Annotated in this window: 474 protein-coding genes, 3 tRNA genes, 10 pseudogenes, 1 riboswitch and 1 other annotated feature (1 of these 489 only partly in view); of the genes and pseudogenes, 340 read left to right on the forward strand and 147 right to left on the reverse strand. The window is 44.9% G+C overall.

Translation table 11 applies throughout. From position 1 onward, the window contains the following. On the forward strand, positions 1-1,397 hold the 3' portion of the coding sequence (locus tag BLV33_RS01065; protein ID WP_090787204.1) for a hypothetical protein. It extends 331 nt beyond the left edge of the window; 1,397 of the gene's 1,728 nt are visible here — the last part of the coding sequence; its start codon lies off the left edge, out of view; the stop codon is at positions 1,395-1,397. Between the two features lie 182 nt (positions 1,398-1,579). On the opposite strand, the gene BLV33_RS01070 is transcribed toward BLV33_RS01065, so the two are convergent. Continuing rightward, on the reverse strand, positions 1,580-2,308 hold the full coding sequence (locus BLV33_RS01070) for a polysaccharide deacetylase family protein (RefSeq protein WP_090798577.1): 729 nt from the start codon (positions 2,306-2,308) through the stop codon (positions 1,580-1,582). Positions 2,309-2,500: 192 nt separating this feature from the next. Between BLV33_RS01070 and BLV33_RS28630 the strand changes: the two genes are divergently transcribed. Then, on the forward strand, positions 2,501-3,016 hold the full coding sequence (locus BLV33_RS28630; RefSeq protein WP_139305662.1) for a hypothetical protein: 516 nt from the start codon (positions 2,501-2,503) through the stop codon (positions 3,014-3,016). A 70-nt stretch (positions 3,017-3,086) separates the two neighbouring features. Here the strand turns inward: BLV33_RS28630 and BLV33_RS01075 are convergent, their stop codons facing one another. Next, positions 3,087-3,602, reverse strand: coding sequence for a 2'-5' RNA ligase family protein (locus BLV33_RS01075; protein ID WP_090787207.1), 516 nt, complete (start codon positions 3,600-3,602; stop codon positions 3,087-3,089). A 140-nt stretch (positions 3,603-3,742) separates the two neighbouring features. Between BLV33_RS01075 and BLV33_RS29110 the strand changes: the two genes are divergently transcribed. The 4 genes from BLV33_RS29110 to BLV33_RS01090 all read left to right on the forward strand — a co-directional run bounded on the left by BLV33_RS29110 (position 3,743) and on the right by BLV33_RS01090 (position 4,969). After that, entirely contained in the window at positions 3,743-3,907 is a 165-nt protein-coding gene (locus BLV33_RS29110) for a hypothetical protein (protein WP_171908967.1), read from the forward strand. Positions 3,908-3,995: 88 nt separating this feature from the next. After that, a tRNA-Met gene (locus tag BLV33_RS01080) sits at positions 3,996-4,072 on the forward strand. 16 nt (positions 4,073-4,088) lie between these two features. After that, a tRNA-Ile gene (locus BLV33_RS01085) sits at positions 4,089-4,162 on the forward strand. Positions 4,163-4,486: 324 nt separating this feature from the next. Continuing rightward, positions 4,487-4,969 carry a phage holin family protein gene (locus BLV33_RS01090; RefSeq protein ID WP_090787210.1) on the forward strand — a complete coding sequence of 161 codons (483 nt, stop codon included), beginning with the start codon at positions 4,487-4,489 and terminating at the stop codon, positions 4,967-4,969. A gap of 55 nt (positions 4,970-5,024) precedes the next feature. Here BLV33_RS01090 and BLV33_RS01095 read toward each other — a convergent pair whose 3' ends face one another. Then, a complete protein-coding gene (locus BLV33_RS01095) occupies positions 5,025-5,573 on the reverse strand; it encodes an Hcp family type VI secretion system effector (RefSeq protein ID WP_171908968.1) in 549 nt (182 codons plus the stop codon). A gap of 217 nt (positions 5,574-5,790) precedes the next feature. On the opposite strand from BLV33_RS01095, the gene BLV33_RS01100 reads away from it, so the two are divergent. Continuing rightward, positions 5,791-6,087 (forward strand): hypothetical protein, encoded by a 297-nt coding sequence (locus tag BLV33_RS01100; protein ID WP_090787216.1) that lies wholly within the window; start codon positions 5,791-5,793, stop codon positions 6,085-6,087. A gap of 67 nt (positions 6,088-6,154) precedes the next feature. On the opposite strand, the gene BLV33_RS01105 is transcribed toward BLV33_RS01100, so the two are convergent. Beyond that, a complete protein-coding gene (locus tag BLV33_RS01105) occupies positions 6,155-6,895 on the reverse strand; it encodes a metallophosphoesterase family protein (protein ID WP_090787219.1) in 741 nt (246 codons plus the stop codon). Between the two features lie 202 nt (positions 6,896-7,097). Between BLV33_RS01105 and BLV33_RS01110 the strand changes: the two genes are divergently transcribed. From BLV33_RS01110 to BLV33_RS01125, 4 genes are all read left to right on the forward strand, one after another. Further along, entirely contained in the window at positions 7,098-7,664 is a 567-nt protein-coding gene (locus tag BLV33_RS01110) for a sigma-70 family RNA polymerase sigma factor (RefSeq protein WP_090787222.1), read from the forward strand. Positions 7,665-7,669: 5 nt separating this feature from the next. Further along, positions 7,670-8,434 (forward strand): anti-sigma factor, encoded by a 765-nt coding sequence (locus BLV33_RS01115; RefSeq protein WP_171908969.1) that lies wholly within the window; start codon positions 7,670-7,672, stop codon positions 8,432-8,434. Between the two features lie 200 nt (positions 8,435-8,634). Next, on the forward strand, positions 8,635-10,119 hold the full coding sequence (locus BLV33_RS01120) for an IS5 family transposase (protein WP_090787228.1): 1,485 nt from the start codon (positions 8,635-8,637) through the stop codon (positions 10,117-10,119). Between the two features lie 93 nt (positions 10,120-10,212). Beyond that, positions 10,213-11,772, forward strand: a complete 1,560-nt coding sequence (locus tag BLV33_RS01125; RefSeq protein ID WP_090787231.1) for an IS1182 family transposase — start codon at positions 10,213-10,215, stop codon at positions 11,770-11,772. Positions 11,773-11,873: 101 nt separating this feature from the next. Here BLV33_RS01125 and BLV33_RS01130 read toward each other — a convergent pair whose 3' ends face one another. Further along, complete coding sequence (locus BLV33_RS01130; protein WP_090787234.1) at positions 11,874-12,797, reverse strand: S-layer homology domain-containing protein; 924 nt, start codon at positions 12,795-12,797, stop codon at positions 11,874-11,876. 118 nt (positions 12,798-12,915) lie between these two features. Between BLV33_RS01130 and BLV33_RS01135 the strand changes: the two genes are divergently transcribed. Next, positions 12,916-13,899 carry a Gfo/Idh/MocA family protein gene (locus tag BLV33_RS01135; RefSeq protein ID WP_090798579.1) on the forward strand — a complete coding sequence of 328 codons (984 nt, stop codon included), beginning with the start codon at positions 12,916-12,918 and terminating at the stop codon, positions 13,897-13,899. Positions 13,900-13,995: 96 nt separating this feature from the next. On the opposite strand, the gene BLV33_RS01140 is transcribed toward BLV33_RS01135, so the two are convergent. Both BLV33_RS01140 and BLV33_RS01145 read right to left on the reverse strand, forming a co-directional pair. After that, a complete protein-coding gene (locus tag BLV33_RS01140) occupies positions 13,996-14,295 on the reverse strand; it encodes a hypothetical protein (protein WP_090787237.1) in 300 nt (99 codons plus the stop codon). A gap of 40 nt (positions 14,296-14,335) precedes the next feature. Continuing rightward, entirely contained in the window at positions 14,336-14,812 is a 477-nt protein-coding gene (locus tag BLV33_RS01145; protein WP_139305663.1) for a hypothetical protein, read from the reverse strand. A gap of 272 nt (positions 14,813-15,084) precedes the next feature. Here BLV33_RS01145 and BLV33_RS01150 point away from each other — a divergent pair, with 272 nt between their 5' ends. Beyond that, complete coding sequence (locus BLV33_RS01150; RefSeq protein ID WP_090787243.1) at positions 15,085-15,342, forward strand: hypothetical protein; 258 nt, start codon at positions 15,085-15,087, stop codon at positions 15,340-15,342. Between the two features lie 46 nt (positions 15,343-15,388). Here the strand turns inward: BLV33_RS01150 and BLV33_RS01155 are convergent, their stop codons facing one another. Continuing rightward, positions 15,389-15,829 carry an Hsp20/alpha crystallin family protein gene (locus tag BLV33_RS01155; protein ID WP_090787245.1) on the reverse strand — a complete coding sequence of 147 codons (441 nt, stop codon included), beginning with the start codon at positions 15,827-15,829 and terminating at the stop codon, positions 15,389-15,391. Positions 15,830-16,049: 220 nt separating this feature from the next. Here BLV33_RS01155 and BLV33_RS01160 point away from each other — a divergent pair, with 220 nt between their 5' ends. From BLV33_RS01160 to BLV33_RS01190, 7 genes are all read left to right on the forward strand, one after another. After that, the gene (locus BLV33_RS01160) at positions 16,050-17,330 is read left to right on the forward strand and encodes an ATP-binding protein (protein WP_253186930.1); all 1,281 of its coding nucleotides are present in this window, start codon (positions 16,050-16,052) and stop codon (positions 17,328-17,330) included. Positions 17,331-17,596: 266 nt separating this feature from the next. Next, a complete protein-coding gene (locus tag BLV33_RS01165; protein WP_090787248.1) occupies positions 17,597-18,673 on the forward strand; it encodes a carbohydrate ABC transporter permease in 1,077 nt (358 codons plus the stop codon). Positions 18,674-18,687: 14 nt separating this feature from the next. Further along, entirely contained in the window at positions 18,688-19,575 is an 888-nt protein-coding gene (locus BLV33_RS01170) for a carbohydrate ABC transporter permease (RefSeq protein ID WP_171908970.1), read from the forward strand. A 12-nt stretch (positions 19,576-19,587) separates the two neighbouring features. Continuing rightward, a complete protein-coding gene (locus tag BLV33_RS01175) occupies positions 19,588-20,430 on the forward strand; it encodes an HAD family hydrolase (RefSeq protein WP_090787253.1) in 843 nt (280 codons plus the stop codon). 19 nt (positions 20,431-20,449) lie between these two features. Then, positions 20,450-21,871: an MBL fold metallo-hydrolase gene (locus BLV33_RS01180; RefSeq protein WP_090787256.1), complete on the forward strand. Its 1,422-nt coding sequence runs from the start codon at positions 20,450-20,452 to the stop codon at positions 21,869-21,871. Positions 21,872-21,903: 32 nt separating this feature from the next. Then, positions 21,904-23,268 (forward strand): ABC transporter substrate-binding protein, encoded by a 1,365-nt coding sequence (locus BLV33_RS01185; RefSeq protein WP_090787259.1) that lies wholly within the window; start codon positions 21,904-21,906, stop codon positions 23,266-23,268. An 83-nt stretch (positions 23,269-23,351) separates the two neighbouring features. Next, complete coding sequence (locus BLV33_RS01190) at positions 23,352-24,128, forward strand: DeoR/GlpR family DNA-binding transcription regulator (protein WP_171908971.1); 777 nt, start codon at positions 23,352-23,354, stop codon at positions 24,126-24,128. A 16-nt stretch (positions 24,129-24,144) separates the two neighbouring features. Here the strand turns inward: BLV33_RS01190 and BLV33_RS01195 are convergent, their stop codons facing one another. The 4 genes from BLV33_RS01195 to BLV33_RS01210 form a co-directional block, all read right to left on the reverse strand. Then, positions 24,145-24,588: an Hsp20/alpha crystallin family protein gene (locus tag BLV33_RS01195; protein WP_253187192.1), complete on the reverse strand. Its 444-nt coding sequence runs from the start codon at positions 24,586-24,588 to the stop codon at positions 24,145-24,147. A 30-nt stretch (positions 24,589-24,618) separates the two neighbouring features. Beyond that, entirely contained in the window at positions 24,619-24,861 is a 243-nt protein-coding gene (locus BLV33_RS01200; RefSeq protein ID WP_090787266.1) for a spore germination protein, read from the reverse strand. 2 nt (positions 24,862-24,863) lie between these two features. Then, positions 24,864-25,106: a spore germination protein gene (locus BLV33_RS01205; RefSeq protein ID WP_090787269.1), complete on the reverse strand. Its 243-nt coding sequence runs from the start codon at positions 25,104-25,106 to the stop codon at positions 24,864-24,866. 87 nt (positions 25,107-25,193) lie between these two features. Next, positions 25,194-25,586, reverse strand: a complete 393-nt coding sequence (locus BLV33_RS01210; RefSeq protein ID WP_090787272.1) for a hypothetical protein — start codon at positions 25,584-25,586, stop codon at positions 25,194-25,196. A gap of 189 nt (positions 25,587-25,775) precedes the next feature. Here BLV33_RS01210 and BLV33_RS01215 point away from each other — a divergent pair. The 6 genes from BLV33_RS01215 (at position 25,776) to BLV33_RS29120 (ending at position 31,551) form a co-directional block, all read left to right on the forward strand. Further along, a tRNA-Val gene (locus BLV33_RS01215) sits at positions 25,776-25,848 on the forward strand. A 558-nt stretch (positions 25,849-26,406) separates the two neighbouring features. After that, positions 26,407-27,417 carry an extracellular catalytic domain type 1 short-chain-length polyhydroxyalkanoate depolymerase gene (locus BLV33_RS01220; RefSeq protein ID WP_090787275.1) on the forward strand — a complete coding sequence of 337 codons (1,011 nt, stop codon included), beginning with the start codon at positions 26,407-26,409 and terminating at the stop codon, positions 27,415-27,417. A gap of 828 nt (positions 27,418-28,245) precedes the next feature. Then, complete coding sequence (locus BLV33_RS01225; RefSeq protein ID WP_090787278.1) at positions 28,246-28,428, forward strand: hypothetical protein; 183 nt, start codon at positions 28,246-28,248, stop codon at positions 28,426-28,428. A gap of 186 nt (positions 28,429-28,614) precedes the next feature. Then, positions 28,615-29,388, forward strand: a complete 774-nt coding sequence (locus tag BLV33_RS01230) for an ATP-dependent DNA ligase (protein ID WP_090787281.1) — start codon at positions 28,615-28,617, stop codon at positions 29,386-29,388. A gap of 603 nt (positions 29,389-29,991) precedes the next feature. Then, entirely contained in the window at positions 29,992-31,110 is a 1,119-nt protein-coding gene (locus BLV33_RS01235) for a sensor histidine kinase (protein ID WP_090787284.1), read from the forward strand. 273 nt (positions 31,111-31,383) lie between these two features. Further along, entirely contained in the window at positions 31,384-31,551 is a 168-nt protein-coding gene (locus BLV33_RS29120; protein ID WP_171908973.1) for a hypothetical protein, read from the forward strand. A gap of 33 nt (positions 31,552-31,584) precedes the next feature. On the opposite strand, the gene BLV33_RS01240 is transcribed toward BLV33_RS29120, so the two are convergent. The 4 genes from BLV33_RS01240 to BLV33_RS01255 are packed head-to-tail and all read right to left on the reverse strand — an operon-like array spanning position 31,585 to position 35,187. Then, entirely contained in the window at positions 31,585-31,773 is a 189-nt protein-coding gene (locus BLV33_RS01240; protein ID WP_090787287.1) for a hypothetical protein, read from the reverse strand. Positions 31,774-31,827: 54 nt separating this feature from the next. Then, positions 31,828-32,907, reverse strand: coding sequence for a mannose-1-phosphate guanylyltransferase (locus tag BLV33_RS01245; protein WP_090787290.1), 1,080 nt, complete (start codon positions 32,905-32,907; stop codon positions 31,828-31,830). After that, positions 32,900-34,009 carry a glycosyltransferase gene (locus BLV33_RS01250; protein WP_090787293.1) on the reverse strand — a complete coding sequence of 370 codons (1,110 nt, stop codon included), beginning with the start codon at positions 34,007-34,009 and terminating at the stop codon, positions 32,900-32,902. Before BLV33_RS01250 ends, BLV33_RS01245 begins: the two co-directional genes overlap by 8 nt. Next, the gene (locus tag BLV33_RS01255; RefSeq protein ID WP_090787295.1) at positions 34,009-35,187 is read right to left on the reverse strand and encodes a glycosyltransferase family 4 protein; all 1,179 of its coding nucleotides are present in this window, start codon (positions 35,185-35,187) and stop codon (positions 34,009-34,011) included. The genes BLV33_RS01250 and BLV33_RS01255 overlap by 1 nt, the downstream gene beginning before the upstream one ends. 222 nt (positions 35,188-35,409) lie before the next feature. On the opposite strand from BLV33_RS01255, the gene BLV33_RS01260 reads away from it, so the two are divergent. The 3 genes from BLV33_RS01260 to BLV33_RS01270 all read left to right on the forward strand — a co-directional run bounded on the left by BLV33_RS01260 (position 35,410) and on the right by BLV33_RS01270 (position 37,298). Next, a complete protein-coding gene (locus BLV33_RS01260) occupies positions 35,410-35,688 on the forward strand; it encodes a helix-turn-helix domain-containing protein (RefSeq protein ID WP_090787297.1) in 279 nt (92 codons plus the stop codon). Beyond that, positions 35,675-36,616 carry a DUF1861 family protein gene (locus BLV33_RS01265; RefSeq protein WP_090787300.1) on the forward strand — a complete coding sequence of 314 codons (942 nt, stop codon included), beginning with the start codon at positions 35,675-35,677 and terminating at the stop codon, positions 36,614-36,616. Before BLV33_RS01260 ends, BLV33_RS01265 begins: the two co-directional genes overlap by 14 nt. A gap of 100 nt (positions 36,617-36,716) precedes the next feature. Beyond that, positions 36,717-37,298, forward strand: a complete 582-nt coding sequence (locus tag BLV33_RS01270; protein WP_171908974.1) for a 50S ribosomal protein L25 — start codon at positions 36,717-36,719, stop codon at positions 37,296-37,298. Positions 37,299-37,331: 33 nt separating this feature from the next. On the opposite strand, the gene BLV33_RS01275 is transcribed toward BLV33_RS01270, so the two are convergent. After that, positions 37,332-38,282 (reverse strand): hypothetical protein, encoded by a 951-nt coding sequence (locus tag BLV33_RS01275; protein ID WP_139305664.1) that lies wholly within the window; start codon positions 38,280-38,282, stop codon positions 37,332-37,334. A gap of 650 nt (positions 38,283-38,932) precedes the next feature. Between BLV33_RS01275 and BLV33_RS01280 the strand changes: the two genes are divergently transcribed. Continuing rightward, positions 38,933-39,331: a hypothetical protein gene (locus tag BLV33_RS01280; protein WP_090787309.1), complete on the forward strand. Its 399-nt coding sequence runs from the start codon at positions 38,933-38,935 to the stop codon at positions 39,329-39,331. Positions 39,332-39,477: 146 nt separating this feature from the next. On the opposite strand, the gene BLV33_RS01285 is transcribed toward BLV33_RS01280, so the two are convergent. The 5 genes from BLV33_RS01285 to BLV33_RS01310 form a co-directional block, all read right to left on the reverse strand. Next, entirely contained in the window at positions 39,478-39,903 is a 426-nt protein-coding gene (locus tag BLV33_RS01285; protein ID WP_090787312.1) for a hypothetical protein, read from the reverse strand. Positions 39,904-40,093: 190 nt separating this feature from the next. After that, a complete protein-coding gene (locus BLV33_RS01290; protein WP_090787316.1) occupies positions 40,094-40,753 on the reverse strand; it encodes a hypothetical protein in 660 nt (219 codons plus the stop codon). Between the two features lie 30 nt (positions 40,754-40,783). Continuing rightward, positions 40,784-42,163 carry an arsenic transporter gene (locus BLV33_RS01295; protein WP_171908975.1) on the reverse strand — a complete coding sequence of 460 codons (1,380 nt, stop codon included), beginning with the start codon at positions 42,161-42,163 and terminating at the stop codon, positions 40,784-40,786. Positions 42,164-42,551: 388 nt separating this feature from the next. After that, positions 42,552-43,031, reverse strand: a complete 480-nt coding sequence (locus BLV33_RS01305) for a hypothetical protein (protein WP_090787323.1) — start codon at positions 43,029-43,031, stop codon at positions 42,552-42,554. 129 nt (positions 43,032-43,160) lie between these two features. After that, positions 43,161-43,634: a DinB family protein gene (locus tag BLV33_RS01310; RefSeq protein WP_090787327.1), complete on the reverse strand. Its 474-nt coding sequence runs from the start codon at positions 43,632-43,634 to the stop codon at positions 43,161-43,163. Positions 43,635-43,768: 134 nt separating this feature from the next. Here BLV33_RS01310 and BLV33_RS01315 point away from each other — a divergent pair, with 134 nt between their 5' ends. Together BLV33_RS01315 and BLV33_RS01320 are read left to right on the forward strand one after the other, a co-directional pair. Beyond that, the gene (locus BLV33_RS01315) at positions 43,769-44,077 is read left to right on the forward strand and encodes an MGMT family protein (protein ID WP_090787330.1); all 309 of its coding nucleotides are present in this window, start codon (positions 43,769-43,771) and stop codon (positions 44,075-44,077) included. 102 nt (positions 44,078-44,179) lie between these two features. Then, entirely contained in the window at positions 44,180-44,629 is a 450-nt protein-coding gene (locus BLV33_RS01320) for a universal stress protein (RefSeq protein WP_253186932.1), read from the forward strand. Positions 44,630-44,701: 72 nt separating this feature from the next. Here the strand turns inward: BLV33_RS01320 and BLV33_RS01325 are convergent, their stop codons facing one another. Then, positions 44,702-45,823 (reverse strand): glycoside hydrolase family 88 protein, encoded by a 1,122-nt coding sequence (locus BLV33_RS01325; protein WP_090787336.1) that lies wholly within the window; start codon positions 45,821-45,823, stop codon positions 44,702-44,704. A 14-nt stretch (positions 45,824-45,837) separates the two neighbouring features. Next, positions 45,838-46,896 (reverse strand): LacI family DNA-binding transcriptional regulator, encoded by a 1,059-nt coding sequence (locus BLV33_RS01330; protein ID WP_253186933.1) that lies wholly within the window; start codon positions 46,894-46,896, stop codon positions 45,838-45,840. A 114-nt stretch (positions 46,897-47,010) separates the two neighbouring features. Here BLV33_RS01330 and BLV33_RS01335 point away from each other — a divergent pair. Together BLV33_RS01335 and BLV33_RS01340 are read left to right on the forward strand one after the other, a co-directional pair. Next, positions 47,011-48,146 (forward strand): annotated as a pseudogene (locus BLV33_RS01335) (DUF2264 domain-containing protein). Positions 48,147-48,250: 104 nt separating this feature from the next. Beyond that, positions 48,251-49,291, forward strand: a complete 1,041-nt coding sequence (locus BLV33_RS01340; RefSeq protein ID WP_090787341.1) for an FUSC family protein — start codon at positions 48,251-48,253, stop codon at positions 49,289-49,291. 15 nt (positions 49,292-49,306) lie between these two features. Here BLV33_RS01340 and BLV33_RS01345 read toward each other — a convergent pair whose 3' ends face one another. Further along, positions 49,307-49,738 (reverse strand): universal stress protein, encoded by a 432-nt coding sequence (locus BLV33_RS01345; RefSeq protein WP_090787344.1) that lies wholly within the window; start codon positions 49,736-49,738, stop codon positions 49,307-49,309. A 149-nt stretch (positions 49,739-49,887) separates the two neighbouring features. Here BLV33_RS01345 and BLV33_RS01350 point away from each other — a divergent pair, with 149 nt between their 5' ends. The 3 genes from BLV33_RS01350 (at position 49,888) to BLV33_RS01360 (ending at position 51,278) form a co-directional block, all read left to right on the forward strand. After that, positions 49,888-50,442, forward strand: coding sequence for a superoxide dismutase family protein (locus tag BLV33_RS01350; RefSeq protein ID WP_090787347.1), 555 nt, complete (start codon positions 49,888-49,890; stop codon positions 50,440-50,442). Positions 50,443-50,466: 24 nt separating this feature from the next. Then, positions 50,467-50,895, forward strand: a complete 429-nt coding sequence (locus tag BLV33_RS01355; protein WP_090787350.1) for a hypothetical protein — start codon at positions 50,467-50,469, stop codon at positions 50,893-50,895. A gap of 158 nt (positions 50,896-51,053) precedes the next feature. Beyond that, positions 51,054-51,278 carry a hypothetical protein gene (locus tag BLV33_RS01360; protein WP_090787353.1) on the forward strand — a complete coding sequence of 75 codons (225 nt, stop codon included), beginning with the start codon at positions 51,054-51,056 and terminating at the stop codon, positions 51,276-51,278. A gap of 64 nt (positions 51,279-51,342) precedes the next feature. Here the strand turns inward: BLV33_RS01360 and BLV33_RS01365 are convergent, their stop codons facing one another. Next, positions 51,343-51,759, reverse strand: a complete 417-nt coding sequence (locus tag BLV33_RS01365; RefSeq protein WP_090787356.1) for a CBS domain-containing protein — start codon at positions 51,757-51,759, stop codon at positions 51,343-51,345. Positions 51,760-51,904: 145 nt separating this feature from the next. Here BLV33_RS01365 and BLV33_RS01370 point away from each other — a divergent pair, with 145 nt between their 5' ends. Next, the gene (locus BLV33_RS01370; protein ID WP_090787358.1) at positions 51,905-52,348 is read left to right on the forward strand and encodes a GNAT family N-acetyltransferase; all 444 of its coding nucleotides are present in this window, start codon (positions 51,905-51,907) and stop codon (positions 52,346-52,348) included. Here the strand turns inward: BLV33_RS01370 and BLV33_RS01375 are convergent. Continuing rightward, on the reverse strand, positions 52,339-53,961 hold the full coding sequence (locus BLV33_RS01375; protein ID WP_253186934.1) for an ATP-binding protein: 1,623 nt from the start codon (positions 53,959-53,961) through the stop codon (positions 52,339-52,341). The genes BLV33_RS01370 and BLV33_RS01375 overlap by 10 nt on opposite strands. Positions 53,962-54,134: 173 nt before the next feature. Next, positions 54,135-54,884 (reverse strand): MBL fold metallo-hydrolase, encoded by a 750-nt coding sequence (locus BLV33_RS01380; protein WP_090787360.1) that lies wholly within the window; start codon positions 54,882-54,884, stop codon positions 54,135-54,137. Between the two features lie 153 nt (positions 54,885-55,037). Here BLV33_RS01380 and BLV33_RS01385 point away from each other — a divergent pair, with 153 nt between their 5' ends. From BLV33_RS01385 to BLV33_RS01395, 3 genes are all read left to right on the forward strand, one after another. Then, complete coding sequence (locus BLV33_RS01385; RefSeq protein WP_090787363.1) at positions 55,038-55,931, forward strand: alpha/beta hydrolase; 894 nt, start codon at positions 55,038-55,040, stop codon at positions 55,929-55,931. Between the two features lie 69 nt (positions 55,932-56,000). Next, complete coding sequence (locus tag BLV33_RS01390) at positions 56,001-56,621, forward strand: stalk domain-containing protein (protein ID WP_090787365.1); 621 nt, start codon at positions 56,001-56,003, stop codon at positions 56,619-56,621. A 94-nt stretch (positions 56,622-56,715) separates the two neighbouring features. Then, positions 56,716-57,033: a DUF1292 domain-containing protein gene (locus BLV33_RS01395; RefSeq protein WP_090787367.1), complete on the forward strand. Its 318-nt coding sequence runs from the start codon at positions 56,716-56,718 to the stop codon at positions 57,031-57,033. A 55-nt stretch (positions 57,034-57,088) separates the two neighbouring features. Here BLV33_RS01395 and BLV33_RS01400 read toward each other — a convergent pair whose 3' ends face one another. Together BLV33_RS01400 and BLV33_RS01405 are read right to left on the reverse strand one after the other, a co-directional pair. Beyond that, positions 57,089-57,508 (reverse strand): DUF1885 family protein, encoded by a 420-nt coding sequence (locus tag BLV33_RS01400; protein ID WP_090787370.1) that lies wholly within the window; start codon positions 57,506-57,508, stop codon positions 57,089-57,091. Between the two features lie 88 nt (positions 57,509-57,596). Further along, the gene (locus tag BLV33_RS01405) at positions 57,597-59,066 is read right to left on the reverse strand and encodes an aminotransferase class I/II-fold pyridoxal phosphate-dependent enzyme (RefSeq protein ID WP_090787372.1); all 1,470 of its coding nucleotides are present in this window, start codon (positions 59,064-59,066) and stop codon (positions 57,597-57,599) included. 172 nt (positions 59,067-59,238) lie between these two features. Here BLV33_RS01405 and BLV33_RS01410 point away from each other — a divergent pair, with 172 nt between their 5' ends. The 3 genes from BLV33_RS01410 to BLV33_RS01420 all read left to right on the forward strand — a co-directional run bounded on the left by BLV33_RS01410 (position 59,239) and on the right by BLV33_RS01420 (position 62,140). Continuing rightward, positions 59,239-60,528: an MFS transporter gene (locus BLV33_RS01410; RefSeq protein WP_090787376.1), complete on the forward strand. Its 1,290-nt coding sequence runs from the start codon at positions 59,239-59,241 to the stop codon at positions 60,526-60,528. A gap of 30 nt (positions 60,529-60,558) precedes the next feature. Further along, entirely contained in the window at positions 60,559-61,737 is a 1,179-nt protein-coding gene (locus BLV33_RS01415) for an MFS transporter (RefSeq protein ID WP_090787379.1), read from the forward strand. A 151-nt stretch (positions 61,738-61,888) separates the two neighbouring features. Further along, complete coding sequence (locus tag BLV33_RS01420) at positions 61,889-62,140, forward strand: glycine zipper 2TM domain-containing protein (RefSeq protein ID WP_090787382.1); 252 nt, start codon at positions 61,889-61,891, stop codon at positions 62,138-62,140. A gap of 215 nt (positions 62,141-62,355) precedes the next feature. Here BLV33_RS01420 and BLV33_RS01425 read toward each other — a convergent pair whose 3' ends face one another. The 7 genes from BLV33_RS01425 to BLV33_RS01455 form a co-directional block, all read right to left on the reverse strand. After that, on the reverse strand, positions 62,356-63,012 hold the full coding sequence (locus BLV33_RS01425; protein ID WP_090787385.1) for a TetR/AcrR family transcriptional regulator: 657 nt from the start codon (positions 63,010-63,012) through the stop codon (positions 62,356-62,358). A 23-nt stretch (positions 63,013-63,035) separates the two neighbouring features. Continuing rightward, positions 63,036-64,064, reverse strand: a complete 1,029-nt coding sequence (locus BLV33_RS01430; protein WP_090787388.1) for an ABC transporter permease — start codon at positions 64,062-64,064, stop codon at positions 63,036-63,038. Next, entirely contained in the window at positions 64,061-64,789 is a 729-nt protein-coding gene (locus BLV33_RS01435) for an ABC transporter ATP-binding protein (RefSeq protein WP_090787390.1), read from the reverse strand. The genes BLV33_RS01430 and BLV33_RS01435 overlap by 4 nt, the downstream gene beginning before the upstream one ends. A gap of 167 nt (positions 64,790-64,956) precedes the next feature. Continuing rightward, positions 64,957-65,679, reverse strand: a complete 723-nt coding sequence (locus BLV33_RS01440) for a hypothetical protein (protein WP_090787393.1) — start codon at positions 65,677-65,679, stop codon at positions 64,957-64,959. 63 nt (positions 65,680-65,742) lie between these two features. Next, positions 65,743-66,378: a YktB family protein gene (locus tag BLV33_RS01445; protein WP_090787396.1), complete on the reverse strand. Its 636-nt coding sequence runs from the start codon at positions 66,376-66,378 to the stop codon at positions 65,743-65,745. A 92-nt stretch (positions 66,379-66,470) separates the two neighbouring features. Further along, entirely contained in the window at positions 66,471-67,124 is a 654-nt protein-coding gene (locus tag BLV33_RS01450; protein WP_090787399.1) for a response regulator transcription factor, read from the reverse strand. Between the two features lie 24 nt (positions 67,125-67,148). Continuing rightward, complete coding sequence (locus tag BLV33_RS01455; RefSeq protein ID WP_090787402.1) at positions 67,149-68,285, reverse strand: sensor histidine kinase; 1,137 nt, start codon at positions 68,283-68,285, stop codon at positions 67,149-67,151. Between the two features lie 206 nt (positions 68,286-68,491). On the opposite strand from BLV33_RS01455, the gene BLV33_RS01460 reads away from it, so the two are divergent. The 3 genes from BLV33_RS01460 to BLV33_RS01470 are packed head-to-tail and all read left to right on the forward strand — an operon-like array spanning position 68,492 to position 71,768. Further along, positions 68,492-69,427 carry an ABC transporter ATP-binding protein gene (locus BLV33_RS01460; protein ID WP_090787405.1) on the forward strand — a complete coding sequence of 312 codons (936 nt, stop codon included), beginning with the start codon at positions 68,492-68,494 and terminating at the stop codon, positions 69,425-69,427. A 12-nt stretch (positions 69,428-69,439) separates the two neighbouring features. After that, positions 69,440-70,621 carry an ABC transporter permease gene (locus BLV33_RS01465; RefSeq protein WP_090787408.1) on the forward strand — a complete coding sequence of 394 codons (1,182 nt, stop codon included), beginning with the start codon at positions 69,440-69,442 and terminating at the stop codon, positions 70,619-70,621. Then, positions 70,614-71,768, forward strand: coding sequence for an ABC transporter permease (locus tag BLV33_RS01470; protein ID WP_090787410.1), 1,155 nt, complete (start codon positions 70,614-70,616; stop codon positions 71,766-71,768). The genes BLV33_RS01465 and BLV33_RS01470 overlap by 8 nt, the downstream gene beginning before the upstream one ends. A 98-nt stretch (positions 71,769-71,866) precedes the next feature. Here BLV33_RS01470 and BLV33_RS01475 read toward each other — a convergent pair whose 3' ends face one another. Then, a complete protein-coding gene (locus tag BLV33_RS01475; protein ID WP_090787413.1) occupies positions 71,867-72,070 on the reverse strand; it encodes a hypothetical protein in 204 nt (67 codons plus the stop codon). A gap of 539 nt (positions 72,071-72,609) precedes the next feature. Between BLV33_RS01475 and BLV33_RS01480 the strand changes: the two genes are divergently transcribed. The 6 genes from BLV33_RS01480 (at position 72,610) to gndA (ending at position 79,438) form a co-directional block, all read left to right on the forward strand. Next, a complete protein-coding gene (locus BLV33_RS01480; protein WP_090787416.1) occupies positions 72,610-73,206 on the forward strand; it encodes a hypothetical protein in 597 nt (198 codons plus the stop codon). 136 nt (positions 73,207-73,342) lie between these two features. Continuing rightward, positions 73,343-74,344, forward strand: coding sequence for a LacI family DNA-binding transcriptional regulator (locus tag BLV33_RS01485; protein ID WP_090787419.1), 1,002 nt, complete (start codon positions 73,343-73,345; stop codon positions 74,342-74,344). A 12-nt stretch (positions 74,345-74,356) separates the two neighbouring features. Further along, entirely contained in the window at positions 74,357-75,628 is a 1,272-nt protein-coding gene (locus tag BLV33_RS01490) for a nickel pincer cofactor-dependent isomerase, group 22 (protein ID WP_090787422.1), read from the forward strand. Further along, positions 75,625-77,211 carry a gluconokinase gene (locus tag BLV33_RS01495; protein ID WP_090787425.1) on the forward strand — a complete coding sequence of 529 codons (1,587 nt, stop codon included), beginning with the start codon at positions 75,625-75,627 and terminating at the stop codon, positions 77,209-77,211. Before BLV33_RS01490 ends, BLV33_RS01495 begins: the two co-directional genes overlap by 4 nt. Continuing rightward, positions 77,211-77,978, forward strand: coding sequence for an SDR family oxidoreductase (locus tag BLV33_RS01500; RefSeq protein WP_090798587.1), 768 nt, complete (start codon positions 77,211-77,213; stop codon positions 77,976-77,978). Before BLV33_RS01495 ends, BLV33_RS01500 begins: the two co-directional genes overlap by 1 nt. Positions 77,979-78,019: 41 nt before the next feature. Further along, on the forward strand, positions 78,020-79,438 hold the full coding sequence (gene gndA, locus BLV33_RS01505) for an NADP-dependent phosphogluconate dehydrogenase (RefSeq protein ID WP_090787428.1): 1,419 nt from the start codon (positions 78,020-78,022) through the stop codon (positions 79,436-79,438). 6 nt (positions 79,439-79,444) lie between these two features. On the opposite strand, the gene BLV33_RS01510 is transcribed toward gndA, so the two are convergent. Then, on the reverse strand, positions 79,445-79,738 hold the full coding sequence (locus tag BLV33_RS01510) for a hypothetical protein (RefSeq protein WP_090787431.1): 294 nt from the start codon (positions 79,736-79,738) through the stop codon (positions 79,445-79,447). Between the two features lie 173 nt (positions 79,739-79,911). Here BLV33_RS01510 and BLV33_RS01515 point away from each other — a divergent pair, with 173 nt between their 5' ends. Beyond that, the gene (locus BLV33_RS01515; RefSeq protein ID WP_090787434.1) at positions 79,912-80,424 is read left to right on the forward strand and encodes a shikimate kinase; all 513 of its coding nucleotides are present in this window, start codon (positions 79,912-79,914) and stop codon (positions 80,422-80,424) included. Between the two features lie 12 nt (positions 80,425-80,436). Here BLV33_RS01515 and BLV33_RS01520 read toward each other — a convergent pair whose 3' ends face one another. Continuing rightward, on the reverse strand, positions 80,437-80,727 hold the full coding sequence (locus BLV33_RS01520) for a rhodanese-like domain-containing protein (protein ID WP_090787437.1): 291 nt from the start codon (positions 80,725-80,727) through the stop codon (positions 80,437-80,439). A 131-nt stretch (positions 80,728-80,858) separates the two neighbouring features. On the opposite strand from BLV33_RS01520, the gene crcB reads away from it, so the two are divergent. From crcB to BLV33_RS01585, 13 genes are all read left to right on the forward strand, one after another. Continuing rightward, entirely contained in the window at positions 80,859-81,245 is a 387-nt protein-coding gene (crcB, locus tag BLV33_RS01525; protein ID WP_090787440.1) for a fluoride efflux transporter CrcB, read from the forward strand. Beyond that, positions 81,242-81,601, forward strand: a complete 360-nt coding sequence (locus BLV33_RS01530; protein WP_090787443.1) for a fluoride efflux transporter FluC — start codon at positions 81,242-81,244, stop codon at positions 81,599-81,601. The genes crcB and BLV33_RS01530 overlap by 4 nt, the downstream gene beginning before the upstream one ends. 14 nt (positions 81,602-81,615) lie before the next feature. Next, on the forward strand, positions 81,616-82,911 hold the full coding sequence (aroA, locus tag BLV33_RS01535; RefSeq protein WP_090787446.1) for a 3-phosphoshikimate 1-carboxyvinyltransferase: 1,296 nt from the start codon (positions 81,616-81,618) through the stop codon (positions 82,909-82,911). Positions 82,912-82,934: 23 nt separating this feature from the next. Next, entirely contained in the window at positions 82,935-83,744 is an 810-nt protein-coding gene (locus tag BLV33_RS01540) for a C39 family peptidase (RefSeq protein WP_090787449.1), read from the forward strand. A gap of 15 nt (positions 83,745-83,759) precedes the next feature. Then, a complete protein-coding gene (locus BLV33_RS01545) occupies positions 83,760-84,185 on the forward strand; it encodes a CoA-binding protein (protein ID WP_090787452.1) in 426 nt (141 codons plus the stop codon). A gap of 127 nt (positions 84,186-84,312) precedes the next feature. Next, positions 84,313-85,230: a hypothetical protein gene (locus tag BLV33_RS01550; protein ID WP_216234692.1), complete on the forward strand. Its 918-nt coding sequence runs from the start codon at positions 84,313-84,315 to the stop codon at positions 85,228-85,230. Positions 85,231-85,345: 115 nt separating this feature from the next. Then, on the forward strand, positions 85,346-87,235 hold the full coding sequence (locus tag BLV33_RS01555) for a glucose PTS transporter subunit IIA (protein WP_090787455.1): 1,890 nt from the start codon (positions 85,346-85,348) through the stop codon (positions 87,233-87,235). Then, positions 87,232-88,953: a phosphoenolpyruvate--protein phosphotransferase gene (gene ptsP, locus BLV33_RS01560; RefSeq protein WP_090787460.1), complete on the forward strand. Its 1,722-nt coding sequence runs from the start codon at positions 87,232-87,234 to the stop codon at positions 88,951-88,953. The genes BLV33_RS01555 and ptsP overlap by 4 nt, the downstream gene beginning before the upstream one ends. 18 nt (positions 88,954-88,971) lie before the next feature. Then, positions 88,972-89,505, forward strand: coding sequence for a type 1 glutamine amidotransferase domain-containing protein (locus tag BLV33_RS01565; protein WP_090787463.1), 534 nt, complete (start codon positions 88,972-88,974; stop codon positions 89,503-89,505). Between the two features lie 140 nt (positions 89,506-89,645). Then, positions 89,646-90,053 carry a hypothetical protein gene (locus BLV33_RS01570; protein WP_090787466.1) on the forward strand — a complete coding sequence of 136 codons (408 nt, stop codon included), beginning with the start codon at positions 89,646-89,648 and terminating at the stop codon, positions 90,051-90,053. Between the two features lie 162 nt (positions 90,054-90,215). After that, on the forward strand, positions 90,216-91,223 hold the full coding sequence (gene ccpA, locus BLV33_RS01575; RefSeq protein WP_090787469.1) for a catabolite control protein A: 1,008 nt from the start codon (positions 90,216-90,218) through the stop codon (positions 91,221-91,223). 59 nt (positions 91,224-91,282) lie between these two features. Beyond that, positions 91,283-91,984 (forward strand): 5'-methylthioadenosine/adenosylhomocysteine nucleosidase, encoded by a 702-nt coding sequence (locus tag BLV33_RS01580; RefSeq protein WP_090787473.1) that lies wholly within the window; start codon positions 91,283-91,285, stop codon positions 91,982-91,984. A gap of 236 nt (positions 91,985-92,220) precedes the next feature. Then, positions 92,221-92,634, forward strand: a complete 414-nt coding sequence (locus tag BLV33_RS01585; protein WP_090787475.1) for a hypothetical protein — start codon at positions 92,221-92,223, stop codon at positions 92,632-92,634. A gap of 76 nt (positions 92,635-92,710) precedes the next feature. Here the strand turns inward: BLV33_RS01585 and BLV33_RS01590 are convergent, their stop codons facing one another. Both BLV33_RS01590 and BLV33_RS01595 read right to left on the reverse strand, forming a co-directional pair. Next, on the reverse strand, positions 92,711-93,898 hold the full coding sequence (locus BLV33_RS01590) for an acetoin utilization protein AcuC (RefSeq protein ID WP_090787480.1): 1,188 nt from the start codon (positions 93,896-93,898) through the stop codon (positions 92,711-92,713). 36 nt (positions 93,899-93,934) lie between these two features. Beyond that, positions 93,935-94,573: a GNAT family N-acetyltransferase gene (locus BLV33_RS01595; RefSeq protein ID WP_090787483.1), complete on the reverse strand. Its 639-nt coding sequence runs from the start codon at positions 94,571-94,573 to the stop codon at positions 93,935-93,937. 291 nt (positions 94,574-94,864) lie between these two features. Here BLV33_RS01595 and acsA point away from each other — a divergent pair, with 291 nt between their 5' ends. Further along, positions 94,865-96,589, forward strand: coding sequence for an acetate--CoA ligase (gene acsA / locus BLV33_RS01600; RefSeq protein ID WP_090787486.1), 1,725 nt, complete (start codon positions 94,865-94,867; stop codon positions 96,587-96,589). A 55-nt stretch (positions 96,590-96,644) separates the two neighbouring features. Here the strand turns inward: acsA and BLV33_RS01605 are convergent, their stop codons facing one another. Then, positions 96,645-99,770, reverse strand: coding sequence for a transglycosylase domain-containing protein (locus tag BLV33_RS01605; protein WP_090787489.1), 3,126 nt, complete (start codon positions 99,768-99,770; stop codon positions 96,645-96,647). Between the two features lie 132 nt (positions 99,771-99,902). Beyond that, positions 99,903-100,185: a binding site (T-box leader), on the forward strand. A 45-nt stretch (positions 100,186-100,230) separates the two neighbouring features. Here BLV33_RS01605 and tyrS point away from each other — a divergent pair. Then, positions 100,231-101,493, forward strand: a complete 1,263-nt coding sequence (gene tyrS / locus BLV33_RS01610) for a tyrosine--tRNA ligase (protein ID WP_090787492.1) — start codon at positions 100,231-100,233, stop codon at positions 101,491-101,493. Positions 101,494-101,644: 151 nt separating this feature from the next. On the opposite strand, the gene rpsD is transcribed toward tyrS, so the two are convergent. Continuing rightward, a complete protein-coding gene (gene rpsD, locus BLV33_RS01615; protein WP_090787495.1) occupies positions 101,645-102,244 on the reverse strand; it encodes a 30S ribosomal protein S4 in 600 nt (199 codons plus the stop codon). Between the two features lie 381 nt (positions 102,245-102,625). Between rpsD and BLV33_RS01620 the strand changes: the two genes are divergently transcribed. From BLV33_RS01620 to BLV33_RS01630, 3 genes are all read left to right on the forward strand, one after another. After that, positions 102,626-103,327 carry a TVP38/TMEM64 family protein gene (locus BLV33_RS01620; protein WP_090787498.1) on the forward strand — a complete coding sequence of 234 codons (702 nt, stop codon included), beginning with the start codon at positions 102,626-102,628 and terminating at the stop codon, positions 103,325-103,327. 104 nt (positions 103,328-103,431) lie between these two features. Beyond that, a complete protein-coding gene (locus tag BLV33_RS01625) occupies positions 103,432-103,680 on the forward strand; it encodes an HPr family phosphocarrier protein (RefSeq protein ID WP_090787503.1) in 249 nt (82 codons plus the stop codon). Positions 103,681-103,798: 118 nt separating this feature from the next. Continuing rightward, the gene (locus BLV33_RS01630) at positions 103,799-104,086 is read left to right on the forward strand and encodes an Fpa/YlaN family protein (protein WP_090787506.1); all 288 of its coding nucleotides are present in this window, start codon (positions 103,799-103,801) and stop codon (positions 104,084-104,086) included. 132 nt (positions 104,087-104,218) lie between these two features. On the opposite strand, the gene cax is transcribed toward BLV33_RS01630, so the two are convergent. Together cax and BLV33_RS01640 are read right to left on the reverse strand one after the other, a co-directional pair. Next, on the reverse strand, positions 104,219-105,262 hold the full coding sequence (gene cax / locus BLV33_RS01635; protein WP_090787509.1) for a calcium/proton exchanger: 1,044 nt from the start codon (positions 105,260-105,262) through the stop codon (positions 104,219-104,221). Between the two features lie 107 nt (positions 105,263-105,369). After that, positions 105,370-106,290 carry a polysaccharide deacetylase family protein gene (locus BLV33_RS01640; RefSeq protein WP_171908977.1) on the reverse strand — a complete coding sequence of 307 codons (921 nt, stop codon included), beginning with the start codon at positions 106,288-106,290 and terminating at the stop codon, positions 105,370-105,372. A gap of 153 nt (positions 106,291-106,443) precedes the next feature. Here BLV33_RS01640 and BLV33_RS01645 point away from each other — a divergent pair, with 153 nt between their 5' ends. Next, the gene (locus BLV33_RS01645; protein ID WP_090787515.1) at positions 106,444-106,821 is read left to right on the forward strand and encodes an Asp23/Gls24 family envelope stress response protein; all 378 of its coding nucleotides are present in this window, start codon (positions 106,444-106,446) and stop codon (positions 106,819-106,821) included. A gap of 36 nt (positions 106,822-106,857) precedes the next feature. Here BLV33_RS01645 and ftsW read toward each other — a convergent pair whose 3' ends face one another. Continuing rightward, positions 106,858-108,021 (reverse strand): putative lipid II flippase FtsW, encoded by a 1,164-nt coding sequence (ftsW, locus tag BLV33_RS01650; protein ID WP_090787518.1) that lies wholly within the window; start codon positions 108,019-108,021, stop codon positions 106,858-106,860. Positions 108,022-108,031: 10 nt separating this feature from the next. Further along, positions 108,032-108,379 carry a YugN family protein gene (locus BLV33_RS01655; protein ID WP_090787522.1) on the reverse strand — a complete coding sequence of 116 codons (348 nt, stop codon included), beginning with the start codon at positions 108,377-108,379 and terminating at the stop codon, positions 108,032-108,034. Positions 108,380-108,569: 190 nt separating this feature from the next. Between BLV33_RS01655 and BLV33_RS01660 the strand changes: the two genes are divergently transcribed. The 8 genes from BLV33_RS01660 (at position 108,570) to BLV33_RS01695 (ending at position 117,467) form a co-directional block, all read left to right on the forward strand. After that, entirely contained in the window at positions 108,570-109,739 is a 1,170-nt protein-coding gene (locus BLV33_RS01660) for a M20 family metallopeptidase (protein WP_090787525.1), read from the forward strand. A gap of 94 nt (positions 109,740-109,833) precedes the next feature. Next, positions 109,834-110,274 (forward strand): CBS domain-containing protein, encoded by a 441-nt coding sequence (locus BLV33_RS01665; RefSeq protein ID WP_090787528.1) that lies wholly within the window; start codon positions 109,834-109,836, stop codon positions 110,272-110,274. Between the two features lie 155 nt (positions 110,275-110,429). Then, positions 110,430-111,593 carry a Gfo/Idh/MocA family protein gene (locus tag BLV33_RS01670; protein ID WP_090787531.1) on the forward strand — a complete coding sequence of 388 codons (1,164 nt, stop codon included), beginning with the start codon at positions 110,430-110,432 and terminating at the stop codon, positions 111,591-111,593. Between the two features lie 29 nt (positions 111,594-111,622). After that, entirely contained in the window at positions 111,623-112,696 is a 1,074-nt protein-coding gene (locus tag BLV33_RS01675) for a Gfo/Idh/MocA family protein (protein WP_090787534.1), read from the forward strand. Between the two features lie 261 nt (positions 112,697-112,957). Next, the gene (locus tag BLV33_RS01680; protein WP_090787537.1) at positions 112,958-114,658 is read left to right on the forward strand and encodes a DNA repair helicase XPB; all 1,701 of its coding nucleotides are present in this window, start codon (positions 112,958-112,960) and stop codon (positions 114,656-114,658) included. Then, positions 114,615-116,582, forward strand: coding sequence for a helicase-associated domain-containing protein (locus tag BLV33_RS01685; protein WP_139305665.1), 1,968 nt, complete (start codon positions 114,615-114,617; stop codon positions 116,580-116,582). The genes BLV33_RS01680 and BLV33_RS01685 overlap by 44 nt, the downstream gene beginning before the upstream one ends. 86 nt (positions 116,583-116,668) lie before the next feature. Then, positions 116,669-117,112: a YlbF/YmcA family competence regulator gene (locus tag BLV33_RS01690; protein WP_090787546.1), complete on the forward strand. Its 444-nt coding sequence runs from the start codon at positions 116,669-116,671 to the stop codon at positions 117,110-117,112. A gap of 91 nt (positions 117,113-117,203) precedes the next feature. Next, positions 117,204-117,467, forward strand: coding sequence for a YlbG family protein (locus BLV33_RS01695; RefSeq protein ID WP_090787549.1), 264 nt, complete (start codon positions 117,204-117,206; stop codon positions 117,465-117,467). Positions 117,468-117,526: 59 nt separating this feature from the next. Here the strand turns inward: BLV33_RS01695 and BLV33_RS01700 are convergent, their stop codons facing one another. Both BLV33_RS01700 and BLV33_RS01705 read right to left on the reverse strand, forming a co-directional pair. Continuing rightward, positions 117,527-118,117, reverse strand: a complete 591-nt coding sequence (locus BLV33_RS01700) for a hypothetical protein (RefSeq protein WP_090787552.1) — start codon at positions 118,115-118,117, stop codon at positions 117,527-117,529. A 1-nt stretch (position 118,118) separates the two neighbouring features. After that, positions 118,119-119,165, reverse strand: a complete 1,047-nt coding sequence (locus BLV33_RS01705; protein WP_253186935.1) for an ogr/Delta-like zinc finger family protein — start codon at positions 119,163-119,165, stop codon at positions 118,119-118,121. Positions 119,166-119,422: 257 nt separating this feature from the next. On the opposite strand from BLV33_RS01705, the gene BLV33_RS01710 reads away from it, so the two are divergent. The 4 genes from BLV33_RS01710 (at position 119,423) to galU (ending at position 122,659) form a co-directional block, all read left to right on the forward strand. After that, complete coding sequence (locus tag BLV33_RS01710) at positions 119,423-119,860, forward strand: hypothetical protein (protein WP_090787559.1); 438 nt, start codon at positions 119,423-119,425, stop codon at positions 119,858-119,860. A gap of 133 nt (positions 119,861-119,993) precedes the next feature. Beyond that, positions 119,994-120,905, forward strand: a complete 912-nt coding sequence (locus BLV33_RS01715; RefSeq protein ID WP_090787562.1) for a selenium metabolism-associated LysR family transcriptional regulator — start codon at positions 119,994-119,996, stop codon at positions 120,903-120,905. A gap of 27 nt (positions 120,906-120,932) precedes the next feature. Next, positions 120,933-121,781: a PHP domain-containing protein gene (locus BLV33_RS01720; RefSeq protein ID WP_090798589.1), complete on the forward strand. Its 849-nt coding sequence runs from the start codon at positions 120,933-120,935 to the stop codon at positions 121,779-121,781. Next, the gene (gene galU / locus BLV33_RS01725; RefSeq protein ID WP_090787565.1) at positions 121,778-122,659 is read left to right on the forward strand and encodes a UTP--glucose-1-phosphate uridylyltransferase GalU; all 882 of its coding nucleotides are present in this window, start codon (positions 121,778-121,780) and stop codon (positions 122,657-122,659) included. Before BLV33_RS01720 ends, galU begins: the two co-directional genes overlap by 4 nt. Positions 122,660-122,691: 32 nt before the next feature. Here galU and BLV33_RS01730 read toward each other — a convergent pair whose 3' ends face one another. Further along, a complete protein-coding gene (locus tag BLV33_RS01730; RefSeq protein ID WP_090787568.1) occupies positions 122,692-124,500 on the reverse strand; it encodes an Rqc2 family fibronectin-binding protein in 1,809 nt (602 codons plus the stop codon). Between the two features lie 249 nt (positions 124,501-124,749). Between BLV33_RS01730 and BLV33_RS01735 the strand changes: the two genes are divergently transcribed. The 18 genes from BLV33_RS01735 (at position 124,750) to spoVM (ending at position 145,435) form a co-directional block, all read left to right on the forward strand. After that, positions 124,750-127,527 (forward strand): calcium-translocating P-type ATPase, SERCA-type, encoded by a 2,778-nt coding sequence (locus tag BLV33_RS01735; protein WP_090787571.1) that lies wholly within the window; start codon positions 124,750-124,752, stop codon positions 127,525-127,527. Positions 127,528-127,935: 408 nt separating this feature from the next. Beyond that, positions 127,936-128,766 (forward strand): diaminopimelate epimerase, encoded by an 831-nt coding sequence (gene dapF, locus BLV33_RS01740; RefSeq protein ID WP_090787574.1) that lies wholly within the window; start codon positions 127,936-127,938, stop codon positions 128,764-128,766. Between the two features lie 24 nt (positions 128,767-128,790). Then, entirely contained in the window at positions 128,791-130,680 is a 1,890-nt protein-coding gene (locus tag BLV33_RS01745; protein WP_090787578.1) for a bifunctional homocysteine S-methyltransferase/methylenetetrahydrofolate reductase, read from the forward strand. Between the two features lie 29 nt (positions 130,681-130,709). Then, positions 130,710-131,594, forward strand: coding sequence for a YicC/YloC family endoribonuclease (locus BLV33_RS01750; protein ID WP_090787581.1), 885 nt, complete (start codon positions 130,710-130,712; stop codon positions 131,592-131,594). Positions 131,595-131,628: 34 nt separating this feature from the next. After that, a complete protein-coding gene (gene remA, locus BLV33_RS01755; protein ID WP_009672664.1) occupies positions 131,629-131,889 on the forward strand; it encodes an extracellular matrix/biofilm regulator RemA in 261 nt (86 codons plus the stop codon). Continuing rightward, entirely contained in the window at positions 131,879-132,517 is a 639-nt protein-coding gene (gmk, locus tag BLV33_RS01760) for a guanylate kinase (RefSeq protein ID WP_090798591.1), read from the forward strand. The genes remA and gmk overlap by 11 nt, the downstream gene beginning before the upstream one ends. 3 nt (positions 132,518-132,520) lie before the next feature. Continuing rightward, on the forward strand, positions 132,521-132,739 hold the full coding sequence (rpoZ, locus tag BLV33_RS01765) for a DNA-directed RNA polymerase subunit omega (RefSeq protein WP_090787585.1): 219 nt from the start codon (positions 132,521-132,523) through the stop codon (positions 132,737-132,739). A gap of 59 nt (positions 132,740-132,798) precedes the next feature. Beyond that, the gene (coaBC, locus tag BLV33_RS01770) at positions 132,799-134,016 is read left to right on the forward strand and encodes a bifunctional phosphopantothenoylcysteine decarboxylase/phosphopantothenate--cysteine ligase CoaBC (RefSeq protein WP_090787588.1); all 1,218 of its coding nucleotides are present in this window, start codon (positions 132,799-132,801) and stop codon (positions 134,014-134,016) included. Beyond that, positions 134,016-136,508 carry a primosomal protein N' gene (priA, locus tag BLV33_RS01775; RefSeq protein WP_090787591.1) on the forward strand — a complete coding sequence of 831 codons (2,493 nt, stop codon included), beginning with the start codon at positions 134,016-134,018 and terminating at the stop codon, positions 136,506-136,508. Before coaBC ends, priA begins: the two co-directional genes overlap by 1 nt. Positions 136,509-136,545: 37 nt before the next feature. After that, positions 136,546-137,022, forward strand: a complete 477-nt coding sequence (gene def, locus BLV33_RS01780; protein WP_090787593.1) for a peptide deformylase — start codon at positions 136,546-136,548, stop codon at positions 137,020-137,022. Beyond that, positions 137,019-137,978: a methionyl-tRNA formyltransferase gene (fmt, locus tag BLV33_RS01785; RefSeq protein WP_090787596.1), complete on the forward strand. Its 960-nt coding sequence runs from the start codon at positions 137,019-137,021 to the stop codon at positions 137,976-137,978. Before def ends, fmt begins: the two co-directional genes overlap by 4 nt. After that, entirely contained in the window at positions 137,944-139,515 is a 1,572-nt protein-coding gene (gene rsmB / locus BLV33_RS01790) for a 16S rRNA (cytosine(967)-C(5))-methyltransferase RsmB (protein WP_090787599.1), read from the forward strand. The genes fmt and rsmB overlap by 35 nt, the downstream gene beginning before the upstream one ends. Before the next feature lie 92 nt (positions 139,516-139,607). Then, positions 139,608-140,651 carry a dual-specificity RNA methyltransferase RlmN gene (gene rlmN, locus BLV33_RS01795; RefSeq protein ID WP_090787603.1) on the forward strand — a complete coding sequence of 348 codons (1,044 nt, stop codon included), beginning with the start codon at positions 139,608-139,610 and terminating at the stop codon, positions 140,649-140,651. Positions 140,652-140,666: 15 nt separating this feature from the next. Next, positions 140,667-141,434 carry a Stp1/IreP family PP2C-type Ser/Thr phosphatase gene (locus BLV33_RS01800; RefSeq protein ID WP_090787606.1) on the forward strand — a complete coding sequence of 256 codons (768 nt, stop codon included), beginning with the start codon at positions 140,667-140,669 and terminating at the stop codon, positions 141,432-141,434. Between the two features lie 6 nt (positions 141,435-141,440). Beyond that, positions 141,441-143,567, forward strand: a complete 2,127-nt coding sequence (pknB, locus tag BLV33_RS01805) for a Stk1 family PASTA domain-containing Ser/Thr kinase (protein WP_090787610.1) — start codon at positions 141,441-141,443, stop codon at positions 143,565-143,567. Beyond that, positions 143,567-144,490: a ribosome small subunit-dependent GTPase A gene (gene rsgA / locus BLV33_RS01810; RefSeq protein ID WP_090787613.1), complete on the forward strand. Its 924-nt coding sequence runs from the start codon at positions 143,567-143,569 to the stop codon at positions 144,488-144,490. Before pknB ends, rsgA begins: the two co-directional genes overlap by 1 nt. Positions 144,491-144,492: 2 nt before the next feature. Next, on the forward strand, positions 144,493-145,143 hold the full coding sequence (gene rpe, locus BLV33_RS01815; protein WP_090787616.1) for a ribulose-phosphate 3-epimerase: 651 nt from the start codon (positions 144,493-144,495) through the stop codon (positions 145,141-145,143). Between the two features lie 211 nt (positions 145,144-145,354). After that, the gene (spoVM, locus tag BLV33_RS01820) at positions 145,355-145,435 is read left to right on the forward strand and encodes a stage V sporulation protein SpoVM (protein ID WP_090787618.1); all 81 of its coding nucleotides are present in this window, start codon (positions 145,355-145,357) and stop codon (positions 145,433-145,435) included. A 75-nt stretch (positions 145,436-145,510) separates the two neighbouring features. Here the strand turns inward: spoVM and rpmB are convergent, their stop codons facing one another. Next, positions 145,511-145,699 carry a 50S ribosomal protein L28 gene (rpmB, locus tag BLV33_RS01825; RefSeq protein ID WP_090787621.1) on the reverse strand — a complete coding sequence of 63 codons (189 nt, stop codon included), beginning with the start codon at positions 145,697-145,699 and terminating at the stop codon, positions 145,511-145,513. Between the two features lie 251 nt (positions 145,700-145,950). Here rpmB and BLV33_RS01830 point away from each other — a divergent pair, with 251 nt between their 5' ends. The 6 genes from BLV33_RS01830 (at position 145,951) to BLV33_RS01855 (ending at position 152,995) form a co-directional block, all read left to right on the forward strand. After that, positions 145,951-146,310 carry an Asp23/Gls24 family envelope stress response protein gene (locus BLV33_RS01830; protein WP_090787624.1) on the forward strand — a complete coding sequence of 120 codons (360 nt, stop codon included), beginning with the start codon at positions 145,951-145,953 and terminating at the stop codon, positions 146,308-146,310. 20 nt (positions 146,311-146,330) lie between these two features. Further along, a complete protein-coding gene (locus BLV33_RS01835; protein ID WP_090787627.1) occupies positions 146,331-148,058 on the forward strand; it encodes a DAK2 domain-containing protein in 1,728 nt (575 codons plus the stop codon). Positions 148,059-148,087: 29 nt separating this feature from the next. Then, positions 148,088-148,942, forward strand: a complete 855-nt coding sequence (locus BLV33_RS01840) for a DegV family protein (RefSeq protein WP_090787632.1) — start codon at positions 148,088-148,090, stop codon at positions 148,940-148,942. Between the two features lie 2 nt (positions 148,943-148,944). Further along, entirely contained in the window at positions 148,945-150,996 is a 2,052-nt protein-coding gene (recG, locus tag BLV33_RS01845; RefSeq protein ID WP_090787635.1) for an ATP-dependent DNA helicase RecG, read from the forward strand. A gap of 413 nt (positions 150,997-151,409) precedes the next feature. Beyond that, positions 151,410-152,600, forward strand: coding sequence for an acyl-CoA dehydrogenase family protein (locus tag BLV33_RS01850; RefSeq protein ID WP_090787638.1), 1,191 nt, complete (start codon positions 151,410-151,412; stop codon positions 152,598-152,600). Between the two features lie 104 nt (positions 152,601-152,704). After that, the gene (locus tag BLV33_RS01855) at positions 152,705-152,995 is read left to right on the forward strand and encodes a stage VI sporulation protein F (RefSeq protein ID WP_090787641.1); all 291 of its coding nucleotides are present in this window, start codon (positions 152,705-152,707) and stop codon (positions 152,993-152,995) included. 102 nt (positions 152,996-153,097) lie between these two features. On the opposite strand, the gene greA is transcribed toward BLV33_RS01855, so the two are convergent. Both greA and BLV33_RS01865 read right to left on the reverse strand, forming a co-directional pair. Then, the gene (greA, locus tag BLV33_RS01860; protein WP_090787643.1) at positions 153,098-153,577 is read right to left on the reverse strand and encodes a transcription elongation factor GreA; all 480 of its coding nucleotides are present in this window, start codon (positions 153,575-153,577) and stop codon (positions 153,098-153,100) included. Positions 153,578-153,616: 39 nt separating this feature from the next. Next, a complete protein-coding gene (locus BLV33_RS01865; protein WP_090787646.1) occupies positions 153,617-154,600 on the reverse strand; it encodes an aldo/keto reductase in 984 nt (327 codons plus the stop codon). Positions 154,601-154,792: 192 nt separating this feature from the next. Here BLV33_RS01865 and BLV33_RS01870 point away from each other — a divergent pair, with 192 nt between their 5' ends. The 6 genes from BLV33_RS01870 to BLV33_RS01895 all read left to right on the forward strand — a co-directional run bounded on the left by BLV33_RS01870 (position 154,793) and on the right by BLV33_RS01895 (position 159,254). Continuing rightward, positions 154,793-155,164: a YhjD family protein gene (locus BLV33_RS01870; protein WP_090787649.1), complete on the forward strand. Its 372-nt coding sequence runs from the start codon at positions 154,793-154,795 to the stop codon at positions 155,162-155,164. Further along, positions 155,161-156,429, forward strand: a complete 1,269-nt coding sequence (locus tag BLV33_RS01875) for a DNA polymerase IV (RefSeq protein WP_090787652.1) — start codon at positions 155,161-155,163, stop codon at positions 156,427-156,429. Before BLV33_RS01870 ends, BLV33_RS01875 begins: the two co-directional genes overlap by 4 nt. After that, positions 156,426-156,917 (forward strand): YhjD family protein, encoded by a 492-nt coding sequence (locus BLV33_RS01880; RefSeq protein ID WP_090787655.1) that lies wholly within the window; start codon positions 156,426-156,428, stop codon positions 156,915-156,917. Before BLV33_RS01875 ends, BLV33_RS01880 begins: the two co-directional genes overlap by 4 nt. A 93-nt stretch (positions 156,918-157,010) precedes the next feature. Next, positions 157,011-157,592 (forward strand): pyridoxamine 5'-phosphate oxidase family protein, encoded by a 582-nt coding sequence (locus BLV33_RS01885; protein WP_090787658.1) that lies wholly within the window; start codon positions 157,011-157,013, stop codon positions 157,590-157,592. Next, positions 157,589-158,548, forward strand: a complete 960-nt coding sequence (locus tag BLV33_RS01890) for a D-2-hydroxyacid dehydrogenase family protein (protein WP_090787661.1) — start codon at positions 157,589-157,591, stop codon at positions 158,546-158,548. The genes BLV33_RS01885 and BLV33_RS01890 overlap by 4 nt, the downstream gene beginning before the upstream one ends. A gap of 25 nt (positions 158,549-158,573) precedes the next feature. After that, positions 158,574-159,254, forward strand: coding sequence for an SOS response-associated peptidase (locus BLV33_RS01895; RefSeq protein WP_090787664.1), 681 nt, complete (start codon positions 158,574-158,576; stop codon positions 159,252-159,254). 42 nt (positions 159,255-159,296) lie between these two features. Here the strand turns inward: BLV33_RS01895 and BLV33_RS01900 are convergent, their stop codons facing one another. The 3 genes from BLV33_RS01900 to BLV33_RS01910 form a co-directional block, all read right to left on the reverse strand. After that, the gene (locus tag BLV33_RS01900) at positions 159,297-160,328 is read right to left on the reverse strand and encodes a TIGR03943 family putative permease subunit (RefSeq protein WP_090787667.1); all 1,032 of its coding nucleotides are present in this window, start codon (positions 160,326-160,328) and stop codon (positions 159,297-159,299) included. Between the two features lie 50 nt (positions 160,329-160,378). Further along, positions 160,379-161,413, reverse strand: a complete 1,035-nt coding sequence (locus tag BLV33_RS01905) for a permease (RefSeq protein WP_090787671.1) — start codon at positions 161,411-161,413, stop codon at positions 160,379-160,381. A gap of 77 nt (positions 161,414-161,490) precedes the next feature. Further along, positions 161,491-162,324, reverse strand: coding sequence for a metallophosphoesterase family protein (locus BLV33_RS01910; protein WP_090787674.1), 834 nt, complete (start codon positions 162,322-162,324; stop codon positions 161,491-161,493). A 120-nt stretch (positions 162,325-162,444) separates the two neighbouring features. Between BLV33_RS01910 and BLV33_RS01915 the strand changes: the two genes are divergently transcribed. Together BLV33_RS01915 and BLV33_RS01920 are read left to right on the forward strand one after the other, a co-directional pair. Continuing rightward, a complete protein-coding gene (locus BLV33_RS01915) occupies positions 162,445-162,813 on the forward strand; it encodes a hypothetical protein (protein WP_090787677.1) in 369 nt (122 codons plus the stop codon). 268 nt (positions 162,814-163,081) lie between these two features. After that, on the forward strand, positions 163,082-163,495 hold the full coding sequence (locus tag BLV33_RS01920) for a hypothetical protein (protein WP_090787680.1): 414 nt from the start codon (positions 163,082-163,084) through the stop codon (positions 163,493-163,495). Positions 163,496-163,511: 16 nt separating this feature from the next. Here BLV33_RS01920 and BLV33_RS01925 read toward each other — a convergent pair whose 3' ends face one another. The 4 genes from BLV33_RS01925 to BLV33_RS01940 form a co-directional block, all read right to left on the reverse strand. Next, positions 163,512-164,117, reverse strand: coding sequence for a pentapeptide repeat-containing protein (locus BLV33_RS01925; RefSeq protein ID WP_090787683.1), 606 nt, complete (start codon positions 164,115-164,117; stop codon positions 163,512-163,514). Between the two features lie 2 nt (positions 164,118-164,119). After that, entirely contained in the window at positions 164,120-164,323 is a 204-nt protein-coding gene (locus BLV33_RS01930; protein ID WP_090787686.1) for a hypothetical protein, read from the reverse strand. 177 nt (positions 164,324-164,500) lie between these two features. Then, a complete protein-coding gene (locus tag BLV33_RS01935; protein WP_253186936.1) occupies positions 164,501-165,163 on the reverse strand; it encodes a CAP domain-containing protein in 663 nt (220 codons plus the stop codon). A gap of 7 nt (positions 165,164-165,170) precedes the next feature. Beyond that, positions 165,171-165,308: riboswitch (cyclic di-AMP (ydaO/yuaA leader) on the reverse strand. Between the two features lie 176 nt (positions 165,309-165,484). Beyond that, positions 165,485-165,715: a hypothetical protein gene (locus tag BLV33_RS01940; RefSeq protein WP_090787689.1), complete on the reverse strand. Its 231-nt coding sequence runs from the start codon at positions 165,713-165,715 to the stop codon at positions 165,485-165,487. A gap of 157 nt (positions 165,716-165,872) precedes the next feature. Between BLV33_RS01940 and BLV33_RS01945 the strand changes: the two genes are divergently transcribed. The 6 genes from BLV33_RS01945 (at position 165,873) to BLV33_RS01965 (ending at position 169,228) form a co-directional block, all read left to right on the forward strand. Further along, positions 165,873-166,589 (forward strand): class I SAM-dependent methyltransferase, encoded by a 717-nt coding sequence (locus BLV33_RS01945; protein ID WP_090787692.1) that lies wholly within the window; start codon positions 165,873-165,875, stop codon positions 166,587-166,589. Positions 166,590-166,615: 26 nt separating this feature from the next. Continuing rightward, positions 166,616-166,738 (forward strand): nucleotidyltransferase domain-containing protein, encoded by a 123-nt coding sequence (locus tag BLV33_RS30560; RefSeq protein ID WP_139305666.1) that lies wholly within the window; start codon positions 166,616-166,618, stop codon positions 166,736-166,738. A 198-nt stretch (positions 166,739-166,936) separates the two neighbouring features. After that, entirely contained in the window at positions 166,937-167,500 is a 564-nt protein-coding gene (locus tag BLV33_RS29775; RefSeq protein WP_253186937.1) for an MmcQ/YjbR family DNA-binding protein, read from the forward strand. A 26-nt stretch (positions 167,501-167,526) separates the two neighbouring features. Further along, positions 167,527-168,054 carry a GNAT family N-acetyltransferase gene (locus tag BLV33_RS01955; protein WP_090787695.1) on the forward strand — a complete coding sequence of 176 codons (528 nt, stop codon included), beginning with the start codon at positions 167,527-167,529 and terminating at the stop codon, positions 168,052-168,054. 38 nt (positions 168,055-168,092) lie between these two features. Then, entirely contained in the window at positions 168,093-168,902 is an 810-nt protein-coding gene (locus BLV33_RS01960; RefSeq protein ID WP_253186938.1) for a VanW family protein, read from the forward strand. A 5-nt stretch (positions 168,903-168,907) separates the two neighbouring features. After that, positions 168,908-169,228: a hypothetical protein gene (locus BLV33_RS01965; protein WP_090787701.1), complete on the forward strand. Its 321-nt coding sequence runs from the start codon at positions 168,908-168,910 to the stop codon at positions 169,226-169,228. Between the two features lie 40 nt (positions 169,229-169,268). Here BLV33_RS01965 and BLV33_RS01970 read toward each other — a convergent pair whose 3' ends face one another. Continuing rightward, positions 169,269-169,448 (reverse strand): small acid-soluble spore protein H, encoded by a 180-nt coding sequence (locus tag BLV33_RS01970; RefSeq protein WP_090787704.1) that lies wholly within the window; start codon positions 169,446-169,448, stop codon positions 169,269-169,271. Between the two features lie 528 nt (positions 169,449-169,976). On the opposite strand from BLV33_RS01970, the gene BLV33_RS29780 reads away from it, so the two are divergent. After that, positions 169,977-170,162 carry a hypothetical protein gene (locus tag BLV33_RS29780; RefSeq protein WP_253186939.1) on the forward strand — a complete coding sequence of 62 codons (186 nt, stop codon included), beginning with the start codon at positions 169,977-169,979 and terminating at the stop codon, positions 170,160-170,162. Between the two features lie 165 nt (positions 170,163-170,327). Here the strand turns inward: BLV33_RS29780 and BLV33_RS01980 are convergent, their stop codons facing one another. Further along, the gene (locus BLV33_RS01980) at positions 170,328-171,779 is read right to left on the reverse strand and encodes an IS1182 family transposase (RefSeq protein WP_090787707.1); all 1,452 of its coding nucleotides are present in this window, start codon (positions 171,777-171,779) and stop codon (positions 170,328-170,330) included. 390 nt (positions 171,780-172,169) lie between these two features. Here BLV33_RS01980 and rsmD point away from each other — a divergent pair, with 390 nt between their 5' ends. Continuing rightward, on the forward strand, positions 172,170-172,724 hold the full coding sequence (rsmD, locus tag BLV33_RS01985; RefSeq protein ID WP_090787710.1) for a 16S rRNA (guanine(966)-N(2))-methyltransferase RsmD: 555 nt from the start codon (positions 172,170-172,172) through the stop codon (positions 172,722-172,724). 31 nt (positions 172,725-172,755) lie between these two features. After that, positions 172,756-173,265, forward strand: a complete 510-nt coding sequence (coaD, locus tag BLV33_RS01990) for a pantetheine-phosphate adenylyltransferase (RefSeq protein WP_090787713.1) — start codon at positions 172,756-172,758, stop codon at positions 173,263-173,265. A gap of 14 nt (positions 173,266-173,279) precedes the next feature. Here the strand turns inward: coaD and BLV33_RS01995 are convergent, their stop codons facing one another. After that, positions 173,280-174,542: a nucleoside recognition domain-containing protein gene (locus tag BLV33_RS01995; RefSeq protein WP_090787716.1), complete on the reverse strand. Its 1,263-nt coding sequence runs from the start codon at positions 174,540-174,542 to the stop codon at positions 173,280-173,282. Between the two features lie 92 nt (positions 174,543-174,634). On the opposite strand from BLV33_RS01995, the gene BLV33_RS02000 reads away from it, so the two are divergent. From BLV33_RS02000 to BLV33_RS02125, 26 genes are all read left to right on the forward strand, one after another. Continuing rightward, on the forward strand, positions 174,635-175,765 hold the full coding sequence (locus tag BLV33_RS02000; protein WP_090787718.1) for a SepM family pheromone-processing serine protease: 1,131 nt from the start codon (positions 174,635-174,637) through the stop codon (positions 175,763-175,765). Positions 175,766-175,880: 115 nt separating this feature from the next. Further along, complete coding sequence (locus tag BLV33_RS02005; protein ID WP_253186940.1) at positions 175,881-176,387, forward strand: YceD family protein; 507 nt, start codon at positions 175,881-175,883, stop codon at positions 176,385-176,387. A 28-nt stretch (positions 176,388-176,415) separates the two neighbouring features. Further along, a complete protein-coding gene (gene rpmF, locus BLV33_RS02010; protein WP_090787724.1) occupies positions 176,416-176,589 on the forward strand; it encodes a 50S ribosomal protein L32 in 174 nt (57 codons plus the stop codon). A 99-nt stretch (positions 176,590-176,688) separates the two neighbouring features. Then, on the forward strand, positions 176,689-177,324 hold the full coding sequence (gene fapR, locus BLV33_RS02015) for a transcription factor FapR (RefSeq protein WP_253187193.1): 636 nt from the start codon (positions 176,689-176,691) through the stop codon (positions 177,322-177,324). Beyond that, positions 177,308-178,297, forward strand: coding sequence for a phosphate acyltransferase PlsX (plsX, locus tag BLV33_RS02020; RefSeq protein ID WP_090787727.1), 990 nt, complete (start codon positions 177,308-177,310; stop codon positions 178,295-178,297). The genes fapR and plsX overlap by 17 nt, the downstream gene beginning before the upstream one ends. Positions 178,298-178,306: 9 nt before the next feature. Continuing rightward, positions 178,307-179,293 carry a beta-ketoacyl-ACP synthase III gene (locus BLV33_RS02025; RefSeq protein WP_090787730.1) on the forward strand — a complete coding sequence of 329 codons (987 nt, stop codon included), beginning with the start codon at positions 178,307-178,309 and terminating at the stop codon, positions 179,291-179,293. A gap of 33 nt (positions 179,294-179,326) precedes the next feature. After that, positions 179,327-180,265 (forward strand): ACP S-malonyltransferase, encoded by a 939-nt coding sequence (gene fabD / locus BLV33_RS02030; protein WP_090787733.1) that lies wholly within the window; start codon positions 179,327-179,329, stop codon positions 180,263-180,265. Then, entirely contained in the window at positions 180,258-180,998 is a 741-nt protein-coding gene (gene fabG, locus BLV33_RS02035; protein ID WP_090787735.1) for a 3-oxoacyl-[acyl-carrier-protein] reductase, read from the forward strand. The genes fabD and fabG (BLV33_RS02035) overlap by 8 nt, the downstream gene beginning before the upstream one ends. A 79-nt stretch (positions 180,999-181,077) precedes the next feature. Continuing rightward, positions 181,078-181,311, forward strand: a complete 234-nt coding sequence (locus tag BLV33_RS02040; RefSeq protein WP_090787738.1) for an acyl carrier protein — start codon at positions 181,078-181,080, stop codon at positions 181,309-181,311. A 94-nt stretch (positions 181,312-181,405) separates the two neighbouring features. Continuing rightward, positions 181,406-182,641: a beta-ketoacyl-ACP synthase II gene (gene fabF, locus BLV33_RS02045; protein ID WP_090787741.1), complete on the forward strand. Its 1,236-nt coding sequence runs from the start codon at positions 181,406-181,408 to the stop codon at positions 182,639-182,641. A 60-nt stretch (positions 182,642-182,701) separates the two neighbouring features. Continuing rightward, positions 182,702-183,403 (forward strand): ribonuclease III, encoded by a 702-nt coding sequence (rnc, locus tag BLV33_RS02050; protein ID WP_090798599.1) that lies wholly within the window; start codon positions 182,702-182,704, stop codon positions 183,401-183,403. 102 nt (positions 183,404-183,505) lie between these two features. Further along, positions 183,506-187,078 carry a chromosome segregation protein SMC gene (gene smc, locus BLV33_RS02055; protein ID WP_090787744.1) on the forward strand — a complete coding sequence of 1,191 codons (3,573 nt, stop codon included), beginning with the start codon at positions 183,506-183,508 and terminating at the stop codon, positions 187,076-187,078. A gap of 35 nt (positions 187,079-187,113) precedes the next feature. Further along, positions 187,114-188,109: a signal recognition particle-docking protein FtsY gene (gene ftsY, locus BLV33_RS02060; protein WP_090787748.1), complete on the forward strand. Its 996-nt coding sequence runs from the start codon at positions 187,114-187,116 to the stop codon at positions 188,107-188,109. A 97-nt stretch (positions 188,110-188,206) separates the two neighbouring features. Next, a complete protein-coding gene (gene ylxM / locus BLV33_RS02065; protein ID WP_090787751.1) occupies positions 188,207-188,557 on the forward strand; it encodes a YlxM family DNA-binding protein in 351 nt (116 codons plus the stop codon). Positions 188,558-188,594: 37 nt separating this feature from the next. Further along, the gene (gene ffh, locus BLV33_RS02070) at positions 188,595-189,956 is read left to right on the forward strand and encodes a signal recognition particle protein (RefSeq protein WP_090787754.1); all 1,362 of its coding nucleotides are present in this window, start codon (positions 188,595-188,597) and stop codon (positions 189,954-189,956) included. 55 nt (positions 189,957-190,011) lie between these two features. Then, entirely contained in the window at positions 190,012-190,284 is a 273-nt protein-coding gene (rpsP, locus tag BLV33_RS02075; RefSeq protein ID WP_090787756.1) for a 30S ribosomal protein S16, read from the forward strand. A gap of 24 nt (positions 190,285-190,308) precedes the next feature. Next, a complete protein-coding gene (locus BLV33_RS02080; protein ID WP_090787759.1) occupies positions 190,309-190,539 on the forward strand; it encodes a KH domain-containing protein in 231 nt (76 codons plus the stop codon). Positions 190,540-190,608: 69 nt separating this feature from the next. Continuing rightward, complete coding sequence (gene rimM / locus BLV33_RS02085; RefSeq protein WP_090787762.1) at positions 190,609-191,127, forward strand: ribosome maturation factor RimM; 519 nt, start codon at positions 190,609-190,611, stop codon at positions 191,125-191,127. Continuing rightward, positions 191,124-191,882, forward strand: a complete 759-nt coding sequence (gene trmD / locus BLV33_RS02090; protein WP_090787765.1) for a tRNA (guanosine(37)-N1)-methyltransferase TrmD — start codon at positions 191,124-191,126, stop codon at positions 191,880-191,882. The genes rimM and trmD overlap by 4 nt, the downstream gene beginning before the upstream one ends. Positions 191,883-192,107: 225 nt before the next feature. Further along, complete coding sequence (gene rplS / locus BLV33_RS02095) at positions 192,108-192,449, forward strand: 50S ribosomal protein L19 (protein ID WP_090787768.1); 342 nt, start codon at positions 192,108-192,110, stop codon at positions 192,447-192,449. Between the two features lie 91 nt (positions 192,450-192,540). Then, positions 192,541-193,164 carry a signal peptidase I gene (lepB, locus tag BLV33_RS02100; protein ID WP_090787771.1) on the forward strand — a complete coding sequence of 208 codons (624 nt, stop codon included), beginning with the start codon at positions 192,541-192,543 and terminating at the stop codon, positions 193,162-193,164. Continuing rightward, positions 193,161-194,030 carry a ribosome biogenesis GTPase YlqF gene (gene ylqF / locus BLV33_RS02105; RefSeq protein ID WP_090787774.1) on the forward strand — a complete coding sequence of 290 codons (870 nt, stop codon included), beginning with the start codon at positions 193,161-193,163 and terminating at the stop codon, positions 194,028-194,030. Before lepB ends, ylqF begins: the two co-directional genes overlap by 4 nt. A gap of 158 nt (positions 194,031-194,188) precedes the next feature. After that, on the forward strand, positions 194,189-194,824 hold the full coding sequence (locus tag BLV33_RS02110; protein ID WP_090787776.1) for a ribonuclease HII: 636 nt from the start codon (positions 194,189-194,191) through the stop codon (positions 194,822-194,824). Positions 194,825-194,950: 126 nt separating this feature from the next. Next, complete coding sequence (locus BLV33_RS02115; protein ID WP_090787779.1) at positions 194,951-196,744, forward strand: hypothetical protein; 1,794 nt, start codon at positions 194,951-194,953, stop codon at positions 196,742-196,744. Then, complete coding sequence (locus tag BLV33_RS02120) at positions 196,741-197,034, forward strand: EscU/YscU/HrcU family type III secretion system export apparatus switch protein (RefSeq protein ID WP_090787782.1); 294 nt, start codon at positions 196,741-196,743, stop codon at positions 197,032-197,034. Before BLV33_RS02115 ends, BLV33_RS02120 begins: the two co-directional genes overlap by 4 nt. A gap of 24 nt (positions 197,035-197,058) precedes the next feature. Next, positions 197,059-197,436 (forward strand): YraN family protein, encoded by a 378-nt coding sequence (locus BLV33_RS02125; protein WP_090787785.1) that lies wholly within the window; start codon positions 197,059-197,061, stop codon positions 197,434-197,436. 151 nt (positions 197,437-197,587) lie between these two features. Here BLV33_RS02125 and BLV33_RS02130 read toward each other — a convergent pair whose 3' ends face one another. Both BLV33_RS02130 and BLV33_RS02135 read right to left on the reverse strand, forming a co-directional pair. Then, on the reverse strand, positions 197,588-198,403 hold the full coding sequence (locus BLV33_RS02130) for an ATP-binding protein (protein WP_090787787.1): 816 nt from the start codon (positions 198,401-198,403) through the stop codon (positions 197,588-197,590). Between the two features lie 93 nt (positions 198,404-198,496). Continuing rightward, the gene (locus tag BLV33_RS02135; protein WP_090787791.1) at positions 198,497-198,688 is read right to left on the reverse strand and encodes a small acid-soluble spore protein H; all 192 of its coding nucleotides are present in this window, start codon (positions 198,686-198,688) and stop codon (positions 198,497-198,499) included. 546 nt (positions 198,689-199,234) lie between these two features. On the opposite strand from BLV33_RS02135, the gene BLV33_RS02140 reads away from it, so the two are divergent. The 4 genes from BLV33_RS02140 (at position 199,235) to BLV33_RS02155 (ending at position 205,835) form a co-directional block, all read left to right on the forward strand. After that, positions 199,235-204,160, forward strand: a complete 4,926-nt coding sequence (locus tag BLV33_RS02140; protein WP_139305667.1) for a DUF4011 domain-containing protein — start codon at positions 199,235-199,237, stop codon at positions 204,158-204,160. Between the two features lie 77 nt (positions 204,161-204,237). Then, a complete protein-coding gene (locus BLV33_RS30565) occupies positions 204,238-204,618 on the forward strand; it encodes a CFI-box-CTERM domain-containing protein (RefSeq protein WP_090787797.1) in 381 nt (126 codons plus the stop codon). A gap of 216 nt (positions 204,619-204,834) precedes the next feature. After that, a complete protein-coding gene (locus BLV33_RS02150) occupies positions 204,835-205,107 on the forward strand; it encodes a hypothetical protein (protein ID WP_090787800.1) in 273 nt (90 codons plus the stop codon). 80 nt (positions 205,108-205,187) lie between these two features. Next, entirely contained in the window at positions 205,188-205,835 is a 648-nt protein-coding gene (locus BLV33_RS02155) for a hypothetical protein (protein ID WP_090787803.1), read from the forward strand. Positions 205,836-206,302: 467 nt separating this feature from the next. Here BLV33_RS02155 and BLV33_RS02160 read toward each other — a convergent pair whose 3' ends face one another. Continuing rightward, positions 206,303-206,734 carry a hypothetical protein gene (locus BLV33_RS02160; RefSeq protein ID WP_090787806.1) on the reverse strand — a complete coding sequence of 144 codons (432 nt, stop codon included), beginning with the start codon at positions 206,732-206,734 and terminating at the stop codon, positions 206,303-206,305. Positions 206,735-206,738: 4 nt separating this feature from the next. Beyond that, the gene (locus tag BLV33_RS02165; protein ID WP_090787809.1) at positions 206,739-207,548 is read right to left on the reverse strand and encodes a DUF3888 domain-containing protein; all 810 of its coding nucleotides are present in this window, start codon (positions 207,546-207,548) and stop codon (positions 206,739-206,741) included. Between the two features lie 777 nt (positions 207,549-208,325). Here BLV33_RS02165 and BLV33_RS02175 point away from each other — a divergent pair. The 14 genes from BLV33_RS02175 (at position 208,326) to BLV33_RS02245 (ending at position 219,627) form a co-directional block, all read left to right on the forward strand. Further along, entirely contained in the window at positions 208,326-210,209 is a 1,884-nt protein-coding gene (locus tag BLV33_RS02175) for a hypothetical protein (protein WP_090787816.1), read from the forward strand. Positions 210,210-210,448: 239 nt separating this feature from the next. Continuing rightward, complete coding sequence (locus tag BLV33_RS02180) at positions 210,449-211,000, forward strand: manganese efflux pump MntP (protein WP_090787819.1); 552 nt, start codon at positions 210,449-210,451, stop codon at positions 210,998-211,000. An 81-nt stretch (positions 211,001-211,081) separates the two neighbouring features. Then, positions 211,082-211,609: a hypothetical protein gene (locus tag BLV33_RS02185; RefSeq protein ID WP_090787822.1), complete on the forward strand. Its 528-nt coding sequence runs from the start codon at positions 211,082-211,084 to the stop codon at positions 211,607-211,609. Positions 211,610-212,183: 574 nt separating this feature from the next. Then, complete coding sequence (locus BLV33_RS02190; protein ID WP_090787825.1) at positions 212,184-212,654, forward strand: hypothetical protein; 471 nt, start codon at positions 212,184-212,186, stop codon at positions 212,652-212,654. Further along, positions 212,651-213,370 carry a hypothetical protein gene (locus tag BLV33_RS02195; protein WP_090787828.1) on the forward strand — a complete coding sequence of 240 codons (720 nt, stop codon included), beginning with the start codon at positions 212,651-212,653 and terminating at the stop codon, positions 213,368-213,370. The genes BLV33_RS02190 and BLV33_RS02195 overlap by 4 nt, the downstream gene beginning before the upstream one ends. Positions 213,371-213,600: 230 nt before the next feature. After that, positions 213,601-213,837, forward strand: a complete 237-nt coding sequence (locus BLV33_RS02200) for a DUF6199 family natural product biosynthesis protein (RefSeq protein ID WP_090787833.1) — start codon at positions 213,601-213,603, stop codon at positions 213,835-213,837. A gap of 397 nt (positions 213,838-214,234) precedes the next feature. Next, the gene (locus BLV33_RS02210; protein ID WP_090787839.1) at positions 214,235-214,723 is read left to right on the forward strand and encodes a hypothetical protein; all 489 of its coding nucleotides are present in this window, start codon (positions 214,235-214,237) and stop codon (positions 214,721-214,723) included. 32 nt (positions 214,724-214,755) lie between these two features. After that, positions 214,756-215,427: a hypothetical protein gene (locus BLV33_RS02215; RefSeq protein ID WP_090787842.1), complete on the forward strand. Its 672-nt coding sequence runs from the start codon at positions 214,756-214,758 to the stop codon at positions 215,425-215,427. A gap of 42 nt (positions 215,428-215,469) precedes the next feature. After that, the gene (locus tag BLV33_RS02220; protein WP_090787845.1) at positions 215,470-215,943 is read left to right on the forward strand and encodes a hypothetical protein; all 474 of its coding nucleotides are present in this window, start codon (positions 215,470-215,472) and stop codon (positions 215,941-215,943) included. Between the two features lie 159 nt (positions 215,944-216,102). Continuing rightward, positions 216,103-216,903: an alpha/beta fold hydrolase gene (locus tag BLV33_RS02225; protein ID WP_171908978.1), complete on the forward strand. Its 801-nt coding sequence runs from the start codon at positions 216,103-216,105 to the stop codon at positions 216,901-216,903. Between the two features lie 117 nt (positions 216,904-217,020). Next, positions 217,021-217,893, forward strand: coding sequence for a DUF5677 domain-containing protein (locus BLV33_RS02230; protein WP_090787851.1), 873 nt, complete (start codon positions 217,021-217,023; stop codon positions 217,891-217,893). A 215-nt stretch (positions 217,894-218,108) separates the two neighbouring features. Beyond that, complete coding sequence (locus BLV33_RS02235; RefSeq protein WP_090787853.1) at positions 218,109-218,588, forward strand: GIY-YIG nuclease family protein; 480 nt, start codon at positions 218,109-218,111, stop codon at positions 218,586-218,588. Next, positions 218,585-219,202, forward strand: coding sequence for a hypothetical protein (locus BLV33_RS02240; RefSeq protein WP_090787856.1), 618 nt, complete (start codon positions 218,585-218,587; stop codon positions 219,200-219,202). The genes BLV33_RS02235 and BLV33_RS02240 overlap by 4 nt, the downstream gene beginning before the upstream one ends. An 11-nt stretch (positions 219,203-219,213) precedes the next feature. Further along, positions 219,214-219,627, forward strand: a complete 414-nt coding sequence (locus tag BLV33_RS02245; protein WP_090787859.1) for a DUF6884 domain-containing protein — start codon at positions 219,214-219,216, stop codon at positions 219,625-219,627. A gap of 88 nt (positions 219,628-219,715) precedes the next feature. On the opposite strand, the gene BLV33_RS29125 is transcribed toward BLV33_RS02245, so the two are convergent. Beyond that, positions 219,716-219,892: a hypothetical protein gene (locus tag BLV33_RS29125; protein ID WP_171908947.1), complete on the reverse strand. Its 177-nt coding sequence runs from the start codon at positions 219,890-219,892 to the stop codon at positions 219,716-219,718. Positions 219,893-220,047: 155 nt separating this feature from the next. Here BLV33_RS29125 and BLV33_RS02250 point away from each other — a divergent pair, with 155 nt between their 5' ends. Next, a complete protein-coding gene (locus tag BLV33_RS02250) occupies positions 220,048-220,737 on the forward strand; it encodes a hypothetical protein (protein ID WP_139305668.1) in 690 nt (229 codons plus the stop codon). A 556-nt stretch (positions 220,738-221,293) separates the two neighbouring features. After that, positions 221,294-221,599: a hypothetical protein gene (locus BLV33_RS02255; protein WP_090787864.1), complete on the forward strand. Its 306-nt coding sequence runs from the start codon at positions 221,294-221,296 to the stop codon at positions 221,597-221,599. Between the two features lie 191 nt (positions 221,600-221,790). Here BLV33_RS02255 and BLV33_RS30570 read toward each other — a convergent pair whose 3' ends face one another. Next, a complete protein-coding gene (locus tag BLV33_RS30570) occupies positions 221,791-221,973 on the reverse strand; it encodes a DUF3973 domain-containing protein (RefSeq protein WP_090787867.1) in 183 nt (60 codons plus the stop codon). A gap of 419 nt (positions 221,974-222,392) precedes the next feature. On the opposite strand from BLV33_RS30570, the gene BLV33_RS02265 reads away from it, so the two are divergent. The 3 genes from BLV33_RS02265 to BLV33_RS02270 all read left to right on the forward strand — a co-directional run bounded on the left by BLV33_RS02265 (position 222,393) and on the right by BLV33_RS02270 (position 225,562). Continuing rightward, positions 222,393-224,105 (forward strand): S-layer homology domain-containing protein, encoded by a 1,713-nt coding sequence (locus tag BLV33_RS02265; protein ID WP_090787870.1) that lies wholly within the window; start codon positions 222,393-222,395, stop codon positions 224,103-224,105. Positions 224,106-224,548: 443 nt separating this feature from the next. Beyond that, positions 224,549-224,695, forward strand: coding sequence for a hypothetical protein (locus tag BLV33_RS29130; RefSeq protein WP_171908979.1), 147 nt, complete (start codon positions 224,549-224,551; stop codon positions 224,693-224,695). Between the two features lie 192 nt (positions 224,696-224,887). Then, positions 224,888-225,562 (forward strand): GGDEF domain-containing protein, encoded by a 675-nt coding sequence (locus BLV33_RS02270; protein WP_090787873.1) that lies wholly within the window; start codon positions 224,888-224,890, stop codon positions 225,560-225,562. A 573-nt stretch (positions 225,563-226,135) separates the two neighbouring features. On the opposite strand, the gene BLV33_RS02275 is transcribed toward BLV33_RS02270, so the two are convergent. Next, complete coding sequence (locus BLV33_RS02275) at positions 226,136-227,338, reverse strand: HD-GYP domain-containing protein (protein WP_090787876.1); 1,203 nt, start codon at positions 227,336-227,338, stop codon at positions 226,136-226,138. A gap of 143 nt (positions 227,339-227,481) precedes the next feature. Here BLV33_RS02275 and BLV33_RS02280 point away from each other — a divergent pair, with 143 nt between their 5' ends. Next, a complete protein-coding gene (locus BLV33_RS02280; RefSeq protein WP_090787879.1) occupies positions 227,482-228,081 on the forward strand; it encodes an N-acyl amino acid synthase FeeM domain-containing protein in 600 nt (199 codons plus the stop codon). After that, positions 228,078-228,839: a ThiF family adenylyltransferase gene (locus BLV33_RS02285; protein WP_090787882.1), complete on the forward strand. Its 762-nt coding sequence runs from the start codon at positions 228,078-228,080 to the stop codon at positions 228,837-228,839. Before BLV33_RS02280 ends, BLV33_RS02285 begins: the two co-directional genes overlap by 4 nt. 456 nt (positions 228,840-229,295) lie before the next feature. On the opposite strand, the gene BLV33_RS29135 is transcribed toward BLV33_RS02285, so the two are convergent. After that, complete coding sequence (locus BLV33_RS29135) at positions 229,296-229,460, reverse strand: hypothetical protein (protein WP_171908980.1); 165 nt, start codon at positions 229,458-229,460, stop codon at positions 229,296-229,298. A gap of 392 nt (positions 229,461-229,852) precedes the next feature. On the opposite strand from BLV33_RS29135, the gene BLV33_RS02290 reads away from it, so the two are divergent. Continuing rightward, entirely contained in the window at positions 229,853-230,467 is a 615-nt protein-coding gene (locus BLV33_RS02290) for an NAD(P)-dependent oxidoreductase (protein ID WP_090787886.1), read from the forward strand. A gap of 265 nt (positions 230,468-230,732) precedes the next feature. Beyond that, a complete protein-coding gene (locus BLV33_RS02295) occupies positions 230,733-230,939 on the forward strand; it encodes a hypothetical protein (RefSeq protein WP_090787889.1) in 207 nt (68 codons plus the stop codon). A gap of 197 nt (positions 230,940-231,136) precedes the next feature. Here BLV33_RS02295 and BLV33_RS02300 read toward each other — a convergent pair whose 3' ends face one another. After that, positions 231,137-231,544 carry a hypothetical protein gene (locus tag BLV33_RS02300; protein WP_090787892.1) on the reverse strand — a complete coding sequence of 136 codons (408 nt, stop codon included), beginning with the start codon at positions 231,542-231,544 and terminating at the stop codon, positions 231,137-231,139. Positions 231,545-231,741: 197 nt separating this feature from the next. Between BLV33_RS02300 and BLV33_RS02305 the strand changes: the two genes are divergently transcribed. Both BLV33_RS02305 and BLV33_RS02310 read left to right on the forward strand, forming a co-directional pair. Continuing rightward, a complete protein-coding gene (locus BLV33_RS02305) occupies positions 231,742-232,203 on the forward strand; it encodes a hypothetical protein (protein WP_139305669.1) in 462 nt (153 codons plus the stop codon). Between the two features lie 452 nt (positions 232,204-232,655). Then, a pseudogene (locus BLV33_RS02310) lies at positions 232,656-233,284 on the forward strand (class I SAM-dependent methyltransferase). Between the two features lie 141 nt (positions 233,285-233,425). Here BLV33_RS02310 and BLV33_RS28645 read toward each other — a convergent pair. Then, positions 233,426-233,611, reverse strand: a complete 186-nt coding sequence (locus BLV33_RS28645; protein WP_139305670.1) for a hypothetical protein — start codon at positions 233,609-233,611, stop codon at positions 233,426-233,428. 215 nt (positions 233,612-233,826) lie between these two features. Between BLV33_RS28645 and BLV33_RS02315 the strand changes: the two genes are divergently transcribed. The 9 genes from BLV33_RS02315 (at position 233,827) to BLV33_RS02355 (ending at position 242,222) form a co-directional block, all read left to right on the forward strand. Beyond that, positions 233,827-234,558, forward strand: a complete 732-nt coding sequence (locus tag BLV33_RS02315) for a class I SAM-dependent methyltransferase (protein WP_090787899.1) — start codon at positions 233,827-233,829, stop codon at positions 234,556-234,558. 786 nt (positions 234,559-235,344) lie between these two features. Continuing rightward, positions 235,345-236,637: a bifunctional DedA family/phosphatase PAP2 family protein gene (locus BLV33_RS02320; RefSeq protein ID WP_090787903.1), complete on the forward strand. Its 1,293-nt coding sequence runs from the start codon at positions 235,345-235,347 to the stop codon at positions 236,635-236,637. Between the two features lie 40 nt (positions 236,638-236,677). Next, a complete protein-coding gene (locus BLV33_RS02325) occupies positions 236,678-237,205 on the forward strand; it encodes an RNA polymerase sigma factor (protein ID WP_090787906.1) in 528 nt (175 codons plus the stop codon). Further along, positions 237,205-237,690, forward strand: a complete 486-nt coding sequence (locus BLV33_RS02330; RefSeq protein ID WP_090787909.1) for an anti-sigma factor family protein — start codon at positions 237,205-237,207, stop codon at positions 237,688-237,690. The genes BLV33_RS02325 and BLV33_RS02330 overlap by 1 nt, the downstream gene beginning before the upstream one ends. Before the next feature lie 14 nt (positions 237,691-237,704). Next, on the forward strand, positions 237,705-238,532 hold the full coding sequence (locus tag BLV33_RS02335; protein ID WP_090787912.1) for a hypothetical protein: 828 nt from the start codon (positions 237,705-237,707) through the stop codon (positions 238,530-238,532). Between the two features lie 245 nt (positions 238,533-238,777). Further along, the gene (locus tag BLV33_RS02340) at positions 238,778-239,365 is read left to right on the forward strand and encodes an undecaprenyl-diphosphatase (protein ID WP_090787915.1); all 588 of its coding nucleotides are present in this window, start codon (positions 238,778-238,780) and stop codon (positions 239,363-239,365) included. 228 nt (positions 239,366-239,593) lie between these two features. Further along, positions 239,594-240,148: a manganese efflux pump MntP gene (locus BLV33_RS02345; protein WP_090787919.1), complete on the forward strand. Its 555-nt coding sequence runs from the start codon at positions 239,594-239,596 to the stop codon at positions 240,146-240,148. A gap of 89 nt (positions 240,149-240,237) precedes the next feature. Beyond that, entirely contained in the window at positions 240,238-240,765 is a 528-nt protein-coding gene (locus BLV33_RS02350) for a hypothetical protein (RefSeq protein ID WP_090787922.1), read from the forward strand. A 188-nt stretch (positions 240,766-240,953) separates the two neighbouring features. After that, complete coding sequence (locus BLV33_RS02355) at positions 240,954-242,222, forward strand: IS110 family RNA-guided transposase (protein ID WP_090787925.1); 1,269 nt, start codon at positions 240,954-240,956, stop codon at positions 242,220-242,222. A gap of 560 nt (positions 242,223-242,782) precedes the next feature. Here the strand turns inward: BLV33_RS02355 and BLV33_RS02360 are convergent. Further along, positions 242,783-243,142: a hypothetical protein gene (locus BLV33_RS02360; protein ID WP_090787927.1), complete on the reverse strand. Its 360-nt coding sequence runs from the start codon at positions 243,140-243,142 to the stop codon at positions 242,783-242,785. An 825-nt stretch (positions 243,143-243,967) separates the two neighbouring features. Here BLV33_RS02360 and BLV33_RS30575 point away from each other — a divergent pair. Further along, the gene (locus BLV33_RS30575; protein WP_366414701.1) at positions 243,968-244,138 is read left to right on the forward strand and encodes a VOC family protein; all 171 of its coding nucleotides are present in this window, start codon (positions 243,968-243,970) and stop codon (positions 244,136-244,138) included. Between the two features lie 23 nt (positions 244,139-244,161). On the opposite strand, the pseudogene BLV33_RS02370 reads toward BLV33_RS30575, so the two are convergent. The 4 genes and pseudogenes from BLV33_RS02370 to BLV33_RS02385 form a co-directional block, all read right to left on the reverse strand. After that, positions 244,162-244,415 (reverse strand): annotated as a pseudogene (locus BLV33_RS02370) (MFS transporter); the annotation flags it as partial. 109 nt (positions 244,416-244,524) lie between these two features. Continuing rightward, entirely contained in the window at positions 244,525-244,941 is a 417-nt protein-coding gene (locus tag BLV33_RS29785; protein ID WP_090787933.1) for a hypothetical protein, read from the reverse strand. Positions 244,942-245,264: 323 nt separating this feature from the next. Next, complete coding sequence (locus BLV33_RS02380) at positions 245,265-245,912, reverse strand: HAD family hydrolase (protein ID WP_090787936.1); 648 nt, start codon at positions 245,910-245,912, stop codon at positions 245,265-245,267. Positions 245,913-246,018: 106 nt separating this feature from the next. Next, a pseudogene (locus BLV33_RS02385) lies at positions 246,019-246,997 on the reverse strand (IS1595 family transposase). A 652-nt stretch (positions 246,998-247,649) separates the two neighbouring features. Between BLV33_RS02385 and BLV33_RS02390 the strand changes: the two are divergent. The 5 genes from BLV33_RS02390 to BLV33_RS29140 all read left to right on the forward strand — a co-directional run bounded on the left by BLV33_RS02390 (position 247,650) and on the right by BLV33_RS29140 (position 250,590). After that, positions 247,650-247,853 (forward strand): hypothetical protein, encoded by a 204-nt coding sequence (locus tag BLV33_RS02390; RefSeq protein ID WP_090787939.1) that lies wholly within the window; start codon positions 247,650-247,652, stop codon positions 247,851-247,853. A gap of 114 nt (positions 247,854-247,967) precedes the next feature. Continuing rightward, positions 247,968-248,096 (forward strand): hypothetical protein, encoded by a 129-nt coding sequence (locus BLV33_RS30380; protein WP_290439036.1) that lies wholly within the window; start codon positions 247,968-247,970, stop codon positions 248,094-248,096. Between the two features lie 67 nt (positions 248,097-248,163). Further along, the gene (locus BLV33_RS02395) at positions 248,164-249,213 is read left to right on the forward strand and encodes an NAD(P)-dependent alcohol dehydrogenase (protein ID WP_090787942.1); all 1,050 of its coding nucleotides are present in this window, start codon (positions 248,164-248,166) and stop codon (positions 249,211-249,213) included. A gap of 478 nt (positions 249,214-249,691) precedes the next feature. Beyond that, positions 249,692-250,423 (forward strand): S-layer homology domain-containing protein, encoded by a 732-nt coding sequence (locus tag BLV33_RS02400; RefSeq protein ID WP_090787944.1) that lies wholly within the window; start codon positions 249,692-249,694, stop codon positions 250,421-250,423. An 8-nt stretch (positions 250,424-250,431) separates the two neighbouring features. Next, a complete protein-coding gene (locus tag BLV33_RS29140; RefSeq protein ID WP_171908981.1) occupies positions 250,432-250,590 on the forward strand; it encodes a hypothetical protein in 159 nt (52 codons plus the stop codon). Between the two features lie 1,015 nt (positions 250,591-251,605). Here the strand turns inward: BLV33_RS29140 and BLV33_RS02415 are convergent. Continuing rightward, positions 251,606-253,069: an IS1182 family transposase gene (locus BLV33_RS02415; protein ID WP_090798601.1), complete on the reverse strand. Its 1,464-nt coding sequence runs from the start codon at positions 253,067-253,069 to the stop codon at positions 251,606-251,608. A gap of 19 nt (positions 253,070-253,088) precedes the next feature. Here BLV33_RS02415 and BLV33_RS02420 point away from each other — a divergent pair, with 19 nt between their 5' ends. The 8 genes and pseudogenes from BLV33_RS02420 (at position 253,089) to BLV33_RS02440 (ending at position 258,284) form a co-directional block, all read left to right on the forward strand. Beyond that, positions 253,089-253,547 carry a hypothetical protein gene (locus tag BLV33_RS02420; RefSeq protein ID WP_090787951.1) on the forward strand — a complete coding sequence of 153 codons (459 nt, stop codon included), beginning with the start codon at positions 253,089-253,091 and terminating at the stop codon, positions 253,545-253,547. A gap of 320 nt (positions 253,548-253,867) precedes the next feature. Next, the gene (locus tag BLV33_RS29145) at positions 253,868-254,014 is read left to right on the forward strand and encodes a hypothetical protein (protein WP_171908982.1); all 147 of its coding nucleotides are present in this window, start codon (positions 253,868-253,870) and stop codon (positions 254,012-254,014) included. 25 nt (positions 254,015-254,039) lie between these two features. Then, positions 254,040-254,342: a CRISPR-associated endonuclease Cas2 gene (locus tag BLV33_RS02425; protein ID WP_090787954.1), complete on the forward strand. Its 303-nt coding sequence runs from the start codon at positions 254,040-254,042 to the stop codon at positions 254,340-254,342. A gap of 354 nt (positions 254,343-254,696) precedes the next feature. Then, a pseudogene (locus BLV33_RS02430) lies at positions 254,697-255,742 on the forward strand (IS1595 family transposase). A 183-nt stretch (positions 255,743-255,925) separates the two neighbouring features. Then, positions 255,926-256,393: a GNAT family N-acetyltransferase gene (locus BLV33_RS02435; protein WP_090787957.1), complete on the forward strand. Its 468-nt coding sequence runs from the start codon at positions 255,926-255,928 to the stop codon at positions 256,391-256,393. A gap of 332 nt (positions 256,394-256,725) precedes the next feature. Continuing rightward, positions 256,726-256,998 carry a DUF2243 domain-containing protein gene (locus BLV33_RS30580; protein ID WP_366414841.1) on the forward strand — a complete coding sequence of 91 codons (273 nt, stop codon included), beginning with the start codon at positions 256,726-256,728 and terminating at the stop codon, positions 256,996-256,998. A 347-nt stretch (positions 256,999-257,345) separates the two neighbouring features. Beyond that, positions 257,346-257,513: a hypothetical protein gene (locus BLV33_RS29150; RefSeq protein ID WP_171908983.1), complete on the forward strand. Its 168-nt coding sequence runs from the start codon at positions 257,346-257,348 to the stop codon at positions 257,511-257,513. A 381-nt stretch (positions 257,514-257,894) separates the two neighbouring features. After that, complete coding sequence (locus BLV33_RS02440) at positions 257,895-258,284, forward strand: SprT-like domain-containing protein (protein WP_090787960.1); 390 nt, start codon at positions 257,895-257,897, stop codon at positions 258,282-258,284. Positions 258,285-258,572: 288 nt separating this feature from the next. Here the strand turns inward: BLV33_RS02440 and BLV33_RS02445 are convergent, their stop codons facing one another. After that, positions 258,573-259,268, reverse strand: a complete 696-nt coding sequence (locus BLV33_RS02445) for a magnesium chelatase domain-containing protein (RefSeq protein ID WP_090787962.1) — start codon at positions 259,266-259,268, stop codon at positions 258,573-258,575. Between the two features lie 198 nt (positions 259,269-259,466). Here BLV33_RS02445 and BLV33_RS02450 point away from each other — a divergent pair, with 198 nt between their 5' ends. The 70 genes from BLV33_RS02450 (at position 259,467) to dut (ending at position 328,884) form a co-directional block, all read left to right on the forward strand. After that, on the forward strand, positions 259,467-259,727 hold the full coding sequence (locus BLV33_RS02450; protein ID WP_090787964.1) for a hypothetical protein: 261 nt from the start codon (positions 259,467-259,469) through the stop codon (positions 259,725-259,727). Between the two features lie 253 nt (positions 259,728-259,980). Next, entirely contained in the window at positions 259,981-261,141 is a 1,161-nt protein-coding gene (sucC, locus tag BLV33_RS02455; RefSeq protein WP_090787966.1) for an ADP-forming succinate--CoA ligase subunit beta, read from the forward strand. Between the two features lie 26 nt (positions 261,142-261,167). Then, on the forward strand, positions 261,168-262,100 hold the full coding sequence (gene sucD, locus BLV33_RS02460) for a succinate--CoA ligase subunit alpha (protein ID WP_090787967.1): 933 nt from the start codon (positions 261,168-261,170) through the stop codon (positions 262,098-262,100). A gap of 117 nt (positions 262,101-262,217) precedes the next feature. Then, entirely contained in the window at positions 262,218-263,312 is a 1,095-nt protein-coding gene (gene dprA / locus BLV33_RS02465; protein WP_090787969.1) for a DNA-processing protein DprA, read from the forward strand. Positions 263,313-263,349: 37 nt separating this feature from the next. Continuing rightward, complete coding sequence (gene topA / locus BLV33_RS02470) at positions 263,350-265,443, forward strand: type I DNA topoisomerase (RefSeq protein WP_090787971.1); 2,094 nt, start codon at positions 263,350-263,352, stop codon at positions 265,441-265,443. 21 nt (positions 265,444-265,464) lie between these two features. Then, positions 265,465-266,784, forward strand: a complete 1,320-nt coding sequence (trmFO, locus tag BLV33_RS02475; protein ID WP_090787973.1) for an FADH(2)-oxidizing methylenetetrahydrofolate--tRNA-(uracil(54)-C(5))-methyltransferase TrmFO — start codon at positions 265,465-265,467, stop codon at positions 266,782-266,784. Positions 266,785-266,982: 198 nt separating this feature from the next. Continuing rightward, positions 266,983-267,528, forward strand: a complete 546-nt coding sequence (hslV, locus tag BLV33_RS02480) for an ATP-dependent protease subunit HslV (protein ID WP_090787975.1) — start codon at positions 266,983-266,985, stop codon at positions 267,526-267,528. An 86-nt stretch (positions 267,529-267,614) separates the two neighbouring features. Beyond that, positions 267,615-269,009 carry an ATP-dependent protease ATPase subunit HslU gene (gene hslU / locus BLV33_RS02485; RefSeq protein ID WP_090787977.1) on the forward strand — a complete coding sequence of 465 codons (1,395 nt, stop codon included), beginning with the start codon at positions 267,615-267,617 and terminating at the stop codon, positions 269,007-269,009. A 28-nt stretch (positions 269,010-269,037) separates the two neighbouring features. Further along, positions 269,038-269,823 (forward strand): GTP-sensing pleiotropic transcriptional regulator CodY, encoded by a 786-nt coding sequence (codY, locus tag BLV33_RS02490; RefSeq protein WP_090787979.1) that lies wholly within the window; start codon positions 269,038-269,040, stop codon positions 269,821-269,823. A 256-nt stretch (positions 269,824-270,079) separates the two neighbouring features. Continuing rightward, positions 270,080-270,493: a flagellar basal body rod protein FlgB gene (gene flgB / locus BLV33_RS02495; protein WP_090787981.1), complete on the forward strand. Its 414-nt coding sequence runs from the start codon at positions 270,080-270,082 to the stop codon at positions 270,491-270,493. A gap of 3 nt (positions 270,494-270,496) precedes the next feature. Next, positions 270,497-270,946, forward strand: coding sequence for a flagellar basal body rod protein FlgC (gene flgC, locus BLV33_RS02500; protein WP_090787983.1), 450 nt, complete (start codon positions 270,497-270,499; stop codon positions 270,944-270,946). A 17-nt stretch (positions 270,947-270,963) separates the two neighbouring features. Continuing rightward, on the forward strand, positions 270,964-271,272 hold the full coding sequence (fliE, locus tag BLV33_RS02505) for a flagellar hook-basal body complex protein FliE (RefSeq protein WP_090787985.1): 309 nt from the start codon (positions 270,964-270,966) through the stop codon (positions 271,270-271,272). Between the two features lie 36 nt (positions 271,273-271,308). Continuing rightward, on the forward strand, positions 271,309-272,886 hold the full coding sequence (gene fliF / locus BLV33_RS02510) for a flagellar basal-body MS-ring/collar protein FliF (RefSeq protein ID WP_090787987.1): 1,578 nt from the start codon (positions 271,309-271,311) through the stop codon (positions 272,884-272,886). A gap of 12 nt (positions 272,887-272,898) precedes the next feature. Beyond that, positions 272,899-273,915: a flagellar motor switch protein FliG gene (gene fliG / locus BLV33_RS02515; protein WP_090787989.1), complete on the forward strand. Its 1,017-nt coding sequence runs from the start codon at positions 272,899-272,901 to the stop codon at positions 273,913-273,915. Then, positions 273,908-274,747, forward strand: a complete 840-nt coding sequence (locus BLV33_RS02520; protein ID WP_090787991.1) for a FliH/SctL family protein — start codon at positions 273,908-273,910, stop codon at positions 274,745-274,747. Before fliG ends, BLV33_RS02520 begins: the two co-directional genes overlap by 8 nt. Further along, positions 274,744-276,069 carry a flagellar protein export ATPase FliI gene (fliI, locus tag BLV33_RS02525; protein ID WP_090787993.1) on the forward strand — a complete coding sequence of 442 codons (1,326 nt, stop codon included), beginning with the start codon at positions 274,744-274,746 and terminating at the stop codon, positions 276,067-276,069. The genes BLV33_RS02520 and fliI overlap by 4 nt, the downstream gene beginning before the upstream one ends. 11 nt (positions 276,070-276,080) lie before the next feature. After that, positions 276,081-276,521, forward strand: coding sequence for a flagellar export protein FliJ (fliJ, locus tag BLV33_RS02530; RefSeq protein WP_090787995.1), 441 nt, complete (start codon positions 276,081-276,083; stop codon positions 276,519-276,521). Positions 276,522-276,561: 40 nt separating this feature from the next. Beyond that, on the forward strand, positions 276,562-277,485 hold the full coding sequence (locus tag BLV33_RS02535) for a MotE family protein (RefSeq protein ID WP_090787997.1): 924 nt from the start codon (positions 276,562-276,564) through the stop codon (positions 277,483-277,485). A gap of 31 nt (positions 277,486-277,516) precedes the next feature. Continuing rightward, positions 277,517-278,995, forward strand: a complete 1,479-nt coding sequence (locus BLV33_RS02540) for a flagellar hook-length control protein FliK (RefSeq protein WP_171908984.1) — start codon at positions 277,517-277,519, stop codon at positions 278,993-278,995. A 40-nt stretch (positions 278,996-279,035) separates the two neighbouring features. After that, positions 279,036-279,470: a flagellar hook capping FlgD N-terminal domain-containing protein gene (locus BLV33_RS02545; protein ID WP_090787999.1), complete on the forward strand. Its 435-nt coding sequence runs from the start codon at positions 279,036-279,038 to the stop codon at positions 279,468-279,470. Continuing rightward, complete coding sequence (locus BLV33_RS02550; protein ID WP_090788001.1) at positions 279,471-279,854, forward strand: TIGR02530 family flagellar biosynthesis protein; 384 nt, start codon at positions 279,471-279,473, stop codon at positions 279,852-279,854. 85 nt (positions 279,855-279,939) lie between these two features. Then, positions 279,940-280,758 (forward strand): flagellar basal body rod protein FlgG, encoded by an 819-nt coding sequence (gene flgG, locus BLV33_RS02555; protein ID WP_090788003.1) that lies wholly within the window; start codon positions 279,940-279,942, stop codon positions 280,756-280,758. A gap of 434 nt (positions 280,759-281,192) precedes the next feature. Next, a complete protein-coding gene (locus BLV33_RS02560) occupies positions 281,193-281,414 on the forward strand; it encodes a flagellar FlbD family protein (protein WP_090788005.1) in 222 nt (73 codons plus the stop codon). Beyond that, positions 281,415-281,900, forward strand: a complete 486-nt coding sequence (locus BLV33_RS02565; protein ID WP_090788007.1) for a flagellar basal body-associated FliL family protein — start codon at positions 281,415-281,417, stop codon at positions 281,898-281,900. A 33-nt stretch (positions 281,901-281,933) separates the two neighbouring features. Continuing rightward, a complete protein-coding gene (gene fliM / locus BLV33_RS02570; RefSeq protein WP_090788009.1) occupies positions 281,934-282,932 on the forward strand; it encodes a flagellar motor switch protein FliM in 999 nt (332 codons plus the stop codon). Continuing rightward, positions 282,922-284,184, forward strand: a complete 1,263-nt coding sequence (gene fliY / locus BLV33_RS02575) for a flagellar motor switch phosphatase FliY (protein ID WP_090788011.1) — start codon at positions 282,922-282,924, stop codon at positions 284,182-284,184. Before fliM ends, fliY begins: the two co-directional genes overlap by 11 nt. A gap of 29 nt (positions 284,185-284,213) precedes the next feature. Further along, complete coding sequence (locus BLV33_RS02580; protein WP_090788013.1) at positions 284,214-284,576, forward strand: response regulator; 363 nt, start codon at positions 284,214-284,216, stop codon at positions 284,574-284,576. 4 nt (positions 284,577-284,580) lie between these two features. Beyond that, positions 284,581-285,180: a flagellar biosynthetic protein FliO gene (locus BLV33_RS02585; RefSeq protein ID WP_139305674.1), complete on the forward strand. Its 600-nt coding sequence runs from the start codon at positions 284,581-284,583 to the stop codon at positions 285,178-285,180. Continuing rightward, positions 285,177-285,947, forward strand: coding sequence for a flagellar type III secretion system pore protein FliP (gene fliP / locus BLV33_RS02590; protein ID WP_090788017.1), 771 nt, complete (start codon positions 285,177-285,179; stop codon positions 285,945-285,947). Before BLV33_RS02585 ends, fliP begins: the two co-directional genes overlap by 4 nt. A gap of 34 nt (positions 285,948-285,981) precedes the next feature. After that, positions 285,982-286,251 (forward strand): flagellar biosynthesis protein FliQ, encoded by a 270-nt coding sequence (fliQ, locus tag BLV33_RS02595; RefSeq protein WP_090788019.1) that lies wholly within the window; start codon positions 285,982-285,984, stop codon positions 286,249-286,251. Positions 286,252-286,264: 13 nt separating this feature from the next. Next, positions 286,265-287,050: a flagellar biosynthetic protein FliR gene (gene fliR, locus BLV33_RS02600; RefSeq protein WP_171908985.1), complete on the forward strand. Its 786-nt coding sequence runs from the start codon at positions 286,265-286,267 to the stop codon at positions 287,048-287,050. 2 nt (positions 287,051-287,052) lie between these two features. After that, entirely contained in the window at positions 287,053-288,144 is a 1,092-nt protein-coding gene (flhB, locus tag BLV33_RS02605; protein ID WP_090788021.1) for a flagellar biosynthesis protein FlhB, read from the forward strand. A 22-nt stretch (positions 288,145-288,166) separates the two neighbouring features. Continuing rightward, positions 288,167-290,200: a flagellar biosynthesis protein FlhA gene (gene flhA / locus BLV33_RS02610; RefSeq protein ID WP_090788023.1), complete on the forward strand. Its 2,034-nt coding sequence runs from the start codon at positions 288,167-288,169 to the stop codon at positions 290,198-290,200. Further along, positions 290,197-291,501, forward strand: a complete 1,305-nt coding sequence (gene flhF, locus BLV33_RS02615) for a flagellar biosynthesis GTPase FlhF (RefSeq protein WP_090788025.1) — start codon at positions 290,197-290,199, stop codon at positions 291,499-291,501. The genes flhA and flhF overlap by 4 nt, the downstream gene beginning before the upstream one ends. After that, complete coding sequence (locus BLV33_RS02620) at positions 291,494-292,363, forward strand: MinD/ParA family protein (protein ID WP_090788027.1); 870 nt, start codon at positions 291,494-291,496, stop codon at positions 292,361-292,363. The genes flhF and BLV33_RS02620 overlap by 8 nt, the downstream gene beginning before the upstream one ends. 37 nt (positions 292,364-292,400) lie before the next feature. Further along, entirely contained in the window at positions 292,401-293,492 is a 1,092-nt protein-coding gene (locus BLV33_RS02625) for a protein-glutamate methylesterase/protein-glutamine glutaminase (protein WP_090788029.1), read from the forward strand. Between the two features lie 48 nt (positions 293,493-293,540). Further along, positions 293,541-295,625 (forward strand): chemotaxis protein CheA, encoded by a 2,085-nt coding sequence (locus BLV33_RS02630; protein WP_090788031.1) that lies wholly within the window; start codon positions 293,541-293,543, stop codon positions 295,623-295,625. A 24-nt stretch (positions 295,626-295,649) separates the two neighbouring features. Continuing rightward, the gene (locus tag BLV33_RS02635) at positions 295,650-296,111 is read left to right on the forward strand and encodes a chemotaxis protein CheW (protein ID WP_090788033.1); all 462 of its coding nucleotides are present in this window, start codon (positions 295,650-295,652) and stop codon (positions 296,109-296,111) included. 5 nt (positions 296,112-296,116) lie between these two features. Further along, the gene (locus BLV33_RS02640; RefSeq protein WP_090788035.1) at positions 296,117-296,737 is read left to right on the forward strand and encodes a chemotaxis protein CheC; all 621 of its coding nucleotides are present in this window, start codon (positions 296,117-296,119) and stop codon (positions 296,735-296,737) included. Then, positions 296,734-297,228, forward strand: coding sequence for a chemotaxis protein CheD (locus tag BLV33_RS02645; protein ID WP_090788036.1), 495 nt, complete (start codon positions 296,734-296,736; stop codon positions 297,226-297,228). Before BLV33_RS02640 ends, BLV33_RS02645 begins: the two co-directional genes overlap by 4 nt. A 2-nt stretch (positions 297,229-297,230) precedes the next feature. Beyond that, complete coding sequence (locus BLV33_RS02650; RefSeq protein ID WP_090788038.1) at positions 297,231-297,668, forward strand: hypothetical protein; 438 nt, start codon at positions 297,231-297,233, stop codon at positions 297,666-297,668. Between the two features lie 17 nt (positions 297,669-297,685). After that, positions 297,686-298,474, forward strand: coding sequence for a FliA/WhiG family RNA polymerase sigma factor (locus BLV33_RS02655; protein ID WP_090798607.1), 789 nt, complete (start codon positions 297,686-297,688; stop codon positions 298,472-298,474). A gap of 29 nt (positions 298,475-298,503) precedes the next feature. Continuing rightward, the gene (locus BLV33_RS02660) at positions 298,504-299,913 is read left to right on the forward strand and encodes a DUF342 domain-containing protein (RefSeq protein WP_090788040.1); all 1,410 of its coding nucleotides are present in this window, start codon (positions 298,504-298,506) and stop codon (positions 299,911-299,913) included. Between the two features lie 42 nt (positions 299,914-299,955). Further along, on the forward strand, positions 299,956-300,276 hold the full coding sequence (locus BLV33_RS02665; protein WP_090788042.1) for a hypothetical protein: 321 nt from the start codon (positions 299,956-299,958) through the stop codon (positions 300,274-300,276). Between the two features lie 56 nt (positions 300,277-300,332). Further along, positions 300,333-300,944 (forward strand): DUF6115 domain-containing protein, encoded by a 612-nt coding sequence (locus BLV33_RS02670; protein WP_090788044.1) that lies wholly within the window; start codon positions 300,333-300,335, stop codon positions 300,942-300,944. Continuing rightward, the gene (locus BLV33_RS02675) at positions 300,937-301,470 is read left to right on the forward strand and encodes a hypothetical protein (protein ID WP_090788046.1); all 534 of its coding nucleotides are present in this window, start codon (positions 300,937-300,939) and stop codon (positions 301,468-301,470) included. The genes BLV33_RS02670 and BLV33_RS02675 overlap by 8 nt, the downstream gene beginning before the upstream one ends. A 160-nt stretch (positions 301,471-301,630) precedes the next feature. Continuing rightward, positions 301,631-302,329 (forward strand): 30S ribosomal protein S2, encoded by a 699-nt coding sequence (gene rpsB / locus BLV33_RS02680; protein WP_090788048.1) that lies wholly within the window; start codon positions 301,631-301,633, stop codon positions 302,327-302,329. Positions 302,330-302,445: 116 nt separating this feature from the next. Beyond that, complete coding sequence (gene tsf, locus BLV33_RS02685) at positions 302,446-303,096, forward strand: translation elongation factor Ts (protein ID WP_090788050.1); 651 nt, start codon at positions 302,446-302,448, stop codon at positions 303,094-303,096. Positions 303,097-303,180: 84 nt separating this feature from the next. Next, positions 303,181-303,906 (forward strand): UMP kinase, encoded by a 726-nt coding sequence (gene pyrH / locus BLV33_RS02690; protein WP_090788052.1) that lies wholly within the window; start codon positions 303,181-303,183, stop codon positions 303,904-303,906. Positions 303,907-303,909: 3 nt separating this feature from the next. Next, complete coding sequence (frr, locus tag BLV33_RS02695) at positions 303,910-304,464, forward strand: ribosome recycling factor (RefSeq protein ID WP_090788054.1); 555 nt, start codon at positions 303,910-303,912, stop codon at positions 304,462-304,464. 64 nt (positions 304,465-304,528) lie between these two features. Beyond that, a complete protein-coding gene (locus BLV33_RS02700) occupies positions 304,529-305,302 on the forward strand; it encodes an isoprenyl transferase (RefSeq protein ID WP_090788056.1) in 774 nt (257 codons plus the stop codon). Positions 305,303-305,322: 20 nt separating this feature from the next. Further along, complete coding sequence (locus tag BLV33_RS02705; protein WP_090788058.1) at positions 305,323-306,117, forward strand: phosphatidate cytidylyltransferase; 795 nt, start codon at positions 305,323-305,325, stop codon at positions 306,115-306,117. Positions 306,118-306,133: 16 nt separating this feature from the next. Beyond that, positions 306,134-307,282 carry a 1-deoxy-D-xylulose-5-phosphate reductoisomerase gene (locus BLV33_RS02710; RefSeq protein WP_090788060.1) on the forward strand — a complete coding sequence of 383 codons (1,149 nt, stop codon included), beginning with the start codon at positions 306,134-306,136 and terminating at the stop codon, positions 307,280-307,282. 138 nt (positions 307,283-307,420) lie between these two features. Beyond that, positions 307,421-308,683 (forward strand): RIP metalloprotease RseP, encoded by a 1,263-nt coding sequence (gene rseP / locus BLV33_RS02715; RefSeq protein ID WP_090788062.1) that lies wholly within the window; start codon positions 307,421-307,423, stop codon positions 308,681-308,683. Between the two features lie 14 nt (positions 308,684-308,697). After that, a complete protein-coding gene (gene proS / locus BLV33_RS02720) occupies positions 308,698-310,146 on the forward strand; it encodes a proline--tRNA ligase (RefSeq protein ID WP_090788064.1) in 1,449 nt (482 codons plus the stop codon). An 80-nt stretch (positions 310,147-310,226) separates the two neighbouring features. After that, on the forward strand, positions 310,227-314,531 hold the full coding sequence (locus BLV33_RS02725) for a PolC-type DNA polymerase III (RefSeq protein WP_090788066.1): 4,305 nt from the start codon (positions 310,227-310,229) through the stop codon (positions 314,529-314,531). Between the two features lie 328 nt (positions 314,532-314,859). Beyond that, a complete protein-coding gene (gene rimP, locus BLV33_RS02730; protein ID WP_090798609.1) occupies positions 314,860-315,321 on the forward strand; it encodes a ribosome maturation factor RimP in 462 nt (153 codons plus the stop codon). 34 nt (positions 315,322-315,355) lie between these two features. Next, positions 315,356-316,453: a transcription termination factor NusA gene (gene nusA / locus BLV33_RS02735; RefSeq protein WP_090788068.1), complete on the forward strand. Its 1,098-nt coding sequence runs from the start codon at positions 315,356-315,358 to the stop codon at positions 316,451-316,453. A gap of 54 nt (positions 316,454-316,507) precedes the next feature. Then, a complete protein-coding gene (locus BLV33_RS02740) occupies positions 316,508-316,819 on the forward strand; it encodes an RNase P modulator RnpM (RefSeq protein WP_090788070.1) in 312 nt (103 codons plus the stop codon). Then, on the forward strand, positions 316,809-317,135 hold the full coding sequence (locus tag BLV33_RS02745) for a L7Ae/L30e/S12e/Gadd45 family ribosomal protein (RefSeq protein WP_090788072.1): 327 nt from the start codon (positions 316,809-316,811) through the stop codon (positions 317,133-317,135). The genes BLV33_RS02740 and BLV33_RS02745 overlap by 11 nt, the downstream gene beginning before the upstream one ends. Then, positions 317,128-319,965, forward strand: a complete 2,838-nt coding sequence (infB, locus tag BLV33_RS02750; RefSeq protein ID WP_090788074.1) for a translation initiation factor IF-2 — start codon at positions 317,128-317,130, stop codon at positions 319,963-319,965. The genes BLV33_RS02745 and infB overlap by 8 nt, the downstream gene beginning before the upstream one ends. Positions 319,966-319,971: 6 nt before the next feature. Beyond that, on the forward strand, positions 319,972-320,331 hold the full coding sequence (gene rbfA, locus BLV33_RS02755; RefSeq protein WP_090788076.1) for a 30S ribosome-binding factor RbfA: 360 nt from the start codon (positions 319,972-319,974) through the stop codon (positions 320,329-320,331). After that, on the forward strand, positions 320,328-321,332 hold the full coding sequence (locus BLV33_RS02760; RefSeq protein ID WP_090788078.1) for a DHH family phosphoesterase: 1,005 nt from the start codon (positions 320,328-320,330) through the stop codon (positions 321,330-321,332). Before rbfA ends, BLV33_RS02760 begins: the two co-directional genes overlap by 4 nt. After that, on the forward strand, positions 321,329-322,237 hold the full coding sequence (gene truB / locus BLV33_RS02765; RefSeq protein WP_090788080.1) for a tRNA pseudouridine(55) synthase TruB: 909 nt from the start codon (positions 321,329-321,331) through the stop codon (positions 322,235-322,237). The genes BLV33_RS02760 and truB overlap by 4 nt, the downstream gene beginning before the upstream one ends. A 42-nt stretch (positions 322,238-322,279) precedes the next feature. Then, positions 322,280-323,224, forward strand: a complete 945-nt coding sequence (locus tag BLV33_RS02770; protein ID WP_090788082.1) for a bifunctional riboflavin kinase/FAD synthetase — start codon at positions 322,280-322,282, stop codon at positions 323,222-323,224. Between the two features lie 156 nt (positions 323,225-323,380). After that, positions 323,381-323,650 carry a 30S ribosomal protein S15 gene (rpsO, locus tag BLV33_RS02775; RefSeq protein WP_090788084.1) on the forward strand — a complete coding sequence of 90 codons (270 nt, stop codon included), beginning with the start codon at positions 323,381-323,383 and terminating at the stop codon, positions 323,648-323,650. A 202-nt stretch (positions 323,651-323,852) separates the two neighbouring features. Continuing rightward, positions 323,853-325,955 carry a polyribonucleotide nucleotidyltransferase gene (gene pnp, locus BLV33_RS02780; protein WP_090788086.1) on the forward strand — a complete coding sequence of 701 codons (2,103 nt, stop codon included), beginning with the start codon at positions 323,853-323,855 and terminating at the stop codon, positions 325,953-325,955. A gap of 153 nt (positions 325,956-326,108) precedes the next feature. Then, positions 326,109-327,092 (forward strand): polysaccharide deacetylase family protein, encoded by a 984-nt coding sequence (locus tag BLV33_RS02785; RefSeq protein WP_090788088.1) that lies wholly within the window; start codon positions 326,109-326,111, stop codon positions 327,090-327,092. 93 nt (positions 327,093-327,185) lie between these two features. Next, positions 327,186-328,442 (forward strand): M16 family metallopeptidase, encoded by a 1,257-nt coding sequence (locus tag BLV33_RS02790; RefSeq protein WP_090788090.1) that lies wholly within the window; start codon positions 327,186-327,188, stop codon positions 328,440-328,442. Continuing rightward, the gene (gene dut / locus BLV33_RS02795; protein ID WP_090788092.1) at positions 328,429-328,884 is read left to right on the forward strand and encodes a dUTP diphosphatase; all 456 of its coding nucleotides are present in this window, start codon (positions 328,429-328,431) and stop codon (positions 328,882-328,884) included. The genes BLV33_RS02790 and dut overlap by 14 nt, the downstream gene beginning before the upstream one ends. A gap of 588 nt (positions 328,885-329,472) precedes the next feature. Here dut and BLV33_RS02800 read toward each other — a convergent pair. Beyond that, positions 329,473-330,144 (reverse strand): transmembrane-type terpene cyclase, encoded by a 672-nt coding sequence (locus BLV33_RS02800; RefSeq protein WP_090788093.1) that lies wholly within the window; start codon positions 330,142-330,144, stop codon positions 329,473-329,475. 124 nt (positions 330,145-330,268) lie between these two features. On the opposite strand from BLV33_RS02800, the gene BLV33_RS02805 reads away from it, so the two are divergent. The 43 genes from BLV33_RS02805 to BLV33_RS03015 all read left to right on the forward strand — a co-directional run bounded on the left by BLV33_RS02805 (position 330,269) and on the right by BLV33_RS03015 (position 376,005). Further along, positions 330,269-330,820: a TetR/AcrR family transcriptional regulator gene (locus BLV33_RS02805; protein WP_171908986.1), complete on the forward strand. Its 552-nt coding sequence runs from the start codon at positions 330,269-330,271 to the stop codon at positions 330,818-330,820. A 235-nt stretch (positions 330,821-331,055) separates the two neighbouring features. Next, positions 331,056-331,955 carry a dipicolinate synthase subunit DpsA gene (dpsA, locus tag BLV33_RS02810; protein WP_090788097.1) on the forward strand — a complete coding sequence of 300 codons (900 nt, stop codon included), beginning with the start codon at positions 331,056-331,058 and terminating at the stop codon, positions 331,953-331,955. Further along, entirely contained in the window at positions 331,952-332,545 is a 594-nt protein-coding gene (locus BLV33_RS02815; RefSeq protein ID WP_090788099.1) for a dipicolinate synthase subunit B, read from the forward strand. Before dpsA ends, BLV33_RS02815 begins: the two co-directional genes overlap by 4 nt. A gap of 91 nt (positions 332,546-332,636) precedes the next feature. Beyond that, complete coding sequence (locus BLV33_RS02820) at positions 332,637-333,674, forward strand: aspartate-semialdehyde dehydrogenase (protein WP_090788101.1); 1,038 nt, start codon at positions 332,637-332,639, stop codon at positions 333,672-333,674. 33 nt (positions 333,675-333,707) lie between these two features. Beyond that, positions 333,708-334,925: an aspartate kinase gene (gene dapG / locus BLV33_RS02825; RefSeq protein WP_090788103.1), complete on the forward strand. Its 1,218-nt coding sequence runs from the start codon at positions 333,708-333,710 to the stop codon at positions 334,923-334,925. Between the two features lie 22 nt (positions 334,926-334,947). Beyond that, on the forward strand, positions 334,948-335,808 hold the full coding sequence (dapA, locus tag BLV33_RS02830) for a 4-hydroxy-tetrahydrodipicolinate synthase (RefSeq protein WP_090788105.1): 861 nt from the start codon (positions 334,948-334,950) through the stop codon (positions 335,806-335,808). A gap of 172 nt (positions 335,809-335,980) precedes the next feature. Next, positions 335,981-337,657: a ribonuclease J gene (locus tag BLV33_RS02835; protein WP_090788107.1), complete on the forward strand. Its 1,677-nt coding sequence runs from the start codon at positions 335,981-335,983 to the stop codon at positions 337,655-337,657. 179 nt (positions 337,658-337,836) lie between these two features. Next, on the forward strand, positions 337,837-338,571 hold the full coding sequence (locus BLV33_RS02840) for a ClpP family protease (protein WP_139305675.1): 735 nt from the start codon (positions 337,837-337,839) through the stop codon (positions 338,569-338,571). After that, positions 338,568-338,792, forward strand: coding sequence for a YlzJ-like family protein (locus BLV33_RS02845; protein WP_090788111.1), 225 nt, complete (start codon positions 338,568-338,570; stop codon positions 338,790-338,792). Before BLV33_RS02840 ends, BLV33_RS02845 begins: the two co-directional genes overlap by 4 nt. Positions 338,793-338,869: 77 nt before the next feature. Further along, positions 338,870-341,374, forward strand: coding sequence for a DNA translocase FtsK (locus BLV33_RS02850; protein WP_090788113.1), 2,505 nt, complete (start codon positions 338,870-338,872; stop codon positions 341,372-341,374). Between the two features lie 159 nt (positions 341,375-341,533). Then, positions 341,534-342,295 carry a spore cortex-lytic enzyme gene (gene sleB, locus BLV33_RS02855; protein WP_090788115.1) on the forward strand — a complete coding sequence of 254 codons (762 nt, stop codon included), beginning with the start codon at positions 341,534-341,536 and terminating at the stop codon, positions 342,293-342,295. Between the two features lie 87 nt (positions 342,296-342,382). Then, positions 342,383-343,672: an EF-P 5-aminopentanol modification-associated protein YfmF gene (locus BLV33_RS02860; protein ID WP_090798611.1), complete on the forward strand. Its 1,290-nt coding sequence runs from the start codon at positions 342,383-342,385 to the stop codon at positions 343,670-343,672. A gap of 3 nt (positions 343,673-343,675) precedes the next feature. Continuing rightward, positions 343,676-344,965, forward strand: coding sequence for an EF-P 5-aminopentanol modification-associated protein YfmH (locus BLV33_RS02865; RefSeq protein ID WP_090788117.1), 1,290 nt, complete (start codon positions 343,676-343,678; stop codon positions 344,963-344,965). Positions 344,966-344,973: 8 nt separating this feature from the next. Then, complete coding sequence (gene fabG / locus BLV33_RS02870) at positions 344,974-345,720, forward strand: elongation factor P 5-aminopentanone reductase (RefSeq protein WP_253186942.1); 747 nt, start codon at positions 344,974-344,976, stop codon at positions 345,718-345,720. 93 nt (positions 345,721-345,813) lie between these two features. Continuing rightward, a complete protein-coding gene (locus tag BLV33_RS02875) occupies positions 345,814-346,065 on the forward strand; it encodes a DUF3243 domain-containing protein (protein WP_090788121.1) in 252 nt (83 codons plus the stop codon). Between the two features lie 61 nt (positions 346,066-346,126). Further along, on the forward strand, positions 346,127-346,999 hold the full coding sequence (locus tag BLV33_RS02880) for a hypothetical protein (RefSeq protein WP_139305676.1): 873 nt from the start codon (positions 346,127-346,129) through the stop codon (positions 346,997-346,999). A gap of 87 nt (positions 347,000-347,086) precedes the next feature. Beyond that, the gene (locus tag BLV33_RS02885; protein ID WP_090788125.1) at positions 347,087-347,851 is read left to right on the forward strand and encodes a DUF3388 domain-containing protein; all 765 of its coding nucleotides are present in this window, start codon (positions 347,087-347,089) and stop codon (positions 347,849-347,851) included. Between the two features lie 44 nt (positions 347,852-347,895). Continuing rightward, the gene (locus BLV33_RS02890) at positions 347,896-348,771 is read left to right on the forward strand and encodes a helix-turn-helix domain-containing protein (RefSeq protein ID WP_090788127.1); all 876 of its coding nucleotides are present in this window, start codon (positions 347,896-347,898) and stop codon (positions 348,769-348,771) included. A gap of 60 nt (positions 348,772-348,831) precedes the next feature. After that, complete coding sequence (locus BLV33_RS02895; RefSeq protein ID WP_090788129.1) at positions 348,832-349,323, forward strand: YajQ family cyclic di-GMP-binding protein; 492 nt, start codon at positions 348,832-348,834, stop codon at positions 349,321-349,323. Positions 349,324-349,443: 120 nt separating this feature from the next. Beyond that, a complete protein-coding gene (gene rimO, locus BLV33_RS02900; protein ID WP_090788131.1) occupies positions 349,444-350,772 on the forward strand; it encodes a 30S ribosomal protein S12 methylthiotransferase RimO in 1,329 nt (442 codons plus the stop codon). Beyond that, a complete protein-coding gene (gene pgsA / locus BLV33_RS02905; RefSeq protein ID WP_090788133.1) occupies positions 350,769-351,356 on the forward strand; it encodes a CDP-diacylglycerol--glycerol-3-phosphate 3-phosphatidyltransferase in 588 nt (195 codons plus the stop codon). Before rimO ends, pgsA begins: the two co-directional genes overlap by 4 nt. A gap of 119 nt (positions 351,357-351,475) precedes the next feature. Then, positions 351,476-352,717, forward strand: a complete 1,242-nt coding sequence (locus BLV33_RS02910; RefSeq protein WP_090788135.1) for a competence/damage-inducible protein A — start codon at positions 351,476-351,478, stop codon at positions 352,715-352,717. Between the two features lie 174 nt (positions 352,718-352,891). Then, entirely contained in the window at positions 352,892-353,926 is a 1,035-nt protein-coding gene (gene recA / locus BLV33_RS02915; protein WP_090788137.1) for a recombinase RecA, read from the forward strand. A gap of 67 nt (positions 353,927-353,993) precedes the next feature. Then, complete coding sequence (locus tag BLV33_RS02920; protein WP_090788140.1) at positions 353,994-354,698, forward strand: RecX family transcriptional regulator; 705 nt, start codon at positions 353,994-353,996, stop codon at positions 354,696-354,698. 372 nt (positions 354,699-355,070) lie between these two features. Continuing rightward, entirely contained in the window at positions 355,071-356,612 is a 1,542-nt protein-coding gene (gene rny / locus BLV33_RS02925) for a ribonuclease Y (protein WP_090798613.1), read from the forward strand. Between the two features lie 74 nt (positions 356,613-356,686). After that, on the forward strand, positions 356,687-357,481 hold the full coding sequence (locus BLV33_RS02930; RefSeq protein WP_090798615.1) for a TIGR00282 family metallophosphoesterase: 795 nt from the start codon (positions 356,687-356,689) through the stop codon (positions 357,479-357,481). Positions 357,482-357,562: 81 nt separating this feature from the next. Continuing rightward, the gene (locus tag BLV33_RS02935) at positions 357,563-357,823 is read left to right on the forward strand and encodes a stage V sporulation protein S (protein ID WP_090788142.1); all 261 of its coding nucleotides are present in this window, start codon (positions 357,563-357,565) and stop codon (positions 357,821-357,823) included. Between the two features lie 160 nt (positions 357,824-357,983). Next, positions 357,984-358,934, forward strand: a complete 951-nt coding sequence (locus tag BLV33_RS02940; protein ID WP_090788144.1) for a dipeptidase — start codon at positions 357,984-357,986, stop codon at positions 358,932-358,934. A gap of 189 nt (positions 358,935-359,123) precedes the next feature. Beyond that, positions 359,124-360,872: a 2-oxoacid:acceptor oxidoreductase subunit alpha gene (locus BLV33_RS02945; protein ID WP_090788146.1), complete on the forward strand. Its 1,749-nt coding sequence runs from the start codon at positions 359,124-359,126 to the stop codon at positions 360,870-360,872. Beyond that, positions 360,860-361,726 carry a 2-oxoacid:ferredoxin oxidoreductase subunit beta gene (locus tag BLV33_RS02950; RefSeq protein ID WP_090788148.1) on the forward strand — a complete coding sequence of 289 codons (867 nt, stop codon included), beginning with the start codon at positions 360,860-360,862 and terminating at the stop codon, positions 361,724-361,726. Before BLV33_RS02945 ends, BLV33_RS02950 begins: the two co-directional genes overlap by 13 nt. 104 nt (positions 361,727-361,830) lie before the next feature. Then, a complete protein-coding gene (locus BLV33_RS02955) occupies positions 361,831-362,400 on the forward strand; it encodes a phosphate propanoyltransferase (protein ID WP_090788151.1) in 570 nt (189 codons plus the stop codon). 199 nt (positions 362,401-362,599) lie between these two features. Further along, positions 362,600-365,560, forward strand: a complete 2,961-nt coding sequence (gene fdhF / locus BLV33_RS02960) for a formate dehydrogenase subunit alpha (protein ID WP_090788153.1) — start codon at positions 362,600-362,602, stop codon at positions 365,558-365,560. Next, complete coding sequence (locus BLV33_RS02965; RefSeq protein WP_090788155.1) at positions 365,553-366,029, forward strand: helical membrane plugin domain-containing protein; 477 nt, start codon at positions 365,553-365,555, stop codon at positions 366,027-366,029. The genes fdhF and BLV33_RS02965 overlap by 8 nt, the downstream gene beginning before the upstream one ends. Before the next feature lie 121 nt (positions 366,030-366,150). Continuing rightward, a complete protein-coding gene (locus BLV33_RS02970; RefSeq protein WP_253186944.1) occupies positions 366,151-368,514 on the forward strand; it encodes a xanthine dehydrogenase family protein molybdopterin-binding subunit in 2,364 nt (787 codons plus the stop codon). After that, positions 368,511-369,350: an FAD binding domain-containing protein gene (locus BLV33_RS02975; protein WP_090788157.1), complete on the forward strand. Its 840-nt coding sequence runs from the start codon at positions 368,511-368,513 to the stop codon at positions 369,348-369,350. Before BLV33_RS02970 ends, BLV33_RS02975 begins: the two co-directional genes overlap by 4 nt. After that, positions 369,350-369,817 (forward strand): (2Fe-2S)-binding protein, encoded by a 468-nt coding sequence (locus BLV33_RS02980; protein WP_090788159.1) that lies wholly within the window; start codon positions 369,350-369,352, stop codon positions 369,815-369,817. The genes BLV33_RS02975 and BLV33_RS02980 overlap by 1 nt, the downstream gene beginning before the upstream one ends. Before the next feature lie 196 nt (positions 369,818-370,013). Further along, entirely contained in the window at positions 370,014-370,826 is an 813-nt protein-coding gene (locus BLV33_RS02985; RefSeq protein WP_171908987.1) for a DUF3891 family protein, read from the forward strand. A 48-nt stretch (positions 370,827-370,874) separates the two neighbouring features. Continuing rightward, a complete protein-coding gene (locus BLV33_RS02990) occupies positions 370,875-371,495 on the forward strand; it encodes a nucleotidyltransferase family protein (RefSeq protein ID WP_090788163.1) in 621 nt (206 codons plus the stop codon). 15 nt (positions 371,496-371,510) lie between these two features. Beyond that, positions 371,511-372,578: a tartrate dehydrogenase gene (locus tag BLV33_RS02995; RefSeq protein ID WP_090788165.1), complete on the forward strand. Its 1,068-nt coding sequence runs from the start codon at positions 371,511-371,513 to the stop codon at positions 372,576-372,578. Between the two features lie 198 nt (positions 372,579-372,776). Next, positions 372,777-374,246, forward strand: coding sequence for a tRNA (N6-isopentenyl adenosine(37)-C2)-methylthiotransferase MiaB (gene miaB / locus BLV33_RS03000; RefSeq protein WP_090788167.1), 1,470 nt, complete (start codon positions 372,777-372,779; stop codon positions 374,244-374,246). A 115-nt stretch (positions 374,247-374,361) separates the two neighbouring features. Then, positions 374,362-374,757, forward strand: a complete 396-nt coding sequence (locus BLV33_RS03005) for a YlbF/YmcA family competence regulator (RefSeq protein WP_171909329.1) — start codon at positions 374,362-374,364, stop codon at positions 374,755-374,757. 25 nt (positions 374,758-374,782) lie between these two features. Further along, entirely contained in the window at positions 374,783-375,523 is a 741-nt protein-coding gene (locus BLV33_RS03010) for a phosphonate ABC transporter ATP-binding protein (RefSeq protein WP_090788169.1), read from the forward strand. Then, entirely contained in the window at positions 375,520-376,005 is a 486-nt protein-coding gene (locus BLV33_RS03015) for a low molecular weight protein-tyrosine-phosphatase (protein ID WP_090788171.1), read from the forward strand. The genes BLV33_RS03010 and BLV33_RS03015 overlap by 4 nt, the downstream gene beginning before the upstream one ends. Positions 376,006-376,024: 19 nt before the next feature. Here the strand turns inward: BLV33_RS03015 and BLV33_RS03020 are convergent, their stop codons facing one another. Continuing rightward, a complete protein-coding gene (locus tag BLV33_RS03020; RefSeq protein ID WP_090788173.1) occupies positions 376,025-376,429 on the reverse strand; it encodes a hypothetical protein in 405 nt (134 codons plus the stop codon). 82 nt (positions 376,430-376,511) lie between these two features. On the opposite strand from BLV33_RS03020, the gene BLV33_RS29155 reads away from it, so the two are divergent. The 10 genes from BLV33_RS29155 to mgrA all read left to right on the forward strand — a co-directional run bounded on the left by BLV33_RS29155 (position 376,512) and on the right by mgrA (position 385,351). Continuing rightward, on the forward strand, positions 376,512-376,682 hold the full coding sequence (locus BLV33_RS29155; RefSeq protein WP_171908988.1) for a hypothetical protein: 171 nt from the start codon (positions 376,512-376,514) through the stop codon (positions 376,680-376,682). Further along, positions 376,661-376,834: a hypothetical protein gene (locus BLV33_RS29160; RefSeq protein ID WP_171908989.1), complete on the forward strand. Its 174-nt coding sequence runs from the start codon at positions 376,661-376,663 to the stop codon at positions 376,832-376,834. Before BLV33_RS29155 ends, BLV33_RS29160 begins: the two co-directional genes overlap by 22 nt. 108 nt (positions 376,835-376,942) lie before the next feature. Continuing rightward, the gene (locus BLV33_RS03025; RefSeq protein WP_090788175.1) at positions 376,943-377,953 is read left to right on the forward strand and encodes a 2-oxoacid:acceptor oxidoreductase family protein; all 1,011 of its coding nucleotides are present in this window, start codon (positions 376,943-376,945) and stop codon (positions 377,951-377,953) included. 39 nt (positions 377,954-377,992) lie between these two features. Beyond that, the gene (locus tag BLV33_RS03030) at positions 377,993-380,296 is read left to right on the forward strand and encodes a thiamine pyrophosphate-dependent enzyme (protein ID WP_090788177.1); all 2,304 of its coding nucleotides are present in this window, start codon (positions 377,993-377,995) and stop codon (positions 380,294-380,296) included. Positions 380,297-380,388: 92 nt separating this feature from the next. Further along, entirely contained in the window at positions 380,389-380,676 is a 288-nt protein-coding gene (locus tag BLV33_RS03035) for a hypothetical protein (RefSeq protein ID WP_090788179.1), read from the forward strand. Between the two features lie 108 nt (positions 380,677-380,784). Continuing rightward, positions 380,785-381,387 (forward strand): ribonuclease H-like YkuK family protein, encoded by a 603-nt coding sequence (locus tag BLV33_RS03040; protein ID WP_090788181.1) that lies wholly within the window; start codon positions 380,785-380,787, stop codon positions 381,385-381,387. A gap of 95 nt (positions 381,388-381,482) precedes the next feature. Beyond that, complete coding sequence (locus BLV33_RS03045; RefSeq protein WP_090788183.1) at positions 381,483-381,989, forward strand: ADP-heptose synthase; 507 nt, start codon at positions 381,483-381,485, stop codon at positions 381,987-381,989. A 284-nt stretch (positions 381,990-382,273) separates the two neighbouring features. Further along, positions 382,274-383,569: a homocysteine synthase gene (locus BLV33_RS03050; protein ID WP_090788185.1), complete on the forward strand. Its 1,296-nt coding sequence runs from the start codon at positions 382,274-382,276 to the stop codon at positions 383,567-383,569. Between the two features lie 37 nt (positions 383,570-383,606). Beyond that, positions 383,607-384,188 (forward strand): NADPH-dependent FMN reductase, encoded by a 582-nt coding sequence (gene ssuE, locus BLV33_RS03055; protein WP_090788187.1) that lies wholly within the window; start codon positions 383,607-383,609, stop codon positions 384,186-384,188. Between the two features lie 173 nt (positions 384,189-384,361). Then, complete coding sequence (gene mgrA / locus BLV33_RS03060; protein WP_090788189.1) at positions 384,362-385,351, forward strand: L-glyceraldehyde 3-phosphate reductase; 990 nt, start codon at positions 384,362-384,364, stop codon at positions 385,349-385,351. A gap of 62 nt (positions 385,352-385,413) precedes the next feature. Here mgrA and xerS read toward each other — a convergent pair whose 3' ends face one another. Then, positions 385,414-386,499, reverse strand: coding sequence for a tyrosine recombinase XerS (gene xerS, locus BLV33_RS03065; RefSeq protein ID WP_090788191.1), 1,086 nt, complete (start codon positions 386,497-386,499; stop codon positions 385,414-385,416). Between the two features lie 194 nt (positions 386,500-386,693). Here xerS and BLV33_RS03070 point away from each other — a divergent pair, with 194 nt between their 5' ends. The 3 genes from BLV33_RS03070 to BLV33_RS29795 all read left to right on the forward strand — a co-directional run bounded on the left by BLV33_RS03070 (position 386,694) and on the right by BLV33_RS29795 (position 388,939). After that, positions 386,694-387,431, forward strand: coding sequence for a TrkA C-terminal domain-containing protein (locus BLV33_RS03070; RefSeq protein ID WP_253186945.1), 738 nt, complete (start codon positions 386,694-386,696; stop codon positions 387,429-387,431). A gap of 84 nt (positions 387,432-387,515) precedes the next feature. Further along, positions 387,516-388,415 carry a hypothetical protein gene (locus BLV33_RS29790; protein ID WP_253186946.1) on the forward strand — a complete coding sequence of 300 codons (900 nt, stop codon included), beginning with the start codon at positions 387,516-387,518 and terminating at the stop codon, positions 388,413-388,415. Beyond that, the gene (locus BLV33_RS29795; RefSeq protein WP_253186947.1) at positions 388,409-388,939 is read left to right on the forward strand and encodes a magnesium transporter CorA family protein; all 531 of its coding nucleotides are present in this window, start codon (positions 388,409-388,411) and stop codon (positions 388,937-388,939) included. The genes BLV33_RS29790 and BLV33_RS29795 overlap by 7 nt, the downstream gene beginning before the upstream one ends. A gap of 77 nt (positions 388,940-389,016) precedes the next feature. Here the strand turns inward: BLV33_RS29795 and BLV33_RS03080 are convergent, their stop codons facing one another. Beyond that, on the reverse strand, positions 389,017-390,483 hold the full coding sequence (locus tag BLV33_RS03080; RefSeq protein ID WP_090788193.1) for a DHA2 family efflux MFS transporter permease subunit: 1,467 nt from the start codon (positions 390,481-390,483) through the stop codon (positions 389,017-389,019). Between the two features lie 113 nt (positions 390,484-390,596). Here BLV33_RS03080 and BLV33_RS03085 point away from each other — a divergent pair, with 113 nt between their 5' ends. Next, the gene (locus tag BLV33_RS03085) at positions 390,597-391,139 is read left to right on the forward strand and encodes a PadR family transcriptional regulator (protein ID WP_090788195.1); all 543 of its coding nucleotides are present in this window, start codon (positions 390,597-390,599) and stop codon (positions 391,137-391,139) included. A 340-nt stretch (positions 391,140-391,479) separates the two neighbouring features. Further along, complete coding sequence (locus BLV33_RS30585; protein ID WP_366414842.1) at positions 391,480-391,962, forward strand: YcxB family protein; 483 nt, start codon at positions 391,480-391,482, stop codon at positions 391,960-391,962. A 614-nt stretch (positions 391,963-392,576) separates the two neighbouring features. On the opposite strand, the gene BLV33_RS03095 is transcribed toward BLV33_RS30585, so the two are convergent. The 16 genes and pseudogenes from BLV33_RS03095 to BLV33_RS03165 all read right to left on the reverse strand — a co-directional run bounded on the left by BLV33_RS03095 (position 392,577) and on the right by BLV33_RS03165 (position 412,031). Further along, on the reverse strand, positions 392,577-393,722 hold the full coding sequence (locus BLV33_RS03095; protein WP_253186948.1) for an alpha/beta hydrolase: 1,146 nt from the start codon (positions 393,720-393,722) through the stop codon (positions 392,577-392,579). Then, positions 393,712-393,894 (reverse strand): hypothetical protein, encoded by a 183-nt coding sequence (locus BLV33_RS03100; RefSeq protein ID WP_090788198.1) that lies wholly within the window; start codon positions 393,892-393,894, stop codon positions 393,712-393,714. Before BLV33_RS03100 ends, BLV33_RS03095 begins: the two co-directional genes overlap by 11 nt. A 79-nt stretch (positions 393,895-393,973) precedes the next feature. Beyond that, positions 393,974-395,155, reverse strand: coding sequence for an alanine racemase (gene alr / locus BLV33_RS03105; RefSeq protein WP_090788200.1), 1,182 nt, complete (start codon positions 395,153-395,155; stop codon positions 393,974-393,976). 11 nt (positions 395,156-395,166) lie between these two features. Further along, positions 395,167-396,294, reverse strand: a complete 1,128-nt coding sequence (gene ald / locus BLV33_RS03110) for an alanine dehydrogenase (protein WP_090788202.1) — start codon at positions 396,292-396,294, stop codon at positions 395,167-395,169. Between the two features lie 103 nt (positions 396,295-396,397). Beyond that, positions 396,398-397,621, reverse strand: a complete 1,224-nt coding sequence (locus BLV33_RS03115; RefSeq protein ID WP_090788204.1) for a PucR family transcriptional regulator — start codon at positions 397,619-397,621, stop codon at positions 396,398-396,400. Between the two features lie 546 nt (positions 397,622-398,167). Further along, positions 398,168-398,875: pseudogene (locus BLV33_RS03120) on the reverse strand (IS6 family transposase). Positions 398,876-399,119: 244 nt separating this feature from the next. Continuing rightward, positions 399,120-400,061 carry a nucleoside hydrolase gene (locus BLV33_RS03125; protein WP_090788206.1) on the reverse strand — a complete coding sequence of 314 codons (942 nt, stop codon included), beginning with the start codon at positions 400,059-400,061 and terminating at the stop codon, positions 399,120-399,122. Positions 400,062-400,106: 45 nt separating this feature from the next. After that, on the reverse strand, positions 400,107-400,739 hold the full coding sequence (locus BLV33_RS03130; protein ID WP_090788208.1) for an SGNH/GDSL hydrolase family protein: 633 nt from the start codon (positions 400,737-400,739) through the stop codon (positions 400,107-400,109). Between the two features lie 42 nt (positions 400,740-400,781). Further along, on the reverse strand, positions 400,782-403,904 hold the full coding sequence (locus tag BLV33_RS03135; protein ID WP_090788210.1) for a beta-galactosidase, LacZ type: 3,123 nt from the start codon (positions 403,902-403,904) through the stop codon (positions 400,782-400,784). A gap of 148 nt (positions 403,905-404,052) precedes the next feature. After that, positions 404,053-404,796, reverse strand: coding sequence for an FAD-dependent oxidoreductase (locus tag BLV33_RS03140; RefSeq protein WP_366414702.1), 744 nt, complete (start codon positions 404,794-404,796; stop codon positions 404,053-404,055). Continuing rightward, positions 404,756-404,872: a hypothetical protein gene (locus tag BLV33_RS30590; protein ID WP_366414843.1), complete on the reverse strand. Its 117-nt coding sequence runs from the start codon at positions 404,870-404,872 to the stop codon at positions 404,756-404,758. Before BLV33_RS30590 ends, BLV33_RS03140 begins: the two co-directional genes overlap by 41 nt. A gap of 441 nt (positions 404,873-405,313) precedes the next feature. Continuing rightward, entirely contained in the window at positions 405,314-406,861 is a 1,548-nt protein-coding gene (locus BLV33_RS03145; RefSeq protein WP_090788213.1) for an ABC transporter substrate-binding protein, read from the reverse strand. Positions 406,862-406,912: 51 nt separating this feature from the next. Next, positions 406,913-407,803 carry a carbohydrate ABC transporter permease gene (locus BLV33_RS03150; protein ID WP_090788215.1) on the reverse strand — a complete coding sequence of 297 codons (891 nt, stop codon included), beginning with the start codon at positions 407,801-407,803 and terminating at the stop codon, positions 406,913-406,915. Between the two features lie 18 nt (positions 407,804-407,821). Further along, on the reverse strand, positions 407,822-408,715 hold the full coding sequence (locus BLV33_RS03155; protein WP_253187195.1) for an ABC transporter permease: 894 nt from the start codon (positions 408,713-408,715) through the stop codon (positions 407,822-407,824). A 273-nt stretch (positions 408,716-408,988) separates the two neighbouring features. Beyond that, positions 408,989-410,284, reverse strand: a complete 1,296-nt coding sequence (locus BLV33_RS03160; RefSeq protein ID WP_171908990.1) for a response regulator transcription factor — start codon at positions 410,282-410,284, stop codon at positions 408,989-408,991. Beyond that, on the reverse strand, positions 410,277-412,031 hold the full coding sequence (locus tag BLV33_RS03165) for a sensor histidine kinase (protein ID WP_090788219.1): 1,755 nt from the start codon (positions 412,029-412,031) through the stop codon (positions 410,277-410,279). The genes BLV33_RS03160 and BLV33_RS03165 overlap by 8 nt, the downstream gene beginning before the upstream one ends. 352 nt (positions 412,032-412,383) lie before the next feature. On the opposite strand from BLV33_RS03165, the gene BLV33_RS03170 reads away from it, so the two are divergent. After that, entirely contained in the window at positions 412,384-413,655 is a 1,272-nt protein-coding gene (locus tag BLV33_RS03170; protein WP_090788221.1) for an IS110 family RNA-guided transposase, read from the forward strand. 455 nt (positions 413,656-414,110) lie between these two features. On the opposite strand, the pseudogene BLV33_RS29800 reads toward BLV33_RS03170, so the two are convergent. The 3 genes and pseudogenes from BLV33_RS29800 to BLV33_RS03190 form a co-directional block, all read right to left on the reverse strand. Next, positions 414,111-414,349 (reverse strand): annotated as a pseudogene (locus BLV33_RS29800) (GNAT family N-acetyltransferase); the annotation flags it as partial. A 174-nt stretch (positions 414,350-414,523) separates the two neighbouring features. Then, positions 414,524-414,742 (reverse strand): annotated as a pseudogene (locus BLV33_RS28660) (DDE-type integrase/transposase/recombinase); the annotation flags it as partial. Between the two features lie 235 nt (positions 414,743-414,977). After that, positions 414,978-415,802, reverse strand: a complete 825-nt coding sequence (locus tag BLV33_RS03190; protein ID WP_090788226.1) for a phytanoyl-CoA dioxygenase family protein — start codon at positions 415,800-415,802, stop codon at positions 414,978-414,980. A 208-nt stretch (positions 415,803-416,010) separates the two neighbouring features. On the opposite strand from BLV33_RS03190, the gene BLV33_RS03195 reads away from it, so the two are divergent. After that, entirely contained in the window at positions 416,011-416,841 is an 831-nt protein-coding gene (locus BLV33_RS03195) for an AraC family transcriptional regulator (protein ID WP_253187196.1), read from the forward strand. A gap of 331 nt (positions 416,842-417,172) precedes the next feature. Here BLV33_RS03195 and BLV33_RS03200 read toward each other — a convergent pair. The 9 genes and pseudogenes from BLV33_RS03200 to BLV33_RS03240 form a co-directional block, all read right to left on the reverse strand. Next, a pseudogene (locus BLV33_RS03200) lies at positions 417,173-417,295 on the reverse strand (DDE-type integrase/transposase/recombinase); the annotation flags it as partial. A gap of 10 nt (positions 417,296-417,305) precedes the next feature. Continuing rightward, positions 417,306-418,316 carry a S66 family peptidase gene (locus tag BLV33_RS03205; RefSeq protein WP_090788230.1) on the reverse strand — a complete coding sequence of 337 codons (1,011 nt, stop codon included), beginning with the start codon at positions 418,314-418,316 and terminating at the stop codon, positions 417,306-417,308. A 952-nt stretch (positions 418,317-419,268) separates the two neighbouring features. Beyond that, on the reverse strand, positions 419,269-419,811 hold the full coding sequence (locus BLV33_RS03215; RefSeq protein WP_090788232.1) for a GNAT family N-acetyltransferase: 543 nt from the start codon (positions 419,809-419,811) through the stop codon (positions 419,269-419,271). 121 nt (positions 419,812-419,932) lie between these two features. After that, complete coding sequence (locus tag BLV33_RS03220) at positions 419,933-421,045, reverse strand: right-handed parallel beta-helix repeat-containing protein (protein WP_253186950.1); 1,113 nt, start codon at positions 421,043-421,045, stop codon at positions 419,933-419,935. Next, positions 421,014-421,316, reverse strand: a complete 303-nt coding sequence (locus tag BLV33_RS29805; protein WP_253186951.1) for a hypothetical protein — start codon at positions 421,314-421,316, stop codon at positions 421,014-421,016. Before BLV33_RS29805 ends, BLV33_RS03220 begins: the two co-directional genes overlap by 32 nt. Positions 421,317-421,696: 380 nt before the next feature. Further along, positions 421,697-422,383, reverse strand: a complete 687-nt coding sequence (locus BLV33_RS03225; protein WP_090788234.1) for a class I SAM-dependent methyltransferase — start codon at positions 422,381-422,383, stop codon at positions 421,697-421,699. Between the two features lie 83 nt (positions 422,384-422,466). Then, a complete protein-coding gene (locus BLV33_RS03230; protein WP_090788235.1) occupies positions 422,467-423,513 on the reverse strand; it encodes a MerR family transcriptional regulator in 1,047 nt (348 codons plus the stop codon). A gap of 196 nt (positions 423,514-423,709) precedes the next feature. Further along, a complete protein-coding gene (locus BLV33_RS03235; RefSeq protein ID WP_090788237.1) occupies positions 423,710-424,216 on the reverse strand; it encodes a DUF402 domain-containing protein in 507 nt (168 codons plus the stop codon). Between the two features lie 505 nt (positions 424,217-424,721). Further along, positions 424,722-425,399, reverse strand: coding sequence for a TetR/AcrR family transcriptional regulator (locus BLV33_RS03240; protein WP_090788239.1), 678 nt, complete (start codon positions 425,397-425,399; stop codon positions 424,722-424,724). Positions 425,400-425,514: 115 nt separating this feature from the next. On the opposite strand from BLV33_RS03240, the gene BLV33_RS03245 reads away from it, so the two are divergent. Continuing rightward, entirely contained in the window at positions 425,515-426,345 is an 831-nt protein-coding gene (locus tag BLV33_RS03245) for an SDR family NAD(P)-dependent oxidoreductase (protein ID WP_090788241.1), read from the forward strand. A gap of 119 nt (positions 426,346-426,464) precedes the next feature. Continuing rightward, positions 426,465-427,259, forward strand: coding sequence for an SDR family oxidoreductase (locus BLV33_RS03250; RefSeq protein ID WP_253186953.1), 795 nt, complete (start codon positions 426,465-426,467; stop codon positions 427,257-427,259). A 163-nt stretch (positions 427,260-427,422) separates the two neighbouring features. Here the strand turns inward: BLV33_RS03250 and BLV33_RS29165 are convergent, their stop codons facing one another. From BLV33_RS29165 to BLV33_RS03280, 6 genes are all read right to left on the reverse strand, one after another. Continuing rightward, positions 427,423-427,596 carry a hypothetical protein gene (locus BLV33_RS29165; RefSeq protein WP_171908992.1) on the reverse strand — a complete coding sequence of 58 codons (174 nt, stop codon included), beginning with the start codon at positions 427,594-427,596 and terminating at the stop codon, positions 427,423-427,425. A 25-nt stretch (positions 427,597-427,621) separates the two neighbouring features. Then, positions 427,622-427,771 (reverse strand): hypothetical protein, encoded by a 150-nt coding sequence (locus BLV33_RS29170; RefSeq protein ID WP_171908993.1) that lies wholly within the window; start codon positions 427,769-427,771, stop codon positions 427,622-427,624. A gap of 99 nt (positions 427,772-427,870) precedes the next feature. Next, a complete protein-coding gene (locus BLV33_RS03260; RefSeq protein WP_090788245.1) occupies positions 427,871-428,476 on the reverse strand; it encodes a class I SAM-dependent methyltransferase in 606 nt (201 codons plus the stop codon). Positions 428,477-428,494: 18 nt separating this feature from the next. Further along, entirely contained in the window at positions 428,495-429,118 is a 624-nt protein-coding gene (locus BLV33_RS03265; protein WP_090788246.1) for a TetR/AcrR family transcriptional regulator, read from the reverse strand. Positions 429,119-430,001: 883 nt separating this feature from the next. Continuing rightward, positions 430,002-430,445 carry an aminoglycoside 6'-N-acetyltransferase gene (gene aac(6'), locus BLV33_RS03275; RefSeq protein WP_090788250.1) on the reverse strand — a complete coding sequence of 148 codons (444 nt, stop codon included), beginning with the start codon at positions 430,443-430,445 and terminating at the stop codon, positions 430,002-430,004. Between the two features lie 477 nt (positions 430,446-430,922). Next, a complete protein-coding gene (locus tag BLV33_RS03280) occupies positions 430,923-431,384 on the reverse strand; it encodes an NUDIX hydrolase (RefSeq protein ID WP_366414703.1) in 462 nt (153 codons plus the stop codon). Between the two features lie 167 nt (positions 431,385-431,551). On the opposite strand from BLV33_RS03280, the gene BLV33_RS03285 reads away from it, so the two are divergent. After that, positions 431,552-432,823 carry an IS110 family RNA-guided transposase gene (locus BLV33_RS03285; protein WP_090788252.1) on the forward strand — a complete coding sequence of 424 codons (1,272 nt, stop codon included), beginning with the start codon at positions 431,552-431,554 and terminating at the stop codon, positions 432,821-432,823. 447 nt (positions 432,824-433,270) lie between these two features. On the opposite strand, the gene BLV33_RS03290 is transcribed toward BLV33_RS03285, so the two are convergent. The 8 genes from BLV33_RS03290 to BLV33_RS03325 form a co-directional block, all read right to left on the reverse strand. Then, positions 433,271-433,495: a hypothetical protein gene (locus BLV33_RS03290; RefSeq protein ID WP_090788254.1), complete on the reverse strand. Its 225-nt coding sequence runs from the start codon at positions 433,493-433,495 to the stop codon at positions 433,271-433,273. Between the two features lie 41 nt (positions 433,496-433,536). Further along, complete coding sequence (locus tag BLV33_RS03295; RefSeq protein WP_253186954.1) at positions 433,537-434,223, reverse strand: class I SAM-dependent methyltransferase; 687 nt, start codon at positions 434,221-434,223, stop codon at positions 433,537-433,539. 581 nt (positions 434,224-434,804) lie between these two features. After that, entirely contained in the window at positions 434,805-436,091 is a 1,287-nt protein-coding gene (locus BLV33_RS03300) for an IS110 family RNA-guided transposase (protein ID WP_090798631.1), read from the reverse strand. 206 nt (positions 436,092-436,297) lie between these two features. Continuing rightward, a complete protein-coding gene (locus BLV33_RS03305; RefSeq protein ID WP_090788256.1) occupies positions 436,298-438,481 on the reverse strand; it encodes a S9 family peptidase in 2,184 nt (727 codons plus the stop codon). 235 nt (positions 438,482-438,716) lie between these two features. Beyond that, entirely contained in the window at positions 438,717-439,676 is a 960-nt protein-coding gene (locus BLV33_RS03310) for an RNA polymerase sigma factor (protein ID WP_090788258.1), read from the reverse strand. A 210-nt stretch (positions 439,677-439,886) separates the two neighbouring features. Next, entirely contained in the window at positions 439,887-440,279 is a 393-nt protein-coding gene (locus tag BLV33_RS03315) for a VOC family protein (protein ID WP_090798633.1), read from the reverse strand. 148 nt (positions 440,280-440,427) lie between these two features. After that, positions 440,428-441,939 (reverse strand): transposase, encoded by a 1,512-nt coding sequence (locus BLV33_RS29810; RefSeq protein WP_253186955.1) that lies wholly within the window; start codon positions 441,937-441,939, stop codon positions 440,428-440,430. 452 nt (positions 441,940-442,391) lie between these two features. After that, entirely contained in the window at positions 442,392-442,700 is a 309-nt protein-coding gene (locus tag BLV33_RS03325) for a hypothetical protein (RefSeq protein WP_090788260.1), read from the reverse strand. Between the two features lie 465 nt (positions 442,701-443,165). Here BLV33_RS03325 and BLV33_RS29645 point away from each other — a divergent pair, with 465 nt between their 5' ends. The 3 genes from BLV33_RS29645 (at position 443,166) to BLV33_RS03335 (ending at position 445,199) form a co-directional block, all read left to right on the forward strand. After that, positions 443,166-443,267 carry a sporulation protein YjcZ gene (locus BLV33_RS29645; protein WP_216234696.1) on the forward strand — a complete coding sequence of 34 codons (102 nt, stop codon included), beginning with the start codon at positions 443,166-443,168 and terminating at the stop codon, positions 443,265-443,267. A gap of 773 nt (positions 443,268-444,040) precedes the next feature. Then, the gene (locus BLV33_RS03330; protein ID WP_090788261.1) at positions 444,041-444,550 is read left to right on the forward strand and encodes a hypothetical protein; all 510 of its coding nucleotides are present in this window, start codon (positions 444,041-444,043) and stop codon (positions 444,548-444,550) included. A 205-nt stretch (positions 444,551-444,755) separates the two neighbouring features. Next, on the forward strand, positions 444,756-445,199 hold the full coding sequence (locus BLV33_RS03335; RefSeq protein ID WP_090788262.1) for a putative iron-sulfur cluster-binding metallochaperone: 444 nt from the start codon (positions 444,756-444,758) through the stop codon (positions 445,197-445,199). A gap of 253 nt (positions 445,200-445,452) precedes the next feature. Here the strand turns inward: BLV33_RS03335 and BLV33_RS03340 are convergent, their stop codons facing one another. The 20 genes and pseudogenes from BLV33_RS03340 to BLV33_RS03440 all read right to left on the reverse strand — a co-directional run bounded on the left by BLV33_RS03340 (position 445,453) and on the right by BLV33_RS03440 (position 461,369). After that, on the reverse strand, positions 445,453-445,764 hold the full coding sequence (locus tag BLV33_RS03340) for a hypothetical protein (RefSeq protein WP_090788264.1): 312 nt from the start codon (positions 445,762-445,764) through the stop codon (positions 445,453-445,455). A 678-nt stretch (positions 445,765-446,442) separates the two neighbouring features. Beyond that, positions 446,443-446,564, reverse strand: a pseudogene (locus BLV33_RS29815) (GNAT family N-acetyltransferase); the annotation flags it as partial. Positions 446,565-446,572: 8 nt separating this feature from the next. Beyond that, complete coding sequence (locus tag BLV33_RS03350) at positions 446,573-447,109, reverse strand: GyrI-like domain-containing protein (RefSeq protein ID WP_090788266.1); 537 nt, start codon at positions 447,107-447,109, stop codon at positions 446,573-446,575. 14 nt (positions 447,110-447,123) lie between these two features. Beyond that, complete coding sequence (locus BLV33_RS03355) at positions 447,124-447,618, reverse strand: GyrI-like domain-containing protein (protein WP_090788268.1); 495 nt, start codon at positions 447,616-447,618, stop codon at positions 447,124-447,126. Positions 447,619-447,637: 19 nt separating this feature from the next. Beyond that, positions 447,638-448,147, reverse strand: coding sequence for a GyrI-like domain-containing protein (locus BLV33_RS03360; protein ID WP_090788270.1), 510 nt, complete (start codon positions 448,145-448,147; stop codon positions 447,638-447,640). Between the two features lie 129 nt (positions 448,148-448,276). Beyond that, a complete protein-coding gene (locus BLV33_RS03365; RefSeq protein WP_290439037.1) occupies positions 448,277-448,606 on the reverse strand; it encodes a GyrI-like domain-containing protein in 330 nt (109 codons plus the stop codon). 114 nt (positions 448,607-448,720) lie between these two features. Further along, a complete protein-coding gene (locus BLV33_RS03370; protein WP_171908994.1) occupies positions 448,721-449,287 on the reverse strand; it encodes an RBBP9/YdeN family alpha/beta hydrolase in 567 nt (188 codons plus the stop codon). 456 nt (positions 449,288-449,743) lie between these two features. Continuing rightward, on the reverse strand, positions 449,744-450,493 hold the full coding sequence (locus BLV33_RS03375) for an amidohydrolase family protein (RefSeq protein ID WP_090788275.1): 750 nt from the start codon (positions 450,491-450,493) through the stop codon (positions 449,744-449,746). A gap of 13 nt (positions 450,494-450,506) precedes the next feature. Beyond that, complete coding sequence (locus BLV33_RS03380; protein WP_171908995.1) at positions 450,507-451,259, reverse strand: amidohydrolase family protein; 753 nt, start codon at positions 451,257-451,259, stop codon at positions 450,507-450,509. 269 nt (positions 451,260-451,528) lie between these two features. Further along, positions 451,529-452,119, reverse strand: a complete 591-nt coding sequence (locus tag BLV33_RS03385; protein ID WP_090788281.1) for a hypothetical protein — start codon at positions 452,117-452,119, stop codon at positions 451,529-451,531. A 1-nt stretch (position 452,120) separates the two neighbouring features. Beyond that, positions 452,121-453,167: an ogr/Delta-like zinc finger family protein gene (locus BLV33_RS03390; RefSeq protein WP_253186956.1), complete on the reverse strand. Its 1,047-nt coding sequence runs from the start codon at positions 453,165-453,167 to the stop codon at positions 452,121-452,123. Positions 453,168-453,378: 211 nt separating this feature from the next. Next, complete coding sequence (locus BLV33_RS03395) at positions 453,379-454,404, reverse strand: glucosaminidase domain-containing protein (protein WP_090788285.1); 1,026 nt, start codon at positions 454,402-454,404, stop codon at positions 453,379-453,381. 464 nt (positions 454,405-454,868) lie between these two features. Next, the gene (locus BLV33_RS03405) at positions 454,869-455,399 is read right to left on the reverse strand and encodes a hypothetical protein (RefSeq protein ID WP_090788289.1); all 531 of its coding nucleotides are present in this window, start codon (positions 455,397-455,399) and stop codon (positions 454,869-454,871) included. Positions 455,400-456,053: 654 nt separating this feature from the next. After that, complete coding sequence (locus tag BLV33_RS03410) at positions 456,054-456,296, reverse strand: hypothetical protein (protein ID WP_090788291.1); 243 nt, start codon at positions 456,294-456,296, stop codon at positions 456,054-456,056. Beyond that, entirely contained in the window at positions 456,283-457,047 is a 765-nt protein-coding gene (locus tag BLV33_RS03415) for a ParA family protein (protein WP_090788293.1), read from the reverse strand. The genes BLV33_RS03410 and BLV33_RS03415 overlap by 14 nt, the downstream gene beginning before the upstream one ends. A 300-nt stretch (positions 457,048-457,347) precedes the next feature. Next, positions 457,348-457,923 (reverse strand): NADPH-dependent FMN reductase, encoded by a 576-nt coding sequence (locus tag BLV33_RS03420; protein ID WP_366414704.1) that lies wholly within the window; start codon positions 457,921-457,923, stop codon positions 457,348-457,350. Between the two features lie 274 nt (positions 457,924-458,197). Beyond that, positions 458,198-458,968, reverse strand: coding sequence for an SDR family NAD(P)-dependent oxidoreductase (locus BLV33_RS03425; protein ID WP_171908996.1), 771 nt, complete (start codon positions 458,966-458,968; stop codon positions 458,198-458,200). Positions 458,969-458,970: 2 nt separating this feature from the next. Then, positions 458,971-459,615 (reverse strand): ThuA domain-containing protein, encoded by a 645-nt coding sequence (locus BLV33_RS03430; RefSeq protein ID WP_090788297.1) that lies wholly within the window; start codon positions 459,613-459,615, stop codon positions 458,971-458,973. 26 nt (positions 459,616-459,641) lie between these two features. Continuing rightward, positions 459,642-460,370 carry an SDR family oxidoreductase gene (locus BLV33_RS03435; RefSeq protein WP_090788299.1) on the reverse strand — a complete coding sequence of 243 codons (729 nt, stop codon included), beginning with the start codon at positions 460,368-460,370 and terminating at the stop codon, positions 459,642-459,644. Between the two features lie 27 nt (positions 460,371-460,397). Further along, positions 460,398-461,369: a sugar phosphate isomerase/epimerase family protein gene (locus tag BLV33_RS03440; RefSeq protein ID WP_090788301.1), complete on the reverse strand. Its 972-nt coding sequence runs from the start codon at positions 461,367-461,369 to the stop codon at positions 460,398-460,400. Positions 461,370-461,373: the final 4 nt, after the last annotated feature.

Below are 461,373 nucleotides of genomic sequence, written 5' to 3' on the forward strand. Positions count from 1 at the left end.
AATCGCTGCAGCCTAAGGCTCAGCAGGAGCTAAGCTATTTAGCGATCATTGATCAAACGGATCAGATTGAATTGTCTCAAATCAGCTGGGTAGATGTCGATATGTATGTATATCCGAAACAGGAAACAACCCTGCTTACCTTGCCCGTAGATACAAGCAACTCCTGGAAGGGCAGCAATTCACTGATAACGAATCCAACCGCTCTTCTCAAATGGGGTGATACTTTTACCCTGCCGGCACTGAACTCGCCTATCGTTTACAAGACAAAGGATATCCATTTGGAATTTGCGGATAAAAAACCGGTTTCTATCGTACAAATTGAGGCATCGAATCCAACCAAAGAGCGCCAAACGGTTCCCGCTTTTACGATGGACGGCAAGACGGAGAGCCAAGTGTTCGCAGGCAAGAGGGCGGAAGGAGCAATTACCCTGGAGCCAGGAGAGAAGCAATACTTGCATATGCTCATTCCCACCGAGCTTGGCAGCAGCTTAAGCAGCTTGAATGTACTGACTCCGGAAAAGTTTTTTGCTGGCGGAGAAGATAAAAGCTACAGCGTAGGCCGGCTGAACATCCTTCTGCCAGGCAAGGCGACTTCAGCAATTCCGGCAGCAGCTTATGAGCTCGGCAAGCCGATGCAGCTGGATCCTCTTAACAAAAAGATTCACAAGAGTATGGATGTTTCTTTAGTTGAACTGCACGTGAAGGAAAATGATACGGATGGTTTCCAAACGGCTGTGGCCAAGTTTAAGCTGACCAACCGCAGTGAACGCCCGCTTCCGGTCCCAGTTTTCCAAACGGAGCTAGCCAGCAAAGATGGCTATACTTATTCCGGCAGCAGACAAAGTGCTACAGCACTGAATATTGTGCCTAATGCATCCTATGTGGTTAGCTACTCATTTGCATTGCCTGCCTCTGAAACTGGAGAGGGCCTGAGACTCAGCCTTTACGATAAGCAAACGACAGGTGATAATAGCTATAATTCCATATTGGCTTCTTATCATGTTGCGGCACTCAGTGATTATGACGATAAATTGTTGAAGGTTTATCCGTTCGATGTGAAGGTGGATAATTGGTCATTAGGCGCGCAATACTCCCCAATGACTGGTTACAATTATAAATTAAAGCTTATCCTAGGTTTAACCCAGGATAAGCAGGTTTTGACGGATGCCAATTCGAACAAACTAGAATTTGATGTTTTTGATTCCGTAGACAACATGATCGGCAGTACAATTAAAGGCTTTACTGGAGCTAATCATCTGCAAAGCGGAGAGAACAACATTAATCTGAATGCAACTTCCGAACAGCTTGCTTTCCCGGTGCATATCAAGGTTTACGAAGTATTGACCAACGAAAATGGAGAAACCGCAAAACGCTTCTTAACCACTTTTAAACAATGAAACAACAGCAAAAAGCCGCTGGGATCTGAGGATCTGCGGCTTTTTTGCTGTTATAGGAGTTTATAAGATGGTGTCTCGAACCGGTTGATAAGATGGACCACAACGACCCGGTGCATCGCAGTGCTCCCTCGACTAATAAGGCGCAAACATCCTTTGCCGGAGGCGCGATAACCGTCGATCGCTCATTGCGGCTGATTTGCGGGTATGTTAACGAGCTGCGGTACCGTACGGAATTTATATCCTCGCCTTTGCAGTTCATGGACGACGACCGGGATCGCATCAACGGTGCCCTGCAGATTCTCACCGGTGCCGCCGGCTGCGTGCTGCAGAATGATCGAGCCAGGGCGGACGTGTGACAAAATGTTAGTCGCTACCTGTTTGGCGTTGAGCTGCATCCAATCGAGAGAATCGACATTCCAGAAAATGATTTTCTTCTTCAAACGAATGACCTCTTGCACGACCATGTCGTTGAGCGCGCCGTAAGGCGGACGGAACAACGCGGGTGTATTGCCGGTAAATCTGCGAATGACGGCGTCCGTGCGCTCGAGCTGCGAACGGACTTCCTCGGCTTTGAGCTTCGTCAAATTCGGATGGGTAAACGTATGATTTCCGATGATGTGGCCTTCGTGCACAATGCGGCGCAGAACGTTCGGGAATTGTTCGGCGCGGCGGCCGAAGATGAAGAACGTCGCTTTGACGTTTACTTTGGCCAGCTGGTCGAGCACTTTCGGCGTCCATTCGTCATCCGGTCCGTCGTCGAACGTCAGCGCAACCTCCTTGCGGTTTGGCCCACTCAGCACGATTGCCTGCGGATAACGCTCGGACCAGTCAACATGCTCAACGTGAGGCGGGCGCGCCTCGGGCCGCTCCTTTCCTCCCTCATGAGGCTCGGCCGGCTGCCTCGTCTGCATTAGCGGGAACGCTGCCCCTCGTGCACCGGGAGCGTAAAATGCGCCAGCAGGCGAGTTGGCGCCAAGCCCGTAAGGGGAGTAAGGGTATTGCTGCGGTTGGTACAAATTCAGATAGGTGTACGAGCCACCTGACATGTAAGGTGAATAATGGCTGTTGGGCGAATGTTGGTTAGGTTGCTGCAAGGGTGAAGCGTGACTGACGCTGGGGGCGTATTCGGCGCCAGGGGCGTAACCGAGGCCAGGAGCGTAACCGGTCCCGGGAGTGTAACCGCCGCCAGGAGCAACCCCGTAACCACCTCCGTAGCCAGGGTAGACACCGTTCAAACTGCCGGAAGTGGAGCGATTAACGTCGTATGCAGGCCTGACGCCGAGGGGGGAGTTAACGGAATTTGCGTCGGAGTCATTGCCGGGGGCTGGGTTGGACATTCAAATCACTCCTTTGAGTTCCATTCCTTTCAGCCTATGCGCTGTCTCGCCGCTAGGTGCCAACCCATTTCCTGGTGGGGAAATGTTTTAGCGAATAGCCGAGCTGCCGGACGGAACCGTCGTTCCACTCTTCCGCCAAGGCGATTGGGCCGAGTAACTGAAACGGCAAAAAGCCGCATCCCACCAGAGGTTGCGGTTTTTTCGAGTCCGTATAGTTACAGCCTTACGCCTCACCCTACCCGAGGATGGCGTTGTTATTGTACATTGAGACAAGCATTTTAATGATCGTTCAGGGCAGATAGTATAAGTTTTCTAAACTTATCTTGCTGCACAACCGTTTATCCTTGTTCACTCAAACTCCTCTGAACAAGAAGGTTTGATGAACCGTCCATGCTTGATTGTCTGTTTGGTAAAGCAAGTGAACGCGGTCGATGCGGCTGGTCAGGTCGAGCTCTATTTTCTTTAGGCTGGCCAAAACATCATGAAGCTCATCATCTCCGAGCTCTTGACCGATAGTCAGGTGGGGATTGAAATGATATGGCCTGCTGTTTTCAGCCAGCTCCCCGCTGCAAATCACTTTATAGGCTTTCAATAATGGATCAGGGCTGGAAAGCGCCAAATAAATGACATTGCCTGCCGGATAAAAGGATGAGAAGCGGTTAAAATGAATGTCGAAAGGAGTGATTGTGCTTGTTACTTGCTCCAGATGGTCAGCTGCACTGGATAACTGGTTCCAGCTCCAAGCCTCTGGCTCACGAAGGGTCAAATGGGGCGCGATACGATTATAATTCGGATCAAACCTTTTACGGTAACTATTGGCAAAGTCCTGAATCTCTTTCGATGGAAAAATCGCGATTCCACAATTCATGGTCATCCCTCCCTCATCCTTTTATTATACCGCTTTCCCGCCGATTCAACCAATTTAAAACAATTTGAAGTCGTCCCCAATAAGAAGACATTCTTTTGGAGAAGATAGGATAAATACATACAGACACGGAGTGAATATCGATGAACTGGGTATATTGGGCAAAGCTGTATGATTCCAAATTCCAGGCAGGCTGTTTAGCGAAACGAATGGAAGAGGATTGGTGGATTTATGGATACGAAAGCCCGCATGAGGTCGAAGTTTTCAAGTCCAAAAGAGGCCGTTTTGGAGTAAGGTACAGCCTTTAACATATGGAAAAACCTTTGAAGATTCGCCCTTGACTTACATCTTGTATTTGGTGTATATTTATTTTTGCCGCTGTGAAGGCGTCACTATCGCGGGGTGGAGCAGCCCGGTAGCTCGTCGGGCTCATAACCCGAAGGCCGCAGGTTCAAATCCTGCCCCCGCAACCAATTTTCTTATGCATATGGGCCCTTAGCTCAGTTGGTTAGAGCGGTCGGCTCATAACCGATTGGTCGGGGGTTCGAGTCCCTCAGGGCCCATACCCGAAAGCCCTTACCGCTAAGGGTTTTTATTTGTTGATCAGAAATTATAAGCTTTTTTCACAGACAAGCTCGTTAGTAAATACCTTTAATCAGGTATTTACTAACGAGCTTGTATTCTTTTGCAATAAGCCATTTTTAGCCTCGCTGCAAAACCAAGCAGCTAGACACATTGGTTGTTCTTTTACTTAAACAATTTAATGCTTTAAATAGTTATATTCGATGTGCTAACCTCATCTATTGTCCGTTTCGGGTCAGTCTGACTATGAATAGAATAGAGTAAGAGATTTATTTTATTTATGGCATATGAGGGGGTATTAGTGCATGAAAATTACTGTTATTGCATTACAATTATATACTTCAATAGCAGGAGCAAACGGAAAAGAAACCAGCACAGCTGGAGTCATTGCCGCTTTAGGTACATTTTGCACAGCTCTTCTTGGAGGTTGGGACATTGCGCTTCGCCTGCTTGTGTATTTAATGATTGCTGACTATGTAACCGGCTTGCTGGCAGCAATGAGGAATAAAAATATGAATAGCGAGATCATGTTTTGGGGAGGTATTCGCAAAGCTATTATTCTGCTTGTAGTATTGTTGGCTGTCCAGTTAGACCAGCTTGTCGGTGGACAAAATCCGGTATTTCGAACCATTACTTTGTATTTCTATGTGGGCAGGGAGGGACTTTCGATCGTGGAGAACCTTGGGATCATTGGTGTTCCGCTTCCTTCGGCGATAACCAAATTCCTGGAGCAACTCAAGCAAAAAGGTGAGGATGACAAGCCTGATCCCTCTAAAAAGAGCGACTGAAAAAGCATAAGCCCTCTCTCCTTTACAGGTTGGAGGGCTTATGATGTTTTCATTATTATAGTTTCTTATTCAATTTGAAGTCCCAACCGCCAATGATTGTATTTTTTTTGGCGCCGGTTTTCGGATCATATACTGTGTAGCTCAGCTTTATACTGTCAAATTTTAAAGAAACGGTTTCGCTTAGATCATTAAAGATATAATCGGAAATGATGACATCGGTTAAATCGATGGTCAGTAAGATTTCCTGTCCCTTGCCTTGCTTAACAAATACAATTTGTCCTTTAAGAGTACGTTCTCCCGAGACTGTTTTCGTAAATAGTGAAGGGGAAGAAGAATCGATAACTTTTTTTAATTTAAATTGGTTGATAAAAGCCTTCCCTGGAGCGCCGCTAGAAGCAATAGGAGTGGATACCTCGAAATCAATACTGGTAGGAATAATCCAATTTTCATAACCTCTAGTTGTAGATTCTCCAGTAACACCATCCAATTTAAAATATACATCATAATTAATAGTCGGTGCTGCGGAAGCGGGAACCACACTGAAAGCCATTGCCAACAAACAAACCGTAATTAGTGCCAAAAGCTGTTTTTTAAACATTTTCATTAAATCGCTCCTTAATTTTTTATATTGATACATATTGTATCACAAAAATAATATAAACTAAATCCGATACTTTGTATATATATGCCGGGGAACATTGAAATACACAATAAATGAAACCAATATAAATGGATTTTTCACAGGATTGTCTTGCATATCCCATCTCAAACCGATACAATTTATCGAATAGAGCTTATTAAATGGGGTGGATCGGTTGGAAATGTTTGGAAATTTTTTCTTCCTGGCGGTACTGCTGCTTGCGACGGTTTATATGTATTCCAAGCCGGGGATGATGATAAAAAGAGCAACGAGAACACTTGCATCCCGAGAAGTCACAGAGGAGAGGGCAGCCGATTATTTGAAAACGCTGAAAGAAGCTAAGAGAGTTCCCAACTATAAGGAATATTGGAATTCTTGCAAGGTTGGCTATGAGCTTATCAACTCCAGCCAGGTTAGTCCGGAGCTTAAGGAACAAGTGAAACAAACCATGCTGGGTATGGGTGTAAGTGGGATCTAACATAAAAAACAGCCCCTTTAACTGCCTTCTGACGCGATCGTTCAGGAGGGAGCTAAAGAGGCTGTTTTTAAGATAATCCGCGGTACTTCGCAGTGCGAAGCTCTTGTTGGTAAGGCGCCAACTCCGGCATATGGGCTTCTTCCGCTTGACGAATGGCAAGCTCGATATCGTAGGGCACTCGCACTAATTGTACCGAGAAGGCGCCAGGATTCTCGCTGCCCCAAACTCCCTCGATAATCGCGTATGAGGCTTGCGGCATATCCAGCGGATTCCCTACACTGCCTGGGTTAAATAGCAGCATTCCCCTTAGGTGCTGGACAAATGCATTGTGAACATCCCCGTAACCGACAACGTCAGGCTTTCGCACTTCTTGTGAACCTTCATTTTCCCGTAAGCCCACAGGCTCAAACATCGCCAAGCGTTCTTCGCTGGGGCTCCAAGGCTGTACCCGATGGTAGACGCTTTTGGCGGAGGCATGGAACAACCGGATCAGCCGTCCGCTCATAATACAATCATAAGAAAAAGGCAGCTCGCTCAAATAGTGGATTCGTTCAGCTCCCAGCCGTTCATGGTGCCAGATTAAGACGGGATCTTCTTTTTTTCCGATAAAATCATCCCAATTCCCTTGCACCACAACTTCGCACAAATCGCGAATCCGGTCTACAACCATATCGGAGTGGGGTCCTTTGCCAACCATATCCCCCAGGCACATGATACGCTTGATGCCGCGCTGCCGGATGTCATCTTCAACGGCATCCAGTGCCGGCATATTCCCATGTATATCGCTGATTACGGCAATCCGCTCCATCTGGCTTCACCTTCCTATAAACGCTCTTTTCTTACAATAACGCATATGGAAAAAACAATGCAAACCCAATCCGCCATTTTTACGTTAATTGATGCGAGAAGATTCTCGAGGATGACTTGCAAAAACTCTCAATATATAAGAACATAAGGATGATTAAGCAACTTATCCTTCATCTATTCTTATTGCGGGGGAGTGCCATTTCGTGCAGAACTTAACGGACGTTCAATTGATGGGGATGATTCAAAGCAAGCATCGTCCTGCCTTAGAGGAGCTTTATGATCGATATGGCAAGCTGGTTTATTCGTTTGCCATGAAATCGACTCGTGATCCGCAATCCTCCCTGGATATTACGCAGGCTGTTTTTACGCGTTTATGGACGACTGAGCGCAGCTATGATCCGAATAAAGGAAAATATTTGAACTGGCTTCTGACCATGACCCGCAATTTGACTATTGATCATATTCGTAAAGAACGCAAGCATGCAAGGACAATTCCTCTTGAACCGAAGCATGAGAATCGAATGGATGCTGAAAATCGCAGCAATCCGGAGCAAGCTGCTGCTCAATCATGGGTCGGAGAGCAGATCCGAGATGCATATCAGTTTCTTACAGAGAGCCAAGTGCAGCTGCTTGAGCTGTTATATTGGCAGGGCTATACTCTGAGCGAAATTGCCGACCTGAAGGCTGAACCGATTGGTACAATCAAGAGCAGACTACATCAAGCACTCAAAATCCTTCGCAAACAGCTTTATGTCATAAGGGAGGAATGATTCCGATGGAAAAAGACATCAACCAATGCGAGCAGCTGACTTCTTATTTCTTGAAGGAGCTCACTCCCCTGCAGCGTGAGCAATTTGAGCAGCATTTGGCACAATGCAGCTCTTGTCAAGATGAACTAAAAGAGCTGGAGGGGTTATGGGATGTGATCCCTTTTACAGTGGAACTCATCGAGCCTCCTTCCGGCATGAAAGATAAAATTATGGATGCCGTCTTTGAGACTCACTTTTCCGCAGAGTCGGAGTCCGTGAAGGAGGCCATGGCAGATATTCGAGCCCATACCTCGGCTTCGGTTTATCCCGGATTCCGTAATTGGGGTTTATTATCCGCAGCTATAGTTATCCTTTTGCTAGGCGCGTATTTATTGGGCAACCTTCATGGCAAAAGCGATGTCGCCAATGCTCCACGAATATCTCCGCAATCGCCATGGAACATGCAAAAAACAGTTGCTTTGAAGCCTGTAGATCCCGCCTTGTCGAACAGCACGGGAAATGTTTGGTTTATGCAGCAGGGAGACAGTGTTCAAGTCATCCTGCATGCAAAAGGGCTTCCTGCTACGCAGGGTAGCGAATCCTATCAGATGTGGATGACCAGCGGCGATAAAAAATGGAGCTGTGGCACCTTTCAAGTGGGCAAGGATGGCTCAGGCATCTTGCTTTATACCCTCAAAAATGGTGCCGTGCAATATGATTCTTTAGGTGTAACCCTTGAGCCGGATGCAGCCGGGAAACAACCTCGAGGTCGCAAGGTGTTGGGCATATAAATTTACACAAAAAAAGGGGCTGTCTCAAAAGGTCAAAGCTGACCTGAGAGATAGTCCTGTTTTTTTGCGCATTAAATAGGGCTTGCTGAACGAAACAAAAAGTCAGTAATAACAAGGGTTTAGCGCCTCTTTTGTCGAAGTTAAGTGTATGGAAAACGGGCGATACCCCGTCAAAAACCGTGCACATGGAGGCGAACAGAATGTATCAGCGAACAGAAGGCCAAATGATCCTGCCGGGGGATTTCTTCCTACCGTTCGGTGGGGAACTGTCGGAAGATAACCGTTGGGTACTTCTAGCCCAGATAATCCCGTGGTGGAAGATTGAAGAGAAATACGCTCGGAACTTCAAACGAAGCCTAAAGGGACAAAAAGCCGTCTCGATCCGCGTCGCACTTGGGGCTCTCATCATTCAAGAACGACTTGGCACCGACGATCGGGAGACACTGCGGCAGATTCTGGAGAATCCGTATCTGCAGTACTTCTTGGGTCTTCCGGAATACCAATATCGCCGTCCCTTTCATGATTCGCTTATGACGCATTTCCGCAAACGGTTGGGCGGTGACATCATCCACGAAGTGAATGAGTGGATCGCGCTCGAAGAATCGCGTAAAAGCAGCGAGTCTCAAGACCCGTCAGACGATGACGATCACAAAGGCGGAGGTTCCCCTGCGGTCAGCGACCCAGCAGAGAAGCCGCCAGAGCAGATGGAGCTTACCAACGAAGGCGAGTTGCTCCTCGATGCGACCTGTGCGCCGGCAGATATTGCGTACCCGACGGACTTGTCGCTGTTAAACCAGGCAAGAGAAAAGCTGGAGAACATCATCGACACCCTCCATGAGCCGGAGCGAAGAAAGTCACCAAAGCCGCGAACCTACCGCGAGCGCGCCCGAAAAGCGTATTTGACCATTGCCAAGCAGCGGCGCGTGAAGCCACGAACAATGAGGAAAGCGGTAGGCAGACAATTGCGGTTTGTCGCACGCGATCTACGGATTGTGACTAAGCTTGCTGCAAACGGCGACTTGGCCCTGCTCTCGCGCAGGCAGTACAAGGAACTGATGGTCATTCAGGAACTGTATCGTCAGCAGCAAGAAATGTACAGTTCCCATACGCACAGCACACCGGATCGGATCGTCAGTATCTCGCAGCCGCATGTCCGTCCCATCGTACGCGGCAAAGCCAAAGCAAACGTTGAATTCGGCGCGAAGCTTGCGATCAGCGTGGTGAAAGGTTATGCGTTCCGTGAGCAGCTTTCTTGGGACAACTACAATGAAGGCATCACGTTGCAAGCTTCCGTGGAAGCTTACCGCGTCCGCTTTGGATTCTATCCCAAGGCAGTGCTGGCCGATCAGATTTACCGCACCCGTGAGAATCTGCGCTACTGTAAGGAGAAAGGGATTCGTCTTAGCGGACCGCAGCTCGGACGCCCTTCAGTTGACCAACAGGAGCAAAAACGGATCGCCAAAGCGGATGCCTCTGCACGCAATGCGGTTGAAGGCAAGTTCGGAGAAGGCAAGCGCAGTTACGGGCTTGGCCGTATTCGAGCGCACCTTCAGACGACCAGTGAGACAGTAATCGGGCTGCAACTGCTGGTCATGAATCTGGAAAAGAGACTACGGGTTCTCTTTTTGCCTATTTTGCAATGGCTGTTATCCAGACTTGCCGACCACTTCGCTTTATCGCTGTAATTGCGACCCGTTCAGCAAGCCCTAAATACAAAAAGAAACCGCATTTTGGTAAAATGGAGGTACCACCCAACCATCCCAAAAGGAGCGATTTCTTTGTACATTCAATATACCATGGACCAACTTACCCTGCCAATGGATCTTGAGGAAGACATCCCCGAAAACCACCTAGTTCGAGTCGTTAACGCCGCAGTGAACCGGCTCAGCGACAAGATCTTTGCCTCCGCTTACCCGGGCGGCGGCCGAGACAGCTACCATCCCAAAATGCTCACTAAAGTTATCGTCTATGCCTACACTCAGCGGATCTACTCATCCCGTCAGATCGCTAAAGCGGTTCGTGAGAACGTCATGTTCATGTGGATTGCTGGCAGACAACGTCCGGATTTCCGTACCATCAACCGGTTTCGCTCCGAGCGAATGAAAGAGGTACTGGAGACGGTGTTTACCGCTGTTCTGCAATTTTTGGCCGAGGAGAACTACGTGCAACTCGAGCATTACTTTGTCGACGGCACGAAAATTGAAGCAAACGCCAACAAATACACGTTTGTCTGGGGGAAAGCCGTCGTTAAGAAAAAGGCGAAGCTGCAGGAGAAAGTCCAGACGCTGTTCGACACCATAGAAGAAGCAGAGAAACAAGAAGATCGGGAGCATGGCGGCCAAGATCTTAGCGAACTGGGTGAAGCCGCGAAAATGACAAGTGAGAAACTGGAAATCGCAGTCAAGCAACTGGAAGAAAGGCTTCAAGAGAAACCGAAGGACAAGCCGCTTAAGAAAGCGGTGCGTATGCTCCGTAAAGACTTACTCCCTCGCCTCCGAAAGTACGAAGACCATCAAGAAATTCTAGGGGATCGGAATAGCTTTAGTAAGACCGACAAAGACGCGACGTTCATGCGTATGAAAGAAGACCACATGCTTAACGGCCAGCTAAAGCCCGGGTACAATGTACAGATCGGCACCGAAAATCAGTTTATTGTCGGATACAGTCTTCACCAACGCCCTACGGATACCCGCTGCCTAAAGCCACACTTAGAGAAGGTCAAAGCGGCTCTTGGCAAGCTGCCGGGAACCATTATAGCGGACGCCGGATATGGTGGGGAAGAAAACTATGCTTACCTGGAAAGCGAACAGCTCGAGGCGCTGGTGAAGTACAGCACTTATCATAAGGAAAAATCAAAGAAATGGCAGAAAGACATCAGCAAAATTGACAATTGGCACTACGACGAATCCGAAGATATCTGGACGTGCCCGGCAGGACGAAAGCTCGTATTCCGTTATGAGAGCAGGGAAGAGACCGAAAGTGGATTTGAAATCCGGCATCGCCATTACCGTAGTACGAGTTGCGAAGACTGTCCACTCAAGCCCTCCTGCACGAAAGCACAAGGGAATCGGGAGATAAAGGTAAGCCAGCGGTACATGCGCTACAAACAGCAGGTGAGGGATAAGCTCCGAAGCGAAGAAGGTTATGCTTTATCGGTTCGGCGGATGATTGAACCGGAAAGTGTGTTTGGACAAATGAAAAGTAACCGGGGATTCCGGCGATTTCTGCTGCGAGGCTTGCCGAAGGTAAGCTTAGAGGTAGGATGGCTTTCTCTTGCCCATAATTTACTCAAGAAAGCGGTAATCGACCAAAACAGAAACGGGACGATGCAGAAATAGTCCCCTGCTCCGTCCCGTTTTCATCATTACTATGCTTTTTTCTTTAAGTGAGCTGCCTCACAAGCGAGCTTACTTACTTTTGAGACAGCCTCTGCGATTTATTACTGCTGCTTGGCTGTCACCTTATAAGCTGAACTGACATAGGTTTCTGCTTTGGGCTCTGTGAGGACTTGCGCATACAGATGGTCAGGCTCAGGATTTTGCAGGGAATAGCGGATTGTGGCTTGACCCTCTGTAGTAAAATCTACACCTACAATTTTAATGCCGTAGCCTGCATTCGGTTTTGTCCCTCGCGATAGAACAATTTTGTTGACTTCGGCGTTCACCGCAACTGAAGTTACATTCACTTCTTCACTTGCTCCTGGCGCAGGAGCTATAGGCTGCTCCCCTAGGTTAGGGTGATCCTTGATAAATTGGATCGTGTTGTAAAGCATATCTGCAGCTTCAGAACGTGTGATTTCCGCTTTGGGGCGGAAGCTGCCATTTTCCAGTGAAGCGATTTTGCTCTTGACCAGTTCTTGGACAGCTATCGTTTTATCTTTCGAAATCTCGTCTTGATCCTTCATTTCTACCCAAATCATGGTGGAGACATAATTCACTTTAGTCGTTAGGGCGCCAAATAAGTAAGCAGCAAAAGCTTCTCGCGTTAATGTGTTTTGCGGCTGGACTTCCCGAGCGAGTGGTATGCCATTATGAATGGCTGCAATCATGAACGGAGCAAACCATGCATCATCAGGCACATAGTCGAAGGAATCACTGGCTTTCGGCTCTTTGATGAATCGAATTCGGTCAAGATTGAGATCCAGTCCTTTTACCAGCATTTGAACACCTGACGCGATCGTCACTTTACCTTTTGGATCAAACGTTTTGTCATCCATCCCACTGATAATACCAGCTTTTTGCAAAGCGATAATTTTTGCTTCAGCCGGATCCCCCTGAATATCCGAGAAAGCGAAAACACTCTGGCTGTACACCAGCATCACTCCCAAAACCAGGATCATGATCAAACTCCATTTTCTTATCATTATTGATTCACCTCAATACATATGGACGGAATTTTTTAGCAAAGGTTGCACCTGACCCCTCGTTAGGATTGTGATAAAAGGAGATTATACTATGGATGGGGAGAGGGAGAAAGCAGGCATGAACAAATTGCGCTGGGGGATTCTGGGATGTGCCGATATAGCTGTAAAAGCCGTTATTCCTGCGATTCAGCAGTCCGAATTGGGCGTTGTGGCGGCAATTGCCAGCCGCGATATCGTGAAAGCCGAGAAAATGGCGAAGGAGCTGCAGATTCCTGCGTTTTATGGAAGCTATCAGGAGCTGCTCGCTGACAGCGATATTGATGCGGTATATATCCCGCTGCCGAACCATTTACATAGAGAATGGACGATTAAGGCAGCAAGGGCGGGCAAGCATGTTCTTTGTGAAAAGCCGGCCAGCATAAGTGAACGGCATAGCGTTCAAATGATTGAGGCCTGTGAGATGCTTAAGGTCCAATTCGCAGAAGCGTTTATGTACCGCTATCACCCGCGTTATGAACGCATTCGCGAAATCATTCGTTCCGGAGAAATCGGCGATGTGCGAGCGCTGCATGGAGTGTTTACCTTTAATAACGCTGATGCTGACGGTAATGTTCGGTTTAACAAAGCAATGGGCGGCGGCGGAATTCTGGATGTGGGTTGTTATCCGATCAGCGCCGCTCGCTATTTAATGAATCAAGAGCCTGAAGCGGTGACGGTGCACGCCTTTATGTCGCCGGAGCATGATGAAGTGGATATGATGGCCTCGGGCTTGGTTGAGTTCGCCGGTGGAGTAGGACTGACTTTTCAATGCGGAATGTGGGCGGACTTCCGCAATACGATGGACATTCACGGCACCAAGGGCCGCATTCATATTCCAGCGGCTTTCCTTACACCAACGCCTGGCTCGGCATCTTTCACGGTTCATACTGGCGGGGACATGAGAGTGGAGGAACCGGTTCATGTCAACGCATACGTACTGCAAGCCGATGCTTTTGCAAGAGCCATCCTTCACGGGGAGCCGCTGGCCTTCAGTCCTTGGGACTCGGTTTATAATGTGCGCGTATTGGAAGCGTGCTTACTCTCAGCTACGGAACGGACCTGAATTGTTCTGGAAACTTATGAGCATGCAACAGCCTGATAGGGCTGATTCATTAAAAAAAGAGCAGGCTGCCGTTGGCCACGGCAACCTGTCCTGTTATCAGTATTGACCGGCTAAGGTTTTTGTTTTTAGAGCGGCATTGAAAGCAGATCGATTATCCCATATAAACGAGACGAGTTGATCACGGTCATCAAAAAACGTTTCGTCCTCATCTGAATAGTTTTCTCCACGGCTGTGTATGCTGAAACGATTGTCAGGGTAGTTCATCAAGGTCCATTGTCCGTTACGTTTGTGATCAGTAAAAACGATGTAATGTTTCTCACCGGAAGCATCCCAATCAGCATTAGAGGAGAAGTTCTCCAATAGGTCCTCAATGTCGACTTTCTTTTTAATTTGCATGGTTCCATCACCCCTTTTCTCTATTTTCAATCAGATCCATTTAAGCGAGTTTACTTAAATGCCTTGATTCTTCTTTATTGTTCCATTTCGCGACTTGCTGAGATACCGTTAAAAATATGTGCCGAAGCCCCTCGGAAACAACCAAAACCGGCTTCTTGCCAACGAGGCTTGGAGGAATCTTATATGAGAATTGATCGAAATCGTTTATATAATAGTCGGTCTGCTTCAATTCCGAAATGGATAATCGGATACGGCCAAACACCCTATACTGATTGCTGCATTCTGCATTCTCTACATCAAACCAATCCATTTGCTCCACTTGGACAACCGTAAAATGCTTGGATTGTCCGATTTCGTTTTCCAGAGTAATGGGGTCAATATGGATGCTGGCCTTGTTCCATTCATTTGCAGCCTTTTCCAAGGCATGCTTTTTTGTTTTCGCACCAATCAGACATGAGACGTTTGCTTGAAAGGTAGCTTGCGAGAGAGTTTCGTTTTTTTTCATAGCTAGCATCATAATGTTCTCCTTTGAAAATTGTTTTGAAAGCATGATTTGAAGTATAAATAACAAGAAAATAGTAAATGAGATTGAATAAAAAGGTTGTCAAACTGTGGGGAGAGATTTTAGGAATGTTTGTCGAAAAATTTTAAACTAGATTTTATAATGTCAATGAAAAAATTTACCCTATATTTTCGGATTTGAATCGTATTGGGGATTTTGTCGGGTCATACTTCCTTTCAACGAGGGTATACTAACGTTCGAGCTTATTTAAGGAGGGATTGGGAGCGATGGCAAATAGCAAAGACATGAACCCGATGACCGGGGAAGAAGTTGAAACCACGGGTATATATGAGAACGAGGCCGGCCGTCAGGAAACATTAAAGCGCGGCGACTTATTCCCAGCCGATCTGACTCTAGGCAATACCGAGTGGGAGCTTGTCAGCCTGCCGCTGATGAGCCAGGAGGCAGAGATTGACAAGAAACCGAATAAGGAAAAACGCCAGCACATCAACCAAGGCCACGCGGAACCCAACCGGTCTAAGTAATAGTAAAAGAGCGTCCTGAGACGCTCTTTTTCACTGTGGAGGAGCTTTATTGAAATTCAACATCAATACGAGTTCTGGGTTCTTCCTTTTGCTTTGGAATGTGTATTTCCAATACACCATTTTTATATTTTGCATGGACACCTTCAGGACTGACAGAGGCTGGGAGGGAAACACTCCGTTGGAAGCGGCCGTAGTAACGCTCTTGTCGATGGAGTTGATCTTCTTTGATTTCATTTGATCTTTGAACAATACCGCTTACGGTTAGCGTATTGTTACTCACATCAATTCGAATATCTTCTTTGTTCTCGATACCCGGCAAGCTGCAGACAGCGACGATTTCATGTTCCGTCTCATGCAGATCCAACGGGAATCCAATCCCTGATTCGGATTTATTAAACAAGGAACTCACCCCGTCAGGAAAAAAACGATCTATTTCCCGGCGCATGGCTTCAAAATGACGCAGCGGATTGTAAGGTCCCAAGCCCATAATAACAGCTCCTTTTTTTTCATATAGTCCAGCTTATCATTCTCCAAAATTTTGAATAATAATCAAGAAAAGTTCTTGTACCTTTATACTATGTATATGTCATAATCAGTGATACTTGACCCTTTTCAGTTGGGCTAAAATTTGGAACATAGATCAATGAAGGAATGTTATAATTAAATAGGTTGTATCGTCATTTTACATAGTGAAGGGAATAACCATAATGATCATAAAAGGAGTCTTACTGCAAATATTCATCTCCTTACTCCCCTTTATCATGTTTAATGTTTACTACAAGGATAAAACAAAAAATTACAGTAAAAAATTCATTACAGGAGCTAGTTCCTTGTCACTGATTCTTTCAATGACATTCTCATTAAGCATTATGCCCGGGGTTATTTATGATGCCCGCTATGTAATTTTGTTTTTTGCTCTTGTTTTTGGAGGTTTGCAGACGGGTTTTATTCTACTTCTGGAATTTGTGTTGTATCGGTTTTGTTTGGGGGGTGCTGGAAAATGGGTGGGAATGATCAGTATTGCGATTACTTTTCCTGTGTCGATCATATTCTATAAAATTTATGAAAAAGCAAGATATTATTTTCGGATTTCGCTAATATTTGTATTTGGTCTTATATGCTCCATTATTCCTCGAATAGTCATGTATCTATATAACCCAGATTTTATTACGAATAATCTCGGATTTAATTTATTCATTGTTCCAGCCTTACACTGCTTTGAAATTTGGTTGCTTATTTTTTTATTCGACAAAGCCGTTTCGGATAAGAATTTCTTCATCAAACATATAGAAGATGAGAAGGTTAGGACAATTGGACATGTCGCAGCTTCGTTGGTACATGAGGTACGTAACCCGCTTACCACCATGAAGGGTTTTTTAACTTTAATCAACCAAAATACTTTAGATCGAAATAAGGTGGAGAGGTATATCCAAATTTGTATGGATGAAATCAATCGTACGGAAACCATCCTATCGGAGTATCTAACGATTTCCAAACCTCTTACTGAACGTGAAAAAGAACAAACTGATCTTTCTAGAATTTTGGAAATCACCTTGGATATCATGACACCCTATGCAAATATGAATAATGTTCTTATAGAAGTGGATAAACCGATTCAATCCATGGAGATATTTGCAAATCCTGAAGAGATTAAACAAATACTCGTAAATTTTATAAAAAATTCTATTGAAGCCTGTTTTAATATACAAGATGGGAAGGTATCTCTTCGACTTAAAGAGGAGAACACTAAAATTATATTAGAAATTGAAGACAATGGAATTGGAATGAATGAAGATCAAGTCAGACGTTTAGGTACGATTTATTACTCAACTAAAGCCCGTGGAACAGGCTTGGGGTTAACATTTTCATACCAGGTGATTCGGGCATTGGGTGGCTCTATTTCTGTCCAAAGCGAACCGGGAGTGGGGACTGCATTTAAAATTACTTTTCTTAAGGATAAAGAAATCCAACGGTATGATGCCATATGACAAGAATGAAATTTGAAGAGTCATTTATTATTGATCAAAAGATCGGTTCCTGTAGTATTGGAACCGGTCTTTTTGCATTGGACATGACCGATTGATCGCAATATATTTACCGTTTCGCTTGATTAAATTACAAAATCGATCAAAAACACTACATAATCTCAACAAAACGTCAATATAGAATTGATACTTCTGTTACATTGAATGGTTACCATTATATTGATTAGTAGTCAGAGCCAAAAGAATCATAGAAAGGTGTGCTGCAGGGCATGTCATTTCAAAAAGCGGATGTTGCTGTCGAACTGAATTCTTCAAAAGTGAAAGCCACAACAATCAAGAAAATGTCCAGGTCCAAACGGAAAGAAATCATTGTCGGTTTAAGTTATGCGCTGCCTGCACTGTTACTGCTTCTAGGTTTCCGCTTTTGGCCGCTCGGCTTCGGTTTGTGGATGAGTTTATGGAAATGGGGGTTTGTTCCAGAGCGTTTTATCGGGATAGAGAATTACATACGCATTTTTACCGAAGAAATCGTTGTGAATGACCCGCAGATGGGCTTCCAGCTTGGTTCCATTGGGCATAGTCTTCTCGTGACAGTTTACTATGCGCTCGGCACGATTCCTGTGTCGTTGTGCCTTTCTTTCTTCATCGCATATTTCCTGTTTCAGAATGTGAAGGGCAAAGCGATCCTGCGAACGATTTTTTTCTTGCCTTTCATTACTTCGCAAGTAGCGGCGGCTATTGTGTTCAAATGGATTTTTCACCCAAATGTCGGCATTGCCAATGCTGCGCTAGGGTCGGTAGGTTTACCTAAGCAAAGCTGGCTGATTGACCCTGATCCGATTCTTGAAAAACTGGTTGTACAATTCGGCGGTACATGGCCGGCATGGCTGCCTTCGCAGTTCGGTGGCCCTACTCTGGCGCTGCTGGTGATTATGTTGTTTACGGTTTGGGCAGATGTAGGCTTTAAAATCATTATCTTTATGGCCGGACTAAGCAACATTCCGAAAGATTTGTACGAAGCGGCACGTATCGACGGAGCGCGAACGCTGGGAGTTATCCGATATGTGACCCTGCCGCTGATTACTCCAATGCTGTTTCTGTTAATGATTGTTTCTGTCATCAGTTCCTTTGAATCCTTTAACGCATTTTACGTGTTTTCAGGTGGGGAAGGCGGTCCATTAGGTTCGACGATGTCTCTCCCCCTCTATATTTTTCGAAAATTCTATGTGGATGGGCAAGTAGGGTACGCCGCAGCGGTTTCCATGTTTCTATTTTGTATTCTGCTGGTATTTACCTGGCTTCAATATCGGTTCGGCGAGAAGCGCGTGCACTACCAACATGAATAAGGGGAGGGATGAAGATGCTCGCTAATGCCCGAATGGGCTCAAAAGCACTGTGGCTGTTGGTAACCATCGTCATTCTTGTTTTGGCTGCTGTGTCCTTGTTTCCTTTTCTATGGATGATCTTGACTTCCTTTAAAACGGCGGGAGAGATCAATATGATGCCGCCAAACATCCTGCCAGCGCATTGGTTATGGGGAAATTATGTGCATGCCTGGAACAAGCCGGAATCGACGTTTGGGGCTTATTTCTATAACACCGTCATCATCGCCGGATTGGGGACGCTGCTTCAGATGGTGATTTGCATACCAATCTCTTATTCAATTACCCATTTCCGTTTCAAAGGCCGGCAATTGATCTTCATGCTGGTATTATCGACGATGCTGATCCCTTACGATATCACGTTAATCCCCAACTTTGTTACGATGCGGCACATGCCTTTTGCAGGTGGAAACAATTGGTTAGGAGATGGGGGTCAAGGGTTCTACGACAGCTATATGGGTGTGATGCTGCCCTTTTTCGCTGATGCGTTTACCATCTTTCTGCTTAGGCAAGCATTTCTGTCCGTCCCTCGAAATTATTGGGAGGCTGCGCAGGTAGACGGTATGAATCATTTCGCTTACTTATGGAGGGTTCTGATTCCTTTGGCTGCTCCGAGCATGATTACTGCATCCTTGTTCGGTTTTATCGGCAAGTGGAACGGCGTTCTATGGCCGCTGCTGATTACGTCAAGTGAGGCAATTCGTCCACTGCAGGTGGGTCTCTTGTATTTTGTCAGCGAGGAAGGACCTAATTATCACGAGTTGATGGCTGCAGCTACTTTTACAATATTGCCCATAGTGCTTCTTTACTTCGTGGCGCAGCGGTGGTTCCATGCAGGTGTGGTGACAACAGGAATTAAAGGTTAGGGAGGCACAGTCATGGAATGGCTGCAGGACATTAAAGTTATTATTTTCGATTTGGACGGCACGTTGTATCAAGATGAATCTTTTCTAGAACGTTACTTGTATTTCCTTATGGAAGGATCGGAATGGGAAGGTGAAATTACTCGCATTCAAAGGGAAGCAGCCGCGATTTTAAACAATGAACATCCTTTGCGAATCGGACTATTCTACAACCCCCTTCAGGAGCACATTCTGCAGCATGACGGAGAATACGCCACGGGGGCAATATATTGGGATGGTCAGGAAATCGACGCACAGACTTTTGCAAGCTTATACGGACAAAAGCACGGTTTCATTAAAGAGTACATGTACGTTGGAGATGCTTGGAGTGTTGTCAGCGTCATCGCTCATCACTTTAGGATTCCCGAACCAAAGCGGAAAGAGGCGTTTCTTCGGGTTCGCAAGGAAATGTTGGAGAGTACCAAAGCGATCATTGCGCAAGAAGCGGTAAGAAAGGCGATTAGCGAGCTTCGCTGCCGTAAGGTATTAATGACGAACTCGCCTCCAGAAACAGGTCGTGACTTTGTAAAGTACTTAGGTGTAGACGAGTTATTTGATGATATCAGGTACGGGGGCAACAAGCCATGGGGCTTGCCGGATTATGTGAATGAACTGGCGAAACAAGAAGAGATCGGGCCTGCTCAAATGCTGTCCATCGGAGATCATGCCTGGAACGATCTATATCCGGTTCGCCGGTTAGGCGGACATACGGTGTGGATTTCACCTTATAAGAGCCAGGACCCGTCACTATGGGATATTCACTTGAAATCGCTCGATCAATTGGCGGAGCTGCTTGCAACTCTTAACCAACCAGCATAAACAAGGAGGAGACGGAGAAATGAATCAATCTAATGAAACGATGACGTTTTACGGCGGGTTAAATACGATAGGAGGCGTACATATTGTTGTTGGAAGCGGCGATACGGGGCTGGTATTTGATCTCGGACTTGCGCTAAGGGGCTTTTTTCAGGGTGAAGTGCGCGCTCGCGGTGCGGAAGGGATTCGCAGCTATCTGCTGACTCGGTCAGCGCCGCCCATTCTGCAGCTTTACGATCCGTCCGTTACCGCGGATATTGGGGAACAGGATTTGGAGCGATTGTGGAACAAGCCGTTCTTGCCCAGTTTCCCGAATATGCATGTGTTTATGAGCCATATTCATCAGGACCACATGGCGCTTCTGCCTTATCTCAGACGCGATATCCCGGTATACATGCATCAGGACGCGCATGCTGTTTATAAAGCTGTTGACGCCTCTGGGGAATATGGAGATACACCGGGAGCCATTCAACCGCTGCAGGACTTGCAGGAAATCACGATCGGGGATTTCAAATTGCAGATTATTGAAGTCGATCATGACAGCCCGGGGGTATCAGGCTTTATTCTCCGCACGAATGAGCATACGATCGCTTTTACGGCAGACTGGAGAAGGCACGGTCGCCATTCGTACCGAATGGATCGGTTCATCAAGCTGTGCCGCGAAGCGGAAGTGGACGTACTTATTACGGAAGGAACCCGTTTGCGTCCGGACACGCTCTTCCGGAAACCAACAGACCGTCAAGAGCTGGACGTAGCTGCAACCTACCTCAAGGTGCTGGAGCAAGCCGAGGGTCTCGTTTATGTGAACATTCTCGCGCGCAATGTTGAGCGTGTAGCCGATATCATCATGGCAACGAAAGCTGCTGGACGCACGTTAGTTATGGATGAAAGCACGGCAGTGTTATGGCATGTTGCTACACAGGAGGGAATCGTTGCTTTGGAAGATCACCTTGCCCTGCGAGAAATGGAAACCATTCGAGTACTTCCGAATTCCGGACCTGGGGCTATGAGCGGAGCACAGCACAAGCTTCCTTATGCCTCCATCACGTTAGGGGAAATGATAGCGGATAAGAGCCGCTATGCCATGTATCTGACCTATCAGCAGCTGCTGTTGATGGCCGAATTGGAGCGTCTTGGCGAGACTGCCGCACCATCTCAATACGTGCACGCAGACGGCAATCCGCTTAACCATTCCGATGAAACCCTGCTGCGCTGGCTGTCGGAATTCGGCGTGACGTATCATTACTGCGCAACAGGCGGACATGCGGCTCCTCAGGAAATATCGGACCTGGTGGAAGGGATTCAGCCCAAAGTGGTAATCCCGCTTCACAGTATACATCCTACTTTGTTCGATAGCCGTGGTGTACCGCGTTTCTATCCGACATTCGGGGAAACGGTAGTGCTAAATCAACTTATTGGAGCTTACGCTCCAGTAGTAAAATAAAAAATTGAGGTAAAAGAGAGGAGAAATTATCTATGAAACACAAATGGAAAACTATACTGGCGTTCACACTGACAGCCGCTAGGGTCATCGTCTCTGGATGTGGTGCTGCGACGCCAGCAAGCAATAGCGGAGGCAGCTCGTCAAATGCAAAAGCGACCACCACTCCAGTTAAGAAGGAAGAGCCGTGGGCTAAGGGGCCGGTCACGATCGATTTCTGGCACATCCAAGCTTCTATTTACGGAGATTCCATCAAGGAAATGGTTGCTCAGTTTAACAAGGAGTACGAAGGTAAAATTATCGTCAAAGAGGTATTCCAAGGCAGTTACGATGAGCTGAATAAAAAGATCCGCGCCGCATTGCAGGGTGGAGGCTTGCCGACTTTGGCCATGGCCTACGAGAGCGATACACTGCAATACATGAAAGCCGATAAAATCGAACCGCTTGATCCCTTTATCAAGGATCCTACATACGGTTTAAGCCAAAAAGAAATGGACGATATCATGCCTGGTGTATTAGCCCGTCAAAAAATTTCCCAATATGAGGGAAAAACGATGAGCTGGCCGCATGGCAACAGCTCGATGGGCATTTACTATAACACCGACTTGTTGAAGAAGGCCGGATATGACAAGCCTGCTGCAAGCTGGAAGGAATTCGAGAAGCAGGCATTGGACATTACAGCCAAGACTGGTGTTCCAGCATTAGCAATGAGCAACGGAAAGAACGGTGCCATGTTCCGGACTTGGCTGCGTACCTATGGCATTGATCCGATTTCGCAGGATGCGACCTCCGTTAATTTTGACAATCCGCAAGCAGTAGAGCTGGCTACGATTTTGAAGAACCTCCTGGATAAGAAAGCGATCGTGCTTGCGCAGGACACCGAGCAAGAGTTTACTATCGGCCGCTCAGCTATGGAAATCGGAACAACCGCAAGAACAAGCTCCAAGCTGGACTTGATTAAAGACAAGTTCAAGTGGGGGATCACCCTCATCCCTCAAGGGGACAGCACAAAGAAAGTAACGGAGCTGTACGGCGGCAATCAAGTATTGTTCAAGACAACTCCCGAGAAGGAAATGGCTGGCTGGATTTTCTTGAAATATTTTGCCGGAGCTAATGCGCAAGCCATTTATGCAGCGAAGACAGGTTATTTCCCAGCGGTTAAATCGGCTCAGGATACGGATCTGTTGAAGAAAAATTATGCGGACAACCCGCAAAAGAAGCAAGCCTTCAACGAGGTGTTCCCATATGCAACAATCGATGTGGCTACAGCTGCACGAAGCGCCATCGAGGACCAGGTGAGCACGGCTTTGGAGCTCAGCATGACAGGTAAATTGCCGGCTGCAGACGCCATGAAAAAGGCGCAAGCCGACGCGACAAAAGCGCTGAAGGAATTCAAATAATTCAATCATTCATAATGACTTCGATCAAGAGAGGGCCACTTGCCCTCTCTTGTAGTCATGTAAAGGGGCAGGAGCAATCAAATATGTCGAATTCCATTCGCAGAAGAAATGAGATTATTCAGAGGGTAAAGAACGAAGGCAACGTGAATGTAGAGGAGCTTGTGCAAAAATACAACGTATCCGTGGAGACCATTCGCCGCGATCTTCGCATTTTGGATGAAAAAGGACTAGTCAAGCGCACGTACGGAGGGGCAGCAAAGAGGGAGCAAACGACTTGGGAAATGCCTTATAACGAGCGGATCAGTTTGAACCATGAAAAAAAAGAAGCTATTTCCCTGGAAGCGATAAAGCTTCTGGAGGATGGGGATAGTTTGTTTCTTGACGGCAATACCACCTGCCTGACGTTATCCCGGCATATTCCATCGGACTTGGAATTATTGATTGTCACGAATTCCCCTTCCATAGCGCTGTATTTAATGCAGAAAAGAGTGAAGTCGAAAATTTTTCTGGTCGTCGGGGAGCTGAGTTCGGACGGCTTGACCAGCGGACATAAGCTGCATCAAGAGTTGAAGCAATATCGTTTCGACAAAGCCATGTTCTCCTGTGCCGGGTTAACCTCGCAAGGCTGCTTCTATTCGAAAATGGAGCCTATGCGAATTGCCCAGACGATTGCGGAACAAAGCAATCAGCTTATCTTGCTGGCGGATTCATCCAAGATGAATCGCACCGCCTTTCTTTTTGGCTTCGAAGCGAGGCGCTTGGATGTTCTAGTCACTGACGATGGAGTACCTACTGTGCTGCTGAACAAGCTGAAGGAACAAATCAAGCAGGTGATTGTCGCGGATAGCGAGTCGGTATAAAGTGATTTCAAGAGCCTTATAATACTGAAATTTTAGCTTCTTTCACGAGCGGGGCTGGGAAGCGAATGATAAGTATACCATCGATTAATCGTGCAAGCACGGTTTCGACCGAAACTAAATGCGGAATCGGGATGATCCGTTCAAAAGGCCCGTAGTAAGATTCGTTCGTAATGTAAGACATCCCGAGCATTCGATTCGGTTTTATGCCCTTAATGATGAATTGTGTGGATGAAACAATCAGCTCGAAATCTTCTTTTCTAATACCAGGAAGCTCTATGAGTACAAATGTCTCATTCATCGTACGGATGACATCCACGGAGGGAACCCACGGAACTTCTTCTGAAATTTCGGGGGTCTCTGAATGATTGGAGCTGCCCTTGCCTTCTGCCATTGCGTCCTTCCAAAAATCACCCTCGGAGTAGCGGTTTGCGAGATCCATCCATTCTTTCATTCGGTTCATGTTCAAGACGTTCACCTCTTCAGAATGGGATTAAACTTGGTTCGTTATAGGAGCGGAAGGGTTAGCAATCTGACCTTGGTCGTCTATATCAGGATCAAAGTACGCTGAGTTCATATTAGAGAAGGACGGGCTTAGATCTCCTACGGAGAAATTCACTCCGACAAGCTTATTGTTTGAGGTGTGGCTATTGTGTACAACAGCTCCAATATCGATATTACCGTTCTGGGACACCCCATTTGTTTTCATGTTGACGATATTTATAAAAAATGGCATACTCAAGCCTCCTTAAGCTGTCTATGGTCGCTGCTTTTTATTTGAGTTTGATCATACTCATCGGGGTCAACATATAGGTTCTTCATCGTAGCGATTGATGGCGCTTCATCACCATAAGACATGTTCGCCCCTGTTGATTTCGTGTTGGAGGTATGACTGGTATGGAGCGATTCACCTATATTCACTGAGGCATTGCCGGATATGCTGTTAATTTTCAAGGTATAAATATTAATGACTGGCTGCATTTTTCCACACTCCGCCCTCGAATATCCCTATACTCTATGCAGACATCCGCCTAGGGGTTAAGAGAGAAATATCGTTGAAAAAGAGATCTACAGGTTGTCTTTTGGATGGATCGTGCATTTGGGTGAAGGCGGTTGGTGTTTTTGAAATGGCTCAGCTTGTTTACCATTTTCACGTAATTTCGAAAACGACGAATCTAAAACTTCCTTGGGGAGCGGTCCGGAATAATTCATCCCGATATTTAATCGTCCGGCTAAATCCTGGATTTCCAAAGTTCCGAAATGATTGCTATGCTCCAATTTTTCTATGATCACTTTTTCGACATGTTGAATGATGACGGTCGGACGCTCGTGGTCAATCGAATGAACCTTTTCCTCCAGCAGCAGCTGAAACTGATCCTCTAATTTCGCCATTTTCAACATTATTTCCCGGTGCTCTGTACTCGTGTAGGGGCGTTTCCATAGCCAGTTGAATGCTTTCATACGGAGCCTCCTCCCTTAACCATTTATATGCAGTGTGAGTCAAGATTGGCAGTTGAAAGGAAAATAATCCTAGTGACATTATCTCAGAACAGTTATAGGGTGACATGATCACAGAACAACGACAACAGGGCTTTAGTGTGTTGACAATCACTTCGATCCCTGTTAATATATTTTTTGTCCCTTAAAAACGACTTGTTAGCTCAGCTGGGAGAGCACTATCTTGACAGGGTAGGGGTCACTGGTTCGAGCCCAGTACAGGTCATTCTTATCGCAACAAAAAAAGCCTTGTATATCAATATCAAGGCTTTTTTTGTTGTTCAATATAAATTATTAATGTCTATATTCTTCTAAAATTTTATTTTGGGATGAATTTGGGATGAATTGTATTAGAATAGAACGAATCACGTTTTCGATTCGCTTAATTTTTTGTATTCGCAGGAAACAGTTGGCTGCGTCCATTCATAATTGTACCTTTCAATATAGTGACTTCTCGTGAGGGACTATACATTTTCCTTCAATTGGTAGTCCCTCTCTATTTAATGAAAACGTTCAGTTGGGAATGAGATAAAGTTCTTGTCATAATCGGAAATGGGATAATATTCTTTTCAAAATATTTTAAATACGATGTAACCCAATTGTAACTCGAGTACGTTAATGTGTGGGTAATAGGAGGGTCTCCTTCTAAAAAAGGTACCCCCTATTGAAGATGGAAGAAAGGAGCTGATCCAATAGAAATCAGATGAAGTCCTAAGATTCTGCAAGATGGCTCAACAATAAAAATGAAAGCGGATTCATTAGATCGTCTAGGAGGAGAAATGTCATGAAAAAGGTGATATGTATATGTTTGTCCTACGTTCTGTTGATTTCCATGATCCTGTCGATGATGCCGACAGTGCACGCTGCTGGCAGCTATATTACCCAAACTTATAACAGTAGAAACTATAAAATTTACATCCCAAGCGGATATCAGCAAGGAACAGCCGTTCCCTTGATTGTTATGCTGCACGGATGTACTCAGGATCCGGATCAGTTCGCTGACGGTACGCAGATGAATACTCTGGCAGAGTCCAAGAAGTTTATTGTCATTTACCCTGAACAGCCGTCTTCCGCCAATTTAAATAAATGCTGGAACTGGTTCGAACCCGCCAACCAATCCCGCGGTAGTGGTGAGCCCGCTCTCATATCGGGGATGGTTAGTCAAGTAAAGAGTATGTATTCGATTGACAGCAGACGAGTGTATGTAGCGGGGTTATCCGCCGGTGCTGCGATGTCCGTTATTATGGGCACTACTTATCCCGATATATTCGCCGCAATCAATGTAAGCTCAGGTTTGGAGTATAAGGCTGCAACGAACTTGATAGCGGCCACCTCCGCGATGATTAGCGGCGGCCCTGATCCAGTCGCACAGGGCAATGCGGCATATTCCGCAATGGGCAGCTACAAAAGAGTTGTGCCGGTCATTGTTTTCCATGGAACTTCTGATAATACCGTCAATCCGGTTAATGGAGATCAAGTGATTTCACAATGGGCGCAGACTAACGACTTAGCATCAGATGGTTTGGATAACAACAATATCGACGACTTGGCCGATGTCACCCAACATAGCACAGTTCCGGGAGGACGCAGCTATACGGTATACAGCTATAATGACAGCAAAACAGGACGCGTCGTCATGCAGAAGTATACAGTCACCGGAATGGGTCATGCTTGGTCTGGAGGGAGCAGCTCGGGGTCATATACGGATCCTCAAGGGCCGAATGCATCTCAAATCTGTTATGACTTCTTCATGGCTCATCCAATGAAGGGTGGAGGAGTTGGTGGGAGCAGGTGAGGATACTCCGAAACTATTATCAAGCAAGTTAACAAAGTCTCTAACGTCCCATAATTCAATGTTATGGGACGTTTTTTTTCTATTAATAATACCGATAATTCAGTTACAGGATTTTGGGGTCCAAAATGCCATCGGCGTGTAGGGAAGGTTCATTTAAACGGTAAACACTTCCTCTGCCGCCATTGCTATGACCTCACATATCAATGCCAACGGGAGAATGCTGCGTGCCGCCAGCTAAACAGGTTAAAATCCATTGGCAAGCGGTTAGGTGGGTCCATCAATATATTAGAACCAATGCCGGTAAAGCCGAAGGGAATGCACAGGAGTACCTATATGAGGCTGCTGGGTCAATCGCACATTATGCTCTTGAGTGTGAGTCAAGAATACGAGGATATTAGTGATAGATTAATGGTCAGAAATTTTGACGGCCCTATGCGAAGCTGTCTGTATACGTTAATTATTCATTTTGTCCGTAAGGAAGCGATCAGTGGCGGATCAGAGTCGGTAAATTACTGAAAAAGGCAGAGCAAACGCATTCACATAATGCTGCATTTCCTTGCACACACCGACATTAATCTTATGATTATTAACGAAGTAGAATCCTGTGCGAAAAACAATTGTGCTGGCATAAACTGTACCGTGTAGCTGATTACATTTTACGCAATTACTATAAATTTCAATAAATTGGTAGCGTTTACACATCTTACGGAATTTAGTTGCTAATAAGTCTACTGAATGATTAAATGTAATTAATGCATACGTTATATATATATATAGCGTGTTAATGCGATTACGTATCATTGATGTAGTAGGAGTGTTAGTAGGACTATGGAACAATTGCAACTAACTATTGCCGATTTGAACGAAGACGAGAAAATGGAATTACAGCAATTTATCGCATACGTAGAACGTGAGTTAAAGCAGCAGGGTATGGTAATGGATAACCATATAGTCAGCGTAATGGAACTATGTTTCATGGACAACCTAAGTCGTGTTCGTTTTAGAAAATAGATGGCCACCGTCTCATTCTCTCCCGAATGAACGCTAACAATATATATATATATTAATTTTACCATCAATTTCATATTTCCCAAACGAATGTCCCATGGTACGGTTTAATAGAGGTGGTTACATGCTTTTTTCTCCGATTAAACCAATGCTTCTCCATAAAACAGACTCTGTTGTGCAGGTGACTTTATACATCAACTAAAACTAGATGGATTTCGCTGTACATTGCATAGTGAAGGTCCACGCGTAAAATTGTTTACACGTCACCAAAACGACTGCACAAGCCATTTTCCCGAGTTTACCGCGGTACATATTAATGCTACTTCCGCGATCTTAGATGGGGAAATGATCGCATTTGGTGCTGATGGTAAGCCCGATTTCGAGCTTGTCATGTCTCAATTTCAATCTTCTCGCCTGAAGAACTTACAGAGCGTCCATTTTGCCGCTTTTGATGTACTTATGATAAATGGGAAGAGTGTAATGCATTTGCCGCTGGAGCGTCGTTTGGAGCTCCTACATGGGCTTGTGAGTGGTTCTGACCAACTATCGGTTGTGCAACCGCATGATGATGGCGAGGCTCTGTACGAATCAGTCAAAGCTGCTGGTCTTGAAGGGATTGTCTCCAAACGAAGAAATAGTCGGTATGTGCAGGATCATCGATCGAGGGACTGGATTAAATTGAAGAATTATCAGTTTGAGGAAGTTGCGATCTCCGGAATCAGAAAGAATGAATTTGGTTGGGCATTGCAATTTGATGACGGCAGATACGCAGTCATATGTGAATTCGCTCCGCCAGAAGCGCGTGCTGTCTTCCGTCAGATCTCTAAGCTGCTTGTTCAATCGGAAAATCAGAACTGGTTATTCCTGGATCCACTGATTCGCTGTCGGGTCAAATATCAATGCTTGACCCACTCCGGTCTCTTACGATCACCAAGTTTCGTTGAGTTTATATTGGCTTCCTAAGGGATTTGTAATAAATATGTAATCTGTTTTGACCTTGCGAAAATAAAGCAAGCCTATAATAAAAGTAAACCCCCTTTTTCACATAACATTAAGACCCACAGCAAACGGGCTGTGGGTCTCTTTCTGCTTTATTAGAATCTTTCAAACTTATCCTTACCTTCTTTTAAACATGAAGGGCAGGAAGACGAAAGGAAGGAATAGGAACAAAGGAAACCCAAACATTATGCTGACCAGCAGCGACGGCCCGCCGAAAACTACAGTAAGAAGCAAACTGCACAAGCAACCTTTACCGGACATGTTACTAAAAAAGAACACGGTACCCCTCGTCCTTTTTTACTTATATTCTGCACTTCTTTTTCTCTCTAATCGCTGAGAATAATCGAAACACTTATTTGTAATAAAGAAGCAACATGCTGACCAGCAGTGACAGGCAACCGAAAGTGAACAATACTTCAACACCGAAGGGCTAACGCGTAGCAGTCCTTCGCTAAACTAACTGGCAGTTATGTGTAATAAAGCGGTTATACCAAATATAAATTATTTTTTTAAAGGTATACGACTATATTTGTTGAATTAGACACAATAAGGCGGGTGGTTATAACAATGGAAAATGAAAATATTTCAATCATGTTAAGCCACAAAGAGTTCTTATCGAAAAGATGGCAGCAGGAGGTTCGTGAAATTTATCCCGATCTGCCTTTAGACTCAGATGTAAATATTGATAATTATTTAAATTATATATTGAATTTAGATATCCCTACGGATGACCATCCCATTTTTAATTCTATACCCAAATGGTCCAAAATTTCACTGGATCGGTATAACTATATTGAATACATTCTAATTACTACAAATATTTGGAGAAAAATTATTCTAGAAACTGTCGAAAAGGTTGCCATAGAGAATGAGATGTCCGTCTATCAACTTATAAAAAAGTACATATTCAGGATGGATTTATTTGAGAAGCATGCTCGTGACAATTATTGGAACTTGACTCGAATTGTTATATTGGAAAAAGATAAGCTAATTAACGAGTTACATAGTGAACGCTTAACACTTATTGGCAAAATGGCAGCCAGTATGGCTCATGAGATCAGAAATCCTCTTACCTCCATCCAGGGATTTTTAAAACTCATTAAAAAAAACATTTCATCTCAAGAGAATCAAAAGATCGCTAATTATTTAAAAATTATTGATGATGAATTTGAGAGTATTAATATGCAAATTACGGGTTTTCTCAGTTTTTCCAGGAATCGAGAACATGATGAATCGTATGATAACATCTCTTTAATCCAAATTATTAATTCTGTCCTATCCATGTTAAACCCGCGATTAATACAAGAAGATGTTATGTTTGTTAAAAAATTTAAAAAGGATAAAATGATCAGAGTTCAAAAGAAGGGCATACAACAAGTAATCTCCAATTTATTAAACAACGCAGTTGATGCGTTACTTGAAGTCTCCCATAAAAAAGAAATCACGCTGTCCTTGAAAGAGGATGATGATAATGTGTATCTATATATTTCTAACAATGGTCCGAAGATACCTGACGAGCTAAAAGATTTATTATTCACACCATTTGTAACTAATAAATCATCAGGGACTGGGCTAGGATTAACGATATGCAAACAAATTATGCAAAAAAATGATGGTGATATACTTTTTGATACCAATGAAAAAGAAACCACTTTTATTTTGTCTTTTAAGAAAGTCCTCCATTGAATCCATTTATTATTAGGTGGGCTATTTCATGTTTAACGTAGTGAGATGAAAAATAGGATTCCAAATGAGCGGTTCATCATTACTGTAAATTTGGAAAAGGATATGGAGCGATTGCAGTAAGCAATCAGGGTGAATAAAACAAAAAAAGAAAAATGGAAAAAGGATCAAATCGATATTTTTGTGCAAAGGGAGCTTTTTGACGGGGGCACATAACAAGAGCAAACGCTTGCAATCAAGCAGTAGATTGAGCTTCTGGATGATGAGGTTGCCAGGATGGAATTACAGAGGGAATCCCTGGCAGTACAAACTTCCGACTCCCCCTCTCTGGAATCGTATATGGCAGAGTTTAAGAAACTAGAGCTTCATGTGTTGGCGGAAAAGGGTGCTGCTTCAAGAGGTGATCCAGAAAATCACGCTGCTCGATCTGCATTTGGAGATTGAGTTATGATTTCAAGAAATGAAAGAATAATTGGATTACAAGGGCAACCATTTGCTGTAATCGAATGCTTCAAAATGCTTATCTTCGATATTATATCTAATCTTAACAATGACCCCGTTTTTCAAGCCTTCAAAGAAAACGAAGTTGTTGGTGTTTCTCGCAAAGACAACCTGGTCAAATGCATGGATAGTTTTCAACAATTCCGAAAGGTAACTTTCATACATATTTTTTTGTCCTCCATTCGTAAGGAAAATCCCGATAACCTTAGCGGTCCCCGTTTACATATATTTAGTCATTCCTCTTTCCTTCAACATATCAACCATCTCTTTGACAGACTGGGCTTTATTTTTGGGGCAGATCAATAACGCATCCTCCGTATCAGCAATGATTAAGCCGTCTATGCCTATTGTCGTAATCAGTCTGCCGTTCCCATATATAATCGAATTTCGTGTATCAATGCCCATGTAATTCGCCTTTACAATATTGCCTGACTCATCTGGAGGGAAAATCGCTCCAAGTGCATCCCAACTGCCAATATCATTCCAGCCAAAATTACCAGACAGCACAATGACTTCATCGCAGCGTTCAAGTATTCCATAATCAATCGAAATATTTTGCAGCGTCGGATAAATCTTATTGATCATTTCCTCTTCTTGTTCCGTTCCCAGGTAATCTCGGAGTGGAAGCATTGATTTATATAGTCTGGGCAGATAACGGTTGAAGTTTTCGATAATAACTGATGTTTTCCAAATAAAAATGCCGCTGTTCCACATATAATGCCCGGAGGATAAATAAGCCTGCGCTTTTTGGAAATTAGGTTTTTCTACAAACTCAGCTACTTCATACATGGCGCATGGACTTGTGGTGTAAGGCACATTCTGATAGGAAATATAACCATAGCCTGTAGAAGGAAACGTCGGTTTGATACCGATGGTCACGATTTTGTCGGATTCCAAGGCTGCCGTACACGCTTCGTTTAACGTTTTTCGGAATTGGTCTTCATCGGTAATGTGATGATCGGAAGGCAATACAACCATCAAGGAATCACCGTGGAATTTTTCTATAAATAAAGCAGCAAAAAGAATGCTTGCAGCCGTGTTGCGAGCAACAGGTTCGATGAGAATGTTCCCCTTCAACACACTGCTGTGCATGATGCTCTCAAGCAATACCGCTTGGGAGCGATTCGTGACGATAACCGTATTTTCCTGGGGAATAATACCTTTAAATCGTTCGATGGTATCGTTTAACATGATATCGTTACCGCTAATATTAAGCAGCTGCTTCGGTGTTTCCTGTCTGGATAAAGGCCAGAATCGGGTACCACCCCCGCCAGCAAGTATGACTGCGAATTTATTCATGATGCATGACCAAATGGGCAATAGAGTAGGAAATAATACTCTCTGAACCTTGATTGAGGTTCAAACCTGTAGAATGAATACCATCGTAGCAGCCTCCGGTTTGCGGGTCAATCAGAGAGACATTCAGCGAGTTATGGCCTGAATACCATTCGTAACACAACGCTGCCTGTTTCTGATAAATAGGTTCACCAAGTACTGTATAAGCCTCTTTGCAGGCAAGGAGCATTTCGCATGCTTCTATGGGCTGTTCATCATAAAGGGCTGCATCACCGTCGCGCTGCTGCCAACCGTGGCTGCCGATTGGCTTGAAATAACCTTCCGGTGAGAATGTTTGGGATGCCAGGAAATCAAGGCTTTCCTTAGCGACTTCCTTCAGATCATTTCTGCCTGAAATACTGGCAGCTTTGAATAACGCTAAAGGAAGCATGGCATTGCCGTAGGTTAGACTGTCCTCTAACCAATTCCAGCCGTTGCCTTTATTCTGTAAATATTGATGCTGCAAACGTGCAGCCATATTCTCAATCAGACTGTAGATGGTGACCCTTGGCAGAAATTCCGCCGCTTCCTTGCTGCTTTCAATAGGTGGATGCGGAAACGAATAGGATAAAGCATGAGGGGTCTGAAGCAGGAAGCTTAATCCTACCATTGCATAGGCTTGTGCTCGAGGAGATCCCATCGCATGGATATGTGGCAGCGCTTGACTAATCATATAGCGGCAGGTGTTCTGTAAATTGTTTGGCACAGAAGAGTGAGAGAGTGTAAAGCCGAGTGCCCATAAGGTGCGTCCTTGACAGTCCTCAGAGCCGCTATCTTCTATGAATTGACGGTTGTAATCCATGAAGTTTCTAAAGTTGCCATCCGAATTCTGTGAGTGATAGATGAACGAAATATAAATGTGTATAAGGTCCAATGCTCGTGAATCTCGACCATTCCCTTTACTGTACAATAACACAGCAGCAATTAATGCCCGTGCATTATCATCTGTTGTATAGCCTTTAGTGCGGTCGGGAGCACCGAATTTGGTATGCTGAAAGATCCCTGTATCGTCCGTCAACCTGAATAGATAATCGGAATTCAAGTGTGCTAAAGTTTGTACGCTCATTAAATTACACTCCTTTTGGAACAGTTAGAGGTTCCCATGCTTTCTTGAAAGACGGCTGCATAACGTTTGGCAATTTCTCCCCACATCATGGTCTGCCCAAGTGCGAGTGTGTGGGCTTCCATTTCTTTAACCAGTGAAGGATTCCCAAGCAGCTTGAGTATGCATGCTTCCAAAGAAGAAGAATCACGGAACTCTGCAAGCAAGCCTCTTCCGCCCGCAAGCATTTCCTCGGCATACCGGTAAGGAGTCGAAACAATAACTCTTCCATAACCGACACCATAGGCTAATGTACCGCTAACGGCTTGATCCTTGCCCAAATAGGGGGTCATGTAAATGTCGGACATAATCAGGGATTGAATAACTTCTTCTTGCGTTAACAGTTTATCTACAAATAGAACGTTATCAACCAAATCAAGCTCTCCAATAAGCTCCGTCAATTTCTGTCTATAAACTTCGCCAGTTTCATGCTTAACTACTGGGTGTGTCTTTCCCCATATGATATATAATGACTCCGGGTGATGATCTACAACTCCACGCATCGCTTCTATGCCGTATTCAATACCCTTGCCAGGACTTAAAAAACCGAAGGTCGAAAGGATCTTCCGGTCAGCAAATCCGTATTGCTCTTTAAGCTCTGTTCTTGATTTCGTTTCCACATAAGGTACGCCATGATGAATGAACACAACTTTATTAAGATCTATCCCATAAATCGAATTCAAATCCATTACGGTAGACTGGGCCATCGTTACAACTTTCAAGCTTAACTCCGCAATTCGATTCATAATGTGGCGCTGTTTAGGGCTGGGTGTTGTTAATACGGTGTGAAAGACGACAACATAAGGAATGTTCAATCTCTCAACGAAGGGAATCAAATATTCGCCGCTCTCTCCTCCGTAGATCCCGAATTCATGCTGAATGACGAGGAGATCAACATTGGAAAGGTTAAGGTTATCGGCTGCTTCCAAATAATCCGATAAATTATTCTGATCGATTTGCATCATAACTTGCTCCTCATAGTTGTACGTCTCCTTGTTGTTAACCGCAATAATGCGAGGCATGTTAAAGCCCGGTATCTGAATGAATTGTTCCAGTAAATCTTGCGTGAATGTGGCAATTCCACATTCTCGTGGGAGACTAGTTCCTAAAAAAACAATATTTCGACTACTGATGGTATTCATAAGAAAAGCCTCCCATTCAATTTCGTGGATAAAAAAAGAAAATAAAGAGTACTTTATTTTCTATCAGAGATCAGCGGCTATTCAATTATCTGTAATTTAATCAATATCTGAAACTTAACCCATTTTGTGTTTCCCTGTTTATAGCGTACCATGACCATTTTTTCTTGTCAAATCATTGACTCTTCACATGGATCGATATATATTGTTGTAGGAGGTGCTGGAATGTCAGCCATACGCAGTAACTTAAAAGAAGTCATGGAAAACCATGATCCTAAATTATCTATTCGCAAGCTTGCTAAAGATGTTAACTATCACTTTGATTCCATTCGTAGAATGTACAAGGATGAGATGGTTCAGTATCCTCGAGACCTGCTTTTAAAGCTATGTACTTATTTTAATGTACAACCTGGGCAGCTAATTGTCATGGATGAGATTGAACGAAGTGAAATTATGATATATGAATCGGATGAACAACAGGAGGATCAGAATGACAACTATTAATACAAAAGCAAAGACCTGTGAACAATTACTTGTTAAATTTCATGCTGCTCCTCGAAACACTAAGGTAGAGAAATTAACGTTCTCGGGAGTTGGTAATCGAGATGTTTATAACATAACGGCACCTTTCATCTGTGATGGGGAGGAAGTAATCGTGGGAAGAGTTGAGGAACGCGACAGTGAGTTCTCTCAAGTCTTTTTTTTTACGCGAATAAATCAGGTTTGGAGCCCAAGAGTGCATACTCATACCTATAATTTGCAGGATCCTTGCGTGACCAGCATTAAAGGAGAACTGATATTTGGTGGTGTTGAAATCATAACCGCAGCCGAAGATCCCAATGTAATTGTTTCTTGGGTTACCCAATTTTATCGGGGACTCCATATCGATGCTTTATGTCATTTCTCTTCGGGTCCCGGTACGATGAAGGATATTCGATTAATTGAGCTGTCTGATGGCAGGATTGGCATTTTTACCCGACCGCAAGGAGTTAGAGGCGGGAGAGGGCAAATTGGGTTCACTATCATCCAATCGTTGGAAGAACTTGATGAACAAACCTTCAGCAATGCGGATATTCTTCAAGACCAATTTGTTGTTGAAGAATGGGGAGGCGCCAATGAAGCGCATTTATTGAAAAATGGTCATGTTGGTGTTCTAGGACATATTGCTTGTTTCGATGATCAACTGAACAAACACTATTATTCCATGGTCTTTTCGATAAATCCTGAAACATGCGAGAAAACCCCCATTAAAATCATAGCGGCTAGAAGCGATTTTCCTGACGGACCCGGCAAGCGGCCTGATCTTACAGATGTTATTTTTAGTGGCGGGCTTGTACGGTTAGACAATGGCAGGGCCGTACTTTCAGTAGGAGTTAGTGACGCTGAAGCTTATAGAATTGAGATTCCAGACCCGTTCATAGAGTATGAATAAAGGAAGGCTATCGGGCACTTCGAGTTGACAAGAAATTATGGTCGTGATAAAATAAAAGTGACAAGAATTTATGGTCAAAAGGAAGCGGGAACCTATTATTATGAGTAAATCCATTCAATTAAGCGAACGTGCCGGCACATCGAAATCCATAAGGAACCAAGGTAGAAAGATGGGGCGTATTCCGGCTGTGTTATATGGGATAGGAAAAACCACAGTTTCAGTCGAAGTGAATGAAAAAGAAATGCTTGAAGTGCTGAGAAAAAATCCGCGGGCTATTTTGCAGGCATCTACACCCGCTGCGGGAATTTTACCGGTAGTCATCCAAAACGTCCAACGAGCGACATTATCGGGTAAGCTGATTCATATCGATTTTCACCATGTGAACATGAGCAAAATCATGGATAGCAAGGTTACGATTCATTTCTTCGGTGAGTCGATCGGTGTGAAAGAAGGCGGGATCCTTCAAGTGGAAATGTATGAAGTCGAAGTCCGCTGTATGCCGGATCATCTGCCGCCTTCCATGGAAGTGAATATAAGCGGGCTTGCAATCGGCGATCAAATTCTCGTTTCCGATCTGGTCTTCCAGGATGGAATCGAAGTACTGACTGACCCGGCCGCGGTCATGATCCAGATCAAGAACGTTCACGAAGAGGAAGTGCTGGAAGCAGCGACTCCTGCCTGACTCAGGAAAGAGGGGCAGCATAAACAATTTGAGCTATGACCATCGCAGCTTCATGAACTGGTCAAAGTTATGTAGACAGTTTAATAAAAACCGGACGAGAGTGAATTTCACATCTCCATTTGTGTTAAATCCACAAACATATCCAACATATGCATTGTCGTATGTAATATAGTACGTATTATCATATTCTGTCCAACCGACCCCTTTTAAATGAACATTGATCTCTGTCCCTGCTTTTCCGGAAGTCGGAGAAATTTGAACAATAGAAGGAAGTATACGCAAATAAGCTTGCCCTAACACTTGATCCTGAATCTTTAAATCAATGCGATGAGGAACTCCGCCAAGGTCATCAGGGATTGGAAATGTATAGTTTAAATTTCCATCTTGATCGGGTGTAGCTTGTCCTAAAATATCCTGTTGTTCGCCAAAACCTTTTCCAGAAACTCTGCTTCCCACCATTGTATTCCATACTAGACTAATTTTTTGATTGGATGGAAGCCCTATTGCTTGCAAAGTAACATTCTCACCTACAATTCCTTCTGCTTTATCTAATTGGACGTCTACTCCTTGTGCATGTTTTAATTCAGGCATCTGTACACCACCATTCGCCGCCGATTGTGGAACGGCCTCGACTTGAGAAGCAACCGGTCTATCATCGGTCACTTCAAAAGAAAAAGTAGGAACAGGCAGATAGGAGGTAGGAGCTTGCTGATGATTAATATAAGGCATCCCCATATATCCGTGCCAAATTGTAATTGTGTGTGCACCCACCGGTCCGGCTGCACGGAGTTTGGCGACAGCCTTTCCTTCTGTAGAGACCGCTGAAATCAATCCTGTCAGTTTATTATCGTAGGTAAGTTGCCAATTGCTTTCCATTTCTTTTGAACCTAGTCCTTCAGCGATTACGGTTATTTCCGTGCCTACTGGTCCTGATGTTGGTGTTACGGTAAATGAAGAGTTAACAAAGAAATTAGCCTGTGTCATAGTTTTTTGATTTTGTGTAACAAAAAGAGTACGGTTACCCCCAAATCCCTCAGGAATAAGGATATCTCCTTCCCACCTCCCATCAGGATCACTTTTGCCCGTTAATAGAGGTTTTATCTTATCTTTATATGAAGTTTTAATAAATTCATAAATCCCCTTTAATTCATAGTATCCTTTTACCGTCTTCCAATTTAGTTGAACTTCCAGATTAGGTTGAAGGCCTTCAGCTTGAAAATGAATACTCGAACCGATTTGACCTTTAACAGAGGATAGTTGTAAAGATGCGGGAAATGGGTTCGCTACCTGTGCTGCTTGTTGTGATGACGTTCAGGAAGCTGGATTCTCCTCTGCATTTATCTGACCGATGCCCGCGAATAAAATCGCTGTAGATACTATTGCAACAAATAATTTCCTACTCAGCGAAGATTGTAGAGACCAATTTCTCATTTAAATGCCTCCTGTCGATCTTAATAGACAAACGAAAAGTGAGGAGCTATGAGCTCCTCAGTTTATAAAATCTTTCATTGGCGATTATCGCAGACTGCTATCAACAATGGTAAATTCATTATTGCTTGGAACCCATTTACTTACGTGCTGGGATGGGTTATCACCCTTGGGATTTTTGAATATTAATTTCAGCGATCGTTTTATTGGTAATAGGCCAGCTTATTTGGTTAAACGCCCAAAAATCGTTCCTCGGAACCGCGGCTAAGATTAGCTTAGGTATCGTTCCAATAGCCATTTTGCTAATGGCGATTGGTCGCTTCAAGCAATCGTTTGGCGGGGATCCTCAACCGACTGTGGCAATCGGGTGGATTTTAACGGCGCTCAGTATGCTGGCAGTCAGCTTTGCACTGGGCAACCGATTTGTATTATGGATCCGGGCTTTCATCCTGATATCGGCGATTTGCTTCGGTTTGCTAAGTGAGCAGGATTGGCGATCTTGGCTTGCATTGCCTTACGGCATTTGTTGGTCTGTTATGTTTCTTGTACATACCCGAAAACGGGGCGATGCTCGGGTGACATCAAAATCGTGGCTACACCCGTAGAAGCTTATGTGTCGTTATTTTCAGACGGGGATCAAATCCGCTCGCCGTCAATTGTTGCTGAAACACCGCATATCTACAGGGCTACTCCCTGAATTTTGGGGGTGCTTTTCTGTTTATTTGGGACAAGCAGGGGCGTATTGAACTGATTATTCCAGCGTTAAGCTAAAGAGTCCTTCAATAGGCCTGGCTAAATTCACAGCGACTTCCCCGACACGCTCGATAGCTTCCATCGCTTTCTCTGTTTTGGAGTTAAACTTTAAGTACTCTAAGCCATCATTGCTGATCATAAATGATCCATTTCCCTGAATCTTAAAGGATATTTGATTATAATTAGGAAAACTACGCTCATCTTTTGCGACCGGAGCACTAGCGAATAAATACTCCTTGTTTAACAAATTGACGATAGCATTATATGCAGGATTTGGCTTGCTTGGATAGAGAAAATAAACCTTTGGTATTGCCACTCCATGAGCTGCACAATGTAAGAACAAATACATGAACTCTTCTACGCTTAAATTGGAAATGTTCTCGTTAAACAGGTTCATTGGGCTTAAACTATCTGTAAGTTTCATTATCTACGCTCCTTACCATCAAAACGAATTACATTAACGAACGAATGAGCAAACCAATACTCGATGAATGCCATTTGGCTTCATTATTCCCCTATATTTAGTAAATTATGTCGTACTGTTCCTTATCGCGCTGCAAACACAAGCTGTCCAAGCCCTGGAATCGGGATTTGGACAGCTTGTGAAGGGTGCCTTACAGGCAAACATTTTTGATATGCTGCTCGAGATAGTAATGTTTGCTCTCATCTGCAGCTACGAGCTCGAGGATATGGTTTTCAATCTTATTCAGGTATCCTACTTTGTTTGAGCGCAATCCGTCATTGATCGAAATGATGCTGCCTTCCTGAAGCTTTAGCTGCTCTTCGAAGGTCTTCGCTAAAGTCGGCTTGGACTTTTGCGGATCAATGGGTTTGCGCTTCTGAGAGTAGGGGTTTGCACTGCTTTCAAAAGGGCTGATCCATTTTAAATGAATACTTGGAATCATCACCATTTTATCCAGAGGAGACATAACTACAAAATAGTCCGATTGGATGTCCACAACATACCCATGCATGATTAGATGATCAGCCAAATAAATCTCGCAAAAAGCCGTTCTTGCATGCTCCAAAATAAGGGGGAATGAAATTTCTGCACTCTCGCTGATGGAGGAGACCTTTATGACCGACAGATTGGAGTCAAGGATTGGTTGGAGAGTTACATGGCTTACATGATAAAGCGGGATATAAACATATTTGGATTCCTCAGTTAGCACGAGAATATCCGGTCCAAGATCGACCAATTTTCCAGTATGCATTTTATCCCCAAGAACATCCACATCGATCAAATGACCGAGATATTGCTTAAGCAGATCCATACCTTTGATTCACCTTCCCCTTAGTTACAATTAGTAAATCCATTTGACCCAATAAGCCAGCAACAGCAATGTAAGCAGGACGGTAGGCGGTATGCAAATCATGGTAACCTTGACATATTCCTTCCAACTGATTTTCACATTATGCTGTCTAAGGATATGAAGCCAAATGAGCGAAGCCAGAGTTCCGATCGGTAAAAGCAGTGCACCAATATCACTTCCAATAACGCTTGCCAAGTAAGCAACTTTAAGAGTAAGAGGGTCTAACGACATATTCGTTAGAGTAAGGGTTCCCAGCATTAAAGCAGGATGATTGTTGAAGAAAATGGACATAACGGACAGGAGGGAGCCCATCCATAAACTGGTGTTAACTAAACTGCTGGTAACATGAGGTTCAATGAGACTAATCAACCAATTCGTGAATCCAATGTTATTTAGACCGTAGATAATGACATACATGCTAAAAGCAAATACAAGAATATGCCAAGGCGTTTTCTTCACCATATCGACTGGAGAGATTTTCAGCACGATCCATCTCCAAACCAATAAGATGGATGACCCCAATACAGCTACGATCTCTATCGGAATGCCTAAGTAGGAAGCAATAAAAAGACTGATACGAACGGAAAAAACAAAAAGCAGGACATTCCGCATAAACTTGTTGCGTTCGGCAGTGGATTTTTCCTGAACGATTTGTGAACTGAGTGGAGGCATTCTCAGAGGATGTTTACCTAAAGGATGTCTACCTGCATTTATATGAGGTGCTTTTCTTTCAGAAATATCACGCGGTAATGTTTTATAAAAGATTAAGAATAATAGGAGCAAGAGGAATATCAAGCCTAGTGTAGCTGGAACGAACATCATGAGCGTATGCATATAAAGATCCATGCCCACAATTTTTAGAGCTATCAAATTGACAATATTGCTGACGCCGATCGGAGCACTGGACGCTGTTGCAATTAACGCACCTGAGAGCAGGTAGGGGATTTTTTCGTGATTTTTAAGACCAAGATGTTCGAGTAAAATGAGCAAAATCGGTGTAGTGATTAGAATGCTGCCATCGTTGTTAAAGAACAGTGTCATGAGAAAGCAAATGAGGTTAACATACCAGAAAAGCCGGATACCATTACCTTTTGCCCGGGCAGCGAGTCCATCCGCTGCCCATTGAAAGAAGCCAAAGCTTTCTAATATAATGGCCATGACGATGGTTGCCATAATCGTTATGGAAGCACTGCTTATCGTTGCGCCTATCTTTCCCAAATCGGACAAGGATACGCTTCCGCTGATAAGTACCAAGATGGCGCCAGCTGTTGCAGGAATGGCCTCATTTAAACCATTGGGACGCCAAAGGATCATGACCATAGTAAACAGAAAGGCAATTATGGTAAGTGGTACCGTTGCGGTCTCAAGCATTATAGAGTCACTCCTCTTCTGCCTGGAGACTTGAATGTGCCTGATTCTTTGAGTTTTCGGGTAAGTCGAGACTGCTGAGCTTTAATTCTTGCCTTAATTCCATGACGGCTGGCATTTCATTAATTTCCACTGGAGGTTTGAGCAGGACATATAATAGAAACCCGGCGATCAGAATAATAAATACAATAAACAACATTACCCCCCCATTCTAGTCGGAGACCTGATACAAAAAATGTCTACTCCATATTATGTAACTTTCATGTACGTGTTCTGGTTGCTTGCCCTTATCCAAAAACAAGGCTTGAGGGGGATGTTGATTCCTGTTTTTTTTCACAAAAAAATCCCCGAAACGGGGAAAGGTAAATTTCTAAATGCTATTGGAAAATAGTTATCGATCTCTTCTCCGGAATCTTTGGAACAATTTATACCCGAGGAATATAATAAGCGCCCAAAACAGAAGGCCGATGAAGGAGAACCCTCCTCCATTTCCATAACCGAAACCACCGAACGGATTCAATAAATGGCCTATCAATGCCCCAGTTGCGATACCTCCAAGGAATCCTCCCCAGCGGCCAAATGGACTACTCGGTTGTCCCGCATTCGGCTGTCGACGAGAAAGGTCCGACGAAGGAGCCCGTGGACCTGTTCGGTAACCAGGACTTATTCCTCCTCGATTTCCGCCTGAAAACGACCCGCCAGGTGACCTGTAGCTCCCTCTGCCTGCTGCATTGATTGGATTGTCTTCCCGATACTGAATGGCTGGATCCGAAGTGGGTGAATTCTGCACAGAAGAACCAGCGGCTAATACAGTTCCGGCATGAAAGCAGAGTGTCATACAAAATACAAATAAGAGCAAGTACTTTCTCATGATAACCTCCGCTCGAATGGTTTAATTTAATTCTTTAGTTAGTTTGTTTTAATGATTGGACGATTATTCTTATTGATCTTATTTGGACAAATAAAAAAGCCCCGAAGAGGGGCTTGATCTCGGCTAATTCTATTGGACGCTTACGAGTTTATTATAGTTAGCAATAGTAGTGGAATGAACGGTTTCATGAACGAATGCATATCCGATTAACTCAGCAACGGTTGAGAAGGTGTGAACACGAATTTGAACTGGTTCAGGCAAGGGTTCATCTAATTTATCAGTGCATTTCTCAGTCAAATCGGAGAATTGTTGTTTAAGTAATCCAAGCAATTCATCCTTGGAGTGTGGAATGTTTGCCCAGTCGGAAGGTTTGGTTCCGTTCTTGTAATAATCAGAGAATCCGGCTGGAAGCATGCTAGTTTGGAAGACCCGATTAAAAACAATTCTATCTAGGGTAGCAATGATATGGCCAATGTTCCATCTTATGGTGTTGTTGAACGGTGACGGTTGTACATCAAACAAATCTTCACTGATCTCTTCAACTCTGCTAATCAGCGTTAAACGAACGAGTTGGGCAGTATGTAAGACAACTTGAGAACTCATGTATAATACCCCTTTCGAAATTGTTATTATGTTGTAAAATAATTGTATCCTACGTGAAATACAATAGCAAACTGTATTTAGTGTGATTACAATAAATACCAATCAATAATAGCTCAAAAGAGAGGAATTCACAAATGACTTTGTTCACCGAAAAAGTAATTTCAATAATACGCTCCATACCAGAAAGTAAAGTAATGACCTATGGGCAAATTGCCAAACATGCCGGGAGCCCAAGAGGAGCAAGGCAGGTCGTACGAATTTTGCATGCGATGAGCAAAAAGTATAAGCTTCCCTGGCATCGGGTGGTTAATATAAGGGGAGAAATAAGCATCGCAGATGATGAATCGTATGAGTTGCAACTATTTTTGCTGCGGGCTGAGGGTGTGGATATCAAGCAGGATCGCTTTATTAATCTTGGACAATATCAGCACCATCCTGAATAGCTAATTTTTTAGGCGGTTTTTTGTGTAAAATAGGCTTTAATTATCTAACTATTCTGACAACTATATGTTACAATGAAAGTATCACTTAATAATCGTTGAGAGGTGGTTACCTTGATATTTTCTAAAGTGCTAGTCGCTTATGATGGGTCAAATCTCTCTAAAAAGGCTTTGGACAAAGCAATCGCTATTGTGAAGGAAAAATATGACTATCTTGTCGCTCCGCAATTAATCGTTATGCACGTCATTCAAGCACCTTCTTATTCGTATGCCGCTTCAGCTGCACCGTACTATTTTAGCAATGTCAGTCATATGGAAACCGACACCAAGGTTCTTGATGAAGTAAAATTCAAGATTCCATCTACTTTAAACGTAATTTATGTAACAAGCCGGGGGCAACCCGCCCATTCAATATTGGAATATGCTCATGAAAATAATTGTGATCTCATAGTTATGGGCAGCCGCGGTTTGGGTGCTATACGAGAGTTTTTCCTTGGCAGTGTGAGCCACAATGTTGTCCAAAATTCAAAAGTTCCCGTTCTAGTCGTCAAATAAATAATCTAACACCGCACGGAGGGAGTGCGGTGTTTTTTTTGGTCTTTCATTGGATTATTGATTGGATAAGACTTAATCGTACCAGTAACCTTTAAATCCTTTTTCCAAGCGAAGGAGGGCTTCCAGATAGTAGTAATCTCCCCAAATCATGAAATCATCTGGTGCCGCACCACCTCTTACACTATAAGAACCATGCTTTAGCAATCCTTGGGCATCAGGATCTCCAATGGTGGAGTAGTTTACTACCAACGACTTCATTGAACGAAGCATGCTTTCTTCAAGTGTCGCGTAAGCAGGATCCGCATGATCCAAATGCTCCAACAGTTCAAGGATTCCTGCGTTTGCAATTGCCGATGCAGAGCTGTCTCTTTTGGTGCTCTCGGTTACAGGTACATCAAAATCCCAATAAGCTACGTCATCCGCAGGAAGATGATTGATAAAATACTTTGCCAGACGTATGGAAGTTTCCATATACAAGGGATTCTTAGTATAGCGGTAGGAAAGGGCGAAGCCATATATGCCCCATGCTTGGCCGCGAGTCCAAGTGGAACCATCTTTATATCCCTGGTGAGTACCTCCACGCAGAGCATCTCCATTAGCCGGATCAAAATAAAATGTATGATAAGATGAATCATCGCCGCGAACGAGAAATTTTTTGCTTTTATCCGCATGAATTATAGCTGCATCTTTATAGTGAGGATTTCTGGTTTGCTCGGCTGCCCAGTATAGCAGGGGCAGGTTCATCAAGCAGTCGATAATGATGCGGCCTCCGTTTTGAGTATCACCCTTCGGCCCCCAGGCTTGCAGGTATTGACCCTCTGCTCTCCAGCGGTTCATCAGTACATCAGCGGCTTGCAGGGTCAGTTTCCGGGCCGCCTCATCTTTCTCCAGAATCCACTGGGCCTTCGAGGATAAGGAATAGAGAAACCCAATATCATGGTGGTCTAACTTGATATTTTGATCCAGTTTATGCTGAAAACTGGCAACCGTTGACCGAGCGGCCTCACGAAAGATGTCATCACCGGAGTATTGATAGCTCAGCCATAAAAGCCCGGACCAGAAGCCGGCTGTCCATTCCGTATTAGGATTCATTTGATAAACCCCTTCACCGCTGACATGAGGAAATAAATCTCCGAAACGTTCAATATTAGCCCTCGTTTTCAGTACGGCGTCTTCAATCGCTTTTGTCCACATGAATTACACGCTCCTCATATCGTTTTAGTTGATTCTCGTGTTACCAAGGTTAAAGGAATAGGGATTTCTTGAACATCCAAAGGGATAAGGTGTTCACTCTCGGGATCAAGCGATTCTCCCAATTGGCGTAATAATAGACCAATTGCAGTACGCGCTTGCAGCTTATATGGGATATCCCAAGTTGTTAAGCTGGGAAAGCTGTCCTTGGCAATTCCGTCATTATTGATGCCTATCAATTGGATTTGCTCCGGAACCTTAATACCAATCCGCTGTGCTGAAGTAAGCAGTTGGAAAGCCAGGTTATCATCAAATGCAACGATGCCTGCCGGTTTATCCGTTCCACGACAGCGCTCGAGCACAGCGGCCAGAAGCTCGGTTGGATGGTGGTCAGCCACATCAAGCAGATCCCAGGGCAGCTCAACCGAGGCTCGGTTCACACCTGCCGCGAAACCGATTCGGCGCTGCTCATCAATTGCTCGAGCTCTTTTTCGACCCGCATAAAATACGCTGCCGCATCCACAAGCGAGCAAGTGCTGCACGGACTTTTCAGCAGCCCCGGCAAAATCAAGATTGACGGCGCCAATCGAGATGTCTTCCGGCCAGCCCCAAGCATTAAACAGCACCAGCGGCGTACCTTCCCCGACAAGCTGTTTGGTCGATTCATGGCTCATCGCAAGTCCATGGCAAAAAAGGCCGTCAACCCTGCGCTGCAGCAGCATTTCCAAATGCTGCTTCTCAATGGCCGGATCAGACCCGGATGCTGAGAAAACGGACAAATGATAGCCGTTATTATAGGCTTCAGCCTGCATATACTCAGCGAATCGGCCGTAGTAGCCGCCGAAAGAGGGGACAAGCAGACCCAATTCATTGGTTTTGCGAAGGCTTAAGCTGGCTGCAACAAAATTGCGGCGGTAGCCAAGACTTTTCGCTGCTTCCTCAACCTTGCGCACCGTTTCTGCGGAGAGCGGAACACTGCGCTGCCTCAGCACATTGGAGACGGTTGCTTTGGAGACGCCTGCTTCTGCGGCAATATCCATAATGGTGGCTTGTTTTTGCTTGTTCATTTCATTCATACAGACCTCCGAACAAATAGCTGTTGCACGATTGAACCGGTTAAATATACAATAATAGTATGGTTTAACCGGTTCAATTGTCAATCATATTTTGGCTGTGTGCTTACGGAGAGGATGTTTGAGATGAAACAAACAGACAGAGACTATTGGCTTAATACGATGCAGCGCATAGCAGGACCCGTTTTGAAAGCGGCAGCGCAAGGAAAGCTGCGGGAGGAGATGCCGGTAGAAGCGATAGCGGAGGACAGAGTCCTCTATTCCCATCTCGAAGCTGTTGGAAGGACACTCGCGGGGATTGCTCCTTGGCTGGAAAGTGGAGGCAGCCATCGAGCGGAAGGAGCCCTGAGGGAGCAATACTCCATTCTTGCCTTGAAGGCCCTTGATTCCGGAACCAATCCAGACTCGATCGATTTCCTGAACTTCTCCGAAGGGTATCAACCGATTGTAGATGCAGCCTTCTTGGCGCATTCCATCCTTAGAGCGCCTACTGCACTTAAAGATAAACTGTCGCCACGTGTACGCACGCAGCTGGTGAACGCACTGAAGTCGACGCGCAGCCGCAAACCCGTCTTCAACAATTGGCTGCTGTTTTCAGCCATGATTGAAACGGCTCTTGCGAGCCTTGGCGAGGACTGGGACTTGATGCGCGTTGACTACGCGATCAAGCAGCACGAGCAGTGGTACAAGGGCGACGGCCGATACGGTGATGGCCCAAGCTACCACACCGATTACTACAATAGCTTCGTGATTCAGCCGATGCTGCTTGATATCGTCGAAGTGTTGGGAGATCGACAGCCCGAGATTCGATCCGGCGCCGAGCCGTTCGCTACGCCGGAGTGCAGGAGCGCCAGATCTCGCCGGAGGGCACATTTCCTCCGGTCGGGCGCTCGCTGGCTTACCGCTTCGGCGCGTTCCAGCACCTTGCGCAGATGGCTCTGCGCCGCGAGCTGCCTGACAACGTCGAGCCCGCTCAGGTACGCTGTGCGCTTACGGCGGTCATACGCCGCTTGATCGAGCAGCCGGGCACATTCGATCAGGCCGGCTGGCTGACGATAGGCCTATGCGGCAAACAGCCGAAGATGGGAGAGACGTATATCTCTACCGGCAGCTTGTATTTGTGCTGCACAGTGTTCTTGCCGCTGGGACTGCCTGCGGATGAACCGTTCTGGACAGGATATGCGGATTGGACGGCCAAAAAAGTGTGGGACGGTCAGGATGTAGGCCTTGATAAAGCATTATACAAAGGCTAGGGGCACGCGATGAACCAGCGGTTCAAATGGCTGCTTTTGCCAACAACACCTTTACCTGTGTACAATGGGCTTATCCATTGAAGTCCAGCTAAGGGGGCAAAACCATGACATTTGGAGCCAGAATGCTAAAAACAGGGATCGCCGTGACGGTATCACTCTACATTAGTGAACTGCTGGGGTTCACGCCATCGGTCATTGCAGCGGTAGCGGCGATTTTCGCGATTCAGCCCTCCATCTATCGTTCATGGCGGTACTTTCTTGAGCAGCTTCAGACGAATACATTGGGGGCCGTAATTGCATTAATTGCAGGCAAGGCCTTCTCCAACGAGCCGATTATCATTGGACTTGTTTGTATATTGGTCATAATGATTTGTTTGAAAATCAACATGGAGGAAACTGTGGGGTTGACACTGGTTACAGTGATTGCCGTTATGGAGGCGTCCGGACAGTGGCATTTTGCGCTGAATCGATTTCTGCAAATGCTGATTGGAATATCCGCAGCATTCTTGATCAATATTTTATTTATTCCGCCAAAGCCGAAGGTGCAGTTCTTGACATTAATTCAATCTGTCTTTGCGAAAATGTCTTTGCTGCTGCGGACAGCTATCTCCGATGAAATGAAGGAAGCGGTTAGTCGTGAGGAAAAGCAGGGGTTGGAAAGCGCGTTGCAGTCGCTTACGGACAAATACAAGCTTTACGAGGAAGAGTTTAAGAAGTTGAAGCGTGCTGCATTCAGCGACAGCCGAAGCTTAATTGTTTATAAGCAAATGCTCCAAACGCTGCACAAGGGCCGTGAGGTTCTGGATACGATTGATCGGCATTATTTCCAATCCCATCGCACACCTGAGTGGGATGCTTTTTTTGACAGCCAGCTCGAAATATTAATGAAATATCATGAACATATTTTACTTAAATTCGAACAGAAGCTGAAATCGGAAAGCTCCGAAATGGACTTGATGGAAGAGCAAAACGATCAATTTTTGCAAACCTTCATGAGTCAATATACAGAAACAGGCGAAAGCATGTTTCGCTTGTCCATCGTGGCTGCGGCCATGTACGATTATGGATTTCAGGCGATCCGGCTTAATAAGCTTGTTGAGCATTTCCATAGAGGTGAAGAGAGTCGAGAGAATGGGCAGGGTTAGATCCTGTCCATTCTCTTACTTCACGATCAATACAGGAATCCTCGATTCCTGAACTACATGATGGCTGACACTGCCCAGCAGGAACTCCTTGATCCCTCCAAGTCCACGGCTGCCCATGACGATAAGGTCACAGATTTGCTCCTGCGCATATTCCAGCAGCTCAAAAGCAGGCTGACCTTGCCTAAGCGCATAGGTTGTATTCGGATAGTCTGAAAGCAAGCTTCTGGCGCCTTCCATAATTTTCTTTGCTTGCTCGCTATATTCTTCATCTACGCTTGTAGGTGTAGGAATTATAGCCTCGCCCAGGACTACAGTTGGAAATTGGTAAACATAAACCAAATGTAGATTTCCTGCAGGATTGTCTTTTACCAGGTTATAAGCATAATGAAGAGCTTTCTTGGACAAATCTGAACTGTCATAAGCAACAAGCAAATTGGAAAAATGCATGATCGACACCTCGCTCAGTCAGTTTTAGGTTCATGTGTTATATTACCACAGGAACAGGGAAACAAATCGAATCCATTTATGTTTATTGATGGATTCAATTGTACATCCTAAGCATAAAGGAAAATTTTTATGTCCAAAGGAGCAAATACATGACCACAACAAGAAAGCTTTTCTTATGCTTATGTTTAGGATGGACCTGTATGGGAGGCTTCGACTTTTGCGTTTCAGCGCAGGCTTTGGGTAATTCAAATCAAAAGCTTGCCTTGGAAATCCCGCTGCAAAATACGACTGGCAGCATAATCGGGCGTGCGCATTTATCGCAAACAGCGGAAGGCGTGAAGATTCGGGTTCAAGCTGCCGGATTGTCGCCAGGGCTCCATGGCATTCATTTTCATGAAAAGGGAAGCTGTGTGGGACCTGATTTCACTTCCGCCGGGGCACATTTCAACCCCTTCGGTAAACAGCATGGCTTAGCCAATCCACTGGGTTATCATTCAGGTGATCTGCCGAACCTTGTGGTTAACAGCGAGGGTCAAGCCAATATGGAAATGGTTTCCAAAGCCATAACTTTGCAGCGGGATCAGCCGGGTTCATTAATCAGGCCCGAGGGGCTCAGTTTGATTATCCACGAGCAAGAGGATGATTTGCGAACAGATCCTACAGGGAACTCGGGTAATCGTGTCGCCTGCGGTGTTGTGAAATAGAAGGAAATTCGGAGGAAACTGAGCATGATTAAAACCCAGGAACTGAAGACGCAGATTGATGAATTAACCAAACAAAATGAACAAGTGTTGATGGAATTGGCACAGGTTAAAGATATGCTGATCCAAAGCGAGAATGGGCAGGACCATGATCATTCGGCGAGCCAATCATCCTCAGGCGGGCACGAATCAGATGGAAAAAGTGAACAAAACGGCCAGAAAGATAATAAGCAAAAGAGTAACAATATCCCTCAATTGGCTAAAGATCTTCAAGCTATTAAGGATCTTGTCGAAAAGTTGGAAAAAAAGACTTCACAATACATTACCTCCCAGACAAGCGGTAGTCTTACGGAAAAAGATGTAGTGAATTTAATCCTCACTATGATGAACGGCATGGTCGATTGGACCCAAGAATTTGTATCCGGAACAAACTCGCAGGCCAAGCAGCAGCAATAATGTAATGTGTTTAACCGCCATCCAACTGCCCTTGGCGGTTTTTTGTATTTCAATTGTCGGTTAGGAGCCAGGCATTGATTTATTTTTAAGGTGATTCGACAATATACACTTATTTACAGATTGATAATAAGTGATAGAGTTAAGAGGAAGAGAAATCATTGAATGAATCGGGTGAGGTGCAGTTAATGAAAGAGATTGAAATTGGCACAATTATGAACCAATTGGGCTTTTCACCGTCTCAGGTAGAAAGGTGGCAGCAAATTCAAATGAAATTGATGAGCCAATCACCCGAATTTACAGGTGGCCAAATTGTAAATTTACCCACCCAACCCATGATACATAATGCATCACGTATCGCAGCGAGCGAATCCATCGTGATTTAATGACAAAATAAACAAAAGAGGAGCTCCTTTACAAAGAGCTCCTCTTTTGTGCGGATTTGATAGATTATAAGGAAGAAGGTTTGAACATTTGCTTGGAACAATATTCGATGATATCGCTTCTGCGAACAATACCAATGAATTTATCTGAATCGTCTACAACCGGAACAAAATTTTGCACTTTGGCCAAATCAATCAGGTCATCCATTTCAGCATGAATATGCACGGGTTTATTCACTATGCGCAAGGGAACTTCATTCAGCAAATGCCTGTGGGCATTCTCAAATCCGATATGCTCATTGTTTTTCAAAAACCAGAGAAGATCACCCTCGGTAACCGTCCCTACATACTGGCCTTGTTCCGTAAGGATGGGTACAGCCGTATAACGATGGAATTCCATGCGTTCCAAAATTTGACGCAAGGTCGCTTGCAGGGTAGTCGTGATAACATCCTTCTTGGGCAATAAAAAAAAGGCTATGTTCATGTCAAAACTCCTTTTGCAAATACTTCATTGTTCATTGTACCAAAAAAACGCTTCAAATCGAAATGTGCTTGGTTGGACAAGTTTCCTCTTTGTGGGATATGATCAAAAAGACATTCAAGATACATAGAGAAGGGACATCCGACTAATGGAAATCATACGCGTAACTGGTCAACATGAATTGGAGCAATGCTTTATCATCCGTAAAAAGGTTTTTGTTGAAGAGCAAAAAGTACCGCATGATCTAGAAATGGATGAAAAGGACGAATCTCCGGAAGCTTGCCATCATCTGCTTTTGCTGGATAACGGGATGCCAGTTGCAACGGGCCGCTGGTATAAGTATAATCCGCATACAGCGAAGCTTCAAAGAGTAGCTGTGCTTCAAGCTCACCGCGGACAAAGTTTGGGCAAGCAAATGATACTGGCTATGGAGCAGCATGCCAGGGAGCATGGATGTAAGGCAAGTATCCTCGATGGACAGTGTCATGCAGAGGAATTTTATTTGAAGCTCGGCTACATCATAACATCAGCTGAACCGTTTTATGATGCGGGTATTTTGCATCACAGAATGGAAAAGGCGCTTCAAATATAAGCTGCTTGAATAAATTCCGCATCATTGTCATCGTACACAACAGGTAAAGTAATTGTGAAGGTGGTCCCTTGATGGAGCACACTTTCAACTCCCATTGTGCCTTGATGATCCTGAACAATTTTATGGCAAATGGCTAATCCCAGTCCTGTTCCACTTTCTTTCGTCGTATAAAAGGGATGGAAAATCTTTTCCAGTTGGTCCGAGGGTATGCCTTGTCCATTATCCTGGACGATCAAGATCGCATGATGGTTTTTCCGGAAAAGACACAGGTTAACGATACCTTTTTCCTGTATCGCTTCATAGGCGTTTTTGACTAGATTAAGCAGCAGCTGCACCATTTTGTCCTGATCCATAATGACATGGATCGGCTCTTTGGGGTGCTCATAATGAAGCTGATGGCCCAGCTTGGCTGCTTCGGACTCTGTCAAGGAGATTACGCGCAGGATGCAGTCATGTAAGGATTGAACGCGAAATTGCGTGGCATGCGGTTTGGAAAACTGCAAAAATTCCGCAGTTAAATCACTCATCCGATTAATTTCATCCATGATCAAGGCATACCAATTTTCAATGTTGTAACCGTTAGCCTTGGAGATTTGCAAAAAGCCTTTGACCGTCGTCAGGGGATTGCGAATCTCATGAGCCATTCCGGAAGCCAATTCACCCACAACACGCAATTTTTCCGATCGCAGCATATGCTCCTCGCGTTTTAGCCACATCTCCCTTTTCATCATAAATAAATGGTGCTCGGCTACAAGGATTAATTCATCTTTGGTTTGGCCATTCATAGGGAAAGCGGCGATCCCGTATGTAATTTGGATACCCGTCAGCTTGGGCAGTTCATTTTCGAGCAGATGCCTGGCAGTCGTCAATGATTTGTCTTCATCGGTCACGGGAAGCACCATGGCAAATTCGTCACCGCCATAGCGGGATATAATCAGGGTATCTTTAAATAAGATTTTGAGCAGTTCTGCAACTTGTTTAAGAATCATGTTCCCTGCTTGAAAGCCTCTGGAGTTATTGAGCGATTTCAAATCCGTACAATCAATGAGAACCAATAAGAAAGGCAAGTCTTTTGCGGCAAAGTCCTCCAGCTTGCGATGAAATTCACTGTAATTGTAAAGCCCAGTCAGAGTGTCCTGCGTTGAGAGGAATTTTTTTTCTTTTTTTAGCAATTCCGTTTGCTTGACAGCAGAGAAAATCGATCGGGTAAGAAAAGCGGTTGCCAAGAAGTTCACCAAATTCATAATCTGGAAAAACATGATCATGGTGGAAATTTCTTTTTTCAGAACGAAAAAAGAAGTAAACATATAGAACAATGCATAAGTAAGTGACAGAACCATGGTTTTCCGGCGATTCTCTTCTGCATATGTGTCTTTCACCATGGCTAGCAGATATAAGGGCTGACACCAATTCGACTGTGAAACTACATGAAAACAACAAATTAGAAGTAAGCGAACCCACGGTGCCCATGCCGGAAGAATAGAAAGCCTTATGCTCAGAATAAACAAAAGTAAACAAAATATCAAAAAGAACGGCATGGAAGTTTCCTGCATGAAGATCGAGGACACGGTGAACAGACATGCATATACATATAAAATGAAATTTAGAAACACTGTATCATCTCCTGAGTGTTTTAAACCTTGATATCGAGCATTCAGCCATTTACACCCACGTCATAATTTCTCTATACACTCATGAAATCCCTGCATTTTCCTTTTTGCTTAAAAATGTGAGAAGCCAGAAAAAAAAGAACCCTTAGGAGGAAAACCAATGGGTTCAAAATATGCTAAGTACCGAAAGAGTAAACTTCATGCTGCTTCAAAAAGGTCATTTGGCCGGCACGGTCTATGTAATTTTCCATCTCATCTTCATAATGCATTAAGTAAATTTTGGAATGAACCTCAGTCGGCAAGGTTAAGAGCTGTTCCAATGTGGCATGGACGATAGCCGGACCTTTCAGCTGGCAATCATGAAGAATGTAGGAGCATTTGCGTTTGCCCAGCACCTCATCCAGCAATAAGCCAGGAATAAATTGAATGTCTGCACTGTAAAAGACAGAATCATTGATAAACAGGGAGTAGCTTGTTTTGGTGGGAATATGTGTGGTTTCGATTATTTCTATGGAAAGTCCATCATGAAGCATGCTCTTGACGCCTTCTTCCAATAAAATTAAATCAAAGAAATCAGACAAGCTCGTCAAATTTTCGCCTGCGTTTTCCAGCCCGCCGCGGAGTGTATTTTCCCATAGCTTATGTGCAAGAAGAGCAGGAACGAACAGCTTGATTTTTTTACGGTATTTGTAATAGAGCCGAAAGGCTGCTTCCTCAAGGCCGCCAACATGGTCGGCGTGGATGTGAGTAATTAAAATACCGTCAATTTGATCGAATCCAAGGCCTAACTCATAAAGCGACTTTGAAGCTGTGAAACCGCAATCTATTAACAATTTAAACTCATTGCTTATTAGGAGCGCATTTGTATTATAATATTTTTTGGCAAATGCGCTGCCGGTTCCAATCATTTGAATTTGAAAACTCATTCAGTTGCCCCCAGTTTCGACAAAAGTCGTGCTTTTTCTAATGTAGCATGGGATAGCTCTGAATATCAATACTTATATGAAAACACTTTCGAACAGCTGAATGCAGGGTTATACTAAATGAAGCAGGTATCCAAGAGGGGTGCAAGAATAAAGATGATCTGGATTGTTCTCATAGTTTTATTGCTGTTGATGGCCGGATGCTTGGGGATTTCCGGGTTTGTGGGCTGGAAGCTGACACATCCATTGCGGCTGCCTCTTGATGATTCCCCTGAAAATTATGGTTTGACGTATCAGGAAATTGAATTTACGAGCAGAACGCTGGATGTTAAACTGGCTGGCTGGCTGCTTACTTCAGCCAATCAAGATTCTGATTCGCCTATGACCCTTATTTTATCCCATGGCTATGCCGGTACACGATTGGAAAAAGGATTGCCTGCATTGTCGCTAGCCAAGAGGCTTGTCGAAGCCGGCTATACCGTACTGATGTTTGATTTTCGCAATTCCGGGCTCTCCAGCGGTCAAATGACTACAGTCGGCTTCTCGGAAAAGCAGGATCTGCTTGGAGCCATTGATTGGGTGCGCGAACATCAACCTGGCAAGATCGGCCTTATTGGATATTCCATGGGTGCTACTACATCATTGCTTGCAGCCGCAGAAGCGCCGGATATCGCGGGCGTAGTCGCAGACAGTCCTTTTAGCCAATTAAAATCTTATTTGAGTCAAAATTTATCTGTTTGGTCGAAGCTGCCTAACTTCCCATTTACATGGCTAATCTTAACCATTCTTCCACGCCTGACGGGTATTGATCCGCACCAGGTTGATGCCTTAATTGCAGTCCAGCAAATCTATCCGAGACCCGTGCTTTTCATTCATAGTCAGGACGATATGGCCATCCCTTTTACGCAAAGTGAGAAGATGTGGAGGATGCATCAGGATCGGTTTGAGTTCTGGAAAACTGAGAAAGCCGGCCATGTGGGAACCTATCAATTGTATACTCAGGAATATACTTCCAGATTGCTCGCTTTTTTTGAACATTTGCGAAATTAATCGCAACTCTTCGATTCTCGAGGCGTATAAAGATGCACAAAGAATCTTGAAAGGGTTGGAGGTAAAGGTATGAAGGTTCAACGATTGTTTACCTTGATGCTGGTAATATTTGTACTTAGTACGGCTACCGTCGTGGCATCATCGTTATGGGGAGATTTTGAAGGTTACAGCAAAGCCAGGTTAAATGTCAATGGGGAGACACAGTATTTTTCCAGTTCGGATGTTCCGGCTTTCGTTGTGAAAGGCAGTACGGTCCTGCCGCTGCGTTCTCTGGCAAGCTCACTTCAAGCATTGGTTCAATGGGATAGCGGCAATCAAACGATTTCCTTGTTTAAACCGAATGTGCACATGATTCTGGTTCGCGATATCGGCAAGGACAACAGCATGGAACAGCCTTTCGGCGTTGTCAAGCAGGGGAAACGAATTGATTTTGTCGTATTTACTCAGGTTGACAATTTAAAGGCGAATCTCTCTTCCGTGCGGGTTTCTATAACCACTCCGAGCGGTCAGTCTGCGGTTACTTCGGTAGAAAAGTCGATTAGTGAGCAGAAACAAACGTTCTGGTGGCCTTTGGCTTTCAAAAACGTTTCGTTTGATGAGAGCGGCATCTATACAGTTAAATTTTCAATGATGCTGGAAGGCGACAGCTCCTATACGGTAGTTGCAGAAAAGCAAATTTCGTCCGAATAATAGCTGTTTGGCCAGATGCAGGACGTTTGACCTCTTTCCATGAAAATGTTACGATACCTAGGAAAACAATTTCAGACGAAATGAGGTTCTGCCAGTGAGCGATCATGAGCACAATCATTCACACGGTCCTGACTCTGACCACGACTCCGAGCAAGGCGAGGATGTTTTTGTTGTAACCGACGAAAACGGAAAAGAACATGAGATGGTCATGGTATATACGTTTGAATCGCAGGATCATGCGTATGCTGTCCTTTTGGATCGCAACGATCCCGACGCCGATGGTGTTATCTTCCGCATTGAGGAAGAGAATGAGGAAGCTTTCCTGGTGAACATTGAAGATGAAGCCGAGTGGGAGCGTGTCGTAACGATTTACAATGAAATCATTGCTCAGGAAACGGATGAAAACAATTAACTACATAAAAAAAAGCCCATGCGGAAGTTTGTTCCCGCGGGGCTTTTTTGTTGGTTCACTTTCTTGGATTGAAATACATGACCCGACCATTGAATAAATGCAGCTCCGCTTTGAGATCTTTCCCCAAATGCTTGCAAAGCTCATTGCCCTTGCTTTTGTCGCCATGGGTGGCATCATCGGGAAGAACCACCTGGATAAAATGCCGTTCCTCGTCATTCTCCTGCTTACTGCCCACACCGAAAACAATGTATTTGTACAGCGAATTAATACCCTTCAGATAAAACCATTCATTCTTTCCTTCGGGCTTTGATTCAAAGGTGTAAGGAAATCCGGCTTCGTCGTAATCCCAGCCCAGCTGTTTGGCAGTTTGGGCAAGCTGTTCCCGGTAATGCATAAGCTTGTCCTTTACCTCATCCAGGGTAAGAGAGGGGACCGATGATCCTGATACTAATTTGATATACGCGCTTTGACCCATTCTCTGATAAGCACCTCCAACCATCACAATGTCACAAATATCATAGCATCGGGAGCATGGTTTTACAATAATTACTATCTTGTCACCGTTAGAAGATAGCTTGGGTTTCCACGATGACCTTCACATTTTGAACACTGCGGTCCTCGGGACCCTTCACTGGGAGGCCTACATCCACATGATCAACGATGTAGTTGATCAGATCTTGGGTGATCACTTCTCCCGGCAGCAATATGGGAATTCCAGGAGGGTAGACATATATGAACTCGGCTATGATGCGGTCAGCGGACTCCTTGAAAGGGATGGTTTCGGTTTCACCATAAAAAGCGTCACGAGGTGATAAGGTCAGCTGGGGGATATCCGGCACTTCGATGACCACCTCATTGATTTTGGCCGGATTGAAATTAAGCTCGGCAAATTCCTTCAGGGCCTTAATCAGGGTGACCACATTGTCCATGATATCTCCGGGGGTGACGAAGCAAAGGATGTTATACATATCACTGAGCTCGACTTCAATATTGTAAGTATCTCTTAACCAATTCTCTGCGTCGTATCCGGTAATGCCCAGCTTTCTAACATGGATGCACAGCTTGGTAGCGTCATAATCGAAAGTCGCTTCAGTTCCGAGTATTTCTTCGCCGAAGCAATAGAGGCCTGGAATTTCATTAATATGTTTCCTCGCATAATCAGCAAGCGCTAGCGTTTGTTCAGCGAGTGCTCTTCCGTTCAGCGCCAAATGTCTGCGTGCTGTATCCAGAGAACCCAATAATATATAAGACGTTGATGTTGTTGTAAGCATACTGATAATCGTCTGAATCCTTTTGGGATTGACACGGTTTCCTTTGACATTGAGTACAGAGCTTTGTGTCAAGGAACCACCCAGCTTGTGAATGCTTGTTGCAGCCATATCCGCTCCCGCTTCCATGGCAGATAGCGGCATTTTCTCATGAAAATGAATCAATGAGCCGTGAGCTTCATCCACCAGCACTGGCATATGGTAGCTGTGAACAAGCTCGACAATCTCTTTCAGATCGGCGCAGACACCGAAATAAGTCGGATTGATGACGAGGACAGCTTTGGCATCCGGATGCTTTTCCAGCGCTCTGCGCACGGACCGAGTGGTGATTCCGTGATCAATCCCCAGATTTTTATCCCGGGCAGGAGAAATAAATACCGGTTTGGCGCCGATAAATATAATAGCAGCCATAACAGATTTGTGGACATTGCGAGGAACGATAATTTTATCGCCCTGTGAGCATACCGTCATAATCATGGTCATGATCGCACCACTGGTGCCTTGGACGGAGAAGAAAGTGTAGTCGGCGCCATAAGCATCGGCTGCAAGCTGCTGCGCTTCTTCAATGATACCGGTTGGTTGATGAAGGTCATCCAGCGGTGCTATATTAATAAGGTCGATGGACAAGGCATTATCTCCAATAAAGGAACGAAATTCCGGATCCATGCCGACACCTTTCTTATGTCCTGGAATATGAAATTGAATCGGATTTTTCTCAGCATGACGGAGCAGAGCGGAGAACAGGGGTGTCTGATGATGATCCACCTGGGCATCTCTTCCTTTCTAATATGGATTTGTCGAATGTTGCAACAAACAAACTGAGTATAACAAAATAGAGTTGGGATGCAAGTGAATTTTTGAAAATAGTTTGCGCAGCAGGGGGCTACACTAACAAAAATGCTCTATATAGGAAGCTGCTTGTCGGGAGGATAGACGAATGAAGCTGCTGCAATCTTTGAAGGACAGCCGCATTATATCGCCTTTTGTATTGAAATTATTGTTCATTATGCTTGTGGTCGAATTCGTCAAAGGCGCACTGCTGCTAACGATACTCCCAGTATATATGAAAACGGCGCTGAACGCGTCTGCCTTTGTGATCGGATGGACGCTTGCGGCACAATACATTGGCGATAACATCCTGCGCACACCAGTAGGCTGGATTATAGACAAGATCGGCTATCGAACAACGATGCTCAGCGGCGTGATTATAACCCTGCTTTCCGTTGTCATTATAGCTACGACATCCGAGTACATTTGGACCATAATCGCTTGCACCTTGCTGGGGCTTGGTACGGCGCCGTTATGGCCATGTGTGGTAACTGGGTCCACCGAGGTTGCAGGAGATGAAGCCAAGGGTACGATCATGAGTGTTGTTTATATGGCTTGGTTATCCGGCGTGGGTCTCGGACCCGTCGTGATTAATTTTTTCATACTTGACTCGGACTATCATTTGGCTTTTCGCCTCATCGTCGGCTGCACTCTTGCAGTTGTGCTAGTTGCTTTTTTGCTGCCGAGAAAAGCTCCTGGGCAGACCGAAAAAGCATCATCTGCAGGCCCGGGATTGCTGCCCAAACAGCCGCAAAAAAAAGTGCAGTCGTCAACTAAAAAAGCGGTGTCAAGCAGAAAGGAAAGAATAATCAATTACTATCGTGAAGTCAAACGATCCATGTCGGTTAGCCCGCTTTTATTTCCCGCCATGTTCGCCCAATCCTTTGCGCTCGGAATTTTAACTCCAATCCTGACATTATATGCCAAGGAAATTTTGAAGCTCAGCTCGAGTCAATACAGCCTGTTTCTCATTGTCGGCGGGATCGTCACTGTGATCTTTCTGATTCCTGTAGGTAAGCTTGTGGACCGCTTTGGGATTCGATGGTTTTTGACGGTTGGCCTTGCCATCAGTTCGGCAACTCTGCTGATTTTTACAAGTATTCATTCATTAACCTTATTATATGTGTTTGTTGCTCTGTTAGGGCTTGGATATGCTTTCATGATTCCTTCCTGGAACGCTTTGATTGCTTCTGCGATACCTCCGGATAAACGCGGGGCCGTATGGGGTTTTTTTCTGACCATTGAAGGAAGCGGCATGATTGTCGGACCGATTGTTTCCGGCAAGCTTTGGGATGTATATGGACCCCAGGCGCCTTTTTGGGTAAGCGGAATCGTCTTGATTGCATTACTTGTTCTTCAATTGTTCATTTCCACTCCCAAAAAAGTTGTGTTACGATAATAAGAAACAAGCGCATGGGGGACAAGCACAGTGAATAAACAGATCATGGTCATCATGCTGCTGCTAATGACTATATTTATTGGTTTTGGGATTATTATTCCTATATTGCCTGAAGTGGTTAAAAATGCCGGTGCTACATTTCATAATGCACTGCTGCTCTCCGTTTATTCGGCGGCCTCATTCTTGATGTCTCCCATTTGGGGATCCGTTTCGGACAGGATCGGGAGACGGCCGATCATTATGATTGGACTGCTTGGCTTTTGCGTAAGCTTCTTGATATTCGGCTTTGCTGACGGCCATTTGTGGATCATGTATGTTTCAAGAATTCTAGGCGGCTTATTCTCTGGAGCGGCTACGGCCTGTGCGGTTGCATATGTGGCAGATATCACCACCGAGGAAAACCGCACCAAAGGGATGGGACTCGTCGGTATGTCCATCGGACTTGGATTTATTTTTGGACCTGCGATTGGCGGCATATTAAGCAAATGGGGAACGGCGCTTCCCTTCTTCGCTGCAGCAGGCTTATCCTTCGCGACTTTTTTGTTTGCGCTGTCCGTCTTGAAGGAATCCCTTCCTCCAGAAAAGCGGACAACCAAACAAGCCGATAAACAAGCGAAAAAGCCTTCAAGGTGGACAGCATTTGCCGGTTCGCTGAAATATTTATACATGCTCTCATTTTTAGTTACCTTCACGCTTGCCGGATTGGAAGCGACTCTGCAGTATTTTGAAATGGCCAAAGTTGGGGCCACACCGTTTGATATCGGCATGATGTTTCTGGCGAGCGGAATCGTAGGGGCTTTAATTCAGGGCGGAGTGGTCAGAAGGCTTGTTAAAAAAGGAGCCGAACAACGTGTTATCGCGATTGGCTTAATCATTTCCGCGGCAGGCTTCTTCCTGCTGCTGCTATCCTCGAGCGTGCTGACCGCCGCCATCTATCTCTCGGTATTTGGCGCTGGCAACGCACTCATACGGCCCTGTGTGATCTCCTTGATCACACAAAGGACGAATGTAGGCCAAGGAGTAACGACGGGCTTGAACTCGTCCATGGACAGCCTGGGCCGTATTGCAGGACCGCTCTTGGGCGGCGCTGTCTTTACCTTGAATCAGTCGCTGCCGTTTCTTATCGGCGGGGTTCTGTGTATGGCGGCCACGCTTCTGCTGTTCCGTTTCCTTGCACTTGACCGCGGCCCTGCTGCACACGCGTCTTGACATTTTCCCAAAGAAAAAATGCATGTTTTCGCCAATTCATTCTTTCCCTAAAATTTAAGAATCCTTCAAGTCTGGTCGGGCACAATATGTTCTGGGACTGTGCTGGTGAATCAGCCGCGCTTCCCAATCATAAAACGAAGGAGTGAGAAGGATGGCTGAAAACAACAATCGCAATCGGAACGGTGCTGCTGGTCGAAATAAGAATAACACGAACGGTGTTGACACTGGTGAAGCTGTAGGAACAGTAGGCGGTGGTGTTGCGGGTGCTGCCGCGGGCTCCCTATTGGGGCCGGTGGGTACTATTGTAGGAGGCGTCGCTGGCGCAGTGATGGGCAACAAGATGGGTGAAGGAGCAGAAGGTACCGAAGGAGCCAACAAAGACGCGAAAAACGAGCGTAGTTAATGGTGGTAACGGCGGAGCTGAGAAACGAAATCAGGGCCAGCATCATTTAGTTATGAGGAAAAGCAGGGTGCCGGGGCAACTCTGCACCCTCGCTTACTTGCTGGGGGAGAAATTTTACCGGACCACGCCAAGTGGTCTATTTTTTTGTTGATGCTTCGCATCAACCTTGACAAACGCGCTCGTCAATTAGGATGGCTTATCTGTTTATCCTTGTGTCATCTTGGCGCCAATCCGTGCATGATGTAATCGATCGTATATTCGATTTCCCGGTCTTCATCCCAGTCTGCTTCAGGCAGAAAAAGAAATCGCGATAGGATGAGCCCAATGATGGTGGTGGCTATTAAACGAATGGCCGTTGATGAGGGAAGCTCAATCATCTTGCCCTGGGACTGGAAATGCTTTACCGCTTTTTCCGCTCTTTGCACCACCTGCTTGGCTGCCAATTCTTTAAATTGGGCCTGCAGCTCCGCATGAAACGGAATTTCATGTAAAAATATTTTTATAACAGGTGTGTTTTTGCGTGCAAACTCCATCCGATTGCGGATAACAGCTCTTAAGAAATCTTCGGCTTCCGGATAATCGGCTTCAAGAATCCTGGTGAAATCCTTAAGCGCAAACGGGGCGATCAATTTCGTCATAGTCGGCGCCACTATGGATAGCAGCAGGTCTTTTTTGGTTTTATAATGTCGGAATATCGTTCCTTCGGCAACTCCGGCCTTTTGCGCTATTTCACTGGTGGAGGAGCCGGAGTAGCCTTTTTCGGAAAATATCTCAACCGCGGCTTGCACGATTTTGATTTGCTTCTCGGTCATTTTGTCATCTTCATCGTTTAGCTTGATCAGCTCTGCGAGCCATTGCTCCATTTCGGACATTTTCTCACCTCATTCCATGTCCATTATATCCTGCGATGCTTTCTTAATGCCAGAATGTTGAGCAGCATGAACAGCAAGGAAAAGCCGGCCAGCACAAGAACGTCCAGGAAAATGCGATCCCAGCCGCCGCCGCGAATCATAATGCTCCTCAAGGCATCAGCTCCATACCTCAGCGGCATGACGACTCCAATCCAGCGCAGCCACACAGACATTGTGTCGAGACTGAACAAGCCGGAGAAAAACACCTGTGGAACAATGATCAGCGGAATGAATTGAATCATTTGAAATTCGTTATTGGCAAAAGCGGAAATCAGTGTTCCCAGCGTTAGTGCGGTGAGTGACAGCAGCACGGTTATCAGCAGAACATACCAGAAAGAGCCGACCATCATCAGGCCAAGAACGCTTGTCGCAAACCAGGCAATCAAAGCTGCCTGCAAGGTTGTAAAGATACCAAAGCCGAGAATGTAGCCGACGACGATCTCCCATCGCTTGAGAGGGGAAGCCAGCAATCGTTCCAGGGTTCCGCCTGTTCTTTCCCGCAGGAAGGATACACCGGAAAGCAGGAAGACAAAGAAGAAGACGAAGAATCCGATAAGTACGGGTCCGAAATTGTCAAAAGCCGCCATGCTTTCCGAGCCATGCAGATAGCTGATTGAGGGCTGCGGCAGCGAAGCTGGATTCGGTGCTGAGCTTTGCAGAGCCTTTTGCAGCAAGAAAAGCACGGCTTTGCTCTTCGCAGGGTCGCTGCCTTCCAGCTTGATTTGCGGTGCACCGGATTCTAACCGGATGACGGCATCCAGGTGAACGTCCGCAAGCTCCTTATCGGCTTGTTCAACATCATAGGCAGTCACTTCTGCTCCTTGCGCCTGCAGCTTCTGGATGATGGCATCCGACAGGTTGACGACTCCAAGCTTGGGATGATACGTTTCGCCATTAAACACAAGCGACATCATATATAAAATCAGCATCGGCGCGACAATCATCATGGCCAGTGTTCTTTTATCATGCAAAAATTGCTTCAGGATTCGAATAATAACGGCTCTGACTCTCATGAACGCACACCTCCATAATAAAGAAAGGCTTCTTCGATCGTTGGAGAAGAGGTGGCTAGCTTTAGCTCGTGCGGGGAGCCAACAGCAATTAAGGCTCCGTCCCGAATCATTCCCAGGCGATGGCATTTATCCGCTTCATCCATGACATGTGTCGTAAGGAGTATGGTGGTTCCCTGAGAGCTAAGCTTCTCCAGCTCCATCCAGATTGATTTGCGCAAAACAGGATCGATCCCGACGGTAGGTTCATCAAGAATCAGTATACCAGGCTCATGAATCAGCGAGATCGCCAGTGACAGTCTGCGTTTCATGCCCCCTGAATAGCTAGATACCTGCTTCTTCAAATGATCAGTCAGGCCAACGAGTTCCATCACTTCATGGATGCGTCTCTTTCTTTTGGCTCCGCTTAGTCCGTATAAGGAAGCGAAGAATTCCATGTTTTCTTGTGCAGTAAGCTCCGCATACAATGCATCGGATTGCGCCATATAGCCGATGCGCGACATCATCCCCAGCTGGGGCATGCGCTGGTCGAGGACATAAACCTCGCCAGATGTGGGATCATCAATGCCGGCGATCAAGCGGACAAGGGTCGTTTTACCGGAGCCGGAAGGACCAAGTAAACCGAAGATCTCCGCCTTTTGCACCTGTAAATTGATATCCTGCAGTACGGTTTTTTCGCCAAATTGTTTGTTGATCTGCAGGACGCGAATAGAGGTTTGTAAGGTCATGATTATGACTCCTCTCAGTGTTACTCCTCTATAAAGTGAGTAATCACTCATTAATAATTTAACTATACTATTGTCTGCTGAATTTGTAAAGTGAGTACTTGCTCATTTTTACAAAAAAAGAACTGTCCTCGAAAGGACAGCCCTTAAAACGAAAAAGTCTCAATCTCTTAATGCTTCAATGAGTATTTGCGATCCACCATTTGCTCAATGGAAGGAGTTAATTGTGCTTTGATCGTATCCACCAGCTTGACCTTGGACATGCCTTTTGCGGCAGCAATTTCAACCAGTGATTTGCCGCTTTTCAGCTCCATGGATAAATTATCCTTGGTCATGCCGAGTGCTTCGGCAATTTTTTCGAAATCCGGATGCAGGCGGGAGGAAGAGTCCTTGAAATGATGGTCTTTCCTCATATGCAGGCCTTTCTCATTAATCATGAATTTCAGATGTTCATCCAATCGCTGTTTCATCATATCGGCTCTGGCGGCATCCAGCTTGCCGTTTTTCACGGCTTCCTGGATCTTGGCTTCACGCAGTACCCGCAGCTTCGAGGTCAGATCAGCTTCGCTGATACCTTTTTCCTTGGCCACATCCACGATACTTTTACCGCTCTGAAGTGACTTCTCAAGTGACTGTTGATCGGTCCCCAGAATGGATGCAGCTTCCTCTAACAACGGAAACTCCTTGCCTTCATGTTTAGCCTGCTTGTTTGCTTGATGATCCTTGTGCTGAACTTTACTTGCATCACTGCTCTGGTTGCTCTTGCTCGTTTGGGCCTCTGTACCTGACTCAGCCAGATTAACACGTTTGGCCGCATAGATAGTGCCTCCGCTTAAGGTTAATGAGAGAACGATCGTGCTAATTACTAACTTCCTGGTGTATGCAGCTTTCATGATTTTGCTCCTTTACTGTAAGGGTCTGGAAATACAAGCATAGTGTATACAGTAATGAAGCTTTTAACCCGCAAATTTTTGTGCAAGCTTGTACAGAGGGAGCAATTTTTCAAACGTTTCCTTGATTAATTGCTCGAGTTTATCGCCATCGCTTACAATGGCATCATTTGCGCTTAGATTTAAGCCTATGAGCAGCTCCGCTTTTTTAACATCCCTGAAACGCTGGAGCGAAGCGATCCAAGCCTTTTTGTCCATATCTTTTACAGCGACCGTGTCTTTTTTCATATGATCAAAGGATAGAAGAAAGGACTCCGGCAGCTCTTTGCGGATCGTCTTCAGGTTTTTGGCATATGCATCGGCGATAGCCTGCTTGCTCGGAAGCTCATAAATCAGTGCAAGCCAGATGAACAGGCGATCATCAAAAAGCCCGACTTGAAAATGAGGAACCTGCTTGTAGCCGCGTTTCGTATGGCAAATCGCCAGCCAGGTATCTACCGGGGGATGAATCTTTCTTCTCAAATGCTTGGCGATATGAAGATGCATATCATGGCCGGAGAGCACGGACAGATCAGCGGCAAGGGAATCCCCCAGCTCTTTAAACTTGGGCTGAATCCGTTCGCGAATCGCCTCCATTCGCGAATCCAGACCTTCAATATGGAAAGTGTCGAAATCCTTTTGTGCAAATCCTGTAAAGCTCATAGATTCTTATCTCCTCTATCTCGATATGGGTGTACTCACATTCTAGAACAAATCAGCAGCTCCTGCAATTTAGGCTTTGGCTAACTAAATCGTTACATGCTCTGATTCTTCAAGAAAAAGATGGCGATTTGAGTCCGGTCCCGCAGGTTCAATTTGCTGAGGATTTCTGTTATATAATTTTTGACCGTGCCTTCGCTCAGGAACAATTCCTGGGCGATTTCCTTGTTTGAGAGCCCGTCTGCGATCTTTTGAATAACCGTTTGTTCGGTAGACGTTAATTTGAAGTTTGCAAGCGATTGGGCAGCAGTCTTCGGTGCGCGAGAAGGAGCTCCTATAAAGCCGGGGAGCTTCTTGGCGATATCGGGATGGATCAGCAAGCTGCCTTGGTGAACAGTCTTGATACCATGAATAATCTGCTCAGGCGGAATGTTTTTCAGCAAGTAACCGCTGGCTCCATAGCGAAGGGCTTCAATAATAAACTCGTCGTCATCAAAGGTGGTGAGGATAAGCACCTGAATTTCCGGATGCGCCTGCTTGATTTTCATCGTTCCCTGCACCCCGTCGCAAACAGGCATGCGAATATCCATCACCACGATATCCACCTGATTTCCCCGGTTTATCGCTTGCAGGGCTTCTTCACCATTCACGCATGTACCTGTAACGCTGATCTCAGGATCGAGGTCAAGAATAAGCTTTAAGCTCTCTCTGATAAAAGGATCATCATCTGTGATGAGAACATGAATCATGAAAAGCGCTCCTTCCAAAACGTTTTAGACGTTTCTATATGTAGTTGGCAGCCTGGTGGTTACCGTAAATGGCGATTCATAGGAAACAAGAAGCTGCCCCCCCACCAATTGGGTACGTTCCTCCATCCCGCTGATCCCAAGGCCCTTGTCGGAATCAGCGCTCAAAACGGCTCCATTATTGATTACATGCATAGTTATGAGTTTAGGTTCAAAGTGCAAGTCAATTTGAACCTCGGTAGCCGCGCCATGTCGAATCGCATTCGTAATTGCCTCCTGCGCGTTGCGGTACAAAATAAACTCAAGGCTGGGGTATAGCGCATAAGGCAAACCACTGGATTCATACTGTACCCGGACACCTTTATCTTTTGCCCAATCTTTAATTAATTTGTCCAGTGTGTAGGTTTGGATCGTTTCTTCATTGGGCTTTAATTGGCGTACGGTAGCTCTCAGCAGATCCATGCTTTCCGTAAGCTGATCGCGGACGGTATGAATCATTTCCATTCCTTTATCCGGTTGGTGCGGCAGGATCTGGATGGAAGCTTCCATCATCATCTTCAGACGGATGAGCAAATGGCCCAGGTCATCATGAAGATCGCGGGAAATACGGTTTCTTACCTCGACTTGTGCAATGTCTTCAACCTTCTTGGCGTAATCCATCAATCGATCCTTTGCCGCATCCAGCTCATAATGCTTGCGCCTGAGCACATCATACAGCTGTTCTGTTTCCACCTTATTTTTCGCGGTAATCCTGATCTGAAGGAGCAAGAGGGCAAAACCGATAAACAACAAGTCAGCCGTCACATAGATAAGTGGTGCTCTGCCAGTCAGAGAAAGTTGAAGCAGCACAAGCTGCAGGAGTGCGAACAAATTTAATAAACGTTTGCTTTCAATTTGCCAATAAGTCAGCATTGTAGAATAGAACAAAATGAATAAAACTCCCTGATACGCACTGCTCAGCCATGCTCCAAAGCCAATCTCCAGAACAATTAGAATTGAATGAAAGCGTTCTGGAAGCACAATGCGGCGAAGCTCAGCCAACCATAGAAACAGTAAGATGTAAAATGTAAATAATTCATAAGAATCATAGCTTTCAAGATACATCGAGCTCATTGCTGGGAGAAGCACAAGCAAAAAGCGGACCGTATGTAACAATTTGGTCAAGAAGTTCTCCGTCCTTTAGTAAAGTTATCCATTTACTCCAGCATTTCAGACAAATTATAGCACAAAAAGTTCGTACTGATGTTGATAAATCCCTACTGGTGACTTTGGTCACCTCATTCTCATGACTATATCTACCTGTGGGAAAAGGCAATTGGATTTAAGATACAAGTATAATCATTGACAATTGAAAAAAGGAGTGAACGAAAATGAGTTTTATTCAAATTAAAGATGCGGTTAAAAAATATGATTCCAAAGTGTCAGTTGATCATTTGAATCTCACGATTGAGCAGGGAGAAGTATTTGGTTTGCTGGGTCCAAATGGAGCTGGCAAAAGCACGACGATTAAAATGCTGAGCGGCTTGCTGAAAATCGATCAAGGGGAGATGACGCTGGACGGGATATCGGTAAAAACCGATCCTTTGGAGATTAAACGAAGAATTGGTCTTGTTCCGCAAGATTTGGCGATCTATGAAAACTTGAGCGCCAGAGAGAATGTGACCTTCTTTGCCAAGCTATATGGACTTCGCGGAAGCTTACTGAAGGAGCGAGTGGATGAAGCGCTCGAATTCGTGGCTTTGGCTGACCGCCAAAGGGAAAAGCCGAGCTCCTTCTCTGGCGGAATGAAACGAAGGCTGAATATTGCCTGCGCCATCATGCATCATCCGAAGCTGATCATCATGGATGAGCCTACAGTAGGTATCGATCCGCAGTCGCGCAATCACATTCTGGAGTCGGTGAGAAAGTTGAATCAAATGGGCTCGACGATCATTTATACGAGCCATTACATGGAAGAGGTAGCCGCGATTTCCACCCGAGTCGGAATCATTGACCATGGACATTTGATTGCCTGCGGAACAGAGAAAGAACTGAGGAGCAAAGCGGCTCAAGAGGAGAAAATTATGATCCAAGTAGATAAGCTGAACCAAGCAGCGATTCAAGAATTGAATGATCATCCAAGGATCAACCAAGTGACAGCCCAGAATCAAACAATCGAGATTACCTTGTCATCCTCGCAGGCTTACTTGCAGGATATTCTGTTTATTTTATCCAAGCATCTTGTCAGAATTCAAACACTATCCCAGATTGAGCCCGATCTGGAAGTATTGTTCCTGTCCTTGACAGGTAGAAAACTGCGGGATTAGGAGGCGGAGCAAATGAATATTTGGACCATTGCAAAATATGAAGTTCAGCGCATGATGACGTCCCGCACGGTTTTGCTCATCCAGTTTGCTCTGCCTTTAATATTGATCTTTATTCTGGGTTCAGCATTATCGAACCAATTTCAAATCAAGGATAAAGCTATTCCCTCGGTGAGTGTGGCGCTTGTTCAACAGGATTCGGGTTCCATGAACGAAGAGCTTGCCGCATTTCTTAAAAGCGGAAGAATCACGGACTTAATTCACATTACAACTTATACGACCTCTGATGAGGCTAAGAATCAGATAAAGCTTGGCAAAGAACAGTTCGGTCTCGTTGTTCCCGCAGATTTCAGCGATAAAGTCATGCGAGGTGGATCGGCAGAATGGGAAATGATATTGGGGAATGATTACGACCAAAATTTAACGGCACAGATGGTGTTCGGTTCGTTTTTGGATCAAATTAATTTTTATCAGTCTTTGAGTATAGCTGCAGGTCCTAATGTTCAAAAAGCAGCCCAGCCAAGCGGAGAAGCAGCAAAGTATGGAGCTGCTGACAATTCTTTTGTGCAAATGGGAAAGCTGTCCGCTTCGGATGCCAATTATTCAGCGAGCCAATATTATGCGGCGGCCATGCTGGTGATGTTCTTGCTTTACTCCGGTATGAGCGCTGCCATAAGCATGATGAATGAAAAGGAAAAGCATACCTTGATGCGGCTGAATTCCATGCCAATTCCGGAAGTCCATTTAATGTTCGGTAAAATTACGGGGAATGCCTTCATTACAATGCTTCAATCCTTTGTTATCATTGCGGCAACAACCCTCTTTTATGGCGTAAACTGGGGTCATTCCTATGGGATGCTGGCTGTCGTATGTCTATGTTTAACAGCCGTGTCGATGAGTCTTGCCGTCATGATCTCGATGCTGGCTGGATCCATCAAAGCGGTTATAACAATCTTTCAATTCCTGATTATGGCTATGACATTTTTAAGCGGAGGCTTCTCGCCGCTTCCGGATGGATTCCTCCATACGATTGGAGAGTTCACAGTGAATCATTGGGCGCTGCAAAGCATGCTGCGCATGATGTTGGAGAGCGATGTTACTGTCATTTTGCAGTATGTTACCATCCTTGGAATGATTGCTGTCGGACTTTTGATAATCTCTCTAGGCGCATATCGAATGGTGGGTTACCATGAATAGCTTATATATTGCTCTTAATATGTTAAAGCGGACACTGGGACAGAGAAAGGGATTGTTCATTTATATAGTCATTCCTACATTCGTAATCTCTCTGATTATTGCCTTAGCCGGTCAAGCGCCCACGAGAGTAGTCACTATCGCCTATATGAATCAAGACCAGGGAAACCTGGGCAAGCACTTGGTGCAAGAGCTGTCATTAAGAAAAGATTATATCCTTAAAGAAATGTCCCATGCTGATATGCTCAAGGAACATGTAATCAAACAGCAGGCAGACGCTGCATTTATCATACCTGCTAATTTCAGCGACTCCTTGTATAAAGGCAATGTACCGCAAGTTCAGATGTATCAGCTAAGCGTCAGTGAAGCCTCATTCACCTTGAAGCTCCACGTGGATTCCATAGTCGGTGAGTTGAATCAAACTGTATCTTCACTGCAAGCAGCCTCGCTGCAAGGAGCAGTTCTGCAATCAGCCGTAGAAAAAACATTGGCTCAAATGGAAAAGCATCAGGTGAAAGCAGCCGTGACCGACTTGAATCTATATGTAAACCCCGGTCTTTCCACCATCATTGGATTCATGCTCATGTTTATGATGAGCCTCATCAATAGCACCGTTTCCATTATTATGGAAGATCGCAAGCAAATGACGATGGCTCGAATATATACGGCTCCGGTTCGATCGTTTGAAATCGTGATGGGTAATTTCATGGGCAGCTTCTTGGTCGGCAACTTACAAATCCTGTTGATCCTTTCCATAACACGGTATATCCTGCAATTTGATTACCATTTGCCCTTTGTCTCGCAGCTAGTTATTATGGAATTCTTTTTACTCGCAAGTATGGGAATTGCAAGTGCAGTAGCGGGCATGGTCAAGAATTCATCGAACATAACCTCGCTCAACACCCTCATCATTACACCGACATGCATGCTCGGCGGGTGCTTCTGGCCTGTTTCGATCATGCCGGATTGGATGCAAAAGCTCTCCAATTTCGTACCGCAAAAATGGGCGATCGACGCGATACAACGCATGTCTATGGGACAGGGATTGATGAACGTGCTGCTAAACTTAGGCGTGCTTGCTTTGTTTGCCATCATCCTGCTCGGCATCGGCTCCGTGATTCTTCGTCCTGAAAAAGCGGAGGCTAGTTGATTGAGTGCTGACAAGTGGATTGGCACAATAAACATGCCGAGGATTTTTTCCTCGGCATGTTTTTAATTAATAGGGCATCCGATCATTATGGCTTGTCATTAATGAACCAGAGCTTCAACTGGCAGCATGTTCTTATATGACAATAGCTGAATGGCGACTCCAACCTGAAAGTCACTTAGATTGCATATCTTGGCGATTTTGTCTGTATCATCCGGTTTGACTGAACCACAGGGCAAAACATCGTAAACCAGCTTCTCGGCTTCCCAGTAAAATTGGGCTCTTTTTTCCGTTATAGTCTCCATGATTTCAGCTCCTGTTAGTTCATAAATTATGGATAATTACCACATTGGAAATATATTGAAACAACTCTGATTCTGTCTTGCCAGAAAAGGGTAATAAGATGTGGGAAGTGGTAATTATTAAATCATAAACGGAGCAAACGTAATCCTTATAAGCAATGGGGGATTAAGTAAATCCGAAAGGTTGGTTTAAGCCATGTTCTCTCGATTGAGAAGAAGACGATTGAAATTTCTTCGCCGAGTTTTACGCGGCTACAAGATGACCAAGCAAATTTCTTAAAAAATCATTTTTGCAGCTTAACTAATTGCTGCTTCCCGTAAGAAGACCCTCCGCTTAATGTGCAGGGTCTTTGTTTTTGGTGAAAAATAACAGCGATTCAAGCGTTGGAATCCACGAATAGAAATTTTCTCGCATCATCCATAAAAAATGTCAATAAACCAAGTTGCTAAAACATACAATTCATAATAAGATAAAAGTAAGCAAACAAGTTGTCTGAATATTTAAACTAAACATAACTTGTAAGCAAAAGGAGGGGATTGCCGTGAGTAAAAGTCATGAAGTGGAGTACTGCAACCTAGAGCTGCGATTTGACCGTCGGCAAATCCGTAATTTTATCAAATCATTGATTCAGGAAGGTTATTCCCTCTATTGGAGCGAAAGCGAACAACAGTTTATCATTTCGATTCGGACGGGGCGCAAACTGATTAAACTAAAATTTGAGCGCATCGGCGAAAAATATAAGATTGTCGGGAATTACTCATTTAAGGATGAGAAGCTGGCCGAAATGATGGAGAAGCTGATTGGCGACACACGCGGCCATGCTATTGTGAAAAGGTTTAAAGACCGGCAAATTCTCATCGAAAATATTATGTTTGGGGAAATTATACGCATGGTAGAGATATCCGGAATCGAGCATAAAGTGCTTTTTCAAAAGGAACCGGTGATTACGGTCGAAGAGGTTATGCAGGCGCTGCGCTCCCAGCGTTCGAATGAACGAATCCAGGTCCTGAGAATGGAGCTTGACTATGAGCTGGCTGTTCTGTCTGATGCATTGAATGCTTCCGACGAAGCAGCGATCCGCAGCAGTAAAGAAAAACTGGAGACGTATCGTCATGAAATGCTGTTACTGGAAATGTGAGATCAGCCTAATAAAGATTCCTAATAAGAGCCGAGTATGCTATTCGATACCGGTTCTTTTTTTGATTAAAATAGTGTGGCCGCACTGATTGTTAACGTGTGCATTGATATGGTATGATGACGTTAGAGGTGAGTGCATGAGCCTTACAATTAAGGATTTAGCTCGACTTGCCGGCGTTTCGCATACGACGGTTTCAAGAGCGCTCAATGACAGCCCCTACATCAAAGAAGAGACCAAGAACCGAATCCGCGCATTGGCTGATCAAATGAAGTATTCGCCTAATTTTAACGCTAAAAGTCTGGTTATGGATCGTTCGTACCATCTGGGGTTATTCTTTACAACCCTCAATCAAGGTACCTCGGCCGGTTTTTTCTATGAAGCCATTCGCGGGGTCAACATTGTCATTAAAGACCGCTATCAGCTTATTGTCAAAGGGATCGATGATTATTCGAGCTATCACTCCATCAACCGAAAGAATTTTGACGGCATCATTGCTGTGAGCCAAAGCAGCGGAGATGGACCCTTCATCGAGCATGTCGTATCCGTCGGCATTCCTGTAGTGGTGCTGAATCGTGAAGTCGACAGTCAAGGTGTGCTTAATATCATCGCTGAAGAAGAGCAGGGTGCCTTTCAAGCGGTTTCCTATTTGATCGATCAGGGTCATGAACGAATTGCCATGATTGAAGGAAGAGCGGGATTTAAATCTGCGCAAAATAGAAAAGAAGGCTTTATACGCGCAATGAACGAACATGGGATCCCCGTCAATAAGGCATATTTACAGCCGGGGATGTACGACTTGGAAAGCGGATTCAGAGGCATGCAGCAGCTTTTGGAGCTTGGCGAGCCTCCGACTGCTGTCTTTTGCAGTAATGACGAGATGGCGCTGGGTGCAATGAAGGCAGTTACGGAGAAGGGCTTGCAGGTGCCTGCGGATTTTTCCATTATCGGGTTCGATGATACGGTTTTTTCCGCGTTCATCACTCCGGCATTAACAACGGTCAGACGCCCTATTGAGCTGATTGCCAGTGAAGGCGCGAAGCGTTTGATCCAGGGTATCGAGCAGAAGCAGCTCGAAACGCAATCCGTCTACTTAAAGACCGAATTAATGGTTCGGCAATCGGTCCGCAAATTAAATTAGGAGGCTGGTTCCATGAGTATTCTGCAGCAGCTTTTACAAGACGTTCCCATTCCCCAGATGGTGCGAATTCGCCAGAAATTTGATGCTTCCATGCTGGAGCATCCGGAGAAAGCTTTACGGCTCGAGCTTGAAAAGCCCGGAGCCGTGGATCAGCTGCGCCTAGGCCAGAAGGTTGCTGTTGCGGTTGGCAGCAGAGGCATCGCCAATATTGCGATGGTTACCAAGACAACGATTGACGCCATTAAAGCTGCAGGGGCACATCCGTTCATAGTTCCCTGTATGGGCAGTCATGGCGGGGCAACGGCAGAAGGACAGATCGGTGTATTGCACCATCTGGGCATCTCGGAAGCTTTGATGGGGGCGCCGATTCATTCTTCCATGGAAGTCATTGAAATCGGCCAATTGGCCAATGGACTTCCTGTCTATGTTGACCGGCTCGCAGCCGAAGCGGATGCCATTGTTGTGATTAACCGTGTGAAACCGCACACGGCTTTTCGCGGAAAGATCGAGAGCGGCATCATGAAGATGATCGCGATCGGGCTGGGCAAACAGAAGGGCGCTGAAGCCTGCCATCAGCTTGGCTTCAAGTACATGGCCGAGCATGTGGTGCTGATGGCCAACATGATGCTGGAGAAGTTGCCCATTGTATTTGGCGTAGCGCTCGTGGAAAATGCCTACGATCAGACCTGCAGGATCGAGGTGCTGCCTGCCGCGCAGATCGAGGAGCGGGAAGAGCTGCTGCTGATCCAGGCAAAGGCGCGGCTGCCGCGCATATTGTTCGACCAGATCGATGTGCTGGTGATCGATTATATCGGCAAAAACATCAGCGGCGACGGCATGGACCCGAATGTGACCGGCCGCTATCCAACTCCATATGCCCATGGCGGACCGGATGTGAGTAAAATGGTCGTGCTGGATTTGACCAAGGAAACGAACGGGAATGCCAACGGAGTGGGCACAGCTGATTTTACTACCAAGCGGCTTGTGGCCCAAATGGATTTCGAAGCTACCTATGCAAACGGGTTGACTTCTACCGTCTGCGCGCCGACAAAGACTGCTACTACATTGGACAATGACTTGCTGGCGTTTAAGGCAGCGGTAAAGACTTGCAATATTTTGGATTATACGCAATGCAAGCTAGTGAGAATTCGCGATACTCTGCATGTAGGAGAGATTGAAATCTCTGTAAATTTATTGAATGAAGCCATAGCGCATCCAGATATAGAAGTCCTGACGGCGCCGTACGAGCTTGCATTCGATGAAGAAGGGAATATCAGCATATGACCGCAGATGCGTCAGCTGCTCCCTATATGGTTGCAGTAGATATTGGAACAACAAGCACCAAAACATTAATTGTCGACCGTGCTGGCCGCGTATTGGCTTCTCATTCCATCGAATATCCGCTCCATACTCCAACTGCAGACCGGGCGGAACAAGACCCCTTGGAAATATTCCAAGCTGTCCTGATTGGGATTGAAGCTGTTGTGAAGCAGTTAAGATTACGCGCCGAGGAAGTATTATGTGTGTCCTTTAGCTCTGCGATGCACAGTATTATTGCTGTGGATCAAGAGCTGCGTCCACTTTCCAACTGTATCACCTGGGCGGATAACCGCAGCGCAAGCTACGTGGACGTGCTGAGGAGCAGCGGATTAGGCCAATCCATTTACTCCCGCACGGGCACTCCTATTCATCCGATGTCGCCGCTGCTCAAGCTTATGTGGTTTCGCGATAATGAGCCTGATTTGATAAAGGCCGCCTACAAATTTATCGGCATCAAAGAATTTGTGTTTGCTAAGCTTTTTCAGCGGTTTGTGATTGATCACTCTCTGGCCAGTGCGACAGGATTGTTCAATTTGCAGAATCTTGATTGGGATCACGAAGCTCTGCATACGGCGGGAATAAGCCGGGATCAGCTGTCCGATCCGGTGCCGACCACCTTCCAAATCAGCGGCTTGCCAACTGAATATGCAGAGCAAATGGGCCTCAGCCCGAATACTCCGTTCATAGCTGGAGCCTCCGACGGAGTTCTTGCCAATCTCGCGGTTGGCGCCACCGAGCCTGGCATATGGGCTGTATCCATTGGCACCAGCGGGGCGGTTAGGGGAGTTGTTCGAGAGCCGATCACTGATCCCCACGGCAGACTGTTTTGCTATGCGCTGGTCGAAAACTTCTGGGTAGTCGGGGGTCCGATCAACAATGGCGGCATCATGTTTCGCTGGGTACGCGACCAGCTTGCTACTTTGGAAGCCGAAGAAGCCCGTCGCAGAGGGCAGGACCCTTATGATTACTTGACGCAGCTGGCATCGGAAGTGCCTCCGGGTTCGGAAGGCTTGATCTTCCTGTCGCTGCTGGCCGGAGAACGCGCACCTTATTGGAATGCCAATGCCCGTGGCGTGTTTTTTGGATTTTCCTTGGTGCACAGCAAGAAGCACATGATCCGTTCGGTTCTGGAAGGAGTCATGTACCGGATACAATCGGTGGCTTCCGCGCTGCAGGAAATGACGGGGCAGCCGAATGAAATCCGCGCCTCCGGGGGCTTTGCTCGGTCGGTGTTCTGGCGGCAAATGATGGCGGACGTAACGGGAACACCGGTGCATGTACCGGATTCCGTGGAAAGCTCGGGGATTGGGGCTGCTTTACTAGGGCTTTTTGCAATGGGAGTGATCAAGGATTTCAACGAAGCGCATAACTGGATCCGAATTCAGGCCACGCATCAACCGGATCCGGCCATAACCAAGGTTTATGCGCAATTGACATCCATTTACAGGAACGTATATGATCATTTAAAAGATGATTTTGATGCGATTTCTGCCTTCCAGCAAGAACATTCCCCCATAACCCAAACGAAGAAAGAGGGGAAAGCATGATGAATTTATTCGATTTAACCGGGAAAACAGCCGTTGTTATTGGAGGAAACAGTACCCTTGGTGCAGAGATGGGGCTGGCACTTGCAGGTCATGGAGCCCAAGTGGCGATTGTAGGCCGCAATCAGGAGAAAAGCGATTCGGTCAGAGCACGAATTGAAGAAGCAGGCGGTCATGCCCATTGTTTTACGGCTGATGCGACGAATCAGGAGGATCTGAAGGTTGTCCTCAAACAGATTTTGGCTTGGTCCGGAAATGTCGATATCCTGATGAATTGCCCGGGCAAAAACAGCGCAACACCGTTCTTTGACATTTCCATGGAAGAATGGGATTCTATTATGGAGGTTAATCTCAAAAGCGTTGTGTTAACCTGTCAAATATTTGGGAAATATATGGTAGAGCAAGGCAAGGGAGGCAGCATTATCAACATTTCCTCCGTTTCCTCCGATCCGCCGCTTTCCCGAGTGTTTACGTATTCGGCCTCCAAGGCGGCTGTGAATAACGTAACGAAGTTTTTAGCCCGTGAATTCGCCCCCAGTGGAGTCCGGGTCAATGCCATTATTCCCGGGTTTTTCCCGGCCGAGCAAAACCGCAAGATTCTTCAGCCGGAACGTATAGAATCGATCATGAAGCATACTCCCATGAATCGTTTCGGCGCAGCGCAAGAGCTTCAAGGAGCCGCTGTATTTCTGGCATCCGAACAGGCCTCCAGTTTTGTTACGGGAGCATTGATCCGCGTGGATGGCGGTTTTGGTGCTATGACCATATAAATATAAATCATCGCAACTCGGAAAGGATGTTCAAAGAGACCATGTCCAAACAACAAATCGGAGTCGTCGGCCTTGCCGTAATGGGTAAAAATCTGGCGCTTAACATCGAAAGCAGAGGCTTCGCCGTATCTGTATTCAATCGTTCTCCTGAAAAAACGAAAGAATTGGTAAGTGATTTTCCTGAGAAAAAGCTAGTGGGTACATACAGCATTGAAGAATTCGTAGAATCTCTGGAGGTTCCGCGCAGAATCCTGATCATGGTAAAGGCGGGCAAGCCCACGGACGACACGATCAATCAACTTCTCCCTCATTTAACCAAGGGGGATATTCTGATTGACGGAGGCAACTCGTTTTTCCCCGACACCGTCAGACGCAATAAGGAACTGGAGTCAAAAGGGTTTCGTTTTATCGGGACAGGTGTTTCCGGTGGTGAAGAAGGAGCTTTAAAGGGACCTTCCATCATGCCTGGAGGACAAAAGGATGCGTACGAGCTGGTCGAGCCGATCCTGACTTCCATTTCTGCCAAAGTGGGTGGCGAGCCTTGCTGCACATATATCGGACCAGACGGAGCAGGACATTATGTGAAAATGGTGCACAACGGCATTGAATACGGTGATATGCAGCTAATCTGTGAAGCCTACCAACTGCTGAAGGATGTTCTTGGAGTCGACACCAAGGAGCTTCATGATATATTCACGGAATGGAACAGCGGGGAGCTCGACAGCTATTTGATCGAAATTACCCGCGACATCTTTACCAAATATGATGAGGAAACCGGCAAGCCGATGGTGGATGTGATTCTGGATTCCGCCGGCCAAAAAGGCACTGGCAAATGGACCAGCCAAAGCGCGCTTGACCTCGGTGTTCCTTTGTCCATCATTACGGAATCTGTATTCTCGCGCTTTATTTCCGCCATGAAGGAAGAGCGTGTAGCAGCAAGCAAGGTGCTTTCTGGCCCAGCCGTGACCCCTTACTCGGGGGATCGCAAGGCATTCATCGAAGCGGTCCGCAAGGCGCTTTATGCCAGCAAGATTTGCTCCTATGCGCAAGGCTTTGCCCAAATGCGAGCGGCTTCCGAGGAATACAACTGGGACCTGAAATATGGCAACATTGCCATGATCTTTAGAGGCGGCTGCATCATCCGTGCCAGATTCCTGCAAAACATCAAGGACGCTTACGACCGTGATTCCGAGCTTAAGAATCTGCTGCTGGACAGCTACTTCAAAGGTATTGTCGAAAACTATCAGAGCGCATGGCGGGAAGTAATTTCAATTGCCGTGACCCGCGGAATCCCAGTTCCGGCTTTTGCTTCTGCATTGGCTTATTACGACAGTTACCGTACGGATAGATTGCCGGCTAACCTGCTTCAGGCGCAGCGCGACTATTTTGGTGCCCATACCTTTCAAAGGGTTGACAAAGAAGGCACCTTCCACTACGAGTGGTTGGAGCTTGATAATTAATCGCTTTTATTCAATGGGGCCGTAAGCAGCTTCACAAAGCCATCTTTTTAATCGGTCCGCTTCTTGATCAAAGCCGTTTTTACGGTGAATGAGCATCATCGCAATCTCGGTGAAATAGCGAAAGCTCCTTAACAGTTGTGGTTGGGAAAGGCCTGCAAGATTCGGGTCCTCCTCAGCCACTTTTTTCTTAATAAATTCAAGTATCCAAATGACATCCTCCTTGCAGAGCTGGTATCCGGGCTTTAATATTTGGTCCAGCTTGCCTGGGGCGATACCTTGTATAGCGGGAACAGAGTTCAATGCATCATCTCTCCTTATGAACTGCAAATCTATCTCTTATTCATCTTTACTACAGCGGTTAGAAATTATTCTCAGACATCTTGAATTTCTGCAGAATTGTATTCATCCCAGAGGTGCATATGGTATGATATGAAAAGTTTAAGGTGACTTTATTCATTGAAAGAAGGATCGATGTGCGTAGACGCAACGTGATATTAGTCGGGTTTATGGGGACTGGTAAATCAACGGTGGGAAAATTACTGGCCAAAAGATTGGGCTGGACCTTCATCGATATGGATGAGCGGATTGAAAAAGAGCAGAGAATGCCGATCCGGGAACTGTTTCGGATTCACGGAGAATCCTATTTTCGCGACTTGGAAACCAAAGCGCTGAGTGCTCAGTTAGATGCAGATCAACAAATAGTGGCAACGGGTGGAGGGGCGGTATTAGCGGAAGAAAATCGTTCCTGCATGCTCGACAATGGATGGGTCATTGCGCTGACTGCTAACCCGGATACCATTATCAGCAGAGTCAGCCGCGATCAAAATCGCCCTTTGCTCCAGGGCAATCTTCAAGAACGCGTCAATACCCTGCTTGAAGAGCGGAAGCATGCTTATGAATTTGCACATGTGACGATAGATACAACTCATTTGAACACCGATCAAATCGTCGATCTTATTCTGCAAACCAACACTCTGGAGCCATAATCGATAGAGGAATCACTTGGCCCATTCGAGCATGCCGCCAGTCATATTCTTAAGCCCTTTATAGCCTTGGGCCATTAAAAAGTCATAGGCTTTACCGCTGCGCCCGCCGCTGCGGCAAACGAGAATTATTTCATTGTTTAGCGGTATTTCCGTATGGCGGACGGGCAGCTCACCAAGCGGTATGTGCTTGGCTCCCGGGATCATGCCAGCCGCTACTTCCTCCGCTTCACGAACATCAATAATGTTCAGGACTTCTCCTTGTTCAAGCCTTTGTTTGATTTCATGCGGTAAAATAGTCTCCATGATATCAGCCTCCGAAATCCTGATTGAGAGGGATGACCTCGCTTAAATTATCATAGGAATAATTCGGCTTGATGTCAATCAGCTGACAACAGGCTGATCGAATTTTGATTTGATGCAAATAGAGGTGAATTATGGCAATCCTATACATCGGAATTGCAGGAGTTCTGGGTGCATGGACAAGGTATGCTTGTACCCTGCTGTGGAATCCAGCTTCGCCGGAGAAGTTCCCCTGGGGAACACTATTTTGTAATTTTTCAGGTTGCCTGCTAATAAGCTTTATAGCCTATTCCACGTTCAAGCAAATTTCAGCTCAAATGCGCCTAACTATCACAACTGGTTTTATCGGAGCTTTTACTACTTTTTCATCCCTTAGCTTTGAAACATTTGCCATGCTGGATGCTGGTCATGTATGGCTTGCTGTCATTTATATCATGGGAAGTCTCTGGGGAGGACTATTTTTTGCCTGGTTGGGAAATCGAATTGCTTTGGCGCTCTCTTCAAGGAGGGCCCATCTATGACCCCCTGGATATGGAATGCCGTGTTGGTTGGAAGCGGCGGATTTCTTGGCACTATTTGTCGATATAAGCTTTCGAGTTTCCTGTCTCACAGGTTCCCATCGGTTTTTCCATATGGTACACTGACAGTAAATCTGCTTGGCTGTTTTTGCGTAGGCTGGATCATGCGAGATCATGCTCACGATTCGATCAGGCTATGGGCAGGGACTGGCTTTTTGGGCGCTTTTACGACCTTTTCATCGCTAAAATTGGAAAGCCTCAGCCTGATCAAGGGGAAATTTACCGGAACATGGCTTTTGTATACGCTCCTGTCTTATTCGCTCGGCCTTCTGCTTGTTGTCTTGGGATACTATTTATAGAGGAGAGAATTTTCGTGAAAGCCATAGTCAAACCGAGCTCCCGGCTACAAGGAGAAATTAACGCATTGTCATCCAAAAACTATACAACCCGCTATCTGCTGCTTGCCGCCCTGGCAGAAGGGACAAGCACCATTTACTATCCGGCGCACAGCGAGGACAGCGACGCTATGAGACGCTGTATTCGCGATTTGGGCGCCATTGTCGAGGAGGATGATGAGAAAATCGTTATAACCGGCTTCGGTAAGCATCCCCAGCCTGTCTCTGAGCTTAATGTCGGTAATGCGGGAGCGGTGCTTCGGTTTTTAATGTCCGTTGCGGCGTTTTGCCCGGATGTAACCTTTGTGAATACATATCCGCAATCATTAGGTAAGCGGCCGCATCATGATTTAATTGATTCTTTGCAGCAAATGGGTGTGGAGGTATTCCATCAGGACGGCCGTCTGCCGATAACTATAAAAGGGGGCTCTCCGCGGGGCGGTAAAATAACCGTTTCCGGCAATGTGAGCTCACAGTTTCTCAGCTCCCTGCTTTTCATGACACCTCTGCTCGAGCAAGACAGCGAAATCGAAGTCCTGCACGATTTGAAGTCGAAAGTCATTATCGGCCAGACTCTTGAGGTTCTCGAACAGGCAGGAATCAAGGTTTATGCGAGCGAAGACTTGATGCGCTACCGAGTTCCGGGTAATCAAAAGTATCAGGCCAAACAATATGTAGTCCAGGGGGATTACCCTGGTTCTGCGGCTATTCTCGCTGCAGCTGCGGTAACGAATTCGGATGTGACTGTGCTGCGACTTGAGGAAACCAGCAAGCAAGGCGAGAAGGCTTGCGTGGATGTATTGAAAGCAATGGGTGTTCAATTGACCCATCATCAGGGTGTTGTCCATGTACTCGGGAATGGCCGTTTGCAAGCCGGTGATTTCGATGGCGATCATTTCACCGATGCCGTGCTGGCCATGGTAGCTGCTGCTGTATTTGCGGAAGGAACTTCACGTTTTTACAATGTGGAGAATCTCCGCTATAAGGAATGTGACCGAATTACCGATTTTCTGGCGGAGCTTCGCAAAGCAGGTGCCGATGTCGAAGAGCGCCAAAGCGAAATCATCGTCCATGGACGGCCGGAGGGAGTAGAAGGCGGTGCGGAAATCAACGCTCATTTTGACCATCGGGTCATTATGGCTCTCACCGTCGTGGGTCTCCGCTCCAGGAATGGCCTTATTATAAAGGATGCCCAGCATGTAGCTAAATCTTACCCGCAATACTTTGAACATTTAAATGCTCTGGGTGCCGAAGTTGAGTTGGTAGAGGAATAATTTTTCTGAACGGGTGAATCATCATGACGGTTATATGGCAAGGCTTAAAGGTGACATTTGGATTTTTTCTGATAGCTGGATTGCTCTTTGCCAGCGGCGTATTTACAATGCTTTTATATGCCAAATTTATCGGTCAGGATAACAAAATTCTTGCAAATGATCACATCATGCCATTAATTGGAGCTATGGAAACACCTGTACCTGCAACTTCTCCACCCCCATCAAAAAAAATGCCGGCATCGGCCAAGCTGGATGCTCCTTTGGTGCTGCAAAACCCCGAGCTTCCTGCAGGTTGTGAAGTGACCAGTTTAACGATGCTACTTCAATTCGCGGGATTATCCAAAAACAAAATGGAGCTGGCCGCCGAAATGCCAAGAGACGATACTAAAATCGTTTTGAATGAGGATGGGACTCCAAAATATTGGGGCGATCCGAATGTTGGATTTGTCGGCGATGTTTTCAGAAAGGGAAGAGGATTTGGCATTTATCATGCTGGACTGTTTCCCTTACTGAAAACATATATTCCAAAAGCAATCGATCTAACCAATAAGTCCTTTGTGAATTATGAACAACAAATTGCAGACGGTATTCCGGTTATGGTATGGACGACCATTGACTTTTCCGTACCAACCAGTTGGGTGAAGTGGGATACGGCCAGCGGCCCGATTCAGACAACCTTCGCCGAGCACGTTGTGCTGCTGGTGGGCTACGATGAAAACTCCGTGTTCATCAATGATCCAAGAAGCGGTGGAAAAGGATTTTCCGTGGACAAGGCGAAATTCATGGATAGCTGGATTGCAATGGGCAAACAAGGGTTAAGCTATACTCAATAAAGAGGAGGCCTCCAAATGGCATTTGAAAATCCGACTCGCGAGCAAATTAAGCAAATTCTGGCATTGGCTGGTAACATTGCGGTTGTCGGCTTGTCTGATAATCCGGATCGAACCTCTCATATGGTAGCCAAGGCCATGCAAAATCGCGGTTACCGCATTATTCCGGTTAACCCGAATGCGGAAATGATCTTAGGTGAGAAATGCTATCCATCGCTTTCTGACATTCCTGACCCGGTGGATATTGTCAATGTGTTCCGCAGAGCGGAGCAGGTTGCTCCAATAGCGGAAGAGGCTGTCCGCATCAAAGCGAAGGTATTCTGGCTGCAGCTGGATATCGTCAATGAGGAAGCTGCCGAAATTGCCAAAAAAGGCGGGTTGGAAGTCATAATGGACCGCTGCATTAAAGTTGAAGACGCCGTATTAAATCCGCGAAACAAATAAGCCGCCGAGAGGCGGTTTTTTTATGCATCTGCCAATAGCTTCCATAAATAAATTATGAATCCATCGGAGAGAATAAAAATACTCTTCAGAAATGAAGCAGAAATTAACATTAGGAGGATTTGAAGCAATGTATAGCAACAACTTCAGCAATTTCGGTTCTTCTGCAGGTATGTCATCACAGAATCAAGGATTCCAAAGACAGTTTCAGCCTACAGGCAACGTGCAATCCGTATATGGCCAAAATCAAGGCAGCCAGGGTTATGGTCAAAATATGAGTATGGGCAGCCAAGGTTATGGCCAAAATGCTTCGAGTTCCTACCAAATGGCAAATTATCGTGGAAACCAACAAGGACACGATGCAGGGCTTCGCGCTGATTCACTCAATCCGACTCAAATGCAATCCGGCGGTTTTGGATACGGGGGCTCCGGCGGGAATTTCGGCACTTCGAATAATTACAGCAGCGTCAATTACGGCATCAGAGGAAATGACCAGGGAGGATATAATAATGTATCCACTCAATTTGGCTTTAATACAAGCCCTTACTCTTCCATGGGTCAATCCGGGTACGGGAATCAAGGCTTTAGCTCTTCTTTTGGCCAAGGTACTGAGGCCTTTCATACGGCAAACTACCGTGGAAACCAACCAGGACATGACGCAGGGCTGCGTGCTGATTCCATGAATCCAACTCAAGGCGGAAGCTTCGGCAGCTCTTCCATGATGAACCAATACGCTATGGGCCCATCCAGCTTTGGCCAATCCGGATACAGCAATCAAGGGTCTTCCTTTGGTCAAGGAACTGAAGCCTTTCACACAGCCAATTATCGCGGTAACCAACAAGGGCATGACGCCGGCCTTCGTGCTGATTCGCTAAGTCCAACTCAACAAGGCGGCGGAGCATTTTCCGGTACTAATTTCAGCAGCCCATCCTATGGGATAAGAGGCCGTGAAAATACAAACTCGGGTTTAAACAATGTTTCTTCCCAATTCGGATTTTCGCAAAGCACCCCTTACGGCAGCAATCAGAGCCAAAGCACATTCAATTAGTAAAGCCAATCCATAATTAGCGGGCCACTTGGCCCGCTAATTTTTCATGCATAAAAATTTTGACAAAAACATGAACTAGCTATACGATTTGTAATAGAAAGGAGGGAGCATTCGTTTGAACTGGATGGGAAACTTACAGCAGCTCGGCCGCTCATTAATGCTGCCAACCATAGCGCTTCCGGTAGCCGCTATTTTATTGCGGTTAGGGGATCTTCCCTGGGAAAGCGTTCATGCATCCAAGTTCGGTGATCTCCTTTTACTAGGCGGACATACCATATTTAATTATATCCCGATCATTTTTGCCGTTGGCGTGGCGCTCGGCCTGACAGAAGGCGCAGGCATTGCCGGCATGTCGGCGATGCTTGGTTATTTCATGTTTATCAGCCTTATTCAGCATGAGCTGGGTGAAGAGTTTCAGCTGGGGGTCTCCGGAGGCATATTAATCGGGCTGCTCGCAGCCATCATTTATCATAGATTCAAAGAATTCCAACTTCCGGAATATATTCAATTTTTCGGCGGACCCCGTATTGTCCCCTTTATCATGGGCCTCGCAACGTTAATAGTCTCCTATCTCATGATCGGCATTGGCCCTTATTTACAAGAATGGATGCAGTGGCTTTCCAATACGATTTTAGGATTAGGCGGTTTAGGCACTTTTATTTACGGGATCATCCATCGATTGCTCGTACCCTTTGGGCTTCACCATATCCTTAATAACTTTTTTTGGTTTCAGCTTGGAGCATATGATTCTGGAAACGGTAATATGGTATACGGCGATTTGCCCCGCTATTTTGCAGGTGATCCTACTGCAGGCATCTATATGGCGGGATTATATCCGATCATGATGTTTGCCCTGCCTGCCATCGCCTTTGCGATTATTCATGAGGCGCGCGAGGATTTGAAGCCGAAAATCAAAACGATCTTTCTTACAGCTGCGCTGAGCTCCTTTTTAACGGGAGTGACCGAGCCTATTGAATTTGCCTTTTTATTTGTGGCTCCCTATTTGTTTATGATCCATGCTCTGTTATCCGGGGCAGCGATGTGGATCGCCTATGAATTGGGCATTCACCATGGCTTTTCTTATTCCGCTGGAGCGATAGATTTTGTGATCAACGAGCATCTGTCCCAGAATGGATTTTTGCTGATTCCTATTGGAATCGGATTTGGACTGCTTTATTATTTTTTATTTCGCTATGCGATTCGCCGCTTTCGGATTCCGACGCCAGGAAGGGAAGAAGGCTCTCAGTTGGAAGAATGGGCGGGAGATATTCCATATCGCTCACCGCTTATTTTGCAAGCGCTTGGAGGTAAAGACAATATCAAACAAATTGAAGCGTGCATCACCCGGCTTCGTCTAACTCTGGCCAATGATCGACTTATGGATATCACGGCACTCCGGCATTTGGGTGCAGCGGGCGTCATCCGTCTTGGGGGAGGCAACGTGCAAGTTGTGTTCGGTACATTCTCGGAGCTGATCCGAGAAGAGATTATGAAGGTTTTACGCAAGGATATCCAGATGGTATTGTTCCATTCTCCGATGCAAGGACGCATGATCCCTATTGAAGATGTGCCGGATCGGATTTTTGCATCCAAGCTGGTTGGCAGTGGAGTTGCCTTTTTTCCGGAAAAGGGTGAGCTGGTGTCACCGGTTGCGGGCAAAATCATGCACATTTATCCAACTATGCACGCGCTTGGCATCGTAACGGAGGAGGGATTGGAAATCCTGCTGCATATCGGCATTGATACGGCCAACTTGCCCGGCAAATGCTTTACGGCTGTCGTCAAAGAAGGAGACTCGGTTGAACCCGGCCAATTGCTGGTGAAATTCAACTTGGACAAATTAAGAAAACTCGCTTCCTCTATGGCGACTCCGATGATTATTACGAATCCTGACAGGGTGAAGTCCTGGGGCTTTGCTCCATTTAAATTTGTCAAAAAGGGTCAAAAATCCGTGATGTCCGTCGTCTTGAAAAATGAATATACTTCTGGGGGAGCAGCTGGATGATTAGAGGAATAGGAGCATCAGACGGTATCGCTATGGGAAAAGCCTTCATGATCCCAACTTGGGAATGGGATTTTCCGGAGAAAATGGTCGATGTGACCGACCTGGCTTATGAATTTGAAAGATTGTATGACGGCATTCGTTCTTCCAAGGACGAGCTCAAGCTGATTAAACAGGAAATTCATGAAGTGGTCGGTCAAGAAGAATCGAATATTTTCGACGCTCATCTCGCTATTTTGGAAGATCCGATATTTATGAATGAGATTCAAGGAATTATCGAGCGCCAATATAAGGCGGCTGAGGTTGCCGTTAAGGAAGTTATTGATAAATTCGTTGGCATGTTCGATCTGATTGACGATGAGTACATGAAGGAACGCGCCTTGGATATCAAGGATGTCGGCAACAGGCTGCTGAAGCATTTGCTTGGGGATATGGAGGAGAACGTGCCTCCAACGGATTATCCCTATATATTGGTCGCCAAGGAATTAACTCCGTCTCAGTTGGCACATCTGGATCCTCCAAAAGTGCTGGGGCTCGTTACGATGGTGGGGGGAACCCATTCTCATGTAGCGATCATGGCAAGGGCGATGTCGGTTCCATTAATAATCGGGTTGGAAGGCAAGCTGTTAAGACCGATTCAAAATGGCGATTTTTTAATCATTGACGGTCAAGAGGGCACGCTTTACATCAATCCGGATGAAGCCACCATTGAACGTTACAAGGCAAGAAAGAACAATTGGCTTGAATTTAAAGAGAGCTTGCAGGAGCTTTCCAATGTACCGCCGATAACGATGGACAACAAAATGATCAGTCTGCATGCGAATATCAATTCTTTTAAAGAGATCGATCAGGTTGTGCGAAATGGTGCATCAGGTGTAGGATTGTTTCGAACGGAATATTTGTATATGGACCGGGATTCACTGCCGAGCGAAGATGAACAGTTCGAGGTATATAAGCATGCGGCAGCGAAGCTGAATGGTTTACCTATCGTGATCAGGACGCTGGATATCGGCGGGGATAAAAAGCTCGATTACATGCCGATGGCGAAAGAAGACAATCCCTTTCTGGGCTATCGCGCAATTCGCATCTCGCTAGGCCGAAAAGATCTGTTTAAAACTCAGTTGAAAGCCATTTTGCGAGCCAGTGTTTTCGGCTATGTGCGAATCATGTATCCCATGATTACAACCTTGAATGAGGTTAAGGAAGCCAATGCGGTTTTGGAAGAAGCTAAGCAGGAACTGAGTGATCTTGGCTATGACTATGATTCAAACATTGAAGTGGGAATCACGATCGAAGTCCCGGCTGCTGCGTTGATTGCCGATGTGCTTGCGAGCGAGGTCAATTTTTTAAGCATAGGCACCAACGATCTTGTCCAATATGTGCTTGCCGTAGACCGCATGAATGAGAACATTGCCCATATGTATGATCCTTTTCATCCGGCCATCATTCGCCTTTTAAAACATATTATTGATGCGGGTAAAAGGGTGGGTGTTCCCGTCGGTGTATGCGGAGAGCTTGCCGGAGATATTCGTGCATTGCCGATCTGGCTCGGGCTTGGTTTTGAGGAGCTCAGCATATCCATACAAACCTTACTGCATGTAAAGCACCGTCTGTTAAGCAGTAATTATGCCAATTGCAAAAAGCTTGTAGAGTCCATCCTTGTTTGCAAGACCAGTCAAGAAATTCATAATCTACTGAACGATGCAGATCAAGTTTTCTAAGATTCGGAGGAAAAAAAGATGGAGCTGTCCGGTCATAAGGTTCTTGCTTTTGTAGATGAAGAGTTTGAGGATTTGGAAATGTGGTATCCGGTTCTTCGCTTAAGAGAATCCGGCGCCATTGTGGATATTGCCGGTCCTAAGGCAAAAACGGTCTACCATGGTAAATACGGAGTACCCATCTCAACGGATTTAGCTTTTGGCGATGCCAGGTCTGCTGATTACACAGGCCTTTATGTTCCAGGAGGATGGGCACCGGACAAACTGCGCCGTTATGGGGACGTTTTGCGATTGACCCGGGAGTTTCATGCGGCCGAGAAGCCGATTGCGCAAATATGCCATGCTGGATGGGTGCTGATCTCAGCTAAAATTGTAAAGGGCTACACCATGACTTCCACTCCGGGCATTCGTGACGACCTTGAGAATGCCGGGGCTGTCTGGGTCGATGAAGAGGTCGTTGTCGACCGTAATATTGTATCCGGACGCCGTCCGCCGGATCTGCCTGCTTTCTGTAAAGAGTTTGTTCGGGTGCTCACAAGCTTCATTGCGCGTTAACCTCTTTTTGTAATAGGTGGCAAAAACTACAATTCCCTTTTCGGAAGGAATCCGTGAGAAAAAGGAGAATTAAGATGTAGATGTGAATTATTAGGTACATAGGACATGCCGCCTGTGATGAAGGAGTTGAACAAAATAAAATGATAAAGGAGTGCAGATGCGGCCATACGATGAACATTCGGCTGCGTACGGTCATTTATCAAAATAAAGTGGATATCGACAATGTCCCGATCTATTCCTGTGAGGTGTGCGGTCGAAGCGAAGTCGTATCCCATGTGAAGCCAGAGCTTACAGCGCTCATCAGCAAATTGGGGAGCAAACCGGATAAACAGCAGTATTCTTTTCATGAGCTATCCGAGATCGCTTATTTGCTGCTCAAGGTGACCGAGAGGGAACATATGAATGATTCTGTCGAAAAAATTGTGGAAGAGAGAATCAACGAGCTTCTCGATGTACTGCTGCTGGCTCAGTCCTTGGGAGATACCCCCTGGATGGACGATATTCGCAAACGACTCTCGCAACTCAGCCAAAACGCAATCTCAACCTGACATTGATAGCCGACTTCCCCGGAAGTTGGCTTTTTTGTTATGTTTTTGATAGTATTATGAAAGAAAATGCTTCGTTTTCATTGCAAGCAGGTAAAAATTGTCGTATCATAACTGTAATGTAATAGGCTCGAAGAATACTTTTGGGATATGGAGAGAGCAGCCGTGACCGTAACCATTTATGATGTAGCACGTGAAGCCGGAGTTTCAATGGCAACCGTTTCCCGGGTAGTGAATAACAATCCGAACGTGAAGCCGCAAACCCGCAAGAAAGTATTCGAAGCGATTGAACGGCTCGGTTATCGTCCGAACGCTGTGGCTAGAGGTCTCGCCAGTAAGAAAACAACAACTGTGGGTGTAGTCATCCCGGATATTTCTAATTCAATTTTCGCCGAGGTTGCTCGCGGAATTGAAGATATCGCAAATATGTACCATTACAATATCATTCTTTGTAACGCTGACAAGAAGAAGGAAAAAGAAATCCGCGTCATTAATACACTGCTCGAAAAACAAGTGGACGGCCTGCTCTTCATGGGGGGAGTCGTGACGGATGAACATATTCAGGCTTTCCGTACATCATCCGTTCCTGTCGTACTTTGCGGGACGAAGGATGAGGCTTCAAGTATTCCTTCTGTTGATATTGACCACGAGCGCGCTGCTTATGATGCAGTTCAGGTACTCATTGCTCAGGGACACCGGGATATTGGCATGATCTCCGGCACACTGGAGGATCCGGCAAACGGTTTTGCCCGTTACCAAGGCTATAAGAAAGCATTGGAAGCTGCGAACATACCCATGCGAGAAAATTTCGTGCGAATAGGCAACTATCGTTATGAATCCGGCATAGAAGCAACCAAATATTTCCTGGAGCTTAACCCGCACCCAACCGCGATATTCTCGGCAACAGACGAAATGGCTATAGGAGCCATACATACGATTCAAGACAGCGGACTTAAGGTGCCTGATGACATCTCAGTCATCAGTGTAGACAACATCCGCATGGCCTCCATGGTAAGGCCGCTGCTTACTACGGTGGCACAACCGATGTACGACATTGGCGCCGTATCCATGAGGCTGTTAACGAAGCTGATGAACAAGGAAGCAACAACGGATAACCATCAAGTCGTGTTACCGCATGAAATTATCCAACGCAATTCGGTGGCTCATCTTTAATGAGCCATCTTTTTATTTTGTCATGTCAAGGCTAACAGGTTAAGAAAGGGGAGAGGCTGATGCCATTCGCGAAAATTGCGCTCATCGGAGCGATGAATGAGGAAATTGAGCTGTTGATCCATCATATGGAGCAGGTAAAAGAGTCCGCCAAAGCTGGTGTGCTTTATCGGGAAGGACTTTTCCATGGCAAGCGAGTAGTCGTCTGTAAATCGGGTGTTGGCAAAGTCAATGCAGCCGTAACGACGCAAATTTTGATTGATCAATTTGCCGTGGAAGCTGTTATTTTTACCGGAGTAGCAGGAGCGCTCGATCCCGAGCTGAACATCGGGGATATCGTCGTTTCCAGCGAGTGCATGCAGCATGATATGGATGTAACGGCACTAGGCTACCCGAGAGGCGTCATCCCGTACCAAGAAATATCCATATTTGCTGCGGATTCCGGACTGGTCGACTTGGCAACTGCTTCCGGCAGCAAGCTTTTTCAGGGAAGAATCAAGCAGGGCAGGGTGCTTTCCGGTGACCAGTTTATAGCTGATCGAGATGTAGTGAGTCAGCTTCATACTGAACTGAAAGGTGCATGTACGGAGATGGAAGGATCAGCGGTCGCTCAAGTTTGCTCGATGAATCAGATTCCATACGTTGTCATCCGATCGATGTCTGACAAAGCGGACGGCTCCGCGCATGTCAATTTTGCCGAATTCACGAAGCAAGCTTCCGAGAATTCGTACAAAATTGTGGAGGATATGATTCGTCAGCTTTGATGGGACCTGTGACGGAGCAAAATCAGGAACTGATTAAGTGAAACCGAACCGGATAGTGGGGGCAAAACAGGAAACCGAAACTGGATTAATTTGAAAAAAAAATTGTTGGAAGAATGTTTTTCATTCTTCTAGGAAGCAAATAAAATGATCAGCTTCCTGGAACGATGTTTTTCATCTTTCCAGAGGTTCCCTATGAGCAGCGAGGAGATGAAATGGCACTGGAACGATGATTTTCAATGATTTTCATCGTTGTGGAACCGAGAAGGAAGGTGATCCTTTCTGCAAGAATGATTTTCATTCTTGCAGAAAGGGGATGCCAAGTTGTTGTGCTAACAGTATCCATGATTCAGAAAAACGATCGGCAGCCCAACCGGACTCGACCTAATCCAACAATCCAACTCGAGCAAACCAACCCGAACAAACCAACCCGAGCAAACCAACCCGAACAACCCAACCCGAACAACCCAACCCGAACAAACCAAAACGAACAATCCAACTCGAGCAAACCAACCCGAACAAACCAAAACGAACAACCCAAAACGACAACCCAACCCGATCAAACCAACCCAAAACAACCAACCGAAAACGTGCTGATTGCCAACAAATTTACGAAATTTTGGTTCCTGTTATTGTTCATTTCGGCAGGGTGATACGACACCTGATTTTTAGACGCTTAGATAGCAGTCTAATCGCGGTCGAGTCGACCAGCACCGCGCTCCAGCGCCGCTATTTCAAGTACATCATCGCCAGCTCCTTGATCTGGCGATTCCGCTCCTGGATCTCCTGGCGCCGCGGAATCGGCGCCCAGGTCGCGACCGGGTCGAGCCACGTGCGCGGCAGCTCGACCGGGCTCTTGCCCTGCCAGGCGTCCAACCACGCCTGGGGCAGCTCAAGCTGGGGCTCTGCATCCAGCTGACCCACAAGAGCCTGCTCGCTCATCACGAGCCAGAGCAGGCCCCAAGCCCGCGGCACGACACGCCAGATGTCGTACCCACCGCCCCCGAGCGCAACCCAGCGCCCTTCGCACCATTGGTGCGCAAGGCTGTGGATCAGCTCGGGCATGGCCTTGTACACGCGCATGGAGCAATGCACATGCGCGAGCGGGTCGAAGGCATGGGCGTCGCAGCCATGCTGGGAGACCAGGACATCCGGCTGGAAGCGCGAGATCGCCGAGGTCAGCACCTCGCCGAAGCATTCCAGCCACGAGTCATCCTCGGTGTAGGGCTCCACGGGGATGTTCACGTTCGTGCCGAACGCGTCGCCTTCACCGCGTTCGCTCACAGCGCCAGTGCCGGGGAACAGGTATTTCCCCGTCTCATGAATCGACACCGTGCATACCTGGGGGTCGGAGTAAAAGCTCCACTGGACGCCATCCCCATGATGCACGTCCGTATCCACGTACAGCACTTTGGCTCCGTACGTCGCCTGGATATGCGCAATCGCCGCGGAGGCGTCGTTGTAGACGCAGAAGCCGGCGCCTTTGCTTCGCATAGCGTGATGCAGCCCGCCGCCCAGGTGCATGGCGTGGGGGGCTTGGCCGGACATCACGAGCTCGGCAGCGTTAATCGAGCCGCCGACTATACTCGAGGTGATGCCGTGCATCCCGGGGAAGAAGGGCGTATCATCGGTATCGAGCCCGAAGCGTCCCGCCTCGCTGAGCCAATCCGCTGCCGGTGATGGAAGGCTAAGCGCTTTCACGGCATCGATATAGGCGGACGAGTGGACTCGCAGCAGCTCCTCCTCCAAAGCAGGGCGCGGCTTTCGCAGCGCTGACGGAGGTAGCGCTCCCGCTTTTCGCAGCAGATCGACGGTAAGCACAAGCCGCTGCTGATTAAAGGGATGCTCGTCGTTAAATCTATATTCAACTTGATGCTCATCATAGATAAAGACGGGATTCTTGGTGGAATCTCCCATTTTCCATATTCCTCCTGGTCAGACGGCCTTATGATCCTAGTACATAAATCGTTGATGAAATCGGATGCGGTCAAATTGCTCGACGGAGGACTGAGGTACTTTCCTTCCGATTCGGACCATCAAACAATTGGCGGGGTGGGAACAAATTTCCGGATCGTCCGTTGCAAACCAGACCATATCGACGCTCTTCATCAGCTTTTCCATCATTTGGCGGTAAGCCCAAACGGTAAGCCCGCTTTTTTCCAAATCCCAATGCCAATAATACTCGGTTGTAAAACAGATCACATTCTCCATCTGATTTTCCTGAAAAGCCAGCTGAATCATCCTTTTGGCAAGGCCCATAAAACGATAGTCGTCCGCAACCTCAATAGCTCCAAGCTCGACCAATTCTTCCATATGTCCTTCAGACCATCGTTCAATCTCATCCGGATAATGGAAGGTCACATAGCCCACAATGGTTGGGCCGTCCCGAGCCAAAATGATCCGCCCTTCCGGCAATCGGGCAATTTCCACCAAGGCTTCATGCTGTTCCCTAGGACGCCGAAAGGCATCGAGCTGCGAGTGCATTGTCAAGTCCATGAGGCTCCCGGGCGATACTGGCCCTTCTATCAAAATCTCCTTGCGATCAGGTGCTGGGAGGAAGCTGTACGAGTGATACAGTTTCATATGCTGCACTACACGAGCCCTCCTTTTCCAAAAAATCATAAAATGTTTATCCTCTTCATTGGTTCACGAAAGTTTCCTTCTTCTGAAGGCATAGTTCACTTATAACATATTTTTCAAAGGATTGAAAAGCTTCAAAAGGAATAGTCGAACAATTGAGCATATGCTATAATAAAAGACGGTCATGAAGGCTTCGCATCAACCTTGATAAACGCGCTCGACATTTAGGCTGGCGCAGCCGTTTATCATTGTAACAAATTTGCTCAGTGTAAGCGTTTTATAAAAATCAGGAGGGTTTTGTACATGGATCAATTGAACGAAGAAATCATTGCAGCTTCTGCTCCTAACCCTAATTTAAAAAACTACGTGGCCGCTCGCGCCAATTTTAATTGGGCAGAGGTGGAACGCAGCTTTTCATGGTATGAGACAGGTAAGGTCAATTTAGCTTATGAAGCCATTGATCGGCACGCGGAATCTTCCAGGTCGGAGCAAATCGCCTTATATTACAGCGACAGCCAAAGGGAAGAAGCCGTTACTTTTGCCCAAATGAAAGACAGATCCAATCAGTTTGGCAATGTACTCCGTAAGCTGGGCATCGGAAAAGGGGAGCGCGTATTTATTTTTATGCCGCGTACGCCGGAGCTGTATTATTCTTTACTGGGCATTATCAAGGTGGGTGCGGTAGTAGGTCCATTATTTGAGGCCTTTATGGAAACGGCTGTACGTGACCGATTGGAGGATAGTGCGGCTGTTGCAATCATTACAACACCTAGCCAGCTTTCCCGAGTGCCTGTAAGTGAATTGCCGCATTTGAAGCACGTGATTCTCGTGGGTGAAAATCTGGAGTTAAGCGATGGACAAGTTGATTTTTATAAAGAAATGTCATCTGCATCCCCTGAACTGGATATCGAGTGGGTCGACCGTGAAGACGGTTTGATCATTCATTATACCTCCGGCTCCACTGGTAAGCCCAAAGGCGTTTATCATGTACATAACGCTATGCTGCAGCATTATTACACAGGCAAAGTCGTGCTTGATCTGCAAGAAAACGATATTTATTGGTGTACGGCCGATCCCGGCTGGGTGACAGGTACCTCTTACGGTGTTTTTGCTCCTTGGCTAAATGGGGCGACCAACGTCATTCGTGGAGGCCGCTTTAGTCCGCAAGATTGGTACGGAACCATCGACAAGTATAAAGTAACTGTGTGGTATAGTGCTCCTACTGCATTCCGGATGTTAATGGGAGCGGGTGATGAGACGGTAAAACAGTTCTCCCTTTCTTCGCTCCGTCATGTCCTGAGTGTAGGAGAGCCGCTCAACCCAGAGGTAGTGCGCTGGGGATTGAAGGTTTACGGACAGCGTATTCATGATACCTGGTGGATGACCGAGACTGGCGCGCAGCTGATTTGCAATTATCCGAGCATGCCGATCAAGCCTGGCTCCATGGGCCGTCCGCTTCCGGGTACAGATGCTGCTATCCTCGACGATGCGGGAAATGAGCTTCCTCCGATGCGTATGGGCAACCTGGCTATCAAAACGCCTTGGCCTTCCATGATGCGCAAGATTTGGAACAATCCCGCCAAGTTTGAAGAGTATTTACGTATCCCGGGGTGGTATGTCTCCGGTGATTCCGCTTATCGTGATGAAGAGGGCTACTTCTGGTTTCAAGGCAGGGTGGATGATGTGATCAACACAGCCGGAGAGCGAGTAGGGCCTTTTGAGGTAGAAAGCAAGCTGGTTGAGCACCCCGCGGTCGCAGAGGCTGGGGTCATTGGCAAGCCAGATCCGATGAGGGGTGAAATTATCAAAGCTTTCATCGCATTGCGCGAAGGATATACCCCATCGGATGAATTGAAAGCGGAAATTTCCAAGTTCGTCAAGGAAGGCTTATCTGCACATGCGGCTCCGCGCGAAATTGAATTCAAGGATAAACTGCCTAAAACACGCAGCGGCAAAATTATGCGACGTGTGCTTAAAGCCTGGGAGCTTAACCTGCCAACTGGTGATTTATCAACAATTGAGGATTAATCGATTGAAAGTATAAAGCCCTCGTTCCCGGAACTTATCGGGAACGAGGGCTTTCTCATTTAACCTCTACTGCGGCTGACGGATTGGATTCTCCAATATCGTTAATGGCGATAACTCTATAAAAACCGGAGTATGTGATTGAAAAATAATGAAATTCCGCTCCGTCCCTGACGGAGCCCAGCTTATTATAAGTTCCGTTCGCTTTATTGCTGTAATAAAGGTCATACGTTCTAACATTATCCTTTGATGGATTAGGCGTCCAGCTGATTACAAGACTTGCACCTTCTGCTTTAGTCTTCAGTCCTAAAGGAGTTGATGGGACCGTCTTGCTGCCTGTTCCAATGCCCGGAGTAGGACTCGTACCCGGCTTTGTACTTGGTTTCACCCCGTTGTCACCTGGAGCAGCTGTCCCCCCGGCTGGGGGAGTAATGATGCCGCCTCCCATGAATCCGTCGGTAGACACATATTGATTGGGGGTTGATTCCTTGCCAGCTACATCAACGGCAGTTACATAATAACTATTCACGGTCGAAGGTGGAACCTGATCCGTGAATTTAGGTTCCGCTCCGGCAAGCACCACATTGCCCCCGACCAAATGGAAACCTGAGTTATTGTCAGAACGATATAGGCGGTATCCAACGACATCCTCATTTGTACTTGGTTGAAAAGTAATGATAGCCGTATTGCCCGACTTGGATGCAACCATCGTGGATGGAGAGTTAGGGGCTTTTCCATCCTCCACCCGCGGATCTGTTTCGGACGGCGCATCATTGTCATAGTCGAGGGGCTTGTAGCTATCCAGCGGTTTCCGTTTGTCTTCCGGAAGCTTTTTCAAGAGAACATCCAATTCCTTCAGTAGATCCCCAATGGGTTTTTCCCTCTTTATGACCATTTTTTGCTGAACAAATTCCGTCGGAGTTCCAGGCTGAGCAATGTAGTTCAAGCCATTGTATGAGATGATGCCCATATTTACCATGACATCGTCTTGCTGCGTAGGCAGATATTTTTTGTTGAAAATATCGGTTACGGCGTGACCGCTTTGAGTTGTCATTTCACTTGGCAGCTTTCCGGATAAATCGGATACGGTTGCTTCCACGATCCCGTCCGGTTTTTTAAATGCTTTATTTGGAAACAGCTCCGGCTTTTTCTCGACAGCCATATTCATCACTAATGCCCAGATGTCTTTGGCATGCTGCGTTTGCTTCAGCTTCGAGCTGAGCTTGTTAATCGGTTGATCATAGCCGACCCAAACGCCAACGGTTATATCGGGTGTGTAGCCCATAAACCAAGCGTCAGCATCATCCTGGGTTGAGCCTGTTTTGCCTGAAATTTGGATCTTGCCATAGGATTTGAACTTTTTCATCAGGTCTGTCGCTGTTCCTTGGCTGCTGTCGCTGATCACGGTTTTCATCATGTCTGTAATCAGATAGGCCGTTTGCTCGGAAAAGACCGTAGACGGTTTTTGCTCGTGCTCATAAATGATTTTTCCGTTGCTGTCGGTTATTTTGCGGATCATATACGATTTGTTAAAAACGCCTTGATTTGGAATCGTCGCATAGGCATTGGTCAATTCCTTCACGGAAGTCCCGTATTTTAATCCTCCAATAACTCCGGTTTGCGCGTAATAGTCTTCTTTTTGAATCGAGGTAATGCCTAGTTTTTTGGCAAAACTCCAAGCTTCATCAATGCCCACTTTGTCCAGAAAGAGCTTGATGGCCGGAATGTTGTAAGATTGATTGAGTGCTCTTCTTGCTGTAACCAAGCCATGGTACTTGCTGTCCCAGTTCTCCGGAATATGAAAGCCTTTTGAGCCATCCTTCAAAATAACGGGCACATCATCGATAACGCTTGCTGGTTGAATAGCTCCTTTATCCAAGGCGGGTATATATGCCGCGATGGGTTTCATGGTAGAACCAGGCTGCCTGTACGCCTGAGTCGCATGATTGAGCTGCTCTTTGAAAAAATCGCGGCCTTCAATCATCCCGAGAATGGCACCTGTCTTATTATCAAGCATAATGGCTCCAGTTTGTTCCATTCCTTTTTTGGGATCATCCGGAGCAAAGTTCTTGGGTTCCTCGGCAATGTCATGCATGGAATCATATAAGGTTTTATCAATGGTTGTATACACCTGATATCCACCGCGAAGAAGCTGGTTTTGTACGGCTTTTAAAGCCTCTTTATAAGCGGCTGCATTTTTTAGGGGATCTACATTTGGATATTGCTGTTTCAGTATAATCTCCGCCGCCTGTTGTTCCACTTCGACCATCAGGTAGGGATAAGTGGTATAAGCTTTTTGGGATGGAGCAGGCATCGATGCCTTCAAATCAAATTTTAAAGCGGCTTGATACTGATCCTGAGTAATTTTTTGCTCTTCGAGCATGCGCTTGAGAACAAGCTGCTGTCTTGTAACGGCTTTGCCGAAGCCTTCCGGATCAAACTCCGGTTTGCTGGTAAAAGCTGAATAATTGGATGGCTGCTGAGGCAAACCCGCTAAATATGCAGCTTGGGCAATATTTAATTGTTTTAAATCATCGATGTTAAATAGTCCTTTGGCCGCAGCTTTAATCCCGTACAGATTGTAGCCGCTAGAGCCGCTTCCATAAGGGATTTTGTTTAAGTAGGCCAGCATAATTTCATCTTTGGACATCACGCGCTCTATGCGCAGTGCGAGCAGAAGCTCCCGTGCCTTGCGGCCGTCATCGCGGTCCAGCGTTAAAAAAACCCGCCTGGCCAACTGCTGGGTAATGGTGCTTCCCCCGGTTTGCACATCTTCGTTTCGCACCTTTTGAGTGACGGCTCTGACGATACCTCGGAGATCTACTCCGTAATGATTGTAAAAATCCTTGTCTTCAATCGCTAATACAGCATCCAGCATAACCTGCGGTATATCCGACAGCCCAACAAGTCGCCGGTCTTCCTCCGTTCGAAGCTGGCCGATCACACTGTCGTCTTTAAAATAGGCAAAGCCAGTGACTGCGTTTTCCTGCATGGTTTGACGTATGTAGTCATTGCTGCGAATCGGGTCATTCTTAACCAGAGCACTCACATAACCAAATGCTGCCGACCCTCCAAGGATCGCAGCCAGTAGAATTGCGACAGAAGTCCATTTAATAGTATGATAAAAAATTTTAAATGATATCCTTACCCAAGGTTGATTCATCTTTGCGAGTAATTTGCGCATAGTTATCATAATCCTCCTTACTCGGTACATTATACCATACAGGAGGAGAAATTTAGAAACTCCGCGCAGAAAATCATGCAATTATCGTTTGACATTCAACGCTATTTCGTGATATAAAATTTAAAACAATATTCAAATGCAATGAAGGATCAGCAGTAGCTTGGATGTGGATGCTTTCAGAGAGCCGATGGGTGGTGCGAATCGGTACCTGCATGTGAGTGAATTACGGTCCGGAGCAGCAGAAGGGAACTCATGAGGTTACGCTCATGAAAGTAGCTTTTGGCCCGGGAATCCCCGGTTATCCAAGTTCGAGTGAAAACGGCAGGCATTTGCCCGCATTTGGCTTTTTTTACAGCTTGATGTGCAGCCGTTTTAATTAGGGTGGTACCGCGAGTCAAGTCTTCTCGTCCCTTTGTGGATAAGAAGGCTTTTTATTTTGCCAAAAAAGGAGCATTGGAACATGAACATTTTGGAGGATTTGGAGTTTAGAGGGTTGCTTTATCAAACGACCAATCGCGAAGGGCTTCAGAAGAAGCTGGATTCGGAACCGGTTGTGCTTTATGCAGGATTTGATCCAACCGCGGACAGCTTGCATATCGGGAGTTTGCTTCCGATTTTGATCCTGAAGAGATTCCAGCTGGCCGGGCATATCCCTCTGGCCTTGGTGGGTGGCGGAACAGGCCTCATTGGCGATCCGAGCGGAAAAGCGGCTGAAAGGACACTCAACACTACAGACACCGTAAGCGCTTGGTCTCAGCGATTGAAAGATCAGCTTTCCCGGTTTCTGGATTTCTCGGACAGGCTCCCCAATCCTGCAGAATTAGTGAACAATTACGATTGGCTTGGCAGCTTGAATGTGATTGAGTTTTTGCGCGATATCGGCAAGAATTTTACGGTCAACTATATGCTGGCCAAGGACTCGGTCGATTCAAGAATAACGAAGGGGATTTCCTTCACGGAATTCAGCTACATGATCCTGCAAGCTTATGACTTCCTGCAGCTGAATCAGACGAAGAACTGCTCTTTGCAGGTTGGCGGGAGCGATCAATGGGGGAATATCACCGCAGGACTCGAGTTGATCGGCAAGACAACCGATAACAGAGCCTACGGGATCACCATGCCGTTGGTTATGAAGAGTGATGGGCAAAAGTTCGGCAAGACAGAGGGCGGCGCCATATGGCTGGACCCTGCTAAAACTTCTCCATACCAGTTCTACCAGTTTTGGGTGAACACGGACGATCAAGATGTGATTCGTTTTATAAAATACTTTACTTTTCTTAGTAAGGAAGAAATTGGCCGATTGGAGCAAGAAGTGAAGCTGCAGCCGGAGAAGAGGGAGGCTCAGCGGGTTCTTGCCTCCGAGGTGACGAAGCTTGTTCATGGAGATGAGGCTTTGCGAAGTGCGATGAACATAACACAGGCTCTCTTTAGCGGCAATATTCAAGAGCTTACCCAAGCTGAAATTGAAGAGGCGTTTAAAGATGTGCCTTCCACTACCTTGGAAAATGATGAGCTCAGCGTGATTGATTTGCTGGTTGCTGCCGGAGCAGCCTCTTCCAAGACCCAAGCTCGCAAGGATATCGAAAGCGGAGCTGTTACCATCAACGGAAACCGCTTGAATGATTTAGAGAATAGAGCAGCCGATCTGGGACGAATTGGCGGAGCTTATTTAATCATTCGGCGCGGGAAGAAAAATTATTACTTGATTCAATTCAACAATTAAAAAGCTGACAAAGAAAAAACCCTCAAGGGAGTTCGGATCCTTGAGGGTTTTAAGTAAGTTGATTAAGTATAAGTTTTCTAAACTTATCCTGCTTCGCATCAACCTTGACAAACGCGCTCGTCTTTTAGAACGGCGCAGCCGTTTATCCTTGTTAACGGCTGTAGAACTCGACGATTTGCTTCTCGTCAATTTCTTGCGGAAGCTCCAAACGCTCAGGAAGACGAGTATACTTGCCTTCCAATGCGGAATCATTATATTCCAGGTAAGCTGGCAGGTAATTGCGGTTAGCCAGAGCTTCTTTAATGGAAGAAAGATTTTTGCTTCTTTCACGCAGGCCAAGAGTGTCGCCTGTAGAAACGATATAAGAAGGGATATCTACTTTCTTGCCATTTACTAATACGTGACCGTGTGCTACCAATTGGCGAGCGCCTGCACGACTGTTGGCAAATCCCAGACGGTAAATCAGATTGTCCAAGCGGCTTTCAAGCAATACCATGAAGTTCTCGCCTGAAATCCCTTGAAGCTTGGAAGCTTTGTCGAACAGGTTGCGGAATTGCTTCTCGCCCAAACCGTACATATGGCGAAGTTTTTGTTTTTCTTGCAATTGAACACCGTAGCCGCTCAATTTTTTGCGTTGACCGGGACCATGCTGGCCTGGAGGGAAAGGACGTTTCAATTCTTTGCCGGAACCGCCAAGGGAAATGCCAAGACGACGGCTTAGTTTAAATTTTGGACCTGTATAGCGTGCCATGTTAGGAAAAACTCCTTCTTTGTCTCATATAGTTGATTGAGTTGGTTGGTTATGTGAATGCATGTGTCTGGTTTTGCTTACGAATCCTCTGGATTCCCTGACAAGAGAGTTCAGCCGCTGTCTTGGCAGGAGCAAAATCAGTGAGGGTGAACACATGTGATTTCACTATGAATCATGTTGGTACTCGACTACTAATTTTATAAAAAACCTTTTGGATTGTCAAGTGCTTGGAAGAGCTGAAAAGGAGAGAGGAATGGGGATAATCCTCTCAGATTATTTGACTAATAGCCAGCTAAGTTCTAAACTGGTGGGAAGTCAACCGTGCGTTTTTACTCGATTGAAAGGTAACCAAAAGAGTAAGCGTTGGAGAAGGCAGGTCGAATGGTTTTGAAAAATCTATTAAACAAGCGTGTTCTTTCCTGGACCATCCTGCTCGTCCTATTGACGGGTTTAATCTATTTTTTATTTTTTACAAGAGTCGGCGTGATGCTGACTCACAGCAATATGCATCAATTATCCGAAAATGTAAAATCACTGGGCATTTATGGTCAAATCATTGGGGTTCTCATGGTATTCCTGCAGACATTTTTCCCATTTATCCCGTTCGTCGTCGTCGCAGGAACGAATGTCGCGATTTTCGGATTCAAAGATGGATTTATCGTCAATTATATAACGTCCGTTCTCAGTGCAGTCAGTTTTTTCTATGCTGCCCGATATTACGGGCATGCCTGGGTGACTCGCAAGCTGCAGCGCTTTCCTTTTTTAATTCCGTTTAGCAAGCGGATGGAGACCCATGGTTTTTTGTATGTGCTTTTGGGTCGGTTCATTCCCGTTCTCCCTTCATCGGCAATTAATCTGGCTGCTGGCGTTACAGGTACACGCTTTGGAGCATTTTTAGCGGCGACCGTCATCGGCAAGCTTCCTATTATTTATTTGGAATCGCTGATCGCTCATGATCTTTTTCATTTCCGCAAATATAAGGATCGGTTGCTGCTGCTTCTGCTCATTTTTGCACTGCTGATTTTTCTCGGCCATTGGTTCCAAAAGAAGCTCTCGTCCAAATCTGAAGACGATAAAAAATGAGCGTTTTACTCTGTTTTGCAGGAATTTTATGTTGGACTTTTATTTACCTGCAAGTTATCATAAGAGATGTAAAATGATGACTATTGAAAATGGAGGAATACAAGATGCCAAGTGCCAATAACGCTGCAATTGTAGACATTTCCCAAACCGCTAACAAGTTCAGATCTTCCATCGTATTGCAATATGAAAATAAGTATATCGATGTGAAAAGCATTCTCGGGTTATTCACTACCCTGCTCAGCTCGAGCACCTATGATCTTCACGTACACGGGCCCGATGCAGATGAAGCCAAGAAAGCTATGAGTGAAGTGTTTGCCAAGTATAACCTGGGCGTCAATGTAATAGAAGATTAACCATCTATCAGGAGGTATTTCCGGAGCTGACCGGGAATACCTTCTCTTGTATATTGCTTTGATTTCGCTTAATATAGAGCATAGAAGGACGGATGACTTAGCGCACGGGGGGATATGGATGTCTTCAACTGATCTATTGCTTCATTTAAATCATAAAGCCCATTATCTTCTTCAAGAAGATGCAGATAAAATTGAGAAGCTCATAGAAGTTCAGATGGAAAATTTGACAACTCGTCAATGTCCGCTGTACGAAGAAGTGCTGGACACCCAGATGTACGGCTTATCGCGTGAAATCGATTTTGCCATTCGTGCAGGTCTGATTACTGTGGTGGCCGGCAAGGAAATTATGAGCAAGCTTGAACGCAATTTGGCTCAGCTGTATGAGGCTTTAAACGCAAAAAAATAACCCCTCAGGGGTATTTTTTTTGTCCGTTGATATGAAAGTATAAGTTATTCTAATCTTATCTTGCTTCGCATCAACCTTGACAAACGCGATCGTCATTTAGGACGCCGTAGTCGTTTATCCTCGGGACTTGCTTTAAACCAGGAAGAACACGACTCCCAAAACACCATATACAATCATGAGCAGCAGTCCTTCGTACCAATTAGTGGACCCATCCTGAATGATCGATTGGGTGATGATGACGGCTACCGCGATAGCAACCAGCTCATAGGTAGTGAAAACGATATCCATGGTGTTGCCCATGAAGAAACTGGCCAAAATAAGGACAGGAGCGACAAATAAGGCAATCTGCAAGGAACTGCCGATGGCAATTTCAACGGCTGCGCCTACCTTGTTTTTCATAGCCATCATGACGGCTGCGCTATGCTCGGCAGCATTGCCTATAATGGCAATCAAGAAGGCTCCAACAAACAATTCGGACAGTCCGAATTTATGGGTGACTTCCTCCAAGGTGCCAACGAGCCATTCGCTGGTGAAACCGACCATGGCTGTAGAAAGCACCAGAAACAGGATCGAAGTCCGTTTGGACCAAGCCGGCTCGCCATGCTCGACAACCTCATCGGCAAGGACACTTTTGTGGGTAACCATTGAAAATAACAGCCACAGCAGATAAGCGGCAATGAGCACGCAGGCCACGATTAAACTGGTAGTAGTTATTTCAATTCTTGTCAGGCTTCGGGCAAAAATTGCAGGAATGAACAGGGCAATGATAGCGAGCAGCATCAGTGAAGCGTTATGGGAAGCAAGCTTCTTATTGAAATGCTGTTCTTTAAATTTCAGTCCTCCCGCGAACAAGCTTAAACCTAGCACCAACAGCAGGTTTCCGATAATGGCACCGGTTAGGCTGGCTTTGACAATCTCGAATAAACCGTCTTTGACCAGGAAAATCGCGATGATCAGCTCCGCCGCATTGCCGAATGTGGCATTCAAGAACCCTCCCATTCGCTCTCCGGCATAATGAGCCACGCTCTCCGTAGCTTTCCCAAGAAAACCGGCCACAAAAACAATCGCTATGCAAGAAATCGCAAATTGAAGAGTAGTGCTTAGATGTGTGTAATGCGCCAGGCCACTGAGAATAAAGCTGGTGACTAAACCGATATTAAACAATTTCCCTCTCAACGATGGACCCTCCGAAAGAACAGCAATTTCACAAGCTTTTTAAACTTATTTCAATATACATATAATTAACCGCAATGTAAATTCTGAATCCTTGTATCGATTTTAGCTTAATATCCTTCGGTGTTCCTCCAGCTCGTTATGAGATTTTTTATAAAAATTTTCGATGTCCCGAAGACGGTTGTTTCATCGTTTAGCTTTTGGATCAGCTTATTCGCAGTCACATAGGGCAGTCCGGCATTGATCCGTTTGATCAGCTTGGTTCCAGGTGAATTCAACCCGTCAATTCCAGTAAAGAAATATTGAATTCCCACTTCGTTGCCCAGAGTGATCAGGTTTTGGTTATAACGGCCATGAGGAAAGCATAATAAGTTTTCTTGAGGTCCCAGCTTGCTTTGAATCATTTGGTTTGCTTTTGAGAGATCGGCTTTAACCCTTTGCGCATATTCATCTGGAGTTTCTAGCCGTTTCTTTTCCTCAATGTAAATCGGGTCTGTCAGAAGACCGACCTGCTTGCCATTGGCGCCTGCTGCGGTATCATGTGAATTAAAGGAGTGTGAATAGAAGCTGAAGCCTTGTTTGTTCATTTCTTCAATTTGATTCCATGCTAAAAAAGCAATCCCCGGATTCGTCTCCAAAGCATTGACGATCATGAAATTCGTGGCTGTCATATGAAGCTCTTTCAGTATGGGATAGGCGTAATGATAAAAAGATTCATAGCCATCGTCAAAAGTAAGGACAACCGCATCCGGCGGAACGGCTTTGCGACCCTTTAGGAATTCGATAAAATCCGGCATGGTGATCACTTTATAATGATTGGCTTGCAAAGCTTGCATTTGCTGTTTAAAAGCTTCCGGAGTGATCGTATATTCGGACGCTTCAGGATCGATGTGGTGGTATTCCAGGACGGCTACATGGTTATTGAAATGATATCCTTCGCTATGTTTTACTTTATCATTCATGACGGCATAGATGAAAATGATGAAAACCATGAATGAGGTCAGCAATTTTACAAAGATTCTTTTATTCAAGTTATGACTCCGTTCTTTGCTGATATTTGAGAGAGATGCTATTAGCATCATATCATTTTTAATCATCTATGAATATTTTTATCATTGGCCCTGTGTTGCTTTAACTAGAATAACTAATTACAATATACCTATACTGTTAGGGGAGTGATCCTTGTGTCCGAAGACATTCAAAACGGACTTATCCGAATTTCCGATGATGTGGTTTCCACCATTGCGGGACTTGCAGCGCTTGAAACTCCCGGTATTGCAGCGATGTCAGGCGGCATTTCCGAAGGATTAGCCAAAAGACTGAGCGGCAAAAACGTACAAAGAGGCGTTTCTGTAGAAGTCGGCCAAGTGCAGGCTGCAATCGATCTCAGGGTGATTGTGAATTATGGATCACGAATTCAGGTTGTGTGCCGAGAGCTTCAGGAAAATGTAAAGGAAGCTGTAGAAAACATGACGGGATTAACCGTTGTCGAAGTGAATGTGAAAGTTGAAGGTGTAGCCTTTCGGGAAGATGAGATTGAAGATCCGCATCGGGTAAAATAAACCTACATACTTTGCAAAGAACCTAATCTCTCCAGATTAGGTTTTTTTGCCGGTTTTTTCAACATGACGGTTCTGTTCTCGTGAGATTCCGAGGAGAATGCCCATACTGATCAAGGTGACCATCATGGATGAGCCTCCGTAGCTGATAAAGGGAAGGGTGACACCTGTAAGAGGAATCGCACTCGTAACTCCACCGATATTGATCAATGCCTGAAAACCTATCATCCCCGTGATGCCAACACCCAATAAGGTGCCGAAGGTATCATTACACCGAACAGAAATTAAAATGCCTCGCCAGATAAGCAGCAAGTAAATGAATATCAATAAGGAAATGCCGATAAAACCCAGCTCTTCTCCTATTATGGCAAATATAAAATCGGTTTGGGCTTCAGGCAAGTAATGAAGCTTCTGGATACCTTGTCCAAACCCTGCTCCTGCGATGCCGCCATGTCCAAACGCAAACAAAGATTGCACGACCTGATAGCCTTCATCAAGGCGAGAGTCCATCGGATGCATAAAACTGGTAAGACGCTGGACTCGATAATAGCCGGCATCACCAGGTTTGACAGTAGCCAGAAACAAGCTTATTCCCAGTGTGGCAATAACCCCGAGGCCTGTCCCGAGAAAGAAGAGGTGCTTCAGGTTAGAGCCGCCTGCCAAGATTACGGTTGCTGCACAAAACAATACAATCATGCAGGACCCTAGATCCGGCTGAAGCATGATCAGCATGGCAACCATGCCTACCACACTAAGAGCGGGCAGCAGCCCTTTTTTGAAATTCCGAAACTTCTCGTCTTTATTGCTGATCAAAGACGCCAGGTACAACAAGATTCCAAGCTTGGCAAATTCCGCGGGTTGAAGGGATAGGGGTCCAAGACGGAACCAGCTTCTTGCACCATTCATTTTGAACCCGATAAAGGGCACAAGGATCAACAGGATCAGGATGACCAAAAAAAACGGAATGACCCATTTTTTCAGCAGCGAGTAATGTATGTTCATGCAAAACAGCATGCAAACCATTCCGATCAGCACGGAGACCACTTGTCTCTTTGTAAAGTACCAGGGGTCTCCGCCGGTAATTGCGCTGGTTGCGCTTGTCATCGAGCTGGCGCTGAAGACCATAGCCAGGCCAAAGCACACCAGCAGAAACGTCAAGAATAGGAGCAGGAAGTCCGGCGTTCCTTTGCGGGCGGACGTCATCGCTTACCCATTACTCGGACAATAATTGATGCAGCTGGGCTATTTTTTGATCAGCTATTTTGCGGATAGCTTCAGGAATCGGAGATTCGTAATCAAGACCGTGCGGAAAAGTGGCTACTCCAATATAGGCATCTTCCAGGTATAGGACGGCGTAAGGGGACTCCAGCTTGCCGGACTCCACTCTTGCGTTTATACGAAGAAAATAATCGGCCTGGTTTGCTGTATCTTCAATTTTCAAGTCATATGTAGCGCGGTAGTATTCCCACTGCCAGCGCACGAAGCCAAGCTGTGTTGTCACTTCATCAAGATGAGCGAGATCGCTTTTTAAGCCTTTTAAGCTGCTGGTTTCAATAATCACGGATTAACGCCTCCAATATACATATACATTCTTCATTCATGATAGTATGTTTATGGACACAGCGCAAGTCGATTGCAAGCTGTAATTTCTAATATTTGATGGCACTTTTAGATGATAGAAGCGGTGATATTTGTTAAAATAAGCTTTAAAGACAATAAGGAATGGCATACAAATCGGAGGAATGAGCCTAATGAGGCAATGGGGAACGGAATTGGACGAGATTTTTGAGGAAATGGTCGGCTGGAGAAGATACCTGCATCAGCATCCTGAGCTTTCCTTCCAAGAGGAGCGAACGGCCGCGTTCATTGCGGACCATTTAACAAGCTGGGGCATTGAAGTAAGAACGAATGTTGGCGGCCATGGTCTGGTCGGATATCTTAAAGGAAACCATCCTGGACCAGTTGTAGCGCTTCGGGCAGATATAGACGCTTTACCGATTCAAGATGAAAAGCTGTGCGAATATACGTCGAAGAAAGCGGGAGTCATGCATGCATGCGGACATGATGCCCATACGTCAACACTGCTTGGGATCGCCAAGATTGCCGGCAAGCATCGGGATACGATAAACGGCAGCCTGGTCTTCTTATTTCAACACGCTGAAGAGATCTCACCGGGCGGCGCGAAGTCGATGATCGCTGATGGAGCGTTAGACGGGGTCGACGCGGTTTACGGCGTGCATTTGTGGACTCCATTCCCGGTAGGCCACGTTTATTGCAAGGAAGGCCCCGTTATGGCGGCCCCTGACGAATTCGTCATTCGGATAAAAGGGAAAGGCGGACATGGCGGCTTGCCTCATCAGACGGTAGACAGTGTAACGGTCGGAGCGCACCTTGTCGTGAATTTACAATCGATTGTGAGTCGACAAGTGGATCCGACTGAACCCTGTGTGGTCAGTGTGGGCTCCATTCACGCGGGCAACGCGTTCAATGTAATTGCAGAAACATGCGAACTGAGCGGGACTGTACGCACATTCGATCCCTTGCTGCAGCAAGATGTTAAAAAGCGAATTGAGCAAATCACGGCTTCAACCTGTGAAATGTTTGGCGCTGAGTGTGAACTGCAATATAAGTTCGGCTATCCCCCGGTAATTAATGACGTTAATGAAGCAAAGCGATTTCAGAGGGTAGCAGCGGCTGTTTTCGGTGAAGCACATGTTCATACGTCTCCGCTGCTTATGGCTGGTGAGGATTTCTCCTATTACTTGCAGCATAAACCCGGTTGTTTCATGTTTGTCGGCGCAGGCAATGCAGAAGCCGGAATTGTTTTTCCGCACCATCATCCCCGTTTCGATATCGATGAGAGATCGATGCTGCAAGCTGGGAAGCTCCTTCTGTCGATGGCAGCAGATTTCATGGGATGAATATTTATTTCCTTCTCGGAGAATATAAGATTGGAGCAAATCGACTGCATTTCAAGGATTTGTTTATTTCTTACTTTGAAGGAGGCAATGAGCAATGGCAGGTAAAACCGTCAGTGAGATCATGGAAAAAGATTGCGTCACCGTAACCTTGCAAGACAATGTATATGAAATCGCGATCAAAATGAAGGAGCATGATATAGGTTTCATACCGGTTGTGGAAGGTAAGAAGCTGATCGGAGTCGTTACCGATAGAGATTTGGTTATTCGCGGCTTGGCGGAAAAAAGAGAAGGATCTGCAGCAGTCAAGCAAGTGATGTCGGACGAGGTTCAATCGATTGATGGGAGCACAACAATTGATGAAGCTGCAAAATTGATGGCTAAGCAGCAGATTCGACGGCTTCCTGTAGTGGAAAAAGGGGAATTGGTAGGCATTGTGGCCATCGGCGATCTGGCTGTCAGAGATAAATTTGAAGACGAGGCAGGACAAGCTCTAAGTCAAATTTCTGAAGATCGTCCGGCCTCTCAGCTTCATTAATGCAGTTAAATATGTAACGATCCGATTCCTTGGGGAATCGGATTTTTTGTGGTCAATAATTGCAAGAAAAGTGTCAATCCACACCAAGATGTTGTAAATTTGATTTGTTATACTAGTACTTATATTAAACATCAGCCTAATAGATGGAGGGGACTATGGACAAGATACGTATCGGCATTATTGGTCTTGGCAATATGGGAACAGCCCATGCCAGGTACTTGATCAATCAGGAAGTGAAAGGAGCAGAGTTAACCGCTATTTGCGAGAACCGTCCGGAACGCCTGGAATGGGCTAAAAATAATCTTGGTGGGGGAGTCGCACTTTTCGAGCAATTTGAAGATTTTTTTTCCTCTGGCTTGATCGACGGAGTCATAATCGCAACTCCTCACTATAATCACCCTGAACTTGCCATGATGGCATTCCGGCATGGACTTCATGTTCTTAGTGAGAAACCGGCGGGAGTTTACACCAAGCAGGTCCGACTCATGAACGAGGCAGCTGCCGAGTCAGGAAAAGCGTTCAGTATGATGTATAATCAAAGGACCAATCCGCTTTATCGCAAGCTCAAGGATCTGGTTGCCTCGGGCGAGCTTGGAGAGATCCGCAGAACCAACTGGATTATTACGAATTGGTACCGCTCCCAGAGCTATTACGATTCGGGCGGCTGGCGGGCGACCTGGGCAGGAGAAGGCGGGGGTGTTCTGATCAATCAGGATCCCCATCAGCTGGATCTTTGGCAGTGGACAACCGAGATGATGCCGAAGCGTATCCGCGCGTTTTGTTATTTTGGCAAGCATCGGAACATTGAGGTTGAGGATGATGTGACCGCCTTTGCCGAGTATGAGAACGGGGCGACCGGTCTATTCGTCACGACCACGGGTGAAGCGCCGGGAACGAATCGGTTTGAGCTGGCCGGGGATCGCGGCAAAATCGTCATCGAGGATGGGAAGCTGACCTTCTGGCGGCTTCGTGTGTCGGAAAGCGAGTTTAATCGCACCTTCAAAGGCGGCTTTGGCGAACCGGAATCCTGGAAATGCGACATTCCCGTTGTCGGTCAAGAGCAAGGCCACAAAGGCATTACCCAAAATTGGGTCGATCATATTTTGCGCCAAGTTCCGCTTGTAGCTCCTGGTGATGAGGGGATTAAAGGCTTGATGCTCTCAAACGCAATGCTGCTGTCCACGTGGACAGACAATTGGGTGGATTTGCCGATTGACGAGGATTTATTTTATCATCACCTGCAAGAACGCATCAAACAATCGAACTCGGAGAAACATGCAGGCGAGTATCTCACGCTGGATGTTAAAAACACGCACTAATCGCATTCATGCAGAGAGGGAGATATTATATGTCGAAAGCAGATGGAATGAATTATGCGCCAAAGGGAAAGCCCAATCCTGTGGTTGATAAAGGTGGATTTACCTTTGCTGCAATCGCATTGGACCACGGCCATATTTATGGCATGTGCAATGGACTTCGGGAAGCCGGGGCTGACTTGAAATGGGTATATGACCCTGACCCGGCAAAGATAGAAGCGTTTTGCCGAGCGTATCCAACGGTTCGGGCTGCTTCTTCGGAAGAGGAAATTTTACGCGATCCGGAGGTTCGACTCATTGCAGGGGCGGCTATTCCTTCGGAGCGCTTCAGCCTTGGGATGAGAGCCATGGACCATGGTAAAGATTATTTTACAGACAAAGCGCCGTTCACAACTTTGGAGCAGCTTGCTCAGGCTAAAGAAAAAACGGCGCAAACCGGACAGAAATATTCGGTCTATTACAGCGAGCGGCTTCATGTGGAAAGCGCAGTGTTTGCCGGAGAGCTTATTGAGGAAAATGCGATTGGCCGGGTTGTACAAGTAATCGGCCTGGGACCTCATAGGCTGAATGCCGCTTCGCGTCCCGATTGGTTTTTCAAATTTGATCAGTATGGCGGCATACTTTGCGATATCGGCAGCCATCAAATTGAGCAATTTCTTTATTTCGCAGGCTGTAAGGATGCCCGCGTTATCAGCAGCAAGGTAGCCAATTATAACAATAAGACGTACCCTGAACTTGAAGACTTTGGGGATGTAACCTTAGTTGGAGATAATGGGGCGACCGGATATTCCCGTGTGGATTGGCTGACCCCCAGCGGTCTTGGAACCTGGGGCGATGGGAGGACTCTTATTCTTGGGACGGAAGGATATATTGAGCTGCGCAAATATATCGATATTGCCCGGGATGGACAAGGAGACCAGCTGTACCTGGTGAATGGACAGGGAGAACAGCATTTCAGCCTGGCGGGTAAAGTCGGTTTCCCATTCTTTGGCAAGCTGATTCTGGACTGCTTGAACCGGACTGAGCATGCCATGACGCAGGAGCATGCGTTTAAAGCGGCAGAGCTCTGTTTGGTTGCTCAGAAGCAGGCGCTTCGATTGGAATAGATGTTGCCCATCATATTAACAAAAAGGAGCAGCCCCTAAGGTCTTACAGACCTTAGGGGCTGCTCCTTTTTATGATCTCCAGCTTGAACGCATATTGGCTTCTCTTCATGTCGATGTTTAAATCATTGGCTTTATTTTCATACTAAGTGAATAGCCACAACGACAAAGATTATTCTTACGAAGTCAGTTTTGCTAAAGCAAAATCTAAGATTATGCTTACGAAGTCAGTTTTGCTAAAAAAAACTCTAAGGAGGAGCTCCAGTGACGATAGATTCGAACCGGCCTCTGATTGTACAAAGCGATTTCACTTTGCTGCTTGAGGCACATCATCCCGAATTTGAGCAAGTGCGCTCCGTCTTGTCGCGCTTTGCGGAATTGATCAAAAGCCCGGAGCCTCTCCATATGTATCGCATCACGCCGCTATCCTTGTGGAATGCTGCTTACTCGGGAATGAGGATAGAAGAAATCAATTCTTTTCTCGGGAGCAACGCTAAATTTGGACTTCCATTTGCTGTACAAAGCGGTATTCGCAAGTATATGAAGCGGTTTGGTTTGCTCAGGCTGCACAAAGTAGGCGAAGAACTAATTCTCGTGAGCGAAGACACCGTGGTATTGAAAGAATTGATAGAGCTAGAAACCGTGCACGGCTACCTGGGCCAAACGAGAGGTGAACGTGCAGTTTCTGTACCGCTTGCATACAGGGGTTTGCTCAAACAAGAGCTCATGAAATTAGGCTTTCCGGTGGATGACAGGGCAGGGTACCGGCCATGCGAGCATTTGGCCATAGACCCTCTATTTAAACTTCGTGATTATCAAGCCGAAGCTGTGGACGCGTTTGATCTTGGCGAGGAAGGCGGAAGCGGGGTAGTTGTGCTGCCTTGCGGGTCAGGAAAAACGATCGTTGGCATCGCAGCCATGGTGAAATTACAGTGCGCAACCTTGATTCTTACGACGAATGTTACATCCATACGGCAATGGAAGCGGGAGCTATTGGAGAAAACTTCTTTAACCGAAGAAAATGTCGGGGAATATAACGGCACACGCAAACAGGTTTCCCCCGTGACGATAGCCACTTATCAAATATTGACTCACCGTTCAAGCAAGGGCGGAGCGTTTACTCATATGCATCTTTTTGGGGAAAGGGATTGGGGCTTGTTAATCTATGACGAGGTTCATCTGCTTCCCGCTCCCGTATTCAGGATGACAGCGGAAATTCAAGCTACAAGGCGTTTAGGTCTAACGGCCACATTAATTCGTGAAGACGGTCATGAGGAAGACGTATTCTCGCTAATCGGGCCTAAACGATTTGAGATTCCTTGGAAGGATCTTGAGGGGAAAGGCTGGCTGGCTGAAGTGTCTTGCAAAGAAATCCGCGTCCCATTGAGATCTGCTCTTCGAGAGGAGTACGGCTTTGCCGACAGCAAGCACAAATTCAGAATTGCCGGGGAAAATCCTTACAAGCTTGATGTGATTGACGAGCTTGTAAAGTGCCATAGGCATGAACAAATCTTAATTATCGGCCAATATTTGGACCAGTTGCGTCTGATATCCACTCAAACAGGAGCTCCCATGATCAGTGGTGAAATGTCGCAAAATGAGCGTGAGCATTGGTTCAACTTGTTTAGAATGCGGGAAATCCCCCTGCTTATCGTATCCAAGGTAGCTAACTTTGCCGTGGACCTTCCCGATGCTGCGGTCGCGATTCAAGTTTCCGGCAGCTATGGATCAAGGCAAGAAGAGGCGCAGCGTCTTGGACGCATTCTGAGGCCGAAGGCTGGGACGAATCAAGCTGTCTTTTATTCGATCACCAGCCAGGATACCAAGGAACAGGAATTTGCTGTAAAACGACAGCTTTTTCTTGTGGAACAGGGGTATAAGTACGAGGTTATAGACTGGGAAAGTTTTTTGCAGGAAGCAGGTGAACATCACGAACATCATGAACTACAAGCAGGCATTCTCTAAAATGTCCGAATCCATGAGACATCACTTTGATAAGCAAACCTGGCTCCCGACATCCCAGGAGGGCGGGGACTACGCAGATCTTTTGACTTCCAGGGAAGCCATGGCCAGACTGCGCCTCATGCTCAGCGAGCGGGAATGCTGGATTTTACAGCTGATTGTGAGAAGGCTGGGCTGTTCGATGTTCACGCTTGAGATGCTGGAGAAGCATGCGGCGTCTTCAAGATCAGGAGCCGATGTCAAGGTCGCTCTGGCAGGCATCCGCAAATACGGAATCATTTTGACTTTTCGCAAATCATGGGGAGAGCTTCTGTTTGCTTTACCGTTTGAAGGCTTTGCGATTTGGCAAAGGCTGCTGCTTGAAGAGCCGGATCACAAGCCCGAAGATCAGGTGCCGTCATTGGCTGCGTTTGAAGCCAGCTCGGCAGGTTCAAGAGGAGCTGCTCAAGATCTGTTTGCATTAGTCACCTATGCAGCCTTCCATGATCTCCAATTGACTGCAAAAGGGAATCTGCCAAAGAATCTTATGCAAAAGCTAAAAACGCTCCTTCATTTACTGGACAGCCCATGGAACCTGACTAACTTCGCAAACATAAAGTCCGGATCTTCGGAATTCGGCTTGGAGCTGTTGTTGGATTTTGCATTACGTCTTGGTTTATTGCGCAATAATGCCGATTGTCTTGTGGTTCATACCGACAACTGGCGGCAATGGCTAGAGCTCACCTTTGAACAGCAGCAGTCCAAACTTTATGATTTTTGGAAGGATCTGCATATCGCGGCTCCGCTATGGCTGCAGCATAGTACGGCTGTGCTTGAAGGTATGCCAAAAGAGAGATGGTATACGCTGAAGGAAATTTCTCGTTGGTATGATCGACATGTCGTCCTGGAATCTGCTTGGTCATTTGCGAAACATGAAGAAGATTTGCTGCGGCAATGGCTTTTGCCCTTACATGCTTTTCGCTGGCTCGAGGCCGGGGTGGATGAGCAAGGAGTCGTGTGGTTTCATTGGCTTATCGATCACTGGTTGTCTGCTGAGACCTATGAACCTGAGCAGCATCAGAATGCCGATGACTTTTATGTGCAGCCGGATTTCGAGCTGCTGCTTCCCCCAACCGTATCGACTCTTGTGGAATGGGAGGTTTCACTGTTCGCGGATCCCGTTAGATCGACGGATATGCGTATCTACCGAATTACGAGGGAAACCTTCTACAGAGGTTTGGAATCGGGAAAGAGTGGTCAGGAAATCGTTCAGTTTCTTGCCTCGCATGCAACCGGCCAAATACCTTCCGGCTTGGAACAGGCACTTATGGAATGGGATAAGCAGTTTGGCAAGCTGCATTTTGTCGAAGTGACACTGCTTCGTGTAAGCACGCTTGAGATAGCAGATGTCATCCATACCAGCGAGTCCTGCCATCCATATATCCTCTCACGAATTGGGGAATTGGATTTTATCGTGAAGAAAGAATTGTCATCGCAATTTCACAAGCATCTGCAGCAATTGGGTTATTATCCCCAATTGTTCAATCCTCCCCAATTTGGCTCTCATGTTCCTCCCGACCCGGAGTCAGGCCAAAGAAAAGGGTGGTTTCCCCTCGATCCCTTGACTCCCGTATATGAGCTGGCGCCAAGCTTCGCGGACATGGATCCCATGTATCCCCATTTGCAGGATATTCCGCCGCTTTGGCTCAAGGAATTCAGAGAATATCATGGTTCTACACGAAAGGATATGATTCGTAAAGCGATTGAGTGGAAGAGCTATCTGAAGCTTCGCAAGGAAGGCGAAGAACGCCAAATCATGCCGCAGGGCATAAGAGAAGACAGTAACGGATGGATGCTGCTAGGGATGGAGAATGCTCAGGATATCCTGCTCCGATCCGATGATTGGAAGGAAATGAAATTGATCTTGCCTGGGATTAATGATCCGTGAGAAATGTGAGATTTGTTTCACTATTTATGATATGATAAAAAGAGCATTCAAAAAATGATTTTTTATAAAAGGTAGGGATCTAAGCAATGAGTATTCTCGAAGCTGATATGCTGGACATGTCTGCCGTTCTGATGCACGCCTATGATATGGGTGACATGATCAAATCCTCTGCCGAAGTGGCGGATTATTTATATTGGAAGACAGCCGTGGAAAGCAGCGCGGAAGTTAAGGAGCTGCAAGCTCTGTTTATGAAAAAGAAGGAATTGTTCGAGGAATGTGAACGCTTCGGACATTACCATCCGAGTTATCACGAGGCAATGGCACAGGTGAATGAAGTGCAGGGGAGACTGGAACAAATAGAGGCTGTCCGCAAGTTTAAAGAAGCGGAAGACCGTCTGGATGATTTGTTGTTTACCATATCGACCACAATCGCCCATGCGGTGTCCGATACGATTAAAGTGCCAAGCAATAATCCGCTGCCTGGCGGAGGAAGCTGCGGCTCCGGCGGCAGCTGCGCCAAGTGCGGTTAAGCGTTGACGAGCTGGAAACCGTGGCGTATCATTCAGGGCCTCGGCTTCCGGCCCGCTCCATTCAAGAAGAAATGGAAAAGAGGGTTCATGCATGATTGTGGATAGAAGCGGCATTATTGTATGGGTAAACGACATAAAGGCAGCTAGAAACCTGGAGCGCTTTGGATCGGTACATTATATTTCCAAGAAAATGCACTATGTAGCCATGTATGTCTATTCCAGCAAGGTGGATGAAACAATACGAAATATACAGAAGCTTCCCTATGTAAAAAAAGTGGAGCCATCCTACCGCAATGAGATAAAAACGGAATACAGCAGCAACGGTCCGGACAAAAATAAATCTTTCACTCTTTAATTTGGGATGCAATGAAGAAGCTTCGGAAGAAGCTTTTTTTTCTACGACAGCATAATTAACTAACCGTTCAATAAATTCCATTTATGCTCTAAGTCGTTGAGGTAGCCTTCGGTATTGCGATTAAACTTTTTACGTAATATGACACAGGTTAAACGCTGGTCCCACTGTGCTTTCCGTGCTTTATAACGACTAAAGGAAACGGAACGCAGTCGTGAAATCACATGCTCTTGACGAAGCGCATCGTTCACCAATACGATCATTTCACCATTGCGTACGATGTAGCTGTTCCAGTTACGAAGTCCTGTAATTCGGCGGTGACTAGCCTTCGTCTGTCGAAAGAATTGCTCCAAGTCATTATTCGTTCTTGGAATGTAATAATGATCATAACAAGTGAATAGACCTCTCCAAAACCCTTTGGAAAAGTTGAGTAAATTGTTAACCATGAGTTCGTCACTCTCAAGCGTGTAGGTTTGTTTCACCCAATCCAGTAACATTGATAGCTCCCATTCAACCGTCTCGCTAGTTTTATCTTCACCAGGGCTAAGGATAGTGGCGATATAATCCATCGGTTTCATTAGCCGCGATACGGCTTCATAAACAGGATTCATTTCATCTATTTTGTTGAATATTCTGATAATATTTCGAAGCAAACTAGGCTCTTTTTTTACTCAAGCATCTTTGTAAAGAAGCCTGAATCGCTTGTGCACGTTCATAAATCATTAATCCAGGAAGCTCCAATGGTGGATCTCCGTCTTCTAGGAGCAAGGATCGAACAGCTGCCACATATCCCTTGGCAATCTGCGCTTCGGTAATTTCAGCAGTTTCCGAATCTGGCTGTTCCGTTTTCTCCGTCTCGGATGCTTGGATCTCAGCCTGTTCTATTTTTCGTTCGATGTCCCGAATCCCGCGCATGCTTTTTTTGAGTTCCATTTTTAACTTGCGATCGGCGTCGACAATGGGTTTGGCTATGTCCTTCAGATAGTGGTACTGACAGTATTGGTAAGGCACATCCGGTAACAAGGTCTCAAATGCCAGCCGAATGGATTTTTGCCCGTCACTTACAATACCTACAATTGGATAGCCCAGCTTCAGGATGGGTTCAATGAGTGTCTTCAGTTCTTCTGCCGTTCCGCTCTTCATGTTTTGTGCAGCGAGTACCGTGCCGCTGAATACTTCGCGTAGGACATATAGAGTTTCATTCCCTTTCTCAGGCTGAACGCCATCCATCGATAAGATGACGCCGCCATTTTGTTCGGTAGTCTCTGCAAGCACTTTGTTTACATGATCATCCAAACTCGCCGAAAGCAACGTCTGATAGCGTTCGTACAAATTTTGAGCATGCCTTTCACTCGTTGGAATACCTCGTTCATTCAACGCATCAGCAACTTCTTTAACTGTTCGATGCTGCTTAAAGCGCAGTTCTCCAACGAGAGCAAGCACATCATATCCATATGAGGAATGCTTCATGCTAAGCATCTCAGCTTCAGCAGATTTATACGCAACTCCTGTATGTGTACAATCTAGATTTTTGCAAGCATAAGCCATACTCCATGCATGGATGATTCCGTTTGTTGTGACAATCTTTTTCTCCCATGCTGTATGGGTTCTCCGCAATTTTGACTCACAGTGCGGACATTTTTTAAACTCAGGTCTGAAGTAAACTCTGGGCGCAGCACCCAATCTATTTTTCTCAAGCATTAAGGTCATCTCCTACAATAAATTCTAACCTTTATACTTTCGATAAAAGATTGGAAATTCCTGCTAGTCAATCTTGCTGTCGTAGTTTTTTTTGTTCGATTAAGGTCATATTTAAATGAATATCAGAATAACCAAATAATATGAAGAAATTATTTTTTTAACATAGAAATTTTTTGTGATATCTAGTAAAATAAATATGACAGAGTCATTTTATATAGGTACATAGTAGCATTTTCATAGGAAGGGGGTTGTTAATCATGAAGGATAAGATTATGGGCAGATGGAGTACTTACGAACCTTTCTTTGTGACTCTTGGCGATAAAAGAGTAGCAGATATTGTGATTACCAATCACGCTCGGATCCGTTGGGCGGATCGAATTTCCAGCGAGACATCCTCTTTCGAAGAAATTTGCGGCTTTCTCTGGGATAAATTAAAAAATGATAACATGAAACCTTACTATAGAAATGAACAGGATGTCTATTTGGTTGATGAGGATTTAGTGGTAGTCGCGGAATTCGCCAATTTGGAAAATGAAACGGACATTGTCGGCAACCCGCTGCACAAGATGATTATTGTCACCTTTTTAGGCAAAATGTCGGAAACGATTGAACTCCGTGATCTGAAGTCCTACTATTCATGGCTGCGCCATTCACGAAGGATGACCTTGATCAAGAACAGCCGTAAACGAAGATAAACGAGAATACCGAGCATGCGGGCTAAAGCCTTGCTGCTCTTTATTTTTGCCTCGAATGGACTAGGGCGCTGCTTTTTCATATAATGGATGCATTGAGGTTGCAGGGGCAAACCACTCGGAAAGGCAGGGTACCATGGCGCTTAACTTTCACCAGTTACATATTTTCTACACCGTTGCGGAAAAAGGAAGCTTTTCTCTTGCTGCCGCATCGCTCCACATGACCCAGCCGGCGGTAACCATGCAGGTTCAAGCCTTGGAGGACTACTTTGGGGTCAAGCTGTTTCATCGCAGCACGAAAAAAATCGAGCTCTCCGAAGCCGGGCGTACCTTGATCCCTTTTGCCAAAAAAAGCATTGACCTGATCCGTGAGACGGATGTGGCCATGTCCAAGTTTACGCGCATGATCGAAGGCCGGCTTCAGCTTGGAGCAAGCCTGACCATGGGAGAGTATATACTGCCTCGGCTGCTTGGCCCTTTTAGCAAGGCATACCCGAATATCTCCGTCTCGATGAAGGTGATGAACACGTCACAGATTCTGGAAGAGGTTCTTGGGCATCAATTGAATTTTGGGCTTGTGGAAGCACCGATCCATCATCCTGATGTACATACGGAGCCTGTATTAAGCGATGAGCTTAAGCTCATCGTGCCTGCGGATCATCCGCTCGCGGCTAAAGACCAGGTTCTGATGGAGGAAGTGCTTCCTTATCCGTTTGTTCTTCGCGAGCAGGGCTCGGGAACCCGCAGAGTGATGGAGGAAGAGCTTGATCGCAGCGGGATCAATTACAAAGACATGAATATTGTGATGGAGCTGGGAAGCACCGGAGCGATTAAATCAGCAGTTGAGGCAGGTCTTGGCATCTCGATTTTATCGGAGTCATCCGTTAAACATGAAGTAACGCTTGGCTTATTTAAAGTAATCACCTTGACCAATATCTCATTCAAGAGAAGCTTCTATGCTATTTATTTAAGCTCGACTTTACTGCCAATCTCAGCAGTAAGCTTCATGACCTTTTTAAGGCAAGAGGATTTAAACCGTCTGCTTTAACGCGAGAGAGGGGATTTCGATTTGTCCATATTCGAAGCTGATTTACATACACATACACTTGCATCTGACGGAACCCAGACCCCTGCTGCCAATGTGAGAATGGCTAAGGAGGCAGGACTTAGTGCGATTGCCATTACCGATCATGACACCGTATCCGGTATTGCCGAGGCGATTGCTGAAGGATCCAGGCTGGGCATTGAAATTGTTCCAGGCGTTGAAATTAGCACGGTTGCTGGAAGTCAGGATATTCATGTTTTGGGTTATTATATCGATATAAGGGATTTGCGGTTTTTGAAGCGGCTGGAATCCTTAAGGGAAACACGCAATCAGCGCAATGAAATGATGCTGGAGCGACTAAGGGAGCTCGGCTTGGACATTAGCATGGAGGAGGTGCTTCGAGAAGTCGAAGCAACCAAATCTGAAGGCGATACCATAGGAAGACCGCATATGGCTTCAATTCTTATGAAAAAGGGCTATGTCGCTTCCATCAGCGAAGCTTTTGAACGCTTTCTGGGCAAGGGCGGCCAAGCTTATGTGAATCCCCCGCGGATTGAACCGGCTGCAGCTGCGGCCTGGATTCGTGAAGCGGGCGGTTCCGCAGTACTGGCACATCCCGGCATCTATCACGATGATGCACTAGTTGAACAGATCATCCGCGGCGGAATGGACGGGATCGAGGTTTATCATTCCGACCACTCACCGGCGGACGAAGCTAGATATCTCGCTCTGGCCGAGCGGCATGGGCTGCTCATTACGGCGGGCTCCGATTTTCATGGAGAACGTGGGGGCGTAGTATTTCATGCTCCAATCGGTGCGCGCAGGGTGAGCACTGATGTATTGAAGAGATTGCAGACAAAGAGAGGAGAGTTTCAATGAAACCAATACGTAAAGCAATTATTCCGGCTGCCGGTCTAGGAACTCGATTTCTTCCGGCGACTAAAGCCCAGCCTAAGGAAATGCTGCCCATTGTCGATAAGCCAGCAATTCAATATATCGTTGAAGAAGCTATCGATTCCGGGATTGAGGATATCATTATCGTGACAGGCCGAAATAAACGGGCCATTGAGGATCATTTTGACAAATCAGTTGAACTGGAAATGATGCTGGAGGAGAAGGGCAGTCTGGAGCTATTGGAGATCGTAAAATCCGTTTCCAATCTGGCGGACGTTCACTACATTCGTCAAAAGCAGCCATTGGGGCTGGGGCATGCGATATTATGCGCCCGCAAATTTATTGGCGACGAACCCTTTGCGGTTCTGCTGGGCGATGATATTTTACAATCGACTCCTCCGGGACTAAAGCAAATGATGAATATATATGATCAAACTCAGACATCCATCATAGCGGTTCAAGAAGTGGCCTGGGAAGATGTGAGTAAATATGGTATCGTTTCACCTGCACACAGTCTCGATGCGTTTAAATTTATTGCAGACCTGGTGGAGAAGCCCGAGCGCGAACTTGCTCCATCAAACCTTGCAGTAATCGGCAGATATATCATCGAGCCGGAAATTTTTTCGATTCTGGAGAAGCTTGAGCCTGGCCGGGGCGGAGAGCTTCAATTGACAGACGCGCTGCGCATCTTGAACAGACGTCATCAAATGGTGGCCTATCCCGTTCAAGCCAAGCGCTATGATGTGGGAGATAAACTCGGATATATAGAAGCAACCATCGAGCTTGCTCTAGAGCGGCCAGATTTGCAGAATCAAGTAAAAGCATACATTCAAGCCCTGGTGCGTCGTTGGGATAACCCGTAGAGCCATGCTGGCAGGGTTAGATCAAGGATTGATCATTTCATCGTAACCTGCATTTGCTTAATCCGCTGTTCGTCAGGTGTGACGAACAGCGTTTTTTGATTCACATAAATCACGAAACCGGGCTTGGCCCCGCTTGGTTTGTGCACATGCTTGATCAAGGTATAGTCCACCGGAACTTGGCTGGATGCTTTGGCTTGGCTGAAATAAGCAGCGAGCTGCGCCGCTTCAAGCAGTGTCTCATCCGAAAAATGGTCGCTGCGAATGACAACATGGGATCCGGGAATATCCTTTGTGTGCAGCCAGGTATCGCCCGATGAGGCCACACGATGGGTCAGATATTCATTTTGCGTGTTGTTCTTTCCCACATAAATAGGAGTGCCGTCACTCGATGTGAAGCAGGATAGCGCTGGCTTGTCCTGCTTTTTCTTTTTGCGCTGTTTCTTGCTCCGATCCTTCAAATAGCCTTGCTCGGCAAGCTCGTCGCGAATTTCTTGAATATCCTGAAGCGATGCTGTTCCGAGCTGCTGAAGAAGTCCCCCCAGATAAACAATTTCCTGGCGCGTTTGCTCCATTTGCTCTTCGACGATGGCCAGGCTGTTCTTCATTTTTGTATATTTTTTAAAATAACGCTGTGCATTCTCTGAGGGGGTTAACAAAGGATCCAGGGCAATTCGGATCAGTGCCTGATTGTCATCATAATAATTGACAGTTTCCAGCTCTTTATCGCCTTTGCTGATTGCATGCATGGAGGCTGTCAACAATTCTCCCAAAATACGGGTTTGATCCGCTTCCTTCGCATCCTTCAAAGTTTCCTGCAGCTTTTCCAGCTTTTTTACATTTTTGTTTCTTTCATTTTGCAAAAAGCGGAGCAGGTCGGAAACTCGCTGCTTCACTGTATCCCGCTCTGCTTTATCCCCATAAAAGCTCTCCAGGCATTCGCTTGCCGAAGAATACGAGACGGCCGCTCCTTCTATATGTGTTAATGCGAACATGGCAAAAAACATTTTCCCGCTGTGGAATTCCTCTACGATGACAGGCTCATATTGATGCCCTCGAATCTGCCCCATCACCAGGGAGAATGCCTCCCAAAGCGTTGATAAATTTGCCTCGCTAGCCAAGACATCGCCTGGCTGCCCGCTCCGATAAACGATTTCTCGTGCTGCCAAAGGACTGAGCCCGTTAAATCTCCCCACAAGGAGCTGCTCCAGCTTTTCAGGCGGCTGGCTCTTCGGCGGCGCAAGTGAAGCTTCAATTTCCTCCTCCAAAGAAAGCTTGGGTTCAGCTGTTAAAATCTCTTGAAACTGCTCGCCATTTTCCACCACGAGAGGGTTCATCTTATGCTGAGTGGGAGGAGCGGTATAGCTGCTGCCCGGCATAATAACCCGAAAGGAGCTAATGGCCGGCGTAACATGATGAATACCGTCCAGAATCGTGCCGCTGGCTGAGTCCATCAGGATGATATTGCTGTGACGGCCCATAATTTCAATGATGATCGTCTTGGTGCTGACATCTCCCAGCTCATCCCTTTGACGAATGTGAATGTGAACCATACGCTCCAAGCCGATTTGTTCCACGCGCTCGATGACACCATTTTCACAATGTTTGCGAAGCAGCATACAGAACATGGGCGCTTCCATCGGATTCAAAAATTGCTGCTCGGTCAAGTGAATTCGCGGGTACGTGGGATTAGCCGAAAGCAGCAGCTTCACATTTTTGCCCTGGGCTCTAAGAAGCAGCAATATATCATTCTCACTGTGTTGATGAATTTTATTAATACGCCCCCCGATGCAAGCTTGAAGCTCATGCACAATCGCATGAAGGACGAGTCCGTCAAAAGCCATGCCCAAACAACTCCATTCTATCCATGAAACGGTGTGGAAGTCTCCCGCTCCAATTTTCACTATTCTCTATAATGACATACTTCGGACAAAAACTTAAGCACGGAGTTCCGCCAAAAGGATTCCAGGGATATTTTCCAGCTTGTCTGAATACATTTAGCTTGAGTGAGGGGTGGGTGTTTGTCCGACGTATGAGGCTAACCGGAGTACAAACTCCCCGGATTAAAAGGATGATGGAAGGGAGTAGGGCAGATGAGTCAGAGTGAATGGTACCAAATGTCGCCGGAGGAGGTTTTGCGATCCCAACAGGTGAACAAGCAGCAGGGATTGACCTGGGAGGAAGCCCTGAACCGCCAAAAACAAACAGGACTAAATGAGCTTACCGAAGGGAAGCGCGTCTCCCCGATTGCGATCTTTTTGAACCAATTTAAAGATTTCATGGTGCTGGTTCTGCTTGGAGCCACCCTTATTTCAGGATTATTGGGTGAATATCTCGATGCCATAACGATCATTGCCATTATTGTCATGAACGGCATCCTTGGTTTTATGCAGGAGTTTCGGGCTGAACGCTCGCTTCGAGCGCTTAGAGAGCTATCTGCGCCCCATGCCAAGGTGCTCAGAGATGGTGGAGTCCATCAGCTGCCGGCCAAAAATTTGGTGGCAGGCGACATCGTTTATTTGGAAAGCGGGGACCGAATTCCGGCGGATTTAAGGCTGCTGGAAGCTAATGGGGTGTATGTGGAGGAATCGGCCCTTACCGGTGAATCCATTCCAGTTGCCAAAAAGATTGAAGTCTTGTCGCCCGCTGAGCTTCCGCTCGGTGATCAATCCAATCTCGGTTTTATGGGAACCATGATCGTCAGAGGAACTGCAAAAGCGGTCGTCGTTCGAACTGGAATGAATACGGAGATGGGAAAAATCGCCGATTTGATCGAGCAAACGGAATCGATGGAGACTCCGCTGCAGCATCGGCTTGAGCAGCTGGGCAAAATATTGATCATTGTGGCCATCGCGCTCACGGTTCTTGTTGTGATTGCGGGAATCCTCCATGGGCAGCCGCCTTATGCCATGTTCCTTGCCGGAGTCAGCTTAGCCGTAGCCGCGATCCCGGAGGGATTGCCCGCTATTGTTACGATCGCGCTGGCTCTCGGAGTTCAGAGGATGATTAAACGAAAAGCGATTGTGCGCAAGCTCCCATCGGTAGAGACACTTGGCTGCGCATCTGTCATTTGCTCGGACAAGACGGGCACATTGACGCAAAATAAAATGACCGTTACCCATCTTTGGGTAGGCGGCGAGCTGATGGAGGTATCCGGTGACGGCTATGAGCCGTTCGGCGAAATCAAGCAAGAAGGCTTGAACGTCGATACCCGCAAAAATTCGATGCTAAGCAAGCTGCTGGAGGTTTCTGTGCTTTGCAACAATGCCACGCTGCAGGAAGAGAAGCAGGAAACCAAGCGAAAAAAGAACAAAGATGAGGAAGCTGAAGCGGTCTGGACGATAAAAGGAGACCCGACCGAGGGCGCATTAGTCGTGCTTGCCGCTAAAATGGGAATGACAGCAGATTCTTTATCCAATCAGTATAAACGCGTTAAGGAATTTCCGTTTGATTCGGAACGCAAGCGGATGTCCGTGCTGATCTCTCATCCCGGCGGCCGGATGCTTTGTACGAAAGGCGCGCCGGATGTACTTCTCCAGCACTGCAGCTATATGCTATGGGACGGCAAGGTCATTCCCTTCACGCCAACTCTGAAACACAAGGTGATGGCTGCGAATGAAGGCATGGCGAAGAATGCGCTTCGTGTATTGGGGCTGGCTTACCGTGAGATCAAGTCAACTGATCGTCTGGACGACGATGCGGATGTCGAGCATGGACTCGTGTTTGTTGGCCTCACCGGCATGATTGACCCGCCGCGCAAAGAGGTTCGTGAAGCCATAAGCAAGTGCCGCAAAGCAGGCATCAAAACCGTCATGATCACGGGGGATCATCAGACAACGGCAGAAGCGATCGCCAAACAGCTCGGCATGATCCCCGGAAACGGAATCAGCTTAAGCGGGCAGCAGCTATCCCTGATTACGGACGATGAGCTGGATGCCAAGGTTGACGAAACCTATGTATTTGCACGCGTATCCCCTGAGCATAAGCTGAGGATCGTGAAATCCCTGCAGCGAAAAGGGCATGTTGTAGCGATGACCGGGGACGGCGTCAATGATGCTCCCGCGATTAAAGCAGCAGATATTGGCATCGCGATGGGGATAACCGGAACCGATGTGACCAAAGAAGCATCTTCGCTGATTCTCAGCGATGATAATTTTGCCACCATCGTCGCTGCCATCGAAGAAGGGCGAGGGATTTACGAAAACATTCGTAAATTTATCCGCTATTTGCTCGCTTCCAATGTGGGAGAGATCCTGACCATGTTCATTGCCATGATGGCTGGACTCCCGCTCCCGCTTGTACCGATTCAAATTCTGTGGGTCAATTTGGTCACGGACGGCTTACCTGCAATGGCGCTTGGGGTTGATCAGGCTGAGAAGGATTTGATGCAGCATCGCCCCCGCTCGGCGAAAGAAAATATTTTTGCCCGGCGTCTGGGCTGGAAAATTATCAGCCGCGGTATCCTCATCGGTATATGCACATTAGGCGCCTTTTGGCTGATTCTCCGTTTGAATCCGAGCGATGCGGACCAATTATTGAAGGCGCAAAGCGTTGCTTTTGCCACACTCGTCATGGCCCAGCTCATTCATGTGTTTGATTGCCGCAGCTCACGCTCCATTTTCCACCGCAATCCTGTGCAAAATAAGTATCTTGTTCTGGCCGTGCTCTCGTCTCTGGTGCTCATGCTTGGCGTCATGTATGTCGAGCAGCTTCAACCGATCTTCAAAACAGTTCCGCTGGGCTGGCAGGAATGGATCCTGGTTCTGATCGCAGCCGGCATCCCCACTTTCCTGATGGGCATCGGCAGTGTGCTTCAGAAGCCGTCCAAGGGAAGAGCCGCTCGGTACAGTTCAAGGACAGTTGCCAGATAATAGAGCAAGGGAACAAAACGGAATCGTTCGCCTTAAGCAGGCGCAGGATTGACATGACCGGACGCTGGAAGGATGAAAAACATCTTTCCAGCGCCGGTTTTCTTTTTCTCGTTTACTGGAAGAATGAAAATCATTCATCCAGAGGTAAAAAGTGGCACATTGTGCCATGAACGGACGCTGGAAGGATGAAAAACATCTTTCCAGCGTCGGCTTTCTTTTTCTTGTTAATTGGAAGAATGAAAAACATTCTTCCAATTAAACTCGAAATGCTTTTAAACAAATTTTGAGACTCTCTTTGAGTATCGGCGTCCATTTTAAACAGCTGCTTCTTTTTTTACTACTCTTTCTCTTGTTTATGCGTTATGATAATGGGTAAAGCCATTTTTAGATAAGGAGATTAAGGAACTTATGAATTTCACAAAAATGCATGGATTAGGCAATGATTTTATTATTGTAAGCGGAGAAACAACGCTGCCTGCGGGAGTTGATCAAACAGCCATCGAGCTGTGCAACCGATATTTCGGGATTGGCGCAGACGGTTTGGTGTTCATTCTTCCTTCCGAGCAAGCGGATTATATGATGCGCATCATCAATTCGGACGGGTCCGAAGCCGAGCAATGCGGCAATGCGATTCGCTGTGTTTCCAAATACGTATATGATCACGGCATGATTGATAAAACAGAAATCACGATCGAAACCATAGGTGCGGGAGTGCAAAAAGTACAACTGCATATTCAGGACGGCAAAGTGGCAACCGTGCGTGTTGATATGGGAGAGCCTGTTCTTCAAGGACTGCAGGTCCCTACCACGATTGACCGCAACCCGGTCATTGATTATCCGATCGAAGTCGATGGGCAGCAATTCCGTTTTACCGCTGTCTCCATGGGGAATCCCCACTGTGTGATTTATGTGGAGGATGCCGTGAATTTTGACCTGGCCGCCTGGGGGCCCAAACTGGAAAATCATCCCATGTTTCCGAAAAAAATCAACGTGGAATTCGTCACCGTCAAAAGCCGTGACTTCACGGATATGCGGGTATGGGAAAGAGGAGCGGGACCTACGCTGGCTTGCGGTACTGGAGCTTGCGCCACGCTCGTTTCGTCGGTTTTGAACGGCTATACGGAGCGTAAAGCCACTGTTTCTCTCAAGGGCGGCGACCTTTTCATAGAATGGAACGAAGCCGACAACCATGTCTATATGACGGGTCCGGCAGCTGAGGTTTTCAAAGGAAGCTTGTAAATATAGATGTAGGTGGGGAAACACATGAAAATGGATCTTCGCGCAGCGCTGAAACAGACCATTTTGACCGGAGACGGCGCGATGGGGACTTATTTGTATCAGATGGGATTTCCCGTGAGCATATCATTTGAAGAATTAAATTTGATTCATGCCGAAACCGTAGAAGGGGTGCACCGTCGTTACTTTGAGGCGGGCGCCCGTTTGATTGAGACCAATACCTTCTCCGCAAACCGCGAGAAGCTGTCCAAATACGGGCTTGAAGGTGAAGTAGAAGCCATAAACCGGGCAGGTGTGGCACTCGCCCGCAAAGCGGTGGGCGAAGAAGCCTATGTTGTCGGCGCAATTGGCTCCATACGTGCAGGCAAGCGTAAAAATGTACGCACTTCTGAAGTGGAAAGTGCCCTGACAGAACAGATCGGCTTCTTGCTGGACTCACCGGTGGACGGCTTGCTGCTGGAAACCTTTTATGATCTGGAAGAGCTGCAGCTCGCACTGAAAATCATTCGCAGCCTCAGCCAGCTTCCTGTGATTTGCCAGTTTGCCACCGAGGGAACCGGTGTTACCCAAGACGGCGTGCCGCTGCAGGATGCTTTCGCCCGGCTGGCGCAGGATGGAGCCGATGTCATCGGCTTCAACTGCCGCGTCGGCCCGAACGGCATTCTCCGCACGATGGAGAAGCTCACCCCGCTGCCGGACGTGCCGTTCTCCGTCTTCCCCAACGCCGGGCTGCCCGACTACGTCGACGGGCACTACTCGTACGCGGCCACGCCCGCGTACTTCGCCGAGAGCGCGCTGCGCTTCGCCGACCTCGGCGCGCGCATTATCGGCGGCTGCTGTGGCACGACGCCGGAACACATAGCCGCTATCGCGCAGGCGCTCAGCGGCTATGTCCCAGCGGCGACTCCGCTCGCGGGCGCCGCCTCACCAGAGGCGCACGAGCCTGTCGTCGTGCGCACACCGATGGAGGCCGCCCCTGCAGCGTCGGCCGCAAGCCCGTCGCTGCTCGACCTCGTCGGGCAGCGCAAGGTCGTGATTGTCGAGCTGGATCCCCCACGGGATCTCGACATCGACAAATTCATGCAGGGCTCGAAGGCCCTGCAGGAGGCTCATGTCGACGCCATTACGATGGCCGACAATTCGCTGGCGGTGACGCGCATGAGCAACCTGGCCCTCGGGCACCTCGTCAAGGAGAAGCTGGGCGCGCGTCCGCTGATTCATATCGCGTGCCGCGACCGCAACATGATCGGGACGCAGTCCCATCTGATGGGCCTGCACGCGCTCGGCATCGATCACGTGCTGGCCGTTACCGGCGATCCCGCCAAATTCGGCGATCTCCCGGGCTCCAGCTCGGTGTATGATCTCACTTCCTTTGAGATCATCCGCATGATCAAGCAGCTCAACGATGGCATTGCCTTCTCGGGGAAGCCGCTGAAGAAAAAAGCGAGCTTTGTCGTGGGAGCCGCCTTCAATCCGAACGTCAAGCATCTGGACAAGGCGGTTCAGCGGCTGGAGCGCAAAATCCAGGCGGGAGCCGACTATATCATGACGCAGCCAGTCTATGATCCTAAACGGATTGAGCAAATCTATGAAACAACCAAGCATTTGAATATTCCGATGTTTATTGGTGTGATGCCGCTGGCCAGCGGAAGAAACGCGGAATACCTGCATAATGAAGTTCCCGGCATTCAATTATCCGACGAGGTCAGAGCCAGGATGGATGGACTGGATGGAGAGGCCGGACGCAAAATGGGGTTAGAGATCGCCAAAGAGCTGATTGATACTATCATGGTCTATTTTAACGGGATTTATTTGATGACCCCTTTCCTGCTCTATGAAATGAGCGTGCAGCTGACAAACTATGTTTGGGAAAAGTCGAATCGAATTGATTTCCACTTGTACCCACTTTCAAAATGAATTAAAATAGGTTAATGGATGTGATCTAGTTGATTACGAGCATGACCGGATTCGGACAAGCGAACCGTTCCTTCGGTGGATTCAAGGTGTTTATCGAGGTCAAATCGGTGAATCACCGCTACGCCGAAATAGCCATTCGGATGCCCAAGGAATGGGTGCGGTACGAGGATTCCTTGAAAAAAACACTGCTGCAGACGGTCAAACGGGGACGTGTAGAAGTTTATGTCACCGCAGAACGGGAAGCTGGAACGCTCCAAGCCATTTCCGTCGATTGGACCTTGGCAGATGGGTATATGAATGCAGCAGAGCAAATAAAAGCACGATATGGGTTTACAGAGCGCTTGTCGCTTACAGATATGCTTGGATTGCCCGATTTGATTCATCGCCATGAAGAACGTTCAGAGCTTGATGAATCATTCGAGCATGAATTATGCGGTTGTTTGGATGAAGCCGCTCGGGAACTTATCCAAATGCGCCAGAAGGAAGGCAGCTTCCTTAAGCAGGACCTGACAGAGCGCCTGCAGGAGTTGATAAGACTGCATGCAGAACTTCAGCGTTTTACACCTCTGGTCGTTAAGGAATATGCAGGCAAGCTGCGGTACCGCATTGGAGAGCTGCTCCAGGACCAAACTCCAGTGGATGAGCAGCGGCTCGCCGCAGAAATTGCGATTTTTGCAGACCGTTCGAATGTGGACGAGGAATTAACCAGGCTGCAAAGTCATTTTGGCCAGTTTAACCAGCTGCTTGGGTCTGCTGAACCTGTAGGCAGGAAACTCGATTTTCTGATTCAGGAAATGAACCGAGAAGTGAATACCATAGGGTCCAAAGCGAATTTTACGGAGCTTACTGCGAAAGTGATTGACATGAAGGCCGAATTAGAGAAAATGAGAGAACAAATTCAGAATATCGAGTGATGCCGATATGCGGCTTTCATGAGGAGGAAGTATGATGGCTATCAAATTAATCAACATCGGGTTCGGCAACATCGTATCGGCTAACCGTATTATCTCGATCGTGAGCCCGGAATCTGCCCCGATTAAACGAATTATTCAAGAAGCGCGTGACCGTCACATGCTGATTGACGCTACATACGGCAGAAGAACACGGGCTGTTATTATTACGGACAGCGACCATGTGATTTTGTCGGCCGTTCAGCCGGAGACGGTTGCGCACCGGCTTTCCAACAAGGACGATGATCATGACGAGTAATACAAACACTCTGGATCGGGATCGAGGCATCCTGATTGTATTATCCGGCCCTTCGGGTGTAGGCAAGGGGACGGTATGCGCCGCTCTTCGCAAGTCGTCGCCAGATCTGGTATATTCCGTTTCAGCGACGACTCGGGATCCTCGTCAAGGGGAAATTGAGGGTGTGAATTATTTTTTTAAAACAAGGGACCAGTTTCAGCATATGATCGACAATGATGAAGTGCTGGAATGGGCACAGTATGTCGATAATTTTTACGGAACACCCAAGCGTTTTGTAGAAGATACACTTCGCTCCGGAAAAGATGTTATACTGGAGATAGAAGTTCAAGGTGCGCTTAAAGTGAAGCAGAAATTTCCGGAAGGCGTTTTTATCTTCCTTCTGCCGCCTTCTCTGAATGAACTTCAAAACCGGATCGTTACGAGAGGCACGGAATCCGACGAATCGATTCGCAGCCGCATGACGGTAGCTGTTGATGAAATTCGCCTGATGGATCACTATGACTACGCAATCGTGAATGATCGTGTAGAGACAGCATGCTCCAAGATTCAATCGATTCTCATAGCGGAACATTGCAAGCGTGAACGCATGTATCCCAAAATCGTTCAATGGATAAATGAGGTGAAATAAAACATGTTATATCCATCTATAGACAAGCTATTGGACAAAGTAGACAGCAAATATTCATTGGTTGTCGCTGCAGCGAAGAGAGCAAGAATGATCCGCGATGGATCGAAGACCGAAATGAAAAGTTACAAAGCTCATAAAAACGTAGGTATCGCTCTGGAAGAGCTCTATGGCGACCATATTGCTTATGAGAAAGTAGAGCATACAGAGTTAGTGAAAAGATAAAACTATCTGACAACCCTAGCGGTTGTTATTTTTTTCTGGAGAGAAAGGGGGATTCTCGCATGTCTAGCCTGCAGGGCAAAACGATTGTTTTGGGAGTCACTGGAGGGATAGCCGCTTATAAAGCCGCCGACCTTACGAGCAAGCTCACTCAAGCCGGCGCCAAGGTGCATGTGATCATGACGGAATCGGCTGTTAAATTCGTGGCTCCGCTCACGTTTCAAACCTTGTCCCGGCATCATGTGTTTGTGGACACGTTCGAGGAGAGGAATGCTTCTGTCGTCTCTCACATAGACCTGGCGGACAGTGCCGACTTATTCGTGATTGCTCCGGCTACGGCTAATGTGATTGCAAAGCTGGCGCTAGGATTGGGTGACGATATGCTGAGTACAACGTTACTTGCGACGATGGCCCCTATTCTTATAGCGCCTGCGATGAATGTGCATATGTATGGCAATCCGGCTGTTCAGCAAAATATACAGACCCTTCGGAGCCGTGGCATTCATTTCATAGAGCCCGGCGAAGGTCAGCTTGCTTGCGGCTATGTAGGTAAAGGCAGACTTGCAGAACCCCTGGAGATTGTTGCCAGTATTGAAGGGCATTTTGCTAATGGACAACCATGGCGGGGAAGACGAGTTCTCGTCACAGCAGGAGGCACTGTGGAGCGAATCGATCCCGTTCGCTATATCACCAATGATTCATCCGGAAAAATGGGCTTTTCAATTGCAGAAGAAGCCAAGCGTCTTGGCGCTAAAGTAACACTTATTTCTGCACCAACCGCATTGCCGGCTCCCGATGGCGTTGAAATGGTTCGTGTCCATTCCGCTCAGGATATGCTTGAAGCTGTATTGTCGCGTCTGGAACAAACCGATGTGATTTTTAAAGCAGCCGCAGTTGCCGATTACCGGCCTGCTCTGAAAGCCGAGCAAAAAATCAAAAAAAGTGCCGAAACGCTTACTCTGGAATTGGTTAAAAATCCGGATATTCTGAAGGAAATCGGCACCCGCAAACAAACACAATTCGTAGTTGGTTTTGCCGCCGAAACAGATAAGCTGGATGAATATGCGCTCGATAAACTAAAGCGCAAGAACTGCGATTTGCTGGTAGCTAACGATGTTTCCCAGGAAGGTGCCGGCTTCGGCACGGATACAAATATTGTGAAAATATTTGATTCGCGCGGCCTGGTTGAATCACTTCCTATGATGAGCAAGGTCGAAATTGCCCGGAAGCTGCTGAAGCTGGTAGCCGAGCGTCTGCCTGCTGCCGGAAAGGATTCCTGATGTTCGCCAAAGTAATAGTCGATATACCCGCGAAGCAAACGAATCGCGCATTTGATTATGTGGTACCCCAGACTCTGAGTGAGTGGGTAGAAGTTGGAAGCCGCGTCAGTGTTCCATTCGGACCGAGAGTTGTGCAGGGCTTTGTGGTGGAGCTTGAACCGAATTCTTCGGTTGAGGAGAAGAAGCTGAAACCGATCCAGGATGTTCTGGATTTGGTTCCGCCGCTTACAGCAGAGCTTGCAGGATTGGCCCGCTGGATGAGCCAAACTTACTTGTGCCACGAAATATTAGCGCTTCAGGCCATGCTGCCCGGAGCGTTAAAAGTAAAGTATGAACGGAGTCTGCAAGCAGCAGATGACATGGAGTCTCAGATTTCTCTGGAGCTGCCTTCCCGCAAAAAGATACTCGATTTTGTTCGGGACAAGGGCGGCGTCACCATGGAAGCTTTGATGGAACGATTTCCTGATGAAGGCCCTGCGGTCAAGGATATGCTGATTAGCGGAGCCCTGCTGGAAACGCAGATGATGAAAGATCGCATGAGCTCGAAAAAAGCATTGATGGTGATTCCTCCAGAATCCATTCAATTATTGCTGGAAGCTGCCGAAGTTTTGCCTGAAAAAGCACATAAGCAAAAAGAAGCTTTGCTGTATCTAAGTCAGCACCCGAATCCAATTCGTCTGACAGAATTGATGGAGAGAGTTCATGTTGGCGCAAGTACCGTGAAGAGCCTTGCGGAACGAGGCTTAATAGAGCTTCGGGAGATTGAGGTTCTGAGGGATCCGTATGCGGGGCGCACTTTTGCAAGAACACAGCCCATGCCCTTAACTGAGGAGCAGAGCATTGTTTTTGCCGATATCCGCAGCGCCGTTGCGGAAGGAAAGCCGGAAGTATTCCTGCTTCATGGCGTTACCGGAAGCGGTAAAACCGAGGTTTATCTGCAATCCATTCAAGTGTGCCTGGATCAGGGAAAAGAAGCTGTCGTGCTGGTGCCGGAAATATCGCTGACCCCGCAAATGGTAGAGCGTTTTAAAGGACGTTTTGGCGATAAAGTCGCGGTGCTGCACAGCCGTCTGTCAGCCGGGGAACGGTATGACGAATGGCGTAAAATCATGCGCAAGCAGGTGCAGGTCGTGATCGGCGCCCGTTCCGCGATATTTGCTCCTTTTACCCGAATCGGATTGATCATTATCGATGAAGAGCATGAATCCTCTTATAAACAGGAAGAAAGCCCGAAATATCATGCAAGGGAAATCGCCGTACACCGGGCTATGAGCCATGGCGCTGCTGTTGTGCTTGGCTCCGCCACTCCTTCGCTGGAAAGTATGCATCGGACAACCTCCCAGCATGACCCTAAACTGGATGATTCACCTTCCTATAAACTGTTAACGATGAAATCGCGTGTAGAAGGAAGACCGCTTCCCGAGGTATTTATTGTGGATATGCGGGAAGAATTGAAGAGCGGAAACAGGTCGATGTTCAGCGGAGCCTTGTATAGGGCAGTAGAGCAGAGGCTGCAAAAAAAGGAACAGATGGTCCTGCTGCTGAATCGCCGCGGGTATGCGACATTCGTGATGTGCCGAACCTGCGGATTCGTATCCACTTGCCCTCATTGCGATATATCGCTTACTTACCATCAAAGCTCACACACGCTTCGCTGTCATTATTGCGGCTATGCCGAGCGCGAGGTTAAGCTGTGTCCAAGCTGCAATTCAGAGCATATTCGACATTTCGGGACAGGAACGCAGCGTGTAGAAGAGGAGCTCGGCAAGCTGTTTCCCGGTATCCGCGTGATCCGCATGGATGTGGATACGACCACGGAAAAGGGCTCCCATGAAAAATGGCTTGCGATGTTCCGCGATAAGAAAGCGGATGTACTGCTGGGTACGCAGATGGTCGCCAAGGGTCTGGACTTCCCGGATGTAACGCTAGTCGGAGTGATAGCGGCTGACACGAGCTTAAATATTCCGGATTTTCGAGCTGCAGAGCGCACCTTTCAGTTATTGACCCAAGTCGCGGGAAGAGCTGGCAGGCATCAAAAGCTGGGTGAAGTTTATGTCCAGACCTATACGCCCGATCATTACAGCGTGCAATGCGCAAGCCGCCATGATTATTATTCTTTTGTCACTGAAGAGCTTATTCATAGGGGAAAGCTTGGATATCCGCCTCTGCATCGACTCATTCTGGTTACGCTGTCTCATGAGCAGGTGGCGTTTCTGGTCAGGACTGCTGAAGCATTTGCAACAAGGCTGAAGGAGCTGGCCAAATTTGCGGAAAGGCAGGCTGGAACCGAATTTTACCTGGACGTTTTAGGTCCTGTTGCTTCGCCTGTTTCCAGAATCAAGGATAGATATCGATTTCAATGCGTGGTAAAATATCGGGGAGATGTAAGGGCTGCAGAGCTTGTGGGTAAAGCTGCCGCCCATTTTGAAGAGCAGTCCGCCAAGGAAAAGCTGCAAATCAGTATTGACGTAGACCCGCAATATTTGATGTAATTTAATTTATTGAAGAAGATAGAGGTGGATGCTACCCATGGGTATTCGAATTATTGTCAAAGATCCTGATCCGGTGCTGCGCGAGCATGCGAAACCGGTGACCAAATTTAATTCCAATCTGCACAAGCTGCTTGATGATATGGCAGCCACGATGTACGATGCTCCGGGAGTTGGCCTTGCCGCTCCGCAAGTTGGCATTCTTAAACGGGTTATTGTAATGGACGTCGGGGATGAGCAAGGATTGATCGAAATGGTGAATCCCGAGGTTGTGTCCACGGATGGTGAGCAGTTGGGACCGGAAGGCTGTCTGAGTATTCCTGGTCTGCGCGGAGATGTTGCCAGACCCTTACATGTAAAGGCAAAGGGACAGGACCGTAATGGCAATGAAATTACCATTGAGGGCTCCGAGCTGCTTGCCCGTTGTATATGTCATGAAATTGATCATTTGAATGGGGTTCTTTTCACGGATTTGGCACTTAAAGTGTATATCGATGAAGAGGAAGATACCGAGTGAAAATAATTTTCATGGGTACGCCGGAATTTGCTGTACCATCGCTGCGCGTTTTGCTGGAACTGGGCTACGAGATTATCGCTGTAGTTACTCAGCCTGATCGGCCGAAGGGACGTAAGCGTCTATTGACGCCAACTCCTGTAAAAGCTGAGGCTGAGCGTCATGGCATCCCAGTCCTGCAGCCGGAAAAGCTGCGTCATCCGGATTCGGTAGAAGCTCTTCGTGAGCTGAAGCCGGATTTGATCGTTACAGCAGCTTACGGGCAGATTCTGCCTAAATCCGTGCTGGAGCTGCCGGCACACGGATGCATTAATGTTCATGCATCGCTGCTCCCTAAATACAGGGGAGGTGCGCCGATTCATTATGCAGTTATGCGAGGAGATTCTATCACCGGTGTGACCATCATGTATATGGCCGCGGGCATGGATACCGGTGACATGATTACGCGGATCGAGGTTCCGATCGAGGATACGGATACAACAGGCACGATGTTTGAGAAGCTAAGTCTGGCCGGAGCGGACTTATTAAAGCGAACGCTTCCGGACCTACTGGAAGGCCGTTTGACGGCGACTCCACAGAACGAGGAAGAGGCTACTTATTCGCCGAATATCAAGCGCGAGGATGAGTGGATTGATTGGTCACGCGATTCGCTTGCGATTTTTAATCAAATTCGCGGGCTCAATCCATTCCCAGGGGCTTATACGACCTGGAATGGGGAGAATATGAAATTGTGGGCCAGCAAGAAGCCGAAGACTGGCCAATTGTCCGAATCGCGGAATGTTCCTCCCGGCACGGTGCTGCAAAGCAGCACGGAAGGCATTGAGGTTCGCACAGGAAACGGATCTCTTTGGCTGACAAGCATTCAACCAGCCGGTAAAAAAGCAATGGATGCTGCCGAGTTCCTAAGAGGCTCCGCCATTGAGAATGGGACTCTGCTGGGCGCTGAAGCTCCTCACTGATGCATCTTCTGGTGCATTTCTGCACCTTATTCCACAAATTCATGGTGCTGGATATGGTGCATTACTGCACCTCATTTTGTTTAATTTGCTCCGAATTCTTGGCTATGGTGCATTTCTGCACCTAATTCGTTTCATCCGAAGAGGTGCCCCGACTGTGAAGCATACTGAAAACACGAAGTCTAAACGATCAGCGCGTGAGGCAGCTCTTGATGTGCTTGTCCGTGTCGAGGAGAACCAATCGTACAGCAATCTGCTGCTAAACCAGACGCTGCAAAAGCATGCGTTGGAACGGGCAGATGCCGCTCTTGCAACGGAACTGGTCTATGGAACCATCGGCAGGTTGAATACGTTGGATTTCTTTTTGGAGCGTTTTGTCTCAAAGGGCCTGAACAAGCTGGAGCCCTGGGTCAAATGCTTGCTGCGGCTGAGCTTGTACCAGCTGATTTATCTGGAACGCGTTCCCGATCATGCTGCTGTGAGCGAAGCCGTTAATATTGCCAAGCGCAGAGGCCATCAAGGGATTTCAGGGATGGTTAACGGTGTGCTCAGAAATGTGCTGCGAAACAAGGAGCAGCTCGTGCTTCCGCCGCAGCTTGGAGATAAGAAGCGGATCGCCCTCAGCCATTCCCACCCGGAATGGTTAGTCGCCCGCTGGATCAAGCAATTCGGGGCTGAGCTGACTGAGCAAATTTGTGCTGCCAACAATGAAGCGCCTCACGTGAGCATTCGCACGAATACGATGCGCCACAGCCGCAAAGAGCTGCTAGAGCTACTGCAGTCAAGCGGGATTCAAGCGGAAGCATCGGTCCTGGCTCCGGCGGGCATTCTGGTCCGCGGAGCAGGCAATATGGCCATGGATCCGCGCTTTCAACAAGGAGCTTTCTCGATCCAGGACGAGAGCTCTATGCTTGTAGCGGAGGCTGTAGATCCTAAGCCGGGCATGAAGGTATTGGATTGCTGCGCAGCCCCAGGCGGAAAGACGACGCATATTGCGGAGAAAATGAACGACAAGGGCAGCATCCGTGCTTGCGATCTTCACGATCACAAGCAAAAGCTGATCGATGATCAAGCCAAGCGGCTTGGTCTTGATTCGATTCATACACTGGTTGCGGATGCGACGAAACTGGACGAGTATTTTGCTGATGAATCGTTCGATCGGATTCTGCTCGATGCACCCTGCTCAGGACTCGGTGTCATCCGGCGTAAACCGGATCTCAAATGGGCGAAGCAAGAAAGTGAGATTGAAGCTGTTAGCAAGCTGCAGAGCAGCATTCTTGAGCATGTTCACAGGCTGCTTAAACCGGGAGGCATTCTGGTTTACAGCACATGCACGCTGGAGTACGAGGAGAATGAGGGTCAGGTGCGGGGCTTCCTTGCGGAACATAAGGATTTTCGCCTGGATCCTTTCCCTTCAGAAGCTTTCGCAGGCTCAGGAATTCCTGGAGATGATTTGGCTTCCGGACTGTTGCAAATCTATCCACACCAGTTCCATTCCGATGGATTTTTTATCGCGCGGCTCAAGAAACATAGTGTTTAAATACCAAGAGCGATGTGTTCGACTCTTATTTATGTTAAAATAGATAAGATAGGCTAAAAATAGCAGTAAAAACAGATCAGGTTGTGATAAATGTGAAACCCTTTGTGTATGATTTAACCTTGGAAGAATGGCAGGAATGGATAAAGGAAAACGGCGAATCCTCCTTTCGTGCCGGACAAATTTTTGATTGGCTGTATGTAAAACGTGTGCTTTCCTTTGAGGAAATGTCGAATTTGCCAAAAGGATTAAGGGATAAGCTTGCGGCCCAATTTGAATTCGTCACACTTAGCGAAATTGCCAAGTACGAGTCGAAGGACGGTACTGTGAAGTTTTTATTTGAGCTTTCCGATAAGAATGCCATCGAAACCGTGATCATGAAGCACAGCTACGGGAACAGCATATGTGTAACCACTCAGGTTGGCTGCCGGGTTGGCTGCACGTTTTGCGCCTCGACGCTGGGCGGTCTTAAGCGCGACCTGAGACCTGGAGAGATCGTGGCCCAAGTCGTGATTGCGCAAAAAATGCTGGACGAGAGCCAAGAGCGGATCAGCTCTATTGTTATTATGGGTATTGGCGAGCCGTTCGAGAATTATGAAGCCACGATGAACTTCCTCCGCATCATGATTCATCCGAAGGGACTCCATATCGGGCAAAGACATATCACGGTATCAACCAGCGGCATCGTGCCGAATATTTATAAATTTGCTGATGAGAACCTGCAGGTCAATCTGGCTATTTCCATTCATGCACCCAATGATAAGCTGCGTTCCAAGCTGATGCCGGTGAATCGGAGGTTTCCTTTTGCCGATCTGGTTGAAGCTTGTCAATATTATATTGCCAAAACCGGCCGCCGTATCACGTTTGAATATGCGCTTATGGGTGAAGTGAACGATCAGCCCGAGCATGCCGAGGAACTCGCCCAGGTGCTCAAGGGCATGCCGCTAAGCCATGTTAATTTGATTCCTGTCAATTTTGTGGCTGAGCGCGATTTCAAAAGAACGCCGCGGGACGATATCTTCACGTTCCAACGGATTCTCGAGCGCAATAAAATTAACGCGACCATACGCCGCGAGCAAGGTAGCGATATCGCCGCAGCCTGCGGACAACTGCGCGCCAAGCATATGGAGAACAAGTAACGAGGTGAAACCGTAATGTTGATGGTAAGCCAAACCGACATCGGACGAGTCCGTCTGGTGAATGAGGATCGAGCCGCAGTTCAATCGGAGCTGAACGGTTTATCCTTGGCCATTGTGGCGGATGGAATGGGTGGTCATCAAGCTGGGGATGTGGCAAGTACCATGGCCATAGAGAGGATTCAAGAGGGTCTTCAATACATTCACAGCGGGATGTCTATCGATGAATGTAAACAAAAGCTGCGCCAAGCCATAGAGAAGGCGAATGAAAGCATCTATGATTTTGCTTCTCAACGAGAGAATTATTATGGCATGGGAACTACAGTAGTCGTAACGGTGGCTTCCCAAGACCTGCTGCTTATCGGTCATGTAGGTGACAGCCGTGCTTACAAAATCGACAGAGAATCGATAGTTCAGTTGACCGAAGACCACTCATTGGTCAATGAACTTGTAAAAAGCGGCCAAATCACCCCTGAGGAAGCAAGTCAGCATCCCAGAAGGAATTGGGTGCTGCGAGCTCTTGGAACTGAACCGGAGATAGAAGTAGATATATATGAATACCCTTGGAAGCAAGGAGAAATAGTCCTTTTATGCACGGACGGTCTCAGCGGTCTTCTTGAAGATCATACGATCTGGAATCATGTGAAGGAAGAAACGAGTCTTGAAGCAGCTGCACGGAAGCTGATACATAGCGCACTGGATGCGGGTGGGGATGATAATGTCACGGTTATTTTGATGGGACATGATCAGGAAACGGAAATAGAAACGGAAAATGAAAAGGGGTGATGAGGATTGATCGGTAAAAAGCTCGGAGGACGTTATGAAATTCTGGAACAAATCGGCGGCGGCGGCATGGCACTCGTTTACAAAGGCCTGGATATGCTGCTTCATCGCTATGTGGCAGTGAAGGTACTGCGCCACCAATATGTGCATGATGAGGAATTTATTCGTCGTTTTCGCCGTGAAGCTCAGTCGGCCGCCTCGCTCTCTCATCCCAATGTAGTCAGTATTTATGATGTAGGGCAAGAAGGCGAAACTCATTACATCGTCATGGAATATATCGAAGGCACTACTCTCAACGATATTATCAAGGAGAAGGCTCCGCTTCAGGTGGAGGAAGCTGTGCATTATGCAAGCCAAATTGCAGATGCGCTTGATCACGCTCATCATAACGAAATCATTCATCGCGATATAAAACCTCATAATATTTTGATAGGCAAGAATGGAAGGGTCAAAGTAACTGACTTCGGGATCGCTCGAGCTGCGACTTCTTCGACCATTACACAGACGGGTTCCGTTATCGGCTCTGTCCATTATTTCTCTCCGGAGCATGCTAAAGGTACAAATACCGGTGAAAAATCCGATTTATATTCTCTGGGCATTGTCATGTATCAGATGCTGACGGGTAAGCTTCCTTTTATAGGAGAAAGCCCAATTAGCGTAGCCCTTAAGCACTTGCAGGAAGATGTGGAGGAACCGCGCAAGGTAAATCAATTAATTCCGCAAAGCGTGGAAAATATCATCCTTAAAGCGATGCGCAAAAAAACAGATGAACGGTACCAGTCTGCCAGCCAGATGCATAAAGACCTGGAAACTTGCCTGCTGCCGGAACGGCGCAACGAAGCTAAGGTGATTTTCTGGGAATCAGAAGGCATGGATGAAGAGCGAACACTCGTCATGCCGGCGATCCGCGCAAATCAATTTGGCAATCCATTTGAGGCAGAACCGGCTGTGGCCAGAGGGGTTGAGCCTGAAATGACTAAGAAAAACGGTTGGATAAAACCGCTGGTATGGATTGTCATTCTTTTGCTGCTATTGGGTGTAATGTGGTATTTGGTCGGCTATGTGAAAGGTAAGCTTGCCATCGCGAATACGGATATCATGGTGCCAAACGTAGAGAGTATGCTGCTGCCCAAAGCAGAAGAAAAATTGAAGGCGGCAAATTTGGATAACATCACGATTGAGAGACAGGCTAGTGATGCAGCCAAAGATATCGTCATTCGTCAAGACCCTAAAGATATGAAGGTAAAATTCGGAGCCAAAATTGCTTTAATCGTAAGCAGCGGCCCCACTAAGCCCAAGATGGGCAGCTTTGTCGGCCAACCGTTGAAGGAAGCCAAGCTGCAGCTAGCCGTTCAAGGTGTCAAAAACGACGCCCAATTCGCAGTAACACCAACGTTCAGTAATGAAGCCGTGGATACGGTTCTTGAGCAATTTCCTACTCCGGGCGAAGAATTTGATGCAGCCACGGTCGTGATTAAATTAAGCGTCAGCAAGGGCCCTGAAACGTTCAAAATGCCGGATTTGGTCGGAAAGACAGAGGCGGACGCCAAAAAACAAATCAGTGATCTCGGTTTAAAGCTGCCAGCAGACGGCATCACGCGTGATAAGAGCTATAAGCAGCCTAAAGGGAAGGTCATCATGCAATATCCTTTTGATTTCAACCAGGACGTAGCTCCAGGATCGCAGATCAAGCTTGTCATCAGTGACGGGCTGCCTGCAGATGCGGGTCCGATTGATGTGAAGGTTCCGGTTAAGCCTGCGGTCGATGGCAAATCCTCCGTTTACAGCATTGTGGTCAGTGACGCCCAGTACGATAATTTTGATTACAAAACCGATACGATTACCAAAGAAACCACGATCAATGTGAAAATCGTCGTTTCACCAGACAGTAAGGCCGTGCTTTTGGTCAAAATTGACGGCAAGCTGGTCAACTCGATCACACGCACCTATCAAGACTATTTGGATCAGAAAAACGGCGTATCTCCTTCGCCTGGTTCTTCGTCTACGGCAAGCCCTAGTCCATCACCATCTGTAAGCCCGTCGGCTTCACCGAAAAATGGCGCAACAGGTGCATCGCTGAGACCAAACGGATCGGCTAATTCTGCCGGTCCATCCCCAAAGGGAGGCTTGAATTAATGCCGCAAGGATGGATTGTCAAGGCTTTAAGCGGCTATTATTACGTGCTTCCGGAACAATCCGATCTGAAACAGCAGCGATCAACGGTTCAATGCAGGGCAAGAGGGGTATTTAAAAAAAGAGGAATTTCCCCGCTGGTTGGGGACCAGGTCATCTATGAGCTCACGGAAAATGGGGAAGGAACCGTAACGGAAATTCTTCCTCGCTCCTCTGAGCTTATTCGACCACCTATCGCCAACGTGAAGCTGGCCGTATTGGTTTTTTCCGTAACCGAACCGGCTCTCAATCTTCAACTGCTGGACAAATTCCTTGTACATATCGAGCACTCCGGACTAGACTGTGTGCTTTGTTTTACCAAGTATGACCTGCTGGGCGACTCTACAGTGAAGGAATCGGCACTAAACACAGAGCTGCACCGTATTTTCCAGCTGTATGAAAGTATTGGGTACCGAATCGTGGTCACCAGTGCCAAGCAAAAGCAAGGCCTGGACGACTTGATCGGGCTGCTCACGGGCACCATCAGTGTGTTTTCCGGACAGTCGGGTGTGGGCAAATCTTCCCTGCTCAATGCGCTTATCCGTGATCTGACGCTTGAAACCAATGCCATCAGCCAAAAGCTGGGCAGGGGAAAGCATACGACACGCCATGTGGAGCTGCTGCCGCTCGACGGGGGTGGATTCGTAGCGGATACTCCCGGATTCAGCCAGCTTGATTTTATGGAGCTTGAGGCCGAGGATTTAGGCCCCTGCTTTAAAGAGTTTGCGGAGCTGGCAGAAGGCTGCAGATTCAGAGGCTGCATCCATCTCCATGAACCCGGCTGCAAGGTTCGGGAAGCATCGGAGGAAGGGCTTATTGCCTCTTCCCGTTATGAGAGTTACCTTACATTTCTGAACGAAATCAAAGATAGGAAAAGGAGGTATTAATCATGGTTACTATTGCTCCTTCTATTTTATCAGCGGATTTTTCAAGGATTGGGAGCGAAATCGAGGAAGTGGAGAAGGGCGGAGCGGACTGGATTCATGTGGATGTGATGGATGGTCACTTTGTACCGAATATTACGATAGGACCTCTTGTCGTTGAGGCTATCAGGCCCCATACGAAGCTTCCGCTTGATGTGCACCTGATGATTGAGCGGCCGGAGCGCTATGTGGTTGATTTCATTCGGGCAGGCGCCGATTCCGTTTCTGTCCATGTCGAAGCCTGCACCCACCTCCACCGGACGCTTCATCTGATCAAGGAGAATGGGGCCAAGGCCGCAGTCGTCCTGAATCCGGCAACTCCGCTTAGCAGCATCGAATATGTGCTCAATGCAGACCTGGATATGGTGCTGGTTATGACCGTAAATCCAGGTTTCGGTGGCCAAAAATTCATTCCGGAGATGCTGAAGAAAATTCGTTTGCTGCGCGAGAAAGCGACCAAGCTCGGACTCGATGGACTGCTTATCGAGGTGGATGGCGGCATCAACGAAATGACAGCCAGGCAAGTCGTGGAAGCAGGAGCAAATATCCTTGTAGCGGGAAATGCTGTGTTCGGCCAGTCCAACCGGGCTGAAGCCATCACACGAATTCGCGGTTAAGGGGAATAACTGAATCAGTTTGGCATACATATGGTTACAGGAGCTTTTTGTTCTTGTAGCTTTTTGTTTTCTCAAAGCACTTTTTTCCGGTTCGGGCATATAATGTGCTGAACTTCCAAGCGGATACTTACGATGCAAGTTTTCTAACGAAAACTCAAGTGAATGCTTACGATGCAAGTTTTCTAACGAAAACTCTAAGGAGGGGTAGAGGATGAAATTCTACACAATCAAGCTACCAAGATTTCTGGGTGGATTTGTCAAAGCCATACTGAATACGTTCAGCAAAAACTAAACTTCTCGGCTGAGTCCTCTCCCAGAACGCAAAAAAAGCACCTCCGCAGGTGCTTTTTGTCTATCCAGGAAATTGTTATACGCGAGTTAATTTACCGGATTTAAGAACACGAGTACTTACATAGACACGTTTCGGTTTACCGTCTACAAGAATACGAACCTTTTGGACGTTAACGCCCCAAGTACGTTTGTTTTTATTATTCGCGTGAGACACGTGGTTACCCGTGCCTGGACCTTTACCGGAAATAAAGCATTTGCGGGACATATTTGACACCTCCTTCGGCAGTATACAAAGCAGCCTGGGCGGCAAGCCTAAGCTTGACATGACAGCTTTCGTCAATTTCACTGAACATTTCATGGTAATCATCATATCTTTAAGAAAACACACTTAAATATAATAGCACAGGCCGAAGACTAGAGTCAATGAAATCACGGAATGGAATGTCATTTATTTATTCGAACTATTATAGTACAATGTAAAGTAGTCCATAGACTAGCATAAGGAGATGTAGATCTGTGCCCATAGAGCTTTCAACAGAAAACGGCAAAATAATTGTAACTGACGAGGTGATAGCTGTACTCGCAGGATCGGCAGCTTTGGAATGTTATGGACTTGTCGGCATGGCTTCTCGTAAACAGCTTAAGGACGGTATTGCCGAGCTTCTGGGCCGTGAGAACTTGAGCCGGGGGGTAGAGGTTCGCCGGGAAAATGACCGCCTTGATATCGATTTGCACATCATCGTCAGCTATGGCACCAAAATATCGGTGGTTGCGAATAATGTACAAACTAAAGTTAAGTATATTTTGAACGATGTTGTAGGTCTTCACGTAGACGATGTCCATATATTTGTGCAGGGTGTGCGTGTAGCCCGTTAGCCAGGAAGGAGCATATAGCTTTGAGTAAGCGCTTTATAATCATGAATGGAAATGATTTCACCCATATGATCCTCGGGGGAGCGGAGAATCTTCGTCAAAATGTCGACAGAGTGAACGGGCTTAACGTATTCCCTGTTCCCGACGGAGATACAGGTACAAATATGAATTTAACACTAACCTTCGGTGTGGAGGAATTAAAAAGAAAGCCGTCGTCCCATATCGGTAAAGCAGCCGAGACGTTGTCCAAGGGCCTGCTGATGGGCGCCAGAGGGAACTCGGGGGTCATTTTGTCCCAGCTGTTTCGCGGCTTTGCGAAGAATGTTCATGATCTAGAGGAAGTCAATGCCCAGCAATTCGCGGCAGCATTGCAGCAGGGCGTAGAAACGGCATATAAGGCGGTCGTTAAACCGGTAGAGGGCACGATTCTGACTGTGTCCAAAGAAGCGGCCAAGCATGCGGTACAGTATCGGCGCGGCGAGGATATTCTGGAGCTGATGCGGGAGGTTTTGCGCAGTGCGGGCGAAGCTCTTGCCAGAACACCGGACCAGCTTCCGATTTTGAAGCAGGTCGGCGTCGTTGATGCAGGCGGCCAAGGTCTGGTCTGCATTTATGAAGGCTTTATTACGGCTATGCAGGGAGGGGCTGCAGGTGCCGGAGCACCCTTAAGTTCAGCGGCAGCAGCCGTTACTGCGATGAATGTTACGCAGGCGGCGCATCAGATGATGAGTTATCGTCCTGCGCAATCTCATATGGCGACCGAGGATATAGAATTCGGATATTGCACCGAATTTATGCTCACGGTGGTGCCGGACAAAGTGAAAGGACTGTCCTTTACGGAAGGGCAGTTTCGCGATGAGCTCAGCAAGCTGGGAGATTCACTTCTCGTCGTATCGGATGAGGAACTGGTCAAGATTCACATTCACGCCGAATATCCGGGTGAGGTGATGAACTTGGCGATGAAATACGGTGATCTCAGCCGGATTAAAATTGAAAATATGCGCGACCAGCATAGTAACATTGTTGAGGGCGCCGAAAATAGATACAGCTCTATGCATTCGACTGCACTAGCAGTGAATCAGACGGAAGCCAAGCCATATGGATTTGTTGCAGTTGCCATGGGGAGCGGGATTACTGAAATTTTAACAAGTGTCGGCGTGGATATTGTACTTTCCGGCGGGCAAACGATGAATCCCAGCACTGAAGATTTAGTTAATGCCGTTAATCGAATCCATGCAAAGACCGTATATATCTTACCCAACAACTCGAATATCATATTGGCGGCCCAGCAGGCTAAGGAGCTTGTAGAAGGCAAGCAGTTGATCGTCATTCCAACCAAATCGATTCCACAGGGGCTTTCCGCTATTCTGGCTTTTCAAGAACAAGCAGAACCTGATGAAAATACCAAAGAAATGACAGCAGCGATTCAGCGTGTGAAAAGCGGTCAGGTAACCTACGCGGTACGCGATACGAATATGGACGGCATGGAAATCAAGCAAGGTCACTTCATCGGTATCGATAACGGAAAAATCGTCAGCTCGGAGCCGGGATTGATGGCCGCAAGCAAGAAGCTGTTGGAGGAAATGATTGAGGAAAGCTCCGAAATCGTGACCATACTTAGCGGAGAAGATGCCAAAGAAGAAGATATCGACGAACTCGAGGCTTTTATCCGAGAGATGTATCCAGAGGTCGAAATTGAACTGCATCCGGGCGGACAACCGCTTTACCCCTATATTTTTTCGGTGGAATAATAATCTGATTGGTGAGGTGAGCCTTTTAAGTGAGCAATATTCGAATCGTCACCGACAGCACGGCGGACATCCCGTTATCCGTAAGGAAGGAACTTGGCATTGAAATGGTACCGCTGAAAATCCATTTTGGCAGTGAAACCTTTCTTGATGCAGTAACCCTTCAGTCGGAGGAATTCTACGGAAAGCTGGCTGCCGCATCTACGCTGCCTACAACCTCCCAGCCTTCGCCGGTCGAGTTTTTGGAGGTTTATAAAAAGCTGACTGAAGAGCCGGATACGGAAATCATTTCGATTCATCTGGCCGCTTCCCTTAGCGGAACTTATCAGTCTGCTGTGATTGCACGCTCGATGATGGAGGAAGAGCAGAGCCATGTACATCTCTTTGATTCTCGGTCTGCCTCTTACGGAATTGGTGTGTTGGCTGTAGCCGCTGCGAAAGCTGCCAAGGAAGGACAAAGTGTTGAGCAGATCATGGAGCTGGTTCAGAGGATCAGGGAAAAGTTCAAAATTTATTTTTTAGTAGATACATTGACTTATCTGCAAAAAGGCGGGCGCATCGGCAAAGCTTCTGCATTGATTGGTTCCTTGCTCAATATTAAACCGATTCTCTCATTGGATGATAATGGACAGGTTGTGCCCATCGACAAGGTGCGCGGTCAGAAGAAGGCCATGGCTCGCATCATTGAAATGATGAGCGGGGATATCACCGGCAAATCCATCCACCTTCATGTCGCTCACGCAAACAGTATGGAAACCGCTGTCCAGCTGCGCGAAATGATAGAAGCTCAATTTGAAGTGCTGAGCTTTGGCTACATTGACTTGAGCCCGGTGGTCGGCACCCATGCCGGTCCTGGAACCGTAGCCGCGTTCGTGCTTCCGGATTAATGATGATGGATTTGCAACGACGGATTCCTGTTAAAGAGGTCCATGGAGTCGGCGCCCAGAAGGCAGAAGAGCTGAACTCCATGGGCATTTTTACTGTCGCGGAGCTATTGGAATATGTGCCGTTTCGTTATGAGGATTATACCCTTCGTGACCTCGCCGGCGTCAAAGATGGGGATCGCATCACCATTCAAGGAACGATCCTGGGAGAACCCGTGCTTCAGCGATACGGTGGAAAGTCCAGGCTGTCCTGCAAGGTGATGGCGGAACCCTTCCTGATAACAGCTGTTTGGTTTAATCGGCCATTCTTGAAGGATAAGCTGCAGGTACAGCAGGAGATTCTGCTTACCGGCAAGTGGGACGGAAGACGAATGCAGCTCACCGTGTCAGACTCGGAATTTCCGGGTCCCGGGGCTGTAAAGACGGGCACCGTACAGCCGGTTTATTCGGTGGCAGGCTCGATCACGCAAAAATGGCTGCGTAAAGTGATCAAACAGGCGCTGACGCAGTACGGGGCCATGATTCATGAATTGCTGCCGGAAGCGCTAATTCATAAGTATGGGTTGATGTCCAGAGGAAAAGCCTTATCGATTATCCACTTGCCGGGCGATGTGGCGGAGGGCCAGAAAGCCCGGCGCCGCATGGTATATGAAGAGCTGTTCCTGTTCCAGCTCAAGCTGCAGGCTTACCGGGCACTCACCCGCAGCCGTGCGGACGGACTGGCGCAGCGCGTCGATCTCCCGGCTGTCCGTGAATTCGTGCGGTCGCTGCCTTTTCGGCTGACCGAATCGCAAAAGAAGGTCATCGCCGAGATTTTGCACGACATGCAAGAGCCCTACTGCATGAATCGGCTGCTGCAAGGCGATGTTGGCTCGGGTAAAACGGTCGTAGCGGCGGTCGCGCTTTACGCTGCAGTCAAGGCCGGCAACCAGGGGTCGCTGATGGTGCCCACGGAAATTCTGGCTGAGCAGCATAAGCGCTCGCTCGACAAGCTGTTCGAGCCTTACGGCGTGCAGGTTGCCCTGCTAACCGGCAGCTCGACAGACCGCCAGAGGCGGGACATTCTGGCTTCGCTGCAGATGGGCCTCATCGACCTGATCGTCGGCACCCATGCCTTGATTCAGGAGGATGTGTACTTCCGCCAGCTCGGACTCGTCGTGACGGATGAGCAGCATCGCTTCGGGGTGAACCAGCGCAGCATTTTGCGGCGCAAGGGCATGAATCCCGACGTGCTGACGATGACGGCCACGCCGATTCCGCGCACGCTGGCGATCACCGCCTTCGGCGATATGGACGTCTCCACGCTGCGCGAGATGCCCAAAGGGCGCAAGCCGGTCCAGACGTTCTGGGTTCGGCATTCTATGCTGGAGCGCGTGCTCGGCTTCATCCGCAAGGAAGTGGACGGCGGCGGCCAGGCTTACGTCATTTGTCCGCTGATTGAGGAGTCGGAGAAGCTCGACGTGCAGAACGCGATCGACGTGCACATCCAGCTGCAGCAGCACTTCCCGCAGATGCGGGTGGGGCTCCTGCACGGGCGCATGACCGCACAGGAGAAGGACGCGGTCATGCAAGGCTTTAAGGAAGGCAGCGTCGAGACGCTCGTGTCGACCACGGTCATTGAGGTCGGCGTAGACGTGCCGAATGCATCGCTGATGGTCGTGTACGACGCCGACCGGTTTGGGCTTTCGCAGCTGCACCAGCTGCGAGGCCGGGTCGGCCGCGGTGAGCAGCAGTCTTTCTGCGTGCTCATCGCCGACCCGAAGACCGAGGTCGGCAAGGAGCGCATGAAAGCGATGGTCGAGACGACCGACGGGTTTGAGATCGCGAGGCGCGATCTCGAGCTGCGCGGGCCGGGCGACTTCTTCGGGACGAAGCAGAGCGGCCTGCCGGACTTCCGCATCGCGGACATGATGGTCGATTTTGAGACCATGGAGGAAGCCCGCGACGATGCGGCGGAGCTTGTGGCTGACCCGGCCTTCTGGACGGGGGCTGGGTTTGGGGCGCTGCGGCAATATTTGCAGCGCGAGCAGGTGTTTGACAGCGACGTGCTGGATTAGCGCGTCGCCAGCCATGGGGGCTGCATGGCCGGGACGGGGACGGATGGGGGCTGCTTAGCATAAACTTAAGACGCTTAGCATTAAGCCGTATTTTGCGGCTTATAGCGGTCAAAAAAGCTGAGCCGCAGTTTTTAACCCGCATTTTACGGCTTATTTGGTGCTCTCGAAAGGGAAGCCGAGGAAAACCAGCGCTGCAAGCCGCATTTTACATCCTAATCCATACAGCCTTGATATCGCCTCAGTTAAGAATTAGATTGCGTCCTCTAGTCATTCCCTCCCTAATGACCGTCTCAAAAGTCTGAAAAGGCAGGGAAGCGGTTCATTTTCGTTTAATAGAAGAATTCAACTTTTGAGCAACCTTGGTTTCAATGTTATTATGGGATTGAACATTCCGAAGATTGAGGTGCTTAGCAATGGACATATACGCAGATCCCTTTATCCGCAATGAAGAAGATCAACATCTGGTCGATATGGCTGCCGCATTGGCGGATGAGTTTGCAAAGCGGGCCGCGCAGCAGGACCGGGAAGGGGAATTTTCTACGCTCAATATCGAGCGTCTTCACGAAGCAGGTTATTTAAAGCTGACGGTGCCCGAGGCATATGGCGGACAGGGCATTTCCCTATACCAATTGATGCTTGTTCAGGAACGGTTGGCGGAAGGTGATGCTTCTACTGCTTTGGCTATTGGATGGCATATGGGTGTGATCATGAGTTTAGCCATAACGCGTCCCTGGACGGATTCTTTGCTGGAACATGTTTTTCACAGTGTGGTTCAATCCGGCGCAACGATCAATAGCTGTCTCACCGAACCGCAAAGCGGCAGCCCAAGCCGGGGCGGAAAGCCGAAAACGAGCGCAAAACGATGCGCTGACGGCTCCTGGGAGATCAATGGACATAAGACGTGGACGACCATGTCGCCGGTTTTGGAGTGGTTTCATGTGACGGCTTCGATTGAGAATGAAGAGGGTACCGGTTTTTTCCTGATTCCCCGCGGAACCCCCGGCCTCTCCGTGAAAGAAACCTGGGACAGTCTTGGGATGCGTGCTACAGGCAGCCATGATCTGCTGCTTGAGCAGGTAAAAGTACCAGCAGAGTCGCTGGCCGAACACGTGAAGCCCGGTGAAAAATCGTTACGGAACTCCAATAGCAGTGGTTGGTTGCTGCATATCCCCGCTTGTTACTTGGGCATTGCCAATGCGGCCAGCCGGTTTGCGGTTCGTTATGCTGCGTCCTTTCAGCCCGATTCACTGCCCGGACCTATAGCGGAGCTGCCGCTTATCCAGGATCAAATCGGAAGAATGGAGCTGGATTTGTTTACTGCGCGCACGCTGCTCTACCATGTCGCCGAGAGATGGGATGCCCATATGCAAAAGGGGCTTCCAACCCAAAAGCTGGCCCCTCAGCTGGCTGCAGCGAAAACGCTTGCCACCAATTCCGCTATTCAGATTGTCGATCGCGCGATGCGTATCGTCGGAGGCAGTTCGCTTTTTCGTTCTCTGCCGCTTGAACGGTATTATAGGGATGTTAGAGCGGGGCTTCATAATCCGCCTATGGACGATGTCACCTATAGGTTGCTGGCTCAGCAGGCGTTATCTTTTACTTAAGCATCCTCACGGATCAGTCTCGTCTCTTGCCTATGGAGGAATTTTTCGTCAAGCTTTCGGGATACGGTTCATAGACTAAACTATGACGTGCCTGGAGGTGCAGGATGAAGGTTTATGAAAAATACGGCATAGATCCCGTATGGGTGGAGCGCGTGAAGATCAAAATGAAAAACAAGCAGACCAAGGAACGAGTCAAATTGCTGGTACATGACGTTACAGCCGGAGATTTGCAGAACAGGGCGGAGGCTATCCGATTGGTGGGGAAAGTATCCCATGCACTTGGCGAAAAGCTGACAGCTGCCCAAGCTGAAACGATTGTCGACTTCGTGATTTCGCAGCACATCGATCCAGCCAATCCGTTTCATAAAATCAAGCTGTGGAACATGTTCCGTTAACGTTAACGGCCAAAAGAAGTTGTCAAATAGAAACGCCGTTTCCTCGGGGTATATGACTCCGGGACACGGCGTTTTTGCTCATAGGGGTACTACTAGCTAGAATTACGTGGCTTTGATCTCAAGCAGTTCATATTTAATGATTCCCATCGGTGCGTCGACACTGATGATGGTGCCTACTTTTTTTCCTATGAGTTCCTTGCCTAATGGGCTCTCATAGGATATTTTATTTTCTGACACATTCGCTTCGGAAGGACCGACAATTTGATACTCCAATTTATCGGAAAATTCAATATCATTCAGGATGACACTGGAACCAATATTAACGATGGAAGGATCCAAACTCTCAGAATCGACGACTTTTGCTTTATTTAAAAGTTTTTCCAGGATGATAATTCTGGTTTCCATGAAGGACTGATCGTTTTTGGCCGAATGGTATTCACTGTTTTCCTTTAAATCCCCATAGCTGATGGCTAATTTAATGCGAGCGGCTAATTCTTTGCGCTTCACATATTTCAGATCATCCAGCTCGGCTTCTAGTTGAGCTAACCCCTCTTTGGTTACAATAACTTCATCTTTTGACATATTTATAGCTCCTATTCGGTCGGTTTCTTTATTTCTATGCTAGTTCAAGCCGCCCGTGACCCGGTGGGGGACATAGGGATCCTCGAGACGCGTTATTTCCTCGGGCGTCAGCTTGATGGAAAGAGCGGCTGCGGCATCCTCCAGGTGATGCGGCTTGGTTGCGCCGACGATCGGTGCGGTGACCGGTTTCTTCTGCAGCACCCAGGCCAGCGCAATCTGCGCACGAGGTACGCCTCGCTCAGCCGCTACCGCTGCCACCTGATCGACCACCTTGCGGTCCGCAGCAGCGGTTGAATCATAGAGCTGCTTGCCGAATGAGTCGGTTTCCGAACGGGACGTAGCTTCGTCCCAGTCACGGGTCAGCCGTCCGCGCGCAAGGGGGCTCCACGGGATCATCCCAATCTTCTCCGCTTCGCAAAGCGGCAGCATCTCGCGCTCTTCCTCCCGGTACAGCAGGTTCAAATAATTCTGCATGGACACGAACCGCGTCCATCCATGACGCTCCGCCGTATGCAGCGCCTTGAGGAACTGCCAGGCGTACATGGAGGAAGCTCCTATGTAACGAGCCTTGCCGGCCTTGACGACGTCATGCAGCGCCTCCATCGTCTCTTCGATCGGCGTATCATTGTCCCAGCGATGGATCTGATACAGATCCACATAATCGGTGCCCAGCCGCTTCAGGCTGTGATCAATCTCGCTCATAATCACCTTGCGTGAGAGTCCCGCGCCATTAGGACCGGGCCGCATGCGGCCGTGGACCTTGGTTGCTATGACTACTTCATCCCGCTTGGCGAAATCCTTCAGAGCGCGGCCGACAATCTCCTCGCTGGTACCGTCGGAGTAAACGTTCGCTGTATCGAAGAAGTTAATGCCGAGATCAAGAGCTTTTTGAATGAAGGGGCGGCTCTGCTCTTCGTTTAGTGACCAAGGGTGAGCACCTCGCTCCGGAATTCCATAGCTCATGCAACCCAGGCAAAGCCGGGAAACATCCAGACCGGTAGAGCCGAGTTTGGTATAATCCATCTTTGTACGCCTTCTTTCCAATAGTTTTATCCTTCCATCATAGCGCAAGTTCCGGCTAAACTAAAGCTTTGCCCATGGCGAAATCATCCCACAATCATTCCCAGAAAAATTCACTTGCATAAAGAATACGTCTTCGTTGTATAATATAAAATACGAATACACGTTCGTATTTTTATTGTGGTGGTGGAGATTATGAGTGTTAATCCAAGGATCGAAACAGAAGAGGATATTCAAATCGTCAAGGAATACACGTTGCTGCCCATTTTACTGGATATGCTGGCTAGAGATATTGATGAATTGCAAATAAATCAGGACAAGATTGTGTTTAATCATGTCATTTTTTATTTGAGGGAAGTGGAGAGATCGATTTATCCGGAATTGCAAGGACTTAAGAGCAAGATGAAGACCTATGACATTCGAGTGCTGAAGACGGAAATGAATGCGCTCGGGATTGAGGTTGAGTACAAGGTTCGCGGCTACATCCACCATTTCAATATGCTCAGGAGCTTGGTCAAGGCAGAGTTAATGACGATGCTGATGAACTTGCGGAGGCGGTTAGGATGAGCGAAACCGGCGAAAAGGTTATATTTTTGGCGGACTGCCAGAGCTTCTATGCAAGTGTGGAGAAGGCCGAGCATCCCGGATGCAAGAACAAGCCTGTAGCTGTGGCCGGTGATCCGAGGCGCCGTTCAGGCATTATTTTAGCCGCGTGCCCGATTGCCAAAAGATTTGGAGTGACCACGGCCGAACGGCTCGGCGAAGCCTTGATCAAGTGCCCCGAGCTGGTGATCATGCGTCCCCGCATGCAGCATTATATTAATGTTTCGCTTATGATCACGCAAATCTACAAGGAGTTCACCGACCTTGTCGAGATATTTTCGATCGACGAGCAGTTTCTCGATGTAACCGGAAGTCTGTCCTTCTATGGCGACCCGGTTACGATTGCGGCCGCTATTCAGCGAAAGGTTCTTCAGCAAACGGGAGTGTGGGTGAGAGTCGGCATCAGCTCCAATAAAATTCTGGCCAAAATCGCAACGGACATCTGGGCGAAAAAGAATAAAAGCGGGATTTTTACATTGCCCAAATCCGATGTGGAATCTACCCTGTGGGAGCAGCCGGTGAATAAAATGTTCGGGGTCGGATCGCGGATGACGGCTCATTTTGCGCGGCTCGGCATGTATACGATCGGGGATATTGCGAGGACGCCGCTGCCGCGGTTGAAGGAAAGATTTCGGGCGCGTTTCGGGAAGCAAAGCGATATTCATGCCGAGGTGATGTGGAGGACGGCGAACGGCCTGGATGACTCTCCCGTCACTCCGGGGACGTTCAATGCAGCGCCCAAGTCGATCGGCCATATGATGACCCTGCCGAGGGATTACACGGAAAACAGTGAGGTCGAGACGATTTTGCTGGAGCTCACCGAGGAGGTTTGCCGAGACTGCCGCCGCAAGGGGTACATGGGCTGGGTGGTTTCCATCAGCTGCATGTGCAGTCCTTATGAGGCGCCAACGGGGTTTTCGCGGCAAATGAAGATGCCTGATCCGACCAACAACACGAACGCTGTCTTTGAAGCGGCCAAAATGCTGTTTTACCGATACTGGGATAAAATGCCGGTGCGCCGCATAGGGGTAACGATCAGCAATCTGGTGGATGATCTGGGCTATCAATTGACGCTGTTCGAGGATCAGGTGAAGTCCAGGGCTTTGGATAAGGCTACGGACCTCATCAAGGATCGTTACGGCAGCGGGGCTATCGTCAGAGCTTCATCGGCAACGGCTTCAGGGCAGGCCCAGGAGAGGGCACAGAAGATCGGAGGGCATTATAAATGACCAAGAAACTCGAAGGCAACGGGCTGTGGGAGTCCAGCCGCATGATGCTTCCGCAGCATAAAGAGCAATCGATGCCGATTCAGAACAACACATGGGCCCGGGCTGCCGAGCCTGTAACGAAACAAGAAATCGAGATGATGCGGGACTCTATCATTCTGCCCATGGCCCTGAGCATTGTTGAAAAGAACAGCAGGGAAGTGGCTATGTCGTCCTTAACACTGAAGGTATTGTTTTCCAGCGCCGCCAAAATACTGGCTAAACAAATACGAGCGGATGCGCAAAAATCCAAAAAAGTGCTCGTCGAAAGAGATATTCAGGTGATGGAGGAGTCCAAGGATGATACAGAGCTCATCTATCGCTATGTGTGTCGCGGGCATGAGGCCCGGTTTGTCATGACCAAGGAGTTCATGCGCGCCGAGATCGGCGTGCGGATTGGAAGGTATGCGAAAAGCCTCGTCGACGTTCTTCAGGAGGCGGGGAAGGCTTAGGCGGCCAAATGCTTTCGGCGGGTTTGTAGGAAATCGGCAAAGACTTGTCGAACATGTAATCAACTTAAATAAAAATGATAAAGGAGATCGGACATGGGAAAATCTTTTCCGGCTATTCTACCCGAACATGAAGCGTTCATAAAAAAGCAGCACATCTTTTTCGTTGGCTCAGCGCCTCTAAATGCGGAGGGCCATATCAACATTTCACCGAAGGGGCACGATGTGCTGCGGATTTTTTCGCCGACAGAAGTCGCTTATCTGGACTTGACGGGCAGTGGGAATGAAACGAGTGCGCACATCGAGGATAATGGCAGAATTACAATCATGTTCATGGCATTGGAAGGTCCTCCCGAGATTTTACGTCTCTATGGGACTGGGCGTGTCATCCTGCCCGACATGGCGGAGTGGGATGAATTGGCTCAGCATTTTGATCTGCTTCCAGGCGCCAGGCAAATTATTTTCATTCATGTCCACGAGGTGAAAACATCCTGCGGGTATAGCGTGCCTTTCTACTCCTACACGGGCGAACGCGATACGCTTCAGAAGTGGGCTGCACAGAAGGGCGAGCAGGGTCTGATCGATTATCGTCAGCAGAAAAATTCCACAAGCATGGATGGCATAGTGACTCCCCTTGGCAAGAGATTCTCCGGGGCGAAAGAGGCAGGCCACTCATGAAACTCCGCTGCGCTGTACTCGATGACTATCAACAAGTCGCCCTGACCATAGCCGACTGGTCTTCTATCTCTGATCAGGTGGAGATCGAATCCTTTAACCGGCATTTTATGGATGAGGATGAATTGATTAGCAAGCTCAGCCATTTTGAAATCATTGTGATCATGCGCGAACGCACTCCTTTTCGTGCAGCACTGTTCGCACGCTTACCCCGTTTGAAACTGCTGGTTACGACGGGCATGTGGAACGCATCTATCGATCTCGAAGCGGCAGCTTTGCACGGTGTGACCGTTTGCGGCACATCTGGTAACTCGGAGCCTACAGTAGAGTTGACTTGGGCCTTAATTCTAGGACTTGCACGCAATTTGGTGCAGGAGAACAACGCACTCCGAAATAATGGCCCTTGGCAATCTACCCTCGGGACGGATCTCCATGGCAAACGGCTTGGGCTGCTGGGACTCGGCAAGATCGGCAGCCGAGTGGCTCGTGTCGGCTTGGCGTTCGGTATGGAAGTGATGGCGTGGAGCCAGAATTTAACCAAGGATCGGACGGATCAGGCAGGCGTACAATTGGCAGCGTCGAAAGAGGAGCTGCTGAAAAGCTCGGATTTTGTCTCCATCCACCTTGTGCTCAGCGAACGGACGAGGGGGCTCATAGGCACCTCAGAGCTCCAACAGATGCGCCCATCCGCGTATCTCATCAACACATCTCGTGCTCCGATTGTCAATCAAGCCGCCTTCATTGAAGCTCTGCAAAAAGGTTGGATCGCTGGGGCCGGTATCGATGTATATGACATGGAGCCTCTGCCGGAAGATGATATTCTTCGCTCTTTGCAGAATGTTCTGACCACACCGCATCTTGGTTATGTATCGAAAGGGAATTATCATACTTTTTATCAAGGCGCAGTCGAAGACATACAAGCTTTCTTGTCCGGGGCGCCGATTCGAAAGCTGTCTTGATGCCAAATTATGGAGGGGATAGAGCATGTGCGGGCGTTATACGATCATCGTAACTTTGGACGAGCTCTTACGGCGCTATGATGTTTCCGGTTCGATCATGCCTTCTCATATGCCCAGGTACAATGTAGCTCCGGGACAAATGGTGATGGCCGTGATCAACGACGGCGAGCGGAATCGACTCGGGGAGCTGCGCTGGGGGTTGATTCCCGAATGGGCGAGAGATGAGAGGATCGGCTACAAGATGCTGAATGCGAGGGCGGAGACACTGGCAGAGAAACCGGCATTCAGAAACTCTCTTCAGCGCAAAAGATGCCTCATTCCCGCCGACTCCTTCTACGACTGGAAACGGACAGATAAAGGGAAGCAGCCGATGCGGATCCTGCTGAGGAGCAAAGAGGTATTCAGCTTGGCTGGGCTTTACGATACCTGGACATCACCGGATGGGAGCAAGATCTCAACGTGCACGGTTATAACTACAAGATCCAATGAAATGATGGCGGAGATCCATGACCGCATGCCGGTGATTTTACGGCCGCAGGAGGAGTCCATATGGCTGGATCGCCAGGTTACCCAGACCGATTTTCTGCTTCCATTGCTGAGGCCGTATGAGGCGGATGAGATGTATGCTTATCCAGTGTCGGACAGGGTGGGCAATGTGCGTAATGATGATGAAGCTTGCGTTGAGGAGGCTGCCCTGCTCTTATAAAAAATCCCGTACCACGTTAGAGTGGACGGGATTTTTTTATAGTCATTTATTAACTTCCGATAGCGGGTCGAAATTCGGATAGACGTAAGCAGATTCGGGAGTAGGAATTTTTTCCACCTTACTGGCCTGAATCTTGAAAATTTCATTGTCGTGATAGGTTGTTTTCTGGATGGTGCCGCTAACCGTCACCCAAGTGTCTTTTGCGTAATTTTTGGCAGTGGGGAAATCGATCAATACCCCATATGGCGAGGCATCCGCTGAACAGCACTGCATGACGAATCTTCCAACGACAAATTGATTTTCCTTTAAATCGTTCTCACGGTACACAAAGCCGCTGATTTCGATTTTTTTGCCGATAAAAGGATCTTTGAACAGATCAATCGCAGATAAAACCTCCAAATAAATTTCCGGTTTAACGACAATCTTGTCCTTCTTGTAAAGCTCTTTGGCCAGGCTGGCCAGTTCTTCATCCCATTTGTCCGCAGGCTTGAACATCTTGTCTAATTCAGCTTCGGTTTTAGTGGAGGAAGAGGACTTGGCTGCTTGATCTTGAGCTAAATTGGGATCGGCAGTTGGAGAAGCGGTTGGTTTGGAGCTTTCTGCGGCACTTAGTCCGCTGTTAGGACTGGGAGAAGGACTAGAAGAAGGTATGGGAGTAGGAGCGGGTTTAGCAGCTGAGCTAACAACTCGATTGGAGCTTGAACCCGTCAGGCTCATTCCTTTTTTCTCGGCGAGCGCACTGCTCATGGCCGTGTTGGGCAGCAAAAAGCCAACGAGCAGCGGCAAAATGAACAGGCTGTAGGCAATCCCGTTTCGCATAACGGAGCGCGAGGGCGTATGCTCGCAATCGCAGACCACACGATTTCCCCAATAGGCGCGCAAAGCCATGTACCCTTGATAACACGACACTATGTACAACACGACGGCTGAAGCCTGAACATAGATCATCATACGCGGAGCGATATAATAACCAAGCGCCCCGGATTTGGACAAAAACACGATATAGCTCGAGAAGCCAAGCAGAATGAAGGTGCGGACGAAATAATGAAGACTTAAGAAGCGGTTTTCGCTCATGAGTTTGATCCCCTTCACAGTTTGCTCTTCCTTTAGGACGGTGTAGCCGTTTATCCTTGCATGAAAAATAATCGTTCAACGATCAAGGAGCCGCTTAGCACGGTAATGGCTATGAGTATCGACAGAATCAGGACGAATCGGGTTTTAAAAATCGATAAAAGCATCAGGGTGTTTTTGAAATCGAGCATCGGACCGAACACCAGAAACGTCAGCAGGGAGCCTGCGGTAAACGTATTGGTGAAAGACGAAGCCACAAAGGCATCCGACGTGGAGCACAGCGAAAGCACATAACCGAACCCCATCATGAATAGATGTGAGCTTAATGGGCCCTGACCGATGCCCACCAACAAATCTCGGGCCAGGAAGGTCTGAATGCCTGCGGTAATCAGTGAACCGAATATGAGATATTTGCCCATTTCGAAAAATTCATCGGAAGCATGAACAAAAAAGGTCGCTACTCTGCCGCCGTGTGAATGGCCATGATCATGATGCTCATGATGGTGATGGTGGCTGTGAGGTTCAATGCGGTTCGACTTATTTTGGCGCAGCGGATTCTTTTTCACATAACGATATAAAATCAATCCGATCGCAAAAGCGACAGCAAAGGCCAAACCCATCCGGGAATAGGCGATTTCCGGGCGGGAACGAAACGCAAGAAACGTGGATGCATAGACAATGGGGTTAATGATCGGGCCGGTACAGATAAAGACAATGGCGATGTAAACAGGCATGCCCTTCATAATCAGGCGCCGAACTACCGGAATCATGCCGCATTCGCACATGGGGAAAATAATGCCCATCACGCAAGCGAACAAAATGCCGAGGATTGGGTTTTTGGGAATGATGCGGCTGATCGTTTGCTCGGAAACAAACACCTGAAGCAGCGAAGAGAGGATCACACCGAGCAGGATAAAAGGGATGGCTTCGAGCAGTATGCTGATGAACATCGTTTTAAAAGAATGCAAATAGTCCGAGCTCGCGATGGAAAATTGCGGCAAACCTTTATCGACCAGGATAAAAAATACAAGCAGAAAACAAACAGCGGCTATGAAATTGAGTCCAAAACGGTATATACGAATAGGCATGAGCAGGTTCTCCCAATGGTTAATCATAACAATTATATCGTATGAATTTAGGCAGGTATATAGGACAACTTTCGTCTTTATGACTTCGGCGGAATCCTGATTTGCACAGCTCTCTCGGACTGACCGTCGTTTTCCTGGGGATAGCCAAGAGAGGCATTGACGAAGCGGCAGTCGTGATTCACATAATCCATCCGCCGATGCATATGCCCAAAGCACCAAATCTTTTTGGAGATCAATGGAAAGAATGGGGCTCCGTCAAAATAATAATAGCTCGTAGCTTTGCTCAGCTTGCCCACTTGCGGAGACCTGCTCCAATCGGGTGAGAAGTGAGTGATAATCACATCTGAATAGGGCAGTATTCGAGCGAGCTTTCTTTTTTCTTCATAGAACATCTCTTTGGTGTCGCGAGGCTTTCCGCGCGTTAATTTAGCATCATTGGAAACGGATTTCCAATGCTCATAAATCTCGGGATAATTCGAATTTAAAATTTGGATGGCATACTGAAAATCGTACCACATGCCGCAGCCGCCATAATGAGTTCCGTCAATCGTCACCACATCTCCATCCAGAAAGAGAACGTTCGGGAGATATTTGATCCTTTTTTTCATATCATCCAGCCTGTTCATGGAATTAAAACCAAACTTATATCGAATCGATGGAGTCAGCATGTAGTAATCGTGATTGCCGGCTACCAGCAGGATGTAAGTGTAATGCTCCTTAAGCGCCTTCAACAGCTTGTAATTTTGCTTGTTATCATGACCGATATCTCCAGCGATGATCAAGACGGCAGAAGGCTGGGGAGGCAGAATCTTTTGAATAAACTCTTCCAGGCTCTTCTTTTTGAAGGCATTCCAACCGGGAGTCACCCAAAAGTCAAGATGGATATCCGAAATCAGATCAAAACTGGACATGGTTCCTCCCGAATTTGTTTTTTTAAAAAAAGCGATGTCTGCTGTGTAAAATTTCTAGTTAATGGGTAATGAACGTATAAGAGACTTTGTACTGCCATTCTTGCAAAGGAGGGGAAACGGATGACTAGACCTGTTCAAGCTTATTTTAACACGGAAAGTGAAGCTGAGGATGCAAAAATTTTACTGCAAACCCTTGCAGCCGATATGCTGGAGGTTGGTGAAACGGGTGATGAACATCTAAACGGAGTACGGTTCATTGCGCCTTTTACCGTTGCACAGGGGACCTTGGGAGGGTCTGGCGCTATAAATACGGGTGCTGGAGCCGCCATCACGAATACGACACCGATCGTGGGGGATCTCGATACCAACAAGCGAGAGAACCTAAACGACTTGAGATATGTACTTTCCGGTAAAGTCCGAGACGAAGATTTCGATGAAGCCGTAACCATGATTCAACGCAACAATGGCCATGTAATGGCATTGGATTAATTTGCATGAATGTAATGACATTACATGACGATGGCGGTGTTGAGGGTGCCTTTTAACGTCCAGGATTGGGAAAGGGTAAATAGCTATACTTATCGAAACAAGAGTACCAGACTGTGCAAAAGTAAGGTGACCTTCAGTTTGGAGGAGCAGTACAAGCTGGAGATCCGCGACTTCATATTAATCAAAAGCGGAGCCCTATTGATCAAGAAACTCTTAAACCAAAAGGAATGATCAAAGACAAAAGACGCCTCATTAGAAGCGCCTTTGTTTGGTTGGAACGATTATTCACGCGGCTGATGTCCATAAGGCACATGATGGCCATGCATTGGATAATATTGATGATGATATTGCCAAGGTTGATGAAGCATCCATGGGTTGTAGCCTTGCTGCCAGGGTTGCAACCCAAAAGAATGGTATCCTGGGTGACCGCCAAATTGGCCAAATTGGCCATACTGCCCATAGTGTCCATAAGGAGTATAATGACCATACTGGCCGTGACCGTACGGGACTTGGCCATGAAAACCTGGTTGCATATGCATCGGCTGAGCAGCCCGAAACACATCAAAAGCAGTTTCTGTTTCCTCAATTGGTGGATTTTCTTGCGACATCGGTATATTTCTCCTCTCTTCTGAAAGCCTACTATAGGCTATGCATGAAGAAGAAAGAAGGGCACCTGTCTTGAGAAAATGGGCTCTAGCCTATTCGACCTTTGCTCCAAACGATCTCGCCAAAAGGACAGCTTGTGTGATGTCCAGTCGTGCGCCTTTAATGTCCAGAGCTTTAAAATCAATGCCATCAAGCAGGGCTCCGCGCAAATCCGCGCCTTGCAGCTTCACTTTGGCCATCTGCGCACGTGTGAGGTCAGAAGATCTTAAGTCTGTTTTTTCCAGGTTGCATTCATATAAGTCAGCCTCTATCAGGCGTATGCCGCGCAAATCCTGTTTTGATAAATTGGCATACCTTAGGTTGGTATAAGACCAATCTCCGCCACGGATCGTAATACCGTCCAATTGGGCTTTTGTGAAATCAGAGCCTACCATTTTACATTCGTCAAATTTGGCGACAAACAGGTTCGCCTCTTGAAATTGGCAATTGGTAAAGGCCGAACCCGTATGAATGGAAGCATTAAACATCGCTCCCGTAAAATCACATTCGATGAAGCTGCATCCCTTTGTCGTGACTTCTTCCAAGTGAGTTCCACGAAACAGGCATTTTACAAACGTACAGCCAAGCAGCTCACCATCTCTTTGATCTGCTTGGCTGAAGTCGACTTCTTCGTAGGTTTGGTCCGTGTACTGGAACACGTCTAAAATCCTATTTTATGGGAAACAGGTTTGTTTTCACTGTTTAACACAATGTTTCTAATCGAAGAAACAGGAATGATATGACTCTCGATTGAGGTTGTGTAGGTCAGGAACTTATCATCAGCCTCTTTAATCGTACCTCTGCTTACAAGTTGGCCGTCAATGAAATAAATAGTGGCTTCTTTACCATTGAGATAGCTTAACATAGATAGGATCATCCTTTCTTTGATTCAATTTCTATTGATTTCGATTATACGCACTCATTCATACGTTGTCCATCACGGGAAAAAGTGATGATTGCCGAAAAGGTTTCACGACAAATCAAACAGACTGCCGATTTCTCGACAGCCTGTTCGCTTCCAGCCTGAAAAGGCTTGTCCTATTTATTTCGTGAATTCCTGTACCCATTCGCCATTGTAATAAGCAACACCAATTTTAGCGAAATTCGGACTTAAAATGTTTTGACGATGTCCTGCGCTGTTCATCCAGGCAGTCATAACTTCCTGCGGTGTTCTTTGACCCATGGCAATATTCTCGCCAGCATAGCTATATTTAATGCCAAATGCTGTCATCATGGCAAAGGGAGAGCCGTAGGTAGGGGATGTATGGCTGAAATAATTGTTGTTGTACATATCTTTGGCTTTTGCCAAAGCCATCGACGACAATGCGCTGTCGCTAGATAAAGCACTGAGTCCTGCATTGGCACGCTCTTTGTTAACCAAGGAAACAACTTGATTCGCATATGAGGAAACAGATATGGTACTGCCCGTTGACTTCGGTGTGGTACTGCCCGTAGACTTCGGAGGGCTTGGAGGGGAATAGCTTGCTCCAGGGATGTTTAGAACCAATCCCGGCCAAATGTTATTCGGGTTGGATATCTGCGGATTAGCTTTAATAAGACTGCTTAAGCTAATTCCATTGCGATTGGCAATGAGCGACATGGTATCACTGCTTTTTACCGTATACGAGGCAGCAGAAGCGGCTCCGGCTCCGATGATCGTACTTAGTGCAAGAATACCGGTTAAAACGGACTTTCTGAAACGCATTGAATCCATCCTCTCTTTTTTGCGGCCTGCGAGGTTAGCTGACGGGTTCGGGTCAAAGAGCAATCGCCCGGCCATGGATCATGGCTTCACCCCAAACAACAATGGGTTCCCCGCGCATCATATGAAGCTTCGGCCTCTTAGTTGATATTTCTCATAGATCATGAGATTACTAATTTTAACATGGTCTGCCTATTTATGTCTTTGTACTAATTTTACCAATTTATTGGGCCAATTTGGACTGGACAACGTCAAAAAAAACTGCTCTTGTAGGTTCAAGCAGTTCTAAAGACTCTATTTTGCTATATTTTGTTGCAAAGGTGGTTATACAAATAGGTTAATATGGTTTCCAAGATGATCATGGACACTTGTTTCCATAAGCACGATTTGAGTCACGCTGTAGTATTTCCAGGATGATTTATTTTTGCTGGTTTCATCCGTATGACGATGGGATTGTTCCTTTTTATCCGAGTCGTATTTATTAACGGATTGAGGAGCAGTTACAGGTTCCACCACAGTTATGGGTTCCAATTTATAAGAATTTCTAATTTCCATAATGCTGCCTCCTCGTAATTGCAATAAATATATACTTATTATATAACCCTGTGGTTGATGTCTGAAACAGTAAACTGAAGAACGCGGCGAAAGGTATTTGGCTTTGCAATCGAGAATAAAGAATTAGAGAATGATTTAAAAATTGGAGGTTGTTTAATTGTTAAGAGACGATGATATTTATGAATACATTTCAACAAAATACGATTTACTCGTATCCAAGGAAGACTATTTAAATAACATATCTACAACAATATTTGAGATTGCTGATTTCAACAATAAAGACGTTGCCGATATCGGTGCTGGAACCGGAAGATTAACTTGTATGGTGGCTTCTCAATCTAAAAGCATGGTGGCAGTTGATTTTGCTGCAGACATGCTTAAGGTAACGGCAAACAAATTATCTCAAAGAGGATTAACCAATTGGAAAACGTCGGTTTCTGATTTAAGACAACTCCCGCTTGAAGATCAAAGTATAGACATTGTCATGGCAGGATGGAGTATTTGTTATTTGTGCAGTTCCAATCATCAAGAATGGAAAGAAAATTTACATCTCATCATGAAAGAAATCCATAGAGTTTTAAGACCGAACGGGACAATCATCATTTTAGAAACCTTAGGCACTGGAAATGAAGAACCGACACCGCCTGATTTTTTGAATCAATATTATGAGACGCTTAGAGATACATATAAATTTAACCATAAGGCAATTAGGACAGATTATCACTTTGACTCCGTCCAACAAGCCGCGGAATTATGTCGTGAATTTTTTGGAGATTGGTTAGGAGATCGGATTGTTAAAGAACAATCAAGCATTGTACCGGAGTGTACAGGTGTTTGGTGGCGGATTCAGGAAGGTGACTTATCATTAATATAGCAGAACTCAACCATATTGAGTTGTTAATGAAATCATTTAATAGACCGTGGTTTATCGCTGGCGGATGGACTATTGATTTAGCCATAGGTGAATTGACAAGAGCACATAAGGACATGGATATTTGCATTTTCAGAGAGGACCTTGATTAAGCAATTGCTTTTTTTGGGGAATGGGATATTAAAGTTGCAATCCCGGGTGAACATCGATTAGAGCCCTTCCAGACATTAAGTGATGTTGATCTGCCAAGATATTGTTTGCATTTATTCAGAGGGAACGATTTTCTGGAAATACTGGCAACCGAACAAATTGCTAACGAAGTAATATTTAGAAAGAATAGAAATATCAGAATGAACATCCATGATTTTTCAAAGGGGAAACCCTCAAGACCATATGTAAATCCGGCTTGGCAATTACTATTTAAAAGTCTTGGAACAAGAAAAGAAGATGAGCATGATTTTAAGGTGTACTTGGATCGAGTAAATGATGAACAATCAAAGAAATGGTTACTGGAAAGTATGATTGAAGTTAACGGAAATAAGAGCTGGATAGAAGCATTGAGGAGGGTTGTTCCCATGATTACTATTGATAAAGTACGGCAATATGCATTGTCCTTACCAGAATCAAAGGAAGTTGAGCATTGGGGCAAACCCTCATTTCGAATTAACAACAAGATTTTTGCTATCATTCAGGAAGATGGAATTACATTAACGATCAAGACAATTGGTGAAGATCGTATGATATTTACCACTATGGACTCCAAGACATACAGAATCCCGGATTCATTTACAAACTTAAATTACATGCATGTCAATCTAAACCATGTGGATCCGGAAGAATTAAAAGGATTAATTTTAAAAGCATGGAGAAGTTTAGCTCCTAAGCGACTAGTAAAGCAATATGGCGACCTTTAAATTAACCGGGAAAGAGGATGGAATCTATGTTCACTTTTGTGGTAAACAGTGAAATTGAATTAAGAATACTGGAAGTGCGGGATGCTGAAGAAGTTTTCAATCAAATAGACAAGAATCGTGAATATTTATCAATGTGGCTGCCTTGGGCTTACCATTCAAACTTCGAAGATACGAAAGCTTATATCCAATCTGAACTGAATCGATTTGCCAAGAACGGTGGCGTTACGAGCGGTATTTTTTATAAAAATAAATTTGTAGGATGTTTAAGCACCCACGAGATTGATTGGAATAACAAGAAAACATCGCTCGGATACTGGATTGCAGAAGAGTTTCAAGGACGAGGAATTATGACTGATTCCGTTAAAAGTATGATTAACTATCTATTCAAAGTGCTGGGATTAAACCGAATTGAAATTAGAGCTTGTACAGAGAACTTGAAAAGCAGGGCTATACCTGAAAGACTTGGATTTAAGCATGAAGGAACGATAAGACAGGCTGAGTTGAATAAAGAACGCTATTTGGATCATGAAGTATATGGACTTCTAGCTGAATAATGTAAACATACAAATATATATTTTTAGGGGAGTTTCTTTTGAAGCCTATTAAAAGATCAAAACTAAGACTAACCTTAGGGACCCTATATTATAGATGTAAAAGATACATGGAATGGTATTTTGGGCAGACCAAATTCGCAAAGGAAATTCAGAATAAACCATTAGCCTTTACGACTTTTAAGCATCAGACCCCACTGCTTAGGCAATTAAAAGAAGTAGAGATGTGGCTTCAACAAAATAAGATTAAAAACCTCAAAATAGCTGCCCAAAAAATTGATGGAATCATAATTAATCCTGGTGAAACTTTCTCCTACTGGAAATTGATCGGTTGTCCTACCAGTAAGAAAGGATATGTGGAGGGCATGGTCCTATTTTACGGTGGATTTAAACACGGAGTAGGGGGTGGCTTGTGTCAATTATCCAATCTTATCTACTGGATGACTCTGCATACGCCTTTAGAAATTACGGAAAGGCATCGTCATAGTTATGATGTTTTTCCGGATTCCAATAGAAGTCAGCCCTTCGGCAGCGGCGCAACATGTGCCTATAATTATTTGGATTTAAGAATTTATAATCCAACTGAGCAACCTTATCAGCTTAATGTCTACCTAACGGATGACCATTTGGTTGGTGAATGGAAATCCACTCTTCAACCACAGTACAGCTATGAAATCTATGAAAAAGACCATAAAATTACACAGGAATATTGGGGCGGTTATTTAAGACATAATTTCATCTATAGGCGAGTGTTCAAAGAAAATAAGGAATTAGTGGATGACCATTATGTTACAGAAAATCATGCCTTAATGATGTATCAACCTTTTTTAGAATCAGGAGTGAGCTTATAGTTCCAATGACCATCTATAAAGCTGATAATTACGAATATATTTACAATGGTTTCAAAACAATTGACAAGGACGTCTTTCATTTCTGTCTATTAGCTTCAGAGGAGACATTACAAGAACGTTTGGCTGCACGTGGAGACACACCTGGAGGATGGACATATCAACAAATAAAGAAATGTGAGAATGCTTTAAAAGATAAAAAATTTGAAGAACAAATTATTACAGATACATTGGATACAAACGATGTTATCATTAAAATTTTATCTAAGATCACCCAAAACCCGTCTTACCAGGCAGACAACCCTCACCACCCAATCGGGCTTGACTAAAGTCCTTAAGGGTGGTGAGGGTCTTTAGATTTCTCAGGCCTTAATGTTCAACTAAGTTTCTTAAAGGAACGCTTTGTTCATTCTCCGGCTGGTCAAGCGGATAGATTCTTGCCATTTCATTCTGCTCGTCCACGTGTTGAATATACACAGACATGCCTTGGTAGGTCACATTAGTCATATTCGGTGAAGAAACGATCTCTTTCGCTCGTTGTGTATTCATGTTTAACGACCTCCATTCTTTTATGTAACAATATTTTATTATCACAAAAAAGTACTTTATTATTCTGTAGGCTTATATCGTAAAATACATAAAACCTTTTTAATAAATCTTCACCAATGATATGAATGTAAGGAGCACGAAACCTTTTTAGCCAAAATGATAATTGAATCCTTCCAAAGGTACGGAATCTTTTAGAAATATATAAGTCCTAACCTAATTTTTTGCTATAATCAAAAAAAGCAAGCTGGGAGGAAAACTATGAAAACAACTCTTGAACGTCTAAATCATTGGATTACCGAAGTACCGTCAAGAATGTATACTTTTTCAGAAACGGATCTTTCAGCTCGGCCGCAGCCTCAAAAATGGTCAAGGAAATAGATACTTGGACATTTGTGTGACTCTGCGCTCAACAATCTGCAACGATTTATTCGTGCGCAGTATGAGGATCAGCCTTATAAGGTAATTAAGTACGCTCAGAATCAATGGGTACAGCTTATGGGTTATCAGAACCTCCCAGTGGAACACATCGTGAGCTTATGGGTTAACTTGAATAGACAAGTTGCGGAGGTAATCGGAGTAATTCCTGAAGACAGATTACAGAACTCTTGCGATGTAGGTGAAGAACAGACTGTCACCTTAGAATGGATCATCAATGACTACGTCGATCATATGGAGCATCATATCAAGCAGCTTCGTATATTCGAAACCTCTTGATCGCAAAAAACGTCAAAGAAAAAGCCTTGATTTGATCGAGGCCACTGAAGAACTTGTAGCTTTTGGAGCAGCTAAGAGAAATTAATAAAAAGACGACCTTAATTCCCATTTTTAGGAATCAAGGTCGTCTTTTCATTAACTAAGCAGGCCCGCGTGCTTTGTTTCTTACTTCATCAGCTTCAATATTCGCTTCAGATTGACCGTGAATATGGCCATTGCGCCTTGAAGTTCCATGCCTAATAGACCCGAGGATATGGCCACATCATACCCGTGCCTGTGTTTGAGTTCGCTGTTCTTTGCCTCAATTTTGTAGCGTTCCTTCGCTTTTTCTTTGAAGTACACGCTTTCCTGGAATGCTTTTTGTTGGGTATGCTCGTCGGACTTAATGCTCACCGAGTACGTTTTGCTTTTCGCTCCATCCTTGTAGCACCCTTCCTTGAAAGGACAACTTTTGCATTGGTTTACATTAAAATAGTATGTATCAACTTGGTTTGCCCCAACACCCTTTTTGCCTTGCCGCGCTTTTCGAATGGCCATTTGACCGGCCTTGCACACATACATGCCTGCGTCTTTATTAAACTGAAATTCTTCTTCTTTTTTACGAGCGCCCTGTGTAATCTGCGGATTTAATTTAGCGACCAATTCAATATCGTTGTCGTCACTGTACTTAATGTTCTCTCTTTCCGAGTAGGCGGTATCTCCGATTACCGTTTGAACCTCCATGCCGGCTGCCTTACTTTTTTCAATCAGTGCCTGCAGTTGCTTTCCATCATTTTTTTCGCCTGTCGTGACGATGGCTGCCGTAATAATCCGTTCCTCGGTCATGGCAAGATGCGTTTTGTAGCCGAAGAATGAGGAATCCGCGGTCTTGTGGCCTACCCGCGCGTCCTGGTCTTCCGAGATTCGCAACTGCTCCAGATCATCTGCGACCGTTTCTTTGAGCAGATTGAGCGGTTCCTTTATCTTGGGCAGTGCGCAGACGCCACCTTCTGCTTCAATTACGTCGATGAGTTTCTGGCAATAAGCAATTTCATCCTCCAATATATCGCTCGTATTTTTCGACGGGAACTTGGTTTTCAAGGATTCATCGACCTTGTAGATGGCCTTTCTCAATTTCCGGGAACGGTCCTGCAGAATCTCTCGAGGAGACTTCTGATTGAAACGGGCTTTTGTATGCGTCGCATCGACGATAATCGCTTTGCTTTGGATAATGCCCTTTTCAATTGCGATTTCTACCGTTTTGTTAATCAGCATGTCGAGCAGGTTCAGGTCCTTTAGCCGTAGCTTTCGAAACTTCGTTAACGAACTGGAATCAATGACTGGCTCTTCCGGCGCCATGTGGAGAAAATACTTGAAGGACATGTCATACCTTGATCGCTCGACAATGTCAATGTCAGACAGCTCAAAGATCGCCTTCAAGAGCAAGTATTTAAACATTCGAATCGGGTCGATTGCATTTCGGCCGTTATCCATACTGTAACGTTCTTTCAACTCTTCATAAACAAAGGAGAAGTCAACCAGTTCGTTGATCTGACGCAACATATTATCCTCATGAATAATTAAGTTATAGAGTTCTATATAAGGACTTAAAGTCATTGATTGTTGTTGTTGAAGCATCGCATCCACCTACTTGGTTTTATGCTTTATATTATACAGAAAAAAGGCACAGCCTCCTCAGTAATTTGAGTAACTGTACCTTATAGCTTTTAAGAGGGACTTTTTCAGTGGCCTCGATTTGATCAAGGCTTTTTAACGTTTACTGTAACATTAAACGGCGATCGCTTGCGCGACCGCCACATGGGAGAGGAGAAACCGGACGAAGAGCTTATGGGGAAACGTAAGCCTTCTCCGCGGTTGTCTACGACATTCTCTGATGTCGATAATTCAATGATGTACATGTTAAGGAAATAATATACATTTGAATTGGCAACATTTTTTGTATTCCCGTTTTGGAATGTGGTACGATATGGTCAGAATTGATAGCGGAAGAAAGGGTATGCACGAGGGATGAGAGTCATTTCAGGAAGTGCAAGAGGCAGAACTTTGAAAGCGGTCCCCGGAATGACTACACGTCCGACAACGGACAAGGTGAAGGAAGCGGTATTCAGCATGATCGGGCCTTATTTCGAAGGCGGACTGGTGCTGGATTTATTTGCAGGGACCGGCGGTCTTGGGATTGAAGCGCTGAGCCGCGGCATGGATAAGGGCATTTTTATCGATATCGAGAAAAAAAGTGTGGGTACGGTGCAGCATAATGTGGCAGCAGCCGGATTTACAGATAAAGCCGAGATTTATCGCAACGATGCTGGACGTGCCTTAAAGCTGCTCAGTAAAAGAGGATTGCAGTTCGATCTGGTTTTTCTGGATCCGCCCTATAAGATGAAGGTCATTGCGGAATTGATCACCGGCATGGAAGAACAAGCGCTGCTCAAGCCAAATGCATGGATCATCGTCGAGCATGATGCAGAAGATGATCTCGCGGTCACGATTGGTGCTCTTCAATTGAAAAAAAGAGCGGAATACGGAGAGACCGCCATTACGATTTATGAGCGAGTGGAATAAAACTGGAAGACATTCTAAGGAGCTGAGCTTCATGAACAACTTAAAACATGGCATTACCGTAGCCGTCTATCCCGGCAGTTTTGATCCGGTTACGAATGGGCATCTGGACATCATTCACAGAGCGGCCAAGGTGTTCGACAAACTGATCGTAGCTGTATTGAACAACACATCCAAGAATCCACTATTCTCGCTGGAAGAACGCATGGAGCTCATCAAGAAAGTAACGAGGGACCTGCCTAATGTAGAGGTGGATGGGTTTCGGGATTTGCTGATCAATTATTTAAAATCCAAAAATGTTCGTTTGGTCGTCAGAGGGTTAAGAGCGGTTTCGGATTTTGAGTATGAATTGCAAATGGCGTCGACGAATCAGAAGCTGGACGAAAATGTCGAGACTTTTTTTATGACCTCTACGCCGAAATATTCGTATTTAAGCTCCAGCATCGTAAAGGAAATCGCCAGGTTCCACGGACCTGTAACGGATTTGGTTTCTCCCGAGGTGGAAGAGGCATTGAGACTAAAGTTTCCAAAAACAATCACTTAAATGAGACTATACGATTAGGCGCGCTTCCTAAAGCCCCAAACTATCGTTGATAGAAGCAGCATAATACCAAGTGCAAGCAACCATACAGCAAGGATTGGCAGCGAATATTGCCAAGCATGCCAACTAGAGCTATTGAATGGAGCATTCGATATAGAAGAACCCATGAAATCAATCGGCAAAAAGCTGGGTTCTACCTGATTTATCAAAAGCTGCAAGGGGTTCCACAAAATAAAGGTGAGCAGGAAAGCGATGGCTGCTTGCAAACATCTGGCTAGAAAAAAGGGGAAATAGCGAATGTCCGTTTGATGGATGAAGCCACCGACTTGGGCATGTGCGGATAAGCCGCCCCAGGCGAGCAGCGCACTGATCAAAGCCATTTGTCCAAGAAGCGGTACATCCTGCAGCTGTGCCAACGAATAAGTCCCCAGATGAATTTCGAACAAGCCGCTGAGCACATGTGAAACCAGCTCCGGACCCAGGTTCAAAGCCCCGAGAAATCCTGTCGTCAGCTGCTGAAGTGCAAAAATAAGCTGGTTATTTGTAAATACATTGATCATAACCGAGTAAATCATCATATAGCCGCCAATCATCATCAATGTTTGTACGGAGGTACTTACCGCATCACCCAGCAGCTTACCGAAGGCTCGTCCATCATGGAGATAAGCTTGCTGCATCGTATGCAGGCTTCGCCTCCATAATGAATGCTCGCTTTCCAAGCTTATTCTTGTGGGTTCATGGGAAGTATTATGTTTCCTGCTCATGAGCCATCCAGTGAGAATGGCAGACAGATAATGGACAACAGCTAACAAAAGGCCTAAACGCGCTTGATGTAAAAAGCCTACACCGACGACGCTGATTACAAACAGGGGACTGCATAAATGAGTAATGCTGACAAGCCGCTGGGCTTCTTGACGGGAGAGGAGCTCTTTTTCGCGCAAAGCTGCAGTAATTTTCGCACCTATAGGAAAACCTATGATCAAGCTTGAAGCCAGAGGCCAGCCGCTTGCCCCGGGAAGACGAAACAACAGCCGCATTAATGGCTCCATTATTGTACCTGCAGCTTGTACAGCGCCAAACCCGATCAGCAGCTCGGTAAGTATCAAAAAGGGCAGAAGCGCGGGAAAGACAAGCTCCCACCAAATGGTCAAGCCCTGCAAAGAGGACTGAAAAGCCGAATCGGGAAATAAGATGATGATAATCACAAGACAAATGGCCATGGATGAAAGCGCTAATGTCTTGGATCGGCTGAGAACAGCTGATTTTTCCCGAAGCTTCATATAAAGTCACCTCATTTGATTTTGCATTGTACATGCTAAAAGTGTACGCGGTCTTAGGAAGGATTAGACCTTCGGAAGGAGAACTTAAGTTCATGAGAGACGATGGAAAGAGAGACATCCGCGAATGGTCGAATGCGAATTACCGGCATCCCAGAACTGGTCGCACAAGACGTTTTTTATTATCCGTACTGATTGGCTTGGCCATTTTATATGCCATTTTTTTCATTCAATTGCCTTATTTCATTTTTATGCCAGGTACAGCCGAAGACATCAAGCCTATGGTCTCGGTAAGCAGAGGCGCCGATCCGGAAAAAGGCGCACTCATGCTCACAACGGTGAGGGTCAGCGATACCAATATCACCAATTATCTGCTTGCATTAATAAATCCTTATGAGGAGCTGCAGCCGAAGAGCAGCATTTTCCGCAAAGGAGAAACGGAGTCAGAATACTCCTCACGCCAGCAATATGTCATGATTACCTCACAAAGCAGCGCTATTGAAGCAGCCTACAAAAAAGCAGGAGTTCCTTATCATATTAACCATGAAGGCGTCAGAGTGCTTCAGCTTTTAGCCGGGATGCCGGGAGAGAAAGTACTGAAAGCAGGCGATACCCTGCTGAAAATTGATGTTAAACAGATACTGGCTTCCACCGATTTACTGGATTATATCAAAACGAAAAAAATAGGCGATTCTGTCACCATCACATTCAGCAGGGACAAGACGGAGCAATCTGCGACGCTCCAGCTGGCACAGCTGCCTCAGACGCCAGGGAGCAAGGAAGTGCCTCGCGCAGGACTGGGGATCGTTCCGGCCGATATGCAGTCAGTCAAGCCTGATCAAGCCGATAAGCAGGTTACGATTAAAGCCGGCGAAATTGGCGGACCTTCGGCTGGTTTGATGTTCTCGCTGGAGATCTTTAACCAGCTCGTTCCCGGGGATATTACCAAAGGTCACCGCATTGCGGGAACGGGTACGATAGATGCGAATGGCCTTGTCGGGGTTATCGGAGGCATTCAGCATAAAATTGTAGCCGCGGATAAAGCCGGAGCAGAGATCTTCTTTGCGCCCAAGGACATTAAGCCGAAGGATGGCTCGCCGATCCTTAATTACACGACGGCCGTCGAACGTGCTAAGCAAATTAATTCGAAAATGAAGATAGTTGAAGTAGAGACTATGGATGATGCGCTTCGTTATTTGGAGTCACTGCCTGCAAAATCTCCTTAAAGGCTGAAAAGTGGATGTAACGGTTTACGAACGAGAAACTCTGTTGTTGACAAATGGATTCAAAAATGGATATAATAATCTTTGTTTGTTTGGGGTGAAATGGATGCAGATTCATATGAAAGAACTTACTCAGCGCGGCTCTACTCAGAACTTTAACAAGGAATTGGCGCTGAATTTGGCCTTCGAGGGACGTCCGGATATACTGGATCATAGTCCGATACATGTCGATCTTCATGCAAGGTATGAAGCTGGGGCGGTTGAAGTCAAAGGAACGTTAACCGTAGATTTGGAGTTAAGTTGTTCGCGATGTTTAACTTCGTTCAAGCAGACGATTGAGCTGCCCTTCCGGGAGCTTTTCACTCAGAAGCCGGTGGAAGCAGAAGACGGGAATCCCGATGAGCTTCCTGAAGATATACACCTGGTAACTGAAGATAAGATCGATTTGGAACCGTACGTAGTTGAGAATGTGGTCATGGGTTTGCCTTACATACCACTTTGTGAAGAAGCGTGCAAAGGCCTGTGTCCCGAGTGTGGAGAAAACCTTAATCTTGGCTCTTGCGGCTGCAAGATAGAGAAGTTAGATCCAAGGCTTGCCGGACTCGCAGATTTTTTCAAGGAGTAGTTGAATTTCGCTGAAGGAGGTGGGGAATATGGCAGTACCTCAAAGAAGAACGTCCAAAACTCGTCGCGATAAGCGCCGTACTCACTTTAAATTAGAAGTTCCGGGCATGGTGAAATGTGAGCAATGCGGAGAACTCAAGCTTGCACACCACGTATGTAAATCATGCGGTTCTTACAAAGGAAGAGAAATCGTAAAAGCATAATGAATAAACAGCGCTTCGCGGAAGTGCTGTTTTTTTTTACTTTCTTTTTAGGGCAAAATTTTATATACTTACGTTTAGTATCTGGTAATAAGATGAGCTATAAATGTGATTCCACATGATAAGGTGGTGTCGGATATCGAACGCCTTCCTAAACGGGAGAGGCTGGATGAGCTACTGAAAGCTATTGAAGCCAATCCTTTTATGACCGATGAAGAACTGATGCGCCGCTTTCAGGTCAGCATTCAGACCGTTCGTCTCGATCGGCTGGAGCTGGGAATACCGGAGCTCAGAGAACGAATGAAACATATGGCCGTCCAAACGTACGATCAGGTACGTTCTCTCCCCATGGATGAAATTATTGGTGAAGTCATCGATCTCCAGCTGAACCAAAGCGGGATTTCGATGTTTGAAATTCGCGAGGAGCATGTTTTCTCAAGAACAAAGATTGCCAGGGGTCATCATGTATTCTCGCAGGCAAACTCACTGGCTGTTGCTGTTATCAATGATCCTATTGCTTTAACCGCTTCAGCGGATATTCGCTTTCTCCGACCCATCAAGCTGGGCGAGAAATGCATCGCCAAAGCTTATGTTCGCTCCATTTCTAAGGGAAAAGCCAAAGTGGAAGCTGTTACTTATGTAAGCGAAGAGATTGTATTTAGAGGAAATTTCGTCATCTTTCACTCCAAAAAGGAACAGCACGCAGAGGGAGGCAGCGCACATGCGGATAGCGATTGATGCAATGGGCGGAGATCACGCGCCAAAGGTAGTGGTGGAAGGCGCACTCGAAGCGGCGAGAGAATGGAAAGATGTTGAAATTATTTTGGTTGGAGATGCTGCAGCCATAGAGGTTTATCTGTCGAATAGGCCTGATAATATCAAAATTGTGCATGCAGCAGAAGTCATTGAACCGGATGATGAGCCTGTAAAAGCGGTGCGCCGCAAAAAAGATGCATCCATGGTGGTTGCTGGAAGGCTGGTGCATGAGAAGCAAGCCGACGCGATGATCTCTGCCGGCAATACGGGAGCACTCATGACAACGGGGCTGCTCATTGTTGGCCGAATTAACGGGATTGAACGCCCCGCACTGGCTCCCATGATCCCCACTATGGATGGTAACGGCGTGCTTTGTTTGGATATGGGCGCAAATATGGACGCTACAGCCGAGCAATTATCCCAATATGCCATTATGGGCAGCATTTATCGCACGAAGGTGGACGGCATCGCAAAACCGAGGGTTGGTTTGCTGAATGTAGGTACAGAAGCGATGAAGGGCAACGAATTGACGAAAGCCGCTTATCCGCTGCTGGAGCAAGCACCTATTCATTTTATAGGAAATGTAGAATCTCGTGAAATTCTTCGTGCCAAGTGCGATGTCATCGTCTGCGACGGTTTTGCCGGCAATATTATGCTGAAATCCATAGAAGGCGCAGCATCGGCTATTTTTTCCGCTTTGCGAGAGGAATTTACAAGTTCTGTGCTGAATAAGCTTGCTGCCGCGATATTAAGACCGGGAATCACCAAATTTCGTAAAAAAATGGATTATAACGAGACTGGCGCCGGTCCGCTGCTTGGCATTGATGGATTAGTGCTTAAAAGTCACGGCTCCTCCAATGCTACTGCCATTAAGAATGCAGTACGCCAAGCCCGAATTGCTATACAAAACGATCTGGTTGGCGCGATTTCAATGGAAATTAATGACGGGAAATGAGTGGAATATATGAAATTAATACCAGTAGGCGTGCTGGGAGCAGGAAAATATGTGCCTGATCGCATATTAACGAATAAAGAATTGGAAACGATGGTCGACACGAACGACGAATGGATCGTATCCCGTACGGGAATCAAGGAAAGAAGAATCGCCGCGGACCATCAAGCGACTTCCGATCTTTGTTTGGAGGCGGCTCAAATTGCTCTGACTAACGCGGGCATCACCGCCGACCAGTTGGATCTGATCATTGTGGCCACAGTAACACCGGACATGCCATTCCCTTCAACGGCTTGTATTTTGCAGGAAAAAATGGGCGCGAAAAAAGCAGCAGCTTTTGACTTATCCGCGGCATGCTCAGGCTTTATATATGGCTTGGCCAATGCTTCGAATTTCATTGCAACGGGCACTTATCAATATGCATTGGTTATTGGAGCGGATTGCCTCTCGAGAATTACAGATTATACGGACCGCAACACCTGTATTTTATTCGGTGACGGCGCAGGAGCGGTCGTTATTGGCGCCGTACCTGAAGGTCGAGGCTTCCGTTCCTTCGAGCTTGGAGCGGATGGTACCGGGGGGCCGCTGCTCAAGCTGGAAGGCGGGGGATCGCGCAATCCTGCGTCACCGGCAACCTTGGACAGCAGGCTGCATTATATCTACATGGCTGGAGCCGAGGTATTCAAGTTTGCCGTTCGCATCATGGGCAACGCGGCGGATGAAGCGCTCCGTAAGGCGGGGATGGAGAAAGAGGATATCGATCTTTTGATTCCGCATCAAGCTAATATCCGCATTATCCAATCCTCTTTAAGCAAGCTTCATCTGAATGAAGACAAATGCATGATCAATCTCGACAAATACGGCAATATGTCGGCTGCTTCCATTCCGGTTGCCCTAGCCGAAGCTGCAGAGCAAGGAAGAGTGAAGGAAGGCGACAAGCTCGTTCTTGTTGGCTTCGGCGGCGGCTTGACCTGGGGCGCATCTGTTTTGGTTTGGTAATGGATTAGATTGATGAAGGAGAATCGCTTTAATATGGGGAAAATTGCTTTTGTATTTCCAGGACAAGGCTCGCAGACGGTAGGGATGGGTCGCGACCTGTATGAAGCGCATGCAGGGGCAAAAGCCATCTACGACCGCGCCGATGAGGCACTCGGATACAAGCTGTCGAGCCTGATCTTCGAGGGTCCGGATCAGGAGCTGAAGATCACGTACCACACCCAGCCTGCCCTGCTGACAACAAGCATCGCTTGTCTGGAAGCGTTCAAGGCTGCTGGCCTCGCCCCCGACTATGTCGCCGGACATAGTCTCGGCGAATACAGCGCACACGTCGCAGCCGGCGTGCTTGGCTTCGAAGACGCGGTCCGCACCGTGCGGGCCCGCGGCGAGTTCATGGAGCAGGCCGTTCCCGGCGGCCTGGGCGCTATGGCGGCCGTGCTGGGAGCCGAGCGCGAAGCGCTGGCGGAGCTGTGCACGGCCGTGAGCCGTGAGGTTGGCGTGGTGGAGCTCGCCAACGTGAACTGCCCGGGACAGATTGTCGTCTCGGGCAGTAAAGAAGGCGTAGCCGCGATCGCAGAGCGCGGCAGGGACGCCGGCGCGAAGCGCGTCATCCCGCTCGAGGTGAGCGGGCCGTTTCACTCTTCGCTCATGAAGCCGGCGTCCGAGCGCCTCGCCGAGGTGCTCGCGGCGGTGCCGATGAGCGAAGCGGCCGTGCCCGTTGTGGCCAACGTCACGGCGCGGCCGGTGTCTCAGCCTGCGGACATTCGCAGGCTGCTGGCGGAGCAGGTATACTCCCCCGTGTTATGGGAGGATACCGTGGCTTGGCTGATCGGCCAAGGCGTCGATACCTTTATCGAGCTTGGTTCCGGCTCCGTGCTCGCCGGCCTGATCAAGAAAGTGGATCGCAGCGTGCGCGCAGTATCCATAGGGAGTCTGGAAGCACTCGATACGTTTATGGAGGACAAACATGCTTAACGGTAAAGTTGCACTCGTAACAGGAGCATCCCGAGGGATTGGCCGGGCTATTGCCTTGCATTTGGCACAGTCCGGAGCTGATGTGGTGGTTAATTATGCGGGAAGCGAAAACGCGGCTGCAGAGGTTGTTGCGCAGATTGAAGCGCTAGGCCGTAAAGCGGTCAAATTTCAGGCCGATGTCAGCAGCATGCAGGAAGCCGATGATTTGGTGAAGAAGACGATTGAGGTTTTTGGGAAAATTGATATTCTGGTGAATAATGCCGGGATAACAAGAGACAATTTAATCATGCGCATGAAGGAAGAAGAATTCGATCAAGTGATCTCGACGAATTTGAAGGGCGTGTTTAACTGTATCAAAGCGGTGACCCGTCCGATGATGAAACAGCGCAGCGGTCGAATTATCAATATTTCTTCGGTTGTCGGGGTTCTGGGTAATCCGGGCCAAGCGAATTATGTGGCCGCTAAGGCCGGCGTGATCGGGTTGACCAAAGCTACGGCCAGAGAGCTCGCTTCCCGCGGCATTACGGTCAATGCGGTGGCCCCGGGCTTCATCGAAACCGATATGACCGACAAGTTAGCGGATGAGCTGCGCGAGAACATGCTGAAGTCAATTCCGCTGGAGCGTTTGGGCCAGCCGGAAGAAATTGCCAAGGTGGTTCGATTCTTGTGTACGGATGACTCTTCCTACATGACAGGCCAGACCTTGCATGTAGATGGCGGAATGTATATGTGACCATTGTTCGAGCCTTGAAATTTGCACACTGGAAATCTGTCCAAGATTCTCGTATAATACCAAAGAGGAGGTGAACCGGATGTCCGACGTTATTGATCGTGTGAAAAACATAGTTGTCGATCGTCTAGGGGTTGAAGAGTCTGAAGTCACTCTCGAAGCATCTTTCAAAGATGATTTAGGTGCTGATTCTCTCGATGTAGTAGAATTAGTGATGGAGCTTGAAGATGAATTTGATTTGGAAATTTCCGACGAAGATGCTGAGAAGATTACTACAGTAGGAGAAGTTGTGAAATACATACAATCTCATACGTAACGATCTGATGAGTCCCGTTCTTGGTTCAAGGCGGGACTTCTCTCCATTTTCACAAAAAATGATCATGATGCTTTTCATATAGAGGTGGTTTAACGTGAACAGAGTCGTAATTACAGGTTTAGGGGTAGTCACTTCCGTAGGCCAAGATGTAGAGAGCTTCTGGACTAATATTACCGCTGGTAAATCCGGTGTCGGCATGATTGAGAACTTCGATGTGTCCGAATACCCCACTCGCATTGCTGCAGAAATTAAAGATTTTAACTTAGATAAGTATGTCGACAAGAAAGAAGCGCGCCGCATGGATCGTTTCGTACAATTTGCGGTGGCGGCCTGCCTGGATGCTTTGAAGGATGCCAATTTAAATGTAAAAGAAGATACGGATCCCGAGCGTGTTGGAGTTTCTGTAGGTTCGGGAATTGGCGGTCTTGGCACCTGGGAAGAACAGCACAAAATTCTTCTCGAAAAAGGCCCGAAGCGTGTAAGCCCATTCTTTATTCCCATGATGATTGCCAATATGGGTTCCGGACAGATCTCCATGATCACCGGTGCCAAAGGACCCAACACGACAACCGTTACGGCTTGTGCGACAGGCACGCATTCGATTGGAGATTCCTATAAAATGATCATGCGCGGCGATGCGGATGTGATGATCTGCGGCGGAGCGGAAGCTACGATTTCGCCAACGGGTGTAGCAGGTTTCTGCGCACTGCGCGCGATGTCCACCCGTAACGATGAACCAACAAAAGCAAGCCGTCCTTTTGATATAGATCGCGACGGTTTCGTAATGGGTGAAGGTGCCGGTGTTCTAATTTTGGAATCCTTGGAGCACGCACAAAAGCGTGGAGCACAGATCTACGCGGAAGTCATCGGGTATGGGATGAGCGGCGACGCTTTCCATATGACGGATCCAGATCCGGATGGAGCCGCCCGGTGTATGACAAAGGCCATCAAGGACGCGAGGATTTCGCCTGAAGAAGTTAATTATGTGAACGCTCATGGAACTTCTACGTCGGTTGGTGATCGATCCGAGACAATTGCTCTTAAAAAAGCATTCGGAGATCATGCGTATAGGTTAGCTGTCAGCTCCACCAAATCGATGACCGGTCATTTGCTTGGCGCCGCAGGCGGGGTGGAAGCCGTAATATGCGGACTAACCATCAAGCATGGCTTGATTCCGCCGACGATCAATTTGGATAACCCGGATCCCGAGTGTGATCTGGATTATGTGCCGAATGCAGCCCGTAAATCCGATGTTCATATCGCGATGTCGAACTCTTTTGGTTTTGGCGGACACAATGCCACGATTATTTTAAAGAAATTTCAAGCATAATTCGCTTTCCTAAGAAGAAAGATAACCGAATGTCATTCTTTCAGGTGGTGATAAATGCCAATGAATCGGGATCTTAAAGCGCTGCAACGCGCCATAGGCATTTCTTTTCAAAATCCGGAGCTGCTGAAGCAGGCTTTTACCCATTCGTCATATGTCAACGAACATCGAATTTCCGGTCCCAAGGACAATGAAAGATTGGAATTTCTCGGTGACGCCGTGCTGGAGCTGACGGTTTCCGAATTTTTATTTTTTACATATCCAGGCCGCATGGAAGGCGAATTAACCAAGCTCAGAGCATCCATCGTTTGCGAGCCTTCGCTTGTCGTTTTTGCTGAAAAACTGGACTTCGGGGCTTATGTGCTTTTAGGCAAAGGGGAAGAGCTGACGGGCGGACGTTCTCGTCCGGCGCTGCTCGCGGATGTGTTCGAAGCCTTTATAGGAGCATTGTACCTGGATCAGGGTCTCGAAATCGCAAAAAATTTCTTGAAGCGTTATGTGTTCACGCAAATTTCCATAGAGGGCAAGCTGCTTGTGATTGATTACAAAACTCAGCTGCAGGAGCATACGCAGCAGCATAATCTGGGAATCATAGAATACCGGATTGTGGATGAGCGGGGTCCAGCGCATGATCGGGAGTTTATTTCCGAGGTGTACATGGGGGATCAATTACTGGGCAATGGGATCGGCCGTTCCAAAAAAGAAGCTGAGCAGCAGGCCGCTTCCAAAGCTCTTGCCAAGCTGAATGTGACTTTACAGCAATAGTGCATATGAATCCAGGAAGGGCAGCCGCGGCTGCTCTTTTTTTGATTTTATTACTCTTATTTTGCAGGAGGATTATGGTACAATAGGCTTTGAGGTGAGAGCATGTTTTTGAAACGGATTGAATTATCCGGCTTTAAATCATTCGCAGATCGGACCGAGCTCGAATTTGTTCAGGGTATTACGGCGGTGGTCGGTCCTAATGGAAGCGGTAAAAGCAATATATCTGACGGGATTCGCTGGGTTCTGGGGGAGCAAAGCGCAAAGTCGCTGCGCGGCGGCAAGATGGAGGATGTTATATTTGCCGGGAGCGACGCTAGAAAGGCGGTGAACTATGGTGAGGTATCGTTGACGCTGGACAATACCTCGCAGTCATTGCCGCTTGATTTTAACGAGGTCACGGTGACGAGAAGGGTGCACCGCAGCGGGGACAGCGAATACTTGATCAACAAGCAGCCCTGCAGGCTGAAGGATATTACGGAATTGTTCATGGATACGGGGATCGGGAAGGAAGCTTATTCGATCATTGGACAAGGCCGGATTGAGGAAATACTGAGTACGAAATCGGAAGATCGCCGGGGTATATTTGAAGAAGCCTCAGGGATTGTCAAATATAAATCACGTAAGCGCGAAGCGGAGAAGAAGCTGAATGACACGGAGCAAAATCTGCTTCGCATTCACGATCTGGTTTCCGAGCTGGAGGATCAGATTGAGCCCCTGAAGGATCAATCCGAGAAAGCCATCCGCTACAAAGTACTCAGGGAGCAGCTCAAGAGCAGTGAAATCTCGATGTACGTGCATCAGATCGACCAGATCTATGTGACTTGGACCGAGTCCAAACAGAAGCTGGAGAAGCTGGAAAAGGAACAGACCGAGCTGGCGACGATCGTCAATCAGCATGATGCCCATTTGGAAAAGCATCGCTGGGAAACCCGCAGACTCGAGGAGGAGCTGGAGAAGCTCCAGGATGCATTGCTTGTACTCAGTGAGGAGTTCGAGAAGTGCGAAGGGCAAGGAGAGGTGCTGAAGGAACGCAAAAAGAATTTTGAAACCAACCGGCAGCAGCTGACCCAGACGATCTTCATTCAAGAGCAGCGCAGAACGGATAAAGAAACGGAATTAGCCCAGCAGCGGGATAAAATCGTGCAAATCGGTGCTCAGCTTTACGAGTTTCAGGCCAAGCTGGCCGCAGAGGAAGAGCGTTTGCTCGGTGTGAACGGCGGGACGAGCTCTGCGGCGGAAGACGGACTTAAATCCGAGCTTTTGGAAATTCTCAACCGGATGGCGCAGTCACGGAACGAAATCCGCTACTCCGAGCAGCAGATGGAGAGCTTGAGCCGCAGGCTGGAAAGGCTTGAGGAGGAGCGCCAAAAGTGGACGGACCAGCAGGACAAAATTGCGATCCGCAAGCAGGAGCTCTCGGCGAAGCTGGAAGAAACCGTTAGCGAGATCAATGAGATTCGCGATCGTTACGCTCAGCTGACGCAGAGTCTGAAATCGAACCAAAGCTTGCTCGACGAGGCCCAGGGCATGGTCCGCAAGTGGGAGCAAAAGCTGGACGCCCTTACTTCGCGCCGTGATACGATGAAAGAAATGGCTGACGACTATGACGGCTTTATGCATGGGGTCAAGGAAGTGCTCAAAGCAAAGAAGCGCAGCGACCTTCGCGGGATACGCGGAGCCATAGCGGAGCTTGTTAAAGTGCCGGCCGAGGTGGAAATCGCCATCGAGACAGCGCTTGGCGGAGCTTTGCAGAATGTCGTTGTGGAAACCGAGGCGGATGGGCGCGAGGCGATTGCCTTCTTGAAAAAAAGACAGCTCGGCAGAGCCACGTTCCTGCCAATGAATGTCATCAAAGGGCGTTCCATCTCGGATGGTGAACGCGCTGCCTTGCAGTCAGCCAAAGGCTTTGTCGGCATGGCCGTTGATCTGATTCAATTCGAATCCGCGTATCAAGCCATTTTCTCCAGCTTGCTGGGCAATGTGATCATAGCCGAGAAGCTGGAGGATGCGAATCATATCGCAGCCAAAGGGCAGTACCGCTACCGCGTTGTAACGCTGGAAGGCGATGTCGTGAATCCCGGCGGATCGATGACGGGCGGAAGCTTGCAAAAGAAAACGACAAGCCTGCTCGGCCGACAGCGGCAAATTGAAGAGCTTGTGCAGGAAATCAAGGCATCGGAAGCTAAATTAAGTGTACTTAAAGATAAAGCCAGCCAAATGAAACGCGACATCGCCGAGGAAATGCACAGCGTGGAGAAGCTGCGGCAAGAAAGCGAGCAAAAGCGGATTGAAGAGCAGCAGCTTCGTGCTGAATTGAATCCCTTGGAGGCTGAAAGCCGTACAGTAGAAGAGCAGCTCTCCATGGACAGTCAAGACTTGGAGAGTCTGCTTCAGGAGCGGGAAGATTTCACGAAGAAGAAGCAGGAGGCCGAGCAGACGCTGGAGCTGCTTTTACAGGAGGAAGCTTCGCTTCAGCAAGCGATTCGAGACGCAGAAATTTCGCGTAAAGCGAGCGAATCCGCCAAGGAGGAGCTGCAATCGCAGCTCACGGATCTCAAGGTCAATGCGGCATCCATTTCTCAGGAGAAGCAATCCTTGCAGGATCAGCAGCGCCGTCTTCAGCAGGATCTGGAGGATGTGGACCGGGAGTTGTCCGGCAATCGCACACTGCTTGAGCAGCTTGAGCAGGATATGCAGGCCCTGCAGCAAGAGAGCACACAGCAAATCGAGCAGCTTAACGATCTCAAGCTGAGGAAGCAGCAATGTTCGGAGGAGATTGATTTTAAACGTGCCGAGCGAGCCGAATGGCTGCAGAAGCTGGAATTGGAAGAAAACGAAACAAGGACACAGCGAGTTCAGCTTAAGCAGGTGGAAGAACAGCTGCATCAAACGGAAGTGCGTGTGACCAGATTTGATGTGGAGCTGGAAAACCTGCTCAAAAAGCTGTCCGAAGAATACGAGTTAAGCTATGAGCTTGCCAAGGAACGCTATCCTGTTCCTGAAGATGTACTAGGTACACAAAGCCGTGTGCGTGATCTGAAAAGAGAGGTTGCTTCTCTCGGCGATGTGAATCTGGGGGCAATTGAGGAATATGCCCGTGTATCGGAACGGTTTGATTTCCTCAGCGAGCAAAAAAATGACTTGATTGAAGCGAAAACCACATTGTATCAAGTCATCCGCGAAATGGATGTGGAGATGTCCAAACGCTTCAAGACGACCTTCGATGCGATTCGCTCGCATTTTGGCATCGTTTTCGCCAAATTGTTCGGAGGCGGACGCGCGGACCTGATTTTATCGGAGCCGGACAGCTTGCTCGATACAGGCATTGAAATCGTCGCTCAGCCTCCGGGCAAAAAGCTGCAAAACCTCCAGCTGCTTTCAGGCGGAGAACGTGCGCTCACGGCGATTGCCCTGCTTTTCTCGATTATCCGCGTCAAGCCTGTACCTTTCTGTGTTCTGGATGAGGTAGAGGCAGCGCTGGATGAGGCAAACGTGTCTCGCTTTGCAGAGTATTTAAGAGAGTTTTCCGAAACCACTCAGTTTATTGTAGTCACCCATCGCAAAGGCACTATGGAAGAAGCCGATGTGTTATATGGAGTGACGATGGAAGAGGGCGGCGTGTCCAAGCTCGTTTCCGTGAAGCTCGAAGACGAAGATGCGGCCGTGTCTGCATAAACTAGAGATAAAGACAGGATAAGAGGGATGAAGCGATGAGTTTTTTTAAACGGTTAAAAGAGAGCATCTCGGGTAAAGCCGAAGCGGTGACGAGCAAGTTCAAGGAAGGCTTGTCGAAGACCAGAGATGCCTTCGTGGATCGAGTGGACGATTTGTTCAGCCGCCGAAAGAAGATCGATGAAGACTTTTATGAAGAATTGGAAGAGATATTAATCGGAGCCGACGTTGGCGTGGGTACGGTGCTGAAGCTGATCGATGACCTTCGAGCCGAAGTGAAAAAGCGCAAAATTGAGAATCCTGGTGAGCTGCAGCCGATATTATCGGAAAAGCTGATTGGTTTGCTCAAAGGAGATACGGACGCGGGCCTTCGAACAGCCAAAGAAGGGCTGACCGTGATGCTGTTCGTAGGCGTGAATGGAGTCGGAAAGACGACGACGATTGGCAAAATGGCCCATATGCTGAAGTCACAAGGTAAAAAAGTGCTGATGGCTGCAGGTGATACCTTTCGTGCAGGAGCTATAGAGCAGCTTGAAACATGGGGTCAGCGCGTTGGGGTGGATGTCATCAAGCAGCAATCGGGAGCCGATCCTGCTGCGGTTATGTTCGATGCATTGCAAGCGGCCAAAACTCGCGGCACCGACATTCTGCTGTGTGATACGGCCGGACGATTGCAAAATAAAGTCAACCTCATGGAAGAACTGAATAAGATTTATCGTGTGATTCAGCGAGAGGTTCCGGATGCTCCCCATGAAGTGCTGCTAGTGCTTGATGCGACTACAGGACAAAATGCGCTCAGTCAAGCCAAGCTTTTCAGCGATAAAACAGGACTTACCGGCTTGGTCTTGACGAAGCTGGATGGAACAGCCAAGGGTGGAATTGTCGTAGCCATTCGCCAGGAGCTTTCCCTGCCTGTGAAATTCGTTGGATTGGGCGAGAAGATGGATGACTTGCAGGCCTTTGATTCCGAACAATTTGTGCATGCTTTGTTTGGCCAATGGATCGCTGATGAGAAGGAAGAAATTGAAAGCTAGTGACAAGGTAAACACCTTGACATCTCCAGCTCTATTCAGTATGATGAGTTATGTTGTAATGCTGTCAAGCATTTGACCTTTACGGAGGTGAGCTCGTATGTCGGAAGATCAGGTGCTGGAGAAAACGAATCGCATCAATCTGCTGATTGATTTCTATGAGCCGCTTTTAACCGAGAAGCAGGGTATGTTCTTGAAGCTGTATGTTCATGATGACTTTTCGCTCGGCGAGATTGCCGAGAACTTCAACATCAGCCGCCAAGCCGTATATGAGCACATTAAACGCGCTGAGCAGACTCTTCAGGATTATGAAGAGAAGCTGCAGCTGTTGAACAAGCATGAACAAAGAATCAAGCTGCGAGATGAGCTGGAATCCATGCTGCTTTCTTGCGAGCCTGAACTGAAGCAGCAATTGAACATTTTATTCGATAACATGATCCATATGGATTGATCCATAAGTCAGCCGACATTGAAAGAGGGTGAATCGCATGGCATTTGAAGGATTGGCCAGCCGGCTGCAGAACGTTTTCGGCAAGCTGAGAGGCAAAGGAAAGCTGACGGAAGAAGATGTGAATGAAGCGCTCCGTGAGGTGCGGCTCGCCCTGCTGGAAGCGGATGTGAACTTTAAGGTCGTTAAAGAATTCATCGCGAAGGTCAAGGAACAGGCCATCGGCCAAGAAGTGATGAAGAGCTTCACACCGGGCATGATCGTGGTCGACATCGTGAATAAAGAATTGACGGCGCTGATGGGCGGCAGCCAAAGCAAGCTTGCGAGATCCAATCGGCCACCGACTGTGATAATGATGGCAGGTCTTCAAGGAGCAGGCAAAACTACGACCTCCGGTAAGCTTGCCAAGCTGCTGCTCAAGCAGAACCATCGTCCGCTGCTCGTTGCAGGCGACATTTATCGTCCCGCTGCCATCAAGCAGCTTCAAGTGTTAGGAGAACAATTGAAGGTTCCCGTATTTTCGCTGGGCGATCAAGTGAGCCCTGTTGAGATAGCGAGGCAAGCTGTACAGCATGCGAAGGACAACGGAAACGATTATGTCATCATCGATACTGCAGGCCGGCTTCATATCGACGAGAGCCTTATGGGCGAGCTGAAGAACGTTCGGGCGGAAGTGAATCCCGATGAAATTCTGCTGGTCGTCGATGCGATGACCGGACAGGATGCCGTCAATGTCGCCGAAAGCTTTAACCAGCAGCTGGAGCTGACGGGTGTCATTCTTACCAAGCTGGACGGAGATACTCGAGGCGGTGCCGCGCTTTCCGTCAAGGCTGTTACAGGCTGCCCGATCAAGTTCGCAGCATCGGGCGAGAAGATGGATGCGCTCGAGCCTTTCTTCCCGGACCGCATGGCTTCACGGATTCTCGGCATGGGTGATATGCTCTCATTGATCGAGAAGGCTCAAGCGGGTATCGATGTCGAGAAGGCGAAAGAGATGGAGCGCAAAATGCGCAACAACGAATTCACCTTCGAGGATTTCCTGGTGCAGATGGAGCAGGTCAAGAAGATGGGTCCATTGGATCAAATCCTCGACATGCTTCCGGGGGCGAACAAGATGAAGGGTCTCAAGGATGTCAAAGTCGATGAAAAGCAGATGGGACGAGTGGAAGCCATCGTCAAGTCCATGACCAAGCAAGAGAAGCAAAAACCGGAGCTCCTCAATGCCAATCGCCGCAAGCGGATCGCACTGGGCAGCGGAAACTCGATTCAAGAGGTCAACCGTTTCATCAAACAGTTCGAGGATATGCGTAAAATGATGAAGCAGTTCTCGGGGATGATGGGCAATAAAGGCGGCAAAAATGCAATGAAAAAGCTTGGCAAGGGAATGAAATTTCCTTTTTAATCATAGGTAAATTAAGCTGCATCGAAGCGTTTATTCTAAATAGGAGGTGATTTATATGGCAGTACGTATTCGTCTTAAGCGTATGGGTGCTCACAAAGCCCCTTTCTACCGTGTGGTGGTATCGGATTCCCGTTCCCCGCGTGACGGACGTTTTATCGAAGAAATCGGCACTTATAACCCGATTGCAAAACCGGCGGCTGTAACTCTTGATGAAGAGAAAGCTCTGAAATGGCTTCAAACTGGAGCTCAACCTTCCGATACCGTTCGCAGTCTGTTTAGCAAAGCAGGTTTGATGACTAAATTTCACGAGCTGAGACAACAGAAGTAATCCGTTTCTTCGGAGGTGGTTTTGATGAAGGATTTGATCACCGTTATCGCAAAAGCTCTCGTCGATCATCCAGAAGAAGTACGTGTGAATGTTGTGGAGAAGGACGACCGCATTGAATACCGGCTTTCCGTACATCCTGAGGATGTCGGGAAAGTCATCGGCAAGCAGGGTAGAATTGCCAAGTCGCTTCGCACCGTAATCACGTCGGCAGCCGTGAAGGAAACCAAACGTGTTACTGTAGAAATCGTATCATAAGGGGAAGGGTTAGGAGAGTTGTTCCTAACCTTTTTCTTGTTCCACATCAGAAGCGGGAGGAAAAGATGGATGACGGACAAGCTTTATACAATTGGCAAAATTGTCAATACACACGGTATACGCGGTGAGATGAAAATCGTGCCGGAAACCGATTTTCCGGAGCGTTTTGATCCGGGCAGCGAGCTGGTCATTGTGGATGCGCAGCAAAAGCAAACGCCGGTGAAGATTGAATCTTCCCGCTTGCACAAAAATATGTACATAGTGAAACTTGAAAAGTATGACAATATCAATGATGTGGAAAAATACAAGGGATCCTTGCTGAAAATAGAAGCCAAATATCAAGAGCCATTGGAAGAGGGCGAATATTATTACCACGAAATTATCGGCTGCAAGGTTATAACTGAAGAAGGGCGAGAGCTCGGCTTGATCAGCGAAATTTTGACCCCGGGCGCAAATGATGTGTGGGTGGTGACTCTTCCCAAAAACAAACAGCTTCTTCTCCCTGTAATTGATGAGGTTATACTTGAAGTGGATGTGCAGGCGAAAATAGTGCGGATTCATCTGATGGAAGGACTGCTGGAGGAATGAGAATCGATGTTCTGACGATCTTTCCGGAAATGTTTGACGGTGTGTTTTCTTCCAGTATTCTTGGGAAAGCTCGCGACAAAGGAATCGTACAGCTGAATACGGTTAATTTTCGCGATTACTCGGGCAATAAGCACAATACGGTAGATGATTACCCGTATGGCGGTGGAGGCGGTATGGTCTTAAAGGCCGAGCCTATTTTTGCCGCTGTAGAAGATCTGATTTTACCGGAATCCAAGATTAAGCCCAGGATTATTCTCATGTGTCCGCAGGGAGAAACCTATACGCAGAAGAAGGCGGAAGAGCTGTCTGCCGAGGAGCACCTTGTTTTGATATGCGGCCACTATGAAGGCTACGATGAGCGGATTCGCCGCTATCTGGTGACCGATGAGCTGTCGATCGGTGATTATGTGTTAACAGGGGGCGAGCTCCCCGCCATGTCCGTGATTGACAGTGTGGTGAGACTGCTGCCGGGAGTGCTGGGCAATGAGCAATCTGCGGTGACGGATTCGTTCAGCACAGGGCTGCTTGAATATCCGCATTATACGAGGCCGGCGAAGTTCCGCGATTGGGAAGTGCCAGAGGTATTGATTTCCGGGCATCATGTGAACGTAGAGAAATGGAGAAGAAAAGAGTCTCTGCTGCGTACCTTGGAGCGCCGTCCGGATCTTCTCGAAGGCCGTGAACTTAGTAAGGAAGAACTGGGCTGGGTGGCCGCCTGGCAAGCGGAGAAGAGGGATAAGAGCATTGAAAAATAGATCAAACTTTATGAAACTTTACATTAGAAATGCGATATCTTATAATCAGTTTGAATGAAATGAGATTTGAAATTTCTCATGTAGTTGTAAATACCCTATTGCTATGGTAGAATATATTCTGTTGTGGATTTTTTAATGTTTGAGTTCGGTGGTCCTCTACGCAGACATCCAGATAAGCTTCATGCAGAGCGGAATGAACACCTGAGTGGAAGGAGGGAGTCAACTATGAATCTGATTTATGAGATTACAAAAGAACAGCTCCGTACGGATATTCCTAAATTCCGTCCTGGAGATACACTGAAAGTTAACGTGAAGGTTATCGAGGGAACTCGTGAGCGGATCCAGTTGTTCGAGGGTGTTGTCATTAAACGCCAAGGCGGCGGTATCAGCGAAACATTTACGGTTCGTAAAATTTCTTACGGTGTTGGTGTAGAGAGAACGTTTCCTGTTCATTCTCCAAAAATCGATAAGATTGAAGTGGCTCGCCGTGGTAAAGTTCGTCGTGCGAAACTTTATTATCTACGCGGTCTTCGCGGAAAAGCAGCAAGAATTCAAGAAATTCGATAACACAAACGGGGAGGCTTGTTCAGCAAGTCTCCTTTTCCTATCTATCGCGCCTATATTTTTTTCACCCTAACTGGAAAAGAGGCATAATGTCATGGAATCAAGAGATCCAGATCAATCCTACATAGATGGTGCAGAAGCCGGAACGGGGAAAACACCTTCCAAAACAGCCAAGAACGAAACCTGGGAATGGATCAAAGCCCTCGCGATCGCCGGCGTCCTGGTTTTTGTCATTCGTTACTTTGTATTCGCTCCCTTTATTGTTGAAGGTCCGTCGATGGAGCCGAATTTTTATACGAACGAGCGTCTGATCGTCAACAAGATTCTCTATGATATCCGTCCGCCGAAACGCGGAGAAGTCGTTGTTTTTCATGCCCCTGAAGGCAAGGATTACATCAAGAGGGTTATTGCGCTCCCTGGCGAGACGGTAAAGGTTGAAGGGGACAATGTATATATCAATGGGCAATTGATGGAACAAACCTTCTTGAAGGCAGCCCTTGATAAAGCGGCCAAGGAAGGAAGGCCTTGGAATACTCTGGCAAATTACAAGGAAACCAAAGTACCGGAGGGTACGATTTTTGCCATGGGGGATAACAGATCCAACAGCAAAGACAGCCGTGATCCAACGGTCGGCTTTGTACCTTATAAGGAAATTGTCGGTCGTGCAGATTTGATTTTCTGGCCAGTAAACAAAATGGGTCTGGTGCACTTTAAATGACCATTCACTGGTTTCCCGGTCATATGACGAGGGCAAGAAGGCAGATCGAGGACAAGCTCAAGTTAATTGATGTTGTGATCGAGCTTCTGGATGCCCGCATCCCGCTTTCCAGCCGTAATCCGATGATTGATGAGATTTTAAAAGGAAAGCCAAGAATGGTGCTGCTCAATAAGCACGATTTGGCAGATCCGCAGGTCACTGCCGAGTGGGTCCGTTATTTCGCCGATCTGGGGCTCAAAGCACAGCCCATTGATGCTGCTGCCGGGACCTATGTGAAGGAAATTATTCCGCGGGCCAAAGAGCTGTTTGCCGACAAAATTGCTGCTCAAATTCGTAAAGGGATCAATCCGAGAGCGATTCGCGGCTTAATCGTCGGCATTCCCAATGTGGGCAAATCCACATTAATCAATCAAATGGCTGGCCGCAAAATCGCAGCTACCGGCGATAAACCCGGAGTGACCAAAGGGCAGCAATGGATCAAGGCAGGGCCGGAGCTCGATTTGCTGGATACCCCGGGAATTTTATGGCCCAAATTCGAGGATCAAACTGTTGGTCTACGTCTGGCGGCAACAGGTGCGATCAAGGAAGAGCTGCTGAATCTCGATGAAATTGCCTTATTCGCGATGAAATACATCATCCGCCACTACAGTCAGGCCTTACAAGAACGTTATGGCATTGAGGAGCTGCCTTCGGACTTGGATGATCCAAATGAGGTCGTCAAAGTCATGGAAGCCATCGGCCGCAAACGAGGTGCCGTTGTAAGTGGAGGCCGTATCGATTTGGACAAAGCTTCACTGATTATATTACGTGAGCTTCGCTCCGGTAAGCTGGGTCGTATCAGCCTTGAGAGACCGGAAGAGGTTTAGCTGGATAGAAATTCGCCTTTTCATAGGAGCTGCTTTTCTGCTTTTTAGCGGAAGGCGGCTTTTTTAGTTGTGCCAAAAGATTCTATAAATCTAGCATGTACAAGTGGATGAATCAGGGTGAATTCCTTTATAATAGAAAGGTGGGAGGGATTATACCTATGCTGGAGCATGAAAAGTCGTTATGGGAGCAAGGGTTTTCGCTCATTGCCGGAATTGATGAAGTTGGCAGAGGATGCTTGTTCGGAGATGTTGTGGCTGCTGCTATTATTTTGCCTGCCAGCCTGGTTATAGAGGAAATCAACGATTCCAAGAAGCTTTCCGAGAAAAAAAGAGAAATGTTTTATGAGATCATCATGAGTGAAGCGATTGCAGTTGGCATCGGAATAGTCGATGTGGATACGATAGAAGCCATCAATATCAAGCAAGCCGCTCGTCTGGCAATGAAACAAGCCGTTGAAAAATTGGAGGTTGAGCCTCATTATTTGCTGGTTGATGCTGAGACGGTTGATTGTGTGTTCCCCCAGCTGGCCATTATTCATGGGGATGCACTCAGTCAGTCGATTGCCGCAGCGTCGATCATTGCGAAGGTGACGAGAGACCGGATGTGCGCAAAATGGGATCTTGATTATCCGGAGTATGGGATTGCTTCACATAAAGGATATGCGACGAAAGAACATAGAGACATGCTGATCCGTTTCGGACCTACAGCGCTGCATCGCAAATTGTTTATCCGCAAAGTCATGGCTGAAACCGAGCAGGTCCAGTTGGAGCTGGAGTTTGATTTTACTACATAAGAAGGTATAAAATTTCGGATCTCCGAAAATAGACTTTCTTATTGGCGAATAAATCTACCTTTAAAGAAAAGCTCCGCAGTAACCGATAGGATACATAAGAGGAACGGAAGCAGGAGGTGAACAGGTATGAATATAAGCGGATTGATCCGCAGTCTCGTTGGTGATTTGCAGGCAGCCGAACCAAAGGTGCTGGAACTAAAGGTAGGGCAGGTCGTGAAGGGTTTGGTTCTGCAATTGCTTAACGATCAAGAAGCTTTTATCAACATAAGCGGACTTGTCGTCCGAGCCAAACTGGAGACTCCGCTGAAACAGGGGGATGTGACGGTGCTGCAGGTGCAGCCGGAATCCAATAGCTCCCAGATCCTGCTCAAACCGCTGACTTCATCAGATGTGCAAATCGCGGATGAATCCATGAAGGATTTATTAAAATCGTTTACCCTTAAGGACGTCCCGGCCAACCGCCAGATGGTCCAGTTGATTCAGCAGGAAGGCGTTCCGCTGACGAAGGAAACCGTACAGACTTTTGCTGCGCTTCAGCAGGCAGCTCCTGAGGGCGTGAGCAAGGAGGAGTGGACGCAGGCGGCGGTTTTGGCTTTTAAGCGAGGACTGCCTCTGACGACGGATACGGTATCGGCGCTCCGGCAATCCACCTCCGGCCCGCCTGCGGGCACCGTGCTCGAGCGCCTCGAGCTGCAGGTCGCTTCGCTCCTGCAGGAGCAGCCCGATCACAGCGCCGCCGCCGCGCTGACGCAGCTCGCGGCTGCGCTAAAGAGCCTGCGGGCTTCCGCAGCTGCAGCCTGGACCGCGCCGCCGCCAGAGCCTTCGGCAGCGGCCTCCAGCGGCACCGCCGCGCCCGCTGCTGCTCCGCAGCTGGGCGGCGATGCCGCTAAGGCGTCCGCCCCCGGGGGGACGCCAGCAGCAGCTTCGCCCGGCGAAGCTGCGAGACCTGCTGCCTCCGCTGAGCAGGAGGCGAATGCCAGCGCCGGCGTGAAGGTGCCGGCGTCAGGCTCTCTGCCCGAGGCGGCTGTGCCGCGGGCTGTGGGGATGGCTCAGCCGCAGCGGGCTGAGCCAAGTAGCGCAGGCGAACCGCCGCCTCCGGCGTCGCAGGAGGCGGGTTCGGCTGCGGCGCGGCCGCATGCGCAAGCGGCGGCGGGGGCTGCCGCCGCTGCCGAGTCAGCGCCGCCGCCGGTGGCTCCGCCCGAGCCGAATTGGATCGGGCGGCTGCTCCAGAGTCTCGGCGTGGAGCATGAGCATCAGCTCGCGAAGATGCCTGAGCTTCTTCGAACGTCTACAGACATGCTCCCTTCCGCTGGAGATGCACAAAGCAGCGGCGTCTCCAAGCCGGACACCGACACGCTCAAAAGCATGCTGCTTCACCTGTCTACGGCAGATGATTTGCCAGCGCCGCTGAAGGAAACCGTGCAGCAAGCTCTGCAGCAAATTACAGGGCAGCAGCTTCTGCTGTCCTCTGACCGAAGCTCAATGTTTTCGAATATCACGATGTTCATTCCCTTTATGGATGGGAGCGGCCAGCAGTCGGCGTCCGTGCATATTCAATCTCGCAAAGGGCAGCGAGGGGAAGTCGATGCCAACAACTGCAGGCTCTTGTTCGATTTGCAAATGAAAACCATAGGGAACACACTCGTCGATGTACAGGTTGTAAACAAAATCGTCAGTCTTCAGGTTCATAATGATCTGCCCGCTCTGGCAGAACTAGTAGAAGGCTCACGGGAAGAGATCGCCGCATCCTTACTAAAAGCAGGCTATCAATTTTTCTCGTTAAAATGCTTGCACTATCCCCAATTCGTTACGGATAAAGAGGAGGGTTCAACCAAGAACGCTCTCATAGAGGGAACCAAAATGGATTTAAAGTCTCTGTATGAACCAAAGCCGTACAAGGGAGTGGACTATCGGGCATGAATGACAAACCAACTACCATGAAGAAGGCGGTGGCTTTGAAGTACGCACCGGATAAGTCCAGTGCTCCCGTTCTGGTCGCCAAAGGGAAAGGGCACATGGCGGAAACCATACTCCAAAAAGCCAAAGAAAACAGCATTCCCATCCAAGAGGATGCTTCTCTGGTGGAGGTCCTTTCCAAACTGGATTTAGACCAGGAAATCCCCGCAGAGTTATATCAACTCGTTGCCGAAGTGCTGAGCTTTATTTACAGATCCGATAGTCGGATACATCGAATGAATCAGAAGAGTTAAGAGGGTTACCCTGAAAGGAGTTATATGGAAAAACGGGCATTAGACTCGAGAAAGCGGATTGGAGCAGAGGGAGAGGAAGTCGCTGCGGCTTATCTTCACAATCTGGGCTACCGTATTCATCATAGAAATTGGCGCTGCAGCCGAGGAGAAATCGATATTATTGCCGAATTTGAAGGCAGATTGATCTTTATTGAAGTGAGAAGCCGCAGCATACACGGCAAATATGGTACCGCCAAAGAGTCTGTGGACGCACGTAAACAGCAGCAGGTTCGCGAGACAGCTCAGTTCTATTTGCACCGCTTCCACCAGCATGAACGAAATCTTCGCTTTGACGTGATCACAGTCGAATTCAATGGAGAAGGGCAAACGCCTCATCTTGAGCATACAAAGGGAGCGTTTTAGCAGGCTTTTAGCAACCTTTTAGCAACCTTTTTAATAGAGGCCGACTTTACCCTCACTCGCCTAACTCTTAATTTCCGAAACAACACTCTTGGCCATGTCTACGTGTTCATTTTATTATTGGCAGTTTCTTCCAATCTCTTTCTCCCTCTTTTTACACACTCTTTTTATCCAAATTCCGGTACTGGATGGCTTCGGCTACATGCTGCGGCTCAATGGCATCGCTATCCTCCAGATCTGCTATTGTGCGGGCCAATCTCAATATTCGATCATAGGCTCTTGCACTTAGCCCCAACTTTTCAAAGGATGAGCTGAGGATCGCTTCTCCCTCTTTGGTCAGCTTGCCTATTTGGTGAAGCAGCTTCCCGCCTAACTCTTTATTGCTATGAATCTCCAGCCCTCGATAACGAATCAATTGCCGCTCCCCCGCGCTCATCACCATGTGAAGCATTTCGGCAGAAGACAGCGACTGCCCTTGCTCTTTTAAATTCGCATAGCTGAGCCTTGGCACCTCTACATGCAGATCGATGCGGTCTAATAGCGGCCCAGACAGCCTTGAGCGATATTTTAAAATCTGCAATGGACTGCATCTGCAGGAATTCGCTTCTGTTTCAGCTCCATGGTATCCGCACGGACAGGGGTTCATTGCAGCTGCGAGCAGAAAGTCCGATGGAAAAGTGTAAACGGCTCTTGCACTTCCTATTGTGACCAGACGATCCTCAAGCGGCTGCCGCAGCACTTCAAGCACACCACGAGTAAATTCGGGGAACTCATCCAGAAAGAGTACACCTCGATGGGCCAAGCTGACCTCTCCAGGTTTAGGTATGGAGCCTCCGCCAACCAATCCGGCAGATGATACGGTAATATAAAGGGTGGAGAGGAAATTAACAAGATCAAACCTTCGTGAATATGCAAAACAACATGGGGGTCGAAGAACAGCAAGCCATCGAACTAGAAATGATTGAAAAATCCGAGGAAATTAAAGACGCAGGTCATGTGATAAATAAACAAAAGGGTTACTACATTCGGCAACCCTTTTATCTTCATACAATTTTGCTGGTGTTTAATCGGTCGTCGTTAATTCTTCTAAGCTGTTTACAGAAACCTTTTGTTGATTCTCTGGATTTTCAAGTTCATAGATACCAGCCGTTTCATTTCTTTCATCTACATTTTGAATATAGATTCGCTTGCCTTCATAGGTCACGTTAGCCATATCAGCAGAATTTGCAATTTCTTTTGCTCGTTGTGTATCCATAATACATGACCTCCATATCTTTAATGAATTTAATGTTTACAATAGATTTTTTAATTATTCAATTACATTACTCATAAGGTTATTACGCTGGCTAAATCAATTGACAACATCTGCACGTCACTGTTTATCAACACGACGAGTTTATGGTAGTCTTAATCGCAGTTGGTTCATAGCTTCCAAGTAGCTTTTTCACTACAGGTGATCAAAAAGGTAATTCCGTGCCAGCGGTAACCAATAATGTATATAATAACAAACCTTAACGCTTGCGCTAGAATGGTGCAGGCATTTTTTTATTTAAAACGATTAGGAAATGATACCCTTTGACCAGAGTATGTACCGCGAGGTGGTGGATCTGCCCGAAATTATATCAAAACCTTAATTTCAAAGGATGTTAGGTCTATTTACATTGAATTAGGCGTATTTTTCATGGAATGGTAAATTATATACTAGCTCGAAATTGCAGGAATTAGGCAGTTATTCGTCGAATTTATTTGTATTATTTAAATTTTCGGCGTGCAATCGTGGGATTTAAAGGAGCAAAAGACATTGGCAACAGACCTATTAAGTAAAAAACTGCATAAATGGAAAACCAACTTAATCGATTTATCCAAAAGAAATCGCTTATTGAACTTTAAAGATAATACGTCATCTGTTATCCAGTTTAATCCAGATATTGATCAAGTTTTTGGGTTGCTCGCAAATGATAAAGCGATTAAAGTAAACAGCATCGCCGATATCGAAAAATTTATTATCAAAGAAAAACGCGCAAGAAAGAAGAAACTCGGGTTAGAACAAGACAGTGATGATGCTTTCGAAGATGTTGAATCATCTGCGTATGAAAGGTTAGAAAATGCGCTATCGGCAATTCGCTTAAAGGCAAAGTCATCGCTGGATGAAAAAGGGGTTAATACCCTTTTTATCACGTTTGGTTTACTCACCTGGAAAGAATCAAAAGACAGCAACATTGAAATGAAATCTCCATTGCTATTGCTGCCAGTAACTCTGAAAAGGGAAAGCTCGGACAAGCCTTATTATTTAGAAAAATACGATGATGACTTAACGCTAAACCCAACTTTAATACAAAAATTAAAACTTGATTTCGGATTGCAAATTCCTTCCTTCGAGTCTGAAGAAGAACTTGATATTACAAAATTCATCAAGGATTTTTCAAATTACATTAAGGATTTTAAAGAATGGTCGGTTTCCCAAGATTCTTATCTGGGGCTCTTTTCGTTTAGCAAGCTTGTGATGTATAAAGATTTTGAACAATTTAGCGAGCAAATAAAACAGCATAGCTTGGTTCAGCAACTTGCTGGTCTTTCAAATGAGCATACACAAAGTATTGAAACAGACACAATTTCCATTCGTGAGCATGACAGGACTTCGAAATCCGTATCCTCCTTTCAGGTTTTGGATGCCGACTCCAGCCAGCAAGAAGCCATACTTGCAGCAAACAAAGGACAAAGTTTTATTATCAGTGGTCCTCCAGGAACAGGTAAGAGCCAAACCATCTCTAATATTATTGCCGATAGCCTAGCAAAGGGCAAAAGGGTATTGTTCGTTAGCGAAAAGAAAGCTGCCTTAGAAGTAGTCAAAAGGCGACTCGATAGCCAGAACCTGGGCGATTTTGTTCTTGAGCTCCATAGCAACAACGCAAATAAAAAATACGTCCTGGATGAATTATACCGGACCTTAAAACTACAGGTATCCCCAAATCCAGCAAGCCTTCCATTTGAACCCTTTGATAAAATAAAAATGCTTTTAAATAATTATGTTGACGCTGTTCATACTGCAGTTGAACCTCTCGGTTTTACCGCGCAGCGAGTGCACGGTGAATTAGCAAAGCTCGATAAGATTGATGAGCTCACTTTTTCCATTGAGGATATCAAATCCTTAGACAAAGAAAGATTGGATCTTATTTTTGATCTGCTTCAGCGTCTTGGTCAATATGATCATATCCTCAAAAATAGCGATAATCATATTTGGAAAGGGACATCCGTTGATCGGTTCACTTTTGAGCTTCAAAGCGACATTGCATCTAAGTTCAAACGTTTGGCTGAAAATTTAACCGGTGTGAATAAAATCTTAGGATCAGTTGTGGATTTAATCGGAACAGACTGGTCACTTACACCTGATAACATTCAAAAAAATCAGGAGCTCAGCAGCTTATTTTCGCATGTACCAAAAGTACCTATCAGTTGGCTAAAAAATGATGACGCGTTAAGTGAGAATTCAAAGCTATATGAGAAGGCAAGTGAAAAATTCGAAAACTACCACAATGAAAAAATAAGCCTAACAAAAAAGTATGCAGAAGAGGTTACACAGCTTGATCTGGAGCAACAAAAGTCCGCTCTAGAATCCGCTGTTTCTCAGTTGCAACTTATCTTGCAAAATCCTCTCGAATACATCGATAGTTTAATTACTTCAAACAGATTATTTTATGAAGCCATTAAACAGGCACAGCATTCGATACAAACCTTGGAAAGTATAAGATCATACACAACAGAAATGTTCGATATTGAATTTGAACAGATCACGTTAAATGAAGTGAAAAAGATTCAATTTATACTTGAAAAAGTTACGGCTAACCTAACCCCAACCGAAAATTGGTTTGACGAAGAGTCAACTGAAACACTTCATCAAATCCTAAAAGAAGGCAAGACACAGGTTGAAGAATACGTTGCTGACAAAGCGAAGTTCTCGCAAAAATACGATCTTGAATTGCTGCAGCGAGATGAATTAAAGGGAATGCTTGACCGGTTTATGAAACAGTATACAAGCATTTTCCATATTTTCAACAAATCGTATCGGCAAGACCAAAAGGTATTTAAGTTTTATCTAAAGTCAGGTAAAAAGCTTAAATTCGATGAAATGCTTCAAGATGTTAAACTTGCCGCAAGGCTAAATGAAAAACAAACTTGGATCAAGCAGGAAGATGAGAATTTAAAACGATGGCTTGGCAAGCTGTATAAAGGGGAAGAAACGGACTGGGAGCTGCTACAAAGTCAGATCCATCAAGTGGACGAGCTCTGTGCCTTTATTAAAAGCAATAACCTTGCCAAAGAGAAACTCATCGGGCTTTTATTGCATCCGAATGCAAGTGACATTGAAAAGACTTCAAAATATCTGCAGGAGCTTATCGCCGCACAAGAACAATATCAAGCAAGTAAGCCAGAACTAGAGAAAGCCATTAAGACAGACGTTATTGATTTAAATAATGCCTTCGTCATCACGTTGCTTAATGATATTTTGAAAAAAATTATCGTCAATTCCGACCCAATATTAAACACGAGCAATACTTTGCGAAATTTTGCCGTGAGCCCTGTTTTCACCGGTTACAAGGAGCTTAAAGAAGATATTTTTGAAATTTTAAATTTCATGGGTATCAGGCGTGACATAGAAAATGAAATGGCTCATTTTTCGCAGGCGTTTGGTGCTTTGTTTAATGGCTATGAAACAAATTGGACGGATGTGTTAGCAGCGCTTGAATGGACCAAAAAACTTACAGATATATTAGGTAAACACTTTCCGGAGCCGATCGTTCTGATGGTGGTGGATGAAGATAGCCAGGTGCGTGGTCAACATCGCGAAATTACAACAGGTCTGAATCAAAGCTGGCAACATTCTTATACGCTTCTACAGTTTTTCTATTCTGTTTTTCCGATTGATGGGACCATTTTTGAAAACAAGACATTTCGTCAGACAGATCTAAGCAATAGCATTGAAAAATTAAATGTTTGGGCTGAAGAATCTTATAGGCTTGAGGAATGGACGGCACTCAAGCGCATTTTAATCGATGCAAAATCATTTGGGATTGAGGAGTTTGTCGAACAAATCAAAGAGTTGAAAGATAGCCAAAAATTCAGCATCACCGAGTTGTTCTTAAAACGCTTTTATAAACTGTGGCTGGACTTCGCTTATGAAGCGCTGCCCAACCTCGCTAATTTTAATATCGATCAACATAAACGTTTGATTTCCGAATTTAAGCGTCTGGATCAATCACAGCTCACGGCAAATGGAGCAAGAGTTCACGGCATTTTAAACAATAAAAAGTCAACGATTATAAACTCAATCGCCAAAGGCTCACAATTGACGACTTTAAATAAAGAGCTGGCAAAAAAACGCCATAAAGCTATTCGAAAGCTCTTTAGCGAAATTCCGGATCTGCTTTTAGCGTTAAAGCCTTGTATTATGATGAGTCCTATGTCGGTAAGCCAATTCATCGATCCTACTATTTTAGGATTTGATTTGGTCATTTTTGATGAGGCTTCGCAGCTGTGCTCTGAAGACGCGATTGGATCCATTTTCAGAGGTAAACAAATCATTATCGCCGGCGATAAGAAGCAACTGCCGCCAACCAAGTTTTTTGGCACATCCATTGAAGAAGACGAAGAGTTTATGGATGAAGAGGACGAATCAAATGATTCGTATGAAAGCGTGCTTGATGAAGCATCCATTTTCATGAAGGAAAGACCTCTTTTGTGGCATTACCGGAGCAAAAATGAATCCTTAATCGCATTTTCAAATCGGGAAATTTATGAAGATGAACTGTATACTTTCCCAAGCTCGACAAGCGGAAGTAACGAAGGAGTATCCCTCGTCTATGTACCAGAAGGCATTTACGAGCGCAGCACCAGCCGCAGAAACCTTATCGAAGCTAAAGTTGTCGCAAGTCTTGTGTTCGATCATATTCGCCGGTCGCCGCGGCGAAGCTTAGGAGTTATCGCTTTTAGCGAGGCACAGCAGCAAGCAATTTATGATCAAGTGCAAGCACTGCGAAAAGCTAGTCCTCAGTTTGAAGAGTTTTTTGGCGAAGACAAAAGCGAGCCGTTTTTTGTCAAAAACCTTGAAAATGTACAAGGTGATGAACGGGACACGATTTTCTTTAGTGTCGGATACGGCAAAGACAGCACTGGGGTATTGCATTATAACTTTGGTCCGCTAAATAAACCCGGTGGGGAGCGCCGTTTAAATGTCGCCGTCACGAGAGCGAAGTATGAAATTAAATTGGTTTCCAGTATCCTGCATTCGGATCTTGATGACAGTAAACTAAATAAACGTGGACCACAGCTATTGAAATCCTATCTGTACTACGCCAAAACCGGAGGCGAATTTACCGCAAATACGGGTATACAAAATAATGGTGAATTTGATTCACCACTTGAGCAGGATGTATACGAAGCTCTCACTTCCAGAGGAGTAATCTTGCGAAAACAGGTCGGATGTTCTTCATATCGAATTGATCTTGCAGTCGTTGACCCCAATAATCCTGGTAGTTATCTTCTCGGGATTGAATGCGATGGCGCAGCTTACCACTCATCCAAAACTGCGCGTGACCGAGATCGATTAAGACAGGAAGTCCTAGAATCACTCGGTTGGAAAATCCATAGAATCTGGTCTCAGGACTGGTTCCGAAGAAAACGTGAAGAAATCGATAAGATATTATCCACTTTGTTAGTCCATACAAATTGAATTTGGATTTTGATGGTATTGGTAAGTTTGATGTATATGTCAGTCACTAAAGAAGTGTATGGAAGGGTAGAAGCAAAGTGAGATTTGGTTATCGCAAACCATCTTTTAAGAAACGAATTGCTGCCCGAACGTCTTGGAAACGGGCATTACGTGCAAAGTATCGCGCACCCAAAGGATATGGCTGGCTTACCAATCCGAAGAAAGCCAATCGGGTTTATTACCGGACGACAAAGAAAGCCTGCTACGTTGCCACGGCGGTTTACGGCGATGTGGATGCCTGGCAAGTGGTGAAGTTGCGCGAATATCGGGACAATGTGTTGCGAAAAACAAGGGGGGGACGAGCCTTTATATACACGTATTATCTCGTATCGCCCCATCTGGTTACCTTGTTCAAACGCATCAAACCGCTAAATATGGCAACTCGAAAAGTTTTGGATAAATTGATTGGGCGACTGTAAAAAGAAGAGCATCCTTGTGTGACCTAGCTTGTTAGTGAGCATGTATTGAAACGGCGAATCTACGAAGATTTTAGTGTTTTACGGAATGGTCAATACTAACGGAGAACGATAGTGGGGGAGATTGCTACGTGGCATCTCCTCTTTTTGTTTTATTGAAGTAATGGGCACTATAAAGTAATAAATGGCATTTTGTGATCATTAGAAAGGATGTACAAAATGGTGGGTTCGAATAAAGTAGGTTTACTTATTGGAACTGGGATGATGTTGTTCAGTGGTATCATTCTTTACGGTGTATATCTAACATACAAGCAACTCAATGATAAAAATAAAGGAGGATGGTTTCTTTGGTCGTTGTTTTTTGAAATGGTATTGGATGCATTATTTTCGTTTTCTGTAGGCATCCTCGGATTGATTGGAGTTTTTTTGTTAGGTTTTCTTATCGTTGTCTCAATTACCCTTGAGTTCTTTAGGGTCATACCCTTCCGTTAAAATTTTACGGTTTGCTAGGAAACTCATTGTACTTAATGAAGAAATAACTATATTTTGAATCCGAAAGAGTGGGTTGCTTAATGGTAAGAAATAATGTTATGGGGTTATTATACTATCTCATAATCAATATTATTGTTTTTTCAATAACAACATTTATTGTTGACTACCTTTATAAAATGAAACTTACTTATCTTGAATTAATTATTGAACCACCTGTTTTTTTGATTGCTATTTGTATGTTCATTGTTACTGGAAGATTTTTATTAAAAAATCAAGGTTCAAATTCGAAAAATATATTTTCTGTATGCTTAATTACAATTATAGGCATTATTATTGCGATTCAAGATTTTATCTTTTCGGTTAGAATAAACCCATTCGGTTTATATTGGGCATACACCTATCCTATAAATTCTCTTCTTGTTGATAAAATAGGTGTTTATTGGTATGGTATGGAACGCTTCCTTTTGAATTGTTTATTTACGTTTATCCCTTCTGTTTTTATGTGGTTAGGGATTCAATGGAGAGACAATAAAATTATGCGGACACTTAGCATTGGCATCATTTTGATTTCATGTTCAGCAATTCTTGCTGGGGTAGTAAGGATTTTTCATTTTTGGAATACCTTTGATTGGTATTGGTGCATATTAGAGCTTGTATTATTTGGTATTACAATTATGTCTTTATCCTTATTATTACTCGGATTTGTTTTAATTTTTTTAAGAAAATAAGCACTAAAATATTTTGGTCGTCCAAGGGCGATTTGTATTTCAGCGTCACACGGCATCTCGGACTGTCTGCTTACGCAGAGCACAAGTATAGTCCGTTGTTCAGAACGTCGTAGAACGGCTTAGGAAGCCACAGAGCCCACTCCCAGTGCGTCCCCCTGCGTTACATGTCTCGTTGTAATTGGATAACTTCTGCCGCAAACGTTGCAGCAAGCGTCTTCCCGTTTCATTGTGAGTAAATCGTTGGCTGTACGTTATCCATCGTGACCCTTACGTGATCGTAAGTGATTTAGGGCAGCGGGACGTACAACACAGCCATTTCGCATATAATAGCCGTTTGGCTAAGTTGTAACACAGTCATTTCGCTGTTAACTTAACAAGCATCATTTTATTTGATGGTGCTTTTCATATGTCCATCACAGGGTAAAGGAACTAATTAACCACTTCTTGATGGAAGTGGTCTTCTTTAATTAGTGATACCTAAACCAAACAGACCAACCTTTTTCTTTATCTTTGGTAAGGTAAATTTGCCCTTGTGAACCACTAACACTTGGTAACCACAATGGAAAATGTAATTTGACCAACCATGAACGTTTGGCTACTTCTTCACCACAAAAGTTTTTAGCAATGCCATAGTATGCATCTTTATCAAATCCAGTAAGTTGGGGCATTGGCTCAGCTAACGTGACTTGCCATTCACTGTACTTTTCGCTGTATTTATCACCACCATAGACTTGTGGGATAAGTGTATTCAGAGTTTTTAGAAGTTCTTCCTTATCTTGAAGTGATGTATCAGCAAATTGAGATACCTTTGGGCATGTTGTGCCTTGTGGTGGTTCTGCACTAACTAAAGATGCTGAAAGGATAAAAAACAAACAAGATACAATCATTATTTTCTTCATGTAATCACCTCATGGTTATGCTTCCCAACATTATATATATCAAATGTTTATACATATACCACAGAAGTTCTTTTGGCATCTTCTTACCTTGTTTACTTTCCTTTTTAATAACTATCCATGTATTATCGTTCTTCTTAAACGTATAAACGAAGTTAGTTCCGTCAGCTTTTTTAAACAAAATGTATGCTTTATCGTCTTTTACAAAGGTAAATGGATTAATAAAATTTTTATAAGGTGGCTTAATGTCCTTGTTTAATTCTTTGACAATTTCTTCAATTATATTGTGTATAGACACGAAGTTACCGTTACCCTGTTCAGCTAAATACTCCAATTGCCTATACTCATACTTTTTGAAGTAAGTTAAATCCAAATTAAAAGTTTTAATAATATCATTAAGTAGTTCTTTATTAAACTGTTCAATTTTCTGTTCCCATTCATCCCCTTTGTGTTCAAAGTTGATTATCTTAACCCCAAAGGGGCTTACATCCATTGTGATTGTTTCAATTCCAATGGGTGAGGAATGTGCATGTTCAAATGTCCTGGCTTGTAATTTTACTGTGAAAGTATACTCACCTTCAGACTTCCTTTTTATATCCAAAATTTTTGTCCAAAACAAAGCAAATTGTTTTGGATAACCGTAATAATTAGCAATTGCTTCTTGAATGTGTGGGGAGAGTGTTGTAAGCAAGGTGTCTTGGGTTAATTTTTCTTGCGTTTCTTGAGATGGTACTAGTGGTTCAGCATGGACAGCGTAAATACTTGATGTTGTAGTTATAACTATTGAAAGTAGAACGGCTGAGAAGGTCTTTCTCATGTAATCACCTCATAGTTATGCTTCCCAACACATGGAAAAAGGATGAATATCACGATGGTGCTTTTCTTATGTCCTTGAGAGCTTCTGATTTTCACATGCAGCGTTGATAAAACGGAGGTGGATGAAGATTTTATAATGAAGGTAAATCCTATAAAACATGGATTCTAACGGGCAGTTTAATGAATAACCATAATTTAAATTTATGTAAAATGATGGAACTTTGGTGATTCTTGAACGTCTAATTGGTTTGTAGTAGGTTATCTGTGTTACTCAATGATAAAGAATCATGAAATAACATCCTGATAAAGAAAAGAGGGGTAATGTTATGGGTAATATCGAAAATCTGATCATGAACTTCTTAATGTTTCTTTTTTCTAAACATCGAAGTAACATCTTTACTTCATTCAATCAATCGGAGTATTACCAAGCAGTAAACAAATTAAAAGAACATGGGATCTCTTACCGGAGCCGTATCACGAGCCATGACACAGGAATAATGTCATCCAATAGAAATGATAATAGCCAGTACGATATTTACGTCAAAAAAGGTGAGGAATACTTCGCAGAAAAGGCATTATCGAAATATTGATGCAGAACGGCAAGTAACTCTCGAAACTAATATAAGCTGATAACAAACAAGCGTATCGTAAGCTAACGGGTTAGTGTTGTTCAACAATATACTCATTTTTATGAACTATTCTTATGTTTGCTAAAGTAAATTAACGAAACATTTTCATTTTCCTATTGTTTAATGAAAACATGGAAAGGATTGAAAAAATGAAAAAATGGCAGCTCGTTTCCTTGCTGAGTATATTTTTTCTTGTTCTTGTTTTTATTGCTCAAAAGTCAAATAACGTTCCCGTTTTACCAGAATCGGTTCAATCGAGTCAATCACCTCATATAAGTAATAAAGATGATGTTGTTACTACAACTGCGGTACCTGTAAGCGATGTTAACCCTATAGATACTTCAATGATAAAAGAAACTTGGTTCTCAGAATTAAGTGATTCCGACCGTATGACAATTAGTACATTGGATGATGGAATGCAGAGAACGTATAAACCTACGGATCGATTGTTTTTCAATGATTCGAATGCATTGCTTGAATTTTTTTACCGCAACTTCCCCAATATATCGCAAACCGAAATTATGAAGATTAAAAAAACAGTGATTGTGAGAACAAAAGCTGATCAAACGACCATTCCTTTCACAGTAACAGCTTTCGACGAATTGAATAGTCAAGGCATATCCATTCATTTGAATAATGTGCCAAAAGCAGATTTAGTTGTTCAATTTCATGCATTAGACGGATCTACAACAAAAGAATTTACATTTGAATATATGCCGTTATTCACGTATCAAATTCAGTGCCCCGAGGATAAAGAAGCGGATTTTTATGCGATGAATCCGGGTACTTTTTTTCGTGTAGCACCCGAACAGACGTATGCGTATCAGGTGCATTTTTCGCTTGAAGTAAATAAGGATGAAGCTTTAAAATTAATGCAAAATCAAATGAAAGACTTCGATTGGTCTTCTGAATGGAAAAGCGGTCGTGATTTGATTATAACCCTACGTACCCATCCACAGGATATGTACAAAAAGTTTCTCATTAATTTTAACAGAATCAGAAGCACTGAAGGATATGTACTTGCAGATTGGCATGTTTCACTTCATGGAGTCATTACGGATGCGAAAAAATATGAATCCATTGATGTAGCGACAGGGAAAGTCACCAATTTGTTTCTTAAGCAGCCGCGTTACCAAACATTGGATTTATCTCCGAACCGGCAATTTTATTTAGCAACGGAACTTCAGGATGATTTTCAAGGTGAATTTCCGGTTCCTTCATTAACTTTACTCGACATCAATGGGAACATTATTAAGCATTTCGCTAGTCAAGTGAAATTTCCACATTGGTTAGCAGACGGTCAATCCTTCGTCTATGTTTCAGGAGATTCTATCCTTAGCTATTCCCCTGACACTGAAAGAACAAAGGTCGTTTGGACTTCTCCTTACAAAGGTATAAAGACATTTTACTACAGCTTTGATAGTTTGGAGTTAGACCAGAAGACTGGGAGAATAGTCGTTAGCATCAATCATCTGCCTGGACTTGTCATGGACATCGGGAACGTTGATTTATACTTATTTGCAAATATCAATGATCCATCTCCGCGAAAGGTCGAGAATGTTTCAAAAAGAGGAAATAGCTCTTTTATTTTTCAATTTGACGGTAATCATATATTTTATTCCAATAATTTCGTTGGAAGTCAGCATTGGGAATCAAAATTACAATTACTGGACTGGAAAAATATGAAAATCACCGACTTAAATGGATTTACAGCATCCAGTTACCTTCACTTATATCAAGGTGGTGAGTTTGTTTATCAAAAGGGTTATTCAAAAAACGTCGAATGGTTTCGTTATGATTTAGAAAATGAACAAAGCCGAAAGTTGTTTATCGTAGATCATCCAATAGATGCTGCATGGTCGATTGGGAAAGGGGACTACATTATGCATGATTTCACAGGTACTTTTAAATTCAATATTCAAAAACCTCAGTTTGAAAAAATTTCATTATTGCCACAAAGTGCAGAGATCTTAGGATCACAGGAAAATACAATCATTTATCTTCAAAATCCAGATCCAGTGGGGAGTATGTGACCCCCCTCCCTCGGAGATCAATAGTTCAATACAAAGACGGCTGGCGTACGGCAGCCTTTTGTTACGCTAACAGATAACAAGAGTTAAATGCCAGAAGGACTCCTGCTTGGTAGCCCTTCACTTCGCTAACGGGCAGTTAAGTTCAAATGTAGGATTTTAAAAGGAACAAGCGAAAAATACACACTTAAAACAGTTAGTTTTTTGATATTATAAAATAAAAATGACTTAGGTGGATTTTGATGCCGACTTTATTAAAGATGCTTGTTTTGGTTTTATCGTTAGGGATAGATACATTATTGATTTCCACATCACTGGGTGTCATCAAAACCAAAGGGAAATTGAAAATTGCCGTTGTCTTCGCCTGTGCCGAGACAATTATGCCGCTAATTGGACTTTTCATCGGAAAAGGGGCAGGGCAGCTTGTCGGAAATTGGGCATCTCTAATAGGAGGGTTATTATTAATTGGAGTTTCGATCTGGCTGATCTTTTTTGAAGATGAAGAAGAGGAGGAAAAACTGGAACGTAATTTAATCGGCTGGACGCTTATCATGACCGCTTTAAGTATCTCTTTAGATGAACTAGCTGTCGGGTTCTCCATTGGACTTGTAGGCGTACCTGTAGCACTTACGATTTTTCTTATTGCACTCCAAGCTTTCTTTTTTACATTTTTGGGATTGACCTTTGGTTCAAAATTCAAACCATATATGGACGAATGGTCCGAGAAAATTGCCGGACTAGTATTAGGGTTACTTGGCTTGTGGATTATTATCGAGTCATTACTCAAACTTTAATTTTTAAGACTTACTTTTAAAATAGATATCGTCGATTTGAAAAGTTAATTTAGGGATTAAATTTCAAAGGGGTGTTCAATTTTGGGTAATAATCGGGCTTTTCCAGCATTTGCAGCGGCAGTCTTATTTTTTATCCGGTTTGTGTTCTTTTTTCTTCCTCAGTCAATTTCCAAAGGGGTGCAAGACGGAACAATGTTTGGTGCAATTCTAGCTGTATCCGAGCATATGATTATGCTTCCGGTTATTGCAGCACTACCAGCACCACAGTGGAGTAAAGCGGCGGGTTATGGCTGGATTGTCATAGATATGGCAACAGATATTATGGCTCTAAATGGTGTTGATCCTGCCATCTATATTTCGTTACGCTATGGAGGACATATTTCAGCTGCCGTTTGGTTTGCAACAGCTTCCTGGACCTCTCGAGGCGCTATTCGTATATTTGGTTTGCTGACTGCGCTAAATCTTGGTGGTTATTCGTTCATCGCTCATTATGCGCCGCCAGTTGTTTTAGCCCCCTTATCGATTTGGATGATTGTTTGGTTAATTTTGATTGGGCAGCACATCGCAAGAAGGTTAGAAAGTAACAATAATATTAGTGTCTCTTCTTGATAACAAACGTTAATTAACTGGAAACGGTAGTGTGGGGTTTTGAAAAGTTTGTTCAACTAACGGAAAACGAGAGCTGAATATTTCTATTACCGAGCCACTAACCAAGTGGCTTTTTGTTTGATAAATAATGCGAATACGCGAGAAACAAAAAGACGGTGGACATGATGTCCATCTTCTTTTTCATGACATCCAAATTAATGCGAACAACTCTAACTCCAATCAGACTAGCTGATGATACGGTAACATAAAGGGTGGAGATGAATTGTTGTTATTAATTTCATTGTAGCATCAGCAATATATTCAGGCATTGTCGATACGGAATCACAATTGCTCTGTTTTGAGCCTTTTTCGACGGCATGACAAGGAATATTCGATGGGGAGCGACAAGCAGGCGCAATTGATTTTTAGGCTGTAAAGAGCTTGATATTTCAAGGGAAAAGCGATGGGGAGTGTTTTAAGTGACAATGGGGAGTAGTTAAGGCACACAAGCACAATGCCCTTTTCTTTTATTTTCTAAGCAACTATGTAATTCCATGCCGCGTCTATAGTGTAATAATCACTTTGGGGGCGCAGCATGAAACGATTACTTATATCTTTATCCTTGCTTGGGGTATCCACTGCGGTATTTATAATTGATGGAACAAGCAACGCTAGATTGCATCCTGTCATTGCTGGTGGAATACAGAAACCAATACACATTACAGCAGTAACAGCACCAAAACCTATTTCCACTTCGGAAATTCGTGTTACTTATCGTGACGGAAAAACAGTTACCATGACAAGTAAAGATTTTCATCCAACCGAAACAGATAATGCGGTTATTGCTACAGTTGAGTATGGAAACGGCGCAGTCGTTCATGTACCGCCAACGGACTTCGATCCTCTAACGGCGATGGATGAGCAGTTAGATTATTATAACTATCCGCGCAGACCTAAAAACGAAGACGATTTAAAGCGTTGGCGAGACGTAATGAGCCATGCGCAGCATTTTATCATCCCAACGTTTGGTGAAAGCAATGACTTTAATGAAGGAGAAAGAAAATGAAGATCATTGCATTATTACTTGTCATGGCGGCGTTTGTTGCTGAGATTTTCACTGACCATGAAGTAGGCGTTAAAGCCGCTACTCCTACTGTAGACACTTACGACAACATCATTAACGCATACAAGGCTCACCAGCAGGCTAATGGAGAATCCGACATAGATACTGTAATACAAGATAGCAGCAAAGCCAAAAGCAAAACGTTCTATATTCATGGCATAGACAGCGTTGTTTCCGCGCAACTCATTCCTGCTCACGCTGGAATGAACAGTACAATTTTGAAGTTAGACCTTCAAAAAAGTAAGGACAGAGAAGTTATTGCGAAGGTATTAAAATGGCTTGGTTCTTCAAAAGTTGTTGGGGATGCCAAAGATCAATTTATCTCTTTTGGTAGTAATCTAACATCATTAACTTTTAAGTTTAAATCAGGAGATATTATCAGCATTGAAGATGCTATAGGTACTTCTTCACCAATTAAGTTTGATGATGGCAATACGCAGATTCATTCAACGAATATTCAAAACCAAGTAACAGTTTATCAAAACAATAAAGCGCGGCGTATTGTTGCGCCGGAGTTGAAAGCATGGATCGAAAATGGATGGCAAAGTGAAGAATCGTTTGCGTTCACACCAGAAGAAGCAGTAGCAAAAGTGCTTAAAGAGCATCCAGAGTTTCCAGCGGCAGCAAATGACGGATATTGGTGGTGTTCAAGGTCATAATGTTACTTTAACGAAGGATTATAATTTGCGTGTAGGTGATAAGGAAGTCATTCAGTATTGGGTATATAGTGTTGAACCAAATAGCATTACCTTGTTTGAGAAGCAAGATAATGTGCCTGAGATAAAGTGAATCTGCGGCTATCCTACATGGTTAGCCTTTTTTATTTAGATTGATGTTATAATGCCCATATGGAAGAAAGAGGAAGGGTTTTGATAAGGGGGGGTAAGCCATGTTCGTTCCGCCGGAAGTCAGAGTGTTTAGTGTATTTGTAATGATTTTTTTCGCATTATGGACAGGAACTGCCTTGTTTGCTGCTATTGCGCCGTATACTTTATGGAAGATAACGCAAAGTTGGAAGGCTGTCAAAGAACCTCCAAAGGCGTATTTTGTGTTGCAGAGGGTAATTGGGATTTTGTTTGCGGCAGTTGGTATTTCGTTTTGGGTGTTTGTATGGACTAGGCATTGAAGTGGGCATGTCGCATGAATTATGGGGGTTGAATTATGTTTCTATCGAGGAAATTCACCTTTTGGTTATCGATCATCAGCATTATGGTGTGTATAAATAACTATTGGGGTAATGATGAAAAAAACATACTGCTAATTGATTTGAATCCATTCTTAAATTCCATCGTTTATAAAGAGCCTTTCCGACACTGGATACTTGATTTTAATAATGCGAAAATCACTGATAGCGCAAGCATTAGGGTATCAACTAATGCTTATTATTTACATTTTGTCTCATTCTTTTTGATGGGATTTATCATAGACTTGATTATTTATTTATACAAACGCTATAGACAGTCAAGGGAGCAAGCCTAATAATTAAATGAATGATTTTATTTTAATTTGAAGGAGATAAATTTGTGCAGTATTTCACTTTTGAGTTATGGTCTAAATTTAGTTCTGAAAATGAATTGGAAAGGCAACAGGCTGATGTACAGTGGGATGAAAATTCTAAGCTGTATTGGCATATGTTTGAGCAGTTGAAGGCTAGAATACCCAAGGAGACGATTGAATTTTTCACTAATGAAGGATTTCATGATTATCATATTCAAAATCTTGAAATGGTACATGGAGATTATAAACAGAAAAACCCCATTGATGTTGTAATTACAGTAACAAATGCAATTGATACATGGAAACTCAATTACAAATGCGTTCAACGATTTGAAGTCCAGTACAACCCAAACTCTCCTTCTTTATCATTCCACAATGGATTTGATGATTGGGGCTACGATGAATTAATAGCGGTGAATGAAGAAGTATTATCTCACGAAATTCTGTTTGCATCAGGTGCAACCATTCTTATTCATTTCCCTAATCAGAACATTCTAATAGAAAAAGTTGAATGAAAGCACGATTTGGTTGAAAGTAGGTATTTGCCATGATCCCTTGGTTGGAGGAAGTTGAACGAAAATCCTTTAATACAGTTATGCCGGAACATAAACCCTATAGGATTGAGAAGATGTATCTTGAAATTACGCCCACCAATATAACTGAACTAGGACAACTCTTTACGGCGGCAAGCTTTTTGCTATCTGACAATACAATGGTTCAATTGCCAGCGCGTGATCTAATCGCAAGAAATTTGATTTTTAGTGATATTGCGCCGCACTTTAAAGAAATAAAAGTTGTGCTTATCGACAATCAGATCGAAGTCGTTATGATGCAGTATTTAATGGGTTCATCACGACAAATGTTACAAGACCTATTCTTATGTGGCTTATATCCAGTTGTTTCTGATATTTACCGCAGCAAAGAAATGAATTTGCTTGGTTCTCATAAGCCGCGACGCGCTATTCAGAGATATAGAGTTAAAGCGGAATGGTTAGAGCCTTCACAATTAGCGGCTACTTTATCAATTCAACAGTTTGTCGAAAGTGCTTACTTTACAAGGGGTGATTTCCTGCCGCTGTCGCCTACAGGTTGGAAGTTGGAAGATGAATTGCGCAATTCAATTACGCTTCGGACGTTTTGTTCCTTTGTACCTCACATAGAACTGGTGGTTGATGTAGATGATCTAAGTGTCGTGGGGCTTGAATTATATCCGGCGTAGTTAATTAAACGAGCAATTTTATATAGCTAAAGGGGTGGACATATGAAGAAAATCTTTGGAGTTTTGGTTATCTTGATTGCAATTTTTTCGCTTTCATACAAATACATCTATAATCGAGTTATTGAGCCATTTATGATTGATGCAGCTACAGAAACAATCGAATCCGCTGCTTCGGGGCTGTTGAATACCCAACAAACTTACAAATATAGACTTGTTAATACAAGTGATAAATCGGTGAAATTATTAAAAATTGAGTTGCAAGACTATAAGGGGATAAAAATTGATGATGTGACTATTGACGGTAAAGCATTTAGTGTTCAAGACGTTCCTACTCATAGGACATACACAAGTTCTAATTCTTGGTCAACGAACAATCATGGTGTCAATATTGAATATCATGTAGAAATCAAAGAACCAGTTATTCATAATCCCAAGACTTTTCTGATAACTTATTCGTATTGGGGCTTCAATCATCAACAAATAGTGAAGAATCCTATTGTATCACCTTCTAAATAAAACATGGATTTTATTTAACAAAAAACTAGATTCGTAGTAGGATGTTGGAATGATTCCATATTTCACCAATTTGTAATGTGCACTGTGACCTATGGCACAATTAATGACATATAATTGAGGTAGTGTTTTGATAATTCTGTCATATGGAGAGTGATTGAATTGATTACAGGATATGCTCATTATCATAATGGTAAGTTATATTACGAAGCAGATGGAGTAGGGGAACCTTTGCTCCTGATTCATGGCATTGACTCAGACATACGATTATGGGACGACCAGTATAAAGAACTCTCAAAACATTTTCGAGTGATTCGATTTGATTTACGAGGATTTGGAAACTCCCCTTTTCCAGAAGGTGAATGTAATAATAATGATGATATTCTTTTGATTCTCCAGACCTTGGGTATTGAGAATGAAAAGGTTAATCTTGTTGGTTATTCTTTCGGCGGCACTATTGCCGTAAATTTTGCCTTGGAATATCCTGACCATGTAAACTCAATAATACTTGTCTCTCCAGGACTTATTGGATACGCATGGTCAGAAGAATCAATTCAGTACCATCGCAACTTTCACCAAGCTATGCAAGATAGGGATTTCGAGAGAATGTTTGATCTACTTTATTGGAAAAGTGTCTATGGACAATATAGAACCGAAGAAGAAATTGATTTAGATACGATTTGTCAAAAGCTAAGATTGATGTTTGAACATGCTTTAACTATTCCAAGAGAGGGGAAGCTTACGCCAATTGGAAACCAAATTGAACGTCTCCATGAAATAGCTTCCCCTACATTGGTAGTTACGGGCAAACTTAATTTCGACGATTACAAAGATGTGGCTCAAATTTATACCTCAAAAATCCCAAATGCAAAGATGGTCTTAATGGAAGGGGTATCTCATTTAGTCAATATGGAGCAACCTGAAACATTTAATAACTTAGTTAGAGATTTTTTAGCTTGCTGATTAATAGTATCTACAAAGCTGTTTTGATAAAAGAGAAGTTTCATTAAAAGGGAATATTTCTTTGGTTTGTCTTTCGGTTGGATGATTTACTTTGTTGCAAAGGAGTTGAAAACTAACTTGGAGGATTTCACATATAAATTTCCATCAGGTTTCAAAATTGCTGAAAATTTGTTGGAAACCAGTCAGAAGGCACTTGATATACCAATAGGCTCTACACTTCGTGGAATACTCTTATCCCTTCAGCTTAAATGCCATCGTCTTTTTGCTGCTTCTATAACATTAATACGAACTGGTTATGCAGTTGAAGCACAAAGCCATCTAAGAAGCATTTTAGAAACGATGATTTCAGCGAAATACTTGATACTTGATCCTGTTAAACATGGAGATATGTTTAAAAACTTTGAAATCATTGAAAAATGGAAAATGGCGGAAGATTATGAACAGGCAATGAAGCTTTATATTTGTTCACCTTCAATTATAGTAGCGGATCCTTTAAGTGAAGAGTTTATCAACGCGTATAAATCATACCAGGAAGCTTGTGAAAGTCTAAATAAGCTAAAACCGCAATATGAAAAGGCAGATAGTAAACGAAATGAATGGATTGAAGAATTAAAGCAAGAAGGAATTAAGAGACCTAATAAAGACAGTTGGTCTCTACGGAATAATTATGAAATGGCACTTGCAACGGGCATGGACTTTTATTATTTCATGGTATTCAAGACATTTTCAAATTTGGTTCATCCGTCCACATTATCGGCAAATAAATATAGGAGTAAGACAGATGGATTATTAATCGACCCAAGTCCTTTGGGAATAAGACGAGATTTAATGGGAGCGTGCGTTCTGAACATACATATGACGCACACGATTGCAGAATTTTATAGCAATAATATCGTTTTAGAACAACTTGAATTTATCGGAAAGGAAATTGAAGTAATACGTGCTTCTAATGAATTTAAAGAGGTAGACCCCATTTTTGGAAGGAGTTAATGTTAAAATAAACCAGCGGCGAAAGCCGCTTACATCAGCTTAGAACAAAGGTGGGGATTCTTGTTTGATAAGAAGCCGGAAGAGTGTGTTGTAGGCATAAGCAGGCATAATAGCCTGCTTTTTGTTTTCGTAAAAAAGCGAAAAAAACAATAAGAATCTGACTAATGATGGTATAATCTATACGACACCTAACTGAAATATTGGAGAATGAAATAATGTCATTGGAAAAAGTGCAATTAATAACAAGCTGGTTGAATCAATCTATCAATAACTTTTCTTTTAATTTTTGTACGAAGGGTGAAAAAATTGATAGTGTCTCTGTCCAGAACAGCATAGCTAGAATGCTGGACGATTACGGGAAAAGCGAATGTATCTATTTACTTTGCATTAAAAACGAATTAGATTATGTACCGATTTATATTGGCAAAAGTAAAACACCAGAAAATCGTTGGCGCAGTCATATAAAAAACCTCTTTGACGGAAAAGCTTCGTACGCAAGATGGAAAAGTTTTTTGCTTGAAAATGATGTAGCGAAGCATAATTGTTTGTTAATTGTTGTTCCTGACATAGCAATATCAGAGCCGCCGATCAGTGGGTTTCCCAAGACCATAGGCTCAATTGAGTATCAGCTTGTAAGTTTAGCATCCGATGCTTATCCGGATACACTTCTAAATCATGAGGGAAACCGCAGATGATAAATATCAATGAGTGGCTATTTCGGTTAGACAATCATTATTTCGTACCTTTGTTTAATACAGTTGATAACTTGATTGTTAATGTGAAAGCTAAAAATGATCGTACCCTACTCATGCGTTCTGTGGAAATGGAAGCAGCCGTAATAAAAACCATCGAAGACAATATTGACCGCGATGATTGGGAAGGAATTATTTATGTAATGGGAAAACAGGAGCAAGAAACTTTTCAACCAATGTATATTGGCAAGGCAGAAAAGAAGGGTGTTTCAAATCCGATCAGTGCAAACATAAAGAACATAAGACGTAACAAGCATATGTTTGCTAGGTGGGGCGATGGTATTGCTTATCACATCGGTGACCTAAGCCACGCTATCTTTAAGTTTGATGCATATCAACAACCAACTAAAAAGTATATGCGATGGGCAGAAGCGTTATTTTTTTCTTATGAACCTCCAAAGCTTAAAGAACAGATATACTTTTATATTGCACCTTGGTTTACAGGTAATAAAGGTTTATCTGGCTTAACATGCTCATTGCCAGCGGTAGAAAAAGAAATGATAGCTATAGCATCGGTTCAATTCGCAGATACATTATTAAACGTCGATGGGACGTAAAGGTGGTATATATGTACGCTTTGATTAGTTGTACCAAACTGAAACAAGATAAAGCTTGTTTGGCGAGAGAAATGTATTTGAAATCAACCTTGTTTAGCAAGGCTGTTAGATATATCGAACTGAAAGGATATGACGATTGGTTTATACTTTCGGCTAAGTATGGTTTGTTAAACAAGGACGAGGTAATTGAGCCTTATGACGTTACATTAAACAATATGAAGTCGGCTGAAAAGAAAGAATGGTCTAGGAAAGTCGCGGATCAGATACAAAGTTTGAAGTTAAAGAATGTAGACTTTTATGCAGGAGCGAATTATCGAGAACATCTATTACCGTTGTTAGATGCGCAAGGGGTTAAATTTAATGTGCCACTTCTTGGAAAAGGAATCGGGGAACAATTACAGTTTTATACTAGACAGATGAAGTAGTTACGCGCCGTTAAGCGGCGTTTTGTTAAATGAAAGATGGTTTTTATCCAAGAAAAAACCGACACAATAGGATGTCGGTTGATTAGATTCATTCAATTGTATCCGCGTTTTTCAAAGCATGATCCCAACTTGGGAAGTAAAACAAAGCATTTTGTAATAGTTCAGGATGGGATTGTTTTAGTTTCTTCTTGTTTAAAACTTCGCCACTTGTTTTTAATTGCCGAATTTGAGTAATAACATCAACTACACTCATACTTGCATCCAATAAAACTTCGCTCCTTTAAAGTGGTAATTTTAATAATATAATCTCCTTTAAGCTGTACATTATTCACTTGTTGGAGAAGGCGCTGAAAAGCGCCATTTTTGTTTAATTCATTGGTTTGGAGGAAGTATAATAGCATCCAAAGTTAGGAAGATGGATTGAACATATTGCGGCTGTTTTCTTTAATGCTTGCAATGTCATTGTTTTTAATATCTAGTGTTGTCATTGCTAATCCAGACCAACCGCAGGATGCTAACAAATTAGAGGAACGTCTTAAACGTTTAGAACCGGATGTGCCAAAAGATATTACTGATCCACCTTTTTTTCAATCGCCGTTTCCACTCAAAGTTAAACCTGCGCAAGACATAATTAAAAACGGTAGGAATCTTCCCTATAAGGTACTCCTTGATAAACCAAATTGGCAGCGTCCTGCTTACAAATCTTTCTGGCATAGCAGCGTTTCAGGTGGTCGGTGGTCTTGCGTACCGAATCGAATACATTACGCAATGCACCGATTGTTTACTGCACCGACAGCCGCGCTATCTAATTATTATGATTTCATACATAATCTTGGATTAGATGAAGAATTGGCGAATGTTCAAGCACAACCTCAAAATGCGGATCGGGAAAGATTTATCGGTCAAATCATAGTCGTTGTCATGCAAGCAAAAATCGAAAGAGTAATTACAAGGGGAAACCAAGTCGTTTTAGTTGCAAGACCACAAAGGAATGGTGTACAAGCTTTGACGGTTAACAAAATGGATATGAGGCTTGATAATCCGAATGAAGCGGTGCTGTTTCAGCTTGTAACGCTTAATGGTGATGAAATTGATTATTCGTTGCTGTAGGTGGGAAATGTGAGGATAAATAAGTGGATTTTGAATGTAATGGTTATATCGCTTCTTGCAAATGGATACATGGGGTCTTTCTTTCTTGGTGTAAGTAAATTTGAGAAGGTAATACTTCTAAAAATGGCTATATTGAATACTCCGGTGCAAATTGAGCCACTGTTCCGGTGAGTGAGAGCCACTTCTCCGGTAATTTTGAGCCACCTTTCCGGTTCAGAGAGCCACCGTCAAAATGACTACCAAACCAAAAACAGACTTTTGGGGCTCTGCCCCAAACCCCATCCTCGCCGGAAGGCAGGTGGTCTTAGCCAAGACCACCCAATGACAGGATCTTGGGCTGGAGAGGGATTCAAGGGTCAAGATGAACTCGCTACGCTCGCCCTAGATTCCCGCATCATATCCGTCTCTATAATACAAATTGCTCTTCTCGATAATAGGGTGGTTCCCACCACCGGAAAAGTGGCTCAATTTTTCCGGAGAACTGGCTCACTAATCACCGGAATGGTGGCTCTAAGACATCGAAATATTCAGCTATATTCCCTTGGAGTGAATATAAATGATCTGGAAATGGGTCGGGGCAATCATTTGCTGGTTTATTGCATTCATTTTTTTAACATTAGGCTTAGTGGTTATTACAAGCGAGAAACGTAAACAGGAAAGTATTCTGGACGATTTATCTTCTAAAGGAATGGAATATTCCCTTGATACGTTATCAGGTTGGATAACTCTTTTTGGCTTAATGATATTTAATTTTGTTGGAAGAGTATTAAAAGCATTGCCTTGGTGGTTAGTCAAAGTAATTTATATTTTGATTGGGATAGGATTTGCTCTTCTAGGCATTAAGTGTTTAGGTTTAAGATAAGGATGCACAGACAGTCTGTATCTTTCTGAATACGGCATTAAATACGTACTTGGAGTGAGATTAATGGTCTGGAAATGGGTTGGCGCAATCAGCGTTTTTTATTCTTTCAAAGATGCTCCATTAGAATCAACGACGGTACAAAAAGCCTGCTCGTAAGAACAGGCTTTCTTCTTTGACTATGTGAGGTATTCTTACTGAACACATTCAATTGTTGAGTAATCATTGCCTACCCATTTAAACACTTTACTGAGTTCATCGCAAAGACCAACGGGATAGTTTGTTTTATTTATGGTGTGGAATCCTGTTTTGAAAATTGAGCTTTCCGGCTTGCTATTATCATGGAGCTGCTTGCAATTCATACAATAATAAACCATAGTTTGTTACCCCCAAACCGAAGAGTGTAAATACTATATTACAACATTGTTATGGGGATTGGAAGCATCTTCTGCGTTATTTTGTCTTTTTATGTCTTAATTTTTTGTAAAAGATTGATTTTTGCTGTTATAAACGTGAGAACTTGTATAACAAGAAGGATATTCTTTTCCGGCAACAATCCGTCCGTACACAGCGTCCGATGGTTATTTTTAGCAAGTGACAGAATTCTAAACATCAATAATGAACTTGTTTTTATTCAATGGGAAACTAATCCCTCTTCTAATGACTGAAATGACCAAAAATGGCAGTATTTTTTTCTCGTAATAACTTAAAATCCATACTATTATATACATTTAATGATATACAAACTAGCAACATTGAATTCATTTTATAAATATACATTTGGAGGAATATTAATGTGAATAAAATTATAAAAACTGTTGTATCTGGTGCATTAGCAGTTACTCTATTCGGTGGTGGAATGGTTTTTGCAAGCAGTATAGGGTTCACAGACACCGGTTGGTGGTCGAATGTCGCACAATGGGCAAATGATCGTGGTCTAATGACCGGTATTGGTAACGGAATTTTCGGTGGTGACGAATCCTTAACACGCGGGCAAATGGCACAGGTTCTCAAAAACCTTGCGGGTAGTGGTGCAATTGCGATTAACAATTCAACTGCGGTTACCAACAATATTGGTGATTTCAAGGATAGTGGTTGGTGGACGGCATCTGCGAAGTGGGCAAAAGACCACGGGTTAATGAATGGTATGGGGGATGGAACCTTCGGCGGTGATCAGTTAGTAACACGCGGACAAGCAGCACAGGTTCTCAAAAACCTTGCGGGCAGTGGTGCGATTACGATTAACAATTCAACTGCGGTTACCAACAATCTTGGTGATTTCAAGGATAGTGGTTGGTGGTCGGCATCTGCGAAGTGGGCAAAAGACCACGGGTTAATGAATGGTATGGGGGATGGAACCTTCGGCGGTGACCAGTTAATAACACGCGGACAAGCAGCACAGGTTCTCAAAAACCTTGCGGGCAGTGGTGCGATTACGATTAACCAACCTACTACGGTTACTAACAATAGTGGTTCCCAACAAACTGCCACGGGTAGCGGTTCGATTAACCAACCTACTACGGTTACCAACAATAGTGGTTCCCAACAAACTGCCACGGGTAGCGGTTCGATTAACCAACCTACTACGGTTACCAAAAATAGTGGTTCCCAACAAACTGCCACGGGTAGCGGTTCGATTAACCAACCTGCTACAGTTACCAAAGATAGTGGTTCCCAACAAACTGCCACGGGTAGCGGTTCGATTAACCAACCTACTACGGTTACCAACAATAGTGGTTCCCAACAAACTGACACCAGTCCAAAAGGTGACAGAATTATTTCGTTTGAGAAGTATCAGCAGATTCAAATTGGCATGACTTATAGTCAAGTTGCAAATCTCATTGGAATAGATGGAGTTGTTCAACATACGAACCCATCCTCGGACATTTGGTACGATGGAAAAGGCGGATATCTTGAATTGAATACTGATAATGGAATAGTAACATCGAAACAGGAAAAAAACTTAAGCTGGGAGTCTGCACCCTCCAATTTGCCAGCACAAAACACGAATGTGACGTTTGAGGAATTTGATAAGATCCAGATGGGGATGTCAGAGCAACAGGTATTATCCATTGCGGGGATGTGCCAAAGCGAGTGGGTAGATGCTAACCATAATACTACATTTGAGTGGTGGAAATGGAATAATACCTATAATTTTATCCCATCTCTCACAGTTGAATTTGACTCAAAAGGAAACGTAATTGAAAAAATGCAAGGGAACTTGGATTATCCGACAACCTACCTTCAAGCTAGTTACAGTAGTAATACTACTTTGGTGACTCCATCCACTTACCATGCGATTAAAACAGGTATGACGTATCCTGAAGTCGTTGCTTTATTTGGAGGAGATGGTGGTCTGCTTGTTTCCCAGAGTACAACAGGGTCGAATGCAGGTAGCTTGTATACTTGGCAAACCGATCTATATTACAGTGGGCAAGCCATAAATGTTCTATTTGGTCCCGATGGAACAGTTTCTCGTGTAACGACCCATGATATGTCCAATGTATGAGTCTGCCTAGTTGATTTAATGCAAGGACGCGGGGAAACTATACCCGTGTCTTTTACATACAGCCGCATTTTGTAGAATTTAACTTGAGCGTACAAGAACATTCGCGACTACCCACCCAGAAGCGACCACGTACCAGCGGTTGTAAAACAAGTGGACGTTACGCGGCGGTGAACGTCATCCCCATGAAACCATGAGATATGGTGCAATCGCGATGCTCAATTATATATGCCCGCTTTCAGAATCCCAACGCGTTGTAGACATTGCTGGATCGAGGATAGCCGTGTAATACAGGAGGAAGTCGCCAGACGCATGGCAGGGCGGCTGTGAGCTTCTAGGCGAATACAAACTTGTAGAAAGCATTGGCAAGACGTAATGAGCCATGCGCAGCATTTTATCATCCCAACGTTTGGTGAAAGCAATGACTTCAATGAAGGAGAAAGAAAATGAAGATCATTGCATTATTACTTGTCATGGCGGCGTTTGTTGCTGCGTGTTTTTGGGAAATTTTTCTTTTTTATTATCTTTGTTTAGTGTATACTACAATAGTCGACAATTTAATAGATGATGAAGTAGGACTTTTGGGCAAATAATTTGTCTAATTAAAAGGATAATTATAGTATTATGTCGAAAGTTTATATATAGAACAACTAAGGAGAAAAGTGAATCAGACCCGCTAAAATCTCATGGTGGATTCTGATGTATATCAACAATTTGCAAACTTTACAAATGGAGAACTGCATCTATAGAGACTCGTTGAATCAAATATTTAGGACTGATGAACTATGAAATATTTCGGTAGAATTGTTGTTATTTTCATAGCAATTGTTATAATTGGTGGATGGCATGCTTCCTACTTCCTAATAGACAAAAATGAATCCTATAGGTTTCTCATAACAAATGGTTTTATTAAATATGATTTTATTTTCACCCCACTCCTTCTTCCTTTTTTTTGGTGGCTGGGAAAAAAATATGACGAAGCAAAGTTCTATTCCGAAAAAGATACTCTTACTGAGGTTTATAATCGAAGATTCGTTTTAGAAATATTTCCAAAATTATTGGAACAAGCAGATAGAAATAAAGAAAAATTAAGTGTTTTTGTTGTGGATATTGATAATTTTAAAAAAATAAACGATACATATGGACATGAGGTAGGCGACGAAGTAATACGAGGTATTTCCGATTCGCTTTTAAAAAATACAAGGAAATCGGACCTAATTGCCCGCTGGGGTGGAGATGAATTTCTTGTCATTATTCCCCATAGCGATGAGATGTTCCCGTCATTATTGTTACAGCACATAGATAAGGATTTGAAGGATTCGTCCAATCGATTAGGAATAAATATCTCTGTATCAATAGGAAAATCCACTTATCCCGAAAATGCCATAAGACTGGATGATTTAATTAGATTTGCAGACAAACGTATGTATGAATTAAAATCAGCTAAAAACCGTTGGTGATTTCACTAACGGAAACGATAGTCCAACAGCGGTTGCTTCGGCAGCCGTTATTTGTTTACTTCCGTTACCGGTTGAACTGAAAAAGCAATGATGATGCAGAAGACATTAAAACTAACGTATCGTTAGGATTAAAAGACTATCGTTAGCGAACGTTTCCTTCGTATAGGCAACTAACGCGGCGGTGTACGTCATCCCCACGAAAACCTCGACCCCATCCTCTGCGTTGCTTTATCGTGCTAAAGTCTTGATACGCCTGGAGTTTACGATTTAGTGAGTCTCTACGATAGCTGAGGCTATGACATTCCCACTTGAACAAACAAGCCTCGCTTGGCTCTCTCTTTAACGTTGACCACACGTTAAAAGGAGCGTCCACCAACATCGAACACCCTAGCCATACTATCAAGGTCGGTTGACGATCAGTCGTTGTGACATCCACAGCCACACGCATCTTCTTTCCCACGTGCTTCTTGAACCGCTTCCCATCCTTCTTTGACAACAAAATAAACCAGTGCAAGTGCCTAAAAGTCAATGCGTCTAGAAGTTGAGCTTTTGCGGTTATTTGTACTCTTTTAGTTAGAGAAAATCTGTTAATCGTTCAAATTCTTGATTCTCGTCATTTGATTCCCTATAAATTTTTAGCCAGGCTAATTGAACGTCATCAAGAAGAGCAATTAAATTAGGATCGAAAAGAGTGTAGCTCCCAGCTTTTAATCGTTCAAAAGCGATATTGAAGCTTAAAGCAGAACGATATGAGCGCTGAGATGTCATGGCATCGAAAGCATCAGCTATACACAATATTCTTGCATCAAGCGGAATTTGTTCCCCTCGGGCACCGGTAGGATATCCTGTACCATCCCATTTTTCATGATGATATAATACTCCTTGTTTTAGTGAGCCCAAACCAGATATTTTTTCAACCATTCTCGCTCCAACAATCGTATGGGTTTTGATTAACTCATATTCATCATGACTAAGATCACCTGGTTTCATAAGAACTGATTCTGGTATGTTAATTTTTCCGACATCATGTAGAAGCCCAGTTAAACGTAACGTTTTTACTTTTTTTTCGTCTTGGTACTGTGGGAGCTTAAGGGCTAATTCTACAGCATATTTACTCACTCGCTCACTGTGCCCGAATGTATAGGAGTCTTTCGCTTCAATGGATATAACGAAACCGTTCACGACTTGTTCGAGGGTAGACTCGAGTGAATCGGTAACCGTATTGACTTGAATGTTATATTGATGCCTCAATTGCGTATGGAGAAGATGACTAAACGTAGATAGAATGATATATAAGAGGACTCGATTTGAAATATCAATAGAATCAAATATTCCAGGGATCTGCGGAAATCTAAGACTCACATAAAGCATGCAGAAAAGACCGAGTGTTGAATAAAATAGTAAGATCCGATTTTCTCCGTATAACCCCGCAATTAGAGGTAGGAAAAGAAAAAATCCCCAAGATTCTTTGTATCCGGATCCAATATATAAACTACATATGATAAACAAAACCAGTAAAAGAACGACTTGCTGGTTAAGAAAAGAATATTTAGAAAATATTTTCGTGATTAGAAAAATGCAACTTGTAATCGCCGCTGTAACTACTAGTATGGGTAAATTCGCTCTTGAATAATTGAAATGGAATATTATAAAAAATACATTCCATATAACACTCAGAGCTAGAAATAAGATGGCGACTTTTAGAATTTTTCCATTTAAACTTGCTCGGTGGGTATTATAATATTCTATCAGTAAACGTTTCCTTACGTCTGTCATCTTAACTACTCCATTATTAGTCAGTATCTGAATACTATCATTAATTTTGACAAATGACTATATCTTTCATATTTCGACGGCACCCTACAGTAAATTGTGATAGCATTAATTCGAAAGCAAATTTATGATAGGAGTGCTGACCAATGGAAAAGTATGAATTCTGCGTCGCGAATGGAAGTCTAAGAGAGGATGCTGTCGAACTTCATTATCAGAGGTATTTGGAGGTTGGTTTTTTTAAGCGAGGTGAACTAGATCCTTATGAATCTTCGTCCACTTATATTGTTTCCAAAACGATGATAGATCAAAAAGTAGTCGGCGTGACACGGTTAATATTTATGAAATTGGAGGAATTGCCAACCATTCGTCATTTTAAAATTTACGATATTGAAAAAGTTCGGTTAAATCAACTTGATCGAAAAAGTATAGCTGAAATTAGTGCATTTACGAAATTACCAACACATGACGTTGGGATGGGTTTAATCAAAACGGTCCTGCAATATTCCCAAACAAATGGAGTTCATCACTGGATTTGCTGCATTGATGAAAGAGTTTACAATTATATGCACAGAATTTTTAAATTTCCGTTTAAAGTAATAGGTGAACCCCAAGTCTACTTAGGATCAAAAACAATTCCATGCCTGTTAAACCTATCAGAGTGTTTGTCTATTTTAAAACAATACCGTCCAACTCTTTACGAGTATTTAATTAGTTATGGACAAATCGTTATGGAGGTAGCAAGATGATTAAAGAACAATTTATTCGAAATTTAGGAATTATGTCAGAGGATGAGATCCAACAATTAAATCGGACGACCATTGCTATTGCGGGATGCGGTTGTATTGGCGGATTTTCTGCTGAGCTATTAGCTAGAATGGGAGTGGGCAAATTCAAATTAGCCGACCCGGATGTTTTTGATGTCAGCAACATCAACCGGCAATGTGCTGCAACGCATCGCACAGTTGGGATACATAAGATCGAGGCATTGAAGGAACACTTGCTCAGTATTAACCCCGAAATTGAATTCACATTGTTCCCAGATGGGGTAAATGAAAAAAATGCAACTGCGTTTGTCCAGGATGCTAATTATGTGATAGACGCTATAGATTATTTTTCATTTTCCGACTCTGTTGCTCTTCATCGTTCGGCGCGTAAACAAAGTAAGTTTGTCATAACAGCTGTTGCTTTGGGTTTCGGAACATCTGTGCTAACATTCTCACCCCAAGGGATGAGCTTGGAACAATATCTTGGAATTCCAGAAAATATGACATTGGATAATTTAAAAGATTTTACTTTTCCTCCTTCTGGTTATACGACGAATTTGCCTTCATATGTAACACAGACTGATTTAGAAAGATGGTTGTCTGATCGCACGATACCAACAATCAGTGTAGGACAAGCACTGGGTCCTGGTGTATTGGTTTCCCATCTTGTATTGCACTTATTGAAACGAAGGCAACCTGTCCTTGTTCCTGAAACTTTTCAATTACAGTTAGAAGTTTGATTACTGCGCACTCGGGTAACGAAAGGGCAATATCAAAAGCTGCCACTCGTGGTAGCCTTTTGATAAGGGTAGTAATGAATCACGCCAAAAATTAAGATAATACCCCTAAACCTTTCGTTGTTGCAGTAGTTTTTGCATCAGTAACCACGAAGATATACCAACAAAAGAACTTAACGCGGGCAACCAAACTGGACCCATCATGCTCTAAAGCAGTATTCCATCTCATTCCACATGTGATAACTCTACCCTAGCAAGAGCTTTCTATCTGGCAATGGGGGTCCATCCAACCATCTTGAAATCACAGATGGCTCCCTCGATATTCATAAATTCAGACTACAACTGATAAGAGATGGCTTGTAATTGAAATACACCTAACAGGTTCCTATTTAGTCTTATCTGCCGCAGGCGGTAAAGTAACATTAAATAACCCCCGCCGGAGTCGGTCGGGGGTTATGCTCATTCTGTTTCGGGGTGAAGTGGTTCGTCGCCCAGCATTTCATGTAAATCATCAGCATCTTCGGGCAGATCGTAGGATTGATCCAGCTCAAAAGAAGAGGTTGCCTGTCTATGGTAGCCTCTTTTTTTGTATCCTGTTTCTTGGGATCGAAAGCGGAATAACATGCAGGATATCTCGTCATTATGCAAAACCTTCAATTAATTGTTTTTCTCAATGAACAAACATTTACCAACGTATTCACCAAATAAAGCTAGAGACGATACGGTAATATAAAGGGTGGAGAATGAATCAAGAACGAAATTTGCTTGATTTTCTTTTAACGTATGCGAATTTTATTACCCTATCTCTGTTGACTCAAACCTTCTGTAACCAACAACGGGGCAGCCCACTGCGGCATTCCCCATTATTGTTGAGCTAACGGGGCAGTTTTGCAGAATAACCTCATCATGCAAATATCAGGATTATCCTTGTTCTTAGAGAATACATTGTAAAGGGGATTATTCGTTATCCCTCTTGTATTTAGGGGATCATTCATATTAGAAATGGAGTTAATATTATGAAAATTATCGTATTTGGTGCCAGTGGTGCGACCGGTAAAGAGTTTGTTAAGCTCTCTTTAGAGGCAAATCATCAAGTTGCTGGATTTGTACGCGACCCTGCTAAATTAACAATTCAACATCCCAACCTTAAGATTATAGTCGGTGATGCCCTTCAACGGAATGATGTAATATCAGCGATTGCCAATCATGATGCTGTTGTATCCTGTCTGGCTGCACCTGGTCTAAGAGCTTCTTCCACGCTATCGGATATGACAACTAATCTGATCGCAGGTATGCATAAAAATCAAATGGAAAGAATCTTATATTTGGCTTCAGCTGGGATTCATAAGGAGATCTCTGGGTTAGCAGGCTGGTTGGTAAAGTTGATTTTACATAATGTGCTTGCAGACCATAGCCATGCGGTAGCGTTGTTGGGATCAAGTGATCTAATGTGGACAGTTGCCCGCCCTATGAAACTAACCAATACTCCCTTAACGGAAGAATATCGCACAGCCATAACAGGGATTCCGAAAGGCGGCAGAAAAATTTCTCGCAGCGATGTTGCACATTTTTTACTAAGGTCTCTTACTGATAGAAGTTATATTAAACAAACTGTCGGGTTGGCATATTAGCGGGTTTAATGCCGAGGTTATTCATTAAGGTAACGGCTAACAATAGTGGTGGAGCTTGCTTCGGAGAAGCTCCTTCTTTTGCTTCATTGAAGTAACGGGCAGGCTAACGCAACTATTGTATTTATTATAACGTCTAAATTTACACAACGATGAATCATGATGTGAGGTTTTACCGATAGATTTTGTGAAACAGTGTGAATGATTAATACCCAAATTGAATAACGTTTTGCTTAGGAAATTAAAATTTGATTCGGGAGGTCAATTCTTGAAAGAAGATACTGAAAGACCAGTTCCAACTGAGGTTAAGCCATTTAACGATGCGACCGAGCACTACCAAAAAATCATGGGAATGCCGAATAAATCTGCTGATTTAAAAAGCATGCCAAAACCTATAAGATGGTTTGGATATTTCGTCATGGCTTTTGTTATATGTGCAGTTCTTGCATTGATAATTATTAAAATATTTTTTTAAAAGAACAAAAACAGCAAGGAAGTTAATGAAAACCATTTCGCTTGTTTGATTCAACTAACGGATAACGTTAGTTCAATAAAATTGAAGTTTCAATCAACAAGCACAATCCATGAGGTTGTGCTTTTCTTTTGCCCTTGAGAGCGTGTAGGAATCCATCTACTGGTGTTGAATAGAGCAAGTGGGGTGTGAACTAAAAATTATTGAGGATGATTTTCGTCATGCCTACGAGTTACATTAATACTACCTTTGATACTCCCAACTTCTCCAGAAGCTTCAACAACAAAATGATCGTGAATAGTATCGTCCTTGGTATATCTCCAGACACAAGTCCAGTCAAATTTGTTACCTTTTTCATTACAAATAAGAATTCGATTTTCCCATTGCTGTGTTCCAGTAGGAACTCTCCATACTTTAAATGTATTTGAATATGCGGTAGATACATGAATAACCATCTGTCCATCACCTTCAGGCAAGTAGACCCAATTACCTTCAGGAGCAGGAATAGTTTTAATGCTCATTAAAGATGGTTGTTGTGCATAAGCTACTCCATTGAATATCAAAAGAAAAAAAGCAGTTACTACATTGATAGTTAGCTTTTTAATCATGCAAATTTCACCTCAATTGCTAAAATGCTCAACTCAGTAGAAAATTATTTATACATGGAGTATCCATGCTATGCTATTTCTAGACCTTTAGAGCGACTAGGAAGGCTTGTGGAGCTTTCGTGGAGTGAGAATGGAGTAATGTGTTAGTGCATAAATTTATGGGAATAATACATACAAAGCGTTATGGGTGGGATTATATGAGAAAATTATATTGCTTAGTGATTGTTGTTTTGATGTTGAATTTGCCTATAACGGTTGTATCTGCAAACATCGAAATCCCTCAAAGATTGAATACTGCTGATGTTGTTTCAATTCGAATCAGCAAGGGTTTACATGGTGCATACACAAAAACTTATAAGGCTAAGAGGTTTTGGGAAAAGCATAAAATAACCAATGTAGTTAACTGGATAAATAATGCAACAGAAAATAATGTTAAGAACGATATTGTTGTACATGGCTATCCAGACTTATTACGAATTGATGTTAAAAATGGCGAGAATATCTATATTTCATATGCTCATAAGTGTGATGTGAGAAAAAATGCTGATTCAACGGAATACATTTGTAAGCCAATCGACGGTTACTTGAGATACAGTCAGGGCGAAGAAACAAAATTATTACAGTCTAAACAATTGTTTGATTGGTTGCAATCGCTATGAGAAGAACGGACAGACATATTGTTAAGGCATTAGAAATAAATAGATAATGCGTTACAAAGGCATCATCACACGATGGTGCTTTTCTTATGTTCATCTCGCCACAGCTTCATTACAGGGGCTAGGTCGTAGACTAGGAAATAAGTATTAGACTGGTCGGGTCATTAAGCTAACGGGCAGTATAGCGGAGTAAAGAATCTGTTGGAACGGTATAAGCCGACGGGTAAATACGGCTGTCTAGTTCTGAGAAATTTATGTACACGTATGATATGATTGCAAAAAGAAGGTGGATTCATGAAAGAAGGATGGGAACGAACGAAGCTGCCCATTTCTCTTGACCTTAGACAAATTAACTAATTTATTGGAGTTTAGGCATATAAACATTACTTGAATTTAACATTAGCGTCAAGCAAGATAGCATTCCAATTAAAATAAAACATAAAGGAGATAGAGATATGACGGAATTCTGGGAATCAAGTTTTATAGAAAAACAAACGATGTGGGGATTTGAACCTACAGACTCCGCAATCGTGACAAAGGACTTTTTCCTTGAAAGGAATGTTAAGGACATACTTGTACCAGGTATTGGATATGGCAGAAATGCAAAGGTTTTTATTGACAATGGAATAAAAGTAACAGGTATTGAGATTTCAAAAACAGCGATTGATTTGGCGAGGCAAAACGGGCTTGATATTAGTATTTTTCAGGGTTCAGTAACTGATATGCCTTTTGATAACAAACTCTATGACGGTATATTTTGCTATGCACTTATTCACTTATTGAATAATCGTGAGAGAGATAAGTTTATTAAAGATTGCTATAATCAGTTAAAGCCAAATGGATATATGATTTTTACGACTGTTTCAAAAAAAGCCCCAATGTTTGGAAAGGCAAACAATTGGATAAAGACTATTTCGAGATAATGGAAGGCGTAAAAATGTTTTTTTATGATTCTGACTCCATAAAACAAGAATTTGAAAAATATGGACTGGTAGAGTTTTCAGAAATTGATGAGCCAAGTAAGAACATGAAAAATAAACCTCCAGTAAAATTTATAATTGTAAAATGTAAGAAAGAACTATAAATACACAGTTAGAGTCTCAACATTTTCAGTTAGCGGTTATTGCATTGGAGGGCTTTTGCATTTTTTTTAAGGAAACATGATTGAGCTAACAGGTACGAGAGTTGAATACTTCTATTACCCGAGCTACCAACCAAGTGGCTTTTAGTTTAATAAATAATGCGAATACGCGAGAAACAAAAAGACGGTGGTCATAATGTCCATCGTCTTTTTCATGACATCCAAACTAATGCGGACTACTCTAACTCCAATCAGACTAGCGGACGATACGGTAATATAAAGGGTGGAGAATGAATCAAGAACGATATTTGCTTGGTTCTCTTTTAACATATGCGAATTTTATTCCCCTAATGTTGACTCAAACCTTATGTAACCAACAACGGGGCAGCCCACCGCGGCATTCCCCATTATTGTTGAGCTAACGGGCAGTATCGTTAAATATAACTAAACTCTACCCTTTAGCAATTCGGAATATGCGATACAATTTACACTGGGATGAACACGGGGAGGATTTTTGAAAACAATATAAAGGAGGGTACATAGACATGGCTGACAGGATATTTGAAGAGCCGCGACTTGCAGATGTTTACGATTTTTTTGATTCAGAGGAACGTCCAGATCTTGACCCGTACATTGCAATGACAGACGAATTCGGTGCTAAATCCGTAATTGATATTGGTTGTGGAACCGGCATCCTTGCTTGTCGACTTGCTGCACTAAGTAAGGAAGTGATTGGGATCGATCCAGCAGATGCCTCGCTCAAAGTTGCAACCCGTAAGGCATATGCCGATCGGGTCAAATGGATTCATGGAACGGCTGCAATGCTCGCTGGATTGCAAGCGGATCTAGTCACGATGACCGGAAACGTAGCACAAGTCTTTGTAACTGACGAAGAGTGGATGTCAACACTTCGTGTATGTCGTGATGTTATTCGACCTGGTGGACGGCTTGTATTCGAGGTTCGGGACCCTTCAAAGGAAGCGTGGAAGGACTGGAACCGCGGTCAGTCCTATCAGGTGATTGAAGCGCCAGAAATCGGAAAGGTAGAGAAGTGGGTGGATCTGCTGGATGTGCAGCTGCCTTTAGTTACGTTCCGTCAGACATTCGTGTTCCAAAGGGACGGGGTAGTAATAAGCTCGGACTCGACACTGAGGTTCCGGAGTCAGTCCGAAATTATTGACTCCTTATGCGTCACTAATTTACCTGTCGAGGATATTCGAAATGCACCAGATCGCCCTGGACTAGAATTCGTATTCATCGCTCGCTGTCCGGGCTAAAGAAACATTCATCAGGGCAGTTTGAAGACCTAAGGACACTGTATTACTTCGTTAAGCTAACGGAGAACTATAGCTCAATAAACATCAGGAGAAGACTGCCAACTACAATGGATAGAACCTTCTCAGTTAACGGGCAGGATTGTTAAGTAACAAAAATTGGAAATAATTATCGCCTTAGTGTATATTTATTGTATCTGGTTCGGGATAATCATCAACTGGAGGGTTGAGCTATATGAAATTCCTGCTGGCAGTCCTAATAATATTGTGTGCGGTAATACCGACCTACAATTACATTAAGCTCCGTGGATGGAATAATAAATTGTAAAAGGTTTTGCACTAACGGAAAAAGATAGTTGAGGAGGAGCTTGCCGATGGCAGCTCCTCTTTCGTTTTATTGATAGGGCGAGAAAAAAAAGGAAACAGCGCTAACTGTGTACCAAGGTATTTTAGTGGACTCACTAAGTCTATAGCTATCAATCAAAGAAAACGCCAAGTCATTTATACGTTTACAAAAAAATATGGCTGTTAACAAGATGGATAAAAAAATAAATATGAAATGAACAATAGGGGCGAATCCGAAGTCCTTTTATAAATAGAGAAATGAGAGGAACATCAAATTGAAAAGAATGATCGAGTCCGTGATGCAACGAGCCACAATTATTATGGTCTGCATCGTACTTATCTTAGCTTGGGGTGCGGTTTCATTGATTTGAAGTGACCCTTGATCGGTCAAGGGTTACTTTTTTCCATTCACGTGTAAAATAAAACGAGAGGGGGCATAGCGTAATGGGGTTTTTAACAAACTGGCTGGAGCATTACGGATATTGGGTTCTCTTTTGTTCTTTCGTGCTGGAGATGCTTGCCCTGCCGCTTCCTGGCGAAGTTCTGATGAGCTATGCCGGGCTGCTTGTTTTCCAAGGAAAGCTTGGATGGTTGCTAAGCATTCTATCGGCGGGGATGGGCGCATCTATCGGGATGACGATATCGTATTGGATCGGGTTTCGGTTAGGACCCCTTTTCTTCGAAAAGTACGGTGTGCGCATTCATATGGGACCGGATAAGCTGGATAAAGTGTCACGCTGGTTTGAAAAGTACGGAAATAATATGCTGGTCATAGCTTACTTTATTCCTGGCGTCCGGCATATTACAGGGTACTTTTCGGGAACAACACGTATTTCGTTTCGCAAATTTGCGATTTTTGCATACACAGGGGCTTTCTTTTGGGTGAGCGTTTTTATTTCGCTAGGCAAAGTTCTAGGACCTAAATGGGAGCAATACCATCACACGATAAACCGATATATGATTATTGGCGGTATCATTGCAGCGGTTATTTTTATATTGGTTTATACGTACCGAAAATATAAGAATCAAATCAAAGATTGGATTGTCAGCAGTGTACAAAGAGGGGTACAGCGGTTTGAATCGACGGGCAAAGTCAGGTTCTTGCTACTCGCTGCTTTTGCCGTATTTGTATTGTTTATATCGCTAATCATCGGCTTGATCCAGGACTTCTTAGCAAAAGAGAACGCTCAATTTGATGAGGTCGCATCCTACATCATTCACCAAGTGTTTGATCCAAGTTGGACTTCTTCGATGAACTTTTTCGCTCTTCTTGGTTCCTATTACGTGTTTACCCCTGTTATTTTCGTAACAGCATTTTGGATCCTATTTAAGGGAAAAGACCGACTGCTTGAACTCAGTTGCTTTGCATTTGTAATCATCGGTGGGGAATTGCTGGATGAAGCACTTCGCTTGCTGTTTCATCGAGCGGGACCGATAGCCGTAGGTAATCAGTTCCCTTATACATTTCCCAGCGAACAAACCTTGCTGTCGCTTACGGTTTGTGGTTTCGCGGCGTATTTGTTCGTCCGACACTACGGAAACGTGAAAGTTCGCGTAGCAGCAACGCTGTTGGTTGTTATCCTCTGTTTATTTGTAGGAATCAGCCGAATATTCTTCAACGTTCAGTATCCGAGCGATGTCGCCGCTGGCTACGTATTTGGCGGAGCTTGGCTCAGTTTAAATGTGACTCTGTTAGAAGTTCTACGAATAATGCGGAAACAAGGATTGGGGACATAATTTCCGCTTTACGCTTCTACAGTAGGGGGGCTGACAATGTGTGGATGAAGAACTTTACCGATTAATTCGCGAGGCGAAGCAAGGAGAGAAAAAAGCTTTTGCCGAATTGATCAAACGGTATAAAGGTCACATTTACCGCCATGCCTATGGTGTGTTAGGTAATCGGATGGAAGCGGAAGATGTAGCGCAAGAAGCTTTTCTCAAAGCATATTATTCTCTGTCCCGTCTTGATAACGAGTATGCTTTTTCTGCTTGGATCTTCCGGATCGTTACGAATTTATGTAGGGATCGGTTAAAGAAACTGGGGAGAGAACGAACATTATCAACTGAATTGCTCCAACAAATGGCAACAAAACGAGTTGAGGACAATCATCTTCGGCTCACCATTGAAGAAGCGATGAAACAACTCACCCCTGATCATCGGGAAGTCATATTGCTTCACGATGTTCAAGGTTATCGATATGACGAGATGGCAGAAATTTTGACTATCCCTCTGGGTACAGTAAAATCCCGTTTGAACGCCGCTCGGCTTGCTTTGCGAAATGAAATGAAAAAAGGTGATGAGTAATGGCAAACCATCCTGACGATCTGTTATCCGCTTATATCGATAACGAGCTGAGTGCGAATGACCGGATGCGCATAGAGGAACATCTAGGCTCTTGTGATCAGTGCCAATCACTGTTGGACGAACTTCGGGAAATGCAGCTTCAGGTGATAAAAAACTATTTGGCGATTGATGCTCCATTTGATTTCGAACAGCGTGTACTTAAAACGATTGAAAATAAAACGGCGTCACCATCCCTAACCAAAGTATGGTTCGCACTGCCGGCAGCAGCAATCGTGTGTTTCATCGGAATAGGACTCGTTGTTGGAGCTTTATTTTTAAAATTATCGTCTTGGGTAATCAAAATTTTGGTGGCTTTGACTTACGTGTTATCCAGCGTTGTTACCTCATTACCTACATTACTGGCAGCCACGATTTTATTTTCAATTTTTGTTCTTGTTGTCGCAAGCTTTTCCTTGCGACGGCTGCTCAGAACAACGACCAATTAAAGGGGATGAACCGTTTGAGAATAGCAAAATATTCAGTCCTGATTTTTTTGCTTTCCTTTTTGTTTCTTTCCTCTTCCGCCATGGCAAAGAGTATTTTTGAACACCAAAACACCGTTATACCAGCCAATCAAACGGTGGATGATGTTGTTATCATTGGAGGGGATGCAGATATTTTAGGCACAGTTAACAGCTCCATTATTATCATTAATGGAAATGCCCACATTCATTCTTCAGCACATATCGATGGATTCGTTTTGATCATAGGCGGAACACTTGAGCAGGACACGGGGGCAGTCATTACAAACGACGTCATCAATATCTCTTTTGATGATGCCACAAAAAACAGCCTTTTGATTGGTGGAGGGCTTGTTCTTGGTATATGGGTCGTCCAGTTAGCTGGAAGCTTGATGATGCTTTTGGTCCCGATTTTGATGTTTGTGTTCGGTAAGAAGGGCACGGCTGACTTTGTTGAACAGTATCGGGAAGTTCCTCCAGGACGAATACTATATACCGGCTTTTTCAGCGGTTTAATACTCGCGGCGGTGACCATCCTGTTACTGCTTACTGTAATTGGGATTCCCTTGATCTTGCTCGTCGGCTTGATTGTGATTGTTTCGTTCGCTTTTGGATTAACGGCTCTCAGTCATTTCTTAGGTGAAAGATTTCAAGATGCATCAGGAAAAGCGGGATGGATCGTAGCGGCTATAGGGGCTTTTGTTCTCATGGCTTCGGTAAATATCCCATTCGTTGGTGGCATCATCCTGTTATTGATGCTACTGTTTTCTCTTGGCATTACCACCATATGGCTCGTTGAGAAGTTAAGGAGAAGGAGAAAAGTCTAAATGACCGGAGATGGGGGATGTGTGTGAATTCTAAGCCAAATGCAATGAATCCAGTAATTTTAATCAATTTACCGATCTATCCAATCAAATGATTGTCCCGATCTTGCCACTTTATTTAACTGCCGTTTTTCATGTGCAGGTTGGTGCGATCGGGCTGATTGAAGGGAATGCCGACTTATTTTGATAAAAGTTTAGGACATATTATTAGAGTTTAGGGTTAGCTCGAAAATGAAAGGAATCGTATAATGGACATTTCACAATTAGACTATCAATGGTTTCAAAAGATTAATCACCTTGCCGACGTCTATCCCTCTTTCAATCCTTTAATGGCTTTTTCAGCGGTGAATTTGGATTACCTATTCTACGTAGGGGTCGTGATCTATTGGTTCACTCGAACAGAATCGAATCGCCGGATGGTTTTTCATGCTTTACTGTCCGCTTCCCTGGCTTTAGGAGTCAATGGAGTAATAGGAGCCATTTATCATCGCGATCGCCCGTTTATTCATCATCATGTGATTCAATTAATCCAACATGAGGCATCTGCCTCTTTTCCAAGCAATCACGCGGCGGCATCTTTTGCGGTCGCAGCATCTATTTGGCTGTGGCGTAGAAAAGATGGTTGGATATGGTTCGTTATTGCCGCAGCCATTTCCTTTTCCCGTATTTGGTCTGGGGTTCATTATCCGAGTGATATCATAGGAGGGGAAATTTTGGGTATTCTCTGTTCGGTACTGATTGGCAAATGGATTGGTTCCTGGAATTGGTTTAAAAAGTTATCAGAATCCCTTATTCGTCTGTACGAAAATATCGAACACAGAGTGTGGAAACCTTAACAGGAAGCTATTCCGTAGAGATAACTTTTTTGTTTGACAAACAACGAAGGTAGAACAGTGACAGAGCAGAGCCGCTAGACAGCGATCTGCTTTTGTTTGATTGCTAAGATTTTATTGTACTAACGGAAAACGAGTTAAAATATCTATGAAGGTTGCATTATACAAAAAACAACTAAAACAGTTAGTGTTTTGATATTATAAAAATAAAAATGACTTTGGGGGATTTTGATGCCGACTTTATTAAAGATGCTTGTTTTGGTTTTATCGTTAGGGATAGATACATTATTGATTTCCACATCACTGGGTGTCATCAAAACCAAAGGAAAATGGAAAATTGCCATTGTCTTCGCCTGTGCCGAGGCAATTATGCCGCTAATTGGGCTTTTCATCGGAAAAGGGGTAGGGCAGCTTATCGGAAATTGGGCATCTCTAATAGGAGGGTTATTATTAATTGGAGTTGCAATCTGGCTGATATTTTTTGAAGATGAAGACGAAGAAGAGGAAAAACTGGAACGTAATTTAATCGGCTGGACACTTATCATGACCGCTGTAAGCATCTCTTTAGATGAACTAGCGGTTGGGTTCTCCATTGGACTTGTAGGCGTACCCGTGGCACTTACAATTTTTCTTATTGCACTCCAAGCTTTCTTTTTTACTTTTTTGGGATTGACTTTTGGTTCGAGATTCAAACCATATATGGGCGAATGGTCCGAGAAAATTGCCGGCACAGTATTAGGGTTGCTTGGCTTGTGGATTATTATCGAGTCATTATTCAAACTTTAATTTTTAAGAAAAACTTTTAAAATAGATTCGTCGATTTGAAAAGTTAATTTGTAATGAAAAGGGACTATATTTCAAAGGGGTGTTCAATTTTGGGTAATAATCGGTCTTTTCCAGCATTTGCAGCAGCAATCTTATTTTTTATCAGGTTTGTGTTCTTTTTTCTTCCTCAGTCAATTTCCAAAGGGGTTCAAGACGGAACAATGTTTGGTGCAATTCTAGCTGTAGCCGAGCATATGATTATGCTTCCGGTTATTGCAGCACTACCAGCACCACAGTGGAGTAAAGCGGCGGGTTATGGTTGGATTGTCATAGATATGGCAACAGATATTATGGCTCTAAATGGTGTTGATCCTGCCATCTATATTTCGTTACGCTATGGAGGACATATTTCAGCTGCCGTTTGGTTTGCAACAGCTTCCTGGACCTCTCGAGGCACTATTCGTATATTCGGATTGCTGACTGCGGTAAATCTTGGTGGTTATTCGTTCATCGCTCATTTTGCGCCGCCGGTTGTTTTAGCCCCATTATCGATTTGGATGATTGTTTGGTTAATTTTGATTGGGCAGCACATCGCAAGAAGGTTAGAAAGCAACAATAATATTAGTGTCTCTTCTTGAAAACAAACGTTAATTAACTGGAAACGGTAATGTGGTGTTTTGAAAAGATTTTGTTCAACTATCGGATACGATAGCATTCCTGTAGAGCGTTAATTTTAAGCTTTGCAAAAAAACGAGCGCCTCGGTACGATGGGAGTACGAAACGGGTCATAGCCCTTAAAATCCCATCATCCAGGAGGCGCTCTACTATGAAGTTTAAATCGCAAGCCAAACAAAATCAACTCATTGAAAAGATTACCACTCATCATTTGGTCGTCGGGATCGACATCGCGCAGCAACTGCATGTCGCACGTGCCGTAAACTTTCGCGGTATCGTGATCGGCAATCCCTTGTCATTTTCTAATGACGAGGAAGGTTTTCAGCAACTCCTGCAATGGATCCAGCGGTTGCAGACCGATCACAAATTAACTGCAGCAATCGTAGGTATGGAACCGACCGGACACTACTGGCTCAACATATCCAGATGGCTTGCAGAACGACAGTTTGAAGTTGTTTTGGTGAATCCGCATCTAGTGAAAAAGAATAAAGAAAACCGTGACAATACGCCCTCAAAAAGCGACAAAAAGGATGCGCTTGTCATCGCCGACATGGTGAAAAACGGGTATTACTCATTCACACGTAGCACACCTGAAGCGTTTGAAGAGCTCCGTGTTTTAGTCTCGAACCGGGACTTTGTGGTTAAGCGTATGGTAAGTGCGAAAAACCAAATTCATCGCTGGGTTGACGTTGTTTTTCCTGAGCTGCGTCAAGTTTTTAAGAAATTGATGTGTGCCGGTTCCTTAACCACACTTCGTCTCTTTCCTACACCGGAAGAGCTCAGCAAATTACAGCCAAAGGAATTGATTCAAGGATGGAAGTCACTTATGAAGCGGCACTGCGGTGAGCGAAAAGCTCGGGCCCTGATCTCGCTGGCTGGAAGCTCAGTCGGTTCCAAACAAGCTGCGCATGCCTACAAGCTTCACTTGAAGCAATTACTCGCAGAGTACGATCTTGCTTTGAGCCAGCTACAGGATGTCGAGCAAGAGATGGTTTCCGTATTAGAGCGCATTCCCTTCGCTAAGTTTATGCTTGCCATCAAAGGAGTTAGCGCCATTTCTGTAGCCGGTATTATTGGTGAGGCCGGAGATTTGAGTGGTTTTATACACGGTAATACCCTGCTGCGTCATGCCGGTCTCAATCTAGCGGAAGCAAGTTCAGGTAAATGGGTTGGACAAATGAAGATAAGCAAACGTGGACGATCTCGCCTTCGACGCTTCATATTCATGATGACCCTGAGTCTCGTGAGGAATAATCCAGAGTTTCGGTCAATTCATGCACACAATGTACACGTAAAGAAAATGAAAAAAATGAGGTCCATCATGAAGTTATGTGGTAAGTTGGCTCGAATCTTAGTCGGCATGGCACGTACTGGCCAAGCTTACATCCCACATAAAGCACTACCTCTAAAAGCTGCATAACTGTAATACCTGTTTCGTTGCACATCGATTGGCTTATTCGCAGGATTTCAAAGAAAGCACGGAGTACCGGGTATATTCCACCAAAGGGCAATGACCCGTAACGATAGCAAGACCGGCCTCCACCCCTTGGAAAGGCGTAACGAAGGAATGAAAGGGCTAAGACCCGTTGAGACATGGGAGTGATAGCCACCAGGGGCGGCGTGGAGAATGCGTGCAGTATATGGAAATATATGGGATATTAACTTCATCCTCTATTTCAGTGCGCCTTCATGTTGCCAGGGTCTATAACGGTGGCTCGATTCCTAACTTTCATTATTTTGACAAGGGTGAAATCCTGCGAATAAGCGAGCATGCGTGAGAAAATTGAATCGTACCGAGGGAGTGGAGGAACTTATTCAGGGGCTCATCATTTTGTACATATGTAGGAGGTCAAAAGAACGCCAACCGCTCGGCGTTCTTTTGACCGTGACATTACTTTAACTTAATAACCCATGATTGTACGTGTGATAATTACCAGAAGTATAAAAAGAATCAAGATAGCAATAAGAAAAATTATTTTATTAAAAGAACCTTCTTGGAAAGAAGAACGGACGCTCGAAAAATTCCTCGAATCGCTCAAATCTAGGCGACTCGAAACGCGGCTCGAAACGCTCAAAAAAGAAGGGCTCAAATCGTTCCTCAAATCGCTCGAATCGTGGTGACTCGAATCCGAATGGTGTAAAAGCCTTCGTTTGAACAGCTTTTGCCTTTTTAAGTTGTTTTTTTGGGGTTGCCTTCGTTTGAACAGCTTTTGCCTTTTTAAGTTGTTTTTTTTGGGTTGCCTTCGTTTGAACAGCTTTTGCCTTTTTAAGTTGTTTTTTTGGGGTTACCTTCGTTTGAACAGCTTTTGCTTTTTTAAGTTGTGTTTTTTGGGTTGCCATTAATTTCACCTCGCTTTTCTCAGGATTCCGGCAGTCCGGTAAAAGAGGGGAATTACCATCTTAACGAACGGCTGATAATTAATAACAGAATGAAGAGGACCAAGATCGCAGCGGTTGTTGTCACCTGATTCATCTTCTATCTCCTAGATGCAATACCCTAGCAGCTAGTTTATTATATTTAGATGGCATCTATTATGGTTGGACAAATGTCAGATTGAAAGACACATATTTTTGTTCAAGTGATGCACATTACGCGTTATATTCATATGTCAGGTTCTAAAATCACGCCTGTAAGAATACTCGCACAAAATAACAAAACCGACATATCAGGAAAAACAGAGAACGGCTCTTTCGCATGGATGCGAACAGAGCCGTTTTTTGTGCTAGAGATGGTTCACGGAAGCAGCAGACTGTGGATCTTAATTATATATTTTAAAGGGGTCGAGTTTTATTGTTCGACGGTAAAGTTTAAAGTGGTAAAATAGGGCTTTTCTGTTTGTTTAGAACGTTTTGGCAGGCTACCGCAGTAGTGGGCTCGGCATGTAACAAGTAAATAAAAAATGATATTAATACAAAACACCCACTTTTGTGTAAATGTCCATTTGTACATATGTCCCGTTCAGCTCCCATGAAAATAAAAAAGCTCGAAATCTTAAAAAAGAGCAAATTAAAGTAGACCAAGGAAAAACACTTTTTAAAAAAAGGCTGAGCCTCTGATTGATCCTTATGGAGTTGGGTGGTACTTAAGCAACTTTCTTCAAAAAATAAAGGTAAGGCTGGTGCAACCAGTCAAAAAGGATTAATCTCCCATAAGTGCTACCCATAATGGGCGCGACATTCTGTGATGCAGACGATTGCTATCGCGAATATAATGCTATGAAGTCAAAAGGGGTTAAATTTTTCGGTGAGCCGAAACAGGTACCTTGGGGGATTGAGGTTGTATTTGAAGATCTCTACGGAAATCGTCTGGATCTTCTGCAACATAATGGATTCTAACAAAAGTAGCCACTTACTAAAAACGGCATCATAAGGATTGACATACCGACCAGCTGAACGTGTAGACCCAAGTCACAAAAGAAAAGGACGGTTCGATATGCAGCTGTGTCAACTTATAGGTAGTTACAACAGTGATGAGCAGCCCTTTTATTGCAAGCCATTTCGCGCCGATTTTATCGAACACCCAACCGGTCACGGGAGACATAATCCCCATGAGTATGCCTCCAGGTAGAAACATCAACATCAATCCCGACTGAAGTGGCGTGAAGCCGCGGACGTATAAAACGATAACTATTTTTGATGTTACATATATTCTCGACGAAAAAAGCCAGGGAATTTTGCACCCTGGCTTTTGTTTTAACATAGAGTGCCAGACAAGGTTAAGGTTAGTTGTCCGTGGTACTTGTGGTAAAGTATTCCTGTCTACCAGAGGGCATACCACCAGAGGGCATACCACCAGAGGGCATACCACCAGAGGGCATACCACCAGAGGGCATACCACCAAAGGGCATACCACCAAAGGGCATACCACCAAAGGGCATACCACCAAATGGGCTACCATCAAAGGGCATACCACCAAAAGGCATACCACCGAAAGGCATACCACCAAAAGGCATACCACCAAAAGGCATACCACCAAAAGGCATACCACCAAAAGGCATACCACCAAAAGGCATACCACCAAAAGGCATACCACCAGAGGGCATACCACCAAAGGGCATACCACCAGAGGGCATACCACCAAAGGGCATACCACCAAGAGGCATACCTCCTCCAAAGCTTCTAAATGGTTGACTATTCATATATTCTCCTCCGTTCATAATATGGTCATTTGACTATGTATAGTATGATTTTTGTCATAATCCGTTCGTTGTTTGAAGTAAAATAGGCTTGATTTAGGTCTATAATAACTTACTTATTTTTGTAAATAATTATGAAACAAATCGGTTTTTGTGTCGCTGCGCACATTCAATTCATAATATGGAACATTAAAAACAGAGCCATGCAGTTCAGATTTCAGGCTCCGTATTTCTAATTAATTGGCTATGTTAAATTCTAATGTTGATATTTGACCATAAGAAAACCGCCTTGGTTGAAAAGGCGGTTTATTGAACTATCGTCTTCGTTAGTTTAATAATACTTCAATTAACTGGTTTGGTTCATTAAATAAAAATGTTGGGTTTAGTGGGGAAAGCCTTTCAAGTTTGCCTTCCCCCCAAAGAGCCGCAACGCTCGTCATGTTTGCGGCGTGTGTGGCTTGTATATCTGTCGGCTGGTCTCCAACATACAAACACTGATCTGGTTGTATATTAAGTTTTTCAGCTAATTGAAGTAAAGGAACAGGACTTGGTTTAAAATCAAGGCAATCTTCCTTAGCCAAAACTACCTCAAAGAAAGAAAACAGCCCAATGTTTCGTAATTCGGTCTCTGCATTTTGTTTTAATTTAGAAGTAACAATCCCAAGTTTAAACCCAGTTTCATGGAGGATTTTAAGCATTTCCCGAATACCAGGATATTCTTCAATTAGATGATTATATTTTCTATAATAGACTAATGTTTCTTCAATAATCTCTTCTTTTTCAGAAGATGATAAAAAAGGGAATACAATATCTAAAGCCTTAAACGGTTTTCCGAGTAAGAATTGTTTTTCAGTTTCATTCATTTCTCGATTTAATACTTTTTGAATCCCGTAATTATACGCTTCGGTACCCAGTCCCTCACTATCAATTAAGGTACCGTCCAAATCAAAAAAAACACCTTTAAATCTGCTCATCTCAACTCAGCTCCCTCTCTCATCTCAACTTTTCTCAAGCTATTCCCAATTATATCCTGACCCCTTATTTAAGAACAACTACTTTTATAGAATACTGCCAGTTAGCTTAGCAAAAATAAGCAGAAAGCCGAAGTTTGGTATTCGTATCGGTCACAGTAAACAGGCACGATTTGACCAACATATTTTTCTTATTCGATGCGGTATTCTCATACTCCTTGCTGTCTAAGTACCGAAACCAAGCTAAATAGTGCTGTAAATACTTCGTTGCAACACCATTAAAGCGATCCATCCATTTCTTTAAGCGGCTGTGGTAGCTGTTTACGTTTTGGATATGGTACACGCCTTTCACACGTTGTTTTCCGTCGGACTTGAAGCGGTAATGAGCCAAGCCTTTTGAATTTGCATAGGAACTGAATGCCCGCCACGAATCAGTGCATAGCACGTTTGAGTCGGATAAATGACCACCAATCGCCTCATCCAATTTCGTTGTCCGAATTCGCCCACGTCCAAGAACGCCAGAGTACGTCATTTTCTGACGATCACGAGCAACCAGTACGCACACTTGATCGTGGCTTATACCACGATATTTAGCTTTGCCGCCACGTTTACGTGGCTTGCGTTCGGTGATATTTCGCTTGCCTTTTTCCGAGTACAGAAAGTAAGTCTCATCCATCTCAACAATATCTTGAAATGCTTCGGTTGGAATCTGTTTTAGAGCAGAGAGAATCTTATGCCGCCAGTAAAACAAGGTGACATGGGTGACTTCATCGTTTAACTGCTCTGCACATTTTCTCAGAGAAAAGCCCTCAATCATGCATTCAATAAAACGAACCCAAATATGAGGTCTCCTCGTTCGTTGCAGAGGGGTGTTTGTAAGGTCATTGAACGTTTGGCGACAAGACTTACAACGGTAACGTTGACGTTTAACCTCCCAGTGCGTGTTTTTACAGTGTACTTTCCAAATCGCACGACAGAATAGTTTTTGCAATGCGGGCAAGCCCATCTTTATGTTTTCGCTCTTGAATCTCATCAATCGCTCGAACAGGAACCGCAACTCCTTTGGTTTGTGACTGCAAAAAGTGGATAAGCTCTCGCTTACCATTATCGTCTAGCGTATCAGCAAGCTTTTTCAGTTCCTTTAAATCCATGGGTAAACCATCTCCGAATAGTGATATTACCTTTAATATAGAACATTTGTTCGTAATTATCAAATATCAACAACAAAGTTTAACAAAGCCAATTAATTAAGACGTTACAAAAAGCCAAGTAACTACTGCTACACTATATGAGTTAAACGACATAGATACCTTAGACGAGCTAGACTAGAGTTCGGCGACATAAAAGCAGGCGGAAATAGAGTGAAAGATAGCTAACCCAATTTATTCCATTTACGGCACGCATTCTCAACACCGCCGCCCCTGGAGGTTTTCACTCCCATGTCTCAACGGAATAACATGCAGGGTATCTCGCCATTATCGAAAGGCAAAACCTTAAATTAATTTGTTTACCCCAATGAACAAACATTTATCAAAGTAAACACCAAATAATGCGAGAGACGATACAGTAATTAAAAGGGTGGAGAATTCAACAGGATATCGAAACTCATTCCATAATGTGTGGTGCGGCGTTGCCCTAATTAAGTATTCGAACATAATCAGATATGCGCATAAAAGATGCCAGTATAGTCTATCCTATTCTTTGTTGAAACAGCCAGACGTAAAAAAAGGAGGGGACAACATGGGGACAGCAGTTCAAAGCTGGCAGCAACAGTGCCAGGAGATCCAAAATGCTTGCTCCAATAACAACTGGAGTCAGGTGATCCAAGAGTGCAACGAGCTGATCCAATACGCGCAGCAGCAATCGGGTATTTCACCAGCAGCTGCACAAAACAATGCGCAGCAACAACAGCTACTCATTCAAGCGCATGCCCAGCAAGACTAATCGCAGCATTATCTAAACAATGGCATCCAAACATGCAATTAATCGGAAGGTGCCAAGCAAACTTAGGCAGGAGGGACTGGATGTCACGAGACCTTCGGGGATGCTGAGGCTGCAGTGAAGTTGGCTGTTGACGGATTTGGCGGCATAGACGTATTAGTTAACAATGCCAGAAGCTTCTATGGAGGTTACTTCGAGGTGCTGATCCAAGAGCAAATCCAATGTCAAATCACGACCAATCTCTAAGGTCCAATGAACGTCACCAGTGCCGTATTGCCTGTGATATGGGCTCATTCCGGTAGGAGGTTAGACTATGATTACTACTAATGCACGTGCTGTATTTAGTCCGGAAGGTCCGTTCAAACTGACCACGATAGAGCGCAGGGATCTTAAGCCGCATGATGTCCTTATTGAGATTAAATATGCGGGTATTTGCCACTCCGATATACATACCGCTCGCGGCGATTGGGGACCGGTAAACTATCCTCTCGTTCCAGGACACGAGATTGCTGGAATTGTCACTCAGGTTGGTTCGGAAGTCAAAAAATATGCCGTTGGTGACCGAGTTGGGGTGGGCTGCATGGTTGACTCCTGCGGGGAGTGCGTTAACTGCAAAAGAGGAGAGGAGCAATATTGCCTTAGTGGAAATACGGGCACCTATGCAGCTATCGACAGGTACGGGCAATATACGCAGGGCGGTTATTCCACACGCATCGTCGTAACGGAAGATTTCGTGGTTCGAATTCCTGATGGTATGGAGCTTGACGTCGCTGCGCCGCTTTTGTGTGCCGGCATAACAACGTACTCGCCGCTGCGCCATTGGGGAGCTGCCCCTGGTAAGAAAATAGCTGTTATTGGACTTGGCGGGCTTGGACACATGGCTGTGAAGCTCGCTCATACCATGGGGGCAGATGTTACGGTTTTATCACAAACATTAAAAAAGAAAGAAGACGGTTTGCAGCTTGGCGCGGACCATTATTATGCCACGAGCGATCCAGAGACGTTTAAGAAACTTGCAGGTTCGTTCGACCTCATCATAAATACTGTGAGCGCGAAGATCGATATTAATGCCTATCTTTCGTTACTGGCGCTGGACGGTACATTGGTCAACGTCGGTGCACCAGCGGAACCGTTGCCGGTTCAGGTATTCTCACTGATCCCTCATCGTCGCTCGTTTGCTGGATCCATGATTGGTGGAATTCGTGAAACGCAGGAAATGCTTGACTTCTGTGCTGAACATAAAATAGCTTCTGAGATCGAGGTTATTTCCGCCAAACAGATTGATGAAGCTTGGGAGCGGGTACTAGCTTCGGATGTCCGTTATCGATTTGTAATCGACATCAGCACGATGGAGAATGAATAACGAATAATCCTAGCTAAATAATACGGGGCACGCCTATACTGGTGTGCCTCTTCGATTAGCGCACTGTAACCGTTTAGGTAGATGAAATCGTGATATGTCCAACGTAACAAGTAATCTAAATGTAGTATGTTGTCATTAATCAAATGATTATCAATACAACAACTGTGATGCTGAAGTGTTTCATGTCGTTCGATAGTATCGATGAATTGATGAAACAACGTGATGATATAAAAGATAGAATTATGGAATTGAGAAAAGTGATCTTCATGTCTTCGTTTCTCTTGTTGATTTAACGAACGATGAGTATAAGCGTGAAAGATCATTTGCCCAGCAAAGCAGGTTAACTTATGGATGTACGATAGTTGGCGGAGAAATCAAAATTAGCCTAAACATCGATCAAAATGCCAAAGTTGGTGTCCTGATAGATGGAGCGGCTTACAGCGGCGCCAGGGGAGTAAATGGATGGCAGGAATATTCCTTGTTTTTGAATGTGGAACCGTTGAAGGATGGACCGCATAACATCACCATTTTTACGAGCCGACCAAATTCGGATAATCAAAGGATGATCAGCCGAGATATTCTTATCAATCGGAATGATTCTTTTAGTGATGTGCCTCAATCTCACTGGGCGCATGACGATATTGAACGATTGCACGGTTTCGGAATTATTGAGGGACGCACCGTAGGATCGTTTCAACCGGATCAGCTTGTAACTAGACAGGAATTTCTAAAGATGCTCGTAATGACTGCAAAATCGGAAGCTAAGCAGCAATCACTAATTTTCACAGACGTCCCTACTGAACCTTGGTCAAAGCCGTACATTGATCGCGGCTCATCCGCTGGACTGATCGATGGGGAATTCTCGTCCGGCAGGAGAATGTTTTATCCTAATCGAACGATTACCAGGCTTGAAGCTATTGCTATGATGGCTCGAACAGATCGTCTTAGTTCACTTCCCCAACCTCATGAGAGTATTCCAGGAATTGAAGATCGTTCAACCATTCAGCCTTGGGGAATTTCATTTGTTGAGAAGTTATTTTATTATCGCTGGATCCATGGATACGACGATCATACATTCCGTCCGGATGTACCGTTGACCCGCGCGGAAGCTGCAACACTGCTTACTTCTTTTACTCATGACTCCAACTTTCCGCAAAATGAGGGATTACTCGGCTACTTAAATTCCGTTCACAATGGATATATTAAATGAGAGAGCTAGTGGTAATAATCCGAGGGAACACACTTATTGAATTAAATGACGCGATGACAATGGATGAAGCTGAAGCCAAAGTGAAGAGTACCCGAAATGTGATTGATATTAAACCAGCTCAGCGGGAATCGCTTGAAAAATTGATTGCAACTAATATAGCTATATAGCTAACCCCACCAAGTTTGGTGGGGCTTATTTTTCTTTTTCATAAATCTTCCGCTGGCGTAACCGGGAGCCGCCGTTTGAACGTAACGGTAGCTTTCTTTTGTATGAAATTCAATATTGCTGCTTAGAGTGGTGTGGTGTGCCATTAGATTTATCCCTTACTAAGGAATTTACAATTTGCCTTCATGTATCGTTCTCCAGTGGTGCTTAACACACATACATCATTATAAGATTGAATTATTACATTTTGACCAATTAGCTCACCTTGTAAAAAGATTGAGATTGGCTGCTGAAATACACGCATCCGTTCAAAGTCTGGAGGTTCTAGTAGCTGGCGTTGTTTTGGCATTGTTTCTCCTTTTAAAAAATGATATGTTCCATTATTGCATAAATATGGATTTATTTACAGTCATTCAATCAAAAGTTGATGAAAATAAATCCACTTCATATACTATAAGAACTAACGTTCTAGTTTGGTGGTGAAAAAGAATTGAGTATAACCCAAAAAAATACGTCTGATTATGTTTCACGGTATTTAAAGGATTGTTATGGTTTGGAAATTAGCCCTCATGACTTATTGCAGATATATCCATGGCATAAGATTGTTTGGTATGAGTTTTATGCCTATGCGTATTACAAACAGAATGGTTTTTATGAGTGTTGGGATGATGTTCCTACTCCATATGTTGAAGGTATGATAGTGAATATTATTTCGTTGGAAGTGCTGGATAGATTTCAATATCGAAAAGAAAAATGGCATGATCTAGGATCCGCTACGGCGGATTGTTGGAAGCCATAGATAACCAACTCTGAAACGAAGTTGCCTACGATTCATCCGAAATGATCTTGCCAATATCAAGTAAAACATCAGCTTTCGCTAGAGAGTCCAATAACATTGAAGAGCAAAAGGCGCTGAAGGAGAGCACTGCAAAAAGCTTGTTTTTAGCTTTCTTGGGAATTCGGATTTAAGTAATAGGAGCAAATAAGATTTTTACCTAAAAAATGCAGCTATTCTCTTTATGAGACTGGCTGCATTTTGTTTATTAGCTTTATCATTCTTTTGACGTTTACCACAAATATCGTGAGCAGGGTCTGTATTCGCATTCGGAATAGACCACGGTATTTCGCCTTGGTCAGTCCATGATGTCTCTTTAATTCGGCATTTTTATGTTCAATAATCGGTCGTCGTTTCATTCGTTCTTTAAACGATTCACTCTTCTCGAATGCCATGTGATCCTTGTATTGATCTGCGACGATCCGAATGGAATACGTCTTGCTCTTTGATTCAGGTTTGTAACAACCTTCTCGGAGCGGACATGTCTTGCACTTTTCTATGTCGAAGTAGAATACCAATGAACGACTATGTCCTGATTTCTTACTTCCCTGAATAGCTTTTCGGGTGCTATGTTCTCCTGCTGGACAAAGGACGAAGTCAGCGTCTTTGTTATACTCAAATCCTTCTTGCTTTAAGCCACCCGTATGTACAATTGGATTAAGTGGAATAATCGCTTGAATCTCTTTTTCTTTTAACTCAGACAAATTTTCTTTCCCGGAATAGGCCGTATCTGCAAGGATTTCTTTCACTTCCAATCCTGCTTCTAAGGATTGTTTAATTAAATTTGACAATTGTTTTCCATCATCGTTACTCCCACCTGTCACTTCAACGGCTGTAATTATCTCTTCTTCTGTCATAGCAATGTGGTTCTTGTAGCCAAAAAAAGATTTTGTATTGCTCTTCCATCCGAATCGTGCTTCTGGATCAATGGCGGACATAATCCCTTTGTTTGCAAGTAGGCGTTCATCCTCAACAATTTGTTTAGCTATCTGTAGTTTTTCGGAAATGGCACCCTCATGATCAGGAAGAAACGTTTCGACCGATTCACCGAGTTGAGCCAGATAATGCAGCATCACCTTTTCAGCATCTGGTTGGTCTTTTTGAAGCTCGGGTTTACGCGGTAGTTTTTTCTCGAGCTTGGGATGCTTTTTGATGACGGTTCGTAATAGTCGCTTCGCCGCATCTCGTAAAACATCTAATGCTCTTTGTTTTTGACTCGCTGCTAGGGAATGGGTGGAGTCCACGATTAACGACTTGGATTTAATCAATCCTTTTTCAATGCATTGTTTTACGATCACCTTCAACAATTCGTCGATTTGACTTGCCCCTAAGCGATGATTGCGAAACCGAGAAAGCTGCGAGGAATCCGGAAGAGCCTCCTCGGGATTCAAACCAACGAACCATTTGTAAGCCAGATTCACTTGCGCGTCTTGTATCATCCGTTCATCAGATAATCCATAGAGAATCTGCAGAAACAATAAACGAAACAACAATTCGGGTTCGTTTGCAGGTCTTCCATAATATTCGCAATAGGAGGATCGAACAAGTTCATGGACAAAAGAAAAATCCACAACCTCATGAATCTTACGAAGCAAGTGGGCTTCTGGAATGAGTTTATATAATTCTGCATGAAACGAGGCAGTCATTTGTTTGGCAGAGTGTAGCATGCTTTTCACTCTTTCTTTTTTCTTTTATTATACCAAAATGCAGAAAACCCAGCACCTATACGGCACTGGGTTCCACTTTACAAATATTGTATTCGTTTTGCAGTGCTCTCCTGAAGGGCGTTCTTTTTGTTTATTTCTTGTATTAGAAGGGAAAATAAAGGTATCCAAAAATCGGAAGGTGATCCAAATGCCGCGGCTGTTGCCTTTATTGCTTTCAATATCCCTGTATCTGCTTCCAGTTGCTGCTTTCACTCATTCGGAAAAACCGCAGGATGCAAATAAATTAACAGAACGGCTTAAACGTTTGGAGCCGGATGTGCCGCAAGATATCTCTAATCCACCGTTCTTTCATTTGCCATACCCATCAATAGTTAAACCCCCACAAGAAATAATCAGAAGTGCCAGGAAGCTTCCTTATAAAGTTGTCCTCGACAAATCCGATTGGCAGCGCCCGTGACTTTTTTTCCTATTCCTGAAAATATGGGTGAGATAGTATCTGGAGCAGAGAAAACGCTTTTTGTTCTGTCCTCGACAGACCCCTATTGTACACTTGAAGATGCTATGATTTGGGTTGCATATTTTCCACCATATTTCGACAAAAACACTACATATAGTTGCATCGAATTATGTCGAAACACTATATATTGTATTTATTTTGAATTATTTTGTTGAAATTCATTGCATTATTTTACCATCCATTGTATTATGAATCTCGTAAAGCATTTAGCACTAATCTTCACAGAGTGCTAACAACACTTTTGAAAGGAGGACTCTAACATGGCTAAATCTAGCTCACGTAAAGTATCATCTGATCGTATGTCTTCTGTTGCTTCAAAAGCTTTGAACGATGGTAGAACTAGCAAAACTACCAAATCATTGGCTGGTTCTGTATTATCTCAATCTAGAGCAAACAAAAAGAAGTAATTACATCTGAAAGGAGTTTACGTCGATGAACACTTACCTTATTCTTTACGATCTAAAAGGCAATGAGCCACGTAATGATTACTTTCGTGTAATAATGGCTATTCAATCATTAGGTGAAGTTGAAAAAGTTCAGTATTCTAACTGGATTGTTTACACTAGCCTTAATGAAGTTCAGATTCGAGAGAGATTAAAGCCTTTCATTGATAATTATGATAGCTTGTTTATTGCTCGATTTGATGCCTATGCTTCTTACAATGTTCCCATCAAAGTAATTAACTTGATTAACCGTTCTTGGAATAAATTCGTTGGACTTTTTAAAGCAAACTAAATAAGATTCATTAGAAGAACAGGAGTTGAACCCATGTACATAGTGAGTCTCACACTAGTACCTCTGACAAATACTTAACTTGACCACTAATCCGAAAAAAGGTTAGTGGTTTTTTATACACAAATATAGCAATGAAAAAGATTATCGCAAGTGTCGCTTTAGCAGGAGCATTATTGTTTGGAACTGTAGGAATCAATAAAAACAAATTACCATATTTTTGTTTGGTGATTCATCGGTGAATTAACTCCTGCCGCTTTTCTTTAGGCTATGTTAATTCTTAATGTTGATATTTGATATATACGAACAAATGATCTATAATTGTGGGTATAATCATAGTTCGGAGATGATTTACTTATGGATTTAAAGGAATTGAAGAAGCTCGCTGACGCTTTAGACGATAGTTGTAAGCAAGAACTTATATACTTTTTGCAATCTCGAACGAAAAGCTTAGCGGCTCCAAATCGTGCAATTGATGAAATCCAGGAACAAAAGCATAAAGATGGGCTTGTTTGTCCGCATTGCAACAATCATTCAGTTGTGCGGTTTGGAAAATACGTTATTAAGACACGTACTGGGGAGGTCAAACGGCAACGTTACCGCTGTAAATCCTGCCGTCAAACCTTCAACGACCTCACCAACACCCCTCTTCAACGCACCAGAAGACCTCACCTTTGGGTTCGATTCATCGAATGTATGATTGAGGGTTTTTCACTGAGGAAATGTGCCGAACTGTTGCATGATGAGGTAACTCATGTAACCCTGTTTTACTGGAGGCATAAGATTCTTGCCGCTCTGAAACAAATTCCAACCGAAACATTCCAGGGCATCGTCGAAATGGATGAGACCTATTTCTTGTTCTCTGAAAAAGGCAAACGGACTATCGCTGACCGCAAGTCCCGTAAACGTGGTGGCAAAGCTAAATATCGTGGCATCAGTAACGACCAAATATGTGTATTGGTGGCTCGTGACCGTCAAAAGATGACTTTCTCTGGCGTTCTTGGACGTGGACGTATTCGGAAAGCTAAATTGGATGAGGCTATCGGCTGTCATTTAACCGAATCAAACGTACTTTGTACCGATTCATGGAGGGCATTCAGTTCCTATGCGAATACGAAAGGATTAGCCCATTACCGCTTCAAGTCGGATGGGAAACAACGTGTTAAAGGAGTTTACCACATTCAGAATGTAAACAACTATCATAGTCGGTTGAAACGCTGGATTTACCGCTTTAATGGTGTAGCAACCAAGTATTTACAACATTATCTGGCTTGGTTCCGTTACTTAACAGCAAGGAATATGAGAACACAACGTCGAATAAGAAAAATATGCTGGTCACCTCTTGCCTGTTTACTGTACATGAGACAAACACCAATCTTCGCAGAACATCTTTTTCCTCCTAAACTAACTGGCAGATAGATCAATGTTAATATCTGCGGTACAAATGTGTACATATAGATACGCCTGATTAAACCGCTATAAGATGCCAAAGGTCATAATGGCTTTAGAATAAATGATTTCAATGATTTTAAGGGGGGCTCAACCCTTCTGTTGTCTTTAAATAGAATAAGGAGTTGTTACGTTAGATGAAACAGATTACTCTTCGCCAATCCCAAAATTCCGATGTTGAGACAATTGCTAATTTACGGGCAATTGTACTACGTAATGATTTAACTAGGTTAGGAAGGTTTGATGAAGAGAAAGTTCGGCAACGCTTCCGTAATGCATTTGACTCAGTTCATACTTGGATCATCGAGGCAGATTCTTCTTTTGTTGGCTGCATAGCTTTTAAACCGACATTAGATGGTTATTTATTGGAACATTTTTATATTCATCCCAATTACCAAGGTAAAGGGGTCGGCAGTCAAGTATTAAAAAATCTGCTTGAACAAAATTATGTAAAAGGAAAACGTGTAACATTAAATGTCCTACAAGGAAGCTCTGCTAGACGTCTTTATGAACGGTTTGGTTTTAAAGTTGAAAGTGAGGATCTTATAGACGTTTACATGTCTGTGATTGTAGAGGAAAATTCCAGAACCGTCGAAGGATTGTAATACTGCTCTCTCTAAAGTGGAATATTCGCTAACTTGAATCACAATAAAGGTGTTGGTTATTACGATGGAAAACGATAGTTAGATTAACCACCTTTTCAGTTGGCGGTTTTCTTTCAGTCAAAAATCAACATTAAACGAAAACAGAGCCTTTCTTTAAAAAATGATAAAATGGAAGCAGATTAAAAAGTAGGGGTGTAATTAAACTGAAAAGACTTCTAGGAGTTATTACCGGCGCAATAATTACTTATGAAGATCTGCATATCTTTGATGCGCATGCCTTTGGGTTCACTAACTCAAAAGCGATTGATAGAATTGGTGCAGTATTTTTTGGAATTGTTGTATTGCTGATTTTTATGGAGGTATTTCGGCGGTTTTTTAGTCCTTCTTTCTTCAATGGCTTTGTAGTCGCGACAGGTTTGTTTTTAAGCTTTGACATCCTTGTGTTTCATTGGATATTTAAGTTACACCGTATAACTAACGGTCCAGAAGCTAATGTATTAGAACCGATATTCGTTTGTTTTGGCTTACTTTTGTTTTGGCAGGGATTACGTAGGGAAATAAAGCAAAATAGTATCAAGGCTAATGGTAATAATATAAGTTCTTGATGAAATGAATATGGCGCGCAACATGTCGCGGCGACAGCCGGTTATTGCGCTAGCGGAGAATTATAGCTTATATCCAATTATGGATTGCTGCCTTTCAGCGGTACTTATTCTAGCACAAGAATAAGTGCTGAAACAAAACAACGAGTTACGCAATAGCCTATTGACTAACGTCTTAGGTTAACCTGTATTTAACAGATAACCCTTATTATAAAAGGCTTCGTTAATTCAAGTCATCAAAATAAAGCTATCAAAAGTTAACCATGTATAATATTCCTGCAAAATGGAAACGCTGATATTATCAGCGTTTCCATTTTTTGAAGTTTGGTTAATCTTAAGGAGTTGATCATTTGGCAAAAGACCCGGATCCAGTGTGGGGAGCAAAGGCTTCGCAAGAGGTATGCAATCTTTTTCACGAGCTATTTGAAAGATCTGGTTACCCAACCAAGAAAGAGTACCTGGAACATCTCGCACGGCTCGATAAATCCAACAACATTCGCAAAGGATCTGTGATATAAAAGAACAAAAAAAAGACGCTGAAATTCTTATGCAGCGCCTTCAAGCTGACAATGAGCTCGAACTTAACACCGAAATCCAAAAGGTGCGTGAAGCTGCCCAAGCTGAGATTTCAAAATATCGGGATGAGCTAACGGCGCAACTGAAATCGTTGGTTGACCAGCGTAATACCAGCGAAAATAAGGCACAAAAAACGAATCGATGAGTATCGACAGGAAGCCAAAGAATTACGAGCAGAGCTTGAAAACCTGAGAAAATCGAAACCACTCGGTCGACCACCGAAAACTTCATAATAATGGAGGAAAGGTCGTTAAAGTGGTATAAAATGGAAGGATGTATATAGTTGAATAATTTTATGAATCTTGTTAAAGGAGGGATGTGAAATGAACGATACAACAATAAAACTAAAACTTAGTACCAGAGAGGTAGAAGGGCTCACAAATCTTGCAAGGGATATCGCGATGAAGTATTGGGGGCTTGATTTCAATATACCGGTAATTATTAATCCGAGATTAAAACGGTCGACCTATGGACGATTCATATATAACAAAAAAACGCCACTTCGAATTGAAATTAGTGGTTATTCTATCAGAAATTTATATATAACCGAGATAATTGACTTGATGAAACATGAAGTCTGCCATTATGCATGCTTCATTATGCAAAAACAATTATCAGACGGATCAAGGTTTTTTGAAGGAGAACTAAAGCGAATTAATTCAACTTCAGCAGGCTTAAGCTATAAAAGCGTGCGTAAGACCAGGGGGAAGTGAATGTTATAACATAAGTTGCTACGCGAAATTCACCCCCTTTCCAGATACAACTAAAAGAGGACCAAAGAATTCTTGGTCCTCTTTATCTGGAAAACAAAAATCAAGCACTTTCGTTTTTGTTTTATAGATCAGTTGAATCATTCGTAAGTGAATTGAATGAAGTCACAGGGTGAGTTAGGATCAAGATTTTCTATTGAAACACGACCCTTACTAAACTAAACGGGGAACGATAGTTCAATTAGGAAAAGGTGACCGCGTTTCTATAAATGCGGTTTTTTTTGTTATCACCTATAAACACGTTGGAAATGGCACCGTGATAATGTTACACAAGGTTAGAAAATTATGCAAACCCGCAGCAGCGATCATTAAGGCTCTCTTTACTTGATGCTGACCGCTTACGTCCGCGTAATCTTCTCTCTCCGAAAGTTTATAATGTTTAATATTAACCTCATTAAATATATGATTTTCGACAATTCTCATCTCTTCGAGCCTGCTTAAATCCGATAAATGAGTAATTCCCGACACCGCAATATCCTTAACAAGACAAGCTTCTGGCGCATTTTGACGCGGTACAATAAATTGCTGAATTCCAACCTGTCTCGCCGCATGCACCATGGACAAAATGCCTGGAATAGGGCGAAGAGATCCGTCCAACGCTAACTCACCGAGCATTAAGGTGCGCTCCAGCTTGTCGATACATACTTGTCCGCTCGTAATAAGGATCCCCACGGCAATGGCCAAATCGAAGGATGAGCCTTCCTTGCGCAAATCTGCCGGAGCCAGGTTGACTGTGATCCGATCCATGGGGAATTGATACCCGCAGTTTTTAATTGCGGCCCTGACTCTTTCCACCGATTCACGAATGGCGGAGTCAGGCAAACCAACTAAATTGATCTGTGGAAGCCCGCTGGAAATATCAACCTCCACGTCAATAATTTGACCTTCAATCCCGAGGAGGCATGCGCTTTTTACTTTTCCATACATATTAAAAACACCTTCTTTCCTTAGATTCGGCAGTCGATCATCTAGCTGACCGTCGTGCCGGGCTTCTACAGGTAAAAGGTGCTTCCTCATTAACCTAATAATTGATTTTGTATTAAACTTTCTACAAGATCCGCCAAATTCCTTCTTCACTGGATATAAAAACCGAAAATTGACCATACTGCTGTTGAGGTGATCATCATGCAGGAAATTCCCTATTTTTGTCCGGACTGTCGGTCGAATCGCGTTAAATTCAGAATCATCACCAGCTATTCGCAATCCATCATGAAGGATGCTTTGTCCGGAAGCGTTACAGAATATAAAGACCCGAGTTTAATCGTAGAGCCTGAGCCCATGATCCAATGTCAGGTTTGCAGTTTTATCGGCAATGAAATGCGCTTTATCAAGCAAGCCCAGCGGGAGCCTCGGCCTGGCTCAACCCCGTCTGCCGTTTATCAGTAAGCAGTTATAATCTCTGCCTGCACATTTTTCTCGCCAAAAAGTGTGCTTTTTTTTATGGGTCCCTGATAGTTATTGTTTTTCAAGGTGAAAGGAAAATTCTCATTGTACTCCTTAAAAAAAAGAGGAAACCGAATGCGAAAAGTGTTACAATAGATGAGGCTTGTCAAAAAACCTGAGTTTTATGCAAAAGCCGGAATGTTGTATGGTGCTTTTGTACTATAGTGAGTTTATCCTGATAGGAGGTTTCTAGGAAATGAATATCCATGAGTATCAAGGCAAAGAAGTCCTAAGGCAGTACGGAGTCAGCGTTCCTAATGGTAAAGTGGCTTTCACTGTTGAAGAAGCGGTACAAGCAGCTAAAGAGCTGGGAACTTCCGTAGTTGTTGTTAAGGCCCAAATTCATGCTGGAGGACGGGGTAAAGCAGGTGGTGTGAAGGTCGCCAAAAACCTTGATGAAGTTCGTACATATGCTGAGCAAATACTCGGTAAAGTGCTGGTCACTCACCAAACCGGTCCCGAAGGTAAAGAAGTCAAGCGTCTTTTAATTGAAGAAGGCTGTGACATCAAAAAAGAATATTACATCGGTATCGTCGTAGATCGTGGTACAGGACGCGTCGTTATGATGGCATCCGAAGAGGGTGGAACGGAGATCGAAGAGGTTGCCGAGCATTCTCCCGAGAAAATTTTCAAGGAAATTGTGGATCCGGCTGTAGGCTTACAGGTTTTCCAAGCACGCAGACTTGCTTATGCGATTAACATTCCAAACGAGCTTGTGAATAAAGCGATTAAATTCATGACGGCTCTATACAAAGCATTTATTGAAAAAGATTGCTCCATCGCGGAAATTAATCCGCTTGTTGTTACTGGCGGCGGAGATGTTATGGCGCTTGACGCCAAATTGAATTTTGATTCCAACGCGCTTTATCGCCATAAAGATATCGTGGAGCTTCGCGACCTTACGGAAGAAGATGATAAGGAAATTCAAGCTTCCAAATATGATCTTAGCTATATCGCGCTTGACGGCAACATCGGTTGTTTGGTCAATGGCGCAGGACTTGCGATGTCCACCATGGATATCATCAAACATTATGGCGGCGATCCGGCTAACTTCCTTGATGTAGGGGGCGGTGCTACTACTGAAAAAGTAACGGAAGCGTTCAAAATTATTCTTTCCGACAAGCAGGTTAAAGGTATTTTTGTAAACATCTTCGGGGGCATCATGCGCTGTGACGTTATCGCCAACGGTGTCGTTGAGGCATCCAGACAAGTCGGGCTTTCGCTGCCGCTGGTTGTCCGTTTGGAAGGCACTAATGTTGAACTCGGCAAAAAAATCCTCAATGAATCGGGATTAAATATTGTTTCGGCCGACTCCATGGCGGATGGGGCGCAAAAAATCGTAGCATTGGTCAAGTAAAAATACAGGGGATGTGAACATAGATCATGAGTATTTTGGTCAACAAACATACAAAAGTCATTACTCAAGGGATTACCGGCGCCACTGGCCTGTTTCATACCAAAGGCGGCCTTGATTACGGCACGCAAATGGTCGGCGGGGTTACTCCTGGTAAAGGCGGAACGAAAGTTGATATTACATTGGAAAACGGCGAATCCGTTCAGCTTCCTGTATTTAATACAGTCAATGATGCGAAGAAGGCTACCGGTGCGAATGCTTCCGTTATTTATGTAGCTCCACCTTTTGCAGCGGATGCGATCATGGAAGCGGTAGACGCGGATCTCGATCTCGTCATATGTATCACAGAGGGAATCCCGGTTATCGATATGATTAACGTAAGCCGTTATATGGAAGGCAAAAGAACAATCCTTATCGGACCAAACTGTCCTGGCGTTATAACACCGGGTGAGTGTAAAATCGGTATTATGCCGGGGTACATTCATACTCCTGGTCACGTAGGCGTTGTATCCCGTTCCGGAACACTCACCTATGAAGCCGTTCATCAGCTGACTACTCGCGGAATTGGTCAATCCTCTGCAGTAGGGATTGGCGGCGATCCGGTCAAGGGATCCGAATTTATCGATATTCTTCGCATGTTTAACGATGATCCGGATACATATGCTGTGATCATGATCGGTGAAATCGGCGGTACGGCAGAAGAAGAAGCTGCTGAGTGGGTGAAAGCCAATATGACTAAGCCGGTAGTCGGCTTTATCGGCGGTAAAACGGCGCCTCCAGGCAAAAGAATGGGACATGCCGGCGCCATCATTTCCGGCGGCAAAGGCACGGCTGCTGAGAAAATAGCAACTCTCGAAGCTTGCGGTATCCGCGTTGCGGCTACTCCATCCGAGATGGGCTCCACACTCGTGGCAGCACTTGAAGCCAAAGGCATTTTAGACAAATGTATCACTAAAAAATAAGAGCTGTTTATGTAAGGTAAGCAACCTTTCATTTCCTCCGCAGGGGGATTTGAAAGGTTTTTCTTTTTTTAATACAGATTCAATAATTTGTCAGATTGGTAAGGAGTGTATATACTAATGGATAATCGCATGATACTGATTGGCCTTCATGAGCTTGCGGGAATCGGCTGGAAAACGATTTTAAAGCTAATGAACCGGTTTATGGAGCCTAAGGATATTCTCACGTTAACTGCGGAAAGCCTCGCAGGCTTGCATTTGCAATCCAAGCAGGTTGAAGAGATAACCTCCACCCTCACGCCATCATTTGTGGAGCAAAAGCTGATGCAATATGAGAAGCTGGGCATCCGCATCCTTACGCTGCTGGATCCGGAATATCCCGCTATACTCAAAGAAACTGCCCAGCCGCCATGGGTGCTCTATTACAAAGGTCATTTAGAATTATGCAATCAACCTCTTTTGGGTATGGTTGGTACCCGGACTCCGACTGCATATGGGAAAAAGATTGCTGAAGATATGGCACTCTCACTTTCACGACTCGGCTTTGGCGTTGTAAGCGGATTGGCCAGAGGAATTGACAGCGCTGCGCATCAAGGAGCTTTGCAAGGCAAGGCGAAGACGATAGCCGTGCTTGGTTGCGCGATAGATCGAATTTATCCGCCGGAGAATGGAGCGTTGTACCGGCAAATCGAGCAGCAAGGCCTTATTCTTTCCGAATACCCGATTGGGATGCAAACACATCCAGGAATGTTCCCCTTGCGCAATCGTATTATTGCGGGCTTGTCCTTGGGAGTTGTCGTTGTAGAAGCGGCTCAAGACAGTGGTTCACTTATAACTGCCGCGGCGGCGCTTGAGGAATCCAGAGATGTTTTTGCGGTTCCAGGAGCGATCACTTCACCCAAAAGTGTTGGTGTTCTTTCATTAATAAAGGAGGGAGCGGCCAAAATGATCACCTCTGTCGAGGATATCATTGAGGAGTATCCGCATTTGGTCAAGAAGAAAGAAGCGGCAGCTTTGCAGCAATCTCATTCTGCTCACGAACTCACACAAGATGAACTCGAAATTATAAAGATTTTGTCGATTGAGCCATTCTCGATTGATGATCTTCTGGAGCAGAGCCAATATACGTTTGGACATTTGCATTCAGTTCTGTTATCCTTACTTTTGAAAAAAGCGATCATCCAGCTTCCAGGCTCCATTTATATGAAGACATAAAAAATAGATGCAATTCATGAGGAGAGGAGGGACGACTATGGCAGATTCTCTAGTCATTGTGGAGTCACCCGCAAAAGCCAAAACCATAGGTAAATACTTGGGATCCAAATTTATTGTAAAAGCCTCGATGGGTCATATTCGTGACCTTCCCAAGAGCCAAATCGGTGTTGAGGTAGATAATAATTTTGAGCCCAAGTATATTACTATTCGGGGTAAAGGAACCATTCTCAAGGAACTTAAAGATGCCAGCAAAAAAGTAAAAAGAATCTATCTCGCAGCTGACCCGGATCGCGAAGGGGAAGCGATCGCCTGGCATCTTGCTCATTATTTGGATGTAGATTCAGATGAGGCTTGCCGTGTTGTATTTAATGAAATCACCAAGGATGCAGTGAAAGATGCATTCAAGACACCCAGAAAGATCAATCAGGATCTGGTTAATGCACAGCAAGCGAGAAGGATTCTTGACCGCCTTGTAGGCTATAAAATAAGTCCCTTGTTATGGAAAAAAGTGAAAAAAGGCCTGTCTGCAGGCCGAGTTCAATCTGTAGCGGTTAAACTGATTATGGATCGCGAAAATGAAATTAACGCTTTCGATCCGGAAGAGTACTGGTCCATTTCGGTTTTGCTCGCCGCGGGAAAATCCAGCTTTGAAGCAAAGTACCACAGCATGAAGGGCGAGAAGAGAGAGCTGCATTCCGAAGATGCCGTCAAGCAAGTCATGGATGCTATGGGCAATGCTGATTTTATCGTTCAAGAGATTAAAGAGAAGGAACGTCAGCGCAATCCGTCTCCGCCATTTATCACTAGCTCCCTGCAGCAGGAAGCGGCCAGAAAATTGAATTTCCGCGCTTCCAAAACGATGTCGGTAGCCCAGCAATTATATGAAGGAATTGATCTCGGCAAAGAGGGAACCGTCGGTTTGATCACCTATATGCGTACGGATTCCACCCGGATATCTCCTATTGCCCAAGAAGAAGCCAAAGAGTACATTATTGGCAAATTTGGCGCAGCCTTTTATCCGGAAACGCCTCGTGTCTATACGAAGAAAAACGCCAATGCACAAGACGCGCATGAAGGGATACGACCAACGTCGGTTCTGCGTGCACCGGAAATGGTTAAGGAATTTCTCAGCAAAGATCAGTTTCGGTTATACAAGCTGGTGTGGGACCGTTTTGTTGCGAGTCAAATGTCTTCGGCTGTACTTGATACCATGACCGTTGATTTAACTGCTGGCGATACCCTGTTTAGGGCAAATGGTTCCAAAATGAAGTTCCAAGGCTTCATGAAGGTTTATGTAGAAAGTAATGATGACGGTACGACCGAAGAAGATAAACTGCTTCCGCCGCTTACACAAGGCGATAAGCTTAAGAAGGAAAGCATCGAGCCCAAGCAGCACTTCACTCAACCGCCTCCAAGGTACACAGAAGCCCGTTTGGTACGTGCGCTTGAAGAGATGGGTATTGGCCGCCCCAGCACCTATGCACCTACCCTTGAAACGATACAGAAGCGCGGTTATGTCGCGATAGACGAGAAGAAGTTTATTCCAACCGAGCTGGGAGAGCTGGTTATTCAGCTAATGACTGAATTTTTCCCGGAGATTCTTGACGTGGAATTCACGGCGCATATGGAAGAGGAGCTTGATTTCGTCGAAGAGGGGAAAGAGGACTGGGTCAAGGTTCTGGATACCTTCTATACTTCTTTCGAAAAACGGCTTGAATTCGCCGAGGAAGAAATGAAAGAAATTGAAATTCAAGACGAAGTTTCGGATGAAATTTGTGAAAAGTGCGGGAAGCATTTGGTTTATAAAATGGGCCGTTTTGGCAAATTCCTTGCCTGCTCCGGATTTCCGGACTGCCGCAATACAAAACCCATCGTTAAGGATATCGGCGTAACCTGCCCTACCTGCAAGGAAGGGAAGATCGTGGAGCGCAGAAGCAAGAAAGGGAGAATCTTCTTCGGCTGTGATCGTTATCCTGCCTGCGATTTCGTATCCTGGGATAAGCCGGTCGATAAGCCATGTCCCGAATGCGGTTCTCTGCTCGTAGAGAAAAGAAATAAAAACGGCATCATCATTCAATGTGTGCAGTGTGATTTTAAAGAAGAAAAAGAAGAGCCTAATGATGAGAATTAAAAGATTAGAGGTGTAAAGCATTTGCCGGATATTCAAAAAGTTACAGTCATCGGAGCCGGATTGGCCGGGAGTGAAGCTGCCTGGCAAATCGCCAATCAGGGTGTCCCGGTCACTTTATATGAGATGCGGCCTGTTCGCCGAACACCTGCCCATATTACGGATAAATTCGCCGAACTTGTTTGCAGCAATTCGCTTAGAGCCAATGGGTTGACCAATGCAGTTGGTGTGCTCAAGCAGGAAATGAGACTTATGAATTCCCTGATTCTCGCTGCTGCCGACAAGCATGCTGTTCCCGCAGGTGGAGCGCTAGCTGTAGATCGTGACGGTTTCTCAGGAGAGATTACTTCTACACTTCGCAATCATCCACTAATTGAAGTGCGCAACGAAGAAGTTGGAAGTCTACCTGAAGGTATAACTCTGGTCGCCACAGGTCCGCTTACTTCTCCAGCGCTTTCGGAGGAGCTCAAACAGCTCATGGGAGAGGAATATTTGTACTTCTATGATGCGGCAGCTCCCATTATTGAGAAAGATTCCATCGATATGGATAAGGTATATTTAGCTTCCCGTTATGATAAAGGTGAAGCCGCTTATTTGAACTGTCCCATGACGGAGGAAGAATTCCAGAATTTCTATGATGCGCTGATTTCGGCGGAAGTGGCGGAGCTTAAGGAATTCGAGAAGGAGATTTACTTTGAAGGCTGTATGCCGATCGAGGTAATGGCTAAGCGCGGCCAACAAACGGTGCTGTTCGGTCCGATGAAGCCTGTAGGCTTGATTAACCCTCATACCGGGAAGATGCCTCATGCTGTCGTTCAGCTTCGTCAGGATAATGCAGCTGGAACCCTATACAACCTTGTGGGCTTCCAAACTCATTTGAAATGGGGCGAACAAAAGCGTGTTCTATCCTTGATTCCGGGACTGGAGCATGCAGAGTTTGTGCGATATGGAGTTATGCATCGCAATACATTTATCAACTCTCCGCAGCTGCTGAAATCTACGTATCAATTTAAACGGAGAGCCGATTTATTTTTTGCCGGACAAATGACAGGTGTAGAGGGTTATGTCGAATCTGCTGCTTCCGGACTGATAGCGGGTCTGAATGCCGGCCGTTTTGCACAAGGCAAGGACATGCTTAATTTGCCTCAGGAGACTGCTCTTGGAAGCATGGCGGCTTATATCACAACCGCTGATTTCAAACATTTTCAGCCTATGAATGCTAACTTCGGGTTGTTTCCTCCCTTGGGCGAAAAGATTCGCAACAAGAAGCTCAAATATGAAATGCTGGCGAATCGGGCGCTTGAACGAATTGAAAATTTTTCACAAGAATTACACAATATATAACTTGTAAGTAAAAGCTGGCCTGTGTTACGATAGATAGGATAAATTTTGCTTAAAACATGGTTTTGTCCATTTGGTTTAGAAGTTGAACGAGCAGGAGAACAACAGGTAATCACCTGAGAGGTTCTCCGCGCTGCGTTCTTTTTACGTCTTTAAGAAGAAAAATAGTTGTCATATTATGGTTTAAGAAGAGGTGGACCAATGGACGCAACGTTTCATGCCACTACAATTTTTGCGATTCGCCACCAGGGAAAAGGCGCCATCGCGGGAGATGGGCAAGTAACCTTCGGCAACAGTATGATCATGAAGGGCAGCGCAAAAAAAGTAAGACGGCTGTACCGCGGTAAGGTCATTGCCGGATTTGCGGGTTCAGTGGCCGATGCCATTACCTTATTTGAGAAATTTGAAGGTAAGCTGGAGGAGCATCACGGCAATTTGCAGAGAGCAGCCGTCGAACTCGCCAAAGATTGGCGACAGGATCGGGTGCTCCGCAGACTGGAAGCTATGATGATCGTGATGGATGCTGCAGGGCTGCTTTTGATTTCAGGCAACGGAGAAATTATTGAGCCCGATGACGGGATGCTGGCGATTGGATCGGGCGGAAGCTTCGCTCTGGCGGCTGGCCGTGCCTTGCACCGCCATGCCTCGCATCTGACGGCTAAAGATATAGCCAAAGCATCTCTGGAAACCGCTGCAGACATCTGCGTTTTCACCAATCACAACATAATTGTAGAAGAAATTGAGTAGTATACGGCTAACGTTGTAGTTTTGCAACTCAGCCTATGCTTACGATGCAAGTTTTGCTAAAGCAAAACTTTAAGGAGGGTAAACCCATGAACAAAAACGCCCTTACTCCCAAACAAATCGTCCAGGAGCTTGATCGCTATATTGTCGGACAGAAAAAGGCCAAAAAATCGGTTGCCATCGCTCTGCGCAATCGATATCGAAGAAGCCTGCTCGATGAGTCGATTCGCGACGAAATCGTTCCCAAGAACATTCTCATGATCGGGCCGACCGGTGTCGGTAAAACGGAAATTGCCCGAAGATTGGCAAAGCTGGTAGGCGCGCCTTTCGTCAAAGTGGAAGCGACGAAGTTCACGGAGGTCGGCTATGTAGGGCGTGATGTCGAATCGATGGTGCGAGATCTCGTTGAAACTTCGATACGCATGGTGAAGGCGGAGAGGACGGAGATCGTGAAAGACAAAGCGGAACAGATGGCGAATGAGCGCATTGTTCATCTGCTGGTACCTGTCCCGAGCCGTTCCAAAGCTCAGCGGAATCCGCTTGAAATGATTTTCGGCGGACAGAACCAGCAAGAGGCCGAAGAGGTCGCTCCGGACCCGAACATCGCTGCGAAACGGGAGAAAGTCAGCGAACGGCTGGCGGCAGGAGAATTGGAGCAGGATATTATTGAAATCGAAGTGGAGGATAATTCTAATTCGATGCTCGATATGCTCAGCGGCCAGGGTAATGAGCAGATGGGTATGAATATGCAGGAAATGCTGGGCAGTTTGATGCCGAAACGTACGAAGAAGCGCAAGCTAATGATTAAGGAAGCCCGCAAAGTCCTTATCCAGGAAGAAGCACAGCGGCTCATTGATATGGATGAGGTTATCCAGGAATCGGTAAACCGCGCCGAGCAGTCCGGTATCATTTTTATTGATGAAATCGACAAAATAGCCGGCAGCAGCCGAGGTGGTGGGCCCGATGTTTCACGCGAGGGCGTGCAGAGGGATATTCTTCCGATCGTGGAAGGCTCCACTATCGTCACTAAATATGGACCCATCAAGACCGATTTTGTCCTCTTTATTGCTGCCGGTGCTTTTCACATATCGAAACCATCTGATCTGATTCCCGAGCTGCAGGGCCGTTTCCCTATTCGGGTGGAACTGAGCAACCTGACTCTGGAGGATTTTGTTCTGATCTTGAAGGAACCCAAAAATGCCTTAACCAAGCAGTATACAGCTTTGCTTCAAACAGAAGGCATTCATGTTGAATTCTCGGATGAAGCCATTATGGAGATTGCCCAGATTGCCGTTGAAGTCAATCAGAATACCGAGAATATCGGAGCCAGAAGGCTTCACACCATTTTGGAAAAATTATTGGAGGATCTTTCTTTCGAAGCTCCGGAGTTAACTTTGGATCAATTTGTCATTAACCCCGAGTATGTCAGAGAGAAACTGAGTGAAATCGTGCAAAACCGCGATCTAAGTCAGTACATTTTATAAAGGTATTGGAAATCTGGGAGGCCAAGGAATGAGTTTATTAAACAAGACTAGAAGACTGAACCGTCTGCTGCAAAAAGAAGCAGGCAATGCGGTAAGTTTTATGGATATGACAGAGGTACTGAAGGATACGGTCAATGCGAATATTTATGTGGTCAGCCGCAAAGGCAAAATTCTCGGATACGCCATCACGAGTGAGATCGTATCCTCTGAATTAAACCGCGCGATTTTGAAGGAGCGGAGGTTTCCAGATGAATTCAACAGCCATCTGATGAAAGTTGCAGAAACGACCTCCAATCTAGATCAAAGCAGCCCTTACCATTATTTTACCGATCAGATGAAATCTGTATTTGAATACAATTATATGACCATTGTTCCGATCATTGGCGGTGGTGAACGGCTAGGTACGTTGATTCTTACCCGCAACAATGCTCCGTTTGTTGATGACGATCTGATTTTGGCTGAATATGGTTCCACGGTTATAGCTATGGAAATCCTTCGCGAACGTGCTGAGGAGATCGAGGTGGAGGCCCGTGGCAAGGCTGTCGTCCAGGTGGCGGTCGGCTCATTGTCATTCAGTGAGATTGAGGCCGTAGAACACATCTTTGAAGAGCTGGAAGGCAAGGAAGGCTTGCTGGTTGCCAGCAAAATTGCCGACCGGGTGGGTATTACCCGGTCTGTCATCGTGAACGCACTCCGCAAGCTTGAAAGCGCCGGGGTTATTGAAACACGCTCACTCGGAATGAAAGGCACTTATATTCGCATCCTGAATGATCAATTAATTCAGGGAATTGAGCAATTGAAGACAAAGCTGTAATATTTGCAATGATCCGAAACTTTCAAATAAAGCCCTATCTTTTAAAAAGATAGGGCTTTTTTCTCATTGTAAGTTGTTTCATTTTCTTTCAAGATAGAAATTATGACATGATACCTGAAAAATCACAAAATTATCCAATTTATTGAGCGTGAACTATCAAGATTCAATAAAATTTTGTCGAACTTAGGAGGATTATTAATCTCAGGTGTGGAATAAGATACGGAAAAGGAAAATTTTCTCTTAAAGGTGGGTAAAAATGCATTTTTTGTTGAATAAACCGGGCTTTAATCTCATGGAGCGCTCTCTGGATGCTTCTACTCTTCGACAAAAAGTGATAGCAAACAACATCGCCAATGTGGATACTCCGTATTTCAAGCGGTCCGATGTCGCATTTGAGGAGATTTTGCAGAATGAAATGTCCGTTTCGACACCCTCTATAATAGGTTATCGGACAGACCCCCGGCATTTTTTAATAGGAAATTCAAAATTAGGTGCAACTCCGGAAATCAGAACTGATCAGAATTCCACGATCAACAACAATTTGAACAATGTTGATATGGATTATGAGATGTCATTAATGGCCAAGAATCAATTGAAGTACAATGTTCTCGTTCAACAAATGAATACAGAATTCAAACAATTACATACGGCAATTGGAGGTCGAGCATAATCGATGAGACTCACGAATGGATTTGATATCAGCTCGTCCGCATTGACTGCTCAGCGGCTTAGGATGGATGTGATTTCAGCTAACATCGCCAATGCCGACACGACCCGGGCCAAGCTGGTCAACGGCAAATGGGTGCCCTACACACGCAAGCTTGTCACGCTGGAGACCAAATCACAGCCTAACTTTGCACAAACGTTGAAATCGGCAATGGCCGACGGCTCGGGTGAGGGTGTAAGAGTAAGTAAAATTATGGATGATTCATCACCGCTCAAGCAAGTCTATAACCCAACCCATCCCGATGCGGATGCGAATGGATTTGTGATGATGCCAAACGTGGATGTGCTCAAGGAAATGGTCGATATGATTTCGGCAACCCGCTCTTATGAAGCGAATGTGACAGCATTAAACGCATCGAAAGCCATGATCTCGAAAGCTTTGGAAATCGGTAGATAATCGAATGGGGGATTAATTTGATAGACAAAATTAGCAGCAATCCTGTCAGTTTCATCAAGGCTTCACAGCCCGCCAATGCAGCTGAACCAGGAGCAAATGATCTTGGCAAGCAGTTTGGTGCTTTTTTGAATGAGGCCATCAACAGCTTGAATACTCAGCAGGCGACAGTGGATCAATTGAACCAAAGCTTTATCAAGGGCGAGCTTTCTGATGTCCATCAATTAACGATTGCATCTGAAAAAGCGACTTTGGGCTTGGAGTTGACGGTGCAGGTCAGAAACAAGATTGTTGAGGCTTACCAGGAAGTCATGAGGACGCAACTATAGAGATTTGATGTGAAATTGGCCTGATGAGGTGGAACAGTGAACGAGACCGTACTCCAGTATTGGAATCAAATGAAACAATATTGGAATAGATACAGCAAGACACAAAAAATCACATTCATAGCCATCGTAGTTTTGTTGGTTCTTAGTGTGAGCATCATCAGCTATAACATGTCCAAGACGCAGTATTCACTTGCTTTTACCGATCTTCAGCCCAGTGACGCGGCTGCCATTAAAGGTTACCTGGATACAGCCAAAATTCCTTATCACTTGAGCGCAGACGGCAAGAGCATTGAAGTTCCGACCAATCAAGTTGCGAATGTAAAAATAAATGTAGAATCACAAGGGTTAAACAAGAATGGTTCGCTTGGATTTGCAGCATTCCGGGGGAACAGCTCATTTGGAATGACAGACAATGAGTTTAGAGTCAAATACGCGGATGCCGTACAAGGTGAACTGCAGCAATTGATCAACTCCAATGAAGCGATCAGCAGCTCCAAAGTACTCATTTCATTGCCTGAAGCCAGAGCTTTTCTGAAGCCTGAAGAAGAGAAGGCTACCGCATCCGTAGTTCTGCAGATTAAGCAAGGCTACAAGCTGGATCAAGCAAAGGTAGATACCATTTATAACCTGGTTTCACATAGCGTGAAAAATTTGCCGCTTGAAAATATTACAATCTCCAATCAATACGGAGAGAATCTAAGCTCGTCGAGAATAAGCGGAAACAGTTCAAGCAGTTTGGTTTCCAGTCAGTTTGAGATAAATAATCAATTTAGAAAAGACTTGCAGAACAATATTACCAACCTGCTTGGTACCATACTGGGCAAGGATAAGGTTATTGTCAGTGTGTTCTCCACGATGAATTTCGATCAAAAGAGATCCACGGAGAATTTAGTTACTGCGCCGAATCAAGTGGATCAAAAGGGTTTGGAGATTTCGCTTCAACAAGCATCCAAGTTGTATACAAGCGATAGTGGTTCAGCGACTAGCGGTGTTCCGGGGACGGGAACGACAGATGTTCCTGGATATCCTGGAAGCTCCGGCTCGGGCAAGTCATCATCTGAAGAAACCAGCAAAACCGTGAATTCGGAAGTCAACCATATCAAGAACGATATAATCGCTTCTCCTTATGTGGTCAAAGACCTCAGCATCAACGTGGGAATCGAGCCTCCAATCAAGGATGATCCCACTTCATTGACCGCAGAAACAAAAACAGCCGTTCAGGATGCTCTGGTCAATATTGTTAGAGCCTCACTGGCAGATAATAAAATTGTTTATACTGACGCAGATTTGACTAAAAAGGTTACAGTTTTCGCACATTCTTTTGTCCGACCAACAGACGCGAATACGACAACAACTCAAACCTACGTGACTTACGGTGCTTTGGCGCTTGCAGCATTAGCGATAGGCGGTATCGTCGTGTTCATGCTAATGAGGCGCAGAAGAGCACAGCAGCTGGAGGCCGAAATGGCCCTGCCTGCCAAAGTCGAGCTGCCGACGATCGATATCGAGAATATATCTAACGAAAATCAAGTGCGCATACAGTTGGAAACTCTAGCGAAAAAAAGGCCGGAGGATTTCGTCAACTTGCTGCGTACCTGGTTAGTAGACGAATAGAGGTGCAAATGCGTGGCTAGAGCAGCACAGCAGGGATTATCCGGTCGTCAAAAGGCAGCCATTCTTTTGATTAGTCTAGGACCTGAAGTATCCGCTCAAATCTTCAAGCATTTGCGTGAAGAAGAAATTGAGCAATTAACGTTGGAAATTGCAAATGTCAGAAAAGTCGATTCTATCGACAAAGAGTCCATCCTCTCGGAATTTCACCAAATCTGTTTGGCTCAGGAGTTTATCTCTCAAGGCGGTATCGCCTATGCCAAGGATATTTTGGAGAAAGCCTTGGGGAACCAAAAAGCGCTTGATGTGATCAATCGCTTAACGGCCACACTTCAGGTCAGGCCATTCGATTTTGCCAGAAAAGCGGACCCTGCTCAAATCTTGAACTTTATCCAGAATGAAAACTCACAAACGATCGCTCTTGTCCTTTCCTATTTACAATCCGAGCAGGCTTCCATTATTCTTTCTTCCTTGCCTCAAGAGAAGCAGGCTGATGTAGCCAAGAGAATCGCTCTCATGGACAGCACCTCGCCAGAGGTAATCAGCCAAGTGGAGCGCGTGCTTGAACAAAAGCTGTCATCGACAGTTACTCAGGATTATACGAATGCAGGCGGTATTTCTGCCATCGTGCAGATATTGAACGGGGTTGACCGAGGAACGGAAAGAACGATTCTCGATTCGCTGGAAATTCAGGATCCCGAGCTTGCTGAAGAGATCAAAAAACGGATGTTTGTTTTTGAAGACATCGTCAATGTCGACAATCGCTCCATTCAACGGATTATCCGTGATATCGAGAATGCCGATCTGCAGCTCGCACTTAAGGTTGCAAGTGAGGAAGTTCGTGAAGCGATCTTCAAGAATATGTCCAAACGTATGGCAGAAACCTTCCGGGAAGAAATGGAATTTATGGGCCCAGTTCGCTTGCGTGATGTAGAGGAAGCTCAAACCCGAATCGTTGCTACGATTCGTCGTCTGGAAGAAGCAGGCGAAATCATCATTGCTCGTGGTGGAGGAGATGATATTATTGTCTAATGTCATAAAGCCATTCGGTTATGTAGCCTTAGACGATAAGAAGCTGGTAGAGTCCATTACACCGCTTCACATTTTGCAAGGCGGCCTAATGAATCAAGATGATCCTTTAGGCCATCTAACTCAGGAGCAACGTCAAGAGCTGCACCACGCGAAGGCTATGAAGGATCAGATTCTTCAAGATGCTGAAGAATATGCAAATGAACAAATCCAGAAGACCCTGCAGGAATGTGAGATCATGCGGGAACAGGCTAACGCGCAAATCGATCAATGGTGGCAGGAAAGACGCAGCTTGGATGAAGAAATCGTTCAACAAGCTAAACAATCCGGATTTGACGAGGGCTACCAGGCGGGACTACAGCAAGTCGAAGCGCAGCTTAGACTTGATTATGAGGAAATGCTTCATGAAGCAAGATCGATCCTGGAGCAATCTTATACGCTCAAGCAGCAAATCATTCAGGAGTCCGAGCCTTTCTTAATCGAGATGAGCACTTCGATCGCTGAAAAAGTCATTACTCGACAATTGACAATGTCCCCGGAGTGGGTTATTGAACTCATCCAAAAGGTTCTTGCCAGAAGACGGGAAAAAGGAACGATTACTTTATGTGTAGCGCCCGGACATTTTGGATACCTACAGGACGCTCGTGAAGAGCTGTTGACGGCGATTGATTCCCAAGCTGAGCTTGAGATCATTCCGGATTCCACAGTGCTTGATCATGGCTGTGTGATACGTTCTTCATTTGGCAGCGTCGATGCGCGTATTGATACACAGCTCAAGGAAATCAAATCAGCTCTGCAGCAAATAGCGATAAACCATGAAGGTGAGACGTCATGAGCAGTATCCTGCAGCAAGCTGAAAAATATAAAGAACATTTGGCGCAGATTGATCCTATTCGGGTCAATGGAAAAGTAACACAGGTCATCGGTTTAACAGTTGAATCTGAAGGGCCGGATGTCAGCATTGGTGATTTATGTTACATCTATCCATTGAAATCAAGTAAACCCCTAAAGGCAGAAGTCGTAGGATTTCGCAGCAATAAAGTAGTGTTGATGCCGCTGGGTACACTGGATTCCATTGGCCCAGGCTGCGATGTTGTTGGAACAGGCAAGCCATTAACGGTTCAAGTAGGGCATGAGCTGTTAGGTAAAGTTCTGGATGGTCTCGGTCAGCCGCTCGATGGTTCCTTCCTGCCGTCAAGGATGCCGCATTATTCAACCAACAGCGCTCCCGGCAATCCGCTATCCCGACCGCGAGTGCTTACCCCGATCAGTGTAGGTGTCCGCTGCATAGATGGACTTCTGACCATAGGCAAAGGTCAACGGGTGGGCATCTTCGCCGGTTCCGGAGTAGGAAAGAGCACATTGATGGGCATGATCGCCCGCAATACCTCCGCAGATGTGAATGTGATCGCCCTTATCGGTGAACGCGGACGCGAAGTGCTCGATTTTATCGAAAGGGATCTCGGCCCCGAGGGTTTGGCACGATCGGTCGTCATTGTAGCTACATCAGACCAGCCTGCACTTGTCAGGATCAAAGGTGCCATGATCGCAACGAGCATTGCCGAATATTTTCGGGATCGCGGACTTAATGTGATGCTGATGATGGATTCTGTAACACGCTTTGCCATGGCGCAAAGAGAGGTTGGCCTTGCCGTTGGCGAACCGCCAGCTACTCGAGGCTACACCCCGTCCGTATTTGCGATGCTGCCCAGACTGCTGGAAAGATCGGGCACAGGACCAAAAGGCTCTATAACTGCTTTTTACACGGTATTGGTCGATGGCGATGATATGAATGAGCCTATAGCTGATGCAGTGAGAGGGATTCTGGATGGTCATATCGTACTTGATCGAAGTTTGGCGAATAAAGGACATTACCCGGCCATCGATGTGCTGTCCAGTGTAAGCCGTGTGATGAAGGAAATTGTTTCGGATGAGCACTCCGAAGCAGCGGAAACGCTCAAGCGGATGCTGTCTATATATAAAGATTCGGAAGATCTCATCAATATTGGGGCGTACCAGCGAGGATCCAATCCGCAGATTGATCTGGCTATGCAATATATTCAAGCCATTTGGGATTATACCAAGCAAAGAATCACGGAAAAGCTGACCTTTGAGGAAGCTCACGAACGTTTAATTCAAGAATTTTATCAGAAATGAGGCGCAGTTGAATGAAGTTTAAGTACTCTTTTCAACAAATCGTCAATCTTAAGAATAATGAAAAAACGCAGGCTGAATGGATTTTATCAGAAGCCTTAGATCGGCTTCGTACGGAAGAGTCAAGCTTGTATGACCTCTCGGAGCAAAAACTGGAGCTGTCCGAACAGCTTGCTGATGTTTCCGAAAGCGCCACAACGATTTCTCAAATGCTCGTCTATCAAAATTATTTGAACCATCTGAATCAGCAGATACTGAAAAAGAATGCAGAAGTTCAATTAGCCCAGAATGTTGTCGTCAAAAAGCAGGAGCATCTTTCCGAGAAGGTGATTGACGAGAAGGTCTGGACCAAAGCCAGAGAAAGAGCTTACAGCCAGTATAAAATTGAATCAGGCCGTAAAGAGCAGGATGTATTGGATGAAATCTCGACCAACCGCTTTAAACGATTATCCTAGCCGTTTTATATTTGAACTATGTTGAAGGAGGGAAGAGAAAATGAATGAGACGCATATAGAAGGCTCATCTTCTTCCTACAGCTTGATGGAAAGGTTTTTAATTTGGTTCGCCATACCTTTCATATTTACAGCTGTGCTGCTTGGAGTTCTGCTTTCGGTCTTCGGTTATGACATAAAAAGCAGCATTCAAAAAACGCTGCACAATATGCCGGTCATTGGCAGTGTTGTTCCTGCGCCAGCCGTTAAACCGGATGCTTCCGCAGCTCCAGGAAAAACACCAACCAATCAACAAAACTTGCAAAACAAGGATGATCAGATTGCGGCACTGAATACCAAAGTGCTGGAGCTTCAGGCTGCCCTGCAAAAATCGGACAGTGTCTCTCAGCAAAAGGATCAAGGACTGAAGGATATTACGGCTAAGAATACAGCGCTTATGGACCAGCTTAAAACCAAAACACAGACGGATGAAGAATACAAAAATCAAATTACCCAGCTAGCCACCCTCTATGCCAGCATGTCAGCGAGTAAAGCAGCACCGATCATGGAAAACCTTACACCGAAAGAAATGGTTCTTGTTTTCAGTATGATGAAACCCGCCAGCCGGGGACCCATTTTGGAAAAGATGGATCCGAAAAAAGCAGCTGAAGCTTCAATCGGCTTAAAGGATATTGTGCCGGTCAAGGATCAGGAGATAGCCGCGCTTCAAGAGAGATTAACCATTAATGGGGCAAATGAAACAGCTGCCTCGAAAAAAGTCAGCAAATCCGATCTGGCGCTTACTTTTGCGAATATGATCCCAAAAAATGCAGCCATAATTTTGCTGGAAATGAATAAATCCAATTCAGATAAAGTGCTGTCTATCTTTACCTCCATGGATAACGCAAGTAGATCCAAGGTGATGACGGCCCTATCGGATTTGTCCAAGGAAACGGCTGCATCGATAACGGCGAAACTTGCCCCATAAACGGTTAGGTTCCATGAAGGGAGGTGAAAAAATGGATATCTCAATGATGACGGCTCCAACTGCAGTCAATTCAACAGCAACACCGGCAACAGGTACTGCTAATCAACAAGCTGTGAATGCATCCGGCAAATCACAGGCAGCTTCAAAAGGCGGACTCACGTTCACACAGCTGCTCGATGGCCAAATGAAGCAAGAAAGCATTACGGTGCCCACTGATGCTGCAATGACGTTGGCAGGACTTATTCAAATGCTCCAAAGCCTAACTCTGCCGATCCAGAATGTCGTGCAAACCCAGAATAAGAGTGAGACTGCTGGCGGACTTCCTGTGATACTTCTTAAAGCCATGAACAGCAATGAGGCTCTCGCGAATAAACTCTTGCAAGACCCTAATCTGATTCAGTGGTTTCAGCAGACGCAAGAAATTCTCGGCGCTCTGTCAGGTAATGATGCAGTCCCTGTGAAAGCTGCTGGTATTCCGCAATCCGCATTGAACACCAAGAACCTGCAGGCGCAAAATACACTTTTGACCCTTGCATCGATGCTTAAGGAGCAGCCGAATAACGCAGTTCTTCAGCACATTACGCAGGATTTGCAAAAGCTGATTGAACCCTTGCTGCCTCAGCTCGCTCTTGGATTAAATCCTGCTCCGGCAAGCCAAAACCCCGCAGCAGACCCTGCCGGTTTTGAAGCAGCTGGAAATCAGGCAATTGCCAATGGTTTGCCAATTCACAAGGCTTCAATGAAGCAATCAGGGCCGCTCGCAGCAAGCCAGCCTGATGCCGGAAAGCAGAGCTACAAATCGGATGAAGGCATAGCCAATGTGGTTACCGTTCAACCAGTCAAGTCACAGCTTGAATGGTTAGCAGCTAAGAATGCGGTAAATGCGAGCTACAATTCGCTGCCGATCACAGAAACGAAACAGGAACAACTGCCTCAGCTGACAGCAGATCCAACGGCGAGCAACAGCCCAATCCTGCAGTTTACGGATATGCTAAAGGCACCTTTGCCAACAGAAGCTGTCGTGAAACCTGCAACTCAGACTATTTACGCGGCTAACTTTGCCCAGGACATGACCGAGCATATGCTGAAAAACATGAAGATCACACTGGCTGACGGCATATCTGAAGCGAAGCTTTCCTTATTTCCCAAAAATCTGGGACATGTTGATGTGAAAATCACGATGCATGAAGGACATTTGACCGCTCAATTTGCGGCAGACTCATTGGCAGGCAAGCAAATGCTGGAAAGTCAGCTTCCACAGCTTAGGCAATCGCTGCAAAGCCAAGGACTTCTTGTAGAAAAGCTGGAAGTCACGCAAAACCTGAATACGCAATCCGGTATGTTTCAGGACCAGCGGCAAGGTCAGTGGACTGGGCAAAACTTTAGACCAACAAAGAGCAAATCGTCTGCAAGCTATGAGTTGGACAATGTTGAATTTATTCAACAGCTCTCAAGCGCGGCTCAGATGAGAAGTGCAGCCTATAACAACTCATTTGATGTAACTGCTTAAGGGCAATGATCGAAACAGTCATCCAGAGGGAGGTGATCATATGGCTGATCCCATTGTCGGCAGCGTAGATTCTTTGATTAACAAAACACCAGTCAGCAAGAAGACTGGCGGCAATTCTTTAGGCAAAGACGACTTCCTGAAAATTTTAATCACCCAGCTCAAATATCAGGATCCCTCACAACCTTTGCAGGACAAAGAATTTATCGCACAAATGGCACAATTTACTTCCGTCGAGCAGCTTAGCAATATGGCCAGTGAAATGAAGCTTCTCAGGCAATCGCTCGGCACATCTTCAGATTTGATCGGCAAAACGGTATCCTGGCTAAGCAAGGATAGTACCGGAATATCCATTGAAAAGACAGGCAAAGTGGATTCGATCACATTTAAGAATGGCAACCAATTTATCAATGTGGGCGGGGAAGCCCTTACGGTGAGCCAACTCACGAAAATTGCCAATATCGGAGGTACAGGGTAAATGGAAAGAATATCGATAGGGCAGCTTTATCCGAGTGCAGTTCCTCCTGCGTCAACAAGACGCGCAGCCCTACAGACACCTGCGGCACAACCCGGTAACCCAAGCTTTCAAAACATCCTGCAAGATCAATTGGTACGTTTCAGCCATCATGCGGAAGCGAGGCTGGAGCAGCGCGGCATTCAATTGCAGCCCGAACAACTGTCCAAGCTGGGATCGGCCATCGATCAAGCTGCTGCCAAAGGGGCCAAGGATGCTTTAATGTTAATGGGCTCCGTAGCGCTTATTGTGAACATTCCCAATCGAACAGTAGTGACGGCGATGGATGGCAGCGCAATGAAAGACAATGTGTTTACGAAAATTGACAGTGCGGTCGTTATTTCTTAGTCAGGCTGGCCCGAAAATGGAGGCCTGAAGCTGTGGATCGATTGAAGCAGCTTGCCATATTTCAAAACAATTAGGAGGATACCAGATGTTAAGATCTTTATATTCGGGCGTTTCAGGCATGCGTGGATTTCAATTAAAATTAGATGTTATCGGAAATAATATTTCCAATGTAAACACAGTGGGCTTTAAGGGCGGGCGCGTGATGTTCAAGGACATTCTCAGCCAAACCGTTTCCGGTGTAAGTTCTCCGGACACCACCCGCGGAGGTGTGAACGCTAAGCAAGTTGGACTTGGCGTAGCTACTGCGTCCATTGATACGGTTCATACACCAGGCAGCGCAATGACTACGAATGTAGTAACCGATATAAGAATCAATGGCGATGGATTTTTCGCCGTGGGTATTGAGGGTCAAGGAGCTACTCCTTATCTGACCAGAGCAGGCAACTTTACCCTGGACTCCAACCGCAACCTGGTGAATGCGGAAGGCTTGCATGTGTTCGGTACAGATGGAGCCAACATCGCACTTGCCGACACAGTCACGGCATTTTCCATCGCCCAAAACGGTGATATCGTTGCGGTCAATCAAGATGGAACATCCGCACCTACCGGTCAAAAAGTTGCCGTCGTCAAGGTAACGAATCCGGCTGGCTTGGAGAAAATCGGGGGCAACTTGTACCGCATGACTCCGAATGCCAACAATGGTTCAGCCATTACCCTTTCTGCTCCAGGTGATGCTACTCTGGGAACGGGCACCCTCATTTCAGGCGAGCTGGAAATGTCCAACGTGGACCTCACCAGCGAGTTTACCGAGATGATCATTGCGCAGCGTGGTTTCCAAGCCAACTCCCGGATCATTACGACTTCGGATGAAATTCTCAATGAAGTTGTTAATTTGAAACATTAATAGTTCGCTAAGCTTCACATAACCAATGGGGGAGGAACCGCTCCCCCTAGTATTTTAGATTAAGCTTACGAAGTCAGTTTTGCTAAAGCACTCAAGATTAAGCTTACGAAGTCAGTTTTGCTAAAGCAAAACTCAAGATTAAGCTTACGAGGTCAGTTTTGCTAAAGCAAAACTCAAGATTAAGCTTACGAAGTCAGTTTTGCTAAAGCAAAACTCAAGATTAAGCTTACGAAGTCAGTTTTGCTAAAGCAAAACTCAAGATTAAGCTTACGAAGTCAGTTTTGCTAAAGCAAAACTCAAGATTAAGCTTACGAAGTCAGTTTTGCTAAAGCAAAACTCAAGATTAAGCTTACGAAGTCAGTTTTGCTAAAGCAAAACTCAAGATTAAGCTTACGAAGTCAGTTTTGCTAAAGCAAAACTCTAAGGAGGAGAATATGATCTCTCTCACTCGTTTAAATGGCAAGCCGATTATAGTGAACGCAATTCTGATAGAAACCCTTGAAGAAACGCCGGACACCATGATTACTTTGACAACAGGCAAGAAGATAACAGTTCTCGAAAAGGGAACTGCTGTGGTAAGCTTAGTGCAAACCTACATGAAAGAAATTGGCTCGATCCGAGCTACAATTAAGTCCATGGATACGGAGGGCTCGTAGGTGTTTAAGAACAGGATATTTATTTTGGCCGTTTCCATATTGATTGCAATCACTCTTATTCTAGTAGCCGCCTTTGTCCTTTGGAACTTTATGGACAAAAGCGCCAGCTCTGCAAATCCGGCGGATGCGGCAAAAACAGCGGCAAGCAAGGTGAAGCCTACCAAACCTCCGACAGCAGCTGAGGTTCAGGCGAATACGGTTATTATTAAGGATATTTTGACTAACTTATCCAGCAATAAAAACTTTGTAAAGCTAAGCCTGGCTTTTGAAATGGAAAATGCAAAAGCCAAAACGGAATTCGATCACCTTGTTGAATCTACGGTAAAAGGCACAGTTGTGCGGATTTTGGCGGATGTCAATCCAGAGCAAATTCAAGGCAGCAAAGGTCAGGATTTTCTAACTTCAACCTTGCTCAACAAGCTGAATCCCCTGATGCAGGACGGCAAAATCAGACAAATATGGATTACGGATATGGTGCTTCAATAGTTCCTTTAGAACTTGCTTAAGGAGGTGACTCAAATGGTTGATGTATTATCGCAAAATGAGATCGATGCTTTGCTTGCTGCTTTGTCTTCAGGTGAAATGGATGCGGAAGAGCTCAAAAAGGAAGATACGCAGAAAAGGGTACGATCTTATGATTTTAAAAGGGCGGTACGCTTTTCCAAGGATCATATTCGAAGCTTGACTCGAATCCATGAGAACTTTGCGCGATATTTGACGACATATTTTTCTGCTCAGCTTAGAACCTTCGTTCAAATAAGTGTAGTTCAAGTGGAACAATTGCCTTACGACGAATTTATTCGCTCGATCCCCAAGATGACCATTTTGAACATCTTTGAAGCAGAACCTTTAGAGGGTCGAATGGTTCTCGAAGTTCATCCTAACGTAGCCTTTGCCATGCTGGATCGATTGCTGGGCGGTACCGGCACGTCTCCAACAAAAATCAGTTCATTAACCGAAATTGAAACTATCGTGATGGAACGAATTTTTAGCAGAGCTTTTGACAGCTTGCAGGAGGCATGGAAAACCATCATCGATATTTCGCCAAGGCTCGAAGCATTGGAAACAAATCCACAATTTATGCAAATTGTCTCTCCCAATGAAACGATCGCCCTCATATCTCTCAGCACGAAAATTGGAGACACGACCGGGATGATTAACCTATGTATCCCTCATGTCGTCATTGAACCCATCATGCCGAGGTTATCCGTACATCATTGGTTTGTCTCTCAGAAAAAGACAAGAGCACCCGAGGAAGTGGAAGCACTCCAGTCCCGGCTTACCAAAGCCAAACTCCCGATTATTGCTGAACTTGGAAGTACGGAAATTACGATTCGTGAATTTTTGGGACTGATGCCAGGTGACGTGATCTCGCTGCTCAAATCAACGGAAGATCCCTTGCAGATCAAAGTTGGCGAAAAGCTTAAATACTATGGCAGTCCAGGGACGGTAAAGGGCAAAATGGCCGTCCAAATTACTGAGATTGTTCATGAAGGAGAAGAAGAGCATGACGAATAATAAAGATTATTTGTCTCAAGAAGAAATTGATGCCCTGTTAAAGCAATCTTCAGATGACGATATGCAGGATTCTGATCCTTCTGTTTTGCCTTCAAGAGTGGAAGACTTCCTTACTTCTTTGGAGCAGGATGCGCTTGGAGAAATCGGCAATATCACATTTGGTAGCGCTGCGACAGCCTTATCAACTTTGCTCGGTAAAAAAGTAGATATTACAACTCCACAGGTTTCCATTATTTCCAGAGATGAGCTTGAAGAGGAATTTCCAAAGCCTCATGTAGCGGTTCATGTGAATTATGTGGATGGTTTTAACGGCACCAATCTGCTCGTGATCAAAACACGGGACGCTCAAGTCATTGCAGATTTAATGATGGGCGGAGACGGAACCGGCGGTCAGGAGGATTTGGACGAGATCCATATCAGTGCGGTACAAGAAGCTATGAATCAAATGATGGGTTCTTCCGCTACCTCAATGTCTACCATTTTTAATCGCTTTGTCAACATTTCACCGCCTGGCATAGATATCATGAATTTGTCGAAAGGCAAGGGATCGCTGCCTGACGAAGCAGTATTTATCAAGATATCCTTTCATCTGACTATTGGTGACCTGATCGATTCAACCATCATGCAGCTCGTGCCCGTTAAATTCGCCAAAGAAATGGTATCGATTCTAATGGGTAGTGTTTCGGAATCGGAAATCTCAGCTTTTGGCGTATCTGAAGAATACACAGCAGAAGCACCGGTGTATCAAGAGCCGCCAAAAGCGCCGCAACCGCTTGTGCAGCCTGCGTTTGAATCACCGCCGATGCAGCAGCCCATGTATCAACAACCTATGTATCAGCAGCCCCCCATGGGCCAACCTATATATCCGCCCCAGCAGCAGCCCATGTACCAGCAGCCTTCTCCAGGCTACGGAGAAATGCCAAACCGCAACGTCAACGTACAACCCGTTCAATTCGGCAATCTGCAATCCGGTCCAGCTGCGCATACCGATGAAACCAATCTTGGCTTGCTGCTGGATATACCGCTGAAGGTCACCGTAGAACTGGGCAGGACGCAAAAGGTAATCAAAGATATCCTTGAGTTGTCCCAAGGTTCCATCGTAGAGCTGGATAAGCTTGCCGGTGAGCCTGTTGATATCTTGGTCAACAATAAGCTGATTGCCAAAGGCGAGGTCGTTGTCATCGATGAAAACTTTGGGGTTCGGGTCACAGATATTGTAAATCAGTGGGAACGAATTCAGAAGCTACAATAACTTACTATATCTAGGAGGACTGTTTATTAATGGCAAACCGAATTCTTATTGTGGATGATGCTGCATTTATGCGAATGATGATCCGTGACATTTTATCAAAAAACGGATATGAGGTTTGCGGTGAAGCCAATGATGGGGCACAAGCCATTGAGAAGTTCAAAGAATTGAAGCCTGACCTGATCACCATGGATATTACAATGCCTGAAATGGATGGAATCCATGCTCTGAAAGAAATCAAAAAGCTGGAACCTAATGCCAAGGTGATTATGTGTTCCGCCATGGGGCAGCAAGCGATGGTTATCGATGCTATTCAAGCTGGAGCGAAGGACTTTATCGTGAAGCCGTTTCAAGCAGACCGGGTTATTGAAGCAATCAAGAAAACTCTGGGATAAGAAGATGAGGATCGCAATCAGCAGTTTCATCTTTTTGTTTTCAGTAAGCAGTGTGAGTTTGGCCGCCCAAACAGATAAACCCCAAGATCCGGGTCTCGCGATCACAGGAACCTTTGATACGATCAAAATGATTGGACAAGTGATGTTCTTTCTTATATTGATTATTGCTTTGTTTTTTGTGCTAATTAGATTTTTAGCCAAAAAAAATCAATATTCACCATTTGGAAGATCGATTCGCTCCCTCGGCGGTGTTCCGCTGGGCACAAACAAATCCATTCAAATCGTTGAGATCGGCCACTCCCTTTTTGTAGTAGGGGTAGGGGAAAACATTCAAATGCTGGAGAAAATTGATGATCCCGAGGAGGTTGCTTATGTGACGGAGCTGCTGACTTCCGCTCAATCGGATCAAGCAAGTTTTCTATCCGTGGGCAAATGGATCGAAAAGCTGCGTGGCAGCAAAAGGGAAATTGAGGAGGAGGTCGAAATTACCTCATCCTTCCAGCAGGTGTTTCACGATAAGCTGCAGCGGGTTACAACTCGGAACAAAAATGTGGAAGAATGGCTATCGGATCAAAAACAAAAGGATCGGTTGAATGATAAATGAAGAAACGTACTTTAGCACTCATTTTGCTTTTGTTTTTATGCTCATTGTGCTTTGGTGGATCGACCTTCGCAGCCCAAACGAATCCGAATAATCCGATTCCGGGAATCAGTGTCAACATAGGCTCAAGCGGATCCAGCGGAGCCTCAAGCACAATCACCATTCTGCTTTTACTTACGGTGTTAAGTATCGCGCCTTCCATCCTTGTACTCATGACCAGCTTCACACGTATTGTCATCGTCCTTGGTTTTGTCCGTACCTCGCTCGGAACGCAGCAAATGCCGCCGAATCAGGTATTGGTCGGGTTGGCCTTATTCTTGACCTTCTTTATTATGGCGCCCACCATTGGCGAAATTAACCAAACTGCGCTGCAGCCGTTTCTCAAAGGAACCATAGATCAAACAGAAGCCTTGAAGCAGGCATCGCTGCCGATTAAAAAATTTATGTATAGTCATACGCGTGAAAAAGACTTAATGCTGTTTCTGGATTATACGAAGGCTCCCAAACCTAAGGGAATTGAAGATACGCCGATAACAGCCATTGTTCCGGCTTATGCGATCAGTGAATTGAAATCCGCATTCCAAATGGGATTTATGATTTTCATCCCGTTTCTGGTCATCGATATGGTGGTCTCCAGTACCTTAATGGCCATGGGAATGATGATGCTGCCGCCCGTTATGATCTCACTTCCATTCAAGATTCTGCTGTTTATTTTGGTAGATGGCTGGTATCTGGTCGTGAAGTCCTTGCTCCTGAGCTACAGTACATAACCATGAATGGCCCTAGAAGACGGAGGTCTCCCTAATGAGTTCGGAGTTTGTTATCAAAATTGCCAGTGAGGCTGTCTACACGGTGCTCAAGGCCAGCGCCCCGATGCTGCTGATTGGCTTGGTCGTGGGTCTGATCATCAGTATTTTTCAAGCAACCACACAAATTCAAGAGCAGACGCTTGCATTTGTTCCCAAAATCGTAGCCGTTTTGCTTTCCATATTGATATTTGGTCCCTGGATTCTCAATTCGTTGGTTGATTTCACCTATAATTTGCTGAACAACCTTTACAAATTTGTCGGTTAGGTTGTGAAGGAGCATGGAGCAATTCTTTCTGGTTTGGCCTAATCTCATGCTTATCTTTTGTCGAATAACCGCATTCTTTGTCACAGTGCCGGTATATTCTTCAAGAAATGTGCCTATCACATTTAAAATCGGCTTTTCCGTATTTATGACTTTCATCATCTTTGCCATCCTTGGCACCAGTAATCCGGTTCCAATGGATTCGCAATATGTGCTATTGATCCTTAGAGAAATATTGGTTGGCGTGCTGCTCGGATTTCTCGTTTATCTGTTTTTCACCGCTGTGCAAACAGCTGGTTCGTTCATGGATATTCAGATCGGCTTTGGGATTGCCAATGTCATTGATCCCATGACCGGGGCATCTGCTCCGATGATAGGCAACCTGAAGTATATGATAGCGATGCTGTTATTTTTGGCTTTTGACGGACATCACTTTTTAATTCGCGCCATCATTGAAAGCTACCAATGGATTCCGATTCAAAACGAGCTGTTCGCGCGAATCTACAACGGTCAAATTTCGGAGTTTCTGTTTAAATCCTTTTCCGCCATGTTTTACCTGGCTTTTCAATTGGCAGCGCCTGTTATTGCTGTCATGTTCCTAACCGATTTAGGACTTGGTTTATTGACTCGTGTAGCTCCACAGTTCAATGTTTTCGTAGTGGGAGCTCCGCTCAAGATGATTCTTGGTTTTATGGTCATCATTATTGTGTTCCCTGAGCTGATTACAATGTTTCACGGCTTGTTTGTCACGATCGAGGATTCCATCTATAAATTGATGAGGCTTATATCTTTAGGAGGTTAACCGTGTCCCAGTTTCGATTGCAGCTGGATCTTCAATGGTTTGCCGGAGAGAAAACGGAATCTGCTACTCCGAAGAAAAGGGAGGAATCCCGTAAAAAGGGCCAGGTTGCAAAAAGCATGGAATTGCCCGCAGCCTTTATCTTATTTTTTGCATTTTTCTCCTTTTATTTATTTGGCGGCTACATGAAAGATAAGATGGTCAATATGTTCAGGCATGTTCTCCTGAATGAACTGACCATGAATGTTACCGTGGAAAATATACAGGTGCTTTTCAGCAATTTGGTCATTCAAGGTATGTTTTTACTGGCGCCGATTATGATCATTACCCTGGTTATTGCGATATTGGGAAATTATTTACAGATTGGTTTTATGTTCACGGGCGATCCGCTTATGATGAAGTTTAACAAAATTAATCCGATAGAAGGCTTCAAGCGATTGTTCTCCATGAGAGTGGTCATCGATTTTCTCAAATCCTTTCTTAAGCTGTCTATTATCGGTTATGTGGTTTACAGCACTTTATGGAGTGAAAAAGAAAAGCTTTTGGCACTTTCACACACTCCGCTGGAGCAAACCTTCACCTATATTGCCTCGATTACTTTATCGCTGGGAGTAAAAATAGGATTCATTCTCATCGTCCTTGCGATATTTGATTTTATTTATCAGAAATATGAGTTTGAAAAAAGCATCAAGATGTCGAAACAGGACATCAAGGACGAATATAAAAAATCAGAGGGCGATCCTTTAATCAAAGGAAAAATCCGCCAACGCCAGCGGCAGATGGCCATGCAGCGCTTGATGCAGGAAGTGCCCAAGGCCGATGTAATCATCACGAATCCGACCCACTTCGCGGTTGCGTTGAAATACGAGGCAGGCCGGATGCAGGCACCCGTAGTGCTGGCTAAAGGGAAGGACTATATCGCACTTCGAATGAAAGAAATCGCCAAAGAACATGGTGTTATGACAATGGAAAATAAACCGCTGGCCAGAGCGATATACGCACAGGTTGAAATCGGGGAAGCCATTCCCGCAGATCTATTCCAAGCCGTCGCGGAAGTACTGGCCTATGTATATAAAGTAAAAGGTCGAACAAGTTGAAGAGAGGAGGAGGTACACCATTATGAAACTGAGAGATTTGGTTGTGTTGATAGGGATCATTGGAATCGTTTTGATGATGGTTGTGCCTGTACCTATCTTTTTATTGGATTTCTTATTGATTATCAATATTTCCCTAGCCCTGTTGATCATCCTGGTTGCCATGAATACGAATGAAGCATTACAGTTTTCCATCTTTCCTTCGCTCTTGCTCATTACAACCCTTTTCAGACTTGCGCTCAATGTCTCGACAACCAGAAATATCCTGGCTAATGCCGAAGCCGGCAACGTGGTCAGAACGTTTGGTTCATTCGTGGCAGCGGGCAATATCGTGGTTGGCTTCGTCGTCTTCCTGATTCTTGTCCTGGTTCAGTTTATTGTGATCACCAAAGGTTCCGAGCGGGTTGCGGAAGTCGCTGCCCGATTTACGCTCGATGCGATGCCCGGCAAACAAATGAGTATTGACGCGGATCTCAATGCCGGGTTGATCAACGAAAATCAAGCCAGGGAACGCAGACAAAAAATCGAGCGAGAAGCTGATTTTTATGGAGCCATGGATGGTGCGAGTAAATTCGTCAAAGGGGATGCCATAGCGGGGATCATCATCCTCATCATTAATCTTTTGGGCGGACTTATCATCGGGATGACAATGAAAGGCATGCCCATCATGGAAGCTTTGCAAACCTTCTCCATTCTGACCATAGGTGACGGGCTGGTGAGCCAAATACCGGCGCTTCTCATCTCAACAGCTGCGGGTATCATTGTCACGCGCGCTTCCTCGGAAGGTAATTTGGGACAAGACATCACCATGCAGCTTACCTCACAGCCCAAACTGCTTTATATCGTATCCGGCACCTTGGTGCTTCTGGGTCTTTTTACACCGATTCACTGGTTTACCACGTTTCCGATCGCCGGAGTTTTAACCTTCTCCGCGATGAGAATGCAGCAGAACCTGCAGCGCAAAGCCGTGCAGCAGGAACAACTGGTAGAGGAGCAGCAGATTGAAGAAGTGCGAAGCCCGGAGAGTGTCATCAGCCTTCTGCAGGTAGATCCGATAGAATTCGAGTTCGGCTACGGGCTTATTCCTTTGGCTGATTCCCAGCAGGGAGGGGATCTCCTGGATCGAATCATCCTGATTCGCAGACAGTGTGCGCTGGAGCTCGGAATTGTCGTTCCCGTCATTCGCATTCGGGATAACATTCAGCTTAGACCAAACGAATATATCATCAAAATAAAAGGCAACACAGTAGCTCGCGGCGAATTGTTACTCAACCACTACTTGGCCATGAGCCCCGGCATAGATGATGATTCCATAACTGGTATCGAAACGACCGAACCGGCCTTTGGATTGCCTGCCATATGGATTGATGACATCACCAAAGAGCGCGCGGAGCTGTCCGGCTATACGGTCGTAGATCCGCCTTCGGTTGTGGCAACCCATCTGACTGAAATTATTAAAAAGCATGCCCACGAGCTGTTAGGCCGTCAAGAAACCAAAGCCCTGGTGGAGAACGTGCGTGAATCTTATCCAGCGCTTGTCGATGATCTAATTCCGACGATATTATCCGTAGGCGATGTCCAAAAAGTACTTTCCAAGCTGCTTAAAGAGAAAATTTCCGTACGTGATTTGGTCAGCATCATGGAAACATTAGCCGATTATGGAGGCTACACCAAGGATCCTGAAATCTTGACAGAATATGTGAGACAAGCCTTATCCAGACAAATTACTCAGCAGTACACTTCCATCGGTGATTCACTAAAAGTGATTACTGTCGGACCTTCCGTGGAAAAGAAAATTGCGGATTCCGTTCAGCAGTCCGACCAAGGAAGCTATCTAGCGCTCGATCCTTCCTCTTCCCAAATTATTTTTCATCGAGTCAGCGAGCAGGTAAGCAAATTAATTCAGTCCGGGCAGCAGCCAGTCATTCTCACATCTCCAACCATACGCATGTATCTTAGACAGCTTCTGGAAAGAACCATGCAGGATATTCCGGTTTTATCCTATAGTGAACTGGAACCAAGCGTAGAAATTCAAAGCATGGGAGTTGTCAATCTATGAGAGTGAAACGCTATGTAGTCGATTCAATGCCGGATGCTCTGCAAAAAATACGCAGTGATTTGGGCAAGGATGCTGTTATTCTAAACACCAAAGAAATTCGTTCCGGCGGTTTTTTAGGGCTTTTCGGCAAAAAAAGGATCGAGGTCTTAGCCGCTACCGATACAAGCGGCGGTGCGAATCATTCAGCGGCTGCAACCCGATCCTCACATACCGTGAGAACTACAGCTGCAGCCACTGCTCGTCATTTAACGCCGCCAGTTGCCGTATTGGAGCAAGAGCATCGTTCTGACTTTCCCGATGTGCCGGATGTCTTGGAAACCTACTCTTCGGCGAAAAAAGAACAAGCCCCGGCTGCTTCCAAAGTGACCAACGCCGCAGCTGCAGCTGCTTATTCACCTCAGACCGGAGTTGTTAAATTAAAGGAAGATCTTCTGCTGGAAGAAATCAAGCAGATGAAGGAAATGATGAGGAAGCTCTCGAGTACCGGCAAGGATGAGGATGCTTTGCCTGAACCGCTGCTTCGCTTGGAGCAGCGTTTGCTGGAGCAGGAAGTAGACTATCCACTCGTTAAGCAAATGATGGACAGGGCCATGCAGGATGCTCTGACCAGCGGAGAAGCGGTGACTGAAGAATCCGCATATTCCTCCATAAGGGAGCAGCTTATCGAGTTGTTTCAGTCGGAGTCGAACAAACAAATTTCAAGCGAAACCAGAGTCGTCCATTTTGTAGGACCTACCGGAGTGGGAAAGACCACGACCATTGCCAAGCTGGCTGCGGAGCAAGTGCTGAAATATCACCGCAAGGTCGGTTTTATTACCTCGGATACGTATCGAATAGCCGCCATCGAGCAGCTGAAAACCTATGCAACCATCTTGAATGTTCCGATAGAGGTCGTGTTCTCACCGCAGGATTTTACCAAAGCATTCCGCCAGCTGGAAGCTTGCGATGTGATTTTCATGGATACAGCAGGCCGGAATTTCCGCAATGAAATGTATGTATCGGAATTGAATGCGCTGCTTAAGACGCAAGGAAACAGTGAAACTATTCTAGTGTTAAGTCTGACAACCAAATATAAGGATATGAAAGCCATAACGAACAATTTCAATAAATTCAAGCTGGATAAAGTGCTGTTCACCAAGATGGACGAAACGGACACTTACGGTTCCATTGTGAATTTGATTCATGATTTTTCCTTGCAGCTTTCCTATGTGACCAATGGCCAAAGCGTACCCGATGATATTTCTGAAATGAATGAAAAGCATATCATTGATCTGTTATTGGAGGCGTCCTCTCATGACTGATCAGGCACAAGGCTTGCGGAATCTGGTACAAATTCAAAATGAACACGGCACGAGAGAGACCAGAGTCATCACGGTGACCAGCGGTAAGGGCGGTGTGGGAAAATCCAACTTCACGCTTAACTTTGCCCTGACGCTTCAGTCTCGCGGTTACAAAGTGCTGGTGTTTGACGCAGATATCGGTCTAGCCAACATCGACGTGTTGATGGGCGTTTCTTCCAAGTACAGCTTGTATCATTTGCTGAAAAAGGAAAAAACGATCTGGGAGATTATCCAGAAGGGCCATAACGATCTCGAATTTATTGCAGGCGGTTCAGGCTTCAACGATCTGCTTAGACTGACAGATGATGAGCTGGATTATTTTGCTAATCAAGTGAATCAACTGAGCGGCTATGTGGACTTTATCATATTCGATACCGGTGCCGGATTATCGAAGGAAACCTTGAAATTCATTTTGGCAGCCGAGGAAACCATCGTCGTGACCACTCCGGAGCCCACTTCGATAACGGACGCCTACGCAATCATCAAAATGGTGAATTCGATGGGGCATAAGGTTCCTTTTACTTTGGTCATCAATCGCGTAACTGATGTTAAAGAGGGCAAACATACTGCCGACAAAATCAGCTTGGTCGCCAAGCAGTTCCTGCATATTGATATCCCCACACTTGGCTTTGTGGATGATGACAACAGCGTATCCAAGGCGGTCAAAAAGCAAATTCCGTTTACGATTGCCTTTCCGAATTCGGCAGCTTCCAAGGACATTCATTCGTTAGTCGACCGATTCATCGCAGGTCAGCAGCAAGGCGACTCCCATCATGCGGGAATTAAGGGCTTTCTGAGCAAAATGATGAAACTACTCAAATGAAACCATCATGATTCAAGAGCAAAAGGAGGAAATGAACTTGGCATCTTATCGCATACTTGTAGTGGATGACTCCGTCTTTATGCGTAAAATCATCAGCGACTTAATTACGGAACATCCTGAGTTTCAAGTAGTCGGTACAGCCAAAAATGGGAAGGAAGCCGTTGAACAGGTGAAGCTTCTTAAGCCCCATGCCATTACTTTGGATGTGGAGATGCCTGTGCTCAACGGTCTGGACGCCTTGCAGCAAATTATGGCCGAGCAGCCTACTCCTACCGTTATGCTCAGCTCATTGACGCAAGAGGGAGCTTCCGAAACCATTCGGGCTTTGGAGCTCGGAGCTTTTGATTTTATCTGCAAGCCTTCAGGCTCGGTTTCCATGGATTTGTACAAAGTGAAGAAGCAGCTTCATGAGACGCTGCAATTTGCCGTCAAATCCAGAGTAAAGCTGCCTGGGCCGAATGATTCAATTCCCCAACCAGCTGCAAAACCGCAAATCGCGATCAAGAATACTTCGAGCTTACCTGCCCTTCCTCAGGAAGGCGCAACGAAATTCAAGCATATGGTTGCCATCGGTACATCCACGGGGGGGCCGAGGGCTCTGCATCAGGTGATTACTCAAATACCGGCAGGATTTCCTGCCCCCATCCTGATCGTGCAGCATATGCCGCCCAACTTTACCAAGTCATTGGCGCAGCGCCTGAATGATGTTTGCCGAATCAAGGTCGTAGAGGCGCAGGATGGAGATATTCTCCAAACTGCTTCTGCCTATATTGCTCCCGGGGGATATCATATGACAGTCCACCGGGATGCAGCTATGGATTATCGGATTCAATTGTCCAAAGAAGAGCCTCGGTCGGGTCATCGCCCTTCCGTAGATGTGATGTTCGAATCTTTGCTTGACTTAAATGATTTACAAAAACACATCGCTCTCATGACAGGGATGGGAAGTGACGGAGCCAAAGCGATGCTGGCTTTGCGGGAATCGGGTGTACCGACTACGATTGCCGAGGCGGAAGAATCCTGTATTGTCTATGGAATGCCCAGAGCGGCCGTTGAGCTCAATGCTGCTATGCATGTCCTTGTCCAGCAGGACATAGCTCCCATGCTGGTAAAAGCAGTTTTAACATAAACAAGTGTCTTGCAGGCAAGATACAACTCGATATGGAGGTGTGCAGGTTTGGAACTGAATCAGTATCTATCAATGTTCATCGATGAATCCAGAGAGCATTTACAGGCTATGAACGAAAATCTGCTTAGTTTGGAGAACAATCCAAACGATATCAGCATTGTTCAGAGCATTTTTCGATCCGCACATACCCTTAAGGGGATGTCAGCGACAATGGGATTTGATGATATCGCATCATTAACGCATGAAATGGAAAATGTACTTGATTTGGTTCGCAACAACAAGATCACCATGAATTCATTCATCATCGATTGTATTTTTAAAAGCTTGGATTCATTGGAATCGATGGTTGAAGATATTATCCAGGGAGGAACCGGCAAGGCCGATATTACGAACATCGTCGCTTCCCTGGTATCCATTGTTACTGGGGACTATCTAAGCGGAGCAGTGAAAACTTCTGCAAAAACTCCCGAGAAGGAAACCTCTAGAGGCATTGAAGTGGATGAATATCAATTTTCCATTCTTCAGCAATCCATTGAATCCGGTTTTCTTGTATTTTACATAGAAGTAGCAGTACGTGAGGATTGTGTATTAAAAGCGGCAAGAGCTTATATGGTATTCGACACTTTGGAGCGAATGGGAGAGGTCGTTAAATCTACACCTTCGGTACAGGATATCGAGCAAGAGAAGTTTGACCGTTCTTTTTCCGTCTTTTATATTTCCAAAGTGGATAAGGATGAACTGGAAAAACACATATTGAACGTGTCCGAAATTGAATCGGCAATGATTCTTGCCGTGGATAAGAATACTATGGGTGAAATGGTCCGTAATTCACTTCCGGACTCAGAGACAGAAGCTGCGAAAGCGATTCAAGAAATGGCGGCTACATCTCAATCAGCAGTCTTGGAAGAGCCGGGATCCATTGCAGCAGATGCGGGTGTACCCAGACCGAATGCTGCTGCAGCATCTGGAGGGGCTCCGGTAGCGAACCGTACGATTCGGGTAGATATCGAACGGCTCGACACCTTAATGAATTTATTTAGCGAGCTGTTGATTGACCGAGTTCGATTGGAGCAGCTTGCAAGTGAAGTTAAACGCAACGATCTGACAGAAACCGTTGAGCACATGTCCCGGGTCAGCAGTGACTTGCAAAACATCGTGCTGAAGCTGCGGATGGTCCCGGTAGATTCCGTATTCAACCGTTTTCCTCGGATGATTCGCGATTTAGCCAAATCGTTGGACAAAAAAGTCGATCTGGTCATTTCCGGCGCCGATACGGAATTGGATCGCACTGTTATTGATGAGATCGGAGATCCGCTTGTTCACTTGCTGCGCAATTCTATAGACCACGGTGTCGAATCGATTCAAGAACGTCAGGCTGCCGGCAAAAAAGAGACGGGCACGATCCAGCTCCGCGCTTTCCACAGCGGCAATCACGTATTTATTGAAATCGAAGATGACGGCAAAGGCATTAACCGTGATATTGTGCTCAAAAAAGCGATTAAAAATGGTCTTGTCAGCCAGGAGCAAGCAAGCAAGCTTGATGATGCTGAAGTATACCAATTGCTCTTTGAATCCGGTTTTAGCACCGCCGATAAAATATCCGATATTTCCGGGCGCGGTGTCGGGCTCGATGTAGTGAAGACCAAAATCCATACGCTTGGAGGACATGTACAGGTAGAGTCCAAGCTGGGCTTGGGGAGCAAGTTTTCTGTGCAACTGCCGCTTACTTTATCTATCATTTCGGCTATGCTCGTCCGACTCGGCAGGGAGAAATACGCAATTCCATTATCTTCCATCGTCGAAACCTCGGCCATCCCGCAGAGCCAAATTCGCCATATTCAGGGCAATCCCATGATAGATTACCGCAAATCTATCATTCCCCTGGTCTCTTTGAGCCAATTATTCGGTGTACCGAATAATAACGATCTGGCCGAAGAGGAGATCGAGATTGTTGTCGTTCGCAAGGGAGATAAGCAAATTGCATTAATGGTCGATGAATTTATTGGCCAGCAAGAAATTGTCTTAAAGGCATTAGGAAATTATTTGACAGGGTTGTTCGCCATCTCGGGCGCGACGATATTGGGAGACGGCCAAGTGGCGCTCATTATCGATACGAATGCACTGATCAAGTAAACTACCATTCTAGGAGGATTTCCCATGGGAGAAGAGAAGAAAGTAATTGTATTTGCTCTTGGCAGTGAGGAATACGGCGTCGAAGTTGATAAAGTAAGAACGATCGAACGCATGCAGCCGATGACGCGGGTTCCTAAAGTGCCTGCATTTATTAATGGAGTCATCAATCTTCGCGGTGTTGTTGTTCCTATTATCGATTTAAGAGCTAGATTCGGATTGGAACTTGCAGAATACAATGACAATACAAGGATTATCATTGTCTCTGCAGAGGAGTACGAAGTAGGCCTTATCGTAGATTCGGCTAACGATGTCATTGATCTGGACAGCGATGAGATTAACTCGCCGCCGGAAATTGTCGGAGGGATCAAAGCCAAGTATTTGGACGGTATAGCGCGTGTGGGTGAAAACCGGCTGCTTGTGCTGCTTAATCTGGAGAGGGTTCTGGATAAAAGTGAAATTCAACAGCTTGAAGGAATTGGAGAGTAACCTCAGTGGATGTGTTCAAGGATTTGGCCGATTTTCAAATGGATGTCCTTAAGGAAGTAGGCAACATCGGTGCCGGCCATGCAGCCACAGCCTTGTCAAAGCTGCTTGATAAGCCCACTGATATGCTCGTACCCAATGTGCTTATGCTTCCGTTTGAAGAAATATGTGAAATTGTAGGCGGAGCAGAAACCGTGGTCCTTGCGATTTTTCTTCGAGTGGACGGTGACGCACCCGGCAATATGTTCTTTATTCTGAACCTCGAATCGGCAAAGAACATGCTTCGCCATTTGGTAGGCTTTGATGAGAAGGTGGAAGAGCCGTACACTGAAATGGAATTATCGGCCTTGAATGAAATTGGCAATATTTTAGCTGGCTCCTATTTATCTTCATTGGCGGATTTTACCCATTTGCACATGTCACCGACGGTTCCTTCTCTTTCCATTGATATGGCAGGTGCCATTCTGAGTTATGGACTTCTCCAATTTGGCCAAATGGGTGATCGGGCTTTATTGATTGATACCAAATTTTTGGAGGGGGAAAATGAGGTTCAGGGGCACTTTTTCTTAATCCCTGATCCCGATTCCTTCGCAAAAATTTTTGAGGCATTGGGAGTCGAATCTCCATGATCCAGGAACATTTGATCAAGGTTGGAATGGCCGATCTGAATGTTGCTTACCTGAAAGGTGTATTAAAAACTACCGGGCTCGGCTCGTGTGTAGGAGTTACACTTTATGATGCAAGAGCTAAAGTTGCCGGAATGACCCATGTTATGCTGCCCTCTTCGGATATTGCAAGGGAAGGTTCATTCAATAAATCGAAGTATGCAGATACGGCAATTCCCGAGTTGATCAAGCGAATGGAACTGCACGGAGCATCGGTTCTGAGAATGGAAGCCAAGCTTGCAGGAGGCGCTCAAATGTTTGCTTTTGCAGGGAATCATGATACGATGAGAATTGGTCCAAGAAATGTAGAATCTTGTAAAGAAATATTAAAAAAATACTCGATTCCAATTAAAGCTGAGGATACCGGCGCTAACTACGGGCGTACGATCGAATTCGATTGCGAGACCGGCAAACTGCTCGTTCGCAGCGTTCAGCAAGGAGTTAAGGAACTATAATCATGATAGGTACAATTCGAATCAATTGGATCGTTTCACTGGTTGCGGGCATACTCACATTCTTGCTCTCCGTGGCAAATAATTTTTTTTTGACAACCTGTTTAAGAAGCCTGTACAGCTTTGTGATCTTATTTATTTTGACCTATGCATTTCGTTTTTTACTTGCTGTTTTTGGTGGCGCGGACTTTTTTACTCCACTCGGTTCGGAGCCGTCCGAATCCGAATCGGATGAAGGCCATCTGGGTTCTCAACTGGATCTGGCTACTCCCGACGATGATGAAGCCACCAGGCAAATGCTCAGGAACAATTTGGACAATCCCGGGCAGATTTTGGATGATGATTTGCCTTTCTCACCGCTCACTCCGCCAAAGCTGATCACCAAGAACAACCTGGACCCTGAACAACTGGCAGGAGCGCTCAGGCGTTTGTCAGAAGATTAAGGATGGTGAATGAAGTCATGATCGAACAAAAGCACTCTCCACTAGCCAACCACGAGCTTTGGATGGAATGGAAGGAACATGGACAGTTTCCTGCCAAGCAAGCGCTTATTGAACTGTTTTTGCCTCTGGTCGATTACGTATCCGGCCGTCTTGCCATTGGACTCCCCAAGAGTGTATCGAAGGATGACCTGTCCAGTTACGGGGTTATGGGACTCATCGATGCTGTCGAAAAGTTCGATTATGCCAGAGGTCTTCAATTTGAGACCTACGCGTCCTGGCGCATTCGTGGAGCTATTATTGATGGTCTCCGGCAAGGAGATTGGGTTCCAAGGTCAGTGCGCGAAAAGGCCAAGAAGATTGAAGAGGCCTATCAAAAGCTGGAGCAGGACTACCTCAGATCGGTAACGGATTCGGAAATCAGCACTTATCTTCAAGTCTCCGAGCAGGAATTTCAGCAAATGCTTCAGGATATTGCCATCACCACCATCTGCTCTGTAGATGATCCTATACGTGAAGAAGAATCAGAGACTCGACTTTCTCTGCTCATCGACGATAAAGCGAAAAACCCGGAATACAAAGTCAATGAATTTTTTCTCCAGGAATCCCTGGCTCGCGCGATTGAAAGATTGACCGAGAAAGAGAGAACGGTCATCTCCTTATTTTATTATGAGGACCTTTCATTAAGCGAGATTGCCGAGGTTATGAATCTATCTCCCTCTCGAATATCTCAGCTGCACTCCAAAGCTATTTTGAGATTAAAAGGATCTCTTAGCCGATTTAAAGTACAGTTGTTTCAAGATAGCTAAATATAAGGGGCCGGAAAGGTGGTATCTCCATGAATGAACGGAGCATGCCTTTGGATTACTACGTGACTATTTCCACTTCGGACGATAAGTTATCAGCTTATTTATTGATAAGCAATACGAATGATAGCTTTAGCGTCAAAATTGGAGAACTGGAAGAGCTGCTGAAGTCGCACTCCATTATTCATGGTGTCGACCGAACGCAATTGGTGCAAATCGCTTCCGACCCAAAGCCATATTTTTTTCAAAAGGTGACTATCGCTAGGGGAACTAAAGCCATTGATGGACTAAACGGTTCGATCAAATACATCTACGATCTGGATAATGAAGACAAAAGACCGCTTGAGCTTGAGGATGGCAAGGTGGATTTCAAGCAGGTTCTTTCCCTACATAATGTGAAGAAGGGCCAGCTCATCGGCCAAAGAATTCTCGCAACGGAAGGCAACCCGGGAAGAGCTGTGACCGGAGAAGTTATATTTGCGAAGGCCGGTAAAGAAGCACGCTTTAAAATCGGTAAAAATGTTATTATGGATGCCGACCGAATGGCCATCTACTCTGCGATTGACGGGATGATCGTGAAAACGGATCGCGATAAAATCAACGTTTTCCCGATTTATGAAATCAATGGCGATGTGGATTATAGTGTTGGCCATATCGATTTTATCGGTACCGTCGTAGTCCGCGGCAATGTCTTGCCTGGTTTCAAAATTCGGGCTGCCGGAGATATCCGGGTGCTCGGAGGCGTCGAAGCTGCAGAACTGGAAGCGGACGGCTCCATTGAGATTTCTGCCGGGATCGTGGGGCAGAGCAAAGCCAAGGTGAAAGCTGGTAAAAATGTGAAAAGCTCCTTCATCCAGGATGCGGTTGTTGAAGCTTCCGAAGATGTCATCGTGAGCCAAAGTATCATGCATTCCACTATTCGAGCGGGACGTACTGTTAATTGTAACGGCTCCAAAGGACTTATCGTTGGCGGTACCATTCAAGCAGGTGAAAAGGTCGTTGCCCGAACCATCGGTAATTCGATGGCGACTGTAACCGTAGTTGAGGTTGGTGTGCTGCCGGAGCTGCGCAATGAATTGATTCATTTGCGCGGGCAGCTCAAAGTCCTTTCGGAAAATTCGGACAAGTCGGACAAAGCCCTTTCACTTTTGGATCAGTTAGCCGCTGCAGGCCAACTCAGTCCCGATAAGGTAGCCATGCGCATAAAATTGAATCATACGAAGAAGCAGGCGTTCGAGGAGCTGACTGCCATCCGTGAAAGGATCCTCGAAATTGAAAAATCATTAGAGGATTCGGAGCATGCGAAGGTGCAAGTGATTTCGACGATTTATGGCGGAGCCAAGGTTGTCATCGGCCGCTATACCAAATTCATCAAAGACCCTGTAAGTCGGCTCATGTTTCAATTAAACGATGGCGATATTTCAATGGTGGCTTTCAAATAGCCTGCCTGTCGGACTTGCATCTTTTAGAGGGAGATGTTTGAGATGAGTATGAGATCGATTGATCTGCAGTTTGCTTTGCACAAAAACGATGAAGCCGGAATCAAGCAAAATCAGTTATCGCAAAAGCCCCAGCAAGATCAGGCGATCCTGGAGACTCAATCCGCATTGTCAACTGAAAAACAGCGTACGCGCGCCCAGATGGTGGATGAAAGTTCATCCACAGGAATCAGGGATGCCATGAAAGAAAAGCATCAAAAGCAGGGCAAGGACAGCCAAAAGAATCAAGCCAAGGCTGAAAAAAGCGGCCGGGGCGGAAAGTCCGAGCATCCCTACAAAGGGCATCATCTTGATATTTCACTTTAATAAGCTTGGAACAGGCCCAATTGGGGTTTACTTTGCTGGAAAAGGGAGTCGTTATTATGTATCCGTGGATGTACGTAGTTCTGCTCGGTCTGGTGCTGATTGTTTATGCACGGCTTTTGCCCAAGAGTGAAACAGCCGCCCCGAGGAACACGGTCGTTCAGGAAATTGAAGAGACAATTGAACATTTTGCGGTTGAAATGGACGAGCAAAATAAAGCGATCCTGGATTTATTCACGAGAACGAAACAGGATTATGAAGTAGAGCTGGCCAAGCTTTCGGGTAGAATGGAGCTATTGGAAAAGCAGAAAAGCGAGCTTTCCCAGGAATTGAGCAAAATTCACATATCCAGTCAAGTTGGGGCGATGACCGCTGCATCCAGTAACGCAGTACCAGCTGCAGCAGGCATGAACGATGCGTCTGTTGCTGCCAGTACCGTCTCGGTGCCACGCCGAAGGGGCAAGGCTGCTGACATGGCGAAGGAACCCGAACCATCCATAGAAGAGGCACCGCCGCTCAGTCTTAATATGAAATCAAGATATGCGGAGCTATTCAGCCTGCACGATCAAGGGAAGGGCGTCGAAATCATCGCCAAAAAGTTGGGTATGAACAAAGGCGAAGTCAATTTGATCATTCAGCTTTCCAAGCAGGAGGAACGGTCCCGTGTTTAAAAATAAAATCTATTTGAACGGACTGGGAGTCGGCCTCATTGTTGGCGCTATTCTGCTTCAATTGATGCTCGTTTCGAAAGAAGCTTCAAGCAAATTCTCAGCTTCCGAGTCCATGGCCAGAGTAAAACCTCAAACTACCCAGACAGCCCAATCTGCAGACGCAGATTTGCAGAAATTGAAAGCCGAAGCGGCCAAAAGCTTTCAAGTTTTTGATAAAAACGTAAAGCTCTATACCCAAGCGGAATATGATGCGGAATTGCAAAAGAAGCTCAAGGAAGAAAAGGATAAATCCGCAGCAGCCAGTCCGACGCCAAGCAAGCGCACTTATATTTATATTCAGCCCAATTTGCCTGCATCTTCTGTGGCAGAGCTTCTATATAGAGCGGAAATTGTGACAGATCGCCGGGCACTGGAGGAAGAGCTGGTCAAACAGAACGCCGTAAACAAGATGCAGGTAGGTTTTCATGTGTTTGAGGGGACGCCAAATATGCAGCAGGTGATCAAAAATCTGACATCAGAGCAATGAAGCGCCGTGTTGCATCCCTATGTCAGTTATGGTATATTTATTCTCGGTGTTAAAATCTCACGCCGATCAATTCATATAACGGTGCTTGCCTGGCAAGTTTTATATGAAAGTGCGATCGAGCGGCGGTCAACACAAAAACCAAAACAGAGGAGGTATGGAGATGGCAGTTATTTCCATGAAGCAGCTTTTAGAAGCTGGGGTACACTTCGGTCACCAGACACGTCGCTGGAATCCTAAAATGGACAAATACATCTTCACCGAAAGAAACGGGATTTACATTATTGACCTGCAAAAGACAGTGAAAAAAGTTGATGAAGCTTATAACTTCGTTAAATCCGTATCTGCAGAGAACGGCACGATTCTTTTCGTAGGAACCAAGAAACAAGCGCAGGATTCTGTAGCTGAAGAAGCAGCTCGCTGCGGTATGTTCTACATCAACCAGCGTTGGTTGGGTGGTACGCTCACGAACTTCCAGACGATCCAAAAGCGTATCGATCGTTTGAAAGAGCTGGAAAGATGGTCAGAAGATGGAACCTTCGAGGTTCTTCCCAAGAAAGAAGTTATCATTCTTAACAAAGAAAAAGATCGTTTGGAGAAATTCCTTGGCGGCATCAAGAACATGAGAGGCCTGCCTAGCGCTTTGTTTATCATCGATCCTCGTAAAGAGCGTATTGCTGTAGCGGAAGCTCGCAAACTGGGAATTCCTATCGTAGGTATTGTCGATACCAACTGTGATCCGGATGAAATCGATTATGTGATTCCGGGTAACGATGACGCAATCCGCGCTGTGAAACTGTTGACAGCCAAAATTGCCGATGCGGTGATCGAAGCTCACCAGGGCGAACAAACAACAGCTTAAACCTATAAGCATGAAACAGAATGAGGGTGGTTGGAAGGTGTAACAGCCTATCACCGCCCTTTTTCTCCACATAGGATGGTTTCATACAATAATCAATTTTCGGGGAGGTTCCTTTTATGGCAGTAACAGCTCAAATGGTCAAAGAATTGCGTGAAAAAACAGGCGCGGGTATGCTGGATTGCAAAAAAGCACTGGAAGAAGCAAACGGTGATTTAACCAAAGCAGGAGAGCTTCTTCGCGAGAAAGGACTTGCTGCAGCTTCGAATAAAGCAGGACGTATTGCGACTGAAGGTGCTGTTGAATCTTATATCCATGCCGGCGGTAAGGTTGGCGTGCTCGTTGAAGTGAATTGTGAAACCGACTTCGTTGGTAAAACAGAACAATTCAGATCCTTCGTCAGAGATCTTGCAATGCACATAGCGGCAGCAAGCCCAATTTATGTGAAACGTGAAGACGTTCCGCATGAGGCTTTGGATAAAGAGAAAGAAATACTTCGCAACCAGGCTTTGAATGAAGGCAAACCGGAAAAAATCGTCGATAAAATGGTAGAAGGCCGCATCAGCAAATATTATGAAGAGTTCTGTTTGATGGAACAGTCATTCATCAAGGATCCGGATAAAACGATCTCCCAATTGCTGAATGAAAAAATCTCCCAAATCGGAGAAAATATTTCAATTCGCCGTTTCGTACGATTTGGCCTAGGTGAAGGACTTGAGAAAAAACAAGAGAACTTTGCTGAAGAAGTTATGTCCCAGGTGAAACTCTAATATTCATCCTTCCAAAAAGAATGGAACACAGTGTGTTCCTTCTTTTTTAAACTTTATTCGCTTTGGGAACGGGGGTTTTACAAGTTGGAGCGTCCTTTTTATAAAAGAGTGATTTTGAAATTAAGCGGGGAAGCTTTGGCTGGACAGCTAGGCTACGGGATTGATGCTGAAGTGATGACTTCGGTAGCCTATCAAGTGAAAGAAGTCGTTGATTTGAATGTTGAAGTTGCCGTAGTTGTTGGCGGCGGCAACATATGGAGAGGAATTGCCGGCAGCGCCAAGGGCATCGATCGTGCGACTGCAGACTACATGGGCATGCTCGCTACTGTGATGAATGCGCTGGCGCTCCAGGATGCATTGGAGACCATCGGAGTGCCGACGCGGGTCCAATCCTCGATTACGATGCAGCAGGTGGCAGAGCCCTACATACGCCGAAGAGCGATGCGGCACCTTGAAAAAGGAAGAGTCGTGATTTTCGCAGCAGGCACAGGGAATCCTTATTTCTCCACCGATACGACAGCGGCGCTTAGAGCGGCGGAGATTGAAGCGGATGTTATCCTGATGGCCAAGAACAAAGTGGATGGCGTATATTCCGCTGATCCTTTTAAAGACAGCTCAGCTGTCAAATATGAAACATTGACTTATATGGAAGTGCTGAGCAACAATTTAGGCGTCATGGACTCGACGGCTTCCTCACTGTGTATGGATAACAACATCCCGTTGGTGGTGTTCTCGATCACAGAGAAAGGGAATATTAAACGAGTTGTCCTTGGCGAGAAGATCGGGACCACAGTTAAAGGGAGTGTATAGGATATGCCACAATCGGTCAAACAAAGTGCGGAAGACCGGATGGATAAAGCAATCGGTGCATTAAAGCGAGATTTGGCTTCTCTGCGTGCAGGCCGAGCTACACCTGCTCTGCTTGACAGAATCCAGGTTGAGTACTATGGTGCCATGACTCCAGTCAACCAGCTTGCGAACTTGAGCACACCGGATTCACGTACGCTGCTTATTCAGCCTTGGGATAAAAGCTCCATGAGCACTATCGAAAAGGCCATTATGAAATCGGATTTGGGGCTCTCGCCTTCCAACGACGGCACCGTCATTCGTATCGTGATCCCCGCATTGACAGAAGAGCGCCGGACGGATTTGGTCAAAATGACGAAAAAGTACGGAGAAGAAGCGAAGATTGCGATTCGAAACATTCGCCGAGATGCTAACGATGAAATCAAAAAGCTGGAGAAATCGGGCATTTCGGAAGACGAATCCCGACGGCATCAAGAAGATATCCAGAAATTTACCGATAAATATATTGCTGAAGTAGACAAAGTATTGGCCTCCAAAGAAAAAGAAATTATGGAAGTGTAAGCTTCAGGCCAGTCCCCGGTATGTACTGGGGATTTTTCATCTTTCCTTAGGTGGGGGAACCAAGATGCTCAATCCGTTTAAGAAATGGCTCGGGAACTTAGAAAAAAAAGATGCTCCTATATCCCCGTCCATTGATCTGGCGAATGTTCCAACCCATGTGGCGATCATCATGGATGGCAATGGCCGCTGGGCGAAGCAGCGCGGGCTGCCGCGAGTTGCAGGGCATCATTCAGGCATGAAGAATGTGAAGAAAATTACGATTGCGGCTAATGATATCGGTGTAAAAGTACTAACGATGTACGCTTTTTCTACGGAAAACTGGAAAAGGCCAAAAGAGGAAGTTGAATTCCTGATGAAGCTTCCGCAGGAATTTTTTCCGATGGAAATTGCAGAATTAGTCGAAAAAAATGTCAGAATTCGCATGACCGGATGGAAGGAAAGCTTGCCGGATCATACCCTCAGCGCGATCGAGGATGCCATTGAACGTACCAAACATAATACCGGCCTTATCCTTAACTTTGCCTTGAATTACGGGGGGCGCAAGGAAATTTTAGCTGGCATTCAAGATATGGTTCAAGATGTACAAGCCGGAACCTTTCACATGGAAGATTTGGATGAAGAAACTTTTTCATCGTATATGCTTACGGAAGATCTTCCCGATCCGGATCTGCTCATTCGCACAAGCGGGGAACTGAGGCTCAGTAATTTTTTATTATGGCAGTTGGCCTACTCCGAGCTATGGTTTACAGATGCCTATTGGCCAGAATTCACTGAGGACATTTTTTACCAAGCTATTGCGGAATATCAGCGAAGAGCCAGAAGATACGGCGGCATTTAAAGTTACCAGGAGGAATTAACTTGAAGCAGCGCATCTTAACGGGGGTTATGGCCGGACTCTTCTTTTTTATTTTTCTGATGTTGGGAGGTTACTGGTACTCCGGATTGATCCTACTGCTTTCGATCATTGGGTACGATGAGTTTGCTCGTATGAATGATATGAAAAAGCATAGATGGACATCAGCAATCGGGTTAGCAGCTATGCTGCTCATCGCAATACCCTGGGAGACCAATTCATTTTTCTTGAATTTGGATCTGACAGCTGTCATTTGGATAGCTATGTTTGTTCTGCTTTTCATTACGGTATCATCCAAGAATGCCATTACGATTGATCAAATATCCGTGCTATGGCTGGGTGCTGTTTATATTGGCATGGGTTTCCATTATATGATGTCTATCCGAATTACCGATCATGGGTTATTTTGGTCGATCTTTATTTTCATATGTATTTGGGCTTCCGATTCAGGTGCTTATTTTGTGGGCTCGAAGCTGGGAAAGCATCCTTTATGGCCCCAGATCAGTCCGAAAAAATCAATCGAAGGCGCAATTGGCGGCATTATCTTCTCTGTTATAGCGGCTCTGATCTTTGCAGGATTTGTTCCTGAGCTTCTTACCTATGCACGAGCTATCCTGTTAGGGTTTGTTATCGCCATTGTAGGACAATTGGGAGATTTGATCCAATCCGCCTATAAAAGAGTGAAGGGCATTAAAGATTCAGGAAAGCTTCTGCCTGGACATGGCGGAGTCCTTGACCGAGTGGACAGCTGGCTGATCGTATTTCCATTTCTTTTCTGGCTCGGTCTTATTCCTCATTAAACCATTCGAGGTGACTATGACTAAACGTATAGCAATATTGGGCTCCACGGGTTCCATCGGGACACAAACCTTAGATGTCATCGCCCATGAACCGGAGCGGTATCAGGTTGAAGCTCTCTCGGGCGGCTATAATCTGGCTCTGCTTATTCAGCAGGTAAACCAGTTTCGTCCCAAATTTGTTTCCATCGCAAACAAAGCGCTTGCCGATGAATTGGCATTACATATCCCGTCTGGCACCAAAGTATATTACGGAGATGACGGGCTCATCCAAACAGCAGCAGGAACCGATGCTGATCTTGTCGTTACTGCATTGGTAGGCAGTCAAGGATTAAGGCCAACCTTGGCGGCCATAGATGCAGGCAAACATATAGGTCTGGCCAATAAAGAAACACTGGTCAGTGCAGGACATATCGTCATGAATGCTGTCAAGCGAAAAGGCGTATCGCTGCTGCCCATTGACAGTGAGCATTCAGCCATTTTTCAATGTCTGAACGGTGAGAATCGAACCGACGTTGCCAGCATTACGTTGACCGCATCCGGAGGATCGTTTCGAGATCGCTCACGTAAAGAGCTTGAGGGAGTAACAGTCGAACAAGCATTACGGCATCCCAATTGGTCGATGGGGGCCAAGATTACCATTGATTCGGCAACGATGGTGAACAAGGGGCTTGAAGTCATGGAGGCCCATTGGTTGTTCGAGCTTTCCTACGACCAGATTAACGTGCTTCTTCATCCGGAGAGTGTGATCCACTCTTATGTGCATTTTGTCGATCACAGCATCATCGCCCAGTTGGGCAATCCGGATATGCGCATCCCGATCCAATATGCACTTACATACCCAAATCGTTTCGCGACTCCAACGAAACCGTTAAATCTCGCAGAAATTGGCAAACTGCATTTTCGGGACATGGATTATGCCAGATTCCCGTGTTTAAGAATGGCTTATGAATGCGGAAGGCAAGGGGGATCTGCCCCTACGGTTTTTAATGCCGCCAATGAAATGGCCGTTGCCCGGTTTTTAAAAGGGGAGCTGTCCTTTTTGCAAATTGAAAATGTGATTGAAGAAACGCTGCAGCACCATACGGTTATTGACGAACCGACTCTGGAAGTTATTCATGAGGTTGATCAATGGGCAAGAGCTTGCGCAGCCGAAGCTTTATTATAAGCTAATAGTCTAATCGGGCCTTACCTCAAGTATACTTGTGCTAAGATAGGGGCAGCTTGTATTCAAACGTTCAAAAATGGTAATCTTAGAGCAGACTACCTGCACAAATTACTTGAATGTTAAGGAGGAAGGAACGAATTGTCCACAATTGAGGTTGTGTTGAAGGTTATTTTGTTGTTTTTCGTTCTGGTTACTATACATGAATGGGGTCATTTTTATTTCGCCAAACGGGCTGGAATTCTCGTTAGAGAATTTGCCATTGGCTTTGGGCCCAAGCTCTTTTCATATAAAAAAGGCGAGACTCGTTACACCCTGCGGCTTCTGCCGATTGGCGGATTTGTTCGAATGGCGGGGGAAGACCCGGAAATTGTACAGGTCAATCCGGGTCAAACCGTTGCCATAAAGCTGAATACGGCCGGTGAAATTACTCATCTGTATCTGGATCAATTAAACACACGTGCTCAGGTTATTCAAGGGGTTGTCGAGTTCATCGATCTGGAGTGGCAGCTGACTCTTACTTTAGAAGTGGACGGCGAAAAGCTGACATTTCCAGTGCATCCGAGAGCTATGATGGTCACCAAAGGCTCGGAAACCCAGATTGCTCCGTACAATCGTCAATTCGGCAGTAAAAGTGTTGGTAAAAGGGCACTTTCTATCGTTATGGGACCGGTCATGAACTTTTTGCTTGCGATTGTTTTGTTTTTTATACTAATTATGATTACAGGTGTATTCACCAACGTTAAGCTGGATACAGTTGATCCGGGAAAAGCGGGGGATAAAGCCGGTCTTAAAGCAGGCGATATTGTCATTTCCGTTAATAATGAACCCATTGGCGAAAACCGGGAAAAGCTGACAACCTTGATCCAGCAAAATCCGAACAAAAAAATGTCCTGGCTCGTTGAACGCGGCGGAAGCACAATTCCGATTGATGTTGTGCCGTTAGCCGATGATGCAGGGACCGGTAAGGTCGGCATCAAGATTAGCGGTGACAAGAGGTCAGCGAATGCGTCCGAGGTCATCACCGGCACTTACAAGCAAGTGGTAGGCTCAACCATTGGGATTTTAACCAGCTTCAAGATGTTGATTTTTGGGCAATTCAAGATGGACGATCTGGGCGGACCCGTTCGCACAGCGCAGGTTACTGCAGAGTTTGCAAGAATGGGTATGAGTTACTTGATCTTCTGGGCAGCCACGCTCAGCTTGTATTTGGGTATATTTAATTTGTTGCCGATCCCTGCACTTGATGGAAGCCGCTTGCTGTTTATGGGTATTGAGGCGCTTAGAGGTAAACCGGTAGACCCCAATAGGGAAAGCATGGTCCATTTCGTGGGATTCGCCTTACTCATGCTGCTCATGGTCGCTGTGACCTACAATGATATATTGAGATTGATTAACGGATAATTTGGAGGAAGACGATGTCAAACGAGAAGCAGTTTGTCAAAGAAATTACACCGCAGGGAGAGGATTTTTCCCGCTGGTATTTGGATGTGATTAAAAAAGCGGATTTAATGAGCTATTCACCGGTAAGAGGCTGTATCGTATTCAAACCGGACAGCTACGAAATCTGGGAAAACATCCAGCATGAGCTGGATCGCATGTTTAAAGAGACCGGCCACCGGAATGCTTATTTTCCGCTTTTTATCCCCGAGAGCTTCTTTCAAAAGGAAAAGGATCATATTGAAGGCTTTAATCCTGAGCTGCCCTGGGTAACTGAAGCTGGCGGAGAAAAGCTCGAAGAGCGTCTTGCCATTCGCCCTACCTCGGAGACTATGGTGGGCCATATGTATGCGGAATGGATTAATTCTTACCGGGACCTGCCGCTGCTGATCAATCAATGGGCCAACGTGGTTCGTTGGGAGAAGCGGACACAGCCGTTCCTTCGGACCAGTGAATTCCTTTGGCAGGAAGGGCATACCGCTCATGAGGATGAGCAGGATGCTCGCCGTGAAACGATGCAGATGCTGGAAATCTATCGTGAATTTGTCGAGGATTTTCTGGCGATGCCGGTGATCGTCGGCCAAAAGACGCCGTCGGAGAAATTTGCCGGAGCCAAGGATACTTTTTCGATTGAAGCTATGATGAAAGACGGAAAGGCTGTACAAGCGGGTACCTCTCATTATATGGGAACCAATTTTGCCGTAGCCTTCGATATTAAATTTCTCGATCGTGAAAATCAGCATCAGTTTGCGCATACCACCTCATGGGGTGCCAGCACACGTCTTATCGGAGCATTAATCATGGTTCACGGAGATGACCGCGGCCTGGTTCTTCCACCTAAAATAGCGCCTACCCAGGCTATCATGATTCCTATCGGTCCTCCAAAATCGAGAGATCAAGTCGTAGGACGCGTCAATGAACTGTATGCCCAGCTGAAAAAAGCAGGTGTTCGTGTTAAAGTGGACGACCGTGCGGATCAAAGCCCCGGTTGGAAATTCAATGAGTATGAGATGCGCGGTGTTCCGGTTCGCATCGAGCTTGGGCCGCGTGATATGGAGAACGGACAGATCGTGCTTGTCTCCAGAGTCAGCGGCGAAAAGAAAATCATCGCCCAATCGGATTTCGTGCAAGAGGTACAAAATCTGCTTGCCGAGATTCATCAGCAGATGTATGATAAAGCGAAGCAATTCCGCGATGAGCATACGATCGCTGTGGATACCATCGATGAATTTAAAGAATTCCTCGAATCCAATAGAGGCTTTGCATTGGCCGGCTGGTGCGGATCAGACGCTTGCGAGGCTCAGGTCAAGGAAGAAACCGGGGCAACCAGCCGAAATATTCCTTTTTCACCGTCGGAACGCAAAGATACCTGCCTGGTGTGCGGCGAAGCTGCTGCGCATACGGTCGTATTTGGCCGAAGCTATTAAAATAGCAAGTTAAATAAATCCAATCAGGGCAATGGAATGCTAGACTCCTTTGCCCTTCGTATTTGCAGGGGAGGATATGGATGGGCAGTTTAGCCGAGAAAAGGAATCGATTTGAGCTGTTGATGCAGCAAGCGCAGATTCCTTCCGACATCGTACAGCCTTATTTTGCGGAGGGCTATCTGGATCAGGTCGTATGCAGCCGCACCAATCGCGAGTGGACCTTCCATCTGGTTAAAAGCGACCTGGTTCCACAGGATATTTACCGCTTGTTTTGCAGCAGGGTGAAGGAGAAATTTGCCCATATCGCAGAGGTACAATTTACTTTCAGCTTTGCAGCGGCGGAGACTTCGACACTCGTTGAGGAGTACTGGAGTTTATTTTTGGAATGGCTGCAAAAAGAAGCCCCGACGATCAATGGCTGGATGAGCAAGGCGAAAGTCGAAGCTAAAGGCAATGACTTGACGATTGTTTTCCTCGATCAAATCGGGATGGAACAAGCCAAGAAGAAAAATATCGATCAATTTGTACGGACTTATTATCAAACTTATTTTCAAATTCAGCTTCGGGTATCTTATAAAGTGAGTGAATCGAACGAGGAAGAATACGAGAACTTTCAGAACATGATCGTTCAGGAAGTTAAGACGGTAACCCAGGAAATGATGCTGTCCATTACTCAGGAGGACGCGACATCTTCCTTGCCGGATCCCAACGCTCGGCTCATGATGGGCTATGAGATCAAGGATCAAGCTGTTTCCATGCAGGATATTAAAGAAGAAGAGAAGAAGGTCACTGTGCAGGGAACGGTGTTTGGCTTGGATGTGAAGGAGCTGCGAAACGGGAGTACCTTGTTTACTTTTAATCTGACGGATTTCTCTGATTCGCTTGCCATGAAGGCTTTTGCCAAAACCAAGGAAGATGTGAAGATTCTCAGTCTGCTGGCCGACGGAAAATGGATCAAAGCAAGAGGCAAGGTAGAATTTGATCGTTTTATGCAAATCCCTGAGCTCGTGATGATCCCAAATGATATCAATGAAATCATGCCGCCCAAGGGTCGGAGCGATGACGTCGAAGAGAAACGAGTGGAGTTTCACCTACATACGACCATGAGCACGATGGACGGCATTACGCCGGTCGATCAATATATCAAGATGGCTGCCAAATGGGGACATAAGGCCATTGCCATAACCGACCACAGCGGTGTGCAGTCTTTTCCGGATGCGGGCAAAGCCGCCAAGAAACACGGCATCAAAGTCATTTACGGGGTAGAAGCCAATGTAGTTAACGACTCCGTGCCCATAGTTCTGAATCCGGCACCTCTGGATTTAAAGCAGGCAGCATATGTTATTTTTGATATTGAGACGACTGGACTCTCGGTTACGAACAACTTGATCATTGAAATCGGCGGGGTCAAAATGCAGGACGGCAAAGAAATCGACCGGTTTTCGACGTTCATTGATCCTCATGTTAAAATCCCTTACAACATTCAACAGCTGACCAACATCACGGATGATATGGTTCGTGGGGCTCCCGAGCTCGCAGACAAGCTTCCTGAGTTTGTCGAGTTTGTGGGGGACTGTGTGCTGGTAGCGCACAATGCCAGATTTGATATGGGCTTCATACAAGCCAATTTAAAAAGAATGGGACTTCCGGAGCTGAGTAATCCGGTGCTCGATACACTGGAGCTGGCACGCTTTCTTTTCCCATCGATGAAAAATCATCGACTGAATACACTTTCGGACAAATTCAAGGTTAGTTTGGAAAATCATCACCGGGCGATTGACGACTCTATTGCGCTTGGTTTTATTCTCTATCATTTAATCAGTGAGGCTTCTGATAGACATATCGTGTCGCTAGACAGGCTGAATGATCAAGTAGGTAAGGATTTGACCAATCAAAGGCCGTTTCATTGCTGTATTTATGCCCTTAATGCCACAGGCAAGACGAATCTGTTTAAACTGATTTCACTTTCACACACCGAGTATTTTCATAGAGTTGCCTGCATTCCCAAAAGCAAGCTGATCGAGCTTCGCGAAGGACTTCTGGTTGCCTCGGGCTGTGAGCGCGGCGAGTTTTATGAAGCCGTCCTTAACAAGTCTATGGAGGAAGCAGAGCAGGTGGCCGAATTCTATGACGTGCTGGAAATCCAGCCGGTCAGTTACAATATGCATTTGGTAGACAAAGGCTTTGTTGGAAGTCGTGCGGATTTGGAAAATGTCGTTAAAAGCATTTGCGAGATTGGATTTAAACAAGGCAAACCGGTAATCGCAACAGGCAATGCCCACTACTTGCACCCTAGGGATAAAGTATCCAGGGATATTACCATTCACGGGATTACAGGATTTAGTCCCCTTAAAGATATGAAGAAGCCGGATGCTCATTTTCGAACGACGAAAGAGATGCTCGAGGAGTTCAAATTTCTGGGCGATGCCAAAGCGCGCGAGGTGGTGGTTCAAGCTACCAATGAGCTGGCTGACCAGTTTGAGGAAATCCAGCTTTTTCCGGATAAGCTTTTCACTCCCATAATTGAGGGTGCCGACGACGAGATCCGTGAAACCTGCTATCGGACCGCCAAAGTCATCTACGGAGAAGAACTACCTGATGTGATTACAGCGAGACTTGAAAAAGAACTCACTCCAATTATCAAATTCGGTTTTTCCGCTAACTATCTGATTTCCGAGAGGTTAGTTAAAAAGTCAAATGCTGACGGTTATCTGGTAGGCTCGAGGGGTTCCGTAGGCTCTTCCGTGGTTGCCATGATGCTGGGTATATCCGAGGTTAATCCGCTTCCGCCGCATTATATTTGTTCTTCCTGCAAGCACAGCGAATGGTTTTTGGATGGCAGTGTCCCAAGCGGATTCGATTTGCCGGATAAGGCATGCCCGAGCTGCGGAGGTCTGCTCAGAGGCGATGGACATGATATTCCGTTTGAAACCTTTCTGGGCTTTAAAGGGGACAAGGTTCCCGATATTGACCTCAACTTTTCAGGTGAATATCAGCCGATTGCACACAACTACACAAAGGTGCTTTTTAGTGAAAAAAATGTATTTCGTGCTGGGACGATTGGTACCGTAGCCGATAAAACCGCCTATGGCTTCGTGAAAAAATATGAAGAAGAGCAAGGCAAGCATTGGCGTGGAGCAGAGCTTAGCCGATTAGCCAGTGGCTGTACGGGTGTGAAGCGCAGTACGGGTCAGCATCCAGGAGGTATCGTTGTCGTACCCGACTATATGGATATCGACGACATTACACCCGTACAATTCCCTGCGGATGATACGAGCTCGGAATGGAAAACGACACATTTTGATTATCACGCCTTCGATGCCAATTTGCTTAAGCTCGATATTCTCGGTCATGACGATCCGACGATGATGCGTATGCTTCAGGATCTCACAGGGATAGACCCAACTGCCATCCCGATGAACGATAAAAAAGTGATGAGCATCTTTAATTCAACCGAAGCCATCGGTGTTAAACCGGAGCATATCCGCTCGCCTGTAGCGACCTATGGCATCCCGGAAATGGGGACCAAATTCGTGCGGCAGATGCTGCAGGAAACGCAGCCGAGTTCATTTGCCGACTTGCTGCAGATTTCCGGCTTGTCCCACGGGACAGGCGTTTGGCTCGGCAACGCGCAGGAGCTGATCCGCAAATCGATTTGCAGCATTAAGACAGTTATCGGCTGCCGTGATGATATCATGCTGTATTTGATCTACAAGGCGGGCATGGATGCGGGGCTGGCTTTTAAAATTACGGAGAGCGTGCGTAAAGGCAAAGGCTTGACGGATGAATGGAAAGAAGAGATGAAGCGGTGCAATGTTCCGGCTTGGTACATTGAATCTTGCGAACGCATTGAGTACATGTTCCCTAAAGCTCATGCTGCAGCTTATGTTATTTCGGCCGTGCGTACCGCTTACTTCAAGGTCTACCATCCAATCGCATTCTATGCGACCTACTTTACCGTTCGGGCGCAGGATTTTGATTTGAACATCCTTTGCCAAGGCTATGAGGCCATCTTCAAGAAGCTGGTCGAGATTGAGGAAAAGGGCTTTCAAGCGCTGCCTAAGGAAAAAGCCATGATTTCCATTTTGGAAATGGCATTGGAGATGACTTCGCGGGGGTTCAGCTTTAAGCCGATTGATTTGTATCGTTCCCATTCCACGCGCTTCATCATCGAAGACACCTCCTTGATCCCGCCGTTTTCGGCCATGTCGGGAATTGGCGAGAACGCGGCGAAGCAGATTGCGGCCGCCAAGGAAAGCGGGGATTTCTTGTCGATCGAGGACTTCCAAACCCGCTCCAAAGCTTCCAAAACGATTGTGGAAATTTTGACCTCCATGGGCTGTTTCCGCGGGCTTCCGGAGTCCAATCAGCTTTCTCTGTTCTAACTCATTTCTAGGCTATGGCGGCGGTTTTAGCTATTGTAAACCTTAATATGGTTATGGTATAATTTTTATTGGCAATAATGAGGATATCAGCTTATGTACTTGAGAGTGGGGAAACCCACTCTTTACATTTTGATATGGGACTTTTTGGTATATACCTCAGCTTATGCTTGCTGAGCAAGTTTTCTATGAAACCTCAGCTAATGCTTACGAAGTAAGTTTTCTTCGAAAACTCAGTTGATGCTTACGAAGTAAGTTTTCTACGAAAACTCAGCTAATGCTTACGAAGTAAGCTTTCTACGAAAACTTTGAGGAGGGCCAGTCAAGGGTGATCACACAAGAACAAATTAAATCCACAATTGAAAATATGCTGGGTTCGTTCATGGAGCAAAATGCTTTTGAGCTCGTGGATGTGGAATATGTCAAAGAAGGCAGTAACTGGTTCCTTCGCGTCTATGTGGACAAAGAGGGCGGCATTGATATAGATGATTGCAGCCGAGTCAGCGAATTCCTGAGCGTCCAGCTTGATGAGAAAGACCCGATCCCTGATGCCTATTTTCTTGAGGTTTCATCACCAGGAGCCGAACGTCCGTTGAAGAAGCCTCAGGATTATTTCAATGCTTTGAATCACCATGTATTTATTACGACATACGAGCCGATTGACGGCGCTAAGGAATTTGAAGGACTGCTGGTTTCCTTTGATGGAGAATCGCTTACGGTTCAAGCCGGCAAGAAAGAAAGCAGCATTCCGTTAGCCAAAGTAGCCAGTGCCAGATTGGCGATCGTATTTTAAATTTGTCACGATTGAAAGGGGGAACTCCAAGCAAATGAATATGGATTTTATCGAAGCTCTGTCGGAAATTGAAAGAGAGAAGGGCATCTCGAAGGAACTGTTAATCGACGCTATTGAAGCTGCCATGATTTCCAGTTACAAAAGGAATTTCAATACAGCCCAAAACGTGCGTGTGGACATTAACCGCCAAACTGGACTAATCAAAGTTTATGCTCGCAAGACGGTGACAGAGGAAGTTCTTGATGTAAGAATGGAAATATCGGTCGAGGCTGCGCGTGAAATCAACTCCAATTATCAGTTGGATGATATCGTCGAAATTGAAGTAACGCCTCGCGATTTTGGACGTATTGCCGCCCAAACGGCAAAGCAGGTGGTTACCCAGCGTATTCGCGAGGCGGAAAGAGGCTTGATTTATAACGCCTTTATCGATAAAGAAGAGGATATTGTAACTGGCATACTCCAGCGTCAGGACCAACGCAATATTTATGTGGATTTAGGTAAAGTCGAGGCTGTTCTGCCTCTAGGCGAATTGATGCCAACCGATAAATTCAAACAAGGTGACCGCATCAAGGCATACATTACCAAAGTCGAGAATACGACGAAGGGGCCGCAGATTATTTTATCCCGGACACATCCTGGTTTGCTCAAACGGCTGTTCGAGCTGGAAGTACCGGAGATTTTTGACGGTGTTGTGGAAATTCGTTCTGTTGCGCGCGAAGCCGGATTTCGTTCGAAGATTGCGGTACATTCCAGAAATGCCGAGGTCGATCCGGTAGGATCCTGTGTGGGTCCCAAAGGAATGCGGGTGCAAACGATTGTAAGTGAGCTTCGCGGCGAAAAGATCGATATCGTGCGCTGGATGGAGCATGTCGAGGATTATGTGGCCAATGCGCTCAGCCCTTCTAAAGTGATCGAAGTGCAGGTGTTCGAGAACGAGAAGATGGCCCGCGTCATCGTGCCGGATTATCAGCTTTCTCTGGCGATCGGCATCAAGGGACAAAACGCCCGATTGGCTGCAAAGCTGACCGGTTGGAAAATAGACATTAAGAGTGAAACGCAAGCCGAACAAGAATACGGCAGAACCAAAACTTATGCCGAAGAAATGCATCAAGATTCCATTACGATTGACTAATCATTGAATGTTTTTTATGTGAGAAGAGCAAGGAAACCAGAAGAGGTGATTGGGATGAAACAGAGAAAAGTCCCTCTAAGAAAATGTGTGGCCTGCCAGGAAATGATGCCCAAGCGGGATTTGATCCGTGTCGTCAAAACCCCAGAGGATGAAATACTCATTGATCTTAAAGGCAAAAAATCCGGTCGCGGCGCTTATCTTTGCGGGAAGGTTTCTTGCTTTAAGCTGGCAAAGAAGAGCAAGGCGCTGGATCGAGCATTGAAATCACCGGTGAGCGCCAGTATTTATGATCAGCTGGAGCAGGATTTTATCCGCGTGGAAGATGAGTTTATAGCCTCGAAAGAGGAGGCTTCCGATGAAGAGTAAATTTTTATCACAGCTGGGGCTCACGATGCGGGCTGGTAAGCTCGTTACCGGAGATGAAGGTGTATTTAAGGCTATTCGCTCGGGTGAAGCGAAGCTTGTTATTTTAGCGGAAGACGCTTCCGAGAATACGAGCAAAAAGTTTCAGGATAAATGCCAGTTCTACGGTATACCACTCATACAAATGGGCAGTAAAGAGGAACTAGGCGGAAGCATTGGCAAAGAGATGCGGGTCATCCTCGGCGTTTTGGACGGAGGCTTTGCCCAAATGCTGCAAAAGTGCCAGGTAAACCCTGCGGAGGTGAAAAGGATTGACTAATAAAGAAGAGAATAAAGATAAGCTTCGCGTTTATGAATATGCAAAATCTTTAAATATGAGCAGTAAAGAGATCATCACAATCCTGAAGAGATTGAATATCCCCGTCAACAATCACATGAGTGTGATGGAAAATGATGCGGTAGGCAGCGTGGAGAAATTTTTCCGCGACATTAAAGCTAATGCAGCAGCCAAGAGAGCAGCTACAGACGGAGGAAAAGTGAATTCAACAACACCCAGTAATAAGCCTGCAACCGCAGCCGCAGCTCCGGCAGCGGAATCCAATCAAGCAGCAAGACCTGCTGCACCCCAGCAGCAAGCTTCGAGTCCTGTAAGACCAACCGGGTCAAGCCAAGGATCCCAAGGATCTCAAAGTTCTCAAGGCTCTCAAGGGCAAAGACCTTATAATTCACAATCGTCATCCAGACCCCAACAAGGCGGTCAATATGTGTCCAGTCGTCCGGCTTCTTCCCAGCAGGGCCAAGGTACTGGTCAGCGTCCGCAAGGTCAAGGCGGACAACGTCCTGGCGGCAGCTCCGGGCAAGGTCAGCGTTCAGGCGGCGAGAACAGGCCTTACAACAACCAAGGCCAAGGCGGCGGCAACCGTCCTGCATACGCAGGCAGCAACAGCGGCGGCGGCGCAAGACCTGCCAGCAGCGGAACTCAAGGTCAAGGCGCTGGCAATCGTAATACTTCAGGCCAGGCTCCGCGCACTGGCCAAGGCTCCTTCAGTCAAGGCGCCGGCAGCCGTCCGCAAGGCAGCGGAACACCGACTCGCAGCCAAGGACCGACTCGCTCCTATGATAATAACCGCGGAGGCCAAGGACAAGGCGGCAGACCTGTCATTCAAGAGTCCAAGCCGCTATTTCGTCCAGGTGCGACACCTGAGGAAATCGATGATGCAGCAGCAAAGGCAGCAGCTAATTTCAAAAAACCTATAAAACCTCCTCAAAACCGTTTTCAGGACAGCCGTCCTACCGGCGGTCGAGGTGGCAGCAGCGGCGGCAATCGCGGGAATAACCGCAATAACAGCCGCGGCAAATATCAGCAAGACACCGTCAAAAAAGAAAAAATCGACAACACACCGAAAAAGATTATTGTACGCGGCACGATGACTGTTGGCGAAATGGCCAAACTGCTGCACAAGGATGCTTCTGAAGTCATTAAGAAACTATTATTCTTAGGTGTTATGGCTACCATCAACCAAGAGCTGGAGATGGAAGCTATACTTCTGATTGCCAGTGAATTTGGCGTCGAGGTAGAAGTGAAAATCAAAGTCGAGGAAGATAACTTCGAAACCTTCGAAGAAGTCGACAATGAGGCTGACCTCTTGGAGCGTCCGCCGGTCGTTACCATTATGGGTCACGTTGACCATGGTAAAACCACATTGCTGGATGCTATCCGTGAAACCAATGTCACCGAGGGTGAAGCGGGTGGAATCACTCAGCATATCGGAGCTTACCAAGTAGATATCAACCAGAAGAAAATTACATTCCTGGATACACCGGGCCACGAAGCGTTCACCGTAATGCGTGCAAGAGGCGCGCAAGTTACCGACATCACGATTCTGGTCGTAGCCGCGGATGATGGAGTTATGCCTCAAACGGTTGAAGCTATCATGCATGCCAAAGCTGCAGGAGTACCTATCATCGTAGCTGTCAATAAAATTGATAAGCCAGGTGCTAATACCGAGAAGATCAAGCAAGCCCTGACAGAGTATGAGCTTGTACCCGAAGAGTGGGGCGGAGATACGATTTTCGTGGAGCTCTCCGCGAAACAGCGTATCGGCATTGAGCACCTGCTGGAAATGATTCTGCTCGTAGCCGAAGTGCAAGAATACAAAGCCAATCCGAACAAACGTGCTAGGGGAACGGTCATTGAAGCCGAGTTGGATAAAGGCAGAGGACCAGTTGCCCGCATCCTGATTCAACACGGCACACTAAAAGTCGGAGACAGCTTCGTTGCCGGAGTCTGCTTCGGCCGCGTTAGAGCGATGGTGAACGACAAGGGCAAACGATTGAAGGAAGCCGGTCCTTCCACACCTGTAGAAATTACAGGCTTGACGGAAGTTCCTCAAGCAGGAGATCCTTTCCTTGCCTTCGAAGATGAGCGTAAAGCAAGAGACATCGCCGACCGACGTGCTATCACCCTTCGTCAATCCGGAATGGGCGCAAATTCTCGCGTAACGTTGGATGATCTTTACAAGCATATCAAAGAGGGTGAAATCAAAGACCTCAATGTCATCATTAAAGGTGATGTTCAAGGCTCGGTTGAAGCGCTCAAAGGTTCCTTAGAGAAGATTGAAGTGGAAGGCGTCCGTGTTAAAGTCCTGTTAACAGGAGCTGGAGCCATTACTGAGTCGGATATTATCCTGGCTTCTGCATCCAATGCGATCATTATCGGCTTTAATGTTCGACCTGATCCGGCCGTTCAAGCAACCGCAGATCAAGAAAAAGTTGACATTCGCTTACATCGAATTATTTATAATGTAATCGAAGAGATAGAGCAAGCTATGAAAGGGATGCTTGATCCCATCTACAAAGAAAACGTCATCGGCCATGCCGAGGTTCGTAATGTATTTAAAGTCACGGGTTCCGGCACCATTGCAGGCTGTATGATTACTTCAGGTAAAGTAGCCCGCAATGCCGAAGCTCGTTTGATCCGCGGCGGAATTGTCGTCTATGAAGGCAAAATTGATTCCCTGAAACGCTTTAAGGATGACGCCAAGGAAGTAGCGCAAGGCTACGAGTGCGGAATTTCTCTTGAGAAGTTCAACGACCTCAAAGAGGGAGATATTATTGAAGCCTTCATCATGGAAACAGTTGAGAGGTGATAACGTATGGCAAGAGTCCGTGTAGGTCGAGTAGGCGAACAGATCAAAAAAGAGCTGAGCCAAATCGTGCAATCGGAATTAAAAGACCCGCGAATCGGCTTTCTTACCGTGACCGGGGTGGAGATTACTAACGATTTATCAATCGCTAAGGTTTTCCTTAGCGTCATGGGTACGGACGAGCAGAAGGAAGCGACGCTCAAGGCGCTTTCTTCCGGCTCGGGCTACATCCGCTCCGAGCTTGGCAAGAGGATCCGCTTGCGCAAAATTCCCGAGCTGCAGTTCAAATTCGATGCTTCCATCGATTACGGAAGTAAAATTGACAACATTCTTCATCAGTTGGGCAGGGAAGGGAATTCAGACTCATGACCACCGAGCTTTATGATCAAGAGACTATTTACAAGCGGCAGCTGGAAGCAGCTGCAGCTTTTATTATCGAGCATGACGATTTTCTGGTAGTTTCCCATATCCAACCGGATGGGGATGCGGCCAGCTCTACTTATGTAACGGGTTATATGCTTAAACAGTTGGGCAAATCCTTCACATTGATCAATGAAGGTGCGATCCCTGCCAAATTTGATTACTTATGGGGAAGCGAGCTAGCCATTAATTTCTCGCTGCAGGAAGTAAATCGTCAATTCCAAAACGTGATAACTGTAGACTGTGCTGATTTTTCCAGAATTGGTAAGATCAGCACTCTTTTTGACGAACGGGCGGAACTGCTCAACATTGACCATCACCCGACGAATGATCGTTTCGGCACCAGCCATTTGATCAAAGAGGATGCGGCCGCAACCGTTCAAATTCTTTACGATCTGGCTTTGGAATTGCAGATTTCCCCGACCAAGGAATTTGGGGAGTGCATCTATACAGGTTTGATTACGGATACCGGGGGCTTTCGGTATTCCAGTACCTCACCGCGAGTGATGCAAATAGCTGCAAGCTTGTTGGCACTCGGGGTACAAGGGGCCGAGATTGCCGAACAAGTGCTTGAGCGATTAACTTACGCCCAGATCGTTGTCATGCAAAAGGCGCTTTCAACCTTGGCTTTCTCACATAACCGCCAGCTAGCCTGGCTATCCGTATCCCTCGTTGACCTGGAGCAAACCGGAGCCTCCAGTGAGGATTTGGACGGGCTTGTGAATTATCCGCGCAATGTGGAAGGCGTTGAAGTAGGTATGCTTTTCAAAGAAAAAGAACCGGACGTGATTAAGGTCAGTCTTCGCTCTGCCGGAAAAGTGGATGTAGCGCGAATCGCTCAATCACTTGGCGGAGGCGGACATGTGAGGGCTTCCGGCTGCACGTTAAACGGAACGCTGGAGCAGGCGATCATGATCATGGTTCAGGAAGTAGGAAAAGAACTGAGATGACGATCGAAGGCATTTTGCCCGTTTTCAAACCGGAGAAGTTCACTTCCCACGATGTTGTTGCCAAGGCGCGAAGAATTCTGGGCATCAAGCGAATCGGTCATACCGGTACGTTGGATCCGGCAGTTACGGGTGTGCTGCCTCTTTGTATAGGACGAGCTACCCGCATGGTTGAGTACATTCAAGAGCTGCCCAAGGAATACGAAGCGGTACTGCTTTTTGGGATAGCTACAGATACGGAAGATTTAACCGGAACCCCTATCCATGAAATGGCAGATGTGCAATTGGATGCGGAAGATGTGAAACGAGCATTGCATGCTTTTATTGGAGAAATCGAGCAGATACCGCCGATGTACTCGGCTGTTAAAATAGATGGCAAAAGGCTTTATGATTTGGCCAGGGAAGGCAAGGAGGTTCAGCGGAAATCGCGTACCGTGCGGATCGAAGCTTTAGAAGTACTCGACATGAAGCTGAATCTTAAGCACCCTGAGGTGCGATTTCGCGTCAAGTGCTCGAAAGGCACCTATATTCGAACGCTGTGCGTGGATATCGGAAAGTCTCTTGGTTTTCCATCCGTTATGAAACAATTGATTCGCACATCTACGGGGAACATTGGACTCGAGCAGTGCCTGACATTTGAACAGATTGAACGTTATATTGCCGAAGGAACCTTGGAGCAATATTTGATTCCTATGGATGAAGCGATCTCGCATATTCCATCTGTCGATTTATCCGCTTTACAGGCCGAACATGCTTTGCAGGGCAAACCGATTATGCTTTCCTATTCGCCTTTGATCAATAAAGAGAATTCTTTATTCAGAGTATACGGCCCTGATCATCAATTCCTTGGTCTTTTTGAATGGAAGGAAGAGGCCCTGAGCCTGATTCCTGTAAAAGTATTTCATTAGAACATACCGTATTGGTTGGAAAATGGGTAGGTGAAGAGATGTATGGAAATAGTCCAGCTATCATATCCGCTTAATGATCATTCGACGGGGATTCTTCCTGTCAAACAGGTGATAGCCATCGGTGATTTTGATGGTGTCCACCTAGGGCATCGAGAAGTCATTGGCCGCGCTTTATACACGGCGGAGCAGCTGCATCTTCCCGCTTCGATTATGACCTTTGATCCGCACCCCAGAGTGGTGCTGGGTCATGACAAATATAAAGAGCTCTTGACGCCGCTTCATAAAAGAATGGAGCTTTTCGAGCAAATGGGTGTCAGCTATGTATATGCGGTACATTTCGACACAGCTTTGATGCGGCTTTCTCCCGAGCATTTTGTCAATGAGATTCTGCTTCCGATCGGTGTAGATAGTGTAATAGTCGGCTTTGATTTCCACTTTGGTTATCAAGGTAAAGGCAACCCGGATACCCTATGTGAGCTGAGCCACGGCAAATTTGCCGTAGAGGTGGTGCGGCCCTACTATATTGATGGAGCTAAAGTAAGCAGCACGCTGATTCGTGAAGCTCTTGTGAGTGGGCAAGTTGATGTGGCAACACGCCTGCTTGGACGCCGTTACAATGTTCGAGGCAAAGTTGTCAGCGGGGATAGAAGAGGGAGAACCATTGGATTTCCAACAGCCAACCTTGAACTGGATGAAGCCTATATCAAGCCTTTGAATGGCGTTTATGCCGTTAAGGCGCAGGTGAAGGGACTGAATTATGACGCCGTGATGAATGTAGGAGTCAAACCTACCTTTGCAGCAAGTGAGCCAAAGCCGTCCTGGGAAGTGCACTTGTTTGATTTTGAAGATCAGATCTATGGCGAGACGGTTACGGTTGAACTTGTTGAATTTTTAAGGGAAGAACGCAAATTCACTTCCATTGACATGCTTGTCGCGCAAATCAAACAGGATGCTGAAGAAGCAAAAGCGAAATTATCGCATCTTTAAGGCTTCAAGCATTTACTTGCACCATCTACCTATGCTATACTGATAAGGCTGTCAAGAGAGATTGCTTCATTTGACGCTAACCGCAGCATGGATTCACGCTATCACCGGCGTATTCTGGGCTGCTGGGGATACTTCATGAACAGGAGGTGAACAAGGATGGCATTAACACAAGAACGCAAGACCCAACTGATTGAAACTCACAAGGTACATGATACCGATACGGGTTCTCCAGAGGTTCAAGTGGCTATCCTTACGGAAAACATTGTTAACCTGACAGACCATTTGCGGATGCACAAAAAAGATCATCACTCCCGCCGTGGTTTGCTCAAAATGGTTGGACAACGCCGTAAGCTGCTAGCATACCTGAAAAACAATGATGTACGCCGTTACAGCGCTTTGATTGAAAAGCTGGGCTTACGTCGATAACACCGACATCGAGAAGCAACCTGTTGCTCTTTCGCTGGGCTCAAACGGGCTGAGCGTGCAGTGGCGACAAGGTTGCTTTTTCTTGCTCTTTTTAAAAAGAAAAAAGAAGGAAATACTAGGCTTCATGAAGAAGTAATGTAAGATTATCTACGGGCAATACATACAAGCAGCTTACAGAACAAGCATGCTTTAGGAGGATTTTATGGAAAAGAAAGTACAAATGGATCTCGGCGGCCGGCCGTTCATCATGGAAACCGGACGTTTAGCCAAACAAGCCAATGCAGCCGTAACGGTGCGTTATGGCGATACGGTTGTGCTCTGCACAGTGACGGCTTCTACGGAACCTAAGGATTTGGATTTTTTCCCGTTAACCGTTAACTATGAGGAAAGATTATATGCAGTTGGTAAAATCCCGGGCGGATTCATCAAGCGGGAAGGCAGACCCAGCGAGAAGGCGATTTTGGCCAGCCGCTTAACAGACCGTCCGATTCGTCCGTTGTTTCCGGAAGGCTTCCGGAACGATGTCCAGATCGCTAATATCGTCATGAGCGTGGATCAGGAATGTTCACCTGAAATTGCCGCTATGATCGGCACTTCTGCTGCTTTAAGCATTTCCGATGTTCCTTTCAGCGGACCTGTCGGCGGTGTTATCGTAGGGAGGGTAGACGGACTCTTTGTTGTCAATCCGACCACGGAGCAAGAAGAAAAAAGTGATATCCATTTGGTTGTTGCGGGTACGAAAGACGCCATTATGATGGTTGAAGCCGGTGCCAAGGAGGTTCCGGAAGAAGTGATGCTCGAAGCCATAATGTTCGGCCATGATGAAATCAGAAAAATCGTAGCCGTGATTGAAAGGCTTACTGAAGAAGCAGGCAAGCCCAAGATGGAAGTGAAGCTGCATACGGTTGCCCCCGAAATTAGCAGCACTGTTCGTGAGTTTGCCCAATCCAGATTGGTGGAGGCCGTCAAAATTCCTGAAAAGCACGCTAGACAGGAAGCTATTGATGCAGTAAATTCCGAAGCGGTTGAACATTTTAAATCGGTCTACGCAGATGCTCCGGAAAACATGGGTGATGTAAAAGAAACCTTGTATGATATCGTAAAGGAAGAAGTTCGCCGATTGATCACACATGATAAGGTAAGACCGGATGGTCGCGGACTTGATGAAATTCGCCCGATTGAATGCGACATTTCCCTGCTCCCGCGCACACATGGTTCCGGCTTGTTCCAGCGTGGACAAACTCAAGCACTCAGCGTATGTACACTTGGACCATTAGGAGATGTTCAAATCCTTGATGGTTTGGATATGACCGAAACCAAGCGTTTCATGCATCACTATAACTTCCCCCCTTTCAGCGTTGGGGAAGCAAGACCGCTTCGTCCTCCAGGCCGCCGCGAAATTGGACATGGCGCACTGGGTGAAAGAGCGATGGAACCGATCATTCCTAATGAAGTCGATTTCCCATATACCATTCGTCTGGTTTCGGAAGTGCTGGAGTCCAATGGCTCTACTTCCCAAGCAAGTATCTGTGCGAGTGTCCTTGCACTAATGGATGCAGGAGTACCTATTAAAGCACCTGTTGCCGGAATCGCTATGGGATTAATAAAAGACGGAGACCATTTCTCCATTTTGTCCGATATTCAGGGGATGGAAGACCACCTTGGCGATATGGATTTTAAAGTGGCAGGTACAGCTCAAGGCGTTACGGCTTTGCAAATGGATATCAAAATCGATGGAATCGACCGCAGCATTCTGCAGCAATCATTGGCTCAAGCGAAAGAGGGAAGAATGCACATCTTGAAGAAGATGTTAGCCCGTATCGACGAGCCTAAGAAAACGTTGTCCCCTTATGCGCCGAAAATTCTGACCATGCACATCAATCCTGATAAAATTCGCGATGTGATCGGTGCAGGCGGTAAAATCATTAACAAAATCATCGAGGAAACCGGCGTGAAAATCGATATCGAGCAGGACGGCCGCGTGTTTATCGCTTCTTCTAACGAAGAAATGAACAACAAAGCCCGTGCTATCATCGAAGGGATCGTTAAAGAAGTTGTCGTCGGAGAAACTTATCTTGGGACCGTCAAGCGCGTTGAGAAATTCGGCGCATTTGTTGAGATTTTACCGGGTAAAGAAGGCCTGGTCCACATTTCCCAGCTGTCCAATGACCGTGTTGCCAAAGTGGAAGATGTCGTTAACGTCGGCGACTCCATTACCGTAAAGGTTACGGAAATCGATAACCAGGGCCGCGTCAATTTATCTCGTAAAGCTACCCTTGCTCCGCAGGTCCCTGCTCAAAACTAAGAGAGGGATTTGCAGGCTTCAATTACATCCGTTATTCAAATTAAGAGTCAGCCCGTCTGTCTCTTTTTTGCTGTGTACGCATTGGCTTCCGGGTTCTAAACTTGTCCTTTTGCTCATATCCTCAGGATAAAATGAGGCAAGGGGGAAGCCGCGTTGCGCCAAATTGTGCTGCTTTTAGGATTTTTCTTGTTCGTTACCTATATCATTACTCAAAATCAGAGCATCCGTCTTTTTGTTTCAGCCATTAAGGCTGGGGCGGATCCTCTTGCCATGGGAACCAACTATTGGCTCACAACCAGCGATAACAGGCAAGCTCTGATAGATCTCATTCAATCGGAAGCCATAAAAAGAAAAATTGCCCCGATCAATGCTAAATTGGATTCAGTGTGGAAAGCGATACCTGCCTACAACGGGTTAGAGGTCGACATTGAGCAAACATTAAAGCTTGCTGAAGGGAAACGAGCCTCTGCTCCAATTTCCTATATCATGAAAGAAACAAGTCCTGCCATTTTGCTGGAAGACTTGGGTCCACATCCAATCTTTAAAGGAAATCCGCAGAAGCCGATGGCCTCCATCATGATCAATGTAGCATGGGGCAATGAATTTCTTCCTTCGATCCTGGACACGCTCGACAAGGAACACGTACATGCCACATTCTTTTTCGATGGAACCTGGCTGAGCAAGAATATGGATACCGCCAAATTCATCCAAAGCAAAGGGCATGAGCTGTCCAACCATGCTTATTCCCATAAGAATATGAGCCAGCTTTCCCGTGAAAATGCTATGGAAGAGATCAGCAAAACACAAGCTTATCTTAAAGAGCTGGGAGTCACTAATCATTTGTTTGCCCCCCCGTCCGGAGATTTTGATCAAGAAACCGTGCAGATCGCTTCGGAAATGGGGATGAAGACCATTCTCTGGACGCTTGACACAGTTGACTGGACCAATCCTGGAGCTGAGCGGATTATTCAAAAAATATCGACAAGGGTAGAGCCAGGCTCGCTCATTCTGATGCATCCGACTCGTTCCTCCAGCGAAGCGCTCCCCGAAATGATCCGATCCATTAAGCGTAAAGGACTTATTCTCGCAACGGTAAGTGAATTGATATCGCCTAAACGTGTGGATGTGACCCACTAAATGCAAGGAAATCTGCAAAGTTGAGTCAATCACACATTTTTGTTAGACTATATAAGTATTATTGGGTATTAGGTTTTTTGAGGAGGAAACTTGTTGATTAATTATCGCTTACATAACGGACTTCGGGTGATCATGGAACAAATCCCTACATTTCGATCGGTTTCATTCGGAATTTGGGTGAAAACTGGTTCCCGTAACGAGAAGCCGCAGGATAACGGCATTTCCCATTTTATCGAACATATGCTGTTCAAAGGAACGAAGCGGCATTCAGCTAAAGATATTGCTGAGATTTTCGATGGCATCGGCGGGAATGTGAATGCATTCACCTCCAAAGAATATACTTGTTTTTATGCCAAGGTATTGGATGAACACCTGCCGATCGCGATGGATATTTTATCCGATATGTTTTTCCATTCAACCTTTGATGAGGGCGAGCTGGATAAAGAAAAGAATGTCATCTTCGAGGAAATCTCGATGTATGAAGATACACCTGACGATCTGGTTCATGATTTAGCGGCAAAAGCGGCCTATGGCAGTCATTCATTGGGGTATACGATCCTTGGTACGGAAGAACAATTATCCGCCATGAAGTCGGATGACCTACGCCGGTATATGAAAAAATATTACAATGTTGAAAATACAGTCATAAGCCTTGCCGGAAATATTGATGACAGCGTTCGCGAGCTGGTTGAGAAGTATTTTGGAGGCTTCAACAATTCGGGGGAAGAGACGGGCTACGAGGTACCTGACTTTCTGGGCGAGCTCGTCTTTCATGCAAAGAAAACCGAACAAAATCATATATGTCTTTCCCTTCCGGGACTTTCCTTGAAGGAAGACAATTTATATCCGATGGTTTTGCTGAACAATGTAATCGGCGGCGGTATGAGCTCCCGTTTATTTCAAGAAATCCGTGAAAAAAGAGGGCTGGCTTACTCCGTTTATTCCTATCATTCCTCGCACATAGACAGCGGCATGTTTACGATTTACACAGGTACAGCGCCTAAACAAACTGAGGAAGTGTTAAAAGTCACTTTGGAATTGCTTCACGAAATTGCCGATAAAGGTATGACCGATTCCGAGCTGAAAAAAGGCAAAGAGCAGCTCAAGGGCAGCTTGATTTTGAGTCTGGAAAGCACCAGCAGCCGAATGAATCGCCTTGGCAAAAATGAGCTGATGACCGGTAAGCATTACAGCCTGGATGAAATGATCGAACGAATTGAAAGTGTACGTATGGAGCATATTCGTGAATTGACGCAAAACTTGTTCTCAGCCCCTTTTGCCTTATCCATGGTTGGCGATTCGGATCAAGTGCTTCAAGGCTTTAGGAGGGATCAACTTGTCATCCAATAGCTTCCAGGTGCAAATTAAACGATTGCCTGGCAATGAAGATATTGCGTTGCCTAAGAAAATGTCAGAAGCGGCAAGCGGCTTCGACCTTCATGCGGCAGTAAGCGAAACGGTTGTACTGCATCCTGGAGAGCGCCAATTGGTCCCTACAGGATTTGCCTTAAGCATGCCTCCTGAGCTGGAAGCACAGATTCGCCCGCGCAGCGGTCTGGCCTACAAGCACGGGATTACGACGTTGAATTCACCAGGAACGATCGATGCCGACTATCGAGGCGAGGTCAAGGTGCTGCTTATCAATCACGGGCAAGAATCCTTCACCATCCAGCGCAATGAACGTATCGCGCAGATGGTGTTTCAGGTTGTTCCCGTCATTGAGCTCACTGAGGTCGATGAGCTGACTGAGACGGAGCGCGGCTCCGGTGGATTTGGACATACGGGGAGGTAACCTCCCTCTTGACCCACCTGTAAATTGATCTCTTTTAAAATCTTTTTCTCACACCCAAACCTACCTTTCAACCATTTTGCACCCACCCAAACCCTCCCTCTAGGGAGGGCCCCAAAGGGCGGCAGCCCTCTGGACACCCGCAAAGTTGGATAGGGAGTGAAGTTGGCGCATGAAAGAGGACTTTGTTTAATCAAGCCGCTTTAGTCCCTGCGGGACACGCTCTTTCTCGTAACAAATCCTTTAAATCCCCACTAAAGACGTAAATTATGTCTTATCATAAGCCAGTAATCAAGTAATAAAGGAAACCTCCAATCATAGTGAGCTATGGATTGGAGGTTTTTGGCATTTGTTGATAAACGCGGTCGCTCATCTTAACCTTGAAATGGATGAGAGATGCATGCTCGCGAAATTTGAGGAAAATTGCCTTATATCAGCAACCATGTGGTTCTCCCAACATAAGTCCAAATACTTCCTTTATCATCTCAAATCACAGTAAACGGAGAATATACGTTCCATACCACCCTCACAAAGCACTATACACATTCGATTTAGTTGAAGTGCCCTAGACGAATGCCCACAGAATTTTCCTCACAATGGAACCGCATGATCCTCATTCCCGCTATGCGTGAATGCCTCCGGCTGCTTCACCGAAGCCTTCGAATATAGCCGCAAAGCGTAGATATAGATCAGATCAAATACAGAGCAGAAGATACCCAGCACCAGAACCAGCTTATTGCCATGCAAAACGCCGATCGAAATCGTTGGAGCTAACGTACCCAGCCATTTGCATACCGCTATGACCTGATTTTGTCCCTGCGTGCTTTTTCTTGCGACCAGCATGCAGATAAACAGAACGGACATGATCAGATTCTGGAGAAAGGCCGAATACTTCGGGGCGTTGTCACCGAACTCGACGATAAAAGAGTACTGAAGTACAAAGGACATGGCAAAGATGAGGATGGACCATGGGATAAAGTTATGTTTCAAGAGACCGAATTTCTCGAACTCTTTTCTTCCATATCGAAAGTAAGTGGTAACAATGGCGATGTCGAACAGGACCCAGACTAGATTGACCCAACCCTGCACGGGGATGGTGGGGGCAGTTAAGTCCTTGAAGGTATAAAGCCCCTCCCAAGTCACGTTCAGCGCAAGGGCGAAAAGGGGCATGCCGTAGGTTTTCTCTTTGAAGCCTATCCGAACCAATTCCAGATAGACAACGGTCCAACATATTCCGCTTAATAATAGCAGCAGCATTTCCATGATAATCTCTCCTTTTAAAGTGACGGTGTTACATTTGTAACGTTCTATGAGTTGAATATATACTGTATCTATGGGGCTGACAAGAGAGCCGGAGCGTACTGTGACAAAAGGGAGGAATTTGTTCATGAAGGGGCAGGAGCAGAACGCGCAGAATCAATTTGCAAAGGAATGTATATATACCGCACTCATGCAGCTGATGGAAACAACAAGCTTCTCGGATATCTCCATCACGGAGATTACGAGAAAAGCCGGCGTATCCAGAATGGCGTATTACCGCAATTACGGCTCCAAGGAAGACATCATAATCCAGTATCTCAATACGCTTTTTCAAGTATACCTGGAGGAAATCCGCAGCTATGGACAAGTGGACGTCTTCCAATTCGCTTACCTGTATTTTGCCTACTTCAGGAAGCATGAGGTGCTGATCAAGAATTTGCTCCGTTCAAATCTATGGAATCTGCTGCTGGACAGATTCGATACCTACCTGCACTCCATATTCGCTGGACTCTTGACGCACGACATCACCTCGCCGGAGATGAAAGCATATGAGGTCCATTTTCTGGCTGGAGGACTGTACAAAATATTAATCGAATGGGTTCAAAACGATATGGCCCAGAGCGATGAGGAGATGGCTGCACTCATCTGCAAGCTGGCACCTTCAAGTAATCAGAATTAGTGAAAACATGAAAACGGGATTTTTCATTCTAAAGCGTTTATAGTAAATAAAAGCAGCGGCTTTCTAAGACTTTATTTTAGAGTCCTAGTCCGCCGCTGTTTCCTGCTATCCGAAAGTTTGATTTCCTGCATCCCCAATCCACAACAATCCTCCAACAGCATTGGCTGTCACCCATCCATAGGCTGAATCATACAATATCCAAGTGATATGTACCGAGAAAGGGGTGTAAGCGAGAATGCTTACTGGCATATCAGTTGCTTTCATGGGCGGTGACGCGAGACAGCTGGAAGTCATTCAGAGGTTTACCGAGCTGGATGCAACTGTGTTTTTATTTGGTTTTAATAACCTGGGACGTCAACTCAGCGGAGTCACGAATTCGGAACCAAGCGCCGAGCTTTTGAAGCAAATTGACGCTTTCATTCTCCCTCCGGTAGGGACGGACGATACGGGTCGGGTGGAATCGATATTTTCCCATAATGAACTTGTTTTAACGGATGAAATTATTGGAGCGCTGCCTTCACATGCCAAAGTATATACCGGGATGGCCAAAACTTATTTAAAGCGGCTGTGTCAAGAGCACAACATTTCTGTCATTGAGCTTTTTGACCGTGATGATGTGGCCATTTATAATTCAATTCCTACCGCTGAGGGAGCGCTCATGATGGCGATCCAGAATACGGACATCACGATTCACGGATCGGTATGTATGGTGCTCGGGTTTGGCAGAACGGGCTTTACCATGGCCAGAACACTGCAGGGATTAGGGGCCTCCGTGAAGGTAGGCGTCAAGCAGCCGGATCACTTTGCACGTGCATGGGAGATGGGTTTTCAGCCCTTTTACACAACTGATTTATACACAGAAGTAGCCAATATTGACTTGCTTTTTAACACAATTCCGACTATGATAATCACAGCACAAGTTATCACTAATATTCCGCATCGCGCGGTGATCATCGATTTGGCCTCCAAGCCTGGCGGAACGGATTTTCGTTTTGCTGAAAAAAGAGGTATCAAAGCGATGCTTGCACCGGGCTTACCTGGAATTGTCGCTCCCAAAACTGCTGGACGTATCATAGCGAATGCGCTAAGCCAGTTATTAGAGGAGGACTTCAAGGACAGGAGCGATGCAGAATGAATTGGCAAGGGATAACAGTAGGTTACGCATTGACGGGTTCGCATTGTACGCTGGAGGAAGTCATGCCGCAAATCAAGAGATTTGTAGAGCAGGGAGCCAGGGTCATTCCTATAGTTTCATCCACGATCATGACAACGGACACCCGATTTGGCAAATCGGAGGATTGGCAGAAGCAGATTAAAGAGATAACAGGAAACGAAATCATATCCACGATCTTCGATGCCGAGCCCCTGGGGCCATCCAAGCTGTTGGATGTTTTGACAATCGCACCCTGTACAGGCAACACGACCAGCAAATTGGCTAACGCTATGACTGACAGCCCTGTCTTGATGGCAGCCAAGGCGCAAATGAGAAATCAAAGACCGCTGGTGCTGGCTATTTCCACCAATGATGGACTTGGGCTAAATGCGGCAAATATTGCTAAGCTGCTCATTACCAAAAACATCTATTTTGTGCCTTATGGGCAGGATGCGCCTGGTGCGAAACCAAACTCATTAGTGGCAAGAATGGACCTCATCATGGAAACCTGCGAAGCAGCCTTGCAAGGCAAGCAATTGCAGCCTATGATCATTGAAAGATTTCAATATTAATGCATGATTCCACTAAAAATCGTGACTCAGTGTTCTTAACACTATGCCCCAATTTTTAGTGTCAGATAAATAGATTAGGGGAGAGCAGTGTATGTCCAATCAAAAGCTTTTTAATGTTGCAGTTGTTGGCGCTACGGGGGCTGTAGGAGAACAAATCATACGGCTTCTGGATCAACGGAATTTCCCTGTAAAAGAGTTAAAGCTGCTTTCCTCAGCTCGTTCTGCAGGTACCAAGCTTCGCTTTAAAGACCGTGAAATTACGGTAGAAGAAGCAGGGCCTGGGAGTTTTGAAGGTATTGATATCGCTTTATTTAGCGCCGGTGGAGACATTTCCAAAGTACTTGCACCACATGCTGTAGAAGCGGGAGCAGTCTGTATTGACAATACGAATGCTTTCCGTATGGACCCGGAAACTCCATTAGTTGTTCCAGAAGTAAACATTGAGAAAATTAATGAGCATAAAGGCATCATTGCCAACCCGAATTGCTCCACGATTCAAATGGTTGCTGCTCTAAAGCCGATTTATGACCGTTTTGGGATTTCCAGAATCATCGTCTCTACCTACCAAGCTGTTTCTGGCGCTGGAGCTAAAGCCATCGATGAAATGAAGCGGCAGTCCAGAGAAGTTCTTGCCGGGAATCCTTCGAATCCGGATATTTTGCCTGTTGGTTCTTTGCCGATCAAGCATCAAATAGCATTCAATGCCATTCCGCAAATCGATAAGTTCCTCGATAACGGATTTACCAATGAAGAGATGAAAATGATCCGTGAAACCAAAAAAATCATGGGTGACGATTCCCTCGAAGTTACCGCAACCTGTGTCCGAATCCCGGTGGTTTATGGACATTCCGAGTCGGTCTACGTTGAGCTAAAGCAGGATTTCGACGTAGATGAAGTGAAGCAGCTGCTCGCAAATGCGCCAGGCATCGTTCTGGTGGATAATCCACAAGAACAGCAATATCCTCTCGCCACAGATGCAGCCGGCAAGCTTGAAATTTTCGTCGGACGTGTGCGCCGTGATCTCAGCAACCCAAGAGCATTAAACCTCTGGATTGTTTCCGATAATTTACTTAAAGGCGCGGCATGGAACGCTGTTCAAATAGCGGAATATATTGCTATCGAGCAGTGAGATAAACCGCTATCGTAAAAATGGGGGAACCTCATGCGAATTGTTGTACAGAAATTTGGAGGCACTTCCCTTTCCACCGCTCCCGCCAGAGAACATGTTCTAGAACACATTCAAGATGCACTTGCTGAATCCTATAATCTAGTAGTCATTGTATCAGCGATGGGAAGAATAGGTGACCCTTATGCAACCGATACGCTCCTGGAGATGACTCGGGAAAGCGGCGGTTCTATACCTTCAAGAGAGCTGGATTTGCTGCTAGGCTGCGGAGAGATTATTTCTGCAGTTCAGCTCTGCAGCCTCTTGGCCGCAAGAAACATACCTTCTGTGGTTTTAACCGGTGGACAGGCGGGTATACAAACGAACGGCAATTTCGGCAATGCCCAGATCGTTTCCATTCAACCTAATCGCATAGTAGAGCATTTAGAGCAAGGGCAGGTCGTCATTGTCACCGGATTCCAAGGCAAAACCATCGAAAACGAATTGACCACTTTGGGCCGTGGAGGCAGCGATACCTCAGCAACTGCTCTCGGAGCAGCTCTGAAGGCGGAGATCGTGGACATTTTTACGGATGTCAATGGAATTTTAACAGCAGACCCGAAGATTGTGGAAGATGCCAGACCTCTGGAAAGAGTCAGCTTCACTGAAATTTGCAATATGGCTCATAATGGAGCCAAGGTGATACATCCCCGGGCTGTAGAAATTGCCATGCAGGCGAACATTCCGATACGCGTAAGATCCACCTTTTCCAAATCGCCAGGCACGTTAGTGACGCATACCGATGCGATCCAGGCAGCTTCCAACGAGATTCAAGACAAGAGAATCACAGGTATAGCGCATTTTTCCAATGTTACTCAAATTCAAGTTTCTGCGGAACAAGGTCAATATGATTTACAGCTGAGGGTCTTCAAGACGATGGCTGAGCATCAGATCAGTGTTGATTTTATTAATGTCAATCCTTCTGGCGTAGTATATACAGTGTTTGGCTATGAAACCGAGCGCGCGCTGAATCTGCTGCAAGCTCAAGGCTATGCGCCTATTGTGCAAAGCGGCTGCGCCAAGGTTTCTGTTATCGGCGGTGGGATGAATGGTGTCCCGGGAATTATGGCTCATATTGTTGAAGCGCTTACGAATGAAGATATTCAAATTCTCCAGTCGGCCGATTCCAACACAACGATTTGGGTGCTTGTGCGGGGTGAAGATATGCATAAATCCGTCAGGGCACTGCATCAAAAATTTAATTTGCACAAGTAAAATAAGTTAAGGAGGGCGAACAGTGGATTTCGGAAATGTGATTACGGCAATGGTTACTCCCTTTGATGAGAATTTAGCTGTCAATTGGAGCCAAGTGGAACCACTGATCAATTATTTGATCGATGAACAGCTTTCGGATGGACTCGTCATTTGTGGAACAACAGGGGAATCTCCGACTCTGAGTGATGAGGAAAAGCTGAAGCTGATTGAAGCTTCTGTACGTTACGCCAGAGGTCGCTGCAAAATCATTGCAGGAACCGGAGGCAATGACACCGCACATACGATTCATTTTTCTCAAAAGGTTGAAAAGCTTGGCGTTGACGCTTTATTAGTCGTCGCTCCTTACTATAATCGCCCTTCCCAGGAAGGGCTGTATCAGCATTTCAAAGCTGTGGCTGAAGCCGTAAAGCTGCCTGTAGTGCTCTATAATGTTCCTGGGCGAACTGGAGTAAACATCGATGCAGACACAACCATTCGGTTATCGCAAATCTCCAAAATTGTGGCTACCAAGGATTGCGCCGGCACGAATCAGTTAACGCGAATTCTTAGCGGTGTGGGTGAAGGCTTTCATGTGTACAGCGGCGAAGACGCCAATACACTTCCTGCCTTGGCAGTAGGCTGCAGAGGAATTATCAGTGTGGCCAGTCATGTGATTGGAAAAGAAATGCAAACTATGATAAAGTATTACTTAGCAGGAAACAATCAGCAAGCAGCAGAAATGCATCGCAAGCTGCTTCCGGTGTTCACAGGCATTTTCCAGGCTCCGAGTCCCGCTCCAATCAAATACGCCTTGAAGCTTAAAGGTATTGACACAGGCGGCGTTAGACTTCCTTTAATTGAAGTTAATGAGCATGAAAGACAGTTCATCCGATCTCTTTTTTAAACGGGAAAGCAAACGGATCGGTGCTTCCGGCATCGGTTTTGTTTTTTTTGGGAACACTAGCGCTTACAGAGCACAACTTGTAAATGCTGTTTTTGTTCGTGTATAATGGTGGCAAGTGACTGGTTCGGTTTATCATGTAAATTCGTCGCCAATAAAATAAGGAGGAATAATTTTGTCTAAGAAAATTCAAGAAAAATTATTGATTTTCGCTCTAGGCGGCGTGGGCGAAATCGGTAAAAATATGTATGTGGTGCAGTATGGCAACGACATCGTGGTTATTGACAGCGGACTCAAATTTCCCGAAGAGGACATGCTTGGAATCGACATCGTCATTCCGGATATCGGTTATCTTACGGAAAATAAGGATAAAATTCGAGGCATCCTTTTGACTCATGGCCATGAGGATCATATCGGCGGTTTGCCGTATGTCATGAAGCAGCTTAATGTGCCGCTTTACGGTACGAAATTGACGCTTGGACTGGTGGAGACGAAGCTGAAGGAAGCTAATCTGCTGGGTGAAACCAAACGGATTATGATTAATGCTGATACTGAGCTGACTCTTGGCTCGATCAAGGCTACTTTCTTCAAGACGAATCACAGTATTCCAGACTCTGTCGGTGTCGCTCTTGAAACGCCGGAGGGAATGGTTGTTCATACGGGAGACTTTAAGTTTGACCAGACTCCGGTCAATGAGCAGTATGCGGATATTCATCGTATGGCTGAAATCGGCAAGAAGGGTGTGCTGGCCTTGCTTTCTGACAGCACCAATGCCGAAAGACCGGGTTATACCGGGTCTGAACGCAGTGTGGGCGTCGAGATTGAGGATGTATTCCGCAAAGCCAAACAGAGAGTCATTATTGCGACATTCGCTTCCAATATCCATCGTATTCAGCAAGTTATCGATGCTGCAGAAGCAACTCGCCGCAAAGTGACGGTCATTGGTCGCAGCATGGTCAACGTTGTTTCCATTGCCAGTGAGCTCGGATATTTGCACATTCCCGATGGCATGCTGATTGAACCGGAAGAAGTGAATAAGCTCGCGGCTGACCGCGTAGTTATTCTCTCGACCGGAAGTCAAGGAGAGCCTATGTCGGCATTGACGAGAATGGCTCGCTCGACGCATCGCAAAGTGGATATTTTGCCTGGAGATACTGTGATTATTGCAGCCACTCCGATTCCAGGGAATGAGAAGTATGTCGGCCGTACCGTCGACGAATTATTCCGTATCGGGGCTAATGTCATTTACGGGCCAGGATCCATTACAGGCGTCCACGTTTCCGGGCATGGCAGTCAAGAAGAGCTCAAGCTGATGCTGAATATCATGAAGCCGAAATATTTTATTCCGATTCATGGTGAATATCGGATGCTTCGCCAGCACGCGACTCTAGCAGAAGCAGTCGGAGTAGCCAGAGAAGATATCTTTGTCCTCGATAACGGAGATACAGTTGAGATCCAGGGCGGAGTAGCGCGCAAAGGCTCTAAAGTACAAGCCGGCAATATTCTTATTGATGGATTGGGTGTAGGGGATGTAGGTAATATTGTCCTGCGTGACCGGAAGCTGCTTTCTCAAGATGGTATATTGGTTGTCGTTGTTACTTTAGGTAAGCAGGACGGGAAGATCCTGTCCGGTCCGGATATCATTTCCAGAGGCTTCGTCTATGTGCGAGAATCGGAAGGATTACTGGATGAAGCGAACCGTATAGTGTCAAATACATTGAATAAATTAATGAATGAGAACATCAATGAATGGGCATCTTTAAAAACACATGTTAAGGATGCCTTGGGACGATTTTTATATGAACAAACCAGAAGAAGACCTATGATCCTTCCAATTATAATGGAAGTATAGTCTACCACTAGTCACTTGAACCTTTTGCAAATAATAAAAACTCTCTCCATGAAAATGGAGGGAGTTTTTTCATGTTTTCATGCATGATATTTGGTTGAGGTGCCATACTAGGAAAGCTAATAAGAGCAGCCGCTTAAGTAGTAAGATTTCCTAAAGTAAATGTAAAGGAGGACATGCACATGGAAGCACCGGATAATCCCGATCAGCCAGATAACAACACTGAGGAAATAAGAAGGAATACGACACTGGAGAATATTCAGCAGCTGGGACAAACCACAACTCCTACAACCGAAACTAATGTATATTGCATGACAATTATAGGTCAGGTAGAGGGCCATATTGTGCTTCCACCGCAAAATAAAACAACCAAATATGAACACATTATTCCCCAGCTTGTTGCAGCTGAACAAAATCAAAAAATTGAAGGTGTCCTTGTCATTTTGAATACGGTGGGAGGCGATGTGGAGGCAGGGCTTGCCATTGCGGAGATGATCGCTACGTTATCGAAACCAACCGTTACCCTCGTCCTTGGGGGTGGACACAGCATAGGTGTACCTATTGCCGTTTCTTCCAGTTTCTCTTTCATTGTTGAGACAGCAACGATGATCATACATCCTATACGGCTTAACGGGCTGGTTATCGGTGTTCCGCAAACCTTCGAATACCTGGAGAGAATGCAGGAGAGAGTGCTCAAGTTTATTGTGAACCATTCCCGAATTACGGAAGAAATGCTGAAGGAGCTTATGTTCAAAACAGGTAATCTTTCGCAAGATATAGGAACCTCTGTTACCGGACCCGATGCAGTCAGATACGGGCTAATCGACAAAGTTGGAGGCATTGGTGAAGCCATCCAGGAGTTGAACCGACTGATGAAGCTTAGAAAGAATCCCGAAGAGGGGGGTCTGGTCCAATGACGCTATACACTGTCATTCCGACTGAGGTGATTTTTCAAGGAATGGAGCAATATAACCCGCATTATGAAGATATAGAATTGCATGGGGTATCTATGCAAGTTGAGCGAATCAGCTATAATGAAGCGAGAATAGTGAGGTTATACAGTGTGAATTCGCAGGATTTTTTGAAACCTGAGCTTTGTCCCGGGACTCTTATTGTATATGGTCCCACTATACCGTAAGCTCTTAGAGCTTGCTACTAAAGCCAGTATCTACCCCTTTGAAACTATGCTATAATTGTTCATTGGGGGTGGCAAACGTGGCCAAACGTAAGAAAAAAGCGAAAGCTTTAAAAACCAGCTTAATGTTTGAACTTTATGGAATCATCATTCTCATATTTTCCGTAATAGCTCTTGGCAAACAGGGCCATGTCGGAAAATCATTGATGTATATGTTTCGTTTCATGGTAGGTACCTGGGATATATTAATCCCGTTAATCTTTATATACATAGCCCTGTATACCATGATCAAGAGGGGATGGCCTCCGCTGCGGACCGCAAAAAAAACGGGAATTCTGCTGTTTATTTTTGGCCTGTTGATCAAAAATCATATCGACTTGTACAGCCAGCTTTATCCAACCGGAAATTTTACGGACGGGTCCATTATTTCAGAAACATGGACCACTCTGATCAAAGGCTTAAGCTCCAATGAATCTGCCCTTAAAGCGCTTCAACAAGGAGTAGGCGGCGGAATCATCGGAGCGCTGCTCTATAGTGCTCTTCACTTTCTGTTTGCTGATCTAGGGGCCAGGTTAATCCAATATGCCCTGTTTGCGATTGGCTTCATTTTAGCAACGGGCATATCTTATGTCGATGTGGTCAGTATGCTTCAGGGGCGCTTCAAGCTGGCCGGCTTTAATCTGGGCGAGAAGATCAAGGAATGGCTGCAGGATCGCGGAACGAGACAGCCTCAGATGGCTTCTGGCAATGTGAGATCCAAACCGAAAAAGGCTGAGCCTTATATTCCAATGGATGATGAGTTCGACGAAGAAGCGTTCATACCTGCGAAAAAGAAAAAAGCGCCGCTTTTTACCCAGCTTCTAAAGCCGGATACCGGAAAATCACCGGGTAATGATTCTTTTGAGAATGAAGATTTGGATGCGGAACAAGTCGTTTATAAATCAGCAGTGTCATTGCCTCCTGCTGCAGTGCATGAAGAAGCGGCATTTTCTCCTGTAATTCGTGATTTTCAGGAGCGAGTGCAGCAGGAAGAATCTCGGTCAGCTGAAGATGTGTCTGTGAAACCCGCAAAACCCCAAACATCGACGGTCGGTTCGCTACCGGAGGAAGATGGAGAAGCTATCCATATTGAATTTGAAAATAATCCAGTCAAAGCGGCTCGTCCTTATGTATTGCCGTCGTTATCATTATTAGGCAAGCCGGCTACGGGTAAAGGCTCTGATATGGCCGATTATAAGGCAATCGCCAGGAAGCTTGAAGCTACTTTGGAAAGCTTCGGAGTACGGGCGAAGGTGCTGGAAGTGGTGAGAGGCCCATCCGTGACCCGCTATGAAATTCAACCGGATGTCGGTGTGAAGGTAAGCCGAATTGTAAGTCTGACGGACGATATCGCACTCGCATTGGCTGCCAAGGATATCCGCATGGAAGCGCCAATCCCGGGAAAAGCTGCAATCGGAATTGAAGTACCCAATACTGAAGTTTCGATCGTGACCATGCGTGAGGTAATGGAAACAGCAGCCTTTCAGGATTCAAGCTCCCGTATGTCCATTACACTCGGGCGGGATATTTCCGGACAACCTATTGTGGGAAATCTGGCCAGAATGCCGCACTTATTGGTGGCAGGTGCCACCGGTTCAGGAAAATCCGTTTGTATCAACGGGATTATCACAAGCATTTTATATAAAGCCAAGCCTAACGAAGTCAAATTTCTGATGATTGACCCCAAGATGGTAGAGCTTAACGTTTACAATGGCATTCCGCATCTCCTTGCACCCGTTGTAACGGACCCGAGAAGGGCGTCTCTGGCGCTTAAAAAGATCGTGGTGGAAATGGAGAAACGCTATGAGCTTTTTTCCAAAAGCGGCACCAGGAATATCGAAGGTTACAACGCTTTATTGAATGAAAATTCCAAGGAAGATCCGCTGCCTTACTATGTTGTCATAGTGGACGAGTTAGCCGATTTAATGATGGTAGCCGCTAACGACGTCGAAGACTCCATTATGAGATTGGCTCAAATGGCACGTGCTGCCGGCATTCATCTGATCATTGCTACACAGAGACCTTCCGTCGATGTCATTACCGGTGTGATTAAAGCGAACATTCCTTCCCGAATCGCATTTGGTGTTTCCTCGCAGGTCGACTCACGGACCATTCTGGATATGGTGGGTGCGGAGAAGCTACTGGGGCGCGGGGATATGCTCTATCTCCCGGTTGGTGCTTCCAAGCCCATACGTATTCAAGGCGCATTCCTCTCCGATCAAGAAGTGGAAGATGTCGTCACCTTTGTGAGAACACAGGAACAAGCGAATTATCAAGAAGATTTGGTTCCCATGTTCGAAGAGCAGCCAGAGCAGCAGCACGAATTCGAAGATGATCTCTACGATCAAGCTGTACAAATTGTAGTGGAGGCCAAGCAAGCGTCAGTTTCCTTGCTACAGCGCCGCATGAGAGTAGGCTACACGCGAGCTGCCAGGTTGATTGATTCCATGGAAGCCAAAGGCGTAGTTGGACCTTATGAAGGCAGCAAGCCCCGTGAGGTGCTTATGTCGATAGAGCAATACCATCACAATCGAATCAGTTCCTGATGTACGATTGAGCACATACTCCGACAGAGTGTGTGCTTTTTCATCTTAGATAAACAGCACACTCTGACAGAGTGTGTTTTTTTGTGTGCATAGAAGCAAACATGCTTTCTAATAATAAGCAATAGGAGTCAGCCACACGAAGAGAGGTTGAAAAAGGACATGAACAAAAGACTAATCCTCACAACATTCTGTATCATTTTTGTTCTTTTTGCTGCATATCAGTTAAAGAACATGGATACCGTTCGAGAAACGTTCAGCAAGAATGAGGTAAGATATGGCGCGACAGGATCTGATGTGTATGAACTGCAAGGCAGATTAAAGCTAATTGGTTTTTATCATGGTGCCATAGATGGAGATTACGGGTACACAACCTTGCAAGCCGTTAAACGATTTCAAGGTGAATTCGGCATGGTTGCGGACGGCGTAGTCGGCCCCAAAACAAAGCTGAAAATATGGGAAGCTACCAAGCAGTGGAGACCGACAGCTGCGCCTGCTACAGGAAGCGGCGGACCTGCCAACCCACCATCGCCGTCAACCAATTTGCCGACCTCCAACAATTTGGGTTTATCGGCTCAAGATATGAAACTCATGGCGAATGCTGTTTATGGAGAAGCCCGGGGGGAGCCTTACATTGGTAAAGTAGCAGTGGCAGCAGTAATTCTCAATAGAGTGCAGTCCCCCAGCTTTCCTCACTCGGTATCTGGCGTTATCTTTCAGCCAGGAGCCTTTACAGCTGTTTCAGATGGCCAAATTTGGCTCGAGCCTAATGCAGAATCCAAGAAAGCGGTCAAGGATGCGATTAATGGAATGGACCCCACCGGAAATTGCATATACTACTTCAATCCTAAAACCGCCACGAACAAATGGATATGGTCACGCCCTCAAGTAAAAACAATTGGCAATCACATTTTTTGCAAATAAGCTCTCTGGGAAGCAGCCGTTCTCGGTTGCTTCTTTTCTTTCCATAGGCATATAATGGGAGCATACTAAGCAGGTTTGAAAGGGGAGATGAGTTTTTTGAAACCATTGCAATTTGAGCGGAGCACCCATAATCATATTCGCATCCACGTCATGCCCACGGACCGATTCAAGACTTTCGCGATTTCGGTCTATGTCGGCCGGCCTTTGGATGAAAATGAAGTCACTGAAACGGCATTAACGCCATTTGTGCTTAGAAGAGGGAACGAGCTTTTCCCGGAAACCCAGCAGTTCAGAGAGCATCTGGATGAATTATATGGGGCCGGCTTTGGATTTGATATATACAAACGCGGCGATTACCAAATTGTTCAAATGCGAATGGATATCATCAATGACCGCTTTGTTTCGAGTACGGAGTCATTGCTCAGGCAAGGCTTGCAATTCGTGGGGGAAACACTGACCAAGCCGGCGCTGGAGGATCATCATTTTCGCGATAAATATGTAGACTCCGAGAAGCAAACCTTGCAAAAAAGGCTGGAAGCCGTCATTAATGACAAAATTCGTTATGCCGCAGAGCGATGTGTGGAAGAAATGTGCAAGGATGAGCCTTACCGTCTGCATCCATTAGGCAAAATATCGGATTTGACCCCCATTACCTCTTCAGGGTTGTACGAACACTATAAAAAATGGATGCGTGAGTCATCCATAGATATATATGTGGTAGGAAATACCACGCTGAAAGAAGTCGAAGATATCGTTTATAAAGCTTTTCCCATACCGAGAACCGGTGACGTCAACTACAAGCCTGCCAAAATAAGAAGTCAAGTGAATCAAGTGAAAACGGTAGTGGAGAAGCTGGATGTCGGCCAAGGAAAGCTGAATATGGGTCTTCGAGCCAATGTTACATATGGAGATGATTTGTATCCAGTTGCTCTCATGTATAATGGCGTCCTGGGGGGATATCCTCATTCCAAGCTTTTTATCCATGTAAGGGAAAAAGAAAGCCTTGCCTATTATGCATCTTCTCGTCTGGATGGGCATAAGGGGATATTGACGCTGCAATCGGGAATCGAGATTCAAAATTACGAAAAGGCTGTTGCGATCATTCTAAAACAGTTGGAAGCCATGGAGCAAGGAGACATCTCGGAGAAGGAGCTTAGCCAAACCCGAGCAATGATCTCCAATCATCTGCGCGAACTCCAGGATTCGGCGTTTGAATTAATTTCCTTTGATTTCAACTTGATACTTTCGGGCAAAGAAAGAACCGTGCCAGAATTAATTCGAGATGTGGTTCAGGTGGATGCTGGCGCTATCGCGAAGGTGGCGAACCTGGTGAAGCTTGACACGATTTACTTTTTACGGGATCAGAAGGGAGACTAAGTCATGCAGATTATACCTTATCCACATTTGAATGAAACGATTTATCACGAGGAGCTCTCCAATGGTCTAAATGTTTATGTTCTCCCTAAGGACGGATTTCAAAAAACGTATGCTACTTTCTCTACAAAATATGGATCGGTCGACAATCATTTTAAAGTCGAAGGCCAGGAAGACGTGCGTGTTCCGGACGGCATAGCTCATTTTTTAGAGCATAAAATGTTTGAAGAGCCAGAGGGCGATGTGTTTTCCACCTTTGCTTCACAGGGCGCTTCAGCAAATGCTTTTACCAGCTTTGACCGCACTGCTTATTTATTTTCCGCTACAGAAGATATCATGACCAGCCTGCAAACCTTAATTAATTTTGTGCAAAATCCATATTTCACCGATGAAAATGTGGAAAAGGAAAAGGGCATCATCGGCCAAGAAATCAATATGTATCAGGATAATTCCGATTGGAGAAGCTACTTCGGCTTAATTGAAGCGATGTATAAGACTCATCCGGTACGTATCGATATTGCGGGCACGATTGAATCCATCTCGAAGATTAGCAAAGAAACGCTCTATGAGTGTTATCACACCTTTTACCATCCCAGCAACATGAGTTTATTTGTGGTTGGCGGTGTCAAGCCTGAAGAAGTGATTGCCTTTGTAAAAGAAAACCAAGCGGCCAAGTCGTTTGGTCCCCAGGGCCGAATCGAGCGGTTCTTCGAGGAAGAACAGCTTGCCGTGGAGATTCCGCAAAAGCTCATTCATCTGCCGGTTTCTTTGCCAAAATGTTTGTTCGGCTTTAAAGAGCAGCCTCCAGGAACGGAAGGCAAAGCTCTTCTCGAGCTGGAGTTAGTCACCAAGGTCGTGCTGGATATTGTGTTCAGCGGAAGCTCATCTATTTATCAGATGCTCTACGACGAGCAGTTGATCTCCGATAATTTTGGCCATGAATACAACTGCAGTAAGGACTATGCTTTTTCAGTCATTGGCGGCGACACCAGGGACCCTGAACTGCTGATCAGCCGTGTTCGGGAAGAGGTAGAAAAGCTCAAAAAAACCGGTCTTGATGTTGAAACCTTTGAGCGAAGCCGCAAAAAGAAAATCGGCAACTTCCTGCGGATGCTCAACTCACCTGAATCGATTGCCAATGAGTTTACTAAATATCGCTTCAAGGACATCGATTTATTCGACATATTGCCCATGTTCGAAAGTCTAACTCTCGATCAGGTGAACGAGCGTTTTCGCCGGCATTTCAATTGGGGTCAATTAGCTGCATCCATTGTGCGGAGCCGTGACGAGGGATGAATGCTGCAATGAAGCCTTTTACCGAACAAACGGTATTGATTACCGGGGCGAGCCGAGGAATCGGAGCTGCCATTGCAGAGCGGTTTGCCTCCGTAGGGATGAATGTGATCATCCATTATTTGAATTCGCACGAATCGGCCAATGAAGTGGCAAGAGCCTGCATGAAGCACGGATCCAAGGTATTAACGGTATCAGCCGATTTGCGCTTTAAAGATCAGATTCTCAAAATGAAGGAGAAGCTGGATCAGCGAGAAATGATCCCGGATATCGTGGTAAACAATGCTGGAATTTCCCATTACGGTTTGTTATCCGATGTGACAGATGAAATATGGGATGAGGTTATGGAAGTGAACCTGAAAGGCGCCTTCCTCTGCACCCAGGTATTCATGGAGCAGATGATCCGGAATAAATACGGACGCATCGTTAACGTATCTTCCATATGGGGCATATCGGGAGCTTCCTGTGAGGTTGTTTATTCAACAGCCAAGGGCGGCATGAATGCTTTTACAAAAGCATTGGCGAAAGAGCTCGCCCCATCGGGGATCACGGTGAATGCTGTCGCTCCGGGTGCTGTTGATACGAAGATGATGACGGGATTCAATGCGCAGGAAAAAGCTGCGGTTGAGAGCGAAATTCCTGTTGGACGCTTTGCTCTGCCAAATGAAATTGCATCGCTTGTTTACTTTTTGGCGCTTCCGGAATCCGGTTATATCACTGGTCAAATTATTAGTCCAAATGGCGGTTGGTTAACTTGAGTTCAGCTAATGGCTGTTTTGCATATTTCCTCGGCACATTGTGAATCTTACTAAGTGTAAGTATATGCTCACAATAATAAGGAGGACCACAACATGGTTACTGTACTTAAGGTATTTGATAAGTGGAAGGAATTTCTTTCGGAGCGCGTTTCTCAAGCAGAGCGGGCAGGGATGAGTGATGAAACATTAAACAAAATCGCTTTTCAAATCGGCGATTTCCTGGCAACTAAAGTCGATCCAAAGAATGATGAGGAGCGTGTGCTCAAGGAACTTTGGGATGCCGGGAATGAAGAAGAACGACGCACAATTGCCAAACTTATGGTAAAATTAGTAGACAAAGTCTAATATGCGTTTTACAATTTCTATAACTGTTGCAAGAGCCTCCTGCCTGGAGGCTTTTCCATGCTTGCTTCAAGAAAGGATTTCGTTAATCATGGTATACCGCACAATTTTATTACTGCTCTTCTCATGCAGCATTCTTTTAAGCGCATGCGGAACTAGAGGGACTCCTGTGATTCGACCGGAAATCTTGGAGAGCAAGCTTTCTGTTCTTATGATAACCAGCGATAAATTAAGCGATCCCGTCAAACAGAAGATTGGGTCCAAGCTGCTGGAGTGGCGGTCTGGCAATCAGATCGCATTTGAATGGATGAAAGACAAAGCAGCCATCGATGAATCGATGATAACGTCCATCAAGTCAAAGCCTTACGATTACATATATGTTATTGGAACGGATCTATTCTTGACAGCCATACAGGCGGCAGATCAAGATAAAGACAGCAAATGGACGCTGCTGCAAGATCAGATGACCTTGCAGCAGCCTCCTGTAAAATCGGATAATCTGTCCATCCTGCAAATTGATCCCAAGCAAGCGGCAGATGTAAGAACTAATTGGGTAAATCAAATGCTGGCGCAAAAAGAATCCGTGGAATGGGTAACCTTCGCCGAGAATCCAATTCCAGCAGAGTGGGCGCCTTCCGAGGAAGCTGACCATATTGTTCTGCTGAACAATAACGGGGACTGGTTCAATCAGCTTAATTACCAAACCCGGTTGCATGCATCCAAATGGATTATTTTTAACGCACCTACGGATGCATCCTTTGGGAATCGCGCAAAAACAATTGGCGTATCCGTTGTCGATTTAACCGCTCCCCTTGAAGCGGAATTGAATTGGGATGCTATTCTTGCGGGCAGGCTGAACATGATGACTGGGCGCACTTGGGTAAAAGGAATTCAAGCATACAATGGGCAGGAAATGAAACAATTGTTGATAAAATGAAATAAAAGAGGATTTTGATGAATATTGTAGAAATAATTCCTTTAAGATCTTTTGCGTGACAGTATTGAAAATAATGAGGTGGAAGTATTGGACGTAAAAGAATGGTACATGGAATACAAAATCCACAAAAATCGTCCTGGCTTGCTTGGGGATATTGCTTCCCTGATGGGGATGCTCGACATCAATATTGTCACGATTAATGGAGTGGAAGACCGCACTCGCGGTATGCTGCTGCAAACAAATGATGAGGAAAAAATTGATTTATTGGGTAAAATGTTAAAGAAGGTAGATAATATCACAGTTAATGCGCTGCGTACGCCTAAACTGGTTGATATTCTAGCTGTGAGGCATGGAAGATATATAGAGCGCGATTCCGATGATCGCAAAACGTTTCGTTTCACACGTGATGAGCTTGGCCTATTGGTTGATTTTCTGGGAGAAGTATTTAAAAGAGAAGGCAACCAGGTCATTGGCCTCAGAGGAATGCCGCGTGTTGGCAAAACGGAGTCGATTATTGCAGGAAGCGTATGCGCGAATAAAAGATGGACGTTCGTTTCTTCAACGCTCCTAAGGCAAACGGTGCGCAGCCAGTTATCGGAGGATGAAACCTCCGTCCATAATGTATTCATCGTCGACGGAATCGTTTCGACCATTAGATCCAATGAGAAGCATTACAGCTTGCTGCAAGAGATTATGGCTATGCCTGCAACTAAAGTAATTGAGCATCCGGATATTTTTATACGTGAGTCCGAATACACTTATAATGACTTTGATTATTTTATCGAGCTGCGCCAACACCCGGATGAAGAAATCAATTATGACAGCTTCACATCCACTATGGAACCATTTTAATCGAAGAACCGTCCAACATAAGGGAGCATCCAGGAGGTGATCTAGTGTCTGAATTGGGACAGTTACTGAAGCAAGCACGCATGGACCAAAAAATCTCTTTGGAGGATTTGGAAGAGTCAACCAAGATAAGAAAACGTTATTTGGAAGCTATCGAGGAAGGGAATTACAAGATTCTTCCCGGCAGCTTTTATGTGCGTGCTTTTATTAAGAATTACGCGGAAGCCGTGGGCCTGGATCCTGCTGAAGTGCTGAGCTTGTATCAAAATGCGATGCCTGCATCCGTTTCGGAAAAGCCAGTTAATTCAAATTTGCAGAGCAAAAGAAGCCTTTCTCGCAATAATGATAAAATGAGTCGTGTTGCATCGAGTGTTATGGTGATTGGTTTTGTCATTTTGATTCTCGGACTCATATATTATTATGCCTTTCAAAGCTCAAAGGGGACTCCGTCTCAGGAAAAGACGATAGACAATAAGCCTGAACGGATAACCGATCGAACCGATCCGAAGGCAGGACAAGCTAGTACCAGCCCCAGCACTGCGGCTGCGCCTACTCATTCGCCTACAGCTTCACCGACACCGTCACCAACTCCGACGCCTCTGACAGCTGTGAAATTCAACAAAAGTGAAAATGGCGTTGATTTCTATACAGTTACCGGCTCGCAAAAACTGACCCTTCAATTGAAAATTTCAAGCGCCGACTGCTGGATTGAGGTTGATACAATTGACGTGAATGGTAAAAAAACAATGCAAAGGCAAAAGACTTACAAAGATGGCGAGACCGATTCTTTCTTATTCGACAGCTCGGCTTATCTCAATGTTGGAGCCGCAAAGGCTCTGGAGCTTAACGTAAATGGAACGATCGTGACTGTCGGCGATTCGCTGAATCCCAAGAGAATCCAGCTGGACCTGCAGAAAAGCTGATTATTTGGCGATTTTTGCGCTTGCCCGGGAAATAAAGCCGCGTGAAAGGGTGTTCGTAAGGTGAGTAATGAAAGCTCGTTTGATATCGTATCCAAGATGGATATGCAGGAGTTAAACAATGCCATCCAACAAGCCATCAAGGAGATCGCAACCCGTTTTGATTTTAAAGGCAGTAAGAGCACCATCGATTTGGATAAAGACCAGCTGGTCGTCATTTCCGATGATGAATTTAAACTGCAAAATGTATTGGATATTTTACACGCGAAGATGGCCAAGAGAGGGATCGCTCTGAAGAATCTGGAATATGGTAAAGTAGAGCCGGCTGCCTCCTCAACCGTAAGGCAAAAAATTAGTCTTAAGCAAGGAATCGATCAAGAGAATGCGAAGAAGATCAATATTTTGATTCGTGATTCCAAGATCAAGGTGAAAAGTCAAATTCAAGGGGACCAGATTCGCGTGACAGGTAAGAGCAAGGATGATTTGCAGGAAATTATTGCCCTTTTGCGTAAATCGGATATTTCTTTGGATCTGCAATTTACAAACCTCAAGTAATATTCCATAATATGAAGCTGGATGAAGAAAGCCCGATAAATCGGGCTTTTGCTTTTTGACATGCCTAAATGGCATGTATTATACTTGTAAGGATGGTTTAGGATCAATGGAGGTCTCGAAATGACTGAAAAGGTAAAGGTAGTCACGCTTGGTTGTGAAAAGAATTTGGTGGATTCTGAAATTATGGCGGGGTTGATTCATGGTCGCGGATTTCAGCTCGTAGAAGAAAAAGAAGAAGCTACCGTTATCATTGTAAATACATGCGGCTTCATCGATGCAGCAAAAGAAGAATCGGTCAACACGATTCTCGATATGGCTGATCTGAAGCAAACGGCAAAGTTAAAGGCATTAATTGTTTCCGGTTGCTTGACTCAGCGCTATAAGCAGCAGCTCATGGAGGAAATGCCTGAAATTGACGGCATCGTCGGAACAGGTGATTTTGATAAAATCAATCATATAGTCGATGAGGCTCTGCGCGGGAAGAAACCGATCCTTGTAGGCAATCCGGTATTTAATTATGATCAAGATCTGCCCAGGAAGGTATCGACACCCCGCTATACGGCGTATGTCAAAATTGCAGAGGGCTGTGACAATGCTTGCACCTTCTGCAGCATTCCGATCATGAGAGGCAGCTTCCGCAGCCGAAGTATGGAATCGATCGTCTCAGAAGTGGAGCAGCTTGCTTCGCAGGGAGTGAAAGAAATCAGCCTGATCGCTCAGGATTCTACGAACTATGGAACCGATCTTTATGAAGGATTCATGCTGCCTGCCTTACTGAATAAAGTGAGTGAAGTTGCGGGTATCGAATGGGTTCGTCTTCATTATGCCTACCCAGGTTTTTTTACCGATGAATTGATTGCGACTATAGCTTCCAATCCGAAAATATGCAAGTATATCGATATGCCGCTGCAGCATAGCGTGGATGCCATACTCAAGCGGATGCGCAGACCCGGCAGGCAGAAGGATGCAAGGGAACTGGTCCGCAAGATCCGTGAGAACATTCCTCATGTGGCTCTGCGTACTTCCATCATCGTTGGGTTTCCGGGTGAGACAAAGGAGGATTTCGAAGATCTGAAGCAATTCGTTCGCGATATGCAGTTTGATCGTTTGGGGGTATTCACGTATTCCAAAGAAGACGATACGCCAGCATCGCGGCTTCCTGATCAGGTTGCTGACGAAGTGAAGGAATTTCGTGCCCATACTTTGATGGAGATTCAGCGTGAGATTTCCAATCTCCGCGGCGGCAGCCGTATTGGCCAGGAAATCGACGTGCTCATTGAACGCTACGACGGCCGCAGCGATGTTTATATCGGCCGCTCCCAATATGATGCGCCAGAGATCGATGGAGAAGTCTATGTGTCCAATGCTCAGTTGAAAATAGGTGAAATCGCCAAGGTGCGCATCACCCACTCCTACGAGTTTGACTTATCCGGGGAGGTTGTTGCATGAATTTGGCAAACCGGATCACCATTGCCAGAATCTTCCTTGTGCCCATCATCATGTTTTTTTTATTGATCCGGATCAAATTTCCGGACATTAAAATTGATGAATTCAGCATCACGTATAATCAAATTATCGCTGCTCTCATTTTTATCATAGCTGCCAGTACAGACAGCCTGGACGGTTATATCGCCAGAAAAAATAAGCTTGTCACGAATCTCGGCAAGCTGCTGGATCCTTTGGCAGACAAGCTGCTGGTAACGGCTGTGCTCGTGTCTTTGGTCGAAATGAATAAGGTTGGAGCTTGGATTGCCATTGTTATCATCAGTCGGGAGTTTGCGGTAACCGGACTTCGACAAATCGCATTGCTTGAAGGCATCGTGATGGAGGCAAGCAAGTGGGGCAAGGCGAAGACCGCGGTTCAAATTACAGCGATCATTGCGTTGTTGATTAATAACTTTCCGTTTGCATTCTTGAATTTTCCATTTGATACGATTGCAAGCTGGTTTGCTGCGGTGATTACGGTTTACTCAGGAATTGATTATTTTGTCAAAAACAAGCATGTGATAGATTTTACGGAAAAGACGCAGTAGGGCAGCCTATTGTTTTTTTCTATTTGGCAACGCTTACGAAGTCAGTTTTGCTAAAGCAAAACTCAGCATATGCTTACGAAGTCAGTTTTGCTAAAGCAAAACTCTTGGGAGGAAAAAACATGAAAGCAGAAATTATCGCAGTCGGTACAGAGCTTTTACTCGGGCAAATCGTCAATACTAATGCACAATTTCTCGCTCGGGAATGTGCAGCTTTGGGAATAAATGTGTATTACCAAACCGTTGTTGGTGATAATGAAGAACGAATGTTAAGCACTTTTGAGTTGGCCGCTTCACGCGCTGATGTGGTTATTTGCACCGGCGGGATTGGCCCGACTCAAGATGATTTGACGAAGGATGTATTGGCTCGTTACGTCGGACAGAAGCTGTATATTCACCAACCCTCCATGGATAAGATCAATCACCTGTTCCAATCCAGGGGAGCCCACATGGTAGAGAGCAATGCGAGACAAGCGCTTCTGCTCGAGGGAAGTGATGCTTTGGAAAATGATACGGGTTTGGCAGTTGGAGCCGCATTTACATATGAAGGAACTCATTTTATCGTTTTACCCGGACCTCCGAAAGAAATGAAGCCCATGTTTGAAAACTATGCAGTTCCATGGCTTCGTTCCCTGATGACCGATGAGATTCCCCTGTATTCCAAAATGCTTAAATTCGCCGGGATCGGCGAGTCCCTTTTGGAGAATAAGCTTATTGATTTGATTGAAGCTCAGACCGATCCTACAATTGCTCCTTACGCCAAAGAAGCCGAAGTCACGATTCGTCTGACGACCAGGGCTCGTACAGCTGAGGAAGGCGAGTTTAAGCTGGCTTCGACTTTGGAGGAGATCCACAATCGGGTCGGGAAGCATTTATATGCGACTGAAGATATTCCAATTGAGCAAGTGATTCTCCAAATGCTTGCGAGCAAAAAGCAAACACTTGCTGTAGCTGAGAGCTGCTCAGGCGGCCGTCTAAGCGATCTTCTTACAGCAGTGCCTAGTAGCTCGAATGTCTTTAAAGGAGGCATCACATGCTACTCCAACGCTCTAAAACACAAGCTTCTCGAGGTTCCTCTCAAAATTCTTGAAGAAGAAGGGGCTGTAAGTGCGGAAACAGCACGGCTGCTTGCTCAAAACCTGATGAGAATTGCAGATTCGGATTATGCGCTGTCCATAACGGGCGTAGCAGGTCCGGATCCGTATGAAGGCAAGCCAGTCGGCTTGGTTTATATAGGCATTGCTGGTCGAGGCTTTGAAACCATTGTAGAGAAGCTTCAAACCTCGGGCAACAGGGAGTCAATTAAACTGAGATCCGCTAAACACGCACTTTATCAAATATGGAAACAGTTGATTAATAACTAAAAATCGACTATACTAGCATTATCTGTTAGCGGAAGAACCGTAGCAAAGCGATAACTTTGTTGCGGTTTTTTGTTTGCCTTCAAAAATGACGAATATATGTTCGGAAAATGCTTGGCAAAGACACCAAAATAAGTTATCATATACCTATATAATGAAAAAAGGGAAGTGAGTGTTTTGACAGATCGTCGCGCCGCACTTGAGGTGGCATTGCGTCAAATTGAAAAGCAATTCGGTAAGGGTTCCATCATGAAGCTGGGTGAATCCACCCATATGCAAGTCGAGACAATCTCCAGCGGTTCGCTGGCGCTTGATATTGCGCTTGGCGTTGGCGGATTTCCACGCGGAAGAATTATTGAAGTATACGGGCCGGAATCATCTGGTAAAACAACGGTAGCCTTACACGCCATCGCAGAGGTGCAGAAGGCAGGCGGAACAGCAGCTTTTATTGATGCGGAACATGCACTAGACCCTTTATATGCCAGCAAATTAGGAATCAACATAGATGAACTATTGCTTTCTCAACCGGATACGGGTGAGCAAGCTCTGGAAATTGCCGAAGCACTCGTTCGCAGCGGCGCTGTTGATATCATTGTAGTAGACTCAGTAGCAGCCCTTGTTCCAAAAGCGGAGATCGAAGGCGAGATGGGAGATTCTCACGTAGGCCTGCAAGCCCGCCTTATGTCTCAGGCACTTCGCAAACTGTCGGGAGCCATCAACAAGTCGAATGTCATCGCCATCTTCATCAACCAGCTTCGCGAAAAGATAGGTGTCATGTTCGGAAATCCCGAGACGACCCCGGGTGGACGAGCCCTCAAATTTTACTCTACGATCCGGTTGGATGTTCGGCGCGTTGAAACCATCAAGCAGGGCAATGATATGGTCGGGAATCGGACCAAGATCAAGGTCGTCAAAAATAAAGTGGCGCCTCCATTCAAGCAAGCCGATATTGATATCATGTATGGCGAAGGTATTTCACGCGAGGGAAGCATTGTAGACATCGGGACTGAGATGGATATCATCAACAAAAGCGGTGCCTGGTATTCCTTCAATAATGAACGACTTGGGCAAGGACGCGAGAACTCAAAGCAATTCCTCAAGGAAAACAAGGAAATCGCAAATATCATCGAACAAAAAATAAGAGATTCCAGCAGTCTCATTAAAGTCGTTGGACCTAACACCGATGATGAAGATGATAACGCATTGGATTAAACTAAAATCGAAGCACCTTTAATATCGTTTAAAGGTGCTTTCCTTTTGTATAAAGGAGTGCTTGGAAATGGAGCCGAGTGAATTAAAGGATTCCATCATCACTAAAGTGGAAAAACAGAAAAGAAGCAAATACCGCTACAATCTTTTTGTGAATGAAGAGTACGCATTTTCCGTTCATGAGGATACAATGATAAAGTACCGGCTCTTCAAAGGAGAACGGATTGATCCCCAGCGGGTGCAGCTAATTATGCAAGATGAAGAAAAACAGAAATCGATTACAAAAGCTTTGCAGATGATTGGACGGAGGCCCCATTCTATATTGGAAATAAAGCGAAAGCTTAAACAGCATGGTTTTGAACCGGAGACCATTGACTGGACCATCGAAAAACTGAAGCAGCAGAATTATATCAATGATGAAGACTTTGCCAGGGCATTAACGGAGAATCGAGTATATACGCAGCGCAAAGGCAGGAATTATGTGCGGAAGGAGCTTCAACAAAGAGGTGTCGCCAAGGAATTTATCCAGGATGCCATGGATCGTATCAATCCCGAAGAAGAATACTTGGGCGCATTGACCCTCGCGAAGAAAAAATGGGAGCTTACATCGGGTACCCAGCAAGACAAGAGAAGGAAGACGCTGTCTTTTTTGATGAGAAGAGGCTTCACTGGGGCCGTTGTCAACAAGGTACTGCAAGAGGTCTCCAATGGATATGATGATGAAGAGGATGGATTTGCAGACTTGGATGAACCATTAGATGATTCTTATAATTAATGTTGTTAATAATTATTAATATTAATAAATAATGTATAATGATCTGAAATGGGGTATATCGGGGTTCGTACCAATAGTTGGACAATGGCTTGACAAGCTTCTTCGACAAAAGATAAAATAGCAATGTATATTTTCATAACAATCACGATCATAGGTCATCTATGATTTTGATGGACAGTCTTAAAAAACGCCAATTTTTATACTGTCTTTTATGAGTCACAAAAGCGCTGTCACTTTTGTGAATATTCATTCTAAAACATGCTCGCTAGAGTATGGATGTAATGACTTGCCAAACAATTAAAAACCGGATTAAAAAACCGAAGGAATCCCAAGCTCATACCTTGGAGAAACCAACGAGGAGGTGACATGATGCTGAACACAGCTATCTGGATCGCGATCATTCTCGTTGTTGGCCTTCTATGCTTAGGGATTGGTTATTTTATCCGCAAGTCTCTTGCAGAAGCGAAAATTTCCAGTGCAGAGCAAGCCGCTGAACAAATCAGGGAGTCAGCCAAGAAAGAAGCGGAAGCATTGAAAAAAGAAACGGTAGTGGAAGCCAAGGATGAAGTACACAGGCTCCGCTCCGAAGCTGAAAAAGACATTCGTGAACGTCGGAACGAAATTCAACGACAAGAAAGACGATTGTTGCAAAAAGAGGAATCGCTGGATAAAAAAATAGAATCTCTTGAACGTAAAGAAGAGCAGGTTGCCAACAAAGAGAAAAGGATCGAAGATACACAAGCACAGATTGACCAGCTTTACAAAACCCAAGTAGCGGAACTTGAACGAATTTCCGGACTCTCTGCAGAAGAAGCCAAGAGCATCATTCTCACTAATGTAGAGCAAGAGGTTCGCCATGAAACCGCTCAGCTTATAAAGGAAATTGAACAGCAGGCGAAGGAAGAGGGCGACAAGAAAGCAAGAGAGATCATTACCCTTGCGATTCAAAGATGCGCCGCTGACCATGTTGCCGAAACTACGGTGTCTGTAGTTACATTGCCTAACGAGGAAATGAAGGGTCGGATTATCGGACGTGAAGGCCGAAATATTCGTGCACTGGAAACACTGACGGGTATTGACCTTATTATCGATGACACGCCGGAAGCTGTTATTTTATCTGGATTTGATCCCATTCGCAGAGAAATTGCCAGAACCTCACTTGAAAAGCTTGTCGCAGATGGACGTATTCATCCGGCACGAATTGAGGAAATGGTCGAAAAATCCCGCAAGGAAGTGGATGAACGTATCCGCGAATACGGGGAGCAAGCCACCTTCGAGGTTGGTGTTCATGGTTTGCATCCGGATTTGATCAAAATTTTGGGCAGACTGAAATTTAGAACGAGCTATGGGCAAAATGTTTTGAAGCATTCAATGGAAGTAGCTTATCTGTCCGGATTAATGGCAGGCGAGCTCGGGGTAGACGTAACTTTGGCGAAACGTGCCGGGCTGCTTCATGATATCGGCAAGGCGCTTGATCACGAGGTCGAAGGATCTCATGTGGAAATCGGCGTGGAGATCGGTAAGAAATACAAGGAACATCCAGTTGTTATCAATGCTATCGCCTCTCACCATGGAGATGTGGAAGCAACATCGGTTATTGCCATGCTGGTTGGAGCAGCGGACGCATTGTCAGCTGCAAGACCGGGAGCACGCAGGGAAACGCTGGAAACTTATATCAAGCGTCTGGAGAAGCTTGAAGAGATTTCCGAGTCGTTTGAAGGTGTTGAGAAGTCTTATGCGATTCAGGCAGGCCGCGAGGTTCGGGTCATGGTACAACCGGAGAAAGTGGATGACACCGAGGCTTTCCGTTTGGCGCGAGATATAACGAAGAAAATCGAAAGCGAGCTCGATTATCCAGGTCATATCAAGGTTACCGTCATTCGCGAAACCAGAGCGGTTGAATACGCAAAATAAAGGCAATATAAAAGGAAAAGTGGCTGATGAAGCCACTTTTCCTTTGTTTTCAAATTCGAATGGGGGTGTCCGTTATCAAGATTGTATTTATTGGAGATATCGTCGGTTCGGTCGGACGAAAAGCATTAAAAACGATCATGCCCAGATTAAAACAGGCTCATTCGAATGCCATATTTATAGCCAATGGAGAGAATGCAGCTGCAGGCAGAGGCATTACAACGGCCATTGCCAAAGAGTTTTATGAGCTCGGCATTCATGGATTGACCATGGGCAACCATACCTGGGATCAGAAGGATATTTTCGATTTTATCGATCAGGATGAGAAAATGATTCGCCCTGCTAACTTTCCCCCAGGAACACCGGGTCGAGGCCATGCCATCATAAAGGTGAAGGATCAAGAGCTGCTGCTTATTAATCTGCAGGGACGAACATTCTTGCCGCCCATTGACTGCCCTTTTCGTACAGTGGACGAAATTGTCGAAACGGGCAAAAAGAAGCATAAATTTATTTTTGTTGATTTCCACGCGGAAGCGACATCAGAGAAAATTGCCATGGGCTGGCATTTGGACGGTAAGGTGTCAGCCGTAGTGGGAACGCATACACATGTTCAGACCCATGATGAGCGCGTGCTGCCGCAAGGGACCGCTTACGTGACGGATGTAGGCATGGTAGGCCCGAGAGACGGAATTCTAGGGATGGAACGCACAGCGGTCCTGCAAAAATTCAAAACCCAGCTGCCTGTTCGTTTTGTTACAGATGAAGGCAAGTGGCATTTTCACGCAGTCGTGATCGAGCTGGACGATCAAACAGGTTTGGCCAAAAGCATCAAGCTGATTCGTTATGACGAAGATCATGTTTTTCTTGATTGATGGATAAAAGGAATGATTGGCCCTCCTTAAGAATATGATGGTTATTGGAATCTATCTATCTTTTCCCGAGGAGGTACTTTCATGGACGTATTAAAAGTTTCAGCAAAATCCAATCCAAATTCTGTTGCAGGTGCATTGGCTGGTGTGCTGCGTGAGCGGGGAACCGCAGAGCTTCAGGCCATCGGAGCCGGTGCGCTAAACCAAGCCATTAAAGCAGTAGCCATCGCAAGAGGGTTCGTTGCTCCCAGTGGTGTTGATCTCATTTGCGTTCCAGCATTTACAGATATCGTCATAGACGGGGAAGATCGGACAGCCATCAAATTGATAGTCGAACCGCGCTAAATCCACTTTCATACATTGCCAGCGCGCCTGTTTACGTTGTAGACAGGTTTTTTGCTGCATCCATATTGAACTGCAAGTCAGTTGAAGACACTAGGTTTATCTCAGTTGATAAGAAAGTATAAGTTTTTCTAAATTATTCTTGTGAGAGGATGGGGAGTCCATGTATATTATTGATGCTCATTGTGATGCGCTGTCCAAGCTTTACTTGCATCCGCAGCTCGATTTTTATCAAGAAGAAGTTGAACTCGCTGTAAGCTTTCCGAGAATGCAAAGGTCGGGGATCAAGATTCAATGCTTTGCCATCTATCTCCCGGAGCTAATCCAACATCCCAAATATGAGCACATTTTGCAAATAGTCGACATTTTTTATCAAAAAGTCATTCAGCCTGGCCGGCTTCAAATAATTAGGCAGGTTAATGATTTGCAAAAGGTGCTCCAGCAAAAGGTAAAAGGCGCGATCCTGACTTTGGAAGGTGTGGATGCTTTAGCAGGTAATGTGGCATTGGTGCGGAATTTATATCAAATTGGCGTCAGGATCATCGGGATCACATGGAACTATGCAAACTGGGCTGCCGACGGAGTCATGGAACCGCGTAAAGGCGGATTTACATTAAAAGGGAAGAAGCTCATTTGGGAAATGGAAAAATTGGGTATAATAGTGGATGTGTCTCATTTGTCCGTCAATGGTTTTTGGGAGTTGATGGACATGTATGCCAAGCCTTTTATCGCTTCCCATTCCAACAGCTATGAACAGTGCCCCCATCCAAGAAATTTATCAAATGATCAGATCAAAGCTATCATTGCGCGTAAGGGTCAAATCGGGCTCACCTTCGTGCCCTATTTCGTTAAAAAGCATTATCCGGTACAGATCAAGGATTTATTGACACATATCGATCATATTTGCGGATTGGGTGGTGAAGCGAACATTGGCTTTGGTTCCGACTTTGACGGAATTGATCAATGGATTCAAGGGTTAGAGCATGCCGGGAAGTACGGAAATCTGGTTGAGGTTTTATGCAAGAACTATAAGGAGGAACAGGTGGCCGGGTTTTTACATGGCAATTGGGAACGTTTTCTTATAAACAATTTGCCGATGGTTGAAAATAATTGATCTAATTTTGATATGGATTCCATCTAAAAATGCTATCTTTACAATTCCACCAAAACTCTTGCTTTTTACTGTCCAAAGGCATAAAATTTGGAATGAATAGTGAAAGAAATTTTTTATATCTCTTAGGATAACGACATGCAATTTAGTCTGAACAAACAGACAGCTACTATTAAAAGGAGTGGACAAAAGGTGATTAGTCAGTTATCTTGGAAAATCGGAGGTCAGCAGGGGGAAGGGGTCGAAAGTACAGACCGCATTTTCTCTACCGCTCTGAACCGTCTCGGTTATTATTTGTATGGGTACCGCCATTTTTCCTCGCGGATTAAAGGGGGACATACGAATAACAAGATTCGCATCAGCACCAAGCCGATTCGCGCAATTTCCGATGATTTGGACATTCTTGTCGCATTTGACCAGGAAACCATTGATTTCAATGCTCATGAGCTTAATGCAAATGGCGTTATTGTGGCGGATGCAAAGTTTAACCCTGTATTACCTGAAGGAATCAAAGCAAGATTGTTCCCGGTTCCCATTACGGCGATTGCCGAGGATTTAGGAACTTCCCTTTTTAAGAATATGGCTGCATCCGGTGCGTCTTGGGCATTGCTCGGACTGCCTTTGGATGTATTTAATAAAGCAGTAGAGGAAGAATTCGGACGTAAAGGCGCAGCAGTCGTTGAGAAAAATATCGAAGCCGTGCGTAAAGGTGCGGAGTCCGTATTGGAGCTTGCTGGTGGCCCGATTCACGAGTTCGCTCTGGAGCCTGCAGACGGTGCTCAGAAGCTGTTCATTATCGGCAACGATGCTATTGCACTAGGTGCAGTGGCAGCGGGATGCCGTTTTATGCCTGCCTACCCGATCACACCGGCTTCCGAGATTATGGAATATTTGATCAAGGCGCTGCCTAAATTTGGCGGTACAGTTATTCAAACCGAAGATGAGATCGCAGCAGTTACCATGGCTATCGGCGCTAACTATGCCGGTGTTCGTACCTTGACTGCATCTGCAGGTCCAGGGCTGTCCTTGATGATGGAAGCGATCGGCCTTGCCGGAATGACCGAAACACCGGTCGTTATCGTGGACACACAGCGCGGCGGACCAAGTACAGGCTTGCCGACCAAGCAAGAGCAATCTGACCTCAATGCCATGGTTTATGGCACACACGGTGAGATTCCCAAGATTGTACTTTCACCAAGCACGATTGAAGAATGCTTCTATGATACCCTTGAAGCTTTCAATCTAGCGGAAAAATATCAATGTCCGGTTATTCTGATGACCGATCTTCAATTGTCACTCGGTAAGCAATCCTCGGAGCTGCTCGATTACAACCGCATTGTGATTGATCGCGGGGCTTTGCTTACAGAGGTTCCTGTACAAGAAGAGAATCAGTTGTTCAAACGCTATGAATACAAACAAGACGGTATTTCACCTCGTGTCCTTCCAGGAACGAAGAATGGGATTCACCACGTCACAGGCGTTGAACACGACCAAAGCGGACGTCCTTCCGAAAGCACGGATAACCGTCAGAAAATGATGGATAAGCGGATGGAAAAACTGAAGCATATCCAGGTAAGAGATGCTGTTAAAGTCGATGCTCCTCATGAGTATCCGGATATCCTGATCGTGGGCATGGGCTCAACAGGGGGAACGATTGACGAAGCCAGGGCAAGACTTGCTAAAGAAGGTATCAAGACCAACCATGCTACTGTTCGTCTGATTCATCCGTTCCCAACAGAGCAAATCAAATCTTATATTGAAAAAGCAAGAACTGTGATCGTAGTTGAAAACAATGCTACCGGCCAACTGGCTGATCAAATTAAACTGCATGTCGGACATGCGGATAAGATTCAAAACCTGCTTAAATACAACGGGAATCCTTTCTTGCCATCGGATATCGAACAAAAATGTAAGGAGCTGAGCTTGGTATGGCAACATTAAAAGACTTTCGTAACAATGTAAAACCGAATTGGTGCCCAGGATGCGGGGATTTCTCGATTCAAGCTGCTATTCAAAGAGCGGCTGCAAATGTTGGACTAGAGCCTGAAGGTCTTGCACTTGTTTCAGGTATCGGCTGCTCCGGTCGGATTTCCGGTTATGTGAATGCATATGGCTTCCACGGCGTTCACGGCAGATCTCTTCCAATCGCACAAGGCGTTAAAATGGCTAACCGTGAACTAACCGTTGTTGCCGCAGGCGGAGATGGAGACGGCTTTGCAATCGGTATGGGACACACCGTGCATGCGATTCGCCGTAACATCGATGTAACTTACATCGTCATGGACAATCAGATTTATGGTTTGACTAAAGGGCAAACTTCCCCGCGCAGTGCGGAAGGCTTCAAGACCAAAAGTACACCGCAAGGTTCCATCGAGACTGCACTTGCTCCCTTGGAGGTAGCACTTGCCGCGGGTGCAACTTTTGTGGCACAATCCTTCTCCAGCAACCTGAAGCAGCTTACAGCTATTATTGAAGAAGGAATGAAGCACAAAGGATTCTCTTTAATCAATGTATTCAGCCCTTGCGTTACTTTCAACAAAATCAACACTTACGATTGGTTCAAGGAAAACATTGTTGATTTGGATGAGTTCCCTGATTATGATCCATCCAATCGTGTAATGGCGATGACTAAGCTTATGGAAACTGGCGGCATGCTGACAGGCATCATCTACCAGGATAAAGCAAAAAAGAGCTATGAAGATCTCGTAGTCGGCTTCAAGCAAGAAGGACTCGCCAAGCAAAACATTAAAATCACAGAAGACGAGTTCAACAAACTGGTTGCCGAATTTAAATAATTGATGACAAGCAAGCGGAGCAAGAGGGCATATGGGTAACCGTATGTCCTTTCTTTCTGCAGTCATACATAGAATCATGCAGCAATTGAAAGGATGATTCCATTTTGAAGCAAGTTCCAATCGGTGTTTCCGCACGCCATGTCCATTTGTCGCCTGAACATATTGATCTTTTGTTCGGTGCTGGATATCAATTAATGGTGTTAAAGAAATTAACCCAACCCGGACAGTTTGCCGCCGAAGAAACGGTCAAAATTACAGGTCCAAATGGACATATCGATAAAGTGAGGGTTATTGGGCCAGCGAGAAAACAAACACAAATTGAAATTTCCCGTACCGATGCTATTACTCTGGGAGTAAATGCTCCTGTATGTGAATCTGGCAAACTCGAAGGTACGCCAGGTATAAAAGTTACAGGCTCCAAAGGGGAGATTGAATTGGAGAAGGGTGTTATCGTAGCTGCGCGTCATATCCATTTTCACACCTCGCAAGCTAAAGAGTGGGGAATTAAAGACATGCAGAGGCTCCGAGTGAAAATAAGCAGTGATCGTCCATTGATCCTTGAAGGTGTGATTGCCCGAGTTTCGGAGCGTTATGCGTTAGATATGCATATCGACACAGACGAAGGAAATGCTGCTGGCGTATTAACAGGGGACTGGGCTGAAATCGTAGATTAGTTTATGCAAAATGGATAAGCAAGCAGGGCGCCGTAGCAGGCGCCTTGTTTTTTTTCTAAAACGATTCATCTTCATCTCATATTTTTTGTCAAAAAGAGTTTTAAGTAATGGATCAGGGAATGCTTACAAGTATACATATTGGGTTATGTATTTATATAACGAACATACAACTAACAAACATATGAGGTGAATTTCTCGAATGAACGACACAAAGGTTTCCATCCAAATAAACGGTAAAGAGATGAATGGCCTATCCGGACAAACGATTCTTGAAGCGGCTAACCAAGAAAAAGTGTTCATCCCTCAAATTTGTTACAACCCGCAGCTTGGAGCTATTGAGACATGTGATACCTGCCTGGTCGAGGTGAACGGCGAGCTTGTCCGCTCCTGTTCGACTTTAGTGCAGCCTGGTGTGCAGATTTATACCGATTCCGCACTAGCGAAGGAAGCTCAGCTGGAAGCTATGTCGCGGATTTTGAAAAATCACGAGCTTTATTGCACAGTATGCGATAACAATAACGGCAACTGTATTGTTCATAACACAACGGAGTTGCTTGAAATGGATCACCAGAAATATGAATTCCAACCCAAACCCTATGAGGTTGATTTGTCCCATCCTATGTATCGCTATGATCCCAATCAATGCATCTTGTGCGGCAGGTGTGTGGAGGCATGCCAAGATCTGCAGGTAAACGAAACGCTGTCCATTGACTGGAATCGCGAGCAGCCTCGCGTGATCTGGGATCAGGACGTGCCGGCCGATATGTCGTCCTGTGTCTCTTGCGGTCATTGCGTAACAGTATGCCCTTGCAATGCTTTGATGGAAAAATCGATGCTGGGGGAAGCAGGTTATTTAACCGGGATTGCCTCTAATTTATTGGAGCCGATGATTGATCTCACCAAGAAAATCGAGCCAGGCTACCGTGAAATTTTCATGATATCCGAAATGGAAGCCGCAATGCGAAAATCCAGAATTAAACGGACGAAAACCGTATGCACCTACTGCGGTGTCGGATGCAGTTTTGAGGTTTGGACGAAGGACAGAGAAATCCTAAAAATAGAACCTACGGTAGAAGCACCGGTGAATGGGGTCTCTACTTGCGTCAAAGGCAAATGGGGATGGGATTTTGTCAACAGTGAAGAAAGGCTGACTAAGCCATTGATCCGCAAAGGTGACAAATTTGTAGAATCGACCTGGGATGAAGCACTGGATCTGATTGCAGCCAAGCTCGGCGAGATTAAAGAAAAGTCCGGACCCCATTCCATTGGGTATATTGCTTCCTCCAAATGCAGCAATGAAGATAATTTTATTTTTCAAAAATTCGCACGGGCCATTATGCAGACCAACAATGTCGATAACTGTTCCCGTTATTGTCAATCGCCGGCTACTGCTGGCCTCATGAGGACCGTTGGATTAGGGGGAGACAGCGGGACCATTTATGACATCGCAAATGCCGATTTGGTGTTGATTATCGGAGCGAATCCCGCTGAATCTCATCCAGTCCTCGCTACTCGGGTCAAACGAGCGCATAAGCTGAACGGGCAGAAGTTGATTGTTGCAGATTTGCGTAAAAATGAAATGGCCGAGCGAGCGGATATGCATATCCATCCGAAACCGGGAACCGATCTGGTATGGATCTCGGCGGTAACCAAATACATCATCGATCATGGTTGGGAAGACCGTAATTTTATTTCAGCTCGTGTACAGGGATATGATCAATTCGTCGAGTCGCTAAGCAGGTTTACTCTTGAATATGCGCAGCAGGTTACCGGACTGTCACAGGATGAGCTCGTCCGGTTGGCCACGATGATCCACGAATCGCCGTCCACTTGTATTCTATGGGCTATGGGCGTCACACAGCACTTGGGGGCAAGCGATACAAGCACGTCAATCTGTAATCTTCTGTTAGTTACCGGCAACTTCGGACGGACCGGGACTGGAGCTTACCCGCTCCGCGGCCATAACAACGTCCAGGGGGCTTGCGATTTCGGCACGTTACCCTCATACTTCCCAGGCTATGAGTCGGTCGCAAATGATGAAGTGCGTGCCCGTTATGAGCAAGCATGGAATGTTAAGCTTCCGAATGAAGCCGGATACGATAACCATCAAATGGTGGAGGGTATTGAAAAAGGCGACCTGAAAGCTCTGTATTTATTTGGAGAAGAGATGGCTATGGTGGACTCCAACTCCAACTTTGTCGAGGAAATGTTCGGAAGGCTGGAATTTTTCGTGGTCCAGGATATATTTTTTACGAGAACCGCGCAGTATGCCGATGTGGTGCTGCCTGCAGCACCCAGCCTGGAAAAGGAAGGAACTTTTACAAACACCGAAAGACGTATCCAGCGTTTCTATAAGGTGTTTGAACCAATGGGCGAATCAAAGCCTGATTGGCAGATTATTCAGGAGGTGGCCAACCGGCTGGGTGCGAACTGGAACTATACGCATCCTGGCGAGATCATGGCAGAAGCCGCCAGTCTGGCCCCGCTGTTTGCCGGTGTGAGCTACGAGCTGCTTGAAGGCTGGAACAGCCAGGTTTGGCCGGTTGCTCCGAACGGCGAAAGCACACCTCTTTTATATAAGAATCAGTTCGGATTTCCGGATGGAAAAGCCCGCCTGTATCCCGTGGATTGGACGCCTCCGTTTGAGCCGAAGGATTATGATCTTCACTTGAACAATGGGCGTATTTTGGAACATTTTCACGAGGGCAATATGACTTACCAAGCGGAAGGCATTCGGCATAAAGTACCGGGTATTTGGCTGGAAGTTTCTCGTGAGCTTGCACAGGAGAGAGGGCTTGAAGACGGAACTACGGTCCGTCTGACTTCTCCTTATGGACAAACAAAAGTTCCGGTGCTGATAACCGATCGTGTTCAGGGAAATGAACTGTATCTGCCCATGCATACAAGGCAAGCGGAGGAAGCTGTCAATCGGTTGACAAGCAGCTACTTTGACATCGTCACTCATACACCGGTCTTTAAGGAGATGAATGTCAATATGGAGATTGTCGAGCAAAAGGGTGAAATCCCGCTTCCTCGTGTAAACCACCGATTTGCCGAGCGAAACCCGCAAATTGGAGTCAAGGTGGAGGAGAAATGGCAGAGGAACGATTTTGTACCCGTGGCAGAAATGGTTCGGAAGGAGACTGAGCAGCATGGCTAAGGCGATCAGCTATATTGAGCGCAAGCTTCCGACCGATGAAGAACTGCAGGCCGAATCGTTAGCAGATGTTTTGAAAGCTATCAGCGATAACCGTCAAGCTATTCTTGCTTTTCTGGATATTCTCAAGGAAATGGAGAATTCGGGAATGCTCGACATCATCCGGGGAATCATGAAAAACAGGACAAGTCTGGGTTCGGTCGGTATGGAGTTTATCAATGTTGCGAAAATACCGAACATGCTTAAAAATGTCATCATGGCTTCTCAATTTCTGGGACGCATTGAACCCAAGGACACGGAGAAACTGATAAACGGACTGGACAGCGGTTTGAAGAAAGCGATGAAAAAAGAGGAAGAATCCATTAGCATGTTGGGCTTACTGGGTTTATTGCGCGATCCCGATGTCAAAACCACTTTGTCCAAAGGTCTTCATCTCCTGCAAGGAATGGGGAAGAGCTTGAACAGCAAATAAACTGTTATACGGGTTGAGAGTTTTAGAAAAACGGGCTGAGGGTAAATCCTCAGCCCGTTTTCATTTTTTAAGGTGAAACTCAGAATCTATGTGGTCATATTTCTTTTGGATAGATAATACAATGAGCATAAATGGAGTATTTATGAAAATAGGGTGTGAAATGGATACAATTGGCCGCAATATCGTACGAAAAGACGCCTTGGAGAAGGTAACGGGAGCGGCCAAATATACAGCCGATCTGGTTACCTCTGATTCGTTATATGCCAAAATGGTTGTCAGTCCTTACGCTCATGCACGGATTATTTCTGTTGATTTATCCATTGCGCAACGTATACCGGGTGTGCTAACGATATTGATCGGTAGAGACGCCAACCTGTTAACCGGCGAAGAAATTAAGGACCGTCCTATAATTGCCTTTGATAGAGTTCGGTATTATGGGGAGCCGGTTGCTGTAGTTGTAGCCGATTCACCTGAAGCTGCTATTCGTGCCGCGAGGCTGATTCTCATAACCTATTCACCGCTTCCGGTGGTTCATACTCCGACCCAAGCTTATCAACAAGGAGCACCTCTTATTCACGAAAATCTGGGTAAGTACGAAAAAATCCCGGGCGTTTTACCAAAGCCCGGTACGAATATATGCAACCACACCAAAATACAAAAGGGGAACATGGAGCAAGGCTGGGCAGATAGTGCTGTTACTGTAGAGGTGAATGTCTCCTTCCCGCCATCAGACCACGCTGCCATGGAAACGCGCAGTGTCAGTGCTGAAATCCTGCCTGATGGCCATGTGATCATCCATTCGGCTACACAAGTCCCATTCGCAATCAAAAAAATGCTGAGCTCCACATTCGGTCTGAGCCAAGGGGAAATCACCGTCCATACTCCATTAGTTGGTGGTTCGTACGGGGGCAAGTCAGCCATTCAGCTTGAATTTATCGTTTATTTGGCTTCAAAAAAGGTAGGAGGCCGAAAAGTTGAGCTGACCAATTCGCGTGAGGAGGATTTCACGACATCACCGGTTCATATCGGGTTGGATGCACGGGTGAAACTGGGCTGCGATTCAGAAGGCTTCTTTCAGGCTGCCGAAATATTTTTTTTATTTGACGGCGGTGCTTATTCGGACAAAGCCGTCCTAATAAGTCGGGCTGCCGCGATCGATTGTACGGGGCCTTATCATATGCCCAATGTTCGGTGCGACTCGTTATGCATGTATACGAATCACCCCTATGCGACATCGTTCCGTGGCTTCGGTCATCCCGAATTAACCTTTGCCATTGAACGGTCCATGGAGCTATTGGCGGAAAAATTATCGATGGACCCGCTTGAGCTTCGTTGGAAAAACGCGATTCGACCCGGCCAAACAACCCCGACTCAGGTTGTTTTAAATGAAAGCAAAATCGGTGATACCCGCCGCTGCATTGAAAGGGTGAAAGAATTGATCGCATGGAAGGAAGGACAGCACATCAAAGTTGGTCCCGACCTCATAAGAGCGAAAGGGATGAGCTGTTTTTGGAAAACGTCTATCCTCGCAACAAATGCCGGGTCCGGAGCGATTCTTACATTCAACGCGGACGGAACCGTCAATCTAAGCTGTGGGGTTGTCGAAATCGGCACAGGCTCGCGAACGGCACTCGCACAGGTCGCATCCGAAGCTTTGCAGATCGATATCGACCGGATCTACGTAAAGATGGATATCGATACGAGTCTTGCGCCGGAACATTGGAAAACCGTGGCTTCGAGAGGAATGTGGATGGCGGGCAGAGCGGTGCTCGCTGCTTGTCAAGACGCGATTCGCCAGCTCTTTCAAACAGCATCCCAGGTTTTACGATGTTCCATGGACGATTTGGGGATACGTGACGGATATGTCTTTATCATGGGTGAACCGGAACGAAAATTGGCTGTCAAAGACATCGCCTACGGCTATGTGTACCCGAATGGCAATGCGATCGGAGGGCAAGTCATAGGTCGGGGCCAATATACACTTCAGGGCATGACATACCTTGACCCTGAGACCGGAAAAGGCGTCCCGGGACCGGATTGGACGGTCGGGGCCCAGGCAGTGGAGGTCGAATGGAATTCCCGTGATTATACATATAAAATATTACGGGCTGTCACGGTTATCGATGCCGGAACGATCATTAACCCGAAACTTGCGGAAGGACAGGTTAAAGGAGCAATGCACATGGGTTTGAGTTTTGCCAGCCGGGAGGGATTTATATTCGATCAACAGGGGATCGTTTTGAATACACAATTTCGAACCTACAAAGTGCTCCGTTACGGAGAAAATCCCGATTATACGGTTGAGTTCGTCGTGACGCCGTCCCACGAGACAGCCTACGGACTGCGAGGCATTGGGGAGCACGGTTTGATCGGCATGCCGGCCGCGCTTGCGAACAGTCTATCAAGGGCAGCCGGCGTTCCGCTGAATCGTCTCCCGCTATTGCCGGAACTGATTTGGCGTGTGAAAACGGGTGGCAAACCATGATCGAATTTGATTTTGAATACTATCGTCCTTCGACGATCGAGGAAGCCGTCAGACTCTACCATGTGCTGTATACAAGGGGAAAGAGCCCTATTTACTACTCGGGTGGTACGGAAATCATCACATTGGCAAGAGCAGGCCAGATCAAGATGGGGGCGGTTATCGATATAAAAGGTATAGCGGAAAGCCGCATTTACGGTTATCGCGAACAGGAGCTTGTCATCGGATCCTCAGTCACATTGACACAATTGTCCGAGGTCCCGGAATTTCCTCTTCTTGCTTTGACCGGGAGCCATGTAGCAGACCATACGGCCCGAAACAAAATCACAATTGGTGGAAATATTTGCGGCGAAATTATTTACAGGGAAGCTGTCCTGCCGTTTCTATTGGCGGAAAGCCGCGTCGTAATCGCAGGAAGAAATGGGGTGAGGACCGTCCCGATTTTAAATGTCTTCCGGCAAAGGCTGTTACTGGAAAGAGGGGAGTGGCTTGTCCAAATATTAACCGACCGCAGAATGCTCCAATTGCCCTTTTACAGTGTTAAAAAACGCAAGCTTGATCTCATCGACTATCCTCTTCTTACGCTCTCAGCCCTCAAAATCGGTGATTTTATTAGAGTCGCCATAAGCGGATTAATATCCTACCCCTTTCGTTCAGATGAGGTCGAGAATATTTTGAACAATCGAGACTCGCCTCTGGAGGAACGTATACGGCTAGCTGTTCAAAAGCTGCCTTCACCAGTTTTGGACGACTGGCTGGGATCGGCGGATTACCGGCTTTTCGTGTTAAAAAATACGTTGGTCGAGATGTTTACAGCGCTGGAGGGAGGATCATTTTGATGGATCAATCACGTTGTTTGACTAAATTAATGGTGAATGGGGAAGTAAGGAGAGTGGAATTTCGAGCAGCGGAAACATTGCTGGATGTCTTGCGCGGTCCGCTTGGTCTAACTGGTTCCAAACCCGGATGTTTGAATGGAGATTGCGGAACTTGTACAGTTCTTGTTGACAGTTGGCCGATGAAATCGTGTATCATGCTGGGCGTGGAAGTGATCGGCAAGTCCATTGTAACGATCGAAGGAATCAAAGGTTCAGCGGTACAAAGAGCTTTTATCGAAAATAATGCGTTCCAATGCGGTTATTGTACACCCGGGTTTATTATGAACATCGAAGGCTTAGTCCAAAACCATCCGTATGCGAACGATGATATTATTGAAGAATGGTTGCAATCGAATATCTGCCGATGCACCTGCTATGAGGAAATCAAGGCAGCGGCGATTTCCGTGTTGAGAGAAAACAATCCTTAACCACATAAAAGACCACATTCCAAGTATTGGAATGTGGTCTTTTATCAATTGAAGATATGGCTATCTTAGACCTAATGTGGAGTCCTTTAAAGACTTTTCGCCTTTTGGATTACTTTTATGTAAAATGAGGTATGTGATAATTCATTTGTATTTACTGATTAATGATTTTAAAATTAATGGAAGGGGGGCTGTCCTGATGTTTATTACCAAACATGATGGATATTTATTTATTGTCAATCAATATGATCATTCCGTACAAGCGGGAGAGGTAGTAAGGCATTGGGGGAATGTTCATTTTGCCTGGCCGGAGGCTTTTCAATCACTTTGTTTAGCCGTAGAAAAGCACGATATTGGTTGGATAGAATCGGATTCAAAGGTCGTGTTTGATCCCGAAACCAGACAGCCTGTTCCTTTCAATCGTGTGGATCTACTTCAGCATGTTGAGTTTTACGGTAAGGGATATGAGCAAGTAGCAGCGGAGGATCCATATGCCGGGCTTTTGGTAGGGATGCACTGGATAGGATTATATACGAGTCGTTTTGGATATGATCCGTCGTTCACGTTTAGAGTACCCGATGAATTGGTTCCATTTATGAATGAGAAGATCATCAACACGCAAAAGGGTTGGATTGATCTGAAGATGAAATTGTGGAATAAAAAGGAGCCCAGAAGCCGATTTGAAGATCAGCTATGGATGAATTATGAGATAGTTCAATTTATGGACCGCCTTTCACAGTATGTATCTATACATACCTTGGATACGCAGAATCAATTTATATTGGGTCCTGTACGTCAAACCGTAGATAGTGAAGGGGTTATGTTTACGGTTCAAGGGCAAGGTGACGGAAACGTTGTTGTAGACCCATTCCCATTTGATTCCGAGGTGGAAACTACTGTCCATTTGCGTAAAATTCCAGATATCTCTTATGGATCGCATGAGGAAGTTTATCAAACTATGGAAGAAGCTGCAATTGAGCGAGTGACCTGGAAGTTCATACCTGCTAAATAAGGAGGAGTAAGAAGAAAGAAAGGAACTAAGAATTAAGGAGATTAATCAATGAAATCGGTTGCTTCTGCAGAGGTATATGGAATAGTGCCAGCGAGTGGTTTTTCTAGACGGATGGGAAAACAAAAGCTGCTTCTTTCATGGCAAAATACCCCCCTCCTTGAACATGTTTTAACAACAGCCCAAAATTCATCACTAAGAGAAGTTTTATCTATAATTCCTGCTGGAGATGAAGAATGCAGTAGAATCAATAAGCAAAGCAATTGCCATACTGTATATAATGACAATCCCGAGAGAGGTATTGGATACAGTCTGGCACTTGGAGTTAAGCAAATTCCAAGAACGGCTGATGCAGTGATCATTTTACTCGGTGATCAGCCTGAATTAAAACGGGATGACATTGAAAACGTCATTCTTCGTTACCAGGATCTTTTAGAAAATCAAAGTGATTCGAAAGTAATTATTCAAACGCAATATACAGATAATAAGGTGGGTCACCCTATATTATTTTCTAAACATTTCTTTTCCGATATTTCTCAATTGGATGGAGATCGGGGAGGTAATAGTATTATTACTTCTAATTTAAAATATAAATCTCTTGTTGAAAGTAAACATGCTTACCCTGATGATATTGATACAATAGAAGACTTTAATCGATTACTTGACAGATAATTGGAGGAGTTTATCATGGCAACTTATGATATTGCTGTAATTCCGGGTGACGGAATAGGCAAAGAGGTTATGGATTATGGCGTGAAAGCATTACAGATTGGTGCTGAAATTCATGGGGGTTTCTCTTTTGAATTCCAACAATTTCCATGGAGCTGTGAGTATTATCAACAGCATGGCAAAATGATGCCAAGTAACGGGATTGAGATATTAAATGGGTTTAATGCTATTTTTTTAGGTGCTGTAGGACTTCCGGCCCTAGTGCCGGATCACATCTCCTTATGGGGACTGCTTATAGAAATTCGCCGTGAAATGAGACAATACATCAATCTTCGGCCGGTCAAGCAAATGAGGGGTGTACAATCGCCTTTAGCATCCCCAAAAGATTTTGATATCGTGGTTGTTCGTGAAAATTCAGAGGGCGAATATTCTCCTATTGGCGGTCGGATGGGACATAATGAAAATGAAATTGCTATCCAAAACGCCGTTTTTACGCGAAAAGGAGTCGATCGAGCTGTTCGATATGCCTTTGAACTGGCAGTAAAAAGAGATAAGAAATTTCTAACCAGCGCTACCAAGTCCAACGGAATCATCCATTCCATGCCTTTCTGGGATGAAGTATTTCATCAAGTAGGCCAGGAATATAACCATATTATCCAACAATCTACGCATATCGATGCCCTCTGCGCCTTTTTTGTGACAAAGCCGCATACTTTGGATGTGGTGGTCGCATCTAATCTGTTTGGTGATATTTTAACGGATTTGGGCGCAGCTATTATGGGATCTATTGGAATAGCTCCATCTGCTAATATTAACCCGGAAAAGAAATATCCTTCCATGTTTGAGCCGGTTCACGGTTCGGCGCCGGATATTTACGGTAAGGGAATCGCCAATCCGATTGGTCAAATCTGGTCGGCCAAAATGATGCTTGATTTCTTTGGATATGAAGAAATTGGTCATCTGCTTCTGGAAGCGATTGAAGATACACTTGAACAGGGCATTGCAACCCCCGACCTAAAAGGAACTTCGTCTACATCTGAAGTGGGAGAAGCTATATTGGGTACTTTCAAGAAAAAACAGAAATAATCGGTGAGCCAAGGGTGATCGGTATTATCGCAGAGTTAATTAAAGAAGCAAGGTCTGGCTTTCTTTTATAAAGGAAAGCTTTTTTATTTTGAACTGATTTTTCCTATTTCCTTGGATGGATATACGGGGTGAGTAATGTTATAATCTTCACGTATGCTCAATTTTCCGGATGACCTTTATATAGAAGGAAGTGAAACTATGGCTAAAGAAACAAAGGATTTCTCCAAATACTTTCAGCCGCCATCCCTGACGGATGCCAAGAAGCGCGGGAAAGAAGAAATTTCCGTTCATTATGATTTTACGATACCCGAGGATATGCTGGTCTTCGGAGCCAATAAATTTTATATGATCCGCACCTATGGCTGTCAAATGAATGAGCACGATACCGAAGTGATGAAAGGCCTGTTGGAAACAATGGGTTATTCGTCTACGGAAGACAAGCTGCAAGCGGATGTTATTCTGCTTAATACATGCGCGATTCGCGAGAATGCTGAGGATAAGGTTTTTGGCGAGCTTGGTCATTTGAAGGCGCTAAAAGCTGAAAAACCCGGTTTGGTTCTGGGGGTATGCGGATGTATGTCCCAGGAAGAAGCGGTCGTGAATCGAATCATGCAAAAGCATGGCTTTGTCGATTTGATTTTTGGAACGCATAATATCCATCGGCTGCCGTCCCTGCTCAAGGAAGCGTATTTCAGTAAAGAGATGGTCATTGAGGTGTGGTCCAAGGAAGGCGATATCATTGAGAACCTGCCGAAGAAACGCGAGGGGATCAGAGCCTGGGTTAATATTATGTACGGATGCGATAAATTCTGCACCTATTGCATTGTTCCCTTTACGCGCGGGAAAGAAAGAAGCCGCAGGCCGCAGGATGTTTTGGCTGAGGTTAGAGATTTGGCCCGACAGGGCTTTAAGGAAATTACATTGCTGGGTCAGAATGTGAATGCTTATGGCAAGGACTTTGAGGATTTAATTTATTCCTTTGCCGACCTAATGGAGGATATCAGTAAAATTGATGTTCCCCGGATTCGGTTTACGACCTCACATCCCCGTGATTTTGATGATCGATTAATTGAAGTTCTGGGGAAACGCGGCAATCTGGTTGAGCATATTCATTTGCCTGTACAATCCGGCAGTACCGAGGTTCTCAAGATCATGAACCGCAAATATACGAGGGAGCATTATCTCACTCTCGCAGCCAAGATCAGGCAAACGATTCCGGATGTAGTGTTAACCACCGATATTATTGTAGGTTTCCCGGGCGAAACTGATGAGCAGTTCGAGGAAACGATTTCCTTGGTTAAGGAAGTAGGCTTTGATTTTGCTTTCAGCTTTATTTATTCGCCAAGAGAAGGAACTCCAGCTGCCGCTATGGAAGACAACGTACCCATGGAATTGAAGAAGCAGCGTTTGTATCGTCTTAATGAAGCTATCAATGAATTCAGTAAAATGAGCAATGAAAAGCTGCGCGGCGAGATTGTCGAGGTTTTGGTGGAAGGCGAGAGCAAGAACAATCCGGAGGTGCTTTCCGGACGAACGCGCACGAATAAAATGATCCATTTTGTTGGATCGATGGAGATCGTAGGCAAGCTGGTTCATGTGAAAATCACAGAGCCGCAAACCTGGGTGCTAAAAGGTGAGATTGTACCGGAACCCATTGCTTTGGCTTAATGAAAAGTTACCAAGAAAGAATGAACGGGGAGAGTGTTGGCCAGTGTCAGGACATGAAAATCATCAGCATCCGCATACACATACACATGAAATAGAGAGTTTTACAAATACGGAAATGATCGTCCGGGGGGATATTCTCGCGAAGGCGAAGGAGCTTGCCGATCTGCTTACGACCTCAAGCGAGGTACAAACCTTTCAAAAAGCGGAAATCCAGATTGCGAGTAACGACCATATTCAGCAGCTGATCAGCGCCATCAAGAAGAAGCAAAAGGAAATCGTGGCTTTCGAGAGCTTTCAAAACGCCAAGATGGTGGATAAAATCGAGAAGGAAATTGAAGTGCTGCAGGATGAATTGGATTCGATCCCTGTTGTCAGCGAGTTTAAGCAAACACAGGAAGACATCAACTATTTGCTGCAGCTGGTGATGTCGGTGGTTCGTGATACGATTTCCGATAAAATCAATGTGGAAGCCGGAAGCAGCGAGAGTCCCGAGGATTCATACGGAGAGTAACTTGAATGCATAAGGAGCATCTGCGATGATTACGGTCAGAAATTTAACCAAAACGTATCCGCCGAACAATGAGATTCTTTCGCAGGTAAGCTTCCAAGCGGATGAAGGTGAATTTATTGTGGTCCTTGGCGGCAGCGGCAGCGGAAAGAGTACACTGCTGCGCTGTATAAGCCATCAGGAGAAATGGACCTCCGGACAATTGATTCATGATGGACGTGATATCAGCTCGCCGGGCTTGCTTGAACGGTACAAGCTGGGCAGGGATTTTGCTTATATTGAAGAGAAGCCTGTATTAAATCGCAATAAAAGCGCGCTTAAGAATGTGCTGAAGGGCCGTTTCTATCAAACCTCCATCCTCAGACTTATGACCGGCACTGCAAACAGGGATGAGCATGTGCTCGGGATGGATTATTTGGAAAAGGTCGGCCTGCTCGATAAAGGCTATAAAAAGCTTGGCGACCTGAGCGGGGGAGAGCAGCAGCGCGTTGCCATTGCCAAAGCGCTTGTCAAAGGTGCCAAGATTCTGGTTGTCGATGAGCCGGTTTCGGGTCTCGATCCCAAATCGGTGGAATTCATCATGAATGATCTTCGAGCCTTGTGTAAGGAGAAGAACATCACGGTCATAGCTGCGCTCAATCAAGTCGAGCTAGCCGAGCGATATGCGACGCGGATCTGGGGAATTGCCGAAGGCAGACTGGTTCTGGATATTCCGGCTCGTTCGCTGACAATGCGTGAGAAGCAGCTTATTTTTGGTGCAACCTCATGATTAAAGTGCTGTTTGTATGCTTGGGCAACATTTGCCGCTCTCCCATGGCTGAAGCTTTGCTTCGACACAAGGTTAAGGAAGCCGGGCTGGAGGATTTGATCCAGATTGATTCCGCCGGAACCGGGAATTGGCATGCCGGAGAACCTCCTCATGAAGGCACTCGCCGAATTCTGGATCAATATCAAATCAGCTATCAAAGTCAGAAAGCTAGACAGTTGAAAGCTGCGGATTTTACAGCATTCGATGTGATTGTAGCAATGGATGACAGCAACGTGCGTAATATGAAACAAATTGCAGGACCGGCTATTGCTGTAAAGATTCATAAATTGCTGGATTTTCTGCCTGAACAAGGGATTACGGATGTTCCCGATCCTTATTTTACAGGCAATTTTGAAGAGGTTTACGAAATGGTAGATCAAAGCTGCGATCGGCTGCTTGCCTGGCTGCTTGAACAGAAAGAAAAAGCTGGCCCCAAGGAGTGAGGGGAACAGCTTTTTTTGTCTAAGACATGATTGAAGTAAGCCCGGATAAACGTGCGCATTCCGAGATGGCCTGCAGCATTTGTTTGTGGATAGGGATGATGACATCGGTTGGTCCGAGTTTGAAAAAACCGCTGCGATTATGGACGGTCGCTGCTTGCACATAAAGCCTGAAATGCTGATCCTCCGCTGAGAAATTCGCTGATTCCTGATTGGAGGAGCGCCAGTTGACAAAGGTGATCTTTTTAAGCTGCTTGTTGTCAAAAGGCAAGATGCTGAGGATGTCTTCCAGCTGAAAGTAATAATTGACGTGAGGCTTATGAAGAATTAATTCCTTGGTAGAAATGGTTAACCCGTAATCCTTTTTTTTGTGTGACATTCGCAGATCGCCTTCGAGCGATTTGATTTTGATAAAGTCAGGATTCATAGGAAGCATCCTCCCAGCCGTATATAATTTTGTTCTGGCTAAGCTTATTTTAACAGAATACCACAAAGCGGAACGATTGTTAATGTCGAGTCATGTCAATGAGATGAAACGAAATGTGTCCATCGATGCAAAAAAACTGTACGAGAAGACGCATGAGAAGTATAATAAAAGCTGGCGAGTATTTGCAAACGGTTACATGATTGAATTTTCGGGAAACGGAGAGCGATCGTTATGGAACCTGTATGCGGTGTAATCTATGATCCGCTTGCCGAAGAAAACATCGAGATCTGTGAGGCGTGTAAACAAGGCGAGTGCAAAGAAAATTTACAAGCCCCTTTGGAAAACAATCGCGTTCATTCGTTTCATCTGGGCGCCTGCGGCTTGATTTTGGACTACATGCTCTAACCGTTTAGAAGCAAAAAACTGTTGCTTACCAGAGATTTACTGTTACAATTAAAGAGTAAAACTATTCACACTATTCAATGCATTCTCATTCTTGAAAGGAGATAAGGAATGGTTACTTTACCCAAAATCAATGATCTTGGCTTTTTCGAGATCAGACTGGAATCGATCGGCGGGCTTGGCGCCAACCTTGCCGGTAAAATGCTCGCAGAAGCAGGGGTGGTCGGTGTTGGACTCAATGGCGTGAGCTTTTCCTCCTACGGTTCCGAGAAAAAAGGGTCAGCCGTCAAAGCGCATATCCGTTTCTGTGATCCAACAACCAATATTCGCGATACTTCACCGGTTGAACGTCCTCATGTAGTCGGCATTTTTCATGAATCGCTGTCGAAAACCGTAAACGTTATCAGCGGTATTTATGAAGATAGCACGGTTCTCATTAATTCTACCAAATCACCCGAAGAGCTTAAGGAAAAGATGAAGCTTAGAGGAGGAACTATAGCCGTTGTCGATGCCATCGGAATCTCCTTGGAAGAGAAGAACCGGGTTAACATGGCCATGCTGGGCGCGCTGTTTCGGTTGTGCGACTTTCTTGATCCTGAAGTAATGAGAGGCGTTATCCGTAAATCCTTGGAGAAGAAATATCCTGCAGCCGTAGCACCGGCCATTCGTACTTTTGACAGAGGCTATGATGAAGTGCAGTTTCATACGTTTGCGCTTCCCGAAGGGGAAAGGATGCCTGATTTCGTTCGTTTTGACACTCCCGTGCTTGGCTATGGAACTCAGTCACTCGGAGGCATGATTACCAATCCTGGCAACAGCATTCTCAAGGATCTAAGTATTTCCCGAGCAGGCATGATGCCGCATTTTCATGAAGATAAGTGTATACATTGCGCTTCATGCGATAATGTGTGTCCGGATTTTTGTTTCGTTTGGGAAGAACAGCCGGATAAAAAGGGGCGTCCACAGATGTTCCTGCAAGGAATTGACTATCAATACTGCAAAGGCTGCTTAAAATGCGTACAGGCCTGTCCGACAGAAGCTTTGTCCGGCGAGCGGGAAGAAGACGGTTATGCGGACGATCACCGCACCCCACATCACTTTGATTTGGCGGTTAACCAATAAAGAGTAAGAAATCCCAGGGAGAAGGGTGGATACAAAGGTATGGCGATTGATATTAAGAAGGAATTGGGTCAAGCGAAGATCGAACAGCGTATCGTCTATGAGTCCGGCAATGAAATGGCTGCTTACGCAGCTCACCAGATCAATTATCACATTATGGGATATTTTCCCATTTCCCCGTCAACCGAGGTTGCGCAGTTTTTGGATTTGATGAAATCTAACGGTCAGCATGATATCGTGTTGATTCCTGCAGACGGCGAGCATGGCTCCGCCGGTGTATGCTATGGAGCTTCAACAGCCGGAGGACGTGTATTTAATGCGACCAGCGCGAATGGCTATTTGTATATGCTGGAGCAAATGCCGGTGCAATCGGGAACCCGTTTCCCCATGGTCCTGAATTTGGTTTGCCGCTCGGTATCCGGACCTCTGAATATCCACGGCGATCATTCAGACCTTTACTATGCGCTCAATACTGGCTGGCCGATTCTGATGTGCCGGGATCCGCAAGCCGTTTATGATATGAACCTGATTGCTCTCAAGCTGGCGGAAGATCCAGAGGTGCGGTTGCCTGTAATGGTAGCCTCCGATGGTTACTTTACTTCCCATCAAAAGCGCAAGGTGCAAACCTTCGCGCATAAAGAAGATGTTCACAAGTTTATCGGTGAGCAGCCCAAAGGCTATCCCCATACCTTGGATCGGAACAATCCTATCACAGTCGGCCCTTATATGAATGAGCCGGATTATATCAATAACTGCTATCAGCAGTCGATGGCCATGTATAATGCGGAAACCGTGTTTGACCGCATTCGTACGGAATACGCAGATTTGACAGGCCGCGATTATCCGATTCTCGACCTTTACCGTATGGAAGACGCAGAGGTTGCCGTGTTCCTGATGAATTCCGCATCGGAAATCATCAAGGACGTTGTGGACCAGTTGAGAGAGAAGGGCATTAAAGCAGGCTCTATCGCTCCCAACATGATCCGTCCTTTCCCTGCGAAGCAGATTGCGGAAGCCTTGAAGAATGTCAAGGCCGTTACCGTTGGCGACCGTGCGGACTCTTATGGCGGTCATGGCGGCAATATGGTACTTGAAATTAAAGCCGCATTATTTACAGAGGGCAACCGCAATACCATGGTCATCAGCCGAATCTACGGATTGGGTGGGAAAGATTTCTATTCGGAAGACGGCCACAGCCTGTTTCAATTCGCAATTGACGCCGTTGAGAAAAACAGAATTGACGTGCCGTTTGATTATCATGGCCACACCGTAGGCGATCCTGCGAAAGCTCCGAAGCGCGTCCTGAACCCAATGAAATATGAGGACCTGAACACAGGGCTTATCACGGTGACTCCGGATGAAGCTTCAGGCAAGCTGAACGTTCGAATCCCTCCGCTGCGCTCCTTGACAGGCAAGCCTAAGCGTATTGCACCAGGCCATGGCGCTTGCCCGGGCTGCGGTATTTTCTCCGGCTTGGAGCTGTTCTTCAAAGGAATAGAAGGCGATATCGTAGCTTTGTTCCACACAGGCTGTGCGATGGTTGTCACAACCGGTTATCCCTATTCGGCCCATAAAGCGACTTACATCCATAACCTGTTCCAGAATGGCGCGGCCACTTTATCCGGTGTCGTGGAAATGTTCTGGGAGCGTAAGCGCCGCGGCGAATTGGATGAGTACAACTTGCCGGACGATTTCACCTTCGTCATGATCACCGGTGACGGCGGTATGGACATCGGCATGGGACCCGCTATCGGAGCTGCCCTGCGCAACCACAAAATGATTATCCTCGAGTATGATAATGAAGGTTACATGAATACAGGGGCTCAACTGTCCTACTCTACACCGATGGGACATAGAACATCGACTTCGAACGTCGGTTCCAAGCAGGCAGGTAAGGTGTTCCACCATAAGGATACCGCGCAAATCATGGCAGCAACTCATATTCCTTATGTATTTACCGGTTCGGAAGCCTACCCTCAGGATTTGGTTAAAAAGGCAGCCAAAGCCCAGTGGTACGCTCAAAACGAAGGTCTCGTTTACGGAAAAATTCTTATCGCCTGTCCTTTAAACTGGCTGTCTGAAGATCAGGATGGATCCAATATCGTGGGTGCAGCGGTTGATTCTTGCTTCTTCCCGCTCTATGAAGTGGAGCATGGTGTGACGACGATCACGTACAATCCGGAAGACAAGAACAAGAAGGTTCCCTTAATCGATTGGCTCAAAACCATGGGTAAAACCAGACATATGACCAAGCCCGAGCATGTGGAATCTCTCACGTCGTTCGAGCACGAAGTGGAACGCAGATGGAATATGCTAAAAGCCAAGCACGAGAATCCTTATTTATAAAAAGATATTTCCGACCAAGGCACTTTCTCCATCCGTGGGAATGTGCCTTTGTGTTGATGTTCGAACTATTATAGAATCAGGAGGGACTTCCTTTGCCATTCGTGCTGCAGCATAAAAATACATCTCAGGTTTACACGTGCATGCTGGTGAATCATTATCGATTGGAGTATTACGGCGTTAAATTTTGGGAGGATGAGGATGAGGCTGAGCAGGACCGAGTGCCATTTTTGCAGGAAAAAGGTGTGCCTGATCCGGAGTCCTGGCGTGTGGCCGAGATGGAAGAAGGCCAGATGAAAATCAGCAATGTGAAGCTGAAAAACGATCCCGCTTATATCCTGCATTGGAAAGAAAATGAGAGGCCGATAGCGACAAAGATCTAACTTTTCACAAAAATTCGTTCTTTTTGAAAAATAGCATATAATAGATGATGAGAGACCTCCCAATCCGCAGAGAAAGGAAACCTTGCTTTTGAGGTCCTGGTGAACCTGATGAAGAAGCGCCCCTATCTGACCATGATTCACGATCTGGAGTTTCGCAATACGACGGAGAAAGGACTCAGTCTTGAAAAGGTGCATGAGCGCATTCTCCATTTTATGCGGTTGGATCCTAAGGCTGAATACAAATTCATAATTGGAACAGATTGTCAGGTGCATACCGGGCATACGAAATTCATCACCGGAGTTGTCATTCAGCGCATGGGCAAGGGAGCATGGGCCTGCTACAGGCAAGTCATTATCCCCAGAACATTCAGCTCGATAAAAGAAAAATTATCTACAGAAACCTCGTACAGTGAAGAGATTGCCTTGTTTTTCAATGAACAGAGACGCTCTGAAATGGAAGACATCGTGCTGCCGTTTGTCTATCAAGGCGCCTCGGTTGAAATGTTTATTCACATTGATGCGGGTACAGATAAGCTGAAAAACAAGACGGCCATGTTCGTTGAGGAGATGGTGCGCAGAGTCGAATCCATGGGCATGGTACCTATTATCAAGCCGGATTCCTATGTCGCTTCTTCCTATGCCAACCGATTTTCGAAGAAGCCCTATCATCCGACAGAAGCCGGAATTACATTGTCGAACGGAATCTTATAAGTAAAAATCCGCTGTTCCCTTATGATGTTTATTTTGCATCGGTAGAGGATAGTGGTTTTTTTGCTGCATTCAGTTTAGAGAAGGGGGCAAGGCCCATGGCAAGAAGTTTTATAATGGAAGCAGTTATGCTAGCGGTTCATGGTCAGCTGCTTGCACCCGAAAGTCCCGTAGAGTATATCATTCCCTATACAACTATACTGGAATTATATGAAATGAAAGACGGTTCCGAATTGATTATGCCTACTCCGGAAGATGATGCACATGTCAAAAATAAAATTGGCGAGCTCATTGCGTATTTTGAGGATTCATTCAATAAGAAGAAGATTGAAAAAGCCTTGCAAATGGCTTGGCGAAAGAGTCCGCCGCTGCCGATCAACGAGTACGTAACCTTTACGATCATTTATGCGGTGGAGAACGAAGAGTATGGGGAGGTCTTTGACCCTATTGAAACAGAGCTGATTCTTACGGCAATCAAGGAAAAATCACCGCTTCTGACCGATCAATTGGATTTTCTCGATAAGCTGATTGACGCGCAAATTCCTATTGAAGTGATTGATGTGGAGGACTTTGAATTTGCGACTGAGGGAGATTTTTTATTGTGATCATTGAGCTAATAAAAAAGTATTGACCTCCAGAAAATTTCTTGTTATATTACAATATAATAATTCCTATAGGTTAACTATGAATTGTTTATCGGTCAACCGAAGACACAACCATTAGAGCGTGGGTGTGTCTTTTTTTACCAAATAAGAAAGTATACAATTTCGGATTTCCGAAATAAACTTTCTTATTGGCGAATAAACCTACCTTAAAACGCGGTCGCTCATCTTCGAAGGACCTCGATAGAGGTTTATCTCATTTAAAATGAAAAATGGAGGTTTAATTTATGGCTGAAGAAAGAAAGCTGCAACCAGAAACATTGGCGATTCACGCAGGTCAAGTCATTGATCCAACAACACGATCGAGGGCTGTACCAATTTATCAAACAACCTCGTATGGCTTCAAGGATACAGACCATGCTGCCAATCTCTTCGCTTTGAAGGAATTTGGCAACATTTATTCAAGAATCATGAACCCAACCACTGATGTATTCGAACAACGGATAGCAGCACTAGAGAACGCGGCAGCTGCATTAGGCGTGGCATCCGGCCAAGCAGCCATTACTTACTCGATCTTGAATATTGCTCAAGCTGGCGATGAGATTGTTTCCTCTGCGAGCCTTTATGGCGGTACATATAATTTATTCGCAACCACCTTTCCCAAGCTAGGCATTCAAGTGAAATTCGTTGATTCAAGCGACCCAGAGAACTTCCGTAAAGCCATCACCGATAAAACAAAAGCTTTGTATGCTGAAACCATCGGCAATCCCAAAGGCGATGTACTGGATATCGAGGCTGCAGCAAAGATTGCTCATGAGAATGGCATCCCCCTCATTGTGGATAATACCTTTCCAAGTCCTTATCTGCTAAGGCCGATTGATCATGGTGCAGATATCGTCGTGCATTCCGCAACCAAATTCATTGGCGGACATGGGACTACAATTGGTGGAGTGATCGTTGATGGAGGGCGCTTTGATTGGAAAGCAAGCGGAAAGTTCCCAGGTTTAACCACACCTGATGCAAGCTATGGCGGTGTTGTCTATACAGAAGCTGTAGGCCCGATAGCTTATATTATTAAGGCTCGTGTGCAATTGCTGCGAGATTTGGGTGCAGCGATATCTCCATTCAATTCCTTCCAGCTTCTTCAAGGCCTTGAAACCCTGCACCTGAGATTGGAACGCCATAGTAAGAATGCTTTGGAAGTTGCTCAATATCTGGAGAAGCACCCGGATGTTGAATGGGTTAGTTATCCTGGCTTGGAAAGCCATCCTTCTTATCAGTTAGCAAAGAAATATTTGCCCAAAGGTCAAGGTGCTATCCTTACCTTCAGCATTAAAGGAGGCATTGAGGCGGGCAAGAAATTGATTCATTCCGTTCAATTATTCTCTCACTTGGCTAATGTTGGAGATTCCAAATCATTAATTATTCATCCCGCCAGTACAACACATCAACAATTAAACGTGCAAGAGCAGTTGAACGCAGGTGTGACTTCCGGACTTATTCGATTATCTGTTGGTACCGAGGCGATTGAGGATATTTTGTACGACTTGGAAGAAGCTATCAAAGTCAGCCAGCAGATTTAGGCAGAGATTCTAATAAAATAGAAGAGGAGTGGTTATCATGGCACGTGTTGTCATTATTTCAGGAAGCCCGTCGGCTTCTTCTAGATTGGAAGGCGTACTGCAAACCGTAATCAAGCAATTGGAGATAGCAGGATTGAAGGTTCAATTGCTATCTGTCCGAGACCAATCTCCCGAGGATTTAGTGTACAGTAATTTCAACAGTCCGAGGATCATTCAGGCGGTAAAAGATATTGAGCAAGCTGATGCCGTAATCGTGGCTACTCCCATATACAAGGCTTCGTACACAGGAGTTTTGAAAAGCTTCCTTGATCTGCTTCCGCAAAAAGGGCTGCAAGGTAAAATTGTCCTGCCGCTAGCCATCGGAGGTACAATCGCACATTTATTAGCCATTGATCATGCATTGAAGCCCGTACTATCTGCGCTTAACTCCTACCATATTTTAGCTGGAGTCTATGTCCTGGACACTCAGGTCGTACGTGAAGAAAATAACTTTACACTGCATCCGGAAATCGAATTGAGACTTCAAGAGGCTGCGAAGACATTTGCTCAGGAAGTCATCTGGCGCTCTGAACGAGTATCCGCTGTTTCTCTTCAGGAAGAAGATGTCCATGCAGGATGAAGTTCACCAATGGATTCAAAGTGTTTACATAACTATTGTTATGTAAACACTTTGAACAGTTACCCGAGAGTAAGTAAGACACGTTTTTTTCAGTTCTTTTTTTATAATCATTATTCGCCTATACTTAGTTAGGTAAAGAAGTCGAGCTGACTTGAATAATGAGGAGGTTAATCATGGTATATCAAGCGAATCAAAACCGTTATGCGGACATGACTTATAATCGGACAGGTCGATCAGGGCTTAAACTGCCGGCCATTTCACTCGGGCTCTGGCACAATTTCGGCGGTGTCGATCAACATGAGAATGGCAGAGCCATGCTGTTGAGAGCATTTGATTTGGGGATCACCCATTTTGATTTGGCGAATAATTATGGGCCTCCGGGGGGATCGGCGGAAATAATGTTCGGTAAGGTATTGAAATCGGATTTTGCTCCTTACCGCGATGAAATGATCATTTCCACAAAAGCCGGTTATTATATGTGGGAAGGCCCATATGGGGAATGGGGCTCCCGGAAATATTTGATTTCGAGCCTGGATCAAAGCTTGAAGCGCATGGGGCTTGACTATGTAGATATCTTCTATTCTCACCGTCCGGATCCCAACACTCCGCTTGAGGAGACCATGGCAGCACTCGATCATGTGGTACGGCAAGGTAAAGCTCTATATGTCGGAATTTCCAACTATAAAGCTGAAGATGCGAAAGAGGCGATCAAGATTCTGAATCGCTTAGGCACGCCGCTGCTTATTCACCAACCTTCATACAGCATGTTTAATCGCTGGATCGAAGATGGACTTCAGGATGTGTTAGAGGAAGGCGGAGTGGGAAGCATTGCATTCACTCCACTGGCGCAGGGTCTGCTGACGAACAAGTATGTGAGCGGCATTCCCGCTGACTCTCGCGCAGCGAAGCCAAGCGGGTTCCTGAAGGTGGATCAGGTTACGGAAGACAAGATTGCGAAGGTCAATCGCTTGAATGAAATCGCCGGTAAACGTAATCAAAGCTTGGCCCAAATGGCGCTGGCGTGGGTATTAAGAGGCGGCCGAGTAACGTCTGCATTAATTGGCGCTAGCCGTGTTTCGCAAATTGAAGAGAATATTGCAGCGCTTAATAATCTGGAGTTCAGCTCAGATGAGCTCAAGCAGATAGATGAAATCTTGAAGTAAATCTTCGGTACCTATGAATAAGAAGCTCGCTGCATGAGCCAGTGAATCCTGAAGCTGCGGCTTCAGGATTCTTTGCGGTTATCGATGGCGTCGGCCATGGTTTTATCGGTTAGATGCGCATAGATCTGTGTCGTTTCCGGTGAGGCGTGGCCAAGCTGCTCCTGTGTTTTGTACAAATCATTGCGCAGATAATAATCGGTCGCGAAGGAATGCCGTAATTTGTGAACGGAGAGGTAGGGCTTGCCGAATCTCTTGGCATATTTGATCACCATCTCCTGGATCGCCCGTTTGGTCATGCGTTCTCCCTCTTTTTTGCCATTAGCAATGGCGAGAAAGAGGGCTTTTTCTTTTTTCTGCGGTTTGTACATCACTTGCCGCATGGTGACATAATCCGTTAATGCCTGAATGGCTTCATGGCGAAAGTAAACCGGCGTTTTGAAGGTGTCATCGTTCTTCCCCTTACGGTAAACGTAAGCGAGCTTCTTTTTCAAATCGATGTCATCCACATTCAGGTTATACACTTCAGAAACACGGAGCCCGGAGTTGAGAATCAGGGTTATGATGCATGTATCGCGCACTTTGTTGAGTTGAAAGGAATAGACGGCCTGTTTATTGCTCGACACGTCCTGCTGATACCCACCATTTTGGATATAGTCGATGAATTCATGGATTTCCTGCTCCTGCAGCAATTTCCCTTCCAGCTTGGCAGCCGAATCCTTCGGCTTATGCGAGCGCTTGATTTCCACCTTGGCCATCACATTGCGTTTCAGCAGCGGATAAAAATGTTCATCCTCGGCAATCTGGCTTAAATAGTGAAAGAGAGATCGCAGGGAAGAGAGCTTACGGTTAATTGTCGTCTTGATATTGGCCTGCTCCTTACGGGTGGAGAGAAACATTTTATAGCCATCAACGCTGTCCATATGCAGGTTTTCCAGATCCTCAAGAGGAACGCGGGCAATGGAATCCGCAGTGGAGAGACCTTCAGCCAGCATCCAGGATAGAAAGGTATCATAATCTCGCGTATATTCCAAAAGAGAGGACGGGGACAGATCCGGCAGCTTATAATTGATGAATTTCTCCACATACCAAGGCATGGAGGGGATCCTTTTCTCTAACTCATTCCGATCTTTCACTTTGATGATATTCATTGGAAATGCGACACCTCGCTATATAAGGTAATTTGTTTACATAACATTTATTATGTAATCTAATTTCGAGATTTCTTCACAAATAAAGCCTATTGTCTATTATAAGGGATTCTGTTTGGAAAGGAAGCTATAAATAGGGAACATTTGTTTTAACAAAATTGCCTAAGGGTAATGATAGTAAAAACAGAATACATTTGCTTTGCACTGGGGTGATTCCTATCGTATTCCTATTTATACTCATTTATTTTGTATTGATCTTTTTAGTCCTGGAGATAGCTGTCACGCTGCTGATCATCAGCGGTTTGGACAAGGAGGTTGCCCGGTTTCAGGCTGTATCGATGCTGACTGCAACCGGATTTACCACCAAGGAATCGGAATTGATAGCCCGGCACCCGATCCGCAGAAAAATTGCTATTTTTCTTATTTTATTTGGAGTTTTTTCATTGGCGGTTATGATTGCCTCCATCAGTACAATTTTAACGAAGGACTTAAGGATTGTTCAGTTGATCATTATCACTTGTTTGTTTGGAATCGTGCTTTTCGTGGTGAAAACTAAATCCTTTAACAGCAAAATGTCAGGTGAATTTCATCACAAATTGAAGAAAGAGTATGAACTTCACGAATTGCCCTTTCAGGAAATTCTCTACTTGAATGAGGGAGATTTATTTACAAGTGTGAAAATCGATGAGGAATCCCCCTATGTGAATAGGAAGATGGAAGAAGTTTTCATAGCGGATAAAGATATTTTGCTGTTATTTGTCCGCAGAGGAGAAGAGAAGATTCGCCGTGAGCGCATGAAACTGGTGATCCAAGCTAAGGATGAACTGTATGTTTACGGCTCAAATGCAGTTATCGACAACAAGTTTCATACTGAAATAGCAAAAATGATGGCTAAAAAGCAAGATGAAGAAGAAATAAAAGCTTTAGAATAATTTATGACATAAAGTAACAAGTTTCAATGATAATCGGGATACGGGAGTGAAACTATGAACCAGCCTCAACTGCGGGAGAAAACATTGAATGCCGCTTTGCATCAATTTATTTTCCCCTTTTCAATCAACAATAACGCTGAAAGTGAGTTCAAGAAACAGCTGATCCTGGAACAGTTTATTCCCTTTTCACTAGGAGATCTCGAACAGGAAAATATGTTTTATGGCGTTAATTATCGAGTTTCCCATCATGAGATGGAGCGGTACTACTTACCTTTTACCAATAATGTATTGTTTCCGCATCAAACTGATGATGAGAGCTCCTTTCAGCGTTATTCCAAGCGTTATGAAATTTCATGTGAATTGAAGATGGAGCATGCTACTTTTCCTTTTGCTATTCACTCTGTGGATGTCACCTTGTGTCCATTTGATTTAGGCTTTATTACAATAAGAACCGAGCTCGACTGTGAAGTGATCAATTATTCATTAGCTCTCGAGTTTGCGAAACGATTTAGAGTTCTACAGAACATGAGCAAGCAGGATGACAAATCCTACATTCAGCATCAGAATGTAAATTACAATGAAGTTGAAGATTTTATTTTTGCTGTTCTGGTGCCAGATACAATGCGGTTTTTGGATAAAGAAAATATGAGTGAGGTTTATTTCGAGAACCTGCCGTTTTTTATTGATGAGCGGATGTTTGTTGAAAGCTTCTTTTCTTTACCGAAAGACTCGGAAATTACATTGGAGGACCAATATCGTGCAGCGCGAACGGATGGCCTGAAGATAAGGGAGAACCCTTCATCGGGGCTACCAATATGGACTATATTAAAGAATATTGTGCGATTCATTCCTATTACCGGTGGGGGCCGAATACGTATTTTACGATGGACGAGAATTCCTTTTGCTGCATTACCAATCAACCCCAAGACATTGCAACCAAGATCGCTAATAAAATGTATGGGGAGTACTATTATATTTTGTTAATTAACCTTTTTCATAAAATTGTACTGCTTAAGCTATCGATTGAGTATTCGCATGTACAGTTGAAATTGAACCAGGATCTCATTGATGAATTGATTCATTCCATCACAACCTTTTCGGCCAAATATTATTTCATCGAGGCGGTTTCCCAATCGCAGGGCAAGGAGCTGTATGGACTTGTGCGTAACCTGCATGGGATTGAGGAACTGTTTGAAGATGTGAAGCTGACTTTGGATGATTTGTTTAAATATCAATCCACTTATACGAATAGACGCTCAAGCATTTTATTAATGATATTAACCATCTACACAGTGATCAGCGGTATCTTTGGAATGAATCAAGTGATTGAAGATTTAAAAGGGGCTATTGCATTTGAAAAAATGCTTCATTATTCACCCTTTGAATACTTGGCTCTGGTCGTGACACTTTCGGGAATCACAATAGTTCTGTCGCTTGCCGCCAGTACCATATGGCAGTTCTATAAACGTAGAACCAAGGAAAAAACTCGAAAAAAATATTTGATGTGAAGCTTGAAAAAGGAGCTTTCCGATGAGGTATGACAACCTCCCGGGAAGCTCCTTTTCTTCAACGGCGGTAAATCTAATTATGTTGCTGCGCTGGCCGTCTTGACGACCGGATTCGGCTTTGGCTTTACCTTGCCGATGAACAAACAAAATGGAAGGGCTACAGCTGCGATCAAGGTAGCGATCACATACACGTCGTTGACACTCATCGTGAATGACATGGCGCCGATATGGAGTTTGTTCGTGTCGCCTCCTGCAATCAGAACAGCGCTGTGACTAGACGTGTGTGTAGCCAGCAGCGTGGTGAAGATGGCGATGGCGAACGAGCTGATCACATTTCGTGTCCAGTTCATGATTGCGGAAGCATGACCTGACAGCAGCGGATCGATCCGCTCCATGCCCGCATTGCTGGCCGGCATCATGCAGAATGCGATTCCCAGGTTCCGAATCGTCATCCAGACCATAATGTACGTATGCGAAACGTCGATGCTCAGCCAGCTAAGGAATATCGTTCCTGCGGACAAAAGCACAACCCCGATCGCCATCAACCAGCGTGGCCCGACGGTTGAATACATTTTGCCAACAAGCGGCATGGCGAGCGCCATGATGAGCGAAGCAGGCAGCAGGATAAGGCCAGTATCCATCGCCGAAACATGCTGGATATTCTGCAGAAAGATTGGGGTCAGGAACGTTCCCGAAAACATACTGACCGTCAGAATGTTGGTGATTAGCAGTGATATCGTATAACGACCATTGCGGAACACACGCAGATTAAGCAGCGGAGTCGACGTAGTTAATTCACGCCAGATAAAAGCAATTAAGAACAACGCTCCGATGATAAGTACCGTAACTGTTTTGGCTGAGCTCCAGCCCCATGTATGTCCCTGCGAGAGTCCGACTAGTAAAGTGGAGCTGCTTACCAGCACGGTAACAAATCCGATTCCATCGAAGCTTTTGGGAACACTGAGCCGATAATACGGAATAAATGCGATTATGAGAACAATGGCGATCAAGCAAATGGGAATGTTCATAAGGAACAGCCACTGCCACGCGAAGTTCTGAAGCAGCCAGCCGCTGAACGTCGGGCCGAATGCGGGCGCAAGCATGGCTGCAAGACCCCACAGCGAGATGGCCATCGCATGCTTCTCCCGCGGAATGACTTGGTAGATGATTGACATTGTCGCGGGGATGATCAAACCGCTAAACAATCCCTGCAAAATGCGAAAAGCGATCAGCGACTCCGGATTCCATGCGGTTGCGCACAAGCCGGATGCGAAGGTAAAGCCGATCAGAGAGAATAAGTACAAGCGCTTATAGCTGAACTTTTCGCCGAAATATCCCACGACAGGTGCCGATGTGCCCATGGCCAGCATAAAACCTGTCAATGTCCATTGAATCGTACCGAGACTAGTGTCGAAATGCTTCTGCAAAATCGGCAGTGCAATGTTGATCGTGCTGGAGGCCAGGATACAGATGAACGACCCAACGAAAATAGCGGTCATGATCGGCCAAAAGCGAACTTGCTGAGTAGGTGAAGCGGTGCTCATAAATAATCTCCCTCTGTTTGACTATATGTCTATATTTACATATAATAAATCCATAAACAATTATATGACAGAAAATCAATTGTGTCAAAGTTGACATATGAAATGAGGCGGAAATGAATACATTAGCATACGGGTTGCTCAACATTCTTACTTTGGCTCCCCAGTCGGGGTATGATTTGATGCTCCGGATTCAGTCGTTCTGGCCTGCCAAGCATAGTCAAATCTATCCCATTCTGGCTTCTCTGGAGAAGGAAGGGTTGGTTAGCTGCGAATGGGTCCAGCAATCTGACAAGCCTGACAAAAAAGTGTATTCCATCACGGAGCAAGGGTTCGAATCATTACGGGCGTGGAAATGCGAACCTCTTGGCGATCCGGTCCTGCGGGACGAGATGCTTCTAAAGCTTTATGGCTTGCCTTTGGATGAATTGGGATCTTATCGTAAAATGATCGGCGAGAGGCTTGAATTTTATCGGCTTAAAATCATGCAGGTAGAGAAAAAGCTGGAGAAGTTTCGGGAGTCGGAGGAAGGGGAACCGAAGCCTGGATCGACATTGCTTGGAGTTTACTTGTTGCTTAGAAAGGCCGCTTTCGATCTACAGGCCGGAATCAGCTGGTGCGAATGGGCTCTTACCCAATTGCAGGACAAGAATGAATAAAGTTGAAAGATATCATGTGAAAAAGGTCAGACCCCGTGTGGATAATCTACTGTCGAGCAAAAAAATTGGCTTCTCAATAGGAAGGAAAATTAAAAAACCATATCGAATATTTAAAATAGAAATTTCTGGAATAACCCATTATTGATCTAATCAACTATAGAAACATTACAAAAGTGGGGTGCTTTATTGAATGGATGGAAAGCATTATGGATTTGATCAGAGTAATTTACAAATTGAATCAAAGGGAATATATAAAGGCAAACTTTAGAATAATTTACAGTAATTTTGGAGTTCGGTTCTTAATACAATTTTGGCATTTATCTTGATCATTTGCGTTATTATGATTCCATTTTACGTTTATTTCTTTTCTAAAAAGAAATACGAACAGAATCGATCTGTATATGAAGAAAAAGAATGTATTCTAAGAAAAGAAGGTCTACTTATTAAATCTGACTCAACTTCCACAGATTTAAAATGGAGTGATCTCCATAAATTTAAGCTCACCAAAGAATTTTTGTTATTCTATTTTAGCAAATATCAAGCCATTACAATTCCTACTCGGGTATTTACTCAAGTGCAAATTAGACATGTTTTAAAGCTAGCAAAGGTAAAAGTTAAGAATAAAATCAGCGCCATAGCAGTTATATCAGTTACTTTTGTAATTCTTTTAGCTTTTTTGCTTATCGTCGGAATTATTCATTTCATATCACGTGTCCGGGTTATGACATTACCAACTGCAATTATGACATATTCACAAAACTCGTATTTTGTACATATGTCTTTAAACCGGAAAAATCCACTCATATTACTCTTAGGGAATTAGGCGGCGGATTAGTCTAACGACGAGAACATACCCCGATTAGCGACAAGAAAGTACCCACAAACATCAAAATCATTATATTTCACGACAAGAAAATACCTTGAATATGAACAGCCACCAATTGTGCGACAAGAACATACCTCGAATATGTACAGAAAGACAAGAAAACACCTTCATTATTGGGTTATCAACACAAAATTTTTGGTTGACATGAAAATCCCATAATATTGCTCTGTTTTATAATATATAGGAATGTCGTTCTTCTCCGTATTTAATATTGTGTTTTCTTAAAATTTCTGTAATATGAAATGTCATTTTTATTTAAAGCGCAAATAAAAAACGGCTAACCCTAAAAGGTGATAGCCGTCATACATATTTAGGAAACCCTTTTTCTTTTATGCAGTCTGTAACTCAAGTATTTTACTTCTTTGGACTATTATTGTGTAAGTCCGGCATCTGTACCCCGGCATAGCCGATCAATGTTTGGAGCCTATTGCCGGACAATTAGTGAATGGCTTCGCCATTCGGGACCCTAAAGGTAGCGCCCATGCCGGGCGCACATAAAGAACCCGCGAACGCGGGTTTGATTATTTTTCTGGACCTAACTTTAAAATACATCATTCCTCGAACTGGCGGTTCGCAAAATCCATAAAACGGCTCCAGTCGTAATCGGTTAGATCATGGACTCCTGTTCTAACGTGATATCCCGTTCTTTCGCTAAAAACAGGGGTGTCGGCTTGCGGAAATTGTTGAGTTGTAAATCCGTCCAGTCCATATAACCGATATACAGGAGAGGCGTGCATGAGAGACAAAAACTCGGACACCGGATCAGCCCATTCATCTTCCGAAGCGCTCGTTACATACAGTGGGCGCGGCGCGATCAGAGATAGCAGCATATGTTGATCTATCGGCAACTCGAATTCACGGTCATTGAACAATTTATAGTTGTCGTTAAACCAATGGGGAAATCTTACATTTATTTGTTTGATTGTTTCACCAGTTTTGCCCCGGGAAAGCGCGGCTCCCGTACATCCGGAATTATTACTGATGACCATCGCAAAACGTTCGTCGACAGCTCCTGCCCACAACGCGGCTTTCCCCCCACGGGAGTGACCCACCACAGCTACCTTCTTGGAATCGATGTAAGGATCTGTTTCCAAGTAATCCATTACCCGGCAAGCCCCCCAAGCCCATGCTGCGATGGTTCCCCAAGCATTCGCCGGTCGTTTATCGTTAAAAGAATCAAAGATCCCGTGCACGCCATTAAGGAACCCGTCATGGTGATCCGGATCAACATCCGCATTATCGAACACCGCAGCTGCGTACCCGTGATCGACGATCGACTCTGCAGGCCAAAATGGCGACTTGGTTATCCTTTCCGGGTCCATATGCTCGGCACCCCGGTTATTGATGAGTAAGAATACCGGCACCGGCTTGCGCTCATCACCAGGTACAAATAAAAGCAGACGGATTGTCCCTTTCCCTCCAGCACCTTCGTACGAAATTTCAATCTGCTTGCGAATTGCCTTCCCTGCCATCATGCCCGGCGTTATCACCGTTCGAAATGATAAAGATGTCGGTCGCCCGATCGATTCCCGTCCGTATACGTTATCCTTGAATAAATCCAATATTTCTGGACGGCGATGTTGTTCCCACTGTTCCCAGGTAGATACTTGCTGATCATCATTTGTAATAAGCGTATCCGGCAGCAACCGATTTCCAATTTCCGCAATGGTTTGCTTTGTGGAATAGTTATCTTTCATATTGATCCTCCTCGGTTTTGTGGTCTGCCGCTCTTGTCCATATCCGTCTATGGTTCCAATCGTTAGCTCGTTCCTCTTCCCACAGTTTCACCGCGGAGACATCTCGTGTTCGAGATGGTAATCTGCCCATCAGGCTGTATAATTCTTCTTTTCTGCTGCGTTCTGTATTCATGCTATCGTCCCTTTCTTCCATTATTAAGATATGACACAAGAGGCTTGGCGCGCGCAGTTATATTTGAATAACGCCGACATCACGACGAACTGAAAAATGTGTCCAATACATCATTCCTCTCGGCTGTTTGATGTCCTCCAATGGTGTAATATCGGGGAACTCTCTTCCCCACGTTACAAACCACTTCATAATTGATCGTTTTTATCAGGTGAGCCACCTCATCCACAGAAATAAAATGATTTGCCGAGCCTCCGAGCAAAATCACCTCATCGCCAACTGATACATTGGGGACCTGGGTAACGTCCAATATCGTTTGATCCATGCAGATCCTACCAGCAATCGGTACATATTGATCATGAATCAATGCGGTTCCCACATTGGAGAGCGCCCGGGAATAACCATCCGCATAGCCTACCGGGATAACGGCCATCACCTTTTCTTCAGCCGCCTTAAATGTGCAGCCGTAACCGACTGGATGGTTAGGGCGAATCGTCTTGAGCGAAGAAATCTTCGTTTTCCACTGCAATGCCTGCCGGAGAAAGAAGCTGTATTGTGTCTGCAAGTCGAGTGAAAGCAAACCATAGAGACCGATTCCGATACGAACCATGTCCAGATGCATTTTGGAAAAGCGGACGGCCGCTGCACTGTTGCAGCAATGTGTTAGAGGAATAGTTAGCCTTTCTTTTTTCAGAAGCAGTAGCACATCCGAAAATCGCTGAAATTGAAGTTGAGTGTAAGAATCATCTTCATTATCCGAGTCGGCAAAATGAGTGAAAATTCCTTCTATATAAACCCGATCCAAAAGCAAGGCTTTCCGAACCAATTCCACTGTTTGTTCCACGGATGCCGTGCCTAAACGACCAAGACCCGTATCCATTTTGATGTGTACGATTGCTTGCTGTTGGAGTGCTTCTGCCTTGAGAAGAATGTCATTTAATACCTCTTCTGAAAAAACAGTCAGAGTGATGCGATGACGAATCGCCGCTGCGATCGACTGTACTGGTGTATATCCGAGAATAAGAATCGGATGTTGGATCCCGGCGAATCTTAGCTCCAATGCCTCGTCCAGAAAAGCAACGCCCAAATAATCGGCTCCCGCCTGAATCGCTGTTTGGGCCACCTTGATAGCCCCATGCCCATACGCATCGGCTTTGACTACAGTCATCAAACGGCTCTTGTTACAATGAGATTTGAAGGCGTATACATTAAAAGCCAAATCATCCAAGGATATTTCCGCCCATGCATCCCGATAGCTGTACATTGTTCCTTCTCCTATCGGTTAAACGTGGACAACAATTGCTCAACAGGCACATATTCGAGCGCGAGATCGTTAGCTACTGCTTGATGCGTCACATGGCCGCCGGCTATGTTTATTCCGCAGAGAAGAGCATCACTCCTTTCAATGGAACCACCTACACCATTGTTAGCAATTAACATTACATATGGAAAAGTGGCCTGGCATAATGCGATGGTAGATGTTCTGGGAACTGCTCCCGGTATGTTCGGAACGGCATAATGCAGAACACCGTGCTTAATATAAACCGGATCATCATGTGTTGTCAGGCGATTGCCCGTTTCAAATATTCCTCCCTGATCAATGGCCACATCCAAAATAACAGAGCCCACACTCATTTGACGAACCATGTCTTCCGTTACCAACTTCGGGGCTTTAGCTCCGGGAACTAGAACCGCTCCAATCATCAAATCTGCTTCAGCTACCGCATCCTCAATAACGGAAGGACTAGAGGCTAAAGTTTGAATTCGTGAGCCGTGAATATCCTCCAAAATGCGCAGCCTTTCCTGATTCATATCAATGACAGTCACATCGGCTCCAAGACCAATTGCGATCTTCGCCGCATTACTTCCGACAACGCCACCTCCAATAATGGTTACCTTACCGCGTTTCACTCCAGGCACACCTCCCAGTAGTACCCCTTTTCCCCCTTCGGTCATTTCCAACAAATGGGTGCCAATTTGAATGGACATTCGGCCGGCAATTTCGCTCATTGGAGTCAGCAGAGGGAACATCCTGTTCAATTCAACGGTTTCATACACTATGGCAGTTACTTTTGCAGCGGTTAAAGCTTGGACAAGTTTCGGTTCCGCAGCCAAATGCAGATAACAAATCAAGATGAGTCCTTCCCTAAAATATCGATACTCTGCAGGCAGCGGCTCCTTAACCTTTAACAGCAATTCCGCAAACGACCAAATATCTGACGATTGCTCCATCAAGGTTGCTCCTGCCGCCGAATATTCCTCATCTGCGAAACCGGCACCAAGACCGGCATTATACTGCACGGCTACTTCGTGGTCGCAATGCACTAATTCTTTTACGCCATACGGGGTAAGCGCCACCCGGTTTTCTCTGTTTTTCATTTCCTTTGGAACACCGATTCTCATTTTGATTCCTCCTCCCATCTATCTATAAGTATAAAATGAAAAGACGGTCGGCATTGTTCAAATACGACAAAGTTATGCCTTGTTTTCGTGTATTCCAACAAATCTATGATCTCTTCATTTTTTCGATTTTCATTTCGAGCAGGATTGTTATTTTTTGATCCGTATTTCTTAAATCGATCCCGCCAATCTCCGAAATTCGTTTCAATCGGTAATTTAAAGTGTTCGTATGGATGTGCAAAACGTCAGCGGTATCCTTCACATTGCTGTCATGAAATAAAAACTGCTCTAGCGTTTCCAGCAATCCACTGTTATGCTCCCTATCGTAAGATCTGATTTTTTCTAAACACACGCTCTCGGATCGGGTGGGCATTTGCTCCAACAACAGCGGTAAGTACCGATAATAGCCTAAAGATTGAAAATCGTATACGTGATACAAATCTTGTGGAAATTGCTTTTTCAGATTTAACACGGCGCGCGCTTCTCGGCCGCTTTGTTCGACCATCGTGTAATCACTGTATAAAAGTCCGCTTGCTCCCTCGACCTTTCCCAAACGGTCCTTCATTCGGATTAAGAAAGAACGCACGAATGCCGCCGAACTTTCGTTTGTGAACGTTAACGAGGCGGGCGTCGCCAGTATAATAAATTGTCGTTCATCCCGCACATGAAAAATGACCTTTATGTCCTTAGCCGTTGCCACCATGTATTGCAATTGTAAGTATGTATTCAAGTTGATGTCATCGTCGAATTGAAACAACATCACCTGATATTTTGCGGGGAGAGTGATGCCCAACTGGGCCGCCTTTTCCTGTATGTCCTCATCCGAGTTCAGATACCCTGTCAACAACTGCCAGAAAAAATTTTGCTGCCCTTCCTCCTCCTTGCGCCTATGATTTTGCAACTGCAGCATTAACTTTTTGGAGGCATCAGTTGCCAACTTAAATTTGTTCAGCTTAATTTCGTCGAATTGTATTCCCTCATCCACCGCCCATATATAACCCAGTATGTCCTTGTCATGACGAATGGTCACCGCAACTCTTGCTCCGAGCCCAACCTCGGGAATCGCCGCAACTTGCAACGGACCTTCGCTATCCATCAACTGACGGATGACTCCATGTTTCCATAAGGCACCGATGACATGCTCCGGAACTCTGCGCCCGATGATGGTTGCGGTTCGAACTGAATCGGTGGCAAGGCTGTGCGAGCTGTGTGCGATCAGTTGATGATTGGCGTTTTCAATGGTAACGGGACATTGTAGCATCTCACTGATTGCATCCGCCAAAGCAATAAAACTATCAAACTCAAGATCGAAATGTGCCTTCTCTTTCATTGCTTTCCGGTCTCCTCACGCACGTCCCATCGATCCACGGTTAATTTGCAAGCTGTATAGGTTAAGCAGGAAAAATGAAAGTCAACTTGTACCTTAGTGCCGCGATGCCTTATATTGTTCAGTTGAAAGTACTCCTTTAGGTACGCATTAACGCGTTCAACTGAATATTTTAATGCGAGAGAGCCATCGAGCCAACATGGCTCTCATGCATTAACTAACGGCACCTTTGCACTGCAATAATCAGTTTTTAAAAATGCGCTAAAGAAACCTATTTCGGAGGAAGAAGTATTTACAGATCATAGCAAGTAAGGCTCTTCATATGCTGATGCAAGTTCTAAATGCTAATCAAAATTAAGTTGATAATATGTATAATTTGGGGAGAAATATAAAACTTCATCTATTCTCATATAAATTTTGATTCCTTTCTATTAATAATTTTTTGACTAAAATAGATAAATTGCAATTGCTCTTCATTTAAAACAGTTAAATTAACGGTTGTGGTGCAAATATTAAAAATGCCAAGAGTCTCTCACTATTTTAATTTAATTAGACTGCCAATCCGAATAATTTATTAATCTGATCAACCGTTGAAAGAGCAGTCGAATTATTTTCGGTCTGCCCTTTCCTGATCATATGCATTGCCTCGATTCCCTTTAACGTCCGTTCAGCAGTCAGAAACGATTTGAACCCTAACATTGGATTTGTAATTTTCTTTATGAATCGATGATCTTGTTCCACAATGTTGTTTAAATACTTCGTTTGTCGAATCACGGTTTCTTTCGATAGGGCTTTTTCATTCATTAATTGTTGAATTGCTGGAGGATAAGCTGCATTTTTATCGACTGTAATAACGCGAGGCAACTGGTTATGGGGTGAGGATAACGCCTTCTTGAAAAAGCGTTTGGCCGCTTTCGCATCACGGTTAGCAGCCAGCATAAAATCAATCGTGTTGCCTTTTGAATCCACTGCCCTGTAAAGATATTTCCACTGGCCTTTGACATTGATATAAGTTTCATCGACTCTATAAGAGTCGTTAGTAGGATTTAAAAAGGGACGAATTCGCTTGTCAATTTCGGGTCCGAACTCATGGACCCATCTCATGATCGTCGTATGGGAAATCTTTAGTCCCCGTTCACTCATTATTTCTGCCATATCACGATAGCTTAAACTATATTTCAAATACTATCTAACTGTTAATAAGATGATTTCCGCTTCGTAATGTTTCCATTTGAAAATATTCGATGCTTTTTCCAATTAATTTGCCCCATCCCATATGCTTTTCTAAGTCAATATTAGCATGGATGAATTTCTTGCACCAGAACCTAGCCGCACACCCCCATGTTATATTGTTAAAGTGTATGTGGGCTTAGGCGCGGCTGTGCCTGTACGGAAGTAAAAAAATAAGCAGAATAACTAATAGCTCAACTTTCCTTTAATACTAACAGAGGAAAGACAACTTATCCCTGAGATAAAAGAATATATTGTCTCTCCACCATCATTAGATTTGTTTGGATAATAATCTTTCCAGAAAAAAATCGATAAAAGCTTCGCTTTTCACTTCTTTGGCCACCTGAATGACCGAACGGCTAGCCAACTCTTCAGCGCCCCGCACCAATTGATCCTCGCGGTTTCTGTCCGTACGGTTGAAAGTCAAGCCTCGTGTAACCGTTCCGGTCAATTCAACGTATACAGCCTCCCGCTCGAATCGCAAAAGATCTCCGCCGAAAATCCCATACACTGCCAAAGCATCGTGCAAAATCGGCAGAATGCGATCTTTGGTTTCGATTTGCCATTGCCTGATCAATTGCCAGAGCAAGCGGACAAGCGGGGATGCTTTTTCCGATTCCAAACGTTTTAACTGATCCGCATTCATAAGACATTGCTTTGTAACATCCAGCCCTATTGCCTTAACCGGAATGTTGGATTGAAATACAATATGAGCCGCCTCCGGATCGCACTGTATATTCCATTCCACATAGTGAAAGTAATAAGAGCCGCCCATCATCACGATTTTATTTAATTTTTGCTTCAATTGCGGCTCCTTCAACAAGGCTACCGCAACATTGGTCAACGGACCGATGGTGACCAAGGTCAAAGAATCATCGGAATGCATCACACTATCAATAATAAAATCTACCGCGTTAACTGGATTGAGATCTATCTCCCCCATCGTTTCTTTGATATATTGACAGGGTAACTTTGTTTCATCGATGGGCTGGTTCAGCGGCTGACCGCATCCCGCATAAACCGGAATCTGCTTGAATCCTGCTGTATCAAGCAGATTAGTAGCGATCTTTGCTTTCGCTTTCGTATTCCCAAATACGGTTGTTACACCGAGGATATTCACCTCAGGACAGTTAAGAGCAAAGGCCAACGCCAATGCATCGTCAATGTCATCACCAATGTCTGTATCGATAATTATGTTCTCGCGATTCATCATATACTGCCTCCTATAGTTTGGCTTGCCATTAAGCTTATTTCTTAGCTATAATACCCCCATGGTTTTAAGCCACATTTGCGCTATTAAAGCATGCCCTGCTTGTGAAGGGTGTACACCATCATTAGACCAGAATGCAGGATCTCTTTTTGTGCAACCTTGTGCAAATAAACCATCACATGGAACAAATAGTGCGTTAAACTCCATAGCTAGGTTACGTACCACTTGTATTTTAGGATCCAAATCTTCTCTCCACTTTTTCCTCTCTTCGGGATACGGCAGTACAAAGGGTTCACACAATATAATTTTTGCATTTAAATTTTCCTTTATCTGAGTTAGGATATCCCGGTATATATTCTCGAATTTGTCTGCAGAGGTTGGGTTATTGCTATCATATCTTCGCCAGCAATCATTGATTCCAATCAGTATTGAAACCCAGGAAGGCTTTAACTCCAAACAATCAGTCTTCCAGCGAGCCTGTAAATGTTCAACTGTATTCCCGCCTATACCACGGTTAATAAAGCTGACCTTTTTTTCAGGATATAAAGCGGAAAACCATGCAGCGATTATATTCGCATAACCTAATCCAAGATCATCGTTATTATCATGGCTGCGACCCGCATCTGTAATACTATCTCCTTGAAAAAGTACCAGCTCTCCCTCATTAATCAACAAACTCATAATTAAATCTCCTCTATATTAATGTTTTCGTTTTTCGACAAACTACGACTTACTCAAACCTAGCTTGCTTAACTGCATCGGGCTCCATTGATCTCTTGAAAAAGGTCTCATTCGTACCGTAAATTCGGCTCTAACTGGCAGAAGCTGATACTTTAACATCGTATCACAACCGCAGCTGTTGCTGCCTAACCCGCCCAGAGCATAATCCAGATGAAGTATCGTTTCATCTCTGCGTTTGAGGTCATAAGTATGTTTGGCATTGGTAAAATCCTGCGGTGTAAAATGATGCGCACTCACATTGAACAAAGGCACCCCTGTGATCAACAGTCCCATACCGCCGCTATTGGATATCGCTGCCCAACGGACATCACCTTTGTTTCCGTTTTCCTGAGGATTGATATAGGGTACATACTGATCTTGAACTTTACCACTGTAAACGCCGATTCTGGCACTCTCTTTCATATCTGGATAGCTTTCATGAGGCCCTCTGCCATACCATTCCATCCGATCGAATTCTCCGGGCAAGCTCATTTCTAATCCGAGCCTCGGCAGATGCGGAAGGTCTTCGCGGGGGTTAAATTGTGCCCTAATCTCGATATCTCCGGAGCTATAGATCGTATATGTAAAGATATTATGGAAGCAAGGCGGTTGACTTCTCGGCGAATACACAGCGGCTACGTCTATTCGTACCGTCTGAGGATTCAGCAGGTTAATCACGACGCTTTCCACTCGTTTAATCAATCGATCCAGCCCTGCATTGCACCAATTCACTTTTTGAAACATGTCATTGTCTGTCGGTGCCCGCCAGCCATTAAATTCCGGTCCGCTCTTCAGCAAAGAAACACTCTGATAAGTCCAATCAATAATCTGTCCTTTGATTTTGTCAAACGTAACTGTGAACTCTTCACCTTCAATCACCATATATCTGCCTATTTCATTTATGTTCAGCTTTGGCAAAGCGGATAGTTCCATTGCGCTATCTTTTTGCGACGTTACAGGAAGGTCCATCTGCGCCCACGCCAATTCAAACCCTTGAGGAGCCCACAACGTAGATTTACGGAGGACAAACCGTACATTGAGCCTGTATTCTCCGGCGGATAGAAGTTTCGGAAGTTGATACGGAATCTTAATTATCGCCTCTGAACCAGCAGGTATATCAAGTTCTCCCAGAATTCCCTGTTCAAGTGTTTCGTCATCTCTTTCCATAGACCACACACAAACAAATAATGAAAGTGAAGCGAAACTATATAGATTCACAATTTTAACTTTACCTGTATTCAGATCTATGGGTACAACTTTAATCGGCTCCAAAACTTTTTTATATTCGATGAGACCGGTGTGAGGGATTCTATCGGGAAAGTTCAACCCGTCAATGCAGAAATTTCCATCATTCGGGAAATCATTGAAGTCACCACCGTAGGCAAAATACTCCGTACCGTTTTCCGTTTGCTGTCTAATCCCATGATCCACCCATTCCCACACGCAACCTCCTATTAAAGCAGGGTATTCATAGATTGCATCCCAGTATTCCTTAAGATTGCCGGGGCCAAGTCCCATGGCATGCGCATATTCACAGAGGAACAACGGGCGTTGATCGTTGCCTTTGGCATATTCTGTAATGAACTCTACAGTTTGATACATCACACTGACGACATCAGAAGAATCATTGCCGGAACCGTATACCCCGCCAGCATGTCCTTCGTAATGAATCGGTCGGGTCGGGTCGCATTTTCTCATCCATTCAGCCATTGCAGCAAAATTTTCGCCGTAACCGGATTCATTGCCTAATGACCACATGATAATGCTCGGATGATTTTTATCCCTCTCTACTGTACGTATCCCTCTATCAATGTAAGCCTCTTTCCAAGCAGGGTCACTCGATAGCCGATTTAAGTCTCCAGTGAGTTGAAAGCCATGGCATTCGAGATCAGCTTCATCAATCACATAGAGACCGTAACGATCACATAAGTCAAGCCATCTCGGATCATTGGGATAATGAGCTGTCCTGACAGCATTGATATTGTGCTGCTTCATCAAGGTTATATCCTTCAGCATCGTTTCGTAAGGAACCGTATGTCCCAAATCGGGATGCGTATCATGACGGTTAACGCCTTTGATTTTGATCGGAACACCATTGACAAGCAGCATCCTGTCCTTTATCTCTACACTGCGAAATCCGATGTGGAGACACACAACCTCTGTGATAGTCTTCTGATCATTACTGAGCATTAGAAGCAAGGTGTACAGAAATGGCTCTTCCGCTGACCACTTGCGGGGATTTTCCACAGATAGACGCATTTGAAATGCAGCTTCTTCTCCAGGCAAAACAATGATTTTTCCGTCATAATTTGCTTCGCTTAGAGTCTTTCCAGCAGTGTCTATGAGTTGAAAGCTTAGTTGATGGCCTTTACTTTCATTTTCACTATCGTTTTTAATCTTTACTTTGATATCAAGAAACGCGTTGCAGTAAGCATCACCCAAGCTCGTTGTTGTATACACGTCTCGGATATGAAGTTTAGGCACAGCTAAAAGGTACACATCGCGAAAAATACCGCTCAACCGCCACATATCCTGGTCTTCCAGGTAACTTGCATAGGACCATTGATAAACTCGGACTGCGATTAAATTCTCGCCTACTTTTATGTAAGCAGAAATATCAAATTCGGCTGGTAGATGGCTTCCTTGGCTAAAGCCGACGAAATGTCCATTGATCCAAAGCTGGAATGCCGAGTCTACCCCTTCAAAAACGATAAAGATCTCTTTTTCGTCCCATCCTTCAGGTACATAAAAGCTTCTTCTGTAGGATCCTGTCGGGTTAAGGTCAGGAATATGGGGAGGATCCACAGGATATGGGTAGGCAACATTCGTATAATGAGGCTTTCCATAGCCGCACATCTGCCAGTTGCTAGGTACTTTGATGCTATCCCAACTGCTGTCGTCATAAGATTCCTCATAAAATTGTTCAGGAGCCTCTTCGGTCGATTCCGCATAATTGAATTTCCAAAGTCCATTGATCAATTTGAAGCAGGATGAAGCTCCTCTTTCTCCGGATAGGGCAGAAACCGTATCGGTGTAAGGAATAATTGTTGCACGCGGCAGCTCTCTTCCACGATGCAAAATGTTAAGGTTTTTCCAATCTGGGATCTCTGTGTTATGGTTTGTCATATAGTTCCCCTTTCTACACTTAATAAGGTTCTGGTGCAAAAATATTTTCACATACCATATGAAGTATTGAAAATAGAAATAAACCTCCAGTCGACTACTATATATTGTGGGTCTGAATTTTTTTGCACCAAAACCATATTTAAGCCAATTATAATTTTATTTTGTTAAAACGATTCGGACTGAACAATTCGATCGGAAGCGAGGTTGTTCCTGTTGTGGCCAGATCAGCCAATATTTCGCCGACAACACTGACGAATTTGAAGCCATGCCCCGAAAAACCTGCCCCAATCGCAACCTGTTTATATTCCGGATGAAGGGAAATGACAAAATGTTCATCCGGGGTATTCGAATACAGGCAAGTTTTGGCCTGCAAAAACTTGCCCTTCAACTGCGGAATGCGGTTGCCGATATATTCCCTCATCTTAGCTACCTCGAAGTCATAAACATTTCGGTCAATTGTATCTGCCGTGCATGTCTGACCCATCCGGAAAAAAGCAACTTTGACGCCTTCTCCTCTTAGGCCTAAAGAAGGAATTCCATAGAACTGCACTCCGTCTTCCGCTTCCCAAACGTAAATCGGTAATTGGCCCAACCGAAACGGCTCGATCCCGTCCGTCGGGGCAAACCACATCATAACCTGCCGTTCGATCTTTAAACTCAACCCCATATCTTCCAGCAAGCTCGGCGCCCACGCTCCGGGAGAAATCACCAAGCGGCCGGCTTCATACACCCCGTCCGCGGTTGTAACGGTCACTCCTTCTCCGGAAGGATGGGCTTCCCAACAGATTACAGGTTCGTAAAATCTTAGTTCCGCACCATGTTTCTCCGCTTGAATCAAATGCGCTAATACACTATTTTCTGGTCTTACAAAACCGGCCTTTTGTTTGATCATGGGGCGAGCCAAAGCGTTCAAGCCCGAGTACGCGCTGTCCCCGTTTGGCCAGATGATACGCTGCCGCGCTGCCCATGCTTCCAAGTCCAATTACAATCACATCATATTGCTGTTTCACTGGAATCACTTCCTTATCGAATCGATTCTTTTACTTTGCGATAAGTAAATAATGAGTGGTAACCATAACCGGGTAACAGCGTCCAAAATATTCAACTAGCAGTATTTTTGGATCTTGTTCCTTCAGCGCCGGTTTGGCTTCTCGCATCACCATAATCCGCTAATTACTAAGTTTTTTTACCAATTTCAAAACAATGTTAATAGTGAAAACATATGGCTCTGGTGCACCTTAGCCCTATTTGAAAATACGGGAGTTTTTTGAAAATCGTCCGTTCCGATATCGCGATGGTATACGCAATATCGGAACGGACGATTCTTTCACGCAGCAAGTAAGCGCCTTCTTATGTTTCGCGATCCGCCATCTTATAGCCGCCTGTCAACCTCCCTTTATAAATAAACTTTATTTCTTAGCTGCTAAGAAAGCATCAAATTGTTTTTGCTTTTCAGTAATAATTTTATCCACACCAGCTGCTTTTTGTTTTGCCAAGAACTCAGCGATTTTAGCTTCCGGCTCCACTGATCCCGTTCTGATTGCGGATTGGTATTGTTTACCAACATTAGCTACAGCTGCGATTTCACTTTTAACGGGTTCAGCATCAAATGAGAAGCCTAGACCCGGAGATTTAACGCCTTTAGCGTTGAATGCCTTAAACAACTCCCATTTCTGCGGATTTTCATTAGACATCAGGTAGTTTAAGAATTGGTTGCCAAGCTCCCATTGTGCGCCTGGGTTATAAGGATGATTTTTAGGGTCAATTCCAGGAGCTACATCAATGATATTATCCGATTTTTTCACATAATGCTTTCCTTCAATACCATAGTTAATTAAGTTATTTAAAAATTTATCACTATGCAGCAATCCAATCACTTGCATGGCTTTATCTGGATTTTTCGATGATTTCGAAATGGCCAACATTGCTCCTGAAGCATCCCCCGTTGTAATAGCAGGCACTGTCAAATCAATTTGTCCTAGCTTAAAACCAACATAACCTTCCAATTCAGCTGCCTTACCTGGTTTTAGACCGTCTACCCACATAAATACTTTTCCTGCTTTTGCTTGATCGGCTACGGTCACAGTGCTGGTTGCTGCATCTTGATTGATGTAACCTGCCTTGAACCATGAACGAGTAAGTTTCATTATGTCTAAAAATTCAGGAGATTCCAATTTATTAAAAATTTTCGTGGATGTACCTATTTTACTAATAACGCCCGGAATATTATTATCGCCTAAAGCATCCCATGCTAGATCGATACTATTACCAGTCGAAGTCAAAAAGAAAGGCGTAATATTAGATTCCTTTTCTTTTATCACTTTTAACAATGGCTCTAAATCAGCCCATGTTTTGACCTTGGATACATCCAATTGGTATTTATCAACTAAATCTTGACGATAGATAACGCCGTATGTTGCAGCCAGTTCTTTGTTAGTTGGAATTCCGTAGTTTTTTCCATTAATTTTGGATCCTTCCAAGAAAGCTGGATCTAGCTCTTTCCGTATTTCTGGAGCATTTTTGTCAATCAAAGCCCCAAGCTCTAAAAAAGCACCTTTTGCTACATTAATCGAATATCTCTGCCATGCGGCTGTGAAAATAATATCAGCAGGCTCACCAGAAGCGATCAATAGGTTCAGTTTATTATCCCATTGGCCCCAATCGACTGCATTTAATTTAAGCGTAACATTAATCTTGTCTTTTAAATATTTATTTGCTTCTGCTTCGACTAAGGCAACATCCTTTTGTACTGTACCTGGATACATGATGGATATTTCCACTGCAGGTTCACTTGGCTTAGCTGTCACTGTTGACGGAGCTGCAGTTGCAGCACCTGCTGCCTCAGTAGCTTTCGGCGTTTCATTTGTTGTGTCTGCTGCGTTCTTCGCACACCCTGCTGCCACAATACTAAGTGATAATAGTAAAACCAAGCTAATCAAACCAAATCTTTTTTTCATTCGTAAACCCTCCCAAGTATTATTATATACTAAACCGAACAAAATTCGGGATTAGCCTTTCACAGCGCCAATGGTAAGCCCTTTGACAAAATATTTCTGAAAAAAAGGATACGCTAACACAATTGGTCCAATACCAACCACTGCCATCGCCATCTGCAATGTCCTTGATGGGAGATTAATGACCCCGCCCACTTTGGACAATTGACTGGCTGCATTATCATTCGTTGTCAAATACTGAATGTTAAGTAGTGTTTTATACATTAGATACTGCAGGCTAATTCCATTGCTTTTGGTAATATAGAGTAAGCTGAGGAACCAATCATTCCAGTAATTCAATGTATTAAACAGTCCAATTGTAGCGAGCACCGGAAGCGATAACGGCAGGATGATTTTATAGAATATTTTCCATTCACTTGCACCGTCAATGGTTGCAGATTCAACGATCGAATCTGGAATAGTCGTTTGAAAAAAGGTTCGCATTATGATTACAAAAAACGGTTGGAGCAATAAAGGTATAATCAGGGACCAAACCGAATCTTTGAGATGCAAGAAATTCACATAGACCAAGTACCAAGGAACCAATCCACCATTAAAGATCATCGTCAAAAATATAAAAAGCGCAAATTTATTACGATGCTTCAATTCTTTTCTGGATAAAGGATAAGCATAAAGGGCAATTAATAGTAAACTAAGTAATGTACCTACCACTGTAACAAAGATAGAAACCCCATAAGCTGTAATAATTTGCGGTGCTTGATTAAGCAGAAAATTATAGGCTTCTAGGCTGAATTTCTGCGGAATAAACTTAAAGCCATTTGCAACAATTGTGTTTTCATCCGAAAAGGAAACCCCAACAACCAAGACAACGGGAAGTAAACAAGCTAACGAGGCACAGATAAAAAATAGATGAAGCAGCCATTGGGATAATGTATATTTTGCCATTCATACCTCTCCTTCCCCTTAAAAAAGTGCATTCTCTTTGCTGTATTTTCTAACAAGTGCATTGGTTATGAATACCAGGATCATCCCAACCACGGCCTGGTATAGCCCTGCTGCAGAAGACATTCCAATATCCCCATTGGTTTGAAAGGTGCGGTATACATATGTATCAATAACATTGGTAGTGGGGAAAAGCGTTCCTGAATTCAATGGAACTTGAAAGAATAATCCAAAGTCGGAATAGAATATTCTGCCGATCCCAAGCAATGTCGTGATAATCATCAACGGATATAATAAGGGAACCGTTAAATAACGAATTTGCTGCCACCTTGATGCCCCATCGATCGTAGCTGCTTCATAATAATCGGTATCAAAACCAATAATAGCTGCTAGGTAAATCAGTGAAAAATAGCCAATCCCTTTCCAAGTGTTTACGATGGGTAATATATAAGGCCAGTATTTGTTTTCGGAGTACCAATCTATCCCCTCTATACCCAAGGGCTTCAATATAGAGTTGTTAATAAAACCATTTTCAACGCCTAAAAAAGCGAAAACAATATAACCCACGATTATCATGGATAGGAAGTACGGCAGAAAGATGATGGATTGATAAAGCTTACCCATAATACGGCTTTTCACTTCGTTAAACAAAATAGCTATTCCGACCCCGCATACTAGATTCAAAAATATAAATATTGCATTATAAACCAATGTATTTCGCGTAATCACCCATGCATCGGATGTGCTGAATAAAAATTTGAAATTTGTCCAGCCTATCCACGGACTTCCAAAAATGCCATCGGTATAATTCACATTTTTAAAAGCGATAATAATACCAAACATCGGCAAGTAATTGTTAATTAGAAGAAAGGCGACTCCAGGTAAAAACATCAGATAAAGTGCTTTGAACTGCATAATATGGCGTAACCCAGCATTTTTTTTTCGTTCATTTTGTTTAACCATTTCTACTGGTCTATTTAAACTAGCCTCCTGGTTCAAGTAAAACCCTCCTCTTATGCGGCAAGCCTTATGCTTTTTTGCTTCTTCTGATTATTAGTATAAATGGATTCGAAATCTTGCTCGACGGGTAAATATGACTAATCCACTTATACTATTGTGACTTTTAAATATACTAAAAACCCCTTAGATTGAAGCTAAGGGGTTTAACGAGTTTATAAATGGGTATTATTATGAATGGGACTTGCGATAATCCTGAGGTGTTGTGCCCACGAAACGTTTGAACATTTTGGTAAAGTACGGAATGTTGCAATAACCGACTAATGAGGAAATATCACTAATTTTTACATTTGTAGAAGCCAATAATGACTTCGCTTTTTCCATGCGTTTTTGCAATATGCAATCTGTCAGCGAATGTTTCGTTTCCTTACGAAATAATCGTGACAGATAAGCCGGATTGAAATGGACATGCTCCGCTATTTGCTCTCTGCTCATATCCTCTTGTAAATGCTCATCTATATAATCGTATATTTTTTGAATGACTGATGCCTGTTCATTATCCTCTGTATTCATAACATCTGTTCCTAATGATACAATTCGCTGTGACCACAAATTAAATTGGGCTAAGACTTTATTAGATTGGGTGACATTGCTTCTTTCCATCTCTAAAAGTGAAACATAGGTTCTTAGCAAATTAGGAAAAGTTGAAACACCCCCAACATAACAAGATAAGTGACAATAAAAATAGTGGTTGCATGCTTTGAGATACTTTTCACATCGAAGTGTGATTTCTTCTAGATTTAGAGATTCCACAGGCTTAATATAGAGTAAAATAAGATTATGCCCGCTTCGATCTTGGATAACACTGCCTAAGTCGCTTTGGACAATCAGTTCACCAGCTGCGTTTCGCAAGGCGTACTCCATGACCTCTTCCTCACGGACAGTCAATTCCTTCTGCCATAATTCAACACTAATGAGTATAGGCAATACCGAAATATCGGGTGATAGACTTAATTGATATTTGGTAATCAACTGTTCTAATTCATACTTTGAAGGAGAAATTCTCTGTCCAAAAAAATCCTGCCAAAATCTTTCCTCCATTCGCGGCTTTTGTGATTCGTATAACAAAGAATATTTTTGGTTGGTCCGATCATCAACAATCATCTGCAAGACACGGCTCACCACCGCTTTCAATTCATCGTAATTGACAGGCTTCAGTAAATAATCAAAGCTGCCCAGATGAAGCGCAGTTCGTGCATAACTAAAGTCAGCATGTACTGTCACAAAAATCATTTCAGTTTGCGGATAATTTAGCTTCATCCACTCTAATAGATCTAATCCACTATTTAAAGGCATTTCTATATCACAAATCACTAAGTCTATTGGAAAAAGAGCAAACTTTTGTTTAGCCTCTTCTACGTTATACGCCTCGAAAACCTGTGTAATATTAAACTCAGACCAATCAATTCCTTGTGTGATTCCCTTGACCGCATATAATTCATCATCCACAACCAACATATTATACATCGTCTTCCTCCTCTTTATCTTCATAACTTAAAGGAATCCCTATTTTTATTTCTGCACCTTTATTAGACCCATTGTTAAATAATAATTTGGCTTTGGCTTCGTATTGTATTCGCTGCCTTTGCATCACATTTTGAATACCCAAATGCCCGTCATCAAAAACTTCATTCTCGTACGTCCCATCTTGTAATTTGCGTAGTATCGGCTCGGGAAATCCGATCCCATTATCACTGACTTCAATCCACAATAGATCATCAGCTGCTTGATCATTCTCATCAATAAGGATGCGAATAACAAATAATTCTTTGAGGGAAGCAAACCCATGGATGATGCTGTTCTCAACAAAGGTTTGAATGGTTAAGGGAAGGATTATACAATTCAGAAAACGGTCCGGGAGCACAATCTCATAATTGAGTTGATTAGGAAAACGCAGCTTCTGAATCTCTAAGTAATTTTGGATATGACGGATTTCAGATTCAAGTGAAACAGTGCCATTCTTTGTTTGAATAATAAATCGAAAATACTCTGCAAGAAGCTGTGTCATTTTCTGAATCAAGGCATATTCTTTAATTGCCGCTAGGCTGTGTATAATATTTAGCGAGTTCAAATAAAAGTGCGGTCTTATTTGTACTTGCAAAAGCCCGAATTCAGCATCCTGTGTTCGAATTTTTTCCTCATAAACGTCGATCTTTAATTTAGATATTTGGGTAACCATATTATTGAAGGTACCCATTAAAAAGGCAAACTCACTGGAATGGTTTTCATTCAAGCGAGTGTTCAAATCTCCACGCATTATCCGATTCATCCCCTGAATCAAGGTTTTCATTGGCTTCAACAGCACTTGGCGCAATAGAATAAAATAAAATAATAAAAACAAAAATCCGCCCAAAGGTACAATATAGACAGCTAATCGAAAAAATGGCAGATTCCGAAGAATCGTCTCCTCGGGGATCATCACTCGGTACTTAATATTAGCAACATCAGAAAGCACGCCAATCAGCAAATATTTCTTCCCGCCTGCTGGATCGGTAACGGTTTGAAAAAGATCATCTGGCTTTAATAGCGTATTCATCGCTACTTTTAGTTTGGAGTCAGATAAGGTAGTAGAGGACGCAACTTCACTTTGCTTGGAGAGAATAACGGCCCCTCCCGTTGAGCCAATTTCCAAAAAACCCAAGGAATCGACCAGCCGGTCTGTATTAACAAGCGCTCCGGCCAGTAAATTATTACTAAGACGCACAATTTTAATCAGTGCCATCCCAGTTCCAGATGGAATCAACTGCCATTCTTCGATTACTTGAGCGGGTGGCGCTTCAAGGTCGACTGTCAATTTATTCAGTATGGTATCTCTTTCGGTATAGTAATCTCTTTTCGAAGCAAAAATTAAATCATGCGCTCTGATATTATATAGAAAAAAAGAATCCATTAGCGGGTAATAATTCAGAGTCGTACGGAAGCGTTGAAACAGCTTTACTTTGTTGATCACATAATCATCACTATCGAATGGAATAAAATCAACGGAATTCACTTCCGTTTCGTTTTCGTTCAATAAATTCAGATAATTCGTGGCTTCTGTAAACATCTGATCCAGCTGTTTAACATACTGATTCAATGCATTACTATTGGTTTTCGAAACTTGTTCACGTACAACATTACTTGCATATATGTTATTAAATAACAGAAAACAAACCAATGGAACAATAATGATCAAAAAGCCAACAACGAACTTAAACCGTAAGGAATGTCTCATTGCGAACGCCCTTCCAAGGTGTCATATAGAAATAGTCAAAGCATGTATATATTCTACTTCGGTTTTACTGCAGAACTCACATTAATCCATCCAAAAAGGTAGTTTTTTCCTCCAATATTAACACATGAAATTTCCACTTCAAGAAAAAATTTTATATTATCCTGCCCGATAACATTGCAAAGTTGCCGAAGACCTGGCAGTCTTTATTTGAATTTTGAGCTAGCGATTTCCATTAGCATTCCTGTAGAGCGTTAAATTTGAGCTTTGCAAAAAAACGAGCGCCTCGGTACGATGGGAGTAGGTAACGGGTCAAAGCCCTTTTAAATCCCATCATCCAGGAGGACGCTCTACTATGAAGTTTAAATCGCAAGCCAGACAAAATCAACTCATTGAAAAAATTACCTCTTCGCATCTTGTTGTCGGGATCGACATCGCTCAGCAGACACATGTTGCCCGCGCTGTAAACTTTCGCGGCATCATCATTGGAGAAGCGTTGTCGTTTACGAATGACGAAGATGGATTTAACAGCCTACTTCAATGGATCCAGAAGCTGCAAACAGCTCATCATTTAAGTGCGACCGTTGTCGGCATGGAACCCACGGGACACTATTGGCTTAACGTGTCTCGATGGTTGGCTGCACGCCAATTTGAAGTCGTTTTGGTGAACCCGCATCTTGTGAAAAAGAACAAAGAGAACCGAGATAATACGCCTTCGAAGAGCGACAAAAAGGATGCCCTTGTCATCGCCGACATGGTGAAGAACGGGTACTACTCGTTTAGACGCAACACCCCGGAAGCGTTCGTGGAACTCCGTGTTCTTCTTTCGAACCGGGACTCTGTGGTGAAACGTCTCGTCAGCGCAAAAAACCAAATCCACCGTTGGGTGGACATTGTTTTCCCGGAATTGCGGCATGTATTCAAGCACATCACGTGTATCGGTGCCTTGGTCACGTTACGCCTCTTCCCTACACCAGCAGAATTAAGCCAACTACAACCGCAAGACGTGATTAAAGGGTGGAAATCAATCATGAAGCGGCACAGTGGATCACGAAAAGCCCAGGAACTCGTTACACTGGCCAGCCGCTCTGTCGGATCTCGCCAAGCTACGCATGCATACCAACTGCATTTGAAGCAACTGCTTGCAGAGTATGACCTGGCCTGCGAGCAGCTGCAGGTCGTAGAGCAGGAGATCGTCGCTGTGTTAGAGCGCATCCCCTTTGCAAAATCCATGCTTGCGATCAAGGGATTGAGTGCAATTTCACTGGCCGGTATTCTGGGTGAGGCTGGGGATTTAAGCGGATTTGTTCACGGGAATGCCTTGCTGCGCCATGCCGGCCTCAATCTTGCGGAATCGAGCTCCGGTAAATGGACGGGAAAGATGGTCATTAGTAAGCGCGGTCGCTCCCGGCTCCGCCGCTTCCTCTATATAGCGACCATGTGTTTAGTGATGAATAATCCAGAGTTTCAAGCGATGCATAAATACAATGTGAATGTGAAGAAGATGAAGAAAATGAAGTCCATTATGAAGCTCTGCGGTAAATTGGCTCGCATCTTGGTGGGGATGGCTCGCAGTGGTCAAGCCTACACACCTATGAAAACATGGCCACTTGAGCAAGCAGCTTAAACCTCAATACCGTTTTGTAAGACGTAGATTGGCTTATTCGCAGGATTTCAAAGAAAGCACGGAGTACCGGATACATTAAACCAAAGGGCACTGACCCGTACCGTTAGCAAAACCGGCCTCCACCCCTTGGATAGGTGTAACGAAGGAATGAGAGGGCTATGACCCGTTGAGACATGGGAGTGAAAACCTCCGAGGGTGGCGTGGAGAATGCGTGCAGTATATGGAAACAACTGGAGATATTACTCCTCTCCTCTATTCCCGCAGACCTTCATGTTGCCCAAGTATAGTACGGTCACCCCCCACTCATCCTAAACTCTTAACCAAAGAGGTGAAATCCTGCGAATAAGCGAGCATGCGTGAGAAAAATGAATCATACCGAGGGAGCTTTAACGCCCGAATATATGTAATGGTTCTAATTAATCCTTGCAAGCTCGTGCTACTTCTGATGCATAATGCTGTTTAACAAGACCGTAATCACCAATAAACTCGTTAGTGTCCTTTAAACAAACAGCCCATAGTCCAAAACCATCATTCTGGTATCTCTCTATATTTCGTTAGTCTTGTGTTTGCTGAATACTAAATGGAGTTGGATAAAACTCCATTGTTTCAGGGTCTGAAAAATGTTATGAAGAGCGTTGATATCTTCATCTTTATAGTGTCTTAAAAGCAACCTGGAAGTTTCAAGTACAATCACTTTTTTCCCCTTCCCTACATATTGCCATTGCTTGTTGCTAGTTTTCTGAATACCTAACAGTCATCTATAACAACCATAAATCAGTTGAGGTTGTTCAGCTATCCTGCAGTTTAATAAAACGGCTGTGTTGCAAAAGTTAAAAATCGATAGTTTTATTCTTGGTTTATCAGGAATTTATGCTGACAATCCAAATAATTTATTAATCCATTCAACATCGGAAACAACAGGTATTATTTCAACATGTTGCTTCCTTAGCATATGAAAAGCTTCAATTCCTGTTATTGTTTTCTTGGCAGTCTGAAATGTTTTAAATCCCAACATGTGATTCGTAATCCTTTTTATAAACCGATGATCCTGTTATATTATGTTGTTAAAATACTTCACCTGTCTTATTATGGTTTCTTTTGATAGACTCTTTTCATCTATTAATTGCTCTATTGCCGGTGGGTAAGCAGGGTTCATATCCACCGTTATTACACGCAGTGATTCGTCAATGTCGTCACCAATGTCTGTATCGATAATTATGTTCTCGCGATTCATCAGATACTGCCTCTTTTAGTTTGGTTTGCCTGCTTCTTATTCTCATTTTCAGCAAATGAACCGATTTGATTCCAAGTTGGACCGTAAGTTATTTAAAGTGCCCTCGCGGCTTTTTGCCGCTCCACCTTTCGTCTACCTTCTCGTTTACCGATTGGTATCTCGCGTCTACACTGATCCGATACTGGTTAGTCGTATTCTCGAGTGAACAGTGAAGCAAAAACATACCGAAAATGAGAACATCTCCAGCTTGAAAAGTTGTTGTCGCCCACTTTCCGCCAAATTTCTCAGTAATTTCGAGCGGATCATCGGTATAGTGTCCAATACCGTCCCTATCCGAATCCTTTCTGCCGTACGACCGTTTCAATTCTTCGAAACGATGCGAGCCGAGACAAATAGCCAGTCCACCCATTTCATAGGATATATCTCCCAATGGGGACCATACTGTGTAGACGTTTTGCGTTCCTCTACCCATATAGACAATATCATAATGAGCTCCGGTGAAATCTCCCTTGCCTACTGCACGGAGCCATTTGTAATGATAAGTAAGCGTCTGTTCACCAAGGAGTTCATCAAAAAAGCGTATGACATGATCTCCATTTAATACATTAAGCAGAGCTGGCAGGTCCTCATTTGTACCACCCATGAAAATGGTTTTGCTACCGTCGGCCATGATGCCTTCCTCCAACAGTGTGTCCCGGTCCAACTTCCCCATCTGGTCCATTTTTTTCAAAATACATGTTCGGGCATATAACACCTTTTCTCGATCATGAAATCCGCGGATCAGCAAGAACCCGTCTTCTTTCATCCGTTCGCGTAGTGCTTGCACATCGTACAAAATATCATTCGAACTTCTGAGCTCCGTTAAATGAGGACCACCCATCTCTAGTTCGCGACTGCCTACTTTAACCATCATTTGCACATACACTCCTCTACTCATTCGTGATCAAGTCATTTAGTTTATGACTTATAATTTAAGTGTAGGGGAAATCAACGAATTCATCCATGGATATCTGTTTTTATTTCATGTACAATAGTACAAATAATGAATTAATTTCAGTTAATAACTAACAAATTCAATGTATAATAGAACTTATACGAGGTGGTGGAATACAGTGTCTTACATGAATATCCCTTATGGATTAGGGAAAAAATCAGCGATTCCCCTTTGCAAATTTATATCCATTTGGAAAGTGCAAGCAAACGACGCATACCAAGTCTGCAAAGGAGAGGGATTCAATGTCCCCGGCCTGTTTATCACCTATGAAGGAAAGGGAACCTTTTCTCGATCAACAGACCGACATGAACTACACGCAGGTACATATTTTTTCGTTCAAGAGGCTGTTTCATCTACCTATAGATGTCAAAATGATGATTGGAAGTTTTATTTTCTTGACTTTAACAGTTTGGACATGACACGCTTTCTCCAACTTCCCGTCTGTGAGGTCGTTTCAACGGGTAAACTGGCTGAGGCCATTCAAATATGCGAGCGAATGATCGACAACCTGATCGCACAGCCGACCGGATACGCTTACTCCGCCAACATACTGCTACAGGAAGTACTACTCCTCTTCGCCCGAGAACAAACGGTTGCGGACACGTTCCGTCATACGGAGTTGAATAAGATACTTATCTTTATGCATAAAAATATTGACAAGCCGTTCCGAATCGAAGAACTAGTACAAAAAAGCGGCTTGTCCCGCACGTCCTTCTTTACCCGTTTTCGCTCCATAACTGGGCTGTCCCCAAGCAACTATATGTTAAACCTAAAGCTAGAGTCGGCAAAAGCATCTCTCGAGACGACAAACTTGTCGGTCAAGGAAATCGCATCTACCTTACATTTTTATGACGAATTTCACTTTTCTAAGTTGTTTAAGAGAAACTGCGGTCTGTCCCCAAGCGCATTTCGTCGTCTGAAAAATTCCGGACAGAATCCACCGGTGTTGCTTTCTTAGAAACAATTGACTTAGAGATAAAGCGTCATTCAACTGCGTATTCCGGCTTATCCGGACGGTGATTCCGGAAGTATCCGGACACTTTGTCAAGTGATTTGATCTTACGATAATGCCGTATTGTTTTCAATAGATTTTATTGTTTTTTCGGCCATCACTTCCAGCATGGATTTCTTTGAATCCAACAATAAGACATAAGAGTTGTGGATAATTCGATCGGTTCTGGTGCAAGAAATAATAAACACCAACAACAGGTATCGTGAAATTATTTTTTAAGCTATCCTACCGAATAACTGATTGAAGAGTTGAACGTTATTAAGAGCAGCCAAATTCTTCAATTGACCTGCCCCATTTTGATCATGTGCATTGTTTCAATTCCTTCTATTGTTTTCTTGGCTGTTTCAAATGATTTAAAACCAAACATCGGATTCGTTCTTTTCTTAATGAAACGATGATCTATATGACTACTAATTGAATTGTTGCAAAATAGTTCCTTTCCCGTCATCTATTTTTACTTCAGCATAAGCCCCATTTATAAATGTGATTTGTGGAGGGAGATGACCACAATCAATGTCATAAATAACTGGTATTTGAAGCTCATCAGAAAGGTCTTTATAAACGTCTTCAACTGTGTAGTGTTCAACAGGAAGATTTGCGGGACTTCGACCAAACATAATACCTGAACATTGTTTAAACCATCCTGCAAACTTCATTTGAACTAATGACCTACGTAAATCCACAGTTGTTAACTCACAATTTTCTAAATACCATATTACAGATTCCCCATTGAGAAATTGTTTTCTAAAGCCTTGTACATCACCGAATGGTGTACCAATCAAATGTCTTATCACGTCTATACACCCACCAAGTAAACGACCTTGTATTTTCTCATTGGAATTTGAAACGGTTTTCCAATAGGTTTGTTCTGTTAAATTAAAAATACATAGTGAAGGGTTAGTGGGCCAATCTCTCTGATATTTTGCTGAGGATTGTTGAAGTATTGATCCTCCAGTTTTAGTTGATAACACATTCTGCCACATTGCAGTCGTATCATCCGAATATTCTCCTCTTAAATCAATTAAATTAGTTCCATGAGCAGTCGCTATTCCTGTCTTTAAAGTGGTTGCTAATAACAATACACTTATATCTGAATACCCTAATATCCATTTTTCACTTATATTTTCAAAATCAACAAATTCTAGCATCTCAATCAAAAGTTCTCCACCCCAAGGAGGAATGATGATGTCGATATCTTTGTTTTGCATCATTTCATTAAATTCAACAGCACGCTTTTTGGCAGAAGATGATTTTGCTTTGTTTTGAGTCAAAACGGTATCTCCGCAAATAATATTAAATCCTTTCATCTCCAAACGACTACAAGCAAGTTTAAACATTTCATGAAATTCGACTTGTACTCCAGATGAGGGTGCTGTTATTCCTATCATTGCCCCTTCATCTAAATATGGATACTTAATCATACTGATCCCTCCAAAACATTTTACATTATTTTATCAAATTGAAATCGTTCTTCAACTAGACTGTCCGTTATCGGAGCATAGAGCTACGCTTGCAACAGATGGTATTTAACTCCGTTAATAATTGCATAGTAATAAACATAGTAATTTAAAAACTTCTTTTCCAAAGCCCACTTGGACAGGAGCTGAACCCACCTTTTTTATAAAACTCCACATGCTCAGGGACAAAAGTTATAGTTACAATGCCCAGAAGTTACAGCGTTCTAATAATGTAGGGAAATCTTTATTTCGTCTTTCCCAATCAATTGGCTCTCGTAAATCTGGTACTTCGTGGTCTCTAATTAGAAGATTGATTAAAAATCGTAATAAACAACTAATAAAGCAAAACGGACATTAAATTGCCCGTCGTTTATGCTATATTTGTCAAGACGCCTATTATAAGGGGGATTGAAGTTTTTGGACAAACAGTATTACATTCAACGATTAGGGCAAAATCCGGAACCGATTGAAAAACGTGAATTAATCAAGCTATTCCTTAACATTCACCATGAATTTTTTAATAAAGGCCAGCAATACGATATATATTGTTGTACCGATAATCGGTATACAATACAAACTCTTGTCCAGTAATTCGGCATGTAATATATGTGTCCGATAGATCCAAAAGCATCTACTGACAAAGCTTCCGTTGAAATAACCACTAAATTAAAGCGACAAATACAGGCAATCAAGAAGTTTATGCAGCGAGGAAAACTCAAGTTGGAAAACACTATATCTTCATGTCGCTTTTCGGAAAACCATATAACTTCTTGTCCTGCGCAAAAGACAAGAAGTTATATCTATAAAACAAAAAAACCGCGCTGGGCGCGGGCCACTATGGATATATGTTCTTGTCCTCCTTCAAATTATTTGCTGCGATGAAAGTCTAACGACATGTTTGCTTGTGAAGCTTTGCTTACCCCCGTTTATACTCAATTAGCCAGCAATCTTTATTTTCCCCTTCGTGCCACTCGTGTTGCGGCAGGATTTTCACACGAACAAAGCCGCATTTCTCATAAACTCTCAGTGCCCTTGTATTCCAGGTTTGCGGGTCCATGACGATCCGGTCAGCATGTTCATGCGTGATTACAAAATCAGCCATCGACGAGACAAGTTCAGTTCCAATGCCTTTGTTCCAGCAGTCGGTTTCCCCGATAAATTGGTCCATGCCATAAATCCGTTCCTTTGCCTCAGCATACCCATACTCCAACCGTTCTTCCTCACTAATCGGATAATACTGGATATAACCGATAGGCCGCCCTTCCTTTTCGACGATGCATTGAGTAATTCGTTCCCGCTTTTCATAAAAATGCCGCCTAACCAACTCTTCGTCATGCGGACGGTCTCGTCCCTCATAATATAGTAGTACGGCCGGGTCGTTCAGCCATTGCACCAGCAACACGGCGTCGCTTTCAGTCAGAGTTCTTACTTTGATACCTATGTGCTCGTATAAAATCATTGGGGAGTCCTCACTTCCGTGCCAAAAATGATTTTCATGTTAGGGCCAATGGGGCTGCCCTATCGGTATTGAACTATCGTACCCGTCAATATTAGACTTAGTGGAACAAACTACCTTCCCCTTATTTAATAAGTTCAATTGAAGAGTGGAGATCGTTGCTGGTTTTCTTCATATAGGTTACAAAATCATTAAATTTCTCACCTTTCCAGCTCCATTGGGGATTCCCCTTACTGGAATAAACATTATAATCGATAGTGTTACCCAAGCTTTGTTTAAATTCGTTTGTGATCATCAGACCGTCTTCATTGGCTTTAATCTGGTTGTTAATTATCTGATTGCTTCTGGTATCGAACGCTAAATTGAGCTCACCGTAGCCGAGATGGTTGGCGTTGTTATATATTAATTCATTCTCCTGTATGACGCAGTTTAAGGTCGATCCCCGGTGTTCGTCGTATCCGCCAAGTGAAATTCCCGAAGCGCGGTTTTGATATATTCGGTTATGCAATGCCTCCACTTCCGACGTTTTCCCGCCGGCATGCTCGCTGGCAAGTTCAATGCCATAATCGTTGTCATGGATATCGTTATCCTCAATAGACACTTTCGTACCGCCGTCAACATAAATCCCCGCAGCAGCATATTGGTTGCCGTATGCCGGGTTGCGATAAGAAGAGATGTTGTATACGTGATTTTGGAGAATTACGCCGTTTCTCGCCCTGTCATTCGCCGGATCCGGTGAAACACCTTCAAATCCGATAATCACGATGCCTATATTATTGTTATCGTGAATAGAGTTTCTAACCACCCGAAACCCATCCACATTGCCATTGATAGCAAGAGCTTCGCTGGAACCCAACTTCAGGTTATACAACTCGTTGAAATCGATGAAAATATCATGCTGCGGGGAGTCCGATGTTCCGTATACTGCGATTCCATGTGCGTCACCACCATTATGGCCTTGGAAGTCAGTCCCCATATCATGAATGATGTTTCCGGAAATTCCAATATGATGGCTTGCACCTTTGACAAAAATTCCGATTGGAGTTGTACCGGCTTGTTCCGTTCTATAGTTGCGCAGCTCAATATCTTGTACCTGAACGTAGCTCGCATCTATAATAAAACATATACCCTCGGTATCCACCTTCACGCCTGTTCCATCCAAAATCGCATGTTCTCCTTCGGCGCTTCTAAGTGTGATAAAGCCTTCAGATTCGGAGCCTGATTTTTGGATTTTCACAGTTTGATGATAAACACCACCCTTCAGTCCCGCCCGGCAGTACGGCGTCGATGGCGGTTTGAATGTTGGCTAAAGGTGCGTCGACGGTGCCGGGGTTGTTATTGTTACCAGATGGTGAGACATAAATATCTTTTGTCAAGATGACTGCGGAAGTATTAGGAGCTACAGATTCCAGAACATCGGAATACGCAGATTTTTGAAAAGCTGAAATCATTCCCCCTGTGACTATGGTAACGAAACTGATTCCAATGACTACCCACTTTTTTTTCATGGTTGCTCCCAATCATTTTATTTTATTTCAAATTCATCCCAATCCACGAGATTCCATATTCACGAAGTCAGAACAAAGAAATGATGTTCGAAAATAGTTCAGCGTTCTTCTTCGTTATCCTTACCCTTACTATAATTTATCGACAAATGTTCGGTGAAAATAAAGTTTAGACTGCCGCTGACATTATTGCAAATGGCATGACCATGGGTACATTACTGCGTTATCCTGCCGTTAGCGGAGCAATAAAAAAGCGGTTGCCGAAGCAACCGCCATTTCACTATCGTTTCCGTTAGCTGAATGACCAGCACTTCTACCTGTGGTAGGTTCACCTAGAAAGCAAACAAAAGCAACACTCCTAATGTTTGGAAATGTTTACTTAATTATAAGTTTAACCACCAGACTACTGCACATTCTGGTAATTTAGCCAGTTTTTCTTTAACCACCTTCTCCGCTAATATATCACCAAAGAAAAAACGTGTAAGCCTTTCTGCTTCTCCTAGGTTTTCAAAGGTATAATCAGTTCTTATCCATTTATGAGAACAACCATATACGGTTTCAAGAAGAGAATAGTATTCGCTTAAGAAATTTGGAGGATTGGGCGTTTCTGACCCGGTTCCAAAATTTTCAATAATAATTGCGGTACCGCCAGGACGAAGAACACGTTTGATTTCCATCATAACTTGGTGAATATTTTCTTTCCAATTTTCAACATTGGAACTTCCTAGATAGCAAATACTCCAACCTGATACAATTAAATCAGCACTGTTATCTTCCACAGGTAGTTTTCTATGGTCAGCAACTTGAGTTCTCCAATTATGTAATCCTGCTTTTTGAAGTTTATTTGCAGTAACTTGTAACATTGCTTCTGATTGATCTAAAGCCAAGATTGATTTAACCTTTGGGGCTAGAACACATGTTAGTCTTCCAGAGCCAGCCCCTATGTCTAAAATGTCTAAACCTTCAACTCGCTTAATTGTATTGATTGTTTCATAAAGACTTTCTTGCTTCGAAATGAGAAGATCATAAGTTTCAGCTTGATTTGAATAAATTTCTTCATGATTTGGCATTTCCGGTGTTCCCCCTTAAGATAAATGTTTACAAAGTTATCATAAGGATTGACGTTAGGAGAAGGTCAAGTCATTTATTTGTATTATCTGATTGGAACGGCATAAACGATATAAAGTAAATCGTTTAATTGTCTATGTTTAGTGATATAGCCATTTTCGTCAAACCAATTCAGTAATGAGGAACATATTGAATAATACTCATTTTGAATAGTTTTGATTAAGTCCGTTTTCCCTTGCTCGTTCAAATCTTTAATATATAGTTCTTTTTTTGTTTCATTTTCGAACATTAAATCAGTAATACAAATTCTTCCATGAGGTTTTAATACTCGACGCATTTCATCTAATGCCAAAAGTTTTTGTTCGTCTGATATATGGTGTAGTGCGAAGGTTGTTACTATAAAATCGAATTGCCCATCCAAGTATGGAATAGCAAGAAAATTCCCAAGTTTAATTTCCATTTGTGGATGCTTACTTCGGCATTGTTTCATCATTTCTTTTGACTGGTCAATTCCTGCCATTTGTACTCCCTTGTCAAGAAACTTTCCTGCTAAATTACCAGTTCCTGTTCCAATATCTAACCCTCTTTCTCCAACCCTTGGAGAAACCCATTGGATAGTTATTTTAAGAGCTTCCTCGTAACCTTTATATTCGTTGTCATTATTTAAAACCCGTTCGTCATGAGTTTTTGCTTGATGGTCAAAGTCCCATTTATCCCTCCAATTTTTTCGCATTTCTCTAAGTCTTTTCGACCCCTCAGCGAGTAAGAAAATATCATTTAATGGAAGTGAATTTTTATATTTTAAAAGTTCAATCATGGTATCAGTTGTTTCAATAATTTGTTTTAACTCAAGCCATTGGGAAAAAATAATAGAACGTTGCATTTCCAGATAATATTGCAGTTGTTCCTTATCTTTTTCATCAACTTCTGGTAATGCTTTTTTTATATCTGCAATTGTCATTCCTGCTTCTCTAAGGGATATAATAGTTTGTAAACGCCATACTTCCTTTTCGTTAAAAGTTCTATATAGATTGTTTTCCTGCTTATAGGGTGAAATTAGCCCTTTATCTTCGTAAAAGCGAATTGCTCTCGGAGAAATATTCAATTTTGTTGCTACATCTTTGATTTTCATTGTGTTTGATCAATCCTCCCTCTTTAAATAAACCTTAACGTAAGGTAAAAGTAAAGAGGTTTAAATAAAAGAGCAAGTTCTATCAAAGAAACCACTCCAGCATACGGAGTGGTTTCTTTAAAGCAAGCTCTCACTATCGTTATCCGTTAGCGTAACAATGGATTCGTAGTGCCATTCGGCTGTTTCCATAAATATTTCACTTTGGGATAAACTTTATAAATCGTTCGATTGCGCCATCAAAAGGAAACTTGTTGTTCTTTACACGATCTTGTAAGTTATTTAGCTCTTTCCTGCTTCTCCTAATTAATTCTTCTGGATAATTAAATCTAACAGAATTGATTTCAAATTCATCTTCATCAACAACCTTCCAATCACCGTTTCGTTGGATTAGATCTAGGTCTAAATCTACAAATGAAACTGTATTTCCCTTGATCTTCGCAGGTTCGTTAATATTGCAATAGTACTGCTTTATCTTCCCGTCAACTACGTCAGCGCTGACAGTAAACCACAAATCAAATGAAAAAAATTCAATTGTCCAATTATCTACTGTAAATATTTTTTGCTTAGTGTGATGGTTTAATTTTCTTCCGTATTCACCTAACACAAAAATATGAGTTTCGGTTTTTTCTAAAAGCTTTGTTGTCCACTCATAATGTAGGTGATCACCAAATTTCAAAACCTGGATAGTGATTTCATCATCCATGTCGTCATCCCTTCATTTCCACCAGTAATGATGACCTATGTATTAATTGCACGATCCTGTTGCTCAACTATCGTTCTCCGTTAGCTTAATGCCTCAATGTCAGTCTACAACTTTATTTTTTAGTCTAATACTATATTTTTCAATCTAATGGTTTATTTTCTTTTTACAAAAGGAATTTGAAACAAATGCTATTCGGAATTTGTGGTGGAATAGCCGACCATGTAAATTGTATCGTTAAATCGGATTATTTGGTGGAAAAACCTACGTCGAAAAATAGTCGTTGGTACTTATTATTGGAGCTTAGTTGAGTCGTATCGTGATGGTGGCAAAGTTAAGCAGCGTATTTTGTCAGCAACTTAGGAAATACTTAACCAAATGCCTGAACATAAGACTATAAGACTTATCTGGATCCGTTGTATTTGTTAACTGAAAATCCGGCCACATAATCATTTAATTTTCGGCCACTCGGCATAATGGCCAGATTCTTCTAGTAAGAGCCTGGTCATCATCGATCCATGTCATTTGGAGCTGTTTGCGGGTTTTTAAGGGCAGGCAGCAGAATGCCGTCGATTAGCGCAGTGTAGAAACGCTTGTCGAACGGCTTGCGCTGGATAAGTCCGCGAAAAGAAGCCATTGAAGTAATGACCTGGCAAGCTATTTCAATGTCCGCGTGAGCGGGAAATTCACCGCGGCCGACGGCTCGGTGCATGAGCTCGCGGTTCACGGCAACCCACGGCTCGAAAATCCCGGCTTTTCCCGCTTCGGCAAATTCCGGATGCTGCAAAAAGGAGCCTAGGCCCGCGAGGACTCGAAATTTGCGCTCTTCTTCCTCGATCGATTGCGGCTTCAAAAGCGCGAGGAGATCACCGCGCAAGGTTCCTGTATCGGGCAAGCGGTCGAGCTCAAGATGATTTCGGTTCATCCAGGTCAAGGCGTCTCGGACTAACTCTGCCTTGGAAGACCAGCGGCGGTACACCGTCGCCTTCCCAGCCTTCGCTCGAGCCGCGACCATGTCCATTGTCATACCATCGAAACTCGCTTCGGCGAGGATGTCGATTGCCGCCTCGAGGATTTTAGCATCCCGCGTGTGATCTCGCTTGCGGCCTAGCGTTCGCGCGGGCTTTTCCGCTACGTCGTCAGATAATTTGGATCTGACGGACTTTACCCTTTTGATTTCACTCATGAATTCAGCCCCCTTTTAATTACTATACTTTTAAGTTCCGAAACTTTACAGTACCGTATTTGTGTGATTTAATATAAGTATCCCACACACAACGGGAAATTGAAAGGAGTATATCATGGATAAAAAGGTCTGGTTCATTACGGGAGCCTCTCGCGGTTTGGGGCGCGTTTGGGCCGAAGCCGCACTCACGCGCGGCGATAAGGTCGCGGCTACCGCCCGCACATTGGCAGACGTTGCCGATCTGAAGGAACGTTTCGGAGAAGCCGTTCTCCCCATGGCGCTCGACGTAACTGATGCCGATCAGGCTCGGCATGTCGTTCGGCAGGCTCACGCGCATTTCGGCAAGCTGGACGTTGTCCTCAACAATGCCGGTTACACCCTGGTCGGCACGGTTGAGGAGGCTAGCGAGGCCGACGTCCGCGCTCTGTTTGATACGAACTACTTTGGTACGCTTCGGGTCATCCAAGCTGCCCTGCCTCTGCTGCGGCAACAGGGCAGCGGGCATATACTCGGCGTCTCAAGCGCCCTTGGGATTGTGGCGAGGCCGCTCATCGGCTTCTATTGCACCTCCAAATGGGCAGTCGAAGCGCTCCACGAAAGCCTGGCGCAAGAGGTCAAAGGCCTTGGCATCAAGGTGACGCTGCTCGAGCCCGGCGCCTATGCGACCGATTTTGGAAGTCCCTCGTCGCTGAAGAGCGCACCGGGAATTGACGCCTATGACGATCTTCGGAAGCGGGTTTTCGGGCGTCTATCGAGCGAAGAACGCGGCGATCCGCAGGCGACAGCAGAAGCCATCCTCAAGATCGTGGACGCAGAGGATCCGCCGCTGCGATTTGCGGTCGGCGCCGGGGTCCTGCCTATGGCGCGTGACGCTTATGCTGACCGCCTAGCCACCTGGGAGGCGTGGGAGGCTGTCTCGAACGCAGCGCAAGGCAAACTAAAGTAAAAAGCCGTCGCACCATTCTAGCTGTGAACTGGCCCCCTTGTTAAGGACACTTTGAAAAAAAAAGTTAGGCTATCGACAGAAGATGATTCCTGTACTGAACAGGAGTCATCTTTTTTATTATGAAACATGTCATTGCAAAATTACGAACGTGGATTGAAGGGGAAACGAGTCGTCTGCCTTGGGGGAACCTCAGGCATTGGCTACGCAGTGGCGGAACGAGCAGCACTGAAGGCGCGTCGCAGGAGAAGGTGGATCGTGCTATTTCTCGATTACGTCATGACGCGAAAGGCTACGCGGTCGATCTATCGAACGAGGCGCAGGTTCGTCAATTGTTCAATCAAATTGGTGAATTTGACCATCTAGTATTTACCGCAGGCGAACCTCTACAACCAGAGGCTCTCTCCACGATGGATATCGACGCGGCGAGTCAATTCTTTAACCTGAGGTACTGGGGCGAGCTGATGGCTGCAAAATACGGCAGTGGTCACATCAAAGCGGGTGGCTCTATTACTTTGGTTTCAGGCACAACTGGAATGCGGCCGAAGAAAGGTTCGACAATCGGGGCCAGTCTATGCGGCGCGATCGAGGCGCTGACCCGAGCACTAGCCGTCGAACTCGGTCCGTTGCGGGTCAACGCAGTTTGTTTAGGGTTTATGCACACGGAAATGTGGAATGGGATTCCTGATGCAGAACGAAAGAATCCTGAAATCTATAACTTTGTGACGTGTGATGGAACCCTTGATTGCCAAGCACCACATGAATATTTGTACCTTTATATATTTAATTCTCAAGAAGACCGAGTAAAATCCATTGATGATCTAAACAAACAAATGCAAAAGTATGCTGAAAGCACGTCCTGTTGTATGGCAGAGAAAAAATGCGATGGTAATATATTGGCATGTCGGATCTCTTGAAACAAATATTGAGGCTAAAATCAAAAAAACATTGAAGGATTGGGATTCTCCGTTGGAAGGTTCCTGATAAGAAATAAGCGTTCTGTTTGGGTTGAACATGATACTATCGACTAAAAAAAAATAGATGGTTGCCATCTTCAGATTGATTACTTCTGAACTAACGTTAGCGGAACAAAATAAAAAGTAATACCGCAATAATTGGCCCTATTACCGTGCCAATAAATAACGCTGTAATCTTCATTGGCACTGACCACCCTTTTGGCTCATTTAAATTATCAAGTTTTTCGTTTATCTCCTTAAGCTCTTTCAATATTTCTTTACTTAAATCATCTGACATAATTTTAATCAACCCCCAAAAATAACTATAATTCATAAAGATCGATCAAGCCGATCTGGCTCCCCTCCAACTCCGTAGAAGGTACATCAACAAATGCCTCGACTAGCTCTTCCTCAGTCAATTGACGAACGTCACCGGAGAAAAGTGCCTTTGAGATTTTTTCCGCGCTCTCCACTGCTTCGACACCATGCACAAGTTTAGTTACGGCTCGCGCGAGTGTACGTTATTTCCTCCTCTGTTTCGTGAGGGAAAAAAGCTTGAGGGATTAAGTGACCTATTTATTGGGCATTGCACAGACCAAGTGGACCGTACCCAACATATAGTGCTCGATTTTGATAATCCGTAACTTAGATTTCTGAAGGATCTGAACAATATCGCGATTTAAATGACACCCAACAACCTTTTTGAACAACGGATCCGCCACAGTCTGCATGCCGGCGATCAGACGATTAGAGCTGATTCCATGTTCCATTAGCAAGATTTGACCATCACATTTGCACCATTTATTGAATGCCTCAAGAATGACGCCTGGCTCTTCATAACCGCAAAACGACAGTGTAGACACAATCGTATCGAAAGAATTATCCGGAAATGCGAGCGACTCGACTTCGGAGAGAACGAACTCCGCTTGAATGCCATAGTCTGCTGCAGCCAGTCTAGCTTTGTTCAGCATTTCCGGACTGAAATCTACTGCGGTTAGTTTAATGCCCTTGGGATAATAATGAAAATTGGCCCCCGCGCCAACCGCCACTTCAAGCACTCGGCCTTTTGCGCAGCTGATCAGTTTTTCCCGCCAAACTCTTTCCGTCAATTTTTTTCTTCTAACCTCATATATTCTCGCTTGTTTATCAAATTTTTGTATTAATTTTTTGTTATACAATAACAAAACCTCCCGCATTCACGCTTTAAACATTCGTAATACAAGATCTGAATGAAGAATCGGCTGCGCGGCATTACTTTGGACTTGTTGCATGGCAACCCCTTGAATCAAGGCGAAGTAAACTATGGCAAGCTTAATGGGGTCGTCCTTTACAATTTGACCGGCTTGTTGCCCAGCTATAATGATTGGAATTAATTTTTCCACTGCTGTTGGTGACGTGCATTTCACCATTGACTTTACTTCTTCCGGCACAGCGTCGGAAGTGAAGGCCTGAATCATAATCAGGTAGTAAAATGCTCCTTCATTTGCAAGTGCATGGAGTATGGTGTCGGTCAACCACTTTAATTGTTCGAAAGGAGATAGTTCTTGGTTCGCAGCAGTTTCGACAACCATGACGGATCCGTCCAATGCCAGTTTTACTAATGTCTTAAAAATCTCTTCCTTCGAGCCTAGATAATGATAAACCAATCCATAACTCGAACCGGCTTCATTCGCAATATCATTAATCTTCGCAGCCGATAACCCCTTTCGAGCAAATACTTTAAGAGCATTCTTGAGTAACTGCTCTGTGCGTTCTTCCCGGATTTGTTTATTTTGTTCTTCATTTCTAGGTGACATACGGTCATCCACTCCGTTATTCATTCATACAAGCTTGCCGTCACGCATTCGAACGACCTTATTCATATTGTCGGTCCATTCAGAATTATGAGGGGAGGCGGAACCACTGTCTCGAACAATACCGAACTGCTGCGGGTAGGATCAGTCCCAGGTAACTGTAGGACCTGAATGGATTCCGACTCAGAAATATTGAAAGTCAATTGCGGATACCCGATGCTTTCGGCTCGATCCTCCACCACAATTCTTCCGGCCATCCCCGAGATTTGTTTATGGTCTCATTGTCAAAGTAATCCATAATATTAGACATCGCGACATAAAGCTGAATTGCCGCAAGGATTCCGAAAATGGTCAACGATGAACGTGTGATTCTGAACCTGAGATTCTTATATGCAGCTGCCACATATGATCACCTTTTTTATTGACATATTTGTCAATTTAAAAATACAATGTTTTACCTCATATTGTCAATACCTAAATTTATCGGGAGTTGCAGGATGATAAACCTAACCGCAGGGCGAGGAAACCTTAGGTTACACAGTATCCCCTTACAAATACGGAAGTTTCCTGATCCTTCTCCTCATCTAGGTAACTTTTGGCGCTGCTTCAAATATGTCAAAGCGCTGCGTGTTCTTTAGTATTGTCATTTCATGATTCTACGGGGTTTTATTTTCATGGGAGCGTAATAAAAGAACGGTTGCCGAAGCAACCGCCGTTATACCACAATCGTATCCGTTACTTCAATAAACCAAAAAAGAAACTGCCACGAAGCAATTTCTCCACTATCGTACCCGTTTGCTTAACAAGGGCTACTGACTAACTGATTCCAACCTCCGGTAAGCCCAGACGGACCGAGGGCAGAATGGCCCGATGCGTGAATACGATGTTACTGAAGTTCCCTGCTCTAGATCTACTCTAAGTCCTTAATTAATGCTATAAGTCGCCCTGCTTCCTTAAATCCTATACTGGTATGAAAATCATAACTAACTTTATTATCAATGTAGATGTCGGATCCAATTTGTTTACATCCTTTACCCTTTAGCCATTGTTCTCCTTCAGTTAATAGTTTTCTGGATATTCCTTTTCTTCTATGTCCAGGCTTAACATATATCCCTTCTATATATCCCGTTGGGCTTGAATCTGAGCCTTCAACATAGTCCGTTCTAACAGACAAATAAATAAATGCAATAAATTCTTCATCTGTACAATAAAATAGCACCTTGTACTTGTCCGATTGAAGAATATCCAGTAAAGTAACCCTAAGTTCCTCATAATCATAATCAGTCCATAAATCTAAGCCCATTTCTAAAAAAATATCAAGATGCTGTTGTTGGGCCTCAACGATCTTATCCATATACTCACCTCTATCAATATTTTTTTTCGCCTTTAGGGAATTTCAGATGAACGTCAGCGAACGTCATGCTCACGAAAACCTTGACCCCTCGTACTGCGTTGCTGTAGTGTGATAAAGTGATTGGTACTCTTGGAGTTACGAGTGTGGACTAGACTTGCAGGTTGTTACAAATATGACATCAGGGAACAACGCTGATTACTCCTTCATGAATTGATCAAAATGAGTAGCCAGCACCTAACTCAGTTTTTTCAGCAACTAAGTTGCTATCTTCATCATACCAAGGATTGATGTGCACCAAAACCTCTTCCACGTGCTGATTTATTATTATTTGTTTGATGCTTCGTGAAATAATGTCAAACGCTCAGTAATTGCATTAAACTGCCCGTTAGCACAGCAGGCCACCTGAGTTTATCATCGGCAGCCTGCTTGATCTTTGTTATGGAGCTATCGTACCCGTTAGCGTAATGACTTCATGACTTAAGAAATTTTCCTAATATAAGCTTCTATACAATCTATATACTCTTTATCCATTGGTTTGGGTAAATTTTCTAAATAAAAGTATCTAAGCTCTTTGGATTCGGAATCTTCAATTACTAATTCTCCAGATACTTCATTAGTCATATATAATGCAGTTACTGAATAAAACTCGTCCCCATTAGATATTTTGTAAAAATATTCTGGACCAGAAAAAACATCAACTAACTCTAATTCACCTATTGTAAGCCCTGTTTCCTCGTAAACCTCTCTTTTGGCTGTATCTTTTAGAGACTCCCCTAATTCCATAAGCCCCCCCGGTAATCCCCAAGTACCATCTGTTCTATGCTGTAAAAGAATTTGCCCATTTTTATTTGCCATGATTACTAATGCCCCAGTTAATATAATTGGATTGTGTCCAACAAATGCCCTTAATTGCCGAAAGTATTCCATTTTATCACCCAATTCATATTTTCCTTATTTTAACATGCATTTCTGAACATTACTGCCCGTTAGCATTCCTGTAGAGCGTAAATTTTGAGCTTTGCAAAAAAACGAGCGCCTCGGTACGATGGGAGTAGGTAACGGGTCAAAGCCCTTTTAAATCCCATCATCCAGGAGGACGCTCTACTATGAAGTTTAAATCGCAAGCCAGACAAAATCAACTCATTGAAAAGATTACCTCTTCGCATCTCGTTGTCGGGATCGACATCGCTCAGCAGACACATGTTGCACGCGCTGTAAACTTTCGCGGCATCATCATTGGAGAAGCGTTGTCGTTTACGAATGACGAAGATGGATTTAACAGCCTACTTCAATGGATCCAGAAGCTGCAAACAGCTCATCAATTAAGTGCGACCGTCGTCGGCATGGAACCTACGGGACACTATTGGCTTAACGTGTCTCGATGGTTGGCTGCACGCCAATTTGAAGTCGTTTTGGTGAATCCGCATCTTGTGAAAAAGAACAAAGAGAACCGAGATAATACGCCCTCAAAGAGCGACAAAAAGGATGCCCTTGTCATCGCCGACATGGTGAAGAACGGGTACTACTCGTTTAGACGCAACACCCCTGAAGCGTTCGAGGAACTCCGTGTTCTTCTTTCGAACCGGGACTCTGTGGTGAAACGTCTCGTCAGTGCAAAAAACCAAATCCACCGTTGGGTGGACATTGTTTTCCCGGAATTGCGGCAGGTATTCAAGCACATCACGTGTATCGGTGCCTTGGTCACGCTACGCCTCTTCCCTACACCGGCAGAATTAAGCCAACTACAACCGCAAGACGTGATTAAAGGGTGGAAATCAATCATGAAGCGGCACAGTGGATCACGAAAAGCCCAGGAACTCGTTACACTGGCCAGCCGCTCTGTCGGATCTCGCCAAGCTACGCATGCATACCAACTGCATTTGAAGCAACTGCTTGCCGAGTATGACCTGGCCTGCGAGCAGCTGCAGGTCGTAGAGCAGGAGATCGTCGCTGTGTTAGAGCGCATTCCCTTTGCAAAATCCATGCTTGCGATCAAGGGAATTAGTGTCATTTCACTGGCCGGTATTCTGGGTGAGGCTGGGGATTTAAGCGGATTTGTTCACGGGAATGCCTTGCTGCGCCATGCCGGCCTAAATCTTGCGGAATCCAGCTCCGGTAAATGGACCGGACAAATGGTCATTAGTAAGCGCGGTCGCTCCCGGCTCCGCCGCTTCCTCTACATAGCGACCATGTGTTTAGTGATGAACAATCCAGAGTTTCAAGCGATGCATAAATACAATGTGAACGTGAAGAAGATGAAGAAAATGAAGTCCATTATGAAGCTCTGCGGTAAATTGGCTCGCATCTTGGTGGGGATGGCTCGCAGTGGTCAAGCCTACACACCATTGAAAACATTGCCACTTGAACAAGCAGCTTAAACCTCAATACTACCGTTTTGTAAGACGTAGATTGGCTTATTCGCAGGATTTCAAAGAAAGCACGGAGTACCGGATGAATTCAACCAAAGGGCACTGACCCGTACCGTTAGCAATACCGGCCTCCACCCCTTGGATAGGTGTAACGAAGGAATGAGAGGGCTATGACCCGTTGAGACATGGGAGTGAAAACCTCCGAGGGTGGCGTGGAGAATGCGTGCAGTATATGGAAACAACTGGAGATATTACTCCTCTCCTCTATTCCCGCATGCCTTCATTGTTGCCCAAGTATAGTACGGTCACCCCCACTTATCCTAAACTCCTAATCAAAGGGGCGAAATCCTGCGAATAAGCGAGCAAACGTGAGAAAACTGAATCGTACCGAGGGAGTTGAGAAGGCTGCCGATCTTGCTGTCGGCAGCCTTCTCCTGATGTTTATTGATCTATACCTTACTTCTGTGGTTCTTTTAAACGATCCTCAACTATTCTACTCATTTCAATTTCGATCCAAAGTTTTAAATCTGGTGATTTCAATCGTAAGATTTTATTATCATATGAAATGGCTACCTGATCACTTACAGATACTGAGGTAGTCATCCAACCGTTTGAGATTGTTATCGATATGGGATCGAAAGCATCGACGATCCCTATTGATTTTCCGTCTTTGGTTTTCATCACAAACTCATAAGTTCTACCGCCTTAACTACGAAATATCGTCACATTAGTTTTCTTCCATATAAAACAACAAAGTTGAAATACTTAAAAACACAATCTACATCCAAAAAGCCAATTTCTTGTAACCAATTGATTTGTGTTTTTAAATTTGACATTCTATCGAGTTTCGTTCTTTCATAAGCGGACTCAATTTCGTCAATAGATAAACCACTGGCTTCAACTTTTTTCTTCCAGTCATTTTTATAAAGGGATTCAATAAACGAGGTATCACCAAGAACTTGATCAGCATTAATAAATACACCTTTATTCTTCAAATTCAAATATGTGTTTTTGTATAGTTCCAGTTTATTAGTATCTGCAAGATGGTGAATCGAAAGGGCTGAAATGATAATGTCATACTTCTCATGCGAAATAAAATTTGTATAATCATCCAGTACATAGTTAACATTAGTAAATCCCTTAAGTCTTGACTTCGCAACCTCTAACATTTTTTCGGAAATATCAATTAGAGTAATCTTTGCTTCGGGATATTTCTGTAATATGAGTGACGAAAACAATCCTGTTCCAGCACCTAAATCTAATATATTAGGGGAATTCGAATTTGCATCTGCAATAGATACTGATACATTATAAAAATCATCAAAGCATGGTATAAGTTTTCTTCTTTGATTATCATATTCATGTGCAACTTCATCAAATTTGATACTAACATCATTTCGACTTTCCACACATACCACCTCCAAAATATCTAAGTTTCTATTTCTATAATATTTCAAAAGGAGTTATTCGTAAAATATATTAAAACTATGAACATAATAGATTTTACCTATATAAAAAAGTTCGATAAATTTCATTAAACTGGCCGTTAGTTGAACAAAAAAGCTGCCAATCGGCAGCCTTAATGTCATTAAATTATCGTACCCGTCCCTCGGTTTTAAGGGTTTTTCTTACGTATGCTCACTCATTCGTAGGATTTCATCACCTTGGGATACAGTAATCGTTAGGGAAGTAAGCTGTTGAGAGCCCGCTGTTACCTTTTTGGGCATACAGGAATAGAAGAAATGGTTGGAACATTTCCCCAAAGCCTTTTTCTACTGCACGCTTCCTCCACCATTTCCCTGGAAGTTCACCATCCCATAGCTCAACGGGTCTATGCCCTTACATTCCATCGTTATACTTGTCCAAGGTGTGGAGACCGATAGCGTTTAGCGGATGGGTCTATGCCCTTATCGGGTACGAACTCGGTCCTCCGTGCTTTCTTTGTTTTGAAATCCTACGAATGAGTCAATCTACATGGCTTTCAGATGTCTTATGCTGCTTCTGTAAAAAAGGAACTCGCTTTTTCGGGGGAAAACGGTTCTCCGCTTTGGACGATGCCGATCAGGATCCGAGCCAGTTTTCCAAGAAGTTTAAATATCGACTGTTGTTTCTTCATTTTCTTGACTTGAACATTGTGTTCATGCAACTTTCGAAAGACGGGATTTGTTCCCACAAGGCTGATCGTAGCCAGATACATATATTTTCGCAGCTTCGCATCTCCTCGTTTGGAAAGCACGATCTGCCCCTTTCGCTTACCAGACGTGCTTTCGGCCAGATTTAAGCCCGCTTTACGCAATAACTGTCGTCCATGGGCATACTGTTTGAGGTCGCCTGCACCGGATAGAATGGCCGCGATGAAGATCGGGCCAAGACCTTTAACCGTCCGTAGTTGCTGGGCCAAAGGAATTTCACCGAGAAGTGCCCTTACTTCCTGTTCCATCTTCTCTAGTATTTCAACGATACGTTCATATTCTTTCAATAACCGCTCTAAATCTTGCTTCGCTTCGCTCAGAGCTGTCGTGTCTCCCACACTTTTCTTCGCTTGAGCGATGAGTTGCGCCGCTTTCTCCATTCCGGTTGAACCACCCGCTCGCTTCATATGCTCTCTCCAACCGGTGATGACCTCCGATACGGATAGAGACTCTAGATCTAGCGGAGATGGGAATTCTTTGAGCGTAGCCAAGGATCGTGGGCAGGTCCAATCATTGAAAGCGGATGTGTATTCGGGGAACCGAATGTCCAACCAACGGATGATCCGATTCTGCAGCCGGACACTATGAGTCACCCAAAATTCCCGATCACTCATCACCGTACGCAACCTTTGGAACACGCTTGCCTGTCGCGTGTAATCGTAGTAGTATCCTCGACAGACGACGTCTGCAATGACAAGCGCGTCCTTGGGATCACTCTTGGATGGACTGTTATCGCGGTTCTCCTTGTTTCTTTTGGTGGTGGCCGGGTTCACCAAGACGACGTTAAGGCCTTTGTTTGCAAGCCAATTCGCCAAGTTCCACCAATAGTGTCCGGTGGGTTCCATACCGATGATGACGGTCTTCAGTTGGTGCTTTCGTTGTAATTCATCCATCCAACGTTGTAATTTTTCATAACCTTCAATTGCGTTTTTGAATGTGAGATGTCGCTTAGCAAGAACGATACCTCGAAAGTTAGTGACTTGAGCTACATGCATATCCTTTGCCATGTCGATACCTACAACGAGCTGAGTCGGGGAAATTCGTTCAATCCGTTGATTTTGTCCATTGATTTGCTTAAACTTCATAATAAGAGCGCCTCCTTTGATGTTGTTGTTGACAAACCCATCATAACCGAGGCGCTCTTTTTTTAGCAAAGGCCATTTCTTAGCCCTTACAGGAATGTTTAGTTTAATAAAAAATGCTGTCCCTTCATGCTGTCTGCTCATTAGTGGTATTGCTTATCACAAATGGAACATCAAGTCGAATAGGTTAACGTGAAAAATGGATATGTCTATTCTCCCTTTTTCAGATGCTGATTGAACCATTTGAAGACACGGTTATAATAATCTTGTATATTATCACGTTGCCAAGTCCCCTGCCAATGATGTTCGCCTTTATAATAGATCAATTCTGCTTTCTTTCCTAATCGACGTAATGATGAATAAATCATCCCAGATTCTATGAAACATATATGATCCTTAGTGCCCTGTACAATCAGGATAGGCGTTTGAACTTGATCAAATTCGAATAACGGTGAATTTCGGATATATCGCTCACGGTTTTCCCATATGTGATTGTTCAACATAAATCCTTGCCCGCCCTCGACCATACCAAAGAATGAATCAGGAGCATTTGGATCAAACAAAGTAGAAGCACTGATGAGATTGCCAATTCCTGCCGAAACCACCGCTGCACGGAAATGCTGTAATTTTGATATACCTACAAGTGCTGCATACCCTCCATAAGAATGACCGATAATTCCAATGCGGTTAGCGTCGATATCAGGATGCTGTTTCAGGGCATTCACTGCCTCTTCTAACCCCATTGCAATTTCATCTGCGGGTTCATTTCCTTCAATAACTAAGTCAGGTAATAATACTGCGTATCCCCTTGACGCAAATAATTGATGATTATCAACGGTGTGGTTCCATAAACCAAAAGTATGAAGCCTATCCGACAGTTTACCATGATACACTCGGATAATTACGGGGACGCGACCCTTTTTGTTTGGTGGTAGTAGAAGGGCACCGTGTAGTTCTCTCCCCTTTAGCTTCCATTGAAGTAGTTGTGCTACACCTAAGCTTTCTTTTGGAAAACTTGATAATTCGACAATTTGGAAATTTACTTTCGTCTCTAAATTTATGACCCATAGTGCGGGGGGTTCATTAGCAGATTGGGCAATATAAACTATAAATTTATTGTTATTATTATCCACAATGGTTGCACCGCCTACAAAAGCTGGATAATGGTGCCGGGGTTCCTCAAGTATTTTTTCAATCTCTCCTACAAGGAAATTGACTTTCCAAAACCCATAAAGCATTTTGTCTGGGTCTTTTGTTTGCACAACTACATATCCAGATTCATGTTTATATGGAAGCATAGCAATGATTCGTTTATTTAGTTGTGGTGCCACATCAGTAATTTCACCTTCGTTATTTTTATATCTCCATAAACGACCATTTGATATCATAAGCGTATCTCCTTGTTCAAGAGGCACGGGTGCATCAAATTCACGACCCAAATGAAGTTCCTTTCCATGTGATAGGGGTCGGGGATTGGGAGAGTCAGAAATATCTACAGTCCATAAGTTTCCGTCAGATAAGGGACCACCTGTGGTAAATATAATCGAGTTGTCATCATATGCCCATGCAAAACTTAATCCATATTCCATCCGTATACTTTTTACTAAACAAGTTGAAACTTCTCCTTCTTGCGGGAAAACTGAAGCAATCCACAAATCGTATAAAACCTGTATACTATTGATATTTTCTTGACCAAGTGCACTAGTGAAAGCAATTTTTTTTCCATCATTTGAAAGGATCATACCTACTGGATAATGACCTCCAGAAATCAACGTTGTTTCCCCAGTTTCTAGATCCAACCTAATTAAATCTGCACGATACCTCTCTATCCAAGTATCTGTTTTTTGAAGTTCCTCAGTGTCAGAAGTATTTTCGGTGCTATAAACCTGAATGTTATTCCCACCTAGTAAATCCTGATTAATAAACTTCGATTCCATTCTAAAAGTTGAGTTATCTACATCATTAGATGGCATTGCCTTGAAAATAATTGATTTTCCATCTAACGTCCATATTGGGGCTTCAAAACCAAAAAAAGGACGAGCCCCAATTTTTGACGCTTGGGTCAGACTATTGTTGGATGGATCCCAGAGCCATAGGCGTGCTTCCCCATCTTTATCTGCAAAGAAAGATAATTTCGAACCATCAGGTGACCAAACACCGGACCAACTGCTTGAGGCATCGGGAAAGATGGGAAACGCCTTCTTATTTTCAAGATCACATACCCACTGGGAACATCCTTCAACACAAGTAGAAACACCTACTGATACCTCCTTAGATTTTAAGCCATCGACAGTAAAAGCTAACCATTGCCCATTAGGAGATACTAAATAAGGAAAATTATGAGCGGGTTGTACCGTGTTCAAAACATCATCTAAAGTAAGAGGTTGAGACAAATCTTCATACCTCCATTCATAACTTTTTTGTTAGATCCTATAATACCTTAATTTACGATATGCTCCGCGTATAACCTTATTCAATTATACCGCTCTTCAAAAAATAAAAAGGGATCCCCCCACGTACCAATCCTTTTTTTCTTGTCCAGCATATTCAACATTTCTGCACGTTCGTAACAGGACCGAGATTAATCTGAGGTAGACTGTTGTGGTATTTTATTGAGCTATCGTACCCTTAGCTCAATAAATCTTGTCCCCAATTAATGCCCGGAACTTTGATGAGTTGTACAGGTATGTTTAATACTCGCCCTGCTTCAAAAAGTAGTTCTTTACAGAAATAGTATCCTCTATGTGCAACGATCCTTCCATTGTCTATCTGAAACTCCCTTATATCATGGAGAACTTCCCCTTGCTCAGTATCAACTTTCACTACAAACACAGTTTTCCCCCATAAATTTTCAACTGAAACATTTTGTATAGGTCCTTTATAAGCAAAAGAACCATTAATCATATCATCTTTAGAATATTCTTGGAATCCGGGATTTGCATCATTATGTACAGAATCACTTAGTAATTCAACAATTTTACTTGAATCCCCATCCTTCATTATGTTCAACAAAGCATTTAGTAGGGTGTTATTTTGATCTGTATTATTCGAATCTTTTCCTTTCTTATTTACTGATTTTTTTCGTGCTCCAATATTCTCCCGAGCTCTGTGTAGAGCTGAGTATACAGCTCCTTCCGTAATTCTAACCATACCTGCAACCTCCTTGGCAGTGAATTGAAACACATCCATTAATAAAATCACTGCAATTTGGCGAGGAACTAAATGATAAGCTAGTAGTTCTAGAGCTTCAATTATTACATGCGGGTCCATCGATTCACATGTATTTTCATTATGGAGATCATCTTGGTATGTATCTATATCTATTTTTTTCTTCCGTAATGTATCAATCCAAGAATTAGTTGCAATTCGAAAAATATATGATTTAGGTTTGAGTGGATGCCATAGCTGCGACATAGTTGCAAATGCTTTGAGAAGTGTTTCTTGAAATAGATCATCTCCATCCCATGGAGAGCCACTAATATATTTACAATAATTCCATAAAGACTGTCGATACGGTTCAATCATTTCCTCAAATTTTTGATTTAATACTCTAGCTTCTGATACAATCGGATCAATTTGATTTGACATGCAATACCCTCCTAAAAGTAGTTGTTCAATAATAATGACGTATTAAAAAATAATCTTAGTAATCCAATACACAATACATTCTTAATTTAACAAATAATTCTTTTTTTATAACTAATTATTCCACATAACTGCCTGTTAGCGGAGCAAAGGCTGCCATGCAGGCAGCCTTTCTAATATTTTCTATCCAACTTTTATATAAGGGTAATCATATTACTTACAGACCATCAGAAGATTACCGTCAGGATCTTTAAATACGAACCATTTCTCTGACTGTATCTCCGTTACAAGTTCAACATTATTATGTTTCATAAATTGATAGGATGCATAAATATCGTCAGTTTGAAACATAAAGGCAGGTGTTTTATAACTTGGAGCTCCCCCTGGCTCGTTGCCACCCCACATGGGCATTTGATCTAAAATAACAACAGGTCCATCCATAGGAAGTAAATACAGATGCTCAAATAAGATGTCGCCTTCGGGAGATACACCTAACATTCTGCAGTACCAATTTCTTGCTTTTTCAATGTTTCGAACTGGGATGAACATTCCACCAACTTTGTTCTTAATAGGACTTTTCTCTGACTGTCGATACGGTTCAATCATTTCCTCAAATTTTTGATTTAATACTCTAGCTTCTGATACAATCGGATCAATTTGATTTGACATCTATACGCCTCCTAAAAGTAGTTGTTCAATAATAAAGACGTATTAAATAATTAAAATCATACGGTCGAAATTTTATTTACATGACCTATGCACTTCGTGGTAATACTTGGTAAACCTCCGGATTTGGTGTAACCCATAGGCGCATAAAACAATGATCCGGCCAAAAAAGATCAATAAGTCTTGCAAAACTCTGCACTTGTGTGTCACAATCGATAGAGATTCGTTGAATGCCCTTGTGGTTTTTCAAATGAACCTGGCAACGAGTGTGGAAGAGGCCACGAACCATTTCGCCGTGGGTGTAGCCTTCCTCATCACTCGTTTTTTCTTTGTTTAATTCCAATTGTGCAATGGCTAAGAGGGTTTCTGTTACAAACAACAGCTCGAAGTGTGCATGATGATGGGCTTCAGACTCAGAGTGACACTTCTCAAATCCAAGTTCTTGCTTGGCTGAGCGAAAAAAGATTTCAATTCGCCAACGTTTCACATAGGTTTGTAAAGCTTCCTTCGGAGCATCATGACGATTACTAATCAGCAGGTAAGCGCCTCTGTAAGTCGCTGGGGATTCATCTGAATCGTTATCGATTGCTTCTACTTCGGAGAGTTTTTCATCTTCTTTTAGACGTATAGCAACAATAGCAGCAATTTGAACATATTTTTGTTTCGTGACTTCCTTGCCTTTTTTGTTTGTTGATTGGTAAGGGCGCTTGATATAAATTTGTGGGATCGCAATAGAAACTAAACCAGTAGAAGCTAATCTTGTTAACTCTTTAAACACTTCACGAATCAACATGCCGGGAGTCAACGGTACAAAACGTTCTCTATGTGTGATCGGTTCTATCACCTTACGAAATAAGGCTGTATTACGCTTGGCTTTCGTAACCCAATCAAATTGATGGGCTTCTAAAAAAGTGAAAAACGCCTTACATAAAAACCATCGATCCATGGCAATCCATAAACGACACGTAGTGGATTCACGTAACATAAGTAGCATTTGCTTGGCTAAATCCAACTTTGTGAGGCCTTCGTCCTTGAACTCTGGTTTGTGCCAAACACTATAGAAAAGCGGATAAGCTAATCCATTCTTTAGAACAGCCTGGATGACCACAAGGTTCATTGCCCAAACATAGTTTTTGGTCGAATGGTCATAAAGCCAACTTAGAAAGGGAAGCTTTTTAGCATAAGGGTGGGCACTGTGAGTGTCATCCAGATTCACAACATCCCCTTCTTGCAAACAGGTTTCAGGCTCTTGTTGCAATCGTTCTACTCGTTTTTTACCAAAGGTTCTCCAAGCGTAATGTGCAGAGAAAAACCGACTCAACGTATACTGCGCAAGCTTCCATGGTTTAAACATGATTTTCAGCAAAGCGTCTCTTTCAGCTAAATCTGCGATTTGATTAACCGATGAGCAGCTTGAAACCAACCCTATTACATAGAGAAAACAAATTAACCACGAAGGTGTTCCACAGCGTTTAAATATGCCAGACTGGGTTAAGAGTAACGAGAAGTCAAAGCGATCCCATAATGTTTTTAAGATGGGAGCCCCAGCACATTCTCCATGTGACAAATTGCGAAACTTTGGTTTTTGTAGCGCATTCATTGGGATTTCACCTATTATCTAGAAGATATACCTGTAACAACGGTATTCTTTTTGATTATTAAGGTGATTCTGAAATGTCAAGACTTTTTTAAAAGATTTATGATTTACCAGAAACTTACACGAAGTGCATAGGTCATGTTATTTATTAAATTAATGTAATATTTTCCATGAAGTGTGCTACCTCGCAGCAGCCCTTCTGGCATTAAACTAATCTGCCCGTTAGCTCAACGCCCAGCAGTACATATGTATAAAAACCCCTATTTTGTGAAGAAGTATAAATAAGGATCCGCGGCGGCGGATCTTTGTGTTTTGCTCAGATGTCTTGCTTCATACTGATTGATTCAGTTAAACCCCGAAAAATATTATCCGCACAAAATAAGCACCCCAAATGAAGTGCTTATTTTCCAGTTAGGCATTCCAGACCACTCGATAGTTAGAAGCTGGGTGAAACACTATGAAACAATGGTTTGAAGGTCTAAGCTGTCATTATGCCGCTGCGCCCATTTTAGACCAGTTGGGAGATCCGCTGTCGTTTTTCCATAACAGGTTAAAAACTTCATAACGTCGCCCTCAATTTCATATCTCCACCAAACGCCGCTAAGATGGATGAACCAATTTTTGTTATGACCGTATTTCCTTTCATGGAGCTGCAGATTACATTGATCTGTCAGTTCTGTGTAGGAAATATGTTGTACCCTTTCGCAGTATCGCTTGTGAGCATGTGTTGTTAAACGTATTTGGACATTCTCATATCTTTTCATAAGCCCCTCTCCCTATATTGTGGATTATAAATGAGCCGCACCGAACATACACCTAAGAGAATCGGCTCATGATGGACCCCTTTCTCATTACTGTGATCTAGATCATCCATAAAAAGAAATACAGATTCGTTGATGGCGTAAGAAGTGCCTATTCTACGACTCTATCATACTCCCTTGACCTTTTTTGATATCCGTACTGTTATGATATGAGGTGCACAAGCCAGCTGTTTGTATATCCAACCATTCGCAGCTAAATGTGCTAATTGTTTGTAACACGGCGTTTTTGAGCCGATTAGAACAACGGATGCCGCTTCATTTCATAAATTGACAGGGTGTATAACCAAGGCTGAAATCTAGTTTTCTATCTTTGGTCATAAAATTAGACTTTTAGATATAGCATTTACCCAAGCATTTCCGAAATAAAAAAATATAGTATTGTATCTTGTTTGAAAGGAGTGAATGCGAATGAGCGCAGTTGGAGGATTTGGATTTGGACGTCATATCGGTTTTATACTGGTTCTCTTTATTCTGTTAGTCATTATTCTTTCCACCGGATTCTTAATTTAATAGGGTCATTGTCATGAAAGGTCCGAATACAAATAACCGCATTTGACGGATTTAATGCAGATACCGGTCAGAATTATCAGGTTAGCCAGTCAGTTCTGGCTGGCCTTTTTTTTGGCCGTTTCTATGTGCTGAGCGCCTTATTCGCAGCCCATCGGATACTTATTCGACATTAGACGGAGAACAACGGATGACGTTACATTGTGAAGCTTTACCAAATGAAATTTGGGAAATACTAGATCTTAACTGCAACTGTTATTCAAGCCGGCGTTATGGCGGTTGGCTTGTAACCATGGTGAAGGAAGATAGAACGGTCGATATGGAATCTTTACCCGCTCTTGATCTAGAAGGATTCGGATGGTGAATAAGTCGGGGCCTACAGAAAAACCAACCAGCAGGAAACCAACATTGTTGAAGCTAGCGGAGAGCATGAAGAAAGTAAAACGCCGAAAAATGGCAGTGTAAATGGCAATGTAAAATCATCTGAAAACACAGACGCAGAAAGGGTTGAAGAACAATCTTTTGATTTAGAGGGCAATGTTAAGGGCATAACGAGGGGAAGCCACCACCCAAATGGCTTACCTTGTTAACGAGTGGGTATGGCGCTAAACAAAGGTCAACATTATAATAAAAAAGACCGATTTACTCGAGCTCGACTGGTTGACTCTCAATGAGGGAATTATATGTCGATTGAAACCTGGATTAATGTTAGTATATCGTTTGGTACTGCAGCAACAGCTTTCTTCACGTACTGATCAGCAAGGCATGCTGGTAAAATGATTCAAAATGCTGCGCGTCCTATTCTTACTATCACTCCGGATCGCTCTACTGGCCTCGAAAGTATTCATAAACCCAAGACCACTATTCAAAACTTTGGACAGGGTCCAGCCATCATTGAAGAAATACAGTTTATCGGAACAGAACTCGTATGGGGTAAAAAGGAGGTTCCATTTAGTAATTTGCAAAATCCTCAAAACTTTAAACCAGGTGAACCGATAATTGTAATGCCGAAGGAAATTATCGGACCGGGCAAGGTTTTAGAACAGGACTTCAGACCACCTATACTCAATTCTTTGGAGAGAAGCCATTTGTTAAGTACCATGTCACTTATAGAGATTATGTCGGTAACATTTATAACTGTACTTGTGAGTGGAACAATGAAAAAGGGAAATGGGATCATGCAGGCACTTAATAAACTAGGTGATGTTAAATGGACTTTTGGCCTAACTTCGCAACGGGCTGGGATCGTATCGGGGTTAATGTCGAGCATGCTGTTTTTTCCGTGAAACAATGAAAAAACGGCCGCTGTTCGCATCATTTGCGACATGGCCGTTTTTCGTTTTTCTCCGGATATCTCGGAATAATACTGAAAATAGGGGTTAGACATCTTCACAAAATTAGGAGTTTTTGTATGTATGTTCAATTTTAATGTTATGCTAAAACTTAATAATCCTTCGAAAGTATGAGATGGCACACTGAGGAGTGATATTTATGGAGAGTTGTTGTCAAACATCTAGCAAACTTAAAACCATCTACATTTACCCTTCTTGTGGGCAGAATGGAAAAAGCGTTCCACCAGTTACTCTTAAAGCATTGCTTAAACCTTCTGCATTGGAGATTTTCCAACCCGAATTATCATATGCTTTTTGCTCCACTCCTTCATGTGATGTTGTCTATTTTAGTGATACGCAAACCTTTAGCAAAGATACCCTCAAAGTCTCGGTTTTCCAAAAGGAGGATTCGCTGGATGTACCCGTTTGTTATTGTTTTGGCTGGACGAGAGAGCGTCTAAAGGCAGTTCAAGATAAAAAACAACCAATTGACCATATTCGAGAACAAGTTCAAGCTGATCGTTGTGGTTGTGAAGTCAACAATCCGCAAGGGTCTTGCTGTTTAGGCAATGTCACTGCATTTGTTCGTAACCTCGGCACGTAACAAGTAAACAAATTGATATTAATACAAAACACAAATCGGGGCCTTTCTGTTGGTAAATGGCATTTGGGTTGATGCTCGGTTACATCCTTACAAAATATTGCATTATGTACATATGTAGGAGGTCAAAAGAATGCCAACCGCTCGGCGTTCTTTTGACCGTTACATTACTCTAACTTAATAACCCATGATTGTACATGTGATAATTACAAGAAGAATAAATAGAACCAAGATAGCAATAAGAAAAATTATTTTATTAAAAGAACCTTCTTGGAAAGAAGAACGGACGCTCGAAAAATTCCTCGAATCGCTCAAATCTAGGCGACTCGAAACGCGGCTCGAAACGCTCGAAAAAGAAGGGCTCAAATCGTTCCTCAAATCGCTCGAATCGAGGTGACTCGAATCCGAATGATGTAAAAGCCTTAGTTTGAACTGCTTTTGCTTTTTTAAGTTGTTTTTTTGGGGTTGCCTTCGTTTGAACTGCTTTTACTTTTTTAAGTTGTTTTTTTGGGGTTGCCTTCGTTTGAACTACTTTTGCTTTTTTAAGTTGTTTTTTTGGGGTTGCCATTAATTTCACCTCGCTTTTCTCAGGATTCCGGTAGTCCGGTAAAAGAGGGAATTACCATCTTAACGAACGGCTGATAATTACTAACAGAATGAAGAGGGGACCAAGATCGCAGCGGTTGTTGTCACCTGATTCTTCTTCTATCTCCTAGATGCAATACCTAGCAGCTAGTTTATTATATTTAGATGGCATCTATTATGGTTGGACAAATGGTCAGATAGAAAGACACATATTTTTGTTCCAGTGATGCACTGTGAACACGTCCCGTAAACAAAACCATCCCTAAGCTTCAAGCGGACAAGCATTTTGATGAGATTGGACTGTATAACCCATTCCTGCTGGCCAGGCATTTAAGTGTCTACAACAGTTAGATCAAAAAGAGCACCTTTACAGGTGCTCTGAGCTTGCCAAAAAAATTTTAAATCACGTGAAGTATCCTAACTAATTTTGACAAGTCGGATAGAGGCATTAACAATAGTTGCCCCATCAATGGTGGTAACTAGGATATCAGCTGTAGCACCAACATTACGGAGCGTAATAGTGGAAGCTTCAGGGATAGTGAGGATAGCAGAACCGACTAGGGTTTGAGCATCGGTTGGCCCTCCCGCAGCGCTCGTTTGGTCGCCGTAAATCGTTGAAATTTGTACAACAGCATTGAGCACAACCCCATATGCAGTTGAGTCAAATGATTTCTAATGGCTCGTTTTCCAGTAATAAACACCCTGCATCCCGGTTTCCTAACATTCTGTAGAATTGCTATGCCCCTCTTCATTAGCCAAAGTTGACGTCATAACAAATTTAAATAAGGTCATCAAACTCCCGACTTTTTGCGCACAGGGTAGAACATCATAAAATCGAATGTCTCTATTGATTCATAAGGTATCGTCAACGCGTTCAACGGTTCAAGCGGAACCGTCTCCATTCCTAGTACGTCCTCGCGCTTATCGAGCTCATAATCAGGTGACTGCTCAAGCCATGCGAACATCGTTTCATAAACGCGCCACATGTGCGCTTCATCCCCGTGCACGCGAGCGCTCGCACACAGCCCACCTCTCACTTGAAGCGTCTCTACGCCATCCGGCACTTCGCCGAATTCGTGAACCGCCATCCCGACCCAAAGCGTATCAACCTCCTTGCCCCATTGCTCCTGCGGAATAAACACATACGCTGCCAGCCCTATCTTAAGCCTTGCATCGTCTAGCGGCACCTCCGCCGTCAGCTTGCTCCACGCAACCCGCGTCCCGCTCTTATCCGGCGTCATCCCCGTCCGCACCGCCAGCGCTTTGAATGGTTCCATTTCTACCAATTTAACTGTCAAAGTATCCTGCAAAATAAACCTCTCCTTCATGCACCATCGCTCCTTTAGTCGCCCGCCAAAGCAACAAACAAATCGATTTCACTATTCGGCTCTTCTGGTTGAAACCGCTCATCCCATACCTCAAAATCGAAACCGGCCGACCGCCGGCCGTGTTCGTGCATCCATTTTCCATACAGCTTGTCGTACGTAGCGCCAAGTTCCGATTCGGGACCGCGGTGCGTGCACATTACATATTCGCACGGCGGAAACACGCGTGCCACCATTCCCTCGGGCACAGGAGAACCATCCGCTACCCGATAGCCGATGAGCTGGGTAAACGGGTCAACATGCGGATTAAATCCCGGTTTCATCGGATACACTTGCACCAAAATAACCGCATCCGACTCTCTGCCTTTAAAATCTTCTCGCCGCGCCAACACCGTGTTATAAGCGTTTTTGCCCAAATCCTTTTCGATCACCTGAGGCAAAGTAGCCTCGTAAGTCACCCCAACCACCGTAAAAGAAAGTCGCTTCTCCACTACCGGTTCCGTCTTCACCATCGCTTAAGCCCTCCTTGTGTTATTTCGCTCGAATGGGGAAATACAAGTCAATCTCGGAGTTCGGATCGTCTGACTTCGTGTAGCGCTGGTCATAAAACTCGAATTCATATTTACCGGTTCGGATGCCTCCGTCATACTCGTATGGGCTGTTCGGAAGCCAATGTCCCCAAAAATGCCCAAAGGCATCACCGATGCCGTCAAGAGGACCCCGATGCGTCAGCACGATATAGCGCGCAGCCGGTACTTCGATGCGCGTCATGCCATTGGGAATTTCGCCGTACTGAGAGATTTGCACAGAGGCCGTATAATTGAACGGCCCGCCGGGCGGGTTGTCCGGATTTTGCAGCATGAGTCCGTAGCTTCGCCAGCCGAGCTGACTAGAAACTTCTGGAATGCGCTTACTGAATTCACCCCACAGCTTGGCAATGGCGTTCTCGGACGGTGGCACAGACTTATCAAAATGAATCGTTTCGGTAATTCCAACAACGCTGAAGGCAGGTTTTTCGATGATTTTAGTTTCGATAATCATGAGTAGTCATTCTCCTTATTTTAATGTGTGGTTGAAACGCACGCGCTTGCCATGGCATGGAATTTTTATCCATATAAAAATTATATCGTACGTATGTTCCCTTGTAAACGCTTTTTTGTTTAGTAACGCTCATTTCTTCTTTACAGGACAGAATATTTTTATTTCATTTCGTTCATCATTTAATTCTCTTATTGTCTTCTCGTCATATCTCTCAAAATAATAAGCTACATCATCATTGGTATATCCGTTTTCATCCAGCCATTTAGTCGTGTAATCATAAGCTGTTACCGTCTGACTAACCGATCCCCTATAACGTGTCATTGAGTAAGTACGAGGCAATAAATGTATATGGACCATTCCTTGCGGTAAATTTTCAAGAGGTTCCACTTCAAAACAACAATAAAAGTCAACCATCCCATTATTCTTTTTGTAATTTGGTGGAGATATTCCATATGTCACACAGAGATATTACTAGTTTGAATAATTTCAATCTCCATTGAATTCACTCTCCATTTTTGTTCTCCCTTTGTATTCGAGTCATTGAGGATTTCTCGGCTCAAAGTACGTTGAATGTTAGATTAGGGAAACTTTTTCATTGAGGCATACATCAAGAATCCATTCCCAAGGACCATGACCCGATTCCACGTTGATATGTCCCATTTTAGGAAGAATGATGAACGGAATTTCGAGTCCCATGTACTTAATAGCATCTTCAAGTGTACAATAGGGGTCTGTAGAGGACAGAACAAAAAGCGTTTTCTCTGCTCCAGATACTACCTCACCCATATTTTCAGGAATAGGGAAAAAAGTCATAACGGGTGGGTATTCCAAAAACGGTGACGGGGGTGAAACAAGAATTGCTCTTTTCACCTTGCGTTTAGGAAATGAAGTCGCATAGTGAAACCACATTATAGAGGCTAAACTATGAGCAACAACTGTAACTTCTTCATTTTCGGGAATAGCATCAAGAAGAGAAGTTAGATGACTAAGCCAGATTTCCTTATTGGGTTGGTCTTTGTCTGGAAAATCGGGAAAGTAACTCTTTTTACCTCGATTTACTAACTCTTTGTGTAGCCATGATTGCCAATGAGAAGTACCACTCCCGCCGATTCCATATAAAATAAGAAAACTTTTATTCACGATGTTAACCCTCCCAAGAGTATTGTGGTTGAACATGATACCAATTAGAAAGATACACTTCAAGTGTGTGAGACTACATACTTCCGAACCCAAATGACACGCTTAACCAACAAAATGAAAAGATACAGACAAGCAAACTTGAAAGCAGATATATTTGCCGCCTTAGGGTGAAAAGACATAGCACAGAGGGTTCCTTAAAACCATCACAAATTGCCTTTTTCATAATATTACCATACTGATGGTGGGAACATTTATTTACAGAAAATTTCTGGTTTGCTACACAATGCTGCCCCTTAGCGTAATGACACCGGGTCTACCGTCGGGAATGGGATCAAGTTCATGGCATCGCCCAGTGTCAAGAACTTGATCCCATAAACAAAAAAAGTCGCGATTTCGCGACATTTTATGGGACAAAGTTCATGACTCCCGACACCGACATTTTAATCCATCCATTAATTAATCCATTTTTAATAAACGCTTTAAGCTATAACCTAGTACATCCTGTTGAATCGTTTGATTTTTCTTCGTCGCAGATATCGCGCGTTCCAATTCGAACCCTTGAGTCATTTTGGGTGCATTGCTTCCAAACAAAACCCGATTTGCTCCAAATTCCTGAACACAATTTTCGATGAAATCCTGACGATACACACCCGAAGTTTCAATATATAGATTAGGTCGTTCTCTCATCGCCAGATAAGCATCGGCTTGGGCCATGCCGCTGATGTTGATTTGCCCTCCATTGGTCATAATGATATTGGCATCAGGTACCTTTCCTGCCAAATCGGCTACCTGCAGCGCATGAGATACCCAAGGATAGCCGGTGGCAATCATAACAGGCACTTCCATGGTAGCAGCGAGTTTTACAACCGGAACGACAACATCGGCATTGGCACGATATCCTTCTTCCCATGGATGGAGGAATACCCCTTTTAATCCCAACTTCGTTATCGAACGGGTAACCTCGAGTAAAGCCTTCTCCCCTTGCCTTGGATCCACCCGACAAAACCCGATAAAGTGTTTATTATATTGTTGTGTCAGTTCCGAAATATAATCATTCTCGGTTTCCAGGTGGTAGTTCATAGGCTGCACGGGACTAATGACAGAAACATCGATCTGGTATTGACGCATAGACTCCAAAAGAACTTCAGGCGTTAATTCGTATCCAAAAATCGATTTTCCTACGTGGACATGTGAATCTATGATCATAAGTGTCTCTCACCTACCTTCTCTTGACTCTTTCCAAAATTTGGGCAAAATTCTCACTCATCACTAGCTTGTAATCCTTCTCCGAAAGATCCGCAAACTTGATTTTCTTTACCTCTAAATCCGGGTTGCATCCGGGCCCGTCACTAGCAAACAACACCCGTTCTGCTCCGATCCTTTTTACGGCTTCCTTAATTTTGTCCGGATAAGGCATGGCGGATGTCTCCAGGTAAATGTTTTCGTATTTTTCGGCGACAAGAAGAGCATCATCGACATGAAAATAGCCTCCCATGTGACCTAAAATAATTTTGGAGTCCGGGCAGCTCTCCGCCGCTTTTGCGATTTGCAAAGGCAAGCTCATCGATTCATCCCCGCAATGAAATAAGGTTGGAATATTCAGTTCCCCCGCTTTTCGAATCATGGCAAGGGAAGCTTCATGGTAGGGATGCGTCGAAATGCTTTCGGAGTGGAACTTAAGTCCCTTGAAATTCATGTCCAGAACGGCTTCCTCAAGCAATCGGATCGCTTTCGCTTTTGCTTGAGGATGAAGACGCGCATAACCAATCAGTCGATCGGGGAATTTTTTAACAGCCTCTGCAATGTAAGAAAGCCCATCCTCCTTCAAAACCGGTACATCGCAATAAGTCATAATTACAGCCTTTTGAATTTTTGCTTCATCCAGCAAATCAATGATTTTTTCCGGCGGATCAATCCAACCGTAAGCTTCAAAGTTATCAACGTGCGTGTGGGAATCAATAATGTCGACCAACCTTATTCCTCCTTATTTTTTTAATAGACTCTCGAATGAGTTTATGATACTTATAAATGCGGGAACAATCAACATCATAAAAATGATTGAACCGTAGCATTACTCTCGCATGAATACGGATTCCAGAACAAAAAAATGGCGCTCAGAATTATGCATCCAAATGAAGCAAACCTACCTAAAAATGAATAATCCTGCTTCCTCGAAGGATAGCAAGACTAATTTAATTATTACGAATTACTTCTCTTTTTTTTCTACGACAGCATAATCAACTAACTGTTCAATAAATTCCATTTATGCTCTAAGTCGTTGAGGTAGCCTTCGGTATTGCGATTAAACTTTTTACGTAATATGACACAGGTTAAACGCTGGTCCCACTGTGCTTTCCGTGCTTTATAACGACTAAAGGAAACGGAACGCAGTCGTGAAATCACATGCTCTTGACGAAGCGCATCGTTCACCAATACGATCATTTCACCATTGCGTACGATGTAGCTGTTCCAGTTACGAAGTCCTGTAATTCGACGGTGACTAGCCTTCGTCTGTCGAAAGAATTGCTCCAAGTCATTATTTGTTCTTGGAATGTAATAATGATCATAACAAGTGAATAGACCTCTCCAAAACCCTTTGGAAAAGTTGAGTAAATTGTTAACCATGAGTTCGTCATTCTCAAGCGTGTAGGTTTGTTTTACCCAATTCAGTAACATTGATAGCTCCCATTCAACCGTCTCGCTAGTTTTATCTTCACCAGGGGTAAGGATAATGGCGATATAATCCATCGGTTTCATTAGCCGCGATACGGCTTCATAAACAGGATTCATTTCATCTATTTTGCTGAATATTCTGATAATATTTTGAAGCAAACTAGGCTCTTTTTTTACTCAAGCATCTTTGTAAAGAAGCCTGAATCGCTTGTGCACGTTCATAAATCATTAATCCAGGAAGCTCCAATGGTGGATCTCCGTCTTCTAGGAGCAAGGCTCGGACAGCTGCCACATATCCCTTGGCAATCTGCGCTTCGGTAATTTCAGCAGTTTCCGAATCTGGCTGTTCCGTTTTCCCCGTCTCGGATGCTTGGATCTCAGCCTGTTCTATTTTTCGTTCGATGTCCCGAATCCCGCGCATGCTTTTTTTGAGTTCCATTTTTAATTTACGATCGGCTTCGACAATGGGTTTGGCTATGTCCTTCAGATAATGGTACTGACAGTATTGGTAAGGCACATCCGGTAACAAGGTCTCAAATGCCAGCCGAATGGATTTTTGCCCGTCACTTACAATACCTACAATTGGATAGCCCAACTCCATGATGGGTTCAATGAGCGTCTTCAGCTCTTCTGCCGTTCCGCTCTTCATGTTTTGTGCAGCGAGTACCGTGCCGCTGAATACTTCGCGTAGGACATATAGAGTTTCATTCCCTTTCTCAGGCTGAACGCCATCCATCGATAAGATGACGCCGCCATTTTGTTCGGTAGTCTCTGCAAGTACTTTGTTTACATGATCATCCAAACTCGCAGAAAGCAACGTCTGATAGCGTTCGTACAAATTTTGAGCATGCCTTTCACTCGTTGGAATACCTCGTTCATTCAACGCATCAGCAACTTCTTTAACTGTTCGATGCTGCTTAAAGCGCAGTTCTCCAACGAGAGCAAGCACATCATATCCATATGAGGAATGCTTCATGCTAAGCATCTCAGCTTCAGCAGATTTATACGCAACTCCTGTATGTGTACAATCTAGATTTTTGCAAGCATAAGCCATACTCCATGCATGGATGATTCCGTTTGTTGTGACAATCTTTTTCTCCCATGCTGTATGGGTTCTCCGCAATTTTGACTCACAGTGCGGACATTTTTTAAACTCAGGTCTGAAGTAAACTCTGGGCGCAGCACCCAATCTATTTTTCTCAAGCATTAAGGTCATCTCCTACAATAAATTCTGACCTTTATACTTTCGATAAAAGATTGGAAATTCCTGCTAGTCAATCTTGCTGTCGTAGTTTTTTTTCACCAGTATTCCAATAATCACAATCAACGCAACAAAAATTACTTGTGTTAGATGATATTTAACCAAGCGTGGATACACCACTTTGACATGTAGGTTTTTTCCAAGGTTTTTTTACTTTTTATAATAACTTTTTATAATCGCTATTCATGATATTTTTAACTAAAGCCGGCCAATTGGAATTTGCAGCACAGTATTTGCCGGCTACCTTATCTACGCTTGTTAATCCCTTGTCGATATAGAATTCGGAAATGATATTCCCGAATTTGCGGATACCTTCCTCCTTCGTTTTGAAACTAAGGGCCTGATTGTAAGCATCGCTATCAACTGCGTTCAGCCCGAACAAATTGTTTTTGGTTTTGGCTAATTGGCTCTTTCCATGGCCGCTTTCCAGTTTCATTACAGCGATGGTGAAGAATGCGTTTATACCGTACTCCTGCTCATTTTCCAATATCGCTCTCTCCAGATCTTGACCTTCCAGGTCAGTTCCTTCAAAGATTTTTGCAATATGCTCTACGGTTAGACCGGATTCCGATTTAACCGAAGACGTTGGTTTACTGGGTCCGGCTGTTTTGATATTGGATGCGGGCTGGGATGCTTGTCCAACAGCGTTTTTAACTGTGGTCTGTTCAACCGACAATTGGTTTACAGGTGCAGATTGTTTAACGTCTCCGTTGTACAATTTAGCGTAGTTAGCATTGACATAGCCTCCGATCTTCAGCTTGAGCCACCCATTGCTGGTTGCTTCAAGGACTTCAAGAATACTGCCTTTCGTAACTTCATGAAGTATATTCGATGTCACATCCGCATTCTCACGTACATTGAGATAGTAAGCTGTAACCTCATATTTTGCTTCTGGTACCGTTGTATTTGTCAGATCTGTTGTACTGCGCTGCTCCTCGGTCATTTGTACAGGGTGTGATTCCGGTGCGCTGCTATTTAAAGGGACAACAGTATCAGTATCGGGTTGTATGATAGACAGCTTATTGTAATCTGCAGCTTGTTCTTTCGAGTCGATTTCCACGGATGGTTTAGAAACGTTCTCAGGATGATTGTTTATCCGATTGTCGATACCAAAGCCCATCGTACATAGGACCGTCACGCATAGTATAAAAGCAAATATTTGATTTTTAAGTTTATTACGCATGTTTAGCACCCCTCTCTGATAGATTCATTTGTGTCTTTAATAAATATCCTTTATATTCCACAAAAGAGAAAATAGATGACGAACTAAAAAGATTGTACACAAACTCTCTCGAGAAGCATGTCACTTTGTCGGTGACCGTTTCGAACTTAAATTGTCGTAATATTATACAAACAGTCAGAAAACATAATATTTACGTCCAATGACCTGAAAAATATGAAAAAAAGCATCCTCTCGGATGCTTCAGATTGAAGACAACTCCCTATGCTGCTCACGCAGCGAGGGAGTTTGTTATGATTATGTCCATTTGAAGTAGATAAACAACCGATCTATGCTTACCGCCACTTGACTTCCAGAGCCAAGTAGCGAGTTTTATCAAATTCATAGATGCGATAACGAGCATCGCCTGCATCGTGACAGCGAAATAGGGCAGTGGTTGAGGCACACGAGTATTGATTAACACAGTGTCATTCCTGGCTTTCTGCTGAGTTCCACCGATCGCGGTATTTTTCTAATTGCGGATGAAGTATGGTAGGCTCCGATGACAATATCAGCCTAATCTTTACGATCCATTCTTCAAAGGAATAGAACGAAGCGAACGAATTCGCCATCTCAGGAGAGACATATATAAAATGAGGAGCAGGTAATGTTTCCGTCAGATGGCGAAGTGCCAAATCGATTGGCGTATATTTTTTCCTTTTTCCTTCCCAGACGTCTATCGCAACATTCTCCCTCCCCCGCTTCTGCTTCCATTCGTATAGCCGCTTCTCTCGTTTATAGTATGGGCTTACCGGACTTATGGATATCCTCTTCATTGTTTCCTCATGAATCGGATACAGCACGAATCTCGCGAATGAACGGACTCTTGCCGTTTCTGCCGCAACATCCAGTTCCTTATCCCACGTTTGTTCGAACGAATCGTAATAGATGAGCGTTCCTTTTACCTGATCTACAGGCGGCTCATAGCCATAAGGAACACTTTGCGTAATTTTGGGCAAGACCTGTCCCTCCTCGCAAACAGCATATGGATTTAGTTTTTCATTTTATTAACAATAATAATCAAAAAATGTTGAAATACTCGCAATCGTTCTAAGTCTGAAGGTTCTATCAGTTTGCGTTGTTTTGGCATGCTTTTCTCCCTTTGAGCCTTAAGAAGCAATTATGGATTATTTTAACCACATTATTTAGTAGAAAGTAAAATCATTCAATGAAAAAAGATGGCAATTTAGCCATCTTTTTTGCATTCTTTAATGCCAATACATTTGTCAAATTGTGTGTCAAATAAATTTTTACACCTCAAAACGGAACTCGTTAACCTTCGAAAGACATGCTTTTTTGATCTTGAATGGATTTCTAATAAATAAAAATGTAATCTGATTTTGACACAGCGATAATGAAGCAAGCCTATAATAAAAGTCGACCCCCTTTTTAATATAACACTAAGACCCACAGTAACCGCAATCAACCGGTCTGTGGGTCTCTTTCAATACGAACTCTTGTCCAGTAATTCGGCATGTAGTATATGTGCCTGATAGATCCAAAAGTAATGAGTTCTTGTCAATTACCAATGACAACAACTTTATCTCATAAAAAAACCGCCATTTACGTGGCACTTAATTAGATAATGTCCTTTTCACCCGACATCATTTGGCCTACTCGACCGGTGGGGTATTTTTATGTCTTCGCATATACTCTTTCACAGCCTCTACCACAACATCAACCATCTTCTTATTCTGTTTCGCGGCGAATATCTTTAACTCAGTATGGAATTGATCATCGAAATCAAATGTCGCTTTTTTCTTTACAGATTTCTGTATACCTGTATTTACAGTTTCCTGTATTTCTTGACTCTTCCGTTTTCCTAATAACTGCTCAATCGCATCACGCTTGGACACGCTGCTCCAGCTCCTCGACAAAATTTCTATAATTGCTTAGTGCCGATGTATCCGTATTACTGTATTCCTGTATTCCTGTAATAGAAAACTCCTTGATTCTATTTCTTCGCTTTATTTCCGTTCGAAAAACAACTCCCTCGTATTCTCTCCTTACCCTATCAATGATAGTTTTATCAATGATTGTTCTAGAATCGATCATTGTTGGCAATATACCGCATAAAACAAGGTCCAGCTCTTTAACCTCTTTGATGTGAAACATTGTTGCGATGTATCTGTCCAGCGCGTCATAACACATTGGTTCGCATTGTAGCATGACGATTGCATAGTCTGAAGCCACTAAACCATTAATAGTGTGCTCTCCGAGATTTGGAGGTAAATCAATAAGTATGTAGTCGTATCTGGCCTTTACTTTTTGTAGTGTATCTCTCAAAACGGTCGAACCCTTTGAAGGATTTTGATGGAAAAGCATGGGCAGAGTTGCAAGCATTTCATCAGCCGGTATCAAGTGAAGATTGTAGGTTAACTTGCGGATGTAGGGGGTGGGATTCCTGTTTTTACATGCCTCTAAAATGGTCATTTTGGAGTAATCGTGTATATCTCGTTGAGTAAGAAACTGTGTCAAATTGCCTTGGCTATCGAAGTCCACACAGAGAACCTTGTACTTCTTAGAGAGAAGATACCCCGTAATTGCCGTGGTTGTCGTTTTGCCAACACCGCCTTTTTGATTACCGATTGAAATGATAGCTCCCATGCCCATTCCTCCCTATTTCTGTAAATCTGTATTCCTGTATATAATTCTACAATAGATGTATTTAAAAGGGGGTCATGCATTGAGATTCCTCGAAGTATGCGATTATCTCGGAAGTCCAATGCCTAACCTGTGCGCCACAATCGGCAATCGGAATTGGCATAGTTCGGCAATCGGATCATATTCTTGACACTGAGAAATGACAAGAAAATGATCCGATAAAATAAAAAACCCGCTGTCACCCGACAGTCGGACGACACAAACATATTCGCTTTCGCGACACATAGCCGCTTTAAATCGTTATTACTCCGGAATGGCAAGCGACAGCGCCCTAACCAAATTGAGCAGTGAGGACAAGATATTAGTGTCCGTCACGCTACCATTCGGCCCGAACATCTTACTGACGAAAGGAACGGCAAGCGATGCTTCGTCCGGTATAGCCGCGTTCATCATTTTTAGAGTCAGTATCAGCGATTGCAGTGCTGTTGCGCCACCATCCGGATGTGGAGAAGCGCTTATGACGGCCGTCGGCATGTTCATGAACTCACCCGAAGAAACGACCCAATCCAGCGCATTTTTGAGCGAACCTGGCACTCCTCGAGCATATTCCGGTGTACAGATCACGATCGCATCCGCCGATCGCAGCTCCTCCCGCCATTCGCGCACCGAGTCATGCGATTGAGATTCGTCACCGTCTAAGTCTGGACTGAAATGAGGTAAAGACGCAAGCCCTTGATATATACGAAACTCCATGCCGGTGGGCATCATTCCTCCGATGGACGAGAGTAACCAAGTATTAGACGATTGCTTGCGCAGACTTCCGGATATGCCTAACACTACATGACTTTGATGCTCCATTTGGTTCACCACCGTTTCCATTTGATATCTTCAGTGTAAACCATAACATTAATGTCATAGTCAATGGGACTATAATATTTGCTTCGTCGGGAATGAGTACATGTTCTTGTCATCTGCAAATGACAAGAACTTGTTCACATAAAATATAAAAGCCGCGATATACGCGGCAATTAATGAGTACATGCTCTTGTCACTCGACACTTGGATGACGCTGCACTGCCTAAGAAACCAAACCGCTAGCATACCGTACGGGACACGGGTCTCATCGACTTTGCATACGAGCGCCTTCCCTGCGTTACAAGCCGATTCCCCCGTTAATATGCAGCTCGGTGCCGGTAACCTGGGTAGATTCGTCGGATAAGAGGAAAACCGTACCGTACGCAATATCTTCAGGCGTCTGCATGCGGCCGGATGGGATATACGTTTCGCCTCGCTTGCGGAGCTCGGATTCGCTTATGCCCATATTTTGATACAACTCGATCTCCCCTTCGGAAGCCACCCAGCCGACGGTAACCCAATTGGAACGAATCCGGTCGCTTCCGTAGTGTGCGGCGATATGCCGATTCAAGGTGAGCATGGCGCCTTTGGAGCAGGAATAGGCGGCCAAATCCTTCCCGCCCTTGTAGCCGTTCGTGGACCCGATCTGCACGATGGAACCGCCTTCATTCTTCTGCATCGCCTGAATGGCGTACATGGAGCAGAAGAACGCGCCCTTCATATTGACGGCGAATATGGAATCATACAACGCCTCCGTCGTGTTGATCATCGATCCTCTTGGAAAAATGCCGGCGTTATTGACAAGACCGTCGATCCTTCCAAAGCGCGTGACTGCGGCGTCAATCAGCTGCCGGCAGGCAGCCTCCGAGCTAATATCCCCTTGGACGAACATCGCCTCGGTGCCGCAGCTTTCCTCAATTTGGCGGACAACGGCCAATCCGTCCTGCTCATTCCTGCCATTTACGACGACCGCTGCGCCCTCCTCTGCGCACATTAACGCAATCCCTTTGCCGATTCCCTTCGTTGCTCCCGTGACGACCACCACTTTGCTGTTCAGCCGTTTTCCCATCGTTATCCCCTTCCTCCTGAACTCGCCCAAAGACTGCATTGCACAATCAGCTTGCGGTACATCGGGTGCTTCAACGAATGTATATGATGACCCGGCATCAAATACGCTACACGTCCCAAGCCAAATTCATGCGCCCAGGCGGCGGGTCTTCTCGTCCCCTCATGCAAATACTCGAGCAGCACGGTCGTTTTAGTGAAAGGGTCCGTCTCGAACTGGTACGGCTCCTCTTCCATAGTAAAGTCCTCTATACCTTGAACAATTTCATGATCGACGTCCGTTTTATGAAAGGCGAGCGGTCCGTACGGCGGATGTCCGGTGAATTTGGCCCCGATTAACTGGCTTAGTTCATACCGAGCTTGCAGCGATATCCCGTTATGAAGAACGAGTAAGCCGCCGCCTCCGGCGACATAACCAAGCAAACCGCCAACCTGCGATGAAGCAGCTGGCGTCCCCCATCTGTCGGTATATCCGATGCATAAATTGTATGGTGCCAATCCGTTTCCGCTCATGATCTCGTAATCTTCGGTACTGTCGATGTCAAATCTGTCTTCCAGAAGCTCCATCAGCTCCCGTTCGACGGCTTGGAGTGGATGATACTGCGCATGAACGTTGTCGCCCAGCAGTAAAGCCTTTCGTTTAGACTGCATATTTGGCAATCTCCTTTCTTGGCCAGCTACCAGCGCATCTCGTCTCCTTTGTAATCGAGAAACGCCGGGTGCGCGGGAATCTCTTTCGCATCCCGGTAGCGAAACATCGTCTCCACAATGTGAGCGGCGGCTTCCTCAGCGGACAGGTTGCCCTCTTCGCTCAACTTTCCGCTCATGTACGTCCTCATCCAGCCCGGGTGGATGACGAGAACACGTCCTCCTTTGCTTTTCAGCTCGTTATGGACGATGTTGGACTGTATGTTGAGCGCCGCCTTGGACATGCAGTAACCATACCATCCTTCTCGCCACGTCTGGTTGATTTGTCCGGCTTCGGACGAAATATTGACGAGCAGCTTCGACTCCCCGCGCAGCAGCAGCGGAGCAAACGCAGCCGTAATCCGAAGCGGACCGAGCGTATTTACATTGAACATGGATAGCATGTTCGCCATATTCATCCGATTGTAAATGCTTTGCTCCAAATCGCCCGCGACGCCTGCATTATTGATGACGATCTCGAGGCGATCGGTCCGCTCGGCGATGGAGGCTCCGAAGCGATTCACGCTGTCGTCGCTTGAAACGTCCAGTTCAAGCGGAATCAATTGCTTCGGATACTGTGCCGCTAGGCCGTCCAATTGATCCCAATCGTTCATGTACCTTCCCGCAAATACGGTAAAATGTCTCCGGAGCAGCTGCGCCGTCAAGGTGTAGCCCAAACCCCTGTCCGCTCCGGTTACGCATGCGTATGAATTCGACATATCATTCTCCTTTCCTGTGACGGCCCGTCAGCCGTAAATCGCCTCAAGCGCTTGCAAGTAAGCGATACTGGCCGCCAGTTCATTCCGCTCATAGTCGCAAATACGCTCTGGACTCTCTCCTTGCTCGAAAGGGGTCCGCCACTCGCCGGAGGAACGGGCGTGATTGTGAACGAATTGCATGACGTTTGTCAGCTGGGCTGCAGTCCGCGGCGGGTATTCGGTCCAATAGTCTTCCCGAAGAATGCGCACGTGTCTGGCAACAAGGGCGCCGTGCTCCAGCGACATCGTGATGCTGGGATTACTCTCCGCGAAGATGCGCAGCAGCTCGGGGAACGGAATGGCGCCTTGCCCTACAGCGCAGCGCACAAGCCGGTATCCCTCTTCGCTCCAGTAAATTTTGTAATCCTTCAGATGGATGTTCTTCACATTCGCCGCCACCCGGTTGTAATAGTCGATCGGTTCTTCCGCCGTCGCCAGTACATTGGCCGTATCCAGCGTAATGCCGAACCGATCCGAACCGATTGTGCGGCACAGCTCCAACAGCTCTTCGGAGGCGAGATCCTGGTGATTCTCGACGGCTAGATTGACGCCGACCGCTTCGGCCGTTTCCGTCACTCGCTTGAAATTATCCGTCAAGACATCTAGGAACGGCTGCCATTTCCCCTTCATATGTCGCCGGTCGCCGCCGTAATCGGCGCCGCCGACAACGGTGCGAACGGTGACGGCGCCGACGTGCTGCCCGATGAGAAGAGCTTCCTTCAACGCTTCGACATCATATCCCCCCGCCGCAATTGTGACAAACATGTTGGATTGTTCCACTTCCCTGCGGACGGCATCGATGTCGGATTTCGCCAACATATCGAGCGGGATTTCCACCCCTTCAAATCCGTAGCGCGCCGCTCGATGCACGAATTCGATCGCATCGATCCTGGGCTTGCCGCTTTGCGGATGAATGCCCATGTCGAAGGTGGTACCGTAAGCCGTTAAGCCGAATTTCATAGGC

Source organism: Paenibacillus sp. GP183 (genome assembly GCF_900104695.1).
Classification (GTDB): Bacteria; Bacillota; Bacilli; order Paenibacillales; family NBRC-103111; genus Paenibacillus_AI.

Bases quoted from the DNA above. Each gene is read 5' to 3' on its own strand.
- BLV33_RS02975 (WP_090788157.1), top strand. From the start codon at position 368,511: ATGATCGAATTTGATTTTGAATACTATCGTCCTTCGACGATCGAGGAA.
- BLV33_RS02435 (WP_090787957.1), top strand. From the start codon at position 255,926: ATGAAACAGATTACTCTTCGCCAATCCCAAAATTCCGATGTTGAGACA.
- rpmB (WP_090787621.1), bottom strand. From the start codon at position 145,699: ATGTCCCGCAAATGCTTTATTTCCGGTAAAGGTCCAGGCACGGGTAAC.
- BLV33_RS01670 (WP_090787531.1), top strand. From the start codon at position 110,430: ATGGACAAGATACGTATCGGCATTATTGGTCTTGGCAATATGGGAACA.
- BLV33_RS02340 (WP_090787915.1), top strand. From the start codon at position 238,778: ATGGACATTTCACAATTAGACTATCAATGGTTTCAAAAGATTAATCAC.
- BLV33_RS03430 (WP_090788297.1), bottom strand. From the start codon at position 459,615: ATGCAGTCTAAACGAAAGGCTTTACTGCTGGGCGACAACGTTCATGCG.
- BLV33_RS02635 (WP_090788033.1), top strand. From the start codon at position 295,650: ATGGGAGAAGAGAAGAAAGTAATTGTATTTGCTCTTGGCAGTGAGGAA.
- BLV33_RS01170 (WP_171908970.1), top strand. From the start codon at position 18,688: ATGCTCGCTAATGCCCGAATGGGCTCAAAAGCACTGTGGCTGTTGGTA.
- BLV33_RS02160 (WP_090787806.1), bottom strand. From the start codon at position 206,734: ATGAAGAAAATAATGATTGTATCTTGTTTGTTTTTTATCCTTTCAGCA.
- hslV (WP_090787975.1), top strand. From the start codon at position 266,983: ATGGACGCAACGTTTCATGCCACTACAATTTTTGCGATTCGCCACCAG.
- BLV33_RS02330 (WP_090787909.1), top strand. From the start codon at position 237,205: ATGGCAAACCATCCTGACGATCTGTTATCCGCTTATATCGATAACGAG.
- BLV33_RS01935 (WP_253186936.1), bottom strand. From the start codon at position 165,163: ATGCGTTTCAGAAAGTCCGTTTTAACCGGTATTCTTGCACTAAGTACG.
- BLV33_RS01345 (WP_090787344.1), bottom strand. From the start codon at position 49,738: ATGCATTTTTCCAATTTGCTTGTTGCTTATGACAGTTCAGATTTGTCC.
- BLV33_RS01340 (WP_090787341.1), top strand. From the start codon at position 48,251: ATGACATTTGGAGCCAGAATGCTAAAAACAGGGATCGCCGTGACGGTA.
- BLV33_RS01460 (WP_090787405.1), top strand. From the start codon at position 68,492: ATGAGTTTTATTCAAATTAAAGATGCGGTTAAAAAATATGATTCCAAA.
- BLV33_RS01225 (WP_090787278.1), top strand. From the start codon at position 28,246: ATGGAACAATTGCAACTAACTATTGCCGATTTGAACGAAGACGAGAAA.
- ssuE (WP_090788187.1), top strand. From the start codon at position 383,607: ATGGCACGTGTTGTCATTATTTCAGGAAGCCCGTCGGCTTCTTCTAGA.
- coaD (WP_090787713.1), top strand. From the start codon at position 172,756: ATGAACAACTTAAAACATGGCATTACCGTAGCCGTCTATCCCGGCAGT.
- BLV33_RS02245 (WP_090787859.1), top strand. From the start codon at position 219,214: ATGTACGCTTTGATTAGTTGTACCAAACTGAAACAAGATAAAGCTTGT.
- BLV33_RS02395 (WP_090787942.1), top strand. From the start codon at position 248,164: ATGATTACTACTAATGCACGTGCTGTATTTAGTCCGGAAGGTCCGTTC.
- BLV33_RS03395 (WP_090788285.1), bottom strand. From the start codon at position 454,404: ATGCGTAATAAACTTAAAAATCAAATATTTGCTTTTATACTATGCGTG.
- BLV33_RS01100 (WP_090787216.1), top strand. From the start codon at position 5,791: ATGTTTGGAAATTTTTTCTTCCTGGCGGTACTGCTGCTTGCGACGGTT.
- BLV33_RS01570 (WP_090787466.1), top strand. From the start codon at position 89,646: ATGATAAAGGAGTGCAGATGCGGCCATACGATGAACATTCGGCTGCGT.
- BLV33_RS02355 (WP_090787925.1), top strand. From the start codon at position 240,954: ATGAAGTTTAAATCGCAAGCCAAACAAAATCAACTCATTGAAAAGATT.
- BLV33_RS02585 (WP_139305674.1), top strand. From the start codon at position 284,581: ATGAGGATCGCAATCAGCAGTTTCATCTTTTTGTTTTCAGTAAGCAGT.
- BLV33_RS01385 (WP_090787363.1), top strand. From the start codon at position 55,038: ATGATCTGGATTGTTCTCATAGTTTTATTGCTGTTGATGGCCGGATGC.
- BLV33_RS02550 (WP_090788001.1), top strand. From the start codon at position 279,471: ATGGAAAGAATATCGATAGGGCAGCTTTATCCGAGTGCAGTTCCTCCT.
- BLV33_RS02285 (WP_090787882.1), top strand. From the start codon at position 228,078: ATGATTAAAGAACAATTTATTCGAAATTTAGGAATTATGTCAGAGGAT.
- ftsW (WP_090787518.1), bottom strand. From the start codon at position 108,021: ATGACGTCCGCCCGCAAAGGAACGCCGGACTTCCTGCTCCTATTCTTG.
- rpoZ (WP_090787585.1), top strand. From the start codon at position 132,521: ATGTTATATCCATCTATAGACAAGCTATTGGACAAAGTAGACAGCAAA.
- BLV33_RS01630 (WP_090787506.1), top strand. From the start codon at position 103,799: ATGTCTTCAACTGATCTATTGCTTCATTTAAATCATAAAGCCCATTAT.
- sucD (WP_090787967.1), top strand. From the start codon at position 261,168: ATGAGTATTTTGGTCAACAAACATACAAAAGTCATTACTCAAGGGATT.
- BLV33_RS02995 (WP_090788165.1), top strand. From the start codon at position 371,511: ATGGCAACTTATGATATTGCTGTAATTCCGGGTGACGGAATAGGCAAA.
- dapF (WP_090787574.1), top strand. From the start codon at position 127,936: ATGAATTTCACAAAAATGCATGGATTAGGCAATGATTTTATTATTGTA.
- BLV33_RS01420 (WP_090787382.1), top strand. From the start codon at position 61,889: ATGGCTGAAAACAACAATCGCAATCGGAACGGTGCTGCTGGTCGAAAT.
- BLV33_RS02875 (WP_090788121.1), top strand. From the start codon at position 345,814: ATGGTTACTGTACTTAAGGTATTTGATAAGTGGAAGGAATTTCTTTCG.
- BLV33_RS01450 (WP_090787399.1), bottom strand. From the start codon at position 67,124: ATGATTCATGTTCTCATCACAGATGATGATCCTTTTATCAGAGAGAGC.
- BLV33_RS02740 (WP_090788070.1), top strand. From the start codon at position 316,508: ATGAAACAGAGAAAAGTCCCTCTAAGAAAATGTGTGGCCTGCCAGGAA.
- BLV33_RS01205 (WP_090787269.1), bottom strand. From the start codon at position 25,106: ATGCAGCCAGTCATTAATATTTATACCTTGAAAATTAACAGCATATCC.
- BLV33_RS01915 (WP_090787677.1), top strand. From the start codon at position 162,445: ATGACTAGACCTGTTCAAGCTTATTTTAACACGGAAAGTGAAGCTGAG.
- BLV33_RS02440 (WP_090787960.1), top strand. From the start codon at position 257,895: ATGAACGATACAACAATAAAACTAAAACTTAGTACCAGAGAGGTAGAA.
- BLV33_RS03030 (WP_090788177.1), top strand. From the start codon at position 377,993: ATGGCGATTGATATTAAGAAGGAATTGGGTCAAGCGAAGATCGAACAG.
- BLV33_RS29145 (WP_171908982.1), top strand. From the start codon at position 253,868: ATGGCTAAATCTAGCTCACGTAAAGTATCATCTGATCGTATGTCTTCT.
- greA (WP_090787643.1), bottom strand. From the start codon at position 153,577: ATGTCAAAAGATGAAGTTATTGTAACCAAAGAGGGGTTAGCTCAACTA.
- BLV33_RS01150 (WP_090787243.1), top strand. From the start codon at position 15,085: ATGGCAAATAGCAAAGACATGAACCCGATGACCGGGGAAGAAGTTGAA.
- BLV33_RS01175 (WP_090787253.1), top strand. From the start codon at position 19,588: ATGGAATGGCTGCAGGACATTAAAGTTATTATTTTCGATTTGGACGGC.
- def (WP_090787593.1), top strand. From the start codon at position 136,546: ATGGGTATTCGAATTATTGTCAAAGATCCTGATCCGGTGCTGCGCGAG.
- BLV33_RS03250 (WP_253186953.1), top strand. From the start codon at position 426,465: ATGAAACATGTCATTGCAAAATTACGAACGTGGATTGAAGGGGAAACG.
- BLV33_RS29805 (WP_253186951.1), bottom strand. From the start codon at position 421,316: ATGAAAAAAAAGTGGGTAGTCATTGGAATCAGTTTCGTTACCATAGTC.
- BLV33_RS03230 (WP_090788235.1), bottom strand. From the start codon at position 423,513: ATGAAAATCAAAGATGTAGCAACAAAATTGAATATTTCTCCGAGAGCA.
- BLV33_RS01880 (WP_090787655.1), top strand. From the start codon at position 156,426: ATGACCAAGAAACTCGAAGGCAACGGGCTGTGGGAGTCCAGCCGCATG.
- BLV33_RS02255 (WP_090787864.1), top strand. From the start codon at position 221,294: ATGATCTGGAAATGGGTCGGGGCAATCATTTGCTGGTTTATTGCATTC.
- BLV33_RS01690 (WP_090787546.1), top strand. From the start codon at position 116,669: ATGAGTATTCTCGAAGCTGATATGCTGGACATGTCTGCCGTTCTGATG.
- lepB (WP_090787771.1), top strand. From the start codon at position 192,541: ATGGAATCAAGAGATCCAGATCAATCCTACATAGATGGTGCAGAAGCC.
- BLV33_RS02700 (WP_090788056.1), top strand. From the start codon at position 304,529: ATGCTCAATCCGTTTAAGAAATGGCTCGGGAACTTAGAAAAAAAAGAT.
- BLV33_RS01470 (WP_090787410.1), top strand. From the start codon at position 70,614: ATGAATAGCTTATATATTGCTCTTAATATGTTAAAGCGGACACTGGGA.
- BLV33_RS02725 (WP_090788066.1), top strand. From the start codon at position 310,227: ATGGGCAGTTTAGCCGAGAAAAGGAATCGATTTGAGCTGTTGATGCAG.
- BLV33_RS02150 (WP_090787800.1), top strand. From the start codon at position 204,835: ATGGTGGGTTCGAATAAAGTAGGTTTACTTATTGGAACTGGGATGATG.
- flgG (WP_090788003.1), top strand. From the start codon at position 279,940: ATGTTAAGATCTTTATATTCGGGCGTTTCAGGCATGCGTGGATTTCAA.
- fliQ (WP_090788019.1), top strand. From the start codon at position 285,982: ATGAGTTCGGAGTTTGTTATCAAAATTGCCAGTGAGGCTGTCTACACG.
- BLV33_RS01800 (WP_090787606.1), top strand. From the start codon at position 140,667: ATGTTGATGGTAAGCCAAACCGACATCGGACGAGTCCGTCTGGTGAAT.
- BLV33_RS01980 (WP_090787707.1), bottom strand. From the start codon at position 171,779: ATGCTTCAACAACAACAATCAATGACTTTAAGTCCTTATATAGAACTC.
- BLV33_RS03100 (WP_090788198.1), bottom strand. From the start codon at position 393,894: ATGAATACAGAACGCAGCAGAAAAGAAGAATTATACAGCCTGATGGGC.
- BLV33_RS02315 (WP_090787899.1), top strand. From the start codon at position 233,827: ATGGCTGACAGGATATTTGAAGAGCCGCGACTTGCAGATGTTTACGAT.
- sleB (WP_090788115.1), top strand. From the start codon at position 341,534: ATGAACAAAAGACTAATCCTCACAACATTCTGTATCATTTTTGTTCTT.
- BLV33_RS02360 (WP_090787927.1), bottom strand. From the start codon at position 243,142: ATGGCAACCCAAAAAACACAACTTAAAAAAGCAAAAGCTGTTCAAACG.
- BLV33_RS02420 (WP_090787951.1), top strand. From the start codon at position 253,089: ATGCTTTTCACTCTTTCTTTTTTCTTTTATTATACCAAAATGCAGAAA.
- ald (WP_090788202.1), bottom strand. From the start codon at position 396,294: ATGAGAATCGGTGTTCCAAAGGAAATGAAAAACAGAGAAAACCGGGTG.
- BLV33_RS01955 (WP_090787695.1), top strand. From the start codon at position 167,527: ATGTTCACTTTTGTGGTAAACAGTGAAATTGAATTAAGAATACTGGAA.
- BLV33_RS01310 (WP_090787327.1), bottom strand. From the start codon at position 43,634: ATGAGTTCTCAAGTTGTCTTACATACTGCCCAACTCGTTCGTTTAACG.
- BLV33_RS01850 (WP_090787638.1), top strand. From the start codon at position 151,410: ATGGACATATACGCAGATCCCTTTATCCGCAATGAAGAAGATCAACAT.
- BLV33_RS02135 (WP_090787791.1), bottom strand. From the start codon at position 198,688: ATGGATACACAACGAGCAAAAGAAATTGCAAATTCTGCTGATATGGCT.
- BLV33_RS01305 (WP_090787323.1), bottom strand. From the start codon at position 43,031: ATGAGAAAGTACTTGCTCTTATTTGTATTTTGTATGACACTCTGCTTT.
- BLV33_RS01605 (WP_090787489.1), bottom strand. From the start codon at position 99,770: ATGCGCAAATTACTCGCAAAGATGAATCAACCTTGGGTAAGGATATCA.
- recG (WP_090787635.1), top strand. From the start codon at position 148,945: ATGATGGATTTGCAACGACGGATTCCTGTTAAAGAGGTCCATGGAGTC.
- BLV33_RS01705 (WP_253186935.1), bottom strand. From the start codon at position 119,165: ATGCTTGAGAAAAATAGATTGGGTGCTGCGCCCAGAGTTTACTTCAGA.
- BLV33_RS01865 (WP_090787646.1), bottom strand. From the start codon at position 154,600: ATGGATTATACCAAACTCGGCTCTACCGGTCTGGATGTTTCCCGGCTT.
- BLV33_RS01315 (WP_090787330.1), top strand. From the start codon at position 43,769: ATGACTTTGTTCACCGAAAAAGTAATTTCAATAATACGCTCCATACCA.
- BLV33_RS01275 (WP_139305664.1), bottom strand. From the start codon at position 38,282: ATGACACAGGCTAATTTCTTTGTTAACTCTTCATTTACCGTAACACCA.
- BLV33_RS01350 (WP_090787347.1), top strand. From the start codon at position 49,888: ATGACCACAACAAGAAAGCTTTTCTTATGCTTATGTTTAGGATGGACC.
- rnc (WP_090798599.1), top strand. From the start codon at position 182,702: ATGAATCGGGATCTTAAAGCGCTGCAACGCGCCATAGGCATTTCTTTT.
- ylxM (WP_090787751.1), top strand. From the start codon at position 188,207: ATGTCGGAAGATCAGGTGCTGGAGAAAACGAATCGCATCAATCTGCTG.
- BLV33_RS03150 (WP_090788215.1), bottom strand. From the start codon at position 407,803: ATGGCAAAATATACATTATCCCAATGGCTGCTTCATCTATTTTTTATC.
- BLV33_RS03140 (WP_366414702.1), bottom strand. From the start codon at position 404,796: ATGATCAAACAAAAGGCCGGTTTTGTAAGACCAGAAAATAGTGTATTA.
- BLV33_RS02305 (WP_139305669.1), top strand. From the start codon at position 231,742: ATGAGAAAATTATATTGCTTAGTGATTGTTGTTTTGATGTTGAATTTG.
- BLV33_RS01095 (WP_171908968.1), bottom strand. From the start codon at position 5,573: ATGAAAATGTTTAAAAAACAGCTTTTGGCACTAATTACGGTTTGTTTG.
- BLV33_RS03440 (WP_090788301.1), bottom strand. From the start codon at position 461,369: ATGAAATTCGGCTTAACGGCTTACGGTACCACCTTCGACATGGGCATT.
- BLV33_RS02115 (WP_090787779.1), top strand. From the start codon at position 194,951: ATGAATATAAGCGGATTGATCCGCAGTCTCGTTGGTGATTTGCAGGCA.
- BLV33_RS01500 (WP_090798587.1), top strand. From the start codon at position 77,211: ATGAATTTATTCGATTTAACCGGGAAAACAGCCGTTGTTATTGGAGGA.
- BLV33_RS01870 (WP_090787649.1), top strand. From the start codon at position 154,793: ATGAGTGTTAATCCAAGGATCGAAACAGAAGAGGATATTCAAATCGTC.
- BLV33_RS03170 (WP_090788221.1), top strand. From the start codon at position 412,384: ATGAAGTTTAAATCGCAAGCCAGACAAAATCAACTCATTGAAAAAATT.
- rpsB (WP_090788048.1), top strand. From the start codon at position 301,631: ATGGCAGTTATTTCCATGAAGCAGCTTTTAGAAGCTGGGGTACACTTC.
- BLV33_RS02180 (WP_090787819.1), top strand. From the start codon at position 210,449: ATGCCGACTTTATTAAAGATGCTTGTTTTGGTTTTATCGTTAGGGATA.
- BLV33_RS02190 (WP_090787825.1), top strand. From the start codon at position 212,184: ATGAAACGATTACTTATATCTTTATCCTTGCTTGGGGTATCCACTGCG.
- BLV33_RS01875 (WP_090787652.1), top strand. From the start codon at position 155,161: ATGAGCGAAACCGGCGAAAAGGTTATATTTTTGGCGGACTGCCAGAGC.
- BLV33_RS29155 (WP_171908988.1), top strand. From the start codon at position 376,512: ATGTCGAGTCATGTCAATGAGATGAAACGAAATGTGTCCATCGATGCA.
- rbfA (WP_090788076.1), top strand. From the start codon at position 319,972: ATGGCAAGAGTCCGTGTAGGTCGAGTAGGCGAACAGATCAAAAAAGAG.
- BLV33_RS02990 (WP_090788163.1), top strand. From the start codon at position 370,875: ATGAAATCGGTTGCTTCTGCAGAGGTATATGGAATAGTGCCAGCGAGT.
- BLV33_RS02815 (WP_090788099.1), top strand. From the start codon at position 331,952: ATGAATTGGCAAGGGATAACAGTAGGTTACGCATTGACGGGTTCGCAT.
- BLV33_RS01200 (WP_090787266.1), bottom strand. From the start codon at position 24,861: ATGCCATTTTTTATAAATATCGTCAACATGAAAACAAATGGGGTGTCC.
- pgsA (WP_090788133.1), top strand. From the start codon at position 350,769: ATGAATTTGGCAAACCGGATCACCATTGCCAGAATCTTCCTTGTGCCC.
- BLV33_RS02025 (WP_090787730.1), top strand. From the start codon at position 178,307: ATGAAATTAATACCAGTAGGCGTGCTGGGAGCAGGAAAATATGTGCCT.
- tyrS (WP_090787492.1), top strand. From the start codon at position 100,231: ATGAACATTTTGGAGGATTTGGAGTTTAGAGGGTTGCTTTATCAAACG.
- BLV33_RS02040 (WP_090787738.1), top strand. From the start codon at position 181,078: ATGTCCGACGTTATTGATCGTGTGAAAAACATAGTTGTCGATCGTCTA.
- BLV33_RS01545 (WP_090787452.1), top strand. From the start codon at position 83,760: ATGGCATTTGAAAATCCGACTCGCGAGCAAATTAAGCAAATTCTGGCA.
- BLV33_RS01940 (WP_090787689.1), bottom strand. From the start codon at position 165,715: ATGGAAATTAGAAATTCTTATAAATTGGAACCCATAACTGTGGTGGAA.
- BLV33_RS01190 (WP_171908971.1), top strand. From the start codon at position 23,352: ATGTCGAATTCCATTCGCAGAAGAAATGAGATTATTCAGAGGGTAAAG.
- BLV33_RS02580 (WP_090788013.1), top strand. From the start codon at position 284,214: ATGGCAAACCGAATTCTTATTGTGGATGATGCTGCATTTATGCGAATG.
- BLV33_RS02800 (WP_090788093.1), bottom strand. From the start codon at position 330,144: ATGGAAATGCTGCTGCTATTATTAAGCGGAATATGTTGGACCGTTGTC.
- BLV33_RS02240 (WP_090787856.1), top strand. From the start codon at position 218,585: ATGATAAATATCAATGAGTGGCTATTTCGGTTAGACAATCATTATTTC.
- flgC (WP_090787983.1), top strand. From the start codon at position 270,497: ATGAGACTCACGAATGGATTTGATATCAGCTCGTCCGCATTGACTGCT.
- BLV33_RS03300 (WP_090798631.1), bottom strand. From the start codon at position 436,091: ATGAAGTTTAAGCAAATCAATGGACAAAATCAACGGATTGAACGAATT.
- BLV33_RS01440 (WP_090787393.1), bottom strand. From the start codon at position 65,679: ATGAAAGCTGCATACACCAGGAAGTTAGTAATTAGCACGATCGTTCTC.
- BLV33_RS01735 (WP_090787571.1), top strand. From the start codon at position 124,750: ATGAGTCAGAGTGAATGGTACCAAATGTCGCCGGAGGAGGTTTTGCGA.
- BLV33_RS02540 (WP_171908984.1), top strand. From the start codon at position 277,517: ATGGATATCTCAATGATGACGGCTCCAACTGCAGTCAATTCAACAGCA.
- BLV33_RS01075 (WP_090787207.1), bottom strand. From the start codon at position 3,602: ATGAATTGTGGAATCGCGATTTTTCCATCGAAAGAGATTCAGGACTTT.
- frr (WP_090788054.1), top strand. From the start codon at position 303,910: ATGCCACAATCGGTCAAACAAAGTGCGGAAGACCGGATGGATAAAGCA.
- BLV33_RS29810 (WP_253186955.1), bottom strand. From the start codon at position 441,939: ATGAATGCGCTACAAAAACCAAAGTTTCGCAATTTGTCACATGGAGAA.
- BLV33_RS01665 (WP_090787528.1), top strand. From the start codon at position 109,834: ATGGCAGGTAAAACCGTCAGTGAGATCATGGAAAAAGATTGCGTCACC.
- BLV33_RS01285 (WP_090787312.1), bottom strand. From the start codon at position 39,903: ATGAAACTTACAGATAGTTTAAGCCCAATGAACCTGTTTAACGAGAAC.
- BLV33_RS02670 (WP_090788044.1), top strand. From the start codon at position 300,333: ATGTATCCGTGGATGTACGTAGTTCTGCTCGGTCTGGTGCTGATTGTT.
- BLV33_RS03350 (WP_090788266.1), bottom strand. From the start codon at position 447,109: ATGAAGGAGAGGTTTATTTTGCAGGATACTTTGACAGTTAAATTGGTA.
- BLV33_RS03420 (WP_366414704.1), bottom strand. From the start codon at position 457,923: ATGGAAACGGTGGTGAACCAAATGGAGCATCAAAGTCATGTAGTGTTA.
- BLV33_RS02300 (WP_090787892.1), bottom strand. From the start codon at position 231,544: ATGATTAAAAAGCTAACTATCAATGTAGTAACTGCTTTTTTTCTTTTG.
- BLV33_RS01590 (WP_090787480.1), bottom strand. From the start codon at position 93,898: ATGGGAGATTCCACCAAGAATCCCGTCTTTATCTATGATGAGCATCAA.
- BLV33_RS01995 (WP_090787716.1), bottom strand. From the start codon at position 174,542: ATGAAGCTTCGGGAAAAATCAGCTGTTCTCAGCCGATCCAAGACATTA.
- fliI (WP_090787993.1), top strand. From the start codon at position 274,744: ATGAGCAGTATCCTGCAGCAAGCTGAAAAATATAAAGAACATTTGGCG.
- coaBC (WP_090787588.1), top strand. From the start codon at position 132,799: ATGTCTAGCCTGCAGGGCAAAACGATTGTTTTGGGAGTCACTGGAGGG.
- gmk (WP_090798591.1), top strand. From the start codon at position 131,879: ATGACGAGTAATACAAACACTCTGGATCGGGATCGAGGCATCCTGATT.
- BLV33_RS01220 (WP_090787275.1), top strand. From the start codon at position 26,407: ATGAAAAAGGTGATATGTATATGTTTGTCCTACGTTCTGTTGATTTCC.
- topA (WP_090787971.1), top strand. From the start codon at position 263,350: ATGGCAGATTCTCTAGTCATTGTGGAGTCACCCGCAAAAGCCAAAACC.
- BLV33_RS01330 (WP_253186933.1), bottom strand. From the start codon at position 46,896: ATGAATGAAATGAACAAGCAAAAACAAGCCACCATTATGGATATTGCC.
- plsX (WP_090787727.1), top strand. From the start codon at position 177,308: ATGCGGATAGCGATTGATGCAATGGGCGGAGATCACGCGCCAAAGGTA.
- BLV33_RS29110 (WP_171908967.1), top strand. From the start codon at position 3,743: ATGAACTGGGTATATTGGGCAAAGCTGTATGATTCCAAATTCCAGGCA.
- BLV33_RS02390 (WP_090787939.1), top strand. From the start codon at position 247,650: ATGGGGACAGCAGTTCAAAGCTGGCAGCAACAGTGCCAGGAGATCCAA.
- BLV33_RS02275 (WP_090787876.1), bottom strand. From the start codon at position 227,338: ATGACAGACGTAAGGAAACGTTTACTGATAGAATATTATAATACCCAC.
- BLV33_RS02660 (WP_090788040.1), top strand. From the start codon at position 298,504: ATGAATGAACGGAGCATGCCTTTGGATTACTACGTGACTATTTCCACT.
- BLV33_RS29165 (WP_171908992.1), bottom strand. From the start codon at position 427,596: ATGTCAGATGATTTAAGTAAAGAAATATTGAAAGAGCTTAAGGAGATA.
- BLV33_RS02000 (WP_090787718.1), top strand. From the start codon at position 174,635: ATGAGAGACGATGGAAAGAGAGACATCCGCGAATGGTCGAATGCGAAT.
- trmD (WP_090787765.1), top strand. From the start codon at position 191,124: ATGAGAATCGATGTTCTGACGATCTTTCCGGAAATGTTTGACGGTGTG.
- BLV33_RS01140 (WP_090787237.1), bottom strand. From the start codon at position 14,295: ATGCAAATTAAAAAGAAAGTCGACATTGAGGACCTATTGGAGAACTTC.
- BLV33_RS02445 (WP_090787962.1), bottom strand. From the start codon at position 259,268: ATGTATGGAAAAGTAAAAAGCGCATGCCTCCTCGGGATTGAAGGTCAA.
- BLV33_RS02165 (WP_090787809.1), bottom strand. From the start codon at position 207,548: ATGAGAAAGACCTTCTCAGCCGTTCTACTTTCAATAGTTATAACTACA.
- fabG (WP_253186942.1), top strand. From the start codon at position 344,974: ATGAAGCCTTTTACCGAACAAACGGTATTGATTACCGGGGCGAGCCGA.
- BLV33_RS01890 (WP_090787661.1), top strand. From the start codon at position 157,589: ATGAAACTCCGCTGCGCTGTACTCGATGACTATCAACAAGTCGCCCTG.
- BLV33_RS03130 (WP_090788208.1), bottom strand. From the start codon at position 400,739: ATGAGTTTGTTGATTAATGAGGGAGAGCTGGTACTTTTTCAAGGAGAT.
- rsmB (WP_090787599.1), top strand. From the start codon at position 137,944: ATGGGACTCTGCTGGGCGCTGAAGCTCCTCACTGATGCATCTTCTGGT.
- BLV33_RS02560 (WP_090788005.1), top strand. From the start codon at position 281,193: ATGATCTCTCTCACTCGTTTAAATGGCAAGCCGATTATAGTGAACGCA.
- mgrA (WP_090788189.1), top strand. From the start codon at position 384,362: ATGGTATATCAAGCGAATCAAAACCGTTATGCGGACATGACTTATAAT.
- BLV33_RS02770 (WP_090788082.1), top strand. From the start codon at position 322,280: ATGGAAATAGTCCAGCTATCATATCCGCTTAATGATCATTCGACGGGG.
- BLV33_RS02865 (WP_090788117.1), top strand. From the start codon at position 343,676: ATGCAGATTATACCTTATCCACATTTGAATGAAACGATTTATCACGAG.
- acsA (WP_090787486.1), top strand. From the start codon at position 94,865: ATGGATCAATTGAACGAAGAAATCATTGCAGCTTCTGCTCCTAACCCT.
- BLV33_RS03010 (WP_090788169.1), top strand. From the start codon at position 374,783: ATGATTACGGTCAGAAATTTAACCAAAACGTATCCGCCGAACAATGAG.
- nusA (WP_090788068.1), top strand. From the start codon at position 315,356: ATGAATATGGATTTTATCGAAGCTCTGTCGGAAATTGAAAGAGAGAAG.
- BLV33_RS01380 (WP_090787360.1), bottom strand. From the start codon at position 54,884: ATGAGTTTTCAAATTCAAATGATTGGAACCGGCAGCGCATTTGCCAAA.
- BLV33_RS01430 (WP_090787388.1), bottom strand. From the start codon at position 64,064: ATGAGAGTCAGAGCCGTTATTATTCGAATCCTGAAGCAATTTTTGCAT.
- BLV33_RS01400 (WP_090787370.1), bottom strand. From the start codon at position 57,508: ATGGGTCAAAGCGCGTATATCAAATTAGTATCAGGATCATCGGTCCCC.
- BLV33_RS01265 (WP_090787300.1), top strand. From the start codon at position 35,675: ATGACAACTATTAATACAAAAGCAAAGACCTGTGAACAATTACTTGTT.
- rsgA (WP_090787613.1), top strand. From the start codon at position 143,567: ATGCCGCAAGGATGGATTGTCAAGGCTTTAAGCGGCTATTATTACGTG.
- BLV33_RS02970 (WP_253186944.1), top strand. From the start codon at position 366,151: ATGAGCATAAATGGAGTATTTATGAAAATAGGGTGTGAAATGGATACA.
- remA (WP_009672664.1), top strand. From the start codon at position 131,629: ATGGCTATCAAATTAATCAACATCGGGTTCGGCAACATCGTATCGGCT.
- BLV33_RS03020 (WP_090788173.1), bottom strand. From the start codon at position 376,429: ATGAATCCTGACTTTATCAAAATCAAATCGCTCGAAGGCGATCTGCGA.
- BLV33_RS01965 (WP_090787701.1), top strand. From the start codon at position 168,908: ATGACCATCTATAAAGCTGATAATTACGAATATATTTACAATGGTTTC.
- BLV33_RS30560 (WP_139305666.1), top strand. From the start codon at position 166,616: ATGAAATCATTTAATAGACCGTGGTTTATCGCTGGCGGATGGACTATT.
- BLV33_RS02175 (WP_090787816.1), top strand. From the start codon at position 208,326: ATGAAAAAATGGCAGCTCGTTTCCTTGCTGAGTATATTTTTTCTTGTT.
- tsf (WP_090788050.1), top strand. From the start codon at position 302,446: ATGGCAGTAACAGCTCAAATGGTCAAAGAATTGCGTGAAAAAACAGGC.
- BLV33_RS02935 (WP_090788142.1), top strand. From the start codon at position 357,563: ATGGACGTATTAAAAGTTTCAGCAAAATCCAATCCAAATTCTGTTGCA.
- BLV33_RS01970 (WP_090787704.1), bottom strand. From the start codon at position 169,448: ATGAATACACAACGAGCGAAAGAGATCGTTTCTTCACCGAATATGACT.
- BLV33_RS28645 (WP_139305670.1), bottom strand. From the start codon at position 233,611: ATGTTAAAAGAGAACCAAGCAAATATCGTTCTTGATTCATTCTCCACC.
- xerS (WP_090788191.1), bottom strand. From the start codon at position 386,499: ATGAATATCATCAAAGTGAAAGATCGGAATGAGTTAGAGAAAAGGATC.
- BLV33_RS01730 (WP_090787568.1), bottom strand. From the start codon at position 124,500: ATGGCTTTTGACGGACTCGTCCTTCATGCGATTGTGCATGAGCTTCAA.
- BLV33_RS03360 (WP_090788270.1), bottom strand. From the start codon at position 448,147: ATGATTATCGAAACTAAAATCATCGAAAAACCTGCCTTCAGCGTTGTT.
- BLV33_RS02840 (WP_139305675.1), top strand. From the start codon at position 337,837: ATGGAAGCACCGGATAATCCCGATCAGCCAGATAACAACACTGAGGAA.
- BLV33_RS01410 (WP_090787376.1), top strand. From the start codon at position 59,239: ATGAAGCTGCTGCAATCTTTGAAGGACAGCCGCATTATATCGCCTTTT.
- spoVM (WP_090787618.1), top strand. From the start codon at position 145,355: ATGAAATTCTACACAATCAAGCTACCAAGATTTCTGGGTGGATTTGTC.
- BLV33_RS02155 (WP_090787803.1), top strand. From the start codon at position 205,188: ATGGTAAGAAATAATGTTATGGGGTTATTATACTATCTCATAATCAAT.
- BLV33_RS01245 (WP_090787290.1), bottom strand. From the start codon at position 32,907: ATGAATAAATTCGCAGTCATACTTGCTGGCGGGGGTGGTACCCGATTC.
- BLV33_RS02450 (WP_090787964.1), top strand. From the start codon at position 259,467: ATGCAGGAAATTCCCTATTTTTGTCCGGACTGTCGGTCGAATCGCGTT.
- BLV33_RS02290 (WP_090787886.1), top strand. From the start codon at position 229,853: ATGAAAATTATCGTATTTGGTGCCAGTGGTGCGACCGGTAAAGAGTTT.
- BLV33_RS01695 (WP_090787549.1), top strand. From the start codon at position 117,204: ATGATTGTGGATAGAAGCGGCATTATTGTATGGGTAAACGACATAAAG.
- BLV33_RS01290 (WP_090787316.1), bottom strand. From the start codon at position 40,753: ATGGATCTGCTTAAGCAATATCTCGGTCATTTGATCGATGTGGATGTT.
- flhA (WP_090788023.1), top strand. From the start codon at position 288,167: ATGAAACTGAGAGATTTGGTTGTGTTGATAGGGATCATTGGAATCGTT.
- BLV33_RS01070 (WP_090798577.1), bottom strand. From the start codon at position 2,308: ATGCAGACGAGGCAGCCGGCCGAGCCTCATGAGGGAGGAAAGGAGCGG.
- BLV33_RS01445 (WP_090787396.1), bottom strand. From the start codon at position 66,378: ATGAGCTTTACAGGATTTGCACAAAAGGATTTCGACACTTTCCATATT.
- BLV33_RS01885 (WP_090787658.1), top strand. From the start codon at position 157,011: ATGGGAAAATCTTTTCCGGCTATTCTACCCGAACATGAAGCGTTCATA.
- fliR (WP_171908985.1), top strand. From the start codon at position 286,265: ATGGAGCAATTCTTTCTGGTTTGGCCTAATCTCATGCTTATCTTTTGT.
- BLV33_RS01855 (WP_090787641.1), top strand. From the start codon at position 152,705: ATGAAGGTTTATGAAAAATACGGCATAGATCCCGTATGGGTGGAGCGC.
- BLV33_RS03190 (WP_090788226.1), bottom strand. From the start codon at position 415,802: ATGATGGTTAAAGTAGGCAGTCGCGAACTAGAGATGGGTGGTCCTCAT.
- BLV33_RS02380 (WP_090787936.1), bottom strand. From the start codon at position 245,912: ATGAGCAGATTTAAAGGTGTTTTTTTTGATTTGGACGGTACCTTAATT.
- BLV33_RS01895 (WP_090787664.1), top strand. From the start codon at position 158,574: ATGTGCGGGCGTTATACGATCATCGTAACTTTGGACGAGCTCTTACGG.
- BLV33_RS01550 (WP_216234692.1), top strand. From the start codon at position 84,313: ATGTATAGCAACAACTTCAGCAATTTCGGTTCTTCTGCAGGTATGTCA.
- rsmD (WP_090787710.1), top strand. From the start codon at position 172,170: ATGAGAGTCATTTCAGGAAGTGCAAGAGGCAGAACTTTGAAAGCGGTC.
- BLV33_RS02845 (WP_090788111.1), top strand. From the start codon at position 338,568: ATGACGCTATACACTGTCATTCCGACTGAGGTGATTTTTCAAGGAATG.
- galU (WP_090787565.1), top strand. From the start codon at position 121,778: ATGAAACCAATACGTAAAGCAATTATTCCGGCTGCCGGTCTAGGAACT.
- BLV33_RS01270 (WP_171908974.1), top strand. From the start codon at position 36,717: ATGAGTAAATCCATTCAATTAAGCGAACGTGCCGGCACATCGAAATCC.
- proS (WP_090788064.1), top strand. From the start codon at position 308,698: ATGTCAAACGAGAAGCAGTTTGTCAAAGAAATTACACCGCAGGGAGAG.
- BLV33_RS02425 (WP_090787954.1), top strand. From the start codon at position 254,040: ATGAACACTTACCTTATTCTTTACGATCTAAAAGGCAATGAGCCACGT.
- BLV33_RS03375 (WP_090788275.1), bottom strand. From the start codon at position 450,493: ATGATCATAGATTCACATGTCCACGTAGGAAAATCGATTTTTGGATAC.
- BLV33_RS01135 (WP_090798579.1), top strand. From the start codon at position 12,916: ATGAACAAATTGCGCTGGGGGATTCTGGGATGTGCCGATATAGCTGTA.
- BLV33_RS02760 (WP_090788078.1), top strand. From the start codon at position 320,328: ATGACCACCGAGCTTTATGATCAAGAGACTATTTACAAGCGGCAGCTG.
- dapG (WP_090788103.1), top strand. From the start codon at position 333,708: ATGCGAATTGTTGTACAGAAATTTGGAGGCACTTCCCTTTCCACCGCT.
- BLV33_RS03390 (WP_253186956.1), bottom strand. From the start codon at position 453,167: ATGCTTGAGAAAAATAGATTGGGTGCTGCGCCCAGAGTTTACTTCAGA.
- rimM (WP_090787762.1), top strand. From the start codon at position 190,609: ATGACGGACAAGCTTTATACAATTGGCAAAATTGTCAATACACACGGT.
- BLV33_RS29645 (WP_216234696.1), top strand. From the start codon at position 443,166: ATGAGCGCAGTTGGAGGATTTGGATTTGGACGTCATATCGGTTTTATA.
- BLV33_RS02665 (WP_090788042.1), top strand. From the start codon at position 299,956: ATGAGTATGAGATCGATTGATCTGCAGTTTGCTTTGCACAAAAACGAT.
- rimO (WP_090788131.1), top strand. From the start codon at position 349,444: ATGACTGAAAAGGTAAAGGTAGTCACGCTTGGTTGTGAAAAGAATTTG.
- BLV33_RS03095 (WP_253186948.1), bottom strand. From the start codon at position 393,722: ATGAAAGATAACTATTCCACAAAGCAAACCATTGCGGAAATTGGAAAT.
- BLV33_RS02535 (WP_090787997.1), top strand. From the start codon at position 276,562: ATGAATGAGACGCATATAGAAGGCTCATCTTCTTCCTACAGCTTGATG.
- BLV33_RS03135 (WP_090788210.1), bottom strand. From the start codon at position 403,904: ATGACAAACCATAACACAGAGATCCCAGATTGGAAAAACCTTAACATT.
- BLV33_RS01090 (WP_090787210.1), top strand. From the start codon at position 4,487: ATGAAAATTACTGTTATTGCATTACAATTATATACTTCAATAGCAGGA.
- BLV33_RS03325 (WP_090788260.1), bottom strand. From the start codon at position 442,700: ATGAAAAGATATGAGAATGTCCAAATACGTTTAACAACACATGCTCAC.
- BLV33_RS03015 (WP_090788171.1), top strand. From the start codon at position 375,520: ATGATTAAAGTGCTGTTTGTATGCTTGGGCAACATTTGCCGCTCTCCC.
- BLV33_RS03040 (WP_090788181.1), top strand. From the start codon at position 380,785: ATGAAGAAGCGCCCCTATCTGACCATGATTCACGATCTGGAGTTTCGC.
- rpsP (WP_090787756.1), top strand. From the start codon at position 190,012: ATGGCAGTACGTATTCGTCTTAAGCGTATGGGTGCTCACAAAGCCCCT.
- BLV33_RS01565 (WP_090787463.1), top strand. From the start codon at position 88,972: ATGGAGCTGTCCGGTCATAAGGTTCTTGCTTTTGTAGATGAAGAGTTT.
- BLV33_RS02950 (WP_090788148.1), top strand. From the start codon at position 360,860: ATGGCAACATTAAAAGACTTTCGTAACAATGTAAAACCGAATTGGTGC.
- BLV33_RS01250 (WP_090787293.1), bottom strand. From the start codon at position 34,009: ATGAGCGTACAAACTTTAGCACACTTGAATTCCGATTATCTATTCAGG.
- BLV33_RS01365 (WP_090787356.1), bottom strand. From the start codon at position 51,759: ATGAACATAGCCTTTTTTTTATTGCCCAAGAAGGATGTTATCACGACT.
- BLV33_RS02965 (WP_090788155.1), top strand. From the start codon at position 365,553: ATGGCTAAGGCGATCAGCTATATTGAGCGCAAGCTTCCGACCGATGAA.
- miaB (WP_090788167.1), top strand. From the start codon at position 372,777: ATGGCTAAAGAAACAAAGGATTTCTCCAAATACTTTCAGCCGCCATCC.
- BLV33_RS03290 (WP_090788254.1), bottom strand. From the start codon at position 433,495: ATGAAAACCAAAGACGGAAAATCAATAGGGATCGTCGATGCTTTCGAT.
- BLV33_RS03225 (WP_090788234.1), bottom strand. From the start codon at position 422,383: ATGCCAAATCATGAAGAAATTTATTCAAATCAAGCTGAAACTTATGAT.
- BLV33_RS02195 (WP_090787828.1), top strand. From the start codon at position 212,651: ATGAAGATCATTGCATTATTACTTGTCATGGCGGCGTTTGTTGCTGAG.
- BLV33_RS01355 (WP_090787350.1), top strand. From the start codon at position 50,467: ATGATTAAAACCCAGGAACTGAAGACGCAGATTGATGAATTAACCAAA.
- BLV33_RS02710 (WP_090788060.1), top strand. From the start codon at position 306,134: ATGACTAAACGTATAGCAATATTGGGCTCCACGGGTTCCATCGGGACA.
- BLV33_RS02280 (WP_090787879.1), top strand. From the start codon at position 227,482: ATGGAAAAGTATGAATTCTGCGTCGCGAATGGAAGTCTAAGAGAGGAT.
- BLV33_RS01295 (WP_171908975.1), bottom strand. From the start codon at position 42,163: ATGCTTGAGACCGCAACGGTACCACTTACCATAATTGCCTTTCTGTTT.
- fabD (WP_090787733.1), top strand. From the start codon at position 179,327: ATGGGGAAAATTGCTTTTGTATTTCCAGGACAAGGCTCGCAGACGGTA.
- rpsD (WP_090787495.1), bottom strand. From the start codon at position 102,244: ATGGCACGCTATACAGGTCCAAAATTTAAACTAAGCCGTCGTCTTGGC.
- BLV33_RS02110 (WP_090787776.1), top strand. From the start codon at position 194,189: ATGCTGGAGCATGAAAAGTCGTTATGGGAGCAAGGGTTTTCGCTCATT.
- BLV33_RS01540 (WP_090787449.1), top strand. From the start codon at position 82,935: ATGACGGTTATATGGCAAGGCTTAAAGGTGACATTTGGATTTTTTCTG.
- BLV33_RS01715 (WP_090787562.1), top strand. From the start codon at position 119,994: ATGGCGCTTAACTTTCACCAGTTACATATTTTCTACACCGTTGCGGAA.
- BLV33_RS01905 (WP_090787671.1), bottom strand. From the start codon at position 161,413: ATGCCTATTCGTATATACCGTTTTGGACTCAATTTCATAGCCGCTGTT.
- rpe (WP_090787616.1), top strand. From the start codon at position 144,493: ATGGTTACTATTGCTCCTTCTATTTTATCAGCGGATTTTTCAAGGATT.
- BLV33_RS01625 (WP_090787503.1), top strand. From the start codon at position 103,432: ATGCCAAGTGCCAATAACGCTGCAATTGTAGACATTTCCCAAACCGCT.
- BLV33_RS01180 (WP_090787256.1), top strand. From the start codon at position 20,450: ATGAATCAATCTAATGAAACGATGACGTTTTACGGCGGGTTAAATACG.
- BLV33_RS03340 (WP_090788264.1), bottom strand. From the start codon at position 445,764: ATGGCAACCCCAAAAAAACAACTTAAAAAAGCAAAAGTAGTTCAAACG.
- BLV33_RS01160 (WP_253186930.1), top strand. From the start codon at position 16,050: ATGATCATAAAAGGAGTCTTACTGCAAATATTCATCTCCTTACTCCCC.
- BLV33_RS01425 (WP_090787385.1), bottom strand. From the start codon at position 63,012: ATGTCCGAAATGGAGCAATGGCTCGCAGAGCTGATCAAGCTAAACGAT.
- BLV33_RS01185 (WP_090787259.1), top strand. From the start codon at position 21,904: ATGAAACACAAATGGAAAACTATACTGGCGTTCACACTGACAGCCGCT.
- BLV33_RS01660 (WP_090787525.1), top strand. From the start codon at position 108,570: ATGAGGCAATGGGGAACGGAATTGGACGAGATTTTTGAGGAAATGGTC.
- BLV33_RS01145 (WP_139305663.1), bottom strand. From the start codon at position 14,812: ATGATGCTAGCTATGAAAAAAAACGAAACTCTCTCGCAAGCTACCTTT.
- BLV33_RS30585 (WP_366414842.1), top strand. From the start codon at position 391,480: ATGATTCCATTTTACGTTTATTTCTTTTCTAAAAAGAAATACGAACAG.
- ffh (WP_090787754.1), top strand. From the start codon at position 188,595: ATGGCATTTGAAGGATTGGCCAGCCGGCTGCAGAACGTTTTCGGCAAG.
- BLV33_RS01120 (WP_090787228.1), top strand. From the start codon at position 8,635: ATGTATCAGCGAACAGAAGGCCAAATGATCCTGCCGGGGGATTTCTTC.
- BLV33_RS02985 (WP_171908987.1), top strand. From the start codon at position 370,014: ATGTTTATTACCAAACATGATGGATATTTATTTATTGTCAATCAATAT.
- BLV33_RS03215 (WP_090788232.1), bottom strand. From the start codon at position 419,811: ATGATTTTATACGAGCACATAGGTATCAAAGTAAGAACTCTGACTGAA.
- BLV33_RS03335 (WP_090788262.1), top strand. From the start codon at position 444,756: ATGGAGAGTTGTTGTCAAACATCTAGCAAACTTAAAACCATCTACATT.
- BLV33_RS01325 (WP_090787336.1), bottom strand. From the start codon at position 45,823: ATGTGGACAAAAGCGATTGAAGACGCCGTACTGAAAACGAGGGCTAAT.
- BLV33_RS02655 (WP_090798607.1), top strand. From the start codon at position 297,686: ATGATCGAACAAAAGCACTCTCCACTAGCCAACCACGAGCTTTGGATG.
- BLV33_RS02820 (WP_090788101.1), top strand. From the start codon at position 332,637: ATGTCCAATCAAAAGCTTTTTAATGTTGCAGTTGTTGGCGCTACGGGG.
- BLV33_RS01490 (WP_090787422.1), top strand. From the start codon at position 74,357: ATGAGTATTCTGCAGCAGCTTTTACAAGACGTTCCCATTCCCCAGATG.
- BLV33_RS01930 (WP_090787686.1), bottom strand. From the start codon at position 164,323: ATGTTAAGCTATCTCAATGGTAAAGAAGCCACTATTTATTTCATTGAC.
- BLV33_RS02920 (WP_090788140.1), top strand. From the start codon at position 353,994: ATGGAGCCGAGTGAATTAAAGGATTCCATCATCACTAAAGTGGAAAAA.
- hslU (WP_090787977.1), top strand. From the start codon at position 267,615: ATGAACAAAAACGCCCTTACTCCCAAACAAATCGTCCAGGAGCTTGAT.
- BLV33_RS03235 (WP_090788237.1), bottom strand. From the start codon at position 424,216: ATGGATGATGAAATCACTATCCAGGTTTTGAAATTTGGTGATCACCTA.
- BLV33_RS03155 (WP_253187195.1), bottom strand. From the start codon at position 408,715: ATGCAGTTCAAAGCACTTTATCTGATGTTTTTACCTGGAGTCGCCTTT.
- BLV33_RS01675 (WP_090787534.1), top strand. From the start codon at position 111,623: ATGTCGAAAGCAGATGGAATGAATTATGCGCCAAAGGGAAAGCCCAAT.
- BLV33_RS03080 (WP_090788193.1), bottom strand. From the start codon at position 390,483: ATGAGCACCGCTTCACCTACTCAGCAAGTTCGCTTTTGGCCGATCATG.
- alr (WP_090788200.1), bottom strand. From the start codon at position 395,155: ATGTACAGCTATCGGGATGCATGGGCGGAAATATCCTTGGATGATTTG.
- BLV33_RS29775 (WP_253186937.1), top strand. From the start codon at position 166,937: ATGAACATCCATGATTTTTCAAAGGGGAAACCCTCAAGACCATATGTA.
- BLV33_RS01130 (WP_090787234.1), bottom strand. From the start codon at position 12,797: ATGATAAGAAAATGGAGTTTGATCATGATCCTGGTTTTGGGAGTGATG.
- BLV33_RS01240 (WP_090787287.1), bottom strand. From the start codon at position 31,773: ATGTATGAAAGTTACCTTTCGGAATTGTTGAAAACTATCCATGCATTT.
- BLV33_RS02415 (WP_090798601.1), bottom strand. From the start codon at position 253,069: ATGACTGCCTCGTTTCATGCAGAATTATATAAACTCATTCCAGAAGCC.
- BLV33_RS01390 (WP_090787365.1), top strand. From the start codon at position 56,001: ATGAAGGTTCAACGATTGTTTACCTTGATGCTGGTAATATTTGTACTT.
- BLV33_RS03145 (WP_090788213.1), bottom strand. From the start codon at position 406,861: ATGAAAAAAAGATTTGGTTTGATTAGCTTGGTTTTACTATTATCACTT.
- BLV33_RS01165 (WP_090787248.1), top strand. From the start codon at position 17,597: ATGTCATTTCAAAAAGCGGATGTTGCTGTCGAACTGAATTCTTCAAAA.
- BLV33_RS01435 (WP_090787390.1), bottom strand. From the start codon at position 64,789: ATGACCTTACAAACCTCTATTCGCGTCCTGCAGATCAACAAACAATTT.
- flhF (WP_090788025.1), top strand. From the start codon at position 290,197: ATGAGAGTGAAACGCTATGTAGTCGATTCAATGCCGGATGCTCTGCAA.
- BLV33_RS03310 (WP_090788258.1), bottom strand. From the start codon at position 439,676: ATGTCAAATCAAATTGATCCGATTGTATCAGAAGCTAGAGTATTAAAT.
- BLV33_RS02220 (WP_090787845.1), top strand. From the start codon at position 215,470: ATGAAGAAAATCTTTGGAGTTTTGGTTATCTTGATTGCAATTTTTTCG.
- flgB (WP_090787981.1), top strand. From the start codon at position 270,080: ATGCATTTTTTGTTGAATAAACCGGGCTTTAATCTCATGGAGCGCTCT.
- sucC (WP_090787966.1), top strand. From the start codon at position 259,981: ATGAATATCCATGAGTATCAAGGCAAAGAAGTCCTAAGGCAGTACGGA.
- BLV33_RS03355 (WP_090788268.1), bottom strand. From the start codon at position 447,618: ATGGTGAAGACGGAACCGGTAGTGGAGAAGCGACTTTCTTTTACGGTG.
- priA (WP_090787591.1), top strand. From the start codon at position 134,016: ATGTTCGCCAAAGTAATAGTCGATATACCCGCGAAGCAAACGAATCGC.
- BLV33_RS03415 (WP_090788293.1), bottom strand. From the start codon at position 457,047: ATGGGAGCTATCATTTCAATCGGTAATCAAAAAGGCGGTGTTGGCAAA.
- fliJ (WP_090787995.1), top strand. From the start codon at position 276,081: ATGAAGTTTAAGTACTCTTTTCAACAAATCGTCAATCTTAAGAATAAT.
- fdhF (WP_090788153.1), top strand. From the start codon at position 362,600: ATGAACGACACAAAGGTTTCCATCCAAATAAACGGTAAAGAGATGAAT.
- BLV33_RS02120 (WP_090787782.1), top strand. From the start codon at position 196,741: ATGAATGACAAACCAACTACCATGAAGAAGGCGGTGGCTTTGAAGTAC.
- BLV33_RS03315 (WP_090798633.1), bottom strand. From the start codon at position 440,279: ATGATTGAACCGTATCGACAGTCAGAGAAAAGTCCTATTAAGAACAAA.
- BLV33_RS01745 (WP_090787578.1), top strand. From the start codon at position 128,791: ATGAAAATGGATCTTCGCGCAGCGCTGAAACAGACCATTTTGACCGGA.
- BLV33_RS01485 (WP_090787419.1), top strand. From the start codon at position 73,343: ATGAGCCTTACAATTAAGGATTTAGCTCGACTTGCCGGCGTTTCGCAT.
- fliY (WP_090788011.1), top strand. From the start codon at position 282,922: ATGACGAATAATAAAGATTATTTGTCTCAAGAAGAAATTGATGCCCTG.
- BLV33_RS03045 (WP_090788183.1), top strand. From the start codon at position 381,483: ATGGCAAGAAGTTTTATAATGGAAGCAGTTATGCTAGCGGTTCATGGT.
- rplS (WP_090787768.1), top strand. From the start codon at position 192,108: ATGAATCTGATTTATGAGATTACAAAAGAACAGCTCCGTACGGATATT.
- BLV33_RS02320 (WP_090787903.1), top strand. From the start codon at position 235,345: ATGGGGTTTTTAACAAACTGGCTGGAGCATTACGGATATTGGGTTCTC.
- BLV33_RS01235 (WP_090787284.1), top strand. From the start codon at position 29,992: ATGGAAAATGAAAATATTTCAATCATGTTAAGCCACAAAGAGTTCTTA.
- BLV33_RS02270 (WP_090787873.1), top strand. From the start codon at position 224,888: ATGAAATATTTCGGTAGAATTGTTGTTATTTTCATAGCAATTGTTATA.
- crcB (WP_090787440.1), top strand. From the start codon at position 80,859: ATGGCAATCCTATACATCGGAATTGCAGGAGTTCTGGGTGCATGGACA.
- BLV33_RS29120 (WP_171908973.1), top strand. From the start codon at position 31,384: ATGGAATTACAGAGGGAATCCCTGGCAGTACAAACTTCCGACTCCCCC.
- BLV33_RS29130 (WP_171908979.1), top strand. From the start codon at position 224,549: ATGAAGATCATTGCATTATTACTTGTCATGGCGGCGTTTGTTGCTGCG.
- BLV33_RS03050 (WP_090788185.1), top strand. From the start codon at position 382,274: ATGGCTGAAGAAAGAAAGCTGCAACCAGAAACATTGGCGATTCACGCA.
- rpsO (WP_090788084.1), top strand. From the start codon at position 323,381: ATGGCATTAACACAAGAACGCAAGACCCAACTGATTGAAACTCACAAG.
- BLV33_RS29160 (WP_171908989.1), top strand. From the start codon at position 376,661: ATGGAACCTGTATGCGGTGTAATCTATGATCCGCTTGCCGAAGAAAAC.
- BLV33_RS01910 (WP_090787674.1), bottom strand. From the start codon at position 162,324: ATGTCCAGTTTTGATCTGATTTCGGATATCCATCTTGACTTTTGGGTG.
- BLV33_RS01155 (WP_090787245.1), bottom strand. From the start codon at position 15,829: ATGGGCTTGGGACCTTACAATCCGCTGCGTCATTTTGAAGCCATGCGC.
- ptsP (WP_090787460.1), top strand. From the start codon at position 87,232: ATGATTAGAGGAATAGGAGCATCAGACGGTATCGCTATGGGAAAAGCC.
- BLV33_RS02005 (WP_253186940.1), top strand. From the start codon at position 175,881: ATGAAAGAACTTACTCAGCGCGGCTCTACTCAGAACTTTAACAAGGAA.
- BLV33_RS29135 (WP_171908980.1), bottom strand. From the start codon at position 229,460: ATGTTATTCCGCTTTCGATCCCAAGAAACAGGATACAAAAAAAGAGGC.
- BLV33_RS02860 (WP_090798611.1), top strand. From the start codon at position 342,383: ATGAGTTTTTTGAAACCATTGCAATTTGAGCGGAGCACCCATAATCAT.
- BLV33_RS01260 (WP_090787297.1), top strand. From the start codon at position 35,410: ATGTCAGCCATACGCAGTAACTTAAAAGAAGTCATGGAAAACCATGAT.
- BLV33_RS02545 (WP_090787999.1), top strand. From the start codon at position 279,036: ATGGCTGATCCCATTGTCGGCAGCGTAGATTCTTTGATTAACAAAACA.
- BLV33_RS01115 (WP_171908969.1), top strand. From the start codon at position 7,670: ATGGAAAAAGACATCAACCAATGCGAGCAGCTGACTTCTTATTTCTTG.
- BLV33_RS02940 (WP_090788144.1), top strand. From the start codon at position 357,984: ATGTATATTATTGATGCTCATTGTGATGCGCTGTCCAAGCTTTACTTG.
- BLV33_RS02645 (WP_090788036.1), top strand. From the start codon at position 296,734: ATGATCCAGGAACATTTGATCAAGGTTGGAATGGCCGATCTGAATGTT.
- BLV33_RS02980 (WP_090788159.1), top strand. From the start codon at position 369,350: ATGGATCAATCACGTTGTTTGACTAAATTAATGGTGAATGGGGAAGTA.
- rpmF (WP_090787724.1), top strand. From the start codon at position 176,416: ATGGCAGTACCTCAAAGAAGAACGTCCAAAACTCGTCGCGATAAGCGC.
- BLV33_RS01900 (WP_090787667.1), bottom strand. From the start codon at position 160,328: ATGAGCGAAAACCGCTTCTTAAGTCTTCATTATTTCGTCCGCACCTTC.
- BLV33_RS03435 (WP_090788299.1), bottom strand. From the start codon at position 460,370: ATGTCGAATTCATACGCATGCGTAACCGGAGCGGACAGGGGTTTGGGC.
- BLV33_RS02620 (WP_090788027.1), top strand. From the start codon at position 291,494: ATGACTGATCAGGCACAAGGCTTGCGGAATCTGGTACAAATTCAAAAT.
- BLV33_RS03025 (WP_090788175.1), top strand. From the start codon at position 376,943: ATGGTTACTTTACCCAAAATCAATGATCTTGGCTTTTTCGAGATCAGA.
- ftsY (WP_090787748.1), top strand. From the start codon at position 187,114: ATGAGTTTTTTTAAACGGTTAAAAGAGAGCATCTCGGGTAAAGCCGAA.
- BLV33_RS02805 (WP_171908986.1), top strand. From the start codon at position 330,269: ATGAAGGGGCAGGAGCAGAACGCGCAGAATCAATTTGCAAAGGAATGT.
- BLV33_RS02650 (WP_090788038.1), top strand. From the start codon at position 297,231: ATGATAGGTACAATTCGAATCAATTGGATCGTTTCACTGGTTGCGGGC.
- BLV33_RS02235 (WP_090787853.1), top strand. From the start codon at position 218,109: ATGTCATTGGAAAAAGTGCAATTAATAACAAGCTGGTTGAATCAATCT.
- codY (WP_090787979.1), top strand. From the start codon at position 269,038: ATGAGTTTATTAAACAAGACTAGAAGACTGAACCGTCTGCTGCAAAAA.
- BLV33_RS01195 (WP_253187192.1), bottom strand. From the start codon at position 24,588: ATGAACCGAATGAAAGAATGGATGGATCTCGCAAACCGCTACTCCGAG.
- BLV33_RS01585 (WP_090787475.1), top strand. From the start codon at position 92,221: ATGATTTTCATCGTTGTGGAACCGAGAAGGAAGGTGATCCTTTCTGCA.
- ylqF (WP_090787774.1), top strand. From the start codon at position 193,161: ATGACCATTCACTGGTTTCCCGGTCATATGACGAGGGCAAGAAGGCAG.
- BLV33_RS03205 (WP_090788230.1), bottom strand. From the start codon at position 418,316: ATGATTAAGTATCCATATTTAGATGAAGGGGCAATGATAGGAATAACA.
- BLV33_RS03085 (WP_090788195.1), top strand. From the start codon at position 390,597: ATGAATACATTAGCATACGGGTTGCTCAACATTCTTACTTTGGCTCCC.
- BLV33_RS03330 (WP_090788261.1), top strand. From the start codon at position 444,041: ATGATTCAAAATGCTGCGCGTCCTATTCTTACTATCACTCCGGATCGC.
- dpsA (WP_090788097.1), top strand. From the start codon at position 331,056: ATGCTTACTGGCATATCAGTTGCTTTCATGGGCGGTGACGCGAGACAG.
- BLV33_RS01620 (WP_090787498.1), top strand. From the start codon at position 102,626: ATGGTTTTGAAAAATCTATTAAACAAGCGTGTTCTTTCCTGGACCATC.
- BLV33_RS03245 (WP_090788241.1), top strand. From the start codon at position 425,515: ATGGATAAAAAGGTCTGGTTCATTACGGGAGCCTCTCGCGGTTTGGGG.
- BLV33_RS01495 (WP_090787425.1), top strand. From the start codon at position 75,625: ATGACCGCAGATGCGTCAGCTGCTCCCTATATGGTTGCAGTAGATATT.
- truB (WP_090788080.1), top strand. From the start codon at position 321,329: ATGACGATCGAAGGCATTTTGCCCGTTTTCAAACCGGAGAAGTTCACT.
- fliP (WP_090788017.1), top strand. From the start codon at position 285,177: ATGAAGAAACGTACTTTAGCACTCATTTTGCTTTTGTTTTTATGCTCA.
- BLV33_RS03125 (WP_090788206.1), bottom strand. From the start codon at position 400,061: ATGATGAATCGCGAGAACATAATTATCGATACAGACATTGGTGATGAC.
- BLV33_RS02215 (WP_090787842.1), top strand. From the start codon at position 214,756: ATGATCCCTTGGTTGGAGGAAGTTGAACGAAAATCCTTTAATACAGTT.
- BLV33_RS02745 (WP_090788072.1), top strand. From the start codon at position 316,809: ATGAAGAGTAAATTTTTATCACAGCTGGGGCTCACGATGCGGGCTGGT.
- BLV33_RS30590 (WP_366414843.1), bottom strand. From the start codon at position 404,872: ATGGGCAGCGCGGCAGCGTATCATCTGGCCAAACGGGGACAGCGCGTA.
- fabG (WP_090787735.1), top strand. From the start codon at position 180,258: ATGCTTAACGGTAAAGTTGCACTCGTAACAGGAGCATCCCGAGGGATT.
- BLV33_RS02200 (WP_090787833.1), top strand. From the start codon at position 213,601: ATGTTCGTTCCGCCGGAAGTCAGAGTGTTTAGTGTATTTGTAATGATT.
- BLV33_RS02080 (WP_090787759.1), top strand. From the start codon at position 190,309: ATGAAGGATTTGATCACCGTTATCGCAAAAGCTCTCGTCGATCATCCA.
- BLV33_RS01580 (WP_090787473.1), top strand. From the start codon at position 91,283: ATGCCATTCGCGAAAATTGCGCTCATCGGAGCGATGAATGAGGAAATT.
- BLV33_RS02910 (WP_090788135.1), top strand. From the start codon at position 351,476: ATGAAAGCAGAAATTATCGCAGTCGGTACAGAGCTTTTACTCGGGCAA.
- BLV33_RS30575 (WP_366414701.1), top strand. From the start codon at position 243,968: ATGGGCGCGACATTCTGTGATGCAGACGATTGCTATCGCGAATATAAT.
- BLV33_RS01105 (WP_090787219.1), bottom strand. From the start codon at position 6,895: ATGGAGCGGATTGCCGTAATCAGCGATATACATGGGAATATGCCGGCA.
- BLV33_RS01370 (WP_090787358.1), top strand. From the start codon at position 51,905: ATGGAAATCATACGCGTAACTGGTCAACATGAATTGGAGCAATGCTTT.
- dprA (WP_090787969.1), top strand. From the start codon at position 262,218: ATGGATAATCGCATGATACTGATTGGCCTTCATGAGCTTGCGGGAATC.
- BLV33_RS01210 (WP_090787272.1), bottom strand. From the start codon at position 25,586: ATGAAAGCATTCAACTGGCTATGGAAACGCCCCTACACGAGTACAGAG.
- BLV33_RS01475 (WP_090787413.1), bottom strand. From the start codon at position 72,070: ATGGAGACTATAACGGAAAAAAGAGCCCAATTTTACTGGGAAGCCGAG.
- BLV33_RS03165 (WP_090788219.1), bottom strand. From the start codon at position 412,031: ATGAGACATTCCTTACGGTTTAAGTTCGTTGTTGGCTTTTTGATCATT.
- BLV33_RS03285 (WP_090788252.1), top strand. From the start codon at position 431,552: ATGAAGTTTAAATCGCAAGCCAGACAAAATCAACTCATTGAAAAGATT.
- BLV33_RS01465 (WP_090787408.1), top strand. From the start codon at position 69,440: ATGAATATTTGGACCATTGCAAAATATGAAGTTCAGCGCATGATGACG.
- BLV33_RS01710 (WP_090787559.1), top strand. From the start codon at position 119,423: ATGAAGGATAAGATTATGGGCAGATGGAGTACTTACGAACCTTTCTTT.
- BLV33_RS02125 (WP_090787785.1), top strand. From the start codon at position 197,059: ATGGAAAAACGGGCATTAGACTCGAGAAAGCGGATTGGAGCAGAGGGA.
- BLV33_RS03425 (WP_171908996.1), bottom strand. From the start codon at position 458,968: ATGGGAAAACGGCTGAACAGCAAAGTGGTGGTCGTCACGGGAGCAACG.
- BLV33_RS02345 (WP_090787919.1), top strand. From the start codon at position 239,594: ATGCCGACTTTATTAAAGATGCTTGTTTTGGTTTTATCGTTAGGGATA.
- BLV33_RS01530 (WP_090787443.1), top strand. From the start codon at position 81,242: ATGACCCCCTGGATATGGAATGCCGTGTTGGTTGGAAGCGGCGGATTT.
- pnp (WP_090788086.1), top strand. From the start codon at position 323,853: ATGGAAAAGAAAGTACAAATGGATCTCGGCGGCCGGCCGTTCATCATG.
- gndA (WP_090787428.1), top strand. From the start codon at position 78,020: ATGTCCAAACAACAAATCGGAGTCGTCGGCCTTGCCGTAATGGGTAAA.
- BLV33_RS03160 (WP_171908990.1), bottom strand. From the start codon at position 410,284: ATGTATAATATGTTGGTTGTGGATGATGAATTATATGCGGTCAAGGGA.
- fliM (WP_090788009.1), top strand. From the start codon at position 281,934: ATGGTTGATGTATTATCGCAAAATGAGATCGATGCTTTGCTTGCTGCT.
- BLV33_RS03005 (WP_171909329.1), top strand. From the start codon at position 374,362: ATGATCGTCCGGGGGGATATTCTCGCGAAGGCGAAGGAGCTTGCCGAT.
- BLV33_RS03115 (WP_090788204.1), bottom strand. From the start codon at position 397,621: ATGAAAGAGAAGGCACATTTCGATCTTGAGTTTGATAGTTTTATTGCT.
- smc (WP_090787744.1), top strand. From the start codon at position 183,506: ATGTTTTTGAAACGGATTGAATTATCCGGCTTTAAATCATTCGCAGAT.
- BLV33_RS29785 (WP_090787933.1), bottom strand. From the start codon at position 244,941: ATGAATAGTCAACCATTTAGAAGCTTTGGAGGAGGTATGCCTCTTGGT.
- BLV33_RS03265 (WP_090788246.1), bottom strand. From the start codon at position 429,118: ATGAATAACGGAGTGGATGACCGTATGTCACCTAGAAATGAAGAACAA.
- BLV33_RS03195 (WP_253187196.1), top strand. From the start codon at position 416,011: ATGAATATCCCTTATGGATTAGGGAAAAAATCAGCGATTCCCCTTTGC.
- BLV33_RS01520 (WP_090787437.1), bottom strand. From the start codon at position 80,727: ATGGAGACTATTTTACCGCATGAAATCAAACAAAGGCTTGAACAAGGA.
- BLV33_RS30570 (WP_090787867.1), bottom strand. From the start codon at position 221,973: ATGGTTTATTATTGTATGAATTGCAAGCAGCTCCATGATAATAGCAAG.
- BLV33_RS01255 (WP_090787295.1), bottom strand. From the start codon at position 35,187: ATGAATACCATCAGTAGTCGAAATATTGTTTTTTTAGGAACTAGTCTC.
- BLV33_RS03240 (WP_090788239.1), bottom strand. From the start codon at position 425,399: ATGAGTGAAATCAAAAGGGTAAAGTCCGTCAGATCCAAATTATCTGAC.